Here is a 451,358-nt window from a genome sequence, read left to right as displayed (position 1 = left end):
ACACTTCGAGATTGGCCGAAACGGCGATCAACACGAAAGGCAGCGCAAGGATGGTGTGGGCCAGAACGAAGCCGAGCAGCGTGCCGACAAGCCGCGTGTCGAGATAGACGGCGTAGATGCCGATGGCCAGGACCACGCCCGGCACCACCATCGGCGTCAGCATCAGCATGCGCAGGAGATTTGCCGGCCGCGCCTGCATGCGGTCGAGGCCGAAGGCGGCAAGGGTGCCGAGCACGGTTGCCAGAACCGCAACGATCGATGCGACCTTCAGCGAATTGAGGAAGCTGGTCGACCAATCCGGATTGGTGACGAAATTTTCGTACCATTGCCAGGAGAAGCCCTGGGGTGGAAATGCCAGCGATTTATTCTCGTTGAATGACATCGGCACCACGACGAGCGTCGGTGCCACCAGCCATATGGCTACCAGCAGGCAGACAAGACCCAGCATGACGCGGGTAAGCGGCTTCATCTCCATCAGGGCCGCCCCGCTTGCCGATGGCTGGACCGCATCACGGGCGCGGCAAGCGCCAGCAGCACGAAGGTCGTGACGAGCAGCACCACGCCCATGGCCCCGCCCCTGCCCCATTGCAGGAGGCTGAGCACCTGTGTCTGCACCAGCGTCGACAGCATCGTCGAGCGCGGTCCGCCGAGCAGGGCCGGCGTGATGTAGAAGCCGAGCGCCAGGATGAAGACGATGATCGCACCGGCATAGACGCCAGGCAGCGACAGCGGCAGATACACCGTGAGGAACGCGCGCGAGGGTCTCGCCCCGAGGCTCCGCGCGGCTTGCATCAGCCTGAGATCGATGCCTTTCATGACCGAATAGAGCGGCAGGATCATGAAAGGCAAAAGCACCTGCGCCATGCCGATGACCACGCCCGTCTGGGTGCGGATCAGCCTGATGCCGCCGAACCCGAGCGCCCGCAGGATCGAGTTGATGACCCCCGAATCCTGCAGCAGTATCACCCAGGACAAAGTGCGTACCACGCCGCTCACCCAAAACGGGATCAGCACACATAGCAGCAGCACCAAGCGCACGCGTGGTCGGACCGCGGTCATCAGATAGGCATAGGGATAGGCGCAAACCACGCAGACCAGCGTGACCCATGCTGAAATGAGGAAGGTCCGCCGGAGCACGGCTAGGTTGATGGGCGCGCCGAAGAACCAGATATAGTTCTGTAGGCCCCACTGCGGCTCCGACAGGCTGCGCACGACGATGGTGAGCAGCGGATAGCCAATCACCGCGAAGAGCAGGACCAGCGCCGGCAGCGCGAGCGCGAACGGCCGCCATGCCCGGCGCCTTTCGGCGGCCGGAATGGTTGGCTGGGACGCGCTCACGGCTTTTGGTCTCCCTCAGCCGGTCAGTTGCCGGACATCAGCGCGGACCACTTCTCCTGCGCCACCGCGAAGTTCGGGACCCAGAACTTGAAGTTCTGCTTGTAGCCCTGCTTCTGGCGTTCGGGCGTGTTGGTCAGGAAAGCGGAGACGGAAGCGTCGACCTTGGGCTGCGCTTCACTGTTGATCGGCGTGTAAGACGTTTGCTCCGTCAACACCTCCTGCGCGTGCTTGCCAAGATAGGCGTTGAGCAGCGCGTAGGATGCCTCCGTGTCCTTGGCGCCGACGGGGATCGTCATCTGATCCATCACCACCAGCCAGTCCTGCCAGGCCGGTGCGTATTTGGCGCCGTTCTTGACCGCGGTCATGGCGCGGCCTGTCCACATCATCAGCATGTCGGCCTCGCCGGATTCGGCGAGTTGCTGCGATTCTGCACCCGTCTTCCAGAAGATGGTATCGGGGCCGAGCTTGCGAACCACATCGATGGCCTTGTCGATATCGGCCACCGTCATCGCCTTGGGGTCCCCGCCGGCAACCTTGAACGCCTGTTCCAGCAAGCCACCGGTCGGGCTGCCGGAGCCGTCGATTCCGCGCACGCCGGGGAATTTCTGCGTGTCGAAGAAGTCGGCCCAGCTCTTGGGCGGATTGTCCTTGTACTTTTCGGTGTTGTACATCAGCACGACGCCGTAGTTCATCGCCGGCACCGAGCACTCGCCGACCTGGCCCTCGGGAATTTTCGAGACGTCGAGTTTGGTGAAGTCCAGCTTCTGGAACAGTTTGCCGCAATAGACATAAGGCGGCAGATCGTCGGTATCGACAACGTCCCATGTCACATTGCCGGACTCGACCTGCGCCTGCAGCTTGGCGATCTCGGTCGGGCCGTCATTGAGCAGCTTGACGCCCGACTTGTCCACGAACTCCTTGAGCGCTGCCGCCTGGCCGTCCTGGTAGATGCCGCCATAGGAAACGAAAGTCAGGGTCTTGCCCTTCAGCGAGCCTTCGGCCACCTCTCCGGCAACCGGCTTCGATTGCGCGAGCGCGGCCGTCGCCGCCAGAAGCACGCCCAGGCACGCCGCATGTGCAAATTTCACTCTCATGTTCAACTCTCCCATTCCAGAGCTCGCATTTGTTCTCATTCACCCGGATGCGAGCGGTTTCCGGTCCTGTACTGATCGAGTTCCAGCGCGCCGGCGGTCGGCGGCGCGATGATCCAGAGCACCTCCGCCGGTGTGTCGCCGACATTGACCGTGCGGTGCGGCACCGAGGTCGCGTATTCGACGCTGTCGCCTTCGCGCATCAGATGGCGCTCGTCGGCAAGCGTCAGTTCGACGGTTCCCTTGAGCACCATGAACATCTCATGCTCGCCGCCATGCACATAGGCGTCGTCGCCGGTCGAGCCGCCGACCTCGAAATGCCCCGCATAAACCTCGAACTGATGGATCGGCCGCCGCGACAAAAGCATCTTGCGGCCTCCCACGCCGACGGGAACGACAGGCCGTTCCTCGCGCCTCAGCACCTTGTGCAACGGACGGCTGCTGCCCTCGAACAGGTCGTTGATGCCGAGATCGAGAGCGGCGGCGATCCTGAGCAGCGTGCCTGTGTTGGCGCCGCACAGATTGCGCTCGAGCTGGCTGATGAAGCTCGCCGTCGTGCCGGTCATGTCGGCCAACCGGCGCAGCGAGACGCGCCTTGCCATGCGCAGCGCCTTGATGCGGGGACCGACGCCGCCGGCCTCAGGGGTGGCCGCGACCGTACCATTCACCTCTTTCGCCGTGGAGTCCGATATGCGTGGCATTGCCGCTCCCGTTTCACTTAACACCTTATTAAGTGGTGATGGCGTTGGCAAGCGCGGACGGCATGCCAAGATTTCGGCGCCCATCGATCCTGCCGGTCGCACCGGATCGGGCTGAAAACCGTCCATACGGCGGGAAATCCGCATTAGCGGCGACCCAGGCATGAAAAAACCGACGTCAGCTTGCTTCTGACGTCGGTCATTTAGGTTTTGGGATCGTCGCACCCGGTCTTTCCGAGGAAAAACCGAGGTTGGTTCGATCCGACGCAGACCCGTGGGCGGGGGGCTTGGGGTTTACGAGCCGGTGCCGGACCGAACCGTCTCAGGCAACGCCGGTAAATTCGTCGGACATTGGGGCATGAGCGCGGATAAAAAATGGCGAGAATGTGGCGAAGCATCACCAATTCCAACATGTCGTTTGCAAACGTGACTGGACGCGACGGAAATGGCGCGGGTCCGCACCGCTTCGCCGGCACTTGCAATTCGATGGCGAAAGCGCCAACTTTGGTTGGCAAAGATTCATTTTTGAAGGATCGAGGCATGACCGATCACGGCGGCGGGACGGAGGATGGCGACGCATCCGCGATACTGATCCCGCTCCACGAGGCACGCCGTGCGCGCCTCGACCAGCCGGTGCGCTTCGAGCGGCGCGAACTGGACCAGATCCTGAAACTCTACGGGCGCATGGTTGCCGCCAATGAATGGCGCGACTACGCTATCGATCATCTCACCGACAGGGCCGTGTTTTCAGTGTTCCGCCGGGCCAGCGAGGTGCCGCTGTTCCAGATCGTCAAGGACCCGAAACTGGCACGCAAACAAGGCGCCTTCGCCGTCATCGCCGCGGGCGGCCGTATCCTCAAGCGCGGGCAGGAGCTTGGCCGTGTGCTCGGCGTCTTCGACAACAAGCTGAAGCTGGTCGAGGCCTGAACCGCGGCGCAATTGCTCGGTTGACCTCAGTCTTGGCGCTCATCTAAGCCCTTATTTTTCTTGACGGAATTTCCGTTCCGGCAATGATTCCGGATCCGGCGGAGCCGAGGCCCCGCCGTTCAGCGCCAGTTGCATGAACACGGTGTCCAGCCAGCGTCCGTGCTTGTAGCCGGAGCCTTCAAGGCGGCCGGAATGACGAAAGCCGAGCTTTTCGTGCAGCTTGACGGAAGCGCTGTCGGGATGGCCATCGCCGATCACAGCGACGATCTGGCGAAAGCCCGCCGCCTCGGCGGCCGCGATCAGGCTTTGCATCAGTTTGAGGCCGACACCCTGGCCCTTGGCATCAGGCGCGACATAGACGGAGTCCTCGACGACAAAGCGATAGGCCGGGCGCGGCCGGAAGGGACCGGCATAGGCATAGCCGAGCACGGCGCCATCCTTTTCCGCCACAAGGTAGGGGAAGCCGCCGGCCTGGAGCGTGTCGAATCGCATGCCCATTTCGGCGCGCCCCGGCGGCTCCAGCTCGTAGCTCGCCGTGCCGCGGGTCACAGCGTCGGCATAGATTTGCGTAATGGTGTCGAGGTCGGCCGCGCGCGCGGCCCGTATAACGATAGTGCTCATTCTTTATGCAGGCCTCTTTGTCTGCCTGCAATAACAGCAAAGGTCGGCGCAAAAGAAAAGGGCGGCCGTTGGGCCGCCCCTCCAAACCCGATGGTCCAGTCAGACCATGACGCGGACCAGCCCTTAGCGGCGGTCGCCCATGAACTGGAGCAGGAACATGAACAGGTTGATGAAGTCGAGATAGAGCGTCAGCGCTCCCATGATGGCCTTGCGGCCGGCAACGTCGGAAGCGTCGCCCTCGAAATACATCTCCTTGATCTTCTGCGTGTCGTAGGCGGTGAGGCCGGCGAAGACCAGCACGCCGATCGCCGAGACGGCGAAGGACAGCGCCGACGACTGCAGGAAGATGTTGATCACCATCGCGATGATGATGCCGAACACGCCCATGATCAGGAACGAGCCCATCGCCGTCAGGTCGCGCTTGGTCGTGTAGCCGAACAGCGACAGCGCGCCGAAGGCCGCGGCGGTGGCGAAGAAGGTCTGCGAGATGCTGGCGGTGGTGTAGACCAGGAAGATCGACGACAGCGACAGGCCGACTAGGCCCGCATAGACCCAGAACGTCGTCTGCGCCGCCGACACGCTCATCGACTGGACGCGGAACGACAGGAACAGAACGGCGGCCAGCGGGGCCAGCATCACCAGCCAGCGCAGCGGCGAGCCGAAGATCGCGTAGCCGAACGAGGTCAGCATCTCGCCGCTCGGCAGCGTCGCGACAGCCGAGGCCGGATCGGTGGTTGTGGCCAGCATGATCGTGCCGACGGCGGCAAGACCAGTGATGAGGAGACCAAGCCCCATCAAATTGTAGACCTTGATCATATAGGCGCGCAGGCCCTGATCGATGTCGACGGCGGCGCCGGGCACGGCGCGCGTCTGATAGTTGCGAATGGGTTCAGCCATTGTGGTCCTCTATTGCTTCTGCCCCGTCCGGTGTCGGGTCCACCCGGACCCAGGCGCCGCTGGCGGGACTCCAGCATGCCTGCGGCGAAATATGATGGTTATTCGCGTCAAGAACAAGACCGTAACCGGGTGTAATGCTTCGTGAGGCACGCATGGCGCGGTTTTCCAGCCCTTTGGCCGCGAAACATTACGTCGATTTAACCAAATGCCGGCCGTCGGCGGGGTGGAACCGATGCGGACTCAGAGGTTTCGCAGCACGGGCGCTGCCTTGTGGCCGAGCACCCGCCAGGTGCCGGCGAGACCGATGCCGACGGTGATGACCAGCGCAAAGAGAATGGTCGCCACCGCCACTTCCGGCATGAAATGCGACGGCAATGTCATGATGCGGGCGACGACGAACCATGCGGCGGCACTGCCGGCGGCGAGCGCGAAGACCGCCGTGGCGAGGCCGATCAGCATGTATTCGAGCGAGAAGGCCGATATCAGCGTCAGCCGCGTCGCACCGAGCGTCTTCAGCACCACCGCGTCATGGATGCGCGCCCGGTTGCCGGCGGCGAGCGCGCCGGCCAGCACCAGCACCGACGCGATCAGTGCCACGCCGGCCGCCGCCCTGATCGCCGCGCCGAGCTGTCCGACCAGACGGTTGACGATGTCGAGCGCGTCCTTGACGCGGACCGTAGTGACTGCCGGGAAGGCGCGGGTGACGGCATTGAGGATGCGGGCGTCATCAGCCGCGGTGGCGCTCTTTTCGGTCAGCGTCGCCACCCAGCCATGCGGCGCGCCGGCAAATGTGTTGGGCGAGAACACCATGACGAAGTTGATGCCCATCGTCTCCCATTCGACCTGGCGGAAATTGGCGATCCTGGCCGTGACATTGCGGCCGAGCACGTTGACGGTGACGGTATCGCCGAGCTTCAGCCCGATTTCCTTGCCTTCCTTGTCGGAAAACGAGACGAGCGGCTCGCCGGTATAATCGGCCGGCCACCAGCTGCCCTCGGTCAGCGTCGCGTTGTCCGGCTGCTTGGCCTCATAGGTCAGGCCGCGATCGCCGCGCAGCACCCAAGCGCCCTCCGCCGGTACCTTGACCTTGTCGACGGCAACGCCGTTCAGCGCCATCACCCGGCCGCGCAGCATTGGCACCTTGGCAAGCGTCCCCTGCGGGGCCTCCTTGCTGATCAGACTGGAGAAGCCGTCGACATCGCTGCTCTGGATATCGACGAAGAAGAAGTTCGGCGCCCGCTCCGGCAGGCTGCCGGAGATCTGCCGCCGCAGATTGCCGTCGATCAGCGCCAGCGTCACCAGCAGCGTCAGCCCAAGCCCCAGCGACAGCACCACCGACGGCGTCAGCGCGCCCGGCCGATGGATGTTGCCGACGGCGAGCCTGAGCGCCACGAAGCGCACGCGCGGGCACTTCCTTGCCGCCCATTGCACAAGCGCGCCGACCAGGCGCAGCACCAGGAAGGCGAAGAGGGTGGCTCCGACGAAAATCGAAGCGATGCGCTGGTCGCCCGAAAACAGGATGGCGAGCGCTGCAAGAAGCACTGCGATGCCGAGCGCCGAAACGACATAGACAGGGCGTGGAAAACCGCGGCCTTCCAGTCCCATCTCGCGGAACAGCGCGGTCGCCGGCACATCGCGGGCGCGACCGAGCGGCAGCAGCGCGAAGGCCAGCGTCACCAGCAGTCCGAACAGCGCTGCCATGCCGAGAGCGCCGGGATAAAAGCCGCCTCGCGCCGGCACCGGAACGACCGACTGAAGTGCGGCGCTCGCGGCAAAGGGCATCAGTGCGCCGAGCACCAGACCTGCGGCGACGCCGAGGGCCGCGATCATCAGGATCTGCACGAGGTAAACGGCAAAGACGAAGCCGCCCGATGCGCCCAGGCTCTTGAAGGTGGCGATGACGCCGCGCTTGCCGTCGAGATAGGCGCGCACCGCGTTGGCGACGCCGACGCCGCCGACCACCAGCGCCGTCAGCCCGACCAGGGTCAGGAATTGCGAAAAGCGTTCGATGTTGGAAGAGAGCGCCGGGGCCGCATTGCTGCGCGTGCGGATCGACCAGCCGGACTCCGGGAAATCCTTGGCAGCCTTGTCCTGGATGGCCTTGAGCCGCGCCTCGTCGGCGTCGGCGGCCAGCCGGATCTTGTAGGAATTCTCGACGAGGCTGCCCGGCTGAACCAGCCCTGTCGCGACCAGGCCCTCGGTCGAGATCATCAGGCGCGGCGCGAAACCGAAACCTTCGGACACGGCATCGGGCTCGGTGACCAGCCTGGCGCGCAGTTCGAAGGTGGCGGTTCCGAGCTTCAGCCGATCGCCGAGCTTCACATGCAGCCGCTCGAACAGCAGGTCGGGCGCGGCCGCGCCGAAAACACCGAACTGTTCGCCAAACAGTTCCTGCTTCGTCAGCGCCGGCTCGGTTTCCAGCGCACCGTAAAGCGGATAGGCCTCGTCGACGGCCTTGGCCTCGACCAGCGCCTGATCGGAGCCGTCGGCAAGCCGCGCCATCGAACGCATGCTGGCGGTTCTCGACACCGTGCCCAGCCCATCGAGGAAGCCGCGTTCGGCTTCGCTTGCGTCGCGCTGGTTAAGCTGGAAGCGCAGATCGCCGCCAAGCAGCGTCTGGCCCTGGTTGGCGACGCCGCCACTGATCGAGCGGGCCACGGAATTCACGCCGCCGATCGCTGCGACGCCGAGCGCGATGCAGGCAAGGAAGATCAGGAAACCGGACAGGCCGCCGCGCATCTCGCGCAAGGAGAAGCGGACGGCGAGCTTCAACGTCCGCGCCGGTGACATCAGGCGATGGCCTTGGTCGGCGCCGGTGCCTCGATCCTGCCGGAGCGCATGGAGACCTGGCGCGAACAGCGCGCCGCGAGCGCCTGGTCATGCGTGACCAGCACCAGAGTCATGCCGCGCTCGGCCGCCTTGGCGAACAAAAGGTCGGCGACCTGCTTGCCGGTTGCCTGGTCGAGATTGCCGGTCGGCTCGTCGGCGATGAGGATGCGCGGCGATGGCGCAAGCGCCCGGGCGATCGCGACGCGCTGCTGCTCGCCGCCCGAAAGTTCGCCGGGATAGTGCGTCACGCGGTCGCTCAGACCGACGGCCGCCAGCTCGCGTTCCGCCACCGAGAACGGATCGGCACGACCGGCCAGCTCCAGCGGCACGGCGACATTTTCGAGCGCCGTCATATTGGGGATGAGATGGAAGGACTGGAACACGATGCCGATGTTTCGCCCCCGAAACGATGCGATCTGATCCTCGCTCTTGCCGTTGAGCAGCTCGCCGGCGATTCGTACCGTGCCCGAATCGACCCTTTCCAGACCTGCGAGAACCATGAGCAGCGTCGACTTGCCCGACCCCGACGGTCCAACGATGCCGGTCGCCTCGCCGCGCGCCACATCGAGGCTGACGCCCTTCAGCACATGGACGGACGAGGCGCCTTCGCCCAATGTCAGCGATACGTCTTTCAGCTCGATGACGGCTTCTGTCAAAATGAAAGCGTCCTATATGGAGATGAGGGCTCCGCCTGCGGGCCGTCGCCGGAAGAATTCTCTGTCATATGGGACCTGCCGCATGTCTTTCCAACGCAGAATTGCCGCAGGCCTGATCGTTTTCCTCGCCATTTGCGGCGCCATCTCGTCGGCACGCGCCGAGCCTTTCGAGATCGTCGGTTTCGGTGACAGCCTGATGGCCGGCTACGGCCTCGGACCCGACGAGGGTTTTACCGACAGGCTGCAGGCGGCGCTGCGCGCCAGGGGCAGGGATGTAACCGTCGCCAATGCCGGCGTTTCCGGCGACACCTCCAGCGGCGGGCTGGCGCGGCTCGACTGGTCGGTGCCGGACGGCACGCAGCTTGTCATCCTCGAACTCGGCGCCAACGACATGCTGCGCGGCGTTTCGCCCGACATCACCCGCAAGAACCTGGATACGATGCTGGCCAAGTTGAAAGAGCGCAAGATCGCCGTTCTGCTGGCCGGCATGCGCGCAGCGCCCAATCTCGGCGCCGACTATCAGAACGCCTTCGACGCCATCTTCCCGGAACTGGCTGCAAAATACGGCGTTACCTTGTACCCGTTCTTTCTCGACGGCGTAGCCGGCCAGTCCGCCCTGCAGCTTGAGGATGGCTTGCATCCGAACGCCAAGGGGGTCGCCCAGATGGTCGAGCGCATCCTGCCTGCGGTCGAGAAGGCCATCGCGGCGGCGCCGGGAGGATCGTAAGACGGGATAGGCCCTTTCCGTTGGGGAAATCTTTTTGACGAGACCTGTGACCAACAAACCTCTTGCCCCGCTTGATTATCGATGATTCGCTGGGGGCACAGTTCGATTCGAGGAAGGGAGGCTCTTCATGCCGCGTCTTTTCACCGCCCTCGAAATTCCGCGTGACGCCGCCCTTTCGCTGTCCCTGCTCAGGGGCGGCCTGCCCGGGGCCCGCTGGATCGACGTCGAGAACTATCATCTGACGCTGCGCTTCATCGGCGATGTCGAAGGCCATGTCGCCGACGAGATCGCCAACGCGCTCGACCGCGTCCACCGCCCCTCCTTCCCGCTGACGCTGTCGGGCGTCGGCGCTTTCGGCCAGAAGAAACCGCATGCCGTATGGGCCGGGGTCTCTGCCTCGCCGGATCTCTCGGCGCTTCAGGCTGAAATCGAGCGCATCTGCCAGCGGCTCGGCATTCCGGCCGATCCGCGCAAGTTCATGCCGCATGTCACACTGGCCCGCCTGCGCAATTCGAGCCCGCTGGACGTCGCCCAATATCTTTCGGCGCGCGGCAATTTTTCGACCTTGCCGTTCCGCATCAGCCGGTTCGTCTTGATGTCGTCGCGCGATTCGGTCGGCGGCGGCCCCTACATCGTCGAGGAAGCCTGGCCGTTGTCGGGCGCCGATACGCGCGCGGCAAGCCGCGTCGCCAGCGCCTCCGACGCTTCGCGGATCATGCGGTAGACCTCGGCGAAGGCTTCCTCGCCGTCGTGATAGGGATCCGGCACGTCTCGCGCCTTTCCCTGCGCAAATTCCAGGAACAGGTGGATGCGGTCGCGCACGCCGGCGGGCGCCAGCGTCTTCAGGTCGGCGACGTTCGACCTGTCCATGCCGAAGATCAGGTCGAAACGCGAGAAATCCTCGGGCGCGATCTTGCGTGCCCGCAGTTCCGATATGTCGATGCCGTGGCGCGACGCGATGGCGATCGAACGCCGATCGGGGGCGGAGCCCGCCTCCCAGTCGCTGGTTGCGGCTGAATCGAGCACTATGTCCCGGCCCAGTCCACGTTCCGTCAGCACGGAACGAAGCACGCCTTCCGCCAGCGGCGAACGGCAGATGTTGCCCAGGCAGACGAACAGAATGGATTTTATGGGCTTCGTGCTCATCGATCCGGCGCTATGGTGAAAGTCATCTTCGAAATAGCACAGGAACCGGACATGACGAGAGAGAAACTTGGCAAGGAAGCCATCATCGCGGCGCTGACAGACCTCGAAGGCTGGTCGCTGGCTGCGGATGGCGCTTCCATCAAACGGACGTTCACCTTCAGGAATTTCTCCGAAGCCTTCGCCTTCATGACCCGTGTCGCGCTTGCGGCCGAGAAGATGGACCATCATCCCGACTGGTCGAATGTCTACAAAACCGTCGACGTGACGCTGAACACGCACGATGCCGGCGGCGTCACGACGCTTGACATCGAGTTGGCGAAGAAAATGGACCGCTTTGTTGGCTAGGGTAATTCATAGGTGCGGCAACCCCGGCTTCGTCAGCCACGGGCGAAGCGGACGCGCAGACCCGAGGATCCATGCCGCGACGTTGACCAAGGGGTGCAGTCGAGCAGAATTCAGCACCGCTGCGTCGCTCTTGAGTCGCGGCATGGATTCTAGGGTCTGCGCCGCGTCGCTTCGCTCCTTGCTTCGCCCTAGAATGACGACGGGAGGTGCGTTTGCCGCCGAACTCCAAGGGAGGACGACTGCCAGCGGAGTGTCCGCCAGGCCGGCATCACCTGATCCGCAGGACAGCACGCTAAAGACTGATTCCGATTTTCAGGCCAGCGATCTCCCAAGCTCTTGCAGCAAGCGTCGGGTTTCACCACATTTTGCCCCGCGGCCATGCGCAGGCAGGCGCATGAGCCCGCAAGGAGAAATTGATGGCGCAAAAATCCGGTTTTGATTTCTTCGGCTTTGGCGACAGGCTGGGCGGTGAGAGCGAGGTGCGCGAGAAATTCTGGCGCACGGCCAAGAAGGCCGCGCGGCAGATCCCGTTCATGGAAGATGTCGTCGCGGCCTATTACTGCGCCATGGACAAGAACACGCCGCTGCGCGCAAAAGGCATCCTGGTGGCGGCACTCGGTTATTTCGTCCTGCCGGTGGATATGGTCCCCGACTTCATCCTCGGCCTCGGCTTCACCGACGATATCGCCGTGCTCACCGCCGCGATCACCGCCGTCAGCGCCCATATCACGCCGGCGCACCGGCAGGCCGCCAAGGACGCCATATCGGACAAGGGCTGAGCCCTGGAACCGGCCTTCGCGCGCGCTGGACACCAGCGTTCAGAGGGCTTGTGGAAAAGTCAAACTCTTGCCGCTTTCATGCCCTCCAAGTCGCCGAAGGGACATCGCGCCAGCCGCTTGAAAGGCGGCGGCGCGAAGACGGCGGCGGTTTCCTGGGGTGAGCGTCCTTTTCTCAGAGGTAATTCACCGTTTGGTAACCCAGATTAAATCAAAATGAAGCGACGGCAGGACGCCACGCGGCCCGCCTCCGCACCATTTGGAATACGGGAAAAACGATGCGCGGATTGATTGCTACAGTTTCGAGCCTGGTCCTGGTGGCCTTCGCAGCGCCGGCGATGGCGCAGCAGGCGACCAAGATCGGCCAGCACAATGCCTGGGGCACCTACAGCTACCAGGCATCGGGCGGCAAGGTCTGCTATGTCCTCACCGTGCCGACCGACAAGCAGCCGCCGACGCTCGACCATGGCGACATGTTCTTCTTCGTCAGCCAGCGGCCCGGCCAGCAGGTATCCTACGAGCCGCAATTCATCGCCGGCTACACTTTCCAGGAAAACTCCAAGGCCACCGTCACAATCGACAAGAAGACGTTTTCGATGTTCACGCGCGGCAAGTCGGCCTGGGTCGAGAACGCCGCCGAGGAGCCGGTGCTGATCGCCGCCATGAAATCCGGCACCGACATGAAGGTGCAGGCCAAGTCCGGCCGCGGCAACACCACCTCCTACGTCTTCTCGCTGAAAGGCATCTCGGCGGCGCTGTCGTCGATCGCCAACTGCAAATAGTCGAAATTTCGCTTTGAACAGAGAGGCCGGACCGCTGGGTCCGGCCTTTGTTTTTCACGCCGGACCTGGTTCCGGCGCCGCCTCCGCCCTGCGCCGGCGGATCGCTTCCGCGATGAAGACGCGCGACAGCGCATGATAGAGCGGCTCGCGCGAGATCATGCGCGCCGTGCCGTAGCCCAGCATCGAGGCCAGCATCAGCGCGATGACATTGTCGTGATTGCCGGTCATCTCCAGGATGATGACGAAGGCCGTCATCGGCGCCTGCACGACGCCGGCGAAATAACCGGCCATGCCGAGCAACGCGGCCGCACCCGTGCTGGCGCCGAAGACGAGGCCGAGCGAGCTGCCGATGCCGGCGCCGACCGAAAGCGAAGGCGCAAAGATGCCGCCCGGAATGCCCGAGACCATCGACAGCAGCCCGGCAAGGAACTTCTCGGCGAAGAAGAACCAGGGCAGCGGCGTGCCTTCAACGGCGCCGCGCGCCTGCGCGTAGCCGGTGCCGAAGGTCAGGCCGCCCGAGGCGATGCCGATCGCCGCGACGCCGAGCCCACAGATGGCGGCGACCAGCAGGACGCGCCGCAAGGGCTGCCCCGTGTTCCAGCGCCGGATCCGGCGCGTCGCCTTCAGCGCCAGGAGCGAGAACAGCGCGCCGAGGCCGCCGCCGATGACGCCGCAGGCAATCACAAGCGGCCACTCGGCGGCAAACGAGATCGTCTCCTTCGAGACACCGAAATAGGTGTAGTTGCCAAGCAGGCCGAGCGAGGCGATGCCGGCCAGGATCACCGCCGTCAGCACCAGCCCGTTGGTCCGCGCTTCGTAGGTGCGGCCCATTTCCTCGATGGCGAAGACGATGCCGGCCAGCGGCGTGTTGAAGGCGGCCGCGATGCCGGCGGCCGAGCCGGCCAGGATCAGGCCGCGCGCCTGCGCCATGCCGCCCCAGCGTGCCGCCTGCAGCATCAACGACGCGCCGACCTGCACGGTCGGTCCCTCACGGCCGATCGAAGCGCCGCAGAACAGGCCGACCAGGGTGAGCGCGATCTTGCCCGCGACCAGCTTCAGCGACAGGATGTGGCCACGGTCGTCGTCGTCGCGCAGATGCCGCGCCGCGATCGCCTGCGGAATGCCGCTGCCTTGCGAGCCCGGGAAGAAGGCTTGCGCCAGCCAGGCACACAGCACGAAGCCGAGCGGCGTGATCGCCAGCGGCAGATAGAAACGCCAGCCGCCGTCATCGCCGGTCATGGCATGGAACAGCGCCTGCGCCTTGTCGGCGAGCACCGCGAACAGCACGCTGATCACGCCGATGCAGATCGCGCCGGCCCAGAACACCAGCCGCGGCTGCCACACCCGGCGAGAGCCCCACATCGCGCGCGAACGCCGCAGCAAGGGGTATTTTCGCACTGTACCGTTCATGTGTGTCCTCTCGACGGAGCCCCAGCCCTAACACAGGCATGGCCTCGATCAAGCGTTCGCATCAAACGTGAAATGGAAGACGGACGTGGAGCAAAAGTCCATGGCTGCGGTTTGGCACCATGAACAAGGAACCATGAGTTATGCCGGTTCGGCGCAATGATCGTCGTCTCCGCATTGATCATGAGACACCCTCAACACCGACAGGTGATATCTCGACCTGCGTGTGCTGAGTGGTCTGCGGGAACAAGGCTCGGATGGGCTCCCGCCGACCTTCGAGCCGGCGGGAATATCGATCGACGGCAGGCCTCACATGGCCATTTTTTCGCATTCCGCCTGAGCCTTCTTGGTCGACGTGTCGATCATGAAGGCTTTGCCCTTGGCGTCGGTCATCATCATCATGCAGTGCTTGATCGGCTTTGCCATCTTCATCATCTCGGCACTCATTTTCGCGTCCGGCGTTATGGTGCCCATATGCCCGTCCGGCATGATTGCCGTGACTTGCCCTGCCTTCATCATGGTCATTGTGCCCATCGCGTCTTCGGCAAATGCCTGCGAGGCTGAAAGGCCGACGAAGCCGGCAATGACGGCGAGCTTGATAGAGTTCATCGTGCGTACTCCCATTTGTCAGGGCATGGTTGCCCCATTCAGGGTTCGAACACGCGGTGAGAACCGTTACTTCAACACGATCAAGTGATCCGTTTTCGGGCGAAAAGCACGGACCGCAGGTCTGACCGGCCGGCGCATCTGTCAATCGGTCGGCACACGGATCGCCTCGCCATCGCATGACTCCGCCGCCAAGCTGTGCTATGGGCCGCGCTTCATATCCGGCCGATGGATGAAATCGGCAGCAAACCGCTTATATCAGTGCAACCATGACCCTTTCATTCGACCTCACCGCCGAAGGCGCCCGCGACGCGTTGCGCGCCCGCGCGATACAGCCGGAAAAGCCGTCGCTGATCGGCCTGACGCGCGCCGAACTGGGCGAGGCGCTCGTCGCGTCCGGCATCGTGCCGGAGCGCCAGGCAAAAATGCGTGCACAGCAGCTCTGGCACTGGATGTATGTGCGCGGCGTCTCCGATTTCGCCGGCATGTTCAACATCTCCAAGGATCTTCGCGCCGAACTCGACAAGCATTTCACCGTGGCGCGGCCCGAGATCGTCGAGGAGCAGGTCTCCGCCGACGGCACGCGCAAATGGCTGTTCCGCTTCCCGCCGCGCGGCGCCGGCCGCCCGGTCGAGATCGAGACCGTCTACATCCCCGAGGAAGGCCGCGGCACGCTCTGCATCTCCTCGCAGGTCGGCTGCACGCTGACCTGCTCCTTCTGCCACACCGGCACGCAGAAGCTGGTGCGCAACCTGACGGCCGAGGAAATCCTCGCCCAGTTGCTCACCGCGCGCGACCGGCTCGGCGATTTCCCCGACCGCGACACGCCCGACGGCGCCATCGTGCCGGCCGAGGGCCGCAAAGTGTCCAACATCGTCATGATGGGTATGGGCGAGCCGCTCTACAATTTCGAGGCGGTCAAGAAAGCGCTGCTGATCGCTTCCGACGGCGACGGTCTTTCGCTCTCCAAGCGCCGCATTACCCTGTCGACCTCCGGCGTGGTGCCGGAGATTTTCCGCACCGGCGAGGAGATCGGGGTCATGCTCGCCATCTCGCTGCACGCCACCAATGACGATCTGCGCGACCTTCTGGTGCCGATCAACAAGAAATATCCGCTCAAGGAGCTGATCGCCGCCTGCCGCGCCTATCCCGGCCTGTCGAACGCCAGGCGCATCACCTTCGAATATGTGATGCTGAAGGACGTCAACGATTCCCTCGACGATGCCAAGGCGCTGGTCAAGCTGCTCAGGGGCATTCCGGCCAAGATCAACCTGATCCCGTTCAACCCCTGGCCCGGCACCAACTACCAGTGCTCGGACTGGGAGACGATCGAGAAATTCGCCGACTACATAAATAACGCCGGCTATGCGTCGCCAATCCGCACGCCGCGCGGCCGCGACATCCTCGCCGCCTGCGGCCAGCTCAAGTCGGAATCGGAGCGCATGCGCAAGGTCGACCGGCTGGCGCTGGAAGCCATGATGATCGCGGGGCACGGCGAGGCGTGAGGCGTCTCGTCGCCGGGCTCAAGCGCTTCGTCATCATAGCAGTCGGCTATATCGCCGCCGTGCTGACCTCGATCCTGGTGCCTGTGCTGCTGATCGCTCTTCTGGAAGGGCTCGAATATGGCACCTGGTCCATCGTTTTCGCGTTCGACTGGCTGGTTTCCTTCCCGCTCGCGGTAGTGACAGTGGCGGTCTGCGCGTTGTTGATCGTCGGCCCCGCGATCTTCATGGCCGAACGCTTGTCGCTTCGGGGGTGGTTCTACTTCGCGGCCACGGGCGCGATCACGTCCATCGCATTCGGGGTTCTTGTCCCGGGCTCGGCCGGAGGGTTTGTTTTCAACCCGGGCTTTCTCGGCTTCCTGGCCACCGCCGGCATTGCCGCCGGTTCGGTCTACTGGTTTCTGGCCGGGCGCAAGTCCGGCCATCCCATGCGCCGGGATCCGCAATGACCCGCCTCGTCGCCTATATCGTGCGCCTTGCCGTCATCCTGTTCGGCTATGCCGTCGCCGCGCTGGCGGCGAGCGCGTTCCTTAATGTCCTGTTCCTGGCCTCGCTCGGCTACACGCTGGCGCATGCGGAGCCGGCGGCGACCGCCTCGCTCTATTTCTCGATCCCCTTCGTCGCGCTGTTTGCCGCCTATTTCGCCTTCATGCCGGCGGCCCTCGCGATTCTGATCGCCGAGATCCTCGGCCGGCGCGATTGGCTGTTCTATGCGCTGGCCGGTGCGATCGTCGCCGCCGTCTTCCTCGGCTTCGCCGACCAGATGGGCGACACGCCATTCGCCGTCACCGAGCCGCGCGCCATGGCCGCCGTCATCGGCGGCGGCATGGTCGGGGGCATCTTCTATTGGCTCAGCGCCGGGCGCTGGGCCGGAACCTGGTGGAAAGCCGAACCCTGACCTCGAACCGAGCGCCCACGTAAGCAGGGAGCTTTGCTGACCTCCGGTTCGGAAGAGATCAGCAGCGAACAGCAAAATCCTACTTCGCCTGGGCAGTCAGGATTTTGAGCGCGAACGCGGAAAACACGCCGGCGAAGAGATAGTCGACCACCCGCGTCACGCGCGGGCTGGCCTTCATCGCCGCCGAGAATTTCTCCGCCGCCAGCACCATCGGGGTCGTCACCGGGGTCGAGAGCACGACGAACATGGCGCCGAGGAAGAACAGCTTTCCCGGCGCGTGCGGATCATGCGCGGAGACGAATTGCGGCAGGAAGGTCATGAAGAACAGGATGATCTTCGGGTTGAGCAGGTTGACGCCCAGCCCCACCATCCAGCTCCGGAACAGCGAGATTTGCGGGCCCGTCTTCTTCTCCGGCGAGAAGGCCGAACCCTTGGTGATCGCCTGCCAAGCCAGGAAGACGAGATAGCCGGCGCCGAAGATCTTCAGCACGAAGAAGGCCATCGGTGAGGCGACGATCAGCGCCGAGACACCGACCACCACCAAGGTGGTGTGGATCAGCGTGCCGCACAGCGCCCCCGCCATCGAGGCGAAGCCGGCGGCGCGGCCCTGGCTCAGCGTGCGCGAGACGAACAGCGTCATGTCCGGTCCGGGCGTGATCGCCAGGATGAACGTGGAGATGGCGAACTGGATCAGCGTTGCGGTGTCGGGAATGAAGGACATGGGCGGTCCGTTGGCTCTAAAGACGCTGCTATAACGAATGGCTACTGCCGTTGCCAGCGGCTGTGCGACGGAAAGAATGATCCAGCTGTCCCGGATGCCTGTTTCTCCGCGCCTTGCCCCGTTCATCCCTTGCAGTGACCGGAAACGGCGTGATACCTCGCCGGCCGAGAACTCTTGTCGCGGAAACAGCAAATGTCGAAAACAAAAGACGTCAAGAAGGTCGTGCTCGCCTATTCCGGCGGCCTCGACACATCCATCATCCTGAAATGGCTGCAGACCGAGCTCGGCGCCGAGGTCGTCACCTTCACCGCCGACCTCGGCCAGGGCGGCGAATTGGAGCCGGCGCGCCGCAAGGCCGAGTTGATGGGCATCAAGGACATTCGCGTCGTCGACGTGCGCGAGGAATTCGTTGCCGATTTCGTCTTCCCGATGTTCCGAGCCAACGCCGTCTATGAAGGGACCTATCTGCTCGGCACCTCGATCGCCCGGCCGCTGATCTCGAAACACCTCGTCGAGATCGCAAAGGAGACCGGCGCCGACGCGATCGCCCACGGCGCCACCGGCAAGGGCAATGACCAGGTGCGCTTCGAGCTTTCGGCCTATGCGCTCAACCCCGACATCAAGGTCATCGCGCCCTGGCGCGACTGGTCGTTCAAGTCGCGCACCGACCTCATCAACTTCGCCGAGCAGCACCAGATTCCGGTGCCGAAGGACAAGAAGGGTGACGCGCCGTTCTCGGTCGACGCCAATCTCCTGCATTCCTCTTCCGAGGGCAAGGTGCTTGAGGACCCGTGGAGCGAGCCGCCGGAATTCGTCCATCAGCGCACCGTCTCGCCCATGGACGCGCCGGACAAGGTCACCGAGATCGAGATCGAGTTCCTGAAGGGCGATCCGGTCGCGCTCGACGGCAAGAAGCTGTCGCCGGCAACAATGCTCGCCGCCCTCAACGATCTCGGCCGCGACAACGGCATCGGCCGGCTCGACCTCGTCGAGAACCGCTTCGTCGGCATGAAGTCGCGCGGCGTCTACGAAACCCCCGGCGGCACCATCCTGATCGCTGCCCACCGCGCCATCGAATCGATCACGCTCGACAGGGGAGCTGCCCACCTCAAGGACGAGTTCATGCCGCGCTACGCCGAACTCATCTACAACGGCTTTTGGTTCGCGCCCGAGCGGCTGATGCTGCAGGCGATGATCGACAAGAGCCAGGAGGATGTCGAAGGCACGGTGCGTCTGAAGCTCTACAAGGGCAATGTCATCGTTACCGGCCGCAAGTCGAAGAAGACGCTCTATTCCGACGCGCTGGTGACCTTCGAGGACGACCGCGGCGCCTACGACCAGAAGGACGCCGCAGGCTTCATCCGCCTCAATGCGCTGAGGCTGCGCACCTTAGCGGCGCGCAATCGCGGAAGTTGATGTCAGTATGTTTCGCCTCAAGACAAAACCCGGCGTCTCTATTGGAGCCGATTGTCGATGCCGGCGCCGCCCCTCATCGGCCTGCTGGCACCTTCTCCCCGTATAGTGACGGGAAGAAAGGGACTGGCCGCAGCCCGAGCGCCTTTCTTGCAACGATTGCAATTGGCAACGACTGTAATTGGCGAAACCGTCGATGACAGCGCCCTCTCCCCGTCGCTATACGGGGAGAGGATGCCGGCAGGCAGGTGAGGGGCGGCGCTAACATCCGGTAAGAGTGCCCGCCATCGCGGCCGGGCTTTCTGCTGAACAGCGATTTCTAACGATCACTCGCCATCGATTGCGGTGGCGATACGGGCGATGGCCTGTTGATAGACACTCGCCGAGTTCCAGCCGGCAATTGCACCCATATTCGCCTGAGCGCTCGCGCCGGCCTGCCAACCATGCGCCTTGAGGAAGTTGGCCGTGGAAGCCAGCGCGGTGCTCTTGTCGCGCAGGTTTCCGCTGCCCACCCCATATTTCAGGACATTTCCGGGCAGGAATTGCGTGTGGCCGATCTCGCCATGCATGGCCCCGACCGACGAGGCGGTCAACGTTCCGCGATCGACCAGCTTCAGCGCGGCAATGGCATGCGGCTGAAAGTAGTCCGGACGGCGGCAGTCATAGGCAAGCGTCAAAATGGCGGACACCGTGTTCTGGTTGCCCATGGAGGCGCCGAAGCCCGTCTCCATGCCCCAGATGGCAAGCAGCACGCCCGGCGAGACGCCGTAGGTCCTTTCGATCTTGTCGAACAGCGCCGCATTCGATTTCTTCAGCGCCCGGCCCCTGGAAATGATCGCCGCCCCGCCGCGGCGCTTCATGAAGGCTTCCACCGAGCCGCTGAAAGCCTTGTGGATGGCGCGGTCCGCGGAAATGGTCCTGGTCGCGTAGGTCGCGCCGGCCAGGGCCGCCAGTCCTCTCGAACCCACGCCCTCGGCCCTGGCCTCCGCTGCGAAGTCCTGCTTCCAGGCATCGAAGCCGGCTCCGGTCTTGCCACAGCTGGCCGCCGCCTGTGCGCCCGTCGCCAGCGCAAGCATCGCCACCACAGTGGCCGCTGCAAACATCTTACCTTTGGCAAGAAATGCCATGTTGTTCTCTCCTGGTTGCCTGAATCACGTCCCGGCCGGAATTTGCCAGTGAAACGCGCACTTGTCACTGTCGCGCGCGCAAGCTGGCCAATGGAAGGGAATTTGCCTACGATCAAGCAAATATTGTGGCAAGAACCACCCATGGCCTGACGATCCTTGCGCCATGTTGCTCAATGACGTCACAGTCGGGAACGACGTCTGTCGGCCGGCGTTTTGCACGACGCGCCTTCCCCTGTTCCCTGGTCCGAGACCGAGATGAAACTCTTCGACTGTCCTCATTGCGGCCATCGTCTCTATTTCGAGAACGCCCGGTGCCTGAACTGCTCCAGTGCCGTGCTCTATGATCCGCAGCGCGCCTGCTTTGCCCTGTCCGGTGCCGACGGCGGCTCCCCATGCGCCAACGCCGACGAATGCGCCTGCAACTGGATGGCCGAGCCGGGACAGCCCTTCTGCCGCGCCTGCGCCCTCAACCAGCTGATCCCGGACCTCTCCGTCGACGGCAACCGCCGCCGCTGGATACGGGTCGAGGCCGCGAAGAAGCGCGCGGTCTATTCGCTGCTGGCTTTCGGACTGCCGGTGACGCCCAAGCAGAACCCCGCCGACGAGGCCGGCCTTGCCTTCGACTTCCTTGCCGATCCGATCGGCGGCGGCCCGGGCGGCGAGCGCATCCTGACCGGCCACGACAATGGCCTGATCACCCTCAACGTCGCCGAAGCCGACTCCGCCGAGCGCGAAAGGCGGCGCGTTGAGATGGGCGAGAACTATCGCACCTTGCTCGGCCATTTCCGCCACGAGCTCGGCCACTACTACTGGGACCGGCTGATCCGCGACAATCCGCAAAGGCTTGACGCCTTCCGCGCGCTGTTCGGCGACGAGCGCACCGGCTACGAGCAGGCATTGAAGAACCACTATGCCAATGGTGCCCCACCCGACTGGCAGCAACGCCACATCTCGTCCTACGCCACCTCCCATCCCTGGGAGGACTGGGCCGAAAGCTGGGCCCACCACCTGCACATCACCGACACGCTGGAAATGGTCCATGCGCTGAACTTCCCGCTCGGCCGGCTGGAGACGGTGGAAGCCAACGAATTGCCCCAAGGCGATACCGGGGGCATGCTACAACCAGCGCCGTCCGAACCGACACCCGCTCCCGAACCGTTCGAAAAGATCCTGTCGCGCTGGCTGGTGCTGTCGGAAGCCTCCAATTCCATCAATCGCTGCATGGGTCTGCCCGACCTCTACCCCTTCGTCATCTCGGATGTCGCGGCGCGCAAACTGGCCTTCGTTCACGACCTTCTGACCGGCCTGCCGCAAGAAACGGGAACAAATCGTGAGTTGGCTTCAACATTTTAGCTGGAACGCATGCGCCGCTCTCCCGTTTTCGCTGCCGAGGGACCATGAAACGGAGAGAAACCATGAAATCCGTATTGTTTCCCGCGGTCGCCGGAATGCTCGCGCTCTTCTCGGGCGCCGCCATGGCCGACACCCCCGTCTCCGCGATCACCGATCTCAACGTCCGCGCTGGCCCAGGCCCGCAATATCCTGTCATCGGCGTGCTCGCCGCCGGCCAGTCGGCGACGCTCAATGGCTGTATCGAAAACAGCAAATGGTGCACCATCGCCGAAGCCGGTGGCCAGGGCTGGGTCTATTCGGACTATGTGACGGCTGATTTCGGCGGCAACCGGGTCGTGTTGACGCGACGTCCGCTCGGCTCCAGCGTCGCCGTCGTGTCGCCGCCCGAGGGCTATTCCACCGACTACACCGGCTCGATCATCGCCGGCGAGCCGGTCGAGGACGCCATCCCGCAGCCTCCCGCCGAAGTCAGGACCTATGTCGACACGCATCGCGTCGACCCTGTCTATCTTGAGGGCGAGGTGGTCACTGGGGCCGTTTTGCCCGAGAGTGTCGAACTGCGCGAGATCCCCGATTACGATTACCGCTACGTCTATGTGAACGGCCAGCCGGCGCTGATCGACCCGCAGACGCGGCGCATCGTGTATGTGGTGCGTTGAGGCGGATAGGACACGGGGTTAATCATCGGAGCATGCCTTTCGCCTGCCGGCAGGCAGGCGAGGGCGGCGCGAATGCGCCGAAGGCTGGCGGGGCGTATCGAATAGGAATGATTGCGCAGAACCGCCCGATCCCATAGATCATGCGACGCGAAGCACCAGCTTGCGAGAGAGCGTGATATCGGACCCTGCCGCCTTCGAGCACTATCGAAACACAGCCAACGAAAAGACGACCCTGCCGCGCCTGCTTCTCGGGACCGGGATCGTCGTCCTGTTCTGGGCCGCGTCGACGGGGGTCGTGCTGCTGGGCGGCACCTATGCCTTTTTCGCCTGGCGGACAGCGCAAGGCGCGGCTGCGCCCGCCGGCGGCATGCAGGGTTTCCTTGCGTCGCCAATCGGCATTCTCACCGCGCTCGCGTCTTTCGCCGGCATCTGGATCGGCTTGTGGATCGCCATGCGCTGGGTGCATGGCGAGAAGCTGTCGGCGCTCCTCGGCAACAGCCGTCGCATTTCGCGCTCGGGTTTCATCAAGGGACTGGTCGCGGTGTTGGTCACGTCGCTCGTGTCCGAGGTCCTGCTCTACCTGATGCAGCCCGAGATCGCGCGCGGCTCGATCGCCCTGTCGTCCTGGCTGCTGTTCCTGATCCCGATCCTGGCGCTCACTTTTCTGCAGACGTCATCGGAAGAGGTGCTGTTCCGAGGTTACCTGCTGCGCGGTCTTGCCTACCGGTTCAGGAGCCCGTTCGTCTGGGCGCTGCTGCCGGGCCTGCTGTTCACCTCGCTGCACTGGAGCGCGAACGCCTCGGCCGCCATCAACGCCTGCGTGCTGGTCTCGATCGCCGCTTTTGCACTGCTTCTGACGCTCGTCGTCTATGCCACCGGCAATCTCGGCGCGGCCCTCGGCGCCCATCTCGGCAACAATCTGACCGGCTTCCTGCTGATCTCGCATCAGGAGAGCTACAATTCCTTCGCCTTGTTTACCGCCAGACCACTCGAAGGGCCGGGCTGGGCGACGTCGGACGCGGTCCTCATCGCCATGATTGGCATCGCCTGCAGCCTGCTGACGGCCCTGCTGCTTTTGCATCCGCGCTCGCCGCTGAGCGTCTCGGCCGAACCTGCAGACGGAACGAAGGCGACCTGATTGCTGCGCGGGGAGACCGGCGGAACGGTCCTTGTCTTGACTCCGCGGCCGTTTTCCTGTCTACAGCCCCGAATTCCGCGACGAGTATCCCTCCGAGCAAGCCGACCAGGACGCCGAAGCCTCTTTGAGGCCAAGTGCTGTAAACAGATCCTGGAGGCCAACACCCGGCAGCGCTGTGCGCCCCCGGGTGCTTTTTGGTTTTGGCTTTTGCTTGCCACGAGACTTGGACACCTGGCGCGAACGCATTACCTCTCGGGCACCATCCGGTTGCCAGGGAAAAGGAAACAGAATGTTTGAATCACTTCAGGAGCGCCTTGGCTCCATCCTGAACGGCCTGACCGGCCGCGGCGCGCTGTCGGAGGCGGATGTCTCGGCGGCGCTCCGCGAGGTGCGCCGTGCGCTGCTCGAGGCCGACGTGGCGCTGGAAGTGGTGCGCTCCTTCACCGATAAGGTGCGCGAGAAGGCGGTCGGCGCGGCGGTGCTGAAGTCGATCAAGCCCGGCCAGATGGTCGTCAAGATCGTGCATGACGAGCTGGTCGACATGCTCGGCGCCGAAGGCGTCGCCGTCGACCTCAACGCACCGGCGCCTGTCGTCGTCATGATGGTCGGCCTGCAGGGTTCCGGCAAGACGACGACCTCGGCCAAGATCGCCAAGCGGCTCACCGAGCGTCAGAACAAGAAGGTCCTGATGGCCTCGCTCGACACGCGGCGCCCCGCCGCGCAGGAGCAGTTGCGCCAGCTCGGCGAGCAGGTCAAGGTGGCGACGCTGCCTGTCGTCGCCGGCCAGAACCCGGTCGATATCGCCAAGCGCGCCGTGCAGGCGGCCAGGCTCGGCGGTCACGATGTGGTCATCCTCGACACTGCCGGCCGCACCCATATCGACGAGCCGCTGATGGTCGAGATGGCCGACATCAAGAAGGTGTCGGGCCCGCACGAGATCCTGCTGGTCGCCGACTCCTTGACCGGCCAGGACGCCGTCAACCTTGCCAAGAGCTTCGACGAGCGCGTCGGCATCACCGGACTGGTGCTGACCCGCATGGACGGCGACGGCCGTGGCGGCGCCGCGCTCTCGATGCGCGCCGTCACCGGCAAGCCGATCAAGCTGATCGGCACCGGCGAGAAGATGGACGGGCTGGAGGAATTTCACCCCAAGCGTATCGCCGACCGCATTCTCGGCATGGGCGACATCGTTTCGCTTGTCGAAAAAGCCGCCGAGAACATCGACGCCGAGCAGGCGGCGGCGATGGCCAAAAAGATGCAGTCGGGCAAGTTCGACCTGAACGATCTCGCCCAGCAGCTTCAGCAGATGTCGAAAATGGGCGGCATGGGCGGCATCATGGGCATGATGCCCGGCATGGGCAAGATGAAGGACCAGATGGCCGCCGCCGGTCTCGACGACAAGATGTTCGGCCGCCAACTCGCCATCATCTCCTCGATGACCAAGGCCGAGCGCGCCAACCCCGACATTCTCAAGCACTCCCGCAAGAAGCGCATCGCCGCCGGCTCCGGCACCGACGCGGCCGAGATCAACAAGCTCTTGAAGATGCATCGCGGCATGGCCGACATGATGAAGGCGATGGGCGGCAAGGGCAAAGGCGGCGGCCTGATGCGCGGCATGATGGGCGGGCTCGCCTCCAAGATGGGCCTCGGCGGCATGATGCCCGCTGGCATGGGCGGCATGCCGGACCTCTCCAAGATGGATCCCAAGCAGCTCGAAGCCTTGCAGAAGCAGGCGCAGGCCGCCGGCATGAAGGGCCTGCCCAGCGGCCTTCCCGGCGGCGGTGGCCTGCCCGGCTTGCCCGGCGGCATGAAGCTTCCCGGGCTTCCCGGTCTCGGCGGCGGTGGCCTGCCTGGCCTCGGCAAGAAGAAGTGAGGACGCGATGAACGAGGAAAAGGACATGGCGGACGCCCGCACCATCCTGGCCGGCTACCGTGCTTCGATCGACAACATCGATGCCGCCCTCATCCACATGCTGGCCGAGCGCTTTCGCTGCACCAAGGCGGTCGGCCTGCTCAAGGCCGAGCATGGCTTGCCGCCGGCCGATCCGGCGCGCGAACAGCAGCAGATCGCCCGTCTTCGCCAGCTGGCGGACGATGCGCATCTCGACCCGGATTTCGCGGAGAAATTCCTCAACTTCGTCGTCCGCGAAGTGATCCGCCACCACGAACAGATCGCCGCTGCCAACGGCGTGACGAAAACCGGCTGAAGACAAAGATTTAGCCGCAACCCTACCAACGAAATCAGAGCTTTTAGGAGATAAGAAATGGCACTGAAGATCAGACTGGCCCGCGCTGGCTCGAAGAAGCGTCCCTACTACCACGTCGTCGTCGCCGACGCGCGCTCGCCGCGCGACGGCCGTTTCATCGAGTCGCTCGGCTCGTGGAACCCGCTGCTGCCGAAGGACGGCGAGCGCGTCAAGGTTGACGCCGAGCGCGTCAAGCACTGGCTGTCGCACGGCGCCCAGCCGACCGACCGCGTGCTGCGCTTCCTCGATGAGGCCGGCCTCGCCAAGCGCGACGCCCGCTCCAATCCGAAAAAGGCCGAGCCCGGCAAGAAGGCACAGGAGCGCGCCGCGCTTCTGAAGAAGGCGCAGGACGACGCCGCTGCCGCCGTCGCGGCGGCTGCGGCCGCGCCGGCCGAGGCGGAGCCTGCCACGGCCGAGTAATCGATCACCGATCGTCTTTTTCGAAACGGCGGGCCCTTACTTAGCCCGCCGTTTTCTATTTCGAATTCATTGTGCGGATGCTGCCGCTCAATAGCCGCTCGGGCAACGATCGACATAGACATGGCCGCGGCTGTCGCGATAACGGCAGCGGCCCGGTTCGCTGGCCCGCCCGATCAGCGCGCCGGCCACGGCACCGACCGCGCCGCCGACCACGGCGCCCTGGACGGGATCGCCCGCCACCGCCGCGCCGACCGCTGCTCCGCCCAGGCCGCCGACGGCCGCGCCTTTTTCCGTCTGCGAACAGGCGCCAAGCGCTGCCGTCAGCACCAGAATGGTCATGATTTTCTTCATTGTCGTTCCTCTCTCACGGGGATCGCCGTCCTCGCCGCCATGTTCCTAACTCCCAGGCGGCCGATTTGATCCCTAGACATTGAAGGCCGGCGCTTCGCCGCGCCTGCCAAGGCCATGCCGATCTCCGGCAAGCATATGAAATCGTTGATGCTCTCACGCCGCAGCGCAGTTCTCTCGCCGGGTTGTCCGTGCAGCGCGCCGGCGTGGCTATCGGCCCGCTTCGGTCGCGTATATGAAAAGCTGGCGGGCGTGGCCCGTCAGACAAGAGCAGGCGAGATGGCCGGAGAGACAGATCTGAAGACATTGCTGGCGTCGATGATGCCGCAATTGATTGCCGGCATCCATGTCTTCGCCACGCTGCCGGCGGGTGTATCGGTTCCGGAAGGACTCGAAGCGGTCATGCTGTTTCGCGAATGCGAAGGCACGACATTGATCCTGCCCGAAGACGAGGCGCAGGCAGCCGGGCTGGAAGCCGTTTTCCGCTGCCGCATGATAACGCTGAACATCCATTCGTCGCTGGAAGCCGTCGGCTTCCTCGCCGCCATCACCGCACGCCTCGCCGCCGCCGGCATGGGCGTCAATCCCGTCTCCGCCTTCTATCATGACCATCTGTTCGTGCCGGTCGACCGGGCCGAGGAAGCGATGAGGTTGCTGCGGGAACTGGCGGCGGAAAATCGGACATAGGCCGGCGCCCCCCCTCATCCGCCTGCCGGCACCTTCTCCCCATATAAGGACGGGGGGAAGGTGAGCTAACGGCCGAAGGCCGAGCCCGCGACTGCGGGCCGCCGGTCGTCCGGCGCCCTCGCGGAGGGCCAGCCGCGGCAGCGGCGGTGCGGCCCGCGAGCGAAAGCCAAACAGCCGTCAGGCTGCCTTCTTCTTCGGCTGGATCAGGCCGCGCTCGACCAGCAGTTCGGCGATCTGCACCGCGTTGAGGGCGGCGCCCTTGCGCAGATTGTCGGAAACGATCCACATCGACAGGCCGTTGTCGATGGTCGAATCCTCGCGGATGCGCGAGATGAAGGTGGCGTCCTCGCCGGCCGATTCCAGCGGCGTGATGTAGCCGCCGTCCTCGCGCTTGTCCAAGACCTGGCAGCCCGGCGCCTCGCGCAGGATGTCGCGCGCCTCGTCGGCGGTGATCGGGTTCTCGAACTCGATGTTGACCGCTTCCGAATGGCCGATGAACACCGGCACGCGCACGCAGGTCGCCGTCAGCTTGATCTTGGGATCGAGCATCTTCTTGGTCTCGGCGACCATCTTCCACTCTTCCTTGGTGAAGCCGTCATCGAGGAAAACGTCGATATGGGGGATCACGTTGAAGGCGATGCGCTTGGTGAACTTCTTGACGTCGACCTGGTCGGCGACGAACACGGCGCGGGTCTGCGTGAACAGCTCGTCCATGCCTTCCTTGCCGGCGCCCGACACCGACTGGTAGGTGGCCACGACGATGCGCTTGATGGTGGCCGCGTCATGCAGCGGCTTCAGCGCCACGACGAGCTGCGCCGTCGAGCAGTTCGGGTTGGCGATGATGTTCTTGCGGGTGAACAGCGAGATCGCATCCGGGTTCACTTCCGGGACGATCAGCGGCACGTCGGCGTCGTAGCGGAAGGCCGAGGAATTGTCGATGACGACGCAGCCCTGCTTGCCGATCTTGGGTGACCATTCCTTCGAGACATTGCCGCCGGCCGACATGATGCAGATGTCGGTGTCGGAAAAGTCGTAGGTGTCGAGTGCGCGGACCTTCAGCGTGCGGTCGCCGAACGACACTTCCGTGCCCTGGCTGCGGCGCGAGGCAAGCGCCACCACTTCGCTGACCGGAAAACCGCGCTCTTCCAGTATGTTGAGCATTTCGCGGCCCACATTGCCCGTGGCGCCAACTACTGCAACCTTGAAACTCATAAAGATCTCCTATCCCTCTCCGCTTGGTTGTTGGAGAAAACCCGCCGGCCAGGTGCGGGTTCCGTCCCCCGGGCCGAACCCGGGAGAGGGTGGTCAGGCCAAGGGAATCACACCGTTTTGGTGGTGGTTTTGGCCGTTACTTTGCTGGAACGGGGGGACGCGCCGAAACGCCCGGCGCAATGATGCTCATTGCGGCTGGGGGCATCGAATGCAAGAAGAGCCATCAAAAGGCCGCGCATCGAAAAACGATCCCGTTCGAAGCGGGCTTTTACGCGGTTTGCGGCAGGAGTCAATCAGTGGTGTTTCTTCCTTCCCTCCTTGCGGGAGAAGGGAAGGCGGTGCCGCCTGCCCTGTACAAGAGCGGCGCCAGCAAGTACGAACGGGCGAGATCGTCTGGCTGGCGCTGCGCCAGCCCTGTATGTGCTCCATGATGAGCGCAAGCCCTGAATTCCGAAAGAGCGAGATGTCCAACTTCGAAGCACTTGTTCCTGCGCTGGCAAAGGCGCTGGAAAAACGCGGCTATGCCGAACTGACGCCGGTGCAGAAGGCGGTCCTGGAACTTGGCCAGGCCGACGCGCTGGTGTCGGCGCAGACCGGTTCCGGCAAGACGGTGGCCTTCGGTCTTGCCATGGCGCCGACGCTCCTCGGCGGCGCCGACCGCTTTGCCCATGCCGCAGCCCCGCTGGCGCTGGCGGTGGCGCCGACGCGCGAGCTGGCGCTGCAGGTGACGCGCGAACTGGAATGGCTCTACGAGCTGACCGGCGCCACGGTCGCCTCCTGCGTCGGCGGCATGGACATGCGTACCGAACGGCGCGCGCTGGAACGCGGCGCCCATATCGTCGTCGGCACCCCCGGTCGGCTGCGCGACCACATCACGCGAAACTCGCTCGACATGTCGGCGCTGAAGGCGGTGGTGCTGGACGAAGCCGACGAGATGCTCGATCTCGGTTTTCGCGAGGACCTGGAATTCATCCTCGACGCCGCCCCCGCCGAGCGCCGCACGCTGATGTTTTCGGCCACCGTGCCGCGCTCCATCGCAACCCTCGCCCAGGGCTATCAACGTGACGCCGTGCGCATCTCGGCCGCCGGCGAGGAGAAGCAGCATCTCGACATCGAATACCGGGCGCTCAGCGTCGCCCAGGCCGATCGCGAGAACGCCATCATCAATGTGCTGCGTTTCTACGAGGCGAAAAACGCGCTGGTGTTCTGCAACACCCGTGCCGCCGTCAACCATCTCACCGCACGCTTCAACAACCGCAATTTTTCCGTCGTCGCGCTCTCGGGCGAGCTCAGCCAGAACGAACGCAGCCACGCGCTGCAGGCGATGCGCGATGGCCGCGCCAAGGTCTGCATCGCCACCGACGTCGCGGCGCGCGGCATCGACCTGCCCAATCTGGAGCTGGTCATCCACGCCGACCTGCCGACCAACCCGGAAACGCTGCTGCACCGAAGCGGCCGCACCGGACGCGCGGGTCGCAAGGGCGTCAGCGCGCTGATCGTGCCCAACAGCGCCCGCAGGCGCACTGAACGCCTGCTGGCGAGCGCAAAGCTGACCGCGACATGGGCAAGTCCGCCATCCGCCGACGACGTGATCCGCCGCGACGACGAGCGCATCCTTGCCGATCCCGCCTTCGACGAACCGGTGAAGGACGACGAACGCGGCTTCATCGACGCGCTTCTCGCCAAGCACGGCGCCGAGCAGGTGACGGCCGCCTTCGTGCGGCTGTGCCGCTCGAGCCGCTCGGCGCCAGAGGATCTGATGGACGTCGCGCCGTTCACGCCGTCGCGTGAAAGACCGGCGGGCGAAAACTTCGCGCGCCGCGACGAGGCGCCCAGCCGCCGCGACGATTTCGGCGCCAGCGTCTGGTTTTCGCTGTCGGTCGGGCGCCGGCAGAATGCCGAGCCGCGCTGGCTGATTCCGATGCTGTGCCGCACCGGCAGCATCACCAAGCGCGAGATCGGCGCCATCAAGATGCAGCCGGAAGAGACCTTCGTGCAGATCGCCGCCGACTGGGCCGACCGTTTCCTCGCCGCCGTTGGTCCCGACCGCAAATTGCAGGGTAACATCGTGGTGAAACGGCTGGACGGCATGCCGGACCTGTCGCGCGCCGGCTACCAGCCGCCAGGTCCGGACAAGAAACCGCATCGCGGCAAGGCGCCGTTCGACCCGAACGCGCCGAAGCGCAAATTCGAGAAGCGCGCGCCGGCTGGCGACCAGCGCCCCGCCGCATCGGACGCGAAGCCCTGGGCGAAAAAGCCGGGCAAGCCGAAATTCGACAACGCCGGACCGCCGAAACCCAAGAAGGCGAAGAAGCGGCCGAGCTGAGATCTCCCGGCCATGTCGTCACGATGGCTGCCGCGCCAGCCGTCGCATTTTCATGCTGCCCCTTGCGATCCGCCGGAACTTTGAACAGTCTGGTCGGGCGTTCGGGGGATCGGGGCATGCGCGGCGAAGTTCTTCACTATGACGAGACCCAGGGCTTCGGCTTCATCACCGGGGCGGATGGTGAGCGCTATACTTTCGCGCGTGAGGATCTGCGCCGCGAAATCGCAATTGCCCGAGGCACGGCCGTTGAATTCCAGCCCGGCGGCGGCCAGGCGCGCGACATCTTCCCGGCCGGCGCCCAATCCGCGCCTCCAACCGGCGTGGCCGCCGCCGCCCATGCGCGAACCGGTGCGTCCGTCTCTTCCGCTGCTCAAATCGCACAGCCGCGGCATTTTGGCCGCGCCGCCAGCACCGGGCCGGCCGAGCCCGGCCTGTGGGGTTATTTCTGGCGCGGCATCACCGAGAATTATTTCAACTTCACCGGCCGCGCCCGCCGCAAGGAATACTGGGCCTATTGCCTGTTCTGGTTCGTCGCGCTGCTGGCAGTGACCGGCATCGGCATTTTCGCCGATGCCGCGATGGGCAATCTCGACGACGCTGAAATGCCGGCGGTGACGATTGGCCTGTTCGGCCTTTTCCTACTTGCGACCTTTCTGCCTGGCCTCGGCATGACCGTGCGTCGTCTGCACGATATCGGCCTGACCGGCTGGCTTTTCCTGGTGATCCTGATCCCCACCATCGGCAGCCTGATCATCCTGGTCTTCGCGCTCATCCCGACCCAGGCCCGGGAGAACCAGTGGGGACCGGTGCCGGCGGGCGCCAGAACGTAGCCCTGCGTGCGTATTGCAATTACGTGCAACTTTAAGTAGCGTCTCGCGACGCAATGTGAAATGGGGCAGAGCATGCGCGGGACGGTGTTCCACTATGACGAAGGCCAGGACTACGGTTACATCAACGGAACCGACGGCAAACGCTACATCTTTTCCCGTATCGATTTCAGCCTGGAACTGCCCCTCGGCAAGGGTACCCTTGTCGAGTTCCAGCCGGGCGACGGCACGGCGCACAACATTGTCGCCACGGCCTCGGCCGCATCGTCGTCAACCACCAGTCAGCCACGGCAGACCAGCCGTTCTGCCCGAAGCCGTCCCGCCTACTCCACAGGGCTGTGGGCTTATTTCTGGCGCGCGGTGATCGCGGATTATGGTAATTTCACCGGACGCTCCCGCCGCAAGGAATTCTGGGCCTTCTGGCTATTCTACACCCTCGGGGTGCTCGCGCTTTTCGGCTTCGGGATACTTGTTGAACTGGCGATCAACGGCTTCGAAACCAACGCGGACAGGACGCCGATGGGGTTCATAGGGTTCATACCCCTACTGGTTTTCTTTTCGGGATTGATCCTGCCTTGCATTGCGCTCCTCGTACGGCGTGCGCATGACGCCGGCCTGAGCGGCTGGTTTGCCCTGCTTTGCTTCGTCCCGCTCATTGGCGGCATCGCCGTGCTAGTCTTCGGGCTTATGCCGCCTCAGCTGGGCGAAAATCCTTGGGGACCGGTGCCGGCGGGCGTCAGGGTCTGACCGCCCCCAGCGCCTCGCCCGAAAGCCTGAGAAAGATCTTCTGGCCGTGGCGTTCGGCGCCAAGCCGGTCGTAGAAGCGCAGCGCGCCTTCGTTCCAGTCCTCGGTGGTCAGGTCGATGCGGCCGATGCCGTGGCGCCGGCAATGGTCGGCGAGAAAGCCGACCAGCGCCCGGCCGACGCCGGCGTTGCGAGCCTTGTCGCGCACGAACAGATCCTTGAGGAACAGCAGCCGCTCGAGGTCGATGCCGGGATGCGCGATCGCCACAGATGCCAGGCCGCTGATCTCGGCCCCGACGAAAGCCAGCGCGAAATGCGGATAGGCCGGGCTTTCCTCGCCCAGCCATTTGCGTGCCGCCGACAAGGCGCGCTCGTGGTCGAGCGGCGGCTGCCGGTAATGCACCGCCATGTCGCACAGCATCGTGGCGAGCGCCGTCGCGTCGCCGGTCGTCGCCCAGCGGACGTCGACCGTCATGGGGGTCAGCCCAGGAACTTGGCGATGATCGCGTCGCCCATCTCGACGGTGCCGACCTCGGTCATGCCAGCCGAGAGGATGTCTTTGGTGCGCAGCCCGTCGTCGAGCACGGCGGCGATTGCCGCTTCGAGCTTGTCGGCTTCATCGACCATGGCGAAGGAATAGCGCAGGCACATGGCGAAGGAAGCGATCATGGCGATCGGGTTGGCGATGCCCTTGCCGGCGATATCGGGCGCCGAACCGTGCACCGGCTCGTAAAGCGCCTTGCGCTTCTTGGTCTTGGCATCAGGCGCGCCGAGCGAGGCGGAAGGCAGCATGCCGATCGAGCCGGTTAGCATGGCGGCGATATCTGACAGCATGTCGCCGAACAGGTTATCGGTGACGATGACGTCGAACTGCTTGGGCCAGCGCACCAGTTGCATGCCGCCGGCATCGGCCAGCATGTGGTCGAGCTTGACGTCGGAATATCGGGCCTTGTGGGTCTGGGTGACGACCTCGTTCCACAACACGCCGGACTTCATGACGTTGCGCTTTTCCATCGAGGTGACATGGTTCTTGCGCGTGCGCGCCAATTCGAAGGCGACGCCCGAAATGCGCTCGATCTCGAACGTGTCGTAGACCTGGGTGTCGATGCCGCGCTTCTGGCCGTTGCCGAGATCGATGATCTGCTTGGGCTCGCCGAAATAGACGCCGCCGGTCAGTTCGCGCACGATCAATATGTCGAGGCCTTCGACCACCTCTTGCTTCAGCGAGGAGGACGCCGCCAGCGCCGGATAGCAGATCGCGGGCCTGAGATTGGCAAACAGCTCCATGTCCTTGCGCAGGCGCAGCAGGCCGGCCTCGGGGCGAACCTCGTAAGGCACGGCATCCCATTTCGGACCGCCGACGGCGCCGAACAGCACGGCGTCGGCGGCAACAGCCTTTTCCATGTCGGCATCGGAAATCGCGGCACCATGTGCATCGTAGGCGCAGCCGCCGACCAGCCCCTCGTCGGTGGCGAAGCCGCTGCCGAGCTTCTCGTTCATGGCCGCTATCAGCTTCTTGACCTCGGCCATGGCCTCGGGGCCGATGCCGTCGCCGGGAAGCAGGAAGAGATGTTTCGAAGCCATGGAGAGCCGTCCCAGAAAGAATGCGTTTCGATTTTGCACAGCATCCTTCGCGCGCCAATGAGGCGCGCGGCGCTGTGCGACCGCGGCCTTGCTAACCGCCAAGTGGTTGCGACGCAAGGAGGAACAATTGGCGAAGGCGGCTAAGTGCGTAATCTCCCCCTTGAGGGCCCTTGTGGGGGAGTGGCCGGCAGGCCAGAGGGGGGCGCTGTCCCGCCAACACTTCCAGGCCTGCAGTCGCCTTGGCGCTTTGCAGATGTTTCACCGATGCGAGAGAATGTTGACCAGCCGGTTGAAAGGGTCGCGCACATAGAAGCGCCGCACGCCCCAGGGCTCGTCGGCCGGCCCGTATTCGATGGCGAAGCCGGCTGCCTTCATGGCGTCGAGTGCGGCATCAACGTCGTCGACCTCGATCGACAGGTCCGGCACCGGCGTGCCCGACCCGCCTTGCGCCATGAAGCTGACCTGTACCTGCATCCTTTCCTCGGACCCGTAGGTGACGATCCAGCCTTGATCCATGAGCATATCGAGGCCGAGCACGTCATGGTAGAAGCGCCTCGCCGATGCCGCGTCCTTTGTTTCGATATTGGCTACGATACGCCGCACTGCCATGGCATTGGCCTCCTCAGTCTGTGCGCCGAAGCGCCGTCACCTCGATTTCGATCTTCATCTCCGGTCTGTTGAGCTGGCACACGATCATCGTTGCCGCCGGCCTGATCTCGCCGAACGCTTCGCCGAGAATGGGGAACACCACGTCGACGAAGGCCTGGTCGGTGATATAGTAATGCGCGCGCACCACATCTTCCATGTCGAAGCCGCCGTCCCGCAAGGCACTGGCGATGGTTGCCAGGCAATTGCGCGTCTGCGCCTCGACCGTTTCCGGCATCGTCATCGAGGCATAGTCATAGCCGGTCGTTCCGGACACGAAACACCAGTCGCCCTGCACCACGGCGCGCGAATAGCCGGCGGTCTTCTCGAAGGGCGAACCGGTGGAGATCAGCTTTCGCATGGCATCCTCGCAAGGGGTGTTCGCAACCACTTTGCGGGCAAAGGCCTCGCACGGCCATAGGCCAGACGGAGCTGGCCGTTGTCCCGAGGGCCTTGGCCGTCCGCTGGGGCGCGTCAGCTCGCCAGCCGGCTGACCATCTCGTGCTGGGCGTAGGCCCGGCCGAAGCGGTTGGCGAGGAAGGCGTCGAGCGCGATGTCCTCCTGCTTGACGAAGCCAGTCGCCGGCAAGGTGCCGTCGGCCAGCATGTCGAGCACGGCGCAGATTCCCGATGCCGTGGTGATCTGGATGGCGCTGCGCACCGTCTGGCCGACCCGCTTCGAATAGATCTTGTTGGCGTAGGTCTCCTGCAGCAGGCGGCCGTTCTTGCGCCCCGAGACGGTGACGAAGACGATGACCACGTCCTGCAGCGTCGCTGGCAGCGCGCTTTCGAAAATGTCCTTCAGCACCTCGCGGCGGTGGCGCAGGCCGAGGTCGTTGAGCAGCGCCTTCATGATGGCGGCGTGGCCGGGATAGCGGATGGTGCGATAGTTGAGCGTGCGCACCTTGCCCTTCAGCGTCTCGGCCAGCGTGCCGAGCCCGCCGGAGGTGTTGAAGGCCTCGTAGGTCACCCCGTCGAGCGAGAATTCCTCACGCTCCTCCAGCGGCGGCACCTCGACCAGCTCGCCCTCGACGATCGCCTCGCAGGGCTCGCAATATTCGTTGATGACGCCGTCGGTGCTCCAGGTCAGATTGTAGTTCAGCGCGTTCGAAGGATATTGCGGCAGCGCGCCGACCCGCATGCGCACGCTCTCCAGCGTATCGAAACGGCTGGCGAGGTCGTTGGCGACGATCGAGATGAAGCCCGGCGCCAGCCCGCATTGCGGGATGAAGGCGTTGTTGGCCGAACGCGCCAGTTCCTTCACGCGCCGGGTCGAGACGACGTCCTCGGTGAGGTCGAGATAATGCACGTCGGCGCTTGCGGCGGCTTCGGCGATGCGCGTGGTCAGATGGAAGGGAGCGGCGCTGAGCACCGCGAATTTTCCGGCGAGCGCAGCTTCCAGCGTGCCCGCGGCCGCGATGTCGAGTTCCAGCGTCTCGACCCCGTCAGGCAGTTCGGCCGCGGCAAGCTGCGCGGCCGAGCGGTCAACGAGAGTGACGTGATAGTCCCCGGTTGAAAACAGCATCTCGGCAATGGTCGAGCCGATCTTGCCGGCGCCAACGACAACAATTTTCTTCATGACCCGGTTCCCTCGCCCGACAGTTGATTTGTCCCGCTACAATCGCGGCTTGCCGGACGAAAGGAAGCGTGGAATTGTACGAAATGAAGTACCCTTTTTGTCGATATGCCGACCAGGTTCGTTGAAATGCTCAGTGATGCCGACCAGGCCCTGCTTGCCCTGTTGCGCGAGAACGCCCGCGCCTCGACCGCCGCTCTGGCGCGCCGGCTCGGCGTGTCGCGCACCACGGTGCAGAGCCGCATCGAACGGCTGGAGCAGCGCGGCATCATCGCCGGCTACGGCGTCAAGCTTGCGCCCGATTATGAACAGGGACTGGTGCGGGCGCATGTGCTGCTCACCGTGACGCCCAAGCTCGCCGACAAGGTGGTGCGCAGCCTGCGCGCCCTGGCGCCGGTCAGGACGCTGCATTCGGTGAGCGGCAATTTCGACATGATCGTCATCGCCGACGCGCCGTCGATCAAGGACCTGGACACGTTGCTCGACCAGATCGGCGCCCTCGAAGGGGTCGAACGGACGTCGTCGTCGATCATCCTGTCGACGCGGATCGATCGCTAGAGCACTTGGCCCACAGACGATCTGGATGAAGGCGCCCGCCTCAGCCTCCCAGCGGGTAGGGCATGTAGCCGACGAAGCCCGCGATCTTCCAGCTGCCGCCGACCTTCCTGCAGAAATACAGCGTCTGCCATTTCAGCCGATCGACATCGCCATCCGCCTTGGCGACGGTGCCGTCGAATTTCTTGTGCAGCACGGCGCGGTCGCCGTCGACATCGATGTCGCGCAGGTTGGTGACGCGGAACAGCGCCTCGCGCAGCGGCTCCGCGAATTTGGTCGCCGCCGTTTCCTTGGCCTGGCGCAGCCACTCGTCGCGATAGATCTCCAGCCGCGGGAACTGCAGCCGCCAGGCGTCGGCGTTGGCAAGAAAATGCGCGTGCATGCCGAAGAAGCTTTCGGCGACAAAATCGTCCTCGACCATGGACCAGTCCTGACCGATGAAGGCATCGATGTCGCGCCGCACCAGCATCTCCCAGAGGGCGTGGCGGTCGGCATCCCCTGATGGAAACGGGTTTTTGTCGAAGGTCATTCTCGGTTCTCCGCTCTGGAAATGCGCCCGTCCGTTTCAAGCCCGGCCGGCGAGCGCGCACGATGCAAGCGCTTCTGTAATAAAGCAACATGGATTTCCAGGAATGTTGCTTTCCAACAAGACCTCTATCGGGATCGCCTCGATCGGGGTAAATCTCGGCCGAAGCGGGCGCTCCCATCGTGTCCCGTCATAGCATCAGAGGAGGTCCGCTCTTGCCCAAGCAATGTTTTGGAACGTCGCATGTCCCGCTGTCACCCGCGGTGCGGGCCGGCGACTTCGTCTATATCTCGGGCCAGGTGCCGGTCGGCGGCGACGGCATCGTGGTCAGGGGCGGCATATCCGAACAGACGGAGCAGGTGCTTTCCAACGTCAAGGCGGCGCTGGCGCTGGCCGGCTGCACCATGGACGATGTGGTCAAGACCACCGTCTGGCTGGAGGACGCGCGCGACTTCGGCGCCTTCAACGCCGTCTATGCGAGGCATTTCCCGAAGAACCCGCCGGCCCGCACCACGGTCGAATCGCGGCTGATGATCGACATCAAGATCGAAGTGGAAGCCGTCGCTTACCGGCCGCTCTGACGGCCGTCGGCGGGGATGGAACGAAGCGGAGGCGCGCCCGATGCAATTTGATCTTCTGTTCAAGGGCGGGCGGCTGATCGATCCGGCGGCCGGGCTCGACGCGCCGCGCGATCTTGCCATCGCCAATGGCCGCGTCGCCGCCATCGACGCCGACATTCCCGCCGACCGCGCGGCCAGCGTCATTGATGCCAAGGGCTGCATCGTGGCGCCCGGCCTCGTCGACCTGCACAGCCACGTCTATTGGGGCGGCACCTCGCTCGGCGTCGATGCCGACCGGCTGGCGGCCAAGAGCGGCACCACCACCTTCATTGATGCCGGCAGTGCCGGCGCCGGCAATTTCCTCGGCTTCCGCCGCCATGTCATGGAGCGCTCGAAGGTGCGCATCCTGGCTTATGTCAACATCTCCTTCGCCGGCATTTTCGGCTTCTCGCAGACCGTCTCGGTCGGCGAGTGCAGCGATCTCAGGCTCTGCGAACCGCGCGAAGTGGTGGCGGCGGTGCGCGAGCACGCGGACGTCGTCGTCGGCGTCAAGGTCCGCTCCGGCAAGCATGCCGGCGGCACCAGCGGCATCGCGCCGGTCGATCTGGCGCTGGAGGCGGCCGACAAATCCGCTCTGCCGCTGATGGCGCACATAGACGAACCGCCGCCCGGGCGCTCGGAAGTGCTGCCGCGCCTGCGCAGGGGCGACATTCTCACCCACTGCTTCCGACCGTTTCCGAACGCGCCGGTCTTCGCCTCCGGCGCCGTGCGGCCCGACATGCGGCTGGCGCGCGAGCGTGGCGTCATCTTCGATCTCGGCCACGGCATGGGCTCGTTCGACTTCGAGGTCGCTCGCGCCATGCTGGCCGAAGGGCTGGCGCCCGACGTCATCTCGAGCGACGTGCATCTCTACTGCGTCGACGGTCCGGCCTTCGACATACTGGTGTGCATGTCGAAGCTGCTGGCGCTCGGCATGCCGCTGGTCGAGGTGTTGCGCGCCGCCACCCAAGCGCCGGCGCAGGCGATCGCGCGGCCTGATCTGGGCACGCTCAAGGTCGGAACCGCCGGCGACGTCGCGCTGCTGCGGCAGCATTCCGGCCGCTTCACCTTCATCGACGCGGTCGGCGCCTCGCTGGTCGCCGACCAGCGGCTGGTCTGCGAAGGCATCGCCATCGGCGGCGCCTGGTGGCCGAACGAGACGATGAACGATGTCGGCGACACCGAGCGTTTCGAGGCGCATGTGGGGCATACGCATGTCGAGGTCGCGGCCAGGCATTTTGGGCACCGGCATGATTGATTGATCTCGGTAGCACTGCGCCGCCTGTCTTGCCGCGGCTGCGAGTTTGGCTAATGGCTTCCCCCACTCCGTCGCTGCTCCGCAGCGCCACCTCTCCCCCCTCCGGAGGGAGAGGAAGGGAGCCTCCCGGCATAAGCTCGCGACCTTCCTCTCCCCCGTCGATCGGGGGAGAGGTGTCGAGCGAAGCTCGACGGAGTGGGGGTCGACCTTCCCTCGAAGCAACGCTTCCGCTTCACCGTCGCGCGTTGCTGACCGCCCCGTAAACCGGCGTCGCAATCCCCTCCATCCGCGCCTTGATCTGCAGCGCCACATATTTCGAATAGAAGCGCGAGAGCGCCAGATTGCCGCCGTGGAACCACAGCCCTTCCTGCGCCGTCGGTTTCCACATGTTGCGCAATTCGCCCTGCCATGGCCCGGGATCGCCCTTGACGCCGGAACCGAGACCCCAGCACGGGCCGACCCTGTCGGCGACCTCGCGCGAGACGATTTGCGCCACGGTTTCATTCATCGACTGATAGCCGGTGCAGGCGATGATGGCGTCGGCTTCAAGTTCGCTGCCGTCCTCGAAGAGAATGCCTTTCGCCGTCAGCGACTTGATCGCCACGCCGCTGCGGATGCCGATCTTGCCGTCGATGATCAGGTCCGAAGCGCCGACATCGATGTAGTAGCCGGAGCCGGTGCGGTAGGCCTTCATCAGCAGGCCGGTCTCGTCGTCACCGAAGTCGAGGGCGAAGCCGGCGGCGGCGAGGCGTTCGTAAAATGCCGCGTCGCGCGTGCGGATGACGTCATAGAGCGCCCGCTGCCCCTTGGGCACCAGCGCGAAGGGCGTCGAGGCGACGATCATGTCGGCCTCTTCGGTGGTGATGCCGCGCGCCAGCGCGTTCTCCGAAAAGATCTCGAAACCGACTTCCATCAGCGTGTCCGACTTGACCACGGTCGTCGGCGAACGCTGGATCATGGTGACCTCGGCGCCGCTTTCCCAGAGATCGACGCAGACGTCATGCCCGGAGCTCGCCGCACCGATGACGGCGACCTTTTTGCCGCGGAACTTCTCGCCGCTGGAATACTGGCTGGAATGCAGGATCTCGCCCTTGAACCGGTCGGCGCCCGGCAGGTCGATCGGCCGCGCCGGACCGTAGGCGCCGGTGGCGAAGACGATGTGCTTGGGCTTCAGCGTGATGTGCTGGCCGACGCGGTCCACGACCACGGTCCAGACCTTCTCGGCCTCGTCATAGCTGGCGCTGACGCATCTGGTGGCGACCCAATAGTTGAGCTCCATGACGCGCGTGTACATTTCCAGCCAGTCGCCCATCTTGTCCTTGGGCGTGAAGACCGGCCAATTGTCGGGAAACGGAATGTAAGGCAGATGGTCGTACCAGACCGGATCGTGCAGCACGAGGGTGCGGTAGCGCTTGCGCCAGGAATCGCCCGGCCGGGCATTCTTCTCGATGACGATCGAGGGCACGCCGAGCTGCCTGAGCCGCGCGCCCAGCATGATGCCGCCCTGGCCGCCGCCGATGACCAGGCAATAGGGCTGCTCCGAAGCGCCAAGCTCGCGGGTCTCGCGCGCCCGCGCCTCCGACCAGGTCTCGCGCTCCGGGTCGGCCTTGTGGCGCACGCCCAGCGGCCGCGTCGCGCCCTTGCGCTCCTCGAATCCTTTCAGGTCGGTCATTGCCGTGAACAATGTCCGGCAGCGGCCGTCGCGCAGGCGCATGATGCCCTGGCCCGAGGCCACGGCGGTCTCGAAGGTGAACCAGGCCTCGATTATCCCCTCGTCCGAGGTGGCTTCGCCGGTGAGCTGCCATCTTGCCGGCCGCGTCGCTGCCAGCGTCGCCTTCAGCATGTCGGCGATCGCCTCGCGCCCTTCCATCGTGGTGACGTTCCAGGTGAAGGTCAGGAGGTCACGCCAGTAGCAATCGTCGACGAACAGGTTGGCCGCGGCCGTTATGTCACCGGCTTCGAGCGCCTTGTCGAAAGCGCCGAGCCATGCGGCTGCCTGTTGCGATGGTGCTATTTCGAGCATTTGTTTCCCTCTTTTTCGCGTTGGCGCTGTCCGGTGTTCCCTTCTCCCCTTGTGGGAGAAGGTGGCCTCGCGGAGCGAGGTCGGATGAGGGGTGCTCCAGCTCGGCACGGACGGCACTACGTCACCCACCCCTCAACCGTCTCGGCGCTGCGCGCCGATCCACCTTCTCCCACAAGGGGAGAAGGGAAAAGCCTCCTAATCCCCGAGCGGCTCCATCTCCTTGCCGGTGCGGTGGATCTGGGCATTGTATTTGATACGGCGGACCGTCTCGCGGGCCGAGCCATCAAGCTTGTAGGCGGCAGCCACCGCCATCAGGTCGATCATGGCCAGGAAGGCGAAGCGCGATGCCGTCGGCTTCAGCGTATCGGGATATTCCGGCACCGCCACGGTCAGCCTGACGTCGCCGACGCGCGCGAGCTCGGTGTCGGGCGCAGTCACGCAGATGGCATTGGCGCGGTAGTGCTTGGCGAGTTCGACCGCCTCGATCACCTCGCGCGTGCGCCCCGTCGCCGAAATGGCGATCACCAGGTCGCCGGGCTTCAAGGTCGAGGCGGTCATGCGCATGAGATAAGGGTCGCATTGCGCGCTGATCGATATGCCGTAGCGAAACAGCCGGTATTGCGTTTCCTGCGCCAGCGCCGAGGAACTGCCGCCCAGTCCGAACACCGTAACCTGGCGCGCCTTGGCGATCAGCTCGGCGGCCTTCTGCAGCTGGACCGGATCGAGCTGCCGCTCGGCCTCCTGCAGCGCCCGCCGCGCTTCGCCGAACACCGCGTTCCAGAACGGCATGCCGGTGTCGTTCTCCCTGGCTGGCGAAGTGTCCAGATAGAGCGCGCCGACGACGAGGCTCTGCGCCAGCTTCAGCTTGAAATCACGCACGCCCTCGCAGCCGATGGCGCGGCAGAAGCGGGTCACCGTCGGTTCGCTGACGCCGGCACGCTGGGCAAGGGCGGCGTTGGAGGCATCGACCGCGTATTTGACGTCGTCGAGCACGACATCGGCGACGCGGCGCTCGGCCGGACGCAGCTCGGCATAGGTATCCTTGACCAGCGAGATGATGTCGGGAATGCGCCGCACAGGCTCGCGCCCGTCCGCCTCGCCATCCGTCATCAGGTTTTCCCGGCTGTCAGCTTCGGTCATGAAGTGGCCTTCCCTGGTCCCTTGTCGACCTCTTACCATGCTTGCACGCTGTCGTTCCATGTGCACGGCCCCGCTGCAACTGCTGCGTGCCGTTGCGGCGTGCCACCCGGCTTTGCCCATCTGCAACGCCGCCTTGTTGTGCCACTTTTCCCGAGTATGTAGGAAAGCAACACGCATTTCAAGATAAAGAAAAGACAATGAAAGCAGGTATATAGAGGAATAGGCGGCTCTCAACGGCGGAACGACCGCGCTCTTCGCTTGACACCAAAGTAGGATAGTTACAGACTGATTTTTGGCAGTCGATTGGACGCACTCTCCGAGGGGCGGATGAACGCGGGCGAAACAACAGCGCCGAAGCTTGGTGTGCAGGCAGCGACCAAGATCTATCACACCGCATCCGGCGACCTCCTGGCGCTGGACCGCTGCAGCCTCGACGTCCACGCCAATGAAATCGTTTCGATCGTCGGCCCGTCCGGCTGCGGTAAGACCACGCTTTTGTGGTCGATGTCGGGCTTGCACAGCCTGACCGGCGGCGAGATCCGGCTCGACGGCGTCAAGATCACCGGCCCGCATCCCGACATCGGCATCGTGTTCCAGGAAGCGAACCTGCTGCCTTGGCGCAATCTCGATGCCAACATCCGCTTTCCCTTCGAGATCAAGGGCGAGAAACCAGACCGCGCATGGATCGCGCATCTGCTCCACCGCGTCGGGCTCGACGGTTTCGGCGGCAAGTTCCCGCGCGAGCTTTCGGGCGGCATGCAGCAGCGCGCCGCGATGGTGCGGGCGCTGGCGCCAAAACCCTCCGTGCTTTTGATGGACGAGCCGTTCGGCGCGCTCGACAGTTTTACCCGCGAGGAGATGAACCGTCTCGTCGAGGAGATCTGGCTCGACACCAAGACCACCATCGTCTTCATCACCCACAGCATTGAGGAAGCAATCTTCCTCTCCGACCGCGTGGTGGTGCTGAGCGCGCGCCCCGGCCGCGTCGCCAGGGAATACCGCGTGCCGTTCGCGCGGCCGCGCTCGCTGGAGATCATGGCGACGAAAGAGGTTTTCGACCTCACCAACCGTATCAAGATGGACATCGTCGGCGAGCGCGTCAGGCCCAAGGCACCGGAGCAGGAACGCGTCGGCGCCGAGATCGTGAGGATCAGGCCGTGAGCGACGCCATCCCGGAATTCTCCAAATCCAAATCGGGTGCCAAGCCCGGCGATGGGCAGGACGTCAGCCTGACCAATCTCTCGGCCTTCGCCAGCGGCCCCGGCATCAAGTCGGGCAAGGAGGTGGCGGCGATCATCGCTGTCGCCGTGATCATCATCGGCGGCATCGAACTGGCGCTGCGCCTGTTCCATGTACCGCTCTACATCATGCCGCCGCCAAGCTCGATCGCCTACGCGCTGTTCGACGAGTTCCCGCTGATTGCGCCGCATCTCGGCTACACGCTGGTCGAGCTGGTTTCCGGCTTCGCCATCGGCGCCGTCGTCGGCCTGGTGCTGGCCGCCGTCATCACCCAGTTCCCCTTCGCCGAAAAGATCGTCGCGCCCTACATCCTGCTTCTCGTCACCACGCCGATGCTGGCGCTGGTGCCGCTTTTGATCCTTCGCTTCGGTTTCGGCTACACGCCGCGCATCATCGCGGTGGCGCTCGCCGCCGGGCCGATGGTGATGATAAACGCGGCCACCGGCTTTCGCCGCGTCGACAGCGCCAAGATCGCGCTGGCGCGCTCCTATGGCGCCAGCACCTTGCAGATATTCTGGAAGATCCGCGCGCCGATGGCGCTGCCGATGATCCTGGTCGGACTGATGATCGGCGCCATCTTCGGCCTGCTGACCGCAGTCGGCGCGGAGATGGTCGGCGGCGGCTTCGGCCTCGGCAACCGGCTCACCACCTATTCGTCGATGATCCAGATGCCGCAATTCTTCGCCGTGGTGCTGATCCTGTCGACGCTCGGCATCCTGATCTACGTGCTGTTCTTCCTGATCGGCAAGAAATGGGCGAGCTGGGAGGCTTGAGCACGAGATCATGAACGCCCCGGAGCGGGCGAAAGGCCATCGATCAACAAGAAGGTCAATCAACAAAAGGGGAATGCCATGACCGACCAGAACTCATTCCAGACGGCGACAAGAACGGGTATCAGCCGCCGCACCTTCCTGCAGGTGACGGCAGCCGGCGTCGTGACCGCCACCGCGCTCGGTGCATCGGGCTTGAAGGCCAGGGCGGCGGCCTATGAAAAATTCACCTGGATCTCGCCGCGCGGCACGCTCGAAGTGCTCGACGACTATCCTTATTGGGCAGCCAAGAAGGCAGGCTATTTCGACGGGCTCAGCACCGACATGCAGCCGGGCCCGTCGGACGGCACGGCGACGGTGAAGTTCGTCGATGTCGGCCAGGCCGATATGGGCTTTCCCTCGCCCGGCGTGTTCTCCTTCGCCATCCAGAACGGCATGAAGCTGAAGTCGGTGTTCCACATGGGCGCGCGCGACACGTTCTCCATCGCCTTCCGCAAGGGCGAGGGTACGAACGACTTGAAGAAGCTGGAAGGCAAGACCATCCTGCTCGGCTCCGCCGCCTGGCAGTCGATCACCGATCCGCTGCTCGCCGCGCAAGGCGTCGACATCAAGAAGGTCAAGTATGTCGAGGCCGGCTGGCCGACCTGGGGCACCGCGCTCGCCGGCGGCCAGGGCGACGCTGCCTTGTCGTGGGAGGGGCTGCGCGCCGAATGGATCGCCAAGGGCCTCGACTTCGAATACTGGCTCGGCGTGAAGAATTCCAAGCTGCCGGCCAACACCTTCGTCGTGCGCGCCGCCGATCTCGAAGATCCCGACAAGAAGGCGTTCCTGGAAAAATATCTGCGCGGCTGGGCGATGGGGCTGGAGTTCGGCTACCAGAACCCACGCGCGGCGGTCGAAGCGGTGTTCGAGCAGTTCCCGACATTGGCCAAGAACCTCGGCCCCGAGCTCGGCACCACCTCGATCCTGCAGCAGATCAACGTCTTCCGCGGCGACATGGACAAGCGCGGCGGCTGGGGCTCGCACGACATGGCGAGCTGGCAAGGCTTCTTCGACGAGATCCACAAGATCGGCCAGATCACCAATCCGGTGAAGGCCGAGGATGTCTGCACCAACGAGCTGATTCCGGCCGCCAACGACTTCGACAAGGCCAAGGTCAAGGCCGATGCCGACAGCGTCAAGCTGACGGAGGGCTTTGCCGCGCTCGATGTCGAGAAGATCAAGGCGCATCTGTTCGATTCGGCGGTGAAGTAAGAGCTGCAAAAAGAGGTCGTTCATTGCCCTGTCTTGGCTCCTTTCCTCTCCCTCCGGACAGGGGAGAGGAAAGGGCAGGCGGATGAGGGGCGGCGCCAACCTGAAGTGATTGTTCTGGATGCCCAGGCGCGGCAGCAGCTCGCCAGGTCCTATCAAAAATTGGGAGGCTGAATTGGCCGACAAAATAAAAGTGCTGGTTGTGGGTCTCGGCAATATGGGCGCCTCGCATGCCAGCGCCTATCACCGCTCGGACGGCTTCGAGATCGTCGGCATCATGAGCCGCTCGATCAAGAGCAACAAGAAAATCCCCGCCGAACTTGCCGGCTATCCGCTCTACGAGGATTTCGACCGGGCGCTTGCGGAGACCAGGCCGGACGCCGTGTCGATCAACAGCTGGCCCAACACCCATGCCGAATACGCGCTGAAGGCGATAGCGGCCAACTGCCACGTGTTCATGGAAAAGCCGCTCGCCACCAACATCGAGGATGCCGAAAAGGTCGTCGCGGCAGCGCGGGCGAAGAACCGCAAGCTGGTGCTTGGCTACATCCTGCGCGTCCACCCGTCCTGGATAAAATTCATCGAGGTCGGCAAGACGCTGGGCAAGCCGCTGGTGATGCGCCTCAACCTCAACCAGCAGAGCAGCGGCAGCGCCTGGCACTGGCACAAGAACCTGATCGATTCGCTGATCCCGATCGTTGATTGCGGCGTGCACTATGTCGACGTCATGTGCCAGCTCACGGGCGCCAGGCCGGTGCGCGTGCACGGCATCGGCGCGAAGCTCTGGGCGGAAGCCGACAAGCAGAATTACGGCCATCTCCACGTCACCTTCGATGACGGTTCGGTCGGCTGGTACGAGGCAGGCTGGGGGCCGATGATGAGCGAGACGGCCTATTTCGTGAAGGACGTGGTGGGGCCGAAGGGCGCGGTGTCGATCGTCGCCGGCCAGCAGACGAGCAGCGCAGCGGAAGCGGCGGAGGTGTCGAACTCGGCCGACATCGACCGCCACACCAAGACCGACGCGCTGAAGATCCATTATGCGGCGGTCGACGCCGACAAGAACTTTGCGAAACCCGACGAGATCGTCAGCATGGAAGACGAGCCCGGCCACCAGGAGCTCTGCGACCGCGAGCAGGCCTTCTTCCTGCGCGCCATCCGCGAGGATCTCGATTTGACCGAGCAGATGGACGCCGCCGTCAACAGCCTGCGCATCGTGCTGGCCGCCGAACAGAGCATCGAATTGGGGCGCACCGTCGAACTGGCGTGAGAGCGCGCTGCCGGGGGCAACAGCTTCAGATCGGCGCCGCCCCTCACGCAGCGCCCCCGAGAAGATCCTCCCGTCACTCACGGGGAGAAGGTGCCGGCAGGCGGATGAGAGGCGGCGCCAACGTCGGCCCGAAGCGATAGCTCGGGCGCGGCGCGAGGCAAAGACTGGGAGGAGAGATATGGTCACCGACAGCCTGCTGAAAACCTATGCGAGCTCCGATGCGCTGGATCTTGCTGACTTGGTGCATCGGGGCGAGATTTCACCTGCGGAAATGGTCGAGGCGGCGATCACGCTGGTCGAGCAGCTCAACCCGGCGCTGAACGCGGTCATCCATCGCCTCTACGACATGGCGCGTGCCCAGGGGCAGACGGTCGACAGATCAGCACCTTTCGCCGGCGTGCCATTCCTGCTCAAGGAACTGGCCTCGTCCTGGACCGGCGCGCCGAACACCAACTCTTGCCTCTACCTGAAAGATGTCGTCGCCGATTTCGACACCGAAGTCGTGCGCCGCATGAAGGCGGCCGGGCTGGTGCTAGTCGGCAAGTCGAACGCGCCCGAAAACGGCTGGTCGATCACGACGGAACCGAAGCTCTACGGCACGACGAAGAACCCGTGGAAGGAAGGCATCACGCCAGGTGGCTCGAGCGGCGGCGCGGCGGCGGCCGTCGCTTCGCGCATGGTGCCGATCGCCGAGGCCAGCGACGGCGCCGGCTCGATCCGCATTCCGGCCTCCTGCTGCGGCATCGTCGGGCTGAAGCCGTCGCGCGGCCGCGTCAGCCTGGCACCGTTCGGCGACTATTGGTATGGCGGCGCCTACTTCCTGTGCTGCTCGCGCACCGTGCGCGACACGGCGGCCTATCTCGACGCGGTGGCCGGCGCCTTGCCGGGCGACCCCTATACGCCGCCGATCCCCGACGCCTCCTGGCTCAGCCTGTCGTCACTGGCGCCGAAGAAGCTGCGCATCGGCTTCACCGTCACCCCGCCCAACGGCACGGCCATCGATGCGGACGTGAAGGCGGCCGTGCTGGCCACCGTGGCGGCGCTGGAGCGGCTGGGACATGACGTCGAGGAACACGACATGCCGCTCGATGCCGATGCCATGTGGGCCACCTATACCAACATGACCTGCGTACAGACGGCGGCGACCTTCGACTATCATGAAACGGTGATCGGCCGGCCGGTGACGCCTGATGATGTCGAACCGGTGACCTGGGCGATCATCGAACGCGGCCGTGCGACCAGCGGCACCAGGCACATTTCCGATGTCGAGCAGCTCAGGCAGGTCGGCCGCGACATCGTCGGCGACCTTTCGCCCTACGATCTCTTCATCACCCCGACGCTGACGCAACTGCCGCGTCCGTTCGGCTATTACGATATGTCGGAGACCGACATCGACCGCTACAACGCCAAATGGACGGATGCGGCGTTCGCCTTCCCCTTCAACATCTCAGGCCAGCCGGCCATCTCGCTGCCGCTCGGCTGGTCGAAAGACGGCGTACCGATCGGGGTGCAGCTTGTCGGCCGCTACGGCGACGAGGCGACGGTGCTGGCCGCGTCGGCGCAGCTCGAGCGGGAAATGCCGTGGAGGGACAGGCGGCCGCCGGTGAGCGGTTAATCGCTCGCGGCAGGGCACCCATCGCCGAGTTCTGTGGCGCCCCCCTCTGTCCTGCCGGACATCTCCCCCTCAAGGGGGGAGATTGGAAGTTTCGGCGCCGGCTCATCTTGTTCTTGCAACGTTGAAAATTGGCGAAAGCGGGAGCGATAATCGATCTCCCCCCTTGAGGGGGAGATGCCCGGCAGGGCAGAGGGGGGCGCCGTAGGGCGCTGACAGTGACACCGTCACGATCCCGCCCTCGCTATCCTATCCTCTCCAACCGCCTCGGCAGCCGGTTCATGGCGACGGGCCCGTCCGGCGTGATCAGGAACTGGTCCTCCAGGTTGAAGCTGGCGAGGCCGTCGATGTAGAGCGGGATCTCGAAGGCCAGCACCATGCCGGCTTCGACCACGACATCGCTCTCGGCCGCAATGAACGGCCATTGCTCCGAGAACACAGACTGCCCGACACCGTGGCCGAAATGCCCACGGCGGTAGGAGCGCAGGCCTTGCCGCGTCAGGCTGTCGGTGGCGGCGCGGTGCACATGGCCGAGCGAATTTCCCGGCACGAGTGCCGCCAGCCCGTCCTCGAAAGCGCGCTCGGCGATCGCGTGCAGTTCGACCTGGTCGGCGGAAGCGGGACCGAAAGTGAAGTTGCGCGACATGTCGGACGCATACCCGCCGACCGTGCAGACCATGTCGCATTTCAGCGGATCGCCGGGCATTGCCTTGGCATCGGCACCCTTGGCCTGGGCGCCGAGCGTCACATATTCCGCCGTCGCGACCGGATGGGAGAGGCCCACCGCCGCCGCGGCCACGCCTTGCCGGTAAAGCGCGATGAGATCGGCCTGGCGCATGCCGGCCATCGCATCGACCTGCAGCCGCTCCAGCCCTGCTTCAGACAGGATAATGCCTTGCCGCAGGAGCTCGATCTCGCGTTGCGACTTGATCGCCCGCAGCCGATCCAGCACCGGCGAGCCGTCGATCATCCGGCACTGCGGCAGCAGCGCCTGCATGGCGGAAAAATCGGCGGCTGGAACAAAGCCGAGATCGATGCCCAGCGTTGCGCGCTCCAGTCCGAATTCCGCAAGCAAGGCTTGCAGCTGGCGCACCGAGCCGGCGAGATCGAAGGTGGCGGGGCGCGCGAAATCCGGCGCGCGGCCAAGCGAGACAAGGCCAGCCTCGATACGCTCCGCCAACGGGCCGCGGGTTCCCGTCTCGACCGGCGCGAATTCGATCCAGATCGGGTGCGAACGCACAACTGCTTCGGGCGCGGCGATCCGCAACTGTCCCGCACTGAAATCCGCGACGACGACGCCGATCGGCAGGTCCTGCCGGGCCGGGATGACAACGAAGCCGGCGCCGGCACGCCGGAACAGCCCCGCCGGTCCGATCGACACACCGGTCGCATAGTGGAAGGCCTCGGGCGCTGAGAGCACCAGCGCCTGCAGGCCGGCGCGTTGCATCAGTTGCATCGCGCGCTGGCGGTCGACAAAGCCGGTCATGGTTCTCTCCGGATGGCTGAAGCGACATCGGAGCATTGCGGAAGCGGACAATCAAGCGGCACGATGCCGGTAGTCTCCGCCACAAGATGGAACCTGTCGTGGCCTGGAGCATTGCCCGGCGACGGCGGCGGGGAAGCGCGCCGAGCCCGCTACTTGATCGATTCCAGCTTGGCGAGGGCGGCGGTGAAGCCCGCCAGCGAGACCGGGATGGTGACCGGCTTGCGGGTCACCGATTCCATGCCGATGTTGAGATTGGTTCCCGATTTCATCGCCTTGATCAGCTCCGGCGGCAGCGGCGTGGCGGCATAGGCGCCGTTCTGGTCGCTGGTCTGGATGGCGATCGTCGTCTTCTGGCCCTGATCGATCTGGTAGCTGGCGCCGGAGGGCAGGAACAGCCCGTGCGGCAGGGCAAGCAGCATGGCGAGAGAGCCGTTGCCATTGTCGCGGCGCACGGTCACAGTCAGCACGCGCTGCCCGGTCTTGGCTTCGGTCAGGTTCTGCGACACCTGGCATTGAAGCTCGCTGTTGGCCGCGCCGCTTGAACAGTTCACCGCCCATGGATTGGCGTCGGCCGGCTTGGATTGAGCGGCCGGGGGCTGCGCCGGCTTGGCGTCCTCGGCAAGCGCCGGCCCGGTGACCGATGCGATCAGCCCCAGGGCGCCCAGTGCTGCGGCCAGATTTAACAGATTAGCACGCGCTAAAATGGCTGCCATGTTCTTCATGCCCCGCATTTTTCTCGAAACGGCAGGTATTTTCCCACCGGCGGGCTTGATACAATACTCCTGACTGTTCCGGAAGCCGCGCACAGGCGAGGAGAGCTGGCAAAATTACTGTTGCGGTATTGCAACAAGTCAGAACTTTACGGCGCAACAACAGCAGTCGCGACGTTGGGGACTCGCTATACAATGGAATTCGCGCAAGGATTGGTGCGGGGGCGAGCAGTCCCCAAAGGGCGGCCAGGGATGGGAACTACCGAGACGTCTCGGCAGGTTGGGGAGATGGCGGCGCGCGGGGAGGATTTCCGCGTGCGCGTGGCCTATGGTCGCTCGCGTTTTGCAAGGCATCTCTGGAAGACGACGGCGCTTTCGACGCTGGCGCTGGCGCTGTCAGGCGTGGCCGCCTATGGCGACGACGCCCTCTGGCAGCCGCAGATACGCGCCATCATCGGCGCCGACAACAATGGCGGCAACGCCGCGCTCGAAGGCTTCATCCCGATCAAGCAGACGGCCGAATCGGTGCTGTTCCTGGATGTCAGGGCCAAGCACGATTTCAAGGACGCGTTCGGCCAGGATGTCGGTCTGGGCATTCGCCGCATCGTCAATCCGGACCTGATGCTCGGCGGCTACGCCTATCTCAACGTCGAGAACTACAACTCCAACCAGTTCACGTCAGCCACGCTGGGCGCCGAGGCCATCACCCCGCATTTCGACGCGCATGTGAACGTGTTCGTGCCGATCAAGGGTGACACGACGGACCATTCGGTCTCCTCGACCCTGTCGATGGTCTCGAATCAGTTGATCGAGCAGATCTCGGTGCTCGACCATCGCGACTACGCGGCCTGGGGCATCGAGGGCGAGGTCGGCGCGCGGGTGCCGCTCAACCTTCCCGACAAGCATTCGCTGCGGCTCGACATAGGCGGTTACCATTTCGAGGATCCGCATGGCGACGACAGCGGCGTCACCGGGGTCAAGGCCGGCATCGAATATGAGATCGGCGATGTCTTCGGCACCGGAACGGCGCTGACCTTCACCGGCGAGGTGCGCAACGACAATCGCGACGACACCCAGTTCGCCGGCAGCGTGCGGCTGAGCATCCCGTTCAATCCCGGCCAAGGCGGCGCGGACAGCGGGCCGGAGCCGGTCTATCCGGTCAGCGAAGGCCTGCGCAAGCGCGTCAACGAGCGGGTGCGCGGCGACATCGGCGTCAGGATCCAGAGCCAGGAGCTGCCCGGCGGCTCGACGACGCGCGTCGCCATCAACGCCGCCACCAATGCCGCCTTCGGCAAGTTCTACTACGCCGATGGCGGCCTGGCCGGCGCCGGCACGCTGGCCGATCCGACGACGCTGGACGACGCAGTGACCAAGGCCGGCACCGGCGGTTTCGTAGTGGCGCTGGGCGGCAACGGCAACATCACCACCACCGGCACGACGCTCGGAGACGGCCAGACCGTCATCGGCGGCGGCCAAAGCGTCACCGCGAAGCTGTTCGGCGGCGGCACCGGCACCTTCAATCTAGGCGGCAGCGACGGCACCATCCAGGGCACCAGCGTGGCCAACAACGTGATCACGCTCGGCAACGGCGACACGCTGAACGGCATCACCATCACCGGCGGCGCCGACGGCATCTTCGCCAACAACATCACCGGCGCCACGCTGACCAATGTCACGGTGACAGGCGCCGGCGGCAACGGCGCCGCCTTCACCGGTAGCTCAACCGGCATCACCGGTTCCAATTTCACCGCAACCGGCAACGGCCTTGACGGCCTGCACATCGAAGGCGACGGCACCTACAATTTCGCCGGCACGACGCTGCTCCAGGGCAATGGCGACGACGGGCTGGATGCCACCGGCCATGGCACCTATACATTCGCGACGCTTAGCGCGAAGGACAATGCCGACCGCGGCATAACCATTCAGGGCACCTCGACATCAGGCAGCTTCGCCACCACCGGCGGCACCGTGTCGGGCAATGGCGGCGTCGGCGTCTTCATCGATCCGATCACGGCGCATGTGGTGCTGGATTCGATCGACCAGACCGGCGGTCCGTCGGGCGTCGTGCTCGATCACGTGGCGGGCAGTTTCGCCGTCACCGGCGCCACGACCATTTCGGACACCACCGGACCGGCGATCGCCATTTCCAACTCACCGGCGGCGATCCGCTTCGGCGATATCGACATCAGCGCTCCCGCCGGCGACGGCATCTCGTTTACCGGCGTCAACGCGGCGGTGGTGGCAGGCGACATCGTCATCTCGGGCCTCGGCGTCGGCACTGGCCTCGACTTCTCCGGCAGCCATACGAACTTCACCGCACAGGCGCTCAACATCGCCGGCACCAGTGCGGCCGGCTCGATCGGCATCGACCTCGCCTCGCCAACCTCGGGCGGGGCATCGATCGTCATCACCGATGGCGGTGCGATAGCAGGCGTCGGCACCGGCGTGCGCTTCGGCATTTCCGGCTCGCTTCTGAACTCGGCCAATGCCGAATTCTCCTTCGGCGGCGGTTCCATCGCCGGCAGCACCGCCTCGCTCGACGTGCGCCGCCTCAACCAGACGCTCGGCCACTACGCCTTCGGTTCGACGACCTTCAGCGGCCCGCAATTGTTCGACCAGCAGAACGTCATCTTCGTCGGCGCGGCCGCAACCGGCTCGGGCACCGGCTCCTCGCTGCTCGACCTTGCCTCGATTGCCACCGCCGATGCCGACACCGACGGCACCGCGATCTTCGTGCTGGTCAACCGCGGCACCATCGACGACACCGACGGGTTCTCGCTGAGCGCCGGACAGACGCTGGCTTCCTTCGGCAACGGCCGCACATTCTCGCTCGGCGGCATCCCGGTTAACGTAACGGGCGACAACATCACGCACGCCAGCGCCATCTCGGACGGCGCGGGCGCGGCGACGCTCACCAGTTCGGCCGGCGCGGACACCGTCACGCTGGCCAACAACAGCGCGCTGCTCGACTTCAACGTCTCGAACGCCAATCCGGGCGGCGGCAACGGCATCCACGGCAACAACGTCACCGGCGTGACGATAAGCGGCGTCAATGTCAGCGGAGCCGGCCTGGACGGGCTGCTGTTCGAAGGCGCCATGAACGTCGCGGCCAACAATGTGACCTCGACGAGCAACGCCAGCGAGGGCCTGCATATCGACGGCGACGGCAGTTATGTCTTCGCCGGCACGACGACACTGTCGAACAATGCCGGCAATGGCCTGTTCGTCGGCGGCGACGGAACATATGCATTCCAGACGCTGAACGCCTCCGACAATTCCGGCTTCGGCGTCAACGTCCTCTCCACCACCGGCACGTTCAGCACCACCGACGGCACGATCTCCGGCAATGGCGCGGCCGGCGTCGCCTTGCTCGGCGCCAATCTCGACGTCACGCTGGCCAGCCTGACGCAGGACGGTGGCCTGTTCGGCGCGACGTTCGCAGGCGTGTCGGGACATTTCACCGTTTCCGGCGCAACGACGATCAGCAACACCGTCGTCGGCGGCCTCGGTATCTTCGACAGCACCGCCGATTTCACGTTCGGAGCCGTCGATATTTCGGACATCACCGCCCCCGGCGGCATCGGCATCGACGTCCAGAATTCCGGCGGCGCGGTCACCTTCGACGGGCCGGTCACGCTGACCCATATCGGCAGCGAGGGCATCCTCGCCACCGACAACACCGGCACGCTCACCTTCAGTGGCCCGGTGAGCATGACCGGCCCCGGCGACGGCGTCTGGCTGGAAAACAACACCGGCGCCGTTTCGTTCGGCGGCGCCGTCACCATCGACCAGCCGCTCGGAAGCGGCATCGACGTCGTCGGCAGCAACGGCGTCATCAGCTTCGACGACGTCGACATCACCGGCCTGTGCAATTGCTCCACCGCGCTCGACCTCTCGGGCAGCACGTCGACCTTCACCGCCGCCACGCTCGACATCAGCGGCAGTTCCGGCGGCTCCTCGATCGGCGTCGACCTGTCCGGCACCAATGGCGGCTCGGTGACCATCGGCAGCGGCGTCATCACCGGTGTCGACACCGGCGTCCAGATGGGCACCAACGGCCTGGCCGGAACCACCGCCAGCACGGCGTTCTCGTTCGGTGCGGCCGGCGGCGCATCGATCACCGGCGTCATCGCCTCGCTCGACATGCGCGGCCTGCTGCCCGGCAGCGGCACCTATGCCTTCAACGGCACGCATCTGGTTGGACCGCAGCTGTTCGATGCAGCCAACGTCGTCTTCGTCGGTTCGAGCAGCACCGGAACGGGCGACGGCTCAAGCGTCGCCAACCTGATCGATGCCGCCGCGGCCGACGATCTGACCACCAATGCCAACACGACCTTCGTGCTGGTCAAGACCGCGGCCGTGCAGACCACCGACACCGATGCCAACGGCTTCACGCTGGCCAGCGGCCAGTCGCTGGTCTCCTTCGCCAACGGCGCCACCATCAGCCTGGGCGGTCCGCCGGCCAATGTCACCGGCACGGCGGTCGTCACCGGCGCGACGCAGGCCGATCCGTTCGGCTTCGGCGGCGCGACGCTGAACAACGGCGGCGGCACCACCATCGACCTCGCCAGCGGCAACACCGTCTCCAACCTCAGCGTCAACAGCTCGTTCCTGGGGATCGACGGCACGGCGTCGATCAACGGCCTCACCAGCACCGGCGTGACGATCCTGGGCGGGACGATCGGGCTTTACCTCGGCAGCGCGTCAGGCGCGATCACTGTCAACGATCTGACCATCCAGGGGTCGGTGCCGACCGGCGTCGTGCTGGCCAACACATCCGCGACGGTCGACTTCACCGGCACCACGACGATCACCGGCGGCAGCAATATCGCGCTGCTGGTCAATAATTTCGGCGGCACCGCCAATTTCGCCGATCTCGACATATCAGGCGGCAGCGGCCTCGGCATCGTGATCCTCAACGGCTCGAGCGGAAGCCTAACCTTCGGGGCGGCCAGCTCCATCGCCAATACCGGCGCCAGCGCGATCGTTATCGGCAGTTCGTCGGCCGACGTCACCTATGACGGCACGATTAGCCAGAGCAGCGCGGCAAAAGCCGTCAGGATCGACGGCACCACCGGCGGCCTGATCACATTCGGCGGCGCTATCACTTCGACCGGCACCGGCGGCCTCTTCGATATCGGGGAGATAACCGCTCCCACCGACACCGCGATCCGCTTCACGGGTCCGCTCACGGCGACCGGCGGCGGCGGCGCGTCGATCACCAGCCTTGGCGCCGACTCGACATTCGAGGTCAGCGGCACGCTGTCGATCACCGGCACGACCGGCGCCGCGCTGTCCATCTCGAATGCGGCCGGCAGCGCCACCTTCGGCACGACCAATGTCACGCTGGGCGCGACCAGCACTACCGGCATCGATTTCTCCGGCACCAACAACGACGTCAGCTTCGGCACGACCACCGTCAGCGGCCTCGGCGCGGGCGCCAGCCAGACCGCCATCGACTTCTCCGGCTCGGCCACGACCGCCGATTTCGGGCTGACGACGATCACCGGAAACGACGCCGCGAGCTCGCGCGGCATCGACCTGACCTCGACCACGGGCAACCGCACCATCACCTTCCTGACCGGATCGTCGATCTCAGGCGCCGGCATCGGCGTCGATCTGTCGTCCGGCCAGACGGCGGCGACCAGCGCCAACGCCAGCTTCACCTTCGGCGACGGCGAATTCGCCGACGCCAACGGCCGCAATTCGACGATCACCGCGGCGGCGGGCAATTTCACCGTCAACACCGTCGGTCTCGCCGCGCTCGGCAATTATGATTTCGATGACGTGCTCTTCACCGGCAGCGCGAATCTGGCCAGCGCCGTCGGCGGGGTGTTCATGGTGTCGCAAAATGGCGGCGTCATCGCCGCCGGCTCATTTGGGCTCAGTACGTCAGTCAATACCATCTCGGTTGCCGATGCCGATCTGAAGACCGGCACCCAGACCTTCGCCTTCGTCGGCACGGTCGACCTCAGCGGCACGCCGTTCACGCTCGATTCCGGCCAATCGATCACCGGCTTCGGCAACGGCAACGCCATCACCACGACCGGCACCATCCAGCCGGTGAACGTGCAGGGCAATCTCGGCGCCACCGGCGGCGACGTCACCGGCGACGAGGGCGTGGTCAAGAGCACGGGCAGCGATACCCTGCATCTGCTCGGCAGCAACCAAGTGCGCAACACCGCCTTCGACTTCACCGGCGGCAGCGGCTCGGTCTTCACCATCGACCAGAGCGCGGGCAGCTTCAACAATGCCGGCGGCATCGTCATCGAAGGCGTCACGGTCGGCAATGTCGGCGCCGGCCAGACGGCGTTCAAGGTCGCCGGCCTCGACAGCAATTTGTCGATCACCAACAACAACGTCAACGTCGCCGGCACGCTGCTCGACGTCGACGGCGGCGCCGGCAACATCACCGTGACGCGCGGCATCTTGCCCAACAGCGGGCCGGCCGGCACGCTGACCGGCGGCGGCATCTCGATCGCCAATCACGGCGGCGGTCTGATCAATTTCACCGACAAGGTGACTGTTGGCGGCAACGGCGTCTCGCTCACCAACAACGCCGGCACCGTCAACTTCACGGATGTGGACATTTCCACGAACGGCGCGACGGCGTTCAGCGCCAGCGGCGTCGGCACGGTCAATGTCCTGACGGGTACGGTCAATGCCACCAACGCGCAGGCGGTGGCCCTCGACGGCATCGCCGGCAATATCGATTTCGCCTCGACCAGCGCGTCGTTCGGTTCCGGCAGCGGCATCGACCTGCAGAACCTCAGCGGCACGTTCAATTTCGGCACCGGCACGCTGACCAACACCGGTTTGGGCACGGCCTTCAATGTCGGCTCGGGCACCAATGCGAGCGGCGGCAACGCGAACATATCCTACGCGGGCGCCATCGTCAGCAACGGCACCGGCGCGGCGGTCTCGATCCAGGAACTGACCGGCGGTTCTGTGACGCTGTCGGGCAACCTGACCGATGGCCTTGCGGGCGCCGGCGGCAATATCGTCGTTGCCGGCATCGACAACGGCACGGCGGCGACCGTGACCTTCTCGGGCGCGACCAAGCAGATCAGCTCGGGCGCGACGGACGGCGTCAGCCTGATCGGCAACCCGAACGCCACGATCGGCTTCGGCAATGGCGGCCTTGACATAACGACGACGGCAGGAGCGGGTTTTGGCGCGGGCTCCGGCGGCACGATCAGCATCTCCGGCACCGGCAACACCATCACGACAACGACTGGAACCGCGCTCGATCTCGACGGCGCAACGGTCGGCGCGGGCGGCGTTATTTTCGATTCCGTTTCGGTCAATGGCGCGGCGACCGGCGTTTCGCTCAACAATATAGTCGGCGGCGCCATCGATCTCGGCGCGGTCGACCTGCAGAACATCACCTCGCGCGGTGTCGACATATCCGGCACGCTCGGCTCGACCTTGGGCTTCGACAGCCTGAACATCGGGCTCAATGCAGCCAATGCGGTCGGCTTCGACCTCAACGGCGCTGCGCTCGGCACGAGCAACATCAAGGCCGGCGATTTCGACGTCGACGGCGGCAGCTTCGCCGGCACTATCGGCATCGACATGGCCGGCACGACCGGCACCGGCACGATCCAGCTCGGCGACACTGCCAACAACAATCCGGCGGGCCAGACCTCGAAAATCGAAAATGTCGGCTATGGCGTCCAGTTCTCCAGCGCCACCAACGCCAGGCTGGTGTTCGGCGACGGCGCTGGCCTGGCCGAATCGACGATCGCGACCACCGGCGGCCAGGCCATCCATGCCATCGACACCCTGCCGACCAATGGCGACTACGATTTCAACGACGTCACCTTCACCGGCGACACGTCGAATCTGTCCGCTTACAAGGTCTACTACGTCACCACCGACGCCACCGGCGGCGGCGACGGCAGCTTCGTCAATCCAGGCACCTATGCCAACGCCCAGGCGTCCACGGCCAATGTCATCGTGCTGATCGACAAGAACGGCACCGGTAGCCAGGAAACGATCGACCTGAGCGGCACGTCGTTCCAGCTCGATGACGGGCAGGTGTTGCTCGCCTTCGGGCAAAACGATACGGCCATCGATGTCTCGCAGCTCGGTGTCGACACCAGCAGCGGCGCGTCGGCGGCATTCCACTTCACCACGGTGCAGAATTCGCCGATCATCGCCGCACCGGCCGGCATCGACACGCTGCGGCCGATCCTGCAGAGCAACACTGCCGGGTCGGTGATCACCCTGGCGACCAGTGGTACCAGCCCGATCACCGGCGGCATCGAGAATCTCATCATCCGCAACACCGGCACCGGCACCGGCGCCGGTGTTGCCGTCGATGCGTCGGCCGCGTCGAGTTTCTTCCTCCGCAACAATGACATATCAGCCGGCGGCAGGGCGCTCGACTTCTCCACGACCGGTGCGGCGGCCAACACGCTGCTGCTTTCGATCGACGGCAATACGCTGCGATCGACGGGATCTGCGCTGGCCGCGTCCTTCGCCGGCCAGAACATCAGCGCGACGGACAATTCGATCGCCATCCGCTCCTTCGCCGGCAACACGGTGCTCGGCGGCACCGGCGGCGGCATTGCCTTCGACAATGTCACGTTCGACTCCACTGGCGCCGGCGGCACGGTCAGCGCCGGCACGCTCGACGTCGGCACATCAGGCGCGCGCGTCCAGGGCAACGGCCTTGCCTTCACCAGCACCAGCGGCACGCTCGATCTTGGCACGTTCACCACGTTCAATGATGGCGGCACTGGCGTCCTCGTCGACACCAAGGGCCCCCCGGCCACAACCTTTGCGCTGAACAGCAGCGGCGGCACCGTCGACACCATCAACGGCGTGGCGTTCAATCTCGATCCGCTGACCGTCAGCATGATCGTAAACAGCGTCAACGCCAGCGGCGGCGCCAGCGGCATCATCTTCGACGGCGTCGCCGGCACGTTCACGGTCACGGGCGCGACCACCGTCACCGGCACGACGGGCTTCGGCATCAATGCCACCAGCACCAATACAGGCACCTTCAGTTTCAACGCGGTGACGGTGAACAACACCGCCTCGACGGGCGGCGGCATCGGCTGGGAGAGCGGCACGCTCAACGTCGGCGGGCTCGCCGACATCGATACGACCAGCGGGGCTGGCCTGTTCCAGGGCGGCGGCACCACCAGCTTCAATGGCGGGCTGACAATCGACACCACCACCGGCGCCGGCATTACCGGCCCCGGCGGGACGATCAACATCATCGCCACCGCCGGCAGCGAAACGGTGAATTCCACCAGCTACAAGGCGATCGATCTCACCAATGCCGCCCTCGACGTCGCGCTCGACTCGACGTCGTCCGGCGGCGGCGGTGTCGTCCTGACCAATGTCACCGGCACCGCCGGCCTCGGCACCGGCACGCTGAGCGGCGGCGGTGGCACGGCATTCAGCGTCGGCGGCGGCACCGTAAGCACCACCTATGGCGGCAACATCACCCAGGCGGGCAACGCCGCCCTGGTGTCGGTTTCAGCAGGCCATACGGGCACGCTGACCTTCTCGGGCACGCTGTCGGCGAACAACGGCACCGGCCTGCAGTTCGACAATGCCGACGGCACCTACAATTTCAACGGCACGACGACGTTGAATGGCGGCGACGCCGGCATCGATATCGCCAACAATTCGGGCGGCACGTTCAACTTCGGCGCCGGCACCTCGATCACCAACCCGAACAGCACGGCCTTCAACGTCGACGCAAGCGCGGCGAACATCACCTATAGCGGCAACATCACCCAGGCCGGCAATGCCGCGCTGGTCGCCATCGCCGGCCACACCGCGGGAACGATCACCTTCCAGACGGGCACGCTGTCGGCAACCGACGGCCCCGGCCTGCAGTTCGACAATGCCGACGGCATCTACAATTTCAACGGCACCACGACGCTCAATGGCGGCAATGCCAGCGTCGACATCCTCAACGATTCCGACGGCACGTTCGGCTTCGGCGTCGGCACCTCGATCACCAGCCCGAACGGAACCGCGTTCAGCGTCGATGGCGGTAACGCGACCGTTACCTATGCCGGCACGATCACACAAGGTACCGGCGGCCAGCGCCTGATCGTCGTCGCCGACACCACCGGCGGCGCGGTGAACTTCACCACCGCCCTGGCGAATGGGCTCAACGACACCAGCGGCACCGGCATCGTGGTCGACGGTGTCGCCGGCAACGTCACCGTGAACAACGCCAGCCTGACCGGGACGACCGGCATCACCATCCTTGGCGATGTGGCGAACAACGCGACCGGTACCTATACGTTCAACAACGTCGCTATCGACACGGTTGCCGGCGCGCTGACGAACCATGCGTTCGCCGTCGACGGCGACCAGGGCACGTTTACCAACGACGACGTGAGCGCCACGATCAATCTCAACAATGTCGACATCACCAACCCTGGCGGCAACGTCGCCAACATTCGCGGCATGGCTGGTGGCTCGGTCAATTTCGACAACGCCAGTTCCATCACCCGAAACGATGGCGGACTGGGCATCGTCGCGCTCAGCAATTCCGGCGGCACGATCAATTTCGGCGGCGCGTCGAAAACGCTCTCGACCGGCGCCAACGCCGCGATGTTACTGACCAGCAACCCCGGTGCGACCATCAACTTCACCAATGGTGGCCTGGCGATCACCACGACGAGCGGCATCGGCTTCGGCGCCACGGGCGGTGGCACGGTGAGCATCACCGGCTCCGGCAACACGATTTCGACCGGCAGCGGCGCGGCGGTCGACATGGACGCCGTCGCTATCGGCGCCGGCGGCATGACCTTCGCTTCCACGAACACGAGCGCCGGCGGCGGCAGCGCCGTGATCCTCGACGCTGTTACCGGCGGACCGGTCAACCTCGGCGGTGGCGCGCTGGTCGGCGGCGGCAGTGCCACAATCCGCATCGGCGACGGTGCCGGCAGCGCCAACACCGGCGGCACGGCGGCTTTCACCTATGCCGGCACCATCACCAGCGGAACCGGCCAGGCGGTCAATATCCAGGATCGCGGCGCCGGCGCCGGCAACATCACGCTGTCGGGCAACATCAGCCACAATGTGGCCGGCCAGACCGGCGTCCTCCTCGACGACAACGCCGCCGGTACCATCACTTTCTCCGGTGCCTCCAAGTCGATCACGTCGGGCAGTTCGGCCGGTGTCAACCTGACCGACAACACCGGCGCGACGATCAACTTCACCAATGGCGGGCTGGTCATCAACACCACCAGCGGCACCGGCTTCGGCGCCACGGGCGGCGGCACGGTGACGGTGACAACCGGCGCCAATCCGAACACGATCACATCCGGTACCGGCACCGCGCTCAACGTCGCCAACACGACGATCGGCGCGAGCGGTCTCACATTCCGGAGCATTTCGGCTAACGGCGCCGCCAACGGCATCGTGCTCAACAACACCGGTGCCAGCGGCGGGTTGACGGTGACGGGCGACGGCGGCGGTGCGAACAATGGCTCGGGTGGAACAATCCAGAGCTCGACAGGAACCGGTATCAGGTTGATATCGACGGCCAACGTAAGCCTTGGCTACATGAATGTCCAAAACAGCGGCGACGACGGGCTATATCTGACCAATGTCACGAACTTCGCGCTCAATCGGGCCAATGTCACCAACAATGGCAACAGCACGACCGACGAAGGCATCCAGGTGGGCGAGAAAGTGGGCGCGCCGGGTCCGTCGGACGATCTTGCAGGCATTTTCGGCACCAACAGCATCACCAACAGCGTGGTCACCGGCAATGCCCACAGCAACGTCTACGTCTATCAGTCGTCGGGTACGCTGAATTCGCTGACGGTGACGGGAAGCACATTCAGCAATCTCACCGGCGCAAACGCCGCGAACTCCTTCGAATTCGAACTGGCGGGCTCAGCCGTGGTCAGTTCGGTCAACATCAGCGGGTCGACTTTCGCCAACAATAGGGATAGCCCCACCTCCGGTTATCGGGCACTGGACGTGAACGCCAACGACAGTTCTGGCATTTCGAGCTTCGTCGTTTCGGGAAATACGTTCGCCAACAATGGTATCCAGACCTCGTTTGCCGTCGGCAGCAGCGCCAGTGCGACGTTCAAGATACTCAACAACAATATGACCGGCAGCCAGCTTCAGGCGATCAATGTGTTCTCGTCGGCGATATCGACTGGCGGCTCGATTGTCGGAACGATCCAAGGTAACACTATCGGCAACGCCGCTTCCGCGGGGTCTGGTTCGACGCAAGGCCCGGGCATCAGCGTCCTTATCCAGGGCCAGACCGACTCGACCCTGCTCGTCAACAACAACACGATCCGCCAAGTCGGCCAGACCAGTGGTTCAGCAGGTATTTCCCTGGACTATCGAGGCGCCACAACCACCGGGCTTGGCCTCACGTCGCTCAACGATGTGACGGTCACGAACAACATCGTGCAGACTGATGCTCCAGCCTCAACGTTCCCCCTGGCAGCCATCTTCATCCGCGCGGACGATCAGGGCAGCCCGGCTCGAGTGCGCGCGGACGTCCGGAGCAATACTGTTCCTGCGACAGGATCCTATGACTATCCGACGTTCGACGGAAATGGAGCTCAGCTTGTCTTTGTGAACGTCGGAACTGCTTCAGTAGCTCAGTTGGTGGACAACTCGCCGGGTAGTGTCGACGCAACGGCCGAATTGCAGAGTCACAATACCGGTCTCATGTATGCAGATCCGACGGTGAACCTAATTATCGGTCCGATCAACACGCCGCCGTAACGGATTGTGGCAGCGCTAAACTTTATCTCATGCCGGTATTCTGCTTGATGTTTTTCGAATGTGAAGTATTGTTGAAGTAAGCGTCGGGCAAAGGCGTGATGTGCATCGAGGATACCGCAATGAAGATAAGGCCAGGCGTGATTATTCTGCGGTAAGTGCAGCGCAATCAGCTTTGCCGGATATCCGCACGACGCGTCGTGTTGCGATACTCTCTGAAAATCAGGCAAGCGGGAAGAAGCATGGCGGAACCATTTCTTTCGGAAATCAGGCTGTTCTCGTTCGATTTCGCGCCGAAGGGCTGGGCGTCATGCAGCGGTCAGCTTCTGCCGATCAACCAAAACCAAGCACTTTTCTCTCTGCTGGGAACGACGTTTGGCGGTGACGGCAGAGTAAATTTTGCGCTGCCTGATTATCGCGGACGTATTCCGATCCATGTCGGAGCCGGTCACGTTCTAGGCGAACGAGGCGGTGAACAGAACCATATATTGAGCATTCAGGAACTACCCGAGCACACACATGTCGCAAGCGGCTCTGCAGTCGATGGCACGCAGCCGATTCCGTCTGGCTCGTACCTCGGCAAGGCAGCACCCGCCAACCCTTATGCTGCACCGACGAATCTCGCGGCAATGGGCCTGGGGACCGTAGGCAATATTGGCGGAAGCCAGGCGCATACCAACATGCAGCCCTACCTTGCGTTGAATTTCTGTATCGCCCTGCAAGGCATTTTCCCGTCGCAGAACTGAGGACAAGCAATCATGGCACAACCTTATGTTGGTGAAGTCAGGATGTTTGCCGGCAATTTCCAGCCGGCTGGCTGGATGTTCTGCCAGGGTCAGCTGCTGCCGATCTCCGAGAACGAAACTCTGTTCCAGCTAATCGGCACCACCTATGGCGGTGACGGCCAATCGACCTTTGCACTGCCAGATCTACGCGGTCGCCTGCCGCTCAATCAAGGCAACGGTTTTTTTCTTGCCGGCAACGGGGGCATCGAAGAGGTAGCATTGTCGATCCAGCAGATCCCCGCGCATTCGCATCCGATGCTCGCGTCAAATACGCTCGGCAACGATCCTAATCCGGGCGGTCACCTAGCTGCGGAATCTTCGGCAATCAGTCTCTATTCGAATGCCGCTCCTTCCGTCGCGATGGGGGCTTCGTCGACTAGCCTCATCGGCCTGGCCCAGCCGCACTCAAATTACCAGCCTTATCTCTGCGTCAATTTCATCATCTCGCTGTTCGGCATATTTCCGTCGCCAACTTGAAGAGAGACTGTCATGGCCGATCCTTTCGTCGCCGAAATCCGCATCTTTCCGTTCAATTTCGCACCCAAGGGTTGGGCGTGGTGTGACGGGCAGTTGCTGCCGCTGTCGCAGAACACAGCGCTGTTCTCGCTACTCGGCACCACCTATGGCGGCAACGGCCAGTCCAACTTTGCCTTGCCGGATTTACAAGGTGGAGCGCCGATGCATCCCGGCCAAGGCCCGGGTCTTTCGTTGCACTATCTCGGCGAGACTGGCGGCTCGGAGACCGTGCAACTGCTAGAGACAGAGATGCCGGCCCACAATCACCCTCTTGTCGCGCAAGGCGCGGTTGCGAATAGAACGAACCCGGTCGGCAACTACTTTGCGCGTGCATCCGCCGGCACTCCATATGTTCCGGGCACGCCAATACCTGCGCTAACAGGCCTTGCGGATCAGGCACTCGCCCCCGCCGGCGGTGACCAGCCGCACAACAATTTGATGCCTTATCTCACCTGCTACTTCTGCATCGCGCTGCAAGGCGTCTTCCCGCCGAGAGGCTAAATTCCCCGCCAACAGGGCAGGACCAATATCATGGCCAAGACAGCAGAACCAAAATCGAAGGCCCCCACGGCCAAGACGCCGGCAGCAGTGCCAAGGACCGCCTCCAAGGCCCGCGAGAGCGCTCGCTCGCGGCGACCCGGTACTGCGCCGGCCTACCAGCACATGCCCGCCGGCGCGACGTTTTTCGAATTGTCGCGGCTGATGGTCGTCGGCATCGATTCGGCCAAGGGACAATTGATCCAGAAGGCACAGACATCGCCGAACGGACCATGGCCGTCGGCCTGGTCTGTCATCGCGCCCGGCGCCTGGGTGATCATGACCGCGGGTCTCACCAAGGATGGTCGCGTCGCCGTGGTCGCGCAGCCTTCGGGCACCACCAGCCTGTCCTTCATCACCGAGGACGCCAACCAGATCGGCCCGATCGACAAGTGGACCGCGCCGGTCGGCATCGGCGCGCCGCCCGGCGCCTTCAGCTACCAGAAGCTTTCCATGGCGCGCGATGCCGATGGCCGCATCGAGATCTTCCTCACCGACAATCTGGGCCGCGTCTGGTGGATCTACCAGAACCCGGATGTGATCGTGCAGGTGCAGAAGACCATCACGCCGCCCGGCACGACGACACCGATCGTCGTCACCGTCGACGAGCTCAGGCCGCCTGCCCAGCCGTGGAGCGCCTGGATTCAGCTCACAGGCCAGCTTGTGGCGATCACCGCATTGCGCCAGGCTGACGGCCGCATCACCCTGTTCGGCATCAATTCCGGGCTCAACCTCTACCGTTGCCAGCAGGCCAAGGCCCAGGCGCTGACGGTCGCCGACTGGACGCCATGGGTGCAGATCGACGCCGGCTACCCCTTCACGGAAATGGCGCCTATCATCGGTCCGCTGGGCGGCACCAATCTGTTTGCCATGACGCAGCAGGGCCAGGTCCTGCACACCAAGCAATTGCCGGCAGGCTCCGACACCTGGACGGCCTGGGCGACGCCCGGCTACAGCAGGGTTCCCAAATATACGCTCTGCGCCGGCATCCAGGGCGACGGCGACATCATGCTGGTCGCCTCCGACCAGCAGCATGTTCACTCCTTCAACGCCCAATACGACGCCGCCACCCAGAACTGGTCGGGATGGCGCGATTTCAACGCCTCCGGCGCCAACACCCGCCTGTCGCTCGACTACAATGCCGATGGCCGTCTTGCCTTGTTCTCGATGATGATCCAGAACGACGGCACGAATGGTCTGTGGACCATCAATCAGATGGCCATGGACAGTTCGGAATGGGAGTGGACCTGGACGGCGCTGGCCACCAGCAACCTCAAGCAGATTACCGTGGTGCGCGACCTGACGCCGCCGGTGTGACGTCAGGCAGCGTGACAGAAGCGAAACAGGCGCAGCGGCTCCCGGCCTGGCCGCGGTCGCGGCAGGCCGGCCTCGCTTTCCGCCCCGCCGCGGAGGCCGACATGCCGTTCCTGGCGCGGCTCTACGCCTCGACGCGCATGGAAGAGCTCGCCGTGACGGACTGGAACGAGGCGCAGAAAGCCGCCTTCCTCGACATGCAATTCCAGGCGCAGCACGCGCATTACCGCAAGCATTATCCCGAGGCCGACTGGCTGGTGGTGGAGCGGGCCGGACAGCCCATGGGCCGCCTCTACATCGAGCGCTGGCCGAGTCAGCACCGCATCATCGACATCGCCTTGCTGCCGGCCCATCGCCGCAAGGGCCACGGCGCCGCACTGCTGCGCGACCTCATCGACGAGGCATGGTCATCGGGCAAATCGGCATCGATCCATGTCGAGAAGAACAATCCGGCCAGGCGGCTCTATCTCGAGCTCGGCTTCGCGGTGATCGAGGACAAGGGCGTCTATGATCTGATGGCGTGCGCGCCACCGCGGGGTGGCGCAGACAGTGGGTGAACGGGGACGCCATCCGCTTCGTCATTCCCGGGCCGAGAATCCTGTTCCGGTCGTCGCACAATTCGGCGGTGCTTGTTCGGTATCGATCCTTCGCGCCAGCGTCTCACAAATCGCACCGCTGCTGCGCTCACGCCTGCTTCCAAACTCTAATTGAACACCGCCTCATACAGCCGCCCCGTAGCGTCGGCGGCCACGGGCACGATGAAGATATCGTGGGTCGCGCCACTGCCGGCGAAGCGGTAAGTCGCCTGCGGCAGCGCGGTTTCGCGCGGACCCTTGAACAGCAGCGAGAAACCGCCGCCCGGGCGCGGGCTGGAGGCGATGCGGTTGACCGCGCTCAATTCGAGCGCGATCTGCCTGCCGCCGGCCTCGACGGTGAATGCCTGTCCGACCGCCTGTTCGAAATCCGATGCCGACGCCATGCCACCCCGCCTCAAAGCGCTTGCTGAGCGGGCGGCCAAGGGCAGACCCGCTCCGGTTCCTCATATCCTCGCAATTTCCGGACGCAAGACCGCTACGGCTCCCGGATTTTGCCATGCGAGGCCACTGTCGCCGCTTCGCGGCAAGCTGTCCATAGAGCCATTCCAGGAAAAGTGTGTACGGTCTTCCCGGGAAAAGCGCGCAGCGCTTTCCCTGGGGAATTGCGCAAAAACAAAGAGATAGCGCGGCTCGCCGTTTCCGCGAAACGGTGAACCGCTCCAGGGCCGGCATGGTTGCGGGGCGTCCCGCAAGGCGATTAGGGCGCAAACGCCGAAATACAGCAGCGCGTGTCCTTTTATGCGCGCCGGCGACGCTGTAGTACTTTGTCCCTGCGCAGGATTGCTTCGAAGCAAGGCCGGCGCGACAAGAACAGACCCCGCTTTGGGAATTCAATGCTGGACGGGCCGGCCTGGTTGGCCGGCGCGAGGAGGAAAACGGACACATGGCTGACACCGGTGCGAAGACGGAAACGGCGGGCGAGGCCTTGCCGCTGTTCTATTCCAGGCCCGAGGCGCTCAATCCGGCGCGGCACGGTTCACTCGGCCTGACGGCGCGCAGCGATTTCTCCTTCGCCCGCTCGGCGCATGCTATCCCGGTGGTGGCCTCGGAAATGCCGGCGGCGATGCGCTCCTACCCGATCGTTTTCATCGGCACCGCCAAGGCGCCCGTCATCATCACCGGCCTGCGCCAGGACGAGAACCTGTTCGTCGACGCCGACGGCAACTGGGCCGGGCCGCACTACATCCCCGCCCATGTCCGCCGCTATCCCTTCATTCTCGCCGACGATCCCAAGCAGCCCGGCCGGCTGACGCTGTGCGTCGACCGGGCGAGCGAGCGCGTCATCGACCAGCTGCTGGCGCCGTTCCGCGACGACAAGGTGCTGCCGTTCTTCAGCGGCAACGAGGCGACCGAGGCGACGAAGCAGGCGCTCGCCTTCTGCAACCAGTTCCAGATCGACTTCAGGGCGACCCGCGAGATGGTCGACAAGATCGACGCGCATGCCCTGTTCGCGCCGCGCCAGAGCAAGGTGACGCTGGAAGGAGGCGAGGTGCTGAACCTCACCGATTTCCAGGTGGTAGACGAGGCCGCCTTCAACAGATTGAGCGACGAGGCCTTCCTCGACCTGAGAAAGTCAGGCGCGCTCAGCCTGCTCTACTGCCACCTTGCCTCGACCAACAGCTGGACGTCGCTGGTGCATCAGGCGTCGCTGCGCAAGGCGGAGGGGGCGAAGAGCGCCTGAACAACCCATGCCGAGATCCTTCGCGGCGCGGCTGGTGAACAAGGTTCGGCGCTAAGCCGCGGCCCGCCTGTCGTGCCGCCCTTCCCTGATCTCTTCCGTGAGCTTGTCGCAGAAGGCGTCGAGATCGCCGGGATTGCGACTGGTGACCAGCCCCTGGTCGGTGACGACCTCGCTGTCTTGCCACAGGCCGCCGGCATTGATCACGTCGGTCTTGATCGACTTGTAGGATGTGACGCGGCGGGCTTTGATGATCCCGGTCTCGACCAGAAGCCAGGGCGCATGGCAGATCGCGCCGACGACCTTGTTGGCCGACCAGAACGAACTGATGAAATCCAGCGCCTTGCGCTCGACCCGCAAGAGGTCGGGATTGATGACGCCGCCGGGCAGAACGATCGCATCGTAGGCATCGGCACGGGCCTCGTCCAAGGTCTTGTGGACCGGAACTTCGCGGCCCCAATCCCTGTGGTCCCAGCCCTTGATCTTGCCGCTTTCGAGCGACACGATTTCGACCTCGGCGCCGGCCTGGCGCAGCTTGTTCAGCGGCACCTCAAGCTCGGACTGTTCAAAACCATTCGTCGCAAGGATGGCGACGCGCTTGCCGGAAATATCCTGCATCGTTTTTCTCCATGATTGGATTGGATGCAGGGCTAACGAGCCTGAACCGGTACCGTTCCTCGCTGTAACCTTATGTGACCGGAGGGATCTGTGGTGCGCTGTACTGCACCACGGGTCTCCTTTCCTCATCAGCTCTCCTTAGTGAAGGACTGTTACCCTTTTCGTGTCTCAGACTCGGGGTGCACTACGAAATTCTGCTCGCGGATCGCAGCCGCGCAGCAAACGTACAGGCCGCCCGCCGCATCCGGTTTTCTTCCTAGAAGCGGGGCAGGCAGGGCGGCCCTTCATACCAGCGGCTTACTCGATGACGCGGGCTTCACCGACATCTGCGGCTGACGGATCCAGCCCGTAAGCCTTGAGCGCTTCGGCGATAGCGCCGTTCTTGCGGTAGACATCGAGCGAAGCGTCAACCGCCTTAACGAAGCCCTCATTGCTCTTGTCCAGCAGGAAGGCGGTCTGCGACGGGTTCATGGTCGCATCGATGCGCGGATCCGGCTTCAGGACATGCACCTTGTAGTTCTGCCCTTCGTTCTGAATGACAGCGGAGCCGAAGCCGTCGAGCGCCGCCTCAATACGACCGGCATGAAGGTCCTGAGCGAGGTTCAGCGACGACGGATAGGTCTTGGAGCCTTCGTAGAGCTTCTCCATGTCCTGGACCCAAAGATATCCTTCCACGGTGCCGACCTTCTTGCCCAGCAGACCGTCGACGGTATCAATGCCGTTGGTCGAGGTGACGGACAGTTGGTCGAGATAGACCGGCGTGGACAGAGCGACGACCTTCGCGCGGGCGGCGGTACGATAGAAGCCGCCAATCGCGATGTCCGCGCGCCGCGACTGAACTGCGGAAACCGCGCCTGGATATGTGAAGATCTCATACGTGATCTCGAGGCAATTCTCCTTGGCAAAACGCTTCACGAGATCGCCGTCGATACCCGCGATGCCGCCGTCTTTTTCGAGCGAATACGGAGCGGTGTTGGTGAGCGCGACGGTGAGTTTGCCCGCCGACACGGTTTCGAAAGCATGCGGCGGCTTGCAATCCTGTGCGGACGCGACGCTGGCACCCATGGCCGTGGCAATGGCTGCGGCCGAGATGATCTTACTCCAATTTTTCACTTTGCTCTCCTCTGACATTGATGGTTTTTGATTGCAGGTCAGCCGAGATGGCTGCCCAGCCTACGTTCGGTGTACGAGACCAGCCACCCGAACGGGACGGTGATGGCGAGATAGAACAGGCCCGCCAGGATCAGGACATCGAGGTAGAGGTAGGTGGCCGCACCCACGCGATAGGCGCGCGCCAGAAGTTCGGGGATGGCGATCGTGTATGTAAGGGCCGTCGCCTGGAAGATGAGAATGGCAAAGCCCATCAGCGCGGGTATTGCGAACAGGATTCCCTGGGGGATCACCACGAAGCGCAGGATGTCCCGGCGGGTCATGCCGAGCGCCAGGCCCGCCTCGATCTCACAATGCGGAACCGCGTTCAGACCGGCCCGAAGGATCTCGCTGGTGTAGGCGCCCGTCGTTAGCGCCAACGCAATCACGCCAGAGGTGAAGGCACTTACGGTCATCCCCGAAGCAGGCAATCCATAGTAGACCATCTGCAGGACGACGAGTGCGGGCGCGCCGCGCCCGATCTCGACAAGTACCACCGCGAAATAGCGGACGAGCCTGTTTCCAGAGGAGGAGGCAAGCGCAAGAACGAGACCGATAGGCAATCCGAACAGCAGCGCCAGGCCCGCCAACTGGAGACTGACAAGAACTCCTTGGAAAAGCTGGGGGGACCAGTCCAGCCAGTTGGCCAGCATCTCGCTCATTTCGCTTGCCCTCTTGAGCGCAGCCGCTCGTCCACGGCGCGTGCCAACACGACAACGGGTATCGACAGCGCGATGTAGAGAAGCGCAGCGAAAATGAACGGCATGAAGCTGCCGCCTCCGCCTTGGGCCTGCTGCGATGCGTACATCATCACGTCGCGGACACCGATCGTGGAGGCCACGGTCGTGTCTTTGAGCAGGCTGACAAGAAAGGTCGCCATGGGCGGAACCGAGACGCGCAGGACCTGCGGCGCCAGGATGTAGCGCAGCGTATCCAGGCGCGTCATACCGAGCGCCGTGGACGCCTCCCGCTGGCCCTTCGAGAGGGCCAGGAAGCCACCCCTGTAGATTTCAGCGAGATAGGCCGTTGATACCAGCCCCATACCCAGGATGGCAGCCTGATAGGAACTGAGAACGATCACTCCGCTGCCCAATCCGAAGAAGATAATGAACAGCCAGACGATCGGCGGGATTCCCCGGACAACGTCGATGTATATGCGCGCCGGCATGCTTAGAAGGAGCCACCGGGAACGTCGCATCAGCACCAGCGGCACGGCTGCGATGGCCCCGACTGCGAAAGCGCCGAAGGTCACCAGCAGCGTGGCCGGAACGCCTCTGAGCAGTGAAACCAGCAGGTCGATCATCTGCGATCGACCACGGCACGGAAGAACTGCCGCGTGCGCGGCGACGACGGGTTGCGGATCACGGCATCAGGCGGACCCTGCTCGATGATCTCTCCATTGGCCATGACGATCACGCGGTCGGCGACGTCTGCGGCAAAGGCGATCTCGTGCGTGACGATGATCATTGTCATGCCTTCCTGGGCGAGCTCGCGCATCACGGCCAACACCTCAAGCCCGAGTTCGGGATCCAGGGCGCTCGTGGGTTCGTCGAAGAGCATCACCTTGGGGTCAAGAGCCAGGGCGCGTGCGATCGCGATACGCTGCTGCTGGCCACCCGACAGGCGCGCCGGGTAGGAGTGCGCCTTGTCCGTAAGGTGTACGCGTTCGAGCAATTGGGCGGTGCGCGCGTCCGCCTGCTCCCTGGTGCGCCCCAGAACCCGCATCTGCGGCAGCGAAATGTTGCGCTGCACGGTCATGTGCGGAAACAGGTTGAAGGACTGGAAAACCATCCCGGTGGAGCGTCGGAGCCTCAACAGCTCTCCGGCGGACAGATTGCGGTCGACCGAAAACCGGATGGCGCCCACTTCGAGGGTACCGGATGACGGCTGTTCGAGCATGTTGATCGCACGCAGCAGCGTGCTCTTCCCCGCGCCGCTGGGTCCGACGATCGCCACGACCTCGCCGCGCGTAATGTCGAGCGAGACGTTTTTCACGGCGTGATGGCCGCCATAGATCACGTTGATGTTCTTGATGCGGACGATGTTTTCTGCCTCGGGCATGGCTTCTTTGTCCTTGCGCTAACGCCGGTGTCCTACTGGTCAAGCCGCCGCAGTATGTACGGCGGGGACGTTTCTTTCCGGAGTTGGAGCGAGACTCTCGGTGCCTGGGATCGATGCGGGAGAGCCCTTGAGCACCCAGTCCGCGACGATCAGGCCTATCACCGGCGCGAGCTGTATCCCGTAGCCGCCCGCACCGGCCGCAGTGATCAGACCGGGCTCGGACTGATCGACTGGTCCGACATAGGGACGGTGGTCGGCGGTGACAGGGTAGAGGCCTGCCCAGCCCCGGCCGAGCCGGGCGCCCGGCAGATCAGGCACGCGCTCGATCAGCATCTCGGCCAGCATGACCTTGGACCCTTCCTCGCACTGCTCGTTGTAATTGTCCGGATCCTCGGGCGAGGGCGAGCTTACCTTGTGTATCTCGGCGATGAGCTCGCTCGCTTTCTCGTGCCGAAAGTTGAGTCCGGTGCCCTGCCCGTTCACCAGATCCATGACCATCGGCATTGTGTAGGGAAGCGGCGCGTCCAGGTGGATTGTCAGCGCCTCGTGGCGCTCGGGGCGGATGTGAAGCGTCTGTCCAAGCATCTCGGCAACGCGTGGCGCCCAGGCGCCTGCCGCATTCACGACGAAGTCGCAGCCGATCGGACCCTTGCTGGTGTCCAACCGATAGCCACCGGATGTCCGCGCGACACCAAGCAGCTTGCGGAACTGGAAAACCTCGGAGCCGAGCTTCTTCACCTCTTGCGCCAGCAACGTGCACATTTCGTGGGGATCGAGGAAGCCGTCGTCCGGCCCGAAGATGCCACCTTCGAGCCCATCTGAACTCAAGTGCGGCACGAGCTGCTGGAGCTCGTTCGCCTGGTAGACCCTGGATCTGAAGCCGGCATCGAGCTGGATGTCCACCGAGCGGGCGAACAGTTCCATCTGCTCGGAGGTGCGCGCCAGACGCAGATAGCCGATAGGGCTGAAGCCGAGACCGTGGCGCTCCTGCCACCGGCGGATGCGCTGCACGGATTGCATGCGCAGCTGGATCTCGAACGGATCCGTCAGCTGTGTACCAACGACCCCGACCGAGCGGCCGCTGGATCCTGACGCAATGGATTGTGCGTCGATGACGGTGACGCGAGCGCCCTGTTCCGCGAGCGCGTGCGCAGAGCACATGCCGAGGGTGCCCGCACCGATGACGACGACGTGAGGAGAAGCTGTCATGTGACTTCCATCTGTTGCTGCGTCGTCCCGTGCCGGATGGATCCGGCGCCGGACGCGCTACGTCATTGCTTTGCGATTGCTGCGAGGGCGCCGTCGATTGCGGAAAGGATCTCGCGTGCGTCTTTCTCGGTCATGGAGGTGGAAAGCGCGAAGAGTCCGTAACTCGCCGAAAGCACGCCGCGGTCGAGCAGACCCTTGTGGAACAGGTCGAGCTTCGTGCGTTCGGACGCACCCGGATAGACCGACCGATAGTCCGTGATCGGCAACGCCGTGAAATGGACTTTGAAGAGCGAGCCGAGACCGACGCACTGCCCGTTGAGGCCGTGGCGAGCAAGCGAGGCCGTGATGCCGTCGCGAAGCAGGCTGCCGATAGCGTCCAGATGCGCGAAGCTGGCCGGGGTCAACGCGCGCATCGCCGCCAGACCGGCTCGCATCGTCACCGGGTTCGCGGTGAAGGTGCCGCCATGCGGCAATGCAGGCTTGCCTCGCGTTGGATCGAACACCGCCATCACGTCGGCGCGGCCGCCGACGGCGCCGACCGGGAACCCTCCGCCGATGATCTTGCCGAGAGCCGTCAGATCGGGCGTGATGCTCCACAGGCCCTGCGCCCCCGAATAGCCAAGGCGGAGCGAGATCACCTCGTCGAAGATCACCAGCGAGCCGGCGGCATGAGCGATCTCGACCATCGCGTCGAGATAATCCTTCCGCGCGGGAATAAGTCCGGCGCGGTTCGGCATCGGGTCGATCAGAACACCCGCTATCGAGTCTCCATGCGCGTCGAAGACGGCACGCAGCGCCTCCGTATCGTTGAACGGCACCGCGATGACGTCGTCGAGAACTCCCTTCGGCGTGCCTTTCGCGTATGCCGTCGAGGCAGGCATGTCGCCCCAGTTGGCGGGCGAGCTGTCCAGGCTGACTTCCGCGAAGTCGTAGGAGCCATGGTAGGCACCTTCGATCTTGACGATCTTCGGCCGCTCGGTGAACGCCCGAGCCGCCTTGATCGCCATCATGACGCCTTCCGTGCCGGAGTTGGCGAAGCGAACCTGCTCGACCGACGGGAGGCGCTCCACCAGCAGTTCAGCAAGATCAAGTTCGCTCTCGGTGGGCGCTCCGAAAGCCGATCCCCGGGGCATCTGGTCCACCACCGCCGCCGTGACGGCGGGATGGCCGTAGCCATGGATCATGGCCGTGAAATTGTTGATGCAGTCGTAGTAGACGTTTCCATCGACGTCCCAGACGCGGCAGCCCTCGCCGCGCTGGGCATAGATCGGAAACGGGTCGATGAAGACCGTTGTCCGGGTGTTCCCTCCCGGCATGACCTTGCGGGCCCGTTCGAACATCTCGCGGGATTTCGGCATTGAATCTGGATAGTGGCGCATAATCTTGTAAACCGATGAAGGAGACAGCCTTGGATGGCCGCGGCGAAGGGCGCGACCTCTTTCGATCACCTGGTCATGATCGTGTGGCTCTGCTCGCGCAGGTACTGTGGCAGGAACCACGAGCCGAGACCGCCCTTGCCGCTGACCCCGGTGCCCTTCCAGCCGCAGAATGGCTGCGCGCCTGGCCATGCACCCGTCGTCGCGCCGCTCGCACGGTTGGCGTAGAGAACCCCTGCTTCGGCGGTGTCGAGGAAGTGACGCAACTCTTCCTGGTCGTTGGTAAAGATGCCGGCGGATAGTCCGTAGGCGATGTCGTTGCCCTCTTCGATCGCGGCATCGAGACTATCGAAACCGCGGACGACCACGAAAGGCATGAAGAGTTCGTCGCGGGTCAGCCGGCCCGGACCATCAAGTTCGACGACCGTCGGCAGGACGTAGTTGTCCGCAAAGCCCTGGCCCAGGGCGGCGCCCCCAAAATGCACCTTGCCTTTGCCCTCGACTTCCGACAGTGCGGCCTGGAAAAGGGCGACTGTGGCGTCGCCATAGACAGGGCCCATAAAGGTCTCGGCCTTGCGAGGATCTCCGACCACCAGCTTTGCGGCGAATGCTACCAGCTTCTCGATGAATTCCGCCTTGACCTTCTCGTCGACATACACGACCGAGCATGCGGAGCACTTCTGGCCTTGCAGGCCAAAAGCGGAGCGCGCCACTCCCTGCGCCGCACGGTCGAGATCGGCCTTGCTGGTCACGTAGGCAGGGTTCTTGCCACCCATTTCGGCGATGACGGGCTTCATGTGGGGCAGCGTTGCCATATGACGGAAGATGCTCATGCCGGTCTTATGGGAGCCCGTGAATGCAACGCCGTCGATGCCGTTGTCGGTGGCAAGAAGGCGCCCCACCTCTCCATCGCCAAGCACGATGTTGAAAACACCTTCGGGCAATCCCGCCTTGCGAAGCGTTTCGGCAATCAGCAATCCGGTCAGCGCGCAACCCGGCGACGGCTTGTAGACCACCGCATTGCCTGTCAACAGCGCACCCGAGACCATGCCGATCGACAAGGCGAGCGGAAAGTTGAAAGGAGCGATGACCGCGAAGACGCCATAGGGCTTCATGACGCTGGTAGCGGTCTCGTTTTCGACCAACATGTTCATCGGCCGGACGAACCCGTTGTTCGCCTTCATCTCCGATGCGTAGTACTCGACCATGTCGAGGCATTCCTCGGCTTCGCCGACTGCCTCGAGGCGGGACTTTCCGATCTCGTACAGCGCCGCCAAACCAAGGTCATACTTCCGCTCCGCCAGCGCCTCTCGCCAGCGGGCGCCGAATGCAAGGCGATCGTCCAGCGTCGAACGGTTCCAGGCCTTCGCGCCGGCTCGGGCAGCCTGGATCGCCGACTTGACGTCTGACGGGGTTGAAGCCGGGAACTTGCCGAGAGAGATCTTCTTGTCGATCGGGCTCAGGATCTCTTTCCGAGCGCCAGTCGCAAACGGCGTCGACCACTCGCGACCCAGTGTGTTCTTCTCGAAATCCGGGATCATTGCGTCGAGGTGAGCGTGAACCGGGGAAAAATCCACTCCGATGTTCGAGTAGGTCACACGCGGGAGTTCAGCCATTTCAAGTTCCTCCGAAAATCGGTATTTAGTCCGATAATCAGGATTTGGCTTGCGAGTCAATCGAGGGGACCATAAAATGGGGATAATACCGAATTTCGGAATTTGCGAGGACATTTCCGGATTCGGGTTACTAACGGAGCCCGACCGATCGAGGGCGTGCGGCCGTTCGGCTATTCTACGGAGCCCCGGGCTCAAGGCGCGGCGGAATAACAAGGGACTGACCTTGCCCCTCATGTCTGTTTTGAACGATAACCTTCTTGCAGTTGCAATTGTCAGATCGGCGTAGGTGCCCTTGAATACGAAGTCGAAGAAGCCGAGCGCCAAGGACAGCCCCCTCGAGCGCTACATCTCGATCATGGAGACGGTCGCGCCGTTCGAGCATGGCCTGACGGCGATCGAACTCGAAACGACGCTTGGATTGCCCAAAACCACGATCAACAGGCTGCTGCATGCCTTGATCGAAAGCGGGATGATCACCGCCGAGAGCGTTCGCAATCGGACATACCGTCTCGGCGATCGCCTGCTGCAGCTGCTACAGATGTCTCCGGATAGCGGCTGGCTGACGACGCTCGCGCAGCGACCGCTTCAGGATTTGGCCGACCGCACCGGCCAGTCGGCGTTCCTGTCGAAGTTCGACGGTACCGAAGTGCGCTCGGTCACCTGCGTCGCGCCCGACACTCCGGTCCGGACCTATGTCATGCCGGGCATGGCCATGCCTGTAAATGCGACCGCTTCGGCCAAGGCGATCCTTGCGTTTCATCCGCAGGAGACCGTGAAGAGGATCCTGGCGACGGAGCTGCGCAGCTATACCGATCGGACGAAAACGAAGATCGCAGAGTTGACCAGGGAATTGGCCGAGGTTCGGGAGCAGGGTTACGCCATGGACCTGGCCGAGCATGTTCCGGGCCTGGGCTCGATCGCATTTCCGATAAGGCCGACGAGCGGTGAGGTTATATACGCGGTGGGACTTACGGGACCCTACGGTCAGATCATAGAGCAAAACTTCAAACAGCATTGCGCGGCGCTCGCAGAGGCCGCCCGGCGCATGGCGAAGCTGGCGCAGATGCAGGCCTACAACGGATCGGCTATGGCCGCGAAAAATGCCGCAGCGGATCAGCGACAGGGCGGTGCGTGAGAGGCCAGTCACTTGCGCGAAGAAACGTCGCGCTTTGAACCGAGAATGTAGTTTCGCGATCTCCGTCTCGACGGCCGCGAATGTCCGGCTCCACCCTCCGAAAACCACTCGATGGAAATCCTCGGGGTTGAAGGCCTCGCCCATTGCGTTCAGGGTTTGCTGCCCGGGTCGAATATCGCCTCACGCCCAAGGCTGCAGGCGCTGGAGACCGCCTTCTCGCGGATGTTCCGGACGAGGATGTGTTCGGCGTGATCCGCCACCTCGATCTTCCATGAGCTCGCCCGCCGCGGCTACGATGAAGCGGGCGTCGACAAAATCATGGGTGGAACATGCTCTCCTACTTCGAGCGACTTGGACGCTAATTCCCTCCATGGCAGCGCCCTAACGCAGCACTGCCCGCAGCTCAGCTTGAAGTGCACACAACGGCTCCAGGTAGAGCGCAACGAGATTGCTGACACCCACATGTGTCGCCGCAACGCCGACGTTCACGGCTGCGATCACCGTCCCGCGCACGGTCATCAACGGCACGGCGATCGAGCGCAATCCGAGCTCGACTTCCTGATCGATCAACGCGAACCCTTGCGTCCGCACCCGCCCTAACTCCGCAAGGATGGTGTCGGGGTCGGTCAAGGTATGAGCAGTCCGCGCCGGCAGGGCATGGGAAGATAGAAGATGTGCAGCGCGTTCCGGAGGCATGGCTGCCAGGAGCACGCGCCCCATGGAAGTGCAGTATGCCGGAAGCCGCGAGCCGGGCATCAGCGCGATCGACATCACCTTTCGCTGCGCCGCGCGCGCGACGTAAACGACGTCGGTGCCGTCCAGAATCGAGACGGACGAGCTTTCGCCGAGCCGCTCCGAAAGGTCATCCAGCAAAGGCTGCACCAGATGCGGCAGCGGCATGGTTGCCAGACAGGCTGTCCCGAGCCTCAACACGCGCGGAGTGAGCGTGAAGAACTTTCCGTCGTAGTCGGCGTAGCCGAGATGGGAAAGCGTAAGGAGACAGCGTCTGGCTGTCGCCCTGTCGAGACCGGACGCATTCGCGACGTCCGTGATCGACTGCCGTGGCCGTTCCACCGTGAACGTCTCTATGACGGACAACCCCTTGGCCAAGCCACCCATCGTGTCTCGTTCGGAAATGGGCATCCATTCACCTTGTGCGATATGTCAACAAACGAATGATATCGCACAAGCCAGCTTGCCGAAAGATCTCGTCTGCCGATACGTGTGGCGGCGAAATCGATCTTGGAGCCGGGAAAGGCTGGTTACGTGGACAAGACAATCGCGAGCCTCGCGGAAGCGGTGGCAGTCGTCGAAGACGGCATGACCGTCATGATCGGCGGCTTCGGCGGCGCAGGTGCTCCGATAGAGCTGATCCACGCCCTGATTGACCATTTTCGCGCTACCGGCGCCCCGAAAAACCTTACGATCGTCAACAACAATGCAGGGAACGGACGGATCGGCATCGCCGCCATGATCGACAATGGCATGGTCGCCAAGATGATCTGCTCGTTCCCGCGCTCGTCCGATCCGCGGGCATTCACCGAGCGGTATCTCGCCGGGAAAATCGCGCTCGAACTGGTTCCACAGGGGACCCTGGCCGAACGAATCCGCGCCGGTGGCGCGGGTATCCCGGCTTTCTACACGCCGACGAGCTACGGGACCGATCTCGCGGCCGGCAAGCCTGTGGCCGAGTTCGAGGGGCGCCACTATGTGCAGGAACGTTGGCTGAAGGCGGATGTGGCCCTCATCAAGGCGGAACTTGCCGACCCTCATGGTAACCTCACCTACAGGAAGGCGGCACGCAACTTCTCGCCGCTGATGGCGATGGCCGCACGCACGACCGTCGTTCAGGCGCGCCGGATCGTCCAGCCGGGTGCGATTGATCCCGAGCTGGTCGTGACGCCCGGGATCTTCGTGGACCAGGTGATCGAGGTCTCGAACCCGATGCAGGAAGAGGCGCTTATCCGCCAAGGGGTCGCATACGCATGACAGTCAAGCTGACCAACGCGCAGATTGCATGGCGCGCCGCGCAGGACATTGAGGACGGCGCTTATGTGAACCTCGGCATAGGCTTTCCCGAGATGGTGGCGAGCTTTCAGCCGCCTGGGCGTCGGGCGATCTTCCACACCGAAAACGGCATCCTCAATTTTGGCGAAGCCCCGGCGGCAGGCGACGAGGACTGGGATCTGATCAATGCGGGGAAGAAGGCGGTCACGCTCAATCCGGGCGCTTCGTTCTTCCACCATGCCGACAGCTTCGCGATGGTGCGCGGCGAACACCTCGACGTTGCCATTCTCGGCGCCTACGAGGTGGCCGAGACCGGTGACCTTGCGAACTGGAGCACAGGACCCAAGGGCATACCAGCGGTCGGTGGTGCCATGGATCTGGTGCACGGAGCAAAACGCGTGGCCGTCATCACCGATCACGTCACCAAGGACGGTCGTCCGAAACTGGTGAAAGCCTGCAGCCTTCCCCTGACCGGCGTGCGCTGCGTGACGAGGGTCTACACGAGCCTTGCGGTCATAGACATCATCGATTGTCGTTTCGTGCTGCGCGAGAAGCTGCTTGCGATGAGCTTCGATGAATTGAAGGCGCTGACCGGCGCAGAGCTTAAGGTCGATGGCGAAATCAAATCCTTGACGGCACCGGAGCTCTGAATGACCGAGGCCTTCATCTGCGACTACATCCGCACCCCGATCGGCAGGGTTGGCGGTTCGCTGTCCTCGGTCCGGACCGACGATCTCGGCGCAGTGCCGCTGCGAGCGCTGCGGCACCGCAATCCAGGCCTGGACTGGTTCGCAGTGGATGAGGTCATCTTTGGCTGCGCCAACCAGGCAGGCGAGGACAACCGCAATGTCGCGCGCATGTCATCGCTGTTGGCGGGACTGCCGATCGAAGTCCCCGGCAGCACGGTCAACCGCCTGTGCGGTTCTGGAATGGACGCCGTGGGCATCGCTGCACGGGCCATCAAGGCCGGCGAAGCCGACCTGATCATCGCCGGTGGCGTCGAATCCATGAGCCGCGCGCCGTTCGTGCTTCCGAAGGCGGGCGAAGCGTTTTCGCGCAATGCCGAGATTTACGACACCACGATCGGTTGGCGCTTCGTCAATCCATTGATGAAGAAGCAGTATGGCGTCGATTCGATGCCGGAGACGGGCGAAAACATTGCGGAAGCCTTCAAGGTCAGCCGCGCCGATCAGGATAGCTTCGCCGCACGCAGCCAGGCCAGGACCGCCGCCGCTCAGGAAAATGGCCGGCTGGCGCTGGAGATCACTCCGGTGACCGTACCCCAGCGCAAAGGCGATGCTATCGTGGTCGATCGCGACGAACATCCACGCACCGGAACGACAACCGAGTCGCTCGCCAAGCTTCCAGCGCCGTTCAAAAAGGAAGGCGGCACCGTCACAGCGGGCAACGCTTCTGGCGTGAACGACGGAGCGGCAGCGCTGATCATCGCGTCCGAAGCCTCCGTCAAGGCATTCGGGCTCACACCGATCGCCCGGATTCTGGGCGTCGCGACGGCCGGGGTTGCCCCACGGATCATGGGGATCGGCCCGGCTCCGGCGACACGCAAGCTTTGCGCGCGCCTCGGCATCGCGCCTTCGGACTTCGATATCATCGAGCTGAATGAAGCATTTGCCTCCCAAAGCATCGCCGTGCTCCGCGAACTCGGGATCCCCGAGGACGCGGAGCATGTGAACCCGAACGGCGGAGCGATCGCGCTCGGGCACCCGCTTGGGATGTCGGGCATTCGCATCACCGGCACTGCCGCGCTCGAGTTGCGGTCCCGAAAAGCACGACTGGCCCTGGCCACGATGTGCATCGGTGTCGGACAGGGTATCGCGATCGCTCTGGGCAGTGCGTAGCGGAGATGGTGCGACAGTCCGAGTCAGGCGGATTGCATCGATCCGCAGCAAAGCAGCCACGGGTATGGATCGGTTGACGTTTGTCAGCTTGTCGATTCGCTAACAGACCAGAGCTATGGCGAGCCGACAAAGATCGTGCCCTGGCTCGCCAAGTCATGGGAGATATCAATGACCTACGCGCAAAAAAGAAGCGCCGCACTAGGCGGCGCTTTCTTTTAATTGCTTAATTCCCCAAGAGGAAACTGGAGCGGGTGAAGCGATTCGAACGCTCGACCCCAACCTTGGCAAGGTTGTGCTCTACCCCTGAGCTACACCCGCTCGCGCGGCTTTGGGCCGCAAGCCGGGCCTATATGGCTGAAGAGCGCGGCGATTGCAACAGGGAAATCGCAGGCTTTTTTCAATGCGCCGGACGAGGCCGGCGGGCCGCCGGCGGGAGACGGAAGGATTCGGCGCCGCGTCGCGCGGCGGTCTTGTCTCGACCATGTCATTGGCCGTAAACGGCATGGCTGGAAACCAGCCGAAGACGAGAACCCCATGCCCAGGACCGAAGCCGAGCTCTTTGCCTTTCTTGCCGAACTCGGCATCGCCGTTTCGACGAAACGCCATCCGCCGCTCTATACGGTCGCCGATTCGCAGGCGCTGCGCGGCGAAATCGCCGGCGGCCACACCAAGAACCTGTTCCTGAAGGACAAGAAGGACGCCTTCTTCCTGGTCACGGTCGGCGAGGATGCTGTCGTCGACCTGAAGCAGATCCATCATGTGATCGGCGCCGCCGGCCGCGTTTCCTTCGGCAAGCCGGAGATGCTGATGGAGCTTCTGGGCGTCGCCCCGGGCGCAGTCACGGTGTTTGGCCTGATCAACGACACGCAGCACAGGGTCAGGGTCGTGCTCGACGAGGCGCTGATGCGGCATGCGGTGATCAACGCGCATCCGCTGACCAATGAGGCGACGACGTCGATCGCATCGGGCGACCTCGTCAGATTCGTCGAGGCAACCGGGCACGATGCTGCTATCTTGAAAGTCTCGGCATGATCGCCACATGGATGGCGAAACCGGTTTCCAACCAAGGACAGTGCGCCGATCCGCTGGCGCCACCGAAAGGGCGACGACATGAGTGACAACAATCCGTTTGGCGGCTCCTTTGGCAACAGCGGCGGCCAGTATGCCACGACGGTGCAGTATGGCGGCGGCGCGGAACCGCAGAAACCTGCGGCCGGCGCCGCCCCCGCCGGCGACGTCATCAAGGATACGACCACCGCGGCCTTTGCCGCCGATGTCATCCAGGAATCGCGCCGCCAGCCGGTGCTGGTGGATTTCTGGGCGCCGTGGTGCGGGCCGTGCAAGCAGCTGACGCCGCAACTGGAAAAGGCGGTCCGCGCCGCCGGCGGCAAGGTCAAGCTGGTCAAGATGAACATCGACGACCATCCCTCGATCGCCGGCCAGCTCGGCATCCAGTCCATTCCCGCGGTCATCGCCTTCAAGGACGGCCAGCCGGTCGATGGCTTCATGGGCGCCATCCCCGAGAGCCAGATCACCCAGTTCATCGACAAGGTCGGCGGCAAGGGCAATGGTGCGGCTGATGTAACCGAGGCGCTGGCGGCGGCGGCCGAGGCGCGCGCTGCCGGCGACGTGCAGACGGCGGCCGACATCTATGACGCCGTGCTCGAGCAGGCGCCGGAGACGATCGAGGCGATAGCGGGGCTAGGCGAATTGCTGTTCGAGGCCGGTGATACCGAAGGCGCCGAGGCGATGCTGGCGCGGGCGCCGCAGGCCAAGGCCGATGCGCCGCCGCTGGCCGCGCTGCGCGCCAGGATGACCTTGGCCGCGCAAGCGTCCGAACTCGGCAACCCGGCGGAGTTCGAGCGCCGGCTGGCTGAGAATCCCGGCGACCATCAGGCCCGCTTCGATCTGGCCATGGTCCAGAACGCCAGGGGCGAGCGCGATGCGGCCGCCGACAATCTCCTGGCCATCATCAAGGCTGACCGCGGCTGGAACGAGGACGGCGCCAAGGCGCAATTGCTGCGCTTCTTCGAGGCCTGGGGCATGACCGACGAGGCGACGCTTGCCGCGCGGCGCAAATTGTCGTCGCTGCTGTTTTCCTGAGCCGGCGCGGCCGAATGGTCGCGCGGGGCTTGCACCCGGCGCCGGCCGCGCCAGATAGGACGAATCCGGCCCGCCTTTCCCTCGGGAAGCCAACAACCCCGGGCAGCGACAGGCGGATCGCGGCATGGAGGCGCTTCCCAGGCGAAGCGATCGGAGGAACGAGGTGCAAGCGGGAAACGCTCACTACCGGCTCGCCAGGGATCTGCCGTCGACCATCCCGGTCTTTCCGCTCGAGGGCGCGCTTCTGCTGCCGGGCGGCCGCATGCCGCTCAACATCTTCGAGCCGCGCTACCTGCAGATGGTCGACGAGGCGATCGCCGGCTCACGGCTGATCGGCGTCATCCAGCCCAGCCTCGACGGCGCCTTGCGCGACGATGGCGAGCCGGAACTCTGCAATGTCGGCTGCGCCGGCCGCATCATAGCGCTTTCCGAGACCGGCGACGGCCGCTACCTGATTTCGCTGCAGGGTGTGTGCCGGTTCCGTGTCACCCATGAGCTGACGGTCAAGACGCCGTTCCGCCAAGGCAAGATCGCCCCCTTTCTCGCCGATCTCGACGACGACCAGGCGGCCGCCGAGGTCGACCGGCCGGCGCTGCTGCGGGCGTTCCGCTCCTATCTGCAGGCCAACGACCTGGAGGCCGACTGGGAAAGCGTCAGCCGGGCCGAAAACGCCATGCTGGTCAACGCGCTGTCGATGATGGCGCCCTATGGACCGGCCGAGAAGCAGGCGCTGCTCGAAGCGGCCGATCTCAAGACCCGCGCCGAAACGCTGATCGCCATCACCGAAATGGCGCTGGCGCGCGAGAACGAGGATTTTGGCTCGAGCCTGCAGTAGGATGTTGAGAGAGGACACGATGGCGGCGGATGGGCGTGACGGAAAGAGAGCGAATGTCGACCCCAGGATGCTGGAGCTGCTGGCTTGCCCGCTGACCAAGGGCCCGCTGGCCTGGGATCCCGAGCGCGGCGAACTGATCTCGCGGGTCGCCAAGCTCGCCTATCCCGTGCGCGACGGCATCCCGATCATGCTGCCTTCGGAGGCACGGAGCATCTCGGCGGAAGACGTGCTGCCGCCACGGCTGGGCGGGCCGGCCGGCTCGACGTGAAAATTATCAAGGTCGGCATTCTACGGCGCCCCCCTACTGAAAATTGCGCCCCCTGGGCATGACCTTTTCCGCCTTGTCCGACAGCCTTGCGATGTCCTGCCCGGCCGGCACGGCTGGCGCTGCCTCTTCCAGCAGCACCGTCAGCCAGGGCGTCAGATCCTCGATCTTCTCGGCGACGATGTGGACGACATCCGATTCCGACTGCAATTTGCCGGTGACCTTGACGAAGCGCGCGCCCATGACGATGGGCCGGAAGCGGTCGAAGGTCCGCTGCCAGAAGATGACGTTGGCAACGGCCTCGTCATCCTCCAGCGTCAGGAAGACCGCATTGCCCTTGCCGGGGCGCTGCCGCACCAGAACGAGCCCGGCGACCGAGACGCGCCGTCCGTCCCGCACCGAGCACAGCCTGGCATTGGGCGTCACGCCGGCCCGGTCGAGCCGTTCGCGCAGGAAGGCGACCGGGTGCGCCTTCAAGGACAGGCCAAGCGAGCGGTAATCGTGGATGACATGCTCGCCGAGCGGCATTTTCGGCAGCTTCGTCTCCGGCTCCAGCTCGCGTAGCCGCAGCGCCGGCCGGTCGAAAAGCGGCAGCTTTTCGGCGGCACTCTTGCCGTCGAGGGCGCGCACCGCCCAAAGCGCGGCGCGGCGGTCGAGGCCGAGCGAGCGGAAGGCATCGGCCTGCGCCAGTCTTTCGATCTCGGCGACATCGAGGCCGGAGCGCAGCCAGACATCCCGCACGGATGCGTAGCCTGAACCGCGCCGCTCGACGAAGGCGTCCATGCGCTCCTTGGAAAATCCCTTGATCTGCCGGAAACCGAGCCGCAGCGCATGGCTGGTCGCGATGACACCGCGCATGTCGGCATGGCGCGGCAGGATGCGGGCCGGGTCGAAAGTCGCCTTTTCCAAGGTGCAGTCCCAGACGGAGAAATTGACGTCGACCTCGCGGATGTCGACGCCATGGTCGCGCGCATCACGAACAAGCTGGGCCGGCTGGTAAAACCCCATGGGCTGTGAATTCAGGATCGCGGCGCAGAACACGTCGGGATAGAAGGTCTTGAACCAGCAGGAGGCATAGACCAGCAGCGCGAAGGAGGCGGCATGGCTTTCGGGAAAGCCGTATTCGCCAAAACCCTCGATCTGCTTGAAACAGCGTTCGGCGAAATCCCGGGTGTAGCCCTTGCCGACCATGCCGTCGATCATGCGCCGGCGGTAATTGCCGATCGTGCCGGTGCGCTTGAAGGTGGCCATGGCGCGGCGCAACTCGTCGGCCTCGCCCGGCTTGAAGCCGCCGGCCACGATGGCGATGTTCATCGCCTGTTCCTGGAACAGAGGAACGCCCAGCGTCTTGCGGAGGATCGCCTCCAGCTCCGGTTTCTGATACTCGGGCTGCTCCTTGCCTTGCCGGCGGCGCAGATAGGGGTGGACCATGTCGCCCTGGATCGGGCCGGGCCGCACGATCGCCACCTCGATGACAAGGTCATAGAATTCTTTTGGCTTGAGACGCGGCAGCATCGACATCTGCGCGCGCGATTCGATCTGGAAGACGCCGATCGTGTCGGCGCGACCGATCATCTTATAGACCGGCTTCGCCTCTTCCGGCAGGGTGGCAAGGACATAGGGCTGCCCGTAAGGGTCTCGCGCCTGCGGATAATGGTCCGTCAGCAGAGTGAAGGCGCGTTTGAGACAAGTCAGCATGCCGAGCGCCAGCACGTCGACCTTGAGGATCTTGACCGCGTCGAGATCGTCCTTGTCCCATTCGACCATCTTGCGTTCCTCCATCGCCGTCTTGACGATGGGCACGATCTCGTCGAGCCGGTCCCTGGTGATGACGAAGCCGCCGACATGCTGGGAGAGGTGACGGGGAAAGCCCATGATCTCGTTGGCACGCTCCATCACGTGCCGCGATATGGGGTCGGCGCGATCGAGGCCGCCGGCCCGGGCTTCCTTCTCGCCGAGCTCCGAGGTCGACCAGCCCCAGATCGAGCCGGAGAGCGATGCCCTGACATCCTCGGACAGGCCCATCGCCTTCGACACTTCGCGCAGCGCCGAGCGGCCGCGATAGCTGATGACGGCGGCGGCCAGCGCGGTGCGCTTGGAACTGTATTTCTCGTAGATATATTGGATGACCGTCTCGCGCTTCTCATGCTCGAAATCGACGTCGATGTCGGGCGGTTCGTTCCTCTCCTCGGAAATGAAGCGTTCGAACAGCGTGTCGATTCGCTCCGGCCCGACCTCGGTGATGCCGAGGCAGAAGCAGACGACCGAATTGGCGGCCGAACCGCGCCCCTGGCAGAGAATATCCTGGCTGCGGGCGAATTTGACGATGTCGTGGACGGTCAGGAAATAACGGGCATAGTTCAGGCGCTCAATAAGGGCGAGCTCTTCCTCGATGCGCCTCGTCACCGATTGCGGCACGCCCGAGGGATAGCGCCTGGCCGCCCCCTCCCGCGCCAACCTTTCCAGCTCCGCCTGCGGGCCGAGCCCTGATTGCGTCGGCTCGTCGGGGTAATTGTACTGAAGGTCGCTGAGCGAGAAGGTCAGCTCCTGCGCGAAGCGCAGCGTTTCGGCCAGTGCCTCCGGGTGCCTGCGGAACAGGCGCGCCATCTCCAGCGGCGGTTTCAGATGGCGCTCGGCATTCGCCGTGAGTTCCAGCCCGACCTCCGAAACGGGAATGTTGAGACGGATCGCGGTCAGCACGTCCTGCAGCGGGCGGCGTTCGGCCGTGTGGTAGAGGACGTCGTTGGTCGCCATCAAGGGCAGGCCGGCCAGCTCCGCCATCGCCGCCGCCTGCTCGATCCTGAAGCGGTCGTTTCCCGCATAATCGGGCGAAACGCCAAGCCGCAGGTTTTTACCGAAACGGTCCTTGAGCTCGCCAAGCAGGGCTAGTGTGCCCTCGGCCTCCGCCGCCAGGTCGGGCAGGACCGACAGCGACATCAGATCCCCCCATTCGAGAAGGTCGTCGCGCCGCAGAAGGGTCGCGCCCTTTTCGTTCTCCTCGCGCAGATTGGCTTGCGTGAGCATGCGGCACAGATGTCCCCAGCCCTTGCGGTTCCGCGGATAGGCGAGAATATCAGGCGTGCCGTCGCAAAAAACCAGCCGGCTGCCGGGGTGGTAGGCAAGCGTCTCGACCTTGGCCTGCTGCCAGGCGCGCACCACGCCCGCCACCGTGTTGCGGTCGGCGAGCCCGATCGCGGAGAACCCCATGAGCTTGGCCGCGACCACCAGCTCCTCCGGCTTGGAGGCGCCGCGCAGGAACGAGAAATTCGACTGGATGCCGAATTCCGCATAGGGAATGGCGGTCAGCGCGTTCATGCGAAGACCCCGTGCAGGAACCAGCGCGGCGGGATTTCAGAGCCGCCATAGAGACCTTGCCGGTAGAGCCAGTAGCGGCGGCCGTCGGCATCCTCGATGCGGAAATAGTCGCGTGTCGACGCCGCTTCGTCGCTCGAAAATTCACGCCACCATTCCGGCGCGATGCGTTCAGGGCCTTCGGCGCGGGCGACCCTGTAGAGCGCACGCCGCCAGCGGAAATTCAGCGGCGGTCCCTCGGGCATTTCGGTGGCCGGCACCTCAATCGGCTCGGGCGAGCGGAAAAGCCGGATCGGCCGCTCCGGCGGGAAGATGGTCATCGGCGCCTGCATCCTGTCCGGTTTCTTCGGCGGCGTGATGCGGCGCGGGGTTTCCGTGAAGGGGATGGTGGCGACGGCACGCTCGGGCAGATGGCTTTCCACGACGACCGGCTTGAGAACCGCGCCCTCGCCGAGCCGGGCGCGGATGCGGTCGGCGAACAGCGCGATATCGGCGCCGTCGTCGGTCGTTTTGCCTGTCAGGTCGGCCTGCGGCATGTCGAAGGCCGCCGCCGCCAGCACCGAAAGCCGCACCAGGTCGAAGCCATAGCCGGCATCGATATGCTGCTCGAGGGCGGCCAGCCGCTCATGGAACAATTTCTGGATCAGCCGGGGTTCGCGCATCGGTCGCGACGTGCCGAGCGCGATGCGGCTGACGGCGCCGTCGACGCGGAACAAGAGCAGCGCCAGGCTTCTCGCGCCTTCGCCGCGCCGCTCGAGGTCGATCTTCAGGGTCGTCGCCAGCATGCCCACCAGCCGTTCTATGTCCTCTGTCAGCGTGACGGGCTCGGCCAAATGGCGTTCGACCGAAAGCGGCGCGACGGGCAGGCGCGGCGACACCGCCTCGTCGAGACGGCCGAGCGCCTGGTCGAGGCGCAAGAGCAGGGAGGCACCGAAGCGGCGGGCGAGCGGCGCGCGCGGCGCGGCCATCACCGCGCCCGCCGTGCGCAGGCCAACACTTTCCAGGCTGGCGCGGGTTTCCGGCGCGATGCGTAGCGCCGCCAGCGGCAAGGGCGCCAGGAGCGCTTCCTCCTCGCCGCCGGCAACGATGCGGTCGCCGCAGAACCGCGCCGCCGCCCAGGCGGCGCCGGGTGTCGCGGCAAGGCCGGCACGGACGTCGAAGCCCTGATGGAAGAAGCGCGACAGGATCTCGTCCAGCATGGCGCGTTCGCCGCCGAAAAGATGGGTGCAGCCGGTGACGTCGAGGAACAGGCCGTCGGTCCCGTCGAGCGCCACCAGCGGGGTATAGCGGTCGCACCAGTCCGCAAGGCCTTCGAGCAGGCGCCGGTCGGCTTCGGCATCGGCCTCCATTATGTCGATCGACGGATGCATGGCGCGCGCATCGGCGATGCCCATGCCGGGCTTCAGATGCAGCGCCTCAGCCCGCTCGTCGAGGGCTAAGATGCGCTGCGCGTTGCTGTCGCGATGGCTGATCACCAGCGGCCGGTGATCCGATGGCCGGGAACGCCAGGACCGCCCCAGGCGCTGCCGCAGGATCCGTTCGGCCGCGAGATAGGGAAACCACAGGGACAGGATTCTTTGCTCGTTCTTCCCCAATCCGTCTTTCATCGAATATGCGTTCATCGGGGTTCCACTCCAATATGAATTGTCCTGGCAGGGCCGTGCGGCTCTTGCCGATGCTGATGGTGAAGGCGGGGCGGCCGATCGAGCCGGCAAGCGGCCCGGCGACCGTGTCGCGCGGCCCTGCCGGCGCCGGCGAGACGATGAGGCGGACGGGCGCCGCCGTCGGTTCGGGTTCGGCCGCCTGCCGCAGCAGGAAGACCGGCCGGCCGGCGCTCTGCGCGCGGGCGTGCAGCCGGCGCGTCGCGGTCAGGTCCAGCCGCTGCGGATTGCCGCGGACTTCAAGGATGACGGCGGCGAGCGCCGTCATGCGGGCCGCCTCCTCGGCGACCCACAGCGCATCGGCGAGCCTTGGCGCCTCGGAAAACAGCAATTGCTCCGGCTCGATGCCGAAGGCGGCGTGAAGGCCCCGGGCATAGGGAAAGCCCGCCTCGCGAAAAACCTCCTGGGTGCCGATCCACAGCACCGGCAATCGCGGCCCTTGCTTGAGGATCAGGCTGGGCTTGAGGATCAGGCTGGCGAGCGACAGGGCGAAGCCGGCGACCGCTCCGGCATCGCGGGTCTCGACGCCATGGATTTCGCTCAAGGCCGCTTTCGGCAGGCCGCCGCCCAAATCGCCGCCCCAATCGCCACCGAGGGCGGCATCGAGCCGGCCGATGCCGGTGCGCAGGAAAGCATCCGGCCTGGCCACGGCGATGCCGCGCCGGACCACGGTGCGGTCCGCGGCGGCCATGCCGGCGTCGGAAACCGCGCCGGCCGGCGCCTGCAGGCGCTCGGGCAGCGTTCCTTCGATCTTCGCGATCTGGCGGCGCAGGGCAAAAACAGTCTCCCGCGCCACGGCGCTCATCGCCATGACGGTCAGTGTCCACTCACAATTGTTCCTGTTATGTTCTTATAGATTCCAGAGGCGACCCAAAGAGTCAAGCAGACTCATGGGGAATTTATTCCTCTCCGATAAGAGGGCCAACATTGGTCGGACAGCCGGCCGCGCCTCAAGCCATGCGAAACGGCTCCCGGTGCCGTAAGCAATCCTGGGGTTGGCCGCCGCGTCATTTGCCGATTGTGGCCCAAAAGCCTATATGCCGGGATCAAAGGACAAAGCATGGCCCGCATCTACAAGACCCGCATTTGGCACGACCAGCTTTCGCCGTCGATGGACGAGATCGAGTTCCTGGCGCTGGAGGCCTACGCCCATCTGCCCGAGGATTTTCGCAAGCTGACCGGCGAGATCGTCATCCAGATCGCCGAGTTCCCGACCGACGAGATCATGGACGACCTGTCGCTGGAAACGCCCTTCGACCTGCTCGGCCTATTCGAGGGACGCGGCATTGCCGAGCGCTGGAACCCGCAGACCGGCGAAGGCCCGAACCGCATCACGCTCTATCGCCGCGCCATCCTCGACTACTGGGCCGAGAACGAGGAGACTTTGGGCGACATCGTCACCCATGTGCTGATCCACGAGATCGGCCACCATTTCGGCCTGTCGGACGACGATATGGAGAAGATCGAAGAGGCAGCCGAGTGACCGGTTCTACGTCAGGCCGTCATTTCACAATGAGTGTGATGAAATGTTTTAATACGTTCTGCACAGTCTGCTCCCCGGTATGTCCTGCCACTGCCCATTGCGCAAAATGTCCATCAATGTACATGCGTGCGAGCCCGTAGACGAGCGCCCTCGCGGCTATCTGGGTCTCTGCCATGTCGTCCGACCGGAGCATGTTTCGCCGCTGTGCTTCTGCCATTGACGCTTCCATCAGCGAACGCACCGCTTCATTATCGTGACGCAGCGACTCCGAAGCATCCCAATCAATAAGATTGCGTGTCGAGATGATCTGGAAGTGGGTGGGGTTTCGAATTGCCCAGCGCAAATAGGCGATTCCAACAGCGGCAAAGCGTTCGATCGGATCGTCCGTCGCAACCTTCTCGACCGCATTCGTGATCTCCGAGCGGAATCGGCTCATTGCCTGCTCCGCGACAGCCGTCATCAACGCGGTCTTGTTGCTGAAGTGACGGAATGGCGCGCCGGGGGAAACCCCGGCACGTTTTGCGGCTTCGCGCACGCTCACATTGTCGGGGCCGCCTTCCTCGACCAGTTGAACCGCGGCATCGATCAGGACCTCCCGCAAATTGCCATGGTGGTAACCAGTGCGATGAGGCGCCTTGGCTTTTGCCATCTCTTTCCCTTCGTTCCGTGGAGCAGCTTCCCGCCTCTGTAGCATGATTCCGCGATTTATGTAATCGCCGTTTACAATCCCGGCCAGAGGATGTAAGCAGTGATTACTGATGGGATCGGAACAGGCCTACGGTCTTCGCGGCTCCCGAACTCCCAGCTGAGGAGACGAACATGCTCGCCAGAACAGCCCCACCCCGCCCGCAATCGGTCATTTCGCATCAGAGTCCAGCCGAAGAACTTCAGCAGGAGAATTTCGCGATTGTTCAGTCGAGCGCGACTGTGCCCAGCCTCACGCTTTATCGGCTTGCCGCCGTCGCCGGGATGGGAAGCGCGCTTATTCTTCTGGTCAACGCGGCTAAACGCAGCTCGCTCATCGCGACCACCGATCTGACGCAACTTCTCGCACCAGTCGCCGAGATATTGGCACTTGGCCTCGTCGTAGGCCTGTTTCTTGCGTTTGGCCGGCGCGCGGGGCTGTTCGGCACTATCGCGTTTGTCATCAACTTCGTTGCGTTGGCAAGTTTGGTAGGCGTGGAAGCAGTGATCAATCTGGTATTTTCGAAGCTTCCGCTCACAACCATCGTCGAGCTGCGAGCCGGACCGCTCGGTCTGGCTCTGGTCGCCAGTTCGGTTCTTTTTCTGGTTGGAACGCTCGCGTTTGTAATCTCTCTCGCCGTTGCAAGAGGCGTGCCGCGCATTCCTCTCGCTCTTTATCTCATTGGCGCGGTGCCGATCGCGCTTCGTGCGTTCGTTCCGGAGCTGGCTCTTGACCTGGGCTTGGCGATGCTTGCGGCATCGATCGCCTGGCTGGCGGCGTGGCTGTGGATGCGAGGGGCTACCAGTCGCTGAGCTTGGTGTCCGGCCCGTATTCCTGGCCCTCGACATCCTTCACCACGGCCTGGCCGCAGCGCATGGTCTTGGTCTTCTTGTCGTAGGCGTAGGTGGGGGAGCCGAACAGGTGCCAGCCCTTGTTCAGCGCCGCCGTCACCTTGTGACAGAAGCTGGCGTCGTCCGGAGCGGTGAGAAAGCGGTAGAGTTTCATCATTCAATTCCTGTCGTCAGTCCATCGCCCGCGATCGGCAATCCAACACGGCACATCATGCGCCGACGGCCGCCGCCTTCGCCAGCAGTTTTTCGGCCTGCGCAAGGTGCAGCCGTTCGACCATCCTTCCCTCCAGCGCAATCACGTTCTTGCCGGCATTTTCCGGAAGCGCAAAGGCCTCCTTCACCGCGCGGGCCTTGGCCACCGCCTCCGCCGATGGCGCAAAGGCACGGTTCGCCGCCTCGATCTGGGCGGGATGGATGAGCGTCTTACCGTCGAAGCCCATGGCGGCCGCTTCCGTGCATTCGCGGCTGAAAGCATCGAGCGCGCGAAAATCGTTGAAGACGCCGTCGACGATATCGAGATCGCCGGCACGCGCCGCCAGCACCATCTGCATCAGCCACGGCAGGAGATAACGCCGGTCCGACGTCGCCATAATGCCGGTGTCCTTGGTCAGGTCATTCGTTCCGGCAACGAAACAATCAAGCCGCGAGGCAGGATCGCGGCCAAGTTCGGCGATGGCGCCGACATTGAGCACGGCCTTCGGCGTCTCGATCATCGCCCATAGTTTCACGCTGTCGGGGGCGGAATTGTCGTCGAGCACGTCACCCGCCTCGAGCACGTCGCGGGGCGTGTCGACCTTGGCCAGCAGGATGCCGTCCGGCTCCGCCTTGGCCGCCGCCAGCAGGTCGGCGCCGCCCCATTCGCTCGAGAGCGCATTGATGCGCACCACCATCTCGCAGCGCCGGCCACTATGGTTGGTATCAGGACGATTGCTGAAGATGCCGGCCAGTTTTTCGCGCGCCGCGACCTTCTCGGCCGGGGCGACGGCATCCTCCAGGTCGATGATGACGGTATCGCAGGCAAGCTGCGCCATCTTGGCCAGCGCCTTGTCGTTCGAGGCCGGGACATAGAGCACCGAGCGGCGCGGGCGGTAGGGATCGGTCGTCATGCCAAATCTATGCCGCCTGCCGCGGGTTGAGGCAAGGGAGCAGGCGGCCTCGCGCGGTGCTCTACCGGGGGCACCGGCATGGGGCTCGGCATCGTGCTGGCCCTCCTGAAAGCGCAGGATGGCACGATCAGGCTGGTTGACTCCGAGCGCGGCACGCGCTTCGAGATTGTTTTGCCGGTCGCGTAAGGACGCCGGCAGCGATCGGAGAAAAAAGTGCGCTACGACATCATCATCATCGGCGGAGCCATCGTCGGCTCCTCGATCGCCTATTATCTGCGCGAGGAGGGCTTTTCCGGCTCGATCGCGCTGGTCGAGCGCGACCCGCAATTTTCCCACGCGGCGACGACGCTATCCATGGCCTCGATCCGCCAGCAATTCTCCATTCCGGAAAATATCCGCCTGTCGCAATTCACGCTGAAACTGTTCCGGCGGCTGAAGGAAGAATTCGGCGCAGACGCCGACATCGGTTTTCGCGAGGGCGGCTATCTCATTCTCGCCGGCGAGGCCGGGCTGCCGATCCTCAGGGCCAACCACGAGGCACAGCTTGCCGAAGGCGCCGACATTTTGCTGGAGGACGCCGAACAACTCGTGCGCCGTTTCCCTTGGCTGTCGGCCGAGGGCATCACCGCCGGCGCCTATGGCCGCAGCGGCGAGGGCTGGTTCGACGCGCATGCCATGCTGATGCTGTTCCGCAAGGCGTTGCGCGAGAAGAAGATCGACTTCATCAATGCTTCGGTCACCGGCATCGAGCGGCAGGGTGACCGCGTTACCGGCGTCAGCCTCGACAATGGCGAACGGCTCGAGGCCGGCATCCTTGTCAATGCCGCAGGGCCGAATGCGGGCAAGGTCGCCGCACTCGCCGGGCTGGCGCTGCCGGTCGAGCCGCGCAAGCGCAACGTCTTCGTCTTCGAGGCGCGCGAGAAATATGCCGACATGCCGCTGCTGGTCGACCCGTCCGGCATCTATGTCAGGCCGGAAGGCTCGGTCTATCTCACCGGCGGCGCCGAGCCGGAGGAGGGCGACGGCCCGGCCGATCCCGCCGATTTCGACGTCGACTGGCCGCTGTTCGAAGAGGTGATCTGGCCGGTGCTGGCGACCCGCATCCCGGCCTTCGAGGCGATCAAGCCGACGCGCGCCTGGGCCGGTCATTACGACTACAACACGCTCGACCAGAACGCGGTGATCGGCCCGCATCCCGAAGTCGGCAATTTCCTCTTCGCCAACGGCTTTTCCGGCCACGGCCTGCAGCAGGCGCCCGCCGTGGGCAAGGCGCTGGCCGAGCTGATCGTCCATGGTGGCTACCGCACGATCGATTGCTCCCCCTTTGGCTACGAACGCGTTGCCGAAGGGCGGGCGTTCCGCGAGTTGAATGTGATTTGAGCCGAGTCAAGGTCCCTCTTTGACGCTGACATCAAAAGGGTCTGCACCGCCACCAGTCGGCTAAGCCGCCACTCGGCTTCCCGCACCCAAATACGCCTGTAGCCAGCCCAGCACGCGTCCCCAGCCCTCGGCATGTTCGGCCGCCGCTTCGGCCAGCCCGGCGAAGCCGCCATGGCAGATGGTGAGGCGCGTGCCCGCGGCGGTTGGTTCCAGCAGCCAGGCGACCGTCGTTTGCCGGCGGCCAAGCGTCGGATGGTCCCAGGCATAGGCCCTTGTCTGCACGATCCGGCGCGGCACCTCGATATCGAGGAATTCCCCGTTGGCCGGCAGCTCGCTGCCGTCGGCTCCACGGACCGTGACGGCCCATCGGCCGCCGGCGCGAGGGTCTGCCGACCATTTCACCATCCGGTAGGTGTCGGCGGACCCCCACCATTGTTCGACCTCGTCGGAGATCAGCGCGCGGAAGACGCGCTCGGCCGGCGCGCCGATCTCGGCCTGGGCCATAACGGTCTCGCCATTGGTCATGCTCTGCACGGCTGAAGTTGGCACTGGAACATGCATCATGGATGCCTCCGAATGATTGTTTCGGCTCGGAACCGATGATTTTCAGCCTTTCGACGCCGGCCGAGACAGGCCCTGCCCGGTTTCGAGCAGGCTTTTCAGGCTCGACAGGACGAGCGGCCAGCCCTTGCCGACATGCTCCAGCAGCTTGTGCGGGCCGTCGGCCGCATGGGTGACGGCAAGCTTCATCATGTCGCCCTCCTGCTCGATGACGAAGGTGCAGGTGGTGTAGCCATCGGCCTTCACGTCCGGCATGAACTCATTGCGCCATTTGATCACCAGGCGCCTTGGCGGATCGATCTCGAGGATCTCGCCGCTGTCGGTCACCCGGCCGTCGGCATAGACCATCTTCCACGCGGAGCCCTTTCTCCAGTCGCTCTGCATGCGGGCGCCGAGAAAATATTGCTCGTGGAATTCCGGTTCGGTCAGCGCCTGCCAAAGCTTGTCGGGCGTGGTGCGGATGTAGGTCACATAAACGAAGGCGTTGCTCATCAGTCTTCCTTTTCGAGGCGTCTCTTCAGATCGCCGAGGGCGGAGAGCCGCCCCCGCTCGAATTTGCCGATCCAGCGCTCGGCGATCTCGTTGATCGGAACCGGGTTGAGGTAGTGCTCCTTCTCGCGCCCCTTGCGGATTGTGGTGACAAGGTTCGCCTCCTCGAGGATCGCCAGGTGCTTGGTCACCGCCTGGCGGGTCATATCCATCTCAGCGCACAGCCCGTTCAGCGTCTGCCCGTTCCTGTCATGAAGGCTGTCCAGCAATTGCCGGCGGGTCGGGTCGGCCAAAGCGCGAAAGACGGCGTCCATGCTCATGGCCCTAATATGCAACCATTTGGTTGCATGTCAAGGCGACATGTCATGCCAACGGCTGCTGGATCCGGCCACAGGAGAAAAATGTCAGCGCGTGCGGGAGAACCAGAAGGCGTCGGCCATGCGCATCATGCCGATGCGTTCGTAGAAGCCGGCGGCGTCGGGCACGGAAACCAGGCTGATGGCGACGGACGGGCCGAGCTGCCGCCGCGCCTCGTCCATCAGTCCCTTGCCGATGCCGAGCCCCTGCGCCGATCCGGAAACGGCGAGATCGGAGATGTAGCAGACCCAGGAGAAGTCCGTCACGGCCCTGATGACGCCGACCAGCGGCTTGCCTTCGGTATCCAGCCGCGCGGTCAGCACCAGATTGGCGCCCGACAGCATCGCCCGCAGCCTGTCGGCATCATCGACGGGACGGATCTCGCCAAGGCCGGAGTCCACCAGCACGCGGCGGAATTCGGCGACATTGAGCGCGGGTTCGCGGGCATAGAGGATTTTTTCAGCCATCACATCCAGACTGCACCATCGGGCCGCGAATTCGAAGCCGTTTGTGCGGCACCCGTGCCGACGCGCGCGAACACCTGCCTTTTATTTGTCGCCGGCTTTGTGTAAACCGGGCGCCAGCAATCCCCCGCAATGCCAGGAAGACGGGCAAGACCATGGAAAAATTCACCAAGCTCACCGGCGTCGCCGCGCCCATGCCGATCGTCAATGTCGACACCGACATGATCATCCCCAAGGATTATCTCAAGACGATCAAGCGCACCGGGCTCGGCAGCGGCCTGTTCGCCGAGATGCGCTACAAGGACGACGGTTCGGAGAATCCGGATTTCGTGCTCAACAAGCCGGCCTACCGCAAGGCGCAGATCCTTGTCGCCGGCGACAATTTCGGCTGCGGCTCCTCGCGCGAGCACGCGCCGTGGGCGCTGCTCGATTTCGGCATACGCTGCGTCATCTCGACCTCCTTCGCCGACATCTTCTACAACAACTGCTTCAAGAACGGCGTGCTGCCCATCACTGTCAGCCCCGAGGATCTCGACAAGCTGATGGACGACGCGTCGCGCGGCTCCAACGCCACCTTGTCGATCGACCTCGAGGCCAAGGAGATCCGCGGGCCCGATGGCGGCGTGGTCAAGTTCGATCTCGACGACTTCAAGCGTCATTGCCTGCTGAACGGCCTCGACGATATCGGCCTGACGATGGAGAAGGCCGGCGCCATCGCTTCGTTCGAGAAGAAGAACGCCGAGCTGCGCCCCTGGGCCTGAACGGCGCGGCTGACGACATCGGCCCGGCCGTCGCTGGCCGGGCTTGCGGCGGCTGAAGGAGGAACAGTCATGACACGCCCGCTTCTTGCCAGCGCCTGCGCCCTGGCCATGACCGTGGCGACGATGGCCGGCGCGCATGCGCAGGCCGAGACGCCAGAGGCGCAGCCACCGGCGGCAAGCGAGACGCCGGCTACGGATGAGGGAGCCGCCGACGTTTCCGACGACGACAAACAGGCGCCGGTCCCGTTCGAGGGCGGCCAGTTCACCATCACCCAGCAGGAACAGTATGGCGAGAAGGTGCTTGCCTATGACGGCAAGCAGCTGGCCGGCAATTACGACGTCTTCTTCGACAAGATCGTCGAGGTCGGCGGCGTCAAGGTGGCGCTGTTCGACGTCGGCGACGGCGGCAACCAGTGCGGGCCGGCGACGGTGATCGTCTGGAAACCGGAAGGCGCGGAGATCCAGAGCACCACCGTCGAGCAGGACGAGTGCGGCGCGCCGCCCACGGCCGTCTCCGACAGCGCCATCTATTTCGTGCCTTATCTCCTTCCCGGCGATTCGAAGCCGGCATTGCAGTGGTCGCCGACATCGGGTCTGACGATCTCCGGCAATCTGACCTACATGCCCGAACCCGGCACCGACTGGAAGGACATCGATCCGTCGAAATATGACAACATCATCGACGCCTTCCACAATGAGGCCGTCTATAAGGCGGCCGAGGCGCTGCTCGGCAAGGACATGCCCGACATGGCGACCAGCCTGCTGGTCGGCGGCGGCACCGAGAAGACCGCGTCCGGCGCCTTCTACGCCAGCGGCTGCGTGCCGCATGATTGCGGCGGCAATGACGGCTTCATGGCGGTCGACCCGGGCCAGCACAAGCTCTATTTCGCCCGCCGCGGCGAGAACGGCCAGCCGGACGCCAAGCCCCCGGTGAAGACCTGGCCGGCGGACGTGAAGGCAGCGCTCGACAAGGCGATGAGCGCGGCGAATTAGAGCAATTCCGGGAAACGGTTTTCAGTCCGGAATTGCGCACCGGTGGCGGGCTAGCACCCCCCTCTGTCCTGCCGGACATCTCCCCCTCAAGGGGGGAGATTGACAGTTTCGGCGCCCCGCTCACTTGGCTACGTTGGGAAATTGGCGAAGGCAGAGGTGACGGCCGATCTCCCCCCTTGAGGGGGAGATGCCCGGTAGGGCAGAGGGGGGCAGTGCCCCGCCAACATCACCAGTTTTTGCTGTCGCGCTCTAAATATGCAGCGCGTGTCCCAGCGCCTTCAGGGCCGCTTCCTGGAAGCCTTCGCCCTGTGTCGGATGGGCATGGATGGTGCCGGCGATGTCCTCCAGCCGCGCGCCCATTTCGAGCGCCAGGCCGAAGGCCGTCGACAGTTCCGACACGCTTTGCCCGACCGCCTGGATGCCCAGCACAAGATGATTGTCCGCGCGGGCGACGACGCGGACAAAGCCATCCTCGCCAAGCCTGGTCATCGCGCGGCCATTGGCGGCGAAGGGAAACATCCCGATCTTGATTTCGCCGCCGAGCGCCTTGGCCTCTTCGGGCGACAGGCCGACGGTGACCAGCTCCGGATCGGTGAAGCAGACGGCCGGGATAGCCCGCTTGTCCCAGCTGCGCTTATGGCCGGCGACGATTTCGGCGACCATCTCGCCTTGCGCCATCGCCCGGTGCGCCAGCATCGGCTCGCCGGTGACGTCGCCAATGGCGAAGATGCCGCGCATGGAGGTGCGGCACTGCTCGTCGATGCGGATGAATCGCCCCGCCATGTCGAGGTCGATCTGGTCGAGCCCCCACCCTTCCGTCACCGGCTTGCGGCCGACCGTGACCAGGATCTTGTCGGCGGCGATCCTGGCATCCTTGCCGTCCGGGGTCTCGACCAGCAGCGCATCGCCTTTCGTCGACAGGCCCTTGGCCTTGGCGCCTGGCATCATTTCGATGCCGAGCGCCGCCAGCCGCTTGACCACCGGCCGCGTCAGTTCGGCGTCATACTGCGCCAGCACGCGCGGCAAGGCCTCGACCACGGTCACCGCCGCGCCCATCTTGGCGAAGACAGTGCCGAGCTCCAGGCCGATATAGCCGCCGCCGACCACCGCCAGCCGCTGCGGCACCTCCTTCAGCGCCAGCGCTTCCGTCGACGAGATCACCGGCCCGCCGAACGGCAGGAACGGCAATTCGACCGGCGCCGAGCCGGTGGCGATCACCACCGCTTCGGCGCGGATCACCTGGCTTCCCGTCTCGGTCTCGACCGCGACGGTCTTGCCGTCTCGAAACGTCGCCCAGCCCTGCACGGTCTTCACCCCGGCCTTCTTGAGCAGGCCGGCGACACCGCTGTTAAGCCGACTAACGATGCCGTCCTTCCAGGCGACCGTCTTGCCCAGATCCAGCGCCGGCGCGGCCACCGAAATGCCGAGCGGGCTGTTGCCGCCCGCCATCTGCGCGACCTTCTCGAACTCCTCCGCTGCATGGATCAGTGCCTTGGAAGGAATGCAGCCAACATTGAGACAGGTGCCGCCCGGCTTGCCGGCCTCGACGATGACGGTATCGACGCCGAGCTGCCCGGCACGAATAGCGCAGACATAGCCGCCCGGCCCCGCGCCGATGACCAGCAGCTTGCAGGAGATTTCTTTCATGACGTGACCCTTCGATCCGAGGAAACGCTCCGTCGAGATTCTTCGCGCCCCCCTCTGTCCTGCCGGACATCTCCCCCACAAGGGGGGAGATTGGAGGCTTCGGCGCCTCGCTCAATCCCGCAGCGCTGGTGATTGGCGAAAGCCGGCGTGACATCTGATCTCCCCCCTTGTGGGGGAGATGCCTGGCAAGGCAGAGGGGGGCGCTCTCCCGCCATCATCTCGAATGATCCACCGTCAATCCACGAAAATCAGCGCCGGCGTTTCCAGGAGCGTCTTGATGCGCTGGATGAACACCGCCGCGTCCCAGCCGTCGATGACGCGATGGTCGAAGCTCGACGACAGGTTCATCATCTTGCGCGGGATGAACTGGGTGCCGTCCCATACCGGCCGCACCATCATCTTGTTAACGCCGAGGATCGCGACTTCCGGGTGGTTGATGACCGGAGTCGTCGCCACGCCGCCCATGGCACCGAGCGAGGTGATGGTTATGGTCGAACCGGAGAGCTCGTCGCGCGTCGCGGTTCCCGACTTGGCCGCCTCGGCCAGCCTGGCGACCTCCGCGCCGCATTCCCAGATGTCCAGCGCCTCGGCGTGCTTGACGACGGGCACGACCAGTCCCGACGGCGTCTGCGCGGCGATGCCGATATGAATGCCGCCATGCTGGTGGATGATGCCGGCCTCGTCGTCGAACAGCGCATTGAGGTTGGGCTGGTCCGCGATCGCCCTGACCATCGCGCGCATCAGGAACGGCAGCAGCGTCAGCTTTGGCCTTTCTACCCCCTTGGCCGCCCGCTTCTCCTTGTTGAGCGCGGCGCGCAGATCCTCGAGCGCGGTAACGTCGACCTCCTCGACATAGGTGATGTGCGGGATGCGCGACGCCGCCAGCGTCATCTTCTCGGCGATCTTGCGCCGCAGGCCCACCACCTTGATGTCCTCGACGGCATCGTTGCGGGCGAGGCCGGATGCCTTGGCCATGTGCGGCCCGCGCGCCAGGAACGCCTCGATGTCCTCATGGCCGATGCGACCGGCCGGGCCGCTTCCCTGGACCTGCCTGAGGTCGATGCCCGCTTCCTTCGCACGCAGCCGCACGGCCGGCGAGGCCAGCGGCCTTTCACCTTGCGCACGCGGCGCGCTGTTGACCTTGGACCTGGCGCCGTCATCCTCGGGCTTGTCCCGAGGATCTACCGACCTTCCGGAACTGGTCGCGTCATATCCCTGTGGGACGGCGGATCCTCGGGACAAGCCCGAGGATGACGGCGACAGATTGGGCGATGACGGCTCCAGGTCCGAGACCGGGCGAGCCCCCGTATCATCGGAGATACTTTCAGCCGTCACTTCCGCCGGCATCGCACCGCCAACGACATTGCCCTCGCCGGCCACCTTCAGCCGCACGATGGGCGAGCCGATCGCCACCGTGTCGCCGATATCGGCGCCCAGCCACAGGATCTCGCCGTCGACGGGGGAAGGGATCTCGACCGTGGCCTTGTCGGTCATCACGGCGGCAAGCATCATGTCCTCGCGCACGATGTCGCCGACCTTGACATGCCATTCGACGAGTTCCGCCTCGGCGACGCCCTCGCCGACATCGGGCAGCTTGATGATGTGTTCGCCCATGTCGGGCCTCCCCGTTCTAGGCTTCCAATGTTTCCGTAAGCGCCCGGCCGACGCGGGCCGGACCGGGGAAATAGTCCCATTCCTGCGCATGCGGATAGGGCGTGTCCCAGCCGGCGACGCGGGCCACCGGTGCCTCCAGATGGTAGAAGCAGTTTTCCTGCACAAGCGCGACCAGCTCCGCTCCGAAGCCGGAGGTCAGCGTCGCCTCGTGCACCACGACGCAGCGTCCGGTCTTCTTCACCGACGCCACGATGGTGTCGAGGTCGAGCGGCAACAGCGTCCTGAGATCGACGATCTCGGCATCGATGCCGGTCTCCTCGGCCGCCGCCTGCGCGACATAGACCATTGTGCCGTACGCCAACACCGTGACGGCGGAGCCGGCCCGGCGGATCGCGGCCTTGCCGAGCGGCACGGTGTAGTGGCCGTCGGCGACCTCGCCCAGCTCGTGCTTCGACCACGGCGTCACCGGCCGGTCGTGATGGCCGTCGAAGGGGCCGTTGTAGAGCCGCTTCGGCTCGAGGAAGATGACCGGGTCGGGATCCTCGATCGCCGCGATCAGCAACCCCTTGGCGTCATGCGGGTTCGAGGGCACGACGGTCTTCAGCCCCGACACATGGGTGAACAACGCTTCCGGGCTTTGGCTGTGCGTCTGGCCGCCGAATATGCCGCCGCCCGTCGGCATGCGCACCACGATCGGGCAGGTGAAGTCGCCGTTCGAGCGGTAGCGCAGCCTCGCGGCTTCCTGGGTCAGCTGGTCGTAGGCCGGGTACATGTAGTCGGCAAACTGGATCTCCACGCACGGCTTCAGACCATAGGCGGCCATGCCGATGGCCGAGCCGACAATGCCGGATTCATTGATCGGTGCGTCGAAGCAGCGGCTCTTGCCGTATTTCGCCTGCAGGCCTTGCGTGCAGCGGAACACGCCGCCGAAAAAGCCGACATCCTCGCCGAACACCACCACTTTCTCGTCGCGCCCCATCGACACGTCCATCGCGTCGCGAATGGCCTCGATCATGGTCCGCCTCGGCATGGCTCAGACCCCCGCCTGCTGGCGCTGGCGCCGCAGATGCGGCGGCATCTCGGCATAGAGGCCCTCGAACATGTCGCGCGTCGACGGCTTGCCGCCGGCGTGCAGCGTGCCGTGGCTTTCGGCTTCCTTCTGCGCCGCGATCACCGTGTCGAGGATTTCCGCTTCGGCCTGCTTGTGCCGCTCCTCCGACCAGACGCCGAGCCGGATGAGATGGTTCTTCAGCCGAACCACCGGGTCGCCGAGCGGCCAGGCATCGGATTCGGTCTTCGGCCGGTAGGCCGAGGGATCGTCCGAGCTCGAATGCGCGCCGGCGCGGTAGGTGACATATTCGACCAGCGTCGGCCCCAGGTTGCTGCGCGCGCGCTCGGCCGCCCATTTCGCCACGGCGTGGACGGCGAGATAGTCGTTGCCGTCGACGCGCAGCGCCGGGATGCCGAAACCCAGCCCGCGCGCGGCGAAAGTGCCCGCGCCGCCGCGCGCTATGCCTTGAAACGTCGAGATTGCCCACTGGTTGTTGACGACATTGAGCACCACGGGCGCCTTGTAGGTCGAGGCGAACACCAGCGCCGAATGGAAGTCGGATTCCGCCGTCGAGCCGTCGCCGATCCAGGCCGCGGCGATCCTTGAGTCGTTCGAGATCGCCGAGGCCATCGCCCAGCCGACCGCCTGGATATACTGCGTCGCCAGATTGCCCGAGATCGAGAAGAAGCCGTGCTCCTTGGACGAATACATGATGGGCAATTGCCGGCCCTTCAGCGGGTCGGCCTCGTTGGAATAGATCTGGTTCATCATCGTGACCATCGGGTAGCCGTCGGCGATGAGCAGCCCGGCCTGCCGATAGGTCGGGAAATTCATGTCGCCGGGGGCGAGCGCCTTGCGGAAGGCGCAGCTCACCGCCTCTTCGCCCAGATGCTGCATGTAGAAGGAGGTCTTGCCCTGCCGCTGCGCCATCTGCATGCGCGCATCGAAGGTCCTCAGCGTCATCATGTGGCGCAGGCCTTCGAGCAGTTCCTCGTCGGAGAGCAGCCCCGCCCACGGCCCCACCGCCTCGCCGGCGCGGTTCAGCACCCGGATGATCGAGAAGGCCATGTCGCGGATGGCGCGTGGATCGACGTCGATTTCGGGGCGCGGCACCGAGCCGGCGGCGGCGATGGTCACGTTGGAGAAATCAGGCGTGCCGCCCGGCCGCACCTCGGGCTCCGGAACATGGAAGCGCAACATCCCAGCATCGGCCATGACCTTCGTCCTCCATGTCGCCCGGCACCGATATTTGCATATCCGCGCCGCCAGTGCGAATTCACCGGGCAAGCCTCCGGGCATCGGGCCGGCCAAGCCGGCCGATACAGCCTGCCGCGCACCAAGATGAAGATATGTCGGCGAAATTTCTTGTCGATGTTGGGCGGCGCCGCGCAATTAGGCGCAAGGTCGCGTGAGATTTGTCGCCAGATAAGGTGATTGTTTGGCAAGTTTGGCTGCCGCGCCCACTTCACGCCTGCGGAAGGAGAGGAGAATCGCGGGTCCGCCAAACGTGGCGCCCTTCCTCTCCCCCGTCGATCGGGGGAGAGGTGTCGAGCGCAGCTCGACGGAGTGGGGGTCGATCTTCCCTCGAAGCAGTCCTTCGGAGTTGAACTGGAAGACGTTCACTCCGCCCCAACATCATGCTAACCACCCTCGATGGCACAGAAGAAAGCATACGAAGTGGATTCCTGGCTCGCGAAGCCGGACCCGCGCATGGCGATCGTCCTGCTTTATGGCCCCGATCGCGGCCTTGTCTCGGAGCGCGCCAAGGCTTTTGCCGCCGCGACCGGCCTGCCGCTCGACGACCCCTTCTCGGTGGTCAGGCTCGACGGCTCCGAAGTCGAGCGCGACGAGGGCCGGCTGCTCGACGAGGCGCGCACCGTGCCGATGTTTTCCGACCGCCGCCTGCTGTGGGTGCGCAATGCCGGCGGCCAGAAGGCGCTGGCCGACGACGTCAAGGCGCTGACGGCGGAGCCCGTGCGGGACGCGATCATCCTCATCGAGGCCGGCGATCTCAAGAAGGGCGTCGGGCTGCGCGCCGTCGTCGAGGCGGCCGACAACGCCATGGCGCTGCCCTGCTATGCCGACGAGGCCAGGGACATCGATGCCGTGATCGACGACGAGCTGCGCAAGACCGGCGCGACGATGACGCTTGAGGCAAGACAGGCGCTGCGCCGCAATCTCGGCGGCGACCGGCTGGCCTCGCGCGGCGAGATCGACAAGCTGCTGCTTTATGTCCATGGCCAGAAGGAAATCGGCCTCGACGACGTCAGGGCGATGTCCGGCGACGTTTCCGGCGCGTCCTTCGACGATGCCGTCGACGCGCTTCTCGAAGGCAAGGTCGGCGAGTTCGACACCGCCTTCACCCGCCATTGCCAGGCAGGCGGCCAACCCTTCCTGGTGCTGTCCTCGGCGATGCGGCAGTTTCAGGCGATGCAGTCCATGCGCGGCCAGATGGAGGCCGGCGGCCGCAATGCCGCGTCGGTGGTGGCGGCGGCGCGCCCGCCGGTTTTCTTCTCGCGCCGCAAGCTGGTGGAGAAGGCGCTGGAACGCTGGAGCGTCGAGGCGCTCGGCCGCGCGCTGACCCGGCTGCAGACCGCCGTGCTGCAGACGCGGCGAAGGCCGGACCTGTCGGTGGCGCTGGCAAGGCAGGCGCTGCTCGGCATCGCGGTGGAAAGCGCGAGGCTGGCACAGCGTTAGGCCCTTTCGGCACCGGGCGCCTGCCTCCGTTGGTCAATTCCCTCCGTTGGTCAATTCATTGTCATGGCGCCTACCGGCTCAAAGGTCGGCAGCGCCTGTGGAAAGACCAGCACCGCCGCGCCATAGAGCAGCAGAGCGATCCCCGACAGCTTCGCGATCCCATTTCCAGACGGCAGGGTCTTTTCCGCGAATATCAGCAAGGTGACCACGGCCATTGCGGCAACGTTCATGATCCCGAGAGGAAAGAGGGCGAGAAACAGAAGCCAGCAGCAGCCCAGGCAGAAAAGTCCATGCTCAAGGCCCATGCGAACCGCGCCCCAGTAACCATCGCGCCATGAGGTCAGGATGAAGCCGATCGGCGTGCGGCATTTGGCCAGACACAGATCCTTCAGTGGGGAAAGTTGATAGGCGCCCCCAAGCATCAGCAGCGCGCCGCCGAAACGCGCGGCCGTCGCCGTGGACAATCCCACATGCCCGGCGAGCATCTCCGCACCCGCCGCGCCGGCAAAGGCGATAACGCCCATCACGCCCCAGACCAGCATGTACCCGGCCACGAACACCCAGCTCGAGACAAAGGTCTCGCCCCGGCCCCGTTTGCCCGCCTGGACCCGGTGAAATGTCAGGATCATGGGTGCGGCCGTCGGAAACATCATGGCAATCATCATGATCATCCAGACGGCAAGAAACAGCGGCGCCTTCATGCCCATGGTGAGCGAGTACATTTCCATGCGCATGTCCGCGCCCATGCCCGCCTGCTGCCGGATGAGCAAGGTCCATGCCGCCGCCGCGATAGCGATCAGCAGCGCGAGAATGATGTATCGCTGCAACGTCTGCACCATGGACGAAGTACGTCCCGTACCATGCGGCCAACGGCTACTGCTGGCCAGACCAGTTGATCGGGGCGTAGTGTCCGTTTCGGCGGGAATTGTCCCAGCTCATGCCATGGTCGCTGAATGTACTGCCTTCCGCCCCCATGGCCAAGGCGAGCCAGTCGGGATTGACGGGATGGCCGGTGGCCGCCCACATCTGCCCGTCCTCGCGCATCGTCGGCAGCGGCTCGACCGCCATCCGCATGACGCCGGCAATCTCCGCCGACCGCTTCTTGCCGTCTATCCGGTAGCTTATTGGTACCTTCTTGGCGCCGAGATTCGTGCCGATCAAGGGTGCCAGCACCGCCATCGGGCCGCCCGCGACGCCAGTGAAGATGGCGCCTAGCGCCTCTGTCTGCCTGTCATCGGCCCGTTCGTCGATATAGGCGGCGGCCGTCCAATTGCCGTCTGCCATCGGACCCGGCGTGTGGGCAACCATGGCGACGCTGAGCCCATCCAAACGGACGTCGCCGTAACTGCCCGTATCGATATGAAAGACCAGGCCGACGTCGCAAACGCCGTTCGTCGGCCTTGATGTCAGCTGCGCGTTGGTGGACAGCAGGCAAGGACACACGACATCGCAGCTACAGTTTTCGAAGTAACTTCCGGACAATTGCCAACGGACTGCCATTTGCACCTCCCATTTGCGTCAGGCGCGCGTCGGCATATTGCTTTGGCGAGGCGGTGCCATTTCACGCCTGTTGCAGGAATGGCAGATAGCCCTCGCCGCGACTGACCGGCACGCTAGGGCAATTAATTTAAGCCTTGTCTAATAGAGGTTACGCCGTTGCCGGGCACTGTCAAGCCGCGAGCGCGGCTGGCGACGGATGCCGATGGCGCTGCTTTTTCGCCAATCGCCAGCGCTTCAAACGAAAGGGCTGGCGGACAGCCAGCCCTCGTTTTCCCTGCGTTGTAGCTTCCGCTTTGTTGAAGTTCGCCGGCTAACTACCGCTCTTGTTTCAATCTCCGACACAGCTCGTCAAGCTGCTCCAGCGTCCGGTACGCCACGCGAATCTCGCCGCCTTTGTTCGTGTGGTCGATGGTCACGATCATGCCGAGCGTGCCGGTCATCAGCTTTTCCAGCGCCAGCGTGTCGGCGTCTTTTTCCGGCGCGCTTTTCGCCTGCTTCGGCTTCGCCGGGGTCGGACCGGCCGGCATCTGCGCCAGCGCTTCGGCCTGGCGCACCGAGAGCCCTTCCTCGACGATGCGCTTGGCAAGCCCTGCCGGGTCCTCCGCCGTCACCAGCGTGCGGGCATGGCCCGCCGACAAGGCCCCGTCGACCAGCATGTCGCGGATCACGTCGGGCAGCTTCAGCAGCCGCAGCGTGTTGGCGACATGGCTGCGGCTTTTGCCGATGACCTGGCCGAGATCGGCCTGGGTGTAGCCGTGATCGTCGATGAGCTGCTGATAGCCGAGCGCTTCCTCGACCGGGTTGAGGTCGGCGCGCTGGACGTTCTCGATGATTGCCAGTTCCAGCGCCGTGCGGTCGTTGACCTCGCGCACGATGACCGGGATCTCGGTCAATCCGGCGCGTTGCGCGGCACGCCAGCGCCGCTCGCCGGCGATGATCTCGTAGCGCCCGGCCTGCGACGGCGAAGGCCGCGCCACCACCGGCTGCACCACCCCATGCTCGCGGATCGATTGCGCCAGGTCGGTCAACTCGGCGTCGCCGAAATGCCGGCGCGGGTTTTTCGGATTGGGCGTCAGGAACTCGATCGGTACCTTGCCGTCGGCACTCATCCCGGGCTTCTCCGGCGCGCTCGGACGGTCGATCTCGCCGATCAGCGCCGCCAGCCCGCGGCCCAGTCTCTTTCTCGAAAGGTCTTCGCTCATTTCGGTTCCAGATTGTTTCGGTATCGAATCGGCTTTTGCTCCATGCGCGGCCGCTTGTTAAGCGGCGCGCAATTTACGCTCGCGGCGGATCACTTCCGACGCAAGCTGCAGATAAGCCTGGCTGCCGGAGCATTTGAGGTCGTAGAGGATCGCCGGTTTGCCGTAGGACGGCGCTTCAGACACCCGCACATTGCGCGGAATGATGGTCTCGTAGACCTTGTCACCCATATGCTCGCGCACGTCCTGCACCACTTGGTTGGCGAGGTTGTTGCGGCCGTCATACATGGTCAGCACGATGCCCTGGATGGTGAGATCCGGGTTGATCGAGCGGCGCACCTGCTCGACGGTTTCGAGCAGCTGGCTGAGACCTTCCAGCGCGAAGAACTCGCATTGCAGCGGCACCAGAACGGAATCGGCCGCCGCCATTGAATTCAAGGTCAAGAGATTGAGCGACGGCGGACAGTCGATCAGCACATAGCCAAACCCGGCCGAACGCGCCGATGCGGCGCGCAGGGCGTTGCGCAGCCGCAGCACCCGGTCCGGCGCCGAGGCGATCTCCATCTCGATGCCGAGCAAATCGAGGGTCGACGGCACGATCGACAGGCCGGGCACCGCCGTCGGGATCGCCGCCTCCTCAAGCTCCAGCTCGCCGGTCAGCACGTCATAGGACGACACCGTGCGGTCCTTGCGGTCGATGCCGAGGCCGGTGCTGGCATTGCCTTGCGGATCGAGGTCGACGATCAGCACCTTCTCGCCGATCGCCGCCAGCGCGGTGGCCAGGTTGATGGCGGTGGTGGTCTTGCCGACACCGCCCTTCTGGTTGGCTACGGTGATGATTCGAGGGCCGTTCTTCATCATGGGTCTATGCCAGGAATTCATTTTGGGTCGCCAACACGGATTCGGACAGGTCTTTGTTCAGACAGGTCGCACATTGGACAGTTCAAGGATGACGCCGCCAGGGTCGGTCATGCTTGGATGTTCTACCAGATCGAAGCTCCAGCGGTTAACGCTTTCTTGCACTTCGGCACGGTAATCCCGGCCTTTGTGGAACAGCCCGCGCGCGCCTGATGTCAGCCACGGCCCCGCCAGCTCAAGCAAGGTCGAAAGCGGCGCCAGCGCCCGCGCCGTGACGATTTCCGGTGCCGAAACAAGCGCATGGCTGTCATCGATGCGGCGCGCGACGACACGCGCCGGCAGACCGAACTGGCCGACGACGGCTTGCAGGAATCCCGCTTTCTTGCGATTGCTTTCGACCAGGTCGATGCTGGCGCCGTCACGCTCGGCAAGCAGGAACGCCAGCACCAGTCCCGGAAATCCGCCGCCCGAGCCGATATCGACCCATCGCCGCGCTTTGTCCTCGATTCGCCAGAGCTGCGCGCTGTCCAGTATGTGGCGTTGCCAGACATCGCCTGCTGTCGACTGCGCGACAAGATTGATGCTGCGATTCCATTTCTGGAACATCTCTTCGAACGCCACCAGGCGATCGAATGTTTCACGTGAAACCGGACCGGCGGCGTTGCGCAGGCTCTCCCAGGAGGCAGCGCTCACGCGACGTCCCTTTGCGCGCTCTCGGAATGCCTGACATGAGCGACGATGATGGCCAGCGCCGCTGGCGTCATCCCTTCCATGCGCTGCGCGTCGGCAACCGAACGCGGTCGCCGCGCATGCATCTTCTGCTTCAGCTCGTTCGATAGTCCCGGCACCTCGGCGAAGTCGAGCGACTCGGGGATGAGCCGGCTTTCCTCGTGCCGGATCTGGGCGACGTCGCTCTTCTGGCGATCGAGATAAACCGAATATTTCGCTTCCGTTTCGAGGCGCTCCGCCGTCCTGGCGTCGATCGTCCCGAAATTCCCATCGATTCGGGCCAGCCAAGCCACGTCGACGCCGGGATAGGCGAGCAGCTCATAGGCGGATCTGCGCACGCCGTCGCGATTGACCTCCAGCCCGTGGCGCGCCGCCTCGTTGGGTGTCAGCTTTACGCCGAGCGCCAGCCGGCGCGCTTCCGCGAGGCGCTGCTCCACCTCGCCGAACCGCTGCATCCGCCGGGCTGACGCTATACCCAGCCTTGCAGCCAGCGGCGTTAGCCGCTCGTCGGCATTGTCGGCGCGCAGCGAAAGCCGGAATTCGGCGCGCGAGGTGAACATGCGGTAAGGCTCACTGATGCCGCGGCTGGTCAGATCGTCGACCATGACGCCGATATAGGCTTCGGTGCGGCTGAGCACGACTTGCTCGCTGCCCGACGCCCGCCTTGCGGCATTGAGGCCCGCCAGCAGACCTTGCGCGGCGGCCTCCTCATAGCCGGTCGTGCCGTTGATCTGCCCGGCTAGAAACAGGCCCCCGACGCGCTTCGTCTCCAAGGTCGGATGAAGCTCGCGCGGGTCGACATGGTCGTATTCGATGGCATAACCGGGCTGCAGCATCACCGCTCGGTCCAGCCCCGGGATGGTCTTCAAGATTTCGAGCTGAACCTCCTCCGGCAGCGAGGTCGAGATGCCGTTGGGATAGACCGTGTCGTCGTCCAGGCCTTCCGGCTCGAGAAAAATCTGGTGGCCTTCGCGGTCGCCGAACTTGACGATCTTGTCTTCGATCGACGGACAGTAGCGCGGCCCGACGCCTTCGATCGAACCCGAATACATGGCCGAGCGCCCGAGATTGGCGCGGATCAGTTCATGCGTGGCCGCGGTCGTGCGCGTGATGCCGCATTCGATCTGCGGCGTCTCGATGCGGTCGGTCAGCAGCGAGAACGGCACCGGTTCGTCATCCGCCGCCTGGCTTTCCAGCGACGCCCAGTCGATGGTGCGCCCGTCGAGGCGCGGCGGCGTGCCGGTCTTCAGCCGGCCGAGCTTGAAGCCTGCGCGGCTCATCGTCGCCGACAGCCCTAGGCTCGCTTGTTCATTCATGCGGCCGGCGACAATCTTCTTCTCGCCGATATGGATCAGCCCGCGTAGGAAGGTTCCGGTGGTCAGGACCACCGCGCCGCTGGCAAGGCGCCGGCCATCGGCCAGGAGAACGGCGCGCAGGCATCCCGAATCGTCGATGTCGAAGTCGAGCACCTCGCCCTCGATCACATCGAGACCGTTCTGCTGCCGGATCGCTTCCTGCATGGCGAGCCGGTAAAGTTTCCGGTCGGCCTGGGTGCGCGGGCCGCGCACGGCCGGCCCCTTGCGCCGGTTGAGCAGGCGAAACTGGATGCCGGCGGCATCCGCCACCCGGCCCATCAGCCCGTCCATGGCGTCGATCTCGCGCACCAGATGGCCCTTGCCGAGCCCGCCAATGGCCGGATTGCAGGACATCACGCCGATCGTGTCGAAACGCAGCGTCACCAGCGCTGTCCTGGCGCCCGCACGCGCAGCCGCGCTGGCCGCCTCGCTGCCCGCATGGCCGCCACCCACCACAACCACATCATAGTGATCGGTCATTTCAAAACGCCCTGGATTCGAAGTTTGGTGGAGAGATGTCCCCGCAGCGGGACGGTGTCAAGAAACTTCGCGGGAGTTTCACGTGAAACAGGACGGCGAGCCTCATTGTAGTGTTTCACGTGAGTCACGTGTATCGACCGCCGGCGCCGCCCCCCGGCGCCGTGTCGGCACTTCTCCCTGGCACAGGGAGACAGCGCTGACCGCAAAGCCGGCACCTTCATTTACAAGGCTGATAATTGCCGAAACTGGAAATAACAGCGCGCCCTCTCCCCGTCCTTATAAGAGAATGCCGGATAAGAGAATGCCGGCAGGCAAGTGCGGGGTAGCGCCGACGTTGGCGATTGACCCCGGCGCAGCCGTTTCACGTGAAACAACGTCGGTCGGAGAGCCCTTCTGTTTCACGTGAGTTATCGGCCGGGCCCGTCGTGATAGAAGCCGAGGTCAGCGCTGCCCCTCATCCGCCTGCCGGCACCGTGACGGGGAGAAGGGAGGCTTGACGGCGTCCGCGCCCCGACAATGTTCCACGTGAATCATTTCCCGATGCAGAACTGCGAGAAAATCACATCCAGCATGTCCTCGACATCGACAGCGCCGACGATCCGGCCGAGCCGGTCGGCGGCCAGCCGCAGATCCTCGGCGCGCAGTTCCTGCCCGGCGTCCGGGCTCTCGGCCGCGCGCAGCAGGAAGCGGTTGGCTTCGCCTAGCAATTCAACGTGGCGAAGCCGTGAGGGCAGGATGTCGCCCGCTTCGCCGACCTGCGCGGCCGCGAGCCTGGCGATCTCGGTCAACAGCTCCGCCACGCCGGTCCCGTCCTTCGTCGAGATGGCGCGATCATAGCCCCCGGCAGCGGCTTGCCCGTGCACCAGATCGAGCTTGGTGCCCACGCGCAGGGTCGCGATCCCCTCGCGTTGAAGAGCAACGGGATGCGGGTCGGCCATATCCTCGAGGATGAGCAAGAGGTCGGCGCCATGCGCCTTGGCTCGCGCCTTCTCGATGCCGATCGCTTCCACCTTGCCGGCCGCATCGCGCAGGCCTGCGGTGTCGGTCAGCCTGACCCGCAGGCCTTCGAGGTCAAGTACGATCTCGAGCAGGTCCCGCGTCGTGCCTGGCTCATCCGTTACAATAGCTGCATCGCGCCGCGCCAAAGCGTTGAACAGGCTCGACTTGCCGGCGTTTGGGGCGCCGAGGATAACGACCTCGAACCCGTCGCGGAGGATTTCGCCGGCACGAAACCCGGCAATGTGGCGGTCGATCTCCCCAATCATCGCCGAGACGTCAGACCAGACCGTGTCCGAAACGGACCCGGGAATATCGTCCTCGTCGGCAAAGTCGATCTCGGCCTCGATCATGGCGCGAGCATGGATCAGCCGCCGCCGCCAGCTCAGATAAAGCTCGGCTTGCGCGCCCTCGGCATTCTGCACCGCGAAGCGCCGCTGCGCCTCGGTCTCGGCGTTGACCAGATCGGCCAGCGCTTCCGTCCTCACCAGATCGACCTTGCCATTGAGGAAGGCCCGGCGCGTGAACTCGCCCGCTTCGGCGTGCCTGACGCCTTCGAAACCGGCGATCGTCTCCAACAGCCTCGCCACCACGGCGCGGCCGCCATGCACCTGGAATTCCGCCACGTCCTCGCCGGTGAAGCTGCCGGGGCCGGGGAAAAAGATCACCAGGCCACTGTCGAGCACGCCGCCATCGGGCGCCCGCAGCTTGCGCAGGCTGGCCACGCGGCCCTTAACCATACCGCCGGCGATCGTTTCGACAACGAATCGAGTCTTTGGCCCCGAAATGCGGATGACGGCGACGCCGGCGGGCAGGCGGCCGCTGGAAAGCGCGACGATGGTGTCGGCCGAAATCATTTGCCCGCCTTGTTGGACCGCCCTAGCTTCACTATCCAACCCCTGTTTCGCCGGACCGCTCATCGTGACACTGCCTGCGCAAAATCTGCTTGCCGACGAAGCCAGCCCCTATTTGCAGCAGCACAGCGGCAATCCGGTGCATTGGCGGGCCTGGTCGCCGGCGTCGCTTGACGAGGCGAGGGCGCTGGATCGGCCGATCCTGCTGTCGATCGGCTATGCCGCCTGCCACTGGTGCCACGTCATGGCCCATGAAAGCTTCGAGAATGACGACGTCGCCGCCGTCATGAACCGTCTGTTCGTCAATATCAAGGTCGACCGCGAGGAGCGTCCCGACATCGACCAGATCTACATGGCGGCGCTGTCCTCGATGGGCGAGCAGGGCGGCTGGCCGCTGACCATGTTCCTGACCCCGGACGGCAAGCCTTTCTGGGGCGGCACCTATTTCCCGCGCGAGCCGCGCTATGGCCGCCCGGGCTTCATCCAGGTCATGGAGGCGATCGACAAGGCCTGGCGCGAGAAAAGAGGCAGCCTGAACCAGAGCGCCGACGGGCTGACTTCGCATGTCGAAACCCGGCTCGCCGGCGCGCATGCCCGCACCGCGCTCGACCGCGACACGCTTGCCGCGCTCGCCAGAGGCATAGACGGCATGATCGACAAGGATCTCGGCGGCTTGCGCGGCGCGCCGAAATTCCCCAATGCGCCATTCATGCAGACACTGTGGCTGTCGTGGCTGCGCGACGGCAATGCCGGTCACCGCGACGATGTCCTCCTGAGCCTCGAACGGATGCTGGCCGGCGGCATCTACGATCACGTCGGCGGCGGTCTCAGCCGCTATTCCACGGACGCGCAATGGCTGGTGCCGCATTTCGAAAAGATGCTCTACGACAACGCGCAACTCATCCGTTTTTGCAACTGGGCCCATGCCGCGGGCGGAAAGGATTTGTTCCGGGTCCGAATCGAGGAGACCGTCGACTGGCTGCTGCGTGAGATGCGCGTCGATGGCGGCGCCTTCGCCGCCAGTCTGGATGCCGACAGCGAGGGCGAGGAGGGCCTTTTCTACACCTGGAGCCGGGAAGAGATCGAGGCCGCGCTCGGCGACGATTCTCCGTTGTTTTTCAACCGCTTCATGCTCTCCAGCCCACCCGGTTGGGAAGGCAAGCCTGTCATCCACCGGACGCTGGCCCAGCAGGGGCAAGGCATTGCCGAGCAACCGCTTCTGACCGCTCTCAAGGCAAGGCTGCTGGCGGTCCGTGAACGGCGCGTCAGGCCCGGCCGCGACGGCAAGGTCCTCGCCGACTGGAACGGCCAGATGATCGCAGCACTCGCCGAGGCCGGCCGCTCGCTGGCGCGGCAAGACTGGATCGACGCGGCCATGGCCGCATTCGACCATATCGCCTCCTCCGACGAGGGCGGACGGCTGCCGCATTCCATGCTCGGCGCCAAGAAACTGTTCCCGGCGCTGTCGAGCGACTATGCGTCGATGACCAATGCGGCGATCGCCCTGTTCGAAGCCACCAGCGACTGGAGCTACGCCGATCGGGCCCGGCAATTGGTCGAGCAGCTCGACCGCTGGCACGCCGATGCCGACGGCACCGGCTATTATCTCACGGCATCCGATAGCACCGACGTGCCGATCCGCATCAGGGGCGATGTCGACGAGGCTATTGCCTCGGCCACCGGCCAGGTCATCGAGGCGCTGGTCCGGCTCGCCGCGCTGACCGGCGATCTCGACCTGCAGAAGAAAGCGACGAAAGTCGCCGAACATGCCGCCGGCCGCGCGGCGCACCAGGCCTATGGACAGGCCGGCATCGTCAACGCCTCGGCGCTCGCCATAGAGCCGCTAAAGCTGGTGCTTGTGGACGATCTGGCGAATCCGACGCTCGTTCCAGTAGCGAATCGCAATCCCGATCCGCGTCGGGTGGATATTGTGGTGGCGATCGGTACACAGGCGAATCGAACGCTGTTGCCGGGCGGGATCCTGCCTCCCGCCGACAGGCCGGGCGCGTGGCTGTGCACGGGGCAGGTGTGTTTGCCGGCGGTGAGCGATCCGGATGAATTGGAAGGGCTATTGCGACGAAGACCACAGAGTTCGTCATCCTAGGGCGAAGCTCCGTCGCGGAGACCCTAGGATCCATGCCGTGACTTTCGAGCGCTGCAACAGGTGGAAGATCCAGTCCGCCGCGCTCTTTGGCCGAGGCCATGGCATGGATCCTCGGGTCAAGCCCGAGGATCACGAAGAAGTGGAGTTCGCTCTGCGAACTACGTATTCATCGAATCGAAGAAGTCCGCGTTGGTCTTGGTCTGCTTCAGCTTGTCGATGAGGAACTCGATCGCGTCGGTTGTTCCCATCGGCGCCAGGATGCGGCGCAGCACGAAGATCTTCTGCAGGTCAGCGCGCGGCACCAGCAGGTCTTCCTTGCGGGTACCCGACTTCAGAATGTCCATGGCCGGGTAGATGCGCTTGTCGGCCACTTTGCGGTCGAGCTGGATTTCGCAGTTGCCGGTGCCCTTGAACTCTTCGAAGATAACTTCGTCCATGCGGCTGCCGGTATCGATCAGCGCGGTGGCGATGATGGTCAGCGAACCGCCTTCCTCGATGTTGCGGGCGGCACCGAAGAAGCGCTTCGGCCTTTGCAGGGCATTGGCGTCGACGCCGCCGGTCAGCACCTTGCCGGAGGACGGCACCACGGTGTTGTAGGCGCGGCCGAGGCGGGTGATCGAATCGAGCAGGATGACGACGTCGCGGCCATGCTCGACCAGCCGCTTGGCCTTCTCGATGACCATTTCGGCGACCTGCACGTGGCGCACCGCCGGCTCGTCGAAGGTCGAGGAGATCACCTCGCCCTTCACCGAGCGCTGCATGTCTGTCACTTCCTCCGGCCGCTCGTCGATCAGAAGCACGATCAGGTAGCATTCCGGATGGTTGGCGGTGATCGAATGGGCGATGTTCTGCATGAGAACCGTCTTGCCGGTACGCGGCTGCGCGTTGATCAACGCGCGTTGGCCCTTGCCGATCGGCGCCACCAGATCGATCACGCGCGGCGAGATATCCTTGGAGGTCGGGTTGTCGATCTCCATCTTCAGCCGCTTGGTCGGATAAAGCGGCGTCAGATTGTCGAAGTGGATCTTGTGGCGGATCTTTTCGGGATCGTCGAAATTGATCGTGTTGACCTTGAGCAGCGCGAAATAGCGCTCGCCCTCTTTCGGGCTGCGGATCGGCCCTTCGACCGTATCGCCGGTCTTGAGCGAAAAGCGCCGGATCTGCGAGGGCGAAATATAGATGTCGTCGGGACCCGGCAGATAATTGGCGTTGGCCGAGCGCAGAAAACCGAAACCGTCCTGCAAGACTTCGACCACGCCGTCGCCGATGATCTCGATGTCCTGGGCGGCCAGCTTCTTGAGGATTGCGAACATCAGCTCCTGCTTGCGCATGACGCTGGCGTTCTCCACCTCGAGCGATTCGGCATAGGCGATCAGCTCTGGCGGTTTCTTGTTCTTGAACTCGGTGAGTTTCATTTCTTGCATTAGGATAGACTCTGGGTAGGCTTTTGGGAGGAAATCGGCGGGATGCGATAAATGCCGGGCGCGGCCAAAAGCAATGAAGGGCGGCGCATGACGGGAAGGAAGACCCGTCTTTTATCGTCGGCCGGCTGAAAGAGCAAGCCGCCTTTTAACAGGTCGTGAGAGAGGTCTGAAGGTTCAGAACGGCTTGACGACGACCAGGATCACGATAGCGATCATCAGCAATGTGGGGATCTCATTGACGATCCGCCAGTGCCTCGCGGGTTTTTCGTTACGATCCTCAGCGAATTTTCGCACCGCGCCGGCCAGATAGCCGTGGATGCCCGACAGAACCAGCACCAGCGCGATCTTGCCGTGCAGCCAGCCGCCCTGGAAACCGAAACCTTTCCAGGCCAGCCATAGGCCGAATACCCAGGTGACGATCATCGCCGGGTTGATGATGCCGCGCAGCAGCCGGCGCTCCATCACCTTGAAAGTCTCCGACTGCACCGAACCCTTCTCGGCATCAGCGTGATAGACCAGCAGCCGCGGCAGATAGAGCATGCCCGCCATCCACGAGATGACGGCAAGAACGTGGATCGCCTTGGCCCAGAGATAGAAGCCGTCTGGGGCCGCCAGAAACAGCAGCGCGGTGAGCACGACCAGGGCCACGATGCCGATCACCATGCGCATCATCGCCTGGCCCGTGCTGTTGGTGTTGCTCATCCCGGCCATCAGCGTGTCGCGCTCCTCACCAGTTTCACCATCGCCTCGACATGCGCAATCGGCGTTTCCGGGGTAATGCCGTGGCCAAGATTGAAGATCAACGGTCCGCTTCCCAGGCTCTCCAGGATCGCGCTGACGCCGTCGGCCAGCACCTTGCCGCCGGCGACCAGCCGCAGCGGATCGAGATTGCCCTGGACGGCCCCTTCCCGCTGCAACGCCTTCGCTGTCTCCAGCGGCACCGTCCAGTCGATCCCCAGCCCCGTGACGCCGGTCTTCTCGCGATAGCTCCGGTAGCGCGCGCCGGCGCCCTTGGGAAAACCGATGATCGGCACATCGGGATGGACCGCTCGAACCTGCCTGACGATCTCGGCCACCGGCTCGACGCAGAACAGCTCGAAACAAGCATCGTCGAGCACGCCGGACCAGGAATCGAATATCTGTACCATATCGGCGCCGGCCTCGATCTGCCTGATGAGATAGGCGGCCGAATGATCGGCCAGCACCTTGAGCAGCCGACGAAACGCCGCCGGCTCGCGATAGGCGAACAGCCGCGCCGGCGCCTGGTCCGGCGTGCCGTGCCCGGCGATCATGTAGGTCGCCACCGTCCATGGCGCGCCGCAGAAGCCGATCAGCGTGATTTCATCGGGCAGTTTCGTCCGCAACCGGCGAACCGTCTCGTAGACCGGTTCGAGATTCACGTGAAACACCGTGCTGTCCAGGGCCGCGATTTCAGCCGCCGTGATCGGCGTCAGCAGCGGCCCTCGCCCCTCTTCGAAGCGCACGTCGCGGCCAAGCGCATGCGGAACGACAAGGATGTCGGAGAACAGGATCGAAGCGTCGAAGCCGAAGCGCTCGATCGGCTGCATGGTCACCTCGAAGGCAAGGTCGGGATCATAGCAGAGGTCGAGGAATGAACCTGCGCGTCGGCGCGTCTCGCGGTATTCCGGTAGATAGCGCCCGGCCTGGCGCATCATCCAGAGCGGCGGCGGAAACACCGTCTCACCCTTCAGCACGTCCAGCATGATCCGTTTTGCAGGCATAGAGCGCTCGCCTCTCCCGGCTTCCCTTTAATCAAATATCTTATTTTAAAGAATCTTCTGATTCTAAGAGTCTGTTGGTTGTGGTGGTTGTCACCTGTCCCGCTTTGGCCGTCAAAACACCAGCAAGCATATTGTCGCGCATTTCCAATCGCCCCTTGCATGGTTCTGGGGACGAGCCGGAATCTTCCATTGGACTCAACGCGCTAGAGCAGCGATCCTGCAGGTACGTCCTGTGGACAGACAAAAGGCAGAAATCTTCGTCCACGGACTTGTCCCCAGCCGCCCGACGAAGCCTACAGCGCATCGAATTGTGGACAAACCGGCATCTGATACAGTCGCTCCGGCCGGCGGGTTTTCCGAACCCTGCTTTATCCACATCCGCCCACAGCCCTAGGTAAAACCCTGTGAACAAACCCCAGAGCTTCTTCCACCTGCACCTGATCTCCGACGCCACCGGCGAAACGCTGCTCGCGGCCGGCCGTGCGGCTTCGGCGCAATACAAGGATGCGCGCGCCATCGAGCACATCTACCCGCTCATCCGAACCGAAAAACAGGTGGCCAAGGTGTTCGAGGACATCGAGGAGGAGCCAGGCATCATTCTCTACACCGTCGTCGACCAGAAGCTGGCGCGCGGCATCGACGAGCGCTGCGCCGCCATGGGCCTGCCCTGCGTCTCCGTGCTGGAGCCGGTGCTCACCGTCTTCCAGTCCTATCTGGGCACGCCCGCCGGCCGCCGCGTCGGCGCCCAGCACGTCCTCGATGCCGAATATTTCCGCCGCATCGACGCACTCAACTTCACCATGGAACATGATGACGGCCAGTTGCCGGCCAATATGGACGATGCCGACATCGTGCTGGTCGGCATTTCGCGCACGTCCAAGACGCCGACCAGCATCTATCTCGCCAACAGGGGCATCAAGACCGCCAACATTCCGATCGTGCTCGGCGTGCCGGTGCCCGAAAGCCTGGTCAACGCCAGGACGCCGCTGATCGTCGGCCTTGTCGCCACCGCTGAACGCATCTCGCATGTCCGCCAGAACCGCATCCTCGGCAACAGCAGCGCCTATGTGCCAGGCGACTATGTCGACCGCGCCGCCATCAACGAGGAGCTCGCCTATGCCCGCCAGATCTGTACCCGCCATGGCTGGCCGATGATCGACGTCAGCCGCCGCTCGATCGAGGAAACGGCGGCGGCAATCGTTGCCCTGCGGGGGAAGACGCGGTAGGTGCAGGTGAGATAAGTGAGGGGTGCGCGACGGAACGCCAATCCTGGGTGAACCAGCATGACCGAAAAAATCATCCTCGCCTCCGGCAGTCCGTTCCGCAAGGCGATGCTCCTCGGTGCCGGCATCGACGTCGAGGCGGTTGCGCCTGATGTCGACGAGCGCGCGCTCGAGGCGCCCCTGCAAGGCAGCGGCGCCTCGCCCGAGGATGTCGCGCTGGTGCTGGCCGAAGCCAAGGCCACCGAAGTGAGCGGGCGCAGGCCCGGCGCGCTGGTGCTCGGCTGCGACCAGACGCTGTCGCTCGGCGACGAGGTGTTCCACAAGCCGGCCGACATGGAAGGGGCGCGCCGCCATCTGCTGGCGCTGTCGGGAAGGACCCATCAGCTCAACAGCGCCGCGGTCCTGGTCCGCGACGGCCAGGTGCTGTGGCGCCATGTCGGCATCGCCAGCCTCACCATGCGCAAGCTTGACCCGGCCTTCATCGGCCGCCATCTGGCGCGCGTCGGCTCAAGGGCGCTGTCGAGCGTCGGCGCCTACCAGGTCGAAGGCGAAGGCATCCAGCTCTTCGAGAAGATCGAGGGCGACCACTTTACCATTGTCGGCCTGCCGCTGCTGCCGCTGCTGGCCGAACTGCGCACGCTGGGAGCGATCGATGGCTGAGGCGACCAAAAAGGCCTTCGTCACCGGTCACCCGATCAAGCATTCGCGCTCGCCGAAGATCCACGGCCACTGGCTGGCCAGATACGGCATCGACGGCAGCTACCAGGCGATCGATGTCGCGCCGCAGGATTTCGCCGAATTCCTGAGCACATTGCAAGCGAGCGGTTATCTCGGCGGCAACGTCACCATCCCGCACAAGGAGGCCGTCTTCGCCCTGGTCGAGCACCGCGATGAGGCAGCCCAGCAGATCGGTGCCGTCAACACGCTTTGGCTGGAGGACGGTCACCTGTGGGGCGGCAACACCGACAGCCATGGCTTCGCCGCCAATCTCGACGATCATGCGCCGGGTTGGGCGTCCATTGGCCCGGCGGTGGTGCTCGGCGCCGGCGGCGCCTCGCGCGCCGTCATCCACGCGCTGAAGCAGCGCGGCATCCGCGATATCCGCATCGTCAACCGCACGCTTGCCCGGGCGGTGGAATTGCGCGACCGGTTCGGCGCCGGTGTCTCGGCGCATGGCATGGCGGCGACCGGTGAACTGCTTGCCGATGCCGGCCTGCTCATCAACACCACGGCGCTCGGCATGCAAGGCAATGAGGGTCTGGCCGCCGACCCGGCCCTTTTGCCGGACCACGCGATCGTCACCGATATCGTCTATGTGCCGCTCGAGACGCCGCTGCTTGCGGCGGCAAGCGCGCGCAAGCTGAAGACGGTGGACGGCCTCGGCATGCTGCTCAACCAGGCGGTGCCGGGTTTCGAGCGCTGGTTCGGCGTGCGGCCCCAGGTCACACCCGAATTGCGCGCGCTCGTCGAAGCCGATCTGGCGCCAAAACCATGATCGTTCTCGGCCTCACCGGTTCGATCGGCATGGGCAAGTCGACCACCGCGAAAATGTTTGCCGAGGCCGGCGTCCCGGTCCACGATTCCGACGAGACGGTGCATCGCCTCTATGCCGGCAAGGCAGCCCCCCTGGTCGAGGCCGCGTTTCCAGGAACCACCGGCGCCGGAGGCGTCGACCGGGCAAAGCTCGGCGCTCGGGTGCTTGGCGATGCGGCCGCGCTGAAAAGGCTGGAAGCGATCATCCATCCGCTGGTGCGCGCCGACGCCGACGCGTTCCTGGCGCGCAACCGCGTCGCCGGCGCGCCGCTTGCCGTCCTCGACATTCCGCTCCTGTTCGAAACCGGCGGCCGCGACCGCGTCGACAAGGTCGTCGTCGTCACCGCGCCGGCCGAAGTCCAGCGCCAGCGCGTGCTGGCGCGGCCCGGCATGAGCGAAGAGAAACTCGCCTCCATCCTGGCCAGCCAGGTGCCGGATGCGCAAAAGCGCCGCCAGGCCGACTTCGTCATCGATACCAGCCAGGGCCTGGATGCCGCGCGGGCTGAGGTCAAAGCTATCATCGCGGATTTGAGAGGTTAGATCGGCGCCTCTTTTCCTTCTCCCACAGGGGAGAAGGAAAAAAGTCATTGCCCATTGCCATTTTGTTCCGCTCTCACGATTCTGCTTGCCAGGAGCGACTGATTCGATGCGTGAGATCATTTTCGATACGGAAACCACCGGCCTCGACATGCGCGACGACCGCATCATCGAGCTTGGCGGCGTCGAGCTGGTCAACCGCTTTCCAACCGGCAAGACCTTCCACCACTACATCAACCCGCAGGGCCGCTCGATCCACGCCGAGGCGCAGGCCGTGCACGGCATCAGCATGGCGGACCTGCAAGGCAAGCCGTCCTTCGCCGAGATCGTCGAGGAGTGGATCGCCTTCACCGACGGCGCCAAGCTGGTCGCACACAATGCCACCTTCGACATCGGCTTCCTCAATGTCGAGTTCGGCCGGCTCGGCCATCCGGCCGTCGATATCGGGCGCGTCGTCGACACGCTGGCGCTGGCGCGGCGCAGGCATCCGATGGGTCCCAATTCGCTCGATGCGCTCTGCCGGCGCTATGGCATCGACAATGCGCGGCGCACCAAGCACGGCGCCTTGCTGGATTCGGAGCTGCTGGCCGAAGTCTATATCGAGCTGATCGGCGGCAAACAGACGGCTCTGATCCTGGACACCGTTTCAGTGCAGATGAACGGCGCGGGCGAAGTGGCAGACATCGACATCTCGGTCGGTGCGCGGCCGATCGCCCTCCCCCCGCGCCTGAGCGAAGCCGAGCGCGCGGCGCATGCCGGCATGGTCGCCACGCTGGGTGAGAAGGCGCTGTGGCTGAAGGTGATGGGCGCCTAAGCGCGCCGTTCTCCTCGAAGTCGGGGGGCTTCGCGGCCAAACCGGCCTCGAAAACGAAAAACCCGGCGCGAGGCCGGGTCTTTCTGCAATATCCGTACGAGCCGGAATCAGCTCACCTGGACCTTCGACGCCGCCTGGTCCTCGGCCAGCTTCTGCTGGAACATCTGCGCGAAATCGATCGGGTCGAGCATCAGCGGCGGGAAGCCGCCATTGCGCGTTGCCTCGGCGATGATCTGCCGGGCGAACGGGAACAGCAGCCGCGGGCATTCGATGAACAGGATCGGCAACATGTGTTCCTGCGGGAAGCCACTGATGGCGAAAACGCCGCCATAGACCAGTTCGACATTGAACAGCACTTCCTGGTCGAAGGACGCCTTGGCGTTCAGCGTCAGGTTGACGTCGAACTGCTTGTCGGAGAGCGGATTGGCGTTGACGTTGACGTTGATGGCGATGCCGGGCGCCTTATCGCGGCCGCGCAGCGAGTTCGGCGCGCCGGGGCTCTCGAAGGAAAGGTCCTTCACATACTGGGCAAGGACGTTGAGCGAGGGCTGCGCCGTGTTGCCGTTTCCGTTGGCGCCGACCGGCGCGTCATCTTTGCTGGCCATGAGCCTTGTGTCCTTTTGCCTGGGCAGCATTGCTGACCGAATTGAAATCGGGCGTTCGCTACCATGGCCGGCATGACAAGACAAGGTTTGCCGCCTTGCGACCGGAGGGGATCCAGACTGCGTCGAGATTCAGGTCAGGCCGGCATCACCTGAACATCAATATAGCCTCAGTCGTCCTTCAGGCGGCGCCATGGCGAATTGTGGTCCGGCCCGCGCTTGAAATCGTCTTCGCGCGAATAATCGCCGTCGTCGAGGTCGATGACCCTGTCGCGCGGCCGGCCGCGGAAGCCGCCGGCCGAGAAATTCGTCGCCACCACGATGCGGCCCTTGAGCCTGCGCCAGGCAAGATCGCGCACCGGCGGCAGGAACAGGAGAATGCCGAAAATGTCCGATATGAAGCCCGGGATGATCAGCAGGATCGCGGCGAGCACGATCATGGCGCCGTGCGCGAGCTGGCGGCTCGGATCGCGGCCGGCGCCCATCTCGGTGCTGATGCGGCTCATGACGCCAAAACCCTGATGCCTGAGCAGCAGCGCCCCGGCGATGCTCGAGGCGAGCACCAGGCCGACCGTCGCCAGCGCGCCGATCTGGCGCCCGACTATGACGAAGCCGGCGATCTCCAGCAGCGGAAGCGCCAGAAGAAAAACGGGAAATAACGAAATGCGCAAGTCTTGCCGATCCTTCCGATCGTTCTGGCGTTGGTCTGCTTTGCCTGCCAGCGGCCGCCGGCCGCTGGCGCCGAGGCTGTTAGATAGGTATGGCTGCCTTTGATTTGAATGATTGCGCCTTGCGTTCTATATGGTTTGCATGTTGAACGCTATGCGACCGCTGCCCTGTTGGCCGGGCGGTCCGGCCGAGGGCAGGATTGATTGGCGGAAGATATGGGTTTCTTCGACTTCGGCACGATTTTCTTTCTGATTGCGGCAGTTGTGATCTTTTTCCAGCTGCGCAATGTGCTGGGCCGTCGTACCGGCAGCGAACGGCCGCCTTTCGACCCCTATACCGCCGCCCGCACCGGCGACAAGGATGCGCAGAAGTCCGAGAATGTCGTGTCGCTGCCGCGCAAGCGCCAGCCCGGCGAGCCGGCCGGCGAGGTCTATGCGGCCATTGACGCCTTTGCCAAGCCCGGCACCGACCTCAACAAGGGCCTGCGCACGATCAAGGACAACGATCCGTCCTTCGACCCGAAGGGTTTCGTCGACGGCGCCAAGATGGCTTACGAGATGATCGTCATGGCCTATGCCGACGGCGATCGCAAAACGCTGAAGAACCTTCTGTCGCGCGATGTCTATGACGGTTTCGTCGCCGCGATCGGCGAGCGCGAGGCGCGGTCGGAAAAGATCCAGTCTTCCTTCGTCGGCATTGACAAGGCCGACATCGTCTCGGCCGAGATGAAGGGCGGCGAGGCGCATGTCACGCTGCGCATCATCAGCGAGCTGATTTCGGCGACGCGCGACAAGGCCGGTGCGGTCATCGACGGCGACCCCGAAACCGTCGCCGAGGTCAAGGACGTCTGGACCTTCGCCCGCGACACGCGCTCGCGCGATCCGAACTGGAAGCTCGTCGCCACCGAAGAAGAAGATTGAATCCCTGACCGCGGCGGGCCTGTCGTGTCCTTCCATCAGGCATTCAGCGAAAGATCCTTCGGCGATCTGCCCGGCTGGGATGACGACGACCATCTGGCGGCCTTCGAGGCCTTTCGCCGCTCTGCCTTCCATGTGCTGGCCAAGCCCTATCGCAGCGGCGCGCTCGGGGTGGACTTTGACGCCTTTGCCGGCGCCTATGTCGAGGCGCGCGCGGCCCCTCCTGCCAGCCGGTCGGAAGCCCGCGCCTTCTTCGAGCGTCATTTCGTCCCCATGCTGGTGCGTCCAGAGACCGGCGCCGGCCTCGTCACCGGCTTCTACGAACCGGAGGTCGAGGCCTCGCCGGTGCGCACGGAGCGTTTTGCCGTGCCGCTGCTGTCGCGTCCCGCCGATCTCGTCGACATCGACGACGCCAACCGGCCCGATGGAATGGACCCCTATCTCGCTTTCGCGCGCCGGACGCCGGACGGGCCGGCCGAATATTTCGACCGTGGCGCGATCGAGCGCGGCGCGCTCGCCGGCAAGGGACTGGAGATCGCCTGGCTGGCCGACAGGGTCGATGCATTCTTCATCCATGTGCAGGGCGCGGCGCGGCTTCTCATGACCGACGGCAGGCTGTGCCGCGTCACCTATGCGGCCAAGTCCGGCCAGCGCTTCACCGGACCCGGCAAGGTGTTGAGCGAGCTCGGCGAGATCCCGCTGGAAAAGGTGACGATGCAGTCGATCCGCGCCTGGTTCAGGGCGCATCCGGGCCGCGTCGACGAGATCCTGTGGCAGAACCGTTCCTATATCTTCTTCCGCGAGGCCGCGGTCGAGGACGCAACGCTCGGGCCGATCGCCGCCGCCAAGGTGCCGTTGACGCCGGGCCGCTCGATCGCCGTCGACCGGCTGCTGCACACATTCGGCACGCCCTTCTACATCGACGCGCCATCGCTGACGGCTTTCGAGGCAAAACCGTTCCGGTGCCTGATGATCGCGCAAGACACGGGCTCCGCCATCACCGGGCCGGCGCGTGGAGATCTCTTCGCCGGCTCGGGCGACGCCGCCGGCGAGATCGCCGGCGTGGTGCGCAATCCGGCCGATTTCTACGCGCTGGTGCCGCGCCCGCTCGTCTCGGGTTCGAAGCCATGACCCGCCGCAGCGACAGGTTGAGCGAGGACGACCGGGTGCTGTGGAACTTGGTGGCGCGCACGGCCAAGCCGCTGAAGGGCAAGGCCGCCGTGCCTGTCCCGGATTTCGGCATCGAGGCGAAGCCGGCGCCGACGCAACAAGCCCGGCCCGTTGCCGGTCCGGCCGGCGCGCCTAAGCCGAAGGCCCAGCATGTCTCCCATGCACTCGACGAGCCGACGCTGGACAAATTGTCGAAAGGCCGGCTGCCCATCGAAGGCCGGGTCGACCTGCACGGCATGACGCAGGACGAAGCCTATTCGCTGCTGTTCTCCTTCCTGCGCCGCGCGCATGCCGGCGGCATCCGCTATGTCCTGGTCATCACCGGCAAGGGCTCTTCGTCGGGCGGCGACGGCGTGCTGCGCCGCGCGGTGCCGGCCTGGCTGTCGACGCCGGCGTTCCGGCCGCTGGTCTCCAGTCACGACCACGCCGCGCGCAACCATGGCGGCTCGGGCGCGCTCTATGTCAGGCTGCGGCGGGTCCGGTCGTGAGGATGGGGTCGTGACCCCGTTCGGCGAGAGGCTGCGGGCGCTGAGGGCCGAGCGCGGCGTCACCCAGAAGGACATGGCCGCCGCCATCGGCGTCAGCGCCGCCTATCTGTCGGCGCTCGAGCATGGAAGGCGCGGCGCGCCGACCTGGACGCTTATCCAGAAGATCATCGGCTATTTCAACATCATCTGGGACGACGCCGAGGAACTGGCGCGACTGGCCGAAGGCTCGCATCCGCGCGTCAGGCTCGACACGTCGGGCCTGAGCCCGGCCGCGACCGAGCTTGCCAACCTCCTGGCTGAGAACATCGAAAAGCTCGACGAGGAGGAACTGCGCCGCATAACCGCCTCTATCCGCGCGGCGCTGGGGCGGCGGCGGTAGGCCGGGTTTGCCCGGCTCTCGCGGCGGCTGAGCTCCCGATCGCGAAACGGCGGCCCGCCAGCAGCAGCCGGCGGGCCGCCGTGATGAGATCAGTTCTTGCCGGCCGTGCTGCCGCCATTGCCACCGCGGCCGTGATCACCATGGCCACGGCCACCATTGCCGCCGCCAAGGCAGTCCGATGCGCCGGCGGCGCCGCAACAGCGGCCGCTCCACAGGTCGTTGAGATTGGTGTTGGCGCAGCTTGGAATGGTCTGATCGGCCAGAGCGGATCCGGCCATGCCCGACACCGCGACGGCGGCGAGAAGGGTGTTACGCAGGAAAGCAGTCATTTGAAGTCTCCATGGTTGGTTCGGTTCACGGCTGTGTGTCGCCGGCCGGGCCGAAATGGTTCATGGAGGTGGGAATTTTTTTGGGGAGTGCGCGAGGCGCGTGACTGCAACGTCGGCGCCGCCCCTCATCCGCCTGCCGGCACCTTCTCCCCGTATAGGACGGGGAGAAGGGAGACAGCCGCGCCCTTGGCGTATTTCTTGCGACGTCGGCAATTGGGGAAATCGTCGATGACAGCGTCTTTCTCCCCGTCACTATACGGGGAGAAATGCCCGGCAGGGCAATGAGGGGCGGGGCCGACATCCGGCGGTTGGGCGCGCCGCCCGCCGCAGTCCCTACTCCACGGACCCGACCAGCACCTGCTGGCCGCCACGGATCGAGACCCAGCGGCCGGTGTTGTCGATCGCCTGGCGCTTGAGGAAATGGTAGCCGGTGTCGTCCCAGGCCTTGACCTTGTCGGTCAGATTGTCGAGCACATAGTCGCCCCTGTCGGTGCGCACCGTCAGCACCGAGTGCCCTTCGCCGTCGGGTTTGCGCACCACGGTGATGAGAAGATCGGCAAGCGATATGCCCATCCGGGACAGCAGGCGCCGCTTTTCCAGCACATAGTCCTCGCAGTCGCCGACGCCCTTGGCGGGATAGGCCCAGACCTCGTCCTTGCCATAGATGTCCATGTCGCTCATCGGCCTGACGGCGGCATTCACCCTGGCGGTGACCTTGGCCAGCTTGCGCCACAATCTGTCCGTCATCGCGGCCGGCGCAAGATTGCCGGGACGGATCGCGCATTCGCGGGCATTGAGCCTGCAGAAATCATAATGGCCGATCGGTTGCGACGCGACGCCGCCGGTCGTCATCGCTCCAGCCGCCAGGGCCGGTGCCACCCAGCCTCCCATCATTGTCGCCAGTCCGGCTACTGCGCACGCACGAAGCGCTCGCGCCATTGGTGAGGAATTCATTGTCCCCGCTCGCCCTTGTTATTAATGAAAGGTTAAGGGCGATCTACAGTCCGTGTCAATTACCACGATTGGGTGATTTGCGACATGGTTACCCGCGAGACGCATGGCAGCGGCACCCGTGCGACAGGCCTGTCCGGCGCTATCGGGCCGGCAATGCAGGCTGCCTATCTTTTGGCGGTGCGGACCAGCTTCGGTTTCACGGCGACCCGGTTCTGGCGGCCATAGCTGGTGATGAAGTCGACGATGCGCGGCACGATCTCGGCGCGGAAGCGCGAACCGTTGAAGACGCCGTAGTGCCCGACCGCGGGCTGCATGTAATGCGCCTTCCTGTCGGCGGGAATGTTGACGCACAGATCATGCGCCGCCCGCGTCTGGCCAAGGCCCGAAATGTCGTCGTTCTCGCCCTCCACCGTGAACAGCGCGACATTGCGGATGGCCGAGGGATCGATCGGCGTGCCGCGATGCGTCATCTCGCCCTTGGGCAAGGCGTGCCGGACAAACACCGTGTCGACCGTCTGCAGGTAGAACTCCGCCGTCAGGTCCATCACCGCCAGATACTCGTCGTAGAAGTCGCGGTGCTTCTCGGCGCTGTCGCCGTCATGCTTCACAAGGTGCATGAAGAAGTCCTTGTGGGCGATGATGTGGCGGTCGAGGTTCATGCTCATGAAGCCCGAGAGCTGCAGGAAGCCTGGATAGACCTCGCGGCCGAAGCCCGGCACCGGCCAGGGCGCGCGCATCACGACATTGTCGCGGAACCAGTCTATGCCCTTCTCCTCGGCCAGAAGGTTGACCGCGGTCGGGTTGCGGCGCGTGTCGATCGGCCCGCCCATCAGGGTCATCGTCGCAGGAACGAAGGGGTCGCCGCGCGTTTCCATCAGCGCCACGGCCGCCAGCACCGGCACGGAAGGCTGGCAAACAGCCATCACATGCGTGTCGGGGCCCAGCACATGCAGCATGTCGACAACATAGTCGATATAGTCGTCGAGATCGAATTGGCCGTCGGCCGTCGGCACCATGCGGGCGTCGATCCAGTCGGTGATGTGCACGTCGGCATGGGGCAGCATGGCTTCGACCGTGCCGCGCAGCAGCGTCGCATAGTGGCCCGACATCGGCGCCACGATCAGAAGCTTCGGATCGCGCCGCCGCCCGGCGGGCACGGCGCGCTCGAAATGCACCAGGTTGCAGAACGGTCGTGACCAGACGATCTTCTCGGTCACTGCCACGCTCTTCCAGTCGACCACCGTCTTGTCGAGGCCGAATTGCGGCTTGCCGTAGCGGCGCGTGGTGCGCTCGAACAACTCGGCGCCCGCCGCGATCGAGCGGCCCCAGGACGTGTGCGAGAACGGATTGAGCGGGTTGGAATAGAACAGCCGCACCGCATCGGCATAGAGACGGGCCGGCTGCAGGGCGGCGTGGTTCATTTCATAGAGCTGGTAGAACATCCGTTTACCCCGCTGCGGCCTGCGACCGAAGGGGCGGCGAGCAGTGCCTGGCCCTAACTGTCTCGCGGGGAAGTTAACAACTAATTGCTGCGATGCAATACGTCACGTGGCGTGATCTATACGCATTCTTGGTCCAAAGCGTTGGAAATCAGCCTTGGACGGTACAAGCCGGCTCATTGTGCAGGTGCGAAGGCCAGGCGGCCCGGCCCTCGGGCCGGGCAGTGGTGGTCAGACGCGCGCCATGCAGACCGCGGTGTGGCCCGAACCGATGAAGCCGAGCTGGCCGGCGGCACCCTTCGACAGGTCGAGCACGCGTCCCCTGATGAACGGTCCGCGATCGTTGATGCGCACCACGACGCTGCGGCCATTGTTCTGGTTGGTGACCCGCAGCTTGGTGCCGAAAGGCAGCGTGCGGTGTGCGGCGGTCAAGGCCGAAGGGTTCATCCGTTCGCCCGACGCGGTCCTGGAGTGCAGGGCGTACCAGGAAGCGCGACCGCATTGACCGGCGGCGGAGGCGGCTGGAGTGGCGGAGGCGCCGACCATCAGGCCAGCAGCGATCGTCACCGCGGCAAGCGCGGTCCGGTTGTTGTTATTCATATTTGGGGGAAGGCTCCGTTTTTGACAGGCCCCAGCCGTTACGGAGACAATAAGGCACGAAATGCGGCGATCATCTGGCGGTTCCATGGCGCCGGCACACGTTTGGAGTCGCCCGGTAACAGTCTGTCAGTGATTTCCCGGCGGTCAGCGATCAACTCACGATGATGTTCCAGCGGATATCCATGTCTTGTTTGACAAGATCGAGCGGCAACATCCAAGTAGAAGATGCTGCTGCCGAACCGATTCCTTTGCCTCTTTCATCGCGACGGCGAAGACGCGACCGATCAACTTCGGAAGGGAGAATCCGGCAATGAGACTGATCAAAAATCTGCTGGCGTTGATTGTGCTGGCCGTCGGCGCGCTGTGGTCGCTGCAAGGCATCGGCGCGATCGGCGGCAGCTTCATGACCGGCCAGTCGCAATGGCTCACCATCGGCATCATCGTCATGCTGGTCGGTCTCGCCGGGCTCGTGTGGGCGAACCGTTCGCGCGGTTGAGCCGCTCTCACTGCGACCAGTACTGCCAGGCCCAGTAGAAGCTTTCGTCTCGCGGCGGCAGGCGGTCACGCCCGGCCGGGAGTCGGACGGGCGCCGGCGAGCGCGGACCGTCCTCCCTTGTCGCCTTGTCCTCCTCTATCGCCTTGCCATCGGATGTCAGGCCCAGCAGCCAGGTGCCGAAATGGGCGAACAGCATGGCGGTGGAATGGGTCATCGTCATCTCCGTTTCCCGATCATTCGCGTCCCGCCCACGGCACGAGCGCGCGCTCGATCCTGCGGATGGCGAATTCGAGCACGAAGGCGATGGCCGCGATCACCAAAATGCCCATGACCACCACGTCGGTGACCAGGAACTGCGCCGCCGACTGGATCATGAAGCCAAGCCCGCGCGTCGCCGCCACCAGTTCGGCGGCGACCAGCGTGGACCACCCGGCGCCGAGCGCGATGCGCAGTCCGGTCAGGATCGACGGCAGCGCGCTGGGCAGGATCACGTGGCGGACCACCTGGCGCCTCGTCGCGCCAAGCGAACGCGCGGCGTTGATGCGCTCCTGCGAGACGCCGCGGACGCCGGACGCGGTCGACAAGGCCACCGGCGCCAGCATGGCGATGGCTATCACCAGGACCTTGGACGGCTCGCCGATGCCGAACCAGATGATGACCAGCGGCAGATAGGCGAGCGGCGGGATCGGCCGCAGGAATTCCAGCAGCGGATCGAAAATGCCGCGGCCGACGGTGCTGATGCCGATGGCGAGGCCAACCGGCACGCCGACGAGGAGCGCCGCGATGAGCGCGGCGAACACCCGCCCCAGGCTGGCGGCGATATGCTGGACGAGCGTTGCGTCGACAAAGCCGTCGCGGGCGACGATGATGAATTTGTTCCACACCGCGACAGGCGAGGGCAGGAATACCGGCGACACCAGTTGCAGGCGGGCCGACAGCGTCCACAGCGCCAGCACCAGAAGAATGGTGGCCGCGCTGACCATGCGCGCCGAAACGCCCTTGCGCTTCGGGACCGGGCGCGACCATGGCACCGACAGGCCGTCGGCCTCTTCGGTCCTGGGGCCGGAGCGTTCGGTGTAGGAGGAAATGGTCATGCCGCCTCTCCCTCGAAGATCGCGTCGGTCAGTTCGCCGCGCGCCGCGGCGAAGCCAGGATCGGCCTTGATGGCGCGGATGGCCTCGCCCGCTGCGTAGCGCCTGGAGAAGCCCGGCTCCAAGGTCCGCACCACCCGGCCCGGCCCGGGCGCCAGCACCACGATGCGGGTGGCGAGCACCAGCGCCTCGTCGATGCCGTGCGTGACCATAAGCACGCCGACCTTGCTTGCCGTCCACAGGTCGAGCAGCGTCGTCTGCATGCGCTCGCGCGTCAGCGCATCGAGCGCGCCGAGCGGCTCGTCGAGCAGCAGGAATTGCGGCTCGGCAGCCAGCGCCCGGGCAAGGCCGACGCGCTGGCGCATGCCGCCGGACAGCTCCCAGATGCGCTTGTCGCCGGCATCGGTGAGCTTGACCAGGCCGAGCAATTCGTCGGCGCGGCGCGCCCGCTCGGATGGCCCGACACCGCGCAGCCTGAGCGCGAAGGCGACGTTCTCGCGCGCCGTCAGCCAAGGAAACAGCGCGTCGTTCTGGAACACCACCGCACGGTCCGAACCGGGTGCTGCGATCGGCCGGCCGTCGATCGCGGCCGTGCCGCGTGCCGGCGCGACAAAGCCGGCGGCTACATTGAGCAGCGAGGTCTTGCCGCAGCCGGAACGGCCGACAAGGACGACGAAGTCATCGCTGGCGACGTCGATCGATACCCGCTCGACGGCGGGTGCGGGCTGGCCGTCATAGTGGATCGAGATTCTGTCGAGCACGAGATGCGACATGAGCCCTCGCAGGAGTTCGTTGAAGTCCGCCTGCCCGAAGCCGCGCCTCGTCAGCGGCTCCGGGACAGACGACACGCGGCGTCAGGAAAGCCGCGCGCGTCTCATCGGGGCGCCACCTGCCCGTCGTGGCATGGGGCGCTCCAACGCTCGGGTCAGTTCGAGGCCAGCGCCTCGGTGACGTATTTCGATGTCACATATTTCGAATAGTCCGGCAGCACGGCGTCTACCTTGCCCTGCTCCTTGAGGAAGGCGGACGCGGCCGCGATCGCCTTGACCGTGCCGCCGCCGAGGAACTTGTCGGAGGCCTGTTCTTCGAGTGTCGGGAAGACGTAGCCCTTGAGCAGTTCAGGCACTTCCTCGACCTTGGCGCCGGTCAGCTTGGCGATCTCGGCCGCTTGCGGCGACGCTGCCGACCAGGCGTCGGGCTTAGCCAGGTACTCGGCATAGGCCGCACCCGTCACCTTGACGAAGTCGCGCACCGCTTCCGGGTTCTTTTCGGCAAAGTCGGTGCGCACGATCCAGGCGTCGAAGGTCGGCGCGCCCCAGGCGGCGACCTGGGAGGAATCCAGCACCACCTTGCCTGATGTCTTGACCTGGCCGAGCGCCGGATCCCAGACATAGGCCGCATCGATATCGCCGCGCGAAAAGGCGGCGGCGATTTCCGGCGGCCTGAGATTGAGGATCTCGACCGATTTCGGGTCGACATTCTCATGTTTCAGCGCGGCAAGCAGGCTGTAATGCGTCGTCGAGACGAAGGGCACGGCCACCTTCTTGCCGGCGAGGTCGGCGACCTTCTCTATGCCGGCGCCGTTGCGTGCGACCAAGGCCTCGGATGGCCCGATCAGGCCGACGACGAAGATGGTCTGGACCGGCAATTCGCGGCTCGCCGCCGCCGCCAGCGGGCTCGAACCGACATAGCCGATGTCTACCGAGCCGGATGCGACCGCGGCGATGACATCGGCGCCGGAATCGAATTTGCGCCAGTCGATGGCGGCGTTGGTAGCCTTTTCATAGGCACCATCGGCCTGCGGCACCTTGGAGGGTTCGACCACCGTCTGGTAGCCGATGGTGATCTTGAGGTCGTCGGCAAAAGCCGGGCCGAGGAAGGCGGCGCCGGCAAGTGCGGCCGTAGACAGGAGAAGGATGCGTCGCGAAATGGTGGTGGACATCAAGGGCTCCATGAAACAGGGGAAAACCGGATTGCTTCATGATAGTCCGCTAATTCTATGGTTCTTGTAGAGTTAAATTCTTCTAGCGGGGCTGGATTTGTTGGAAAAAGCTGCCGGTGCCGAGGTCCCCAGGCGGATTTGGCGGCTATGGCGCTTCAAGAGTGGCGAGATCATCACGTTCGGGAAGCTCCAGCCACCGCTACGGCCTCCGATCGCGAACGAGAATTCACGTTGCAGCCGCTTGAAAGGCAAATCCATGCTTCAGATGGATTGGAATTTAAAAACGTGTTCCGCCTGTTCGCGTTTAAGTATAGTAAACTTATGGATGCTTGAGCGCGGCGGGAGGCACGCCAGGCGTTTCGCAACGGATGGCCTCGAGCCATCGCATGACAGAGAAACGTTCGGATCATGCTCACCAAGAAAGGCAAGTACGGCCTCAAGGCGCTCGTCCATCTGGCGCGGATGCCGGCCGGGCAGCTTGCCTTCGTCAACGACATCGCGACCGGCAACAACATCCCGAAGAAGTTTCTCGACGCCATCCTGGGCGAACTGCGCAATGCCGGTTTCGTGCAGAGCCGCAAAGGCAAGGATGGCGGCTATCGCCTGGCGCGGCCACCGGAGGAAATCAGGGTCGGCCATGTCGTGCGTGTGCTCGACGGCCCGCTGGCGCCGATCCCTTGCGCCAGCCGTACCCAATACCAGCGCTGCGAAGACTGTAACGAGGCGACATGCCAGGTTCGACATCTGATGCTGGAAGTCCGGCAAGCGATCGCCGAGGTGCTCGACCAGCGCAGCCTCGCCGAGATGCGCGACATCGGCCTCGACGACCTTGGGGTCGCAAGGGGCCTCGACGACCTCTCGGTCGCGAGCGACGATCTGCCGGTTGCGGTGAAGGCCTGACGCCGGCGCGTCGCACGGGGCTGGCATGAGCGGCCGCGGCAACTCGATCATCATCGTCGGGGGCGGCGCCAGCGGGGTCGTGCTCGCCGCGCATCTGCTGAGACAGCCCAATCCCGACCTTCGCGTCACGCTGGTCGAGAAGCGCCCGCATTTCGGCCAGGGCATCGCCTATTCCACATTGCTCTCCGCGCATGTGCTGAACGTCAGCGCCGCCGGTATGAGCGCCTATGCCGACGATCCCGGCAATTTCTGGCGCTGGCTGCTGGAACGCGACCTGGCAACGCCCGAGCAGGCGCCGGTCTACGCGCCGCGCAGCATCTATGCCCGCTATCTCGGCGAATTGCTGGACGATCTCGAGGCGCGCGAGAGGGAGACCGGACGCCTCCGGCTGATCCATGAGGAAAGCCTGTCGATCTCGCCCACGGCCTCGGGGGTGGAAGTGGCGCTCGCCAACGGCACCAGCGTCGTCGCCCATCTGGCGGTGCTCGCCACCGGCCATGACGAGGTGCCGGCCATGGGGCAAGGCCATGCGGTTCGGATGGGGTCTGAGGCCGACACCGCGCTCGATCCCGACCGGAGCGTCATGGTGCTGGGAACGGGCCTCAGCATGGTCGACGCGTTCCTCGCCCTCGAACAGCGCGGCCACCGCGCCGAGATCGTCGCGGTGTCGCGGCGCGGCCTGCTGCCCTCGCCGCACCGCAAGGGCAATCCGATCAAGCTCGACGTCGCCGATATCCCGCTCGGCACCCAGCTTTCCTATTTCGTCGGCTGGTTCCGCGATTTGATCCGGGAAAACCAGAAGGCCGGCATCGACTGGCGCGACGTCGTCGACGGCCTTCGCCCGTTCAACCAGAAGATCTGGCAGAACTGGCCGGCCTCCGCCAAGCGTCGTTTCGTCGAGCACACCAAGGCGTGGTGGGACATCCACCGCCACCGCATGGCGCCCGAGGTCCATGCCCGCGTCACGCAAGCCGTGCAGTCCGGCCGCATCCGCCTCGTCGCCGGCCGTGTCGTCGACATCGCGGCGGGCGGCGAGTTCACGGTCCAGGTCCAGTCGCGCCACACCAAGCGGCTGGAGAGGTTCGAGGTCGCCCGCATCTATGATTGCTCCGGTATCGTCAGGGACATCTCGGCCTCGTCGAACAGCGTGGTGCGCTCGCTGGTCGACCGCGGGCTGGCGCGGCCGGATCCGCTGCGCATCGGCCTCGACGTGACGGCCAATTGCGAGATCATCGCCGGCGACGGCACGGTGTCCAGGAAAATCCTCGCCGTCGGCCCGCTGACCAGAGGCACCTTCTTCGAGATCGACGCCATTCCGGATATTCGCGTCCAGTGTGCGAGGCTGAGCAAGCAGCTGCTGGGGTAAAGTGTTGACGTCGGCGCTCTACGGCAGGCCAGAGGGGGGACGTGCCGCACAGTCCTGCAGCCGTTGCGCGTCGCAACCCGGAATTTCATTCTCCATCTAGCCGGTCGATTGGCACGATCTATCTTCTTTCCCACTGCAAAGGGCTGGAAAAGAGGATACGCTGCCGCCCTGCACGAGGCGGCCGCTTGATCATGGAGCATCGATATGAGCAGGCACAAGATTGCGCCCTCGGATAGCGCCCCTTTGGAAAGCGCCGCTTCGGAAAACGCAACGTCGCGCCTGCGGCCGCCTTACGGGTCGGTGCTCGACCTGATCGGCCAGACCCCCGTGGTCGAGCTGACCCAATTCGACACCGGCAAGTGCCGGCTGTTCATCAAGCTCGAAAGCCAGAATCCCGGCGGCTCGATCAAGGACCGTATCGCGCTGTCGATGATCGCGGCGGCCGAGAAGGAGGGCAGGCTGAAGCCAGGCGGCACGATTGTCGAGGCGACGGCCGGCAATACGGGCCTGGGGCTGGCCCAGGTCGGCATCCCCAAGGGCTACCGCATCATCCTGGTCGTGCCCGACAAGATGTCGCGCGAGAAGATCCAGCACCTGCGCGCACTGGGCGCGGAAGTGCGCATGACGCGCTCCGATGTCGGCAAGGGCCACCCCGAATATTATCAGGACATGGCCGAAAAAATCGCGGCCGAGCTGCCCGGCGCCTTCTACGCCAACCAGTTCGCCAATCCGGCCAACCCTGAGGCGCACGAAACCACCACCGGTCCGGAAATCTTTTCGCAGCTCGACGGCGATGTCGACGCGGTGGTGGTCGGCGTCGGCTCCGGCGGCACGCTGACCGGCCTTGGCCGGTTCTTCGCCAAGGCATCGCCGAAGACGGAAATGGTGCTGGCCGATCCGGTCGGCTCGGTGCTGGCGCCGCTGATCAAGACCGGCAAGATGGTGGAGGCCGGCAGCTGGACTGTGGAAGGCATCGGCGAGGACTTCGTGCCGCCCAATGCCGAGCTGTCGCTGGTCAAGAAGGCCTATTCCATATCGGACAAGCAGAGCATGCTGGCGGTGCGCGATCTCCTGTCCCGGGAAGGCATCCTGGCCGGCTCGTCTTCGGGCACGCTGCTGTCGGCCGCCTTGCGCTATTGCCGCGAGCAGACGTCGCCCAAGCGCGTCGTCACCTTCGTCTGCGACAGCGGCAACAAATATCTGTCGAAAGTCTTCGACGATTTCTGGCTGGCCGAGCAGGGGCTGGCCGAGCACGAGCAGCATGGCGACCTGCGCGACCTGGTGATGCGCACGCACCGCACCGGCGACACCGTCTATGTCGGTCCGGACGAGAGCCTGCTCAACGCCTATGGCCGCATGCGCCGCTCCGATGTCTCGCAGCTGCCGGTGCTCGACGACGGCAAGCTGGTCGGCATCGTCGACGAAAGCGACATTCTGGCCAAGGTCGACGGCCCCTATGAGGGCCGCTGGGAGCGCTTCAACGCGCCGGTACGCACGGCGATGACCTCCAATCTGCATACTTTGCAGGCCAGCCAGACGCTGGACGCGCTGCTGCCGGTATTCGACCGCAACGAGGTCGCCATCATCTTCGACGGCGACGAGTTCGTCGGCCTGATAACCCGCATCGACCTGATCAACCATTTGAGGCGCCGTGCACGATGACCGCATCCGGAAAGAACCGCCTGGCCTTCTCCACCCGCACCATCCATGGCGGCCAGAGCCACGATCCCCTGACCGGAGCGGTGATGGTGCCGATTTACGCCACCTCGACCTATGGCCAGCAGTCGCCCGGCGTGCACAAGGGCTTTGAATATGCCCGGAGCCAGAATCCGACGCGCTTTGCCTTCGAGCGCGCGGTGGCCGATCTCGAAAGCGGCTCGGCTGCCTTCGCCTTCGCCTCCGGGCTGGCGGCGATCGCCACCGTGCTGGAACTGCTCGATTCCGGCGCCCACATCGTCGCCACCGACGACATCTATGGCGGCTCCTTCCGCCTGATGGAGCGTGTGCGCAAGCGCTCCGCCGATCTCAAGGTGAGCTTCGTCGACTGCACCGACCTTGCGGTTATAGAGGCGGCAATCCGCCCGGAGACGAAAATGCTCTGGGTCGAGACGCCGACCAACCCGCTGCTGCGCATCATCGATCTCGAAGGCGTCGCAGCCCTTGCAAGGCGCAAGGGCATCCTCTCGGTCGCCGACAACACATTCTGCAGCCCCTATTTGCAGCGGCCGCTGGAGCTCGGCATCGACGTCGTGGTGCATTCGACGACGAAGTACCTCAACGGCCATTCCGACATGGTCGGCGGCGTGGCTGTTGTCGGCGACAACAAGGATCTGGCCGATCGCCTGAAATTCCTGCAGAACGCCATCGGCGCCATTTCGGGCCCGTTCGACAGTTTTCTCGCCCTGCGCGGCCTCAAGACATTGGCGCTGAGGATGGAGCGGCACTCGTCGAACGGCCTCAAGATCGCGCAGTGGCTGGAAGCCCGCAAGGATGTGCGCCGGGTCATCTATCCCGGCCTCGCCAGCCATCCGCAGCATGCCGTTGCCGTCCAGCAGATGCATGCGTTCGGCGGCATGATATCAGCCGTGCTCGACCGCGACCTCGCCGGCACGAAACGCTTCCTCGAACGCACGCAATTGTTCACGCTGGCCGAAAGCCTCGGTGGCGTGGAGAGCCTGATCGAGCATCCGGCGCTGATGACGCATGGATCGATCCCGGCGGAGAAGCGCGAAGAGATCGGCATATCGGATTCGCTGGTGCGGCTGTCGGCGGGCATCGAGGATGGCGACGATCTGATCGCGGACCTGGAGCAGGCGCTGGGGGGCTGAGCGGCGGCGCTCCCGCTGAGACGAGCCAGTCTCCAAGCCAGCGCTGCCCCTTACCTGCCTGCCGGCATCCTCCCGTATAGTGACGGGGAGAGGGGCGCTGTGTCTCGATTTGCGCCAATTATCAACGGCGGCAAGAGGGAGCCGGGGTTGCGGTATCTCCCTTCTCCCCGTCACTATACGGAGAGAAGGTGCCGGCAGGCGGATGAGGGGCAGCGCCAACTTCGCAGAAAGCCAGCCACAACCCCGTTGACCCCAAATCCCATCTGCCCGAGATGTAGAGCCTATGGCCACGCGCGACACATCTCCAGACGCTCCCCTCACTTTCGCGGTGCTGGTCTTCCCCGGCTTTCCGATGATGGCGTTCAGCTCGGTCATCGAGCCGCTGCGCGCGACCAATGTGCTGGCGAAGCGGGAATGCTATCGCTGGATCATCGTCGGCGCTACCCAGGGCGCGGTCGAGGCCTCGAACGGCGTCGTCATCCAGCCGCGCTTCTATGCCGGGGATGCGCCGAAGGTCGACCGCATCGTCGTCTGCTCAGGCGGCGATGCCGATCATCTCGTTGCCGAGGATGCGGCAAGCTGGATCCGCCGCAGCTTGCGCAGTGGCGCCCATATCGGCGCGGTGGCGGACGCCGCCTTCTTCCTCGCCCGCGCCGGCCTGCTCGACGGCCATGCCTGCACCTTGCACTGGACCAGCCAGGCGGCCTTCACCGAGGCCTTTCCCAATGTCGAGCTGAGGCGCGACCTCTATGTCATCGACCGCAAGCGTTTCACCTCGGCCGGCGGCGTCGGCAGCCTCGACATGATGCTGGAGATCATTACCCGCGACTACGGCGCCGAGCTTGCGGCCGGCGTCGCCGAATGGTTCGTGCACAGCCAGCTGCGCTCCAGCGTCGACCGCAAGCTGATGCCGCTGCGCCTGCGTACCGGCGTCCGGAACGAGCTGGTGCTGTCGGCCATCGCCATCATGGAGGACGCGGTCGAGGAGCGGCTCGGCATGGCGGAGCTCACTGCGCGGCTCGGCGTGTCGTCCGACAAGCTCGAACGCTCCTTCCGCTCCGAACTCGCCATCTCGCCCAATGGCTACTATCGGCGGCTCAGGCTGAAACGCGCCGCCGATCTCCTGGCGCACTCGACGCTCGCCGTGCGCGACGTGGCGCTCGCCTGCGGCTTTGCCTCGATGTCGAGCTTCGCGCGCGCCTTTCGCGAGGAGCACGGCCATCCTCCGAAGCTGGCGCGACGGCATTAGAGGTCTTGCTGGCGCTGAGAGACGTCGCCCCCCTCTGTCCTGCCGGCCATCTCCCATACGAGGGTCCCTCAAGGGGGGAGATTGAACGTCACAACAGCTTTCGCCAATTTTCACGGAAGAAGCGACGAGGTCAAAGCTGCCAATCTCCCCACTTGAGGGGGAGATGCCCGGCAGGGCAGAAGGGGGGCGCTTGGCACCTGCATCTCTTATTACCAGCGGCATCTCGCACAACAAGCGCGGTTTTCCGCACAATCCCTCGTTATCTCCTGCGCCATGGTCTGATCTTGCAAACCACCCAAGGTCAGCCCCCATGAGCATCGTCGTATTCGACCCCGACAGCACTGAAGACGTCGACTTCAAGGACCGCATGCGCCACCCCGCGGCGGCCGATTCGGCGGGCGGCATGTGGCTGTCCGACACCGAGCCGTCCTTCATCGATGCCGACGCCCTTCGAAAAGGCCGGCTGGCCAAGCTGCGCGGCTGGATGCGCGAGGCCGGCTATGGCGGCGCTGTGCTGTTCGACCCGTACAACCAGCGCTACGCCACCGGCTCGCGCAACATGTTCGGCTATTTTCTGCGCAACTCGACCCGTTATTTCTTCATTCCGACCGAAGGGCCGATCGTGCTGTTCGAATATCCGCAGAGCTACCATGTCTCGATGGTGCTCGACACGATCGACGAGGCGCGTCCTTCCAAGCTCGTCTGGTCGTCGGTATCGGGCCGCGACGACGAGACCGCCGGTCCCTTCGCCGACGAGATCGCCGAACTCCTGAAGCAGCATGGCGGCGGCTCGATGAAACTCGGGCTCGACCGTTGCAGCCATCTGCAGGCGCTGGCGCTGGAAAAGCGCGGTTGCGAGGTCCGGGATTGCCAGGGCGAGATCCTGGCGGTGCGCGCGGTCAAGACGCCGGAGGAAGTGAAATGCCTGCAGGTGTCGATGGCCGGCGCGGAAGCCGCCGTCTATGCCGTGCGCGAGGCGATCAAGCCCGGCGTTTCCGAGAACGAGCTGTTCGCCATCATGTATGGCGAGGTCATCCGCCAGGGCGGCGAGTTCATCGAGACGCGGCTGTTGACGTCCGGCCAGCGCACCAATCCCTGGTTCAACGAGGCCAGCGGGCGAAAAATCCGGCCAGGCGAGTTGCTGGCGCTCGATACCGACACGATCGGCTGCTATGGCTATTATTCGGATTTCTCGCGCACCTTCCGCTGCGGGCCCGGCAAGCCGACCCCCTATCAGAAATCGCTCTACCGCATGGCGCACGACCAGGTTCAGCACAATATCTCGATCGTGAAGCCGGGCATGGCTTTCCGCGAGATCGCCGAAAAGGCGTGGAAGATCCCCGACCGCTTCGTCGACCAGCGCTACACCTCGGTCATGCACGGCGTCGGCATGCATGGCGAGACGCCCTTCATCGCGCACGCCATGGACTACGAGACCTATGGCCGCGACGGCCATATCGTGCCAGGCATGGTGGTGAGCGTGGAAAGCTATATTGGCGAGAAGGGCGGCCGCGAGGGCGTCAAGCTGGAGGATGAAATCCTGATCACCGAGACCGGCACCGAGCTCCTGTCGCGCTTCCCCTATGAGGATGAGTTTCTGGAGAAGCAGGTTTGACATCCACTGCCCGCCTCGGCGACGCATCGCAGCTGAAGAACGAGCGCCTCATTCCTTGGCGCCCCCCTCTGTCCCTCCAGCGTTTGGAAGTATCTTGGGGGCCAGGCGCATCCGCATGAAAAGCCCTATCTCCGTCAAGCGCGGCACCGTGGCCGCTGTCTTCATCGACCTGCAGGAAGAGCACCGGCAGGACCCGCGCTACCTGGTCGAGGGTTTTGACAAGATTCTCGCCAACGTCCAGCGGCTGCAGGCGGCGGCGCGGCAGAACAATGTGCCGCTCTATCACTGGGCCTACATTGTCGATCTCGACAAGCAGGAGCGGCCCTTTCACCCTGTTGGAACCGACGGCAAGTCGGCCTTCTCCGACAAGAGCGATCCGCTGACCGAGATCTGCCGTGAGGTGGCGCCTGCTGATGGCGAGGCGCTGCTGATCAAGGCCGAGGCCAGCGCCTTCCGCGCGGGACCGGCCGCCGATCGGCTCAAGGCTTCCGGCGTCGAATGGCTGGTCATATCTGGCGTGTGGACCGAGGCCTGCATCGATGCCACCGTGAAGGACGCCGTGGCGCGCGGCTTTCGCGTGCTGCTGGTCAAGGACGCCTGCGGCAGCGGCAGTGCCGCCATGCACCAGACCGCAATCCTCAACCTCGCCAACCGGCTCTATGGCGGCGCCGTCACCGACACCGACGGCGCCTGCCTGCTGCTGGCTGGCGAGAGCGTCGCCGTCTGGCAGGTCGAGGGCTCGGTGCCGCTGCGTTTCAGCTTTGAAAACGCGGCCAGGCTTTACAGCGAGCTTTGAGGCAATGCCTTCCGAAACCGTGGGCAGCACTGAAATGACCGGTCGCAGCAAATACGCGACGCGGCTCGACCCTGCGCTGTGGGCCTATATAGACGGCATCAACGCCTGGTATCCGCCCGAGACGATCGACCTGCCGATCGCCAAGCAGCGTGCGATCTATGACAGGATGTGCCGGGCGCTTCGCCAGCCCTATCCGCCGGGGGTGACGGCGAGCGACGACCTCATCGCCGCCCCCGGCCGGAACATCGCGGTGCGGCACTACGGGATGGCAGGCACGGCCGCGCGGGCCACGGTGCTTTATTACCATGGCGGCGGCTTCATCCTGGGCGGGCTCGACAGCCATGACGACATCTGCGCCGAGATCTGCGCCGGCACCGGCTTTGCCGTGCTCTCGGTCGACTATCGGCTGGCGCCCGAACATCTCCACCCCGCCGCCTTCGACGACGCTCTGGCCGCCTTCGAATGGGCGGCGGCTAGAGCGAACGGGCCACTGCTGCTGTCCGGCGAGAGCGCCGGCGGCAATCTGGCGGCGGCGGTCAGTCACGCGACGCGCGCTCGCGCGAAGAGGCCGACCGGCCAGGTGCTGATCTATCCCGGCCTCGGCGGCGACGAGACTGCCCGCTCCTACATCGAGCATGCCGAGGCGCCGCTTCTGTCGACCGGCGACGTCGCTTTCTACCGCCACGTCCGCTCGGCCAAGAGACAGGCGCCGGACGATCCGACCTTCTCGCCGCTGCGCGCCGCCGACTTCTCCGGCCTGCCGCCCACCATTGTCGTTACCGCCGAATGCGACCCGCTGTCGTCGGACGGCGAGGCCTATCGCGACCGCATCCTGGCCGCCGGCGGCAAAGCGAGCTGGCACGAGGAGAAGCGCCTCGTGCACAGTTTCCTGCGCGCCCGCACCACCGTGCCGGCTGCCGCCGAGGCGTTCCGGCGCATAATCGCGGCGATCGCGGCACTTGGCGCGGGCGAATGGCCCGTCGAACACTGAACCCGAGCGACGCAGCCCTCAATTGCGCCCGTAAAACGCGTTCGGGACATGCACCGGCCAGCGCCATGGCAGCACGGCGATCATGTCGAACCGCATCGACAGCCTGCCGTAATCCGGCTGGCGCGACAGCCAGATGTCGGCGGCGCCTTCGATGCGGCGCTCCGATTCATGGGCGATCGCCTCCATCGCTTCCATCAGCGTGCGGCGCGCCTTGACCTCGACGAACAGCACCAGGTCGCCGCGCCGCGCGATCAGGTCGATCTCGCCGAAACGGGTGCGATGGCGGCGCGCCAGGATCCGGTAGCCTTTCAGCACCAGCGCCGCCGCCGCCAGCCATTCGCCGCGATGGCCGCGCCGGTAGGCCTTTTGACGGCTGACGCTCGGGAGCCTAGCCACGGTCCTCTCCAGAGGCATCCCTGAGTTCCAGCAGCCGCCGGTAAAGCGCCTGCTTCTGGCCGCCGGTCATCTTCGCCGCTTCCGCCGCCGCCTTCGAAGCCGGCATTTCGGCGGCGAGCGACAACAGCATCCGGTCGATATCGGCCGGCTCGTCCGCCCTGGCCTCGGCCGGACCGACGCACACCACGATCTCGCCCTTCGGCGTATCGGCCGCCGCATAGTGGTCGGCCAGCGCCCGCAGCGTGCCGGTGCGCATCTCCTCGAAGGTCTTGGTCAATTCCCTGCCGATCGCTGCCTTGCGCTCGCCGCCAAGCGCTTCGGCCATCGCGCCGAGAGACTCGGCCAGCCGGCGCGGCGATTCGAAGAAGATCAGCGTCGCCGGCACCGCTTTAAGCGCGTCCAGCCGCGCCAGCCGCTGCCCCGCCTTGACCGGCAGGAAGCCGGAGAACAGGAAGGCATCCGAAGGCAAGCCGGATGCGGTGAGCGCGGCAAGCGGCGCGGACGGACCGGGGATGGGCACGACGCGAATGCCCTGGTCGAGCGCCTCGCCGACCAGCCGGTAGCCGGGATCGGAAACCAGCGGCGTGCCGGCATCCGAGATCAGCGCCACGCTCTGCCCCGACTGGAGCGCCGCTATCAATTTTGGCCCGGCCTCGCCGGCATTGTGCTCGTGATAGGCCGTGGTGCGGCGGCGGATGCCGTAGCGGTCGAGCAGCACGCGCGACACGCGCGTGTCCTCGCAGGCGACCATGTCGGCGGCGGCCAGCGTCTCAAGCGCGCGCAGCGTGATGTCGGCGAGATTGCCGATCGGCGTCGCCACCAGATAGAGTGCCGGTTCGAGCGGCCGGGCCGCGATCTCGGTCTGCCCGATCACATAGCTGCGCTTTCCCGTCTCGCCAGTCACCGGTGCCTTCTCCGTCAGCGGCGCGCCCGCGTCCAGATGGAGCCGCGAAGGACGTTCCGAAATCATCCGCCCTGTTTGGCACGGCCCGCGCCGGGTTGCAAAAGCCGCTGTAATGCAAGGCGAGCGCCATTCCTTCGCCACAGTAGGGAACGAAACCGTCTTTCGCAGATTTAGCCCCTGATTCCCCCGGGAGGACAGGATGGACAGACTGACCATACAGGACGCTTTCGAGCCCTACTATGCAGGCCGCAAGCGCTTTGCCGCGCAAGGAGACGGGAAGCCGCCCGCCACCACGGACGGCAAGCAGGGGCCCGCGCGCCGCCCGCCACCAGAGATCAAGCTACCCGACAACGAACCCGACAGCACGACGGAGCACTGACCGGACGATGCCCAATCGCTTCGATATTTTCATCACCCGTCTCGAAACCAAGAACGCCCGCCACGGCGCAGCACTACCCTCGATAAGCGACCAGCACCGCGCCCGCCGCGATAAGGGCGACGCCAAGCCAGTTCGCACCGGTGAGCCGCTCGCCGAGAAAGACCGCGCCAAACACCGCCACAAGCACGACGCTTAGCTTGTCGATGGGCGCCACCTGCGCCGCATTGCCGATTTTCAGCGCGCGGAAATAGCAGAGCCACGAGGCTCCGGTCGCCAGTCCCGACAGGCTAAGGAAAAGCCAGGTCTTCCCGGAGATCGAGGCCCACGATTGGAATTGGCCGCTGGCGGCGAGGATCGCCGCAAGCACGACCAGGATGATGGCTGTCCGGATGAGGGTGGCGAAATCGGAATTGATGGTCTCGATGCCGACCTTGGCGAAGATCGCCGTCAGCGCCGCGAAAGTCGCCGACAACAGCGCCCAGAATTGCCAGGAGAGCGGCAGGTTCATTCGGATAGCCTCACCGGTCGGGTCTCAACTCAGATACCGCGAAACAGCCGCCTCCAGAAGCGTAATCTTGGCTTCGAGATTGGGAGCAGCATCCCAGCCTACCGTGCCAGATCGGCCACCACGGCGTCGAGCACGATCATGCCGGCGGGCGTGGCGCGCAGGCGGGCGTTGCCGATCGGCGCCACCAGCCCTTCGCCTTGCAGCACCGACAGCCGTGCGCTCGACAGGCCGCGCCCGGAAAACGCTTCGTAGCGCGACAGGTCGATGCCTTCCGCCAGCCTCAGTCCCATCAGCAGGAACTCGTCAGCCTCTTCGGAGCGCGTCAGGGTCTCGCCGCCGGTGACGCCATGGCCCTTGGCCTCGACCAGATTGGCCCAGGTTTCCGGCATCCTCTCCGCGATGGTCACGACGCGGTGGCCGTTCTCGACGAAGCGGCCATGCGCGCCAGGGCCGACGCCGACATATTCGCCATAGCGCCAGTAGGTCAGATTGTGCCGGCTTTCGGCACCCGGCCGGGCGTGGTTTGAGATCTCATATGCCGGCAAACCATGGGCTGATGTCACCTCTTGCGTCAGCGCATAAAGGTCGGCGGCGTGGTCGTTGTCGGGGATGATGAATTTCTTCGCCGCGTGCAGCGCGTGGAACGGCGTGCCTTCCTCGATGGTCAGCTGATAGAGCGACAGATGGTCGGCGGCGTGGCCGATCGCCTGTTCGAGCTCCGATGCCCAGGCCTCCGGCGTCTGGCCTGGCCGTGCGTAGATCAGGTCGAAGGAGAGCCTTGGGAATATCTCCCGCGCGAGCCCGATCGCGTGCAGCGCCTCGTCCACATTGTGCAGCCGGCCAAGGAAGCGCAAATCCTTGTCGTTCAGCGCCTGCACGCCGAGCGAGACCCGGTTGACGCCCGCAGCGCGATAGCCGCGAAAGCGTTCGGCTTCGACCGAGGAGGGATTGGCCTCCAGCGTCACCTCGATGCCGTCGGGCACCGTCCAGTTCTTCGCCACGGCGTCCAGGACCCTGGCCACCGTTTCCGGCTTCATCAACGACGGCGTGCCGCCGCCGAGAAAGATGCTGGTCACCTCGCGTGGGCCGGTGCGCTGGCGCATCGTCGCCAGTTCCGCCTCGAAGGCGGCGGCAAAGCGCTCCTGGTCGACCGGCTGGTGGCGGACATGGCTGTTGAAGTCGCAATAGGGGCATTTGGCCGCGCAGAACGGCCAATGCACATAGACGCCGAAACCGGGGCTGCGGTCGAGCGGCATGGTGGCGCCGGGCCTGATCATGCCGAGCCTAACCGGGCCAGACCCAATCGGGCTTGGGCGAATTTCTGGAAGGCGCGGGCGCGGTGCGACAGCGCCGTAGCCTGGCCGGGTTTCCAGCCGTGTTTTTCCTCGGCACTCATCTCGCCGAAGGTCTTTTCGAAGCCGTCGGGCAGGAACACCGGGTCGTAGCCGAATCCGAGCTCGCCGCGCGGCGGCCAGACCAGCGTGCCTTCGGCCTCGCCGCGGTAATATTCGGCCTCGCCATCGGGAAAGGCGAGGCAGATGACGGCGACGAAGCGTCCCGTGCGCTGCGCGGGCGTGGCGGCGCCGACTTCCTGCAGCGCCACTTCGGTGCGCTGCATGGCGATGCCGAAATCCCTGCTGCCATCAGGCGTTTCGGCCCAGTTGGCGGTGTAGACGCCGGGCGCGCCGTCGAGCGCGTCAACGCACAGGCCCGAATCGTCCGACAGCGCCGGCAGGCCCGTCGCCTTGGCCGCGGCGAAGGCCTTGATATAGGCGTTCTCCTCGAAGGTTGTGCCGGTCTCCTCGGGTTCGGGCAAGCCATAGTCCTTCGCCGATTTCGCCTCGAATCCGAATGGCGCCATCAGATCGGCGAATTCGCGCAGCTTGCCTTCATTGTGGCTGGCGACGACGATCTTTTTTCCGTCGAGAAAATGCATCAAAGTCCCCAGATTCTCGGCTCGGCGAATTCGATCGAATTGCCGGAGGGATCGCGGATATAAAGCGAGCGGCCGCCTTGCGGCCATTCGAATTCGCTTTCGACAGCGATGTTCTTCGCCTTCAGATGGGATTTCCAGCGGCTGATTTCATCGGCGGTCGCCGCAAAGCAGAGATGGCCTTCGCCCGATGTGCCGTGTGGCGGCACTTTCAGCCTCGCGTCGGGCGCGGGCGGGACCTTGGTCGCCTCGGCGTTGAAGATCAGCAGCACGCCGGCTCCGCAACGGAAGAAGAGATGGCGGCCCTCGACCTTGCCGAGAGGAGTGAGGCCGAGGATGTCGGTGTAGAAGGCTTCGGCAGCGGCGAGGTCGGTGACGTAAAGAGCGGATTCAAGAATTGCAGAGGGGATCACGAGGCACCCCCCTCTGGCCTGCCGGCCATCTCCCCCGCAAGGGGGGAGATTGGCGGCGTTGCCGAAAGCGCTCGTCCTGCAATGCCGGAGATTGGCGAAGGCAGAGGTGACAACCGATCTCCCCCCTTGCGGGGGAGATGGCCGGCAGGCCAGAGGGGGGCGCCTGGGCTCGACATTGAAAGCCTAAACCACCGCCATCTGCTGCAAACTCACCAGCCTCTGGATGCCTTTCTTGGCCAGGCCCATCAGCTCGGCGAACTGCCCTTCCGAAAAGGGCTCGCCCTCGGCCGTGCCTTGGATCTCGACGATGCCGCCCTTGCCGGTCATGACGAAATTGGCGTCGGTGCCGGCCGAGGAATCCTCGATATAGTCGAGGTCGATGACCGGCTGGCCGTCATGGATGCCGCAGGAAATCGCCGCGACATGGTCTTTCAGCACCTTGGCGACGCTCACCATCTGCCGGGCCTCCATCCAGCGCAAGCAATCGTAGAGCGCCACCCAGCCGCCCGTGATGGAGGCGGTGCGGGTGCCGCCATCGGCCTGGATGACGTCGCAGTCGACGGTGATCTGCTGCTCGCCCAGCGCCTGCAGGTCGACCACCGCGCGCAGCGAGCGGCCGATCAGCCGCTGGATCTCCAGCGTGCGCCCGCCCTGCTTGCCGGCGGAGGCCTCGCGGCGCATGCGCTCGCCTGTCGAGCGCGGCAGCATGCCATATTCGGCCGTCACCCAGCCTTTCCCGGAATTGCGCATCCAGCCCGGCACCTTTTCTTCCAGGCTTGCCGTGCACAAGACATGCGTGTCGCCGAACTTCACCAGGCACGAGCCTTCGGCATGTTTGGAGATGCCGCGCTCGAAGGAGATGGCGCGCATTTCGTCGAACTGGCGTTTGGAGGGGCGCATTCGGCCTGCTTTCTTGTCAGCTTTTTTGAATCTTGGCCGGCTTTTAGACGCATGCGGGGCACGGCGTAAAGGAAAATGGACCGGCGGCCGCAAACGCGGCGACACCGGGGTGATCGCGCAACACGACACCGGGTTGCGCGCAGCGCCGCGAAGTCTATATCCTTGAACCGGAGGTTATGGCCGCAATGACCAAGGCAGTCGATCCCGCTTCGCAGTCGCTCGCTCTTCACACGCCGGCACTTCAGGCGCCCGCACTTCAGGCGCTCGACATGCGTTCGCGCGACATCTTCCGGCGCATCGTCGATTCCTATCTGAGGGACGGCGAGCCCGTGGGATCGCGCAGCCTGTCGCGCATCCTGCCGTCCTCGCTGTCGCCCGCCACCATCCGCAACGTGATGAGCGACCTCGAACATCTCGGCCTGATCTACGCGCCGCACATCTCGGCCGGCCGTCTGCCGACGCAGGCCGGCCTGCGCTTCTTCGTCGACGCCTTTATGGAACTGGGCGACCTCTCCGACGAGGAGCGGCGCAGCATCGAGGCGCAGGTGCGAGCCTCCGGCTCGGGCGCTACCCTGGAACACATGCTGACCGAGGCCAGCCAGATGCTGTCGGGCATGTCGCGCGGCGCCGGCCTGGTGCTGGCCGCCAAGAACGAGGTGGCCCTTAAGCACATCGAGTTCATCCAGCTCGAACCGACCAAGGCGCTGACCGTGATGGTGTCGCAGAACGGCGACGTCGAGAACCGGGTCATCGATCTGCCGGCCGGCATCACCGTCTCGCAATTGCACGAGGCCTCGAATTTCCTCAACGCCCATATTCGCGGCCGTACGCTGGCCGAGGCGCGGGCGGAGGTCGAGCGTATCAAGGAAGAGACAAGGGCAGCGCTCGACACGCTGTCGCAGGACCTGGTGGAGAAAGGGCTGGCGGTGTGGGCCGGCGCGGAAAGCGGCCTGCCGGCGCGCCTGATCGTGCGCGGCCGCGCCAATCTGCTCGAAAACGTCACCGCCCAGGCCGACATCGAACTCCTGCGCCACCTGTTCGAGGACATGGAGACGCAGGACGGGCTGATCCAGCTGCTCGACCTCGCCGAGGCGGGACCGGGCGTGCGCATCTTCATCGGCTCGGAAAACAAGCTTTTCTCGCTCTCCGGCTCGTCGCTGGTCGTGGCGCCTTACCGCGACAAGGACGCCCGCGTCGTCGGCGCGCTCGGAGTCATCGGCCCGACCCGGCTCAACTATGCCCGCATTGTCCCGATGGTCGACTATACGGCGCAGCTGATATCGCGCATGCTGCGCTGAGAGCTGGGATCGATCCAGCCGGCCGAGGAGAGAAAAGATGGCGCTGGAATCGTTCAAGGCCCAGATCAGCCTGCTGCTGGAGGAGATGGTCAACCAGCCTGAGGATGTGCGCGAAGTGCAGGAGCAATTGCGCGAGAAGCTGCGCGAAATCCGCGCCATGGGCATGCCGCTGCCGGCCGACCTCGTCGAACTGGAAAAGAACCTCGACGCCGATCTCGACGCGGATACCTGACCCGAATTCCTTCAACTCCCCGTTTCGTCCGGAACGACTGCCGAGCCCGCCCGTTCCCTTGGTGCATGTGACCTCGGTCTTGGGACAACGACATGCATGAAGAAGCGAGAAGCTGGAGACTGGGATGATCCGACTTGCCGGCGCGGTGGCGCTCCCTGCTGCCTTGCTCTTCGCCGCGACGGCATTGGCCCAGCAGGCAGAGCCGGTGCTGAAGGGCGCGGCCGCATTCGGTGACTGGCGTGCCGACGAGCCGGGCGTGCGCCGGCTGATCAGGCCGCAAGACCAGCCCCGGCCCTATGTCACCAGATCCGCTTCGAACAGCGCCGGTCCGGTGCAAAGGCCTCGAGGCGCCGAGCCGCGGCTGCCGGCGGGTTTTTCGGCGGAACTGATCGCGTCGGGCATCGATAATCCGCGCGTCGTGCGTGTCGCGCCCAATGGCGACCTGTTCGTCGCCGACAGCGAGGCCAACCAGATCCGCGTCTACCGTCTCGGCGAGGGCAGCGCGAAACCTGTCAGGGACGGCATCTTCGCCCGCAATCTCAACCGGCCCTACGGCATCGCCTTCTATCCGCCAGGGGACAGCCCGCAGTGGATCTATGTCGCCAACAGCGACAGCATCGTGCGCTTTCCCTACCGCGATGGCGACCTGAAGGCCTCCGGCGAGCCGGAAACCGTCGTCCGCGATATTCCGGCCACTCATCACTGGACCCGCGACGTCGCGTTCTCGCCGGACGGCAAGACGCTGTATCTCTCGGTCGGCTCCGGTTCGAACGCCGCCCAGGACATGGCAAAAAAACCGCGGGGCGGGCTCGACGCCTGGGCCAGGTCGAAGCCGCTCGGCGCCACCTGGGGCGCGGAGGAAGGCCGCGCCGACGTCAGGGCTTTCGACCCGGACGGTAGGAATGGCCGCATCGTTGCCACCGGCTTGCGCAATTGTTCGGGCATGGCCATGCAGCCGGCGGCGGGCGCGCTGTGGTGCGTGGTCAACGAGCGCGACGCGCTCGGCGACAACGTGCCGTTCGAATATGCGACCGAAGTGAAGGAAGGCGCCTTCTACGGCTGGCCCTGGTACTATATCGGCGACAATGAGGATCCGCGCCACAAGGGCGCGCGTCCCGACCTTGCCGGCAAGGTCACCGTCCCCGACATTCTGATGCAGGCGCATTCGGCGCCGCTCAACATCGCCTTCTACGACGGCAGGAATGTCCGCGCGGGATCCGGTTTTCCGGCCGAATACAGGGGCGACGCCTTCGTCGCCCTGCACGGTTCGTGGAATCGCGGCAACAGGACCGGCTACAAGGTGGTGCGGCTCAAGTTCAAGGACGGCAAGCCGACCGGCGAATATGAGGATTTCATGACCGGCTTCGTCACCTCCGGCGGCGAGGTCTGGGGCCGGCCGGTCGGCGTGGCGGTGGCGAGCGACGGCGCGCTGATCGTCACCGAGGACGGCAACGGCACCATCTGGCGCGTGACCTACGGCGACGGCCGGTCCTGATCCGCTGGGAGGCCTCGAGCACGGGGCATGCCTGGTGCAACCAAATCCGGCTCCAGGCAATTCCCGCCCGCGAAACTCTGTGCGACAAGGCGCCGTCCCAGCAGTTTCGCGGACGCAAGGCTCGATCCATGACCCTCACCGGCTTCCTCGCCTACAGCGCCGCCCGCGGCTTGGCCGCGGCCATTCCCGGCCCCGGCGTCACCGCGCTTGTGGCGCGCGCGCTCGGTTCCGGCTTCCGCTCGTCGCTGGCCATGTCCTTCGGCCTGATGCTCGGCGACCTCCTTTATCTCACCGCCGTGGTGCTTGGGCTTGCCTTTGTCGCGCAGACCTTCGGCTTGGTGTTCCTCGCCGTCAAATGGGCCGGCGTCGCCTATCTCGCCTTCCTCGGCTGGCGCTTCTGGACCGCCGGCATCACGCCCGAGACGGTCGAGGCCAGGAAAGGCAAGGGCGGGCTGGCGTCGAGCTTCCTCGCCGGCCTGACGGTGACGCTCGGCAATCCGAAGACGATGATCTTCTATCTCGCCATCACGCCGACCATCGTCGACCTCAAGACCATCACGCTGGCCGACTACGGCATCCTCGCCGCACTCACCGTCCTCGTCCTGTTCGTGGTGCTGGTGCCTTATCTGGCGCTGGCGGCCAAGGCGCGCTGGTTCCTGCGCTCGCCGCGCGCCCTGAAGGCGCTGAACCGCACCGCGGCCGGTTTCATGGTCGGCGCGGCGGCGGCGATCGCCGCCCGCCAATAGGGCCATTTTTGCCAAGGCATTCCGCCGGACTGGCTTTTGCGGGAACGCTTTTCCGAGGCCGAGGCGTTTTAGACACGGGCCCCACTCGGATATTTTCGGGCGACGGTCTATCTTGCGTCCGTGGAAGGCCTATCTTGGCGGCCATCCGTCTGAGATCAGTTCCATCCGCCTGACATTCTGGGAGCCAAACCAATGAACAAGTTCGCCGCCTCCGCTCGTGTTCCCGGCCGTGGCCGCATCTACAATTCCATCACCGATACGATCGGCGACACGCCACTGGTGCGGCTCGACAAATTCGCCAAGGAGAAGGGCATCGTTGCCCATCTCCTTGCCAAGCTCGAATTCTTCAACCCGATCGCCTCGGTCAAGGACCGTATCGGCGTGGCGATGATCGAGGCGCTCGAGGCATCGGGCAAGATCGCTCCCGGCAAGACGACGCTGATCGAGCCGACTTCGGGCAATACCGGCATAGCGCTTGCCTTCGCCGCCGCCGCCAAGGGCTACAAGCTGATCCTCACCATGCCCGAGACCATGTCGGTCGAGCGCCGCAAGATGCTGGCGCTGCTCGGCGCCGAACTGGTGCTGACCGAAGGGCCGAAAGGCATGAAGGGCGCCATCGCCAAGGCCGACGAACTGGCGGCCACCATCCCCAACGCCATCATCCCGCAGCAGTTCGAGAACCCGGCCAATCCCGAGATCCATCGCACGACGACTGCCGAGGAGATCTGGAACGACACCCATGGCGAGGTCGACATCATCGTCTCCGGCATCGGCACCGGCGGCACCATCACCGGCGTCGGCCAGGTGCTGAAGAAGCGCAAGCCTTCGCTGCATGTCGTCGCGGTCGAACCGGAAACCTCGCCGGTGCTGTCGGGCGGCCAGCCTGGCCCGCACAAGATCCAGGGCATCGGCGCCGGCTTCGCGCCAAAAATCCTCGACACCACCATCTATGACGAAATCGTCACGGTCTCGAACGAGGATTCGGTCGCCAATGCCCGCCTCGTCGCCCGGCTGGAAGGCGTGCCGGTCGGCATCTCCTCGGGCGCCGCTTTGCAGGCGGCGATCGTCGTCGGCTCGCGGCCGGAGAACAAGGGCAAGAACCTGGTGGTGATCATCCCGTCCTTCGCCGAGCGCTATTTGTCGACGATCCTGTTCGAAGGGCTGGGCGCTTAGGGTCTTCGTTGGGCGAAGCGATACGACGCGTCGCCTGTCAAGTTTCGACACGCCCCCTGCCGAGCGCCTAACACAAAGGTGCTTAGCCTGGCCCGCTGAAAAAACCCGCCGTGGCGGATGCCACGGGCTTGAGCAGCGCCCTGCTTCCGGTTCATATCGCCCCCGGCCCCCGCAGGGCCGGCGGAGGACCTCATGTACAAGCTCTACACCCGTCCCGGCAGCGGCGGCTTCGTTGTCGAGGCGGCCCTGGCGCTGGCCAAGGCGCCGTTCGAGCAGATCGACGTACCGAAATCCGATCGGCCCGATCCCGCTTTCCTCCACATCAGCCCGCTGAACCAGGTGCCGGTGCTGACCTTGCCGGACGGCCGCTCGCTGACCGAATCGGCGGCCATCTGCATCCTGCTCGCCGAACGCCATCCGCGGGCCGGGCTGGCGCCGGCGGCCGATGAACCGGCCCGCGCCGACTTCCTGCGCTGGATGGCGTTCATGTCGTCCGCCCTCTATCCGGCGGTGCTGCGTTTCTACTACGCGCCGCGCTACACGGCCGACGCCGACGGCGCCAAGGCCGTCAAGCAGGCGGCCGTGGCCGAGATGGACCGCGGCTTTGCCGTCGTCGATGCCGCCTTGCGCGGCCGCGACTGGCTGGCAGGCGAGGCGATGTCGGTGGCCGATATCTATTTGGCCATGCTGGTGGCCTGGCATCCCGACAGCGGCAAGGCACGCACTGCCTGGCCCGACATCGAACGCCTGTGGGCCAGGCTTCGCGAGCACCCGCTGATGAAGACGCTCAACGCATCGCACGAAATGTGGCCGGGCTGAACAATTCATCGGCAAAGCACCGCGCTCAGGCATTTCAATGCCTGAGCGTCGCGCGTTTTCCCTGCAGGAAGCGGCGTACCGCCGGATCGCTTTCGAGGCCGATCGCACGGTCATAGGCTTCGACCGCCTGCGGCACCTGGCCGAGCCTGGCCAGAAGGCCGGCGCGCGCTGCCCAATAGGGCTGGTAATCATTGAGCCGCTTGTCGTCGCCAAGCACGTACAGCGCCGCCAGCCCCGCCACGGCGCCCTCGGCTTCGGCGATCGCCACCGCGCGGTTGATCGCCACCACGGGCGATCGTGCGATCGAAAGCAACGCGTCGTAGAATTCGCGGATCGCCACCCAGTCGGTCTCGCCGCTCAGCCGCCGCGCCGCGTGAACGGACTGCACGGCCGCCTCGAGCTGGTAGCGGCCGATCACGCCCATGGAGGCGGCGCGGCCGAGCAGGGTTTCCGCCTCGTCGATCAAGGCATGATCCCAAAGCGCATGATCCTGCTCGGCGAGCGGCACATAATCTCCGGACCCATCGCGGCGCGCGGTACGGCGCGCCTCGGCGAACAGCATCAGCGCAAGCAGGCCCAGCGCCTCCGGTTCTTCCGGCAGCAGCGAGGCCACCAGCCTGCCGAGCCAGATCCCTTCGGTGGCCAGGTTCCGGCGCCGCGTCTCTGTGCCCGCCGGGTCGGACCAGCCCTCGGCGAAGGTCGCGTATATGGCCTCCAGCACGGTATCCAGGCGCTCGCCGAGTTCGGCCCGCTCCGGTACGCGGAACGGAATGCCGGCTTCACGGATGCGGGCCTTGGCCCGCACCAGGCGCTGGCCCATTGTCGCCGGCGGAACCAGGAAGGCGGAGGCGATCGTCGCGGCGTCGAAACCAAGCACGGCCTGCAGGATCAGCGGCGCGCGCACGCCAGGTTCGATCGCCGGATGCGCGCAGGCGAACATCAGCCGCAGCCGTTCGTCGGGCAGGTCCTGGTCGGTCATGCACGCCTCCGCCTCCTCGGCAATCAGCTTGAGATGGTCGCGGCCGGTTTCGCTGGTGAGCCGCCGCCGCACCGCGTCGACACGCCGCCGCCTTGCCACGGCAAGCAGCCAGGCCTCCGGCTTTTCGGGCACGCCGGTTCGCGGCCAGCGTTCGAGCGCCGCGGCAAAGGCGTCGGCCAGCGCGTCCTCGGCGGCGGCCACATCGCGCGTGCGCGCCGCGAGCCAGGCGACCAGCTTGCCGTAGCTTTGCCGGGCGGCGGCCTCGGCGGCTGCCCGGGCAATCTGCGCGCTGCTGTCCATCACATCGTCATTTCTTGGGCATGTATTCGGCCATTTCCCAAATCGGCCGCAACTCGACCGTGCCTGTGCTGGCCGCCGGGCAGCGCGCGGCCCATTCGATGGCGGTATCGATGTCGGCCGCTTCGATCATGTAGAAGCCGGCAAGCTGCTCCTTGGTGTCCGCATAGGGGCCGTCGATCACGTTGGTCTTGCCGTCGGTGATCCGCACCGAGGTGGTTGCCTGAGTCGGGCGCAGCCTTTCTCCGGCCAGCCACGCGCCGGATTTCTTCAACGCTTCGGTATAGGCGCCATAGGCCGCGCTCATCTGTTGAGCCTTCTCGATCGGCGTGTTCGCCAGTGCGGCTTCGTCGTTGTTGATCAAAAGCATGTATCGCATGGGTCTTCTCCCGTGGTTTCGTAGGCCGCGTCCTTGCGAGCCGGACATATGTCGCGCGGCAAGGGCCGATTTCGACAGGTGCCGGAAAAAATCTTTCGGCCACGGTCGCGTCCCGCGCAAGCCGGGAGCTGTTTCCGCATCCATTCAACCGTTCGTCTAATGAATGCAATTGCGGGTTGGCATTTGCGGCCCGCCGTCTAAACTTGGCCGGTTCGCATCGAGGAGGTGGTGCGGCAGCCAATATTTCAGGGAGGAAACCGGATGTTCCATTTCAGAACGAAGTTCGTTGCGGCCGGCGCAATGGCGCTATCGCTTGGGCTCGGCATTGCCTCGGCCAGGGCACAGGAATTCATCAACGTGCTGACCGGCGGCACGTCGGGCGTCTACTACCCGCTCGGCGTGGCGCTGTCGGAAATCTACAGCAAGGGCATCGCAGGCGCCCGCACCCAGGTGCAGGCCACCAAGGCTTCGGTCGAGAACCTCAACCTGCTGCAGCAGGGCAAGGGCGAGATCGCCTTCGCGCTCGGCGATTCCGTCAAGATGGCCGCCGAAGGCAATGCCGAGGCCGGCTTCCCCGGCAAGCTCGACAAATTGCGCGGCATCGCCGCCATCTACCCCAACTATATCCAGATCGTCGCCAGCCAGGAATCCGGCATCAAGACGCTGGCCGACCTCAAGGGCAAGAGCCTGTCGGTCGGCGCGCCGGCCTCCGGCACCGAGCTCAACGCGCGTGCCATCTTTGCCGCCGCCGGCCTGAAATACGAGGATCTCGGCCGGGTCGAATACCTGCCCTTCGCCGAATCGGTCGAGCTGATCAAGAACCGCCAGCTCGATGCCACGCTGCAGTCGGCCGGCCTCGGGGTCGCCTCGATCCGCGATCTCGCCACCTCGGTGCCGATCAACGTCGTCGCGGTGCCGGCCGAGGATGTCGCCAAGATCGGCGCCCCCTATCTGTCGGTGGTTATCCCCAAGGGCACCTATGAGGGCCAGGCCGAGGACGTCGCGACCGCGGCCGTCGGCAATTTCCTCGTCACCCGCGCCGATGTTTCCGACGAGACGGCCTATCAGATGACCAAGCTGATGTTCGAGCATCTCGACCAACTAGCCGCCGCCCACGCCGCCGCCAAGGCGATCGACCCTGCCAAGGCGCTCGACGGCATGCCGGTGCCGCTGCATCCGGGCGCGGAACGCTATTACAAGGAGAAGGGGCTGCTGAAGTAGGCGAGGACCATCTGAGATGTCTTCGCACTGTCATTCGCTCATTTTGGAGTGCATCGGATGAGCGAAACAACGCATGGAACGACAGCCGACGGCAAATCCTCCACCTTCCATCTCCCCGTCGCCGAAGAGCAGGTCGAAGGCTTGCCGCCGGGCTTTGGCGAGGGCATCGCCGGCAAGGCTGCCTTCCTCATCGCCGTCGCCTTTTCCGTGTTCCAGATCTACGTCGCCGCCTATGGCAGCATCCCGAGCCAGGTGGTGCGGGCCATGCATGTCGGTTTCCTGCTGCTGCTCGGCTTTGGCCTGATCGCCAACCTGCGCGCCCGAAGCCTGCCGGCCAAGGCCGTGTTCTGGGCGTTCGGCGTGCTCGGCTTCGGCACCGGCCTCTACAATTGGGTGTTCTACACCGACCTCATCCGCCGCTCCGGTTTCCTCACCACGCCGGATCTTGTCGTCGGCGCGGTGCTGGTGGTGCTGGTCTTCGAGGCGGCCCGGCGGCTGATGGGACTGCCGCTGGCGATCATCGCTTTCATCTTTCTCGCCTATTGTTTCGTCGGCAACCATCTGCCGCCGCCCTTCATCCATCGCGGCTACGATTTCGCCCAGCTCGTCGACACTTTCGCCTACGGCACCGAAGGCATATACGGCACGCCGGTCTATGTCTCGGCCGCCTATATCTTCATCTTCGTCGTCTTCGCCGCCTTCCTCGAACGCGCCGGCATGATCGCGCTGTTCAACGATTTCGCGCTCGGCCTGGTCGGCTCGTGGCGCGGCGGCCCGGCGCAGGTCTGCGTTTTGTCCTCGGCGCTGATGGGCACCATCTCCGGCTCCGGCGTTGCCAATGTCGTGGCCAGCGGCCAGTTCACCATCCCGCTGATGAAGCGCTTCGGCTTCCGCTCGGCCTTCGCCGGCGCCGTCGAGGCGACCTCCTCGATGGGCGGCCAGATCATGCCGCCGGTGATGGGCGCGGTCGCCTTCATCATGGCCGAGACGCTGAACATCCCCTATGCCGAAGTGGTCAAGGCGGCGATCATCCCGGCGCTGCTCTATTTCGGCGCCTGTTTCTGGCAGGTGCATCTGGAAGCCGGCAAGGCCGGCCTGCACGGCATGGCCAAGGCCGAACTGCCCAATCCCTGGGATGCCGTGCGCCAGCACTGGCCGCTGGTGCTGCCGCTGGCGGCCCTCATCTATCTCCTGTTTGCCGGCTACACACCGATCTTCGCCGGCACGATGGGGCTGGCGCTGACCATCGTGCTCATCCTCGGCACCCCACTGGCGGCCCTGATCGGACCGCTCGCCTTCCGCGTCGTCTTCTGGCTGGCGCTCGGGCTTGCCGCCGCCTCGTTCATGCGCTTCGGCGTCAACATACTCGGCCTCGTCATCGCCGCTCTCGTCGTCGCCTGCTTCGCCTTCAAGGGCGGGCGCGAAACGCTGCGGATCTGCGTGGATTCACTTGCCGAAGGGGCTAAGAACGCGCTGCCGGTCGGCATCGCCTGCGCCATCGTCGGCATCGTCATCGGCACGCTGACGCTCACCGGCATCGCCTCCACTTTCATCGGCTGGATCATCTCCATCGGCCAGGACAATCTGTTCCTGTCCCTGGTGCTGACCATGCTCACCTGCCTGGTGCTTGGCATGGGCATCCCGACCATTCCCAACTACATCATCACCTCCTCGCTGGCCGGCCCGGCGCTGCTGTCGCTCGGCGTGCCGCTGGTGGTCAGCCACATGTTCGTCTTCTACTTCGGCATCATGGCCGATCTCACGCCGCCGGTGGCGCTGGCCGCCTTCGCGGCCGCCCCGATGGCCAGGGAAAGCGGCCTCAAGATCGGCATCCAGGCGACCAAGCTTGCCATTGCCGGCTTCGTCGTGCCGTTCATGGCGGTCTACACGCCGGCGCTCATGCTGCAGGATCCAGGCCCGATCGCCGCCCAGTTCGGCTACCCCGTCGAGGTCGCCTACATCGTCGTCAAGGCGTGCATGGGCATCGTGCTGTGGGGCGCCGCCGCCGTCGGCTTCCTTGCCAGGCGCATGGCGTGGTGGGAACGGCTCATCGCCTTCTGTGCCGGCGTGCTGCTGGTCGCGGCGATCCCGCTCACCGACGAGACAGGCTGGGCATTGTCGTTTGCCTGGATCGGCTGGCATTTCTGGCGTGCGCGGCGGGCGACGGCCCAAGCATGAGCCTGTGTATCCTTGCCGCCGGCAAGACGGTGACGCTGGCGGCCGCCGCCTTCACCCTCTCCTGGACGCACTCGGTGGAGCGCACGCGCTGGGAGGAACACTGGAAGGTGATGCCTTCCGGCCTGCAAGTCACCGAGGCGCGCATAAAGGGCTCGGGCGCCGGCATGGAACCACCGGAGGGCGCGGTGCTGCGAGACGGCTGGTGGGTCTATGCTCCGAAGGTCGGGCCGCAGCGAAGCCTTATGCTCGCCGCCTCCGGCGCGACCGGTGATGGTTGGACACTGTGCGCAGATCAGGGTTGCCGAGAACTCGGCAAGGTGGCCGGCGGCACGATCGTGCTGGAGCCGTGTGCTCCGGACGGCACGAGCCTGCCGCGGTAGCGCACTATCATCCCGGCTGGAGCCAGCGCCGTCGAAGACGGTCAGCGGATGGCTTGCATCGAAGGGTATTCAGAAGGACGGCTTGGACTGGGCCCGACTGGACTGGGGCCGACTGGGCTGGAGAAGGTCGCTCACGCGGGCCTCGGCGGCTCGTGTCCTGAGACATTAAGCCGGCGAAGGCGGTCTCAAAGCCGCGGCGATGTCGCACGCCGCCGATCGGCGAAGGCCGGGCGCTCGGCGCGATAGGTGGTGGCGCGCGACTCGGCGTCAGGCCTGCAGATGCGGCTGTTGTGTCGGCTCTCGAAAGTCATGGTCAGTGCGCGCCCAGCGAGGTGCCGCGACGAGCGCAGGCCGGGCCCGGCCCGCGCATGTAGTAGCGCTCGGGCCGATAGGTCGGCGCGACGAATTCGCGGATGGCTGCGGCATAGCCGATGAGGTGCGTGAGGAAGTTCATTTTACCTGTCCCTGTCCCGACTTTCGGGTGTCCCTTCCGAATTGCGGAAATCATAGCGTCGAGGCGTGAATAGTCGGTGAACGCGATGTTAATTTCTGGTCGAAAACCCGTCGGTTCATGGCCGGAATGCGGCTGATTCGGGGTCTTTCCACGCCTTTTGTCGCCATTTCGGCGTGTGTGACTTTTGCATCACATATGTTTCGTTTGAATGTCGCCTGGGTGCGGTTGCGTTTCAGCTTTCGCCCTGGCGGGAGAATTTTCCTTGCTCGCCGCCGCAAGTCCGGAACCCGGCTTGGGACGAGACGTTGATTCTTCGAGCCGGCATGGCCGGCCCATGGGGCCGCCGACCTGCGGCCCCACGCTAACCCGCAACCGCAAGAGCAAAGGAAGGGCCGCAATCATGGGCTTCTTTTCGAAGGACATCAAAACCCTGGACGACCTCTTCGTGCACACGCTGCGCGACATCTATTATGCCGAAAAGCAGATCGAGAAGGCATTGCCGAAGATGATCGACAAGGCGACGGATCCGCAGCTGAAGGCCGGCTTCGAGAAACATCTCGAGCAGACCAGGGGCCATGTCGAGCGCGTCGAGCAGGTGTTCGAACTGCACGGCGTCAAGGCCAAGGAGGTCAACTGCCCGGCCATAGACGGCATCCTCGAGGAAGCCGACGACGTCAGCGGCGACGTCGACGACAAGGAGGTGCTGGATGCGGCGCTGATCGCCTCGGCGCAAGCGGTCGAGCACTATGAGATGACCCGCTATGGCACCTTGATCGCCTGGGCCAAGCAGCTTGGCCGCAGCGACTGCGCCAACGTGCTGGCCAAGAACCTCAAGGAAGAGCAGGCGACGGATCGCAAGCTGACCGAAATAGCGGAAAGCAAGATCAACCTGCAGGCCGCCGAATAGGGGCTGAAAGAGTTGGGGCCGGTGGCAATCGCGCCGGCCTTGGCTCGACCGGATTGGAACCGTTGGGGTCGTCGTCCGTTCCAGCCAGGTCCTTCTCTACAGGAAATCATCATGGCGCCGCGTCCCGCCTGGAGAGGCTATCTGAAGCTTTCGCTGGTCACCTGCGCCATCGAACTGACCAATGTCGTCACCCATGCCGAGAAGGTCTCTTTTCGCATCCTCAACCGCGAGACCGGCAACACGGTGAAGCGGATCTATGTCGACGCCGAAACCGGCAAGCCGCTTGAGGATGGCGACGAGATAAAGGGCTACGAGGACGACGATGGCAAGTTCATCCACATCGAAGAGGACGAGATCGAGGCCATCCAGATCGAGTCCTCGCACACGATGAGCCTCGACGGCTTTGTCGACAAATCCTCCATCGAGCAGATCTATCTCGATACGCCCTATTACGTCGCGCCGGCCGACAAGGTCTCGCAGGACGCTTTCGCCGTCATCCGCGACGCGATGGCCGGCAAGAAGATGGCGGGTCTGGCGCGCATCGTGCTCTATCGGCGCGAACGTCCCGTGGTCATCGAACCGCTCGGCAAGGGCATGGTGCTGACGACGTTGCGATACGACAACACGGTGCGCCAGCCGGACACCGTCTTCGGCGACATCGAATCGGTAAAGACGGATCAGGAGATGACCGATCTGGCCGAGCTCATCATCGACAAGAAGAAGGCGAAGTTCGATCCCTCGAAATTCGAGGACAAGTATGAGGATGCGCTGCTCGAACTGATCCGCGCCAAGAAGGCGGGCCGCAAGGCGCCGAAGGCCAAAGCGGCGCCCAAGCCGTCCAACGTCGTCAATCTTTTCGACGCTCTGAAGAAGAGCCTTTCGTCGGACGGCGGATCGGGCGAACGCCGCGGCAAGGCCTCCGCGAAAGCCAAACCGGCGGTCAAACGCGGCAAGCCGAAAGAAGCCGCGCCCAAGCGCAAATCGGCGTGAGGACATCAAGGGATGGCTAGCCTCGAACAATATCACGCCAAGCGCGATTTCAGGAAAACCGCCGAACCCCCCGGCAAGGTCGCCCGCGGCAAGAAGAGCGAGGCAGGCGGCATCTTCGTCATCCACAAGCACGCCGCGACCAGGCTGCATTACGACCTGCGCCTCGAACATGCCGGTGTGCTGTGGAGCTGGGCGGTGACGCGCGGGCCCAGCCTCGATCCGCACGAGAAACGGCTCGCCGTGCATGTCGAGGACCATCCGATCGACTATGCGCCGTTCGAGGGCACCATTCCCAAGGGCGAATATGGCGCCGGCTCGGTCATCGTCTGGGACGAGGGCACATGGGTGCCCGAGGGCGATCCGGCCAAGGCGATGAAGAAGGGCCATATCAACTTCGAGCTCAACGGCCACAAGCTGCACGGCCGCTGGCACCTGGTGCGGCTGAGACCGCGCCCCGGAGAGAAGCGTGACAACTGGCTGCTGATCAAGTCCGACGATGGCGCGGCCCGGCCAGGCGAGGATATTCTGGAGGAAGCGCCGAAATCGGTGAAGTCGGGCCTGACGATCGAGGAGGTCGGGGCGGGCAAGGCCGCGAAAGGGGAGAAGGCGAAGGTCTGGCACTCCAACAAACCGGCCGCCGCCCAAGCCAAGGCCGGACACGCAAAGCGCCTCGACTTCATCGAGCCGCAACTGGCCACGCTCGAGCGGGAAGCGCCGCCGGGCGAGGACTGGCTGCATGAGGTGAAGTTCGACGGCTATCGCATGCAGACGCAGATCGCCGGCACGGACGTGCGGCTGCTCACCCGCACCGGCCTCGACTGGACGAAGAAATTCGGCGACGCGATCGTCGCCGAGCTCGCCGGATTGAAATGCAGCGACGCCATCATCGACGGCGAGATCGTGGTGCTGGCCGACAGCGGCGTCTCTTCCTTCGCGCTTTTGCAGGCCGACCTGTCGGCGAAGCGCACGGATCGCTTCATCTACTACGTCTTCGACCTGATGCGGCTGAATGGGCGGGACCTGCGCCGCGAGCCGCTGGTCGAGCGCAAGCAGGCCTTGCAGGAATTGCTGGCCAGCCAGCCGGAGGATTCGGCGGTCCGCTTCAGCGACCATTTCGCCGAGCCCGGCAAGGTGATGCTTGAGCATGCCTGCCGCATGGGACTGGAAGGCGTCGTCTCCAAGCGCGCCGACGCGGTCTACCGCAGCGGGCGCGGGCCGTCCTGGGTGAAGTCGAAATGCACGCTGCGACAGGAGTTCGTCATCGCCGGCTACCTGCCGTCCGACAAGACCGGGCGCGGGCTGCGTTCGCTGCTGCTTGGCTATTTCGAGGCCGGCAAGCTGCACTATGCCGGCCGCGTCGGCACCGGCTTCTCGACCGGCGGCGCCAATGCCCTGAAGAAGAAGCTCGATGCGCTGCAAACGAAGTCGTCGCCCTTCGACAAGGCCGTGCCGAGGGGCAAGGGCCTGGTCTGGGTGAAGCCGGAGCTTGTCGGCGAAGTGGAGTTCCGCAGTTGGACCTCCGACCGTATAGTACGCCACGCCTCGTTCCAGGGGCTGCGCGAAGACAAGCCGGCGGAGGAAGTCGTGCAGGAAAAGCCGAAGGCACCGACAGGCAAAAGCACGGCCCGGGCCAAGCCGGCGTCAAGCGGCGCAACGCCGGCAAGGGCGGCAACCACCACGGTGAAGCTGTCCCACCCAGAAAAGCTGCTGTGGCCCGACGAAAAAATATCCAAGCAGGGGCTGCTCGATCATTACGCGCTGGTGTGGCCGCGCATGAAACAATTCGTGGTCAACCGCCCGCTCAGCCTGGTCAGGGCCCCTGATGGTGTCGGCGGCCAGCGCTTCTTCCAGAAGCATGCCTCGCCCGGCATGCATGACAAGATCGAGAAGACGAGGGATCCCACGGATGGCGAGGAAATCCTGTTCATCCGTGACTTCGACGGCATCGCGGCACTTGTCCAGCTCGGCGTGGTCGAGATCCACATCTGGGGTTGCACCATCGACGAGCTCGAACGTCCCGACCAGATCGTCTTCGATCTCGACCCCGATGAAGGCGTCGACGTGAAGGCGGTGCGGGCGGCGGCACTCGACATAAGAGGCAAGCTTGACGAGCTGTCGCTGCCCAATTTCGTCAAGACGTCGGGTGGCAAGGGCTTTCATATCGTCGTGCCGCTGAAGCCGTCGGCCAACTGGGAGGAGGTGAAAGGCTTCGCCCATGATTTCGCGCGCGCGCTGGAACAGGGCGCGCCCGACCGCTACACCGCGACGCTGTCCAAGAAGGCGCGCACCGGCAAGATATTCGTCGACTATCTGCGCAATGGCAGCGGCGCGACCACGGTGGCGCCCTACTCGTCGCGGGCCAAGAAGGGTGCCACGGTGTCGATGCCGGTGACCTGGGCCGAGATCGAAGCCGGCCTGCCGCCGAACGCATTCCCCATCGGCGACAAGACGACGCTGAAGCAACTCGCGGAAGCCGATCCGTGGAAGGATTTCTTCAAGAAGGGGAAGGTGTTGAAGCGGGGGTAATCCTGCCCGCATTTGCAGCGCGGCGATCCTTCGCGCCTGTCCCGCCGGCGAATCGATGCTGGCAACAGCGCCGATAGCTCAAGCCAAAAACACCTTCTCGAACGCCTGTTTGCCGGGCGGCGAAAAAATCACGGCGCGGCTGTCCTTCTCCCGGCGCGCCCATTTCTCGGTGAGGATCTTGTCGAGGATGGCGGCGCCCAGCGTGCCGGCGAGATGCGAGCGCCGTACGCTCCAGTCGAGGCAGGCGCGGCACACCGGCCGCCGGGCCTTTGCCTCCACATCGATGCCCATCGCCGCGAAATGCGAGGCGGCCGAAGGCGCCAAGCGGATTTCGCCGCGGTCTCGCAGCAGCAGCCTCCGGTCGATGAGGCGGTCGAGCATCGCCACCGCCTGCTCGCCGGCAAGATGATCGTAGCAGACGCGCGCCACGCGCATCGCCCCGTCGCGAGGGCCCGGCCGCACGCGCCTGGGGCCGATGGTTTCGGCGACGCCGGCGATGGCTTCGATCATTTCAGCCACCTGCGGCCCGGCGAGCCCGTAATAGCGATGCCGGCCCTGGCTTGCCACGGTCAGCAGCCCGCCTTCCATCAGTTTCGACAGATGCGAGGAGGCGGTCGGCATCGATACGCCGGCCTCGAGCGCCAGTTCGCTTGCCGTCAGCGCCGTGCCGCCCATCAATGCGTTGAGCATGTTGGCGCGGGCCGGGTCGCCGATCAGGCTGGCGATGCGGGCAATGTCGGGTCCTTCGCGCATAGTTTCATCCCTATCGAAGCATTCTCGCCAGATAATCACTATCCTTCGCTGAGCTCAAGGAGCGCTGACGATGCTCCTGACAGGAAACTGCTTAGCACACCGGCGTAGGCGACGTTTCGACAGAGATCGAATTATCTGTGCGTCAACTCAGGGAGACCGGAATGACCATCACCTGCTTCATCCGCTACGAGATCGATCCGTTCGGCAAGGCCGCGTTCGAGGAATATGCCCGCAACTGGGGCCAGGCCATTCCGCGCTGCGGCGCCGACCTGATCGGCTACTACGCGCCGCATGAAGGCTCGGCCACGACCGCCTATGCGGCCTACAACATAGAAAGCCTGGCCGCCTATGAAGCCTATAGGGCCCGGCTTGCCGCCGACCCGGCCGGCAAGGCAAACTACGAATTCGCCCGCCGTGAAAAATTCATCCTCAAGGAGGACCGCATGTTCCTGAAACTGGCGTCCGGCCCGCACGCGAAGCTGGTGCTGCCGTGATCGCCGTCATCTTCGAGGTCGAGCCGGCCGCGGGCAGGCGCGACGCCTATCTGGGCATCGCCGCCCAGTTGCGGCCGCTGCTTGAAGGCATCGATGGCTTCATCTCGGTCGAGCGCTTCCAGAGCCTCGCCAATCCGGACCGCATCCTGTCACTATCGTTCTGGCGCGACGAGGATGCGGTGAAGGCCTGGCGCAACACGCAAGAACACCGGCAGGCGCAGCAGGCCGGGCGCGGCGGCATCTTTGCCGACTACCGCCTGCGCATCGCGCACGTCGTGCGCGATTATGGCTTGAGTGAAAGGCAACAGGCGCCGGTGGATAGCCGGGCCGTGAACGGCTAATCGGCAGGTTCATCCTTCTCCACAAGGGGAGAAGGATGAACCCTATGCGTTCCCGATCAGCACGCCCGCCGCGAACACCAGCGCGCCGCCGAGCACCACCTGGAAGGCGGCGCGCAGGAAGGGTGTCTGCATGTAGCGGTTCTGGACGAAGGCGATGGCCCAGAGTTCGAAGAACACCACCACGGCGGCAACCGCTGTCGCCGTCCAGAAATGCGGGATCAGGTAGGGCAGCGCATGGCCGAGGCCGCCGAGCGTCGTCATGATGCCCACGGTCAGGCCGCGCTTGACCGGCGAACCCCGACCCGACAGCTTGCCGTCGTCGGAGGCGACCTCGGTGAAGCCCATCGAGATGCCGGCGCCGATCGAGGCGGCGAGGCCGACGAGAAGCGTCTGCCACGTGTCATGCGTGGCAAAGGCGGCGGCGAAGATCGGCGCCAGCGTCGATACCGAGCCGTCCATCAGTCCGGCCAGTCCCGGCTGCACATAGGTGAGGATGAACTGGCGCTGCTCGGCCGTCGCCTCCTCGACCTTCACGGTGCCCGGCACGTGCTGCTGCTCCAGCCGCTGCGCCATGCTCTCATGGCTCTGTTCCGCCGCCGCCAGTTCGTCGAGCAGCTTTCTGGTCGAGGCATCGGTGGTGCGCCTGGCCGCCTCGACATAGAACAGATAGGCCTGCCGCTCCATCGCCTCGGCCTGGCGGCGTACCTGCTCGATGCCGAGCGGCTTGACCAGCCAGTCGGGCTTGCGCTCGTAATAGCCCTTCACATGCTCGCGCCGGATCAGCGGAATGCGCTCCCCGAAACGCCTGCGGAAAAGCTCGATCAGCGCGTCGCGATGACCGTCCTCCTCCTCGGCCATGTCCTCGAACATCTTGGCCGATTGCGGAAAATCCTCCGCCAGCCCATCCGCATAGGCGCGATAGATGCGCCCGTCGTCTTCTTCCGACGAGATGGCAAGCGCCAGGATCTCCTGTTCGGAGAGCGAATCGAAGGAGCGGCGGCCGAAGCCGAAAACACGGGAAAGCATGAGGAAATCACCCTAGTTTAGAATTGTTCTAAACTAAAGTTTGCTGCCGCATCGGTCAATCGTGCGCCTGGGCAGTGGTCAAGATTTGTTGAAGCCGCCATTCGGCGCCGCCTCTTCATTATCGGCAAATGTTCACTTATATGACCAAACTCAAGCCAACAACCGAGGAAGCCGCCGATGACTGCAAAGCCGGACGCCCATCACTTCGACCCGAAACCCGTCCTCGACCTCATAGCCAGCATCGAGGCCGATCTGCAGCGCCTGAAAGGTCTGGTCGAGCAGCAGATCGAGAAGTTCGATCCCGCCAACCCGCACAACAAGACCCTCGACGGCAAGCTGACCGAGGAAGGCGTCGAGTGCTGCTACCGCATGTTCGACGAAGGCAAGTCGCGCTATTCGGTCTCCCAGCAGATGAAGATTTCCTTTGCCGCCGCCACCCATCGCTTCAACGCCTGGCGCAAGGCCGGCGGCAACAAGCGGCAGCGGACGTTGTTGGGGTGAGGGTTGAACTGGACGGACCGGCAGGCAGGTGACTGCCAGCACTGCCGGCCGTCGTGATCTCAAACCTTGTGAGGGTTACATTTTTTTGTTGGCCTCGCGCGGCCCTTTGCGTGCACCATGGCCGGACCACATCTTACAGGACCCGCCATGACCACGCCTCCCGGCATCGCCGATATCCACGCCGCCGCCGCCCGGCTCTCCGGCCTTATCGTCGAGACGCCGCTGATCGAATCGCCCGAGCTCAACAGCCGCTTCGGCGGCCGCATCCTGTTCAAGCCGGAAACGCTGCAGCGTACCGGCTCGTTCAAGTTCCGCGGCGCCTACAACAAGCTGTCCTCGCTATCGGCCGAGGAGCGTGGCCGCGGCGTGGTCGCCTTTTCCTCGGGCAATCATGCGCAAGGCGTTGCCGCTTCCGCCGCCATGTTCGGCGTCAGGGCGGTCATCGCCATGCCGTCGGACGCACCGGCCATGAAGATCGGCAATGTCCGCAAGATGGGCGCCGAAGTGGTCGCCTTCGATCGCGTCCGCGAAGACCGCGTGGCCGTGGTGCGGCCTTACGTGGAGAAGGGCATGGTCCTGGTGCCGCCCTATGACGATCCCGCCATCATCGCCGGCCAGGGCACGATCGGCCTCGAACTGCTGCGTCAGGCCAAGGCGCTTGGCGTGAGCCTCGACGCCGTCATCGTTCCCTGTGGCGGCGGCGGGCTGAGCAGCGGGATTTCGATCGCGGTCAAGGACGGTTCGCCCGCCACCGCCGTCTGGGCGGCAGAGCCGGAATTTTTCGACGACACCAGCCGGTCGCTGGCCAAGGGCACCAGGGTAGCGAATGAGCCCGGCCACACCTCGATCTGCGATTCACTTCTCGTCGCCGAGCCGGGCGCGCTCACTTTCGAGATCAATCGCAGGACGCTGGCCGGCGGGATTGCCGTCTCGGAGGAGGCGACGAAGCAGGCCATGCGCGACGCCATGGCCCATCTCAAGCTCGTCGTGGAGCCCGGCGGCTGCGTCGGGCTCGCCGCGCTCTCGTCGGGCAGGATCGACTTGGCCGGCAAATGCGTGGCCGTGGTGCTGTCTGGCGGCAATGTCGATTTCGACGCCTATGCCAAGATCATGGCTGCTGCCGCTTGACGCCCGCCCTGCATGGCAGGGCGGGCAGCCTTGTTGTTTCGCAATTCCGGATGGAAACCGCTGCGCACTTTTCCTGGAATTGCCCAGTGCCCGTCAGCTGATGACGGTGCCGTCAGTCGATGACTTTCACGATGCGACGGGTTCCGGGATCGACGAGGACGGTCTGACCGTTGACGACGACATAGCGGTACTGCACATCAGGAACATCGATCGCATGCAGCTCAACAGTGTCCGGCAAGGTCGAGCCGATGGCCAGCTGGACGCCCAGCAGGTCGACCGAGGCGATCGGCTTCTTGTGCACATATTCGCGGATAACGGTCTCCTGCTGCGGCTCGATGATCACGTCCTGAGCAGCGGCGGCACCGATGCCGGCGGCTAGCAGAAGCCCGGCCGCGGTGGCGGAAAGATACAGTCTCATCATTGCCTCCATTGCTGGTCGATAGAGCGCAATACACTTGCAAGTCTGCGCTCTATCCCGTTGTTTTGATGGCATTCCGCATCCCGCCAGATGATCCGGCCGGACTCGAGATGCCAAGGGCTTCGCTTGCACTGAGGGGGCCGTCTTGGCCCGCAAGTGGCAGCGGCGAGGCTGATCGACAACGCCGGGGCAGAAGCATGGTTCCAACGGGAGGGTCCAGGGCTCGATGGAACCCTGGACCGCCCCAGCGGCTGTTTTCAGTCCAGCGTGCGGCGGAAGCGGACCAGGGCGACGCCGGCAAACAGCGCCACGAACACCACCAGCCAGCCGATCTCCACGGCCACCGCCGGCAGCTGCGCGCCCTTCAGCATGACGGCACGGGTAATGCGCAGGAAATGCGTCAGGGGAAAGATCTCGCCAAAGATCTGCGCCCAGCCCGGCATGCCGCGATAGGGAAACATGAAACCCGAAAGCATGATCGACGGCAGGAAGAAGAAGAAGGTGAGCTGCAAGGCCTGCATCTGCGTCCGCGCAACGGTCGAGATCGTGTAGCCGAGCAGCACCAGGGACAGCACGAACACCAGCACCGCCGACAAGAGCAGCGTCATCGACCCCGTAAAGGGGATGGCGAACAGAAGCTTCGACGCCGCCAGCACCACCACGACCTGAACCGCGCCGACCGCCAGATAGGGCAGCACCTTGCCCAGCATGATCTCGAGCGGGCTGGACGGCATGGCGAGCAGGTTCTCCATCGTGCCGCGCTCTGTCTCGCGCGTCAGCGCGATCGAGGTCATCATCACCATCGTCATCTGCAGGATGACGCCGAGCAGGCCGGGGACGATGTTGTATTGCGAGATGCCCTCCGGATTGTAGCGCCGGTGCACGACCACATCGAGCTGGCCCCGGGCTGCCTCGGCGGCGGCCTCCTGCATGCCTTGCGCTCGAAGCAGCGCCTGGCCGGCGACGGTGCTGAGCGTCGAGATGGCGCCGCTGGCAACCGCCGGGTCGGTGGCGTCGGCCTCGATCAGGATCTGCGGATTGTCGCCGCGCTCCACCCGCCGCGCGAAATCGGCCGGAATGGTGACGACGAAGGCGACGTCACCGCGCGCCATCAGGAATTCGGCCTCCTCGGCACTTTGCGCCACATGGTCGAAACGGTAGTAGCCGGTGGTCTGCAGTGCCGAGATCATGGCGCGCGTATAGGGATCGCTGCTCGTCGCCACGAGTGCCGCCGGCAGGCTCTTCGGGTCGTTGTTGATGGCGTAGCCGAACAGCACCAGCTGTATCAGCGGCACGCCCAGCATCATGGCGAAGGTGATGCGGTCGCGGCGCATCTGGATGAACTCCTTGATCAGCAGCGCGCCGAGCCGGGCGAAGGAGAAGACCGCGTTCATGCCATGTTGTCCTTCGAGCCGGACATGAACTGGATGAAGACGTCCTCGAGGCTGGTTTCGCCCGGCGCCACCGTCACGCCCTTGTGCTCCTTCTCGACATCGGCCAGCGCCGTCTCCAGCTTCTTCCTGTCGGCTCCCACGACATGCAGCGTCGCGCCGAACGGCGCCACCTGGTCGACGCCCGGCCGGCCTTCGAGCGCTTGCGCCACCTGGTCGAGGCGCGGGCCCTGCAGGACGAAAGTGGTCAGGCCGGCATTCCTGACCACCTCGGCGACGGTGCCCGTCGCCAGCATCTTGCCGTAGGAGATATAGCTGATGCGGTGGCAACGCTCGGCCTCGTCCATGTAGTGGGTGGAGACCAGCACGGTCAGCCCGCCGCTCGCCAGCCGGTGGATCTCGTCCCAGAACTCGCGCCGCGCCTTGGGGTCGACGCCGGCCGTCGGCTCGTCGAGCAGAAGCAGCTTGGGCTTGTGCATGATGCAAGCGGCCAGCGCCAGCCGCTGCTTCCAGCCGCCCGACAGCGTCCCGGCGAGCTGGTTGCGGCGTGTCGTCAGGCCGAGGTCCTCCAGGGTCCTGGCGACATGCTCCTCGACCGGCTTCAGCCGGTAGAGCCGCGCCACGAATTCCAGGTTCTCGCCGATCGTCAGATCCTCGTAGAACGAGAATTTCTGCGTCATGTAGCCGACCTCGCGCTTGATGCGCAGGCTGTCGGTGAGGATGTCGAAACCCAGCACTGTGCCTTCGCCCTCGTCCGGGGTCAGCAGCCCGCACATGATGCGGATGGTGGTGGTCTTGCCCGAGCCGTTGGGGCCGAGGAAGCCGACGATCTCGCCTTCCGCCACCGTCATCGTGACATGGTCGACGACGGTTTTGTCGCCGAAGCGCTTGACCAGGCCGTGCACGTCGATGACGTTCATTTTCCTGAAACCGCCAGCTCGACGTCGACGATCTGGCCCGGCTGCAAGGCGCCGGCGCCGCCCTCCGGCCGCGCCTCGACGAGGTAGACCAGCTTCTGCCGGTTCTCCAGCGAATAGATCACCGGCGGAGTGAATTCCGGATCGGGCGAGACATAGCTGACGCGCGCCTTCACATCCGGGCCGCAACCGTCGCAATGGACGCGGAGCAAAGTGCCGACCTTGACCGAGGAGAAGGCGGCTTCGGGTATATAGACGCTGAGCTTCACCGCGCCGTCGGGCAGCACGGAGATGACGGGCGCGGTCGGCCCTGCCGTGTCGCCCGGATTGCGAATGACGTCGCTGACGCGGCCCGGAGAAGGGGCCGCCAGGGTGCGCTTGGATAGCCGCCACGCCGCTTGGTCGAGCGCGGCCTGTGCCTGCTTGACCTGACTTTCGGCGGCCTTGATCGTCTCGGGACGCGCCGGCAGGCCGCCGGCGGCGAGATTGGCCTGCGCCTGTCCGACCTGCGCGTTGGCCGTCTCCAGCGTGGCCGAGGCGGTGTCGTAGTCGGCCTGCGTGCCGGTGCCGCGCTTGAAGAGGTCGGCAGCGCGGTCGTATTTGCGTCTGGCATCGTCAGCCTGCGCCTTGGCCATGTCGACCTGGGCCTTGAGGGCGGCGATTTCTTCCGGCCGCTTGCCCACCTGCAGATCGGCAAGCTGCGCCCGCGCCTGGGCGAGACTTGCCGTGGCCTGTGCGACCGCGATTTTCGCGTCGGCGTTTTCCAGCGTCACGATCGTGGTGCCCGATGTGACGCGATCGCCGCGCTTGACCGCGACGGTCTCGACCTGCGCCACCTCGATCGGCGCCAGCAGCACATAGTCGCCTTCGACATAGCCGACGGCCAGCGGAGAAGCCGGTGCGCAGGCGCCGAAGAGTTGAGCGGCAAGCGGCAGCGAACAAAGAAAGCTCATCGTCTCGATCCCTTCCGGGCGGCCAGTATGGCGCTGAGGTTGTCCGATGTGACGGCCGCCACCTTGGCGGCCTCGGCGGCGCCGATCTCGCGCCAGCCCATGCGGCGCATGACCGCCTCGCGGCCGATGCGGAAATAGATGACCTGTCCGATCAGCGTGAACACGGTGAGCCGGGTCGCCTCGCTCTCGGCCGCCTCGCCGGTCGCCTGTTCCCAGAGCAGGCACAGGCGCCGATGCGTCGGCTCGAACACGCCGTCATAGATGCGGTCGAGCGCCGCGGTCGGATGCGAGAGCTCGCGCAGCACGAACTGCACGATCTCACCGGCTTGCGGCTGGGCCACGACGAATGCCACCATCCGCTCCAGCGCCGCGAACAGCTGTGCCCGCGCCGTCTCGGGGTTCGCGATTGCCGGCGCCCGCGTCTCGCCGAGTGCCTGGCCGGCGACCGATTGTATGGTGTCCACGATATGGTCGGCGGCGGCGAGGCGCAGCCCCTCCTTGCTGCCGAAGTGATAGGCGATGGAACCGATATTGGCCTTGGCTTCCGCCGCGATCTCGCGCGTGGAGGTGCCGTCGAAGCCTTGTCGTCCGAACAGCTTGAGCGCCGCGCGGACCAGGGCTTCACGTGTCATCTCCGCGGCGGGCGGCTCGCGGCGAGGAGTTCGGGCTTCGGGCGGCTTGATCATGCGGCACACTTTAATCAATCGATTGATTAAAGTCAAATCCGATCCCGGACATGGCTTGCCATGCCGGCCCGCGCGGGCTTTAGTGCGCGGCCATGGGCAAGGAAGTCGAGCGCAAGTTCCTGGTCTCCGGCACGGCATGGCGGGATCTGGTCGAGGCGGACATCCGCATTCTCCAGTTCTATCTCGCCGCTGCGCCGGGACGCACGGTGCGCGTGCGCATCAGTGACGGCGCCTCGGCCAGGCTGACGCTCAAATTCGGCAGCAAGGCGCGCGAGCGCGACGAATTCGAATATCCCATTCCGCTGGCCGACGCCGTGGAGATGCTCGGCTTCGCCATCGGGCGTGTCATCGAGAAGACACGTCATCATGTTAGGCATGGCGGCTATCTCTACGAAGTCGATGTCTTCGGCGGCGCGCTGGCGGGGCTTGTGATGGCCGAACTCGAGACGCCGGACGATGTTCCGGATGAACTGCTGCCAGACTGGCTCGGCCGCGAAGTGACTGGCGAACAGAAGTTCTACAACGCGTCGCTCGCCCTCGGGGGGATTCCGGAGATCGCCGCATGAGCTTTCGCATTGATCCGCGCCTGCCGCTGACCGGCGAGGTCAGGCGTATCCTGGCCGAGGAAATCGGCAAGGCGCTTGCTCATCTCGACACGGCGCGTCACAAGCCGGAGCAGGGACTGCACAAATCCCGCAAACGACTGAAGAGCGTGCGCGCCTTGTTACAGCTCGTTCGTTCCGGTGACGAAACATTCTGCCGTACGGAGAACGAGTGCTACAAGCAGGTCTCGGCACTGCTCGCCGGACCGCGCGAGGCGACCGCCTTGATCGAGACGATCGACCGCCTGGCCGACGCCTTTCCGGGGCAAAGCGCCGGTCACGGCCTCGGCCCCGCCCGCGATCGCCTGGTGATGCGCCAGCACGCGCTTCATGCCGGCGCCGGTCTCGATGCGGCCATAAAAGCTGCCATCGCCGCCTGCCAGGAGGGCCTCGAACGCGTCGACAGCCTGTCCTTGCCGGACCAGCCGGAGCGGGCCGCCGACATTCTGGCCGAGGGCGCCCGCGCCACATTGCGGCGCGCGCGCAAAGCACTGGACAAGGCGGCCTCGAGCGGCGGGGCCGAGGATTTCCACGACCTGCGCAAGGCGGCCAAGACCCACAGCATGCATCTGTCGCTGCTCGGCCGCCTGTGGCCGACGCCAATCAAGGCTCGTCGCAAGGCGGTCGACAAGCTCGCAGAGCAACTCGGCGAACTGCACGACGTCTTCGTCATGCGGGCGATGCTGGAGGCCGGCGGCGAGCCGCTTGGACCGCCCGGGGATACGAAACTCCTTGGCAAACTCCTGAAGCATTCCGAAAAGAGCCTGAGGAAATCCTGCCTTGCCGAGGCGGCCGAACTGTTCGGCGACAGTCCCAGGCGCTCGACGAAGAAGCTGGCCCGCAAGGCGCGCGACGATCTTGCCGGCGCTCCGCCCGCGGAGGAATTGGCGGCGAGGTGACGCGAGGGCATTAATCGCCGGTCATGCGGTCATTCGCCTTGGATGGCTCGCGGGCAGGGGCTGGCCCTCCATTCGCGCACCGGCATCCGCACCGACGGCAAGTCGATCCTCTATGCCCCCCTGATGAACGAGGGCGAAGTCGCGGCGCTGAAGCTCGATTGAGAAGCCAGATATCCCGAGCGGACTCACGAGAGTCTTTGCCACATGGGCCGGGCGGATCTAAAACCAGCCGCCATGAGGATGGTCGTCCGCCGCCCGCTCGCCCGCTCGGAACTGCCGCACGATACGGCCGCTCTCGCGCGCTATCTCATCGGCAAGATCGTGGTCCGGGAATTGCCCGAAGGCATTGCCAGCGGCCGCATCGTCGAGACCGAGGCGTATGTCGCCGGCGATGCTGCCGGGCACGGCTTCAGGGGAATGACCCCGCGCAATCGCTCGCTGTTCCTCGAGTGCGGGCATGCCTATGTCTATCTCGCCTACGGCATCTCATACATGCTGAATGTCTCGAGCGAGATGCCCGGCATCGGAACCGGCGTCCTGATCAGGGCACTCGAGCCGCTCGACGGCATTTCGATCATGCGGCTCAATCGCGGCATCGAGCGCCTGCGTGACCTGGCGCGAGGACCGGGAAGGCTCGCCATGGCGTTGCGGATCGACCGTTCGCTCGACGGGCTCGATCTTTGCCGGGAAGGCCCTCTATGGCTTGCAAGCGATGGCCGCGACCCCGGCGAAATCGGGCAGAGCGTTCGGATCGGCATTTCGAAGGATGCCGACCGCCTGCTGCGATTTTACGTCCGGGGAAGTCCGTTTGTCAGCGGTTCACGATCGCTCAATCCATGAGAGGTGCTTCCCGGCGCGTTGGAAGAAAGCAGAATGCAAGCTACTGCGCTGCCCTCTTCCCCTCCAACTGCGCCTGCGCTGCCCGGATCGAGGCGGCGTAGGTCACCAGCGGGCGCTTGAGGCCGTGGTTGATCAGCGTGCGTCTTGTCTGCGGCGAAGCGCCAGATATGACAAAGCGCACGCCGGCGCGCCTGGCCTTGTGCGCCGCACCCTCAATGACATTGGCCGCGGTCGAATCGAAGAACGGCACCGCCGAGCAGTCGAGGATGAAGTTCTTGCGCTGGTCGGCGATGCGGTCGAGCACCGCGCCGACGGTCGAAGCGGCGCCGAAGAAGAATGCGCCGGTGATGCGGTAGACGACGGTGTCGGCGTCGGTCGCGTCCCTGGAATCATAGACGCTCTCGCGGTCGGCGACGTCCTCAGGCACCAGCGTCTGGTCGGCCTCGACGGCGATGGATTTCGCCATGCGGTCGATGAACAGGATCGAGCCCAGCGCGAAGCCGACAACGATGCCTTCGGTCAAGTCGCGGAAGACCACGATCAGGAAGGTGGCCATCAGCACCAGCGCATCGCCGCGCGAGGCGCGCAGCAGCGTGGCGAAAGCCTGCTTCTCGAACATGTTCCAGCACACCACCGCCAGCACGCCGGCGAGGGCGGAGAGCGGGATGTAGCTGGCGAGCGGCGCTGCCGCCAGCATCAGGACGAGCAGGATCATGGAGTGGATCATGCCCGAAACCGGCCCGTGCGCGCCGGCCCGCACATTGGTGGCGGTACGGGCAATGGTGCCGGTGGTGCAGATGCCGCCGAACAGGGCCGAGGCGATGTTGGCGAAGCCTTGCGCCACCAGTTCGCAGTTGGAACGGTGCCGGCGGCCGGTCATGCCGTCGGCGACGACGGCCGACAGCAAGGATTCGATGGCGCCTAGCAACGCGAAGGCGATGGCGTCCGGCAGCACGTCGATCATCCTGTCGAGGCTGACGGGGGGAAGCGCCGGCCATTGCAGGCTGCGCGGGATCCCGCCAAAGCGCGTGCCGATCGTCTCGGCCGGCAGCGCAAACAGCGCCACCGCGAGCGACGCCAGACCGATGGCGATCAACATCGCCGGCCATTTCGGCCGCCAGCGCTTCAGGAAAGCGATGGTTGCGATTGTCAGCACCGCCACGAAGGTCGCCGCGAGATTGATCGTGCCGGCCGCCTCGCCGATCGCCGTCAGCTTCGGCACCAGCGGGCCTGGCTCCTTGCCGGCGAGCTTCAGCCCGAACAGTTCGACGATCTGGCCCGAGAAGATGATGACGGCGATACCGGCGGTAAAGCCGACCGTCACCGGATAGGGAATGAACTTTATGTAGGTGCCGAGCCGCAGATAGCCGATGGCGATGAGGAAGATGCCGGCCATCATCGTCGCCAGCAACAGCCCGTCCACGCCGACCCGCGCGACCGTCGCCGCCACCAGCACGATGAAGGCGCCCGCGGGGCCGCCGATCTGGAAACGGCTGCCGCCGAACGCCGAGATGATGAAGCCGCCGATGATCGATGTGTAGAGCCCGCGCTCCGGCGTCACCCCTGATGCGATGGCGATTGCCATCGACAGCGGCAAGGCGACGATGGCGACGGTCAGCCCGGCAATGGCATCGGCCCTGAGATGTTCGAGCCTGTAGCCTTCGCGCCAGACCGTCACCAGTTTCGGTGTGAACAGTTCGGAAAAAGTCGGCTTTGCCGGCCCATGGGTCGGTTTGCGCGCGGTTTCGTTGAGTGTCTGCCCGATCTCGTCCATGGACTGCTTCCGCACCTGAAAGGCGGCGGGATCGTCGGCAGGACTGTCGGCGGTCGCCGTCGCGACTTATGCCGGCTCAGCTTTCGGATTGGGCGGCACAGCAGGCTTGAGGCGCACGCCCCGGCCGCCGCGCTCACTGGGTTGATTCTCGCCGATCAGCTCCACCCCGGCCTCGTCGAGGGCCTGGATGACCTTCATCAGCGTATCGACCACACCCCTGACCACGCCGTCGCTCGCTTCCATGCGCTGGATGGTGGGAAGCGAAACGCCGGCGCGCTCGGCGAGCGTCTTCTGATCGATGCCGGCCAGCGCCCTCGCGGCGCGCATCTGCGCGGCAGTGATCATCGGCCGGGATCCCCGTCTGAGTCTGCGGATATGATGTATAATACGATCATTATGATGTTTCAAGCATCAGGATGCACGCTTGAGCCTTGATCATCATCGCTATCGAGCATTTTTCGGATACTTCCCGAGCATTGAGAGCTATGGTGTTCCATCTGGGGCAGGGGATAACGTGGTTGACCATTTTCAAGACATTGACGACATCGGCATGCCTGGTATCGGTGGTCCTTCTGCTAACGGGCTGCGGACACTTGATCAACCGGCTGATCTGACCGCTTCCCGGTCGAGCGTCGTCAGACGTCGTCACGCACCACCCTGCGCCGTTGCAGGACCCTTGCCGCCAACCAGCACAGCATGGCCCAGGCAAAGCCCGCGCACCAGCCGGCCAGCACGTCCGACGGCCAGTGGACGCCGAGATAGATGCGGCTGATGCCGACCAGCACCGTCGTCAGCACGGCGAGCGCCAGAACATAGATCTTCGTCGTCCGGCCCTGCAGGAAGCGCGCCGCAAGCGAGCCCAATGTGAGATAGGTCACCGCCGAAAGCATCGCGTGGCCGCTCGGGAAGGAAAGCGAGGTCTCGTTGACCAGATGCGAGACGAGCTCGGGCCGCGGCCGGTCGACGCCGAGCTTCAGCAGGCTCGACAGCATCTGGCCGCCCGCCACGGCGACGAAGATGAGAAGCGCGGTCCCGGGCCTGCGGATCAACAGCAGATAGATGATCGTCGCCGCCGTGATCAGCACCAGCACGCTGGTGCTGCCGAGGCTGGTGATGTCGCGCATCGCCCCTTCCATCCATGGCGGGCCGATCGGGATACCGGGTTGGCCGGCCTGGCGGAAGGCAAGCATGATTTCAGCGTCGAAGGCGTGCGGCGTGGTGGCCCGTGCCACCTCCATCAACTCCACGAAGCCCCACAGGCCGGCGGCGACGACAAGGCCGGCCAGCAGCACCGGGAATTCGACCCGGCTCAGCAGAGCCTTTGCCGCAGTCTTCATCGAACCTCGTTTCGCAACCATGGTTTGCCGGTCATCGCCCTTGCACATAGGGCCCGAGCGTGATCAGCGCCACGGCGGCAATCGCCAGCACGATGCCGGCCGCCTGGAGCGTATTGATGCGCTCGCCGAAGAATATCAGCGCCACCAGATTGACCGATACCAGCTGGATGACGGCCGACAGGCTGAACGACACCGACATGCCGAACTCGCGAATCAGCCGCAGCATGATCAGGTTGCCCAGCGAATAGAGCGCAAGCGTCAGCACGATCTTGCCCAGGCTGGGCGCCATCCCCCATTGCTTGGCGGCCGCCGCCGCCAGCAGAAAGATCACGGTCGAAAGACCGAGCTGAAGTAACCCCGAAAAACTCACCCTGCCCCTCGATATTGATGCCGGTCGTCCGTGCGTTGTTTCGCAAGCGCGTCGGGACGTCAAGCAGCTGCCGTGGGACCAGGCTCTTGTGTCGGCAGGACCGAAGCGCCAAAGTCGCGGCCACTACCCTGCCCCTGCGGGTGGGGGCGAGGAGCGTGGCGTGCGATTTCTCGAAACCTTGTCGCGGCGCTGGAACGGGCTTACGCTGGCGCTGCAGTTCATCATTGCCGGCGGCTTCGGGCTGCTTGCGGTGATGCTGGTGGTCGGCTTCTGGGTCACCGCGCAAATCCGCGAAAGCGTGCTCCACAATTCGGCGGCCACGACTGCCCTTTATGTCGACAGCGTGATCGCTCCGCTGCTCCCCGATCTGCGCACGAACCATCAGCTCGATGACGCCGTCAAACGGGCACTTGACGAGACCCTCGGCCAAGGCGCGCTCGGCAAACGGCTGTTTTCCTTCAAGTTGTGGCGTCGGGACGGCACGGTGCTGTATTCGAAGGACACGGCCTTGATCGGCCGGCAGTTCGGCCCGAGCGCCAACCTGCGTGCCGCCTTCGCCGGTAATGTCGTCGCCGAGTTCAACGAGCTAGGCGACGAGGACGACAAGGAGGAGAGGGCCGCGGGCGTGCCGCTGCTGGAAATCTACAATCCAGTCCGCGAACCCTGGTCGGGCGAGGTGGTCGCCGTCACCGAATTCTACGAGATCGCCGACGATTTCCAGGCGGCTCTGGCTTCCGCCTTGCTGTCGAGCTGGCTGATCGTGGCCGGCGCCACGCTGACGGCGCTGCTGCTGTTGTCGGGGATCGTCATACGTGGCAGCCGCACCATCGACAAGCAGCGCGGCGTTCTGCAGGGCCAGGTCTCCGAGCTGCAGGCGCTGGTCTCGCAAAACCGGGCGCTGCGCCTGCGCGTCCAGCAGGCGTCGCGCCGTGCCACGGCGCTCAATGAACGATACCTGCGTCGCATCGGTGCCGACCTTCATGACGGGCCGGCTCAGCTCGTCGCGCTGGCGGCGCTGCGTGTGGACAGCCCCGCCATTTCCGGTGAGGGTGCCTCCAGCGACAGCCGCAACGCCGAGATCGCCATGATCCGCATGGCGCTGGACGACGCGATGCGTGAAATCCGCGGCATCTGCAACGGCCTCGTCCTGCCGCAGATAGAAACGGCCGCGACCGGCGACATTCTGCGTCTTGCCGTCGACGAGCATCAACGCAGGACCCGCAGTTCCGTGGCGCTGACCCTATCCAGGCAGTTGCCCGAACTGGGCGCTTCGGAGAAGATCAGCATCTATCGCTTCGTCCAGGAGGGGCTGAACAACGCTTATCGTCATGGGCAGGGCAAGGATCAGGAGGTGAAGGCCGGGATGACAGGCGGCAAGTTCTTCGTTGAAGTGTCGGATGGCGGGCCCGGATTCGACCCGAGGCGAGCCGAGGGCCTGGGGCTCGCCGGCATCAGGGAACGTATCGAAAGCATTGGTGGCCAGTTCGAGACCACGACCGGGCCACAGGGAACACGATTGATGATTACGCTAGCCGTCGAGGATCAACCATGATCGGTACCATCCGTGTCGCCATTGTCGACGACCACCCGCTGTTTCGCGAAGGCGTTACCCGCAGCCTGTCGGAGATCGGCGGCTTCGAAATGGTGGCCCAGGGCGCCACTGCGCAGGATGCCGAACGCATCGCCTCGACTTTGCAGCCCGACATACTGCTGCTCGACATCAGCATGCCGGGTGACGGCCTTGCGTCGGTGGCCGGCATACTGGGTGCCAATCCCGGACAGAAGATCGTCATGCTGACGGTCTCGGAGGCCAATGCCGACGTGGCGCGGGCGCTGAACGCCGGTGTGCGCGGCTATGTGCTGAAGGGGGTCGGCTCGCGCATGCTGGCCGAAATCCTGAATGGTGTAGCGGCCGGCGAGACCTATGTGTCGCCGACCCTGTCGGCCCGCCTGCTTTCGGACCTGCAATCGCTGCAGCCGGCCAACGGCAGGACGGATCGCCTGCGGCAGCTCACCGGACGCGAGGCCGAGATCCTGCAGCTGGTGGCGGAAGGGCTGAGCAACAAGGAAGTGGCGCTGCGGCTGGCACTGCAGGAAAAAACGGTCAAGCATCACATGACCGGTGTGCTGTCCAAGCTCAACGTCCGCAATCGCACCGAGGCGGCGCTGCTGATGCGCGAAGCGCGGGATCGGGCCGGCAGCTAATCCTGGTCGGCCGCAAGGGATCCCCGGTTTGGGATAACGACACGCATAAATGAAAACCTGAAGCGCGGTGCAGCAGCGGAACGCTCCAGGGCAAAAAAGACGGCCCCTATACGGGGCCGGAGCGACAAGGTCACCTCCGCCGGGGGGCGGCGGAGGTGACACGTAAAGCGGGCGATGCCTATTGCCCGCTCTACAACCCCTTGAGGCGGCTTATATCCGCCGCCGTCGCAGGGCGCTCGACGATCGTGCGGCCCAGAGCGTCGGTCATTTTGAAGCGACCCTTCTCGATCTCTTCCCCGAAGCCGTTAGGGTGCTGCACCACGATCTTGTTGTCGTCTATTTCGACACGATCGCCGGTTGTTGCGTTCACATGCTTGCCGGAGCTGTTGGCACCCTTCCCCTTGCCGTTGTTGCCGGCGCCATTGTTCCCGTTGCCGCCAGCGTTGCCATTGTTGCCTCCGGCGTTGCCATTGTTGCCGCCGCCGTTATTTCCATTGCCGCCATTGCCGCCATTGCCGTTACCGCCACCACCGCCATTGCCGCTGTTCCCGCCAGGCTTGGCTTGGGCGCTGGACGCGACAATGCCTGCGGCGGAACCGTGAAAATCGAGGTGATAGGGGGCTATGGTCAGCGCCAGTGCCGGCACTGCTCTCAGGGCCAGCCAGCAACAATGTGCCATGATCGAGCTGCGCATCAGTCCCTCACTTGATCGGACCGGCAAAATTCAGAGGCCATCTCGTGCAGGTACGCGACCATCGGCGACATGGCGTGTTCGTGTAAGTGGCCCACGACCGATGCCGCGGCAATCCGGACCTTCGCCCCGATCGGTTTAGGACCTTGGTCCGAGTTTCAAACCGGATGTGGCGCGAGGTTCGCGGTCAAGCTGGCGGGTGCACGAATGTCACGAAAGTGTGACCGATCGTCTATAAGGGGTCGAAACGCGTGACACGCTCCAGCCATCCAGCCAGAGGCAGACCATGACCGACCATCGCTCGCCCGACGCCCGATTCCGCACCAGCCTGCTTGAGGAAAACGACGGTCCGGCGACCAACCCCACCGAAAACCGCACCATGGGCGAAATCATTGCCGAGCGGTTCTCCCGCCGCGCCTTCCTCAAGGGCTCGCTGGCCGTCTCGGCCATCGCCGCCACCGTCAGCCCGCTGGCGCTCGTGGCCGCCGACGATGCGCGTGCCGCCGAGGGCTCCGCCTTCTCGTTCGAGGAACTCGAAGCCGGTATCGACGACAAGCACCATGTCGCGCCGGGCTACGATGCCGACGTGCTGTTGCGCTGGGGCGATCCGCTGTTTGCCGATTCGCCGGAGTTCGACCCGGCCAGGCAGTCGGCTGAGGCCCAGGCAAGACAATTCGGCTACAACAATGACTATGTCGGCTATATCGGGATCGGTGGCTCCGCCGAGCACGGCCTGCTGGTCGTCAACCACGAATACACCAATCCGCATCTGATGTTCCCGGGCATCGTCAGGATCGTCGAGAAGGACGGCAAGAAGGCGGCCGAACTCGCGCCGCTCTCGAAGGAGCAGGTCGATGTCGAGATGGCGGCACATGGCGGCACCATCGTCGAGATCCGCAAGGAAGGCGGCAAGTGGCAGGTGGTGCGCGACGGCAAGTTGAACCGCCGCATCACCTCCAACACCGAAATGGCGCTGTCGGGCCCGGTCGCCGGCCATGACCGCGTCAAGACCAATGCCGACCCATCCGGCACCAAGGTCATCGGCACATTCAACAACTGCGCCGGCGGCGTCACGCCTTGGGGCACCTATGTCATGGCCGAGGAGAACATCCACGGCTATTTCTCCGGTGAACTGCCGGAAGGCCATAAGGAAGCCGCCAATTACAAGCGCCTCGGCATTCCGGAAGGCGCCTATGAATGGGGCGCGCATTACGATCGTTTCGACCTCGCCAAGGAGCCGAACGAGCCCAACCGTTTCGGCTGGATCGTCGAGGTCGACGTCAACGATCCGACATCCACGCCGAGGAAGCGCACCGCAATGGGCCGCTTCAAGCATGAAGGCGCCGAATCGATCGTCGCCAAGGATGGCCGCGTCGTCTTCTATCTCGGCGACGACGAGCGCTTCGAGTACGTCTACAAATTCGTCACCGCGGGCCGTTTCGATCCGGACGACCGCGCCGCCAACATGAACCTGCTCGACGACGGCACGCTGCATGTCGCCAAATTCGCTGCGGACGGTACGGTGGAATGGCTGCCGATCGTCTTCGGCCAGGGCCCGCTGACGGCCGAGAACGGCTTTGCCGGCCAGGCCGACGTGTTGATCGAGACGCGGCGTGCCGCCGACCTGCTCGGCGCCACCAAGATGGACCGTCCCGAGGACATCCAGCCCAATCGTGTCAACGGCAAGGTCTATGTCATGCTGACCAACAATTCCAAGCGCAAAGCCGACCAGGTCGACGCCGCCAACCCGCGCGCCGACAACGCTTTCGGCCACATCATCGAGATATCGGAAGATGGCGGCGATTTCGCCGGCACCAGGGGCAAATGGGAAGTGCTCCTGAAATGCGGCGATCCGGCGGTTGCCGATGTCGGCGCCACCTTCTCCACCGCCACCACGGCCAATGGCTGGTTCGGCATGCCCGACAATTGCGCGGTCGATTCAGCCGGGCGCCTGTGGGTCGCCACCGACGGCCAGGGCCCGAAGGCCACCGGCCGCACCGACGGCCTGTGGGCGGTCGACACCGAAGGGCCGGCGCGCGCGACGTCAAAACTGTTTTTCCGCGTGCCGATCGGCGCTGAAATGTGCGGGCCGCTGTTTGCGCCCGACGATCAGACCGCCTTCGTCGCCGTCCAGCATCCAGGCGACGGCGGCGAGGATTGGGAGGCGTTCGGCCGCCCGTCCTATTATGAGGATCCGTCGACGCGCTGGCCCGATTTCAAGCCGGACATGCCGGTGCGGCCGGCGGTCGTCGCCATTACCAGGCAAGGCGGCGGCAAGATCGCGATTTAGAGGGCAATTCCAGGAAAGTGGGGTTCCGTCCGACGCGTAAAACGAACCTCCAGCCCGGTTCAGCGGCCCGAATTGGCGATCCGCCGGGCAATCCGCTCGGCGATCGCCTTGGCCTGGATGGCGGCATTGGCGAAGCAGCCGCGGATGCTCGGCCGCATGCCGGTGAACCAGAGGCCAGGCAGTTTCGGATCCGCATCGCCGCCGTTGAAGACCGGAACGCCCTTGCCGTCGAGCACGCCGAGATTGCCGACCATCTGCTCAAGCCCGGTGCGGTAGCCCGTCGCGGCAATGACGATGTCGGGATCGATCAGGCTGCCATTGGCCAGGATGACGCCGTCGCGGGTGAATTCTCGCACCCCCGGCACGACGGTGATCCTGCCCGCGCGGATGGCGTCGATCGCGCCCTCGTCGGCGGCGATCGCTGTGTAGTCGGTGGTCAGGCGGCTGGCGCCGCCCACCGGTGCCGGCGGCACGCCGAATTTCGTCAGGTCGCCGAAAACCAGGCGCTGCGTCAAGGCGATCACCGCATCGGCGACCCGCAAAGGCAACCGCGCCATCAGCGGCGACAGCCGGTGCACGGCAATCTTGCCGATGCGCTTGGGCAGGACCGACGGACCGTTGCGGGCCGACAGCCACAGCGAGGCGGTGCTTGCCTGCGCCAGGTGGTTGAGCGCGTCTATACCCGAGTTGCCGGCGCCGACGACCAGCACCTTCTTGCCGGCATAGTCCTTCGCGTCGCCGAAATCCGCCGAATGGATGATGCGGCCGGCGAAATCCCGCATTCCTTTCCAGTCGGGGATGAACGGCTGTCTGTCGCGGCCGGTGGCGATCACGACGTGGCGCGCCAGGCGCATCCCGGCGCTGGTCTCTATCGCCCAGTGGTCGCCCCTGAACAGGACCGCCTCGACGGCGACGCCGAGCTCCACCGGCAGCCGGTTCGCCTCGCTGAAATCGTTCAGATAGCGGATGACGGCGGTTCTGTGGGGGAAGGCGAGCGTGCCCTTCGGATAGGCAAGGCCGGGAAGTGCCGAAAGGTCGCGGTGAGTATTGAGGCGCAGCTGCTGGTGACGCCGATGCCATGGCTCGGCCAACCGGCTCTCCTTTTCCAGGATCGCCGTCGCCACGCCGGCCTTGACCAGCGCCTGCGCTGCCGCGAGACCGGCGGCGCCGGCGCCGATGACGATCGCCGGTTCGATAGTTACCGTCTGGTGCGCTGCCGGTCTGATTGTCGTATCTGCCATTCGCTCACGAACCCCATTCCACCCTTGTGGCGCTTCCGCCGACACCGGCAGAACGCCCTCCCGCGCATGATCCATACAGCAGATCGGCCCCGGATTTCGAGGCCATGCGCCGCACCGCGGTTGCGTCCTATATGGCATATACGCGAGATCGGCGATAATCAGGTCGCGGCAATGTGATTGATTCGAGATCCGGGGGCTGGCGGATCTCTGTTACCGGTACAGGAATCCGAAGTCCTCGAAACGCTTTTTTCGGCTTCCTGTGCAAAATCAAGGCGCCACGGCGTATAGCGTACCCGGGTGCGCGCCGCAGATGCACGCGGAATCTCGACCCATGCCCTCCTTGCGGATCTATCTCGACAAAATCCTCGAGCGTGCCTCGCCAAAGGTCGAGCGCCAGGCGTTCACCCATGCCGAACGGCTGGCGCTGGTGCGCCGCCACGGCGACTTCTCACTCGCCTACTCCTCCGCCGTGCAAGGCAGGCTCTCCTATTTCGGCGACGCCGACGGTTACATCGCCTTCGGCACCAAGATGAAGCATCATTTCGCGCTCGGCGACCCGGTCGCCGATCCGGCCCATCGGGCCGACTATATCAGGCGCTTCGTCGAGACCGCCGGCAGCCCCTGGTTCGTGCAGATCGGCGAACAGTCGGCGCGGGTGCTGGCCGGGCTCGGCTACAAGGTCAACCGGCTGGGCATCGACACCCGTCTGCCGCTGCCCGCACACGATTTTTCCGGCAAGCGCAACGAAACCGTGCGCTACTCCGAGCGCTGGCTGTTGAAGAAGGGCTTTTCGTTCGCCGAGGACAAGCGGACCATCTTTCTCGACGAGATCTCCCGGCTTTCGGCGAACTGGCGCGGCGACCGCATCGTCAAGCGCTGGGAAATGGGCTTCCTCAACCGGCACTTCGCCGATCATGTGGGCGTCGACATGCGCCGCTTCGTGCTGCACGGCCCTGATGGCGAACTGGTCGCCCTGCTCGACTTCGATCCGCTGTTTCGCGGCGGCAAGGTCATCGGCTACACCACCGCCTTCAAGCGCAAGCACATCGACGCCTCGCCGCATGCCGAGGTCGGCCTGACCAAATTCGCCGTCGACCGCTTTCGCGAGGAAGGCATTTCGGTCGTCACGCTCGGGCTGTCGCCGCTGGTCGACGTCGGCCCCAGCGGATTCGCCGAAAGCGATTTCTGGCGCAACGCCTTCCAGCGCGCCTATGATTCGCCTTGGGTCAACCGCCGCCGCTTCAACCTGCAGGGGCAGGCGGCGTTCAAGCGTCGTTTCCACGGCATCGAGGAGCCGGTCTACGTCGCCTTCCGTAAGGGAACCTATGTCGAGATGCTGGGCCTGCTGCGGCTGGTGAAGGCGATCTAGCTCTGACCGCGGCTCAGCGTGGCTTCGCCCCTCAATTCCTCAGCCGGTAGCCGGTCCTGAATATCCAGGCGACGGTCGCCACGCAGATCAGCAGAAAAACCACGGTCATGCCGAGGCTGATGCCGACCGAAACGTCCGATTTTCCGAAAAAGCTCCAGCGGAAGCCGCTGATCAGATAGACGACCGGATTGAACAGCGTCACCGTGCGCCAGGCGCCCGGCAGCATGTTGATGGAATAGAAGCTGCCACCCAGGAAGGTCAGCGGCGTGATGATCAGCAGCGGCACCAGTTGCAACTGCTCGAAGCTCCTGGCCCAGATTCCGATGATGAAGCCGAACAGGCTGAAGGTCACCGCCGTCAGCACCAGGAAGGCCAGCATCCAGAACGGATGCTGGATGGAGAGCGGCACGAACAGCGAGGCCGTCGCCAGAATGATCAGGCCGAGGATGATCGACTTTGTGGCGGCGCCCCCGACATAGGCGAGGACGATCTCGAGATAGGAGACCGGAGCCGACAACAGCTCGTAGATTGAGCCGACGAATTTCGGGAAGTAGATGGCGAAGGAGGCGTTGGAGATCGACTGCGTCAAAAGCGACAGCATGATCAGCCCGGGCACGATGAAGGCGCCGTAGCTGATGCCGTCGATCTCGGTGATGCGCGAACCGATGGCCGAGCCGAAGACGACGAAATACAGCGACGTCGACAGCACGGGTGAGACGATGCTCTGCAAAACGGTGCGCAGCGCGCGCGCCATCTCCACCCGGTAGATCGCCCATACCGCGCGCAGGTTCATGGCTCTTGCCTCAGAAGATTGACGAAGATCTCCTCCAGCGAACTGTTCTGCGTGTCCAGGTCGCGGAACTGGATGCCGGCGGCCTCGAGATCGCGGATTAGCGACGCCACGCCCGGCCGGGCGCTCTGGTTGTCATAGGTGTAGGTGATCTGCCCGCCATCCGGCGACAATTCCAGGGCGTAGTGCGAGAAGGCGTCCGGAATGGCGCCGAGCGGGCTGCGCAGTTCCATCACCAGGCGCTTGCGGCCGAGCTTGCGCATCAGTTCGGCCTTGCCCTCGACCAGGATGATCTCGCCTCGGTTGATGACGCCGACGCGGTCGGCCATCGCCTCGGCCTCCTCGATATAGTGGGTGGTGAGGATGATGGTGACCCCGTCCTCGCGCAGCCGCCGCACCATCGCCCACATGTCCTGGCGCAGTTCGACGTCGACGCCGGCCGTCGGCTCGTCGAGGAACAGCACGCGCGGTTCGTGCGACAGCGCCTTGGCGATCATCAGCCGCCGCTTCATGCCGCCCGAAAGCGTGATCGCCTTGGCGTCCTTCTTGTCCCACAGCGACAGGTCGCGCAGCACCTTCTCGACAAAGGCATGGTTTGCCGGCTTGCCGAACAGGCCGCGGCTGTAGTTGACCGTCGCCCAGACGCTCTCGAAGGCGTCGATGGTCAGCTCCTGCGGCACCAGCCCGATCAGGCCGCGCGCGGCGCGATAGTCTCTGGTGATGTCGTGGCCATCCACCGTGACGCTGCCAGACGAACGGTTGACGATGCCGCAGACGATGGAGATCAGCGTCGTCTTGCCGGCGCCGTTGGGGCCAAGCAGCGCGAAAATCTCGCCGCGCTCGATGTCGAGATTGATTTCCTTCAGCGCCTTGAAGCCGGTGGCGTAGGTCTTGGTGACCCCGGAAATGGAGATGACAGGCTGCATGGCTGAAAACGGCTGCTTGAAAGAGGACCCCAGATATAGGACGAATGTCGCCGCATGCAACCGCAAGTCAATGCCGTTGCTGACAGTTCTCGACATTGCCGCCGCATGGCGCTGCGGCGTTCCGCCTCGCGGCGGGACGCCGCTTTGACCGGCCGGCCCTACAAGCCTATTCTCCGCTTATTAGAAGCAGCCGGAGCCCGCCATGGACCCGCTCATCCTTTCGCGCATTCAGTTCGGTGCGAATATTTCGTTTCATATTCTGTTTCCAGCCATCACCATCGCACTCGGCTGGGTGCTGCTTTTCTTCAAGCTCCGCTACAACGCGACCAATGATTCGGCCTGGATGCGCGCCTATTTCACCTGGGTGAAGGTGTTCGCATTGTCTTTCGCCATGGGCGTGGTTTCCGGCGTCACCATGAGCTTTCAGTTCGGCACCAACTGGCCGGGCTACATGGAAACGGTCGGCAACATCGCCGGGCCGCTGCTGGCCTACGAAATCCTCACCGCCTTTTTCCTCGAGGCAGCCTTCCTCGGCATCATGCTGTTCGGCTTCCGCCGCGTTTCCAACCGCATCCACACGCTGGCGACCGTGCTGGTGGCCGGCGGCACCACCGTGTCGGCCTTCTGGATCATCGCGCTGAACTCGTGGATGCAGACGCCGGTCGGCTTCGAGATGCGCGACGGCGTCGCCCACGCCGTCGACTGGTGGGCGATCCTCTTCAATCCCTCCATGCCCTACCGTCTCGTCCATATGCTGCTCGCCTCCGGGCTTACGGTATCGTTTCTCATCGCCGGCCTGTCGGCGCTGCGCTACCTCAAGGGCGACCGCTCGGAATCGATGTGGAAGGCGCTGCGCACCGGCGTCTTCACCGCCGCCATCCTCATTCCCATCCAGATCCTTGCCGGCGACCAGCACGGCCTGAACACGCTCGAGCACCAGCCGCAGAAAATCGCCGCCATGGAGGCCAACTGGAACACCGGCCCCAACGTGCCGCTGGTGCTGTTTGCCATTCCGGATGAAGCGGCCAGGGAAAACAGGTTCGAGGTGACCATTCCCAACGGGGCGAGCTGGATCCTGCGGCACAGTGCCAGGGGCGTGGTACCGGGACTCAACGACTATCCCGGCAACCATCCGCCCGTCTTCCCGGTGTTCTGGGGTTTTCGCGTCATGGTCGGCACCGGCCTGTTGATGCTCGCCGTCTCCTGGTCGGCCGCCTTCTTCCTCAAGCGCCGTCATAGCCTGCCGAGGCCGCTGGCGTTGCTCATGGTGCCGATGACCATCTCCGGTTGGGTGGCGACGCTCGCCGGCTGGTATACGACGGAGATCGGCCGCCAGCCCTGGCTGGTGACGGGCGTGCTGAGGACCGCCGACGCCGTCGGCCCGGTGGCCGGCGGCCATGTGGCGCTGACGCTGGCCGTCTATCTCGCTCTCTACGTGCTGTTGCTGATCGCCTATCTCGGCGTTCTGGTGCACCTGGCGCTGAAGGCGGCCAAGGACGGCGACACCTCGCCGCTGCCGGGCGTGCTCAACAAGCCGATGTCGCAGCCCGCGGCTGGCGAGTAGGAGACAGAGAAATGACCTATGACTGGCCGACCCTGCTCCCCCTCATCTTCGCCGGCCTGATGGGCCTCGCCATCCTGATCTATGTCATTCTCGACGGCTTCGATCTCGGCATCGGCATCCTGTTCGCGGCGGCCGAGGACGCCGAGCAGGACACCATGATCGCCGCCATCGGCCCGTTCTGGGATGCCAACGAGACCTGGCTGGTGCTGGCCGTCGGCCTTCTGCTGGTCGCCTTCCCGATGGCGCATGGTGTCATCCTCAGCGCGCTCTATATCCCGGTGTTCGTGCTTCTGGTCGGCCTCATCCTGCGCGGTGTCGCCTTCGACTTCCGCGCCAAGGTGGCGACGGAGCGCAAGCATCGCTGGAACCGCATCTTCTTCCTCGGCTCGCTCATCGCCTCGCTGGCGCAAGGCTATATGCTGGGCGTCTATGTGCTTGGCCTCGACTTCGGCCTGGGCGGCATGGCGTTCGGCGTGCTGGTGGCGTTCTGCCTGGCGGCGGCCTACGCCGCGATGGGGGCGGCCTGGGTCATCTACAAGGCCGAAGGCGACTTGCAGAAAAAGGCGGTGCGCTGGCTGCGCACCACATTGGTGCTGACCGCGCTCGGCATGGCTGCCGTGTCGCTGGCCACGCCCTTCGCCAGCCCGCGCATCTTCGCCAAATGGTTCGTCCTGCCCGAAATGCTCTATCTGTCGCCGCTGCCGATCCTGTCGGCGCTGCTGTTCCTGTGGCTGTGGCGGCAGACCTCTCATCTGCCCAGGCCCGACGACCGCCATTCGCTGACGCCGTTCCTGACGCTGGCCGCCATCTTCGCGCTGGGCTTTGCCGGGCTCGCCTGGTCGTTCTATCCGTTCGTGGTGCCCGACAGGCTGACCATCTGGCAGGCGGCTTCCGCACCCGAAAGCCTGGCCATCATCCTGGCCGGCACCGTGGTCGTGCTGCCGATCATCATCTTCTATTCCTTCTATGCCTACCGCGTGTTCGGCGGCAAGGCGAGGGACCTGACCTACGATTGAAGGGCCAGGCGACGGCGCGAAATCATCGCCTCCGCCTGCCGCCTGTCGCCTGCCGGAAAGACAATATTCATCTTCACGCGGAATAACCTTCCGCGACATGCTGCGGCCTGATGGCAGCGGTCCGAGAAGAAGGGCAATGCAATGCGCGGTGTCCCGGTTGCCTCGATAGAACACGATCCGCAGGCGCGGCAGCGCTACGCAGTTTTCCTGGGAAAATCGCTACGCCGCTTTCCTGGAATTGCTCTGGTCCTGATCCGCCTGGTCACGCTGATCGCCGCGCTTGCGCTGGCCGGCCTGCTGCCTGTCATTCAGCCCGCTCATGCCCAGCAGACGGCCAACTGGGCCGGTGTCTGGGACACCAAATGGCGCGGCGGCGGCGCCCAGATCACCTTCGAGCAGGACGGCGCCGAGGTGAAGGGCGTCTATCCCCTGTATGGCGGCCGCATCGAAGCCAAGGCCGAAGGCGAAAAGCTGTTCGGCCGCTGGTTCGAGGGCAGTCGCCAGGGCGAGTTCAGCTTCGTCATGGCGCCGGACAGCGCCAGCTTCATGGGCCGTTTCGAATCCGCCACCGCCGAATGGTGGACGGGCGTGCGCGTCGACGCCGCCGAGACCCTCAAGGTCGACCAGACCAGCCCGATGACGACGATGCGCTCATTCCTGCAGACCATGAACGAGAGCGGCGCCGACAATGTGCCGCGCGCCACCGGCGGCGGCATGGGCCTTGCCGCGCTGGCGGCCGGCCTCGTCGACGTCACGGAGGCCGATCGCGGCGGCCTCAACATGCCCGATTACACCAAGCTCCTGTTTTCGGTGATCGACAACGCCACCTTGCGCCTGTGGAACCTGCCGCATGATGCGATCCCCGGCGACGAGGTGACAGCCAGGCTGCAGCAATATGGCAGCAAGGTTTTCTTCGACGTCACCTTCCGCCGCAGGGCCGGCGAATGGTTCATCGTCGGGCCGCAGCTCGCCGTGCTGCAGGCCAAGCTCGCCGAGTTCCAGGCGGCGCGTGGCGAAGCCCCCGACATGGTCGACGATCCGGCCAAGCTCGCCTCGCCGCGCGACACGTTCAAGATGCTGCTCGGCGGCATCGCCGACCAGAATGGCGGTTCGACGCAAACGGCGCTCGACATGCGCGGTTACAATCCGGCGGTGCGGTCCGACGAGGCGGTTCTGCTCGAGAGCTATCTCAAGAAAGTCATCGACCGCATCGGCTACGTCTACTGGCAGGAAATTCCCGACGATCCCCAAAGCAACACGCCCTATGTGTATTTCGAGCACCCGGCCGGCAACATCGTCGTCGCTCCGGTGGGGACGGAGAAAGGCGGCAAGCTGTGGAAATTCACGCCGGAAACGCTGGCCAACATCCGCACGCTCTATGCCGATATCGAGGACGCGCCGGTGGCGCCGGAATTCACCGCCTTCGCCAGCAACGATCCGTTCTTCGCCACGAGGGGCCTTGCCCGCGAGATCAGCCCTGCCCTTTTGACCCGCGCCGGGCCGATCGAACGCTGGCAATGGCTGGGGCTCGGCATTGCCGTGCTTGCCGGCATCGCCTTCGGCTTCCTTGCCAACGCCGTCATCGTGTTCTTCGCCCGCCGCGGCAGGAGTTCCGGGCGGGCCGGCTTCTTCCGCGTCGTCGAATGGGCGGTGCGCTCGATCTTCCTCGGCCTGTTCCTGCTGTTTGCGCTGCGGCCGCTCGGCTTGCCGCAGGTGATCGCGGCATCCGCCAAGGCGGCGGCCTGGAGCCTGATCCTGATCGGCGCGGTTCCCGTCGTCTGGCACCTGATCGGCAAGATCGCCGAGCGCTACCGCGCCACCTTCAACGTGCCCGGCTACCACGAGACGCTGATCTCGCTGCTGACCGGCGTGGCGCGCATCGCCGCCCTGGTGGTCGCCTTCCTGCTCCTGGCTGAGGTGCTGGCGATCCCCTATCAGGGCGTGCTGGCCGGCCTCGGCATTGGCGGCCTGGCGGTGGCGCTGGCGGCGCAGCCAACGCTGCAGAATTTTCTTTCCGGCCTGACGCTCTATGCCGACCGGCCGGTCAGCGTCGGTGACTTCTGCAAGTTCGGCAACCAGTCCGGCACCATCGAGCATATCGGCATGCGCTCGACCCGCATCCGCTCGGTCGACCGCACGGTGATCTCGGTGCCCAATTCCGACTTCGCCGGCATGCAGATCGAGAACTACGCCCATCGCGACCGCACCCGCTTCGCCACCACGCTGCAATTGCGCTACGAGACGACGCCCGACCAGCTGCGCTACACGCTGGCGGCGCTGCGCAAGCTCCTGATCGCTCATCCGCGCGTCATCGACGACCCGTGCCGCGTGCGCTTCGTCGGCTTCGGCCCCTATTCACTCGACATCGAGGTCTTCACCTACATCACGACCGCGGATGGCTCGGAGTTTCTCGCCATCCGCGAGGACATATTGCTGTCGATGATCGCGGTGATGGACGAGGCCGGCGCCCAGTTCGCCTTCCCGGCGCAGTTGGAATACAGCGCCGCCGACCTGCCGCTCGACCAGGAAAAGCGCATCGCCGCGGAAAAGCGGGTCAGCGCCTGGCGCGAGGAGGAAAAACTGCCTTTCCCCGATTTCAGCCAGCTCGACAGGCTGGAGCTCAACGACAGCCTGCCCTATCCGCCGCGGGGCTCGGTGCAATACCGAGAAGCCCAGTCCGCCCCGGCCACGGTCGAAACCAAGGCCTCGCTGGAGAAAGCGCGCTGGAGCCTGCCGTGGCGGAAGAGGGTGTAGCCTTCTTCGCAGGAGAGGCCGCGATCCCTCGCGCCCCCCTCTGGCCTGCCGGCCATCTCCCCCACGAGGGGGGAGATTGGATGTCGCGACGGCTTTCGCCAATTTCTAACGTTGACAGCGGGGCGGGACGGCGAGGCCGCCGATCTCCCCCCTCGTGGGGGAGATGCCCGGCAGGGCAGAGGGGGGCGCCGTCCCGCCGACCTGTCGTTCTTCTCACCCTGCGAAGACTCAATTGCTGGCCGACAGCACCAGCACCGGCTTGTCGCTGTAAAGCTTCGGGAACAGCGTCTTCAAATTCGCCACCTTTGGCAGGTCGTTGTAGACGATGTAGGGATAGGTCGGGTTGAGCGTCAGGAAATCCTGGTGGTACTCCTCGGCCGGGTAGAAGGTCTTGCCAGTTTCGATCGTGGTGACGATGGGCTTGGAAAACAGCTTGGCCTTGTCGAGCTGGGCGATGTAGCTCTGCGCGATCTTCTTCTGCGTGTCGTTTTCGGCAAAAATCGTCGAGCGATACTGCGTGCCGGAGTCGGGCCCCTGATAGTTGAGCTGGGTCGGATTGTGGGCGACCGAGAAATACACCTGCAGCAGCTGGCCATAGGTGACTTTGGAGGGGTCGTAGGTGATCTCGACGGATTCGGCATGGCCGGTGCGGCCGGTGCCGACCGTCTCGTAGACGGCGTCGTCCTTGGCGCCGCCGGTATAGCCCGAGACCGCCTTGGTGACGCCCTTGACGTGCTGGAACACGCCCTGCACGCCCCAGAAGCAGCCGCCGGCGAACACTGCCGTCTCGCTGCCGCCCGCGGCCTTTTCATCCAGCGCCGGTGGCGGGATCACCACGGCATCCTCCGCCGAAACCGCTGGGGTGAGCCAGAAGGCGGCGCCCGCGACGGCGAGCGCGAAAGCTGCGAGCGCGCCGCGGACGAGGCCGCTCGAACGGTTCTTGATGTCGGTCATGGTTGCACTCCTCATGGCTTGCATAGGGTCCAGTCTATTGAATTAGCGGAGCCGGTGCGATGCGCGAGTTGCGGCGGAGGCTCACATTCTCGTGCGGCCCCAGCGGGTGCGTAACTCTCCGCCGCGGCTTGACCTAGTTGGCAGGCTTCATCGCATCCGTCGCCGGCTTCATCGCGTCAGCCGCCGGCTTCATGGCGTCCGCCGGTTTCATCGCATCGGCGGCGGGCTTCATGGCATTGGTGGCCATCGGGTCGGCCGGCTTCATTGCATCGGTTGCCGGTTTCATCGCGTCGGCGGCGGGTTTCATGGCGTTGGTGGCCTCGTCGGCCCGGGCGATGCCGCCGGCCAGCAATGCCGTCGAGCACAAAGCGAGCGCAAGCGCCGGCAGCGTCAGGCGGGAAAGAACGGTCATGATGGTCTCCTTGGTTGGGTGGCGCGCCCTCGCGGCGGCCGGCTGTTGCGGCGCCGCAGGCGCGGCGTTGCGCAATTTCTGATCGGGCATGGTCTCTCCCCGCAACCGGGAAGTTCCCGGAGGCAAGCTAATCGGCGGCGGCGGCCAGAATCGGCCCGCCGCCGGGCGACTGCACCAGCACGGCGGTGCTGAGGCCATGGGCGGCGGCCGGCACGTCGAGCGTCGTGGCCTCTCCGGTCCAGCTGCCGAGCTTTTTCAGCGCATGCACGACATTGCCGTGCGGCAAGGTGCGGCCGGTGTTCTCGCCGCGCGCCACGGGCACCTCGACGACGCCCCTGGCATAGCGCACCAGCCAGATGTCGGCTTTGCCGCCCGGCACGCTCCCCGCGCCGATGCTGGCCTTGCCGCCATCGAGCGACAGCGACGGCCCCTTGATGCGGCCGCTCGCCGCAATCAGCCGTTCGATCTCGCCGGGCGCGGCGCCGACAGTGTCGGCATGGCCGTTGACCACCACCTGCGGCGTGAACGGCCCGTCACGGCCGAGCGGCGGCTCGTAGCTCACCTGGCGCTGCGTGAACTCCTGCCGGCCGAAAATGTCCTTCCAGCCGAGATAGTCCCAGTAGGTGACATTGAAGGACAGCGCCAGCACGCCAGGCTGGTCCTTGACCTTGATCAGATTGGCATTGGCCGGCGGGCAGGACGAGCAGCCCTGGCTGGTGAACAGCTCGACAACGGTAAGCGGCTGCGCCGCGGCCGCGCCGAGCGACGCCGCGAGCGCAAGCGCGCCCAGGCTGGACACTGCGAGGAACCTGCTGCGTTTGGCTTGCGACATGGGATTGCTCCGTGGCGACGGCGCCGCGATGCGCCGCTCATGTCCCCACTTCGTTGCCAATTATCGCTTCGTTACAACGCTCACCGGTTTGTGATGAAGGTTGGTCGGGCTCCAAGAGGCCGGAGATTGGCAAAGGCCGTCGCGACAGCCGATCTCCCCCCTCGTGGGGGAGATGTCCGGCAGGACAGAGGGGGGCGTCGTAGAGCACCTACCTGGACGCGGTTCGACAGCCGTTGTCGCGACGGCAGAGAGTAGGCGGCAGATCGGGAAAGTGGAGGACTAGTTCCGTGGACCTTGGCAAGGCCGGCGGGGCAGCGCCCCCCTCTGGCCTGCCGGCCATCTCCCCCACGAGGGGGGGAGATCGCAGCTTCGCCGCTACTGCGTCAGCACCGTTTGCGAGGGGCGCTGGTTGAAGTCGCATTTGCCCATCACAGTGTAGAAGAAGTCGGCGTTGACGACAGGCGCCGGCACGGCCGAGCCGCCGTCTTCCCAGGCTTGGTAGCCTGTCTGGCCGCACGGCACGGCGGTGAAGATATCGACGGTCTGGCCCGTGGCGATTTCGGGCATGTCGGTCGGGCTGGTGCCGATATAGAGCCGGTTCGAGGTGTTCGGATCGTTCGACCTCAGCGTGGTCGGCTGGGCCGGTTTGGCCGTCGCGGCGGAAGGCACGTTCATCTCCAGATAGAGCTGGTCCATCTGGCTGACGTCGATGACCGCGCCGGTGCTGTTGGCCGGCGTGGTGGTGCAGACGGTCTGCCGCATGACGCCGTTGCCGTCGGTGCTGGTGATGGCGCCAGAGGGCGTGTTGTCGAAATTGGCGACCGTCGTGGTGTTGCACACCTGCTGCTGCACCTGGGTAAGCGTGGTGCCGCTCACGGTGGAGACGGTGGTGGTGCCATAGCCCTTGGGGTCGCCGCCCTTGTTGTAGACATAGCTGATCTGCATCAGCTTCTGCTTCGTGGTCGAGCCGAATCGCGTGCCGTAGAGATACATCGTCTTGTCCCACCAGCCCGACGCCTTCTCGATCTTGAAGGTGGTCTGCACCAGGGCAGGCGCCTTGTTGACCGCCGAGGTGACGCCGACCGGCACGGTGTCGATCCTGGCGATCTGCATGAAGTCGGTCGGCATGGCGAAGCTCGCCGAGGCCTGCGCCGTGGCGGTGCCGTTGGCCGCGATGGTGAAGCTCACCAGCGTGGCGGTGCCTTGCCCGCCATTGGCCGCGAAGATGTCCCGGAGCATCTGCTGGCGGGCCGCCAGCGCCGTCGTCTTCGGCAGCGTGGTTATGGCCAGCGTCGCCGCGTCGAGCGCCTGCTGCATGTTGGAGCGGGTCTGGACCGCCGACGTATAATCGACCGAGAGGCCGACCACGGTGACCAGCGGCACCAGGCTGATGAAGAACAGCGGCATCATCGAGCCGCCGCGAGAGCGGGCGAACTTTCCTGCAAGCCCCGGCATTTCCTTACCCCAAAAACGGTTTACCTGCGGGGGAACTAACATGCGCCGGCAAACCCGGGTCTAAGAGGATCGTTCAAAGTTTAAGCATCCGGCCGCACCCGCCCGCTGTTTCGGGCTTTTCCGCGCGGCTCACCGCTTTGTGATGGCCAGGGCCCCCCTTGCGCCGCAAGCCTTGCCGCAGCAAGCCGCCCCTGCTAAAGCGCGCGGCATGAGCACGCCCCTTGACCACATCAGGAATTTCTCCATCGTCGCCCATATCGACCATGGCAAATCCACCCTTGCCGACCGCCTGATCCAACTCACCGGCGGGCTGGAGCTGCGCGACATGAAGGAGCAGGTGCTGGACTCGATGGACATCGAGCGCGAGCGCGGCATCACCATCAAGGCGCAGACGGTGCGGCTGAAATACCGCGCCAACAATGGCGAGGACTATATCCTCAACCTCATCGACACGCCCGGCCATGTCGACTTCGCCTATGAAGTGTCGCGCTCGCTGGCCGCCTGCGAAGGCTCGCTGCTGGTGGTCGACGCCTCTCAGGGCGTCGAGGCGCAGACGCTCGCCAATGTCTACCAGGCCATCGACAACAACCACGAGATCGTCGTGGTGCTGAACAAGGTCGACCTGCCGGCCGCCGAGCCCGAGCGCATCCGCGAGCAGGTCGAGGAGGTGATCGGCATCGACGCTTCCAACGCCGTGCTGATCTCGGCCAAGACCGGCCTTGGCATTCCCGATGTGCTGGAGGCCATCGTCCACCAATTGCCGCCGCCGCGCGAGGGCGACGCGACCGCTCCCTTGAAGGCGATGCTGGTCGACAGCTGGTACGACGCCTATCTCGGCGTCATCGTTTTGGTGCGCGTCATCGACGGCGTGTTGAAGAAGGGCCAGACCATCCGCATGATGGGCACCGGCGCCAAATATCTGGTCGAGCGCACCGGCGTGTTCACGCCCGCCCGCATCAATGTCGAGGAACTCGGCCCCGGCGAGTTCGGTTTCTTCACCGGCTCGATCAAGGAAGTGGCCGACACCCGCGTCGGCGACACCATCACCGAGGACAAGCGCCAGACCGCGCATGCTTTGCCCGGCTTCAAGCCGGCGCAGCCTGTGGTGTTCTGCGGCCTGTTCCCGGTCGACGCCGCGGATTTCGAGGATCTGCGCGCCGCCGTCGGCAAATTGCGCCTCAACGACGCCTCCTTCTCCTATGAAATGGAAACCAGTGCCGCGCTCGGCTTCGGCTATCGCTGCGGCTTCCTCGGCCTTTTGCATCTCGAAATCATCCAGGAGCGGCTGGAGCGCGAGTTCAACCTCGATCTGATCGCCACCGCACCGAGCGTCGTCTACCGGCTGCTGCTCAATGACGGCTCGGTGAAGGAATTGCACAACCCGGCCGACATGCCCGACGTGGTGAAGATCTCGGCCATCGAGGAGCCGTGGATCCGCGCCACCATCCTGACCCCCGACGACTATCTCGGCGGCATATTGAAACTCTGCCAGGATAGGCGCGGCATCCAGGCCGACCTCTCCTATGTCGGCAAGCGCGCCATGCTGACCTACGACCTGCCGCTCAACGAAGTGGTCTTCGACTTCTACGACCGGCTGAAGTCGATCTCCAAGGGCTACGCCTCGTTCGACTATCACCTCACCGACTACCGCGAGGGCGATCTGGTGAAGATGTCGATCCTGGTCAACGAGGAGCCGGTCGACGCGCTCTCCATGCTGGTCCACCGCACGGCGGCGGAAAAGCGCGGCCGCCAGATGTGCGAGAAGCTCAAGGAGCTGATCCCGCACCATCTGTTCAAGATCCCGATCCAGGCCGCGATAGGCGGCAAGGTCATCGCCCGCGAAACCATCTCCGCCCTGCGCAAGGACGTCACCGCGAAGTGCTACGGCGGCGACGTGAGCCGCAAGCGCAAGCTGCTCGACAAGCAGAAAGAGGGCAAGAAGCGGATGCGCCAGTTTGGGAAGGTGGATATCCCGCAGGAGGCGTTTATCCAGGCCTTGAAGATGGGGGATTGAGCGGGCGGTTGGCGCGCAGAGCGCGCCAAGCCATCGATCCGGTGGATCGATGGCAGGCTTCGAAAGCGGGGGAGCCCCAGCGCAGCGGGGGGAACTGAGCGGTGGAGATTGATCACAACGCCTAGTGATGGCGACGGTGCTGTATCTTGCCGGAACCCACGGGCGGTGTTGTGAGCAGTTGGCGCTGGCATGCTGGCAAGCGGCATGCCCCCGGTTCGACAAAATAGATATCCAAATGACGGGTTTATTCAGCGTTGACGTTGGGGATTGAGAAGAGTCTACGTAACATGCATAGTCGTTCCCTCAAAGATGCGAAAATTCAATCCGCTCTCCACTGGTAAAGATAGACAACCAAGAAGACAGTCGCATTCAAACTGGAGTAATCGATGAGCGATGACAAAGATGGTCTGGCTGCACTCATCGAGGGCTTATCATCGTCCTTTCCTCTTCTGTTTGTTGGCTCGGGATTTTCGGCAAATGCGTTGGACAAAAACGGCGACCGGCTGCCAACTGGACGAGCTCTGATACGGCTGCTTCACGAACAGCTAAATATCCCTATAAAATATGAGCTCGATACGATATCGCGAGAGTACATACACAAGTTGGGCGAGCATACGCTATTCGAGCTGTTAAAGGCCAAATTACTACCCCAAGACATACCGCAATACATCGGAGATGTGGCAGCATTCTCTTGGAAAAGGATATACACTACAAACTATGACAGTGTGATCGAAATTTCGCGGTCAAGGCGGAGCGTAGCTTCGAACCCCATAGACTGCACGGCATCTCAAAGCGTGCCGGAAAAGCCTGGCAATACGTCAGTGGTTCATATCAACGGGATCTTGGATGGGGTCGACTTCCCCGACTTCGCATCTCGCATAAAGTTAACTAAAGCTAGCTATTTAACGAATACATTCGTTGAATCGCCGTGGTACTGGAGATTTAAAACGGATTTGTCAATCGCGGGCTGCGCGGTAATAATAGGCTACAGCGTTTATGATATTGACATTGCCAGAATATTATATTCGGACCCCGTGTTGAAATCGCGGTTATTCTTCATCGAAGTCGATGACATCGATCCTGTTTTAAGGAGAGAGCTGGAGCAATACGGAACGGTGTTAAACATCGGTGTTGAACAATTCGCCGAAATTGTCCTGCAAGTGAAACGTGCTGAGCGGACAGCTCAGGAGTTAATTTCATTCGAGCTGGAATCTTTACCAACTGACTCTCGCCGACCTACCAGTGACGACGTTCTGAAATTACTGTTGTATGGTGGTACAGATTACCCAGCTCTATTAGGCCAAGGGATTCACGGTACTCCCTACGTAGTTCGTCGAGAGGTCGAGTCCGCCATACTGGATCGACTTTCGAACGGTCCCTCACGCATTTTGATTCACTCAGATCTGGGTAACGGCAAGTCCGTGCTGTCAGAATCGGTCAAAATGCGCCTTCTCCAAACGGGTCGAACGGTTCTTCATGTTAACGCCTCGGATGAGACGCTTGGCCAAGACCTAGCAATTGTATCGTCCCGCTTTGTCGATCCGATATTCTTCGTTGACGATGTTTTCCGTTTCTCCGAAACTGTCAAAATCATTCTATCCGAGATTCCAGGCGCGTCAGTTGTCGCCATGACACGCTCATCGATATATGAGTTAAGGTCGTACAGAGTAACTGAGATCTTAGGCGATAATTATACAGAGTATGATGTAAACAAGCTTAGTAGCAATGACGTGCAGTCTTTCGTTAAAGTTATCGACGACAATGGACTGTGGGCAGACTTTTCGAATAGAAGCCAGAAGGACAAGGAGTACTACGTTCACAGTGAGTGTAAGGCTGAAATCAGGAATTTACTTGTTTCTCTTTTCAAATCTCCATCTATTCGAGAGAAGATTATCAAGGCTTTTAATGAACAGCCGAGCAGTGAAGCGCTCCGCATAATTTGTATAACGCTGTTTTTGGATATTGCTGGGTTCCACCCTGATATAATGCTCGTCGGCCAACTATCTGGCATCGATGTTTTTACGAAAAGAGAGCTTATAAATAATCAATTCTCGATGGAAATAATAGAAAGGCGACACGGCAATATTCAGTTGAAGTCGGCTGTATTCGGCGAGTATGTATTGCAACATGTAGTCGATGTTGACTATGTGGTCGACCTTATAGTGGACGTTGTAAAGAGATGTGAGCGGGTTGGTCAGAATAAGTTGTTTTTTGAGCTCCAGAAGGAGCTAATCCGATTTAGCTTTATAGATAGAATATTTGCTCGTCGGAAGATGGGTGACAAATATAAAGTAATATACGATCGTCTGAAAGAGTTGCCGTCCATGGCGAGGAACCCACTGTTCTGGCTGCAGTTTGCGATATCTAGGCTGGAAGATGGCAATTACCCGGCATGTGAAATTCATTTCAGAACAGCATACAGCCACGCAAATAGGAAGGCAAACTTCGATACCTTTCAGATCGATAATCATTATGCCCGTTTTCTGCTCGAAAGTAGAACGAAGGATGTTTCTTATCGGGATGATTTCAAAGTTTTCTTGGACGCGCACTCATTGTTAGTCAAGCAGGCGGTCAAAGAGGAAGACGCCTACTACCCATTTAGAGTTGCGTCCGGATACTTAGCATTCTACATCGCTCGCGGCATGAACTATGACGCCAACCAGAAAAATGTCATAAGGAAGAGCGCTGAAGAAGTTATATCTCGGGCTAGGTTGATACCAAGAAACACCAAAAAGCATCATCACGTGGAGCAGTGCCTTGCTAACCTTGGTGAGCTGCTGAAGGCCTTGGGGTAATGAGCTAGGCAGCGTGCCTGATAACTTTAGCTGTTTCGGGCTGATTAGCCACGCGGAAATATCACAGGCGTTCCATCTTTGGACATTTGCGAATGTGCGCTTCAATTTCAGGCGTTGGCGCCGCCCCTCATCTGGCCATCTTCTCCCCGTAAACGGGGCGAAGGACGCTGTTGTCGCTGCTTTCGGCAATCGCTAGCGTTGCAGAAAAGCGCCGGCGTTGCGGCGGCTTGCCTTCTCCCCTTGTGGGCCTGTTGCGCAGTTTGTGAGTGGGAATTGGCGGCGATTGACGTCTCGCGACCTTCCGCCGGTTTCTCGGGATTTGGCGGCTGGTTCAGGGTTGAAGGCGGCGGTTCGGCTGGTGAGGCCGGATTGCGGGCGCACCTATCCCGTGATGGCCGCCCATCGGCGCATGTTGAAGGCGATCGCCGCCATCGTCACCTGGGCGGTCGCCTTGGCCAGTCCGACATAACGGATCCTGGTCAGCTTCATGCGGTTCTTGAGCGTGGCAAAAGTGGTCTCGACCGCCGCTCGGCGTCTTGCGATCAGGCGATTGTAATGGTTGAGCCGCGGCGGCAACTGCGGATGATGCTTGTTGGGGCGCCGTGCAATGCGAGCCTTCTTGCCCTCGGCCTTGAGGCGGGCGCGGCGGGCATGAGTGTCATAGGCGGCATCCGCCCACACCGTCGTCTCGTCGCCGCAGATCAAATCATCGGCCACCACCGTGTCGTTGACGTTGGCCGGTGTGGTGATCACCGTGCGGATCAGGCCAGAGCCCTCATCCACCCCGACATGAGCCTTGTAGCCAAAAGTGAAGCCGCCCTTGCCCTGCCGTGCGGTGATGCGGGCGTCCGCATCCTTCGACGGCCGCTCGGACTTCGGCGGCGCCGAGACCGCATTGATCAGCGTGGCATCCAACATCGTGCCACGTTTCAGGATAACGCCAGCCTTCTCCAGCTGCCGGTCCAGTTCGCTAAACAACTTGTCGAGCAGCCCTTCGCCGACAAGCAGATTGCGAAAGCGCGAAAGCACCGTGTGATCGGGAATGCTCTCCTCCAGCCCGAGCCCGATAAAGCGCCGGAACGACAGCCGGTCGCCAAGCGCCTCTTCCAACTCACGGTCCGAAAGCCCATAGAGCGATTGCAGCAAAAGCGCCTTGAACAACACCAGCGGCGGCCAGGCCGCCCGTCCCGGTCCGCCATCGCGCAGGGGATTGAGTAGCTTCTCGAAGCGATACCACTTCACAAGACCCGACAAACGATCAAGCGGCGAAGAACCACCCGCAAGCTTGGTGCCCAGAAAAGCCTCCGCCAAGCTCAGCTGACCAGTCTGCTTCACTGCCATCGCGATTCCCTCAGAGCCTCCGTCTCAGAGAATCACAATCAGCGAATTACGCAACAGGTCCCTTGTGGGAGAAGGTGGATCGGCGCGCAGCGCCGAGACAGTTGAGGGGTGTTCCAGCGGAGTGAGGCGTTGGGGTTTTCTGGTTTGGTTCGCTGTTGACGGAGCGCCAAGCTGGAGCACCCCTCATCCGGCCTCGCTGCGCGAGGCCACCGCCCTGGGGCGAGCCACGGGTCTCGCCCGTCCTTCGGACCCCCACTTTCGTGGGGGCGAGGAGATCAGGTCGGCGCTCGCCTCACCCCTCCAGCCAAACCTTCTCGAAGTGCTGCTCCAGCGCCTGGTGCTGCTCGCAGCCTTCGATGCCCTTGCGATAGGTCCGGTAGACCGAGCGCCAGTAGGGTTGGATGATGATGCCTGAATCGCGCAAATTCTTTTCGATGCCGGCCATGATCTCCTTGCGCTGGGCGGCGTCGGGGGTGGCGAGCGCCTTGTCGAGCAGTTCGTCGAACTCCTTCGAGGCATAGGCGCTTTCGTTCCAGGCGGCGCCGGATTTGTAGGCCAGCGCCAGCACCTGGACGCCGAGCGGGCGGCCGAGCCACTCGGTGCAGGAGAAGGGATATTTGCTCCAGTCGTTCCAGAAGGTGGCGGCGGGCAGCACGGTGCGCTTGATCTTGAGGCCGGCCTCGCGCATCTGCGCCGCTATGGCGTCGCCGGTGCTTTTTTGCCATTCGACGTCGACCGAGATGAGGTCGAATTCATGGTCCGCCTTGCCGGACTCGGCCAGCAGCTTCTTGGCCGCCTCGACGTCGCGCTTGGCCGGGCCGATATCGGCATATTCGGGATGCATGGGGCCGACATGGTGGTTGTCGGCGGGCTTGCCGCGGCCGCCAAGGCCGAGCGCCAGCACGGCCGAATTGTCGACGGCGAGCTGGGCGGCGCGGCGCACCTTGACGTCGTCATAGGGCGCGTTGGCGACGTTGAAGCGGGCGACGATGGTGGAGCCGGTGGCGATCTCGGAATTCTTCAGGCCCATCTGCTCGGTCTGCGAGACGGCATCGGAGGCGGTCTCGTGGTCGGTGTCGATCTCGCCGGATTCGAACGCCGACAGCATGGCGTTGGGGTCGGAGCCGTAATCGATCCACTGAATCCCATCCAGGTGGAATTCGCCCTTCCACCACGGCTTGTCCTTGCGCTTCACCTCGGCTCCCGTCTCGGCATCCCACTTCACCAGCTCGCAAGGGCCGGTGGTGATCGAAAGTGCCTTCAGCGGATCGCCGTCGCCATCATAGGAGCGGTGCATGATCAAAGCGGGATAGTCGGCCATGCCGGCGATCAGCGAAATGTCGGGCTTGGGCAGGTTGAGCTTGATGGTGTGGTCGTCGACCTTCTCGATGCCGCCATCGACCACCTTCTTGGTGTCGGCATTGACCAGCGCGCCCATGCGCGCGGCGACCGAATTGCCGGCAACACCGGCTTCGCACCAGCGGGTGAGGTTGTGGACGACATCCTCGGCGTTGAAGGCGTCGCCGTTCGACCAGGTGATGCCCTTGCGCACATGCAAGGTGAGCGTCTTGGCGTCGTCGCTCATCTCCCATTTTTCGAGCAGCCAGGGCTCGAACGAGAAATCGGTGTTCCAGCGCACGAGATATTCGTTGCAGTGGCGCGCGACGTTGGACATTTCGACGCCGTCGAAGGTGCGCGGGTCCTTGAAACCCTTGACGTTCATGGCGACGCGCAGCACGCCGCCCTTCTTGGGCTCCGCCGCGCGGGCGGGCGTGGGCGCCAGCCCGCCCAGGGCAAAAGCGCCGGCGGCGCTGACGCCGAGCCCGGCCATGAGCGCCAGATATTCGCGCCGGTTGATGGCGCCGCTCCTGAAATCCTCGGCGACGGGTTTGGCCCGCGGGTGCAGTTTCCTGTCGGTCAGCATGAATTTCATCGTCGTTCCCTCTCATTGGGCGCCCGGCCGACCGCGTGCGCGGGGGCGAATGCGGCTCGCCGGACGCCATTGCCTGAGGGATGATAGGGCGAGCTTACGCAGCGGAGTGTTCTGGAATCCGCAGGACTTGTGCGCTGCTCCGCAGGAGGTTCGCATGACGGGGGCGCGCGAAGGCCTTCACCTTCGTCATCCACGGGTCTGCGCGGCGTCGCTGCGCTCCTTGCTTCGCCCGTGGATGACGAGGTCACCCCCAGATCATCAGCGCGGCGAGCCCGACGATGCCGACCACCAGCCGCCACCAGCCGAACAGCGCATAGCCCTTGCGCGAGACGTAATCGAGCAGCAGGCGCACCACCAGCAGCGCGGTGACGAAGGCGGCGACGAAGCCGACGGCGATGATCGGCAGGTCGGCCGACGTCAGCACGTTGCGGTTCTTGAACAGGTCGAAGGCGAAGGCGCCGACCATGGTGGGGATGGCGAGGAAGAAGGAAAATTCCGCCGCCGCCCGCTTGTCGACGCCAAGCAGCAGCGCGCCGACGATGGTCGATCCCGAGCGCGAGGTGCCGGGGATCAGCGACAGGCACTGGAACAGCCCGATCTGCAAATAGAGCCGCGTCGGGAAGCGTTCGACGTCGCGGTACATCGGCTTGAGCTTCATGCGGTCGACGGCGAGCAGCACCACGCCGCCGATGATCAGCATGATGCAGATCAGCCGCGGCGATTCGAACAGGATGGTCTTGATGAAATCATGCGCCAGCGCGCCGATGATGGCCGCCGGCAGGAAGGCGATGAGGATGCCGATGACGAAATGCCGCGTCAGCCGGTCATGCGGCAGGTCGAGCAGCATCTGCCACAACCGCCGGAAATAGACGCTCAGAATGGCCAGGATGGCGCCGAGCTGGATCAGGATCTCGAAGGCCTTGCCGGTCGAGTGGAAGCCGAGGAAATGGCCGGCGAGCAGGATATGCCCGGTCGAGGACACCGGAATGAACTCGGTCAATCCCTCCAGCAGACCGAGCAGCAGGGCTTCGACGATTGTCTGGCTTTCCATGGGCTACCTCGGCATTCGCGGGATGGGCTGACAGGGCTTGCTTGTCATGGCGCCGAACTCCCCCTATAGGTCGCAACACCCTGACGGCCCGCTTATCGGGCGGCCAAGACTTACCGGTGCGCCGGGCGATTCGCCAGTGTGGCAATCCGGAATTCGCCACCCCCGGGAGGAGCGCGATGCGCGAATTCCGGATTCTGAGCCACACTGCCAACTTCAAGTTCTGGTGTGGTTTGGATTTGAAGTTCCTGAACGCGGATGCCGTTGAGGGGACAGGAACTTCAAATCCAAACCACCAGTGCGCTTTATCATCGCGGAACCATGCTGACGCTTTTCCATCATCCCATGTTCGCCTCCTGCCGGTTCGTGCGCCTCGCTTTCGGCGAGTATGGCGAGGAGCTGGCGCTGATCGAGGAGAAGCCGTGGACGCGGCGCAAGGAGTTCTTGGCGCTGAACCCGGCCGGCACGCTGCCGATCCTTTTGGCCGAGGGCGACGTGCCGATCGTCGGCGCCACGGTCATCTCGGAATATCTCGACGAGACGCGCGGCGTCCTGAAGCGCGACAAGCGCCTGTTCGCCGAGGACCCGATGCAGCGCGCCGAGATCCGCCGGCTCACCGACTGGTATCTTCACAAGGCCGAGAGCGAGATCACCCGGCATCTGGTGCGCGAGCGCGTGCTGAAGCCGGTCATGCCGGAAACCGCCGGCGGCGGCTCGCCCGATTCGGCCGCCATCCGCGCGGCGCGGGCCAACATCCGCCAGCACATGAAATACACCAACTGGCTCGCCGGCACCCGCCACTGGCTGGCCGGCTCGAGGGTCACCTATGCCGACCTCGCCGCCGCCGCCACCCTTTCGGTGCTCGACTATCTCGGCGAGATCGACTGGCGCGAGCACACTGCCGCGCGCGAATGGTACACGCGGGTCAAGTCGCGGCCTTCGTTCCGGCCGCTGTTGACCGACCGGGTGCGCGGCCTGTCGCCGGTGTCGCATTATGCGGACCTCGACTTCTGACGCCGCAAAACTGCGCGCGCTGATCGACGCGCAGGCGCGGCGCGCCGGTTTCGAGGCGGTCGCCGTCACCACCCCCGATGCGATCCCGCTGGCGCCGGCCCGGCTCGCCGCCTTTGTCGAAGACGGGTTCCACGGCTCCATGGGCTGGATCGCCGAGACGCTGCAACGCCGCAGCGAGCCGTCAAGCCTGTGGCCGCAGGTGCGTTCGATCGTCGTGCTGGCGATGAATTACGGGCCGGACCACGATCCGCGTGACCTGTTGGCCAGGCGCGACCGGGGCGCGATCTCGGTCTATGCGCAAAACCGCGACTATCACGAGGTGATGAAGGGCCGGCTGAAGGAGATCGCCGGCAAGATCGTGGCGCGGGCGGGAGGCGACGTCAAAGTCTTCGTCGATACCGCACCCGTCATGGAAAAGCCGCTGGCCGAGGCCGCCGGGCTCGGCTGGCAAGGCAAGCACACCAATCTGGTCAGCCGGCAGCACGGTTCCTGGCTGTTCCTCGGCACCATTTTCACGACGGCCGAACTGGTCCCCGACATGCCGGAGGAGGACCATTGCGGCTCCTGCCGCGCCTGCCTCGACGCCTGTCCGACCGATGCCTTTCCGGCGCCTTACCGGCTCGATGCGCGGCGCTGCATCTCCTATCTCACCATCGAGAACAAGGAGCCGATCCCCCATGAATTGCGCGAGGCGATCGGCAACCGCATCTATGGCTGCGACGACTGCCTCGCCGCCTGCCCGTGGAACAAGTTCGCCAAGGTGGCCTCCGAGGCCAAGCTCGCCGCGCGTGACGATCTACGCGAGCCGGCGCTAGCCGATCTCCTGCGGCTGGACGACACGGCGTTTCGCGCCTTCTTTTCCGGCTCGCCGGTCAAGCGCATCGGCCGCAACCGCTTTGTCCGCAACGTGCTGATCGCCGCCGGCAATTCCGGCGATGCAGCGCTTGCCGGCGCGGTGCGCGCCTTGCTCGCCGACGCCTCGCCGCTGGTGCGGGGCGCGGCAATATGGGCGCTGGCGCGGCTGGTGCCCGAGGCCGAATATGCCGAACGCGCCGCAGCCGGCCTGAAAACCGAGAGCGACGCGGCCGTGCGCGAGGAATGGGCGCGGCCGGTTCCAGCCAGGGCGCCTGCATGAGCGAAAAGCGGATATTCATCTTCGGCGCCGGCTATTCGGGCAAGGCTTTTGCGCGCGCCAACCGCGATGCCGCCACGGCGGTCCGCGGCACGACGCGCTCCGCGGAGAAATTCGAGGCGCTCCGCCAGGCCGGCATCGCGCCGCTGCTGTTCGATGGCGCGCTGACCGGCGAAATCAGCGATGCGCTGGCGACAACAACCCATCTGGTGATCTCGATCGCGCCCGAGGAGGCCGGCGATCCCGTGCTGAATGCCGCCCGCGAGGCGATCGTGCGGATGCCTGCGCTCGAATGGATCGGCTATCTCTCCACCGTCGGCGTGTATGGCGACCATGGCGGCGCCTGGGTCGACGAGACGGCGCAATGCCGGCCGGTGTCGAAACGCTCGGCGATGCGCGTGGCGGCCGAGCAGGATTGGCTGCGGCTTGGCCGCGAGATCGGCCGGCCGGTGGCGGTGTTGCGGCTCTCCGGCATCTACGGCCCCGGCCGTAACGCCTTGGTCAATCTGGAAAACGGCACCGCGCGGCGGCTGGTCAAGCCCGGCCAGGTGTTCAACCGCATCCATTGCGACGATATAGCCGGCGCGCTGTGGCATCTCATCGGGGATGATACGGGCGGCATCTTCAACGTCACCGACGATGAGCCGGCGCCGCCGCAGGACGTGGTGGCCTATGCCGCCGCGCTGATGGGCATCACACCGCCGCCTGAAATTCCCTTCGAGGCCGCCCAACTTTCGCCCATGGCGCGGTCCTTCTATGGCGAGAACAAGCGCGTCGCCAACGCGGCGCTCAAGGCGACGGGCTACCGGTTCCGCTTCCCGGATTACCGCGCCGCCTTCGACCATATGTGGGCAAGCGGCGACTGGCGCGACGGCGCGCCGCGCAGCCCGATGAAACGCTGACGCATTCCGTGACACGGTTTCGGGCCGGAATGCGTCGGAAAAGAAAACAGGGCGGTTGACCGGTTTGTGAGAAACGGAACCGCTCCGGCGATCGAAGCAACGTCCATTGCGTGCTATGATTCGGGCTTGGGTTTGCGGCGGGGGTTCATGGAGACAGCGATGCGGCTCGGCAAGCGTTCACAGCTGGCGGCTTTTGGCCTGCTCGCCCTCACAAGTCTCGCCGCGCCGCCGGCAATGGCCGAGGAACGCGCCAAGGACCTCTTCGGCGCCGAGAAACTGCCGGCGGCGACCGCCCCGCAATCCTTCGGCTTCTACTCCAAGGGCTGCTTTGCCGGCGGCGTCGCCATCCCCATGGACGGCCCGACCTGGCAGGTGATGCGGCCGTCGCGCAATCGCCGCTGGGGCCATCCGGCGATGATCGCGCTGGTCGAGAAACTGTCGCGCGATGCCGTCGCCGACGGCTGGCCGGGCCTTTTGATCGGCGACATCGCGCAGCCGCGCGGCGGCCCGATGCTGACCGGCCATGCCTCGCACCAGATCGGGCTCGATGCCGACATCTGGCTGACGCCGATGCCCAGCCGGCCGTTGTCGATGGCGCGGCGCGAGACGATGAGCGCGACCTTGATGGTCGACGAAAAGACGCATCTGGTGAAGGACGCGCTGTGGACGTCGGCGCATACGCGGCTTTTGAAGCGCGCGGCGAGCTATCCCGAGGTCGAGCGCATCCTGGTCAATCCCGGCATCAAGAAGAAGCTCTGCGACACCGTCAGGGGCGACCGCTCCTGGCTGCGCAAGATCAGGCCGTTCTGGGGCCACGACTATCATTTCCACATGCGCATCGGCTGCCAGCCGGGCTCGCCCAACTGCAAGGCGCAGGAAGCGACCCCGGCCGACGACGGCTGCGGCAAGCCGCTGGCCTGGTGGTTCACGCAGGAACCGTGGCGGCCCAACAAGAACCCGGATGCGCCCAAGGCGCGCGACCTGATGACCATGGCGAACCTGCCGAGAGAATGCCGCGCCGTGCTCGACGCGCCCGGGCCGGCTTCGGTCGAGGCCGCCACCTATCACGGCGGCGCCGTACCGGTCGCGGTCGCCGCGCCCGAACCCGAGGCGCCGTCGCTGCCCGCCACCGCGGCCAGCGGCACGGCCGGCCTGCCGGGCATGGTGAACGCCTTCACCGCGACGCCCGAGATCGGCGTACCGGTGCCGCGGCCACGGCCGGGAAACTGACCGCGTCAGTTGACGCCCCGGCGCTTCGCCGCCGTTCATTCGTCACCCCGCGAGCAGGAGGGCCGGCATTGCAAACGCAGGATATAGGCCTTCGCCGCGTCGTCCGGTGGGTGGCCCTTCTGAACCTGGGCTACTTCATCGTCGAGTTCGCCGTGGCATCTGCGATCGGCTCCGTGTCGCTGTTCGCGGACAGCGTCGATTTCCTGGAAGATGCCTCGCTCAATTTACTTATTCTCGTTGCCCTTGGCTGGGGCGCACGCAGCCGCGCAAGGGTCGGCATGGCTCTGGCGGCGATTCTTCTGGTGCCTGCCTTGGCAACGCTCTGGACGGCTTGGGTCAAGTTCAACCTGCCGGTCGCGCCGTCGCCGCTGCCGCTGTCGCTTGCGGGCGCCGGGGCTTTGGCCGTGAACCTGTCTTGCGCGTTCATGCTGGCGCGCTTCCGCCATCACGGCGGCAGCCTGACAAAGGCCGCGTTCCTCTCCGCGCGGAACGACGCCTTTGCCAACGTCGCCATAATCGCCGCGGGCCTTCTCACCGCGGTGATCTGGCATTCTGCGTGGCCCGACCTGATTGTCGGCCTGGGAATTGCCGCCATGAACGCCGATGCGGCCCGCGAAGTCTGGTCCGCTGCCCGCGAGGAGCACAAGGCGGCAGCCTAGTCGCGGCCGTTCGGCTTCATAAATCGGTCGTGCGCACCATCGGTTTCGAAAACCGTTTCCCTTTTCAAACTCATGCGCTAGTCAACGGGAGAACGGCAATGGGCCGTCGGGCGCCGGGGACGGACGACAAAGCATGCCAAACACAGGCGACGACGACACGGCGCTGCGGTTCCCGATCCTGATCGGCGACATCGGCGGCACCAATGCGCGCTTCTCGGTCGTGCTCGACGCCAATTCGGAAGCCGGCGAGCCGGCGATCGTCCAGACCGCCAGCTACAACACAATCGACGAGGCGATCCAGGCGGCGGTGCTCGACCGCTCCTCGGTCCGCCCCAATTCGGCGGTGCTGGCGGTGGCCGGCCCGGTCGATGGCGACGAGATCGAGCTCACCAATTGCCCGTGGATCGTCAAGCCCCGGCAGATGTTCGCCAGCCTCGGCCTCAGCGACATCGTCGTGCTCAACGATTTCGAGGCGCAGGCGCTGGCCGTCGTGGCGCTCGGCGAAGAGCACATGGAAAAGATCGGCGGCGGCGCGCCGGAGCCCAATGCAGGCCGCGTGGTGCTCGGTCCCGGAACCGGGCTCGGCGTCGCCGGGCTGGTGCACGCGCTGCGCCACTGGATCCCGGTGCCCGGCGAGGGCGGCCACATGGACATCGGCCCGCGTTCTAGCAGGGATTTCGAGGTCTTCCCGCATATCGAGAAGATCGAGGGCCGCATTTCGGGCGAGCAGATCCTGTGCGGACGCGGCCTGGTCAACGTCTACCGGGCGGTGGCCAAGGCGGACGGCAAACCGTCGCCCTTCACCACGCCGGCCGAAATAACCGCAGCGGCACTTGCCAGGACCGATCCGGTTGCGCAGGAAGCGCTGGAGATATTCGTCACCTGCCTTGGGCGCACCGCCGGCGATCTCGCCTTGGTGTTCATGAGCCGCGGCGGTGTGTTTCTCACCGGCGGCATCGCGCAGAAGATCGTGCCGGCGCTGAAACAGGGCAATTTCCGCGCCGCCTTCGAGGACAAGGCGCCGCACAGCGAATTGATGCGCACCATGCCCGTCTATGTCATCACCCATCCGCTGGCGGCCCTTCTGGGTCTCGCCGCCTACGCCAGGAACCCTTCGCTGTTCGGCGTGCAGACCGCGGGCCGCCGCTGGCAGGCCTAGGCTGGGTCGCATGACGGACCAGGCGTCCGTCCGGTCCCCGCGACGAAGTTAATCAGCCGCAGGCATAGGCAAGCCGGCCGCTTGGCGCTAAGAGGGGCGCCAGAAGGGATGCCGTGTGCAGCCCGTCCCACCAAGCGGAAACCACGAAGCGCTCCCGATTTGACACTCCAAGCTCCACATAAGCAGAAAGCCACCCCTGGCGAGGTCTGGGCGGTGCTGCGCCGTATCATCGCCGAGAACGGCCGCGACTATTTGTGGTCCTACATCTTTGCCGGGGCCTGCCTGCTGGCGGTGTCCGCCACGACCGCTTTCACCGCCTGGATCATGAGCCCGGTCGTCAACCAGATCTTCTATGAGCGGCGCGGCGATCTGATCGTGTGGATTTGCGCCGGCGTCATGGGCGCCTTTCTCGTGCGCGGTTTCGCCGGCTACGGCCAGGCGGTGACGCTGGCGACCGTCGGCAACAATCTGGTTGCGCGCTACCAGCGCCGCATCTTCGATCACCTGATGAAGCTCGGCGTCGGTTTCTTCAACGACACGAGATCGGGCCGGCTGGCGGCGCAGGTCAACGAGAACGTCAACGGCATTCGCGACCTGCTGTCGATGACGCTGACGTCGATCGCGCGCGACGGGGTGACGCTGTTCGGGCTGCTCGGCGTCATGATCTACCAGGATCCGGTCCTGTCGCTCAGCTCGCTGGTGATCGGGCCGCCGCTCATCTACACCGTTGTCTACCTGATGCGCCGGGTGCGCCGCATCACCCGCGAATCGGTGCAGATCAACTCCCGGCTGATCGGCGCCATGCAGGAAGCCACGCAAGGCATCGCCATCGTCAAGGCCTTCACCATGGAGGACGAGCTATCGCGACGCATCAGCCAGCTCGCCAACAGCGCCGAGCACCGCGGCAACAAGATCGCCCGGGTTTCGGAACGGCTGTCGCCGATTTCCGACATGCTGGCCGGTCTCGCCGTCACCGGCGTCATCGCCTATTCCGGCTATCGTGCGCTCGTCCTCGGGCAGCCGCCGGGCGCCGTCTTCTCCTTCATCACCGCGCTGATGCTGGCCTACGACCCGGCAAGGCGGCTGGCGCGCATGCAGGTCGGCATGGAGCGCGCTTTGGTCAATGCGCGCATGATCTACGAAATCCTCGATCTCGAGCCGCAGCAGGGCGATGCGCCGGGAGCCGCCGAGGCCAATTTCACCACGGGCGAAGTGCGGTTCAACAATGTGAGCTTCCGCTATGTCGAGGAGGCACCGGTCCTGCAGGACCTCAGTTTCGTCGCCGCCGCCGGCAAGATGACGGCCATCGTCGGCGCCTCCGGCGCCGGCAAGACGACGCTGGTGGCGCTGCTGCAGCGTTTCTACGACGTCGAGTCGGGCACGATCGAGATCGACGGCCAGGACATTTCCAAGATCACCAAGCAATCGCTGCGCAGCTCCATCGCCTATGTTTCGCAGCAGCCCTATCTGTTCGAAGGCACCATCCGCGACAACATCCGCTATGGCCGGCTCTCCGCCACAGATGCCGAGATCGAGCAGGCCGCGCGACTGGCCCAGGCCGACGGCTTCATCCGCCAGCAGCCGCTGGGCTACGACACGCCCGTCGGCGAAAACGGCGCGTCGCTGTCGGGTGGCCAGCGCCAGCGTGTGTCGATCGCCCGCGCCATCGTCCGCCAGGCGCCGATCCTGCTGCTCGACGAGGCGACCTCGGCGCTCGACAATGAGGCGGAAGCCAAGGTCCAGGAAGCGCTGACCCACGTCATGGAGGGGCGCACCACCATCGTGATCGCCCACCGGCTGTCGACGGTGGTCAATGCCGACCACATCATCGTGCTGGAACAGGGTCATCTGGTCGAACAGGGCACCCATGCCTCGCTGATGGCCGACCCGCACAGCGTCTATTCCCGCTTCCACCGGGTGCAGGGCAGGAAGGGCCTGGGGCTTGTCGATGACGGCGCGCCGATCCAAACTCCGGCGCCAGGGCCGACGCAACCTATCGAGACGCAGGGCATCGCCGGGAGCGCGAGATGAGTGAAACGCCGACAGCCGACAGACCCGCGGGCGATATGGGCCTGGTGGTGGTGGGCGCCGCCGGCCGCATGGGCCAGACGCTGATCCGCGCCATCCACACAATGCCGGGCGCACGCGTCGCCGGCGCGATCGAGCGGCAGGGATCGCCCTATCTCGGCAAGGATGCGGGCGAGCTTGCCGGCATCGGCATCATCAATGTGCCGATATCGGACGATCCGCTGCCGGCCTTCGCAGGGGCGGACGGCGTGCTCGATTTCACCGCCCCGGCTGCGACCGTCGAATTCGCCGGCTATGCGGCGCAGGCGCGCATCGTCCATGTCATCGGCACGACCGGCTGCTCGGCCGACGACAATGCCAGGATCGCCGCTGCGGCGCGCCATGCGACGATCGTCAAGTCGGGCAATATGAGCCTCGGCGTCAATCTCCTGGCGGTGCTGGTCGAACAGGCCGCGCGCGCACTCGACGCCGGGGATTTCGACATCGAGATCCTCGAAATGCATCACAGGCACAAGGTCGACGCGCCGTCCGGCACCGCTCTGCTGCTGGGCGAAGCCGCCGCCGCGGGGCGTGGCGTGCCGCTTGCCGGCAACGATGTGCGCGTCCGCGACGGCCACACCGGCGTGCGCAAGCCGGGCTCGATCGGCTTCGCAACGCTGCGCGGCGGCTCGGTGGTCGGCGACCACAGCGTCATCCTGGCCGGCACCGGCGAACGCATCACGCTGGCCCACCATGCCGAGGACCGCACCATCTTCGCCCGCGGCGCCGTCAAGGCAGCCCTGTGGGCGCATGGCAGGAAGCCCGGCCTTTACTCGATGCGGGACGTGCTCGGGCTTGCCTGAAACGACCCCGGACCATCTTCATCCCCATGCAATTCCAGACAGAAAACCGCTTCCCACTTCTGCTGGAATTGCTCAGATCCCAGAGGAGCAAAAATGTCGAGAACCCTCGTGCTCGTGCGCCATGGCCAGAGCGAATGGAATTTGAAGAATCTCTTCACCGGCTGGCGTGACGTCGACCTGACCGAACAGGGCCACGCCGAGGCCAAGGCAGCCGGGCAGAAGCTCAAGGCACGCGGCCTGAAGTTCGACATCGCCTTCACCTCGGCGCTGGTCCGGGCGCAAAAAACCTGCCAGCACATTCTTGACGCCGTCGGCCAGAGCGACCTGAAAACCGTCCGCGACCAGGCGCTGAACGAGCGCGACTATGGCGACCTCTCCGGCCTCAACAAGGACGACGCGCGCAAGAAATGGGGCGAGGAGCAGGTGCATGTCTGGCGCCGCTCCTACGACGTGCCGCCCCCCGGTGGCGAAAGCCTGAAGGACACCGGCGCCCGCGTCTGGCCTTATTACCTGCACGACCTCCAGCCGCATGTGTTGCGCGGCGGCACGGTCCTGGTCGCCGCCCACGGAAATTCGCTGCGTGCGCTGATCATGGCGCTGGACGGCAAGTCGGGCGAGGAGATCGTCAAGCTGGAGCTCGGCACCGGCGTGCCGGTCATCTACACGCTCAACGCCGATTCCACCGTGGCGTCGAAGGAAGTGTTGGAGGGCTGACCGCTCCGGAGCCGGCAGTCGGAGGCTGCGGCTCTTGCCGGGCATGGCCTTTTGCGAAAGCCGGTTCCACCTTTCGGGATCATGGTCCAAAAACCGCGTTGACACGCACCGCTTGCCCGCTTATTGAGCCCGCACCAGCCCAGATGGCGGAATTGGTAGACGCGCACGGTTCAGGTCCGTGTTCCGCAAGGAGTGGAGGTTCGAGTCCTCTTCTGGGCACCAAATTCCCGTCTCTGAATCGTTCGACGGTTCAGAGACTCGCAGAAAAAGCCCGGCTCGTCCGGGCTTTTTTGTTGCCTGTGCGACCGATCGCATCGTCATTCCCGCCAACAGAAAGCCGCAGGGATTTGCCCGACATCATGCGCACGCCTGCCGGGAAACGTGCGCTGTCGATGACCGAGCCCTTATCGCACGGAGCCTGTCACCGTCCGGTCGACGGCGGGAACGGATTTGCGGTCGTTGCCGGCAAGTGCGGCGATGATCAGCAGGCTGGCGACGACCGGGACGAACAGGACCGCCACGCGGGCTTGCACGTAAAGAATGGCGCGCCATTCATTGCGCTTGTCAGGGCTGTCGCTCATCATACACTCTCTGTCATGCCCCTCCCGGGCGCTGACATAGCGACGAACGGTTAAACAACCCCTTCCGAAATCGTTAATCGGCGGGAATTGCGCGGGTTCAGTTCAATCCGATCCGCTTTGCGCCTTGCCGGAACAATGCCTCCGCGTCCGCCTCGAAACGGAACGTGCCGATGAAATCGTCGGCGCGGTAGTCCGGCAGCGCCTTGCGGAGGGCGGCGGCGAAATTGCGTGCCTCGTCGAGCCGCCCGGCCAGCGCCAGGCAGTGTGCTGCTATCGCCAGGATGATGGCGTGGGCATTGGGCCGCGCCGCCGCCTTCAGCGCCCATTCCGCGGCTTCCTCGAACTGGCCGAGCCGCACATGCGACATGGCGCGCGCGCCCAGCATGCCGAACAGCAGCGGGTCGAAAGGGCTGAGATGGCGCGAATGGTCGGACGAGCCGATCGCCGCCTGCGGATCGCCCGACTGCGAGTGGACGAAGGACAGCGCATAGTGGCCGAGCGCGAAATTGGGGCTGAGCTCCACTGCCCGTTCCAATTCGAAGAGCGATCCGTCCTGTTCGCCGCGCAGCCACAGCGCCCGGCCCATCGCCCAGTGCGCGGCAGGGTTCTGTTCGTCGACCAGGAGACTGTGCCCCGCTGTCTCGTAGGCTAGCGCGCTTTCGTGGTCGCGGTCGCCCCAGCGCTGGAAAGCGCTTTGCCAATGGGTGAAGGACAGGCCGGCATGGGCGCGGGCGAAGGTCGGGTCGAGCGCCGTCGCCACGCCGAAGAAATGCTGCGCCAACTCGTTTTCCGGCTGGGTGAAGCGGTACATATGCCAGAGGCCGCGGTGATAGGCTTCCCAGGCGTTGAGCGAGTTGGGCGCCTTCAGCATCGCGCGGTTGCGTTCGACCGTCTCGATCTCGGCCGAGATAGACGAGACGATCGCGTTGCCGATATCGTCGAGCACGCCGAAGAGGTCGTCGGCCCGGCGCTCGAAGCTCTCGGCCCAGACGATCCTGGCCGTGCGAACCTCGATGAGCTCGACGGCGATGATGACGCGGCCGGCCACGGTGCCCACCGTGCCGGTGGCGACATAGTCCACATTCAGCTGCCGCCCCGCTTCCTGCGGCGCGATGTTTTTCTCGGCGAGCGCGAAGACCGAGCCGCGCGCGATGACGAAGAAATCCCTGAGCTTGGCCAGACGCGTGATGATGTCATGGGTCAGGCCGTCGGCGATCCCGCCGCGCGTGCCGCAAGGGCCGGCAGTCTCGACGAACGGCATCACCGCCAGCGAGGCGTGGCTGGGCTCCACGCCCGCCGGAGCGGGCGACGGCGGCGATGCCGCGATGCCGGCGGGCTGCGCCGAAGGCCGATCTACAGCCGGCCGATCTATCGCCGGCCGATCTTCCGCTGGCCGATCTTTCGCTGGCTTGTCGCGCAGCGCCTGCCAGGCCGCGCGCACCGGTCCGAAGTCCAACCCTTCCGATTGGAACAATTGCGCCGTCGCCGTCAGGTGCTGCTCGGCCGCGCCGATGGCGCCGCGCCCGGCCAGATGCGTGAGCAGCGCCAGATGCGCGCGGCCGTCGAACGGCGCCAGCTCCACCCACCGGTCAAGACCGGCTGCTGCCGCCTCCGAACCGGGCGGAACCGCCGCGACCAGGTGCTCCAGCACGGCGGCGTGAGACGACTGGAAGCGGCGGCGCTGCGCGATCAGCCAACTCTCGAAAAACGGACTGCGGTCGAGCTCCAGACCGTCGAGAAAGTCGCCGGCGAACAGCTCCGACAGCGATCGCAGGCGCTCGGCGTCGAGCGAGGCGATCCCTTGCGCGGCGGCGGCGCTAACCTCCAGCGCGTCGACGAAACAGCCGTCGAGGCGCAATGCGACCGTGTCGTCCTGTGTCTCGACCCGACGGTGCCCCGGCTCGTCGAGGACGGCGCGAAGCTTGCTGAGGCACCAACGCAACTCGCCCCTGGGGTCGTTCGGAACATCCCACAAGAGCTCGCACAGCCGAGCGCGTCCCACCGGATGCGGCGCCAGCGCCAGATAGGCAAGCAGCGCGCGCAGCTTGCGCGATGCCGGCAATTCGGCCCGCACGCCATCGCGCACGACCGCGAACGGCCCGAGCAGGCGCACGGCAAGAGCGGGCTTGCCGCGATCCAGGCTCGGTCGAGCGGATTCCACGTGCATTTCCACGCTTGCTCCCACGCTTCCTCCCACGTTGGCCGGTCGGCCCTCGTTTATCACCGAACACGGCATGAACGCACCCGGTTGCGAGTTGCGCGCCGGGATGCGGGCAGCCGCATTGCCGGCACGTCGAGCGACCCTAGCGCGGCAAGGTCTCGAAACCTCGCCGCCCAAGCCGCCGGTTTGTAACCGGCCCGTGACCGCAAGGTACCAACACAGACGAGGAGACAGATATGTTGCAGCAAGCAAGAATCAGAACCACGGCCGGCCGCGGCCGCCTGTTCGACAGCATTTTGGACACGGTCGGCGACACGCCGGTCATCCGCATCAACAATCTCGGCCCGGCCCACGCGACGATCTACGTCAAGGCCGAGTTCTTCAACCCGGCTGCCTCGGTGAAGGACCGGCTGGCGCTCAACATCATCGAGGAGGGCGAGCGCAGCGGCGCGTTGAAGCCGGGCCAGACCATCGTCGAGGCGACCAGCGGCAACACCGGCATCGGGCTCGCCATGTTCTGCGCGCAGAAAGCCTATCCGCTGGTCGTCACCATGGCCGATAGTTTTTCCGTCGAGCGCCGCAAGCTGATGCGCATGCTGGGTGCCAAGGTGGTGCTGACGCCGCGCGCCGAAAAGGGGTTCGGCATGTACAAGAAGGCCGTGGAGCTGGCCGAGGCCAATGGCTGGTTCCTGGCGCGACAGTTCGAAACCAGCGCCAACGCCGCCATCCACGAGGCGACGACGGCGCGCGAGATCATCAATGATTTCGCCGGCTCGCGGCTCGATTGCTTCGTCACCGGCTACGGCACTGGCGGCACCGTGGTCGGCGTGGCGCGCGTGCTGCGCCGTGAGCGGCCGGATGTCCGCATCATCCTGTCCGAGCCGGCCAACGCCCAGCTCATCGGCAGCGGCAAGGCGCAGCAGCGCGGTGTCGACGGGGCGCCCGCCGCCAGCCACCCGGCCTTCGAGCCGCATCCGATCCAGGGCTGGACGCCTGATTTCATCCCCAACGTGCTGCAGGAAGCGGTCGATGCCGGCCTCTATGACGAGGTGATGCCGATCGCCGGGCCCGAGGGCATCAAATGGGCCAAGGCGCTGGCGCAGAAGGAAGGCATCTTCACCGGCATTTCCGGCGGCGCCACCTTCGCCGTGGCGCGGCAGGTCGCCGAGGAGGCGCCGGCCGGATCGGTGATCCTGTGCATGCTGCCCGACACCGGCGAACGCTACATGACGACGCCGCTGTTCGACGGCATCGATGCCGAGATGGATGCCGACGAGACGGCGCTGTCGCGCTCGACGCCCGGCTGCCAGTTCCCGGCGGCTTGACGGGCGGCTGTCATGGACGTCGCGCAGGAAACCCTTGGCGCTGTAGCCGAGGAGACGCTTGACCCCCTGGACTGGGCCGATGTGCAGGCCCTGTCGCACCGGGTCATCGACGATGCCGTCGACTATCTGCGCGACGTGCGCGACCGTCCGGTCTGGCGGGAGGTGCCGGCTGACGTGAGGGAGGTCTTCGCCGCGCCCCTGCCGCGAACGCCGGCGCGGCTGGCCGCCGTCTATGGCGAGGTCTCCCGCACCGTGATGTCATACCCGATGGGCAACATCCATCCTCGCTTCTGGGCCTGGTACATGGGCTCGAGCAACTTCACCGGCGCGCTCGGCGATTTCCTGGCGGCGATCCAGGGTTCCAACCTCGGCGGCGGCAACCATGCCGCCGGGCTGATGGACTGCCAGGTCGTCAACTGGTGCAAGCAAATGCTGGGGTTTCCAGTCTCGGCCAGCGGCACGCTGGTCAGCGGCGGTTCGATGGCAAACATGATCGGGCTGACGGTGGCGCGCAACGTCAAGGCCGGCATCGACGTGCGCGAGCACGGCGTTGCCGCCATCGAGAAGCCCCTGCGCTATTATGGCTCGGACCAGCTCCATTCCTGTCACCGCAAGGCCATGGAGGCGCTCGGCCTCGGCAACCGGGCCTTGCGGCGAATACCGACCGATGCCGGGCTGCGCATCGACATCGCCGCCTTGCGGGCGGCAATTGCCGAGGACCGCCAGGCGGGCTTCAAACCGGCCTGCGTCATCGGCAATGCGGGCACCGTCAACACCGGAGCGATCGACGACTTGCGGGCGCTTGCCAAGCTGGCGCATGAGGAAGACCTCTGGTTCCATGTCGATGGCTGCATCGGCGCCCTGGTCGCCATCGCTCCGCAGAACGCCCATCGCGTCGCCGGCATCGAATGGGCCGATTCGATCGCGCTCGATCCGCACAAATGGCTGCACGCGCCGTTCGAGGCCGGCTGCGCCCTGGTCAGGGACGCCCTCGCGCATCGCCGTACCTTCGCCGTGACGCCCGAATATCTGGAATCGACGCCGCGTGGTCTCGCCTCCGGCGAATGGCTGCACGACTATGGTTTGCAGACGTCGCGAGGCTTTCGCGCGCTCAAAGTATGGATGGCGCTGAAGGAGCATGGCGTCGACAAATTCGGCCGCCTGATCGACCAGAACATCGCGCAAGCGGCCTATCTCGCCGGACTGATCGAGGCCGAGCCGTCGCTGGTGCTGATGGCGCCGACCACGATCAACATCGTCTGCTTCCGGCATCGGCTTGCCGGGGCGTCCGGCGAGGAGCTTAAGCGGTTCAACACGGAGATCATGCTGCGTTTGCAGGAACAAGGCATTGCGGCACTGTCGGACACGACGGTGCAAGGCCAGCATTGCCTGCGCGTGGCGATCACCAACCACCGGACCCGGCGCGACGATCTTCACCTGCTGGTGCGGGAAACGCTGCGGCTGGGACGCCAGATCGCGGCGGAGGCGGCTTCCTAGTTCGCGGCGGCCATGCGAGTCTGCCGGCATGATTCGAAAGGTCCAATCGTGACGCTCTTTCGCGCGGCCACACTCGCGGCATTGGTTTTCACCACCTCGGCCGGGGCTGCCGACATGGCTTTCTTCGTCAAGAACCAGCGCGGGCAGGCCGTTGCGGTCGAACTGTTCAGCCGCGACCGCGAAACGGTCTGGCCGGGCGACGACAAGGTGTTCCTGATCGATCCCGGCTCACGCAAATCGGTGCCGATTTCGTGCAATGAGGGCGAACGCATCTGCTACGGCGCGTGGGTCAACGGCAATGACGCCATCTCGGCCGGCGTCGGCCCGGACAACGACCGGCCCTGCGACGATTGCTGTTTCATCTGCGTGCACCATTCGACCGAGACCGTCGACCTGGTGGAGTAGCGCCAATCTCCCCAAAATTAGTCCGGGATTGTCGCGGTCGCCCCCTTTAGCGATCGCTCGCCCCGTGCAATGCCCGCAAGGCGGCCGGGTGGGCCGTTTATTTTTGGGGGATATCATGTTCTACGCCTATGCGCGCCGCTCGCTGGCCGCGCTGTCTCTTGCCATGCTGCTGGTGCCGTCGGCCCATGCCGGCGACGTCACCTTCGCCATCAAGAACAGCCATCCCAATGCCATGCGCCTCGAGCTCTACAGCCGGGACCGCGACTATGTGTGGCCGGGCAACGGCAAGGATTTCTACCTCGATGACGGCGAGACCAGGCAATTGCCGGTCTCCTGCGACGAGGGCGAATCGATCTGCTACGGCGCCTGGGTCGACGGCGACGAAGGCACCTATTGGGGCGTCGGCCCCGGCGACAAGGAAAAATGCGACGATTGCTGCTATACCTGCAGCGGCGGCGAGACCGAGGAGATCGAACTGGTTCCCTGACCGGCTTGCCAGCTTGACGCTTTTCCTGCCTGGGGCATAGCCTGCAAGAACAGCACCCAAAGCACGCCGCATCCAGGCGGCGTGCGTCAGGCAACAGGAGCAAGGCGATGGCAGGTCCGGTCGAGGGCGAGAAGATAGACGTCGGCTTTGCCGGCCGGCGCTGCATCCATTCGCGCAATTGCGTGCTGGGCGATCCGCATGTCTTCGTGCCGAACGCGCCGGGAGAGTGGATCCATCCCGACGCGGCCAGCGTCGAGAAGATCGTCGCCATTGCCGAAAGCTGCCCGTCAGGCGCCATTACCTATGTCAGGAAGGATGGCGGGCCGCAGGAAAGGCCGCCGGTGGTCAACACCGTGCGCATCAGGGAAAACGGCCCGCTGGCCGTCCACGCCGAGATTATGCTCGACGGCGAGACGTTACACCGCGCCACGCTCTGCCGCTGCGGCGCGTCGCAGAACAAGCCGTTCTGCGACGGCAGCCACAACAAATTAGGTTTTGCCGCCACCGGCGAGCCGGCGCTGAAGGACACGCCGGCGCTGGACGCGCGCGACGGTCCACTCAAGGTTACGCCGACGAAAGACGGGCCGCTCAAGCTCGAAGGCAATGTCGAAATCGTCACCGGCACCGGCCACACGGTCGACCGCACGCAACGCGCCTTCCTGTGCCGCTGCGGCCATTCGGCGAACAAGCCGTATTGCGATGGGTCGCATAAAAAGGTTGGGTTCGCGGGGTAGGTTGACCCTGCCATTGAAGCTGCCAATCTCCCCCCTCGTGGGGGAGATCGAACTCCTCCCGTGGCCCAGCGCTCTCAGCTTTATCGTCCGGCCGCTATAGGTTAAGGGCGAGAAGCATTTTCCTATCTGCTCGGGCCATCATCAGACATGACCAAGACCAAGCCAAAACCTCTTTTCCTCGGCATCGACACCGGCGGCACCTACACCGATGCCGTGCTGTGGTCCGAAACCGAAGGCCCGCAGAGCGGGCCGAACAAGGGAAAGGTGCTGGCCAAGGCCAAGGCTCTGACCACCAGGCACGATCTCGCCGTTGGCATTTCCGGCGCCGTCGACGCGGTTCTGGAAAAAGCGGTCACCGATCCGGCCGCCATCAAGCTTGTCTCCATGTCGACGACGCTTGCCACCAACGCGCTGGTCGAGGGCCAGGGTGGCCGCGTCGCGCTGGTGATGATCGGCTTTTCCGAGGCGGACCTTGCCCGCGATGGGCTGAAGGCGGCATTGGGCACCGATCCGGTCGTGTTCTGCCCCGGCGGCCACGATGTGCACGGCAATACCGCCAAGCTCGATCTGTCCGGCCTCGAGGCGGCGCTGCCCGGACTCGGCGGCTCGGTCTCGGGCTTTGCCGTCTGCGCCTATTTCGCCACCCGCAACCCGGCGCACGAGATCGCCGCCCGCGAGCTGATCCGGGAGAAAACCGGCCTGCCGGTCACCGCGAGCCATGAATTGTCGGCCAAGCTAGGCGGTCCGCGCCGGGCGCTGACGACGCTGCTCAACGCCCGGCTGATCTCGATGATCGACCGGCTGGTGGCGGCGACCGAGGGCTTTCTCGAGGCGCGCGGCATCGCGGCGCCCCTGATGGTGGTGCGCGGCGACGGTGCGCTGGTGTCGGCGGCGTTCGCCCGCCAGCGGCCGATCGAGACCATTCTGTCCGGCCCGGCCGCCAGCCTGGTCGGGGCGCACCACATGACCGGATTGGAAAACGCGGTGGTTTCCGACATCGGCGGCACCACCACCGACGTTGCCGTGCTCGACAAGGGCCGGCCGCGGCTCGATCCGGAAGGCGCCACCGTCGGCGGCTTTCGCACCATGGTCGAAGCGGTCGCCATGCGCACCTTCGGCCTCGGCGGCGATTCCGAAGTGGCATTGGAAGACGGCGCTCTCAACCCCAGGCTCCTGCTTGGACCGCGCCGGCTGGTGCCGCTGGCGCTGGCCGGCATGGTGCATCGCGAGGCCGTTCTGGCGGAACTCGAGCGCCAGCTGCGCGCGCCAAACACTGGCCGCATGGACGGCCGTTTCGCGGTGCGCACCGGCGTGCCCGACCGTCTTGCCGCCGGGCTGACTGCTCCGGAAGCAAGGCTCTATGAAGCGATCGGCGCAATGCCCTTGCCCCTCGACAGGCTTTTGACCTCGAATGCCCAGAACGCTACCCTGAACCGCCTGGTGTCGCGCGGGCTGGTGCACATTTCAGGTTTCACGCCGTCGGATGCGGCGCATGTGCTTGGCAAGCAGGCGAACTGGGATGCCGCGGCCGCCCGCCTCGGCGCAGAGCTGTTTGCCCGCAAGCGCGACGGCCGCGGCCAGGCGATCGCGGCCTCCCCCAAGGCGATTTCGGAGCGCGTGCTGGCCGCGCTGACGCGCTGGTCGGCCGAATATATCCTTCAAACCGCCTTCGCCGAGGACGGGCTCGACGGTGCGTCCACCGTGGCGCATGCGCTGGTGCAGCGCGCCGTCGACGCGCATCCCGGCATTGCGCGCCTGAGCGTCGCGCTCGACCGGCCGGTGATCGGCCTCGGTGCCTCCGCGCCGCTGCACTATGCCGGACTCCCGCCATTGGTCGGCAATGACTGCGTGGTGCCTGATGACACCGACGTCGCCAACGCGCTCGGCGCCGTTGTCGGCCAGGTCCGGGTATCGGCGGAGGCGCGCGTCAGCCAGCCCAAGGAAGGTCTGTTCCGTCTTGCCTCGGGCGAAACCGTGCGCGATTTCCTCGACGAGGCGGCGGCGATCGCGGCCGCCGAGGCCGATGTGCGCAGCATCGCTGCGCAGCGCGCCAGGGATGCCGGCACTGACAGCGCCGAGATCGATGTCGCGACCGAATTCCGCGTCTCCACCGTCGAAGCCCAGCGTATGTTCATCGAGGCGCATGTGGTGGCGGTGGCTTCGGGCAGGCCACGGATCGCGGTGTGATGGAGGGTGTAATCTCCCCTCTTGTGGGGGAGATCGCCGGCAGGCCAGGGGGGGCGCTGTCCCGCCAGCGTCTCGGAGCAGCGCCCGCTCATACTCGACGTCGACCGACTGCACGAAATACCGAAACTTGCCGAGGTCGGCATTCCTTCGCGCCCCCCTCTGCCCTGCCGGGCATCTCCCCCACTTGGGGGGAGATTGGCAGCGTCGCCGCCGGCACCAAGCCTAAAAACCGCGCCTACCTGCCTTGCCTTCACCCTAAGCTGAATTGACCCTGCACTCCCAACATGCCAAAGGCCCGCGAAAGCCTTTCATCTGGAGCAGCCTGATGACCGATCGCGTCGAAATCGCCGGATTGCGGATCGCCCGCGAACTTCATGACTTCGTTGTCAACGAGGCCGCTCCGGGCACCGGCATCGATTCGGATAAATTCTGGAACGGCTTTTCGGCCATCGTCCACGACCTCGCTCCGAAGAACCGGGCACTGCTGGCGAAGCGCGACGCTATCCAGGAAAAGCTCGATGACTGGTATCGCGCCAATGGCGCGCCGGTCGACATGGAAGCCTACAAAACCTTCCTGAAGGAGATCGGCTATCTCGTCCCCGAAGGCCCGGTCTTCTCGGTGACGACCGAAAAGGTTGATCCCGAGATCGCCGTCGTCGCCGGGCCGCAGCTTGTGGTGCCGGTGATGAATGCGCGCTATGCGCTCAACGCCGCCAATGCGCGCTGGGGCTCGCTCTATGATGCGCTTTACGGCACCGATGCGATTCCCGAGACAGACGGCGCCGGGAAGGGCAACGGCTTCAACCCCGCGCGCGGTGCGAAAGTCGTCGCCTGGGCCAAGGACTTTCTCGACCAGTCGGTGCCGCTCACATCGGGCAAATGGGCCGGCGTCAACGGCCTTTCGCTGGCCAATGGCGCGCTGCGGCTCAGCGCCGGCGCCGGCTCGACCACGCTTGCCGACGTCAGGCAGTTCGTCGCCTATCGCGGCGATGCCGCCAACCCGCAAGCCGTGCTGCTGGTCAGCAACGGCCTGCATATCGAGATCCTGATCAACCGCGACAACCAGATCGGCCGCACCGATCCGGCCGGCATCGCCGACATCATCCTGGAATCGGCGCTGACCACCATCCAGGACTGCGAGGATTCGGTCGCGGCGGTGGATGCGCAGGACAAGGTCGTCGTGTACCGCAACTGGCTCGGCCTGATGAAGGGCGACCTGGCCGAAGAGATCACCAAGGGCGGCCGGACCTTTGTCCGCAAGCTCAACCCCGATCGGTCCTATACCTCGCCCAATGGCGGTACTGTGACGCTGCCCGGCCGCTCGCTGATGCTGGTCAGGAATGTCGGCCACCTCATGACCAATCCGGCGATAACGGACCGCGACGGCAACGAGGTGCCGGAAGGCATCATGGACACGGCGATGACCGCGCTGATCGCGCTGCACGATATCGGGCCGAACGGCCGCCGCGCCAATTCCCGCGCCGGCTCGATGTATGTCGTGAAACCCAAGATGCATGGGCCCGAGGAAGTCGCCTTCGCCGTCGAGATTTTCGATCGCGTCGAGGCCGTGCTCGGTATGGACCAGAATACCATCAAGATGGGCATCATGGACGAGGAGCGGCGCACCACCGTCAACCTCAAGGAGGCGATCCGCGCCGCCAGGGAGCGCGTCGTGTTCATCAACACCGGCTTCCTCGACCGCACCGGCGACGAGATCCACACCTCGATGGAAGCCGGCCCGATGATCCGCAAGGGCGACATGAAGCAGGCCGCCTGGATTTCCGCCTACGAGGCCTGGAATGTCGACACCGGGCTGGAATGCGGGCTTGCCGGCCATGCCCAGATCGGCAAGGGCATGTGGGCGATGCCCGATTTGATGGCGGCGATGCTCACCGAGAAGATCGCCCATCCCAAGGCCGGCGCCAACACCGCTTGGGTGCCCTCGCCGACCGCGGCGACGCTGCACGCCACCCATTATCACAAGGTCGATGTCCACGCCGTCCAGGCGGCGCTGAAGAGCCGGCCGAGGGCCAAGCTCGACGACATCCTGTCGGTGCCGGTCGCGGTGCGGCCCAACTGGTCTCCGGCCGACATCCAGGCGGAACTCGACAACAACGCGCAAGGCATTCTGGGCTATGTCGTGCGCTGGATCGACCAGGGCGTCGGCTGCTCGAAAGTGCCCGATATCAACGATGTCGGCCTGATGGAGGACCGCGCCACGCTGCGCATCTCCTCGCAGCACATCGCCAACTGGCTGCACCATGGCGTCTGCACGGCCGACCAGGTGATGGAAACGATGAGGCGCATGGCTGATATCGTCGACCAGCAGAACCAAGGCGACCCGCTCTACCGGCCGATGGCCGCCGATTTCAACGGCTCCGTCGCCTTCCAGGCCGCCTGCGACCTCGTCTTCAAAGGCCGCATCCAGCCCAACGGCTACACCGAACCGGTGCTGCACGCGCGGAGGCTGGAACTGAAGGCGAAGGGAGAAATAGCCCGTGGATACCGAGGGTCCGTACGACTATAAGTCATGCAAACCCGCACAACTGTTCTGTCGTATGAAAGTGAGGTAAGTCCTCACCGGGGAGGACGATTCTATGGCTGCTGCGACAACCAACATTGTAAATTTGGATGCACTCATCCGTCGGGAGGATTTAGCTGCTCCCGGTGAGGTAGGCGAAGACATAAGTTCTTTGTCTATCGCGGGGCTAGAGCCAAAAGGCTTTCTATATCCCGCACTGCGGAAGCCCGATTTTCAAAGAGAAACTGCGAATTGGAGTCCAGAACAGGTCGCTGATCTCATTGGCACGTTTGCTCGCAAGGATTTGATCCCTGCAGTTATCCTGTGGCGAGCAGGGCAGAATGTCTTTGTCATAGATGGAGCGCATCGCCTTAGCGCCCTTGTTGCATGGGTTCACAACGACTACGGCGACGGAGAGGTTTCCAGGCATTTCTTTCAGAATGCAATTCCGGATGATCAGCAGATAGCAGCGAGAAGAACGAGAGACTTGGTGGCGCTATCAATTGGCTCATATGCCGATCACAAAATGGCTATCGAATATCCGCAAAATTCCCGCCCAGATATTGCTGAGAGAGCAGCCAGAATTGGATGGCAAGAGATTCCAGCCCAATGGATCAGAAACGCCGACCATGACAAGGCGGAGAAAGCCTTCTTCCGGATCAATCAAGGGGGCACGAAGATAGATGCGACAGAGCGCCGTATCCTAGCCGCCAGACGTTCCTCAACGGCCTTGGCAGCTCGAGCGATCTTGAGGGCTGGCACCGGCCACAATTATTGGAAGAAATTCGCTGAAGAGTCCCAACGGGAAATCGAAGACCTTGGCCGTGAAATATCAGCTTTGCTATTCGAGCCCACGATATCTCTACCAATCAAAACACTTGATTTGCCGCCCGCCGGACAGGGCTACGGACCGCAAGCGCTACCGTTAGTTTTCGATCTGGTGAATTTGGCCAATCGAGTTCAAGTCAGGGACTCAAGCTACAAGGGAGCAACCAAGGAAGAACCGCTAGACGTTGATCAAGATGGAGCCAGGACCGTTGATTATCTTGTAAAGGTGAGAGCGACAATCTGGCGTTTGTGCTCGACCCACGCCTCATCTCTTGGCTTGCATCCCGCGTTATATTTTTACAGTCGAAATGGGACCTTTTCAGCATCTTCACTTCTGACGTTCCTCTCGCTATTCCGTGACTGGGGAACGGATGACTTCGTTACATTCACGAAGATCAGAGCGAAGTTTGAAGAATTTCTGATGGCGAACCGTGGCATGAGCGAAGCGGTCAGGAAATTGGGAAGCGGCGTGCGCAGCAGACCTCGTGCTGTTGCCTTCTACAAGGCAATAGTAGAGCACTTGACTAAGGGATTCTCTGCGTCAGACGTCGCAAAAATACTCAGGGAAATGCCGGAATTCGAATTTCTAATTACCAGTTCCGGCGAACTCGACCTTGAGGGCGGATCGTTCTCGCGCGACGTAAAAGGCGCAGCATTCATTCGAGATGCATTGCCCACTGCGCCGAAATGTCCAACTTGTGGAGGTCTCATGCATAGAAATGGCATGCAGGTTGGTCACAAGCGCCCGAAACGGGATGGCGGATCGGGTAATCTTTCAAACGCTATGATGCAGCATCCATTCTGTAATAGTACCGTGGATAACTAGGATTTCCATCGGCAAACTATTCCCTTGGACATAGGCCGATTACGCGAGGTCTCTACGCCGCCTGCGCCACCCGCTCCGAACTCATCCGGTAGGAGATCGCTTCGGCGAGATGAATGCGGCCGACGGTTTCGCTGGCGTCGAGATCGGCCAGTGTTCTCGCGACCTTCAGCACGCGGTGATAGGCCCGCGCCGAAAAGGCAAGCTTTTCGCTGGCGTCCTTGAGCAGCGACAGGCCCGATGCGTCAGGCATAGCGATCTCCTCGATGACCGCCGGCGCGCAATGCGCGTTTGTGGTGGCGCTGGTGACGCCGAGCCGTTCGAAGCGCTCGCGCTGGAGGGTGCGGGCACGCGCCACGCGCAGCGCCACGTCGGCGCTCTTCTCCGCCCGGTCGGGCCGGATCAGGTCGCTGGCCGAGACCGCCGGCACCTCGATCCTGAGATCGATGCGGTCGAGCAGCGGGCCCGAGATGCGCGCCTGGTAGTCGGTGCGGCAGCGATCGCCGCGCAGGCAGCGATAGCCGGGCTCGCCGGCCATGCCGCAGCGGCACGGGTTCATCGCCGCCACAAGCTGGATACGCGCCGGATAGGTGACGCGATGGTTGGCCCGCGCGATCATGCAGTCGCCGGTCTCCAATGGCTGGCGCAACGCGTCGAGCGTCTGCGGCGTGAATTCGGGAAATTCGTCGAGGAACAGCACGCCGTGATGGGCAAGCGACACTTCGCCCGGCCGCGCCCGGATGCCGCCGCCGACCATCGCCGCCATCGAGGCCGAATGGTGCGGCGCGCGGAACGGCCGCCGGTCGGTCAGCTTGCCCTCGCCGAGCTCGCCGGCGACGGAGGCGATCATCGATACTTCGAGCAATTCCTTCGGCGCCAGCGGCGGCAGGATCGACGGCAGCCGCTGCGCCAGCATCGATTTTCCCGATCCCGGCGGGCCGACCATCAGCAGGTTGTGCCCGCCGGCCGCCGCCACCTCCAGTGCCCGCTTGGCGGTTTCCTGGCCCTTGATGTCGGCAAGATCGGGCAGGTCGCGCGCCGCGGCATGGATGCCGGCTTCGGGGCGCGACAGCACCTGCGTGCCGCGAAAATGATTGGCGATGGCGATCAGGCTGCGCGGCGCGAGTATGTCGAAGTCCTTGCCGGCCCAGGCGGCTTCGGGGCCGCAGGCGAAGGGGCAGATCAGGCCCTTGCCTTCGGAATTCGCGCCGATCGCGGCCGGCAAGGCGCCGGCGACGGCGGCAATGGTGCCGTCGAGCGACAATTCGCCAAGCACGACATAACCGGCCAGCATGTCGCCCGGAATGGCGCCAAGCGCCGCCATCAGGCCGAGCGCGATCGGCAAATCGTAATGGCTGCCCTCCTTGGGCAGGTCGGCGGGCGCCAGATTGACAGTGACTTTCTTGGACGGCATCGACAGGCCGGAAGCATGGAGTGCCGCCTGCACCCGTTCGCGGCTTTCGGCCACTGCCTTATCGGCCAGACCGACGATGTGCATGTTGACCTTGCCGGGCGCGATCATCACCTGCACGTCGACCGGCACGGCCTCGATGCCCTGGAAAGCAACCGTGCGAACCCGCGCCACCATGTCTTGTCCCCGGATCTGGGCTTGCCCCAAGCCTTCTACAATCAGGCCGCGAAGGGCCTGGGCCGGACACAATCACAATTCCTCGGTTAAATCAAGAACATTACAGGAACACGCAACCGCTTAAGTTGCGGCGCGGTTGTCTCCGGTTGCAAAAACGGAACATGGTTAATACGAAATGAAAACGGCTACTTCCGCTTGGCCTCCACCGCGTCCCAGAACAGGCTGGCGATGTCGGCGCCGCCGAAGCGTTTGACTTCGCGTACGCCGGTCGGCGAGGTCACGTTGATTTCGGTCATGTAGTCGCCGATCACGTCGATGCCGACGAGGATGAAGCCGCGTTCCCTCAGTGCCGGCCCGATGCGGGCGCAGATCTCGCGCTCGCGCTCGGTCAGCTCGGTCTTCTCGGCGCGGCCGCCGACATGCATATTGGAGCGGGAATCGTGCTCGGCCGGCACCCGGTTGATGGCCCCGACCGGCTCGCCGTCGATCAGGATGATGCGCTTGTCACCCTTGCGCACGTCCTTCAGGTAACGCTGCACGATGTAGGGCTCACGGAACAACTGGCCGAACATTTCGAGCAGCGAGGCGAGGTTGCGGTCGGCCTCCAGCAGGTGGAAGATGCCCGCGCCGCCATTGCCGTAGAGCGGCTTGACGATGATGTCGCCGAATTCCTTGCGGAAGGCGGCGACCTCCTGGGGATCCTTGGTGATCAGCGTTTCCGGCATCAGGTCGGAAAACTCGGTGACGAAGATCTTTTCCGGGCTGTTGCGCACCCAGGCGGGGTCGTTGACCACCAGCGTCCTGGGGTGGATGCGCTCCAGTATGTGCGTGGTGGTGATGTAGTTCATATCGAAGGGCGGATCCTGTCTCAGCAGGATCACGTCCATCTCCGACAGGTCGGTGCGCACCTTCTCCCCCAGCGAATAGTGGCTGCCCTTCTCGTCGCGTACCTGCATCTCCTCGATGCGGGCGAACACCTTGCCGTCGCGCAGCGACAGCCGGTCGGGCGTGTAGTGGTAGAGCTGATGGCCGCGCCGCTGCGCCTCCAGCGACAGCGCGAAAGAAGTGTCTCCGGCGATCGACACGGTGGAGACGTGGTCCATCTGGACGGCGATTTTCAGCTTCATGGCAGGTCCCCAGCACGGTCGATGAGAGAGCGATATAAGGGTCCCGGCGCCTTCTGCCAATCGGGCCACGCCGCTAGCGGTCGAAGACCAGCCTGGAATAGCCGAGGAAGGACAGCGCCATGGCGGCCAGCGAAGCGAAAGCAAGGGCGGCCAATGGTGGGGTTGTCGGCAGGACGACAAGGATGGCGCAGTAGACCAGATAGTTGGCGATGCTGGTGGCGATGCCGACGCTGCCATAGCGGGCGCCTTCCCGCACCAAGCCGCGGCTCGACGGCGAGAAGGTCAGATGCCGGTTTATCTGCCAGGTGACGCAGAGCGCAAAGCCGATGGACAGCACGCGGGCGCTGAAAGGGCCGAGCGGCGTGACGGCAAGCAGCAGCCAGAGGGCGGCCGCGTCGGCGACGAAGCCGATGCCGCCGGCAAAGAGGAAGCGGATAAGACGGCTCACCGCTTCATGCGGCGCGAGGCGTCTTGCCTGGGCCGGCCTTCGCGGCAGTCGGCTCGCTGGCGCGCTCGCGCCGCTCTATGCGGCCCGAAGGCATCGACAGGTAGAAGATGCGCTTCTGTTCGGCGCGGCCGCGCGACACCGAATCGAGGATCACCCCGGTCACACCAGCCAGCATCGAGAGCAAGAGCAGGCCGACCGACAGCACCCATGTCGGCATGCGCGGCACCAGCCCGGTCTCGGCGAATTCGACCAGCACCGGCGCCATCAGGAACAGGCTCGACGCCAGGAAGACCAGGGCGAAGGCGCCGAAGAAACGCAGCGGTTGCGTTTCCTTCATCAGCATGGCGAACATCCAAAGGATCCTGGCGCCGTCGCGAAACGTCGAAAGCTTCGACGACGAGCCGTCCGGCCGCTTGCCGTAATCGAGCGCGATCTCGCTGACGGGCAATTTGAGCTGCGAGGCATGCACCGACATTTCGGTCTCGATCTCGAAGCCGCCGGAGACGGCCGGGAAGCTCTTGACGAAGCGCCGGGTGAAGACGCGGTAGCCCGAGAAGATGTCGGTGAAATCGCTGCCGAACAGCCCTTTATAGAGGCTGTTGAAGACGCGGTTGCCGAAGGCATGGCCGGTCCTGCCGGCATCGTCGGTGACGCCGCGCCGGGTGCCCACCGCCATGTCGGAGCGCTCGGTCAGAAGCGTGTTGATCAATTGCGGCGCGTCTTCCGGCGCATAGGTGCCGTCGCCGTCGGCCATCAGGTAAATGTCGGCGTCGATGTCGGCGAACATGCGCCGCACCACATTGCCCTTGCCCTGGTGCGGTTCGCGCACCACGATGGCGCCGGCGGCGCGGGCCCTGAGCGCGGTCAGGTCGCGCGAATTGTTGTCGTAGACATAGACCGTCGCCAAAGGCAGCGTCTCGCGGAAGCGCCGCACCACCTCGGCGATCGTCAATTCCTCGTTGTAGCAAGGCAGCAGCACGGCGATGGCGGGTTCGTAGCGAAGCTCTTGCGGCATTTTCCTCTCCGGGTGCCTCGCCGCCACGCGCGGTTCGCGCCGAAAGTCAGGCGCGTTCAGGCGGTTTTACTATTTATTGAAGCCGTTAAGGCTAGGTTTAAGGCCGACTTTACGAGTGTCGATTGGCCGAAAAAGCCCGGCATTCCTGCCAGGGGCGATGGGATGAGCACAGCCAGCAACGGCGCTTCCACCTGGAAGTCCGACATAGCGTTTGCGTTGCTTGCCGCCTTGCTGCTGCTGGCGCTCGATCTCTATGCCGGATTCCCGCAACTGGCCAACCCGGCCGGCGACAATGACAGCCTGCTGCAACTGGTGGAGGTTCGCGACCTCCTGGCCGGCCAGGGCTGGTTCGACCTGCACCAGTACAGGATGGGGCTGGAGGGTGGCTTCGTCATGCACTGGTCGCGGCTGCTCGACGCCCCGCTGGCGCTCGGCATGCTTGCCCTGTCGGCCCTGACGGGCAGTGCCGCTTTGGGCGAGCAGGTCGTGCAGGTGCTTTGGCCTCTCCTGCAATTCTGGCTCGCGCTGTTCTCCATCATGCGCGCCGCGCGCGCTTTCGCCGGCGAGCACGCGGTCCTGCCCGCCGCGGTGGTCGGCGGAGCGGCCTTGTATTATCTCGGAATCTTCTCGCCCGGCGCGCTCGATCACCACAATGTCCAGCTGATGCTGACCTTGGCCGGCTTGGCTTTGCTGCTTGAAGCACCTCGCCACCGGACAGCCGCCCTGTTTGCCGGCGCGTGCGCCACGCTGGCATTGGCGATCGGCATGGAAAGCGCCCCCTATGCTGGAACCCTGGGCGCCATCGTCGCCCTGCTGTTCCTCGTCAGCGGTGGCGGCGAAAGGCTGATCGCCAGGGATTTTGGCTTGGGCGTCACCGCCGTCTCGGCCCTTGTTTTCATCACCACCATACCGGCGTCGGCATGGGGGCAGACCCAGTGCGACACCTTCTCGACCGTGCAGTTCGTGGTTGCCGCGCTTGCCGGCGCCGGCCTTGCGGTCATCGCCTCATGGGGCGCCGTCAATGCGACGTACGGCCGTCGCCTGGCCTCGCTCGGCCTGCTGGCGTTCGTGCTTGTCCTTGTCGTGATGTTTCTGTTCCCGCAATGCCTGGCTGCCCCCTATGCCGGCCTCGACCCGCGCCTCCAGCAGATGTGGCTCGGTCATATCGACGAAGCGCAGTCGATATTCCAGCTCGTCGCGGCCGATCCGGCCAGAGCGGTGGCGCGCTTCGCGACGCCGCTGGTGGCGATCGTCCTGATGGCGCTGCGCCTCGGCAAGGGCGGCTGGCGGCGGCAAGACAGTCTCGTCGGCGCGCTGCTGGTGATGGCTTTCCTGGTCAGTGCCTGGGAGGTCCGCGGCTCGACCTTCTCCATCGCCTTCGCGGTGATCCCGCTTTGCGCCTGGATCGCCGAATGGCGGCAGCGCGCCGAAAACAGCCCGTCCGGCGGCTCCGTGCTCCGTATGGCCGCGGCCTGGCTGATCTCGGTCAATGCGGTTTGGTCCAGCGCTGCCGAGGCGGCATCGAGCGCCTTCCAGACCGGTGCGGCCGTCACCAATGCCGGCATCGATGCACCTTGCAACAGCAAGGCCTCGTTCGCCGCGCTCGCCCGCATGCCTGACACCACGGTGCTGGCCATCTCCAATCTCGGCTCGCCGATCCTGGCCTTTACCGGTCATCGCGCGCTCGCTGGGCCCTACCACCGCAACGTCGCCGGAAACCTGCTCGTATTCGATGCCTTGCTGGGCTCGGCCACTGACGCGAAAGCCGTCGTGGCAAACCATCGCGTCGGGATTGTCGCGCTCTGCCGCGGCAATCCCGAAACCAGGCTTCTCGCAACCAAGGCGCCTGACGGCTTTCTGGCCGGGCTGATGCATGGCAGCGTGCCGGATTGGCTGGAACCGGTGGCGGAGACCCAGGGCGCGCCGCTGGAGCTCTATCGCGTTCGCACCGCCGGTTGAGAATCCGCCTGAGCGACGGCGCCCTTGAGCCCGGGCGGCTTTGCGGAGGGCAACGCGCTCTAGCGGCGAAAAATCGATTTTCCCGATACGTTTCCTAAAGGGTTTGCTGCCAGTCTCGGAAATAAATTCCGACTTCGAGAAACAGGGACACCGATGCAAACTTCGTTTGGCACCGGTCAGGCAAACAGGGAGAGCACGGATCTGGCATTCACCGATCCGTTGACCGGGCTTGGCAACCATCGCCGCTTCTTCGACAAGGTCGATCGCCTGATCAGCGACCGTGCCGACGATCCCGCGCCCTTCACCGTCGGCATTCTCGACCTTGATGGATTCAAGCCGATCAACGATCTGTTCGGCCACAAGGCCGGCGACGACATCCTGATCCAGGTGGCGATGCGCCTGCGCGCCTCGATGGACGGCCATTCCACCGTCTGCCGCATCGGCGCCGACGAATTCGCCTTCCTCTATCCGCTGGTGTTCAGCGAGGAGGCGGCCGCCGAAAAGTCGCGCATGCTGATCGAAATCCTGTCGGCCCCGTATGATGTCGGCGAACGCACGGCGAGGCTGTCGGCCTCCGTCGGCTGTTCGCTGTTCTATTCCGGCGACGAGACCACCGAGATCCTCATCAACAAGGCCGAAACGGCGCTTTACCATGCCAAGCGATCCGGCCGCGGCCGGGTCGTCGTCTATACCCGCGAAATGGAAGAGGCGGCCAAGCGCGTCACCCGCATCGAGCAGGCGCTGCGCCGCGCCGTCTCGGCCGGCGAGGTGGAGCCGCATTTCCAGCCGATCGTCGACCTCACCACGCGCCGCACCATCGGCTTCGAGACGCTGGCGCGCTGGACCGACCGCGATCTCGGCTCGGTGCCGCCGACCGTCTTCATTCCGATCGCCGAGGAGCGCGGCATCATCGGCCCGCTGTCGCAGCTAGTGCTGCGCAAGGCGACCGAGGCGGCGAGGAGTTGGCCGAAGGACCTGTTCCTGTCCTTCAACCTGTCGCCCTCGCAACTCGTCGACCAGAACACCGGCCTGCACATATTGGCGATCCTCGACCGTACGGGCTTCGATCCGCGCCGGCTGGAGATCGAGATTACCGAGACCGGCCTGATGAACGATCCGGCCTCGGCCGCGCAGATCGTCGAGGACCTGCGCCGCGTCGGCATCCGCGTCTCGCTCGACGATTTCGGCACCGGCCAGTCCTCGCTCGGGCGGCTGCGCGAATTCCATTTCGACAAGTTGAAGATCGACCGCGCCTTCGTCTCCTCCATTCTCGATGACCGCCCGTCGGAGCACATCATCCGCGCCATTCTCGCAATGTGCGAAGGGCTCGGCATGGATGTCGTCGCCGAAGGCATCGAGGAAGAGGCGCAGGCCGACCGCCTCGTCCAGTTCGGCTGCGCCGGTGGGCAGGGCTATCTGTTCGGCAAGCCGGCCGATGCCGACGCCACGCTCGGCTATCTCCGCGATTCCTTCCGCGGCGCCTTGCGCGCCAAGGCAATCTGACCGGGCGATTGACCGGTCCTCGATCGAGGACCGGCCGTGCCTGTGCGTGGTCTCCAGGCTTTTTGACAGACATAAGCCTCAAAATCCGTCTTTTCGCCCTTGCCCGCCGGATCGGTCTGGCTAGGATGCGCGCCGGTCAACCCGGGAGACGAAAACCATGATGCCATCGGCACGTTTTGCCGACCTCGAAGGCGCTTCGGTGCTGATCACCGGCGGCGGCTCCGGCATTGGCGCGGCATTGACCGAGGGTTTCATGCGCCAGGGCGCCAAGGTCGCCTTCATCGACATCGCCGACAAGCCCAGCACCGCGCTTGCCGACCGCATCGAGAAAGAGCTCGGCCGCCGGCCGCTCTACCTCAAGTCCGATCTGCGCGACATCGAAGCGCTCCGGGCGTCTGCCGCGAAGGCGGCCGAAGCGCATGGCGACGTCACCGTGCTGGTCAACAATGCCGCCTGGGACGAACGCCACGCCGTCGAAGACGTGACGGTGGAGTTTTGGGACAACAACCAGGCGATCAACCTCAGACCGCATTTCTTCACCGCGCAGGCGGTGGCGCCGGGCATGAAGCGGGCCGGCGGCGGCTCGATCATCAATTTCACCTCGACCTCCTACCTGATCAACCACCCCGACATGCCGGCCTACACCGCCGCCAAGGCGGGCATACTCGGCCTCACCAAGGGTTTGGCCGGCAAGCTCGGGCCCGACCGTATCCGCGTCAACGCCGTCGCGCCCGGCTGGGTCATCACGGAACGGCAGCAGGAACGCTGGGTGACGGAGCAGGCGCTTGCCTCTCATGTCGCCAAGCAGTGCATCAAGGACGTCATGCGGCCGGACGATTTGGTCGGCACCGTGCTGTTCCTGGCCTCGGACGCCTCGCGCATGCTGACCGCGCAAATGCTGATCGTCGACGGAGGTTTCCTGTGAGCCCCGGGTTTGCCGGCCCCCGATTTGTCGGCAATGTGCCGGCGGTCGCGGCGCTCGATTGGGGCACGACCCGGCTTCGTGCCTGGCTGATCGACGGCGGCGGCAAGGTGCTTGCCGAGCGTCGCGGCGACGACGGACTGATCACCGCGCGCGAGAAGGGCTTTTCCCGGGTTCTCGAGGGTCATCTCGCCGCCATGGGCGCGCCGGAAACGCTGCCCGTCATCATCTGCGGCATGGCAGGCTCGCGCCAGGGCTGGCTCGAAGCGCCCTATGTCACCGTGCCGGCGCCGATCGGCGCCATCCTGGCCGGCGCGGCCCGCATCCCGGGGGAGAGCCGCGACATTCGTATCGTGCCCGGCCTTGCCCAACGCCTGGCCGATGCGCCAGACGTCATGCGCGGCGAGGAGACACAGCTTGCCGGCGCCGGTTTGCCGGCAAAGGGGCGTGAAATCGTCTGCATGCCGGGCACCCATTCGAAATGGGTTCTGGTCGAGGACGGCGCCGTTGCCGGCTTCGGCACATGGCCGACCGGCGAGCTGTTCTCGGTGCTGGCCGCGCATTCGATCCTGCGCCATTCGCTCGGCGAGCATCCCAAGCCGGTCGACCCGCAGAACCCTTTCTTCCGCCGCTGGTGTGGTGCGGCGTTGACCGAAGGTGGCGACGTCACCGCAAAACTGTTCTCGATCCGCGCCGCCGGTCTGCTCCAGGACATGAAGGCCGACGATGCCGCGGCCTGCCTGTCGGGCCTGCTGATCGGCGGCGAGATCGCCTCGGCGAGGCGCCGCCAGGCTGCGGGCGCCACATCGGTGGTGCTGATTGCCTCCGGCGCGCTTGCGGCGCTTTATCGGCAGGCGCTCGGCCTTGCCGGGCTTGGCGTGCGGACCGTCGACGCGGATGAGGCGGTGCGCGCCGGCCTGGTCGAGGCGGCGCGCGAAAACGGCATGATCGCCAGAACCGGAGTTGCCTGATGAACCAGACCGCTGCGTTCCCGAAGCTCAAGCGCGGGCTGGTCGCCATCCTGCGCGGCCTCAAGCCTGCCGAGGCGGTGGCGATCGGCCAGGCGGTCTTCGATGCCGGCATCGAGGCGATCGAGGTGCCGCTCAATTCACCCGATCCGTTCGCGTCCATCGCCGCCATCCTCAAGGCGCTGCCGCCGGCCGCGCTGGTCGGTGCCGGCACGGTGCTGACGCCAGCCGATGTCGATGGCCTGCACGAAGCCGGCGGCCGGCTGCTGGTCAGTCCCAATATCGATGCCGAGGTGATGGAACGCGCCATGCAATACGGCATGGTCACCATGCCCGGCGTGTTCACGCCCACGGAGGCCTTCCTGGCGATCCGGCTCGGCGCCTCGGCGCTGAAATTCTTCCCGGCCAGCGTGCTCGGCGCGTCGGGCATTTCCGCCATCCGCGCGGTGCTGCCGGCTTCGACATTGGTCGGCGCGGTCGGCGGCGTCTCGGAGAAGGACTTTGCCGGCTACAAGGCCGCCGGCGTCACGGTTTTCGGGCTTGGTTCCAGCCTGTTCAAGCCGGGCATGAGCGTCGACGACGTGGCCGCGCGGGCCCAGGCGGCGGTGACGGCCTGGGACGCGGTGTTCGGCGGAGACGCAGGATGAGCGAAGCGATCGTTTCGGTTTTTTCCGACCATGTCTGCCAGCTCGGCGAGGGGCCGAGCTACGACCCCGCCACAGACACGCTCTACTGGTTCGACATCGTCAAGGGCCATCTCCTGGAAATGCGCCTGTCCGGCGGCGCGGCCCAGGTGCACGAGCTTGGCCGGATGGCCAGCGCTATCGCCATCATCGACGACAAGCGCCAGCTGATCGCCACCGAAACCGGGCTTTTTGTCCGCGACGTCGCCACCGGCAGGATGACGCTGCACACGCCTGTCGAGGCCGACAATCCGGTCACCCGTTCCAACGATTCGCGCGTCCATCCCTGCGGCGCTTTGTGGACCGGCACGATGGGCAAGGGCGAGGAGAAGCGCGCCGGCGCGATCTACTGGTTCTTCAAGGGCGAATTGCGCAAGCTGTTCTCCGACATCACCGTGTCGAACTCGATCTGTTTTTCCGCGGACGGCGCGCTCGCTTATTACACCGACACCTCGACCGGCCTGTTGATGCGTGTTGCCTGCGATCCGGCGACCGGCCTGCCGGAGGGCGAGCCGAAAGTGTTCGTTGATCACCGGTCGGCCAAGGGCTTCGTCGACGGCTCCGTGCTCGACCGCGACGGCATCCTGTGGAATGCCGTCTGGGGCGGCAAGGTGGTCAAGGGCTATGCGCCCGACGGCAAGCTGGTGCGCACGATCGCCATGCCGGTGACGCAGCCTTCCTGCCCGGCCTTTGTCGGCAAGAACGCCAGCCGGCTGGCGGTCACCTCGGCCTGGCACGGCAAGGACGAGAAGCAGCGTCAGCTTGACCCGCAGGCAGGCATGACCTTCCTCCTCGACATCGAGGTCAATGGCCGGTTCGAGCCGCGCGTGCTGATCGCCTAGGGCATCTCTATATTCAGGTGACGCCGGCCTTTTCGGCTCGGCCCGACTTGAGTCTCGGTACCCGATGCACCGCGTCTGACGGGATCATTCGGCCGGCTGTCACGCAGGCGTCCGGCCCGCGTCGGTTTCGCGAAAGCCTGGCGTCTTCGCCATGCGATGGTGTGGAATTGCACCATTGGGAATCATGTCATGTCCAGCCTAAGGCTGATCCTCGTCCACGAGCCGGAAAAGGCCTGCCTCGAGCGGCTCCTCGCCGATGGCCACCCGCCGGAGCGTGCCGCCGAAATCGCTTCTTACCTGGCGCAATCGACCGATCTCGCGCATGAGTTCGACGCCCTCGCTTCTGCCTTCAAACGACGCGATCTCGGCTTCGCGGCGGTGGAGCTGGACGATGCCGCCGATATGCTCGCCAAGGCCGACCCGGCGGCCACGCTGGTCTGGACGCTGACCGACGGCATCGCCTATTTCCGGGGCGGCGCGGCGCCTGCGCTTGCCAGGCTGAACGGCCTGAAGGCGATCGGCGCCGAGGATTCGCTGTTCGCGCTCTGCCAGGACAAGTTTCGCTCCGGCGCCGTGCTCGGCGCGCTCGGCCTGCCTGTGCCGCGGGCCGGCCTGGCGCGCAACGGACAATGGCTGGTCGAGCCGCCGGTTTCCGCCGCCGGCTGGTTCGTCAAGCCGAACCGGCTCGGCGCCAAGATCGGCATCTGGCCGGAGTCGCGCTGCGGCGATCTCGGCCACGCGCTGGAGCTTAGCCGGCGTGTTTTCGCCGCCTATCGCGACGACGTCGTCGTCCAGCCCTATGTCGCCGGCCGCAACGCGCGCGCCAGTTTCCTGGGTCTGACGCCGGACACCGGCGTCGAAGCGCTCGGCGTCGCCTTCGTCGAGTCCGGCGGCGATTTCCAGACCATGGAGGACAGCCTGGCGCTTTACGGCGAGACCGGCGAGGCGGCGAGGACAGCAGGGAAATACGCTGAGCCGCTGCTGCTTGCGGTCGCCGAAAGCCAGCCGGTCGCCGATGCAAAAGTCCGCGCGATCGCCGAACGGCTGATGAGCGGGCTCGGCCTGCGCGACGTGTTCTCCATCGATCTCCGCATCGAGCCCGACGACACCGTTCACCTCATAGAATTCGAAGTCTGCCCCGGCCTGCCCTGCTTCGATTTCCGCGCCTATTGCCGGTCGCAATGGAACCTGGAGCTCGCCGACGCCATGGCCGAAACCGCCGCCAGCCGGCTAATCGGGCCGAATCGTCGCGCCTAGAGCAATCCAACAAAAGTGTGTGCGGTTTTCCCCGCAAAAGCGCGTAGCGCTTTCCCTTGGGAATTGCGCAAAAACAAAGAGATAGAGCGGCTCGCCGCTTCCCGTGAAACGGTGAACTGCTCTAAGCGGCGCGACGGCAAATCCAAGCTTACTCGGCGAAAATGGACGTCCGGCGGAATTATCCCTGCGGCATTCGCTCGAAGGTCTGCAACGATGGGTCGATCATGTCCCAGGCATGGCCGCGGATGGCATATGTGACCACCTGCGGATTGAACTGGCCGGGATCATCAAGGCTGGTCGCGTGGACCGCTATCAGGTCCGGCATCGCGACTTGCGTCAGGTAGACCGGCGTTCCACAGGTCGGGCAGAAGGCGTGGATCTTTTCGTTGCCGCTGTCGCCAGCCACCCGCCAGGTGTTCGCTTCGCCCGTTATCGTCACATCGGCTCGCCGGGGGAAGGTCAGATAGGAGCTGTGGCCCGTGCCGCTTCGCTTCTGGCACTCGTGGCATTGGCAGTGGTTTTGAAAGATGGGTTCGCTGCTCGTTTCATAGCGGATCGCACCGCATGCGCATCCGCCGGTGTAGCGTTTGGTCATTGTCGTTTTCCTGCAGTCGGATTTGCTGGTCAGGCCGATTTCGGCTTGGCGAAAATATCGATGCCGCTGCCGGTCTCCAGGAAGGATTTCATGCTGGACAGCACCGCCGGCCATCCCTGGCTGACGCCCTTCGCCATGCCGCTGCCGGCTTCGAGTTCGTCATGGCTGACGGTCAGCCGCACCATCGTGTCGTATTCCTCGATGGCGAACGTCACCCGGCTGTGTTTCGACGGATCGTCGGCCTGCGAAGCGTTTGCCCAGGTCATCACGAGACGGGTCGGCGGCGAGATCTCGACGACCTTGCCGACCAGTTCGACGGTGCGCTCGTCATTGGCGCGGATATGTTCCCATTTCGATCCCGCCTTCCAGTCCGAGACGTTCTCATGGCCCCAGTAACGCCGTGCGATGTCGGGCCTGGTTATGGCCTCGAACACTTTTTGCGGCGTCGAGCGGATGTAGGTCACGTAGACAAAGCTGGTCGTCTCTGCGGTCATTTGTCTTCTCCTTCGAGTTCCTGTTTCAGGTCATGCAGCAGGCTGAGCCGCTGGCGTTCGAATTTGCGCACCCAGCGCTCGTAGACCTCGTGCAGCGGCACGGGATTGATGAAATGCAGCTTCTCGCGGCCGCGTTTGACCGTGCTCACCAGATTGGCCGCCTCCAGCAGGTCGATGTGTTGGGTGGCGGATTGCCTGGCCATATCGAGATGTTCGCAAAGCTGGCCCAGCGTCTGCCCGTTCTTCTCGCACAGAAGATCAAGCAGCCTTCTGCGTGTCGGGTCGCCCAGTGCCTTGAAAACCTTGTCCGCGTCCATCGGGTTCACTCTGATGTGAAGCCATAATATGCAGGTAAATACCTGCATGTCAACCCGCGATCGGCCGGCATCAAAATTACCCCCGTGTAAGGGCTGTTCGGACGCGATTGCTAAAGGGATTATGCGTCAGCCATGTCGTGGCCGTTGTCGAACGACTGTGCCGGTTGTCGCTCAAAGACAACCGGGCGGGGCGCCGCCTGCTGGGCCAGGCTGCGGGATGTGAACCTCAGGACTCGTGCAAAGGCCGCGGCCGGCACTGATGCCGGCCGGGATAGCCTCAGACGCCCTCGACCAGCACGATCTCGCCGTCGGCGACCTTCTGGCGAATGGCGGCGGCGCGCTGGTATTCAGGTGAATGGTAGCAGTCATGCGCGGCGGCAAGCGTCTCGAACTCGATGACGACGTTGCGCGCGCGGCCGGCCCCTTCTGCCTTCTCATGCTCGCCGCCGCGCGCCAGGAATTTCGCGCCGAAGCGCTCGAAGGCCGGCTTGGCGGCGGCGACATAATCCTTGTAGCCTTCCGCGTCGCGCACATCGACGCGGGCGATCCAGTATCCCTTGGGCATCCTTCTTCTCCGAAGCCGTTCGTTGGAAATTATGCCGAGCGCATTTCGTCGAGGATGGCTTCAGCCGCCGCGCGTCTGTCCGCCGCGGCGACGATCGGGCGCCCGACGACCAGATGGCTGGAGCCGCTGCGGATGGCATCCGCCGGCGTCATCACGCGCTTCTGGTCGCCATGGTCGCTGCCGGCGGGGCGTATGCCTGGCGTTACCACCGCCATGTCGGGCCCGACGATGCGGCGCACCGCCTCTGTTTCCGCGGCCGAGCAGACGATGCCGCCCATGCCGGCATGCAGCGCCTGTTCCGCGCGCCGCAGCACCAGCGTGTGCGGGTCGTATTCGTAGCCCGCGTCGATCACGTCCTGTTCGTCCATCGAGGTCAGCACGGTGACGGCAAGCAGGCAAAGCTCGCTGCCTCTCGCCGCCTCGACCGCCGCCCGCATGGTCTTCGGGTAGGCATGCAGCGTCAGCATGGTCATGCCCATCTTGACGATGTTCTCGACCCCCTTGGCCACCGTGTTGTCGATGTCGAGCAGCTTCATGTCGAGGAAGATCTTCTTGCCCCCGCTGGCGAGCTCCCTGGCGAAATCGAGACCGCCGGCGAAGGCGAGCTGGTAGCCGATCTTGTAGAAGGAGACGACGCCATCGAGTTCGCGTACCGCCTTCTCGGCCTCTTTCAAGCTCGGCACGTCGAGGCCGACGATCAGCCTTTCGCGCATTGTGTCGGTCTGCATGGCGTTGGCGATCACGGCTCGACCCGGGTCGACAGCATGCGCGAGGTTTCGATCAGCGTGCGGCATAGGTGCTCCATGGTTCGGTGCAGTCGTTCGTCCTTGAAACGCCCGTCCTCGTCGAAGGCGTTGCCGCCTTCCGGCACCGAGCATTCCGGCGTCACCACCTCCATCTGGCAACGCACCAGCACGGCGCGCAGATGGTTGATGCAGCGTATCCCGGCGAAGTGTCCGCTGGAAGACGAACTGAGGCCGGCGACCTTGCCGGCAAACGGCCTCACCGCACGGCCGCCATCCTTGCGCACCCGGCTCACCCAGTCGATCGTGTTCTTGAGCAGCGGCGGAATGGAGCCGTTATATTCGGGCGTGGCGATCAGCAGCCCGTCATGGGCAATGATCATCCGGGCAAGTTTCAGGGCGTTTTCGGGGACGCCTTTTTCCTTCTCCAGATCCTCATCCATGATCGGCAAGGGGTAGTCGCCGAGCGAGATGCGAGTGACCTCGGCGCCTTGTACCGCAAGTTCCTTCTGCGCCACGTCGGCGGTCCTGCCACTGAAGGCCCCGGCCCGGACCGAGCCGGCAAAGACGAGGATTTTTGGGATCACTGCCATTGGCCAACCTTGTTCCCGGACAGGTACAGCCAGAGCCCGCTCAAATCAATGCAGATCAGGCAAAGCGTCATCCCCGGGCTTGCCCCGAGGATCTGCCAACGCATCCAAGTCAGACATTTTCGTCCCAATGCCCACCGCATCTGATACCGCTATGCGGCAGATCCTCGGGACAAGCCGCAGGATGACGACTTTCGAAGACATTCGCGGTCGGCTTCGCAATCCTTAATGCGCCTCGCGCCGGTAGATCCACAGCTGCGTCGGCGGGATGTTGCGGATGATGAAGTCGAAATGCTTGACCGTATAGTCGCCGCGGCCGGGCGGGATCGGCGACATCGGGCCGTAGGTCAGCTGCACGATCGGCCGGCCGGCCGGAATGCGGTCAAGCAGGCTTTCGATATAGGCGATGCGCTGGGCGACCGGGAAGTTGAGCAGCGGCACGCCCGAGACCACCGAATCGAACATCATCCCGCTCTTGGCGCCAAGCGTGGCGTTGAGATTGAAGGCGTCGCCCTCGATGACGTTGACGCCGGGGTAGAGCCGGCGCAGATGGCGCACGAAGTCGGTGGAATATTCGACCGCGTAGAGGTTTTCAGGCCTCACGCCCTGGGCCAGGATGGCGCGGGTGATGACGCCGGTGCCGGGCCCGACCTCGAGCACCGGCAGACCGGACTTCGGGTCGACGATCGAAGCCATCTTGCGGGCGGTGATGGAGCTGGTCGGCACGATCGAGCCGACCGTCTTCGGCTTGTCGATCCAGCCCTTGAAGAACTTCAGCTCGTCATCGAACTTTTCGGCAAGCGCCTTCCGCAGTCCCGGACCACGTGTCATGCAAGCTCTCCTCAGCGCTCCCCTGAGAGCTACTTAACACCTAAGCCGCCCAAGGCAAGGCAGGGTTATGCCAATGTCGTGGATAAGATAGTTTTCGTCGCGTCTAAAAATGCGCGCCTACTGCGGTTTTCACGGCGCGTGTTGGCCGCCCGGCAGGTGAGGGGCAGCGCCGACATCGGCAAGGCAAGCCATATGCGCACAGGCCGTCGATCAACGCTCGCCGAACGACTCGAAAAAGTCCTTCATGCGGGCGAAAAAGCCGCTCGATTGGGGGGAATTGTCCTGTGAGGAGAGCTGTTCGAACTCCTCCAGCAACTCGCGTTGGCGGCGCGACAGGTTCTGCGGCGTCTCGACCGCCGTCTGGATGTAGAGGTCGCCGACATTGGGCTGGCGCAGCACCGGCATGCCCTTGCCCTTGAGGCGGAACTGGCGGCCGTTCTGGGTGCCCTCCGGCACCTTCACCTTGGTCTGCGTTCCGTCCAGCGTCGTCACCTCGAACGAGCCGCCAAGGGCGGCCGTCGTCATCGAGATCGGCACCTTGCAGTAGAGGTCGGCGCCGTCGCGCTGGAAGAATTCGTGCGGCTTGACCGCCAGGAAAATGTAGAGGTCGCCCGACGGTCCGCCGCGCAAGCCGGCTTCGCCCTCATTGGCAAGCCGGATGCGGGTGCCGTCCTCGATGCCGGCTGGGATGTTGACCGACAGCGACCGCTCCTCGGTGACGCGGCCCTGGCCGGCGCATTTCGGGCACGGATCCTTGATCGTCTGGCCGCGGCCCTGGCATTGCGGGCAGGTGCGCTCGATGGAGAAGAAGCCTTGCGTGGCGCGCACCTTGCCGTGGCCGTTGCACATCGAGCACGTGACCGGCTGGGTTCCGGGCTTGGCGCCGGTTCCCGAGCATTCCGAACAGGAGATCGAGGCCGGCACGCGGATCTGCGCGGTCTTGCCGGCAAAGGCCTCTTCCAGTGAGATTTCCATGTTGTAGCGCAGGTCGGCGCCGCGCTCGCGGCCGCCGGAAGAGCGGCGCTGGCGGCCACCCATCATGTCGCCGAAAATGTCCTCGAAAATGTCGGCGAAGCCGCCGGCGCCGAAGCCGTGTGCGCCGCCGTTCATGCCGCCCTGCTCGAAGGCCGCGTGACCGAAACGGTCATAGGCCGCGCGCTTCTGCGGATCCTTCAGCGTCTCGTAGGCTTCGTTGATTTCCTTGAACTTGTGCTCGCAGGCATGGTCGCCCGGATTGCGGTCGGGGTGGAACTGCATGGCGAGCTTGCGGAAAGCGCTCTTCAGTTCCTTGTCGTCGGCACCCTTGTGCACGCCCAGCGTCTCGTAGAAATCAGCTTTCATTTTTTCCCGCTGTCCGGATGCTCAACGTCTTCATGCAGTGTTGCGTCGTTTGCCGGCACGTTGCCACGATTTAGGATCGGCGCAGCCCGGATGCTAGGGCCGGTGCGGAGCTGTTCGTGCTTTTCGACGATTTTTTCCGCACTTTTTCTGCCAGGGTTGCAAAAAAGCCCGGCTTTGCGCCGGGCTTTCCGCTTTATCTTGCCGTCAGCCGGTTCAGGCCGACTTCTTCTTGTCGTCGTCCTCGTCGATTTCCTCGAAATCGGCATCGACCACATCCGAGTCCTTGGCGGCGTCCGCCTTGGCATCGGCTTCCGCCGCTTCCTTCTGCGAGGCCTCGTACATGGCCTGGCCGAGCTTCATCGAAGCCTCCGCGAGCGCTTGGCTCTTGGCTTCGATTTCCGCTGCGTCGTCACCCTCGGTAGCGGTCTTCAGCGCCGCGATCGCGTCCGATATCGCCGTGCGGTCGGCTTCCGAGACCTTGTCGCCATATTCCTTCAGCGACTTCTCCGAGGAATGCACCAGCGCCTCGGCCTGGTTGCGGGCCTCGACCAGCGCGCGCCGCTTCTTGTCGGCGTCGGCATTGGCTTCGGCATCCTTCACCATCTTCTCGATGTCGGCGTCCGAAAGGCCACCCGAGGCCTGGATGCGGATTTGGTGCTCCTTGCCGGTGCCCTTGTCCTTGGCCGAAACGTTGACGATGCCGTTGGCGTCGATGTCGAAGGTGACCTCGATCTGCGGCACGCCGCGCGGGGCCGGCGGAATGCCGACCAGGTCGAACTGGCCGAGCGCCTTGTTGTCGGCGGCCATTTCGCGCTCGCCCTGGAAGACCCGGATGGTCACGGCCGACTGCGAATCCTCAGCCGTCGAGAACACCTGGCTCTTCTTCGTCGGGATCGTCGTGTTGCGCTCGATAAGCCGGGTGAACACGCCGCCCAGGGTCTCGATGCCGAGCGACAGCGGGGTCACGTCGAGCAGCAGCACGTCCTTGACATCGCCCTGCAGCACGCCGGCCTGAATGGCGGCGCCGAGTGCGACGACCTCATCGGGGTTGACGCCCTTGTGCGGCTCCTTGCCGAAGAACTGCTTCACGATTTCCTGGATCTTGGGCATGCGGGTCATGCCGCCGACCAGCACCACTTCGTCGATCTCGCCCGCCTTCAGGCCGGCATCCTTGAGCGCCGCCTTGCACGGATCGATGGTGCGCTGGACGAGGTCTTCGACCAGGCTTTCGAACTTGGCGCGCGTCAGCTTCAGCGTCAGGTGCTTGGGCCCGGTGGCGTCGGCGGTGATGAACGGCAGGTTGATCTCGGTCTGCGTCGTCGACGACAGCTCGATCTTGGCCTTCTCGGCAGCCTCCTTGAGGCGCTGCAAGGCAAGCTTGTCGTTCTTCAGGTCGATGCCCTGTTCCTTCTTGAACTCGGCCGCCAGATACTCGACGAGGCGCATGTCGAAATCCTCGCCGCCGAGGAAGGTGTCGCCATTGGTCGACTTCACCTCGAACACGCCGTCACCGATCTCGAGCACCGAAATGTCGAACGTGCCGCCGCCAAGGTCATAGACGGCGATGGTCTTGCCGTCCTTCTTGTCGAGGCCGTAGGCGAGGGCAGCCGCGGTCGGCTCGTTGATGATGCGCAGCACTTCGAGGCCGGCGATCTTGCCGGCGTCCTTGGTCGCCTGGCGCTGGGCGTCATTGAAATAGGCGGGAACGGTGATGACCGCCTTCTCGACCTTCTCGCCGAGATAGGCTTCCGCCGTTTCCTTCATCTTCTGCAGGATCATGGCCGAGATCTGGCTGGGCGACTGCTTCTTGCCGCCGGCCTCGACCCAGGCATCGCCATTGTCGCCCTTGACGATCTTGTAGGGGACAAGCTTCTTGTCCTTTTCCGTCACCGGATCGTCATAGCGGCGGCCGATCAGGCGCTTGACCGCGAAGATGGTGTTTTCAGGATTGGTGACCGCCTGGCGCTTGGCCGGCTGGCCGACGAGACGTTCGCCGTCGCCCGAGATGGCGACGATGGAAGGCGTCGTGCGCGCGCCTTCCGCATTCTCGATCACCTTCGGCTCCTTGCCGTCCATGATGGCGATGCAGGAGTTGGTGGTGCCGAGATCGATACCGATTACTTTTGCCATTTTTCTAGTCTCTCCGCTAAGCAGGCTCTCAGGACCCGTAAGGCGTTCCGACGAAAGCCCCTGTTCACAAGAAATCCCGTTCGGCAACCGCTGTTGCGGCGCTGGACGGCTTGGCGCGTATATAAGAACAGGCGGCATCGGGCGCAAGCATTCTGCGCAAGGCTTCCACCATCCTCGACAGCGGATGGCGAAACGGCCCGATTACGCCTGCGCCCGAGGCATCGCGTCCGCCCGCTTCGCGGCGTCTGAAAGAATAGCCGGGCCCCACAGTGAACCTTTCCGCCTCCGCGTGCGACTGACGCTCAGGCGCCGCATGATGCGGCCACGGGAAAGGGAGCCACCATGACCAGCACCCCAGGGACGCCATGGCCTCCCCGACCAACAGGAGCTCGGCGCGACCATCGTCTTCGCGACAGGGTCGATGCGCTTGGCTTTCCGCTGGTTCCGTTGACCCTGCACAGGAGCAGGCGTATCGTAATTATGAGGAAAGCAGACAATTCGATCGGGGACGAACGTGCTGGAACGCCGCGCCTTGCGCTGGTTTGCGCGGCAGGATCGGTTGGTTCTCCGTTAGACTTCGGGGGGAGTTCCATGTCTCGCGATCACCGCCGGTTCGCGCCCTCTCGTGCCGGCCGTTTGGGCGGCGTGGCGAAGGCCGCCAGCGCCTTTCTTGTCCTGGCGCTGACCGCCGGCCTATGGCTTGGCGGCCCCGCGCGGGCGCAGGAAACCCGGATCATCTATCCCGGCTCGATGGCGGTCACCGGATTTTCCGGCACCGTCATTCCCGATTTCGACTCTTCAGATTCCGAAAAGGGGGGCCTGCCGCCCGGCGTCGATCCGATTGACGAGACCTTCATCGACACGGCGCGCGCCACCTTGCGCGTTTTCGACGTTTCAAGCCTGGGCGGGCCGGCCTCCGGCCAACTCGTCTACACGCCGCCGCCTTTCGAGGTGACATCAGGCCAGATCGGCCAGGTGTTCGGCCTCACTTATGATGACGGCATGCGCGATGGCGCCCCGTCAGGCGTTCCCAATCTCTATGCCGGCGCCACCTCGCTGCACGGCATCCGCATCGTCACGCCTGACGCCGACGATGACGGCCGTCCGGAGCGGCAGCACCGCGGCATGGCAGGCGCTGCCTTCATGGAGGGCCAGTTCGGCACCGAGAACGGCGGCGGGCCGGGCACCATCTGGAAGGTCGACGGCATCACCGGCCAGGTCGCCAAATTCGCCGACATCGACACCAACAGCGGGCCCGGCATCGGAAATCTCACCTTCGACCCCATCCACCACCAGGTCTTCGCCTCCGACCTCGATACCGGTCTGATCCATCGCATCGACCCCAATGGCGCGCTGGTCGACACGTTCGACCATGGCGTCGCCGGGCGCCCGGCGCATGGCCTGGCTCCGGTCACCGACGATGGCGCCGTCATGGACATACAGGGCGCGGCCTTCGACACGGAAGACCCCGAGACCTGGGGCTACACCCAGGACGAGCGCCGTGTCTGGGCCGTCGCCTATCATGGCGGCCGGCTCTATTATTCCGTCGGCGAGAAGGCCGAGATCTGGTCGGTGGGCATTGCCCGCGACGGCCGCTTCGCCGGCGATCCCCGTTGGGAGCTGACGGTCAAGGCCGACAAGGACTACGCCGTCACCGACATCGCCTTCGACGATAGCGGCTTCATGTACCTGGCCCAGCGCGGCCCGGTCGAGAACCGCTACGACTACAGCCAGCTCGCCGATTCCGGCAAGGGCGAGGTCATCCGCTACTTCAGCGAAAACCCGGACGATCCGGCAACGGAATCGGTCTGGGTGGAAGCGCCGCAGGAATATGCCGTCGGCTTCCCGCAAGGTTTCAGGCAGTCGGCCGGCGGGCTGGACCTGCAATATGGCTACGACGCCGAGGGCGATCTCGACACGTCGGCCTGCACCCGGACGCTGGTCAACACCGGCGATAAATTGCGCGACAATCCGGCTCTTGCCGAGCGGCTCGCCGCTGGCGGGCCGCTCGCCGTGCATGGCGTGCAGATCACGCCCAGGGAGCTGGTCAAGCCGGCCAATGTGCCGCCTTTCGGCTCCCGGTTCGTCGACTTCGACGGCTATTTCGAGGACCCGGAAGTGGAAGGCCATGTCGGCGACGTCGCCGTCTGGCACCCCTGCGAGGGCCGCGCCGGCTATTATGAGGAAATCCCGGGCGGCTATCTGCCACCGTTCTATCCGCCGGACTTCCAACCGCCCGGCAACCTGCCCCCTTGTCTCGATGTCGACGATGTCAGGTATTTCTGCACACCGCGCGGGCTCGAGGCGGACCTTTATCTCCATGACCATGCCGGCCTCGGGGGCGATTCGATCAAAGCCCAATCCAGGACGCCAGGCGTCGGGGTGACCTCGCCCATGTCGCATGTGCCTGGCAAGCCATACACGATCGGCATCACCGGCCACGATCCGGGCGACACGGTCGATGTCGGACTCTGCTTCTACAGGAAGTCCGACAAGGACAAGGGCGGCTACTACCCTTGCTGCAAGATGACCTTGCCGCTCAGAACGCCAGCCGTCAGCTGCGACCGTTGAGGAGGGGACGATGAACAATCTCGCACTCTCCCCGCTGGGCGTCGCCGACAAATCAACCGTCATGAACACGAGGCGCCTGTCATATGCCAGGCGCGGCGCGCGCTGGCTGGTGGCCGCCGGTATCGCGGTCGCCATGCTGCCTGCGCTGCCGGCACTTGCCGAAGACACGGCTCCGGCCAGGACCGTCCAGGCCGCCAGCCCGAATATGGAATTCAAGCTGGACAATCCGCACATCATCAATCCGGAGCCCGGACGGGCCGTGCCGTTCTTCACCAAGACCGGCGGCCAGCGAAGCTGCGACTATGTCTTCTACACGTTGAGCTTCGGCCTGCGCGGCGCCCCGCAAGACTTCTCCAGTCCGGGGCTGTCGGCTTCGCTGCAGAGGGCCCGGCTCGACTTCAAGGACCAGCTCCCGCATGGCTTGCAAATCGTCGACATGCAGGTCTCCGGTGACGGCACCGATGCGCTGGGCGGACCTCTGCCTGCCGCCGTCATCAGCAATTCGGCCGGCCCCAACGACACGGCAACGGTTTCGGATTTCCGGATTTCCGCTTCCGATCTCGACGGCTCGGGCGCACCGGGCGAACGCGTCATCACTTTCCGTATCACCGCCAGGATCGACCACGCGGCGTTCCCCGCGCCGGCGACGGTCGACAATCAGGGCCTGGTCAAAGTCACCGTCGGCACCGGCACGGGAACCATCATTCCCTCACAGGATCCGGGCAAGCCGGACGACGGCAATTTTCTCACCGGCGAAAAGACCTCGATCCGGATCGACCTGACCAAGTGCAATCCGCCGCCACCGCCGCCTCCGGGCAAGGAATGCTTCAAGGTGGAGCGCGGCACGGTCGACTGCGTGCCCGGCGGCGGCGCGTTCATCTACCATATGCCTGTCGGTCCCGAGATGGGCGGCAAGTGGGTGCAGCTTTCGACGGCCACGCCAGGCATCACGATCGTCCCCGACACACAGAAGGTGCCGGCCGGCGGCGGTGTGCTGAACTGGAAGATCGTCGGCGCCTCGCCCGGCGACGTCATCCACCTCGTCGTCACCGGCATCGAGACCTATGCCGGGCCGAAAGAGGGTTGGGGGCTCTGCTGCACGCAGACCATCGACATCGTCATCCCGCGCGACCAGAGATGTCCGCCCAAGGACAGGGAACCGGACCTGAAGGTCGAGAAACGCGCCGATGTCACGCGCTGCACCATGGGCGGCGGCTGCGACTTCAGCATCCGGGTCACCAATGTCGGCGACGCGCCCTACAACGGCAAGATCGTGCTCGACGAGGTGACGCTGCCGGCGGGCTCGACGCTCGATTCGGGACCCAATCCGCCCTGGACCTGTGTGCCCGGCGCCACCCCGATGATGTGCACCCATCCGGTGACCACGCTCAATCCGGGGGCTTTCATCGACCTGGAGTTCGGCTTCAAGCCGGCTGGCGGCTGGCAAGGCAGCAGCTTGCGCAACTGTGCCACCTATAACTATGCCGCCAGCGGCAAGCCGCTGTTCGGCAGCCAGGCCAACGACCGTGGCTGCGCCTCGATCCCGATCTGCCGGCGTGGCGATCGCGATCGCGACTGCCGGCCGCCGGTCGAGAAGAAGGCCGACCTGATCCTGAAAAAGCGTGCCCGCGCGGAAGCCTGCACCGCCGATGGCGTGTGCAGCTTCGTCATCGACATCATCAACAACGGCACCTCGACCTATAACGGGCCGCTGACCGTGGTCGACACCTATCCCGGGGGCGCGCCGGCCTCCTCGACCTTTGGCCCGAGCCCACCCTGGACATGCGGTCCGAACGGCCCCGGCCAGTTCCGTTGCGACAATGCCGGCATCTCGCTGCCGCCGGGCGCTTTGACGGCGATCGTCGTCAAGGCGGTGGTGCCGGCCGGCTACCGGTCGGACACGGTCGAGAATTGCGCCGAGGTGAAACCGATCCCCGGCGAAACCGACCTCACCAACAACCGGGCCTGCGCCAAGCAACGCATCCCTCGTCCCAATGGCGGCCAGCCTGTCCTGCGTATCACCAAGACATGCGGCAGTTCGTTGGCGGGTGCCGCTTTCGTCTCCTGCCGCATCACCGTCAGCAATGCCGGCACGGCTGCCCCCACCGGTCCGGTGCGGGTCAACGATGCCGCCACTTTGGTGGCGGGCGGCGCGCCCGTCCAGATCCAGACCGTCACATCAAACGGCGCGGAATGGGCATGCGGGCCGGTTCCGGCCGACACGCTGGCGTGCCAGATTCCAGGCGCCGTCATGACACCCGGAACCAGCAGGCACTTCGACGTGACGGTTTCGGCCAACGGCGAGTTCGAGAATTGCGCGCGGGGCTCCTACGGCCCGGCGCAGGGCGAGGACGTCGTCCATCCGGTCGGCCGGGCCTGCGCCAAGGGCGGCGGGGTCTCGTCCATCCGCGTCGAGAAGACCGGCGACCGCGAGTGCCGGCCCGGAGAACCCTGCTCGTTCGAGATCACCATCACCAACGACGGCCCGGCGGAATTTTCCGGCCCTGTCCGCATCGGCGATGCGATCGGCGTCGAAGGCCTCGGCCGGCTGGAAGGCGTCGCGATCACCTCGATCGAGCCGGCCTTCGGCTGCTCGCCGGAACCGGCGGCCTTGCCTGCGTCCTGCATCGCAGACCTGACACTTGGCGCCGGCGAAAGCCGCGTCCACCACGTCACCTTGGTCATCCCCGACGACGGCCGCCTGGCCAATCTGCAAGGCAGCGTCAACGGCCAGAACTGCGTCGGCGTGCTTTCTCCCGATACGCGGGTGCAGGGCGGCGGCGATGTGCTTTCCCGCGACCAGGCCAACACCCAAGCCGATCGCGGCAAGGCCTATGCCTGCCATCCCTTCACCATCAGGCATGAGACGAAGAAGGAATGCTCGGCAGACTTCGTCATGAACGACGCCGGCCGGTGCGTCTGCCCGCAGGGCACCACCTATCGCAACGGCCAGTGCTCGTCCGGCGGCGTCATCATCCCGCCGAAGGAGCCAAAGCGTTGCGTGCTGCTCGAGGGCCAGGTCCGCACAGAGGATGGACGCTGCGTCTGTCCGCGCGGGACCGAGCTGGAGAATGGCGCCTGCGTCAAGACATCCAGGCCGGGCTGCGCGATACCGGGATCGGTGCCGACATCGGACGGCGATGGCTGCACCTGCCCCAAGGGCACGCATCTCGACCGGGATGCCAACGCCTGCGTGCGCGACAGGCCGAAGCCCGAGCAATGCACCATCCGTGGCCAGGTCCACGGCGCGGAAGGCGAATGCGTCTGCCCACGAGGGACCGAACTGCGCAAGGGAGCCTGCCGGGCTCTCCAGCCGGAGCCTGAGCAATGCACCATCCGCGGCCAGGTCCACGACGCCAATGGCGACTGCGTCTGCCCGAGGGGGACCGAGCTGCGCAATGGAGTGTGCCGGCGCAAGCAGCCCGATGTGGAGCAGTGCGACATTCGCGGCCAGATCCACAACAAGCGCGGCGAGTGTGTCTGTCCGCGTGGAACCCGGGTGATCGACGGCGCATGCCGCCGGTCCAGGCAAGAGAGCGAATGCGCGCCGGGCTCGCAAATGGTCAACGGCCAGTGCCAGCCGATCTTCAGGCGGCGTTGCCCGGAAGGCATGATCGGCCGTTATCCAAACTGCAGGCCGGTGCGCGGGCAGCCCTCGCTGGAACTCAACCCGGGCATGCTGCTGCAGCAGGTTCTGCCACGGCGCAGGCCGCAGTCCGAACAGCAGCAGGATACGGCTCCAAACAGAATCCTGAATCTCCAGCAGCAGTAACCATCGCCTGAAGGCACATCGGAAACCCGGCCGGAGGAATCCCGGCGGGGTTCTTCGTGGCCGGGCAGGCTGAAGCTGCAACACGAAGAGGACGCCGCACTACCCCAGCTGTGGAACCGCCAAGCTCGCACCCTCGACAAGTCAGCGGCTGCGCTTTAGGCAGTGATCAGATGAAAAAGGCGCTCGGAAAGGCCCCGTCATCATGACGAAAAAAACCTTGATCGCACCTTCGGTGCTGGCTTCGGACTTTTCGAAGCTGGGCGACGAGGTCGAGGCCGTCGCGGCAGCCGGCGCCGACTGGATCCATCTCGATGTGATGGACGGCCATTTCGTCCCCAACATCACCTTCGGTCCGCCGGTGATCAAGGCGATCCGCAATCGCACCAAGGCTTTCTTCGACTGCCATTTGATGATTGCGCCGGCCGATCCCTATCTGGCAGCCTTCGCCGAGGCCGGGTGCGACGGCATGACCGTGCATGCCGAGGCCGGGCCGCATCTCGACCGCTCGCTGCAGACGATCAGGAATCTCGGCAAGAAGGCCGGCGTTTCGCTCAATCCGGCAACGCCGGAAAGTGCGATCGAATACGTGCTCGACAGGCTCGACCTGATCCTGATCATGACCGTCAACCCGGGTTTCGGGGGCCAGGCCTTCATTCCGGCAATCGTCGACAAGGTGAGGCGGGTCAAGGCGCTGATCGGCGGCCGGCCGATCCGCATCGAGATCGACGGCGGCGTGTCGCCCGAAACCGCGCCGCTGGTGACCGCCGCCGGCGCCGATGTGCTGGTGGCCGGCGCCGCCATCTTCAAGGGCGGCAGCGTGGAAGCGTACCGGGCAAATATAGAGGCGATCAGGACGGCGGCCGACAAGGCAGCCGGCTAAAAGCACCGCACAAGAACCGATGGAGGCCAGGATCTCCCCACGTGGTCAACCCCGGGGGCCTGCACTGCGCGCTTCGCTGCGGCTGGCCCCGCGACAAAAGCCATGGGCAGGATAAAAGGCCTGATTCGGTCCCACTGTTCGGTGTCTTTTGCGCGCGACGGAAAAGAGGTTCGCGCGGAGGCACGGAAGAACAGGTGATCCTGCATATAAACACGTTAAATTTCCGCCGGTTGTAGCCGAACACGATTTCGTTCGACCAGATATAGGATCGTGCATATTTCTTTGTTCTAAAGTACAATGACGCGATCTCCCGCTTGAGCGCGTCGAGGCGCGCGCGGTAGGGTACGTGTACGGAAAGGGAACTGTTTCTCGGACTCGAATTGCCCAAGACCAGATTTGGGGACAAGGAGCCGATTTTGACATACGCAGCTGCCAATCTGAATGACGACGGCACAGGCTCGAAGAGTACGCTCGCCAGCACTGTCTATCATCAACTCCGTGCCGATCTTCTGCGGGGCGCCTTTGAAACCGAGAGCAAGCTGCGGGTTGAGTGGGTTGTTTCCAAATATGGCGCCGGCGCTTCCCCGGTTCGTGAGGCTCTCAATCGCTTGGCTTCGGAAGGGCTTCTCGGTCGGCATGACCAGCGAGGCTTCTTCATCATGCCGGTCAGCGCGGCAGAGCTCGAGGAATTGACACGTACCCGTTGCTGGCTCGAGGAACGGGCGCTTCGCGAATCCATCGCCCACCGCACCGCCGAATGGGAAGAACAGCTGGTTCTGGCGTTGCATCGGTTGGGGCGCACCTCACGTCTCATGCCAACGGATCTGTCGTCGCTCAATCCGGACTGGGAGAGACTGCACCGCACTTTCCACCGTGCGCTGATCTCGGCCTGCCGGTCGCGATGGCTGGTGGGGTTTTGCGACCAGCTTTCCGATCACGCCTACCGCTACCGCCGAATGGCCAGTAACGGCGAAGGCGTCCAGCGCGACGATTTTGCGGAGCACCGCCTGATCGCGGAAAATGCGCTGGACGGTAATGCCGACGCCGCGGTCGAAGCCCTGCTCAATCACTATCGCCTGACGGCAGCCATGTGCATGGAGCGCTTCAAGCAGGTCGAAGCATCAGAGCCGGCCAGCGCCAGGGCCGAGCGCACCCCACGGTAGCGCCGCATCGCGCCCCAAGCCTTTGCCCCCCACCGCCGAGGCCTTCCGCTTTTCGCCGGCGACATGATCATGGCGGCCGCGTGGAGCCGCCCTTGCGGGCTTGACGGGTCGGCAAGAACCACCAACAGTCTGGCGCCGTGCAAGCGGCCGAACCGGAAGACAGGCCCGGCTCCGTCGGATGCATGCCTTTGGCCGCCAGACGCAGGAAGACCTCATGAGCAATCATCTGTTCGACATTTTCCGGTCCCGGATGCCGAAGCCCGGACGCCTGTTGATGCGGACGGATGACGGCCGCGTGCTGACTTATGGCGACATGCTGGCGCGCTCGGCGCAACTGGCGCACGCGCTTTCGCAACTTAGCGTCGAGCCCGGCGACCGGGTCGCGGTGCAGGTCGAGAAGAGCCCGGAAGCTATGCTGCTGTACCTCGCCTGCCTGCGTGCCGGCGCCGTCTTCCTGCCGCTCAACACCGCCTATACGCTGGCCGAACTCGCCTATTTCTTCGGCGACGCCGAGCCCCGGCTGGTCGTCTGCGATCCGGCACGGGCAGCCGACATCGAAGCCCTGGCGCAAAAATGCGGAGCCCTTGCCGTCACCCTCGACGGCAAGGGGCAAGGATCGCTGGCGGACCAGGCGTCGCGGCAATCGCCCGACTTCCACGACGTCGCGCGCGGTCCCGACGATCTTGCGGCGATCCTCTACACGTCGGGAACGACCGGCCGCTCGAAAGGGGCCATGCTCAGCCACGAGAACCTCGCCTCGAATGCGCGCGTGCTGGTCGACTATTGGCGCTTCACATCGGACGATGTGCTGATCCACGCACTGCCCATCTTCCACACCCATGGGCTGTTCGTCGCCACCAACGTCATCCTGATGGCCGGCGCCTCGATGCTGTTCGAGCAGAAATTCGACGCAGGGCGCATCGTCTCGCTCTTGCCGGACGCCACGGCGCTGATGGGCGTGCCGACCTTCTATGTCCGGCTCTTGCAGCAGGACGGGTTGACCCGCGAGGCGGCAAGAAACATCCGCCTGTTCGTTTCCGGCTCCGCGCCGCTGCTGGCCGAGACGCACAGGGCCTGGCGCGAGCGCACAGGCCACGCCATTCTCGAGCGCTACGGCATGACCGAGACCAACATGAACACCTCGAACCCCTATGATGGCGAGCGCCGCGCCGGCACCGTCGGCTTTCCCTTGCCTGGCGTGTCGTTGCGCATCGCCGACCCCGACACTGGCAGGCCGCTTGCCCAGGGTGAGGTCGGCATGATCGAGGTCAAGGGCCCGAACGTCTTCTCCGGCTACTGGCGCATGCCGGAAAAGACCAAAGCGGAATTCCGCGCCGACGGCTTCTTCATCACGGGCGATCTCGGCATGATCGACCCCGACGGTTATGTCCACATCGTCGGCCGCGGCAAGGACCTGATCATCTCGGGCGGCTACAACATCTATCCCAAGGAGCTCGAGAGCGAGATCGACGCGCTTGACGGCGTCCTGGAAAGTGCCGTCATCGGCGTTGCCCATCCCGATTTCGGCGAAGGCGTAACGGCCGTCGTGGTTCGCTCGCCGGCTTCGACCGTCACCGCTGCCGAGATACTCAATGCCATTGCCGCGCGCGTGGCGAAATACAAGCATCCCAAGCGCGTGGTCTTCGTCGACGAATTGCCGCGCAACACCATGGGCAAGGTGCAGAAGAATCTGCTGCGCGATACCTACAAGGACCTTTTTTCCATAAGCAGTCCCGCCAGCTAAGTCGATCCAGGCAAGGATACCTCATCCCGCTTGTTTGGACGGGAGGCATCGCGACAGTTTCGTGCGGTCGCCTGGGCACTATCGGGGGAACAAGAGACCGACGACATGCTCGGCCAGCGCCAGGCTTGCCGTCAGGCCCGGGCTCTCTATGCCGAACAGGTTGACGATCCGGCCCGCGCGGTGGTCGGCCGGCCCCTGCACCATGAAGTCGGCCGCCGGCTGGTTCGGGCCCGACAGTTTCGGCCTGATCCCGGCATAGGCCGGCAGCAGGGCGCCGTCCCTCAGATCCGGCCAATAGCGCCGGATCTCGTCATAGAAGACCGTGCTGCGGCCGGGATCCACCGTATAGTCCGCCTGGCCGATCCATTCGACGTCGGGGCCGAAGCGCGCGCTGCCGCCGAGGTCGAGGGTCAGGTGCACGCCCAGGCCGCCATTGACCGGCACTGGATAGATCAGCCGCGAGAATGGCGAGCGGTCCGAAAGCGAAAAGTAGTTGCCGCGCGCCAGCCAGAGCGGCGGCACGAGCTCTGGCGGGAACCCTTCGATGCTACCGGCCAGCGCCTGCGCGTCGAGCCCTGCGGCGTTGACGAAAGCGCCGGCTTTCAACGCGAACGTCTCGCCGTCGCCATCGCGCGTGGTGATACGAATCCCGTCGGCCTCGACCGTCGCCGCTGCGACGGCGGTCAGGAAGGCGAACGACGCACCGGCCGCCTCCGCGTCGCCGCGCAGCGACAGCATCAGCCCCTGGCTGTCGACGATGCCCGTCGACGGCGACAGCAGCGCCCCGGCGCAGCTCAGCGCCGGTTCGAGGCTTTCTGCTTGCGCGGCGGTCAGCAAATCGAGGTCGTCGACGCCGCATTGTTCCGCATTGGCCCGGATTGCATTGAGCCGAGGCAGCTGGCCCGGTCCGACGGCGACGATCAGCTTGCCGGTGCGTCGATGGCCGATGCCACGCTCGCGGCAATAGGCATAGAGCCGTTCGCGTCCTTCGACGCAGAAACGCGTCTTCAGGCTTCCGGGCGCGTAATAGAGCCCGGCATGAACGACTTCCGAATTGCGCGAGCTGGTGACGGTGCCGATCGAGGCGGCCTTTTCGATAACCAGCACTTCGCGGCCCGACAAGGCGAGCGCCCTGGCAATGGCGAGCCCGACGACGCCGGCTCCGGCGACGACGCAATCGACGTCAGCCATGGCCGGCTTTCACCGTTGCCCGCCGGCGCTGGTCGAAAAAACACTGTCGCCGCCGATCCAGACCCTTTTGATGTCGAGATCGTCCGAAAGCGCAACGATGTCGGCGGCGGTGCCCTTGGCGAAGCGGCCGAGCCGGTGCGACTGGCCGATCGCCTGCGCCGGATAGAGAGACGCCATGCGCAAGGCCTCGGAAAGCTCCACGCCCACGCTGCGATGGGTGAAACGCACAGCCGAGATCATGTCGAGATCCGCGCCGGCCAGCGTTCCATCGGCAAGCCGCAGGCTGCCGTCCTTGCGGTAGATGGTGCGGCCGTTGAGCGTGAAGGAGGTCATGTCGGTGCCGATCGTCGCCATGGCGTCGGTGACCAGCACGATCCTGCCCGGCCCCTCTTTGGCCCGCAGCGCTATTGCGATGGTGGCGGGATCGACATGGATGCCGTCGGCGATCAGTCCCGCGGACAGGCCGCCGATGTCGATGGCGGCGCCGGCCAGTCCCGGCTCCCGGTTGCCGATCTGGCTCATGGCGTTGAACAGATGCGTGACCACGCTGGCGCCGGCCTCGCTGAATGCTTTGGCCGTGGCGTAGCCGCTGTCGGAATGGCCGAGGCTGACGATGATGCCGGCCTTGGCCAGCGCCGTCACGCGGGTCGCCTCGACGGATTCGGGTGCGATCGTGGTGAGCAGCACCGGGAGCTTGGCTCTTGCCGCGATCAGCATCGCCTCGTCCTTGTCCGTCATCGGCCGGATCAGCGCCGGGTCATGCGCGCCCTTGCGGGCGATCGACAGATGTGGACCTTCCAGATGCAGCCCGAGAAACCCCGGCACTTTCCGCAGTGCCGACGCCTCGCCGGCGGCAATCGCCGCGGCGGTGATATCAGCCGTATCGGTGATCAGCGTCGGCAGCAGCGCCGTGGTGCCGAACGGCGCATGCGCCCGGCAGATGGTCTCGATCGAGGCGACATCGGGGTGATCGTTGAGCATGACGCCGCCGCCGCCATTGACCTGGATGTCGACGAAGCCCGGCGTCAGCATGCCGCCGCCGGTGTCGACGCGGCGCATATCCGCGGCAAGCGCGCCGGTGGGCAGGATGGCCTCGACCAGGCTGTCGCGCACGACGAGGGCATGACCGTCATGCCAGTCGTCGCCGTCGAAGATACGGGCGCCAGTCAGGGCGAAACGGTCGCTCATACGGTCTCCGTCACCTTGCGAAGGTTGCGCGGCGTATCCGGGTCGAGGCCGCGGTGGCGCGCAAGGGCCTCGACGAACACGTAGAAGGACACGATCAGCGTCAGCGGATCGGTCAGTGGATGGCCGGTGGCGACATGCGGCAGGCGTGTGGCCTTGTTCGCCAGCATCGAGGTGACGAAGACCGGCGCCCCCTTGGCCGCCAGGCTGTCGGCGGCTTCGGCCACGGACGGTTCGGATGCGTCGCGCGCGGCCAGGGCCAGCACCGGAAAATCGGGGCCGATCAGCGCCAGCGGGCCATGCATGACTTCGGCAGCACTGTAGGCCTCGGCATGCATGCCGCAGGTTTCCTTGAATTTCAGCGCCGCTTCGTTAGCCATCGCCGCGGATGGGCCGCGGCCGAGGATGAACAGCGACTTCTGCTTTTCGATCGTTTCGACGAGCACGCTCATCCAGTCGCAAGCGATCGCCTTGCCGAAATGCTCGGGCAAGCGGGCAAGCGCCTTGAGAAGCGCTTCGTCGCCGGTGGAATGCGCCATCAGAGCAAGGCCGGCGACGGCGGAATTGACGAAGGTCTTGGTCGCCGCGACGCTGCGCTCGGGCCCGGCCAGGATGTCGATCGCATGGTCCGAGGCGCGCGCCAGCGGTGAATCGGCGGTGTTGGTGACGGCGATGGTCAGCGCGCCACCTGCCCGTGCGGTTTCGGCCATGGCGACGATGTCGGGGCTCTTGCCCGACTGCGAGATGGCCAGGCACGCGGAGCCGCCGAGCCTGAGCTTGCGGCCATAGATCGAAGCGATGGAAGGGCCGACCGAAGCCACCGCAAGACCGGCGGTGAGTTCGACCGCGTATTTCATGAAAGTAGCGGCATGGTCGGACGAGCCGCGCGCCACAGTGACGACGAAATGCGGGTCGCGCTCGCGAATGCCGCGGCCGGCTTCGGAAAGTACGGCACCGGAACCGTCGAGCAGGCGGGCGACGGCTTGCGGGATCTCCTCGATCTCGCGCCGCATATGGGTCGGCTCCGTCGATTTGTTAGGCTCGGTCGTCATGGTCGGCCCTCTTCGCTCGGCCCTGTCAGCCGCAGTTCGGCGACGAAATCATAAGCGTCGCCCCTGTAGATGGAGCGGGTGAACTCGATCACCTTGCCGCTCGCCAGATAGGAAATACGCTCGATGTGCAGGCCGGCAATGCCCGGCGGCACTTCGAGCAGGCGCGCGTCGCCGTCGCCGAGATTGGCGGCCGAGATGCGCTGCACCGCGCGCACCGGCCTGTTGCCGGTCAATTCCAGGGCTGCGTAGAGCGAGGAGCCAATTCCAGCGGGGTCCGGCAGCACGCTGGCCGACAGCGAGGCGCGCTCGATCGCCAGCGGCGTGTCGTTGGCGATGCGCAGGCGCGCCACGCGCGCCACCAATTCGTTCGACGACAGGCCAAGCACCATCATCTCGTCGGGCGAGGGCGCGTAAAGGCCGCGGTCGAGCCAGGCCGAGCGCACAACCATGCCGCGCCGCGCCATGTCCTCGGTGAAGGAGGTCAGCCGCGACAGCGACTGCTCGACCCGCTCCATGCGCGGCGCCACGAAGGTGCCGGAGCCGTGGCGCTGGACCAGGATGCCGCCCTTGACGAGGTCCTGCACCGCCTTACGCACGGTGACACGCGAAATATCGGCCTTGATGGCGATGTCGCGCTCGGAAGGCAGCGCGTCGCCGGGCCCGATCAGACCGCGATTGACGGCATCCTCAATGCTTTTGCGCAGTTGCAGGTAGAGCGGCGCACCGCTTTGCGAGGACTGTTTCAGCGCGGCGAAGATCTGGTCGGCGGCGTCGCTCATCGAGCCGCTCCCCTCGGCGCGAACAGGCGGACCGCCATCTGCACGGCGCCGCCGAGCGCATCGTCGAGCGGCTCCCGAAGCAGCGCCCGATAGCGTGCAGACAAGCGCGGCGCGTAGAGCGGCGCCAGCCCGCCGAGCAGGCAGAGCGGCGCGTCTGCCGCCAACTCCAGCGCGCCAAGCGAGGCCTCGACATCGGCGACCGCCTTGTCGAGGATCCAGTTGGCGACCGCGTCGCCTTTTTCGGCATGTTCGAACACTTTGGGGGCGAAGCCGCCGAAATCGCCGGGCTTGGCATTGGTGGTGAACTCGACCACATCCTCCGGATTGTCGCGGAACACGGCCATCATGCTATCGGTCAGCGGCGTGCGCGCTCGCACGCCATCATGGGCAAGCAGGGTCTGTTCGAGCAGGTCGCGGCCGATGCGGGCGCCGCTGCCCTGGTCGCCGACCTGGAAGCCCCAGCCGCCGATGGCACGCGACTTGCCGTTCTTGCGCGCCATGTAGGCGGTGCCGGTGCCGAGGATCGCCATGGCGCCGTCGCCGGAACCGACTGCGCCTTCCAGCGCGATTTCGGCATCGGTTTCGACGCGGCTGGTGCTGAACGGCAGGATCGCCTCGAGCTGCTGCCGGTAGGTGCCGACATTGGCGCCGGCGAGGCCGAGAATGGCCGGTGTTTGCGGGATCAGGTCCGGATCCTGGCCAGCCGCGACAAAGGCTTGCCGCGCCGCCTCGACGATGTTCGACCGGGCGCCGGTCAGGTCGGTGCGGATGTTGGCGGCGCCGCTTTTGGCGCGGCCGAGCACCGTGCCGTCCGCCATTGCCAAGGCCGCCCTGCAGCTGGTGCCGCCGCCATCGATGCCAAGCACGAATTTCACGTGATTTCTCCTCCAGGCCGATAATACCAATAAAATACCAATAGCCAAGGGTTAATTTCCGCTGCAAAAAGATTAGAGCGTATTTCACTGAAAAACTTGGCCATTTACCTGCGCCAGCGATTTCGGTGCGGCGAATTCGTTAATGCGTGTGGACAAGTGGTATTTTTTTGGTATTGTTTTCCGAATTGGAGGAATTGGGATGGCCGAAACGCGCACCGAAGCGCTGCACAGGAATGCTGAGGGGCTGGATATCCAGGCTCCCGAAGCGATCCTTGCTTCGCTGGCCGATGCGCAGGTCGAGGCGGCGAAGATTGTGCGCAACGCCATTCCCTCCATCGCCGAAGCGGCCGAGATCATCACCGGTAGCCTGAAGGGCGGCGGCAAGCTCGCCTATGCCGCGGCCGGCAGCTCCGGCCTGATGGCGCTTGCCGATGCGCTGGAACTGCCTGGCACCTTCGGCATCCGTCGCGACCGCATCGCCATCCTGATCGCCGGCGGCGATGAGGCCTTCAGAACGCTGGCCGGCGGCCCCGAAGACGATAAAGAGGAGGCCGCGACAGCGGTCGCCAACGCCGGCATTGGCAAGGGCGACTGCCTGATCGCAATCTCGGCCAGTGGTACGACGCCCTATGCACTGCGGGCGATCGAGGAAGCCGCCCGTCGCGGTGCGGCCACCATCGGCATCGCCAACAACCGGGACTCGGCTCTGCTGCGTCTGTCTGGAATCGCCATCCTGCTCGAAACGCCGCCGGAAGTGATCGCCGGCTCGACGCGCATGGGCGCCGGCACGGCCCAGAAGATCGCCCTCAATATGCTGTCGACGCTCGCCGCCATCCATCTCGGCCATGTCCATGACGGCTACATGGTCAATCTCATGGCCGACAACAGCAAGCTGCGCGACCGCGCGGCGCGGATCGTCGCGGCCATCAGCGGCGGCAGCCGCGACGACGCGGCCCGCCTGCTCGAAAAGAGCGGCGGTGCGGTCAAGACCGCCATTCTGCTTGCCGCCGGCGCCGACAGCGCCGACACGGCGCAGAAGATACTGGAAGAGGCCGGCCAGAAGCTGCGGCCGGCCCTTTCCGCGCTGGGGCATGATCCCGAAAAGTGGAGACCGCTTTTCGGAAAAGATCATGCTCGAACAAAGAAATAGAGCCTGTTTCATCCCGGTGTCCATCGGGGTGAAACAGGCTTGCGAGGGGAGCAAGGGGCGCAACGCCTCTGTTCTCATCAAAACCGAACCTGAAAAAGGTCAACAGGGAGACTGAGCATGACAACGAAACTACTGACGGCACTGCTTCTGGGCACCAGCATTCTCGGCTCCGCCGGGGTGGCTTACGCCGAGGACGTAACGCTCAACATCGAAAGCTGGCGCGGCGACGACCTTGCCATCTGGAAGGACAAGCTGATCCCGGCTTTCGAAGCCAAGAACCCCGGCATCAAGGTGGTGTTCGCGCCCTCGGCGCCGACCGAATATGACGCGGCTCTCGGCGCCAAGCTCGCCGCCGGTTCGGCGGGCGACCTGATCACCTGCCGCCCGTTCGACAAGTCGCTCGAGCTGTTCAAGAAGGGCAATCTCGCGGACCTCTCCTCGCTGCCGGGCATGGACAACTTCTCGCCGGTGGCCAAGTCCGCCTGGCAGACCGACGACGGCAAGGCGACCTTCTGCGTGCCGATGGCGTCGGTCATCCATGGCTTCATCTACAACAAGGACGCCTTCGACAAGCTCGGCATCAAGGTGCCGGAGACCCGTGACGAGTTCTTCGCCGCGCTCGACAAGATCAAGGCCGACGGCACTTACATCCCGATGGCGATGGGCACCAAGGATCTCTGGGAAGCCGCGACCATGGGCTACCAGAACATCGGCCCCAACTACTGGAAGGGCGAGGAAGGCCGCGCGGCCCTCATCAAGGGCGAGCAGAAGCTGACCGACAAGGACTGGGTCGCGCCCTATGAGGAACTGGCCAAGTGGAAGCCCTATCTCGGCGACGGCTTCGAGGCGCAGACCTATCCGGACAGCCAGAACCTGTTCACGCTCGGCCGCGCCGCCATTTACCCGGCCGGCTCGTGGGAAATCGGCCTGTTCAACACTCAGGCCCAGTTCAAGATGGGTGCCTTCCCGCCGCCGGTCGAGAAGGCCGGCGATACCTGCTACATCTCCGACCATACCGATATCGGCATGGGCCTGAATGCGGGCTCCAAGCATGCGGATGCGGCCAAGACCTTCTTGTCCTGGGTGGCCTCGCCGGATTTCGCCACCATCTACGCCAACGCGCTGCCGGGCTTCTTCAGCCTGAACTCCTCGCCGGTGAAGATGGAAGACCCGCTGGCGCAGGAATTCGTCTCCTGGCGCGGCAAGTGCAAGTCGACGATCCGCTCGACCTACCAGATCCTGTCGCGCGGCACGCCGAACCTCGAGAACGAGACCTGGGTCGAATCGGCCAATGTCATCAACGGCACCGATACGCCGGAAGCCGCTGCCAAGAAGCTGCAGGACGGCCTCGACAGTTGGTACAAGCCCGCCAAGTAAGGCTCGGGCAATGAGCTGGGCCGTTCCAAGTGGACGGCCCAGCGTTTTTCGATAGCATCGACTGCGAAGGACGGCGCCGCCCCTTATCCGCCTGCCGGCACCTTCTCCCCGTACAGTGACGGTGAGAAAGGGAGTTGCCGCAACGCTGGCGACCTCCTCTCCGTTCTTCACCGGGAGAGGGTAAGGATGAGGGGCACCGCTGTTGTCGAAAGCATTTTCCCAGACCTGATCGGTGGGGACCGAACTCATGGCCGCACAAGCACGACCGAAAAGACCGATCCGCTGGCATATCGCCGTCTTCCTGGCGCCGGCGGTGCTCGTCTATACGGCGATCATGATCCTGCCGCTCGCCGGCACTTTGCAGCTGTCGCTGTTCCGCAACATCGAGCAATCCCAGGTCTTCGTCGGGCTGGCAAACTTCCGCACCCTGTTCGGCGATCCAAACTGGTCGGTGAATTTCTGGAACGCGCTGCGCAACAATGTCTGGTTCTTCATCATCCACATGCTGGTGCAGAACCCGATCGGCGTACTGCTGGCCGCACTTCTGTCCAGCCCCAGGCTGCGCTTTTCGGCCTTCTACCGCACGGCGATCTTCGTGCCGACCATCCTGTCCTTCGTCATCGTCGGCTTCGCCTGGAAGCTCATCCTGTCGCCGCTATGGGGCGTGGCACCGCACATGATGGACCTGGTCGGCCTTAAAAGCCTGTTCACGCCATGGCTCGGCAAGGAGCAGTATGCGCTGACCGCGCTTAGCCTGGTCTCGGTGTGGCAGTTCGTCGGCATCCCCATGATGCTGATCTACGCCGCGCTGCTGTCGATCCCCAATGAGGTCATAGAGGCGGCGGAATGCGATGGCATCACCGGCCTGTCGCAGTTCTGGAAGATCAAGCTGCCGCTGATCCTGCCCTCGATCGGCATCATCTCGATCCTGACCTTCGTCGGCAATTTCAACGCCTTCGACCTGATCTACACCGCGCAGGGCGCGCTCGCCGGGCCGAATTATTCGACCGACATTCTCGGCACCTTCCTCTACCGCGCATTCTTCGGCTTCCAGCTGCAGGTCGGCGACCCCAACATGGGCGCGACCATCGCCACGATCATGTTCCTGATCATCCTCGGCGGTGTCTGCGTCTACCTCTTCCTCATCCAGACGCGCCTGCGTCGATATCAGTTTTAGGGGGCGATATGTCGAGCTCGAGCACCCCCCTCTGTCCTGCCGGACATCTCCCCCGCAAGGGGGGAGATCAGCTGTTGTCACGGCCTTCGCCAGCCACCAGCGATGCAGGAGATGTGTCGGCGCCAAAGCTGCCAATCTCCCCCCTTGCGGGGGAGATGGCCGGCAGGCCAGAGGGGGGTGGCTGGGTGCTGTTCCTCGGCAAAGTAGCTCCTCAGGAGACCATCCAATGAGCACCGCCACCCGTTCGCTGCCCCGCACGATCGGCGCTCATGCGATCCTGCTGACCTACACGGCGATCGCGCTGTTCCCGGTGATCCTGGTCATCATGAATTCGTTCAAATCCCGCGCCGGCATATTCGGCGCGCCGCTGACACCGCCGACGCCAAAGACCTTCGACCTGATCGGCTATACCACGGTGATCGGCCAGGGCGATTTCATCCACTATTTCCAGAACAGCCTCGTCGTCACCGTCGCCTCGCTGTTCTTCGTGCTGCTGTTCGGCGCCATGGCGGCATTCGCCCTGTCGGAATACCGTTTTCGCGGCAATACGCTGATGGGCCTCTATCTGGCGCTGGGCATCATGATCCCGATCCGGCTGGCCACCGTCGCCATCCTGCAATTGATGGTGGCGAGCGGGCTGGTCAACACGCTGACGGCGCTGATCCTGGTCTACACCGCGCAAGGCCTGCCGCTGGCCGTCTTCATTCTGTCGGAATTCATGAGGCAGGTGTCGGACGATCTGAAGAACGCCGGCCGCATCGACGGCCTGTCGGAATACACCATCTTCTTCCGGCTGGTGCTGCCGCTGGTGCGGCCATCGATGGCGACAGTCGCCGTCTTCACCATGATCCCGATCTGGAACGATCTGTGGTTCCCGCTGATCCTGGCGCCGTCGGAAGAGACCAAGACGGTGACGCTCGGCGCGCAGCTCTTTCTCGGCCAGTTCGTCACCAACTGGAACGCCATCCTGGCCGCGCTCTCGCTGGCGATCATGCCGGTGCTGATCCTCTACGTCATCTTCTCGCGGCAGCTGATCCGCGGCATCACGTCAGGAGCCGTCAAGTGAGCGGACAAATCTCTGTTGGAGCCTTCACCCCACCCGGCGCTTCGCGCCGACCTCCCCATGATGGGGAGGTCGAAGGTCACGGCTTCATTCACGACGGCCAAGGGACACGTTTCGGAGAAGCCTCTTTGAGCGTGGCGGGGGTCACGCCGACGTCCTACCTCCCCTCGATGGGGAGGTCGGCGCGTAGCGCCGGGTGGGGTGACACCCTCTCAAGAGAAATCAGGATATCTGGAGCAGCTCGGTGAACTCTGAAACGCCCCTTCGCGTCGTCGTCGCCGGCCTCGGCAATATGGGCCGCAGCCATGCGCTCGCCTATCACACCAATCCGGGCTTCGAGATCGCCGCGTTGATCAACCGCTCCGACGTGCCGCTGCCGAATGGGCTGTCGGGCTACGGCATCAGGCGCTCCTTCGACGATGCGCTGCGCGACGAAAAGCCCGATGTCGCCTGCATAGCCACTTATTCCGACAGCCACGCCGACTATGCGGTGAGGGCGTTCGAGGCCGGCTGCCATGTCTTCGTCGAAAAGCCCCTGGCGACGACGGTGGCCGACGCCAGGCGCGTCGTCGCGGCCGCCAAGGCCAATGGCAGGAAACTGGTGATCGGCTACATACTGCGCCACCACCCGTCCTGGATCAGGCTGATCGCCGAGGCGCGCAAGCTCGGCGGCCCTTATGTCTTCCGCATGAACCTCAACCAGCAGTCCTCTGGCCATACCTGGGAGACGCACAAGCAATTGATGCGCACGACCTCGCCGATCGTCGACTGCGGCGTGCATTATCTCGACGTCATGCTGCAGATCACCGACGCCAGGCCGGTCGAGGTGCGCGGCATGGGCGTGCGGCTGACCGAGGAGGTGGCGCCCACGATGTACAATTACGGCCACCTCCAGGTGCTGTTCGATGACGGCTCGGTCGGCTGGTACGAGGCCGGCTGGGGACCGATGATTTCGGAGACCGCGTTCTTTGTCAAAGATGTCATCTCGCCGACGGGCTGCGTGTCGATCGTCATGAAGGAAGGCGTTAAGTCCGACGACATCGACACTCACACCAAGACGTCGACCATCCGCCTGCACAGTGCGAAAACCGGCGCGGACGGCAAGTTCGCCAAGCCAGACGAGATGCTGTCGATGGAGGGCGAACCCGGCCACCAGGATCTCTGCGATCTCGAACAGGCTTTTGTCCTCAAGGCGATCCGCGAGGATATCGATCTCACCCGCCATATGGACGACGCCGTGAAATCGCTCGCCGTCTGCCTTGCCGCCGACGAGAGCGTGCGCAGCGGGAAGGCGGTGCGATTGTGAAAAGGGAGCTAGCGGCAGGGGTTGCGGTCTACGGCGCCCCCCTCTGGCCTGCCGGCCATCTCCCCCTCAAGGAGGGAGATCAGCTGTCGGCATGGCCTTCGCCGATCACAAACGTCAAAAAGAGTGTTTCAGCGTCAAAGCTGCCAATCTCCCCAGTTGAGGGGGAGATGTCCGGCAGGACAGAGGGAGGCGCCCTGGCGCCCACTCATCAATTTGGAGGACTGCCGTGGGCTCGCTGAAGATCGAGAATGTGAAGAAGGCCTTCGGCCCGGTCGAGGTGCTGAAGGGCATCGACCTCGAGGTGACGGATGGCGAATTCGTCGTCTTCGTCGGCCCCTCGGGCTGCGGCAAGTCGACTTTGCTGAGGGTGATCGCCGGGCTGGAGGATTCGACCTCGGGCCGGGTGGTCATCGATGGCGCGGATGTCTCGGCCACGCCGCCGGCCAAGCGCGGCATCGCCATGGTGTTCCAGACCTATGCGCTCTATCCGCACCTGACGGTGAAGAACAATATGGGCCTTGGCCTCAAGCAGGCCGGCACGCCGGCGCCCGAGATCGAGCGCCGCATCGGCATCGCCTCGTCCATGCTGTCGCTTGAGCCCTATCTGGAAAGGCGTCCCGCGGAACTCTCCGGCGGCCAGCGCCAGCGCGTCGCCATCGGCCGCGCCGTGGTGCGCGAGCCAAAGCTGTTCCTGTTCGACGAGCCTTTGTCCAATCTCGACGCGGCACTGCGCGTCAACACGCGGTTGGAAATCGCGCAGCTGCATCGCCGCCTCAAGGCGACGATGATCTACGTCACCCACGACCAGGTCGAGGCGATGACGCTGGCAGACAAGATCGTGGTGCTCAATGCCGGGAAAATCGAGCAGATCGGCGGACCGATGGAACTCTACAATTCGCCGGCGAACGAATTTGTCGCGGGCTTCATCGGCTCGCCGAAGATGAACTTCATCGACGGCGCCAGGCTTGGGGAAACCGCCAAGAGCATCGGCGTGCGGCCGGAGCATCTGACTGTCGACCCGAAATCCGGCGCCTGGAAAGGCACGGTCGTGCATGCCGAGCACCTCGGCGCCGACACCAATCTCTATCTCGACTGCGAGAAGGCCGGGCTGATCACCGTGCGCATTTTCGGTGTTTATGACGCCGAGCCGGGGGCGACACTTTATGCAACGCCGGATCCGGCGAAGACCTATCGGTTTGGCGCGGATGGGAAGGTGCTGAAGTAGTATCGCAACATAGTTGGCGCTGCCCCTCATTCGCCTGCCGGCACCTTCTCCCCGTATAGTGACGGGGAGAAGGAAGATAGCTCCAGCGCCGGCGATTGGCGAAAGCAGCAACGACAGCGTCCTTCTCCCCGTTTTACGGGGAGAAGATGGCGGCAGCCAGATGAGGGGCGGCGCGACTTGTGAAAGTTATGCGTCAGCCCTGAACGTCTGCTTCTGCTGGCCCAACCCTTCGATGCCCAGCTCCACCACGTCGCCGGCCTTCAAGAACACCGGCGGCTTCATGCCCAATCCAACGCCGGGCGGCGTGCCTGTCGAAATGATGTCGCCGGGATGCAGCGACATGAACTGGCTGAGATAGGACACAAGATAGGCGACGCCGTAGACCATGGTCTTCGTCGAGCCGTTCTGCATGGTCTTGCCGTTGACGGTCAGCCACATCTTCAGGTTCTGCGGATCCGAGACCTCGTCCTTGGTCACCAGCCATGGGCCGGTCGGGCCGAACGTGTCGCAGCTCTTGCCCTTGGTCCATTGGCCCTGGCGCTCGGCCTGGAAGGCGCGCTCGGAGACATCGTGCGCGACGCAGTAGCCGGCGACATAATCGAGCGCATCGGCCTGGCTGACATATTTTGCCGTTTTGCCGATGACCACGCCGAGCTCGACCTCCCAGTCGGTCTTTTCCGAGCCGCGCGGGATCAGCACGTCATCGTCCGGTCCGACGATGGCCGAGCTGGCCTTCATGAAGATGATCGGCTCCGGCGGCACGGTGGCGCCGGTCTCGGCGGCGTGGTCGGAATAGTTGAGGCCGATGCAGATGAACTTGCCGGTGCCGGCAACGCAGGCACCGAGCCGCGGCTTGCCGGAAACCGCCGGCAGCGACTTTGCGTCGAGCTTGGACAGCATCTCCAGCGAGGCCGGGTGAAGCGTGGTGCCGGCAATGTCGGCGACATGGGCGGAGAGGTCGCGGATCGTCCCATCCGCATCGAGCAGGCCGGGGCGTTCGCTCCCCACCTCGCCATAGCGCAGCAGTTTCATTTAGACCCTTCTCCTGGTTGCGGCCTCGCGGCCTTTTGCAAACTCTTCACCGAAACGAATGGCTCCCGTTGGGGCAAGCCGGCGGACCGTACCACCGGCCTGATCCAGGGCAAGCGCGGACACCATATAGTGATCGCCGGTGAGCGGGATTTTCAGACTCCTCGATCCGGTCAGATCGACCAGCCACCATCGATATTGTAGGCCTGCCCGGATGTGTAGGTGGCGCCGGCCAGATAGACGGCCAGATCGGCGATTTCCTCCGGCGTGCCGAGCCGGCCCATCGGCTGGCGCGCGATGAAGGCGGCGCGCGCGGCTTCATAATCGCCCTGCGCGTGCATGCGATCCTGCAGCGACGGGCTCTCGACCGTACCGGGGCAGATGGCGTTGCAGCGTATGCCCTTGCCGACATAGTCGGCCGCGACTGCCTTGGTCAGGCCGATCACCGCAGCCTTGGTGACGCCATAGGCGAAACGGTTCGGCACGCCCTTCTGCGAACTCGCCAGCGAGGCCATGTTGATGATCGACCCGTCTGCGCGCTCCAGCATGCCGGGCAGCACGGCGCGGATGGTGCGGATCATGGCGCGAACGTTGAGGTTGAGAGCGAAATCGAGATCGCTGTCCTTCATCTCCAGGATTGAGCCGGAGTGGACGAAACCGGCGCAGTTGAACAGCACGTCGACGCGGCCGATCCCGGCGAAGGCGGTGTTGACCGCCTCGTCATTGAGCACGTCGACCTTGCGTGTCTTGATCCCGGCAGTCTTGGCGAGTTCCGCCAGCAGCGTTTCGTTGATGTCGGTGGCATGGACGGTAGCTCCTGCCTTGGCGAAGGCGAGCGCGCTTGCCTTGCCGATGCCTTGCGCCGCTGCCGTGATGACGACGACCTTGCCTGCCAGATCCGCCATGCTGTTCTCCTCCTGGGTTAACTGCCTTTATCGGCGGCCTGCGAAGGCGTCATGTGCCAGTCACAGGCCATGATGTGGCCTGCTCTGTCAGTTCACAGATAAAGATGTTTTTTCTCGTTAAAGAACATAAGCCCGAGCGTCAAGCCCGAACCCGATCTCCATTGTGACAGCATGGAACGTCAGTCGCCGTAGGGCACCCAGACGTTCTTCACCTCGACGGCGCGGCGCAGCAAAGCATCGCCAGCGGCTTCTTCCGAGGCCCAGTCGAGGCTACGGCCATTGCCGCTCCAGATACGTTTGAGGTTGCCGACGGACTCGACCTCCGCCTTGGCGCAGGTGTCGGCATCGGCGAACAGCCAGAGCCCATCGACATCGTCATGCTTGGCCAGCACGCCGGCAAGTTCGGCCGTGCGGCCGGTGACGATGTTGATGGCGCCGGCAGGCACGTCGGAATATTCGATGACCTGATACAAGTCGGTGGCGAGCAGCGGATGGCGCTCCGAAGGCACCGCGACCACCGTGTTGCCCATTGCCAGCGCCGGCGCGACCAGCGAGATGAACCCGAGCAGCGGCTGACTGTCGGGCGCGACGATGCCGACGACGCCAACCGGCTCATGCAATGCCAGCGTCACCGCCCGTGCCGGCGGCTGGTGCACGCGCCCCTCGAACTTGTCGGCAAGTCCGGCATAGAGAAACAACCGCTCGATCGACTGGTCGACCTCCTCGCGTGCCGCCTTGGCGGTCGCGCCCGTGAGCTGGACGAGGCGTGAAGCGAATTCCTCCGCCCGGCCGGAGAGGTTTTCCGCCAGATAGTAGAGCACCTGTGAGCGGTTGTAGGCGGTCGCCTCCGGCCAGCTCTTGCAGGCCCGCGCCGCGGAGACGGCATCGCGTATATCCTTGCGGTTGCCCAAGCCGACTTCGCCGGCAAGCTTGCCCTTGGCGGTGACAACCGCCAGCGAGTAGTTGCCGTCCGGCCGGACCTGTTTGCCGCCGATGAACAGCTTTGCCGTCCGGTCGATTGCTGTGCCATCGGCCTGCTCGACCGGTTGTGTCGAGGCTGCCGCCGGCTTGATGACCGGGCCAAGCGGCAGCTTTGCCGTGAGATATTCGAACATGCCTTCGCGCCCGCCCTCGCGGCCGAAACCGCTCTCGCGGTAGCCGCCAAAGCCGCAGGCGGCGTCGAACATATTGGTGCCGTTGACCCAGACGACACCCGCTTTCAATTGCGGCGCGACGTGCAAGGCAAGATTGACGTTTTCGCTCCACACCGAAGCGGCAAGGCCATAGCGGGTGTTGTTGGCGAGCTCGATCGCTTCCTCGGTGTTGCGGAACGTCATGGTCGCCAGAACGGGGCCGAATACTTCTTCCTGGGCGAGAATATTAGCCGGCGAAACGCCGGTAGCGAGGGTCGGCAGATGGTAATAGCCGGATGAGGGCAGCGCCGCATCCGGCTGCCAGCAGACCGCCCCCTGTTTTGCGCCCTCGGCGACCAGGCCCTTGACGCGATCGAGCTGCGTCAGATCGACCAGCGGGCCGATATCGGTGTTCTTGTCCAGTGGGCTGCCGACGCGCAGCCGGCTCATCCTGACCTTGACCTTGGCGATGAAGGCGTCGGCGATGCCCTCCTGCACCAGCAGCCGCGAACCGGCGCAGCAGACCTGTCCCTGGTTGAACCAGATGCCGTCGACCAGACCTTCGACGGCGCTGTCGAGATCGGCATCCTCGAACACGATGAAGGCCGACTTGCCGCCAAGCTCCAGCGACAGCTTCTTGCCCGAGCCGGCGGTAGCCTTGCGTATGATCTTGCCGACTTCCGAAGACCCGGTGAAGGCGATCTTCTGGATGCCGGGGTGGTTGACGATGGCCGCACCCGCTTCCGGGCCGCCCTGCACGATGTTGACGACGCCTTTCGGCACGCCGGCGCGTTCGCAGATTTCGGTGAACAGGATGGCTGTCAGCGGCGTGAACTCGGCCGGCTTCAGCACCACCGTGCAGCCGGCGGCCAGCGCCGGCGCGATCTTCCAGGCCAGCATCAGCAGCGGAAAGTTCCAAGGGATGATCTGGCCGACGACGCCGACGCCCTTGTGGCCGGGGAAATCCTTGTCCAGCGCCTGCGCCCAGCCGGCGTGATGGATGAAGTGGCGGATCGCCAATGGCACATCGATGTCGCGGCTCTCACGGATCGGTTTGCCATTGTCGATTGTCTCAAGCACCGCGAACAGGCGCTGGTGGCGCTGCATGGCGCGGCCGATGGCATAGAGCACTTTTGCCCTGGTATAGCCCGAGGAGGCCGACCATTTCGGCAGCGCCTTGGTGGCCGCCGCGACCGCGGCGTCGATGTCGGCGGCTCCGGCATCCGAGACCTTGGCCAGCAGCTTGCCGGAAGAAGGCTCGCTGGTCTCGAAGGTCTTGCCGCCGCCAGCCGCCTTCCAGGTGCCGTCGATGAACAATGCCTTGGAAAAATCGCGCGCGGCAAGCCAGGCGTCGGCCTCGTTGCGGGCTTCCGGCGCCGGACCGTATTCCATGGCGTGATAGCGTTCGAGAATGTTCATGGGGCCCTCCAGATAATTGCCTCGGCAAGCGCTCTGTCGCGCCCCCCTCTGTCCTGCCGGACATCTCCCCCACAAGGGGGGAGATTGGCAGTTTCAGCGTGTCGCTGCCCTTGCGACGTTGAAAATGGACGAAAACAAGGAAGCGCGTGATCTCCCCCCGTGTGGGGGAGATGTCCGGTAGGACAGAGGGGGGCGCCGTAGGGCTCCACGTTCGAGCCCTGACTCAAGCCATCGCGTGGCGGTGATTGGCCGAATAGTGCCCGGTCAGGTGATGTTCGAGTTGCCGCTCGATGTCTGTCAGCAGGCTCGAGGCGCCGAAGCGGAACAGATCCGGTTCCAGCCACGGCCGGCCGAGTTCTTCCTTCATCAGCACCAGCCAGTCGAGCGACACCTTGGCGGTAGAAATGCCGCCGGCCGGCTTGAAGCCGATGAGATAGCCGGTTTCCTCGAAATAGGCCCTGATGGCGCGCACCATGGCAAGGCCGACGGGCAGCGTGGCGTTGACGCTTTCCTTGCCGGTCGAGGTCTTGATGAAATCGGCGCCCGCCATCATTGCCACCATAGAGGCCAGCATCACATTCCGCAGCGTGGCGAGGTCGCCGGTGCCGAGAATGACCTTCAGATGCGCATCGCCGCAGGCAGCGCGCATCGAGACGATCTCGTTGTAGAACTCGCGCCATTTGGCCCCGAACACCAGGCCGCGCGGGATGACGACGTCGATCTCGTCGGCGCCGTCGCGCACCGAGGCCTCGATCTCCTGGAGGCGGGTCGACAGTGGCGCAAGACCATGCGGGAAGGCGGTGGAGACGGCGGCGACATGGATGCCGGTGCCGCGCACGGCGTCGACCGCGGTGGCGACGAACGGATGATACACGCAGACGGCGGCCGGGCGGATGGGTTCGCCCGCAATGCCCAGGCCCTCGGCGATGTCGCGGCGCAGCGGATTGATCGCTTTGGCGCAAAGCCGGCGCACGCGCTCTTCCGTGTCGTTCGAGTTGAGCGTCGTCAGGTCCATGCAGGCTATCGCCCGCAGCAGCCAGGCCGCCTGGTCGTCGGCCTTGATCGAGCGCCGCTTGGTCAGGCTGGCGACGCGCCGTTCCAGCGCCGAGCGGTTGACGCTGCGCACCGACTCCAGAAAGCCGAGGTCGAGCTTCATGCCGGGATTGCGCGCGATGCGATGATCCAGCGGGAGGGCGGTGTTGGCGGCGGCGCGCGCCGGCAGCGGCATCACCTTGGCCTCGGCCTCGCGGATTGTGCTGCTCATCTCCTGCCCTTTCACTCAGCGACTGCGCCTATGTCTTGGTGTGTATCGTCTTCCCAAACCGCTCGGCACTTTTGGGCGACACGCACGAAGATAGCCCGCGAAGCCGCGCTTCACGAGTCCTCAAGCGAGGGATAGCTGAAAAAGGCCGCGAAAGCAGCTAATTTTTGACCAGAAGGTCAAAAGGTCGATCGCCGGGAAGAGCAGGCCTCAGCCGACGAAGGCGCGCTCGACGACAAAAGTCGAGGGATGGCTGAGCGAGCCTTCCTGGAAACCGAGGCTCTCGGCCATTTCCTTGACGTCCTTTAGCATATGCATCGAGCCGCAGATCATGATGCGGTCGGTCTCGGGATTGAGCTTCTCGATGCCGAGGTCGGCGTAGAACTTGCCGGAGCCGATGAGCGCGGTGATACGGCCCATGCGCGCCGACTCCTCGCGGGTCGTGGAGTTGTAGAGCGTGACACGGCCGCCGGTCAGTTCGCCGATCAGCGGGTCGCTTTCGAGCGTCGCCACCAGTTCCTGGCCATAGGTCAGCTCGGCATTGTCACGGCAGGTGTGGGTCAGGATCAGCTGCTCGAATTTTTCATAAGTGTCAGGGTCACGCAGCAGGCTGGCGAAGGGCGCGATGCCGGTGCCGGTGGAGATCATGAACAGCCGCTTGGCCGGCGTCAGCGCGTCGACCACCAGCGTGCCGGTCGACTTCTGGCGCATGATGACGGTGTCGCCGACCTGGATCTTCTGCAACTCCGAGGTCAGGGGGCCGTCCGGTACCTTGATGGAAAAGAATTCCAGCTCTTCGTCCCAGGCCGGGCTGGCCACCGAATAGGCGCGGAACACCGGCTTCTCGGCATTGGGCAGGCCGATCATGACGAATTCGCCGGAACGGAAGCGCAGCGACTGCGGACGGGTGATGCGGAACGAGAACAGCCGGTCGGTGTAGTGCTTCACCGAGACCACGGTTTCGGCATAGACATTGGATGGAATCGGAAATTGCAGCGGGCGGGCGCCGGCGGTGTTGAACGCGGATGTGGTGTTCATCAAATCCAACCTTCTGGCCCAACTCACGAACGCGGGCGCCAAACCTTATTCCTGCGCGCCCGGACCGTTCAGGTTCCGGCGTGCTGCTCGCACACTCCAAAGCGGTAAGCTCTTGTGTCCGGAATTTATTAGTATACAAACGATATTTGCGTCAAGATGCCGCCGTAAAACACCTTTCCAAACTGTGACATATCCGTAGTCCCAGCATTTCGGGTTTCGACAATGAAAGAGAATTTTTCGGTGCAGCCGCCGGATTCCCTGGGCAGTGTCGTCGCCGGCATCGACGTCGGCGGAACCTTCACCGATCTGCTTCTGATTGATGGCAAGGATGGCGGGCGGGTACATATCGCCAAGACGCCCACGACCGTCGACAACCAGGCCTTCGGCGTCGTTTCGGCACTCGATACCACCGGCTTTCCGATCGACGGCATCGATCTTATCGTGCATGGCACGACGACAACCACCAACGCGGTGCTCGAACGCCGGCTGGCGAAGACCGGCATGATCACCACGCGCGGCTTTCGCGACGTGATCGAGCTCGGCCGGCGCACGCGGCCGCAGCCCTATGGCATGACCGGCACCTTTGTTCCGGTCATCCCGCGCAACCTGCGGCTCGAAGTGTCCGAGCGCGTCGAGGCGTCGGGAGCGGTACGCATGCCACTCGACGAAGCCGAAATGCGCGAGGCGGTGAAGGCGCTGATCGATGCCGGCTGCGAATCCCTGGTCATCCACTTCCTGCATTCCTACGCTAACCCTTCGCACGAGCGGCGCGCCGCCGAGATCGCCGCCGAACTCTGGCCGAACGACTACATCACCGCGGGTCATGCGCTGCTGTCGGAAGCGCGCGAATTCGAGCGCGGCGTCACCGCCTCGGTCAACGCTTCGGTGCAGCCGATCCTCGAGCGCTATGTCGAGCGGCTGCGCAAGGAACTCGCCGACAAAGGCTACGCCCGCGACTTCCTGATCATGAACGGCAATGGCGGTATGATCTCGGCCCGCTTCGTCACACGTGAATCGGCCAAGACCGTGATGTCCGGCCCGGCCTCGGGCGTCATCGCCGCCGCCTACACGGGCAAGCGCGCCGGCTTCGAAAATCTCGTCACCTACGACATGGGCGGCACCTCGACCGACGTGGCGCTGATCCGCAACGCCGAACCGGCGGTTTCGAACGAGATCGAGATCGAATACGCCATGCCCATCCATGTGCCGATGGTGGCGGTGCACACGGTCGGCGCCGGCGGCGGCTCGATCGCGCGCGTCGACGCGGCAGGCCTGATCCAGATCGGCCCGGAAAGTGCCGGCGCCAATCCAGGCCCGATCTGCTACGGCCGCGGCGGCCTGCAGCCGACCATCACCGACGCCAATCTGGTGCTCGGCCGGCTGGCGTCGAAGAAGCTGCTTGCCGTCGACAATCCGGTCACATCAGAGCGTGTCACCGGCATTTTCGCCGACAGGATCGGCAAGGCGACGGGCTTGTCCGGCGTCGAAGCAGCCGGCGCGGTGCTCAGGCTCGGCAACATGAAGATGGCCGGCGCCATCCGCATGGTGTCGGTGTCGCGCGGCCACGATCCGCGCGATTTCGCGCTGTTCGCCTTCGGCGGCGCCGGCCCGCTGCACGCCACCGCTCTGGCGCGCGAACTTGGACTGCCCCGGGTGCTGGTGCCGGCACGGCCCGGCATCACCAATGCGCTCGGCTGCGTCGTCGCCGATCTGCGCCATGATTTCGTCAACACCATCAACCGGCCGGTAGGCGTTCTTGATGAAAGCCAGCTCCATCGGGTTTTGGAACGGCATCGAAACGAAGGCGAGGAGCTGATCGCCAAGGAGGCGGTGAAACCGCAGACCATCCGCGTCACCCATTCCGCCGACATGCAGTTCGTCGGCCAGACCCACATCATCAACGTGCCGCTGCCGTCCTCGTCGGTGACCCGGCAGGAGCTGCAGGCGCTGTTCGAAAAGGCCTATTTCGCGCGCTTCAAGGTCGAGCTGCCGGAAATCCGCGCCAATCTGGTCAACTTGAACACCTCGGTGACGGGTGTCAGGCCGGCGATCGATCTGTCGCGGCTGATCGACCCCGCCGGGCGGGCAAAGACGCTCGACGAGGCCCGGCGCGAGATCCGGCCGGTCTGGTACAGCGGGCGCTGGCATGACACGCCCGTATACGCACGCGAAGAACTGCCGCTCGATGTGATCATCGAAGGGCCCGCGATCCTCGAACAGATGGACGCTACCACGGTGCTCGAACCCGGCGACCGTGCCCGCTCGGACGCCGACGGCAACATCATCATCGACATTGGCGAGGCCTGAGATGCAAAAGCTCGACGCCATCACGCTCTCGGTTCTCCAGGCAGCCCTGCAGCAGGTCTGCGATGAGATGGACCTGACCTTTTCCCGCGCCGCCTTCTCACCTGTCATCGCCGAGGCCAATGACCGCTCCGACGGCATCTATTCGGCCGTCGACGGCTCGCTGATCGCGCAAGGCAGCCAGGGCCTGCCGGTATTCGTCGGCGTCATGCAATATTCGACCAGGACGGTGATCGAGATGATCGCCGACGGCCGCTGCCTGGCCCCGGAGCCGGGCGATATCTACATCGTCAACGACCCGTATCTCGGCGGCACGCATCTGATGGACGTGCGCTTCGTCATGCCGGTCTACCGGGACGGCAAGATTTTCTGTTGGCTGTCCAACACCGGTCATTGGCCCGACATTGGCGGTTCGGTGCCCGGCGGCTTCTCGGCTTCGGCGACGGCGGTCGAGCAGGAAGGCTTGCGGCTGCCGCCGGTCAAACTGTTCAAGAAAGGCGTACTCGACCCGGAGATCTACGCCATCATCTGTTCGAACATCCGCGTCGCCGACCAGCGCATCGGCGACATCAGGGCGCAGGCTGCCGCACTGCTGATCGGCCAGGATCGGCTCAATGGAATTCTGGATCGTTACGGAGACGAAACCGTTGTCGAGGCGATCGCAGAACTGCGCCGCCGCGCTGCCGAGCAGATGCGCGCCAACATAGCGGCCATTCCCGACGGGACGTACCGCTCGAAGGCCTTCGTCGATTCCGACGGCGTGGTCAACGAGCCGCTGACCATCGCGCTCACCGTCGAGAAGAAGGACGACACCCTGACTTTCGATTTCGCCGGCTCGTCAAAGCCCTGCGCGGGGCCGATGAACAGCGTGCTGGCGACCACCTTGTCCTCGGTTTATCTCGCCATGCGCCATATCTTCCCCGATGTGCCGATCAGCGCCGGCGCCTTCGAGCCGCTCGAGGTCAAGCGGCCGGAGGGTACCTTCCTGGATGCCAGATATCCCCGCCCGGTCTCGGGCTGCGCCGCGGAAGTGTCGCAGCGCATCGCCGAGGCGGTGTTTGCGGCCATGGTGCAGGCGCTGCCCGACAAGGTAACGGCGGCGCCCGCCGGCTCCAGCGGCAATTTCGCGCTCGGCGGCAACGATCCGGCGCGCGGCCGCGACTATGTCATGTACCAGATCTCTGGTGGCGGCTATGGCGGCAATGCCGGCCATGACGGGCTGACCAATGGCTGCTCGACCATCGGCATCTCCAAGTCGCCGCCGGTCGAGATCATGGAGCAGGCCTTTCCGGTGCTTTACCGTCACTATGCGTTGCGCGAGGGCTCGGGCGGCGCCGGCAAACATCGCGGCGGCTTTGGCCTTGCCTACGAGGTCGAGATCCTGCGTGGAGAAGCCCGCGCCTCCTTTGTCATGGACCATGGCCGCTTCGGCCCGCAAGGCGCGCTCGGCGGCCGGGATGGCGAGCCCAACACGGTGGCCGTCATCCGCGACGGGAAGGAACATGTGCCGCCGCACCTCTCCAAGGAGCAGGACATCGCGCTCAAGGCCGGTGACCGCGTCCGCGTCGGTACGCCGGGTGGTGGCGGCTACGGCGATCCGCGTGAGCGCGATCCGGAACTGGTGGCTCAGGACGTCAGGCTTGGTTATTATACGGCTGAACAGGCCAGGGATTTGTTCGGCGCCGCATGAACTCGCTGGCGCCTTGTTCGACCCGGAGGAGTAAGGCCGCGGCCTGGTCCGGCTTGCTCGGAAATCGTTTTGGCCTCTCCTGCGGGTCCATGATATGATTTGCGAATGAAGTATCTTAATTCAAGAACCGGCCGCTCAGCCAAGACGGGTCATTTCGTGCTGACGAGAGCGCATGGCGAGAAAATCAGCGCTGTCGAAGGTATGAAGTTGTCGTCCCGCATGGCGAAAATACTCAACCATAGTGTGCGGCAAGGGTTGTCCGGTGACGAGCGGCGCTCGCTGATCAAAGAAGAAATCCGCAAAAAGAAATAGGCCGTTGGTCTACGCTGCCGAGTTCGATCCACTCTGCTACCCCGGCACGACCGTGCTTATGAATCTGCTTGATATCCGCGAGCAGGCAGAGCTCGATGAGGTCGAGCTCGCCTTGTTCCTGACTCGCGCGGACGAGCCCCTTCCGGCAGGCGAACTCGACTACCGTCACTATCTCCACCTGCATCGGCACCTGTTCCAAGACGTGTATGCTTGGGCCGGTCAGCCGCGCACCATCCGGATCGGCAAGGGTGGCAGCTGGTTTTGCTATCCCGAGCACATCGCCAGCGAGATGGTTCGGGTGTTCCGTGAACTTGGCGACCCCGACTCCTTGGCAGACCTAGACAGCCTCGGTTTTGCGAGGCACGTGGCCCACGTCGTTGCGGAGATCAATGCCGTTCATCCCTTTCGCGAAGGCAACGGCCGTACCCAACTCACCTTCCTTGCGATGCTTGCTGAACATGCGGGCTTCACATTCAACGCCGATATCCTGGAGCGAGATCGCGTTATTCAGGCGATGATTGACAGCTTCGGTGGTTCCGAGGCGCCGCTTCAAACGCTTATCGAAGACATCATCGCGTAGCTCAGCCGCTCACCCCCTCCGGTCCAGCTTCGCCGCCAGCCGGTCGCCCACCCACTGGATGCCGCAGACCAGGATGATCAGCACGATCACCACGGCGATCATCACCGAAGTCTCGAACCGCTGGTAGCCGTAACGGATGGCGAGGTCTCCGAGGCCGCCGGCGCCGATCGCGCCGGCCATGGCTGAGGCGCCGACCAGCGTCACCAGCGTCACGGTGAAGCCCGCGACGATGCCTGGCAGCGCTTCCGGCACCAGCACCTCGCGGATGATCGTCCAGCGATTGCCGCCCATGGCGCGAGCCGCCTCGATCAGCCCATGATCGACCTCGCGCAATGACACTTCGGCGATGCGCGCGTAGTAGGGCGTGGCGGCGATCGACAGCGGCACGATCGCGGCCCAGGTGCCAATCGAGGTGCCGACGATCAGCCGCGTCACCGGGATCAGCGCCACCAACAGGATGATGAACGGCACCGAGCGGAAGCCGTTGATGACCGCCCCCAGCACGCGATTGACCCAAGGACTTTCGGCGATGCCGCCGCGTTCGGTGGCGATCAAGGCGAGACCAAGCGGCAGGCCGAAAACCAGCGAGATGAGGCCGGAAGCGGCCGTCATCAGCACCGTCTCCCAGATCGACCGCAGCAGAAGCTCAAACAGGATCGGCGACATGGCCAAGCACCTCCACCCGCGCCTGGCGGGACTTCAGGAATGCGATCACTCGCGCGAGATGGCTTGCATCCTTGCCGGGAACAGACAGGAACAATGTGCCGACCGGCTGCTGCTGGACATGGTCGATGCCACCATGGATAAGGCGGAACGGGCCAGGCACCGTCGCCGCGAGATCGGACAAGAGCGGGCTTTGCGCGGCCTCCCCGGCCACATCCACGCGCAGGATCGTCTCCGCGCCGGTCGCGGGCAGCAGCCGGGCCAAGAGCTCGGCCGGCAGTTGCGGCCGGATGGCGCCAAGCAGGCTTTTCGTGATCGGCGACCGCGGCTCGGCAAACACCGACCAGACCGGGCCTTGCTCGACGAAGCGCCCGGCGTCGATCACCGCCACGCGGTCGGCGATCGAGCGGATCACCTCCATCTCATGGGTGATCAAAAGGATGGTCAGGCCAAGCTGCCGGTTGATGTCCCTCAGCAAGGCGAGGATGGACCGCGTCGTCTCCGGGTCAAGCGCGGAGGTGGCTTCATCCGACAACAGCAGCGCCGGCCGCGCGGCCAGTGCCCTGGCGATGCCGACGCGCTGCTTCTGTCCGCCCGACAGCGATGCCGGATACGCCTTTGCCTTCTCCGACAGGCCGACCAGTTCAAGCAGTTCGGCGGCGCGGCGCAGCCGCTCCGCCTTCGGGCGGCCCTCGATCTTGAGCGGCAGCGCCACATTGTCCTCGACGGTCTTGGCCGACAAAAGGTTGAAATGCTGGAAGATCATGCCGATGCGCCGCCGCAGCGGCTGCAGGTCGCGCTCGCCGAGCCGGCTGATCTCGCGGCCTTCGATGAAAACCTCGCCGGAATCCGGCCGCTCCAGTCCGTTCAGGCAGCGGATCAGCGTCGATTTGCCGGCGCCGCTGCGTCCGATGATGCCGAGGATCTCCCCCTTGCGCGCCGTCAGCGAAATGCCGTCGAGTGCCGCCGTCGCGCCGAAGCGGCGCTTCAGGTCGACGAGCCGCACCACGTCTTGCGGCGGTGGGCCTGTGCCCTCCATGGCTTCTGCGGTTGCTGAGAAATGCTGGTTCATGCGCGGATCCCGAATACGATCGCGGCCCGCGCACCGCGCGGACCGCCTTTTCATATCAAATGCACTAACAGCCTCAATAGGCGCTGAGGCCGGTGCCCTTGTAGACCTTGTCGAACTCGGCTTTCACCGCCTCGTTCTGGTAGGAGGCGACCAGCGTCTTCACCCAGGGCTCGTTCTCATTGCCAACCTTGACCGCGATGAAGTTGCGGTAGGGGTTGTCGGCGATAGGCTCCTGCGCGATACGGTTTTCCGGTGTCAGGCCGCTCTTCAGCGCCCAGTCGGTGTTGACCACGGCGGCATCGAGATCCTCGACGGAGCGGCCGACAATGCCGGCGTCAAGCTCCTTGATCTCGACCTTCTTCGGGTTTTCCGCGATGTCGGCGGTGGTGGCGAGAATGCCGGTGCCGTCCTTCAGTTTAATCACGCCCTCGTTCTGCAGCACGCGCAGCGCCCGGCCTTCATTGGAGGGATCGTTCGGCACGCCGATCACCGCGCCCTCGGGCAGGTCGGCGATCTTCGTATATTTCTTGGAGTAGAGGCCGATCGGCCAGACGCCGGTATAGCCGACGCGCACGATGTGGTAGCCCTGTGTCTTGATCTGGTTGTCGAGATAGGGCTGGTGCTGGAAGGCATTGGCGTCGATCTCGCCGCGTTCCAGCGCCTCATTGGGCTGGGTGTAATCGTTGAAGACCACGGTTTCGATGCTGAGGCCCTTTTGCGCCGCCTGGGCGACGACGACGCGCCAGACATCCTCGTCCTCGCCGCTGATGATGCCGACCTTGATCGCCTTCTTGTCCTCGGCGAACGAAGCGCTGGGCGCAATCAGCCCGGCGACCGCGACCGCCGAAGCGAAAAGCAAGCCAAGACCCGCGCGGCGGTTGAAATATGACGAGAGGGAAGACGACAAGGTGTTCCTGAAATCGGACATGATGGATCTCTGCGGTTGCGAAGTCACAAGCCGGGCGGAACGCCAAGCCTTGTCCAGATCATCAGAAACTCTAGGGATATTATCAAAGAACCGCGTTCCCGGTTCGCCCGGAAGCCCGGAATATTCTCTCAAAATTTTCTGAACGGCGAGCACGGCAGCCTAGCCGCCGCGCCAAACGGGCCGCAGCGCCGCGGTTGAACTAACGCTTGCACTTTCCCGCTTGACTGCGTGGTGGCACGGAATAGTTTAGGCTGAAAATACCGGCCCTGATCGCCGGGCGGCAAGAATGCCTCGTATGCCTCGCCCTCCGGCGGTGGCTGCGGGGCATTGTTATTTTGGGGATCTGTTTGAAACGGCGTATCGAGATCGGCATCCTCTATTCCCGCTCGGGAAGCTACCAGCTCGTCTCCGATGCGTGCCGGATGGGCGCCATGCGCGCCATCGCCGACATCAATGCCGACCGCGCCTCGGGTATCGAACTGGTGCCCGTCGAGCGTGACCCACAGAGCAATGCCGATCGCTACGCGACGCTGTGCGAGGACATCTTCAGGACCAGCAGCGCCCGCCACGTGGTCGGCTGCGTCACCTCCTGGAGCCGCAAGGAGACCATTCCCGTGCTGGAGAAAGCCGGCGGCATGCTCTGGTACGCCTGCCCCTATGAAGGCTTCGAGGCCAACGAGCACGTCGTCTACATGCACGCTTGTCCAAACCAGCATCTGGTGCCGCTGATGGCCCATGTCGTGCCCCGCTTCGGCGCCAACGGCTTCCTGCTCGGCTCGAACTACATCTGGGGCTGGGAGATGAACCGCGTTGCGCGCGACCTGATCGCGGATGCCGGCGGCAAGGTCTTGGGCGAGCGCTATCTTCGTATCGGCGAGACCGACGTGTCACGGCTGATCGCCGAGATCAGGGCGACGCGGCCGAATTTCGTCCTGAATAATCTTATCGGCACCTCCTCCTACGCCTTCCTGGCGGCTTACCGCGACCTGGGCGCCGAGGAGCCGGCCTTCAGCCCGCAAAACTGCCCGGTCATCTCCTGCAACCTCACCGAGGGCGAACTGCCGGCGATCGGCGAAACCGGCAAGGGGCATTTGTCGGTCGGGCCGTATTTCGCGCCTCGGCCGGCGGCCTTCGCCTCCTCCTTCGAGGCCTCCGCCTATGCCTCCGTGCAAGTGATGGCCGACGTCCTGTCCCGGGATCCCGACGCCGGTCCGGCGGAATTTTCCAAGGCTTTCGCCGAACGGCGCTTCTCCACCCGGCTCGGCCCGATCGCCATCGACGCCCATTCCCAGCACGCGACGCTGCCCGTGATCATTGGCCGGATCGCCGACGGGTTCTTCGAGGTCGTCAGCCGGCAGCACGAGGTCGCGCCGGACCCGTATCTGTCGCGCTATGACCCGGCCAAAACATTCGGCCGGCCGCGCCTGAGGGTGGTGTCGTGACCAGGCCATCGCGCATCCCGAATCTCGGCGGCGCCAGGGCATTCATCCTGCATCGCCCGCACCCGACCGTGCAGGCCATCACCAGGCAATTGTCGGCCATCGGCCTGGTCACTGTGGACTGCTGGCCCGAACTGCCGCCCGAAGCGCTGGCCGCTGATTTCGTGTTTTTCGACGCCGATCTCGGCTTCGACGAGCAATTCCCGTGGAAGGCCGGCGAGGCGCCGATGCCGCTGGTGGCGCTGATCGGTTCGGAGGCGCCCGGCCGCATCGAATGGGCGCTGTCGCACAAGGCCGACGCGCAGCTCCTGAAGCCGGTCGGCACTGCCGGCGTCTATAGCGCGCTGCTGATCGCAAGGCAGAGCTTCGAGGCGCGAAAACATTTAGCCGGCGAGATCGCCACGCTGCGCCAGCGCGTCGCCGAGCGCCAGACCATCGTGCGCGCGGTCGCGGCACTGTCGAAAGGCGCCGACGACGATCGCGCCTATGCGCAGCTGCGCTCGCTGGCGATGAGCTGGCAGATCAGCGTCGAGAATGCGGCGCGCCGCATCGTGGCGATGACGAGTGACGAAATAACGGGTGAGGAAGGCGGCGATGACCAGTCCTATCGCGCCTGACCTCCCGGCGGCCGCACGCATGCCGGTCAAGCCGCGCGCCGGCGTCTGGCGCCGGCTGGTCAAACGCCGCCTGGCGCTGCTCGGCCTGTTCATCGTCGCCATCGTCCTTGCCGGCGCGATCCTCGCGCCATGGCTGACCGGCTATAACCCGAATGAGCAGATGTTCGACGGGCTGACGCTGGAAGGCTCGCCCTTGCCGCCCGACGCAAAATTCTGGCTGGGCACCGACCTGCTCGGTCGTGACCTGTTGACCCGCATCCTCTACGGCGCCCGCACCTCGCTGATCATCGGCATCGCCGCCAACGGCGTGGCGCTGTTGATCGGCACGCTGGTCGGCGTCACGGCGGGTTATTTCCGCGGCTGGATCGGCAGTGCTCTCATGCGCTTCACCGATCTGATGATGGCGTTTCCGGCATTGCTGCTCGCCATTTGTCTCGCGGCCGTGTTCGAGCCAAGTCTTTGGATCGTCGCTCTCGTCATCGCGCTGGTCAACTGGGTGCAGACCGCGCGCGTCATCTACACCGAAACCTCTTCGCTCGCCGAACGCGAGTTCATCGACGCCGAACGCACCATCGGGGCGAGCGCGCCGCGCATCCTGTTTCGCCACATCCTGCCGCATCTCCTGCCCACCATCATCGTCTGGGGCACGCTCGGCATCTCGACCACGGTGCTGCTGGAAGCGACGCTTTCCTTCCTGGGCATCGGCGTGCAGCCGCCGACGGCGTCCTGGGGCAACATCATTTTCGAGAACCAGACCTACTTCCAGGCGGCACCCTGGCTGGTGTTCTTCCCGGGTGCGGCGATCCTGGCGCTGGCGCTGGCCTTCAACCTCATCGGCGACGCGCTGCGCGACATCCTCGATCCGACGCAAAGGGGCCGGGCATGATCGCCTATCTCGGCCGCCGCCTGATCCAGTCGCTGCTCATCCTGCTCGGCGTCTCGCTGATCACCTTCGCGCTGCTTTATTTGCTGCCTGCCGACCCGGTGCGCCAGATCGCCGGCCGCAGCGCCACGCCGCAGACGGTCGAGAACATCCGCCAGCAGCTCGGCCTCGACCAGCCCTTCGTGGTCCAGTACTGGCACTATCTCACGAAGCTCGCCAGCGGCGATCTCGGCCGCTCCTACATCCAACGCTCCGAGGTCACCGAACTGATCGTCTCGCGGCTGCCGGCGAGCCTGCTTCTGATGGTCGGCGCCATCCTGTGCGAATTGCTGATCGGGCTCTCGATGGGCCTGACCGCCGCCGTCAAGCGCGGCACCGTCACCGACCAGACGCTGATGGTCGCCTCCTTCGTCGGCGTCTCGGCGCCGCAATTCGTCGTCGGCCTGCTTTTGCTCTACGTGTTCGCCGTGCGGCTCGGCTGGTTCCCGATCGGCGGCTACGGCACCTGGCGCCATCTGGTACTACCGTCGTTAACCATGGGCATTCTCGGCGCGGGCTGGTACGCGCGCATGATGCGCTCCTCGATGATCGACGTGCTCCGCCAGGATTATGTGCGCACCGCGCGCGCCAAGGGCCTTGCGCGCCGCGCCATCCTGTTCCGCCATGCGCTCCCCAATGCCATCCTGCCGGTCATCGCCATGATCGGCATCGACATCGGCATCTTCATGGGCGGCATCGTGGTGGTCGAAAGCGTGTTCGGCTGGCCAGGCATCGGCCAGCTCGCCTGGCAGGCGATCCAGCGCGTCGACATTCCGATCATCATGGGCGTCACGCTGGTGTCGGCCTTCGCCATCGTGCTCGGCAATCTCTTGGCCGACATCATCGCCCCGTTCATCGATCCCCGCATCAAGCTCAGATGAAACCAGAAAACCAACAGAGAAAGGGAACATAACAATGAAAAAGCTTCTCGCATCAACCGTGGCCGCATCGGCGCTGGCGCTGATGCTCGGCATGACGAGCGTCCGCGCCGAGGACACTATCGATCCCAACGCCAAGCAGGGCGGCGCCATCACCATCACCTACAAGGACGATGTCGCGACCCTCGACCCGGCGATCGGCTATGACTGGCAGAACTGGTCGATGATCAAGAGCCTGTTCGACGGGCTGATGGACTACGAGCCGGGTACCACGAACCTCAAGCCCGATCTCGCCGAAAGCTACGAGATCTCGCCCGACGGCAAGACCTTCACCTTCAAGCTGCGCCATGGTGTGAAATTCCACAATGGCCGCGAAATGACCGCCGAGGACGTGAAATACTCGCTCGACCGCGTCACCAACCCGAAGACGCAGAGCCCCGGCGCCGGCTTCTTCGGCTCGATCAAGGGCTATGACGATGTCGCCGCCGGCAAGGCGGAGACACTATCGGGTGTCACCGTGGTCGACCCCTATACCGTCAAGTTCGAGCTGACCCGGCCCGACGCCACCTTCCTGCATGTCATGGCCATCAACTTCTCGCATGTCGTGCCGAAGGAAGAGGTCGAGAAATACGGCGCCGATTTCGGCAAGCATCCGGTCGGCACCGGCGCCTTCAAGCTCGCGGAGTGGACGCTCGGCCAGCGCATCGTCTTCGAGCGCAACGCGGACTACTGGCATAAGGGACTGCCGCATCTGGACAAGATCACCTTCGAAATCGGCCAGGAGCCGATCGTGGCGCTGCTGCGCCTTCAGAAGGGCGAGATCGACGTGCCCGGCGACGGCATTCCGCCGGCCAAGTTCCAGGAGGTGATGGCCGATCCCGAGCAGAAGGCGCGCGTCGTGGAGGGCGGGCAACTGCACACCGGCTACGTCACCATGAACACCACCATGGCGCCGTTCGACAATGTGAAGGTGCGCCAGGCGGTCAACATGGCGATCAACAAGGCGCGCGTCGTGCAGATCATCAACAACCGCGCCGTGCCGGCCAACCAGCCGCTGCCGCCGTCGATGCCGGGCTACGACAAGGCGTACAAGGGCTATCCCTATGACGTCGCCAAGGCCAAGGCGCTGCTGGCCGAAGCCGGCCATCCCGACGGCTTCGAGACGCAGCTTTTCGCCATGAACACCGATCCCAATCCGCGCATCGCGCAGGCGATCCAGCAGGATTTGGCGGCGATCGGCATCAAGGCCAGCATCCAGTCGCTTGCCCAGGCAAACGTCATCGCCGCCGGCGGCGACAAGGCCGGCGCGCCGATGATCTGGTCGGGCGGCATGGCCTGGATCGCCGACTTCCCGGACCCATCGAACTTCTACGGTCCGATCCTCGGCTGCGCCGGCGCGGTGCCTGGCGGCTGGAACTGGTCGTGGTATTGCAACAAGGACCTCGACGCCAAGGCGGCCGAGGCCGACTCGGTGGTCGACCCAGCCAAATCAGGCGAGCGCGACAAGATGTGGAGCGCCATCTACGACAAGGTGATGGAGGACGCGCCCTGGGCGCCGGTCTTCAACGAGCAGCGCTTCACCATGAAGTCCGCGCGCATGGGCGGCGCCGACAACCTCTATGTCGACCCGGTCCATATCCCGATCAACTACGACAATGTGTACGTAAAAGATGTGCAATAACTGCGACTACACCATCCACGGACGCCATCACCATTTCGGCTGGGACAATTCCTTTGCCCCGGCGCAGCGCGTGGCGCCCGGCTCGACCATCGAGTTTCAGTGCCTCGATTCCTCCGGTGGCCAGCTCAAGCCCGACAGCACCGTCGCCGACATCGCCAAGCTCGACTTCGCCGGGATCAACCCTGTCACCGGGCCGATTTTCGTCGAGGGCGCCGAGCCGGGCGACGCGCTGAAGGTGACGATCGAGATGTTCAAACCGTCCGGCTTCGGCTGGACGGCGAACATTCCAGGTTTCGGCCTGCTCGCCGACGACTTCAAGCAGCCGGCGCTCAACATCTGGAAATACGATGCCGCCTCGCTGGAGCCGGCCTTGTTCGGCAAGAACGGCCGCGTGCCGCTGAAACCCTTCGCCGGCACCATCGGCAACGCGCCGGGCGAGATGGGCCATCACTCGGTGGTGCCGCCCCGCCGCGTCGGCGGCAATCTGGACATTCGCGACCTCGCCGCCGGCACAACGCTCTATCTGCCGGTGGAGGTGGCCGGCGCGCTGTTTTCGGTCGGCGACACGCATGCCGCGCAGGGCGATGGCGAGGTCTGCGGCACGGCGATCGAAAGCCCGATGGACGTCGTGCTCAAGCTCGACCTTGTCAAGGACGCCAGGCTGAAGATGCCGCGCTTCACCACGCCCGGCCCGGTGACGCGCCACCTCGACACCAAGGGTTACGAGGTGACCACGGGCATCGGCCCGGACCTGATGACCGGCGCGAAAGAGGCGGTCGCCCAGATGATCGACCTGCTCGCCGGCCGTTACCAGATCGATCCGGTCGAGGCCTATATGCTGGCCTCGGTCTGTGGCGATCTCAGGATCAGCGAGATCGTCGACATGCCGAACTGGGTGGTGTCGTTCTACTTCCCGCGCTGCGTGTTCGAATGATGTTCGGTCGGCGCTGCACCCCCACCCCGCTGCTTCGCAGCGACCCTCGCCACAAGGGGGAGAGTAAAAAACTGGCGCCCTACCTCCCCCTTGTGGGGAGGTCGGACCGAAGGTCCGGGTGGGGGGCGCCACAGAATAAATCCCTTGCAGGTTTGCGTCTGCAATGACATCAGCCACCGAAACCATTCTCGACATCGCCAATCTCTCCGTCTCCGTGCGTGGCGAGGACGGCGAGCGCGACGTCGTCTCCAACCTCTCTCTGACGCTTTCACGCGGCGAGACGCTCTGCATCGCCGGCGAATCCGGCTCCGGCAAATCGATGACCGCGCTGGCGATCATGCAACTACTGCCGCGGCCCGCCGCGCGCATATCTTCGGGCACGATCCGCCTTCTTGGCGGGGATGCGGGCGACACCGATCTCACAGCGCTCGACGAGCGCCGGATGCGCCGCATCCGCGGCGACCGCATCGCCATGATCTTCCAGGAGCCGATGACCTCGCTGAACCCGGTGCTGTCGATCGGCCGCCAGCTCACCGAATCCATCGAGGCGCATACCAGCCTCTCGCCCGCCGAGGCCCGAAGCCGCGCCAGCGAGGCGTTGAAGGCAGTGCGCATTTCGGAAGCCGAAAGCCGGCTGAAACAGTTTCCGCATGAGCTGTCCGGCGGTATGCGCCAGCGGGTGATGATCGCCATGGCGCTGGCGCTGGAACCCGACGTGCTGATCGCCGACGAGCCGACGACTGCGCTCGACGTCACCGTGCAGGGCGAGGTTCTGGAACTGCTGCGCGACCTGCAGCGCCAGCACGGCACCAGCGTCATCCTCATCACCCACGACATGGGCGTGGTCGCCGAAATGGCCGACCGCGTCATCATCATGCGGCATGGCCGCATGGTCGAGGAAGGCAAGACATCGGACATTTTCGCCAGGCCGCAAGCCGAGTACACACGCGAGCTGCTCGCCGCCGTGCCGCGCATCGGCACTGGCGCCGGCCGCCAGAAATCGAAAGAGATTGCCGAGCCGGTTGCGCCGGCGAACGTCGCCGATGTCACCGATCTGCATGTCCGGTTCGACCTGCGTGGCGGCTTCTTCGGCCGGGTCAACCGGCGCGTCCATGCCGTCGAAGGCGTCAGCTTTTCGATCGCGCCCAACGAAACGCTGGCGCTGGTGGGCGAATCCGGCTGCGGCAAGTCGACCACCGCCAAGGCGCTGGCCGGACTGGTGCCTTATACCGGCGACATCGTCATCGGCGGACGCAACCTGTCGGGCCTCGGCCGCGACGAGCGCAAGGCGGTGCGCCGCGACGTGCAGATGATCTTCCAGGACCCCTACGCTTCGCTCGACCCGCGCATGCGCGTCGGCGATCTCGTCGCCGAGCCGCTGGTCATCCATGGCGTCGCTTCGAAGGAAGAGCGCAGGGAGCGGGTGGCGGCATTATTCGAGCGTGTCGGCCTGTCGGCCGGCCAGATGGAGCTCTATCCCCACGAATTCTCCGGCGGCCAGCGCCAGCGCGTCTGCATCGCCCGTGCCCTGGCGCTCAGGCCGAAGCTGATCATCGCCGACGAAAGCGTTTCGGCCCTCGACGTTTCCGTGCAGGCGCGCGTGCTCGACCTGTTGAAGGAATTGCAGCGCGAATTCGGCGTCGCCTACCTCTTCATCTCCCATGATATGGCCGTAGTCGAAAACATCTCCGACCGCGTCGCCGTCATGTATCTCGGCCAGATCGTCGAAATGGGCACGCGCGACCAGGTTTTCTCCAACCCGCGCCACCCTTACACCAGGCGGCTGATCGAAGCTGTGCCGGTGCCCGATCCGGCGAAGCGCAGGAGCCGGTTCGCAAGGCTGGACCAGGAGATACCGAGTGCGACGCGGAGGCTGGGCGAGAGCCCGCAGAGGCTGGCGCTGAGCGATGTCGGAGGCGGTCACCTGGTGGCGGGGTGAGGGTATGCTGCTCATGTGGGGCGGCGCCGACGCTTGCTGCGGCAACTGCAGCCAAATCCGGGCCGCGACGGCTGTCCCGATCCCATCAATACCCAAGCGCCATTCCGTCCTTGCGTGGATCCGACGCCCCGGTCAGCGTTCCCTTTTCCCAGTCGATCAACACCGCCTGGCCGCCGCCGAGCGGATGGTGCGGCTGGGTGATGGCATGGCCGCGGCGGCGCAGGCCTTCGATCGCATCAGCGGGAACACCGCGCTCGGCCTCCACCATGCCGTCATTGTAGAACACTCGCGGCGCATCGAGCGCCTGCTGCGGATCCATGCCGAAGTCGAGCATGTTGGTCAAAAGATGGACGTGACCGAACGGCTGGTAGCCGCCGCCCATGACGCCGAACGGCATCACCACGCGGCCGTTTCGCGTCGCCATGCCGGGCATGATCGTGTGCATCGGCCGCTTGCCGGGCGCGATGGCGTTCGGATGCGCCGGGTCGAGGCGGAAGCTCGAGCCGCGGTTCTGCAGCACCACGCCGGTCTTCGGGCCGACGACGCCGCTGCCGAAGGAATAATAGGTCGAGTTGATGAAGGAGACCGCGTTGCGGTCGCGGTCGACGATGGAGATGTAGACCGTGTCGCTGCCGGGCAGCTGCACATCCGGCAGGTGCGTCATGGCACGCTGGCGGTCGATCTCGGCGCGCAGCCGCTCGGCATAGGCGGCCGACAGAAGCTCTTTTACCGGCACCGGCACATGGTCCTGGTCGCCGAGGAAACGGTCGCGGTCGCGGTAGGCCAACCGCCCCGCTTCGATCTCCAAGTGCAGGCGCTCGGCGCCGCCGGGGTCGAGCTCGCCGAGCCTGAGCCCCGACAGCACATTCAGCATCACGAGCGCCGTCAGCCCCTGATTGTTCGGCGGCATCTGGTGGATCTCGTGGCCGCCATAGGAGACGCTGACCGGCGCTACATAATCGCCCTTGGTCGAAGCGAAATCCTCAAGCGAATGCAGTCCGCCCAACGCCCTGAGCCGGCTCACAATGTCGTCGGCCACGGTGCCTTCATAGAACCCGGCGCGGCCATGCCTGGCAATGATGCGTAAGGTGGCGGCAAGCTCCGGCTGCCGGTGCACGTCGCCGGCCCTGGGCGCCTCGCCGCCCGGCAGGAAAATGCGCGCGGCGTGCTCGTCGACCGACAGGTCGGTCTCCGGTTCGGCCCAGTCGAAGGCGACGCGGTCATGCACGACATAGCCGTTCTCGGCATAGTTGATCGCTGGCGCCAACACCTCTGCAAGGTCCTTGCTGCCATGGTCTTCCAGCAGCCTGCACCAGGCGTCGATCGCGCCGGGCACGGTCACGGCATGCGGTCCCTGTTTGGGAAGTTCGCTGAAGCCTTTGTCGCGATACCAGTCCACGGTCGCCTTGGCGGGCGCCCGGCCGGAGCCATTGAAAGCCAGCACGTGTCCCTGCCCCGCGGGGCAATAGAGGACAAAGCAGTCGCCGCCTATGCCGGTCGATTGCGGCTCGACCACGCCCTGCACGGCGGCGGCGCAGACAGCGGCGTCCATGGCATTGCCGCCGGCGCGCAGCATGTCAATGGCTGCAAGCGTCGAAAGCGGATGCGAGGTCGCGGCGATCGCTTCGGTGGCACGGACCGGCGAGCGGCCGGGAAACTGGAAATCACGCATTCTGTCCGAATATCTCCTGGTCACTTGAAGCCAATTGGTCCGGTGAAATCAATGCCGTCTGCCGAAGATCTGCGCCACCGACAAGAGCACGACCGACAGCACGATCAGGCAGGTCGAGATGGCAGCGATCGTCGGGTCTATCTGGTCGCGCAGGGCGTTGAACATGCGGCGCGTCAAGCTCGTCGTCTCGCCGCCCGAGATGAACAGCGAAACCACCACTTCGTCGAAGGAGGTGATGAAGGCAAACAGCGCGCCCGAGACGATCGAGAAGCGGATCTGCGGCATGGTAACTTGCCAGAAGGCGGCTACGCGTCCGGCGCCCAGGCTGCGCGCCACGCGCTCCTGGTTCATGTCGTAGGAGCGCAGGCCCGAAAGCACCGTCAGCACCACCAGCGGCAGCGCCTGCACCGTATGCGCGATGACCAGGCCGGTCAGCGTGTTGTTCAGCCCGATGCGCGCGTAGAGGAAGAAAGTGCCGATGCCGATCAGGATCACAGGTACGATCAGCGATGCCGTCATCAGTGCGTTGATGCTGCCGTTGAAGCGCAGCGTGCCGCGATTGATGGCGTAGGCGGCGGCCGTGCCGAGCGGCGTCGCCACCAGCGCTGTCATAACGGCCACCTTGACCGAGACGACCGTCGCGTCGCGCCACTCCGGCGACTGGAAGTAGGTCTGGTACCAGCGCAGCGACCATTGCTGGGGCGGAAACTGCAGCAGCGTCGAATCCGAAAACGACATGATGACGATGATGACCGACGGCGCGATCAGGAACAGCAGCACGAGGCCGCCCAGCGCATAGAGCCACAGACGTTGCCGGTGCGAGATCGGCAGGCCGACATCTCCACTCATCGCGAACTCCACACACCTGTGGCGCGCGCGCCGAGCAGCCACTGGAACAGGCCGAGCAGCGCCAGCGTGACCGCGAGCAGCACGACGCCGAGCGCCGCGCCGGCGCCCCAGTTGGAATAGAGACTGGTGGTCTGTTCCATGCGCATCGCCCACATGACAACCTTGCCGCCGCCCATCAGCGCCGGCGTGACGAAAAAACCGAGGCACAGCACGAAGACGATGACCACGCCCGAGGCGAGGCCGGGCAGCGACAGCGGAAAGAAGATCTGCCGGAAGGTGGCGACGGGGCCGGCGCCCAGGTTCATCCCGGCGCGCAGGCAGTCGGTGTCGATGGTCTTCATCGAGGCGTAGAGCGGCAGCACCAGGAACGGCAGCAATATATGCGTCATGCCGATGACGACGCCGGAAAAATTGTTGGCCAGCGGCAGCGGCTGGCTGATGACTCCGAGGTCGATCAGCCAGCTGTTGATCAGCCCCTTGCGCTGCAGGATCACCAGCCAGGCATAGGTGCGCACCAGCACCGATGTCCAGAACGGCAGGATGACGAAGATCAGGCAGATCGACGCCGCCCGGCGCGGCAATTGCGACAGCATATAAGCCAAGGGATAGCCCAGCAGCACGCAAGCGGCGGTGACGATGAAGGCGACCTTGAAGGTGGTGAGGAAGGTCTTGATGTAGGAGGTCTGCTCGAAAAAGCGCGCATAGTTGGCCGCGCTCAAGACGCCGGCCTCGTCGAACAGCGACAGCCAGAACAGCCAGCCGATCGGCACGATGATGATGGCAAAGACGAGGAACAGGCTTGGCGACAGCAGCGCCAACAGCCGAAACTGCTCGCGCCGCGCATCGGCGCGCAACGCATGCGCGTTCAGGTCCTGGGTCATGGCGCCAATTGCCTCGTCCATCGTGGCGGTTTGCACGCTCATCAGTCCGCCGCCACCAGGATCGTATCCTGCGCATCGAGGCCAAGCGCGATCGGCTGCCCGGAGGCCGGCAACCTGGCCAGCACGTCGCTGCGGCAATAGTCGCGCAATGTCAGCTGCCTGCCGTCGCGCAGCACGGCGTAGCAGACGAAGCTGTCGCCCTGATAAATCACGTCACTGAGCGTCGCGCTGAGCACGTTGACGCCCTTGGCCGGCTCTGCATTTGACAGCAGCCGCAGCTTTTCCGGCCGCACCACCATCAGCTGCTGGCCCGATGCCGGCGCCGGCGCCGCGGTGTGGATTTGCCTGTCCTCGTACCAGACCGAACCGCTGCGGCATTCGACGGGAATGAAATTCGATTCCCCGATGAAGCCGGCGACGAACCGGGTGCGCGGCGCGGCGTAGAGAATTTCGGGCTTGTCGAGCTGCTCGATGCGCCCGGCATTCATGACGGCGATACGATCCGACATGGTGATCGCCTCGCGCTGGTCGTGCGTGACATAGACAGTCGTCATGCCAAGCCGCCGATGCAGGGCGCGCAGTTCGATCTGCATGTGCTCGCGCAAGCCCTTGTCCAACGCCGACAGCGGCTCGTCCATCAGCACGATGCGCGGCTCGAACACGATGGCGCGCGCCAGCGCCACGCGCTGGCGCTGGCCACCGGAGAGCTGGTCGACGCGCCGTTCGCCGAGGCCCTGCAACTTCACCAACTCCAGCGCTTTCTCGACGCGTTCCACCGTCTCGGCGGCCGGAACGCGGCGCTGCTTCAGCGGAAAGGCGATGTTGTGGAAGACGTTCATATGCGGGAACAGGGCATAGTTCTGGAACACCATGCCGATATTGCGCCTGTGCGGCGGCGTGGTGATGATCTCCTCGTCGCCGACCTTGATTGAGCCGGCATTGGCCCTGACGAATCCCGCCAGGATCATCAGCAGCGTCGTCTTTCCGGAGCCGGAAGGGCCGAGCAACGTCAGGAATTCGCCGGCCGCGACGTCGAGATTGAGGTCGCGCAGCACCGATACGGAGCCAAAACGTTTCTCTATCGCGCGCATGCCGATCGGCAGCGCGGATGGCGCAATGGACAAGATTGTTTTCTCCTGGGCAGGACTCCAAGAAGCAGGGCCAGGCGGCCCCGCAATGTCAGGGTTTCCGGTCTATTGCTGGATCAGATTGTTGAACTTCTCCGTCGCCTCGACGAGGTTGTCGCGCCAGAACTCGGCGTCCTGCAGCACCTGCTTCTTGACGTTCTCAGGCGACGAGTTGATGTCCTTGATCCGCTCCGGCGGGATCTTCCCGGTCTCGAACGCCTTCTCGTTGACCGGTCCGTTGTCGACATAAAGCGGCAGATTGGCCTGTAATTGCGGACTGACGAACATCGCCAGCGCCTTCATCGCGACCTCCTTGTTCTTGGCGCCCTTGGGAATGACCATGCAGTCGGCGGTGAGTACGCCCTGGTCGAAGGAGAAGCTGACCGGCGCGCCTTCCTTCTTCAAGGTGCCGGCGCGGCCGTTCCAGATGCTTGCCATGTCGACCTCGCCGTCCTTCACCAGTTGCATGGCCTGCGCGCCGGAAGTCCACCAGGCATCGACATGGCCACGGATCTTGTCGACCGATTTCAGCGCGCCGTCGATGTCGACAGGATAGACCTTGTCGATCGGAATGCCTTCGGCGAGGGCTGCAACGCTAAGCGTCTCCGTCGCCTGGCTGCTGCTCAGTGCGCGCCGTCCGGGAAACTTCTCCACATTCCAGAAGTCGGCCCAGGTCTTGGGGCCTTTGTCACCGAATACGTCGGTCCGGTAGACGAGTACCACGGAGGTGTAGGAGATGCCGACCCAGTCGTCATGCACGAGCTTGGGATTGATGCCGCTCTTGTCGATGAGGTTGTAGTCGAGCTTTTCGAAAAGCCCTTCCTTCGAGCCGCGCGCGCATTCGTCGGCGCCGAGCTCGGTGATGTCCCACTTCACCGCGTTGCCTGTCACCTGCAGGCGCACGTCATCGAGACCGTTGGTGGTGTCTTCCTTGATGGTGATGCCGAGCGCATCGGCGGTCGGCTTGAAGAAGGCTTTGGCCTGCGCCTCCTGATAGGTGCCGCCCCATGAGGCGACGGTAATGGTGTCGCCTGCCGCGGCGGGCGCCGTGACCGTTGCCATGAGGCCCGCTATGGCAACGACGCTAATGCCTTTGGTGCTGTTCATTTCGGTTCTCCAACCGGCGTTCCCATTGTTTTTGATTTCGCATGCGATTTTGTATACAATTCTGAGTGTAGCTCGGGGATCAGCGAAGTCAACACCGCTCGGCGGGGCCTTGGGGCCACCGACCCGGGGCCGGGGAATGGCAAAACGCGCCGATTTTGAATACAGCTACGCGCGAAACACATCGATTTCCGGCACGGACCGGAGACTGGATACGGAACTTGGCCAAGGAAACAAAAAACACGCTGCGCGACTCGGTCTATTCCGCGCTCAAGGCAATGATCGTGACCGGCCAGATCCCGCCGGGCGCGCGCGTCACCGAGAGCGACATTGCGGCAAAGCTGAATGTCAGCCGCACGCCCGTGCGCGAGGCCTTCAACCGCCTCGAGCGCGACGGGTTGGTCACCGGCCGGCCGCGGCAGGGCTACGCCGTCACCGAGTTCGACATAAACATGTTCCGCGAGGCCTTCGACATCCGCGAACTGCTCGACGGCCACGCCACCGAACTGGCGGCGGCTGCGGCCACCGAGAAAGACAAGGCGCGGCTGCGCGTCATGCTGGCCGAATGCGAGAGGCTGGCCGCCATTGCGGATCGAACCACAAGGGAAAAATTCCAGGAGCTTGAAGTCGGCATCGACCTGCACCGCGTCATCGCCGAAATCAGCGGCAATGCCATGCTGCACGGCATGCTGTGCGGCATCCTCGACAAGTGCCAGCACTATGTCTGGACGGAACTGCTGTGGCTCGACGAATGGAAGATCGCCCGCGACGAGCATGCCGAGATTGTCGAGGCGATCTGCGCCGGCGACGCCAAGCGCGCCGGCGCCCTGGCGCGCGCCCATGTGCGCGGCTCGCGCGAGAACGTGCTGCGCCTGCTGCAGGCCAAATCGGATTACCAGAGCTTTCTGGCCAAGGCGTCGTGAGCGGAGTTGGACTTGGCGCGAAGCAACGCGTTAGCGATCTCAACTGGGCAGCCATGGATATTGCGGGTGGCGATGCTACCATAGGCCGGACGAACCTCGACAAGGACACTCCAGGTGCTTCCCTCGACAGGGCTTGAGCGATTGAGCGCATTTTCGGATGGCGTGTTCGCCGTCCTTATCACCGTGCTCGTGCTTGACCTGCGCCCACCGGAGGTGCCGACCTTCACTGCGTTGCTGGCCTTGTGGCCGACATGGCTGAGCTACGGCGTGAGCTATCTCTTCATCGCCATCGTCTGGGCGAACCACCATCATCTCCTGCGCCATGCCACGGCGGCGACGACCAGCCTGATGTGGTACAATTTCGCGCACCTGTTCTCGGTGTCGCTGCTGCCGCTGGCAACCGCGTGGATGGCGGTCAGCGAGCTGGCCCCGCAGCCGGTGGCGTTCTACGCGGTCGTCTTCTTCCTGGTGAACCTGACCTACATTCTCCTGATCCGGGAACTCATCGGCCCGATGCCGGCCGACACCGTTCCGCTCAAGGTGCGCAAGGTCATGCGCATCCGCTCGATCGTGACGCTGTGCCTTTTCGGCTTGGCGGCGGTCGTCGCCCTGAAATACCCGATCGCCGGACTGGCGATCTGTTGCTGCTGCCTGACGGTCTATCTCCGGCCGGAAGCGCCGGGATCGCGCGCCGGCTGAGCGCAATGTCAGGTCATACCGCCCGCGTCGGCTTTCGGCCTCGATCCGCCAGGCCGCACTGAATTTGCCCTGGGCAGTTCTCCACATGCTCTCCGCATTGCTACTTCGCGCTGCTCGAACGGAGAAGTCGTCACGGCCGAAAACGGTCAGTCGGCGGAGCGCTTCTCGAATACGGAGCGTGCGACCGGGGCTGCCGAGAAAGCGTTTGGCCATCCCGCGTAATAGGCGAGATGACTGATCACCTCCGAGGCCTCGGCGCGCGTCAGTCCATTATCCATGGCCCTGTTGAGATGATAGGGAATCTGCTCCACCTGACCGGCGGCGACCAGTGCGCTGACCGTCACCAGGCTGCGGTCGCGCGGCGCGAGGTTGGGACGCAGCCACAAGTCGCGAAACAGCACTTCCGTCGTGTCGCGCACCAGGCCCGGCGACGCCGGTCCCGTGCCTTGCTCGACCCGTGCGGCACGATCGGCCTCCGCCTTTTCGTCGAGCGGCAGCAAATCGACGACAGCCTTGGGGAGCTGGTCCGGCCCGATGCCGCGTGCCTCGAACACCGCTTTGGCGATGGCCGTGGCTGCCATCGCGTTGCCCCACCCGGCATAGAAGGCAAGATGCGTGATCATCTCCGAGATCTCGGCCGGCTTCACGCCACTGTCGAGGGCGAGGCTCAACTGCTCCGGCAGGAGTATGCCCTGGTTCCGGGTGACCACCGCCGCGATGGTGACGATGCTGCGATCGCGCCGCGACAGGCCGGGGCGCTTCCAAACGTCATTGGCAAGCTTGTCCGTCGCATAGCGCGCAAGGGCGGGCGAGACGGCCTGCAAATCCTCTGGAGGCAGGCTGTCGGTCTGCGACCCCGTCTGCGCCGCAGCGTCGGCAGCCCCCATCGACAAAGCGAGTGCGAGAATGGTTGAAGGTTTCATGATGATGCCTTTCGTTCCTGCGTACGGTCAGCGGTATTGCTCGTCGGAGACAGGCTCCAGCCAGTCGACATTCTTGCCGTCATGCATGTAGCTCAACGCGATATGGGCCATCGGGCTGGTGGCGGTTGCGCCATGCCAGTGCTTCACCCCGGCGGGAATCCAGACGACGTCGCCTGGATTGATGACGAGGGCCTCCTTGCCGTCTTCGCGAATCCAGCCTTGGCCTGATGTGACGATCAGCAATTGACCGGCAGGATGGGTGTGCCAGACGGTGCGCGCTCCGGGAGCAAAGTTCACCAGCCCCGTGCTTGCGCGCGTTATCTCGGTGGCGGGAAACAGCGCAGTGATGACCGCTTGCCCGGTAAAGTTTTCTGCCGCTCCGATCATCGCCGGCGTGCTGCCGTTTGTGCGGATTTCGATGCCCTGCGCTTGCACGGGCATGCCTCCCGCTACACTCGCGGCCGCTGCTGTCAGGATTTTCTTCATTTTGGTCTCCTTAAGATTTGCTCCCCTGCATTTGTGGGCTGAACGCAGCGCGGCGCTTACAGACGAAGCAGCGTCTTGATCGCCCGCCTCTCATCCATGGCGCGATAGCCCTCGGCGACATCGGCCAGCGGCAGGGTCAGGTCGAAGACCTTGCCGGGATTGACCTTGCGCTCCAGCACCAGATCCATCAGATGCGGAAGAAAACGGCGCACGGGCGCGGGGCCGCCGAGCAGGCTCTTCTGGGCGAAGAAGAGGCCCTGGCCGTCGAGCTGGACGCCATGCGGCACGCCGACGAAGCCGATCGAGCCGCCGGGGCGGGCGCAGTTGATCGCCTGCATCATGGATTCCTGCGTGCCGACGCATTCCAGCACGGATTCCGCGCCGACGCCGCGGGTCAGATCCTTGATCCGCGCCACGCCGTCATCGCCGCGCTCCGAAATGATATCGGTGGCGCCGAATTCGAGCGCGAGATCCTGGCGCGTCTTGTGGCGGCTCATGGCGATGATGCGCTCAGCGCCCATCTGCTTGGCCGCAAGCACGCCCATCAGCCCGACCGCGCCGTCACCCACGACGACCGCGGTCGCGCCGGGCTCGACGCGCGCGGCGTCGGCGGCATACCAGCCGGTGCCAAGCACATCCGATGCCGCCAGCAGGCTCGGGATCAGATCGTCCTCGGGCATGCCGGGGGTGGCGACCAGCGTGCCGTCGGCAAGCGGCACGCGCAGCATCGGCGCCTGCGCCCGGCTCATGAACTCGCGCTGCTCGCAGGACGAGGGGAAGCCGAAGCGGCAATGCGGGCAGGTGTTGTCGGAGGTGCAGAACGAGCCGACGACGAACTGGCCGGGCTTCACCGTTCTCACCGCGCTGCCCACTTCCACCACCACGCCGCAATATTCGTGGCCCATATGCATCGGTTCGTTCAGCGGCTGGAGCCCGCGATAGGGCCACAGGTCGGAGCCGCAGATGCAGGTGGCCGAGAGCTTGAGGATGGCGTCGGTGGGATGAAGGATTTCGGGCTCCGCCACTTCCTCGCAGCGGATGTCGCCGGCACCGTAAAGAACTGTTCCGAGCATGGTTTTCTCCTTGAGCTATGTCAGGCGTTCTATGCGTATGTTGAAGCGTCCGCCGCGCAGCAGCGGCGCGATACCGCTGTCCAGCCGGCCGAGCCGGATCAGGCCGCGCGAATACCGGTAGGGGCCATAAAAGAAGATGAGATTGCCCCAGGGCGCGTAGTAGGCGATGTCGCCGATGGCCTCATTGTCGAACGGGCCGCTGCCCTCGAGCCGCAATTTGCGCGGCAGGTAGCCGATCTTCTCGACGGATGCGTAGTCTTCCAGTGTCAGATCGAGCGGTAGCATCGCGGCGAAATCCTGCGCGCTCGGATTGTCGAACAGGGATGCCGTCAGGCGCATTGCGTCCACTTCAATAGCAATCCTCATCAACGGTTTCTCCTGTCCGTCCGTTCCGCCGGCTTGGCCTGGCGCGGCGGAGGGTGCGAACGCGGCTGCCAGTGCGGCGGCAACCGCGGTGCGGCGCGTCATGTGGCTGCGTGTCATGGTGCGCCCTTGGAGTGGTCATGGGCGGCTGCCGCCGCGGCCAGCGCGGATCCCACAAGCAGCACCGCGCCAAGTGCGAAGGGGCTTCGCCAGCCGAGCGTGTCCAGCAGCAGGCCGCCGCCCGCCGCGCCGAGCGTGATGGCGAACTGGATGACGGCGACCTGCAAGCCGCCGCCGGCTTCGGCATCGTCGCGCAGCGCGCGGCTCAGCCAGGTGCCCCAGCCGACCGGCGCCGCGGTTCCGAAAAAGCCCCAGCCGACGAGCAACGCGGTGACGGCCACCGGCATCGATCCAAGCACGATCAATGCGACCGCCAACAGCGCCATGGCCAGCGGAATGATGATGACGATGCCGTAGAGCCGCGTCTTGAGCAGCCGGCCTATGGTCCAGGTGCCGGCGACGCCTGCTAGTCCCATCACGAGCAGGATCGCCGAGAGCGCCGAAACGCCGACACCGGTCACGGTTTCCAGGAAAGGCCTGAGATAGGTGAAGAGCGCGAACTGGCCCATGAAGAGCAACAGGATCGAGGTCATGCCGAGCGCGACCTGACGGCGCAGCAGCAACCGGAGGACATTGCCCGACGCCTTGCGGCCGCGTGGCGGCAGCGCAGGCAGGCTGAAGCTTTGCCAGACAAGGGCAAAGAGGGCCAGCGGCACCACGAGGAAGAACGCGCCGCGCCAGCCGACATAATCGCCGAGCAGGCTTCCGAGCGGCGCCGATATGGTTGCCGCGATGGCGTTGCCGGCGTTGATCATCGCCAGGCCCTCGGACACGGAGTCCTCCGGCACGAGGCGCATCACGATCGCGGTGGACATCGACCAGAAACCGCCGATGGCAATGCCGAGCAAGACGCGGCCGATCATCAGCACGGCATAGTTGGGCGCAAAGGTCACCACCAAGCCGGACACGGCGAGCAGCAGCGAGAACGACGTCAGCACCAGCTTGCGGTCGATATGCCGCGTCAGGCCGGCGATGAACAGGCTGGTGACGACCGCGAAGATGCCGGAGACCGAGATCGCCTGTCCCGCCCGGCCTTCGGTGATGCCGAGCCCGTCGGCGATCGGCGTCAGCAAGCTGACCGGCATGAACTCGGAAGCGATGAGGACGGCGACGCAAAGCGTCATCGAGAACACCGCACCCCATGCTGCCCGAGGCTTCACCAGCCTGTCGTCGTAAGTCGTTTCCATCAGCCGTCACCACGCACAAAAAGCCGGCCGCCGGAAAACGCATCGGCGGCCCGTTCGCGACAGGAGATAGCGCCGGACTATTGGAATGATTAGCGGCTGAAAGTCGCTTGAACTTATCGATGCAGGCCATAAATAACGTCGGGCCGTATTCAGCGGGGCAGAAGGCCATGCGCGAAAACTTCAACGATCTTCTGTGGTTCCTGATGGTGGCCGAGGAGCGCAGTTTCACCAAGGCCGCCGCCAAGATCGGTATTACTCAATCGACCCTCAGCCACACCATCAAGCGGCTCGAAACGCGCCTGGGCCTGCGGCTGCTGGCGCGAACGACGCGCAGTGTCTCGACGACCGAGGCGGGGGAGCGGTTGCGTCAATCCCTGGCACCGCGCATCGTCGATATCGAAACCGACATCGCGGCGCTGACGGCCTATCGCGACAAACCCTCGGGGACCGTGCGCATCACCGTCTCCGATCATGCGCTCGAGCAGCTGGTCTGGCCGAAACTGCGGCCTGTCCTTGCCGACTATCCCGACATCAAGCTCGAATTCAGCCGGGACAACGGATTGCGCAACATTGTCGAGGATGGTTTCGATGCTGGCGTGCGGCTTGGCGAAAGCGTGGAGAAGGACATGATCGCCGTGCGCATCGGGCCGGACTGGCGACTTGTTGCCGTAGGCTCGCCGGCCTACATCGCCGGACGTGGCGTGCCGAAGGCGCCGCAAGACCTGATCGGCCACAATTGCATCAACCTGCGCATGACCAGCGCCGGTGGCCTCTATGCCTGGGAATTCCAGAAGGCCCGCCAGGCTCTGCGTGTGCGCGTCGATGGCCAACTCGTGTTCAACTCGACCCTGCCGATGGTCGACGCCGCCATTGCCGGCTACGGGCTTGCCTATGTGCCCGAGGATCTGGTCACGGCGCATGTTGCCGCCGGCCGGCTGCAACTCGTGCTCGACGATTGGGCGCCGAAATTCGCCGGCTATTACCTATACTATCCAAGCAGTCGCCAGAACTCGCCGGCCTTCAAGGTCATTGTCGACGCGCTTCGAAAACACAGCCAATGATGGCCACCACACAGAAGCCGAGGAGGGGGCTGAGCACAACCGGGAATGGGAGCGGCGGACCTCAGATGATGCCGTGCTTCCTTAACAGCGCCTGCTCATCGCCCGCCACCCATCCGAATATCTTCGGCTCCCCGTCGAGTTTCCGGACAAGGTAGTGAACGTCGAAATCTATCCCGACGTCCGCTTGGCCCTCGCGGGCATAGGTCGCGGTCCACGCAACATGGGCAACGCAATGATGCTCGTCGATCGGCGAGATGCCGATGTCGCGTATCCGCATCTCTTTCGTTCCGATTGCCCGGTAGTGAGCATAGCCCTGAGCCATGACTTGCTTGAGTTGATCGTCGTTCTTTCCGGTCACGACGCCGGCAGGCGAGGCGGCTATGAACTCCGACGTGTAGAGCGACGCGGCCTCATCCATATCCATGCCGCCGCCAAGCGACTCCTTGAAAAACCGCTGATAGCGTTCAAAAAATCTCTTTACGCTCATCTCCATGATTTCCGCTCCGGTCGTGTCCTCGGATCAGCGCTGTTCCCGCACGCTCCGGAGGAAATGGATCATCGCGGCGTTGACCTCGTCCGGGCGTTCCTGCTGGGTCCAGTGCCCGCAGCCGGGCAGCATCAACTTGTCGCGGAGTTGCGGGACGAAATTTCCGAGATTGGCCAGCAGCTGATCCATTCCGGGGAAGGCGACAACCAGATCGCGGTCGCCCGCTATATAGAGGGCGGGAACCTTGATCCGCGCGCCCGCAAAGGGCGCCATCAGCTCCCAGTTCCGGTCGATGTTGCGGTACCAGTTGAGACCTCCCGCGAAACCGGTGCGCTGGAACTCGCCGGCGTAGAAATCGAGGTCGCCTTGGCTGAGCCAGGGCGGTAGGCCCGGCGGTGCCTCGACGGCTTGCAGGAAACCTCCATCATGTGGAACCATGCCGATTCCACCCCCGCTCGTGCCCGAGGCATCCCCCGATGCGGCGTAAAGCATGGCCCGCACCGTGGTCCGGGGGTCCCGCTCCAGCTCGGCTTCTGCAATGCCGGGTTGCTGGAAATAGAGCTGGTAGAATTGGGAGTCCGTCGTTCGCGGCATCACGCTGGTTGGGCGCACCTTGGCCCGCGGCCGGAACGGCACGCTGAGACCGATGACGGCTTGAAACCGATCCGGGCGCATCAGCGCCGCGTGCCAGGCGACGACGGCGCCCCAGTCGTGGCCGGCGATGATGGCGGTCGGCGCTTCGAGGGCGTCGAGAAGGCCCACCATGTCGCCGACCAGATGGAAGAGCGTATACTGTTCGACCGCCTCCGGCCGATCGCTCTTGCCATAGCCCCGCATGTCGGGGGCGACGGCGTGAAAGCCCGCCGCCGCGAGCGCACTCAATTGATGGCGCCAGGAATACCAGGATTCGGGAAAGCCGTGGCACAAGAGCACCAAAGGGCCATCGCCCTGCTCCGCGACGTTGAGGCGGATGCCGTTGGTCTCGACCATTCGCTGCGTCGGCTCGCTCACGGCTGCTTCTCACGCTCGTGTGTCAGTCTCTGTTTAAGTTTAACGGCTGGCGGCGGACGCCGCAACGAGTGGGTTGAGCGAACCGAATGCCTGTCCCGAAGGTCACGCATCTTTTGTCGCCAGTCTCAGGAGTGATCGCGGCAATGAATATCCGAGATTTGGTCGGCGCCCGCTTTGCGGTTCCCGAACTTCTGCCCCAGCTTCAAACGCGATGAGCGCGCTTGCCTATTGTCACCCGGCTGTCATATGTCGGCACTAGGAAGCCTTAGTTCTGGATTTATGGATACGTGGATAAAAAATCAGCTCTCCTCGCTTTGGCGGCACTCGGCCAGGATACAAGGCTCGAGGTCTTTCGCCTGCTTGTCCAGGCGGGCGCCGGGGGGACCCCCGCCGGCGAGATCGCTTCCCGCCTCGACATCGTGCAGAACACGATGTCGGCGCACCTCAAGGTTCTTGACCATGCCGGCCTCGTCCGCGCCGAGCGCGATGGTCGCACAATCCGCTATGTTGCCGACATGACGGGATTCCGCGATCTGCTCGCCTACCTCATGGAAGACTGCTGCAATGGCGCGCCAGAACTCTGTCGGCCCGTGATCCAGGCGGTCACCTGCAAGTGTTAGAAGAGGCATCCGCCATGAGCGAGCCATGCAACGTTCTTTTCCTCTGCACGGGCAATTCGGCAAGGTCGATCATCGCCGAGGCGATACTCAACCTTCCGAAAGCCGGCTGAGCAAGGAAAGTATCATGAACGATCACGCTTTGAGCGCGGGCGGCGGCATTGGTTTCGTCGAGAAATACCTGACCGTGTGGGTGGCGCTGTGCATCGTCGCCGGCATCGCTCTCGGCCATCTCATGCCAGGCGTCTTCCACGCCGTCGGCGAGGCCGAGATTGCCAAGGTCAACCTGCCGGTCGCGGCACTGATCTGGCTGATGATCGTGCCGATGCTGGTCAAGATCGACTTCGCCGCGCTCGGCCACGTGAAGGAGCATTGGCGCGGAATCGGTGTGACACTGTTCGTCAATTGGGCGGTGAAGCCGTTCTCGATGGCGGCGCTCGGCTGGCTGTTCATAGGGTATCTCTTTCGGCCTTATCTGCCGGCCGACCAGATCGACAGCTATATCGCCGGCCTTATCATCTTGGCGGCCGCGCCCTGCACGGCGATGGTCTTCGTGTGGTCGAACCTAACGAAAGGCGAACCGCATTTCACGCTGAGCCAGGTCGCGCTTAACGACACCATCATGATCTTCGCCTTCGCGCCGATCGTCGGCTTGCTGCTCGGCCTCTCGGCCATCACCGTACCCTGGAATACCCTCGTCCTCTCCGTCGCGCTCTACATCGTCGTGCCGGTCATCGGCGCCCAATTCCTGCGTCGGCGGCTGCTCGCCGCGGGCCGCGAAGCCGCCTTGAAGCGATTTCTCGAGCGGCTTCAGCCGCTCTCGCTCATAGCCCTGCTTGCCACGCTCGTGCTGCTGTTCGGATTTCAGGGCGTGCAGATCCTGGCGCAGCCGCTGATCATCGCGCTGCTGGCCGTGCCGATCCTGATCCAGGTCTATTTCAATTCAGGGCTCGCTTACCTACTCAACCGTGTCTCGGGCGAACAGCATTGCGTCGCCGGCCCCTCGGCCCTGATCGGCGCTTCGAATTTCTTCGAACTGGCGGTCGCCGCCGCCATCAGCCTGTTCGGCTTTCAGTCGGGGGCGGCGCTCGCCACCGTCGTCGGCGTGCTGATCGAAGTGCCGGTCATGCTCACCGTGGTCTGGATCGTGAACCGCTCCAAAGACTGGTACGAGGGCGGCCGGGCAGTGTCCCGTGTTGCCGAAAACATTAATGCTCGACCCTGATCGAAAAATTGCGAAATAGCCGTTGATCCTCAGCCGGCCGGGCAGCCTGCTGGTGGACTGCTTTGCAGGAAAAGCTCGGGATGGCCGCGCGACGCACTCCCGTTAATTGCGCGGGTATCCGTCCGCTTGACAGTCTGCCTACTAGAAGGTAGACAGGGTGCATGAGCAACTTTTCAACGACATCTGACGAGATTTTGGCCTCCGCACAAAAGCTGATCATCGCCGGCGGTTATAATGGATTCAGCTACGCAGACATCGCGGCCGTGGTCGGCATACGCAAGGCCAGCATCCACCACCACTTCCCCAGCAAGGTCGATCTGGTGCGTACGCTTGTGTCGCGTTACCGCGAGAACGCCGAAGCCGGCATGGCCGATCTCGAGCGCAGCGTGCCTGAACCGCTCGAACTCGTTCAGGCCTACGCGGGTTATTGGGCCAGATGCATCGAGGATGCAAGCATCCCGTTCTGCGTATGTGCGCTGCTGGCAAGCGAACTTCCAGCGCTTCCGAACGAGGTCGTCTCGGAGGTACGGGCGTATTTTCAGTTTCTCTCGGCGTGGCTGACGTCGGTCATCGAACGCGGCGAACAGCAAGGTTCCCTGAAAATCTCTGGTCCGGCGCGGGTGGAGGCAGAGGCGCTCATGGCCACCGTTCATGGCGCGATGCTATCGGCTCGGGCATACGGAAAGCCTGGCGTCTTCGCTTCAATTCTCGACCCGACCCTGCGGAGGCTGAAGCCCGAATGATATCAGTGCCGGGCGGCTAAGCGACGGGTCGCCCCGACAAGAGCATCGACAAATGCGCCGCGTAAACTACCAACTAGTAGGTAAAGGAATTCCCTATGTTTCACAAACTCCTCTCGGCTCTCTTGGTCATCGGTATCCCGGCGACCTACGCCATCACGGCGCCCGCTCAGGCTCAAAGCCGGGAGGCCGAGCAGATCCACATCAGGGGCAGCGTGGTGAGCTTCAGCGCTTCGACGCTGAGGGTCAACACGCGGGAAGGCGAGACTGTTGACGTTGTCCTGGCTGATGGCTGGAAGATCTCCGGCGTCGCTGCTGCGAAGGTGGCCGATATCAAGCCAGGCGACTTCGTCGGAATTGCCTCGCTGCCGAAGGACAAGGGCGGGGACGGCGCTCTGGAAGTCCTGATCTTCCCGCCCGCGCTGAAAGGCGCAGGTGAGGGAAGCTACGGGTGGGATCTGAAGCCTGACAGCAGCATGACCAACGCAACAGTCGCCGATGCCGTCAAGGACGTCGACGGGCGCACCGTGACTGTTTCCTACCAAGGCAAGGAAAAGAAGATCGCGATCCCGGACGGCACCCCCGTCGTGACCCTCGCTCCGGCAACCCAGGATGATCTGATCCCGGGTGCCGTCGTCTTCATAGCAGGCGAGAAGGCCGCAAGCGGAACGATCGGTCATCAGGTCGTCGTTGGCAAAGATGGCGTGGTCCCGCCCATGTGAGCCAGGTCGCCGCTCGTTCGCAGGCTGTCGACCGTCACGGCGACGCTGGCGAAAGATACGCTGAGCGGTTCGGCGCGGACGAACGCGACAGTGAAGGCCTACCGCTCGTCCGAAATGCCGGAGCATTTCCCATGCACCGGGAGCGGCGCATTCGCCGACGGCTGTGGCCTGCACCTGGCGCCGCCTCTCGGAGGAAGGCGGGCGGACAGTGAAGGCTATGAGGGTGAAACAGCCCTCTTTGACAAACGCCTCGGCCACCTGTGGTCGCCGAGGTGCATCGGACAAACATTGAACCATACCCGAAGGATATCCAATGAGACGCGATCGCGTTGAAGTTGCTTCAAATGACCAGGACAAGTGGCTCAAGCTGTATTACCTCGCCCGTGCGGCCTTTTCCGTCGTCTGGGTCGTGGCCGCTTTGACGGTCGGCCGGCAGTCGGCGTCCATCGCGGCTGTCTTGCTTGTTGCCTATCCTGCCTGGGATGCAGCCGCCAATTATGTCGATGCTTCCCGCAACGGCGGGCTTGCCGTCAATCCTACGCAAGCATTCAACGTTGCAGTCAGTTCGGTGGTCGCCCTTGCAGTCATCATGGCGCTGGCGATGAACATGAATTGGGTTCTCGGCGTTTTCGGCGCGTGGGCAATCTTCTCCGGCCTGCTGCAGCTTGGAACCGCAATCCGGCGCTGGAAAACCGCCGGAGGCCAATGGGCCATGATCTTGAGCGGAGGCCAATCGGCTGTCGCCGGCGCCTTCTTCATCGCGCAAGCGCAGATGTCCGCACCGCCCTCGATCGCCAACATCGCAGGCTATGCTGGCTTCGGCGCCTTCTATTTCCTCGTCTCAGCCCTTTGGCTGACCGTCTCGCAATCGCGGCGCCGGAGAGTGGCATCGGTTCAAGCATGATCCACATTGTCGGCCTACTGCGTATCCGATCGTGGTCCGGCGATCGACATTCATGGCGGACCATTCGAGGTCGTCGCGCGCGACGGCGAGACCATTCCCCCTTCGGCCCGCTTCCTCGCCGACACCATCAATGTCGGTCCGGGCCAGCGCTATGATGTCGTCTGGACGGCGCGGCGACCCGGCAAATGGCTCATCCACTGCCACATTCCGCACCACACGACGAACAACAATGTCGAGCAAAAGGGCGGCGGCGGGCTGATGGTCGTCATCGACGTCAGCTGACGCGGGCGCCGGAATTGGCGCTGTTGCGGCATCAGCGCCGCACTCGGCCCGGCGACGGCTGCCCAGAGGTTGGCCTCGACGCCGAGCGGCGCAGGCAGCCTCGGAACGCGTGCGGGCCCTGCACGTTGATCCCGAACCGCTCGTGGAGTGCTCCATGCCAGATTGGATCGGGACTTGGCGAAACCAATACGGCTCGACCGTCATCATCGAGGACGATGCGGAAGGCGTCATCCGCGGCACGTTCAGGACGGCGTTGGAAGACAGCAGTTTCTTTGGTCAGGAACTTCCGATCCATGGCGCTGCTTGCGGCGACGTAATCGGCTTCACGGCTGCGGGACAGGGCAAGGCCGGGCCTGCGGCCGTGAGCTACACCGGTATTCTGCGGGAAAGTAAGCTCGAGATGCTTTGGCATACCGTTGCAGGGCAGACCCTTACCGCATCGGCGGAAGGGGCGCCTGCCAGGATGGTCAGAGTTGGGGCATGGCGCGCCTTCGGGACCAGCCTGGATGTGTTCGAGCGCGTGGAATGACCCAGCCTCTCGGGCCGGCGTGGCTCCATCGGCGGCTACGGAAGGCCGCCAGGCCCGCATATGCGCGACTGAAGGCGGCCTGCCGATCCTGAGCGATTTCGGCGGCGCTGTGGTCGAGCCGACCGGAGGACGGATGGGATGGCGGAAGAAGGCAACGACGCGCGGGTAGTCCTGCAATGCATGACAACCGAGCACTTTGTGCTGCAGACCGCCCGCGCGGCCACCATTCAGGAGGCAAATCAGCGCGCCAATCTGTTCCTCACATCGGTCTCAAGCGCGGCGATCGCTCTGTCATTCGTGGCGCAGGTCACGAAAATGGGCACGCCGTTCGTGCTGTTCAGCCTGATCTTGCTGCCCTGCGTTTTCTTCATCGGCCTGGTCACCTTCGTCCGCGCCGTGCAGGTCGCCATCGAGGACATGGTGCACGCCCGTGGAATGGCGCGGATCCGGCACTACTACGTCGAAGTCGCGCCCGCCATGCAAAGCTACCTCGTTCATTCCACGCATGACGATCGCTCGGCGGTGCTCGTGGACAAGGGGCTCAGCCCATCGCCGTTGCAGTATTTCATGACCACGGCCGGAATGGTGAGCGTGATCAGCAGCGCCATCGCAGGTGTCTTTACGGGCATAGCCGCCACAGCGGCAGCCGGCGCCGGAATGGCTCTCGGTGTGGCAGCCGGGATGCTCGCCTTCGCTGCAAGCGTGTTCGTGCTGCGCAGCTACCACCTGCGGGCTTGGGCGGCGGCCGAGCAAAGACTGACGGTTCTTTTCCCAGGCACGCGCGGGGAATGAAGCTCTGCGGAGCCAGGGATCGCTTGGCCGAGGTCCCATATGCCATGCATGCCTTGTGACATCTTCTATTGCCGCGGCCCAAAGCCTCTATATGGCCGTAGCGGAACAATGGAGGTCGTTTCCTGCATGCCGCTTTTGAACAGCGGAAGGGCATTGAGCACCGAGCGAACCTCTTCCTCCGTTTCGGCCTCCATGAGAAGACAAGCACCGCCCATGTCGCCGCGGTTCCAGATTTGTCGCACGGTGCTCGCCATGAAAAGTCGGCGAACGCCTTCGGCTTCGGCTTCCAGTCTCTCGGGCGTGTAGTCCGCGTCGTTGAAGCTTTCCGTCCGCCGACGTGTCAAGACCATGAACTGCATGTTCTTTCTCCTGTTGATGAAGGTAAGGCTTTCCGGTTTGTCCCGGTGGGTGCTTGATGCCTGTCATGGTTATTTAGCGACCATCGGCTGGAACAGGGCGGAAAGGATCGGTTTTCCAGTCTCGGCCGGCAACGTCGGCGCGAGAAAGACCGATGTCTTGCAATTGCGAGTCCGTGAGTTCCATCAGCATGCGGCGGCTCCGGCGCCTTTCCATACCGGCTTCGACCCAGACCAAGATCGCCGCGACGCGCGCCATCAGAATCTGTAGAGCCTCGACTCCACGCCGCTGCGGTGCACTCCTTGTTTCGGCCCGCTCCAAGGCGGCGCCGTTGACGACTGCGTCCATCGCATTTCTCCTTTTTTCGCGACCGGTCGAACCCCGAGGCGAAGGCGGCGAATGAGCCCGCTGCTTTGGGGGTTCGGCGGCCGGAGCCGGTGTCTAACGGTTGCCGAAAAGGTCCCGGCGACGCTCGACCGCCTGATCCTGCGCGATGGCCGCATTGGAGCCCGCATTGAGCAGTTCGTAGGCTGCACTATGCGCGATCGAGGACGTGTGGGTGTTGTCGAGCTGTTCCTGGGCAATCGCATTGATGTCGGAACCGCCGACATTCGGGTTCTCGGCGAGTGCGGCGCCAGTGATGGCCAGGAACGCGGCGGTGGCAAGAGCGATCTTTTTCATGGAAATCTCCTAAGGTTGAGTTCTGGACTTGGGTTCAAGAACAGGTCCTTGCCTGTTCGCCAAGACGATGCATCTTGGGCCCACTCATGATAATCATCGAAGATTGGGAAGGATCATCCGCCAAGAGCGGATAATAGGATCATGAGCGGGCGCGCTGCCTCAGCGCTGGCCCTCCCGGATCGAGGGTTTTGCCATGTCGGTGCTGGCAATCGCTCCGGCCCTTGCCGGCATGTGGCCGACCAGAGATCAGAAGGCACATCAGCCCGCCGACTTTCCGGCGGCGGACGGTGTAACCGTCGTTCAGTACTTCAATTCCATCCACCTGCGGTGTTCGGCAAAGCGCTCGGCCAACAGATCGATGAAAGTCCTCACCTTGGCCGAGACATGGTGACGATGCGGATAGAACGCGTTGATCGCGAACTCGACTCCTGAATATTCCTCCAGCACCCGGACAAGGCGCCCGGCGCTCAGGTCGTCGGCCACGAGGAAGGGCGGCGGTATGAACAGACCGCGGCCGTCGAGAGCAAGGCGTCTGAGCGTCTCCTGGCTGTTGGTCAATAAGTTGCCATCGACGCGGACGGAAACGGGCTCGCCGTCGGGGTCCTCGAAACGCCACTCGTTACCGAAAGGATATGACGCATGGCGCATGCAATTGTGGCGTGCGAGGTCATCGGGCCGACGCGGTGTTCCATGGCGTTCGAAATAGCCGGGCGAACCGCAGACGATGTTGCGCCATGAGGTCAGCCGCCGGACGATCAGGCTTGAATCGGGAAGCGGCAGCGAACGCACGTCAAGGTCGAAGCCCTCCTCCACCATGTCGACCATTCTTTCGCCGACGGTGAGATCGACCGAAACAGCCGGATAAAGGTTGACGAATTCGGAAACGATCGGCGCCAGAAAACGGATGACGCTCATGCTGGAATGAAGGCGAAGTGTGCCTTGCGGCGTCGCCTGAAGCGCTCCCGCGACGCGGTCCGCCTCCTCCAGATCGGCGAGGATCTGCGAGGAACGCTGATAGTAAGCCTGGCCGATCTCGGTCAGGCTCACCTTGCGGGTGGTGCGATTGAGAAGCCGAACGCCGAGCCTTTCCTCCAGCGCCTGGACGTGGTTGCTGACCATCGTCGTCGACATGTTGAGGCGTCGGGCCGCCGCGGAAAAGCCTCCGCATTCCACAACGCGGCCAAACACCGTCAAGCTCGTGAGCCTGTCCATTTCGATTATCCGCTCTTAATGGATGATCCTTCCGTTCTTTCCTCGATTATCACATCAAGATTGCCGTTGCATCGTCCTTGCACCAATCGGCCACTCGGCCCGACCGTGAGAGGAGATTACGATGACCGTAAGCGTCAAACCCGCCACCTTGGAATACCCGGTTGAGGTGAAACCCGCGCCGCGGTCCCGCAAGACGATGATCAAGCGCACCGTTGTCGGGTTGGGTCTGGTGGCCAGCCTGACTTCGGCTGCGCTCTACGGCTATGACTATTGGACGGTCGGGCAGTATCTGCAATCGACCGACGATGCCTATGTCAAGGCCGACTATACGGCCGTCGCGCCGAAGATCTCGGGCCACATCGCCGAGGTGCTGGTCGAGGACAACACTCCCGTCAAGGCGGGCCAGGTTCTGGCCCGCATCGACGACCGCGACTTCAGGACCGCGCTAGACCAAGCGCAAGCCAATGTCGAAGCAGCCGAAGCGACGCTGCATAACCTCGACGCCCAGATCGGCCTGCAGCATTCGGTGGTCGAACAGCAAAAGGCCAACGTCGCCGCAACCGAGGCGAAGCTCAAATTCGCGCAGCAGGAGGGTGATCGCTATAAAACCTTGCTGAAAAGCGGCTACGGCACCAGCCAACGCGCCCAGCAGGCCGAAGCCTCCCTTGGCGAAAACGAAGCCCAACTCCAGCGGGATCGCGCCACACTGGTTGCTGCCCGCAAAGCAATCGACGTGCTCACGACTGAGCGCGGCAAGGCGGAGGCCGAGCGCGACAGCAGCCAGGCCGCCCTGCGTCAGGCGGAACTCAATCTCTCCTACACCACGATCACAGCACCCGTCGACGGCACCGTCGGGGCCCGTTCGCTTCGCGTCGGCCAGTATGTGCAGGCCGGCACGCTGCTCATGGCGGTGGTGCCGCTGAATGCGGTCTATGTCGTGGCCAATTTCAAGGAGACACAGCTTACCCATGTGCAGAGCGGACAGCCGGTCGAGATCGCGGTCGACGGCTTTCCCGGCGTGGCACTCAAGGGCCGTGTCGACAGTGTGTCGCCGGCGAGCGGTCTCGAGTTCGCGCTGCTGCCCCCGGATAACGCCACCGGCAATTTCACCAAGATCGTGCAGCGCATCCCGGTGAAGATCGCGATCAACGACGGCAGGCTCGCCGGCAAGCTGCGCGCCGGCATGTCGGCCGAACCGACGATCGACACGAAGGCAACCATCCTGGCCGAACGGGGTGAACCGGACAGCGGCCGCCGGATCATCGCCGGCTGGTAACTCGTAGCGGCTGCGCGAGGTTCTCCGAGACCTCGCATGGTGGCCGCCACGCCAGTGTCTCACGCGCGCTTCGTCAAACAAGGAATTCAGCCGTGCCCGCAACCCTCACCACCAACCCCACGCCTGCGCCGATGGCAGCCAAAGCATCGAGCCTGGCGCCGACCGATGCCTCTTCCGCCCCGCTCAAGACCTGGATCGCCGTCATTGGCTCGACGCTCGGCGCCTTCATGGCGGTCCTCAACATCCAGATCGTCAACGCATCGCTAGCCGACATTCAGGGCGCCATCGGCGCGGGCATCGATGACGGCGGCTGGATATCGACCGCCTACCTGGTGGCCGAGATCGTCGTCATTCCGCTCACCGGCTGGCTGTCGCGGGTCTTTTCCATCCGCGTCTATCTTCTGGCCAATGCAATCCTGTTTCTCGCCTTCTCGGTTGCCTGCGCCTTCGCGCAAAACCTTCAGCAGATGATTGTTCTGCGTGCTTTGCAGGGCTTTTGCGGCGGCGTGCTGATTCCGGTCGCCTTCACCATCACCATAACCCTCCTGCCGAAGGCGAAGCAGCCGATCGGATTCGCCCTGTTCGCGCTGTCGGCGACCTTCGCACCAGCCATCGGGCCGACAATCGGTGGCTATCTCACCGAGAACTGGGGTTGGCAGTTCATCTTCTATGTCAACTTGGTCCCCGGCGCGCTGATGGTGGGCATGCTGTGGATGTCGCTCGAAAGGGCGCCGATGCAGCTCTCGCTGCTGCGCCAGGGCGACTGGGCCGGGATCATCAGCATGGCGATCGGGCTCGGCGCCTTGCAGACCGTGCTCGAGGAGGGCAACAAGGACGATTGGTTCGGCTCGCCGTTCATCGTGCGGCTGTCCTTGATCGCCCTCGTCAGCCTCTCGCTTTTCCTGTGGATCGAGTTGAGAAGCGAAAGGCCCTTGCTTAACCTCAGACTGTTCGCCCGCTGGAATTTCGGTTTCTCCATCCTGGCCAGCTTCCTGCTCGGAATTGCGCTCTACGGGGCGGTGTTCATCCTGCCCGTCTATCTCGCGCGCATCCAGGGCTACAACGCCCAGCAGATCGGCATGGTGCTGGCCTGGACAGGCCTGCCGCAACTGGTGCTGATCCCGCTGGTGCCGCAGTTGATGAAGCGTTTCGACATGCGCATTATCGTCGCCTTCGGCTTTGCGCTGTTCGCGGCGAGCAATTTCATGAACATCGAAATGACGGCGACCTACGCGTCGGAGCAGTTCTTTTGGCCGAATGTCGTCCGTGCCGTCGGTCAGGCCCTGGTCATGGTACCCCTGGCTGCGGTCGCTACGGCCGGCATCGAGCAGGAGAACGCCGGCTCCGCCTCCGCACTGTTCAACATGATCCGCAATCTCGGCGGCGCCGTCGGCATCGCCATGCTGCAGACTTTTCTGACCAAGCGCGAGCAGTTCCACTCCAACGTGCTGGTGCGGTCGGTGTCGCTGTTCGAAGAGAGCACTCGCGCGCGCATCGAGCATCTGACCCGGTACTTCCTGGCGCATTGCGCCGGCGATCGCGCAGCCGCGATGCACAAGGCCGTCATCGCCATCGGACAGATGGTACGCAAGCAGGCTTTCATCATGGCTTTCAGCGACGCGTTCTATCTGCTCGGAGCAGCCCTTGTCGTCGCGTTCTTCGCCACGCTGCTGTTGCGCAACCCGGGCCATGTCGATGCAGGTGGCGCGCACTGAACCATCGGAAAGGAGAACCATAATGATTTCAAATCCCGACTACGCCTGCGCGGCCCCGGAATGTGAGTCTGTCACGGTGCACCGCCAGGAGACTCAGCAAATTTCGAATGTTTGGCAGAGACTGTGCCGTTCCAAGTAGGGCACTTTAGCCCATAGTGCGATTTTGGCACCGGCTGCCGCCGTCTTGCCAAAACCGGCTGAATTCCGAAAATCGAGCCAGTGGCGTCGCGCTGGAAACGCCTGGAAGTCTATTGATTTCAATAGGATTAAATGGCGCGCCCGAAGAGATTCGAACTCCTGACCCCCAGATTCGTAGTCTGGTGCTCTATCCAGCTGAGCTACGGGCGCGCATCAGGTCATGCTTTCCATGACCCCGCGATCCGATCCTCGAGGACCGGCCGCGAATGTGTGCAGTTCCCTAGCGACTGAATTCGCGAAAAGCAAGCCGATCCGGCAAAAGTTTTGTCGTCGATGCGTCATCCGCTGGATCCGGCCGGAAATCGGGTTGTTCGAAGCGGCATTCAGGGCGAAGGGGGCCGGACCGGTTTGCGGGCGAAACAGCGCCCAAGCCTGTCAGGCCGGGCGGCGCAGCCCGTTGCGGGCCTGGTCGAGCCGCACCGGCTGGTCGGGAATGGTGACGGCGAAGGTGGTGCGCCCGCCGATCGATTCGACCAGCTCCACCGTGCCGCCATGCGCGCGGATCAGTTCATGCGCGATCGCCAGGCCAAGCCCGGTGCCGCCGCTGCGCGCAGAGCCGCGGAACGCCGCGAACAGGTTCTCGCGCGCCTTCGGCGGCAGGCCGGGACCGGTGTCGGTCACGACGATGCGGCTGACGCTGCCCATGCGCTCGGCCGAAACCGCCAGCCGGCGCACCACGGCGCTCTCCGTGTCCGCCGCCATCGCCTGCACGGCGTTGCGGCACAGATTGGTGAGCACGCGGAACAACTGGTCGGAATCGGCGTCCACCTCGAACGCCTTTTCGACCGCGTTGATGAACTCGATGCCTTCCTCGATGTCGAGCAGGCCGTGCACGTCCTCGACCAGCTGGCGCAGCCGCACGCGCCGGCGCGAAGGCGGCGGCTCCTGCGTACGGCCGTAATGAAGCACGCCTTCCGAGTAGGAGACCGCACGGTCGAGCGCACGCAGGAGCTTCGGCGCGAAGGCCTGCACGGTCGGATCCTTGACCTGGCGCAGGCGGTCCGAAATGAGCTGCGCCGAGGCCAGGATGTTGCGCATGTCGTGGTTGATCTTCGACACGGCGAGGCCGAGGTCGGCCAGGTGCTTCTGCTCGGTCAGCATCTTCTGCAGCCGCTCCTGCATCTGCGACAGCTCGCGCTCGGCCACCCCGATCTCATCGGCGCGAGCGGCGGGATGAATGATCCGGCTGGGGTCGTCGGGGGCCTGCGAGAAGGACAGCATGGAGCGCGTCATGTTGCGGATCGGTCCGATCATGATCAGGTCGATCGCGGCATAGACCAGCATGGCCGTGAACAGCGAGATCAGCAGCGAGACGAAGGCGACGTTGCGCGAATAGATAAGCATCGCCTTGCGCAGGCTGTAGTCCGGCATGATCAGCTCGAACTCCTTGTCGCTGTCGCCGACCGGCCCGAAGACGCGCAGCATCCGGTCGCCGCCGAAAAACAGCGTGTCGAGCGCGCCGGTCATGCCCTTGACCATGCCGACGCTGGCGAGGTCGATGTGCTCGTCGACCTGCGGCGGCATATCGGCCACCACAAGCAGCCGCGACACGCCGCCGTCGCGCACCGCGATCGCCTTGGCGCCGATCGCCATAAGCACGTCGTTCTGCGCCGTGCGCGACAGCGAGGTCGGTTCGCCCTGCACCAGCACGATCGATACGGCAGCGGCGGTACTCAGCCGCTCCTTGAGCCAGGCCAGCCGGTAGCTGGCGATCCAGGGCAGGAAGATGAGCACCTCGGCCAAAAGCACGAAAACGATGGTCAACAGCAGCAGTTTTGTCGACAGGCCGCGCGACAAGGGTACGCTGCGGACGGCGGCTGGCGCTGGTCCTGTCCCTTCCTCGGCGTGCGTGGTTTCGCTCATGCGGTCCTGTCTTCACAATCGCTTGATCAGCCCAGATTAGGCGATTGCGGCTTTTTTGCCAATTTCCCCCTTGGTCGGAGAGATATAATTGCCGCCGAAAGTGCGCATCCCGGGCCCGGCGACACCGGCCCGGCACCGGCCCGGCACCGGATTGACTTCCAAAACCCTTCTTTCTATAAGCCCGCTCACGCTTGGGCCATTCGTCCCGGCGCGGTTTCGATCGCGCCAAAGCCGGCCCGGCAAAGCTCCTGTTACAGAGTGACAGAATCAAGAAGGGCCGCACCCCGCGGTATTAAAACAAATGAAGCGTACCTACCAACCGTCCAAACTCGTCCGCAAACGCCGGCACGGTTTCCGTGCCCGCATGGCCACCAAGGGTGGTCGCGGCGTCGTCGCAGCTCGCCGCAACCGCGGCCGCAAGCGGCTCAGCGCCTGAGCGAGACAAGATCGTTGCCCGCAACCGGCAAGCCAGTGGGACAAAATCCCAAGCGGCTTCTGAAACGCGCGGAATTCCTGGCCGTCCGCCGTGGTGAAAAACGTCGCGGGCGGTTTTTCCTCGTCGAGGTCCTCGACCGCGGCGACGGCGGCGCGCCGCGCGTCGGCTACACCGTCACCAAGAAGGTCGGCAACGCGGTCGTGCGCAACCGCGTCAGGCGGCGGCTGAAAGAGGCCGTGCGCACCCATGCGGCCGATGACATGATGCCCGGCAATGATTATGTCATCGTCGGGCGCGATGATGCGCTCCGCGCCCCGTTCGGCCAGTTGAAGGTCGAACTCTCCCGCCGACTTCGCGGAACACGATAGGCCAAGGGCTCTCGATGGAAAACAACCGAAACTTCTTCATCACCATCGCGCTGTCGGTGCTGATCCTGACCCTGTGGCAGGTCTTCTACATGAACCCGCGCGTCGAACAGCAGCGCGAGGCGGCGCGCGTCGAGCAGCAGCGCGTGGAAGAGCAGAAGAAGGCGGCGGAGACAGCCAATCCGGGCGCGGCAACGCCGGCACCGGCCGGCACCGCTCCCGGTGCCATCCCCAACGCGCCCGGCGGAGACACCGTTACCGCGGCCAGCCGCGACCAGGCGCTGGCGGCTTCGAAGCGCGTCAAGATCGACACGCCGAGCCTCGAAGGCTCGATCAACCTGACCGGCGCCCGTCTCGACGACCTCAAGCTCAAGCACTACACCGAAACCGTCGACAAGGATTCGCCCAAGATCGAACTGCTCAACCCTTCGGAGTTGCCCAGCGGCTACTTCGCCGAGATCGGCTTCGTCGGCAACGACAAGACGGGCACGGTACCGGGCGCGGATACGGTGTGGAACGTCGAAGGCAATCCGACGCTGACCCCGTCGACGCCGGTGACGCTGACTTACACCAGTGACAAGGGGCTGACCTTCAAGCGCACCTTCTCTGTGGACAGCGACTACATGTTCACCGTTTCCGACGAGGTGCGCAACTCGGGTTCGGCCCCGGTTACGCTATCGAATTACGGCCGCGTAACGCGCTACGACAAGCCGGCAGTCGCCAGCACCTACGTGCTGCATGAAGGCCTGATCGGCTTCACCGGTGCGGAAGGCCTGCAGGAACACAAATACGCGTCCATCGAGAAGGACAAGGAAGTCAAGCCGGGCAAGTCGACGGACGGCTGGCTTGGCATTACCGACAAATACTGGGCGGTGACGGTGGTCCCGAGCGAGAAGCAGCCGTTCCAGCCGCGCTTCGGCTATTTCGTGGACGGCCGCCACCGCTACCAGTCCGACTTCCTCACCGACCCGATCAATGTCGAGGCCGGCCAGTCGGCAACCGTCGAGACCGAGGTCTTCGCCGGCGCCAAGGAAGTCGCCAAGATCAATGCCTATGCCGAAGACCGCCACATCAAGCGGTTCGACCTGCTGATCGACTGGGGTTGGTTCCACTTCATCACCAAGCCGATGTTCTGGCTGATCGACACGCTCTACAAATTCCTCGGCAATTTCGGCCTGGCGATCCTCGCCACCACCGTCATCGTCAAGGCCATCTTCTTCCCGCTCGCCAATAAGTCCTACGCGTCGATGGCGAACATGAAGAAGGTGCAGCCCAAGATGCTCGAGATCCGCGAGAAATACGCGGACGACAAGATGAAGCAGCAGCAGGCGATGATGGAGCTGTACAAGACCGAGAAGATCAATCCGCTCGCCGGCTGCTGGCCGGTGGCATTGCAGATCCCGGTCTTCTTCTCGCTCTACAAGGTGCTCTACATCACCATCGAGATGCGCCATGCGCCGTTCTTCGGCTGGATCCAGGATCTGGCCGCGCCCGATCCGACCTCGATCTTCAACCTGTTCGGCCTTGTTCCGATCACGCTTCCGCACATGCTGATGATCGGCGTCTGGCCGCTGATCATGGGCGTCACCATGTTCCTGCAGATGCGCATGAACCCGACGCCGCCGGATCCGACGCAGGCCGCCATCTTCACCTGGATGCCCGTCATCTTCACCTTCATGATGGCTGGTTTCCCGGCAGGCCTGGTCATCTACTGGGCCTGGAACAACACGCTGTCGATCCTCCAGCAAGGCGTGATCATGAAGCGCCAGGGCGCCAAGATCGAACTGTGGGACAATCTGCTAGCGCTGTTCCGCAAGAAACCGTCGCCAGCGGAATAGAGGCGCCGGCTCACGATTTCAAAAAACCCCGGCTCGTCCGGGTTTTTTCTTGTGCGCCGGCATCGGTCCACGTCCGCCCGCGATGGGCGAAACTGCAAACGCGCGGCACCGTCCGATCCGGCAAATGCGCTTGTCCACCATCGAAGACTCGCTCCCGGGGCGATTGGTGCTATACGGCGGATTACGCTACTTTGACGAGGTGTGCGCCGACGCGGGACGCGTCCGCCAGCCAATTCCCGGACGAACCGCCATGACCGGACCCAATCCCGACATCAAGCACCCGATCCCGATGCACACGCGCGTCGGCTTCCTCAAGGCGCTGGTGAGCGCGCCCAACATCGAGATCGGCGACTTCACCTATTATGACGATCCGGAAGGGCCGGATAAATTCGCCGAGAAATGCGTGCTGCACCACTATTCCTTCATCGGCGACAGGCTGATCATCGGTAAGTTCTGCGCCATCGCCGAAGGTGCCCGCTTCATCATGAACGGCGCCAACCACGCCATGTCCGGTTTTTCAACCTATCCGTTCAACATTTTCGGCCATGGCTGGGAAAAGGGTTTCGACCCCGTCACATGGTCGAAGGAGGTGCGCGGCGACACGGTGGTCGGCAACGATGTCTGGATCGGCATGGAGGCAGTGATCCTGCCGGGGGTGCAAATCGGACATGGCGCCATCGTTGCGGCGAAGTCCGTGGTCACGCACGACGTGCGGCCCTATGCCATCGTCGCCGGCAACGCGGCCAAGGTCGTCAAGATGCGTTTCGACGACAGGACGATCCGGCGGCTGCTGGCGGTGGCTTGGTGGGATTGGCCGGTGGACAAGATCAGCCGCAACCTCGATGCCATCAGGGGCGCCGATATTTCTCTTCTGGAGACAGCAGCTTGAACGCTCAATACAGCACCACGATCGGCACGGACCTGTTTACCCGCGGGTGGATCTTCATCCGCGGTGTGCCCGCCATGAAGTTCCTGCCGCCGGAAGGGCCGCCGGAAATCGCCTTTGCCGGCCGCTCCAACGTCGGCAAGTCGTCGCTGATCAACGCTCTGGTCAACCAGAAGGGCCTGGCGCGCACCTCCAACACGCCAGGGCGCACGCAGGAACTCAATTATTTCGTGCCGGACGGATTTTCGGGGGAGGGCGCCGACCTGCCGCCAATGGCATTGGTCGACATGCCGGGCTACGGCTATGCCACCGCGCCCAAGGAAAAGGTCGACGATTGGACGAAGCTGGTCTTCGACTATCTCAAGGGCCGTGTCACGCTGAAGCGGGTTTATGTGCTGATCGACGCCCGCCACGGCATCAAGGCCAAGGACGACGAGGTGCTGTCGCTGCTCGACAAGGCGGCGGTTTCGTACCAGGTCGTGCTGACCAAGACCGACAAGATCAAGGCCGCCGGCGTGCCGCGGCTGATTGAGGAGACGCTTGCCAAGATCAAGAAGCGACCGGCGGCGTTTCCTTTCGTGCTGGCGACGTCATCGGAAAAGGCCGAGGGCCTGGAGGAGCTGCGCGCCGCGATCGTGCTCGCGGCCAATGGCGGCTAGCGGCACAAAAAGCCGGGTTAAGCCTTCGCCTCCAGGGCGATCATCTTGTGGCTTTCCTCCGCGGCAAGCATTTCGGTGCCATAGGCCTTCAGGAACATGTCGACGCCCGACCTGACGATATGGTCGATTTCGTCCTGGTTCGGAGCCTTGGCGCGATAGGCGAAGATGCACTGCCGGAAAAGACCGGCCAGGCAGAGTTCTGTGAACTGATAGGCGGCAAGGTCGACATCGTCGATCTTGAGCAGGCCACGGTCGATGGCGGCCTTGAGGAAGGTCACGACCTTGTCGTGGCCGCGTTTGGGGCCGCGTTCGTAAAACCGCGCGCCCATGTCGGGTATCCTGTCGGAGGCGCCGATCACCGTGCGCTGGGCCTGGATGACCTTGGCCGAGGTGATCTTCATGGACAGGACCTTGCCGAATTTCACCAGCGTCTCGCGCAGGTCGTCGGCACGGTCGAGCACGTCATACATGTTCTTGAAGATCGTGCCGCGCTCTTCCTCGATCAGCGCCTCGAACAGCTCTTCCTTGTTGGCGAAGTAGACATAGATGGTGCCTTTCGAAACGCCGGCTTCCCGCGTGATGTCGTTCATCGAGGCCGCCTCGAAGCCCTTGTCGATAAAGACCCGGCGGGCGCCATCGATGATCTGGCTGCGCTTGACCGGATCCTGTCCGGCTGCCGGGCGGCCGCGGCGCAAGCCGTCCAGCAGGTCGCCGCAATTGTCGTTTTCGACGTCGGGCGTTGTGTCGGCCATTAAAGTCACACCTCGAAAATAATTCGAACCAAGCGGTTCGATTGCCTCTTGATATGGTCCTCTTTAGGCGCTATGTCAACGGCCGGATCGAACCGAACGGTTCAGTATTATAACTTAGAGAGATGTCATGTCCTCGAACGCGCCGTCCACCGCCGAAGTCCGTCCTTTCCCCAACGCCAAGGTCGCCCCGGCGACGGAAGCACCGGAAGTTCCCGTCCACCCAGTCGCCGCGCCGCCTCTGGCGGAAACTCCGGCGAAGAAGAAGCGTTCCGTGCGCTCTTTCCTGCTGCCGATCATCGGCGTCGCACTGCTCGGCGCCGGCGCCTGGTACGGCTACGATTACTGGACCACCGGCCGTTTCATGATTTCGACCGACGACGCCTATGTCCAGGCCGACATGGCTTTCATTTCGCCCAAGATCTCCGGCTATGTCGATCAGGTCAAGGTCAGCGAGAACCAGCAGGTCAAGGCCGGCGATCCCCTGCTGACGGTCGATGACGGTGATTACAAAATAGCGGTCGCCCAGGCCGAGGCGCAGATCGCCACGCTGGCCAGGACGCTCGATCGCATCGATGCGCAGACCAAGGCGGCGCAGGCCTCCTTGCAGCAGGCGCAGGCCGCCAAGACCGCCGACCAGGCCGCGGCGGCCAATGCCGCGCGCGCCCAGCAGCGCGCCGCGCAACTGCTCAAGACCCATGTCGGTACGCAGGCGCAACTCGACGACGCCCAGACGGCGCTCGACCAGGCCAACGCCGCTCTCGTCGGCGCCGACGCGCAGATCGCCGCAGCACAGGCCAATATCGGCGTGCTGGAGGCGCAGCGTGCTGAATCGGCAAGCACGCTGGCATCCTTGCAGCTCAGCCGCGACAAGGCCGCGCGCGACCTGTCCTTCACTGTGCTCAAGGCGCCCTATGACGGCGTCGTCGGCAACCGTTCCGTCGAGCAGGGCGACCTCGTGAGCCCCGGCCAGAAGCTCGCCGTCATCGTTCCGATGAACAAGCTCTACATCGTCGCCAACTTCAAGGAGACCCAGCTTGCCCGGCTGGTGCCCGGCGAAAAGGTCAGGATTTCGGTCGATGCCATCGACGGCGAGCCCATCGAGGGCACTGTTTCCTCGCTGGCGCCGGCCTCGGGTGCCGTGTTCTCGCTGCTGCCGCCGGAAAATGCCACCGGCAATTTCACCAAAGTGGTGCAGCGCGTCCCGGTCCGCATCGACGTGCCGGCCGATGCGCTGAAGAGCGGCAGACTGCGCGCCGGCTTAAGCGTCGTTGTCGCCGTCGACAGCCGCACCGCGCCGGCCGCGATCAACTGAGCGCGCTCCGGGGAGCAACGCCATGGCCACCGCAACCCTGACCGCAGGAGCGCCGCCGGCGAGGCCGGCTGTGCCTGACACCATCTCGACGCGGCGCGTCATAGCCTTCCTGGCGATGGTGTTCGGCATGTTCATGGCCATCCTGGACATCCAGATCGTCTCGGCCTCGCTGGCCGAGATCCAGGCTGGCCTGAGCGCCAGTTCCGACGAGATCCCTTGGGTGCAGACGGCCTATCTGATCGCCGAGGTGGTCATGATCCCCCTGTCCGGCTTTCTCAGCCGGATGCTGTCGACGCGTGTTCTGTTCACAATTTCGGCGGCGGGTTTTACCGCTGCAAGCGCGCTCGCCGCGACCGCCACCAACATCGACCAGATGATCGTTTACCGCGCCATCCAGGGTTTTATCGGCGGCGGCATGATCCCCAGCGTCTTTGCGGCCGCCTTCACCATCTTCCCGCCGTCGCGCCGTGCCGTCGTTTCGCCGATGATCGGCCTGGTGGCCACCCTGGCGCCCACCATCGGTCCGACCGTCGGCGGCTATATCAGCCACGCAATGTCCTGGCACTGGCTGTTCCTCGTCAATGTCGTGCCCGGCATTCTGGTGACGACGGCGGCCTGGTCGCTGATCGACTTCGACAAGCCCAACCTGAAGCTGTTCTCGAAGTTCGACTGGTGGGGCCTTGCCGGCATGGCGGCGTTCCTCGGCTGCATGGAATATGTGCTCGAGGAAGGCCCGAACAATGATTGGCTGCAAGATCAGGCGGTGTTCATCTGCGCCGTCGTCATGACCTTCGGCGCGGTGCTGTTCTTCTGGCGGGTGTTCACCGCCGAGGAGCCGATCGTCGATCTCAAGGCGTTCAGCAATATCAACTTCGCCTTCGGCTCGCTGTTCTCCTTCGTCATCGGAATCGGCCTCTACGGTCTCACCTATCTCTACCCCGTGTTCCTCGGACGCATCCGCGGCTACGATTCCATGATGATCGGCGAGGCACTGTTCGTCAGCGGCCTGGCGATGTTCTTCACCGCGCCGGTCTCGGGCATCCTGTCGAACAAGATGGACCCGCGCCTGATGATGATGATCGGCTTCTTCGGCTTCGCCACCGGAACCTGGTGGATGACGCATCTGACCGCCGACTGGGATTTTTACGAGCTGCTCATCCCGCAGATCCTGCGCGGCTGTTCGATGATGCTGTGCATGGTGCCGATCAACAACATCGCGCTCGGCACGCTGCCGCCCGAGCGGCTGAAGAATGCGTCGGGCCTGTTCAACCTGACCCGCAATCTCGGCGGTGCCGTCGGCCTCGCCCTGATCAACACGGTGCTGATCGACCGCAACGCCTTCCACTATGCAAGGCTCTCCGAGCACGTACAGTGGGGAAGTGCGGCCGCGCAGCAGAAGCTGCAGAACATGACGCTCAATTTCGAGCAGACCGCCGGCCTGGACGCGGCCAGCGCGGCGATCTCGAAATTGTCGGGCATGGTCCAGCAGCAGGCGGCGCTGCTGTCCTTCATGGACGTGTTCTACATGCTGACGGTGCTGTTCGCGACGCTTGGCCTGTTCACCATGATGATCCGCAAACCGGCGGCCGCCGGCGGTGGCGGCGGCGGGCACTGACACCGGGAGAAACGGTTTGCGTTCGGTAATGCGCTGAAAGCAAGGAAACACGGGCAGCCGTTTCGGGAAGCTCCTCCAGTCCACGCCCGAAATGACTGACCGCTAAAAAACTCCGGGTCGCAAACCCGGAGTTTTTTCATATCGCGGCCGCATGGTCTCAGGCTGTGGCGGGCTTGAAGCTCAGCGCCACGCCGTTGATGCAGTGACGCAGCCCGGTCGGCGGCGGGCCGTCGTCGAAGACATGGCCCAGATGGCCGCCGCAGCGGCGGCAGTGGACTTCGGTGCGAGTCATGCCGAGCGACCGGTCCTGCGTCTTGCCGACGGCGTTGGCGATCTCCTGCCAGAAACTCGGCCAGCCGGTGCCGGAATCGAACTTCGTCTCGGAGGAGTAAACCGGCAGGTCGCAGCCGGCGCAGGCGAAGACGCCCTTGCGGTGCTCGTTGAGCAATGGGCTGGTGCCGGGATATTCGGTGCCTTCCTTGCGCAGCACGTCGAAGGCCGCGGGAGACAGGATCGCGCGCCATTCGGCATCGGTCTTGGTGACTTCGAAGGTCTCCGCCGCACGTGCATCCTGCGATCCGCCCATGCGCAGCAGAGATGCCGTGCCGGCGACCACGCCGATGGCGGCGGCGCCGCTCAAGAGAAAGTCGCGACGGTTCATGGCCAATCCTCCTGCTATCTGTTTGCCACATTCAACGCTCGGCTGAAAATCAAAAGCCGTTGAGGGCCGAACGTTACCCGCACCAGCCTCCTGGATGGAGCCACAGTGCGGAGCGGACGCCTGCCGGCGCAACGCGTGTACGAAGTCGCGCACCGGCAGGAGAGCCTTGCTGCCTGTTCGCCGGCAGCGAGCCGTATGTTACATCTTCGGCAAAAGAACCTTGTCGATGACGTGGATGACGCCATTGGACTGCCTGACGTCGGCAATCGTCACATGGGCGACATTGCCGTTCTCGTCCGTGACGGTGACCTTGCCCTTATCGGCCTTGAGCGTCAGCTCGCAGCCGCCGGCGGTCTTGACTACATGCGCGCCGCCATCGGCCTTGGCCATCTTGGCGACGTCGGCGGCCATCGCTTTCGCCGCGATCACATGGCAGGTCAGGACCTTGGTCAGCTTGTCCTTGTTCTCGGGCTTGAGCAGCGTTTCGACCGTGCCGGCCGGAAGTGCTGCAAAGGCCTCGTTGGTGGGAGCGAAGACGGTGAAGGGCCCGGCGCCCTGCAGCGTGTCGACCAGGCCCGCTGCCTTGACGGCAGCGACCAGCGTCGTGTGGTCCTTCGAATTGACGGCGTTCTCGATGATGTTCTTCTTGGCGTACATGGGTGCGCCCCCGACCATCGGATTGGCGGCATAGGCGATGGTGCCGAGCGCTGAGAGGCCGATCGTACCGGCGAGCAAAAGGGTGGCGAATTTACGCATCATGTAAGTCTCCTCGGGTTGTTTTCCCCATCATTGGGAACGCGAGGAGATACGGGCCATGAAAAACTTAGTTTCGCTTTCTATGAAAGAATTCTTTTCTTCCGAATGAGGTCCAGTGATTTCGGTGGATAGGCTGATCCAACCGCGGGAATTTGGTCCGCGGTTATCCTTGCAAAAATAGACTTCACTATTTTGTAAGGCGACGGTCCGGGCGGGGAGCCATCAGATGCCCTTCAGGTCGCCTGCCGCGACCACCGGTCCCGTCGGCTGGCCGGTCGGCGAACCGCCTGAAGGCTCGAGGCTGACCGCCAGCACGGCGCCCTGCGCAAGTTTCTGCTGCACGGCCGGCGAAACCGCCACATGCGCAGCCTTCCCGGCCGGGATGACGCCCATCGAAACCGGCGCGTTCTTGCCCACGATCACCCACAGTTCGAAGTCCTTGCCGGAGGCCCGCTCACCGGAAACGTGCGACAGGCCGACTTCATGATGCGCCGCGTCATAGACGACGAGGTATCTGACGTCGCTGCCTTCGGCGGCCAGCGAGGCGACAAGCTGTGGTTGTTGGAGCGGCGGGTTGATGAAAGGCAAGGCGATGTAGATCGCCAGCGCCGCGATGGCGGCGGCGGCAAGGCCGCGCCAGAAGGCAAGGCTCGACCATAGGCCGGCGCGAGGCTGCGAGGCGAACAGCCGGCGATCGATCGCCTCCTTGACCCTGATCGGAGGTTCTGTCCCGGGATAGGCGACGGCCAAGGGCGAAAAATGGGCCTCCCAGGCATCGACAAGCCGAGCGAATGCGGCGTCGCCATCGATGCGGCGGGACGCGATCTGGCGTTCTTCCGCTGTCAGGACGCCAAGAACATATTCGGCGGCGAACAGGTCGTCGCCTCCACGTTCCGGTCCGTCGTCGTCTACCAGCGTCATCTTTCCAGACACTCTCTGAGCTTCAGCAGGCTGCGCCGCAGCCAGGTTCGCATCGTGTTCAGCGGCACGCCATGGCGCTCCGCCAGTTCGGCATAGCTCTCGCCGTTCAGATAGGCGCCCCGGACAGCCGCTGCCCGGCCCTTCTCCAATTCCTCGAGACAATGGTAGATGCGCTCGGACTCGCCACCTGCCACGGTCATGGCCTCCGGTCCCGGCGCCGGATCGGCCACATCGAGCGCGGCATCGATATAGGCGGCAGGTTCCCGCCGCGCCCTGATACGATCGATCGCATGGTTGCGCGCGATGGCCACCAGCCAGGAAATCGGGCTTAGATCCGAGACGGCGAAACGGTCCGCCTTCGTCCATATCTTGACGAAGACCTCCTGAAGCGCCTCTTCGGCATCTCCCCGGTCCTTCAATACACGAAGGCAAACACCGAAAAGTTTCGCGCTGGTCTGCCGGTACAACAGATCGAACGAAGCCCGGTCCTTCATCGAAGTCCGGACAATCAGATTGCTGATCTCCTGTGGCGTCATGTCGGCAAATTAGGGGATTGCGATGTATTTGCAACGGCGCAAATTTCCGTACACCCAAAGCTTTCCGCACCGCGCCGCACTCGTTCCATCGCTCGATTGCCAACGGATTGGCCGCTGGTTACCTTGCCTGGATCGGGGGAGCGCGCATGTCGGTCGAACGAGTGCTGTGGGAAGAAGACGCCACCGGCCTTGCCACGTTGGTGCGCAAGGGCGAGGTTTCGCCGGTCGAACTGGTCGACGCGGCGATCGCGCGCGCCGAGGCCAGCCGGCCTGAAATCAATGCCACGGCCGAGACACTCTACGATGCGGCGCGCAGCCGGGCGAAGGGCATCGATCGTTCCCTACCGCTGGCCGGCGTGCCCTTCGCCATCAAGGATCTCGGCATCGCCATCAAGGGCGTGCCGTCGCATGGCGGCAGCCGCATCCCCGCCTGGATGCCCGAGGTCAGTTCGGTGCTGACCGAACGCTATCTCGCCGCCGGACTGACACCCATCGTCACCTCGACATCGCCCGAACACGGGCTGCGGCTGATGACCGAATCAAAAGCCTTCGGCATCACCCGCAATCCCTGGAACACCGGCCACACCAGCGGCGGCTCGTCCGGCGGCGCTGCGGCACTGGTCGCCGCCGGCGTCGTGCCGGTGGCGCATGCCTCAGATGGCGGCGGCTCGATCCGCGTGCCTTCTGCCTGCACCGGGCTGGTCGGTCTCAAGACCTCGCGCGGCCGCGTCCCGCTGTCGCCATTGGTGAGCGAAAGCTGGTACGGCATGGTGGTCGACCATGCCGTCACCCGCTCGGTGCGCGATTGCGCCCTGCTGCTTGACCTCACCCATGGCCCCGACCCGCTCGCACCCTATGTCGCGCCGCCGCCGAAGGGTGCGTTCGCCGCGGCTGCCGCCCGCGATCCCGGCAAGCTCAAGCTCGCAATGTACCGGAACTCTCCGCTTGGCCTGCCGATTTCGGCCGAGACGCTGAAAGCGCTCGATACCGCGGTGGCGCTCGCCCGCGAGGGCGGCCACAGCGTCGAGGAAATCGATTTGCCCTCCATCGGTCGCGACTTCTTCGCCGATTTCTGCAGAACGGTTGCCTCGGCTGTCGCAGGCATGTTGCGGGCCGAGGCGGTGCGCGTCGGCCGCACCGTCACCGGCGACATCGAGCGCGCGACGCGGGTGCTCGGCCGACTGGGCGAAATGGTCTCGGCCGGCGAGACCTATGCCGGCTTGCAGCGGCTGCATGCCGCCTCGCGGCAACTGATTGCGGAGACGGCGCGTTACGACGCCGTGCTGATGCCTGTTATCGCCCACCCGCCGCTCGCTTGCGGCGCGATGGACCCGAAGGGTGCCGACGAGCTCATCGAGAATATGCTCGACAAGCTTCGCCTCACGGCGCTGCTCAGGATCGAACCGCTGTTCGGCCAGTTGATGGACAAGAGCCTGTGGTTCACTCACTGGCCGGCGATCCAGAATGTCAGCGGCCAGCCTTCCATCGCGCTCCCTGTTTACGTCACCGAAGCCGGCCTGCCGCTCGGCGTCCAGGCCGCGGGCCGCCCCGGTGACGAGGAGACGCTTTTGTCCCTGGCCGCGCAGATGGAGAAGATCTCCGGTTGGCTTGGCCGCAGGGCGCCGCTTATGGTGCCTTAAGTGATGACGAGGTCGTGAGCCGCCCGAAGATGACAGCAAAGCCGTTTGCGGCCCGCGTCAATTCCCGCTAAGACGCCGCCGTCTTTACCTGATGCATGTCGCCAAAAATGCGCAGCGGTTTTGGGGCAACGACAGGCATGAAATCAAAAGCCAGGGAACCACGCCGATGACGGACATCGCCGCCACCGCCGAAATGCAGGCCGCCCTGCTGTCGCGGGCGCTGCCCTACATGCAGCGCTACGAGAACAAGACGGTGGTGGTTAAATATGGCGGCCACGCCATGGGCGACAGCGAACTCGGCAAAGCCTTCGCGCGCGACATCGCGCTGTTGAAACAGTCCGGCGTCAACCCGATCGTCGTCCATGGCGGCGGGCCGCAGATCGGCGCCATGCTCAACAAGATGGGCATTGAATCCAAATTCGAGGGCGGCCTGCGCGTCACCGACCAGAAGACGGTCGAGATCGTCGAGATGGTGCTGGCGGGCTCTATCAACAAGGAGATCGTCGCGCTCATCAACGCCGAGGGCGAATGGGCGATCGGCCTGTGCGGCAAGGACGGCAACATGGTGTTCGCCGAAAAGGCGCGCAAGACCATGATCGACCCGGACTCCAACATCGAGCGCGTGCTCGATCTCGGCTTCGTCGGCGAGCCGGTCGAGGTCGACCGCACGCTGCTCGACCTTCTGGCGCGCTCCGAGATGATCCCGGTGCTGGCACCTGTGGCGCCCGGCCGCGATGGTCACACCTACAACATCAATGCCGATACCTTCGCCGGCGCCATCGCCGGCGCCTGCAAGGCCTCGCGTCTTCTGTTCCTCACCGATGTGCCGGGCGTGCTCGACAAGGACAAGAAGCTGATCGACGAGCTGACGGTCGCCGAGGCCAAGGCGCTGATCAAGGACGGCACGGTGTCGGGCGGCATGATCCCGAAGGTCGAGACCTGCATTGAGGCGATCGAGCGCGGCGTCGAAGGCGTCGTCATCCTCAACGGCAAGACGCCGCATTCGGTGCTGCTTGAACTGTTCACCGAGCACGGCGCCGGCACGCTGATCGTGCCCTGATATTTGTGGGCTGTCGCGCCCGGCGCTAATCCGGCAGAGCGGCGACCGCCACGATCTCGATGACGAGATCGGGATGCGCAAGTGCGGCAACCCCGATTACCTCCGAGGGCGGCGGATTGTTGTAGCTGCAGTGCTTCGGGCAGTGCGCGGCGAAGAATTCGTCCATGACGTCCAGCCGGAAATTGGGGGAACTCAGAACGCCGCCGTCCGGAAATGGTCCTTTGATATATTGGGTGATCTTGACGAGATGCTCGAGCGAGCTGCCAAGCTCCTCCAGGTCCGATTTGATGGTCGTCAAAATGGAGCGCCATTGCGTCGCCGCGTCCCCGACGGCGCCACCTTTGCCCGTCGACGGGTCGTAATTTTCGGCCGTGCCCGTATTGCCGGCGAGAAAGACATAGCCCCTGGCGCCGCTGACGACGGTGCCTTTTCCCCAAGGCATCAGCCGGCCCTCTTTCGTCTTTTTATGGGTGACAAGCTGCATCTCTTCCTCCTGCCGGACACCTCTGCCCCCAGGAAGTAGCGCGCAGCCTGATAACGGCCAGCGTGAAAAAGTCAGGCGCGGTGCGAATGCATGGCCGCGAGCACGGCAGGTTTCCATGCCGTCCGTTCGAACACCATCGATTGCTCTTCCGCGTCTGTGGCGCGCTCCGGAAATCGGCCATCTTTCATCCGGCCATCGCGCGTCAGAAATCCCCAGACTCGCGGACCAGAGCCGCCGTCCATCTCCGTATACCAGCGCATGGAGAACGAGCTTCATGGCGGGACCTCTTCATGGGTGATCCGCCCATGCTGGCCGGCGCCATCACCGCCGCAGATGTCCGAGCGGCACGTGGCCGGGTCCCTTGATGTTCTGCAGCACGAGCTGCGTGTGGACGTCGCGCACACCGTCGAGCCGCATCAGCCGGTGCATGACGAAGGCGTTGAGTTCGTCGACCGACGGCACCATGACATGCAGCAGGAAGTCGTGGTCGCCGGTCATCGTCCAGCAGGATGATACCTCGTCCATGCGCTGGACCGCGGCGATGAAACTCTCGGGCGAACCGTCGCTGTGGCTGACCAGCCGCACCTGGATGAACACCTCGACCGTCAGGCCGACGGCACGGCGGCTGAGCACGGCGGCAAAGCCCTTGATGATGCCGGCCTCCTGCAGCGCCTCGAAGCGCCGCGCGCAAGGTGTCGTCGACAGGCCGATCTCCTGCGCCAGTTCGGAGACCGGCTTGCGTCCGTCGCGCTGGAGGATATCGAGCATCTTGATCTCGAAATCGTCGAATTGAGGCATTTTCACTCCGCTATGGCATATTCCGAGTGGATGTTATCCAAAAATCCTCATTCCGGCCATCACCAAAACCGATTTGCCTCCGCAAGTCCGGTTAACTTCGGGCACATCCGGAATTCAAGATTGGCGAGGAGAAAACCATGACGACAATGAGCGTTGCCGAATATGCCCGCGACTGCGCGGCTCAAGGGTTGCGCGGCGACTACTCGGTCTGCCGTGCCGATTTCACCGTGGCGCAAGGCTATGACTACAGCGCCGAGGAACAGGCGGTCTGGCGCACACTGTGCGACCGCCAGACGAAACTGACGCGCAAGCTCGCCCACCATTCCTATCTCGACGGCGTCGACAAGCTCGGCCTGCTCGACCGCATCCCGGACTTCGACGAAGTCAGTGCCAAGTTGCGTAAGCTGACTGGCTGGGAGATCGTCGCCGTGCCAGGGCTCATCCCGGCCGCGCCCTTCTTCGACCATCTCGCCAGCCGCCGTTTCCCCGTCACCAACTGGCTGCGGACGCAGCAGGAGCTCGACTACATCGTCGAACCCGACATGTTCCATGATTTCTTCGGACATGTGCCTGTGCTGTCGCAGCCGGTCTTCGCCGACTTCATGCAGATGTATGGCCAGAAGGCCGGCGACATCATCGCGCTGGGCGGCGACGAAATGATCAGCCGGCTCTACTGGTACACGGCCGAATACGGCCTCATGCAGGAGAGTGGTCAGCCGCTGAAGGCCTTCGGCGCCGGCCTGATGTCATCCTTCACGGAGTTGCAGTTCGCGGTCGAAAGCAAGGATGCGCACCATGCGCCTTTCGACCTGGAAACGGTGATGCGCACGGGCTACGAAATCGACAAGTTCCAGCGCGTCTATTTCGTGCTGCCGTCCTTCGACGCGCTGCGCGACACATTCCAGACCGCCGATTTCGCGGCGATCGTCGCTCGCCGCATGGGCGAGCCCGCACTCGACCCGGCGACTGTGTAGCCGGATTTGGATGGGCAGGGGCGAGCGAAACCTCGCCCTTCCTACAGTGCGGCATAGATGTTGCGATTGAACTTCGTCTCCATCACCACATGCGATGCGGTTTTGACGATGCCGCTGATTTCATTCAGCGCATTCACTTCCCGGTTCAGCTTCTCGAGCGTCTCGGCCGCGACATGGATGATCAGGTCCCACTCGCCGGTTATGGCATAGACCGCCTGGATCGAAGGCATCGCCTTGATCTTCCTGGAGACGTCCGGGTAGCTCTTGTTGTTCAGGGCGGCGAAGGTGAAACAGTGGACGGAATTCTGTGCCGCCTCCTTGGTCAGCCGCACCGCGTAGCCTTCGATGACCCCGCCCGCCTCGAGCTTTTGTATGCGCTCCTGCAAGGCAGTCCGGGATACGCCGAGCTGACGCGCCAGTGATGCGACCGGCTCACGCGCGTTCTTCTGCATCAGCGCGAGCAGCTGGCGATCTTTTTCGGTCAATTCCACAATCAATCCTCTCCTTCGATCCGCCCTGGAACCCGTCCAATCGCTCGGCGCGATCCTATCGGCTGAACCACCGCCGCGACAATCCTCAGGAACCGCCGGTGCAGGCTGCGCAAGGCGCAAATATCCGGCATTTTGCCGCCTCACGGCACGTAATGACTGCATGGCTGCCATTATCCGGCATTTCGCCGGGTGGAACCCTGCTTTTCGCGACCTGAGTGTCAACTGTCACAAACGCCAGTCCATGAGGGGGAACAGCTTCGGCTGCGATGGACGCAAATCGACACCGAGCCGCGTTGGACTTGCATCCGCAAGCCGAACGCCACGGTACGCCGCGGAGACGTCGCGGACGAGGCCGATCGAAACAACCACTGGTGCCCGACGCAGGTACCGTCATTTCAGCTGCATCCATAAGGGAGGATAACTTTGAAAAAACTGCTCGATTTCGCCATTCTTGCCGTCGCGACATTCGCGATCACGACGGCGGCCATGGCCGGAGAAACTTTGGATCGCGTCACGTCGAAGAAGGCGATGGTCGTCGCCACCAACGCCGCCTGGCCGCCGCAAAGCTTTCTCAATGACAGCAACGAGCTCGCCGGCTTCGACATCGATGTCTCGCGCGAGATCGGCAAACGGCTGGGGGTCGAGGTCTCGTTCGAGACGCCCGACTGGGCGACCCTGACCGGCGGCCGCTGGCAAGGGCGCTACGACCTCGGCGTCGGCTCGGTCACGCCGACCAAGGCCCGTTCCAAGGTGATCGATTTTGTCGGCATCTATTACTACAGCCCCTATGTCTACGTCGTGCACAAGGACAGCACCGCGAAGTCGGTCGCCGATCTCAACGGCAAGGTGATCGGCGTCGAGACGGCCACCACCTCGGAGGATTTCATCCGCCGCAAGCTTGAGATCGACGCGCCCGGCCTGCCTCCCGTCGAATACAAGCTGGAGCCCGGCGAGATCCGCACCTTCGCCGATTCCATGCTTCCCTTCGATGACCTGCGGCTTGGCGACGGCGTCCGCCTGAATGCCGTGATCGCGCCGGAGCAGACGGCGCAGAACGCCATCAAGAACGGCTATCCCGTGAAGATCCTCGAAGGGGAATATGCCTTCCGGGAACCGCTCGTGGTCATCGCCGAGAAGAACGATCCCGAGTGGACCGCAAAGGTTTCGGGCATCATCGCCGAGCTGAAGAAGGACGGCACGCTCGCCGCGCTGACCACGAAATGGTACGGCAAGGACTACAGCGCCAAATGACGTTGGATTGCCCGCCGGCCACCGCTCGGCGACCGGCGGGCATCACGTGTCAGATGCCGGAGCGGTGCAGCGTTTAAAACAATCGCCACCCCTCTCCAAACCTTTGTTCTTGCGCAATTCCCCAGGGAAAAGCGCTACGCGCTTTTCCTGACGAGCGGGATGCAGTTGAAAGTCGCCGATGGCCTATCCGGACACCTACTACGCCCGCACCATGATCGACCGGAAGATCAGGCCCCCGCTCCGCGGCGAGGCGCACTGTGACGTGGCCGTCGTCGGCGGAGGACTGGCCGGCCTGACCACGGCGTTGCAGCTGTCGCGTTCCGGGCTGCGCGTCGCTGTGCTGGAGGCCCAGGTCGTCGGTTTCGGCGCCTCCGGCCGCAATGGCGGCTTCGTCACGCCTGGCTTCGCCACCGGCGGCGACACCATTGCCGCACGCGTCGGCAAGGAGGCCGCGCGGCAACTGCACCGGCTGTCGATCGAGGGCGTCGAGTTCGTGCGTCATACCATCGAGGCTCTCGACATATCGGCCGCCATGCCGCGCGAGGGGCTGGTCAGCGTCCTGCGCTACGACGATGGCGACGCGCTCAAGGCCTATGCCGACCAGACGGCGCGCGACCACGGATACGAGCTTCAATATCTGCGCAGAGAAGACGTCCGTTCGGTGCTTAAATCGGCTCGCTACTATCAGGGCCTGCGCGACCCGAAAGCCTTTCACATCCATCCGCTTAATTATCTGCGTTCCGTGGCCGATGAGATCGAGCGGCTTGGCGGCAGCATCCATGAGAGCTCCGAAGTCGTGCAATGTGATCTGTCGGGGCCGCAAAAGATGCTGCGCACGCGAGAGGGCACGCTTCGGGCAACTCGCGTCGTGCTGGCTACCGGCGGCTACACCGGCCCGGTATTCACCCAGCTCCACCGCGCCTTCCTGCCCATCGCGACCTATGTGATGGTTTCCGAGCCGGCGCCGCGCCTGATCGCGCAAGCCGTTGCGACCACGGACGCGGTCGGCGACAACCGGCGGGCCGGCGACTACTATCGGCTGGTCGATGGCGGCAATCGCCTTTTGTGGGGCGGGCGCATCACCACGCGCGCCGCTTCCGCCTACGCGCTGGCGCGCGAGTTGCGCCGCGAGATGATCGGTACCTATCCGCAGCTTGCGGACCTCAAGACCGAACTGGCCTGGTCCGGATTGATGTCCTATGCCCGTCACCTGATGCCCCAGATCGGCGAATTGCAGCCGGGCGTCTGGTATTGCACGGCTTTCGGCGGCCATGGTCTCAACACCACGGCCATCGCCGGAAAAGTCGTTGCGGAAGGCATTCTGGGCGTTTCGGACCGGTACCGGCAGTTCGCGCCATTCGGATTGAGCTGGGCCGGCGGCGCCGCCGGCCTGGCGGCCGCGCAGCTCACCTACTGGAAATTGCAGGCGCAGGACTGGTGGCGAGAACGTCATGCCGCCACGAAAGACAAGGTGACGGCATGATCGGCAGGCTGATGCTCTTCTATCCGGGGATCACCCGCCGCGCAGCGGCGGCGCTCGTGCTGGCGCTGTTGGCCGCCGGCCTTTACGCGATGGGCATCAAGTCAAGCTGGATCGGCTCGGTGATTCCAGTTGCATCCGGCTGGCTGCAGGCCAACCCTGCCCTGTCGCGCGCGCTTTCCGCAGTGCTGATCGCGCTCGTTGTGCTGGTGAATTGCAAGCTGCTGCTGCTTTTGCCCCGACGGCAGCAGATCGTCGGCGTCTGGATCGAACTGTTCGTGCTCCTGATGCTGTTCTTCTATTCCTTCGACCTGTCGCTTGCCTTCATCGCCAGGAAGATCGGCTTCCTGATCACCCAGGGCGTCACCACCACGCTCTACATTTCGGCGATCTCGATCCTGATCGCGACAGCCATCGCACTTGTCGGCGCGATCGCCAAACTGACCGGAAACGGCATTGTGTACGGGCTGGCCACTTTCTACACCTCGTTGTTCCGCGGCCTTCCTTTGCTGATGCAGATCTACATCATCTATCTCGGCCTGCCGCAGGTCGGTTACGTGATCGGCGCGGTGCCGGCCGGCATTCTGGCGTTGTCGCTGTGTTATGGCGCCTACATGACCGAGATCTTCCGCGCCGGCATCGAAAGCATTCCGCGCGGACAGAGCGAAGGCGCCACCGCGCTTGGACTGAGTCCCGGCCAGACCATGGCGCTGGTCATCCTGCCGCAGGCCATGCGCGTCATCATCCCGCCGACCGGCAACCAGTTCATCGCCATGCTGAAGGACTCGTCCCTGGTGTCGGTCGTCGGCGTCTGGGAGATCATGTATCTCGCCCGCACCATGGGCCAGACGGAGTTCCGCCATATCGAGATGTTGATCACCGCCTCGATGATCTACTGGATCCTGTCGATCACGCTGGAGTTCGGCCAGGCCTATCTCGAACGGCGTTTCGGCCGGTCGGAGCGGCGGGCGTAGGAGCAATACCAGGAAAACTGCTCACGGTTTTCCGTCCAGAATAGCGTGAGGCAAAGAGCTGGGAGCTCGGCGATCCCTCAAGCGCTGAAGCGCTCGCTGGCTGCCGCCGTGGTGCTGGTGCGCATCGCCATAAACGGCTTTTAAGCCGCTCCGGCGCCATCATGTGACGCGGCCTTGCCGGGATGAGGTGATTTCGCGGGGCTGCGGAACGATCAGGCGGCGACCACCTTGCCGAGATGCTCGCCGAGCCGGCAGGCCAACGCCGTGATCGTCGTCGTCGGGTTGCATTGGCCCGAGGTGCAGAACACCGAGGAGCCGCCGACATAGAGATTGTCCATCCCGTGCACCTTGCAATTGGCATCCACGACGCTCGTGGCGACATCGGTGCCCATGCGCGTACCGCCCATGTGATGGTGACCGGCCGTCTCCTCGTCCGTCGGGTAGTCGCCGCCATTCGAAATCCAGTCGGCTATACGCACCCGGCCCAGATTCTTCTGGGCTAGCGTCGTCCCGAAAAGCCTCAGCCCTTCGAGCAGCGTGCGGCGTTCCAGGTCCGATTTCTTCCAGTGCAGCTCGATGCGCGGCACGCCGGCGTGGTCGACCACGGTCTTCGACAGCTCGACCCGATTCGAGGCCAGCGGCGCCTGCTCCCAGGCGACATAGAGCTGGGCCGCGCAGCGCAGGTTCTGGTTGAGCCTGCCCGATAGCCACTCCGCCATGTTGGGCGCCGTACAGGCGAGATCCGCGATCAGGTCCTTGACGCCGGGATAGGGCGTCTCGATCAGCCTGATGCCGAAATTCATGATCCGCAGCCGCTCCATCGCGGCCGGCATCGGCGAGAAGAAGGCCTCGTTCACCGCATCGACCTCGAATGCGCCATAGTCGGCCAGGATGGCGTTGCCGCCCTGGAAGGTCGGGTGTTCCATCCAGTAGCGGCCAAGTGCCGTCGCGTTCGGCACGACGCCGCCATTGGAGCGCTGGTTCGACCACAAAAGCAGCCGCGAATTCTCCAGCCCGCCGGTACAGACGATGAAGTAGTCGGCGCTGAAGAAGCCGGCATCCTGCCCCTGCGACCGCAGCCTGGCGCCGGTCACGCGTCTGCCGTCGCCGGCAAGCTCGGTGGCACAGGTGTTGAGCACGACAGCGATGTTCCTGCTCTTGTCGAGCTCGTCGGCGTATTTTTCAGCGAAGCGCACCGCACCGCTCTTGATCAGCTGCACCCAGCGGATGTCGTCCGAGATCGGCGCGTCCGGCCGGAAATCCGGCAGTTCCAGGATTTCGCGCACTTCGCGCAGATAGGGTTCAATGTCACTGCGCCGGATCGGCCAGCCCGTGTCCGGCACCCACGCCTTCGGCTCGAAATCCTGTTTGTCGAGCACGCGGCACCAGCCGGCCCAGTGGTTCGAGCTGCCGCCCATGAACCGCAGCCGGGTGATATCGAGATCGAAATAGAAATCGCCGACCGTGGTGCCGCGGTAGAAATCCTGCGAGGTGTCGCTGAACTCCCTGCCGCCGGCCTCCAGCACCACGACCGGTATGCCGGCGGCGCCGAGCTTTCTGGCGATCGTGGTGCCGGCCGGGCCGGAGCCGAGAACGCAGACCCTGGGCGTGAAATTCGCGGCGCGAAACGCCTCATAACTGTCGAAGATCATGCCAGGTCGCTCCGCTTCAGGATCCAGCCATTGACCTCGACGATCTCATCGGGGGCGGCTTCGGAAGAACCCGCATCGGGCAATTTGCGGAACAGCGACAGGGCAGGCACCGCGATCAGCGTCTGCATGATCATTCGGCGCGATATCTTCTTGATAAGGAAACTCATGACAGGTCTCTCGACGGGGTCTCTATCCAGGCATGTTCCCTGAACATCCAGGCATGTTCCCTGAACGGCACATGCTTCATCATCGAAGCCAGAAGCGTGCCAAAACTGGTTGCAAGCCGGAACAATGCGCAGCCGAGTGCAAACAGGGTTAGAGACTCCTTAACAAGCCGATATGCTGGATCAGCCCGTTCAGGCCGCCTCGGAGATGTCGGTGTCGAGGATCACCAGGTTGCGTCCCCGATGTTTGGCCTGGTAGAGGCGCCGGTCGGCGGCCCGCATCAGCTCCGACACGCTGGCGCTTTCGTCGCAGAGGGTTCCGCCGATGCTGACGGTCAGCGGAATGGTCCGCTCGTCCACGGGCCGGAAGCGGATCAGCTCGACCTCGCGGCGGATGTGCTCGGCAACGCGCTTGGCTTCCCGTTCCGTGGCTCCGACCAGCAATGCGCCGAACTCCTCGCCGCCGATGCGGCCGAGGACGTCGCCGTCGCGCACCCCGCGCTTGATGGCGCTGGCGATCAGGAGCAGCGCGTCGTCGCCGGTCAGATGGCCGAAACTGTCATTGATCATCTTGAAATGGTCGGCATCGATGATCAGCAAGGCGCCGCGATCGGGCTTGTGCCGGGAGCCGTTGAGCACGGCAAAGAAGCTTTCCCGGTTGAGCATGCCCGTCATGTCGTCGCGGCTGGCCTTTTCCGCCAGCCGGCGATGCGCTGCGGCAAGCTGGGCGTGCGTGCGGGCAAGGTCGCGATGCGCCGACTTCAGCCTGTCGCTGTGCCAGAACGTGCTTGCGCAGGCCGCCCATGCAAGAACCAGCGGACACAATGTCGAGGTCAGCCAGATCATGCGGTTGACCGGGAATCCCATGGCGGGGACGATGATCAGGGTCAGAAGGAGCGAAACCGCGACGGAGACGAAAGCAATGGTGGCGGACTTCAGAATTATACTGCTCATCGCTGGCTCCCACTGGACCGCCTCTGTGCCAGCAAGCCCTGAAGGCCACCTTTCCAGGATGCCTAAAATTTGAACGGTGAGACTGTTCTGCCACTTTCGGCGCGTAGAAGTTGTGGATAAAGCCCCTTCAAGATCGTCCGTTTCGTGCCATAAGGGGCGCATGGCTACACACCCCGACCCCGCTCGCTTCGCCCATGTCACCGACTGGGTGTTCGACCTGGACAACACGCTCTATCCGCATCATTCGAATCTGTTCTCGCAGATCGACGTCAAGATGACCGCCTATGTCGGGGAACTGCTGTCGCTGCCGCGCGAGGACGCGCGCAAGCTGCAAAAGGAACTTTATCGGGAATATGGCACGACACTGAACGGGCTGATGACGCGCCATGGCATAGACCCCGACGATTTCCTCGAGAAGGTCCACGACATCGACTATTCCTGGCTGGTGCCGGATCCCGTCCTCGGCACCGCCATTCGCCAGCTTCCCGGCCGCAAGTTCATCTTCACCAACGGCGACCGCAGGCATGCCGAGCGCACTGCGCGCCAGCTTGGCATCCTTGATCATTTCGACGACATCTTCGATATCGTCGCCGCCGGGCTCAACCCCAAGCCGGCGCGCCAGACCTACGAGAAATTCGCCGAACTTCACGCCGTCACCGGCCACAATGCGGTGATGTTCGAGGATCTCGCGCGCAACCTGTCCGTGCCGAAGTCACTGGGCATGACGACGGTCCTGGTGGTGCCGCGCAATTTCGAGCCGACATTCTCCGAAATCTGGGAGCGCGATCCGGCGCAGGAAGATGATGTCGACTTCGTCACCGACGATTTGGCCGGGTTTCTGACGGAGATAGTCGTGGGGATAAGGCAGTAGGGCAGTAGGGCAGTAGGGCAGTAGGGCAGTAGGGCAGTAGGGCAGTAGGAAGATGAGGGGCGCTCTCAGCCCTTGATTCTAGATATACTGCCTTACTGCCCTACTCCCTTACTCCCCTAACTTATAGAACCGGCTGACGATGCCCCAGGCCTCGTCGGCGGTGTCGACGAAATCGATGATGTCCTGGTCGCCGGGACTGATCGTGCCTTGCTCGGCGAGGAAGTCGAGATCGATCGCCCGTTTCCAGAAGGATTTGCCGAACAGGATCACCGGTACGCGCTCCATGCGCCCGGTCTGGATCAGCGTCAGCGTCTCGAAGAATTCGTCCATCGTGCCGAAGCCGCCGGGAAACACCGCGACGGCCTTCGCGCGCATGACGAAATGCATCTTGCGGATGGCGAAATAGTGGAAGTTGAAACAGAGTTCCGGCGTCACATAGGCATTGGGCGCCTGCTCGTGCGGCAGAACGATGTTAAGGCCGATAGAGGGCGCGCCGACATCGTCGGCGCCGCGATTGCCCGCTTCCATCACGCCGGGCCCGCCGCCGGTCACCACGACATATTCGCGGTAGTATGAACTGGCCGATTGCTGCGAGCACAGGCGGGCGAATTTGCGCGCTTCCTCGTAATATTTGCTGTTTTCCTCGAGGTTTTTCTTCTGCGTCTCGTTTTTGGCCGCCCAGGCCTCGCCGCCGGGTTCAGGCAGCCGCGCGCCCCCGAACAGGACCACGGTCGAGCGGATACCGCGCTCGGCCAGGATCATCTCCGGCTTCAGGAGTTCGAGCTGCAGCCTGACCGCGCGCAGTTCGCGCCGCGTCATGAAGTCGGGATCGTTCCACGCCAGGCGGTAGGTCTCGGCGCGCGTCTGCGGCGTGTCCGGCACGCTCCTGGCCCGCTCCAGATCCTCGTCCGAATGCGGCAGCGGCGTCCAGCCCGCCTTTTCCATGGGTGTCATGATGTCAGGTCCGTCCATTTCATTCACTTGCGCCGTCCCATGGCGCAGTCGCGATTGACCCCTACTCTGCCTTCACATAGGGTCCGCGCGATTTTCAAAACAGGTTAAGGCTCAGCCCCTTAACAGCCTGGTAATGGAGCGAATTCATGTCGAAGCCGGATCTGGCGAGCCTCGAAAAGACCATCGACAAGGCCTTCGAGGAACGTGACGCGATTTCGACGGCGACCAGAGGCGAGACACGCGACGCCATCCAGTCGGCGCTCGATCTGCTCGACCGCGGCACCGCCCGCGTTGCCGAGCGCCAGGCCGATGGCCAGTGGCATGTCAACCAATGGCTGAAGAAAGCCGTCCTTTTGTCCTTCCGGCTGAACCCGATGGAGATCATCAAGGGCGGTCCCGGCCAGGCCGTGTGGTGGGACAAGGTGCCGTCGAAGTTCGACGGCTGGAGCGCCGTCGATTTCGAGAAGGCCGGTTTCCGCGCCGTGCCGTCGTCGATCGTGCGCCGCTCGGCCTATGTCGCGCCGGGCGCCGTGCTGATGCCGTCCTTCGTCAATGTCGGCGCCTATGTCGATTCGGGCACCATGGTCGATACCTGGGCTTCGGTGGGCTCCTGCGCCCAGATCGGCAAGAATGTGCACCTGTCGGGCGGCGTCGGCATCGGCGGCGTGCTGGAGCCGATGCAGGCCGGTCCCACCATCATCGAGGACAATTGCTTCATCGGCGCGCGCTCGGAAGTGGTCGAAGGCTGCATCGTGCGCGAGGGCTCTGTGCTCGGCATGGGCGTCTTCATTGGCCAATCGACCAAGATCGTCGACCGCGCCACCGGCGAGATTTTCTACGGCGAAGTGCCGCCGAATTCCGTCGTCGTAGCCGGTTCACTGCCTGGCAAGCCGTTTCCGAACAATGAGCCGGGTCCAAGTCTCTATTGCGCGGTCATCGTCAAGCGGGTCGATGCCAGGACCCGGTCCAAGACCTCGATCAACGAATTGCTGCGCGATTGATCTTTTTGGAAAGCGGGCGCACCTTCCGCCGGCGCGACGATCGGTCGCGCCGGTTCAACATGGAGGGGTGACATGGACTGGAAGTATCTGCTGACGAGCTTCGACAGCCGCATCGATCGCGCCAAGTTCTGGGCCGGCATCGGTATATTCATCGTCATCGGTATTGTTGTCTTCATTCTCGATGCGATTCTCGGCACGCGCTTCACGACCGCAGGCGGCGGCAGGATCGGCATGCTCGTCGCGCTGGCGTCGATCTATTTCGCGATTGCTCTCTATGCAAAACGCTGGCACGACCGCGACAAGTCGGGCTGGTGGACGCTGATCGGTCTCGGCGTTCTCGAAGGCGCCCAGGGTGTCAATCAATATGGACGGGACCCGCTTGCCTGACAGATCCAACCTTACTTGGCTTTTCTTCAAGACATCGGGCCGCGTCAGCCGCGCGGCCTATTTTCTTGGTGGGCTGCTCGTGGCCATCATCCAGGCCTTCCCGCTCTATCGTTTCACGCTGGTGCCGGAAGGCTCGCCCGAGAGCAACATGTGGTCGTTCGTCTTCTTCATCGCCTTCATCGCCTCGCTGTGGTCGAACATCGCACTGGCGGTGAAGCGGCTGCACGACCTCGACAAGCCCGGCATCGCGGCGTTGATCCTGTTCGTGCCGGTCGTCTCGATCGTCGCCTTCGTCGTGCTTTGCCTGTTTCCGGGCAAGCCCGGACCCAACCGCTATGGCAAGCGCACCAATGCACCGGCCGAACCCTGAGCGCCCATCATCGCGATACGCTACTGACGGTATGCATGAAAATGAAGGCCTGATCCGCGTCGCCTGAATTCATTCAGACGCGACGCGCTTCAGGCGCGGCGACCTGATCCGCGCCGAAACCGGGCGATCCGCGGCCGGCCGCTTCCGCTTCACGCACCAGGGCGATGATCCGCCGGACCGTCGGCGCCGGCGTGCCCGCTTCTTGCGCCAGGCGAAGAACGGCGCCTTGCAAATCGCCGATCTCCGTCGGCCGGCCGCGCTGCAGATCGTCCCACATGGAGGAACGCGCCTCCGGGTCGATGGCCAGCATCCGCCGCGCCAGCAGCCTGAATAGCCAATCGGGGAGGCGGAGCACTATCGGCAACAGCGCCGGCCGCAAGCCGGCGATCCGCGCCGGCTCGATGCCCGACGCCTTCATGGCCTGGAGCGCCTCGTCGATCTGTCTTGCCAGGATCAGCCGCCAGCGCCGGTCGGCAAGCTCGCTCGCCAGCGGCAGGCCCGAAAGCGCCACCAGCGCATTGTTCAAATTCATCAAAAGCTTGCCCCACAGCACGGCTTTCATGTCGGCATGGACTTCAACCCGGAACCCTTCGACGCCGAGAAGGCTGATCAGACCGGCATCGCTGTCCTCGATCATGACCTTGCCGTCGCTGGCGCGGTGGACACGCAGCGGCAATTCGCCGTCGGCCGATTGCACGACATTGAACGGCACCATGCCCGCCAGCACTGTTCGCCCGTCGACACCGGCGCGCAGCCTGTCGGCATTGTCGATGCCGTTCTGCAGGCTCACCACCACGGCGTCCGGCGGGGCATGTGCGGCGATGAGCGCAGCCATTTCCCGCGTCGCGCCGCTCTTGACGGTGACCAGGATCACGTCCGCCTGCGGCAAGGCGGCGGCTGGATCTGTGGTGACGGCAAGCGCTTGCCGCTCGAGGCCCCGGTCGCGGCCCTCAAGGTCGCTGACCCGCAATCCGCCTTGCCGCAGAGCCGCCTCGATGCGCGGCCGGGCCAGCAGGATGACCTTGCGCCCGGCGAGCGCCAGGCAGCCGCCGGCATAGCAGCCGATGCTGCCGGCGCCGGCAATGACGATTCTCTTGTCCCCGTTTGCCATCCAGTCGCTCCGCACCGGGCCCACGACTATACGACATGAAAACCATAATGTCGGCGGTATCGCCGGTCATAGGACTGGCCCCTACGTCTGGCCGTGACAGGCCTTCAGCTTTCGACTATCGCTTTTGCCATGACGCTGCCGACCGATCCCGCCGCAAACCTCGCCGCCCTCATCCGTTGCGCCTCCGTGACGCCGGCCGAAGGCGGTGCGCTGACCGCGTTGCAGACGATGCTGGAACCGCTCGGCTTCCTCGTCGATCGCCCGGTGTTTTCGGAAGACGGCACGCCCGACATCGAGAACCTTTATGCCAGGCGCTCCGGCAATGGCCCTCATCTGATGTTCGCCGGACACACCGACGTGGTGCCGGTCGGCGACGAAGCCGCCTGGACGCATCCGCCCTTCGGCGCCGAGATCGCCAATGGCGAGATGTATGGCCGGGGTGCGGTCGACATGAAGGGCGGCATCGCCTGTTTCATCGCCGCGGTAGCGCGCCATGTCGAGGCGAATGGCGGCCCGAAGGGCTCGGTCTCGCTGCTGATCACCGGCGACGAGGAAGGCCCGGCCATCAACGGTACCACGAAGCTGCTCGAATGGGCGGCTTCCAGGGGCGAGAAATGGGATGCATCGATCGTCGGCGAGCCGACCAACCCGGCTGCGCTCGGCGACATGATAAAAATCGGCCGGCGCGGCTCGCTGTCGGGCGACGTCATCGTCAATGGCCGCCAGGGCCATGTCGCTTACCCCTTGCTTGCCGACAATCCGGTACGCGGGCTGATGAGCCTGATCGATGCTTTGCTGCATCCCGTCTTCGATGAGGGCACGAAGGATTTCCAGCCGACCAATCTGGAGGTGACATCCATCGACGTAGGCAACCCGGCCACCAACGTCATTCCAGCAAAGGCAACCGCCACCTTCAACATCCGCTTCAATGACAGCTGGACCGCCGAGACCATACAGGCCGAAATCCACAACCGTCTCGACCAGGCGGCGGGCCGCAAGAAATACCGGCCCGGCAAGGAGATGCCGGTCGACTACGAACTCGTCTGGCGCGACCGGCCGAGCCATGTCTTCCTGACCCGCGACGACAGGCTGATCGAGACGTTGAGCGGCTCGGTCAAGGCGGTGGTAGGCAGAGAACCGGCGCTATCCACCTCAGGCGGCACCTCGGATGCGCGCTTCATCAAGGACTATTGCCCGGTTGTCGAATTCGGCCTGGTCGGCAAGACCATGCACATGGTCGACGAGCGCGTCGCCCTTGCCGATCTCGAGACGCTGACGCAAATCTATCAGCGCTTCATCGAAGACTGGTTCGGACAGGACTGAGCAGCATGCTTTCGGCGGACGAGACCCAAGTTTCGCTGACCGGCGCCTGGCGACTGATGCTCGGCAGGGCCGATGGCCTGCGTCTGCTCGACCTGTCTGCCGATGGTTTCTGGAATTCCTTTTTCGCCATCGTCGTCGCGGCGCCGGCATTGATCGTCGGCTGGGTCGGCATCGCCAACGAGATCGGCGATCCCGATGCCTTCGCGGGCCGCTTCAGCATGCTGTTGCGGCTGGCGACAGTCGATATCGGTTCCTGGGTGCTGCCTCTGGTCGCACTCGCTCTGGTCGCGCCGCGCGCCGGCATCGGCGGCCGCTTCGTGCACTATGTCGTGGCCTCGAACTGGGCTTCTGCCATCACCGCCTGGCTGATGCTGCCGTCCGCGCTGATCAGGCTTTTCCTGACCTCGGCGAGCCAGATCTCCAGCCTTGTGTCGCTGCTGTTGTTCGCGCTGTCGATGGTGCTGACCTGGCGCATGACCAACGCGACCATCGGCAGGGGGGCCGCAATCGGGACCGCTGTCTTCGTTGGCATGTTCATCGCTTCGCTGATCGTGCTGTTCGGGCTGCAGGCGCTGCTTGGCATCACGGTTCCGGACACCGGAGCTCAGAGCCTTTCGGGACTCTATCCGGGATAATCGACGCCGATCAGAAAAAGCCCGTCGGGCGGCGCCACCTGGCCGCAGGCGGCGCGGTCGTGCGCCTCGAGCGCCGCCTTGAGATCGCCGGCCGTCCATGCGCCTTCGCCGACGCGCTTGAGCGAGCCGACCATCGAGCGCACCTGGTTGTGCAGGAAGGAACGCGCCGAGGCTCTGACTTCGATCATGTCGCCCGAACGGCTGACGTCAAGACGGTCGAGCGTGCGCACCGGGCTCTCGGCCTGGCATTGCGTGGAACGGAAGGTGGTGAAATCATGCCGCCCGAGCAGCACTTTGGCTGCTTCGTGCATGGCAGCGGCGTCAAGCTGCTTCGGCACCCACCATACCTTGCCCTTTTCCAGCGCCGAGGGCGCGCGCCGGTTGAGGATGCGGTAGAGATAGTGACGGCCGATAGCCGAGAAGCGGGCATCGAAGCCGTCGACGACGGTCGTTGCTTTCAAGATCGCGATGCGGTTGCCGGCGGCCTGCAGATGCGCGTTGACGGCGTCGCGCACCTTGTCGTCCGGCCAGGCCTTGGCCAGGTCGACATGCGCCACCTGGGCCGTCGCATGCACGCCCGCATCGGTACGGCCGGCAGCGCGCAAGCGGACCTGCTGGCCGCAGAATTTTTCGATCGCCTGCTCGATCGCCTGCTGCACCGAAGGCTGGTCCGCCTGGTGCTGCCAGCCGGCAAACAGGCTGCCGTCATATTCGATGTCGAGGCGAAAACGCGGCATGTCGGGCGGCTATACGCACTCGCCTAGGCGGCGAGTGCGGTGAAGGCCGAGGCGTAGACCAGCCGGCCGGTTTCGGGAGCGTCGCCCCAGGCCAGCGCCTGCAGCGCCTCGCCCTGGTACTCGCTCTCGAATCCTTCGGCGCGCGCGTGGCTGTAGCCGAAACGGCCGTAGTAGGTGGGGTCGCCCAGCACCACGGCCAGCATCTCGCCGGCGTCGCGCAGGCGGATGTGAGCCTCGCGGATCAGCGCGCCGCCAATGCCGGTGCCGTGAAAGGAGGGCTCCACCGCCAGCGGCGCCAGTGCCACCGCCGGGAAATCCTTGCCGCCGGTGCGGACGAAAAGACGCGAAAACAGGATGTGGCCAACCACTTGCCCGTCTTCTTCCGCCACCAGTTCGACAACGGCGTCGCCGCCGGAAACCAGCGCGTCAACCAGCCCGGCCTCCGCCTGCTGGCCGAAAGCGTGCTCCTCGACGAGACGGATGGCCTCGCGATCCCGCGGCGTCGCCGCGCGTATCGACATCATGCTCATGACAGTTTCATTCCTTTTTCGATCTTGGTCCCGCGCAGGAATTCTTGCGCGGCGGCGGGCCTTCCGCCAGCCCGTTGAACTTCGACCAGCCGGATCGCGCCCGCTCCGCAGGCGACCGTCAGGCGGTCGTCGAGAATTCCTCCCGGCTCGCCCACACCTTGCGCAAGCGTCGAGCGAAGCAGTTTCAGCCGTTCCACCCGGCCACCAATTTCAACCTCGCACCAGGCGCCGGGGAACGGCGACAGGCCGCGAATGTTATTGTGAACTTCGGCCGCGGGTCGCGTCCAATCCACGTGCGTATCGGATTTATCGATCTTTTTGGCATAGGTCACCCCCTCAACCGCTTGGGCGGTGAACGCCAGGCTATTCCTTTCCAGCCGCGCCAGCGCTTCCACGATCAGTGCGGCGCTGACGCTCATCAATCGATCATGCAGATCGCCGGCGGTCATATCGGGTTCGATGACGCATTTTTCAACCAGCCCCACCGGGCCGGTGTCGAGGCCTTCTTCCATGCGCATGACCATCATGCCGGTTTCGCTGTCGCCCGCCATGATCGCCCGTTGGATGGGCGCCGCACCGCGCCACCGCGGCAACAGCGAGGCATGGCCGTTGATGCAGCCCAGTCGCGGCGCCTCAAGAACCGCCCTGGGCAGCAGCAGGCCATAAGCCACGATCACGCCGATATCGGCTTGCAGCGCGCGAAAAGCTGCCTGTTCGGCCTCGCCCTTGAGCGACGTCGGCGTGCGCGTCTCGATGCCCAGCCGTTCCGCCTCGCGCTGTACCGGCGACGGCGTCAGCTCAAGGCCGCGCCGGCCGGCGGCTCGCGGCGGCTGCGTGTAGACGGCCGCGACCTCATGTCCGGCATCGGCAATCGCGCGCAATGTCGGCACCGAAAACTCCGGCGTCCCCATGAAAATGACGCGAAGGGGCATTGTCCCCTATCCCACCAGCTTGCCCGGAGCCTTGTCCTTGGCCAGCTTCTTGAACTTCTTCACCACCATGTCGCGCTTCAGCTTCGAAATGTGGTCGATGAACAGCACGCCGTTGAGATGGTCGATCTCATGCTGCAGGCAGGTTGCCATCAGCCCCTCGGCCTCCATTTCCTGCAGCTTGCTATCGCGGTCGAGATACTTGACCCGCACGGAAGCCGGGCGTTCGACCTCGGCATAATAGTCGGGAATCGACAGGCAACCTTCCTCGTAGACGGAGCGCTGGTCGGCGCTTTCCAGGATTTCGGGATTGATGAAGACATGCGGCGCCGGCGTCTCGTCCTCCTTGGCGAGGTCGATCACCAGCATGCGCAGCGGCTCGCCGATCTGGATCGCGGCCAGCCCGATGCCGGGCGCGTCATACATGGTCGCCAGCATGTCGTCGGCCAGTTTGCGCAAGGGCGCGTCGACGCGCTCCACCGGCTTGGAAACCTGGCGCAGGATGGGGTCGGGAAGAATGATGAGCGGCTTGATCGGCATGGCGTCTCACCTAAGACCTTGAATAAAGGGCGTCAACCGGTACGCCGGGGGATCGTTCACGTTTTGATCTGTGCTGGCCGGCCGAATCGTCTATGCTGTGTGCATGAACGACCTGACATCCATCCTTTCGGAACCTGTCGCCCGGCTTGGCGCGATCACGATCACGCTCGGCCATGCGCTGGCGTTCGGGGCCTTTGTGTTTCTTGGCCTGTTCGTGGCGCTTGTCGTCGCGCTGTGGCGCTCGGCCAAGGCGCGCGCCGTGGCCGCTGCCGAAGCCGCCGACCATGCCCGCGACGCCGAGGCGCGGATGGCCGGCATATTGCAAAGCCAAGCCGAGATGCAGGGCCGCATGGGCGCCATCGCGGAAGTCTTCGGCGCGCGGCAGGCGGAACTGACGCAATCGATCGGCCAGCGCCTCGATGCCATGACCGGCCGCCTCGGCCAGACCATGACCGAACAGACCAAATCCACTCATGAGAGCCTGGCCAAATTGCAGGAGCGGCTGGCCGTCATCGACACCGCGCAAGGCAACATCCAGTCGCTCGCCGGCCAGGTCGTGCAATTGCAGGCGATCCTCTCCAACAAGCAGACGCGCGGCGCCTTCGGCCAGTCGCGCATGGAAGCGATCGTCGCCGACGGTCTGCCGCACGGCGCCTACGAGTTCCAGGCGACCTTGTCCAACGGCAGCCGTCCCGATTGCCTGGTGAAGATGCCCAACGGCGCGCCGGCGCTTGCCGTCGACGCCAAGTTTCCGCTGGAAGCCTGGAACGCCATCCGCGCCGCCGAAGGCGCCGAACAGCAGAAGGTCGCGTCGCAGGCCTTCCGCCGCGACATCGAGGTGCATGTCCGCGATATCGCGGATAAATATCTGATCCAGGGCGAGACGCAGGATACCGCCTTCATGTTCGTGCCGTCGGAATCGGTGTTTGCCGAGATCCACGAAAATTTCGAGGCGGTGGTGCAGAAGGCGCACCGCGCCCGCGTCGTCATCGTCTCGCCGTCGCTCCTGATGCTGTCGATCCAGGTCATCCAGGCGATCCTGAAGGATGCCCGTATGCGCGAGCAGGCACACCTGATCCAGGGCGAGGTGATCCGGCTGATGGAGGATGTTTCGCGCGTCGACGAGCGGGTGCGCAAATTGCAGGGCCATTTTGCCCAGTCGGCCAAGGATATAGACGACATCCTCGTCTCGACGTCGAAGGTGACCAAACGCGGCCAGAAGATCGAAGCTCTGGACTTTGGGGCGCAGCCCGGAGGCGATGCCGACCCTGACATGGCGTCACCAGCCCCTGCGAAGCCGGAACCCGGCCCGCGCGTTGTCGATTCCCCACGCGTTGCCGATTCAAAGACCGGCCAGCTCAGGCTGAGGGTCGTCGAAGGCGACGAATGAGGCGCCGCACCGGACGGCGCTACTGCTCCTCCACTGTGGTCATGCCGTGAAATTCAGGTAGCCAGTGAAGCGCCGAGCGGTGCCATTTTTGCAGTGTCGGAATCAAATCCTGGCGTTGCCGCGCGGTTCCCACTCGAATGCCGTAGACCTTTGGGCCATCTCCGACCGACGTGGCGTAAAGGTGCGAACCGCAGTCGGCGCAAAAGGCCTGGACGCGCTTGGCGCCGCTTGCCACGGTCTTGATGTAGACCTTCGGTGTACCCTTTGTGATCCGGTAGTGATCTTCAGGCGCCGGAACGGTGACGCGAAAGGCCGTACCGGTCAACTGTTGGCAATCGGTACAATGGCAGATCGAGGTCTTTTCCGGTTCGACCTCCGCCTCATAGGTGATGGCACCACAATGACAGCCGCCGTCGATCTTCATAATCAGTCCTCCAAAACTCGATCGGCTGATTTTAGCGGCGCAGCGTCGCAAGGCAACGACGCGACGCTGGTCCAAGACATAATCCCGAGGAGTGGAATGTGGTTTCGAGACCTGCTCAAAACTCTACTCGGATGCCGATTCGATCAGCTTGCGCCGCTGTTCCCAGGTGCCTGTCGTCTGCGGCTTGACGAACAGCCGGGTGATCTCGGGCATTTCCTTCCTTAGCCGCGCTTCGAGGCGCTCGACGCAGGCTTCGATTTCCGGCGCGGACAGATGGTCCTCGAATTCGATGCTCAGGCCGGCAACGATTTCTTCCGGCCCCAGGTGGACGGTCAGGACGCCGTTCGCCCGCTGCACCGCCGGATCCTGCTGCGCGATCGCCAGCACTTCTTTCTGCACCGCGGGCGAAGCAGGCTCGCCGATGAGCAGCCCCTTGCTCTCGCGCGCCAGGAAGGCCGCGGTCGCACCCAGGATCAGCGCAATGCCGATCGAGGCGGCGCCGTCCAGTTCCGGCATCTCGAAAATCTCCGCCGCCAATATGCCGGCAAAGGCGACGATCAGGCCGAGAAGCGCGGCACTGTCCTCGAACAGCACTGTGTAGACGCTTGGATCCTTGCTCGATTGCACGGCCTGCAGCCAGCCCTGCTGGCCCTTCTGCCGGCGGAATTCCCTCAGCGCCACCAGCCATGAGCTGCCCTCGAACAGAAACGACAGGCCGAGCACGATGTAATTGACCCTGACATTGGCGGCCGGTTCGGGCGCAATGATGTGCGTCACGCCTTCGTAGAACGATACGCCGGCGCCGAGCGCGAAGACGAGAAGCGCCACGATGAAGCTCCAGAAGTAGAGCTCGCGGCCATGGCCGAGCGGATGCGCGCGGGTGGCCGGGCGTGCGGCGCGATGCATGCCATAAAGCAGCAGGCTGCCATTGCCGGTATCGACCAGCGAATGCACGCCTTCCGAAAACATCGCCGAACTGCCGGTGAAGAAGGCTGCGACGAATTTGGTCAGCGCGATCGCGAGATTGCCGGCGAGCGCCGCGTAGATGACCGTTCGAGAGCCGCCATGCCCCGCCATTGCTTCCCTGTCGTCCTGTCCGACACGCGAAGTCTAGAGCAATTGCAGGAAAAGTGGGAGCCGATTTCCTTGAGATCATGCTGCGGGCCCGCCGAAATTCCGCGGCCATCGCGACGCACCAACACCCCGTCCGTTCAAGTCGCTGCGCGCCGGTTCGGATTCATAAGGCCGCCGAAACAGGTTGCCGGTTTTCGCGGCCGTGACCGCGAACGGCCCTTGCCTAGAGGCATTTCTCTTGTTTCACTTCACTTCCCGCAACTGGAGGAACGAATCATGGCAAAAGGTGCGATGAAGGCAGGCAAGGAGGCCCGCAAGCCAAAGAAGGACGCCAAGAAGCCGGCCGCTGCTCCCACGCTCAAGGCGCCGCCGGTCAAGGCAACGAGGCTCAAGGAAAAATAGTCGCGTGCCTCGGATGGAGTTCGCCGGCGGCGTTCGGAACACCGCCGGCAGTTTGTTGATCGGGCGTTAAGACACCCTATATCTGGTGCGGGGACGACCCCACATCTCCTGAAATCCGGTCGGGACGACCCGCCCACTGTCTGATAGGGCATCGGCTGCCGCGGTGCTCGGTCGATCGCGCATTGCATCGTCTTGAAACGGACATTGGTGCGATGCTTGGATGGAGCGTTCCCCATGTCATGGATTTTTCTGTTTTTCGCCGGCCTGTTCGAGATCGGCTGGGCAATCGGCCTCAAATACACCGACGGATTCACCCGGCTCGTCCCGACCGTGCTCACGGTCGCCTCGATGATCGTCAGTCTCTCGCTGCTTGGACTGGCGCTGAAAGCGCTGCCCGTCGGCACCGCCTATGCGGTGTGGACCGGCATCGGCACGGTCGGCACGGCGCTGCTCGGTATCTGGCTGCTCGGCGAGCCGGCGACCGTCATCAGGCTCGCCTGCATCGCGCTCATCGTCTGCGGCATTATGGGGCTGAAATTCGCGGCGTAAAGCAATCCAGGAAGCGAAGCGGTTTTCCATCCGGAATTGCGTCGAAGCAAACAGAGCAATTTTGCGAAAGTCGCATCACGAACGGCGTCGGCAATCGCATGAATTGGCGCGCGGACAAACGCATGCAGGGCCGCTTCGCAGCGACCCTGATCCTCGAAGCAGCTTGCTCCGGCGGTCTGAGGCTAGCGGCCGGTAAAGCCTGGCGGTGTCCTGCCGGTGCGCGCCTTGCGCGCCGCATAGCGCGCGTCGCGCTTCGCCTTGCGCTCGGCCTCGTCGGCCAGCAGACGCGCGATGCGCTCGGCCTCTTCGGCTTCCCGAATCCTGGCTTCCGCCTGCGCCGCCTCTTCGGCCGCGACCCGTGCGGCTTCGGCTGCGGCCTCGCGCTCGGCCTTCTCGATTGCCTCGCGTGCCAGCCTTTCCTGCTTCAGCCTCGCCTTCTCGGCCTCGCGTATCTCACGCGCCGCAAGGATAGCCTTGCGTTCGGCCTGTCGCGCCAGCACCGCGGGATCGTCCGCCGCCGGCTTCGACTTGAAGCGCTCCAGAAGCGCCTTCTTTGCCTCGTTCGCGGCGTTGCGCCGCTCGAAAATGTCTTTTTCCCTGTAGATAGCCAAGTCCACTTCCCTGAAGTCAATTCGCGACGCTTACATACGCGCGAAAACCGGGAGTTCAAGCGCCAAAACGGTATGCCAGCCATGAAATTCCGTGCTGTTGCAGCCGGGAGACGCCTTCGCGGCCGAAACGGACACGCACTGTTCGCAGTCAGACCCTCTGGTGGTGATACGGGCTGATCGCTACCTCTAGCGCGAAAATCAAACGCCAGGATGACACCAGATGGAACTCGGTCTCTACACTTTCGCCGACGTCAGCCCGCAGCCGGGCCCCGGCGCAATCGGCCCGCACGAGCGGCTGCGCAACCTGATCGAGGAGATCGAACTGGCCGATCAGGTCGGCCTTGACGTTTTCGGCCTTGGCGAGCATCACCGGCCGGACTATGCCGCGTCCGCGCCTGTCGTGGCTCTGGCCGCGGCGGCCGAGCAAACCAAACGCATAAAACTGACCAGCGCCGTCACTGTCCTGTCTTCGGACGATCCGGTCCGCGTCTTCCAGCAATTCGCCACGCTCGACCTTCTTTCCGGCGGCCGGGCCGAGATCATGGCCGGGCGCGGCTCGTTCATCGAATCCTTTCCGCTGTTCGGCTACAATCTTGAGGATTATGACGAGCTGTTCGCCGAAAAGCTCGACCTGCTGCTCGCCATCCGCGATCAGGTGAAGATCACCTGGTCCGGCAATCTGCGCGCGCCGATCAACGATCGCGGCGTCTACCCACGCCCCTTGCAGGAAAAACTGCCGATCTGGATCGCCATCGGCGGCACGCCGCAGTCCGCCGCCCGCGCGGGCGCGCTCGGCCTGCCGCTGGCGCTCGCCATCATCGGCGGCGAGCCGGCGCGGTTCGCGCCGCTGTTTGACCTCTATCGCGAGGCCGCCAGGCGCGCGGGCGCCGATCCGAAGGGTCTTGCCACCAGCATCAACGTCCACGGCTTCATCGCCGACACGACCGAGAAGGCGGCCGACGATTTCTATGGCCCACAGGCCGAGGTGATGAACCGCATCGGCCGCGAGCGCGGCTGGGGTCCGACCTCGCGGGCGCATTTCGACCAGTCACGCGGCCCGGGCGGCGCCTTGTTCGTCGGCAATCCCGAGCAGGTGGCCGAGAAGATCGTCGCCCAGCACAAGATCTTCGGCAATGACCGCTTTTTGCTGCAGATGGCGATCGGCATCATGCCGCATGCCAAGGTCATGAAGGCGATTGAACTCTACGGCACCAGGGTGGCGCCGATCGTGCGCAAGGAAACGGCTGACGCCGTCCCGGCCCCGGCGCCTGCCGCGTAGTGTTGCACTTCCGCGAAAAATTGCGCGGGAACAATAACCGCGACGGCGGGCCTCGTGGGCTCGCCGTCAACGCCGGCTCACGGAACCTTGGACCGGCAGGGGCGTTTTCTCAGCGGTTGCGCCAATTGCGGTGCGCCGCCGAGGGACCGTGATGAAAGCTGACCCCACCGCTTCGGTCGCGGGCGTTTCCGAAGCAGAAGAGGCGCGCATCGCCGCCCGCGCCGACACGCATCTGATACGCTCGCTGCTCGTCGGCATCTTCATCTTCATGGCCATCTACGCGCTCTATTTCGCCCGTGCCTTCTTCATGCCGGTCATACTGGCCTTTCTGCTGGCATTGACGCTGACGCCGATCGTCAGGCTTCTGCGCAAGCGCGGCATACCCGAGGTGATTTCGGCGACGCTTCTGGTGCTTCTGTCTCTCTGCCTCTTCGCCAGCGCCGGCTACCTGCTGAGCGGCCCGGTGATCGATCTCATCAACAACACTTCGTCGATCGGCCAGCGGCTGACCGAGCGGCTGGCGCATTTGCGACCTCCGCTCGAGAGGATGATGGAGGTTACACATCAGATCGAAGGCCTCACCGAGACGTCGCAGGAGCCGGGCATACAGAAAGTCGCGGTAGCCCAGTCTGGCTTCCTGTCGTCGGCGGCCTCGAACATTCTTTCGGCGGGAACAAGCCTGACCATCATCTTCGTGCTGTCGCTGTTCCTGCTTGCTTCAGGCACGATGTTCTATGAAAAGATCATCCAGTCCTTCGCCAGCCTCACCGAGAAGAAGCGGGCGCTGCGGGTCGTTTACGACGTGGAACGGGAAATCTCGCACTATCTGCTCACCGTCACCATCATCAATATCGGCCTCGGCACGATCATTGGCCTTGGTCTGTGGGCACTCGGTATGCCCAACCCGCTCGTCTGGGGCGCCACGGCCGCTCTGCTTAATTTCCTGCCCTATGTCGGCGCCATGATCACGCTCATCGTGGTCACGATCATCGCGCTGATCAGCTTCGACACGATCTCCTATGCGTTGTTGGCGCCTGCCTTCCTGCTTTTGTGCGACATCGTCGAAGGCCAATTCGTAACGCCGATGGTTGTCGGCCGGCGGCTCGAGATCAACGCCGTGGCGATCTTCATCGCCATTGCCTTCTGGTCATGGCTATGGGGCTTTGTCGGCGCGCTGATGGCGGTGCCGCTGCTGGTCCTCATCAAGGTGTTCTGCGATCACTTCGATGGTCTGAGCCATGTCGGCAACTTCCTGGCGGCACAACATCTCTCGGCGGTGGAAGATGAGGCCACCGAGGAAGGTAAGGCTCCGGCATAAAGCCGCGCGTCTGGTTTGCGGCGCCTGGCTCGAATGCCTATATCCGGCCGGTCCAATGGCCGGTGCCCTTCCCATGAGCGATGCTTCCTTCGACCTCGACGACTGTTTCGCTCGCATCGGCCATGCCGGCTTGCGCGATGCGCGGCTGGGCGCGTCGCCAACATTTGGCGTCGACAGATCCGGGCTTGCATTTCCTGTCCATCATCGCGGCAGCCCCGCCGAGCAGAAACGCATGGCCGCGGCCAGCGGATTTGCCGATGCGCTCGGGGGCGGCTTGGCATCCTCATTCCCGACCGCACGGCCTTCGAGGCAGGGTGCTTGAGATAAACCTCGTGGAGACCTGACATGGCAGCCCTTTCCGTCCTCGACCTGTCGCCGATCGTCGAAGGCAGCGATGCCTCGCAGTCGCTGGCCAATTCGCTCGATCTTGCCCGCCATGCCGAGCGGCTGGGCTACAAGCGCTATTGGCTGGCCGAGCATCATAACATGCCGGGCATCGCAAGTGCCGCCACCTCGGTCGTCATTGCCCATGTCGCGGGCGGCACCAAGACCATTCGCGTCGGCGCCGGCGGCATCATGTTGCCCAATCACTCGCCGCTGGTCATCGCCGAGCAGTTCGGCACGCTGGCCGCCTTGTTCCCCGGCCGCATCGATCTCGGCCTCGGCAGGGCGCCCGGCACGGACATGAACACGGCGCGCGCCTTGCGCCGCAATCTCGAGGCCGGTGCCGACAATTTTCCGCAGGACGTCGTCGAGCTGATGGGCTATTTCCTGCCGGCGGAAGAGGGCCAGCGGCTGCGCGCCGTGCCGGGTGAAGGCCAGACCGTGCCGGTCTGGATCCTCGGCTCCAGCCTGTATGGCGCCCAGCTTGCCGCCATGCTCGGCCTGCCCTACGCCTTCGCTTCGCATTTCGCGCCGGCCGAGCTAGACCATGCGCTGGACATCTACCGCTCCCGCTTCCAGCCGTCGGAACAGCTCGACAAGCCCTATGTCATGCTCGGCCTCAACGTCTTTGCGGCGCCCACCGACACTGAGGCACGACTGCTGTTCACCTCGCTGCAGCAGGCTTTCGTCAATCTGCGCACCGGCCGCCCCGGAAAATTGCCGCCACCGGTCGAGAACTATGACCGCGATCTCGATCCGATGGCCAAGTCCATGCTCGGCCAGGCGCTGTCCTGCGCCGTCGTCGGCTCGCCGGAAACGGTGCGGCAAGGCATCGACGCCTTCGTTCGCCGCACCGGCGCCGACGAATTGATGGTCACCGCGCAGATATTCGATCATGCGGCTCGGGTGAGGTCCTTCGAAATCCTGGCCGACGCCCACAAATCGCTGTCGCAAGCGGCGTGAGATTTCCAGCTCGGCGCTTGCCGATAGCGATTCAACCACTGAACCGCTCTACGCACTCACGCTCTGCGCCACCGCTCCCAGCGGTCGGCATGAATTGCGGATCATCAACCGGCCCTTGAGCACCAGCTTGCGCGGCGGCGCGTCGCGATTTCCGGCAAGGCGGTCGAGCAGCAAATTGGCCGCCTGTTCGCCGATCGCCTGCACCGGCTGTGCCACCGTGGTCAGTTGCGGGACAAACACGTCCGACCACGGAAAATCGTCGAAACAGGCGATCGAAACATCTTCCGGGCAGGACAGGCCGATATCGCGGATCGCCTTCATGGTGCCGATCACCATCGGATTGTTGGCGGAGAAGATCGCGCTCGGCCTGTCGTGCAGCGACAACAGCTGCATGGCCGCGTTATAGCCGTCGATCTCGTGAAAATTGCCGGAACGTACCAGCTCCTCGGCGACCGGCAGGCCGGCTGCCTGAAGCGCTTCGCGATATCCGGCCATGCGATCATGCATCGGTGAGATATCCGACGTTCCGGTGATGTAGCCGATGCGCCGGTGCCCGAGATGTATCAGGTAGGTGATGGCGTCGAACACGGCGCGCTGGTTGTCGAGCACCACGGCATCCGTGTCGACACCGTCGCAGATGCGGTCAAGCAGGACGACCGGCACGTTGGCGTCGTCGACGATGCGCTTGAGGATCGTCCCATCGCCGACGCGCGCCACGATCAGCCCGTCGACCATACGGTCGAGCAGCAGCCTGATCTGGTCGTCCTGGGTGTTGAGGTCCTCGTCCGTGCAGCACAGCATGACCGCATAGCCGGCGCGGTCGAAGGCCTGCTGGATGACTGACACGACATCGGTGAAGAACGGATTGGTGATGTGCGGGACAGTCAATCCGATGGTGCGCGTGGTGCCCATTTTCAGGCTGCGGGCGATCGCATTGCGCTTGTAGCCGATATCGCGGATCGCCTGCTCGATGCGCTGGCTGAGCTCCGGGCTGACGGTCGCCGTGCCGTTGATCAGCGCCGAAACCGTGGCGACCGACACGCGCGCCGCTTCGGCCACGTGAAGCATGGTCGGCGCCGTCGATTTTCGCTGCCTTGTCTGCCTTGACCTTGCCATTTTCGAAACGTTTCGCCGCCTCTCTAGCATCATACCTACGGAATATCGCGGTTTTTCGCAAGAATTGAAATGAGCCAATCTCACGTGACCAGATAGAAGCTTGACAGGATCGAAACGTTTAGAATAGCGTTCATGAGGTCAGACGACGACGGAAGGGAGGCCGCCTTTGTCATGGAGCACGGAAATTCCATCGCGCGTCGGGATGTTGCGGCGGATCGTTCGGAGGTCGTCCTAAGCGCTGAGCACGTATCCAAGAGCTTCGGCGGCATTGCCGCCTTGGTCGACGTCGGTTTCGAGCTGCGGCGCGGCGAAGTCCATGCCTTGATGGGTGAGAACGGCGCCGGCAAGTCGACGCTGATGAAGATCCTTTCCGGTGTCTACACGGGTTATGAAGGCACGGTTCGCGTCGACGGCGTAGCCGCGAGTTTCGCCGGCGTGCGCGACGCCGAGGCCGCCGGCATTGCCATCATCCACCAGGAGCTCAACCTGGTTCCCGAACTCAGCGTCGCCGACAACATCTTTCTCGGGCGCGAGAAGCTGATCGCCGGGCTGATCGTCGATCGCAAGGCGAGCAGCCGCGCCGCCAGCGCCCTTCTGCAGCGGCTGGGCATCGAGCTCGACCCGGAAGCCCGTGTCGGCACCTTGCGCGTCGGCGAACAGCAACTGGTCGAGATCGCCAAGGCGCTGTCGATGTCGGCGCGCATCCTGATCATGGACGAGCCGACTTCGGCGCTCTCTCCAGCCGAATGCCAGAGGCTGTTCCGCATCATCCGCCAGCTTGCCGACAGCGGCGTCGCCATCGTCTACATCTCGCACCGCATCGACGAGGTCATGCACCTGGCGGGCAGGGTCACGGTGTTTCGCGACGGACGCCACGTGCTGACGCGGCCGATGGGCGAGCTCGACGAGAACGCCATCATTTCGGCAATGGTCGGGCGAGACCTGCTGGCCTCCTCGGAAGAGGAGCGCCGTTCCGGCGGCGAAATCGTGCTTTCCGTCGAGAACCTGTCGCTGACGAAACCCGACGCCCATGGCTGGCGCACCGTGATCGACGGAGTCAGCTTCGAACTCGCCGAAGGCGAGATCCTTGGCATTGGCGGGCTGCTGGGTTCAGGGCGCACCGAAATCCTGGAGGCGATCTTCGGCTCGAGCGATGGCCGCACCGGCGGCGAGATCCGGCTCGACGGCGCGCCGGTCGAGATCCGCTCGCCGCGCGATGCCAGGCGCCTCGGCATTGCGCTGGTGACCGAGGACCGCAAGACCCAAGGCCTGCATCTCCAGGCTTCCATTACAGACAACGTCGCATTGCCGCTGGTCGGATCGCTGGCGCGCTTCGGCATCCGTTCGCTGGCCGGCGAACAGGAGCTGGCGCGCCACGCGGTCCGGGCGCTCGGCATACGCTGCGAGGACATCGACCAGCCAGCCGGCACATTGTCGGGCGGCAACCAGCAGAAGGTCGTCATCGGCAAATGGCTGGCGACACGGCCGCGCGTGCTTCTTCTCGACGAGCCGACGCGCGGCATCGACGTCGGCGCCAAGCGCGAGATCTACGATCTCATCTTCAAGCTTGCGCGCGACGGGCTGGCTATTGCCGTCATCAGCTCCGAATTGCCGGAACTGCTGTACCTCTCCGACCGCATTCTGGTGATGGCCGATGGCCGCCAGACCGGCATCCTTTCCCGCGATGCGGCGAGCGAGGAGGCCATCATGCGTCTCGCCGCGCCGCGCCGCACGATTTCGAGACCTGCCGCATGACCGCCTTGAAACTCCTGTCCCGCACCAAGCTCTATTGGGGCCTCATCGCCATCTTCCTGATCGGCGTGCTGGGCTCGCCGGTCAGCTCCAAGGGCAACAACATCTTCCTGTCCTACGGCAATCTGCTCGACGTGCTGCGCCAGGTGTCGACCACCGGCCTGATCGCCACCGGCATGACGGCGGTGATCATCACCGGCGGCATCGATCTTTCGGTCGGCTCGCTGATGGCAATCTGTTCGGTGGTCTGCGCCATGCTGCTGACGGTTCCGGGCGTGACGCCGGGAGTGGTGCTTGGCGTGCCCACCGTCGCCGTGGTGGCGCTCTGTCTCGGCTTCATCGTCACCCGCTTCATTTTCCTCAATCTTGAAAAGTCGCGCGCCGGCGCCGATGCCTCGCGCGACGCAAGGCTGGACCGCGCCCGCGGCCTGGTCACGCCGGCAATCGTCGGCGTGGTCCTGTGCTGTCTTTCCCTGTGGTACCTGCTGCCGCAGGTCGAGCCCAAATTCGGCGTCCTCGGCGTGCTGCTGGTCGCGCCATGCGTGGGCCTGCTGTTCGGTGCGCTCAACGGCTTCATCATCGTTGCCGGGCGGCTGCAGCCCTTCATCGTCACCCTGGCGATGATGGTGACGGCGTTGGGCATCGCCCGGCTGACCGCCGGCCAGAACAATGCTGTGCTGCCGGTCTATACCGGCTCGAACGCCACCGAGGATTTCGAGCTGCTGCGCTCGATGGTGTTCGGCGTCATTCCGATGCCAGGCCTGTTCTTCCTCGGCGCCATCCTGATCTATGGCGCGGTGCTGCGCTTCACGCCGTTCGGCCGCTATGTCTACGCCATCGGCGGCAATGAGGAGGCGGCCAGGCTTTCCGGCATCGCCGCCGGCCGGGTCAAGATCGTCACCTACGCCGTTTCGGGCCTGCTCGCCGGCATTGCCGCGGTGCTCTATGTCGCGCAGTACCGGCAAGGCAAGCCCGATGCCGGCGCCGGCCTGGAGCTCGACGCCATCGCCGCCGTGGTCATCGGCGGCACCAGCCTGATGGGTGGGCGCGGCAGCCTCACGGGGACATTCTGCGGCGTGCTGATCTTCGGGCTGCTGTCCAACATATTGCAGCTCCACAACATCAATTCGAACCTTCAGCTGGTGCTGAAGGGGATGATCATCATCGGCACAGTGCTCGTGCAGGAGCGCAATGCCGGTGATCTCCTAGCCTATCTGCGCCTGCCCGGAGCGGCGCACAAGGAAACGGCCGCGGCAAAACGGCCGTCGCAAGAGACCCGGTCTCTCAATCTCGGAGGAAACAAGAAATGAAACGACGTGACACGCTGAAGCTTGCCGCCCTTGGCGCGGCATTGCTGACCACCACCGCGCTGCTCTCCACCGGCCACGCCATGGCCCAGGACAAGAAGTGGAAGATCGGCTTCTCGCAGGTGACGACCATCGAGCCTTGGCGCGCGCAGTTCAACAAGGACATACTGGCCGAGGCCGCCAAGCACCCCGAGGTCGAGCTGATCATCACCGACGGCGAGGACAAGACCGAGAAGCAGGTTGCCGATGTCGAGAACCTGATCCGCCAGGAGGTCGATGCGCTCTTGGTGTCGCCGAAGGAATCGGCCGGCCTGACCGGGGTCGTGCAGCAGGCGATCGACGCCAAGATCCCGGTCTTCGTGCTCGACCGGAATGTCGACACCAAGGACTACACCCAGTTCGTCGGCGGCGACAACAAGCTGATCGGCCGCGCGGCCGGCGAATATGCCGTCGAGCTGCTCGGCGGCAAGGGCAAGGCATCGGGCAATGTCGTCGAGATCTGGGGCGGCATGGGCACCCAGCCGGCGCATGACCGCCATGACGGCTTCCATGAGTTCACCGACAAGGAGCCGGGCATCAAGTACCTGCTCGACCAGCAGTCGGGCGACTGGAAGCAGGACCAGGCCTATAATCTGATGGCCAACGCGCTGAAGAGCAACGAGAAGATCGATCTCGTCTACGGCCACAACGACCCGATGGCCTATGGCGCCTATCTTGCCGCCAAGGATGTCGGCCGCGAGAAGGACATCAAGTTCATCGGCATCGACGGCCTGCCCAACGAAGGCGTGCAGATGGTGAACAAGGGCGAGCTGACGGCGACCTTCACCTATGTCACCCCGGGCGCCGAGGGCCTTCGGCAGGCGATCAAGTTCCTCAACGGCGAGAAGGTCGAAAAGACCATCACCTTGCCGACGCAGAAGATCACCAAGGAAAACGCCGCCCAGGTGCTGAAGGACAACGGCCTCTGAGATTTCGCCGGAGATAAGCGGCGCCCTTCCTCTCCCCCGTCGATCGGGGGAGAGGTGTCGAGCGAAGCTCGACGGAGTGGGAGTCGACCCTTGGCGCGGTGCAGGAAGATTCTTGCGCCCTGGTCCCTTTTCAATGTCCGTCGGCGGCGGTGGCCAGGTGGTTCCCCCACTCCGTTGCCGCTTCGCAGCGTCGCCTATTCCCGTCCGGAGGGAGAGGAAAGGACCTCGTCGCCGGCCTACGCCAATTTCGCCAGCAGCTTCATGAAGGTGGCGATCTCCCTGGCCGTGAGCGGTGCCAAGGTTTCCTCGGTAATCTCGCGCGCCAGCGGGATCAGGCGTTCGATCGCCTCGCGCCCTTCGGCGGTCAAATTGACCAGCAGCCGGCGCTTGTCGCCCTCGTGCTTGGAGAGTTCGACAAGGCCGCGCGCCTTCAGCCGGTCGATGACGCCCTTGACCGTCGCCGCATCCATGGCGATCAGCGTGCCGAGCTGGTTCTGCGAAGTCTCCCCGACATCGCGCAGCTTGGCCAATGCCGCGAATTGCGGTGGCGTCAGGTCGCCGATATGGGCAGCGAAGATCGAGACGTGGCGCTGATGCGCCTTGCGCAGGATGAAGCCGACCTGCTCCTGCAGGTGGTAGTCCTGATCGTCCGCCTCCTCGACCTCGACCAGCTTCAGCAGATTGTCCTCGCCGCTCACCGCAGCCCGTCCCATGCCTTGATGTCGTCGGCGGCCAGGCCGCCCATGCGATTGTGCACGCGCGGACCGCAGGTCATGGCGAGGCAGAACAGGATCTCGTCGGGACGCGGTCCGTCGCTGACGCCGACTTCCATCGCATCGAAATGGCTGCGCACATAGGCGGCGTTGATGTGGCCGAGAGGCACATCCAGCCGCGAGCCGAAGGCGCCGACCTTCTTGGCCGACGGCACGATCGCCTTGGCGTCGCCGAGCCGCTCGCGCATGGCGTAGCCGCCCGGCACATGCCAAAGCGCGCCATGCTCGAGTTCGCCCGATGTGCCGACGATGGCGCCTTTGCCATAGCCGTCGATCTGCTTCACGTCGCCACCCAATGCCGCGATCAGCCGGTCGGCGAGCAGCAGGCCAAGCGGCTTCAGATCGTCCATGGCGCTCTGCAACTCCTTGGCATAGCGCCCGGCGAACGGGTTCTTTACCAGCGCCATGGCGGCGGCACGGCGGCGCGGCACCTTGGGCGCCGGCCCGCCCTCATGAAAGATCTCTTCGGTCAGCACCACGATCTTGCGGAGCGGAAACTCAGGCATGGGCAACTTCCTTCCCTGGACTTTTGTCGGGCGCGGCAAGCGCCATTGAGCCCTCGATGCGGGTCTGGCCGGCGAGGAACAGCGCCGATGCGGCGACCAGTCCCCTGCGGCGGAAATCTTCGGCGACGGCAAGTCCCCTGTCCAGCGCCGTGGCAATCTCTTTGGCAGAAAGCGGACCGACCTCCTGCGTCACCAGCCTGTCGCCAAGGTCGTTGTCCGGCGCCAGATCATGCGCGGGCACACGCCGAATAGCGGGATGGTTGGCCAAGTCGACGGCATTGGCGATCAGCGTCGCCGCGGCATCGGCCTCTGCGCCGGTCCTCGCCAGCACGGTGACGGCGTCGACGATGCCCAAGGAAAACGAGCGCCCGCGCCAGCCGCTGGTGGCAACGCCTTGCACGCCGTCCTCGGCGCGGATGACGATGCGGTCGGCAAGGCCATGGCCGGTGCCGGCAATGGCAAGGGTGATCGACTGGCCGGTACCGAGATGAAGCGCGCTGTCGCCGCCATTGTTGACATAGGCGCGATCGAGTTTTCGCCCGGTAATCAGTGCGGCAAGTATTTCGTCGGCTACCGAACCGGCGACGGCTGCCATCGGCGTGATGAAGTCGTCCGCCAATGGGGTAACTGCCGCTTCCATGCGCCGCGCCGTCGAGCCGGCGAAGGCGCGCGGGCGCAACGTGGCCGGCCGGCGCAACTCGGGCAATTCCTCCACCAGTTCCGGCAGGATGGTCTGGAATCGCGCCACGGCCTGCTCATAAGCTCGCCGGCATTCGCCTGGCGTCCCAAAGGCCTCGACGATCAGGTCGATCGGCCCGTGATTGAGGTGCAGCCGCTTGCCATCCCCGAGCCAATGCGCTTGCGGGCCGTTCATCGTCACGCGGCCCCGTTCGCGGGCGTGCGCCGCAATTGCGCCAGCGGCGGCCATGGGTTGCCGGCCGGCGCACCGTCGCCCCGACGCGCGTTCAGGTACTCGCCACCCTTGGCAACGACATCCTCGACGCTGCGGATCTCGGCGTCGTAGCCGCCGAGCCTGATATAGTCGTCGCGGCGCAGCGTGAATTCGATGGGCGCCACCAGCGCCGGCGTAGGCACATAGCCGAAGGCGCCTTCCGGCACGCGCGTCACATCCACCATCAGCGTGATGCCGCCGCCCGGCCAGACATAGACCGGCGCGCCGCCGACCGTCACATAAGTGGTCAGGCCCTGCACGGAACGCGTCAGGTTGACGGGGTTTTCGGTGACGCCGGCGCGCAGCGAACCGCCGGCGCCGCCGATGAACAGCACGGTGCACAGCGCCGGTTCGCAATTGTCCTCGATCAGCCCCACGGATTTCTGCAATCGTTCGGGGAATGGCTTTTCGACTGGCTTCAACTGGTCGTCGAGTTCGTAATAGGCGAACTGCTCGCCGGTGGTCGAAACCATCAGCAGCGACAGGCCGGGCCGCGCGCCCTTCTTGGCGTTCCATTCGCCCAGGATCGACAGCGGGTCGGATATGCTGGTGCCGCCCCAGCCGAGGCCGGGCTCGGAGACCTTGAAATAGCGCCCAGGCGTCGAGCGGCGGCCGATGATCTTTATCCCCGTGTCCTGCCAGCCCAGCACCTTGCCGGCCTGATGCTCCGAGACGACGCCGGTTATGTGGTCGTCGACCACCACCACCTCGTCGACCAGCCCGCGCCATTGGGTGGCGAACATGCCGATGGTCGCCGACCCGCAGCCGACCCGCATGCGGTGCTCCTGCTTGCCGTCGATGACAGGCGGTTTGCCGGCTTCGACTGTTACGGTGGCGCCGCCGTCGATGGTCAGTTCTACTGGCTTGCGGTTGCACAGATCGAGCAGCGCATCGCAGGTGGCGCGGCCTTCGGCCTTGGAGCCGCCGGTCAGATGATGCACGCCGCCCAGCGACAGCATCTGCGAGCCATATTCGCCTGTCGTGACATGACCGATCGCCTCGCCTTGCGACCGCACGACAGCCGTTTCGGGTCCGATATGACGGTCGGTGTCGATCTTCACCTTGACGCCGCAATAGGAGAAGATGCCCTCCGTGACGACGGTGACGAGATCGACGCCCTCGACCTGCTGGCTGACGATGAAGGGCGCCGGCTTGTAGTCGGGATAGGTGGTTCCTGCCCCGATCGCCGTGACGAAGCGGCGGCCGGTGTTGACCAGTTCGCCGTCCCAGGCCTCGCCCTCGGCGACGAAGGGCACGACAGCGCCGCCGATCTCGGCGGTATGATCGAGAATGGTCAGCGGGTCCATGCGCACGATCCGGCCGCCGGCATTGCCGTAGCGGTCGCAAGCGCCAGTGCGGCCATCTGATATGTAGCACATCACAGGGCAGGCATCGCAGCGGATCTTCTCCGCCACCAGCTTCTCGCCGGGATCATGGGTTTCGAAGCGTTCGGCAAGCTCGCTCATCGGCATGCCTCCTTCTCGCGGATGGCGGCGCGGATCCGGGCCGGCGTCGCCGGAACTCTGGTGACCAGCACACCAGTGGCATGGCGGATGGCGTTGAGGATCGCCGGCGCCGTCGGGATCAGCACATGTTCGCCCAGGCCCTTGGCGCCGAATGGCCCTTCCGGGTCTGGCACCTCGATCAATATCGTCTCGATCGGCGGCACGTCGCCGATGGTCGGAATGAGATAATCGTGCAAATTCTCGGTGCGGCCGGGAATATACTCTTCCATCAGCGCCATGCCGATGCCTTGCGCGATGCCGCCCTCGATCTGACCCTCGACCAGCAGCGGGTTGATCGCCTTGCCGACATCGTGCGCGGCTGTGATCTTGACCAGCTTGACCGTGCCGAGCTTGAGGTCGACCTCGAGCTCGGCGATCTGCGCGCCGTAACCATAGACCGCATAGGGCTTGCCCTGGCCCTTGGCGTCGAGCGGCAGCGTCGGCGGGTCGTAAGTCTCCTCGGCGCGGAAGACGAAGCCGTAGATATCCGCTTCGAGTGTGCCAAGATCGACACGGCGGACCGCCTCGCCCTCACGGATGACGATCGCCGGACCTTCGAGCTGAAGCGACGCTTTTTCCGAGACATTGGCAAAGCGCAGGATTTTTTCGCGCAAGGCGCGGCCGGCCTTCTCGGCCGCCTTGCCGGTGACGAAGGTCTGGCGCGAGGCCGAGGTCTTGCCGGCATCGGGAGTGATCGCGGTGTCGGCGTTTTTCAGCCGGAACCTTTCCAGGGGCAGGCCGAGCGCGTCGGCGCAGATTTGCGTGATGACGGTGTTGGAGCCCTGGCCGATGTCGACCGCGCCCTGGTGCAGGATGATCTCGCCTGAAGCCGCGATGCCGACCCGGATGGTCGATGGATTGGGCAGCGAGGTGTTGCCGCAGCCATACCAGCAGGAGGCGATGCCGACACCGCGCTTTTTATCCACGTTGGCACTGTTGAAGGCATCCGCGTCAGCCACTGCACGCGCCCAATGCGGCCGCAGGGCATCGAGGCATTCGGCAATGCCGACGCCCGATTCCAGTCTCTGTCCGGTGACTGTTTCGGATCCGTTACGAAGGCAGTTTCTCAAGCGGAAGTCGAGCCGGTCGATGCCGAGCTTGCCGGCCAGCTCGTCGTACAAGGTCTCCTGCATGATCGTCGCCTGCGGCACGCCGAAGCCCCGGAAAGCGCCGGAAATCGGCCCATGCGTATGCACGGCGCGGCCTTCCGCGCGGTAGTTCGGGGTGGCATAGGGACCCGAGGCATGCACCGGCACGCGGTTGGCGACGGTCGGTCCCCAGCTCGCGTACGCCCCGGTGTTGAAATCGCCTGAGAAAATCATGCCCGTGACATGGCCCTCGGCGTCGGCGCCAATGGTCGCTTGCATCTGCGCCGGGTGGCGCTTGGTGGTCGACATCATCGATTCATTGCGCGTGTAGGCAAGCGCCGCCGGCCGCCCGGTCCTCATCGCCACCAGGCCGATCAGCGGTTGCAGGGACACGTCGAGTTTGGAACCAAAACCGCCGCCCGTCGCGGTCGGCACGATGCGCACCTTGTCGACGGGCAGGCCCAGCACCTTCGCCGTGTCGTCGCGGTCCATATAGGGCGCCTGCGTGCAGGCGACGACGACCAGCATGTCGCCATCCATATAGGCATGGCCGGCTTCCGGCTCGATATAGGCATGCTCGACATAGGCCGTCTCGATCGCACCGGTCACGGTGACAGCGGCATCGGCAAGCGCCGTCTCGGGATCGCCGCGTTCGACGAAGCCCTTGGTCAGAAGGTTGGCCGGGCGGTTCGCATGGATCAGCGCCGCTCCTTCGGCCTGTGCCTCGCAAGGCTGCAACAGATGTGGCAATTCGGTCCAGCGGATCGGGAAATCCGACAGGTCGAGATCGAGCATCGCCTCGCGCTCGCCGGCAACAAGCGCCACCGCCTCGCCGCGAAACCGCGCCAAGCCTTCGGCGAGAGCCGGCTGGTCGGCGAACGGACCGATGACGCCGAAACAGTTCTTTCCCGGGATATCGGCCGCCGTGAAGATACCGGCGATGCCGGGACGAGCTTTTGCCCAGCCGTCGAGGTCGCCGAAGGCGAAGCTGGCATGGTAGTGCGGCGAGCGGATTACCAGCACCGCCAGCGCATCGGCCGGGAACGAATCGCCGCCGAATTTCTCACCGCCGGTCACCTTCGGCACGCCATCGAGCCGGATCGGGGAGGAGCCAATGGCGTGACCGGACCGAGGCAGACGGAAATCCAGGCTTGCAGCCTGGGCGGAGGCATCCATCACAGCAGCGACGATCTTCCGGTACCCGGTGCAACGGCAGAGGACACCACCAAGCGCGTCCTGCACTTCGATCTCGCTCGGCTTGGCTTTCTTGTCCAGCAGGGCCGTCGCCGCCACCAGCAGGCCCGGCGTGCAAATGCCGCACTGCGCCGCACCATGCGCCAGGAAGGAGGCCTGTAGTGCCGACAGCCGGCCATTGGCGAGCCCTTCGACCGTCGTTACCGACGCTCCGGCGGCCGACGCCGCCGGCATCAGGCAGGCGCAGACCGGATCGCCATCGACCAGCACCGTGCAGGCGCCGCAGTCGCCGGCGTCGCAGCCGACCTTGGTCCCGGTCAGCAGCAATTCGTCGCGCAGCACCGAGGACAGCCGGCGCAGCGGCGGCACGTTGACCGAGACGGCGGCGCCATTGACCGCGAAGGTAATCTCGGCGCGTGCGAGGCCGGGCTGACCTGCGTCACTGTCGGAAAGGGCTCCGCCGGGTCGACCTTGGCTGATGTCAGGCTGTGCTTTGTTCATGCCGCCGCCGTCCTGTCACCATTCACCGGCCCCGCCGCCGCCAGCACGGCGCGGACAACGATTTCGCGCGCCGCGTCCTGCCGGTATTCGGCGCTGCCGCGCACGTCGCCGATCGGCGACAGCTCTTCCATCGGCGCGGCGAGGACCGCTGTGGCCAGCCCATGATCCGCCGCCAGTCCGCGCAGGGCCGCCTCGACCCCGCCGAGCCGCTTTGCAACAGCCGAGCAGGAACCGACGGCGACCGCCGCTTGCTCGACGATGCCGTCCTGCACGACCAGGCGTGCCCCCACCATGGCGATCGAGATGATGAGATAGCGCCGCGCGCCGAGCTTGACGAAAGCCGACATACCCGCGCCGGCCGCTTTCGGCACGCGGATGGCGGTTACCATCTCGCCGGGCCGCAGGTCCGTGCGGCGATTGCCGAGGATGAATTCCCGGAGCGGCAGGTGGCGCACCGCTTGCGCCGAGCGCAGTTCTATCTCGGCGTCGAGCACCAGCAGCGCCGGCACGCCATCCGCGGCCGGCGAAGCGTTGCAGAGATTGCCGGCGATCGAGGCGACATTCTGGATCTGAACGGACCCGACCTCCCGCGCGGCCGCTTTCAGCGCATCGAAGGCCGGCGGCAAGGGATGGCGAACGATATCGGTCCAGCTGGTGCGCGCCCCGATCTGCCAGTGCGTTTCCGTTTCCGCAATGCCGCGCAGCGCGGCCAGCCCGTTGATGTCGAGCACATTGTCGCGGAAAGGCCTGTTGCCTTGCGCCGGGTAGAAGTCGGTGCCGCCGGCAAGGATGCGCCACGAAGCTTCGCCAAGCAGGGCGAGCGCCTCGTCGACCGTGGTGGGTTTCGCGTAACGGATCACGCTTTGCCTTCCCAGAAAAAGGGCCTTTCCGAGGGAACTTGCCGGCGTCCGGGCCCGGCTTAAATTCATTCGTATGCAAATGATATCAAGTCGGCGGAAATTGTCAAAGCCGGAGTTTGCGCAGCACCCGCACGACTGCCGCCGCCACGCATTTGTTCTCCGCAAAATCTAGGTGCTGGGGCGCCCTTTGCGCGTTCGGGGTTGCGCCCGGCGCTCTAATGGTTGACGCGGCCCGCCATCTGGTCAAGTTTCTCCCTCCGGTCGCGCCAGCGGCTTTCTTTCGCCGGGATCCCCTTGGGAGCCCGCGCCCGATACCGACAGGAAGGAACCCCATGGCCGAAGAAGCGCTTGTCGTCATCGACCTGCAGAACGACTTTTGCCCTGGCGGCGCGTTGGCTGTGACCGGCGGCGACGAGATCGTGCCGCTGGTCAACGACCTGATCCGGCGAACCGATCATGTCGTGCTGACGCAGGACTGGCATCCAGCCGGCCATTCGAGCTTTGCCTCAAGCCATCCAGGCGCCCAGCCTTTTGAAACCATCGAGATGCCCTACGGCCAGCAGACATTGTGGCCTGACCATTGTATCCAGGGCAGCCTCGGCTCGGATTTTCACTCGGGTCTTGCCTGGACCAAGGCCGAGCTCGTCATCCGCAAGGGATTTCGGCCTGATATCGACAGCTATTCGGCCTTCTTCGAGAACGACCACACGACGCCGACCGGCCTTGCCGGCTATCTCAGGGAGCGCGGCATCGACAGTCTGACCCTGGTCGGCCTAGCGACCGATTTCTGCGTCGCCTTCTCGGCGCTCGACGCGGTCAAGCAGGGGTTCAGGACCACTGTCAGGCTCGATGCCTGCCGCGGGATCGACCTCAACGGTTCGGTCGAGACGATGTTGGCAAGGATGCGCCAAGCAGGCGTGACGCTCGAAGACCACGCGGCGGACTGACCTCATCGTGGGAGAAGAGAAGGGGTCGATAGGGGCGACGGCTTTGACGGCAAGTGCCGTGGTGGCTGTCGCGATGCTGTTACCGGGAACGGCCTTCGCCGCGGAAGAGCACGGCCTGCCAGGCCGGACGATGTCGCTGTGGTGGGCGCTGCCCTTTGCCGGGCTGTTGCTTTCGATCGCCACGGGACCGCTGCTTTTCAACCATGTCTGGGAGCATCATTACGGCAAGATTGCTGCATTTTGGGCGGCTCTCGTGGTGGTGCCGCTCGCATCGGCCTTCGGCACGACGGTGGCAACGGAAGCGGTGCTGCATGCGCTGCTCACCGAATACATGTCGTTCATCATTCTCCTGTTCGCGCTGTTCACCATTTCGGGCGGCATTCTCGTGGCCGGCAACATCCACGGCACGCCATTGGTCAATGCCGGGCTGCTGCTCATCGGCGCCCTGCTCGCTTCCGTCATCGGCACTACCGGCGCCTCGATGATCCTTATCCGGCCGCTCATCCGCGCCAATGACAACCGGCCGTTCAACGCCCATGTCATCATCTTCTTCATCTTCCTGGTGTCCAACATCGGCGGTTCGCTGACGCCGCTCGGCGACCCGCCGCTGTTCGTCGGCTTCCTGCGCGGCGTCGATTTCTTCTGGACCACCGCCAACCTCTGGCGCGAGACCCTGTTCGTCAGCGTCGTCGTGCTCGCCGTCTTCCTGGCGATCGACACCACGCTGCATCGCCGCGAAATGGGCGCGCCAAAGATCAAGGACCCGACGCCGGACACGAAAGTGCGCATCCGCGGCCTGCCCAACCTGCCGCTGCTGGCCGGCGTGATCGGTGCGATCCTGCTTTCGGCCACATGGAAGCCCGGCATCAGTCTTTCCATTCAGGGGGTGGACCTCGAGTTGCAGAACCTTGTGCGCGATGTCGTCATCCTGGCGCTTGCCTTCGTTTCGCTGGCCGTCTCGCGCAAGGAGTATCGGCAGGCGAACGGTTTCAACTGGGGGCCGATCGCGGAAGTGGCGAAACTGTTCGCCGGCATCTTCGTCTGCATCGTGCCCGTCGTCGCCATCCTGAGGGCCGGCCACGAAGGCGCGCTGGCGCCGCTGGTCGCGCTCGTCACGTCAGCGCAGGGCATGCCCAACGATCTCGCCTATTTCTGGCTGACCGGAGCGCTGTCGTCCTTCCTGGATAACGCTCCGACCTACCTGGTGTTCTTCGAGCTGGCCGGCGGCGCTCCCCGGCATCTGATGACGGAGCTCGCTTCGACCTTGGCGGCGATCTCGGCGGGTGCGGTGTTCATGGGCGCCAACACCTATATCGGCAACGCGCCGAACTTCATGGTCTACGCCATTGCCCGGCACCGCGGCGTGAACATGCCGGGTTTTTTCGGCTACATGGCGTGGTCGGGCGCGGTGCTGATCCCCACGTTCTTGATGGCGGGCTTCCTGTTCTTCGGGTGAGCCGGCGAGGACGCCAGGCCCTTACCTTCCACAGGGGAGGGCAAATCCTCAGCCTACGCCGACATAGCGCCTGACCGCCGACGGGTCGGCGCGCAACGCCTCTACGTCGACCGTCTCGCGGTTGCGGCCATTCTCGATGAAGGCGACGCGGTCGGCGACCGACAGCACGGCATCGACCCGCTGCTCCACCAGGATGGTGGAAACGCCCCGTTCGCGCAGCTTGGCCACCGTCTCGCGGATTTTTGCGATCATCGACGGCATCAGCCCTTCGGTCGGCTCGTCGAGCAGTAGCACCTGCGGTTCCAGGCAGAGCGCGCGTGCCATGGCCAGCATCTGCTGCTCGCCGCCCGACAAGGTGCCCGAGCGCTGCCTGAGCCGCTGGCGCAGCAGCGGGAACAGGTTGAGCACGTTTTCGCGCACGGCCTTCCCCTTGCCGCGCGCCATCAGCCCGATCTCGATGTTCTCCGCCACCGTCATTTCGGCGAACAGCCGCCTGCCTTGCGGCACATAGGCAATGCCGGCTTTAGGCACCTCGTGGGCGGCCAGACCGGTCAATTCCTGGCCTGCGAGGCTGATCGAACCGGCACTCGCCCGGACCAGCCCCATGATGGCTTTCAGCGTCGTCGTCTTGCCGGCGCCGTTGCGGCCGAACAGGCACAGCACCTCGCCCTTGTTCAGCGCCAGGTCGAGCCCATAGAGCACCTGAACCTCGCCGTAGAAGCAGTCCAGTCCCGCGATTCGCAACGCTTGCGTCTTGCTCGTCTCGGTCATAGGGCGGTCCCCAGATAGGCTTCCTGCACCGCCGCATCTTCGCGGATCGCCTCCGGCGTGCCCTCTGCCAGGATCTTGCCGGCGTTGAAAACGGTGATGCGGTCGGCAAGCTGCATGACGACAGGCATGTTGTGCTCGATGAGGAGCACGGTGGCGTTCCTGGCGATCTCGCGCACCAGGCCGATGAAATTGTCGATCTCGCTGTCGGCGAGCCCCTGCGTCGGCTCGTCGAGGATCAGCAGGCGCGGCTTCAGCGCCAGGCCCATCGCCACCTCCAGCAGGCGCTGGTGGCCATAGGACAATTGACCGGCCGGCATATGGGCGCGGTCGGCCAGCCCGGTGCGTGCGAGCGCCGACATGACAGCGGCCTGTATCGCGCTCTTGGAATGGCCATGCCGTAGCGTCAGTTGCACGGGCAGCGCGACGTTGGCGTAAACGGACAGGTTGGCATAGATGCTGGTGATCTGGAACGTGTAGGCAATGCCTTGGCGGACCCTGACATAGGCCGGCAGGCCGGTGATGTCGGAGCCGTCGAAAACGATCGATCCGGACGAGGGCGGGATTCGGCCGCTGATCAGGCTGACGAAAGTGGTCTTCCCGGCACCGTTGGGGCCGATGACGGCGCGGATTTCGCCCGGCACCAAGGTGAAATCGACGCTGTCGACGGCGCGCAGGCCGCCGAAATTGCGCGACAGGCCTTTGGTGGTCAGAAGCGGCGTCATGGCAGCCATCCGAGCCAGCGCTGCCGGATGCTGCCCAGAATGCCTTTCGGGAAGAACAGCACCAGCAGGATCAACGCGACGCCGACGATCAACAGGTAGGCGGAGGTGAAGCCGCTGGTGACGTCGATGACATAGTACATGAACAGCGTGCCGATCAGCGGTCCGAGCGTGGTGGCGGCGCCGCCGAGCAGCACCCACAGCAGCGGCAGGATCGAGTACTGTACCGAGGCGAAGCTCGAGCCGACATAGCCGAACAGCAGCGCATAGGCAGCGCCCGACGCCGCGCAGATGGCGCCGGAGACGACCACGGCGGCGAGCTTGTTGGAGAAGGTGTCGTACCCCAGCATTTTGGTCCGTTCCTCGTTCTCGCGGATGGCAACCAGCACGCGGCCGTATCGGGAGCGGACGACGGCCAGTGTGACCAGAAGCACGAGCGAGAACAGCGCCAGCGCGCTCATGTAGCGCACCGTCGGATTGGTGAGATCGAGCGACGTCGCGCCGAAACTCAGGACGCGTGCCGGCTGCGGCACCACCATGCCCTGGTCGCCGCCGGTCCACGCGGCAAAATAGAGGATGAGGAGGTAAAAGACCTGCGCGAACATCATGGTGACGATCATGAAGGCGACGCCCGTGGTACGCAGCGCCAGCAGCCCGATCACCAGTGCCAGCACCGCGCCGCAGGCGATGCCGCTCAACAAAGCCGCCGGCACGCTCCAGCCAAGCTGGATGACGGCAAGGCCGGCGCCGTAGAGGCCGGCGGCAAAGAACATGGCATGACCGAGACTGAGCAGGCCGACATAGCCGAACAGCATGTTGTAGCCCATGGCGAAGACCGCCAGCACCATGATGCGGGCGACGAGGCCGTGATGATAGTCCGGCAGCACGAAGCTCAGGACAAAAAGCAGCGCGATGACGCCGAGATGCAAGCCGTAGGCTTTTGCCGGCGAGGTCTCGCTCATCGCGTCGCCGTCCCGAACAGGCCCTGCGGCCGGAACACCAGCACCATGGCGACCAGCAGCGTGGCGATGATCTTGGCCAGCGTCGGCGAGAAGAACACCGAAATGATGCCGTCCGACAGCCCGATCAGCACGGCGGCGATGACGGTTCCGCGCAACGAGCCGAGGCCGCCGATGATGACGACGATGAAGGACAGCAGCAGCGGATCCTGCCCCATCAGGTAATGCGCCTGGCTGATCGGCACGATCAGCACCGCGGCGATGGCCGCGAGCATGGCGCCGAGCGCGAAGACGCCGCCATAGACTCGATCGACAGGGATGCCGAAGGCCTGTGCCGTCTCGCTGTCATACTGCGTGGCACGCATGACGAGGCCGACCCTGGTGCGCGTCAGCACCAGCCATGTCACCACGAGCAGAAGGGCGGACGCCGCAATGATAGACAGCTTGTAGCCCGAATAGCCGAACCACGGCAGAAGGAGGCGGTAGCTGAAGGGCGGCTCTACCGGGCGAGCTTCCGGACCATAGAAGGTCAGCGCCAGCTGCTGGATGATGTAGAGCATGCCGATGGTAGCGACGATGGTGGCTTCCGGATTGTAGTTCAGCCGGCGCAGCACCAGCCGCTCGGCCACCAGTGCAAGGGCGCCGACGACCAGCGGTGCGATGATAAGTGCCGCCAGGAACCCGAGCGCCGGATGGCCTCCGATCGCAGTCGTGATCGCCCAGGCGAGCACGGCTCCCAGCATGAAGAACTCGCCATGCGCGACGTTGACCACGCGCATCACGCCGAACACCAGCGACAGGCCGAGCGCGGTCAGCGCCAGCACGGCGGATGTGACGAGCCCTTCGAGGGCGGCAAGGAGGAGGTGGGGACCGAAATGCATGGGTTAGGCACTCACCGATAGCGCAATCGCGCCCCTTGAGGGGGGTGAGAAGCGGTCCGCGCAGCGGACGGAAAGCCAATTGCTTGGCTTTCCGAACGACGAACGCCCGGAGCGACAGCGAAGGGTCGGGTCCGGTAGGACAGAGGGGGGTGGCTTGGCGCTCACGCTTGCTGTTGAGCCGGCCTACAACGCCTGCGTCGTATAATCCCCCTCGGCCTCGTAAAGCCCGTCCTCGATCTTGGTCTTGTGCACCACCTTGAGCTTGCCGCCTTCGACCTTGGAGATGTTCTGGATGCCGAAGCACTGGTGGATCTTGCCGTTGAAGGTCTTTGGCCCTTGCGGATGCTCCGGGCCTTCGGCGAATTCGGTCAGCGCCTCGGTCGCCTCGACCAGCTTGGCGCGGTCTTCCGGGCCCTTGTAGCCGGCGTCTTCCATCGCCTTCTTGACGACGTAGAGCGTCTCCCAGCAGCCGAACATATGCGCGGCGGTGGAGACATCCTTGGGGTCGCCGACGGCCGCGCCATTGTCATCGATGCCGACGGCGGCGCGATAGGCCTTCTGCGCCTCGGAATCGTCCGTCTGGGCATAACGTGGCGAGCCTTCCCAGAAATGGCTGCCGTCCAGGAATTCGAGCCCGGGGCTGTTGATGTCGACGGCTTCGAGCGAATCGATGAAGCCGAACAGCTGCGGCCGGTTGGAGCCGTAGAACTCGCCAAGCTCCTTGACGAAGGTGAGCACCGCCGGGCCGACCATGACGTGGTAGATCACCTCGGTCTCGGCCGGAATCTGCGGGAAGTATTTGGTGAAGGAGCTCTCCGTCGGCGGAATGGCGATTTGCGCGATGACCTCTGCGCCCTGCGCCTTCAGCGCCGGCGGGAGGTAGTCGCGGTGGTCGTAGCCGAAAGCAAAATCGGGGAAGATCTGTGTCACCTTCTTGCCGGCATTGGCCGCGATCCACGGCGCCATCGACTGGATCTGGCTCTTCACGTCGGTGATGCCGGGCTGGAAGACATAGCGGTTGAGCTTGGTCGAGGCGACATGGTGGCCTTCGCTGACGACGAAATAGGGCATCTTGGCTTCGCCGGCGGCGGGTGCCGAGCCGATGACGACATGCGAGAACAAGGTGCCGAAGACGATGTCGGTCTTGTGCTGGGTGGCGAACTTGCCGACCACCTCGGCACCCCGGCCGGGATCGGTGCCGTCGTCCTCGATGATGACCTCGACCGGCCGGCCATTGATGCCGCCGGCCGCGTTGATCGCCTTGACCGCCGCGGCCGTGGTCTTCTCGTACCAGCGGCCATAGGCGGCGCCGATGCCGGTTCGGTGCGACTGGAAGCCAATCTTGATCGGGGCGGAGCTTTGCGCCTGGGAGTAGCGGACGAAACCGGGCGCGACCGCCAGGCCGGCGCCGGCGGCCAGACCCTTCAGCGCGGTGCGGCGGGTGAGACCGGCCTTGGAGAGATCGAAAAACCCATTCTTGTCAGTCACGGCAGTTCCCCTGTTTTTGAGTTTTGACCAATGGCTGGAACGTAGCAGACCGCGTCCTGCGGACGGCCGAAATTGCATGTGTACAAACTAAATCACCAAAGTCCGGACACGGCAATGCCGTTTCCCCAGGGGGATCCCGGTTTATTTCCACCGCGTCTAGCCAACGGTCGGCGTGGCGAGCAGCCAGAGGCCGAAGACGGTGTAGGCGATCATCAGCAAGGTGAGCGGAAACTGGCTGAGCGCGGCGCGGGCGGGAACCGGATGCAGGCGTGCGGCGAAGCCGTGGGCGACGAGCACGGCAAGCAGATGACCGAGAATGATGGCACCGGCCTGGATGTTCCACAGCCACCATGCCGAGCCCGCGCCGGCGACGATGCCGGCTTCGATCTGCATGTCGGCGGTGCCTAAAAGGTTCCAGCCGAGCGCAAACGGATCGGACAGTGCCGCAAGCGCATACTGGCCGTCGACCAGCAGCGCCGTCAGGTAATGCGCGATGTGGTAGGCGAGCGCGATCGGCACGATCGACCAGACCAGCAGCCCCGTCGCCTCGCCAAGCCTGTGGCCGTCGCCGGCGAGCTTCTGGCCGACGACCACGGCAAGCAGGAAGACCGCCGCAAGCAGCATGAATGTCAGGACGAGGCCAAAACTGCCGCTGCCGATCACCGCCGTGCGGCCGGGGAATTCAAGCGGATTGATGCCGAACAGGCCCAGCCAGAAGAAGGTCTTCGACAGGCCGTCATAGGAAACCGAGGACAGGGCGAGCAGCAGGAAGGCCACGCCGCTTGCCGGCAAAGGCGCGGCGGTCAGCAGCTTGGCGCCCGGCCAGCATAGCGCAAGCCGGCCGCGCTCGTCGCGCACGAGCGGCGCGAAGCGTGCCACCATCGAGAAGAAGACGGTAAGGAATTCGCCGCTACGGGCCCACGCCCCATAACCGAACGACAGCATCGCCAGCAAGGTGAACAACCAGTAGAGGCCGGCGGCCCGGGCCAGCCGTGTCGGATCGTCGGGCGCCGGATCGATGAGCTCGAACCAGGCAAAAGCGAAGAACAGGAGGACAGCCGGCCAGTATCCGAGCCATGATGGAAGGCGCCTGGCCGCTTCACCGCCCCTGCCGGCCAGGCGCGACAGGAGACGCACCGGCCCGTACCAGGGATTGAGCCAGGACCAGAGGTCGCCGAGGAAACCTTGCAGGAGCGTGAAGCCGGCCCACAGCAGTGTCCAGATCACCAGAGGCAGCGGGTTGGAGAGCGGATCGCGGCTGCCGAGAAAACCCGCGGCGATGAGACATGCAAAGCCGGCAAAGGATATCAGGCTGGCAGCGGTGCGGGCATCATCACCCAGTGTGAACAGTGGCAGGCGCCGCCGCCAGAAACGATCGAGCCGATGCGCCGGCAGCAGCGCCAGCACGAGGAAGCTGGCGGCCACGGCGAAAGCGCCGCCGACAAGGTAATAGCCGGTCGGGAGAAGCAGGACGTGGCCGCGGTCCGAGGCGTGGGCGAAGGCTGGGGTGGGTGAGAGGAGCAATAGAGCGATAGGCAAAGATGCTAATGACCGACGACGGCACTCTACGGCGCCCCCCTCTGTCCTGCCGGACATCTCCCCCTCAAGGGGGGAGATTGGCGGTTTCTCTGTCGGCGCTTCCCTTGCAACGCCGGAGGTTCGCGAAGACGAAGATGACAGCATGATCTCCCCCCTTGAGGGGGAGATGTCCGGCAGGACAGAGGAGGGCGCCAAGGAACTCAGCCTATCCGACTTTGCCGTCTCGTATGGCGATGCCGGAAGCACCGGTGGTGCCCTCACACCTTGATCAACTGCTCCACCCGGTCCTTTTCACCGAAGATGCGCAGATACCGCTCGATCTCCTTGAGGTCGCCCGTCGCCTTGGCCGGATTGTCGGAGAGCTTGACCGCTGGCCGGCCGTTGGCCTCGGTCACCTTGCAGACCAGCGATATGGCGTCGAGGCTGTCGGTTGCCGTAGGCGCGCAGCCCTCGAAATCATTGGTCAGGTTCGTGCCCCAGCCGAAGGACATGCGCACCTTGCCCTTGAAGTGGCGGTAGGTCTCCTCGATGGTCTCGACCTCGAGCCCGTCGGAGAAGATCAGCAGCTTCTGCCTGGGGTCCTTGCCCTTCTCGCGCCACCAGGACAGGATCTTCTCGCCGCCCTCGATCGGCGGCGCGCTGTCGGGGCGAAAGCCCGTCCAGTCGGCCACCCAGTCCGGCGCGTCGCGCAGGAAGGAAGCCGTACCGAAGGCGTCGGGCAGCACGATCAGCAAATTGCCGCCATAGTAGCGCTGCCAATCCTGCAGCACCTTGTAGGGCGCCTGTTTCAATTCCTTTTCCGAATTGGCCAGCGCCCCAAGCACCATCGGCAGTTCATGCGCGTTGGTGCCCAGCGCCTCGAGGTCGTTGTCCATGGCCAGAAGCACGTTGGAGGTGCCGGTGAAAGCCTCGCCGATGCCTTCCTTCAGCGCTTCCACGCACCAGCGCTGCCACAGGAAGGAATGGCGCCGGCGCGTGCCGAAGTCGGAAATACGGATGCCGGGCAGCGCCTTCAGCCGTTCGGTCTTGGCCCACATCTTGGCCTTGGCGCGGGCGTAGAGCACGTCGAGCGTGAAAGGCCCGAACGACCGCAAGGCGGCGCGCGAGCGCAATTCGTTGATGATGGCGAGTGCGGGAATCTCCCACAGCGTGGTGTACATCCACGGGCCGCTGAAGGAGAGTTCATACTGCCCGCCGCGCCTGGAAAGCTCGTACTCGGGCAACCGGAAATTCTCCAGCCAGGCCAGGAATTCCGGCTCGAATATCTGCTTGCGGCCATAGAAATTGTTGCCCCCCAGCCAGATCATCTCCTTCTTGGAGAAGCGCAAGGTGCGGGCGTGGTCAAGCTGTTCGCGCAACTCGCCCTCGTCGATCTCCTCGGCCAGCCGCACCGAAGTGGTGCGGTTGATCAGCGAAAAGGTGGCGTCGACCTTGGGGTACATGCCCCAGATCATCTGCAGCATCAGAAGCTTGTAGAAATCCGTGTCCAGCAGGCTGCGCACGATCGGGTCGAGCTTCCAGGTATGGTTGTAGACGCGCCGCGCAATATCGGTCCTGGCCATGTCTCGTTACCGCCTTCGCTGCCTGCCGCCCATGATCGCGACAGGCCTCATAGCATCGAATTGGCAAAAGCGCTGCCCGGTTTCAGGCTGGCCCGACAAAAAGAAAGACCTGCGGCAGCCAACCCGTCCGAACGCAATTGATTTTTCCAAAGCGCTACCGGACACTCCGGAGAGACAGACAGGAGAAAACCGACATGGGTTATGACAGCGGCAAGCTCGACGCGTTGCGCCGCAAATATGGCGAGAGCCATGGCGGCGAGATGTTCGACCCGAAGTTCCGCAAGGTCGCCGACAAGATATTTTCCAAGTCGGGCACGCGGCTGGCGCCCTATTCCGGTATCCCCACCTTCCTCGCCGCGCCCTATCGCGAAATATCGGCCGACAACCCGGATTTCGGCGATTTGCAGGTAGCGATAACAGGCGTGCCGATGGATCTCGGCGTCACCAACCGGCCGGGCTCCCGCTTCGGGCCGCGGGCGCTGCGCGCCATCGAGCGCATCGGCCCCTACAATCACGTGCTGGAATGCGCACCGACGCATGAGCTCAGGGTCGCCGACATCGGCGACGTGCCGTTCCAGAGTCGCTACCGGCTCGAGACCTGCCATGAGGACATCGAGCGCCGCACCAACCAGATCGTCGATGCCGGCGTCATTCCATTGTCGGTCGGCGGCGACCATTCGATCAGCCATCCGATCCTGAAGGCCGTCGGCAAGAAGGCCCCGGTCGGCCTCATCCACATCGACGCCCATTGCGATACAAGCGGCTTGTTCGACATGACCAAGTTTCACCATGGCGGCCCGTTCCGCAACGCGGTGCTCGATGGCGTGCTCGACCCGACGCGCACCATCCAGATCGGCATCCGTGGCTCGGCCGAATATCTGTGGGAGTTCACCTACGAATCCGGCATGACCGTGATCCATGCCGAGGAGGTGACCGGCCTCGGTATCCCCGCCATTATCGGGAAGGCGCGCAGAATAGTCGGCGACGGACCGACCTATGTCTCCTTCGACATCGACAGCGTCGATCCGGCCTTCGCGCCGGGCACCGGCACGCCGGAAGTCGGCGGCCTGACGACTCGGGAAGTGCTCGAACTGCTGCGCGGCCTCAAAGGCCTCAACATCGTCGGCGGCGACGTGGTCGAGGTGGCGCCGCAATATGATGCGACCACCAACACCGCGCATGCCGGCGCCCAGGTGCTGTTCGAAATACTGAGCCTGATGGTGTTCAGCCCGGCGCTCAAAAACAGCTGACGCCGACAATGACGGAAAGGCCACCGGACAACCCGGCGGCCCTCTGCATCAGTGTTCGAACACCAGCGGCGGCGCGAGGCGATCCCGCCGTAGCCAGCGCGCCAGAAGCAACGCCGCCACCACCGCCAGTCCGCTGGACAGCCCGATCCAGATGCCGACGCCATGGAAGCCGAAAGGGAAGGCGAGCAGCACGCCCAGCGGCAGGCCGACGCCCCAATAGCCGATCGCGGCATAGATCATCGGCACCTTGGTGTCGTGCAGGCCGCGCAGCATGCCGGCGGCAACCGCTTGCGCGCCATCGAAGACCTGGAACAGGGCCGCGAAGACCAGGAACGATACGGCAAGCGTGATCACCCTGGCATTGGCCGGATTGGCCAGGTCGATGAAGGCGCTGATCAGGAGATGCGGCCACAGGATCATTATCAGACCCATCAGGGCCATGAACGAGACGCCGATGACGAAGGCGGTCCAGCCGGCGCGCGAGACGCCTTCCGGATTGCCGGCGCCATGCGCAAGCCCGACGCGCACCGTCACCGCTTGGTTGAGGCCGAGCGGCACCATGAAGGAGATCGACGCGATCTGGATGGCGATGGCGTGCGCGGCAAGCGAATCCGCGTCGATAAGGCCCATCAGCAGCGCCGCGGCATTGAAGATCGTCACCTCGAAAGCAAGGATGCCGGCGATCGGCAGGCCAAGCCGTAGCAGGCCCTTGAAGCGCGGCCAGTCGGACCGCCAGAAGCGGCCGAACAGATGATAGCGCCTGAATTTCTTCTCCCACATCACCACGGCGGCCATGCCGACGAACATCAGCGTTGAGGACAGCGAGGTGGCAAGGCCCGAGCCTGATATGCCCATGGCCGGGACGCCGAGATTGCCGAACATGAACACCCAGTTGAAGAGCGCGTTGCAGGCGACGGCGACGAAGACGATGATCAGCGCCCAGCCCGGCCGCTCCAGCGCCGAGATGAAGGAACGCAGCACGATATAGCCGTAGAAGGGCAGCACCGCCCATTCCAGCCAGCGCAGATAGATGCCGGCGCTGTGCGCCAGAGCCGGTTCCTGGCCCATGGCGAGCAGCACGTTCTCGCCGTGCCAGAGGAAGATCCAGATCGGGATGCAGATGAGGATCGCCAGCCACAGGCCCTGGCGCACGGTGCGGCGCAGGTCGCGCACCGAATGACGGCGGCGGCCGAGCTCGGTCGCCATCATCGGCGAGGTCGCCAGCATCAGGCCGAGGCCGAAGATCAGCGGCATGAAATAGAGATTGGCGCCAAGCGCGCCGCTGGCCAGCGTGTCCGCCCCCAGCCTGCCCATCATCATGACGTCGGTGGCCGTCATGGCGGTCTGGCCGAGATTGGTCAGCACCATCGGCCAGGCGAGCGCCAAAGTCGCCCTGATTTCCTGACGCCAAAGATTTTCCGGCGCGCGAGCGCCGGCTTCGATCGCAGACATTATTCCGCTCTTTCAAGGTTGCGGCGCATCGGCAAAAAAGCCGGAAGCCGCATTGCAAACGGCGAGACCCTCGGTTTCGCGGCGTTTACGTCAGCTTTTGTACGAAACGCGACATGAAGGCAAGGGAGGAGGGGCGGGAACAGATTGATCCAGTCGGATCGCCGACGACGCTGAAGGCGACCGACGCTCTCCGACGGCCCATTTCACACATGCTCCCAAGGCTGCTACGCATTGCAAGGACGAGCGAGGTGCCACGGAACCCAAATTTGCAGGAGGCAGGATGCAGTTCAGGCGCAGAAGGAATCCGGTTGCGACGCTTCGCACGGCGCCGGCCTTCGAACATATCGTCACCGAGGCGAGCGACAGTTTCCTGTGGCGGCTGGACGACTATCCCTGGGAGCGCAATGTCTGGAATTTCCATCCGGAGTACGAAATCCACCTCTTGCGAAAATCTTCCGGCGTCGTGCTGGTCGGCGACCACATCGGCGAGTTCGGGCCGGGTTACCTGACCATTGTCGGCGGCGGGCTGCCGCATGATTGGGTGACGGCGGTGCAGCCGGGCGAGCTGATCGAAGGCCGCGACATCGTCCTCCAGTTCGATGCCGAGAGGCTGCGCGGGTCGGCTGGCCTGTTGCCCGAACTACGCGAACTGGAGCCGTTCCTGGAGCGGTCGCTGCGCGGCATGGTTTTTCATGGCCGCACGGCACTGGAAGGCGCCGAGTTGATGGAACGGATGGGGGACGTCAGCGGGCTAACCAGGTTCTGCCTGTTCCTGAATCTCGTCGATCTCCTCGCCAGGACCGACGAATACGAGCTGTTGTCTTCGCCGGATTTCTCCCCTGTTCTGGATGCCGCCTCGCTCGACATCATCCAGCGCACGCTGACCTATCTGTTTCAGCATTTCGCCGAAGATCTGAAGCTGCCTGATGTGGCGGCGCTCGCGGGAATGACCGAGAGCACATTCTCGCGCTTCTTCCAGAAGAACACCGGCAATTCCTTCAGTGACCACCTTGCCAAGCTGAGGCTGTGGCAGGCCTGCAAGCTGCTGGCCGATACCGATATTCCGATCACCGACATCTGTTTCCAGGTCGGCTATATGAACATCTCCAATTTCAACCGCGCCTTCATGCGCAAGCACAAGATGACGCCGTCATCCTATCGCAAGCTGTCGCGGCAGCGGCTGGCGATGCGCGCGTAAGCACGCCCTAAAAACCACCGCCTCCGAGTCCGATCGATACTCATGTGAGATTGGCCGCAACCGGATGCCGGTTTTTGCGCCGCACAATGCATAAAAGTACAGGTCTTCTGCAACGGGGCTTCTAGCGCGAGCCGCTGCAACTCCGCATTTTGGCGATGGGTGGCAAGTCGCTCGGGCGATGGTGAGGATCGCGCAACCCGAGGACGTCCGCTTCCTGCGACGTGTTCCTGGAGGAGAAAATAATGAAACCAATTCGGCTCGCTGCCAGCCTTGGTGCAGCTTTCATGCTTTCCGCTACCGTTTCAACCATCGCTTTAGCGCAGGCGCCGGTCTGCTCGGCGCCGGTCAAGGTGCTGGCGCAACCACGTGACGGCCTGACGCTTCTGGAGGACTCCAAGGCCGAGTTCGAGAAGCTTGCCGGCGCCGGCTTCCAGATCGATTACCTCAACGAGAACGACCGCCGCGCAAAATCGCGCGCCGATGCGTCCACGGTCGGCAACTACAACGTCTACTATGTCGACGAAGCCAATGTCGCGCTGTTCGCGTCCTCGAAATGGATCGTGCCGCTGAGCGATTATTATCCGGCCGACTACGACTATGCCGATTTCGATCCGGGCCGCCAGAAGGTCGCCACCTATGATGGCAAGGTCTGGTTCGCGCCGCTGACCGGCGGCGGCGACCTGATGGTCTATCGCAAGGACGTGCTGGAGGCAGCCGGCATCCAGCCGCCGAAGACGCTCGACGAGCTGATCGCCGACGTGCCGAAGCTGACCAATCCGGACAAGGGCATGTATGGCATCGCGCTGCGCGGCGCGCGCGGTTCGGGCGCCAATGTCTGGCGCTGGATGCCGTTCTTCAAGGCCTATGGCGGCCAGTGGTTCGACGGCGACAAGCCGGTCTTCAATTCCGACGCCGCGGTCAAGGCGACCGAGACCTACCTGAAACTGTTCAAGGATTCGGCGCCCGGCACGCAGACCGGCAGCTGGGATGAATCGACCGGCGCCTTCCTGTCGGGCCAGGTCGCGATCCTGGTCGAATCGACGCCGCTGTCGGGCATGGCGGTCGACCCGAAGACCTCGCAGGTCGTCGGCAACATAGGTTTCCTGCCGCCCCCGTCGCCACTGCCCGGCGGCGGTTACGGCCATGGCCTCGCCATCGCAGCGAAGGCCAATGCCGACGACGCCTCGAAGAAATGCGCCGGCCTGTTCATCGCCTGGGCAACATCGAAGGAAAACGAGAAGCGCCGGCTCGACGCCCACCAGTTCGGCGAGCTGAACCGCACCAGCATTCTGGCCAGCAAGGAATTCGCCGATATTTACGGCGCCGATCTCGGCCAGGCACTGGCCGAAACCGGCAAGGTCACGGCGGTCAATTTCTGGCAGGACCCGCGTTGGCCCGATCTCGGCGACCGCTGGGGTATCATCCTCGAGGAATTGGTCACCGGTACCCGCACCGACATCAAGGGCGGCCTCAACGAACTCGAGGCCTATGCCAACGAGCTGGTGAAGAAATAAGCCATCCTCCCCCTGCGGCGCGCGGTCCACGGCATTCGGTGGAGCGCCGGAACCTGTGCGCCGCAGGTCCTGGTTTCATCATTGCGGTTTGAGCCAGCCTTCGCGCGAAAGGTCAGTCATGCTCAATCATTCGAGACGCAGCAGAGGTTAGACAGATGCCGCGACGCTCATCCCTGCCGGTCACCTTCGTCGTGCCGACACTCGCCATCCTTCTGGTGCTGTCGATGGTGCCGACGCTCTACGCGGTCGTCATCGCCCTGCAGAACCGTGAACTCAGCTCGACAGCCTATTCCTATGTCTGGTTCTCGAACTTCGCCGACCTGTTCGCCGACCGCCGCTTTCTCAACGCCGTCTGGGTGTCGGTGAAATGGGAATTCGTCACGGTTATCGCGACGATGACGGTCGCCATCGGACTGGGCGTCCTGATGTTCGAGGTCGCCTCGCCGCGCCTTCGCAACGTCTATTGCCTGCTGTTCATCATCCCGGTCCTGCTGCCGCGCGTCTCGGCGGCCTTCGTCTGGAAGTTCGCCTACCATCCGCTCTACGGCATCGCCACTTACCCCTACCGGCTGCTGACCGGTGGGCTGATCTTCGATCCGCTGTCCAAGCCGTCGACGGCGTTGTTCGCGGTCGCATCGGTCGATGTCTGGCAATGGGGCCTGTTCTTCGCCGTCATCGTGCTGAAGCTCCTGGAAACGCTGCCGCCGCAGCCGATCGAGGCGGCCCGGCTCGACCATGCCAAACGCTGGCAGATCCACGCCTATGTGACCTTGCCGATGCTGAAGGCGCCGCTGGTCAGCCTGATGTTCGTCAAGATGATCGAATCGCTGCGCTCCTTCGATCTGATCTATGTGATGACCCGCGGCGGTCCGGGCGTGGCAACCGAGACGCTCGACATGTACGCCTTCTCGCAAGGCTTCATCGAGTCCGGCAAGGTCTCCTACGCCTCGGCGATGGCGGTGCTGATGATGATCGCCACGGTCATCACCTTCACCATGCTGTGGAGGCGGGTGCAGGCATGAGGTCATATCGCATGAGACCTGGCCGCCTGATCGGCAAGACCGTGCTGGCGTTTGCCGGTTTCATGGCCGTGTTTCCGTTGCTCTGGACGGCGCTCAATTCGCTGAAGAACAATGTCGACATCATCACCCGCGTCCCGCGCCTGGTGTTCACGCCGACGCTGGCCAACATCAGCTATATCGTCGGCCGCGACAGCGTCATGACCGGCCTCTACAATTCGGTCGTCGCCTGCGGTTGCGCGGTGCTGATCGGCGTGGTGCTCGGCCTGCCGGCGGCCTACGCGGTAGCGCGCTACCCGAACCGCTGGGCCGGCGACATCCAGTTCTTCGTTTTGTCGCTTCGCTTCCTGCCGCCGGTGGCGGTCGCCATTCCGCTGATGGTGATCTGGCTGCAGCTCGGGCTTTACGACACGCTCGCCGCGCTGATCGTCACCTATTGCCTGCTCACCATCTCGGTGATCATGTGGCTCGCCATTCCCGCCTTCCAGGCCGTGCCGAAGGAGGTCGAGGAAGCGGCCTTCGTCGATGGCTACGGCGCCTATTCGGTGTTCTGGAGGATTGCGCTGCCGGTCGCGGCGCGTTCGCTGATCGGTGCGGTGGCTTTCAGTTTCGTGCTGGTCTGGAACGAGTTCCTGATCGCGCTGATGCTGTCGAGCTCCAACGCCAAGACCTTGCCGATCGTCGCCTCGGAACTCTCCCAACAAGGCATGAACGTGCCGTGGGGAATCCTGAACGCCTCGGTCGTGCTTCTGTCGCTGCCGCCGCTGTTGTTTCTCGGCGTGCTCAGCGGCTTCCTGAATTCCGTTTTCCGGCAAAAAAAGACTTGAAGCGAGGACGACACGATGCGGGCACTGGTGCTTGAGAAAAAGGGCGAGCTGGCCCTGCGCGAGATCGCGTTGCCGCTCGACGTCGGCCCGGACGACGTCAGGATCGCCATCCACACGGTCGGCGTCTGCGGCAGCGACGTGCACTACTACACCCATGGCGCCATCGGCAGCTATGTCGTGCGCGCGCCGATGGTGCTCGGCCACGAGGCGTCCGGAACGATCGTCGAGATCGGCGCCAATGTCAGGACGCTGAAAGTCGGCGATCGCGTCTGCATGGAACCGGGCGTGCCGAACCTGTCGTCGCGGGCCACAAAACTCGGCATCTACAATGTCGACCCGGACGTCACCTTCTGGGCGACGCCGCCGGTGCACGGCATTCTGGCGCCGCAAGCCGTGCATCCGGCGGCGTTCACCTACAGGCTGCCCGACAACGTCTCCTTCGCCGAAGGCGCGATGGTCGAACCTTTCGCCATCGGCATGCAAGCGGCGGCGCGCGCGCGCATCGTTCCGGGTGACGTGGCGGCTGTCGTCGGCTGTGGCCCGATCGGCATCATGATAGCGCTGGCCGCCCTGGCCGGTGGTTGCTCGAAAGTGCTGATTTCCGACTTCTCCGCGCCCAAGCTCGAAATTGCCGGGCGCTATCCCGGCGTCGTTCCGGTCAACATCGGCGAGCAGTCATTGGCCGAGGCGGTGGCGGAGGCGACCGACAATTGGGGCGCGGACATCGTCTTCGAGGCCAGCGGCAGCCCCAAGGCGTTCGCCAATCTGTTCGATGTCGTGCGCCCTGGCGGCGCGGTGGTGCTCGTCGGGCTGCCGGTGGAGCCGGTGTCGCTCAACGTGCCGGCGGCCATATCGAAGGAAGTGCGCATCGAAACCGTGTTCCGCTATGCCAACATTTTCGACCGCGCTTTGCAGCTCATCGCTTCCGGCAAGGTCGATCTCAAGCCGCTGATCACCGGCACCTATCCCTTCTCCGACAGCATCGAGGCTTTCGAGCGGGCGGCGGCAGCGCACCCGCAGGACGTCAAGCTGCAGATCCTGCTCAGCGGCAAAAAGGGCTGACCATGTCCGCGATCACCTGTTCCCATGTCGACAAGGCCTATGGCACCACGACGGTCATCCGCGACCTCAATCTCTCGATCGAGGAGCACGAGTTCGTCGTGTTCCTCGGCCCGTCCGGCTGTGGCAAGTCGACCTTGCTGCGCATGTTGGCGGGGCTGGAGGACATCAGCGGCGGCGAGGTCTCGATCGGCGGCAAGGTGGTTAACGATCTCGATCCGGGCGACCGCGGCATCGCCATGGTGTTCCAGAACTATGCCCTTTACCCGCACATGACGATCTTCGACAACATCGCCTTCGGGCTGCGGCGCCAGAAAGTGCCGGCGGCCGAGATCCAGAAGCGGGTCGAAGCGGTGTCGAGGACGCTCGGGCTGGAACCCTATCTCGGCCGCAAGCCGGCCGAGCTTTCCGGCGGCCAGCAGCAGCGCGTGGCGATCGCGCGCGCCATGATCAAGACGCCGAAAGTCTTCCTGTTCGACGAGCCGCTGTCCAATCTCGACGCCAAGCTGCGCAACCACATGCGCGTCGAGATCGCGCGGCTGCACCAGTCGCTGAAGACCACCACCGTCTATGTCACCCATGACCAGCTCGAAGCGATGACGCTCGCCGACCGCATCGTGCTGCTCAAGGACGGCGTCATCGAGCAGGTCGGCTCGCCGGCGGAAATCTACGAGCGGCCGGGCAATCTGTTCGTTGCCGGCTTCATCGGCACGCCGAACATGAATTTCATCGATTTGACGGTGGCCCGGAAAGAAAATGGCTGGATGCTGACCAATGGCGGAACTGTCTTCACCGTCAACGGCTCGCGCTTCAAGCTCCAACATGGCGAGCAGGCGGTGCTTGGCATCAGGCCCCCGGATCTCAAGCCCGCGACCCCCGGCAGCGCCGGAAATTTCCTGGCGGGAACGGCCGATCTCATCGAGTTTCATGGCAACGATGCACTGGTGACATTCGCTCTTGGTGGCAAGGAGATCAGCGCACTCGTTCCCAGCCGCGTCTGCCCAACTATCCGCAGCGATGTCCGCTATACGTTTGACGAATCGGATATGCATCTGTTCGATGCCAAGTCCGGCCTATCCTTGTTGACACGGTAAGGCGCGTTCTACTGGATCGCGTCGAGCGCCTGGCGTTGCCGGTGCATCTCCAGGAAAATCCGGTAGTCGCGATCGAAGCGGGCGCCGGCGGCCGGGTTGGCGGCGCGCGTCCTGCCGCCCTGCTGCATGGCAAGACAGGCCGCGTTGAGGTCGGGGAAAAGCCCGGCGGCGGTCGCCGCCACCATGCCTGTGCCGAGCAGCACCGCCTCGTCGGCCAGCGGCTCGACCACCGTGCAGCCGGTGGCGTCGGCATAGAGTTCCATCAAGAGCGGATTTTTGGTGTGGCCGCCGGTGACATGCAGCGTGTCGATGAGATAGCCGTTCTCGTTCAGCGCTTCCAGCACATGGCGCACGCCGAGCGCGATGCCCACGGCGGTGCGCCAGTAAAGTCGGCACAGGCTGTCGAAGGAGGAATCCAGCGTAAGGCCGCTGACCACGCCGACCGCATGCGGGTCGGCGAGCGGCGAGCGGTTGCCGTGAAAGTCGGGCAGCACATGCAGCCGGCCGGCAAGGGCATCGCCCTCCGCCGCGCGCAGCTCGGCGACGCGGCTTGCAATCGTGGCATGCATGGCTGCGTTCGGCTCGCCGCCGGCGCCGTGCCAGCGGATGATGTGGTCGAGCAGGGCGCCGGTGGCCGACTGGCCGCCCTCCGACAGCCACAGCTTCGGCAGCGCGGCGCCGTAGTATGGCCCCCAGACCCCGGCGAAGGGCTGCGGATCGGGTGACATCGCCATGACGCAGGAGGATGTGCCGGCGATCAGCGCCAAATGACGGCCGATATTCCGCTCGTCGCCGGCAAACCCGCCGAGCACGCCAAGCGCACCGGCATAGGCATCGATCACCCCGGCGCCGACCCGGCATGTCTCCGTCAGGCCGAGCTCCGCCGCTGCTTGCGCGCTCAAAGAGCCGATGTAAGCGCCGACCGGACTGGCTCTTTCGGGCAGATTGCCGTGCTCGAAGAGGTCGCCGAGGCCGACGAGTTCGAAGAAATCGCGCTGCCATGCGGGTTCCCGGTGCGCCAGATAGGTCCATTTGGCGGTCAGCGTGCACTGCGAGCGGGCCAGCGACCCCGTCGCCTGCCAGGTCAGGAAGTCGGTAAGGTCGAATAGATAGCCGGCTTCATTCCAGGTCTTCGGCAGGTTTCGCTTCAGCCACATCAGCTTCGGCGTCGCCATTTCCGGCGACATGACGCCGCCGATATAGTTGAGCACCTCATGGCCGCTCGCCGTGCATTCGTCGGCCTCGGCGATGGCGCGGTGATCGAGCCAGACGATGGTGTCCCAGCGCTCCTCTCCGGTCACCGAAACGCTGAGCTGGCCGCCTTGCCTGTCGCGCACGACCAGCGAGCAGGTGGCATCGAAGGAAATGCCGGCAATGTCCTCGGCGGCAACACCGGATTTTTCGCGGGCCGCACGCACCGCGGCGCACACGGCTGACCAGATATCGCGCGAATCATGCTCGGCGTGATCGGCTTTCGGCTGGTGCATGGCGATCGGGTGCTCGGCGCGGCCGAGCAAGGTGCCACTGGTGTCGAGAATGCCCGCGCGGGCGCTCCCGGTGCCGACATCGACCGCGCAAACGAACTGTTTCGTCAAGATGCTCTGTCTCTCGCTCCCAGGCCTGCAATCAGATCTGGCAATTGCAGCATGTCAGCGAATATAAAGTCCGGCTCACTCGACGCAAGCCGCGCTTTCAGGGCAGGGTTGCCGGCATGCGCGCCGCCGGTGAAGGCGAACACGCGCATATCAGCCGCCCGCGCCGCCGCGACCCCGGCGGGGCTGTCCTCGATCACAAGGCATTTGCGCGGATGCGCCCGCATCGAGGCGGCGGCATGAAGGAACAGGTCGGGCGCCGGCTTGCCCCTGGCCACCATGCCGGCACTGAACAGATGCGGCTCCATCAATCCGAGCAATCCGGTGACGTCGAGCGCGTAGCGGATGCGGTCGAGCGTGCCCGAGGAGGCGACGCAGAACGGCAAGCCAAGCCTCGGCAGCACTTCCTTGACGCCGGCGATCGGCTTCAGCTCCTCGCGGAATTTGCGCATCAATTCGACACGCATCGTGGTCAGGTGCTGATCGGTGATGGGCAGGCCGAAGTCGCGGGCGAGGATCTCGCGCACGCTTTTCATGCTCTTACCGAGGAAATGCTCGTAGGCCGTATCCTCGCCGATACTGCCGCCGGCAAGCGCGATCATGCCGAGCAGTGCCGAGACCGACAGCGCCTCGCTGTCCACCAGCACGCCGTCGCAGTCGAAAATGACCAGTTCCGGCGCCATGGTCCCGTTTCAGAGCTTGCCGGCGAGGTAGCGCGTCAGCGTGGCGCGCGTGCCATCCGTCCACAGCAGGTTCAATGCATGCGCGAAAGCCTCGACGAACGCGGTGGCGCGCCCGACATCGCCATAGATGTCTTCCATCGCAAGCCAGGCGGCGGGCGCGTCCTTTGCCGCCTTTGCCGTCGCCTGCACGCGGTCCCAGTTCGGATCGTTGGGCTCGATGACCGCGCCGCTGTCCGTCGTGCCGAAGCAGTAGCGGCACCACAGCGCCGATTCAAGTGCCAGGCCGGCGACGCTCTTTCCCGCCTTCAAGCGGTCGGCGATGGTCGGGATGATGAATTTCGGCTGGCGATTGGAACCGTCGAGACAGAGCCGGCGCACCGTGTCGCCGATCTTGGGGTTGGAAAAGCGCTTTTCGATGAGCTGGTAATAATCCTCCAGGACCGTGTCTGGCACCGGCGGTACGGTCGGAATGATTTCGTCATGCTCGAGCTTGTCGAGAAAGCCGCGCACCAGCGGCTCCTGCATCGCCTCATGCACGAAATGGATGTCCATCAGCCCGGCCGGATAGGCGATGGTGGCATGGCCGCCATTGAGGATGCGGATCTTCATCAGCTCGTAGGGCGCGACGTCTTTGACGAACTGCACGCCGACCTTTTCAAGCGGCGGCCGGCCGTCGGTGAAATGGTCTTCCAGCACCCATTGCCGGAAGGGTTCGCAAAAGACAGGCCAATTGTCCTCGACGCCGAAATCCTTGGCCAGGATCGCGCGTTCGCGGTCCGACGTGGCCGGCGTGATGCGGTCGACCATCGCGTTCGGGAAAGCGACATTGCCGCCGACCCAGGCCGCCAGATCCTCGTCGATCAGGCGGGCCAACCCGATGACGCCATCCGACGTGACATGGCCGTTGTGGGGAATGTTGTCGCAGGACATCACCGTGAACGGTGCGATGCCATCGCCGCGCCGCCGCACCAGGCCGGCGAGGATGATGCCGAACACGGTCTTCGGCGTCGCGCCCGGCTGCGCATCGGCGACGATATCGGGATGCGTCGGGTTGAACACGCCGGAGGCAGGATCGATGAAATAGCCGCCTTCGGTGATGGTCAGCGACACGATCTTGATCGCCGGATCGGCCAGCCGTTCGATGATGGCGGCGGCATCGCCCGGCGTCAGGAAGTCGATCATGGCGCCGGTGACGCGGGCGCTCATATGACCCTCGTCCTGCTCGACCACCGTCGTCAGCCAGTCCTGCTCTTCCAGTTTGCCGCGGCCGATCTTCTCGCCCTCGAACACGCCGGCGCCGACCAGCGCCCAGTCGTGGCCGACGCCCGAATTGAACAGCTCGTCGAGATAGACGGCCTGGTGCGAGCGATGGAAGTTGCCGACGCCGAAATGCACGATGCCGGCCTTCAGCGCTGCGCGGTCGTATTTCGGACCTGCGACCCTGGCGGGCAGGTTGGCGAGATTGGCGGAAGAGAGTTTCACGGTCATCTGTTTACCCTTTGGCCGGGTTGCGGCCTTCGTTACCCTTCTCTCCCCTTCACCGGGAGAGGGTAGGAAGCGGCACATGCCTTCCGAGGCGATGCGGCCGCCACCTTGATGTTGGCCTCTTCTCCCCGCGGAGGCACGGGGAGAAGAGGCCGCCCCCGCCTCAACTCATCCACTGGCCGCCATCGACATTGTAGGTCTGGGCGACGATATATTCGGCTTCGTCGCTGGCCAGGAACACGGCCATGCCGGCGAGGTCCTCCGGTCTGCCCATGCGGCCGTAAGGCACGCCTTCACCGACCAGTCTTTTCTTCTCGCCTTTCGGCCGGTTCTCATATTTGGCGAACAGCGCGTCGACCTGGTCCCACATGTCGCTGTCGACGACGCCAGGCGCGATGCCGTTGACGTTGATGCCGTGCTTGATCAGGTCGAGCCCGGCCGACTGGGTCAGCGAAATGACCGCCGCCTTGCTGGCGCAGTAGACCGCGACCAGCGCTTCGCCGCGCCGTCCGGCCTGGCTCGCCATGTTGATGATCCTGCCGCCCTTTCCCTGCGCGATCATCGAGCGCGCGGCCGCCTGCAGCATGAACAGCGTGCCGGCGACATTGACGGAAAACAGTTTGTCGTAGCTCGCTTTGGTGATGTCGACGATCGGAGCCAGGTCGAACAAAGCGGCGTTGTTGATCAGTATGTCCGGGCCGCCGGTCCTGGTTTCCACCGCCTGCACCGCGGCATCGATGGAGGCCTGGTCCGTGACGTCGAGCTTCACCGCATAGGCCTTGCCGCCGATCTCGGCGGCCGTCTTTTGCGCCGCCTCGAGATCGATGTCGGCAATCGCCACGATGGCGCCCTCACGGGCATAGGCTTCGGCGAAGGCCTTGCCGATGCCGCGCGCCGACCCGGTGATCAGCGCCGATTTGCCTTTCAGCCTCATGCCGCCAACGCCTTGCCGTCGGGGCCGAAGCGATGCAGCTTGGCCTTGTCGGGCGTGAGATAAATGCTGTCGCCATGGTGGACGCTGAGTTCGCCGTCGGCGCGCACCGTCAGCGGGCCGACACCGTCGGCCTGGACATGCAGGAAGGTGTCGGATCCCAGGTGTTCGGCGACGCCGACTGTTGCCTTCCAATCGCCCGCCGTGGTCGAGATCGCCATGTGCTCGGGCCGGATGCCGATGGTCTTGGAGCCGTACTTCGCCGCTGGGGCGCCTTCGATCAGATTCATTTTCGGCGAGCCGATGAAGCCGGCGACGAACAGGTTTTTCGGCGTCTTGTAGAGCTCCATCGGCGAGCCGACCTGCTCGACATTTCCGGCATTCAGCACGACGATCTTGTCGGCCATGGTCATCGCCTCGACTTGGTCGTGGGTGACGTAGATCATCGTCGTCTTGAGCTGGTGGTGCAGTTCGCTGATCTCCAGCCGCATCGTGCCGCGCAGTGCCGCGTCGAGGTTGGACAAGGGTTCATCGAACAGGAAGGCCGAAGGCTGGCGCACGATGGCGCGGCCGATGGCGACGCGCTGGCGCTGGCCGCCGGAAAGCTGGCCGGGGCGGCGCTCCAGATAGTTGGTGAGGTTGAGTACGCGCGCGGCGTCCTTCACCTTCCTGTCAATGGTCGCCTGGTTCTCGCCCGCCATCTTCAGTGGGAAGGCGATGTTCTTGGCCACCGTCATGTGCGGGTAAAGCGCATAGGACTGGAACACCATGGCAAGCTTGCGCTTGGCCGGCGCCTCGCCGGTGACGTCGCGGCCGTCAATGTTGATGGTGCCGCCGCTGGTGTCCTCCAGGCCGGCGATCAGGCGCAGCAGCGTGGACTTGCCGCAGCCCGACGGGCCGACGAAGACGACGAACTCGCCGTCCTCGATGACGAGATCGATGTTAGGAATGATCGAAGTCGAGCCGAAGGATTTCGAGACGTTCTTGAGCGTGATATTTCCCATGCTTTCCTCCCGGTGGATTTCCGTCCGCCGCCTGGCGCACGCTGCTACTTCACGGCGCCCCTACTTCACCGCACCGAAGGTCAGGCCGCGCACCAGTTGCTTCTGGCTGAACCAGCCCATGATCAGGATTGGCGCGATCGCCAGCGTCGAGGCGGCCGAGAGCTTCGCCCAGAACAGGCCTTGCGGGCTGGAGAAGGAGCTGATGAAGGCGGTCAAGGGTGCTGCTTCCGTCGTGGTCAGCCGGATCGTCCAGAACGCTTCGTTCCAGGCCAGGATGATGTTGAGCAGCATGGTCGAGGCGATGCCCGGCACCGCCATGGGTGTTAGCACATAGATGATCTCGTTCCACAGCGAGGCGCCGTCCATGCGCGCCGCTTCCAGGATCTCGCCGGGGATTTCGCGGAAATAGGTGTAGAGCATCCACACCACGATCGGCAGGTTGATCAGCATCAGCATCACCATCAGGCCGATGCGGCTGTCGAGCAGGCCGGTGTCGCGGAAGATCAGGTAGATCGGAAACAGCACGGCCACCGCCGGCATCATCTTGGTGGACAGCATCCACATCAAAATGTCCTTGGTCCGCTTGGTCGGCGAGAACGCCATCGACCAGGCCGCCGGAATGGCGACCAGCAGGGCCAGGATGGTCGAGCCGACCGAGAGCAGCACCGAGTTCAGGAAGAACTTGAAATAGCCGTTCTGCGCCTGGACCTCGGAATAGCTCTCGAAGGTCCCGGACGGGATCAGGTTGAAGCCTTGGATCGCCTCCTGTTCCGACTTGAACGAGGTGATGATGGTGTAGAGGATCGGGAAGAAGATCAGCAGGGCGACGATCCAGGCGGCAGCCGTCGCGATCGTCTTGTGCCGGGTTGTGACTGCGCGTGCCATCTTTTCCTCCCTTATCTGTCCAGGTTCTTGCCGACGGCGCGCATGGCGAAGAAGGCGACGATGTTGGCGAGAATGACCGCGATGATGCCGCCGGCGGAGGCCTGGCCGATTTTGAATTCGAGCAGTGCCTTCTGGTAGACCAGGAAGGGCAGGTTGGTGGAGGCGTATCCCGGACCGCCATTGGTGGTGACGAGGATCTCGGCATAGACCGAAAGCAGGAAGATCGTCTGGATCAGGATGACGACGGTGATCGCCCGCGACATGTGCGGCAGCGTCAGGTAGATGAAGCGGCTGATGAAGCCGGCGCCGTCCATCTCGGCGGCCTCCTTCTGCTCGCCGTCCAGCGACTGAAGCGAAGTCAAAAGAATGAGCGTCGCGAAAGGCAGCCACTGCCAGGCGACGATGATGATGATGGCGGTCAGCGGATATTGTCCGAACCAGTCTATGGGCTGGAGGCCGAAGAACCGCGCTATGTCGGCGAAGACGCCGTATTGCGGATGCATGATCATGTTCTTCCAGACCAGGGCCGCCACCGGCGGCATGACGAAGAACGGCGAGATGACGAGGATGCGCACGATACCCTGGCCCCACATCGGCTGGTCGATCAAAAGCGCCAGCAGGATGCCGCCGACCACGGTGATCACAAGCACGCTGACGACGATCAGCAGCGTGTTCAGGATCGATTGCAGGAAGGCCGGGTTGGAATAGAACAGCGCGTAATTGGAGAAGCCGACGAAGCCGTCGCGGATCGGATTGAGCGGATTGTACTGCTGGAAGGAGAACCAGAGCGTGAGCGCCAGCGGAACGACCATCCAGACGAGCAGCAGGACGACGGATGGCGCCATCATGAAACGGGCAAGCGAACGGGTCTGCTGAGTAGCCATGACGGTCACCCTTCAAGGATCGGACGGAATTTTCTCGAGCTGTCGGGAAGTGGCCGCCCGAACTGGGTTTCGGGCGGCCGTTGCCGGCCATGGTCGGCGACCGGCCTTAGGCACCGGGAGGAGCCTTACTGGATGTAGCCGCCCTCGGTCATCGCCGCGGTTGCGGCGTCCTGGGCCTGCTTCAGCGCGTCGTCGACGCTCGACTGGCCGGCAAGGGCTGCCGAGAACAGCTGGCCGACGGTCGTGCCGAGGCCCTGGAATTCGGGGATGGCGACGAACTGCACGCCGACATAGGGCACCGGCTTGACGGTCGGATGCGTCGGGTCGGCGGCATTGATGGAGTCCAGCGTCATCTTGGCGAACGGAGCCGCCTTCTGGTACTCTGGATTGGCATAGAGCGAGGAGCGCGTTCCCGGCGGAACGTTGGCCCAGCCTTCCTTCGAGGCGACCAGTTCTGCATAGTGCTTGCTGGTTGCCCATGACACGAACTTCTCGGCGGCATCGGCCTTCTGCGTGCCGGCGGGAATGGCCAGCGACCACGCCCACAGCCAGTTGCCGCGCTTGCCGAGCCCATTGTCAGGCGCCAATGCGTAACCGACCTTGTCGGCGACCTGCGAGGCCTTGGGATCGGAGACGAAGGAGGCGGCGACGGTGGCGTCGATCCACATGCCGCACTTGCCCTGCTGGAACAGCGCCAAATTCTCGTTGAAGCCGTTGGAGGACGCTCCCTCGGGGCCGTCGGCCTTCATCAGGTCGACATAGAACTGCAAGGTGTTCTTCCATTCGGGCTGGTCGAACTGCGGCTTCCAGTTCTCGTCGAACCAGCGCGCGCCGAAGGAGTTCGACATGGCGGTCAGGAAGGCCATGTTCTCGCCCCAGCCGGCCTTGCCGCGCAGGCAAACGCCGTTCACGCCATTGGCGCGGTCGGTCATCTTGTCGGCGGCCTGCTTGATGAAGTCCCAGGTCGGCGCGTCGGGCATCTTCAGCCCTGCCTTCTCCATCAGGTCCTTGCGGTACATGACGAAGGAGCTTTCGCCGTAGAAGGGCGCGGCATAGAGCTTGCCGTCGACCGAGAGGCCGCCGGCGATCGCCGGGATGATGTCCTTGGCGTCGTAGTCGTCGCCGAGCTTGTCGAGCGGCAACAGCCAGCTCTGCTTGGCCCAGATCGGGACCTCGTAGGTGCCGATGGTCATCACGTCATACTGGCCGCCCTTGGTGGCGATGTCGGTGGTCACGCGCTCGCGCAGCACGTTCTCTTCCAGCGTCACCCAGTTGAGCTGGATGTCGGGGTTCGCCTTGGTGAAGTCGTCGGTCAGCTTCTGCATGCGGACCATATCGCCATTGTTGACGGTGGCGATGGTGATGGATTCGGCATGTGCCGCGAACGCGAGCGCGCTGGCCGAGCACAAGCCCAGGATGAGCGTACGAAGTTTCATCAAATTCCTCCCATGGACCAAGATGAGCATTTGCCTTGGCTGTGAGCAATTACTCACTAAGAATGAATTATGTCAAGCCAGATTCGATGGTGCAGCGCACACTCGATGGAGGAGCGCCGACCTGGCGCGTTGCAAATGGCCGTCCCGCAGGTGCGGAGCGGGCGACAACGGTGATCTGGATGGAGCGCGGTTTTGATCCTGGAGTTAGCCGGTCAGCAGGCGATCTCGGCCAGGATCCAGTCGCGGAAAGCGCGGATCTTCGGCACGTTGCGGCGCGCCTCCGGATAGACCAGCCAGTAGGCGTGGCCGTCGTCGCCGACCAGGTCGAAGGGCTGGATCAGGCGGCCGTCGGCGAGTTCCGCCTTGAACAGCGCCCTGGTCAGGACCGCCACGCCATGGCCTGCGATGGCCGCATTGGCCTCATAGGCCTGCGCGCCCATGCTGCTGCCGGGGCGCTTGGCAAGGTCATGGCTTTGCACGCCCGCGGCCTCGAACCATTGCGTCCACCAGATGTCGCCGGGATCGAGGATAGGCAGCTTGAGCAGATCGGCCGGTTCCTTGACGCCGCCGATGCTCGCGGCGAGCTTGGGGCTCAGCATCGGCGTGAAATCGGCGTCGAGCAGCTTGTAGGCCTCCAGTCCCGGCCATTTGCCGCCGCCCGAGCGGATGGCAAGGTCGACATCCTCGCGGGCGAAATCGGTCAGGCGGCTGGATGTGTCGAGCCGCACGGCAAGGGCGGGATGCGCGATCTGGAACGAACCCAGATGATGCGCCAGCCAGTTGGAGGCAAAGGTCAGCACCGTGGTGACGCACAGCAGACCGTCCGCCCCGCCGCGCGCCGCCGCATAGGCCTGGCCGAGTATGGCGAAGGCCTCGCTGACCGCCGGCGCCAGGCGCTGTCCGGCTTCGGTGAGCTCGATCTGTCGCGGCCGGCGCAGGAAAAGCGGCGCGCCGACCCGCTCCTCCAGCACCTTGATCTGATAGCTGACCGCTGCCTGCGTCATCGCCAGTTCCTCGGCCGCTTTGGTGAAGGACAGATGCCGCGCCACCGCTTCGAACACCCGGATCGCCTGCAGCGGCGGAAGCTGCGCAACCTGTCGCGAGCTGAGATCCGGCATAAAGCCTCCTTATGGGTCCTTATCGACGTTCGATTGGCAAAGGCGGCCGGCAAGACCGACATTCATCCTCAGCCCGTCACTCGGGTTGAAGATAGCGAAGGTTGACGATCATGACCATGGCGCAGCAAAAATGCACTCCCGCTCCGGATCATCGCTGGATTTCATGGCTTGCGGACGGATTCGGCTGGTTCGCGACCAGGAAAAAGGCGCATCTCGACATCAGGGACCTGTCACCGCACTTGCGGCGGGACCTTGGCTTCCTCGACGGCAACGACCCCTTCGGACGGCATGGATAGCCCGCCCGGATTTTATCGCAAATCGATGTTGCCTCGAGGCTTTTGGCTCATCCGCTCGCCAGCAGGGCGGCGGCGGTTCGTTCGTCGGTGATAAGGCCGTTGACCAGCCGGCGGTTCACGGCCGCCAGGATGCCCGGCAGCTTGCGTTCACCCATGGCGAGCGCGATGACCAGCGACTTCTCGCGTGACGGCAGGGCCGCCGACGACACCCGGTCGTTGGTGATGCCCTCGATCATGCGGCCGTCGCGATCGAACACCCAGCCGACAATTTCGGCGACGCCGCCGGCCTTCTGTAGCGCCTTCAGCTCGGCGTCGGAAATGAAGCCGTCCTCATAGAGCGGCGCCTTCGGGCCGAGGTCGCCGATGCCGACGAAGGTGACGTCGGCCTCCGCGGCCAGCGCCAGCGTCGGCTGGATCATCGGCTGGCTGAGCAGCATCTCGCGCTCCTGCGGCGAGGAGGCGATGACCGGCAACGGCATCGGGAACGACCGCGCCTTGACCCTGTCGGCCATGGTGAAGATGACGTTGTAGAAAGCGGCCGAACCGTCCGGCGAGATATTGCCGGTCAGGGACACCACCTTGTGCTGCGGGCACTCCATCGGCGGCAGTTGCTCGATCGCCGCCTTCAGCGTACGGCCGGTGCCGATCGCCAGCACGATCGGGGCCGGCGATCTCAGTCGCCTCTCAATTTCCGCTGCCGCCGCCTCGGCGATGCCGATCGTCGTCGATGATGAGGTCGGGTCGCTCGGCACCACCTCCACCAGGTCGAGCGCGAAGCGCGATTTCAGGCGGGCGGCGAGGTCGAGGCAGTTGGCGATCGGATGGTCGACGCGCACCTTGATCAGGCCTTCCGACACTGCCAGCGACACCAGCCGCTGCGCCGTCTGTCTGGAGATGCCGAGCGTGGCGGCGATCTGGTCCTGCGTGTTGCCGGCAACGTAATAGAGCCAGCCCGCGCGCGCGGCATCGTCCAACCTGTTGCTGCCGCCCTCCTGCCGGTTGTTCACGTCCTGCCTCCCGAAACCGCCGGTCATGGAAGCGGTCGCGCCTACTTTCGCAGGGAACAGCGCGCTGCGCAATTGTCAATCGCCAGGGCAATTGCTTGCTTCTGCGGGCGAGGGATCGGCCGGATCATCGTCGGCCTGGGGATTCCACGGCAGGCAAAAGGGGGATTTCCGTTCCGACAGGTGGCACGTTCTGCCGTCCGGATGGTTTATCTCGCGGGGTAAACCCTTTAAGGGAACGCCAAAAGGAGCGTTGCATGACACCGAAAGCGGTTTTTTGGGACATGGACGGCACGCTGGTCGACAGCGAACCGCTGCACGAAGCAGCCCTGGTGGCGGCGATGCGCAATGTCGGCCTTCAGCCTCCGCCCGACCTGCATGAGCGCGTTCTCGGGGTCGCTGCCTGGCCGGTCTACCTGATGATGCGCGACGAGTTCGGCCTGGATCTGCCCTTCGACGAGTGGATCGTCCATAAATACGAGCATTATCTGCCGCTTGTCGCGACATTGAAGCCGCGCCCCGGTGCGATCGAGATATTCAACGAATTGCGCGCGCTTGGCGTGCAGCAAGCCGTGGTCTCGAATTCCGACCGCATGATCGTCGACGCCAATCTGCACATGGTCGGCCTGATCTATCCAGGCATGAAGACCATCAGCCGCAACGACGTGCGCGAAGGCAAGCCGCAAGCCGAGCCGTTCCTGCGCGCCGCCTATCTGGCCGATGTCGATCCCGCGCACGCGGTGGCGGTCGACGACAGCTGGCCGGGCGCCATGGCGGGGCTGGCGGCAGGCATGAAGACGATCTTCTGGCCGGAAAAACCGATGGACGGCCCGCCCGGTGCGGTGGTCATCAACAGCGCCGAGGAATTGCGGGCTGAACTGGGGCTTTAAACCTCAGTTCCGGTAGACCGGCTCCTGCTCGTCGAGGATCGCCTTCAGCTCGCTGAGATGCCGCTCGGCCTGGCCGGGATAGTCGTCCATTTCGCTTGCCGCCTTCTCGGCGATGGCGTCGGAAAGCGTGCGTAGCGGCCGCCCTGTCCACAGCGCCTTGATGTAGGTCTCGGCGGCGCGTTCGAAATAGAACATGCGATTGAAGGCGTCGGCCACCGTGTCGCCGATGACCAGCACGCCGTGATTGCCCATCACCATTACCTTGACCTTGGGGTCGGTCAGGAGCTGCGAGCAGCGCTCGCCCTCTTCCTCGAAGGCCAGACCGCCATAATGGGCGTCGACGACGTGGCGGTTGAAGAACATCGCCGAATTCTGGTCGATCGGCGGCAGCCTAGAATCGGCGAGCGAGGCCAGCACGGTGGCGTGGATGGAATGCACATGCATGACGCAGCGCGCATGGCGGACGTTGCGGTGGATGGCGCCGTGCAGGCCCCACGCCGTCGGGTCGGGCGCATTCGGGCCGGACAGCGTCTCGGGATCGTTGGCGTCGATCATCAAAAGGTCGCTCGCCTTGATGCGCGAGAAGTGCACCTGATTGGGGTTCATCAGGAATTTTGTGCCGTCCTCGTTGACCGCCAGCGAGAAATGGTTGGCCACCGCCTCGTGCATGTTGAGCCGCGCCGTCCAGCGGAAGGCGCAGGCAAGATCGACGCGCTCCTCGTAGAAGGGCAGGTTGGTCAGCGGTTCCTTTTGCAGGCGGGCGATGCTCATCGAAAAATCCTCCGGGTTTTAGGAACAATGCCGTGCCCTGCTTGTGCCCGCAACCGGTTTCGGTTGGTGCAGCCGGCTCACGCCGCCGTGCTTGCGGCGGTCCCGAGCCTCAAGCCGCCATGCTCGACGATGAAATCGATCACCTCCCGCAACCCCTTGCCGCGCGACAGGTCGGTGAAGCCGAACGGCCGCTTGCCGCGCATGCGGGTGGCGTCGCTCTCCATCACGTCGAGATTGACGTTCACATAGGGCGCCAGGTCGCTCTTGTTGATGATCAGGAAATCGGAACGGGTGATCGCCGGGCCGCCTTTCCGCGGGATCTCCTCGCCCTGGCAGACGGAGATGACATAGAGCGTGAGATCGGCGAGATCCGGCGAGAAGGTGGCGGCAAGGTTGTCGCCGCCGGATTCGATGAAGATGATGTCGAGATCGGGGAATTTGCGGTTGAGCTCCGCGATCGCCTGCAGATTGATCGAGGCGTCCTCGCGGATGGCGGTGTGCGGGCAGCCGCCGGTCTCGACGCCGACGATGCGCTCTTCCGGCAGCGCCTGCAGCCGCGCCAGCATCATGGCGTCTTCCCTTGTGTAGATGTCGTTGGTGACGACGGCGATGGAGAATTCCTCACGCAGCGCCTTGCACAGTTTCTCGGTGAGCGTCGTCTTGCCCGAACCGACGGGGCCGCCAATGCCGATGCGAAGGGGACCGTTGGGCTGCGTCATGTCGGGAACTCCGTGATGGCGAGAACTGCGAAGCCGAGCCCGATCAGCAGGCACAGCGGCGAATAAAGGCTCCTATCGAGCCGCGCGAAAGGCTGTTCCGGTGCCAGCCGGCGCCACCGGGGCGTGAAGCCGGCAATGCCGCGTCCGAGAAACACCAGCCCGATCAGCAGCGCGGTGGCGGCGAGGCCTTCCCTGGGAAAGGGCGAGGCAAACACACCCTCCAGAGCCATCGGCCAGAGCGTTGCCAGCGCCAGGCAGGCGGCGACGGCAAAGCAGGCGAACGGCGCCGGCATCTCGTCGACGCCGCGAAAGCCGACGACCGCATGCGCGCAGGACGCCGCATCCTTGCCCGGCCATATCCCGCCAATGCCCCAATAAACGTGCAACGCGGTGATCACCAGCAGGACGAATGAGAGGATGAAGGCAAGGACGATCATGAGCGGAACAATCGCGAATACTGGGTTTCGTGCTGCATCGCCACGATATCAGAGACAAAGGCGCAACCGCCGAGATCGTCCATTGTCGAGCGGGATGCGCGGGCGGCCGTCGCAAGGGCCAGTACTTCGAAGCTGGCGAGCAGCATCACGGCGTCGCTCTGGCCGATGACACCCAGCCGGATTGCAGCCTGGACGAGATTGGAGAAGAAGGCCTGCAGGAAGGCGGACAGGGCGTCCGGCAAGGCGATGCCGTTTCCGCCGGCGACCGCGCCTACGGCGACGCAATAGGCACACTCCGCCGGCAGGCGCGCCCGCACCGGGTTGGGCCACGCCGCCGCGGCCTTCAGGAAAGCAGCACCTTGCAGCATCGTCTCGGCATGGCGCTCGCGTGACCCGGCCAACGCCTCGGCCAGTGCGGCGACTTCGGCCAGATCGCCGCCGTCGCGGGCGTTGCGCCAGCTCTCCGCGAACAGCACGGCATCGTTCCAGGCGGAGCCCATCTCGACCAGCGTTTCAAGCCAAGCGGCGAGGCCCGCCGCATCGGTCACCAGCCCATCATGCACGGCGCGTTCGAGGCCATGGCTGTAGGAAAAGCCGCCGACCGGAAAGACCGGCGACAGCCATGCCATCAATCGCAGCAGGGCGATGCCGGATGGCTGATCAGTCGTGGTGATCATGGTGGTCGTGCGAATGGTTGTGCGAATGCGACCCGCCGTGGCTGTGCGCTTCGGCGTGGCTGTGGGCGTGCGCATGGCCGTGGTCATGGCCGCCGGAATACGCGCCCCGCACCGGCTTGAACGGTTCGGAAACCTCGCTCACCGTGGCCCCGAGCCCCTCCAGCATCGCCTTGATGACATGATCGCGCAGGATGAGGATGCGCTCCGCCTCTATCGCCGCCGCGAGATGGCGGTTGCCGATATGCCAGGCAAGCTCGGCCAGATGCACGGCGTCGCGGGCGCGGATATCATAGACCTCCTCCGGCGCCGCGATGATCTCGACGTGGCGGCCGTCTTCCAGCACCAGCCTGTCGCCGTCGTTGAGGGTGACGGGCTCCGGCAGGTCGACCAGTACCTTGCTGCCATCGGACAATTCGATCGCCCGGCGGCGCAGATGCCGCTCGTCATGGGCAAGAACCGCGCGGCCGGATGGCGCCGTGGTGCCGGCATTGCCGGAGGTCAGCACCGAGATGGCGCGCGGGAACTTCGTGAAGTCGGTGTTGAGGTTGAGCTTCATTTCATGGCTCCGCCATTGGCTTGCGCCCGGGCACGGGCAGGGCGTGAAAGCACGCGGTCGAAATAGGCGTTGACGCGGTCGGATTCTATTGGAAAGCGGCCGGCTCGGGCCCAGCCGCCCATGTCGCCGAGCAGCACGTCGACAGCCGAGAACCGGTCGCCGAGCGCGAAAGGCTTGTCGCCAAGCCGGCGGTCCAGCGCCTTGACCTCCGAGGCGAAATCGTAGGCGGCCGCGGGGCCGACATCGACCCGGACTTCCCTGGGCAGCAGGAAACGGTGGCGCAATTTGTTCCACAACGGCGCTTCCAGCTCGGACTGGGCGAAATGCATCCAGGAATCCATTTCGGCGCGGCCTGCGAGGCCGGGACTGGCGCCCATGCCCTTATCCGCGTGCTTATCGGCGAGATAGACGCAGATCGCCGCCGAATCCGTCAGCGTCAGCTCGCCGTCGATCAAGATCGGCACCTTGCCCGAGGGATTGAGCGCATAGGCTTCGGGCGAGCGCAGGGGAATTTCGACGAATTCATAGGCCTGCCCGAGTTCTTCGAGCATCCACAGAACACGGCTAACCCGGGATCCACGCGATCCGACGGCCTTGTACATGATTGAACCCTGCCTTTCCCGGTCAGCCTAGAGCATCCGCGGCCGTCATACGATCGTGTCGAACAGCCGCAGGATGAACGATACCTGGTAAATCAGCGCCGCCGCGACGAAGGCGATGTGAAACCGGCGGTCGCGCACCAGGATCGCGGCGATGCACAGCGCGACGAAGACCGGCGTGCGAAACAGATATTCGTTGCCGAAGCGGGCGAAATGCTCCGGCCCCTTTAGCAGCGTGTCGATCACGTCGAGCACGTAGGTCGCGGCCAGCAGGCCGAAGAACCAGGCGCGGCGCGAATAGAAGAAATCCTCATAGCTGGTGTAGTCGAGCATCGAATCCGGAAACAGCAGCGCGCAGAGCAGGAACAGGGTGATGGCGTAGAAGATGATGAACAGGTACTTGCCGAAGGTCCATGTTTCGATGGCGTAGAGGCCGAACTCCCACCACCAGAAATGCACCAGCATCAACAGCACCGAAGCGACCCAGGCCAGATGCACCGTATAGAGCCGGTACTGGCCGGGATGCTGGACGATGCGCGCCACCCCCCGACAACAGGCGCGCGACGCCGAGCCCGATCACCATGCCCAGGACGATGCGGATATGCGGGAAGATGTCGTGGGGCGAAGCTATTTCGGTGGCCATGCCGAATGCTCGCCAGGTGATGGAACGTCCGTCAACACACCACTATCAGTCTATTCGCGCATAAGGTTGTCTGAAGACCACGGTGATCCTGGGAAATAATCATCGTCCAAGATTTCCTTGATCCCATAGGGGCAATGGACAGGGAAATCCCGATCTCTCAGGCCTGTTTCGTCCAAGGCCTTTAATCTTGCTATCTTGAACTCTCGATCGAGCACCTGCGCAGGATATTTTTTGAGGCTCGGACTTTCATCAAGCAGGCCCTCAATCCGAAGCCGTTGCTCCCGAATTGTCAGCAACCAGCCCGTTTTGCGCTGCTCAGACTGAAACTCCCATTTTAGCAAATGAAGGACCAAAGTGCCAAGCCTGCTCGCAATTTCCCTTTTGTCGCTCCGCCCCAAGCTCTCGATCTCCTCGGCAACATTCTCACGATCGAGGTCGGAAAGACGACCTTCGCGCAGCAACGCGCCCTGCTCGGCGCACCACTGAGCATAGTCGGCCTCGTAGGGCGTCAATTGCTGTTTGCGAAATATCTTGTTCATTGAGGAGATATTGCTCCCAAAGTGCACAATTTCCAAGCCCGCGGAGAACGAGTGGGCCCATTCGGGCAGTCGGCACAACCCACTCACCGCCGCATTTAACGAGGGCAATGGCTCGCGGCGATCTTATCAAAACAGAAAATATCGCTGCGCCATCGGCAGCACCGTCGCTGGTTCGCAGGTCAAGAGTTCGCCGTCGGCACGAACCTCGTAAGTCTCGGGATCGACTTCGATATGCGGCGTGGCGTCGTTGAGCACCATGGAGTGCTTGCCGATGCCGCCACGCGTGTTTTCGACCGCGGCGAACTGCTTGTCGACGCCGAGCCGGCCGTGCAGACCGGACTCCAGTGCCGCCTTCGAGACGAAGGTTACCGACGAGTTGGTGCGCGCCTTGCCATAGGCGCCGAACATCGGCCGATAGTGCATCGGCTGCGGCGTCGGGATCGAGGCGTTGGGGTCGCCCATCGGCGCCGCCGCGATCATGCCGCCGATCAGCACCATATCAGGCTTGACGCCGAAGAAGGCCGGGTTCCACAGCACCAGGTCGGCGCGCTTGCCGACAGCGACCGAGCCGATGTCCCTGGACAATCCATGCGCGATGGCAGGGTTGATCGTGTATTTCGCGATATAGCGGCGGACGCGGAAATTGTCGTTGTTGCCGGTCTCCTGCGGCAGCGAACCGCGCTGGCGCTTCATCTTGTCGGCGGTCTGCCAGGTCCGGATCGCCACTTCGCCGACGCGGCCCATCGCTTGTGAATCCGAGGAGATGATCGAGAAGGCACCGATGTCGTGTAAAATGTCCTCCGCCGCGATGGTCTCCTTGCGGATGCGGCTTTCGGCGAAGGCAATGTCTTCCGGAATCGACGGCGACAGATGGTGGCAGACCATCAGCATGTCGAGATGCTCGGCCAGCGTGTTGACCGTGTAGGGCCGCGTCGGGTTGGTCGAGGACGGGATGACGTTGGGCAGGCCGCAGACCTTGATGATATCGGGCGCATGCCCGCCGCCCGCCCCTTCGGTGTGGAATGCGTGGATGGTGCGGCCCTTGATCGCCGCCACCGTGTTCTCGACGAAGCCGCTCTCGTTGAGCGTGTCGGTGTGGATCATCACCTGCACGTCATGGTCGTCGGCCACCGACAGGCAGCAGTCGATCGCGGCCGGCGTCGTGCCCCAGTCCTCGTGCAGCTTCAGCGAGCAGGCGCCGCCCAGCACCATCTCCTCGAGCGCCGCGGGCAGGGAAGCGTTGCCCTTGCCCGACAGGCCGATATTCATCGGGAAGGCGTCGAAGGACTGGATCATGCGCGCCATGTGCCATGGCCCGGGCGTGCAGGTGGTGGCGAGCGTGCCGTGCGCCGGGCCGGTGCCGCCGCCCAGCATCGTGGTGATGCCCGACATCAGCGCTTCCTCGATCTGCTGCGGGCAGATGAAATGGATATGCGCGTCGAAGCCGCCCGCGGTAAGGATCTTGCCTTCGCCGGCGATGATCTCGGTGCCGGGGCCGATGATGATGGTGACGCCATCCTGCGTGTCCGGGTTGCCGGCCTTACCGATTGCCGCGATGCGGCCGTCCCTGAGGCCGATATCGGCCTTGAAGATGCCGGCGCTGGCGTCGATCACCAGCGCATTGGTAATGACGGTGTCGACCGCTCCTTCAGCGCGGGAAACCTGGCTCTGGCCCATGCCGTCGCGGATGACCTTGCCGCCGCCGAATTTCACCTCCTCGCCATGAATGGTGAAATCCCTCTCGACCTCGACGAAGAGTTCGGTATCGGCAAGCCGCACCCTGTCGCCGACCGTCGGGCCGTACATCTGCGCATAGGCGGCGCGGGTTATTCTGGCCATCAGTGATTGCTCCCGAATTGCGGTGCTGGTGAAACCGGGCTGCACATTGCTGCCATCCAATGGTCACGCAATGACCCGCTGGTCGACACCTTCTGATCCCATTTGGCGGTTGAGGTTGGAGGGTCACCCCAAAACGACCGTTTGCCAAATCGATGGAAGGAAAATCCATGCGCAAAACGATAGTTCTCGCCGCTGCCGCCACCCTGATGCTGGCGGGTGCCGCCATTGCCCAGCAGCAGCCCGCGCAGCAGCCCGCTCCGGCAGCGCCGGCCGCGCCCGCCCCCGGCGGGCAGCAGGCCGCGCCGACGATCCAGAGCGTCAACATCGTCGACATCACCGAACTGCCGAAGGACACCCAGACGCAGGTCAACCAGGTGATCGCCCAGCGCGGCGATGCCGGCCTGCAGAAGCTGCGCAGCTCGATCGATGCCACGCCTAAGGTCAAATCCGCCCTCGAGGCCAAGGGAATGACCTCGGCGCAGGTGGTCGCGGCCAGCATGGAGCCCAACGGCGCCCTGACCCTGATCACCAAGAAGGCGAGCTGACGGCGCGCCTGCGCGGCGGGCCGTCGTCCGGTCCGCCCGCGCTATCTGGAAGGGAACCTTGGCCGGGCAGGAGCCGTTTCGTTTCATCGGCGCTGAACGGCGCCGCGAAATGAACCCGTCCAGGAGCGAGCGATGGCGATCAATCCCGGCAAGAGACGGCTCTATGCCTTCGCCTCCATGGCATTCCTGGCGGTGGGCAGCCCCGGAGCCTCCCTTCACGCACAAGGGCTCGAAAGCCCTGAGACCGTCAACCGGATCATCGGCTCGGACGTCAAGCAGGAAGAAACCAGGAGCGATGCCGAAGCCGGCAAAGTTGCCAGGGCGATTGATCGGACGCGTGAAAACATCGGCACGGTGCGCAAGACATCCAAGCTCGACAAGGTCGATATCGTGTTCCTGACCGATGCCGCGCGCACCGAAGGCGGTCCGCCGCCGGCGATCGAAACCAAGGTCAAGCAGCATCAGGACGACATTGCGGAGCTGCGCAAGGAGATCGAGGCCAACGCGCTGCTGTTCAATGCCATCGACTCGCGACGCGTGCTTGCGCAGGACGTTCTCGCTGTGGAATTCGACGACCCCGGAAAAATCGTCATCTATGCGGCGGCCAAGCCGTCCGATTGAGCCGAGGGCACAACTCGCTTTCGTGCTCGCCCGAAAGCCCTTTGCCCTCTTTGCACGCCGCGCATGAGACGCCCTCGGCCTCACAGCCTGCCCATCACCTTCTGCTGAAAGCCATAGACCTCGCGCTTGCCGCCCAGCGGCACCAGCGTAACGTCGCGCTCCTGTCCGGGCTCGAAGCGCATGGCGGTGCCGGCGGCGATGTCGAGGCGCATGCCGCGCGCCTGTTCGCGGTCGAATTTCAAGCCCTCATTGGTCTCGAAGAAATGATAGTGGCTGCCGACCTGGATCGGCCGGTCGCCGCTGTTGGCCACTTTGAGCGTAACCGTCGGCAGGCCTTTGTTCAGGTCGATGTCGCCGTCGGCGGGAATGATTTCACCCGGGATCATCGTTCGTCACACGGCGCCGAAGACGAGGCCGAGCCCTATCGCCGTGCAGGCGGCACCCGCGGCCCGCACGAGCACGCGAAATCGCCTGCCGAGGCCAAGCCCGGCGGCGATGCCGACGGCGTGCAGCAGCGTCGTGGCGACGGCAAAGCCGGCCATATATTCAAGCCCTGCGGCATTTTCCGGCACTTCAGTGCCATGGGCGTGGCCATGAAACAGCGCGAACGCGCCGATGATGGCGACGCCGGCCGTGACAGGAAGATCGACGGCCAGCGCCACGAACAATCCGAGCGCCACCACCGACGCCAATATGCCCGGCTCGACGAAGGGCAGCGGCACATGCAGCATGCCGAGCGCGCCACCGGCCAGCATGACGCCCACAAAGGCCGCCGGCCATGCCCACATGGCCTTGCCGCCTTTCTGTGCCGCCCACAGGCCGACCGCGACCATCACCGTCATGTGGTCGAGGCCGGAGAGCGGATGCATGAAGCCGGCCGCGAAGGAGGAGGTCGTGCCGGCCCCGACATGGGCGTAGGCGGGCATTGCGGCTGCCATGAGCAGAATCGCAGAGAGGCACAGGCGTTTGGCGGGGATCATTCTACTTGCCTTTCGTTGGTGAGCGCAGAGGTCACGCGGCCTCGCGCGGACCGCAGCTCTCGGCTTTGAGGACGCGCTTGGTCGAAGCGGGATACTTCTTCAGCATTGCCGGCGGACGGATCGGCCGTGCCGAAAAATTGCCGCCGCAATTGGGGCAGACGCCGCCGAGCACGTCTTCCACGCAATCGGCGCAGAAGGTGCATTCGAAGGTGCAGATCAGCGCATCCGTCGCTTCCGGCGGCAGGTCCTTGTCGCAGCATTCGCAGTTCGGGCGCAGCTCAAGCATATCTGTCTCCTCACCGTATCGGCTCATGCACGGTCACCAGCTTGGTGCCGTCGGGGAATGTCGCCTCCACCTGCACGTCATGGATCATCTCGGCGATGCCTTCCATCACCTGCGCGCGGCTGACGACGTGGGCGCCGGCTTCCATCAGCTCGGCGACGGGACGGCCGTCGCGGGCGCCTTCGACGACGAAGTCGGTGATGAGCGCGATCGCCTCCGGATGATTGAGCCTGACCCCGCGCTCCAGACGCTTGCGCGCCACGACCGCCGCCATGGCTATCAGCAGCTTGTCCTTTTCCCTCGGCGTCAGGTTCATGCGTTTCCCTGAAATGATGCGGACACGATCACAGTGACCATATTTTGGGCAGTCCCGCCTTTCCGTTGAGCAAGCCGACGAGCGGAACCAGATGCTGGCGCAGCCGGTAGCCGTCGCCGGCATACAGCCTCGCAAGAAGCTTGCCAGATTCCTGCACGCTCCAGGTGCTGGCGCCGCCCTGGCCGCCGATGATCTCCCGAACCGGATCGAGAAGCGCTTCCGCCCGCGGCGAGATCAATAGCACCGTCGCCATGGCGACGGCGCCGCCGGCAATCGACGGACGCGTCAGGGCCGCGGCGATGGCGGGCCCGATGCGGAAATCCTCGGCATGGATGAGAGTCCCGCCCCGGCGAATGCGCCAGCGGTCGTGAAAGCCGCCCTGGACCGCGCGTTCGCCCATCGCCGTCCGGCCGAAGACGGTGGCTTCCAGCACCAGCGCCTCGGCGCCGGCGGCAAGATCAAGGTCGAGCGTGCGGGCAAAGGCCGATCGGTCGAAAACGATGGTCTCCTGCGGCAGCCAGGCGACGCGGCCGTTTTCGCCGACCGTTAGCCGGACGCTGACTTCGGCCCGCTCGGAAGCGGCGCGATAGATTTTCTCGCAGGCCTGCGTCGTTATCGTGGCGCTGGCATGCGCGCCGACGTCGATCTCCCAGCCGAGGCGGTCGCCTCCGGTCAGCCCGCCCGCGGTGTTGATCAGCACGGCTTCCAGCGGGCCGCCGGAAACGGCCGGCATCCTTATCTTGGCGGAACCGTCCTGATAGAGGCGGCGCAGCCGTGTGCGGCCGTCTTGACTGGCGCAGGCGAGCTGCGCCAGTCCGGCCGCCCGCTGCGCCGGCGGGGCCGAAAATCCGGTATGTTCGATCGTATCCACGCCGTCAGGTTAAGCACCGCGGCGGTTTTGTCGATATATAGCTTGTTGCTTGATGGCGTTTCCGTTTCTATAGAGGGAGCCACCTTGGTACGCTCATGCGACGCCTGGCGGGGGTCCAAGGCGACGGTCGCGGCCTGATATCGAGGACAAAAAGGCGCTGTTCAGTTGGCGTCGGGAAACGACAAAGTGGGGAAGAAACCGAATGGCTGACCAACTGGCGACCGAAATCATCGAAAAGATCAAGGCTCATGCCGAGCCGGGCGGCGAGGAGATCACCACCAGCACCGAATTGACGGCGCTCGGCATCCATTCGTTGGAACTGACCGAGATCATCTTCGATCTCGAGGAGCAGTATGGCATCGAGATCGAGATGAACACGGTCGATGCCTGGAGCAACCTGAAGAATGTTGGCGACATGGTCGAGGCCGTTCGCGCGCTGATCGCGAAAAAAGCCTGACCGGATGCACAAGCGCGTCGTCATTACCGGCATCGGCGGTTTGTGCGGGCTTGGCACCGACGTGCCGGCGATCTGGACCGAGATGCGCGCCGGCCGCTCGGCGATCGGCCCCATCGATAACCCGTTCCTGCACGATTTGAAGGTCAAGATCGGCTGCGAGATCAAGGCGCTGCCCGACCATGGCATAGAGCGCAAGCAGCTGGTGTCGATGGACCGTTTCAGCCTGTTGGCGGTGATTGCCGCCCGCGAAGCCTTACAGCAGTCCGGTTTGGCCGCCCATGCGGACAATACCTACCGCATGGGTGCCGTTATCGGCATCGGCGTCTGCGGCTTCGAGACGGTCGAGGAGAACTATCGCGCCATCCTGATCGAGGGCAAGAATCGCGCCGGCATCTTCACGGTGCCGAAGGTCATGCCGGGCGCCGCCGCCGGCCAGGTCAGCATGCATCTCGGCCTGCGCGGACCGGTGTTCGGCGTCACTTCGGCCTGCTCGTCGGCCAACCACGCCATCGCATCGGCGGTCGACCAGATCAGGCTCGGCCGCGCCGACGTCATGGTCGCCGGCGGCACCGAGGCGCCGCTGGTCTGGGGCGTGCTGAAGGGGTGGGAGGCTCTGCGCGTGCTGTCGCCCGATACCTGCCGGCCGTTTTCGGCCGATCGTCAGGGCCTGGTGTTGGGCGAAGGCGCCGGCATGGCGGTTCTGGAAAGCTACGATCATGCGGTGGCGCGCGGCGCAAACATCCTCGCCGAAATCGTCGGCGCCGGCCTCTCGGCCGATGCCTCCGACATCGTTGCGCCGACCATAGAAGGGCCGGAAGCGGCGATGCGTTTCTGCCTGGCGGACGCCGGGTTGAATCCCGAGGACATCGACTACCTCAATGCGCACGGCACCGGCACCAAGGCCAATGACCAGATCGAGACCGCCGCGATCAAGCGCGTCTTCGGCGAGCACGCGCGCTCGCTTTCCGTCTCCTCGACCAAGTCGATGCATGCCCATTGCCTTGGCGCCTCGGGCGGGCTGGAGATGATCGCCTGCGTGATGGCGATCCGAGAGGGCGTGGTGCCGCCCACGGCGAATTTCCGCGAGGCCGACCCCGATTGCGATCTCGACGTGACGCCGAACGTCGCGCGCGAGCGCAAGGTGCGCGCCGCCATCAGCAACGGCTTCGCCTTTGGCGGCACCAATGCGGTGCTGGCCTTCAAGGCGATCTGATCCCGGCGATCGTGTTCTGCCCGGCAGGTCAATCTGCCGGCTCCCGATGCCGGCATCATTCGATTTGTTGACTGTGCGTGCACGGCCAAACGCCTGACGCCGCATTGATCGTGCCGGGGCGTACGCCTAATTCTTTGCCGACCCCACCCAGACCGCGCCGCTCGGTGCGAAATCCCGCCCAGGAGTTCTCGATGGCCGACCTGTCCGCCTTTCCAATCACCGCCCGCTGGCCGGCCAGGCATCCGGACCGGATCCAGCTCTATTCGGCGACGACCCCGAACGGGGTGAAGATATCGATCGCCCTGGAAGAGATCGGCCTGGCCTACGAGCCGCATTATGTGGACATCGGCAAAAACGAAAGCTGGACGCCGGAATTCCTGTCGCTCAATCCCAACGGCAAGATACCGGCGATCATCGATCCGAACGGTCCCGACGGCAAGCCGATCGGCCTGTTCGAGTCCGGCGCCATCCTGCTCTACCTCGCCGACAAGACCGGCCTGCTCGTCCCGGCGGACGCGGCGCGGCGCTACGAGACGATCCAGTGGGTGTTCTTCCAGATGGCGGCCGTCGGCCCGATCTTCGGCCAGGTCGGCTTTTTCCACAAATTCGCCGGCCGTGAGATTGCCGACAAGCGGCCGCTGGAGCGCTACCGCGATGAATCGCGCCGCCTGCTCGGCGTTCTCGACGGCAGGCTGAAGGGCCGCAGATGGATCATGGACAATGACTACACCATCGCCGACATCTCGCTCATCGGCTGGGTGCGCAATCTGATCGGCTTTTATGAAGCGCGCGACCTCGTCGGCTTCGATGATTTCGCGCATGTGGCGGCATGGCTGGAGCGCGGCCTGGCTCGGCCGGCGGTGCAGAAGGGCCTGACAATCCCGGCAAAGGGCTGAAGCGGCCCGGCCGCCCTGGGGCGCGGGATATCGTAGCCTTGGCCGGCCCGGCTGGGCTATTTCGCCTTGGCTTTCGGGCCGCCCTTGCCCATCACGGAAGCCGCCAGCGAAGCGGCGCCGCGTGCCGTCGCCACCACCGCGCCGGCCGCGACGCTTGCCACGGTGCGGACGGCGCCGGATTTCTCTGGCGCCGGCTTGCGCGCGCTGGCCGGCTTTGCGGCCGCGGCCGCGACCTTCCGAGGCGCGGCCTTGCCGAAGCTGGGTTTGGCGTCCTTCGAACGTTCGGCGATCGCCGGACCAGCGCCGGCTTTCGCCTGCGTCGTTTTCGTCGCCCTGGTCTTGGCGGTCGCGGGTTTTCTTGCCTTGGTTGCCATTGCAAAATCCCCTTACGCAGGACAATCGGATCCCATAACGGTGCGAAACCCCTTAAGGTTCCCGTCGAAAAATACCGACAATTTAGCAGGTTAACCAATCACCAGGTCGGCCGCCCGGCGCCGCGCCAGCACGCGTTCGATGTTGGGCATGTCGTTGGAGGCGATCCAGGCGCGCGCATCCTCCTCAGAGCGGCCATGTTCGTGCCAGCGCTCCATCAGCCGGCGCTCGAGCTCGTTGCGCGGCACCTCGACGAAGATCGAGAAATCGAACAGCGGCGCCAGCCGCGACCACGGCTCCTCGTCGAGCAGCAGGTAATTGCCCTCGACCAGGATGAATTTGGTCTCTGCGCCGATGATCGCCGCCGCGGCGCGCGACAGTTCCATGCCGCGGTCGAACACCGGGATGGCGATGTCGGGCTCGCCCGCCCGGATGCGCTTCAGAAGCGTCTCGAAGCCGCCGAAGTCGAACGTATCCGGCGCGCCCTTTCGCGCGCGCAGCCCGCGCTGGTTGAGAACGACGTCGTCATAGTGGAAGCCGTCCATCGGCACGACCTCCACGGCGCCTTCCGGCAGCAGATCGTGCAGGCTCGCCGACAATGTCGACTTGCCGGCCCCCGGCGGTCCGGCAATGGCGACGATGAAGCGCTTTGCCTTGCCGGCGCGCTTGAAGATGGTGGCGGCGAGATGGGCGATTTCGGACATGGCGGCCTCGCTTGCCCCTGATGGTTGGCGCGACCGTTATTCTGTCGGCACTCGGCGGAAATTTCAAACCGGCATTTTGGGTAAGGTGCGGTGGTCAAGTGTCGAAACGCCGACGTTCGAAGCCAATCCGCTCAACCAGCCGCGGCCTGCCCGATGCGCAGGAAATCGCTGTCGAACGGCACCTCCCGCGCCGAGCCTCGGCCCAAGAGCCGCATGCGGCCCTCCGCCGTGGTGACCTCTTGCGGCGGCTCGCCGCCCGCCAGCGGCAGTGCGCCGATGACATGGCGGAAGGAGACGCTGGCGCCTTCGCCGAGCGCGAACGCCGTCGCCACGCCTTCGCGCGTCAGCCAGTTGTCGCCGATCGAGGCGGCATGGCCTATCGCCGTGCGCCCGTCCTCGATGCCGAGCACGCCCAGATGCCGGCCGCTCCACGGCGCGTAGTCGCGGCCGCCATTGCTGAACCACAGCATGGTGACCGGCAGCTCCGCCGGGTTCTTCAGCACCAGAACCAGATCGTCCTCGGCCCGGCGCGCCAGGGCCGTCCAGCCCGGCCCGCCATGATCGGCCTCGACCAGCGTGACGAAATCCTCGCGCCGGTCGTCCATGCGGTAATCCGTCAGGTCGAGCGTGCCGCCGCCGGCGGCGGGAAAATGGCCGAGATCGCTGCTGCGCCCGGGATAGGCGAGCAGGAAGCGGCCGCGCGCGGGATCGGGCTCCAGCGGATCGGCGGGCGAGGCCGCGAAGCGTTTTGGCGAAAAGGCCAGCCGGCCGCCATCCGTCATCGCCGTCATCGGATGATGGGCGACGGAGATCGCGCCGCGGCCGCCGGAAAACACATGTTCCTGATAGAGGAAGGCATGGCCGTCGCGCAGCGTCAGGATCTTGTCGACGGTCGCGCCCATGACCTTGCGGCGCAGCCGGAAAACGGCTCGCCAGCCGCCGTCCAGGGCGCTGCTTTCGGTGACGTCCCAGGCGCTGTTGGCCGGCCAGCCATGCAGCGGTGCTTCCTCGACGTCGCTGCGCGAAAACGGCGCGCACAGGAAATCGCCGGACAGCCGCACCGTGCCCTCGGGCAAGTCGGCCGGCAGCGTGTCGCGTGGCGCGCCGACCCAGGGTGCGCGGTGCAGCGGCCGTAATTGGCGCCCGCCGTCCTCGACCACCCCGCCATTCTCGATCACCATGTCGGCGATATGGCCGACCGTGGTGTCCAGCGAAACCGAAATGCCGCGTGCCTTGAGGGTGACCGTGTCCATAGCGCTCTCATCGAATCCGAAGGCGCAACAAGAACCGTTCGCCACCGGATGCGCAAGCGCCGCGACCGGCATTTTGCATCATCCTTGGAACACAAGCTTGCGAAAGCAGACAAAGCTGGGGCTACCGCCATTAACCAAATGGACGCGGCTGGCGGGTTACGTTAGCTTCGCCGCATCTCAGCAACAGCCCAGCCAGAACAGACCTGTCCTTGTCCCCCTTGCGTCGCCTTCCGCTCGTCCAGAGACTTCTCGTCGCCCTTGGCCTGTTGCTGATGGCTGCGGGCTGCTCGACCACGACACCGCCGGACTCTGTGCTCGCCGTGCCGGCGCCGCCGCAGAAATACGCGGCCATCGTCGTCGATATCAGAAGCGGCAAGCAGCTGTTCGAGGTCAATTCGAGGGCGCAGCGCTATCCGGCCTCGCTGACCAAGATGATGACGCTTTACCTCCTGTTCGAGGCGATGGAGAGCGGCCGCGTCTCCAAGGAAACGCAGATCCCGGTCTCCGACCACGCGGCCTCGCAGCCGCCGACCAAGATGCGCTTCCGGCGCGGGGAAACGATCGACGTGGATTCCGCCATCCGCGCCATCGTCGTCAAGTCGGCCAATGACGTGGCGGTGGCGGTGGGCGAATATCTCGGCGGCTCGGAGGACGAGTTCGCCGCCATGATGACGTCGAAGGCGCGCCAGCTTGGCATGACCAGCACCATTTTCCGCAACGCCTCGGGCCTGCCCGACGACGGCCAGGTCACCAGCGCGCGCGACATGGCGGTGCTCGGCATGGCGCTGCACCAGCGCTTCCCCCAGCATTTCCACTATTTTTCCGAAAGCGACTTCATGTTCCGCGGCCGGCTGGTGCGCGGCCATAACGACATGCTCGGCCGCGTGCGCGGCGTGAACGGCATCAAGACCGGCTATATCAGGGCTTCCGGCTTCAACATCGTCACCTCCTACGAAGCCGATGGCCGCCAGCTGATCGTGGTGGTGATGGGCGCCGACAGCGCCCGCCAGCGCAACGACCATGTCGAGGCGCTGATCCAGCGCAATTTGTCGCCGGCCGACGCCCCGACCAGGGTGATGTACGCCGAACAGCAGTGAGCGGGGCGAGCTTCGGGGCTGCCTCGCTTCGGACCAGCTTGCTCAACTATCGAAGTCGGTGCCGCCCCTCATCGCCCTGCCGGGCACTTCTCCCCGTATAGTGACGGGGAGAAGGGGCTGGCCGCAACCTCGGCACCCTTTTGCAGCGTTGGTGATGGGCGAAACCGGCGATAACAGCCCCTCTCTCCCCGTTCCACGGGGAGAGATGTCCGGCAGGACAGTGAGGGGCGGCGCAGTCGCTCGAAAGCGGGCGATGGCGTCGACTGACCCGATAGGAATTTTTTCTTGACAGGGTGAAGGCAACTATGCTACTATTTTCGCTATGGTGCTGATTTGCGCCAGCCACCCGCCGCAAGGCGGGTTTTTTATTGCCGTCGCCCAGGCGCCGGCCAATCACTTCGTCGGAGCAAGGAGCGTAGCGACGTCGCGCAGACCCGAGGATCCATGCCGCGACTCGCAGGCGCCGCAACGGTTCGCAATTCTGCTCCACCGCCGCCAATGTCACGGAATGGATCCAGGCTCCGCAACGGAGCTTCGCCCCGTTATGGTTCCTCAGCGGTTGATGACGATTTCACAGAGCCGCCGCCAACCTCGAATGTCTACCAGGCGAGCCCCGAAAGGCGGCCCGCTGCCCCTTCCTGTCACGCAATCGTCCGCAAGGCGTGGCATAGGCATGCCAAATCGCCGCGATGCTGGCTAAGCATCGCCGCATCGGTCTATCGTCTTCCACCACAGCAGGAGCCCGCATCATGAGCACCCTCCCCAAGGCGTCCGAGCAGCAGGCGGACAATGACAGCGGCGGCGAATATTTCGAGGCGCCGACCACCGGGGAGGACCTGCACGGGGTTTCGGACGAGCATTTCGACACGCCGGAAGTGCCGGACTCAGAGCCGGCCTTGCCCGGAGCCTCGCGGGCCAAGCCCAAGAAAAGGCCGTCGGCGATCTCGGGCCGCAAATTCCGCAAGCGCGACCTGGTGCGCATCGACGACCTGCGCCCGAGCCTGGCCGACCGCATCCGCTCCGACCATCCCGACCTGCCGCATGGCGCCCGCATCAGCCGCGAGGAGCTCGGCCGCTACCGCATGCGCTACATGGAGGAGCTGCTCCAGCAGGAGCACGGCGAATTTTCCGAGCTCGACCGCCAGGTGGTGGAATCGATCGCCCGGCAGGACACGATTTCGGAAAACTCGGAAGAGGAGTTCGAGGAGCACCGCTCCTTTGCCGACCGCGTCTCCGACAACATGGCGGCCTTCGGCGGCAGCTGGTGGTTCCTGATCTCGTTCGCCGGCGTGCTCCTGGTGTGGATCGCCATCAACCTGTTCGAGGGCTTGAACCGCGCCTTCGATCCCTACCCCTTCATCCTGCTCAACCTGCTGCTCTCCTGCATCGCCGCCATCCAGGCGCCCATCATCATGATGAGCCAGAAGCGCCAGGAGGTGAAAGACCGCCTGCGCTCCTTCAACGACTACCGCGTCAACCTCAAGGCCGAGCTCGAAGTGCGCCATTTGCACGAAAAACTGGACTACCTCATCTCGCGCCAATGGACGCGCCTGGCCGAGATGCAGCAGATGCAGCTCGACGCCATGCATGAGCTGACCGGAGCGAAGAAGGCGAAGAGGGCGGCACGGGGAGTGAGGAGGCGGGCGGTGCGAGGTGAGGCGGGCGGGTGAGGGAGGTTCCTCGCCCCACAAACTGGGGGCTCGAAGGACGGGCGAGACCCTGGGCTCGCCCCGGCAAGGTGGCTCGGCGAAGCCGAGACGGAGAGGGGGAGCGCCACATCCAACAGGCCCGCACCCGTGAAAGGACCAATCCACCCCACCAGGCGACGCCGCGCCAATCTCCAATTGCCCGTTGAAGCCCGCGCCCGCTTCCGCTAAGAAGCCGTGACTTGCCGGTTCACCCGGTTCGTTTTCCGGCCCGCCGGGAAGCACCCGTAGCTCAGCTGGATAGAGCGCTGCCCTCCGAAGGCAGAGGTCACAGGTTCGAATCCTGTCGGGTGCGCCAAGGAAATCGGGTGTACGGCCCGGACACATAGGTTACGGTTTATACCGGAGACATGGGTGACACTTTTGGCCCGAAGGGCTTTGGAGTGGTTCAACCCTACGCGCCCAACCCTCCGATATCCTAAATCCACCCAGCCGCCCCAAAAAACCCCGGCACATCATCCAGCCCATGCGCCACCGCGTCCGGCTCATAATCCGCCGGCGGGCGTCGTCCCGTCCCGCGATCGACCCAGACCGCGCGGAAGTGGAGGTCGCGTGCGGCGGTCAGGTCGAGATGCGGGCTGGCGCAGATGTGGACCAGCTCGTTCCTGGTCACGCCAAGGGTGCGCCAGGCGTGTTCGAAGATTTGCCGCGACGGCTTGTAGGCCTGCGCCTGTTGCGCCGTGATGACCCGGTCGATGGCGCCGCCCAGCTGCGCGACATTGCCGGCGATGATGGCGTCGCCGGTGTTGGAGATGATCGCCAGCCTGAAGCCGGCTTGCTTCAGCCTTTGCAGCGTCGCGACGACCTCCGGGAAGGGCGGCATGCGGCCGATCGAGGATGTCAGCAGTTCGGCGTCTCCGGCTTCCGCTTCCAGCGAAAAGTCCTGCATCGCCAGATGCAGCGCTTTGGCGGTCACCTCGGCGAAGGAGAGGTGCGGCTTGGTATGCTCGAGCTGGTGTTCGTGCCGGTCGTAGACCGGGATGAATTTCTGCGCCTCGATCCTGCGGCCCTTGCGCGACAGGATCGTCTCCATCGCGGTCATCAGCCCTTCATCCCACTGGATCAGCGTGCCGTAGCAGTCGAAAGTAAGCCAGGTCGGGCGCGGTCCGCCAAGTGTCATTCGGGAACCTTTTGCGAAAAGACGTCGGGAGCCTCCGGGCACAACTTAGACCATTGGGCGCTTTTATCCAGGTGCAGGATTCTCCGCGTCGGACGGCCGGCTCTCGGCCGCAGCGATGATCTTTGCTGTGTCCAGGCATCCGAGGCACCGAAGGCCGCCGTTACGCCGGAAGCATGCCGATCACGCCTATGTACCAACTGCGCCTAGGCACTCGCCGTCAACGTGGAGAGCTGGTCGGTGTCGTAGCGGTTCCGCAGCTCGGCAAGCGCCTTCGGGTCCGGGGAGCTCTTTGCGGCCAGCCTGGCAAGTTCCTCGAAATAATGCTCATGCCCGGGCGGCGAGACGGTCATCAGCACGCGGGCCGGTTTCTCGCCGACATTGGTGATGTTGTGCTGCACGCCGGGCGGAATGAACAGGAAGGTGCCGGGGGTCGCCCGGATTACCTGCGCGCCGACGTGCCAGACACATTCGCCGTCAAGCACATAGAAGGTCTCTTCCTGCACGCGATGGATATGCAGGCCGGTGGCGAAGCCGGCCGGTATGGTGCAGTCGAACATGCTCGTGTGTCTGGTATCCTCGCCGGTGACGAGAAACACCATCGGCTGGCCACGCAGCATGACCCCCTTGTTCTCGTCGGGCATCCGGATGACAGGGGCGGCGCTCATTTGATCCTCCATCGGTTCGCTGCTTTTTCCCGCAGCCACCGGCACAGGATGCCTCTACCCGGCCGGCCAGTCGTGAAGCCGTTGCGAAATCATTGCGAAAAGATTGCAAACGGTATCTCCTTCGGGAATGGCAACGAGCCTCGCCTTTGGCCCCTTTCGCATCGACGGCGAAGCCGGGATCCTGTTCCACGGTGACCAGCCGACGCCGCTCGGCCAACGGGCCGTCGCGCTGCTGGCGCTGCTTGTCGAACGCACGGGCAAGCCGGTTCCCAAGCAGGCGCTGATCGACGCCGCATGGCCGGGCCAAGCGATCGAGGACAGCAATCTGACGGTGCAGATCGCGGCGGCCAGGCGCATGCTGGAGAGCGCGGCCGGCGGCGGAAGCTGGATCGAGACGCTGCCGCGGCACGGCTATCGCTATGTCGGGCCCGAGGTCGCGATCGGTGGTCTCGGCCCCGAGGCGGCAACGCTGACATGGCCCGGCAAGCCTTCGATCGCGGTTCTGCCGTTCTCGAACCTGAGCGGTGATCCGGAGCAGGACTATTTCGCCGACGGCATCGTCGACGACATCACCACCGGCCTGGCGCGCATCAACTGGCTGTTCGTCATCGCGCGCAACTCCTCCTTCACCTATAAGGGGCGCGCGGTGGCCGTGAAGCAGGTCGGCCGCGAGCTCGGCGTCCACTATGTGCTCGAAGGCAGCGTGCGCAGGGCCGGCGGCAGCGTGCGCGTCACCGGCCAGATGATCGACACCTCGACCGGCGCCCACATATGGGCCGAGCGCTTCGACCGCGCCTCCGCCGATATTTTCGCGCTCCAGGATGAGATCGCGCTGGCGGCCGTCGGCGCGATCGCGCCCAGCCTGCGGCGCGTCGAAATCGAGAGGGTGAGGCGCAAGCGCCCCGACAGTCTCGATGCCTACGACCTCGTGCTGCGCGCCCAGCCGGACGTGGGTTCCGGCATGCCCGAACGGGTGGCGCAGGCGCTCGTGCTGCTCGAACGCGCCATCGAACTCGAGCCGACCTATGCGCTTGCCCACGGCAATGCCGCCATGTGCCATCATTGCCTGTTCCTTCGCGCCGGCTTGCAGGAAGCCGATCGCGAGGCTTCGGTACGCCATGCCCGGCTGGCCATCCTGCACGGACAGGACGACGCGGCCGCGCTTACCCTTGCGGGGTTTTCGATCGGCATGGATGGACATGACCGCAAGGCCGCCTTCACCGCCCTGGAAGCCGCGCTTGCCGTCAGCCCGTCATCCGCCCTGACCTACATTCTGGGCAGCGTCATCCTCGGCTGGAGCGGCGAAGCGGAGCAGGCCATCGCGTGGAGCGAGCGCGGGATGCGGCTCAGCCCCTTCGACCCCTGGGCCTTCGCCGCCTTCGACGCGCAGGCGATGAGCCATCTGCTGCGCGGCCGCTATGACGAGGCCTGCCGTGCCGCATACAGGTCGGTGCAGGCCAATCCCGCCCACAGCATCACCTATGTGCAACTGGCCGCCGCCTTGGCCAAGCTCGGCCGGCTGGACGAGGCGATGGCGGCAGCGGCGCGGGTGCGTGAGCTGCATCCGACGTTTCGCTACGGTCGGCAGTTCGCCGCCGTACATTGCGCCCCGGCGGTCGCGCAATGCCTCGGCGAGGCGCTGCAGGCCGCCGGTCTGCCGCAATAGCGCCGGTGCGTCTTCATGGAGACCGGCCTGGGCGGCAGATGGCGGATGGGCGGTTCTTCGGCGCCCTTACCGCACCACGCCCCTGCAAGCCCAGGCAACGTTCGCAAACGACCGCGCGCCATCCGGCCGGCCGGCCTCATAGGCATCGCGGACGGCGGCCTCGCTGCGCGTCCGCTCGGCTGGATCGAGCGTCATCATGTATTTGCCGAGCGGGCCTTCGCCGGCCGCTATCGGCGCCCAATAGTCGTCGAAGTCCCGGTAGTCCATGCGGATCATCAGCTCGGTTTCGGTCACGTCGGCCAGGTCCTGCTCGACAAAAGTCCGCTTCATTTCGCCCGGCTGCATCATCGGCTGGAAGCAATAGCGGCTGCGCATCTGGCGTCCGCCTTCGCTGAGCGCGGCCACCGTGTCGATCATCATGCGCATGCCGGGCATGCCACCGAGATGATCCCACACGACGGCCGCCACCACGCCGCCCGGCCGCACCACGCGGCGCATCTCGCCCACCGCCTTGCCGGCCTCCGGCACGAAGTGGAGCACGAGCAGCGCCAGCGCGCGGTCGAAACCATCGTCGGCGAACGGCAAGGCGGTGGCGTCGGCTTGCTGGATCTCGATGCGCGGGTCGGTGTTGCGCCGCTTCGCCGCCTCGACGAAGACGGGCGAAAAGTCGATTGCCGCGATCGCCGCGAGGTCGGCGGATTTGGCCAGCTCGAATGTCAGGCTGCCGGTGCCGCAGCCGACGTCGAGGATCTTTTCGCCGCGGGCAAGCCCGGCGAAGTCGATGAATTTGGGCGCGAGCTTGCGGCTCCAGCGGCCCATGAGCTGCTCATATCCGCTGGCGTCATGAACGGTGAAACTTGAGGTCATCTCGCTCTCCCTGCGCTGAAGAGGCGAGGCTAGGGCAATTCCGGGAAAAGCGTGAGGCGGTTTTCCGTCCGCGATCCCGCAACCTGCCTTCGACGAATGGCTAGTGCATGGGCGTGGGCTCCGCGCGGTTTAGCCCTCACTGGCGGGTCAACATCGCCCGGCTCCGCCTTTCGGTGGGTGCCTGGGCGAGCGAGGCCGCTTCAGCCGCCCCGGTTCGCGGCCCGCCAGATCCGCGCCTCGCCAGCCCGTTCGGCATCCTGGCTCGACGGGCTGGCCGAACGCCCCGGCTTCAGGGCCGCACGGCGGTCACTTCGATTTCGACCAGGAAGCCGGGGCCGGCAAGGCCCGCGACCTGCACCACCGAACGCGTCGGCAGGTTCGGCTGGTCCTTGGTCCCGAAAAACTTCGTGTAGCCTTTCATGAAACCGGCGAAATCCATCTTGCCGCCCTTGGCGGGATCGCCGACCAGGAAGACCTGCATCTTGACGACGTCGCCCATCTTCAGGCCGAGATCGGCCAGCGTCTTGTCGATCGACTTCAGCACCGAGCCGGTCTGGGCCTCGGTGTCGCCATAGGCGGCGACCGTCGCCTTGTCCGCCTTCTCGTCGATGACCGACGGCACGGCGCCGCTGAGATAGACCGTGGTCTTGCCGGCCGGCACCTCGACGGCGCGCAGGATCGGAAAATCCGAATTCGGAATCTTGTGGCGAACGACGTCGTCGGCCAAGGCCGCGCCGGCGGCCAGCATTCCCGCCGCCAGCACGGCGGCCCCGATCCATGATTTCCCGATCGATGATTTCATGACCCGTTTCCTTCCATTCGAGAGGGCGGCGAGCGCCGGAATGCCCGCCGCGCGGTTTGCGTTGCCGCATGTGCGGGCGACATCCGCCACTCAGCGGACATCCTTCACGTCCTGCGCCGTCACGGCATCCTTGTAGTCGTTGCCGAAATGCGTCCTGACATAGTTGACCACGGCCGCGACCTGGTCGTCGCTCATCATCTGCCCCACCGGCGGCATGCCGTTTTGCCCGTGCAGGACGAGGCTTACGGGATAGCCGCCGGTCTCCAGGTTCTTGTTCTTGGCCAGCGCCGGATAGTGGCCGGCGCCGACCGCGCCTTGCCCCTTGTCCAGGTGGCAGGCGGCGCAGACATTGGCATAGAGCGCCGCGCCGTCCTTTTCGGTGAAAGTATCGCCCTGGCTGAACGTGACGCCGGCCGAATCGGCGAACGCGCCGGGAGCCGTGAACGCCATGGCGGCAGCCATGGCGGCGATGAGACCGCAGGGTCTTTTGAAGGAGCTGCTCATGATGGGATGCCTCGCGGGATACGGGGTGAACGAAGGAATCGGCATGGCCTCATCCCTGCATGACGCGCTGGTGCAGGCGGGTGATGGCGTTGAGCGAGGACAGGATCGCGCCCTCCTGCCAGGCGGGAATGTAGGAGGCATGCTCGCCGGCCAGCACGATGCGGCCGTCGATCTGGCACAGATTGTCGTAATGCTCCTTGCGCGCCTCTTCGGTCCAGTCGCCCGCGCAGCCAAGGGTGAAGGGCGAGCGGTGCCATGCCCAGGAAACGCCGGTCTCGAACTCCTGCTTGTATTGCGGGTGGAGCTGCGCGCCGTATTCCACCGCCTTCTGCACGCGCTCCTGCGGGGTCATGGCGGTGAATTCGTAGGAGTTCGGTCCGTTCCATGTGTAGCAGCCGAGCAGCACGCCCTTGCCGCCGGCGTTGAAGCCGGTGCTGGGGTAGGAGATCTGCGAGATCGGCAGGTTGGTGTAGCTGACGCCGCCGAAGATCGATTCGTCCTCCTCCCAGAAACGGCGCTTCATCTGCAGGCCGACCTTGACCGAGGACGCATAGGGCACCGCCCCGATCGCCGCCTGCATGGCGCCGCCCACCTGGATTTCGATCTGGCTGAGGATGGTGAGCGGAATGGTGCACACACACCAGTCGGCGCTGGCCTCCTGGGCGGTTCCGGGGTTTTTCGCGTCCTCATAGGTCACCGTCACGCCCTTGTCGTTCTGGGCGATCTTGGTGACCTTGGCATTGTAGGTGATGAGGCCGCCGACCTGCTTGGCGAAGGCTTCGCCGATCCTGCCCATGCCGCCGACCGGCTGGAACATGGTGGTCTGGAATTCGTAGAGCGAGAAGTTGGCGAGGCTGCCCCACAGGCGCGAATTCAGCACGTCGGACGCGCCGATGATCTGACCCGCCACCGGCTCGGCGCCGATGCCGCCGCCCGGCTCCTTCTCGTAGCCGCGGAATTCGGCGGTCGCGAGGCTGGATTTGTAGCTGTAGTCCTTGTCCAGCGCGCCCCAGGACTGCAGCGCCTCGAGCAGCACCTCCTGGTCCTCCTTGGAGACGAGCCCTTCCAACTGGCCCTTCTTGGCCACCTTGGCCAGCAACTCCGACGTGTGGCCCTTGAAGTCGGTCTCGATCTCGCGCACGCGCTTGGGCTTGCCGCCGAAGGCCTCGGTCGAGTGCAGCAGGGCGTTGTGATTGGTCTGCTGGAACGGCTCCAGCGTCACCCCGAGCCTCCGGCAGTAGGCCAACAGCCCGTTGTGATGGTAAGGGATGCGCCAGGGGCCGGGATTGAGGTAGAGCCCCTCGTCGAACTCGCATTTCTGCGTGTAGCCGCCGAGTTCGGTAACGGTGTCGCCGCCGCGTATCGTCCAGTTGCGGCCGCCGGCGCGGGCATTGTATTCGAGGATCTTCACCTTGTAGCCGGCCTGGCGCAGTTCCAAGGCCGCCAGCATGCCGGCCAGGCCGGCGCCCAGGACGAGCACCGAAGCGCCCTTCGGGTCGCCTTCGAGCTTGATCGGTCCCTTGTAATCGGACTCTGCCGCCAGCCCCATGCTGGTCATGGCCTGGTACATTGCGGCGCTGCCCGCCGTAATGCCGATCATTTTGAGAAGGTCGCGCCGGCGCATGCCGGCAAGGGATTGTTCGAGCTGCATGTTCGTCTCCTCGATCAGCGGCACGCCGCGATCCGCCGCCTGTTGCCCCCGCAAGCTCGAGGCGAGCCCCGGTGGACGACGCAAGGCTATGCCTGCAACCCAATCTGTTCAACCAACACGCCGCGCTTGGAACAAATGTCCTCGAATCTTGGCGCAATCGGGCTCTCGCGGCGTCGCTGGCCGGCATTTTTCACGCCTTCGCGGCCTCGGGGCCGGCGCCCGACCGCTTGCTGTGCCAATTGAAAGGGCATGCCTGGCTGGCCCCGGCAGCGGGAAAGTCCGACGGGAAAGTCCGTGGCCTGCCGGCGCTCGCGGCGCCGGTTTTCATCGCCCAAATGCTTGCCTTGTCGGCCGGGTCGGTCAGCCTGCCACGGCCCGCACGCTCTCCCTCTCCACCAGCGGACATTCCAGCTTGGTGATGGGATAGCGCCCCCGTCCCACCGTCGCTGGCGCTTCGAGCTGTTCGATCGCCCATTGGCCCATCGCCATATGCGGCAGGATCGAGGTGGTCAGCGGCGGGAACAGATGCCTGGCGATTTCCTCGTCGTCGTAGCCGACCACGGAGATGTCCTGCGGGATGTGCAGGCCGGCTTCCTTCAGCGCTTCGTAGCAGCCGATCGCGGTGCGGTCGTTCTGGCAGAAGATGGCGGTCGGGCGGTCCTTCAGCGCCAGGAGCTTGACGGTCGCGGCATAGCCGGCACTTGCCGACCAGTCGCCCTCGACCACCAGTTCGGGATCGAAAGGGATGTCGGCAGTGGCAAGAGCGCGGCGGTAGCCTTTCAGGCGGTCCTGCGCCGCCTGCATCCAGGGCTCGCCGGTGATGGTGGCGATGCGGCGGTGGCCGTGGCTGATCAAGTGCCGGGTGGAGCTCTGGCCGCCGGCGATCTCGGAGGGCACCACGGCGGGGAAGGCGTAATCCGACGTGTAGCAGTTGAGCAGGATCACCGGGATGTCGAGGCTGTAGAGGAAGTCGGGCGCCGTGATCTCGCGGGTGAAGATGGTCATGTAGATCAGCGCCGAAATGCCCCGCCTGGTCAGCGCCTCTATGGCGCGCGGCTCCATCACGGCGTCGCCCATGGTCTGCGCCACCAGAAGCACGTTGCCGGCGTTCCACGAGGCCTGGCGCGCGCCCTCGATGGCGACGACGGCTTCCGGGCTGGTGGCGAGCTGGTCGACAGCGAAGCCGATCACCCCGTCCAGCCCGTCGAAGGCGCTGGCCGGCGCCTTCAGTGCCGAAAAGGCCGGCGCACTATAGCCCAGCGCGCGCGCCGCCTCGATCACCCGCTCGCGCGTCTGCCGCGACAGTTTTATGCCAGGCGAATTGTTGAGCACGAAGGAAACAGTCGCCTGCGAGCAGCCGGCGGCGCGCGCAATGTCGGTCATGGTGACCCGGCCCTTGGGCTTCACCGGCGCCTTGCGGCGCCTTGCCGTCGCGATATCGGTGGTCTCACTCATGCTGTTCGTGTTCCCCGGCCTGTCCGGCCTGCCCGGCGACCATCAAGGCCGCGCCGGTTTATAGAAATATCGGCTGACTTATATCTATTAGCAGGCGACCGGTCTACTGGCTAAGGGGCTCGGGCAGCTTAAAATCACAGCATATGAGCCGATTATCCCTTTTGCGCCAAACCCTTGCGTTCTCGGCAAAGCCAACGGCGTCACCGCCGGCGCGGTCGCCATCGAACGCAACTAATACCGTTTACTAATACGAAAATGCGCTGTAACGTCTGTCCGTCGCGTCCGTTTTCCCTGGGGCGCGGTGCATGCGAATGGCCCGATGGCAAGCGGATAGTGCCCCGCGAAGCCTTGTCGCGGACATGTGATATGTCAGACAAATCGGACTATTTACGAACGGGGGATGAGTCTCTAAAGTCCGTCGCCGTGGCTGGAACGACGCCATCTTCAGTGCCGGGAACCCTTGAGGAGGAGGGCGTCCAAGCCGCGAACGGCAAATCAGACAAGTGCAGGATCGGCCGGTCCGACGACCGGCCAAAACGGGAGGTTGAACATGAAATCCTTGATACGCAATGCATCCGTGGCCACCGCGGCGCTGCTGCTTGGCCTGACGGCGAGCACGATCGCGCGCGCCGACGACAAGCCGACGCTGGCCTTCGTCGTCAACGGCGCTTCCGACTTCTGGAAGGCGGCCGAAGCCGGCGTCAAGAAGGCGCAGGGCGAACTGCCCGACTACAATCTCGAGCTGAAATATCCCGAGCAGTCCTCGGTCGCCATCCAGCAGCGGCTGATGGACGATCTGGTCACCGCCGGCGTCAAGGGCATCATGGTTTCGGCCGTCGATCCCAAGACCTCGACCGACGGGCTGAACAAGATCGCCTCGGAAACGGCGCTGTTCACCACCGACAGCGACGCTCCGCAGACCAAGCGCGTCGCCTATATCGGTTCGTCCAATGTCGATGCCGGCAAGCAGGCGGCCGAAATCGCCAAGAAGGCGATGCCAGACGGCGGCAAGTGCCTCGGCTTCGTCGGCCTGCTCGGCGCCGACAATGCCAAGGAGCGCATCCAGGGCATGAAGGATGGCCTGGCCGGCACCAAGATCGAGCTCGTCGACGTGCGCGGCGACGACATCGACCAGGCCCGCGCCAAGAAGAATGTCGAGGACGCGCTGGTCGCCAGCCCCGACGTCACCTGCATGGTCGGCTTCTACTCCTACAACACGCCGCGCATCTATGAAGCGCTGCGCGATGCCGGCAAGCTCGGCTCGATCACCGTCGTCGGCTTCGATGACGATCCGATCACCCTGGGCGGCGTCAAGGAAGGCACCATTGCCGCCACCGTCGTGCAGCAGCCCTTCGAGTGGGCCTATCAGGGCATGAAGCTGATGGCATCCTATCTCAAGGGCGACAAGTCGGGCATCCCGGCCGACGGCCTCATCATCATCCCGACCAAGATCATCGGCAAGGATGACGTCGACGCCTACGCCGCCAATCTGAAGGCGATGGCTGGAAACTAAGACCGAAGGCAGTTCAGCCGGCTCAACGTCGCTTGGGCCGGCTGCTCTCGCATTGACGAAGCCTTCGAGGCCAGTCAGTCTGCCAAGAGGTCGGCCCGCCAACGCTGTCAGGCATGATGAATTATACCGACACATCCATCACCGCGACCACCCCGTTCCTCAGCCTCGAGAACGTGCGCAAGACCTATCCGGGCGTCGTCGCGCTCGATGGCTTCTCGATGGAGGTCAGGCCGGGCGAGGTCATCGGCCTCGTCGGCGAGAACGGCGCCGGCAAATCCACCTTGATGAAGATCCTCGGCGGGGTGACGCGGCCCGACAGCGGCACCGTCACCGTCGACGGCACCGCCCATGACGGCCTGAGCGTCGAGGGCAGCCTGGGCTCCGGCATCGCCTTCGTCCATCAGGAACTCAACCTGTTCGAGAACCTCGATGTCGCTGCCAACATCTTCTTCGGCCGCGAACCGCTGCGCGCCGGGCCGCTCAGGCTCGTCGATCGCGCCAGGCTGCGCGCCATGGTGGCGCCGCTCCTGAAGCGCGTCGGCGCCAATTTCTCCGCCGACACGCCCGTCGCCGAACTGTCGCTCGCGCAGCAGCAGATGGTCGAGATCGCCAAGGCGCTGTCGATCAAGGCAAGGCTGGTCATCCTCGACGAACCGACGTCGAGCCTGCCGATCGCCGAGACCGACAAATTGCTCGACGTCATCAGGGCGCTGAAGGCGGACGGCATCAGCGTCATCTTCATTTCGCATCGCCTGCACGAGGTCGAGCGCGTCGCCGACCGCGTCATCGTGCTGCGCGACGGCATGCTGGCCGGCACCTTGCCCAAGCGCGACATCAACCACGACCAGATGGTCAAGCTGATGATCGGCCGCATGCTGAAGGAGCGCGAGAAGGCTTCCGAGGCGGCCCGCGCCCCCGGCGCCGTCGCCCTGTCGGCCAAGGCCATCCGCACCCCGACCTATCCCGGCCGCCCGGTAGATCTCGACGTCAGGCGCGGTGAAATCCTCGGCCTTGCCGGCCTTGTCGGTTCCGGCCGCACCGAGCTGGCGCGGGTGTTCTTCGGCATCGAAAGCAGCCTTGGCGGCACGCTCGAGCTCGCCGGCAAGCCGCTCGCCCTGGGCTCGGCGGCCGATGCCGTCGCGCACGGCATCTTCCTGGTGCCGGAGGACCGCAAGCTGACCGGCATCCTGCTCGACCTTTCGATCGCCCAGAACATTTCGCTGCCCAACCTGCCGGCGCATGCCAAGCGCTCCTTGGTGTCGACCAGCGCCGAAACGGCAACCGCCGAGAAGCAGAAAAAAGATCTCGGCATCAAGGCGCCCTCGGTGCAGACGCGCACCGGCACGCTGTCGGGCGGCAACCAGCAGAAGGTCGTGCTGGCCAAATGGCTGGCGATGAACCCCAAGGTGATGATCCTCGATGAGCCGACGCGCGGCATCGACATCGGCGCCAAGGCGGAGATCTACGGGCTGATGCGTGCGCTGGCCGACGCCGGCGTCGCCGTGCTGATGATCTCCAGCGACATGGAGGAGGTGATCGGCGTGTCCGACCGCATCGCCGTCATGCATGAGGGCCAGATCTCGGGCATTCTGGACAAGGACCAGTTCAGCCAGGAAAACGTGCTGCTGCTGGCGGTAGGCAAGCAGCCGAAATAATTCTGCCGCCGCGCCGCGGAAGCGCTCGGGCCGGCATTGGGGAGAAGATGATGAGCAAGAAAGATCTCGGCCTGCTGATCCTGATCCTGGTGGTCGGCGCCATCGTCGCCATCATCAATCCGCGCTTCCTGCTGCCTATCAATCTCGCCAACACCTCGAACCTGATCGGACTGTTCGGCATCCTGTCGATCGGCCAGGCCTTCGTCATCATCACCGGCGGCATCGAATTGTCGGTCGGCTCGCTGGTGGCGCTGCTGGGAACGCTTTTCATCGACTTCATCGCCGTGCGCGGTATGGAATGGCCGCTGGCCTTCGTGCTCATCCTGGTGCTCGGTGCCATCATCGGCCTGGCGCATGGCTGGCTGATCACGCGGCTCAAATTGCAGCCCTTCGTGGTGACCTTGTGCGGCCTTTTGATCTATCGCGGCGTCGCCCGCTTCTACACCGCCGACGGCACCGCCGGCTTCGCCTTCGGCCAGAATTTCCCGGAGCTCGAATTCTTGACCGCCGGCCGCTCCTGGGGCGTGCCGAACTCCTTCTTCGCCCTGATCGTCATCGCCATCGTCATGTGGGTGGTGCTGCACCGCTCGGTGTTCGGCCGCTATCTCTACGCCATCGGCAAGAACGAGGAGGCGGCGAAATATTCCGGCATCCGCACCGGGCGTGTCGTCATGGCCGCCTACGTCATCTGCGGGGTACTGACGGCGCTGTCGGCGATCTATTTCGCCATGTACACGCGATCCATCTCGCCGGCCAGCCACGGCCAGTTCTACGAGCTTTACGCCATTGCCGCGGCCGTGCTCGGCGGCTTCTCGCTGCGCGGCGGCGAGGGCTCGCTGATCGGCGTCATCCTCGGCACCGTGCTGCTGCAGGAGCTGCAGAACCTCGTCAATCTGCTCGGCATCCCGTCCTCGCTCAACTTCGCGGTGATGGGCGGCGTCATCCTCATCGGCGTGCTGATCGACCAGCAGTGGGGCGTGTTCCGCGCGCGGCGGCGCATGGTCGACGCCAGCCGCAAGAGCATCGCCGGGGCAGCGGCGGAATAGTCAGGGGCAAAAAGCCGCCGTCCGCCGTGGCCGTCGAAAGATAACGCCGCTCTATCTCGCCCGCCCCGCAATTCCGCTCGATCTGTTGTCGGCCGTATCTGTGCGGCCCCAAGTGACTTGAGTGCAAAAGGGGGGCGGCATCGCGAAAACGGTCTTGCGAGCTTCCATCCGGATTGGAACGAAACCCTTATCTGGGCGTTGTTCAAAGCTTTTCTATTCGGAGGCATTGTCATGGCCGCGAATCCGCTAAGCACCGCCAAGGTGGGAGGTCATCCCATCCATCCGATGCTCATTCCCTTTCCTGTCGCGTTCCTTGTCGGCGCGTTTCTCACCGATTTGATGTTCTGGGGGACTGCCGACGCCTTTTGGGCACGCGCGTCGATGTGGCTGATTGGAGCAGCCATCGTCATGGCTCTCCTGGCGGCGATTGCCGGCTTTATCGATTTCCTGAGCGAGCCGCGCATCCGCGCCCTGACGGACGCCTGGTACCACATGGTCGGCAATTTGACCGCCGTCGTTCTGGCGCTGATCAATTTCTATCTTCGCTACAGCCAAGGCGCCGAAGCGGCAGTTCGCCCATGGGGAGTGCTGCTTTCATTGATCGTTGTCTGCATCCTGCTGTTTACCGGCTGGAAAGGCTGAGAAATGGTGTACCGCCATCACGTCGCGGTTCTGGACGCGCCGACACAACCTTCGGCAACGCCGTCGGCCAGCACGCGTCGTGCCGATCACGACCGGCACGCGGCATAAAAGGAAGGTGTTTCGATGTTCAGGTCAGGCGAGCGCCACCTGACCATCAACACCTTTAGTCGATCAGCCCCGACATGTCGGAGAACGCCATCGCCTTGCGCAGCACCTCGGCAAAGCGCTCGCCTGCCGCTTCGCGCGAACCGCTATTGTCGATCGAGGTGACGCCGGGTCCGGAGAGCGTCACAGGGGCGCTGCGCGCCAGGCGTGCCAGAACCTCCCCGCGCGACTCGCGGCCACGCATCGCCAGCCGCCCGGCCAGCACATCGGGCGAAGCGGTGATCTCGACGATGACCAGATTGGCATAGCGCTTTCGCAAGGCAGGGATGATCGCGCGCGATACGTTGGCGACAGCGACATGGCCGTTGGCCACTGCCCAATCGACCTCGGCCGGCAGGCCGTAGCGCAGGCCGTGCGCCTCCCAGGAGACGGCGAAGGCGCCGTCGGCTTCGGCTTCGATGAAGGCGGCATCCGCCAGCGTGTCGTGATCCTCGCTTGCCGTGTCGCTCGGTCTGGTGATGACGCGGCGCACGAACTCCAGCCGCGGCTCGTCGGCGAAAAGCGCCTTGGCATGGCCGATGATCGTATCCTTGCCGGCGCCGCTCGGGCCCACCACGGCAACGAAGACGCCGTCGCGTATCGGAAACGCCTCGGCCGACAGTTCACGCTCGATCAATGCCGAAGCCATCACGCGACCCGCCGCCCCTGCCGCCAGACCGTGCGCACCACCGGAACGTGGTCGTCGAGGCGCACGCGCACCAGGTCGGCCCGGCGGCCCTCTTCGATGACGCCGCGATCGGAAAGACCGACGGCCTCGGCCGGGTTCTTGGACACCATTGCCACCGCCTGCGGCAGGGAAATGCTATCGACGACGTCGCCGAGAAAGAAGGCGGACTGGATCAGGCTGAAGGGGATGTAGTCGGACGACAATATGTCGAGCAGGCCGTCGCTGGCCAGCGTGCGCGCCGAGACGTTGCCCGAATGCGAGGCGCCCCGCATGACATTGGGCGCGCCCATCAGCACGCCGAGCCCTGCATCCTTCGAAGCCCTGGCGGCTTCCTCGGTGGTTGGGAATTCGGCAACGCGCACGCCTTGCTCGATGGCTTCGTCGACATGGCCCGTCGTCGCATCGTCATGGCTCGCAAGCACGATGCCGCGCTCGTGGCAGGCGGCGGCGATGAAGACGCGGTTCGGGGCCGAATTCCGTGCCGATTCGCCCATCCGCTTCTCGCAGAATTTCTGGAAATCGCGATCGGTCAGCTTCAGCTTGCGTTGATAGTAGTAGGCATAGGTTTCGAGGTTGACGAACTGGCGCTGGCCCGGCGCATGGTCCATCAGCGAGGCGAGCTTCACCCGTTCGTCGGTCTCGAAATTGGCGAAGGCCCTGAGGCAATCCGGCGCCGAGACCTCGCAGCGCAGATGGATGAAATGGTCGGCCCGCAATCGATCCATCCGCACGCTGTCCTCGATCGCGTCGGCGAGCTTGCGGATATCGGTGGCGTTGAGATCGGCATCCTCGTCCATGCCGACACGCAAGGCGTCGAGCACGGTGGTAATGCCGGCGGTCGCCACTTGCGCGTCATGGGCGAGCACGGCGGCGATCGGGTTCCACCGCACCTTCGGCCGCGGCGCATAATGGCCTTCGAGATGATCGGTGTGAAGCTCGACCAGCCCCGGAATGATGAAGTCGCCAGCCATGTCCTCGCCGGCTCGCACGGCGCCGGAGGATATGTCGGCGATCAGACCGTCACGCATCACGAGCGAGCCCTCGATGATCTCGTCGGCAAGAACGATGCGGGCGTTGCTCAGAATGGTCTCGGCGGTCATTTCAGGCAGTCCTTGGTTTTTTCTCGCCTTTACGGCTTGTTGCTTCAGGCGGTTTTTCTGGCCGGACGGCGCCCGAGCGCGTGCTGGGAAAGCACCATGAACGGGGCGCCGGGTTCGGGCTCGATGAACAACGTCAGCGCGTCCACCGGAACCGGCTGGCGCAGCACCTCGGCGAACAGGCCCTCGATTGCCAGGCGAAGACGAAGGCTTTCCTGTGGCCCGGCCCTGCCGGACAGCGTCATGTGAAAGCGGAAGCTCTCGAAGACGTAAGGATAGCCCCATTGGCAGAGATTGCGGAATTCGCCCGGCTTCAGCGAGTCCGGGCTGCGCCGCTCGATCTCGGCCTCCGTCAACGGCGCGCGAAAGCGGTCGAAATCGCGCACCACGTCATCGGCGAAGCGATTGAGCGGAGGCAATGGCGCCTCCGGCACCAGTGCGAAGAAACCGTCGATCTGGCTGACGACGAGACGCGGGATCATCACAACGGGCGTCGCCTCGGCAAAGGCGTCGAGCGCTGCGCGCAACGAGGCTTCGGTTTCGTTGGCCGCTAACCGGAAAGGGGCTTTCAGCGTTGCGTGAAAACCATAGCGCCGTGCCGATGCGGTGTGGAAGGCGACTTCCGCCGCCGACAAATCGCCCACCGCCTCCACCGGTCGCGTCGCGGCGCCGAACGGGTCACGGCCCAGCCAGTTGGCGGCGATCCGCGCCAATTTTTCGTCCTGTTGGGGGGTGAAGTAGATGGCGTAGCGCATCGAAAATCCTCGTCAGCCCGTTGCCATAGGTGATTTCCATGACGGATTGACGAAGCTTTGAAGGGTTTTCGAAGGCAAATCGACCCCGCCGGTCCTTAGCCGACGATTTTTCTGATCTGGACCAACAGGTTCAGCCGTGAACGCGCAACGGTCAGGCCTTCATCAGCCATTCGTGCTCGGGCGCATTGTGGAATTTCCACGTCCGCTTCGGGCCGGCCATGACGTTGAGATAGTAGAGGTCGTAGCCATGGCAAGCCGCGCAGGGGTGATAGCCCTTGGGCACCAGCACGACGTCGCCGTCCTCGATCGCCATCGCCTCGTCCAGCGCGCGGGAGCCGTCCTTGTCGGCGTCGGTATAGACCCGCTGGAAAGCAAAGCCCTGCGGCGGGTTGAGGCGGTGATAATAGGTTTCCTCGAGATAGGATTCGTTAGGCAGATTGTCCTGGTCGTGCTTGTGCGGCGGATAGCTCGACGTATGGCCGCCGGGCGTGATGACCTCGACCACCAGCAGCGAATCGGCCGGCTTGCCCTCGGGCAGGATGTTGGTGACGTAGCGCGTATTGGTGCCCTTGCCGCGCACCTCCTGGCCGAGGTCGTCAGGCCCGATGACGCGAACCGGCAGGCCGCCGCTCAATCCCGGCGCCGAGCAGACCGCCAGTTCCAGTCCGCTATCAGCCGTCACCGACCAGTCCGATCCCTGCGGCACATAGACCGACCATGGTTTGCCTTCGAAGGGCGACATGCGCTGGCCAAGCAGGCCGAGATCCTTGCCGCCGGCCGTGACCGTGCCCTTGCCGGTGACGAACACCAGGCAGACTTCGCGATCGTCCGTTGTTCCCGAAGCCGTTTCGCCCGGTTCCAGCCGGTGCAGGTCGAACCCGACATAGGTCCATCCGGCGCTTTGCGGCGTGACATGCGCGACACGGCCATGGCCCTTGTCGGCTTTGACCAGCAGCTTCGACATCCGGTTACTCCTTCGGTTCGACTTCGGCGGGCGCCTTGTTCTCGTCGGCCGGCTTGTAGAGATAAAAAAACTGCCAGACGCCATAGCCGGCGAAGCCCAGCGCGATCACGCCCCAGAACGGCGTGCCGCTCGCGAATTCGATGATCGACCAGATGACGCAGACCGCGACGACGGCGACACGCCGCCATAGGGGCCGGAAGAAGGGGTGCTCGGAATCTTTCATCGCGGCAACCTACAGCAAGCCCGGCCTGGCGAGAACCCGATCAGACATCGGGGAAGCCCTGGGTCTCGACCGTGTAGCCGGCCGCCGTCATCACCCGCATCAACTCCTTGTGGCCCACCTGCGCCATCTTGAGCGGCGGGTTCTTCTTCGGGTCCTGTTCGGCCTCGACCACGAACCAGCCTTCATAGCCGTGGTCGGCGAAACGCTGCACGATGGCGCCGAAATCCAGCGAGCCGTCGCCCGGCACGGTGAAGGCGCCGAGAGCCACCGCATCGAGGAAGGACTGCCTCGTGCGGTCGAGCTTCTCGATCACGCCCATGCGTACATCCTTCACATGCACATGGCTGATGCGCTTGTGGTGATTGTCGATGGCGCGCAGCACATCGCCGCCGGCAAAGGCCAGATGTCCAGCGTCAAGCAGCAGCGGAATGCCCGCTCCGGAATGGCGCATGAAGGCGTCGAGCTCCGCCTCGGTCTCGACCACCGCCGCCATATGGTGATGATAGGAAAGCGGCATGCCTTGCTCGGCGCACCATTCGCCGAATTCGGTCAGGCGCCTGGCATAGGCCTTCATCTCGTCGCTCGAGAGTTTCGGCTTGGTGGCGAGCGGCTTCGAGCGGTCGCCCTGGATCGAACGGCCAACCTCGCCATAGACGATGCAAGGCGCGTTGACCGCCTTGAACAGGTCGATCATCGGCTGGATGCGATCCTTGTTCTTGCTCATCTCCTCGTCGACCAGCGTGCCCGAGAACCAGCCGCCGCACAGTGTGACGTCAGCCGCCTTCAGGATCGGCAGCATCACCTTGGGGTCCTTGGGAAAGCGCCGTCCCATCTCCATGCCGGTGAAGCCGGCCGAACGCGACTGGCGTAGGCACTCCTCCAACGACACGTCGTCGCTGAGTTCCGCAAGATCGTCGTTCCACCACGCGATGGGGGACATGCCCAGTTTGGCTTTCAAGTCGTCACTCCGGTTCTTGTTCACCCTCCCCCTTGTGGGGAGGGTCGCTGCGAAGCAGCGGGGTGGGGGTGCGGCGCCAGACCCCACCCGGACCTTCGGTCCGACCTCCCCACAAGGAGAGGTAGGGGGTGGGCAGCGCCGAGATCAATCGCCGACGCTCTGCATCCGCCGCTTCTCGTCATAGACCTTGCGCGCCGCGTTCACTTGGCTGCGCTCGGAGACTTCCGGCACCGCCACGTCCCACCAGTGGCCGCCGGCATCGGTGGAGACCAGCGGATCGGTGTCGATGACCAGCACCGTGGTGCGGTCGTTGCCTTTCGCCTGAGCCAGCGCCGTCTCCAGCCCTGCGATCGACGAGACCTTCTCGGCGATCGCCCCCATGCTCGCGGCGTGCGCGGCAAAGTCGACGTCGGGCAGCACCTCGTGGCGCGCGTCCTTCAGGAGATTGTTGAAGTTGGCGCCGCCGGTCGCCATCTGCAGCCGGTTGATGCAGCCAAAACCCCTGTTGTCGAGCAGCACGATGGTCAGCTTCAGGCCGAGCATCACCGAGGTGGCGATCTCGGAATTGAGCATCAGATAAGAGCCGTCGCCGATCATGACGACGACCTCTTCGTCAGGCTTGGCCATCTTGGTGCCGAGCCCGCCCGCAATCTCATAGCCCATGGTCGAGAAGCCGTATTCTGCGTGGTAGGAGCCGGGCGCGCCGGCCTGCCAAAGCTTGTGCAATTCGCCCGGCAGCCCGCCGGCGGCGTTGAGCAGCGTCACGCCGGAGCCCATGGCGCGTTGCACGGCGCCGATCACCTGCGCGTCGGAAGGGTAGGCGGCATTGGTCGACGCCGTCACCTTGGCGGCTTCGGCCTGCCATTCCTTCTTGCCGGCTGCCGCATTGTCGGTCCAGGCGGATGGCGCCTTCCAACCCTTCAGCGCGGCACCGAGTTCGGCCAAGCCTTCGGCCGCGTCGGCGACCAGCGGCGATGCCCGATGCTTGCCGGCATCGAAAGGCTGCACATTCAAGCCGATGATGGTCTTGCCCGAATTCTTGAACAGCGCCCAGGAGCCGGTGGTGAAATCCTGCAGGCGCGTGCCGATGGCGAGCACGACATCGGCCTCTTCCGCCAGCCGGTTGGCGGCCGACGTGCCGGTGACGCCGATCGCCGCCATGTTGAGCGGATGATCGTCCGGCAGCGAGGATTTGCCGCCCTGCGTTTCGCAGACCGGAATGCCGGCGCCTTCAACGAATTTCGCCAGTTCGTCCGAGGCCCGAGAATAGAGCACGCCGCCGCCGGCGATCACCAGCGGCTTGCTTGCGCTCTTCAGCGCTGCAACCGCAGCCGCCAATTCAGCCCGGTCCGGGCGCGGCCGGCGCTGGCGCCAGACCCGTTCGGCAAAGAAGCTCTCGGGATAGTCATAGGCCTCGGCCTGCACGTCCTGGCAGAGCGACAAGGTCACCGGCCCGCATTCGGCCGGGTCGGTCAGCACGGCCATGGCGCGGTTGAGCGCCGGGATGATCTGCTCCGGCCGCGTGATGCGGTCGAAATAGCGCGACACCGGACGAAAACAGTCATTGACCGTCGCCGTGCCGTCCGAAAAATCCTCGGCCTGCTGAAGCACCGGATCGGGAACGCGGTTGGCGAAGACGTCACCCGGCAGAAACAGGACAGGCAACCTGTTTACATGCGCAAGTGCCGCCGCCGTCACCATGTTGAGCGCGCCGGGCCCGATCGATGAGGTGGCGGCCATGAAGCGGCGGCGGAAATTGGCCTTGCCATAGGCGATCGCCGCATGCGCCATCGCCTGTTCATTGTGGGCGCGGAAGGTCGGCAGTTTGTCGCGCACCTGGTAGAGCGCCTCGCCGATGCCGGCAACATTGCCGTGGCCGAAGATGGCCCAGACGCCGCCGAAGATCGGTACCTTTGCGCCGTCGATCTCGGTCATCTGTTTGCTCAGGAAACGGGTCAGCGCCTGCGCCATCGTCAGGCGGATTGTCTTGCTCATTGGTTTCCTCCGCAGTCCCTGTGCCCGTGCCTTCTTATGCTGCTTTACGGCCGCGCGCGGCAAGCCATGCCTCGGTCAGTTGCTCGAAGCGCGATGCCATATCGGCAATCGCTTCGTCGTCCGACATCTTCCCGGAAAGCCATTGTTCGGCGGCATTGATGAAGATGGTGCGGCCGACCGCGAAACCCTTGACGATAGGCGCCTTGGCCGTCGCTGCGAAGGCGGCCTCCAACTCGTCCTGCGGGGCTTCCAGGCCGAGCAGCACGACGCCGCGGCACCAGGGATCGTTTTTCAGGATCACGGCCTCGATCTTCGTCCACGCGCCGCTAGACGCCTGCGGTTCGAGCTTCCACCAATCCGGCTTGATGCCGAGCGCATAGAGTTCCTCAAGCGCACGCGGGATGGTCGTGTCGTCGAGCTTGCCGTGCTTGCCGGCGATGATCTCGATGAGAAGCTCCCTGCCCACTTTCCGCGCGGCCTCGAACAGTGCGCGCAATTTCTGCTGCTGTTCCTCCTTCAAGCCCGGCGGATCGTCGGGATGATAGAAGCAAAGGCATTTGATGCAGTGGTCGACCGGCCATTCGGTGAGCTGCGAACCGATGTCCTGCGAGAATTCGAAGCGCAGCGGCCGCGAGCCCGGCAGCTCCACCGGCCGCCCGAGCCAGGCAAAGGAATGCCTGGCGAATTCGAACATCGCCTCGCGGCCATGCCTCTCGTCGAGCAACATGCCGTATCCGTCGCGCCCGGCGGCGACCTTGGCCGCCGCTTTCACCGTCAGCACCTTGAAATCCTCGATGCGCGACGCGTCAGCGCCAGTCTTGGCCGCCATGTCCTCGAGCTGCACCCGGTGGTCGCAGGCGAATGCCATCAGCGAGGGAATGTCGTGCCGGCGCGTCGTTGCCCAATGGATGTGGTTGATCGCCTCGTCCTTGCGCAAGGCCAGATGCCTGCTGCCGTGCTCGAGGAAGAACTGCAATTCCTCGAAGGTCGGATATTCCGGCGCGCACAACAGCCGCGACACGGCGAAGGCGCCGCAGGCATTGGCCCAGGTCGCCGCCGTGGCAAGGCTTTCGCCGCCCAGCCAGCCGCGCAGGAAGCCCGACATGAAGGCATCGCCGGCGCCAAGCACGTTGTAGATCTCGATCGGAAAACCCTTGCCGACCACGCCGTCCTCGAGATCGTCGCTGATAGGCCCGTCATAGACGATGCAACCCATGGCGCCGCGCTTCAAGACGATGGTGGCCGGGGACAGCGAACGGATCGTCTTCAGGGCGCTCAGGCAGTCGTCGGCGCCCGAGGCGATCATGATCTCTTCCTCGGTGCCCACGACGAGGTCGCAATCGGGCAGCACCGTCTTCAACTGCGCCGAGACGCGGTCGGACTTGACGTAGCGCTCAAAACCCTCGGCGTGGCCGGCCAGGCCCCAGAGGTTCGGCCGGTAGTCTATGTCGAACACGACCTTGCCGCCCTTGGCCTTCATGATGCGGATCGCCTTGCGCTGGGCGGCATCGCTGTTGGGCCGGGAAAAATGCGTGCCGGTGACGACGACCGCGCGAGCCGAGGAAATAAACGTCTCGTCGATGTCCTCCTCGGCCAGCGCCATGTCGGCGCAGTCGGAGCGGTAGAAGATCATCGGCGAAACGCCTTCGCTCTCGACCGAAAGCAGCACCAGCGCGGTCAATCGCTCCTTGTCGGTCTTCAGCCCGTCGGTGTTGACGCCTTCGCGCTTCAATTGTTCACGGATGAAGCGGCCCATCTGCTCGTCGCCGACCCGCGTCAGCAGCGCCGAACGCAGGCCGAGCCGCGCCGTGCCGACCGAGATGTTGGCCGGGCAGCCGCCCACCGACTTGGCGAAGGAGGTGATGTCCTCCAGCCGCGAGCCGATCTGCTGGCCATAGAGGTCGACGGAAGCCCGGCCGATGGTGATGACGTCGAGCGCAGCGTATTTCGCGTCCACGGCTTCGCTCATTGGAACCTCCCGTCGGGCCTGTTATGTTGGGGTACACGCGCGAGCGGCAGCGTGGCGCCGAAAAATATGAAATAATAATTCCAATCCATAGTCAATATGGAATGAGCATTCCCCGATCTAAAATCGCCTTTTGCCTTCCACTCAGGCCTTGCGCCCCTTGCCGGGGTTGCGCCGCTTCTCGCCGACGCCAACGGTCAGCGCCATGGCCAGCGCCATCGTCGCCGATAGCGAGCGGAAGCCGGCAAAATCCGCCTCGGCAACCTCGAACCAGACGCTGGCGAACTGAGCAAGCGGTGAAAACGAGCTGTCGGTGATGGCAATGATCGGCACGCCCTGTTCGGAAATCGTGCGCGCCTCCTCGATCGTGGCCGGCGCATAGGGCGAGAAGGAAATGGCGACGACGGCATCCGCGGGCGTCGCAAAGCTGACCATCTCGGCGTTGAGGCCGGCGGCTGATTCGATCAGCTGGCTGCGGATCTTCAGCTTGCCAAGCGCATAGGCGATGTAGGACGCCACCGGATAGGAGCGCCGCTTGGCCAGCACATAGATGGTCTGTGCCTTGGCCAGCAGGGAAATCGCTTCTTCCAGATGCGCGTCGTCCAGCGTGCGCGAAATGTCGTTGAGCGAGGTGCTGGCGGCGGCGACGAAGCCGTCGAAGATCGCCCGGTGGCCGGCGCCGCCCTCGGCCTTGGCGCGCAGCGCCTGCAGCCGTTCGTCATAGGAGGAGTTGCGCTCGCGCAGCCGTTCGCGAAACACCTGCTGCAGGCTGGTGAAGCCGTCAAAGCCGAGCTGCTGGGCAAAGCGGATCAGCGTCGAGGGCTGCACGCCGGCCGAGGCGGCGATGCTGGCGGCGGTGCCGAAGGCGATATCGTCGGGATTGTCGAGCGCATAAGCGGCGATCTGGGCGATGCGCTTGGGCAGGCTTTCGCGCCGATCGAGGATCGTGGCGCGCAGCGTCTCGAAGTCGCGAGGTACCCGTTCGTCCATCGTCGGCCCGTCCAAGCTCATCGGTGAAGCGTCCTCTCTGCCCCATCATAGCGAGGCTGCGCAAGAACACCATAAAAAATGAGGCAGACATTCCATTCCGAACAAAAATGGACTAATTCATCCACGTAGCATCTATGACGGTGGAGGAACGGAAAATGGTCGGCGTCGGTCTTATCGGCACGGGATTTATGGGCAAGTGCCACGCCATCGCGTGGAGTGCCGTCGGCGCCGTCTTTCCAGACATGACCAAACCGCGGCTTGTCCATCTCGGCGAGGTCAATGAGGATCTCGCCAGGCGCAAGGCCGGCGAGTTCGGTTTCGCCAGGGCGTCCGGTGACTGGCGCGCCGTCGTCAACGATCCCGAAGTGGACGTCGTCTCGCTCACCACGCCCAACCAGTTCCATCCGGAAATGGCCATCGCAGTTCTCGAGGCCGGCAAGCATTTGTGGTGCGAAAAGCCGATGGCGCCGAGCTTCGCCGAAGCCGAGGCGATGGCGGCCGCGGCGAAGAAATCCGGCAAGGTCGCGGCGCTCGGTTACAATTACATCCAGAGCCCGGCCATCCGCCACATCGGCGCGCTGCTCGACGAAAACATCATCGGCGAGGTCAACCATCTGCGCATCGAGATGGACGAGGATTTCATGGCCGATCCCGAGGCGCTGTTCTTCTGGAAGCACGAGGCATCTTCCGGCTATGGCGCGCTTGATGATTTCGCCGTGCATCCGCTGTCGCTGGTGTCGACCCTGTTCGGCCGCGTCGCCAGCGTCATCTGCGACATGGCCAAGCCCTATGCCGACCGCAAGCTGGCCGCCGGCGGCCGCCGCGCGGTCGAGACCTACGACATTGCCTCCGTGCTGATGCATCTGGAGAACGGCATCGCCGGCACGCTTCTGGTCAACCGTTCGGCCTGGGGCCGCAAGGGCCGCATCGCCGTCCAGATCTTCGGCTCCAAGGGCTCGATCCTGTTCGACCAGGAGCGGATGAATGAGTTCCAGCTCTACCTCACATCGGATCGCCCGACCGAACAGGGCTATCGCACCATCCTCGTGTCGCCACAGCACAAGCCCTACGACCTGTTCGTCCCCGCGCCCGGGCACAGTCTTGGCTTCAATGATCTCAAGATCATCGAATGCCATGAACTGCTGACCCGGCTCGCCGGCAGACCGGCGCGGCTCATCGAATTCGACGAAGGTCTGGAGATCGAGCGCACCGTGCATGCGATGGCGCGATCGTTCGAGGAGAAGCGCTGGGTGGATGTAAGGTAAGGTTCGCTCCGCTGGTCGGTTTAGCCGGCGGCCGCTGCGTTGACTTCCCACCCATTGACCCAGATCTGCCGCAACCGATCGCCTTCGCCCTTGAAGCGCAGTCCCGTCGGCTGGCAATCCTCGATGCGGTCGCTGCGGAAATTGCGGATCGCCTGGCGCAGCTCGCACCAGGCGACGATGTTGGCGGTCTCGGCGTAATAGATCAGCGCGATCGGGCGGATGAGGCGCTCGGAAGCGCGGCCAAGCTCGTCGCGATAGGAGAGGTCGAGCTTCTCCTCGTCGCGTATGGCGCGGCGCACCA

The 451,358-nt window shown here is 64.5% G+C and carries 431 protein-coding genes, 4 tRNA genes and 5 pseudogenes (2 of these 440 running past the window's edge); 213 read left to right on the top strand and 227 right to left on the bottom strand.

Annotated features, from left to right (window positions below):
* The 4 genes in view from FJ972_RS04315 to FJ972_RS04300 are tightly spaced (at most 35 nt apart) and all read right to left on the bottom strand, a layout consistent with a single transcriptional unit that may run on beyond the window.
* Positions 1–475: the 5' portion of an ABC transporter permease gene (locus FJ972_RS04315; RefSeq protein WP_140492241.1), read on the bottom strand. Its footprint begins 323 nt before the window's first position; 475 of the gene's 798 nt are visible here — the first part of the coding sequence; its start codon is at positions 473–475; its stop codon lies off the left edge, out of view.
* On the bottom strand, positions 475–1,338 hold the full coding sequence (locus FJ972_RS04310) for an ABC transporter permease (protein ID WP_140514018.1): 864 nt from the start codon (positions 1,336–1,338) through the stop codon (positions 475–477). The genes FJ972_RS04315 and FJ972_RS04310 overlap by 1 nt, the downstream gene beginning before the upstream one ends.
* Before the next feature lie 23 nt (positions 1,339–1,361).
* A complete protein-coding gene (locus FJ972_RS04305; protein WP_181165196.1) occupies positions 1,362–2,432 on the bottom strand; it encodes an extracellular solute-binding protein in 1,071 nt (356 codons plus the stop codon).
* Between the two features lie 35 nt (positions 2,433–2,467).
* Positions 2,468–3,130: a helix-turn-helix domain-containing protein gene (locus FJ972_RS04300; protein ID WP_140524598.1), complete on the bottom strand. Its 663-nt coding sequence runs from the start codon at positions 3,128–3,130 to the stop codon at positions 2,468–2,470.
* 537 nt (positions 3,131–3,667) lie between these two features.
* Between FJ972_RS04300 and FJ972_RS04295 the strand changes: the two genes are divergently transcribed.
* Positions 3,668–4,054 carry a DUF2794 domain-containing protein gene (locus FJ972_RS04295; protein ID WP_140524596.1) on the top strand — a complete coding sequence of 129 codons (387 nt, stop codon included), beginning with the start codon at positions 3,668–3,670 and terminating at the stop codon, positions 4,052–4,054.
* Between the two features lie 51 nt (positions 4,055–4,105).
* On the opposite strand, the gene FJ972_RS04290 is transcribed toward FJ972_RS04295, so the two are convergent.
* The 4 genes from FJ972_RS04290 to FJ972_RS04275 form a co-directional block, all read right to left on the bottom strand.
* Positions 4,106–4,675 carry a GNAT family N-acetyltransferase gene (locus FJ972_RS04290; RefSeq protein ID WP_140524595.1) on the bottom strand — a complete coding sequence of 190 codons (570 nt, stop codon included), beginning with the start codon at positions 4,673–4,675 and terminating at the stop codon, positions 4,106–4,108.
* A 123-nt stretch (positions 4,676–4,798) separates the two neighbouring features.
* On the bottom strand, positions 4,799–5,572 hold the full coding sequence (locus tag FJ972_RS04285; protein ID WP_140492223.1) for a Bax inhibitor-1/YccA family protein: 774 nt from the start codon (positions 5,570–5,572) through the stop codon (positions 4,799–4,801).
* A 240-nt stretch (positions 5,573–5,812) separates the two neighbouring features.
* Positions 5,813–8,362 (bottom strand): ABC transporter permease, encoded by a 2,550-nt coding sequence (locus FJ972_RS04280; protein WP_140524593.1) that lies wholly within the window; start codon positions 8,360–8,362, stop codon positions 5,813–5,815.
* Positions 8,362–9,057 (bottom strand): ABC transporter ATP-binding protein, encoded by a 696-nt coding sequence (locus tag FJ972_RS04275; RefSeq protein ID WP_140524591.1) that lies wholly within the window; start codon positions 9,055–9,057, stop codon positions 8,362–8,364. Before FJ972_RS04275 ends, FJ972_RS04280 begins: the two co-directional genes overlap by 1 nt.
* An 82-nt stretch (positions 9,058–9,139) precedes the next feature.
* Here FJ972_RS04275 and FJ972_RS04270 point away from each other — a divergent pair, with 82 nt between their 5' ends.
* On the top strand, positions 9,140–9,784 hold the full coding sequence (locus FJ972_RS04270) for an arylesterase (RefSeq protein WP_140524590.1): 645 nt from the start codon (positions 9,140–9,142) through the stop codon (positions 9,782–9,784).
* A 127-nt stretch (positions 9,785–9,911) separates the two neighbouring features.
* Complete coding sequence (gene thpR / locus FJ972_RS04265) at positions 9,912–10,508, top strand: RNA 2',3'-cyclic phosphodiesterase (protein ID WP_140524588.1); 597 nt, start codon at positions 9,912–9,914, stop codon at positions 10,506–10,508.
* On the opposite strand, the gene FJ972_RS04260 is transcribed toward thpR, so the two are convergent.
* The gene (locus tag FJ972_RS04260; RefSeq protein WP_140524586.1) at positions 10,412–10,930 is read right to left on the bottom strand and encodes a low molecular weight protein-tyrosine-phosphatase; all 519 of its coding nucleotides are present in this window, start codon (positions 10,928–10,930) and stop codon (positions 10,412–10,414) included. The genes thpR and FJ972_RS04260 overlap by 97 nt on opposite strands.
* A 51-nt stretch (positions 10,931–10,981) precedes the next feature.
* On the opposite strand from FJ972_RS04260, the gene FJ972_RS04255 reads away from it, so the two are divergent.
* The 3 genes from FJ972_RS04255 to FJ972_RS04245 all read left to right on the top strand — a co-directional run bounded on the left by FJ972_RS04255 (position 10,982) and on the right by FJ972_RS04245 (position 12,833).
* Positions 10,982–11,275 (top strand): 4a-hydroxytetrahydrobiopterin dehydratase, encoded by a 294-nt coding sequence (locus tag FJ972_RS04255; protein ID WP_140524585.1) that lies wholly within the window; start codon positions 10,982–10,984, stop codon positions 11,273–11,275.
* A 416-nt stretch (positions 11,276–11,691) separates the two neighbouring features.
* The gene (locus tag FJ972_RS04250; RefSeq protein WP_140524583.1) at positions 11,692–12,054 is read left to right on the top strand and encodes a YkvA family protein; all 363 of its coding nucleotides are present in this window, start codon (positions 11,692–11,694) and stop codon (positions 12,052–12,054) included.
* Positions 12,055–12,329: 275 nt separating this feature from the next.
* Positions 12,330–12,833, top strand: a complete 504-nt coding sequence (locus FJ972_RS04245) for an invasion associated locus B family protein (protein WP_140492199.1) — start codon at positions 12,330–12,332, stop codon at positions 12,831–12,833.
* A 54-nt stretch (positions 12,834–12,887) separates the two neighbouring features.
* On the opposite strand, the gene FJ972_RS04240 is transcribed toward FJ972_RS04245, so the two are convergent.
* Positions 12,888–14,243: a chloride channel protein gene (locus tag FJ972_RS04240; protein ID WP_140492196.1), complete on the bottom strand. Its 1,356-nt coding sequence runs from the start codon at positions 14,241–14,243 to the stop codon at positions 12,888–12,890.
* A gap of 306 nt (positions 14,244–14,549) precedes the next feature.
* On the bottom strand, positions 14,550–14,849 hold the full coding sequence (locus tag FJ972_RS04235) for a hypothetical protein (RefSeq protein ID WP_140524581.1): 300 nt from the start codon (positions 14,847–14,849) through the stop codon (positions 14,550–14,552).
* A gap of 266 nt (positions 14,850–15,115) precedes the next feature.
* Between FJ972_RS04235 and rlmN the strand changes: the two genes are divergently transcribed.
* Genes rlmN through FJ972_RS04220 form a run of 3 tightly spaced genes read left to right on the top strand, consistent with a single transcriptional unit; the run spans position 15,116 to position 17,246 of the window.
* The gene (gene rlmN / locus FJ972_RS04230) at positions 15,116–16,351 is read left to right on the top strand and encodes a 23S rRNA (adenine(2503)-C(2))-methyltransferase RlmN (protein ID WP_140492190.1); all 1,236 of its coding nucleotides are present in this window, start codon (positions 15,116–15,118) and stop codon (positions 16,349–16,351) included.
* On the top strand, positions 16,348–16,797 hold the full coding sequence (locus tag FJ972_RS04225; protein ID WP_140524580.1) for a hypothetical protein: 450 nt from the start codon (positions 16,348–16,350) through the stop codon (positions 16,795–16,797). Before rlmN ends, FJ972_RS04225 begins: the two co-directional genes overlap by 4 nt.
* On the top strand, positions 16,794–17,246 hold the full coding sequence (locus FJ972_RS04220) for a hypothetical protein (protein WP_140524578.1): 453 nt from the start codon (positions 16,794–16,796) through the stop codon (positions 17,244–17,246). The genes FJ972_RS04225 and FJ972_RS04220 overlap by 4 nt, the downstream gene beginning before the upstream one ends.
* Before the next feature lie 79 nt (positions 17,247–17,325).
* On the opposite strand, the gene FJ972_RS04215 is transcribed toward FJ972_RS04220, so the two are convergent.
* Positions 17,326–17,967, bottom strand: a complete 642-nt coding sequence (locus FJ972_RS04215; RefSeq protein ID WP_140524577.1) for a LysE family translocator — start codon at positions 17,965–17,967, stop codon at positions 17,326–17,328.
* A 192-nt stretch (positions 17,968–18,159) separates the two neighbouring features.
* On the opposite strand from FJ972_RS04215, the gene FJ972_RS04210 reads away from it, so the two are divergent.
* The gene (locus tag FJ972_RS04210) at positions 18,160–19,383 is read left to right on the top strand and encodes an argininosuccinate synthase (protein ID WP_140524575.1); all 1,224 of its coding nucleotides are present in this window, start codon (positions 18,160–18,162) and stop codon (positions 19,381–19,383) included.
* Positions 19,384–19,706: 323 nt separating this feature from the next.
* On the opposite strand, the gene FJ972_RS04205 is transcribed toward FJ972_RS04210, so the two are convergent.
* The gene (locus tag FJ972_RS04205) at positions 19,707–20,507 is read right to left on the bottom strand and encodes a lytic transglycosylase domain-containing protein (protein ID WP_140492175.1); all 801 of its coding nucleotides are present in this window, start codon (positions 20,505–20,507) and stop codon (positions 19,707–19,709) included.
* 255 nt (positions 20,508–20,762) lie between these two features.
* Between FJ972_RS04205 and FJ972_RS04200 the strand changes: the two genes are divergently transcribed.
* The 6 genes from FJ972_RS04200 to rpsP all read left to right on the top strand — a co-directional run bounded on the left by FJ972_RS04200 (position 20,763) and on the right by rpsP (position 26,323).
* Positions 20,763–21,860, top strand: coding sequence for a putative zinc-binding metallopeptidase (locus FJ972_RS04200; RefSeq protein ID WP_140524572.1), 1,098 nt, complete (start codon positions 20,763–20,765; stop codon positions 21,858–21,860).
* Positions 21,861–21,922: 62 nt separating this feature from the next.
* Positions 21,923–22,519: a DUF1236 domain-containing protein gene (locus FJ972_RS04195; RefSeq protein WP_140492169.1), complete on the top strand. Its 597-nt coding sequence runs from the start codon at positions 21,923–21,925 to the stop codon at positions 22,517–22,519.
* Between the two features lie 172 nt (positions 22,520–22,691).
* Positions 22,692–23,657, top strand: coding sequence for a CPBP family intramembrane glutamic endopeptidase (locus tag FJ972_RS04190; RefSeq protein ID WP_140524570.1), 966 nt, complete (start codon positions 22,692–22,694; stop codon positions 23,655–23,657).
* A 289-nt stretch (positions 23,658–23,946) separates the two neighbouring features.
* Positions 23,947–25,530 (top strand): signal recognition particle protein, encoded by a 1,584-nt coding sequence (ffh, locus tag FJ972_RS04185; RefSeq protein ID WP_140524568.1) that lies wholly within the window; start codon positions 23,947–23,949, stop codon positions 25,528–25,530.
* Between the two features lie 7 nt (positions 25,531–25,537).
* Entirely contained in the window at positions 25,538–25,864 is a 327-nt protein-coding gene (locus tag FJ972_RS04180) for a chorismate mutase (protein WP_140492160.1), read from the top strand.
* Between the two features lie 57 nt (positions 25,865–25,921).
* Positions 25,922–26,323: a 30S ribosomal protein S16 gene (gene rpsP / locus FJ972_RS04175; RefSeq protein ID WP_140492156.1), complete on the top strand. Its 402-nt coding sequence runs from the start codon at positions 25,922–25,924 to the stop codon at positions 26,321–26,323.
* 87 nt (positions 26,324–26,410) lie between these two features.
* On the opposite strand, the gene FJ972_RS04170 is transcribed toward rpsP, so the two are convergent.
* A complete protein-coding gene (locus tag FJ972_RS04170; RefSeq protein WP_140492153.1) occupies positions 26,411–26,674 on the bottom strand; it encodes a YMGG-like glycine zipper-containing protein in 264 nt (87 codons plus the stop codon).
* 276 nt (positions 26,675–26,950) lie between these two features.
* Between FJ972_RS04170 and FJ972_RS04165 the strand changes: the two genes are divergently transcribed.
* Complete coding sequence (locus tag FJ972_RS04165; RefSeq protein ID WP_140524566.1) at positions 26,951–27,358, top strand: ACT domain-containing protein; 408 nt, start codon at positions 26,951–26,953, stop codon at positions 27,356–27,358.
* A gap of 177 nt (positions 27,359–27,535) precedes the next feature.
* On the opposite strand, the gene FJ972_RS04160 is transcribed toward FJ972_RS04165, so the two are convergent.
* Entirely contained in the window at positions 27,536–28,570 is a 1,035-nt protein-coding gene (locus FJ972_RS04160; protein WP_140492147.1) for an aspartate-semialdehyde dehydrogenase, read from the bottom strand.
* Positions 28,571–29,033: 463 nt separating this feature from the next.
* On the opposite strand from FJ972_RS04160, the gene FJ972_RS04155 reads away from it, so the two are divergent.
* The 3 genes from FJ972_RS04155 to FJ972_RS04145 all read left to right on the top strand — a co-directional run bounded on the left by FJ972_RS04155 (position 29,034) and on the right by FJ972_RS04145 (position 32,470).
* On the top strand, positions 29,034–30,896 hold the full coding sequence (locus tag FJ972_RS04155) for a DEAD/DEAH box helicase (protein ID WP_140524564.1): 1,863 nt from the start codon (positions 29,034–29,036) through the stop codon (positions 30,894–30,896).
* 116 nt (positions 30,897–31,012) lie between these two features.
* Positions 31,013–31,726 (top strand): DUF805 domain-containing protein, encoded by a 714-nt coding sequence (locus FJ972_RS04150; protein ID WP_140524562.1) that lies wholly within the window; start codon positions 31,013–31,015, stop codon positions 31,724–31,726.
* A 72-nt stretch (positions 31,727–31,798) separates the two neighbouring features.
* On the top strand, positions 31,799–32,470 hold the full coding sequence (locus FJ972_RS04145) for a DUF805 domain-containing protein (RefSeq protein ID WP_140514041.1): 672 nt from the start codon (positions 31,799–31,801) through the stop codon (positions 32,468–32,470).
* Here FJ972_RS04145 and FJ972_RS04140 read toward each other — a convergent pair.
* From FJ972_RS04140 to FJ972_RS04120, 5 genes are all read right to left on the bottom strand, one after another.
* Positions 32,460–32,942, bottom strand: a complete 483-nt coding sequence (locus FJ972_RS04140) for a GNAT family N-acetyltransferase (protein WP_140524560.1) — start codon at positions 32,940–32,942, stop codon at positions 32,460–32,462. The two genes, FJ972_RS04145 and FJ972_RS04140, sit on opposite strands and share 11 nt — an antisense overlap.
* A gap of 5 nt (positions 32,943–32,947) precedes the next feature.
* Positions 32,948–34,051 (bottom strand): 3-isopropylmalate dehydrogenase, encoded by a 1,104-nt coding sequence (gene leuB, locus FJ972_RS04135; protein ID WP_140492129.1) that lies wholly within the window; start codon positions 34,049–34,051, stop codon positions 32,948–32,950.
* Between the two features lie 258 nt (positions 34,052–34,309).
* On the bottom strand, positions 34,310–34,660 hold the full coding sequence (locus FJ972_RS04130; RefSeq protein ID WP_140524558.1) for a VOC family protein: 351 nt from the start codon (positions 34,658–34,660) through the stop codon (positions 34,310–34,312).
* 13 nt (positions 34,661–34,673) lie between these two features.
* Entirely contained in the window at positions 34,674–35,057 is a 384-nt protein-coding gene (locus FJ972_RS04125; protein WP_140524557.1) for a RidA family protein, read from the bottom strand.
* 113 nt (positions 35,058–35,170) lie between these two features.
* Positions 35,171–36,274 carry a saccharopine dehydrogenase family protein gene (locus FJ972_RS04120; protein WP_140524555.1) on the bottom strand — a complete coding sequence of 368 codons (1,104 nt, stop codon included), beginning with the start codon at positions 36,272–36,274 and terminating at the stop codon, positions 35,171–35,173.
* A gap of 126 nt (positions 36,275–36,400) precedes the next feature.
* On the opposite strand from FJ972_RS04120, the gene FJ972_RS04115 reads away from it, so the two are divergent.
* A complete protein-coding gene (locus FJ972_RS04115; RefSeq protein ID WP_140492118.1) occupies positions 36,401–36,829 on the top strand; it encodes an Lrp/AsnC family transcriptional regulator in 429 nt (142 codons plus the stop codon).
* A gap of 40 nt (positions 36,830–36,869) precedes the next feature.
* Here the strand turns inward: FJ972_RS04115 and FJ972_RS04110 are convergent, their stop codons facing one another.
* Positions 36,870–37,355, bottom strand: a complete 486-nt coding sequence (locus tag FJ972_RS04110; protein ID WP_140524553.1) for a hypothetical protein — start codon at positions 37,353–37,355, stop codon at positions 36,870–36,872.
* Between the two features lie 212 nt (positions 37,356–37,567).
* Here FJ972_RS04110 and FJ972_RS04105 point away from each other — a divergent pair, with 212 nt between their 5' ends.
* Positions 37,568–37,933: a RidA family protein gene (locus FJ972_RS04105; RefSeq protein WP_140524551.1), complete on the top strand. Its 366-nt coding sequence runs from the start codon at positions 37,568–37,570 to the stop codon at positions 37,931–37,933.
* Positions 37,934–37,973: 40 nt separating this feature from the next.
* Positions 37,974–39,209, top strand: coding sequence for an amidohydrolase/deacetylase family metallohydrolase (locus FJ972_RS04100; protein ID WP_140524549.1), 1,236 nt, complete (start codon positions 37,974–37,976; stop codon positions 39,207–39,209).
* 232 nt (positions 39,210–39,441) lie between these two features.
* Here FJ972_RS04100 and FJ972_RS04095 read toward each other — a convergent pair whose 3' ends face one another.
* Together FJ972_RS04095 and FJ972_RS04090 are read right to left on the bottom strand one after the other, a co-directional pair.
* Positions 39,442–41,232 carry an NAD(P)/FAD-dependent oxidoreductase gene (locus FJ972_RS04095; RefSeq protein WP_140524547.1) on the bottom strand — a complete coding sequence of 597 codons (1,791 nt, stop codon included), beginning with the start codon at positions 41,230–41,232 and terminating at the stop codon, positions 39,442–39,444.
* A gap of 195 nt (positions 41,233–41,427) precedes the next feature.
* The gene (locus FJ972_RS04090; RefSeq protein ID WP_140524545.1) at positions 41,428–42,372 is read right to left on the bottom strand and encodes a MurR/RpiR family transcriptional regulator; all 945 of its coding nucleotides are present in this window, start codon (positions 42,370–42,372) and stop codon (positions 41,428–41,430) included.
* 327 nt (positions 42,373–42,699) lie between these two features.
* Between FJ972_RS04090 and FJ972_RS04085 the strand changes: the two genes are divergently transcribed.
* The 5 genes from FJ972_RS04085 (at position 42,700) to FJ972_RS04065 (ending at position 48,514) form a co-directional block, all read left to right on the top strand.
* A complete protein-coding gene (locus tag FJ972_RS04085) occupies positions 42,700–43,533 on the top strand; it encodes an ABC transporter ATP-binding protein (protein ID WP_140524544.1) in 834 nt (277 codons plus the stop codon).
* Positions 43,530–44,384, top strand: a complete 855-nt coding sequence (locus FJ972_RS04080; protein ID WP_140524542.1) for an ABC transporter permease — start codon at positions 43,530–43,532, stop codon at positions 44,382–44,384. The genes FJ972_RS04085 and FJ972_RS04080 overlap by 4 nt, the downstream gene beginning before the upstream one ends.
* 78 nt (positions 44,385–44,462) lie before the next feature.
* Positions 44,463–45,635, top strand: coding sequence for an ABC transporter substrate-binding protein (locus FJ972_RS04075; protein ID WP_140514055.1), 1,173 nt, complete (start codon positions 44,463–44,465; stop codon positions 45,633–45,635).
* Positions 45,636–45,807: 172 nt separating this feature from the next.
* Positions 45,808–46,899, top strand: a complete 1,092-nt coding sequence (locus FJ972_RS04070; protein WP_140524540.1) for a Gfo/Idh/MocA family protein — start codon at positions 45,808–45,810, stop codon at positions 46,897–46,899.
* A 178-nt stretch (positions 46,900–47,077) separates the two neighbouring features.
* A complete protein-coding gene (locus FJ972_RS04065; RefSeq protein ID WP_140524538.1) occupies positions 47,078–48,514 on the top strand; it encodes an amidase in 1,437 nt (478 codons plus the stop codon).
* A 241-nt stretch (positions 48,515–48,755) separates the two neighbouring features.
* On the opposite strand, the gene FJ972_RS04060 is transcribed toward FJ972_RS04065, so the two are convergent.
* Together FJ972_RS04060 and FJ972_RS04055 are read right to left on the bottom strand one after the other, a co-directional pair.
* Positions 48,756–49,997 (bottom strand): M24 family metallopeptidase, encoded by a 1,242-nt coding sequence (locus tag FJ972_RS04060; protein WP_140524536.1) that lies wholly within the window; start codon positions 49,995–49,997, stop codon positions 48,756–48,758.
* 149 nt (positions 49,998–50,146) lie between these two features.
* Positions 50,147–50,719 carry an invasion associated locus B family protein gene (locus FJ972_RS04055; RefSeq protein ID WP_224646169.1) on the bottom strand — a complete coding sequence of 191 codons (573 nt, stop codon included), beginning with the start codon at positions 50,717–50,719 and terminating at the stop codon, positions 50,147–50,149.
* A gap of 276 nt (positions 50,720–50,995) precedes the next feature.
* Here FJ972_RS04055 and FJ972_RS04050 point away from each other — a divergent pair, with 276 nt between their 5' ends.
* The 6 genes from FJ972_RS04050 (at position 50,996) to FJ972_RS04025 (ending at position 67,148) form a co-directional block, all read left to right on the top strand.
* Positions 50,996–63,442 (top strand): S-layer family protein, encoded by a 12,447-nt coding sequence (locus FJ972_RS04050; protein WP_140524535.1) that lies wholly within the window; start codon positions 50,996–50,998, stop codon positions 63,440–63,442.
* A gap of 239 nt (positions 63,443–63,681) precedes the next feature.
* On the top strand, positions 63,682–64,185 hold the full coding sequence (locus FJ972_RS04045) for a phage tail protein (RefSeq protein ID WP_140514061.1): 504 nt from the start codon (positions 63,682–63,684) through the stop codon (positions 64,183–64,185).
* Positions 64,186–64,197: 12 nt separating this feature from the next.
* Positions 64,198–64,701 (top strand): phage tail protein, encoded by a 504-nt coding sequence (locus FJ972_RS04040; RefSeq protein ID WP_140514062.1) that lies wholly within the window; start codon positions 64,198–64,200, stop codon positions 64,699–64,701.
* 12 nt (positions 64,702–64,713) lie between these two features.
* Entirely contained in the window at positions 64,714–65,241 is a 528-nt protein-coding gene (locus FJ972_RS04035) for a phage tail protein (RefSeq protein ID WP_140524533.1), read from the top strand.
* Between the two features lie 30 nt (positions 65,242–65,271).
* Positions 65,272–66,594, top strand: coding sequence for a hypothetical protein (locus tag FJ972_RS04030; protein ID WP_140524531.1), 1,323 nt, complete (start codon positions 65,272–65,274; stop codon positions 66,592–66,594).
* A gap of 11 nt (positions 66,595–66,605) precedes the next feature.
* Positions 66,606–67,148 (top strand): GNAT family N-acetyltransferase, encoded by a 543-nt coding sequence (locus FJ972_RS04025; RefSeq protein WP_224646171.1) that lies wholly within the window; start codon positions 66,606–66,608, stop codon positions 67,146–67,148.
* A gap of 146 nt (positions 67,149–67,294) precedes the next feature.
* On the opposite strand, the gene FJ972_RS04020 is transcribed toward FJ972_RS04025, so the two are convergent.
* Positions 67,295–67,570: a DUF6916 family protein gene (locus tag FJ972_RS04020; protein ID WP_140492044.1), complete on the bottom strand. Its 276-nt coding sequence runs from the start codon at positions 67,568–67,570 to the stop codon at positions 67,295–67,297.
* 500 nt (positions 67,571–68,070) lie between these two features.
* Here FJ972_RS04020 and FJ972_RS04015 point away from each other — a divergent pair, with 500 nt between their 5' ends.
* Positions 68,071–68,868, top strand: coding sequence for a SapC family protein (locus FJ972_RS04015; RefSeq protein ID WP_140524528.1), 798 nt, complete (start codon positions 68,071–68,073; stop codon positions 68,866–68,868).
* A gap of 51 nt (positions 68,869–68,919) precedes the next feature.
* Here the strand turns inward: FJ972_RS04015 and FJ972_RS04010 are convergent, their stop codons facing one another.
* From FJ972_RS04010 to FJ972_RS03975, 8 genes are all read right to left on the bottom strand, one after another.
* Entirely contained in the window at positions 68,920–69,483 is a 564-nt protein-coding gene (locus FJ972_RS04010; RefSeq protein ID WP_140524526.1) for a type 1 glutamine amidotransferase domain-containing protein, read from the bottom strand.
* Between the two features lie 297 nt (positions 69,484–69,780).
* Positions 69,781–70,596, bottom strand: coding sequence for a substrate-binding periplasmic protein (locus FJ972_RS04005; protein WP_181173425.1), 816 nt, complete (start codon positions 70,594–70,596; stop codon positions 69,781–69,783).
* A 38-nt stretch (positions 70,597–70,634) separates the two neighbouring features.
* Complete coding sequence (locus tag FJ972_RS04000) at positions 70,635–71,294, bottom strand: amino acid ABC transporter permease (protein ID WP_140524523.1); 660 nt, start codon at positions 71,292–71,294, stop codon at positions 70,635–70,637.
* Positions 71,291–71,935 carry an amino acid ABC transporter permease gene (locus tag FJ972_RS03995; protein WP_140492029.1) on the bottom strand — a complete coding sequence of 215 codons (645 nt, stop codon included), beginning with the start codon at positions 71,933–71,935 and terminating at the stop codon, positions 71,291–71,293. The genes FJ972_RS04000 and FJ972_RS03995 overlap by 4 nt, the downstream gene beginning before the upstream one ends.
* Positions 71,932–72,693: an amino acid ABC transporter ATP-binding protein gene (locus FJ972_RS03990; protein WP_263483292.1), complete on the bottom strand. Its 762-nt coding sequence runs from the start codon at positions 72,691–72,693 to the stop codon at positions 71,932–71,934. The genes FJ972_RS03995 and FJ972_RS03990 overlap by 4 nt, the downstream gene beginning before the upstream one ends.
* 39 nt (positions 72,694–72,732) lie before the next feature.
* Complete coding sequence (locus tag FJ972_RS03985; RefSeq protein WP_140524521.1) at positions 72,733–73,902, bottom strand: NAD(P)/FAD-dependent oxidoreductase; 1,170 nt, start codon at positions 73,900–73,902, stop codon at positions 72,733–72,735.
* A 62-nt stretch (positions 73,903–73,964) separates the two neighbouring features.
* Positions 73,965–75,242 carry an aspartate aminotransferase family protein gene (locus FJ972_RS03980; protein WP_226880495.1) on the bottom strand — a complete coding sequence of 426 codons (1,278 nt, stop codon included), beginning with the start codon at positions 75,240–75,242 and terminating at the stop codon, positions 73,965–73,967.
* 104 nt (positions 75,243–75,346) lie between these two features.
* On the bottom strand, positions 75,347–77,218 hold the full coding sequence (locus FJ972_RS03975; protein ID WP_210239495.1) for an aldehyde dehydrogenase family protein: 1,872 nt from the start codon (positions 77,216–77,218) through the stop codon (positions 75,347–75,349).
* On the opposite strand from FJ972_RS03975, the gene FJ972_RS03970 reads away from it, so the two are divergent.
* Positions 77,187–78,029, top strand: coding sequence for an IclR family transcriptional regulator (locus FJ972_RS03970; RefSeq protein ID WP_140514071.1), 843 nt, complete (start codon positions 77,187–77,189; stop codon positions 78,027–78,029). The two genes, FJ972_RS03975 and FJ972_RS03970, sit on opposite strands and share 32 nt — an antisense overlap.
* A gap of 381 nt (positions 78,030–78,410) precedes the next feature.
* Here the strand turns inward: FJ972_RS03970 and FJ972_RS03965 are convergent, their stop codons facing one another.
* Positions 78,411–79,172: an IclR family transcriptional regulator C-terminal domain-containing protein gene (locus tag FJ972_RS03965; RefSeq protein ID WP_140524518.1), complete on the bottom strand. Its 762-nt coding sequence runs from the start codon at positions 79,170–79,172 to the stop codon at positions 78,411–78,413.
* 123 nt (positions 79,173–79,295) lie between these two features.
* Between FJ972_RS03965 and FJ972_RS03960 the strand changes: the two genes are divergently transcribed.
* Genes FJ972_RS03960 through pcaF form a run of 3 tightly spaced genes read left to right on the top strand, consistent with a single transcriptional unit; the run spans position 79,296 to position 81,895 of the window.
* Positions 79,296–80,018, top strand: coding sequence for a 3-oxoacid CoA-transferase subunit A (locus FJ972_RS03960; protein ID WP_140524516.1), 723 nt, complete (start codon positions 79,296–79,298; stop codon positions 80,016–80,018).
* Positions 80,015–80,686, top strand: a complete 672-nt coding sequence (locus tag FJ972_RS03955; protein WP_140524514.1) for a 3-oxoacid CoA-transferase subunit B — start codon at positions 80,015–80,017, stop codon at positions 80,684–80,686. Before FJ972_RS03960 ends, FJ972_RS03955 begins: the two co-directional genes overlap by 4 nt.
* Entirely contained in the window at positions 80,687–81,895 is a 1,209-nt protein-coding gene (pcaF, locus tag FJ972_RS03950; RefSeq protein WP_140524513.1) for a 3-oxoadipyl-CoA thiolase, read from the top strand. It begins immediately after the preceding gene.
* A 243-nt stretch (positions 81,896–82,138) separates the two neighbouring features.
* On the opposite strand, the gene FJ972_RS03945 is transcribed toward pcaF, so the two are convergent.
* Positions 82,139–82,213 (bottom strand) — tRNA-Gly (locus FJ972_RS03945).
* Between the two features lie 216 nt (positions 82,214–82,429).
* Here FJ972_RS03945 and FJ972_RS03940 point away from each other — a divergent pair.
* The 4 genes from FJ972_RS03940 (at position 82,430) to FJ972_RS03925 (ending at position 85,101) form a co-directional block, all read left to right on the top strand.
* On the top strand, positions 82,430–82,927 hold the full coding sequence (locus tag FJ972_RS03940; RefSeq protein WP_140524511.1) for a prolyl-tRNA synthetase associated domain-containing protein: 498 nt from the start codon (positions 82,430–82,432) through the stop codon (positions 82,925–82,927).
* Between the two features lie 78 nt (positions 82,928–83,005).
* Positions 83,006–83,998 (top strand): thioredoxin, encoded by a 993-nt coding sequence (trxA, locus tag FJ972_RS03935; RefSeq protein ID WP_140514077.1) that lies wholly within the window; start codon positions 83,006–83,008, stop codon positions 83,996–83,998.
* Between the two features lie 163 nt (positions 83,999–84,161).
* The gene (locus FJ972_RS03930) at positions 84,162–84,833 is read left to right on the top strand and encodes an LON peptidase substrate-binding domain-containing protein (protein ID WP_140514078.1); all 672 of its coding nucleotides are present in this window, start codon (positions 84,162–84,164) and stop codon (positions 84,831–84,833) included.
* Positions 84,834–84,852: 19 nt separating this feature from the next.
* Complete coding sequence (locus FJ972_RS03925) at positions 84,853–85,101, top strand: Trm112 family protein (protein WP_140514079.1); 249 nt, start codon at positions 84,853–84,855, stop codon at positions 85,099–85,101.
* Between the two features lie 33 nt (positions 85,102–85,134).
* Here FJ972_RS03925 and FJ972_RS03920 read toward each other — a convergent pair whose 3' ends face one another.
* Genes FJ972_RS03920 through FJ972_RS03910 form a run of 3 tightly spaced genes read right to left on the bottom strand, consistent with a single transcriptional unit; the run spans position 85,135 to position 90,882 of the window.
* A complete protein-coding gene (locus FJ972_RS03920; protein ID WP_140524509.1) occupies positions 85,135–88,413 on the bottom strand; it encodes an error-prone DNA polymerase in 3,279 nt (1,092 codons plus the stop codon).
* The gene (locus FJ972_RS03915) at positions 88,410–89,885 is read right to left on the bottom strand and encodes a DUF6504 family protein (RefSeq protein WP_140491985.1); all 1,476 of its coding nucleotides are present in this window, start codon (positions 89,883–89,885) and stop codon (positions 88,410–88,412) included. The genes FJ972_RS03920 and FJ972_RS03915 overlap by 4 nt, the downstream gene beginning before the upstream one ends.
* Positions 89,827–90,882, bottom strand: coding sequence for an ImuA family protein (locus FJ972_RS03910; protein WP_140514081.1), 1,056 nt, complete (start codon positions 90,880–90,882; stop codon positions 89,827–89,829). The genes FJ972_RS03915 and FJ972_RS03910 overlap by 59 nt, the downstream gene beginning before the upstream one ends.
* A gap of 249 nt (positions 90,883–91,131) precedes the next feature.
* On the opposite strand from FJ972_RS03910, the gene FJ972_RS03905 reads away from it, so the two are divergent.
* Positions 91,132–91,554 carry a metallopeptidase family protein gene (locus FJ972_RS03905; protein ID WP_140491980.1) on the top strand — a complete coding sequence of 141 codons (423 nt, stop codon included), beginning with the start codon at positions 91,132–91,134 and terminating at the stop codon, positions 91,552–91,554.
* Between the two features lie 19 nt (positions 91,555–91,573).
* On the opposite strand, the gene FJ972_RS03900 is transcribed toward FJ972_RS03905, so the two are convergent.
* Positions 91,574–92,203 carry a TetR/AcrR family transcriptional regulator gene (locus tag FJ972_RS03900; protein ID WP_140524507.1) on the bottom strand — a complete coding sequence of 210 codons (630 nt, stop codon included), beginning with the start codon at positions 92,201–92,203 and terminating at the stop codon, positions 91,574–91,576.
* A 170-nt stretch (positions 92,204–92,373) separates the two neighbouring features.
* Between FJ972_RS03900 and FJ972_RS03895 the strand changes: the two genes are divergently transcribed.
* The gene (locus FJ972_RS03895) at positions 92,374–93,051 is read left to right on the top strand and encodes a hypothetical protein (RefSeq protein WP_210239597.1); all 678 of its coding nucleotides are present in this window, start codon (positions 92,374–92,376) and stop codon (positions 93,049–93,051) included.
* Here FJ972_RS03895 and FJ972_RS03890 read toward each other — a convergent pair.
* On the bottom strand, positions 93,038–93,244 hold the full coding sequence (locus FJ972_RS03890; protein ID WP_140493464.1) for a DUF1737 domain-containing protein: 207 nt from the start codon (positions 93,242–93,244) through the stop codon (positions 93,038–93,040). The two genes, FJ972_RS03895 and FJ972_RS03890, sit on opposite strands and share 14 nt — an antisense overlap.
* Before the next feature lie 55 nt (positions 93,245–93,299).
* Positions 93,300–94,196, bottom strand: a complete 897-nt coding sequence (locus tag FJ972_RS03885; RefSeq protein WP_140524505.1) for an HpcH/HpaI aldolase/citrate lyase family protein — start codon at positions 94,194–94,196, stop codon at positions 93,300–93,302.
* Between the two features lie 54 nt (positions 94,197–94,250).
* On the opposite strand from FJ972_RS03885, the pseudogene FJ972_RS03880 reads away from it, so the two are divergent.
* Positions 94,251–94,382, top strand: a pseudogene (locus tag FJ972_RS03880) (two-component sensor histidine kinase); the annotation flags it as partial.
* Between the two features lie 27 nt (positions 94,383–94,409).
* Positions 94,410–95,576 carry an NAD(P)/FAD-dependent oxidoreductase gene (locus FJ972_RS03875; protein WP_140524503.1) on the top strand — a complete coding sequence of 389 codons (1,167 nt, stop codon included), beginning with the start codon at positions 94,410–94,412 and terminating at the stop codon, positions 95,574–95,576.
* A gap of 60 nt (positions 95,577–95,636) precedes the next feature.
* Here the strand turns inward: FJ972_RS03875 and FJ972_RS03870 are convergent, their stop codons facing one another.
* From FJ972_RS03870 to FJ972_RS03855, 4 genes are all read right to left on the bottom strand, one after another.
* The gene (locus FJ972_RS03870) at positions 95,637–96,140 is read right to left on the bottom strand and encodes an SRPBCC family protein (RefSeq protein WP_140524501.1); all 504 of its coding nucleotides are present in this window, start codon (positions 96,138–96,140) and stop codon (positions 95,637–95,639) included.
* Between the two features lie 42 nt (positions 96,141–96,182).
* Entirely contained in the window at positions 96,183–96,629 is a 447-nt protein-coding gene (locus tag FJ972_RS03865) for an SRPBCC family protein (RefSeq protein WP_140524500.1), read from the bottom strand.
* Positions 96,629–96,940: an ArsR/SmtB family transcription factor gene (locus tag FJ972_RS03860; RefSeq protein ID WP_140524680.1), complete on the bottom strand. Its 312-nt coding sequence runs from the start codon at positions 96,938–96,940 to the stop codon at positions 96,629–96,631. Before FJ972_RS03860 ends, FJ972_RS03865 begins: the two co-directional genes overlap by 1 nt.
* Positions 96,941–97,030: 90 nt before the next feature.
* Positions 97,031–97,450 (bottom strand): GNAT family N-acetyltransferase, encoded by a 420-nt coding sequence (locus FJ972_RS03855; protein WP_140524498.1) that lies wholly within the window; start codon positions 97,448–97,450, stop codon positions 97,031–97,033.
* 152 nt (positions 97,451–97,602) lie between these two features.
* Between FJ972_RS03855 and leuD the strand changes: the two genes are divergently transcribed.
* The gene (gene leuD / locus FJ972_RS03850) at positions 97,603–98,208 is read left to right on the top strand and encodes a 3-isopropylmalate dehydratase small subunit (RefSeq protein ID WP_140491959.1); all 606 of its coding nucleotides are present in this window, start codon (positions 97,603–97,605) and stop codon (positions 98,206–98,208) included.
* 69 nt (positions 98,209–98,277) lie between these two features.
* Positions 98,278–99,201, top strand: coding sequence for a hypothetical protein (locus FJ972_RS03845; RefSeq protein WP_140524496.1), 924 nt, complete (start codon positions 98,278–98,280; stop codon positions 99,199–99,201).
* Positions 99,202–99,450: 249 nt separating this feature from the next.
* Here the strand turns inward: FJ972_RS03845 and lpdA are convergent, their stop codons facing one another.
* The 4 genes from lpdA to FJ972_RS03825 form a co-directional block, all read right to left on the bottom strand.
* On the bottom strand, positions 99,451–100,848 hold the full coding sequence (gene lpdA / locus FJ972_RS03840) for a dihydrolipoyl dehydrogenase (protein ID WP_140524495.1): 1,398 nt from the start codon (positions 100,846–100,848) through the stop codon (positions 99,451–99,453).
* Between the two features lie 234 nt (positions 100,849–101,082).
* Positions 101,083–102,462, bottom strand: coding sequence for a dihydrolipoamide acetyltransferase family protein (locus tag FJ972_RS03835; protein WP_140491951.1), 1,380 nt, complete (start codon positions 102,460–102,462; stop codon positions 101,083–101,085).
* 16 nt (positions 102,463–102,478) lie between these two features.
* Positions 102,479–103,492: an alpha-ketoacid dehydrogenase subunit beta gene (locus FJ972_RS03830; RefSeq protein WP_140524493.1), complete on the bottom strand. Its 1,014-nt coding sequence runs from the start codon at positions 103,490–103,492 to the stop codon at positions 102,479–102,481.
* A gap of 3 nt (positions 103,493–103,495) precedes the next feature.
* Complete coding sequence (locus tag FJ972_RS03825) at positions 103,496–104,728, bottom strand: 3-methyl-2-oxobutanoate dehydrogenase (2-methylpropanoyl-transferring) subunit alpha (protein ID WP_140514092.1); 1,233 nt, start codon at positions 104,726–104,728, stop codon at positions 103,496–103,498.
* A 438-nt stretch (positions 104,729–105,166) separates the two neighbouring features.
* Between FJ972_RS03825 and holA the strand changes: the two genes are divergently transcribed.
* Entirely contained in the window at positions 105,167–106,210 is a 1,044-nt protein-coding gene (gene holA / locus FJ972_RS03820) for a DNA polymerase III subunit delta (protein ID WP_140524492.1), read from the top strand.
* Between the two features lie 50 nt (positions 106,211–106,260).
* Here holA and FJ972_RS03815 read toward each other — a convergent pair whose 3' ends face one another.
* From FJ972_RS03815 to mnmE, 7 genes are all read right to left on the bottom strand, one after another.
* On the bottom strand, positions 106,261–107,049 hold the full coding sequence (locus FJ972_RS03815) for a DUF2182 domain-containing protein (protein WP_140524490.1): 789 nt from the start codon (positions 107,047–107,049) through the stop codon (positions 106,261–106,263).
* A gap of 34 nt (positions 107,050–107,083) precedes the next feature.
* Entirely contained in the window at positions 107,084–107,710 is a 627-nt protein-coding gene (locus FJ972_RS03810; protein ID WP_140524488.1) for a DUF1326 domain-containing protein, read from the bottom strand.
* A 314-nt stretch (positions 107,711–108,024) separates the two neighbouring features.
* Positions 108,025–108,912, bottom strand: coding sequence for a ParB/RepB/Spo0J family partition protein (locus tag FJ972_RS03805; protein ID WP_140491933.1), 888 nt, complete (start codon positions 108,910–108,912; stop codon positions 108,025–108,027).
* Positions 108,913–108,969: 57 nt separating this feature from the next.
* On the bottom strand, positions 108,970–109,770 hold the full coding sequence (locus FJ972_RS03800; RefSeq protein ID WP_140491929.1) for a ParA family protein: 801 nt from the start codon (positions 109,768–109,770) through the stop codon (positions 108,970–108,972).
* A 57-nt stretch (positions 109,771–109,827) separates the two neighbouring features.
* The gene (gene rsmG, locus FJ972_RS03795) at positions 109,828–110,460 is read right to left on the bottom strand and encodes a 16S rRNA (guanine(527)-N(7))-methyltransferase RsmG (protein ID WP_140524487.1); all 633 of its coding nucleotides are present in this window, start codon (positions 110,458–110,460) and stop codon (positions 109,828–109,830) included.
* On the bottom strand, positions 110,457–112,331 hold the full coding sequence (gene mnmG / locus FJ972_RS03790; RefSeq protein ID WP_140524485.1) for a tRNA uridine-5-carboxymethylaminomethyl(34) synthesis enzyme MnmG: 1,875 nt from the start codon (positions 112,329–112,331) through the stop codon (positions 110,457–110,459). The genes rsmG and mnmG overlap by 4 nt, the downstream gene beginning before the upstream one ends.
* A gap of 530 nt (positions 112,332–112,861) precedes the next feature.
* Positions 112,862–114,184 (bottom strand): tRNA uridine-5-carboxymethylaminomethyl(34) synthesis GTPase MnmE, encoded by a 1,323-nt coding sequence (mnmE, locus tag FJ972_RS03785; RefSeq protein ID WP_140524484.1) that lies wholly within the window; start codon positions 114,182–114,184, stop codon positions 112,862–112,864.
* Between the two features lie 64 nt (positions 114,185–114,248).
* Between mnmE and FJ972_RS03780 the strand changes: the two genes are divergently transcribed.
* A complete protein-coding gene (locus FJ972_RS03780) occupies positions 114,249–116,285 on the top strand; it encodes a thioredoxin domain-containing protein (protein WP_140524483.1) in 2,037 nt (678 codons plus the stop codon).
* Positions 116,286–116,443: 158 nt separating this feature from the next.
* Here FJ972_RS03780 and rho read toward each other — a convergent pair whose 3' ends face one another.
* The 3 genes from rho to hemE form a co-directional block, all read right to left on the bottom strand.
* Complete coding sequence (gene rho / locus FJ972_RS03775; RefSeq protein WP_140491913.1) at positions 116,444–117,709, bottom strand: transcription termination factor Rho; 1,266 nt, start codon at positions 117,707–117,709, stop codon at positions 116,444–116,446.
* A 174-nt stretch (positions 117,710–117,883) separates the two neighbouring features.
* Positions 117,884–118,420 carry a protoporphyrinogen oxidase HemJ gene (hemJ, locus tag FJ972_RS03770; protein ID WP_140524481.1) on the bottom strand — a complete coding sequence of 179 codons (537 nt, stop codon included), beginning with the start codon at positions 118,418–118,420 and terminating at the stop codon, positions 117,884–117,886.
* Positions 118,420–119,451 carry a uroporphyrinogen decarboxylase gene (hemE, locus tag FJ972_RS03765; RefSeq protein WP_140524480.1) on the bottom strand — a complete coding sequence of 344 codons (1,032 nt, stop codon included), beginning with the start codon at positions 119,449–119,451 and terminating at the stop codon, positions 118,420–118,422. The genes hemJ and hemE overlap by 1 nt, the downstream gene beginning before the upstream one ends.
* A gap of 404 nt (positions 119,452–119,855) precedes the next feature.
* Here hemE and FJ972_RS03760 point away from each other — a divergent pair, with 404 nt between their 5' ends.
* From FJ972_RS03760 to dnaQ, 5 genes are all read left to right on the top strand, one after another.
* On the top strand, positions 119,856–120,677 hold the full coding sequence (locus tag FJ972_RS03760; RefSeq protein ID WP_140491905.1) for a pyruvate, water dikinase regulatory protein: 822 nt from the start codon (positions 119,856–119,858) through the stop codon (positions 120,675–120,677).
* A 57-nt stretch (positions 120,678–120,734) separates the two neighbouring features.
* Positions 120,735–121,334, top strand: coding sequence for a Maf-like protein (locus FJ972_RS03755; protein ID WP_140524478.1), 600 nt, complete (start codon positions 120,735–120,737; stop codon positions 121,332–121,334).
* Entirely contained in the window at positions 121,327–122,169 is an 843-nt protein-coding gene (locus FJ972_RS03750) for a shikimate dehydrogenase (RefSeq protein ID WP_140524477.1), read from the top strand. Before FJ972_RS03755 ends, FJ972_RS03750 begins: the two co-directional genes overlap by 8 nt.
* On the top strand, positions 122,166–122,747 hold the full coding sequence (gene coaE / locus FJ972_RS03745; protein ID WP_140524475.1) for a dephospho-CoA kinase: 582 nt from the start codon (positions 122,166–122,168) through the stop codon (positions 122,745–122,747). The genes FJ972_RS03750 and coaE overlap by 4 nt, the downstream gene beginning before the upstream one ends.
* Positions 122,748–122,853: 106 nt before the next feature.
* Positions 122,854–123,558 (top strand): DNA polymerase III subunit epsilon, encoded by a 705-nt coding sequence (gene dnaQ / locus FJ972_RS03740; RefSeq protein WP_140514104.1) that lies wholly within the window; start codon positions 122,854–122,856, stop codon positions 123,556–123,558.
* A 107-nt stretch (positions 123,559–123,665) separates the two neighbouring features.
* Here the strand turns inward: dnaQ and secB are convergent, their stop codons facing one another.
* The gene (gene secB, locus FJ972_RS03735) at positions 123,666–124,163 is read right to left on the bottom strand and encodes a protein-export chaperone SecB (protein ID WP_140491875.1); all 498 of its coding nucleotides are present in this window, start codon (positions 124,161–124,163) and stop codon (positions 123,666–123,668) included.
* 167 nt (positions 124,164–124,330) lie between these two features.
* A complete protein-coding gene (locus FJ972_RS03730; protein ID WP_140491873.1) occupies positions 124,331–124,831 on the bottom strand; it encodes an FxsA family protein in 501 nt (166 codons plus the stop codon).
* A gap of 213 nt (positions 124,832–125,044) precedes the next feature.
* On the opposite strand from FJ972_RS03730, the gene FJ972_RS03725 reads away from it, so the two are divergent.
* From FJ972_RS03725 to FJ972_RS03710, 4 genes are read left to right on the top strand one after another with little or no spacing between them, the layout of a single operon-like run.
* The gene (locus FJ972_RS03725; RefSeq protein WP_140514105.1) at positions 125,045–125,749 is read left to right on the top strand and encodes a Tim44/TimA family putative adaptor protein; all 705 of its coding nucleotides are present in this window, start codon (positions 125,045–125,047) and stop codon (positions 125,747–125,749) included.
* A gap of 24 nt (positions 125,750–125,773) precedes the next feature.
* On the top strand, positions 125,774–126,877 hold the full coding sequence (locus FJ972_RS03720; protein WP_140524473.1) for a murein transglycosylase A: 1,104 nt from the start codon (positions 125,774–125,776) through the stop codon (positions 126,875–126,877).
* Positions 126,874–127,404, top strand: coding sequence for a Smr/MutS family protein (locus tag FJ972_RS03715; protein ID WP_140524472.1), 531 nt, complete (start codon positions 126,874–126,876; stop codon positions 127,402–127,404). Before FJ972_RS03720 ends, FJ972_RS03715 begins: the two co-directional genes overlap by 4 nt.
* A 10-nt stretch (positions 127,405–127,414) precedes the next feature.
* The gene (locus tag FJ972_RS03710) at positions 127,415–127,783 is read left to right on the top strand and encodes a helix-turn-helix domain-containing protein (RefSeq protein ID WP_140514107.1); all 369 of its coding nucleotides are present in this window, start codon (positions 127,415–127,417) and stop codon (positions 127,781–127,783) included.
* An 89-nt stretch (positions 127,784–127,872) separates the two neighbouring features.
* Here the strand turns inward: FJ972_RS03710 and FJ972_RS03705 are convergent, their stop codons facing one another.
* The 4 genes from FJ972_RS03705 to FJ972_RS03690 form a co-directional block, all read right to left on the bottom strand.
* A complete protein-coding gene (locus tag FJ972_RS03705; RefSeq protein ID WP_140524470.1) occupies positions 127,873–128,112 on the bottom strand; it encodes a hypothetical protein in 240 nt (79 codons plus the stop codon).
* A 333-nt stretch (positions 128,113–128,445) separates the two neighbouring features.
* A complete protein-coding gene (locus FJ972_RS03700) occupies positions 128,446–129,066 on the bottom strand; it encodes a transglutaminase-like cysteine peptidase (RefSeq protein ID WP_140524469.1) in 621 nt (206 codons plus the stop codon).
* Positions 129,067–129,230: 164 nt separating this feature from the next.
* Complete coding sequence (locus FJ972_RS03695; protein WP_140524467.1) at positions 129,231–130,508, bottom strand: polyhydroxyalkanoate depolymerase; 1,278 nt, start codon at positions 130,506–130,508, stop codon at positions 129,231–129,233.
* Positions 130,509–130,736: 228 nt separating this feature from the next.
* Entirely contained in the window at positions 130,737–131,105 is a 369-nt protein-coding gene (locus FJ972_RS03690) for a septal ring lytic transglycosylase RlpA family protein (protein WP_140491856.1), read from the bottom strand.
* A gap of 310 nt (positions 131,106–131,415) precedes the next feature.
* Here FJ972_RS03690 and FJ972_RS03685 point away from each other — a divergent pair, with 310 nt between their 5' ends.
* The gene (locus tag FJ972_RS03685) at positions 131,416–131,601 is read left to right on the top strand and encodes a hypothetical protein (RefSeq protein ID WP_181165190.1); all 186 of its coding nucleotides are present in this window, start codon (positions 131,416–131,418) and stop codon (positions 131,599–131,601) included.
* Between the two features lie 7 nt (positions 131,602–131,608).
* Here FJ972_RS03685 and FJ972_RS03680 read toward each other — a convergent pair whose 3' ends face one another.
* From FJ972_RS03680 to tauA, 4 genes are all read right to left on the bottom strand, one after another.
* On the bottom strand, positions 131,609–131,815 hold the full coding sequence (locus tag FJ972_RS03680) for a hypothetical protein (RefSeq protein ID WP_140491853.1): 207 nt from the start codon (positions 131,813–131,815) through the stop codon (positions 131,609–131,611).
* A 19-nt stretch (positions 131,816–131,834) separates the two neighbouring features.
* Positions 131,835–132,695: an ABC transporter permease subunit gene (locus FJ972_RS03675; RefSeq protein WP_140524466.1), complete on the bottom strand. Its 861-nt coding sequence runs from the start codon at positions 132,693–132,695 to the stop codon at positions 131,835–131,837.
* Entirely contained in the window at positions 132,692–133,465 is a 774-nt protein-coding gene (locus FJ972_RS03670; RefSeq protein ID WP_140524464.1) for a taurine ABC transporter ATP-binding protein, read from the bottom strand. The genes FJ972_RS03675 and FJ972_RS03670 overlap by 4 nt, the downstream gene beginning before the upstream one ends.
* A gap of 152 nt (positions 133,466–133,617) precedes the next feature.
* Entirely contained in the window at positions 133,618–134,634 is a 1,017-nt protein-coding gene (tauA, locus tag FJ972_RS03665) for a taurine ABC transporter substrate-binding protein (RefSeq protein WP_140524462.1), read from the bottom strand.
* 408 nt (positions 134,635–135,042) lie between these two features.
* On the opposite strand from tauA, the gene FJ972_RS03660 reads away from it, so the two are divergent.
* From FJ972_RS03660 to FJ972_RS03625, 8 genes are all read left to right on the top strand, one after another.
* A complete protein-coding gene (locus FJ972_RS03660) occupies positions 135,043–135,534 on the top strand; it encodes an RrF2 family transcriptional regulator (protein ID WP_140491847.1) in 492 nt (163 codons plus the stop codon).
* A gap of 25 nt (positions 135,535–135,559) precedes the next feature.
* Positions 135,560–136,900, top strand: coding sequence for an FAD/NAD(P)-binding protein (locus FJ972_RS03655; protein ID WP_140491845.1), 1,341 nt, complete (start codon positions 135,560–135,562; stop codon positions 136,898–136,900).
* 204 nt (positions 136,901–137,104) lie between these two features.
* The gene (locus FJ972_RS03650) at positions 137,105–138,562 is read left to right on the top strand and encodes a pyridoxal-phosphate dependent enzyme (RefSeq protein ID WP_140524460.1); all 1,458 of its coding nucleotides are present in this window, start codon (positions 137,105–137,107) and stop codon (positions 138,560–138,562) included.
* Positions 138,559–139,728, top strand: coding sequence for a trans-sulfuration enzyme family protein (locus FJ972_RS03645; protein ID WP_140524459.1), 1,170 nt, complete (start codon positions 138,559–138,561; stop codon positions 139,726–139,728). Before FJ972_RS03650 ends, FJ972_RS03645 begins: the two co-directional genes overlap by 4 nt.
* Before the next feature lie 283 nt (positions 139,729–140,011).
* Positions 140,012–140,977 carry a GlxA family transcriptional regulator gene (locus FJ972_RS03640; protein WP_140524457.1) on the top strand — a complete coding sequence of 322 codons (966 nt, stop codon included), beginning with the start codon at positions 140,012–140,014 and terminating at the stop codon, positions 140,975–140,977.
* Positions 140,978–141,287: 310 nt separating this feature from the next.
* Positions 141,288–142,592 (top strand): M24 family metallopeptidase, encoded by a 1,305-nt coding sequence (locus tag FJ972_RS03635; protein WP_140524455.1) that lies wholly within the window; start codon positions 141,288–141,290, stop codon positions 142,590–142,592.
* A 115-nt stretch (positions 142,593–142,707) separates the two neighbouring features.
* A complete protein-coding gene (locus tag FJ972_RS03630) occupies positions 142,708–143,388 on the top strand; it encodes an isochorismatase family protein (RefSeq protein ID WP_140491835.1) in 681 nt (226 codons plus the stop codon).
* 34 nt (positions 143,389–143,422) lie between these two features.
* The gene (locus FJ972_RS03625; RefSeq protein ID WP_140491833.1) at positions 143,423–144,379 is read left to right on the top strand and encodes an alpha/beta hydrolase; all 957 of its coding nucleotides are present in this window, start codon (positions 143,423–143,425) and stop codon (positions 144,377–144,379) included.
* 18 nt (positions 144,380–144,397) lie between these two features.
* Here the strand turns inward: FJ972_RS03625 and FJ972_RS03620 are convergent, their stop codons facing one another.
* Together FJ972_RS03620 and rsmI are read right to left on the bottom strand one after the other, a co-directional pair.
* Complete coding sequence (locus tag FJ972_RS03620) at positions 144,398–144,775, bottom strand: YraN family protein (RefSeq protein ID WP_181165189.1); 378 nt, start codon at positions 144,773–144,775, stop codon at positions 144,398–144,400.
* Positions 144,768–145,679 carry a 16S rRNA (cytidine(1402)-2'-O)-methyltransferase gene (gene rsmI, locus FJ972_RS03615; RefSeq protein WP_140563839.1) on the bottom strand — a complete coding sequence of 304 codons (912 nt, stop codon included), beginning with the start codon at positions 145,677–145,679 and terminating at the stop codon, positions 144,768–144,770. Before rsmI ends, FJ972_RS03620 begins: the two co-directional genes overlap by 8 nt.
* Before the next feature lie 199 nt (positions 145,680–145,878).
* Here rsmI and FJ972_RS03610 point away from each other — a divergent pair, with 199 nt between their 5' ends.
* Positions 145,879–146,058 (top strand): hypothetical protein, encoded by a 180-nt coding sequence (locus FJ972_RS03610; RefSeq protein WP_140491829.1) that lies wholly within the window; start codon positions 145,879–145,881, stop codon positions 146,056–146,058.
* 73 nt (positions 146,059–146,131) lie between these two features.
* On the opposite strand, the gene FJ972_RS03605 is transcribed toward FJ972_RS03610, so the two are convergent.
* The 5 genes from FJ972_RS03605 to rph form a co-directional block, all read right to left on the bottom strand.
* Positions 146,132–146,566: an EamA family transporter gene (locus FJ972_RS03605; protein ID WP_140491827.1), complete on the bottom strand. Its 435-nt coding sequence runs from the start codon at positions 146,564–146,566 to the stop codon at positions 146,132–146,134.
* A gap of 98 nt (positions 146,567–146,664) precedes the next feature.
* On the bottom strand, positions 146,665–147,843 hold the full coding sequence (gene hemW / locus FJ972_RS03600) for a radical SAM family heme chaperone HemW (protein ID WP_140491825.1): 1,179 nt from the start codon (positions 147,841–147,843) through the stop codon (positions 146,665–146,667).
* Positions 147,840–148,502 (bottom strand): RdgB/HAM1 family non-canonical purine NTP pyrophosphatase, encoded by a 663-nt coding sequence (gene rdgB / locus FJ972_RS03595; protein ID WP_140524450.1) that lies wholly within the window; start codon positions 148,500–148,502, stop codon positions 147,840–147,842. Before rdgB ends, hemW begins: the two co-directional genes overlap by 4 nt.
* The gene (locus FJ972_RS03590) at positions 148,502–148,912 is read right to left on the bottom strand and encodes a VOC family protein (protein WP_140491818.1); all 411 of its coding nucleotides are present in this window, start codon (positions 148,910–148,912) and stop codon (positions 148,502–148,504) included. Before FJ972_RS03590 ends, rdgB begins: the two co-directional genes overlap by 1 nt.
* Before the next feature lie 183 nt (positions 148,913–149,095).
* Positions 149,096–149,812, bottom strand: a complete 717-nt coding sequence (gene rph / locus FJ972_RS03585) for a ribonuclease PH (protein WP_140524423.1) — start codon at positions 149,810–149,812, stop codon at positions 149,096–149,098.
* 185 nt (positions 149,813–149,997) lie between these two features.
* Here rph and hrcA point away from each other — a divergent pair, with 185 nt between their 5' ends.
* From hrcA to FJ972_RS03555, 6 genes are all read left to right on the top strand, one after another.
* Entirely contained in the window at positions 149,998–151,110 is a 1,113-nt protein-coding gene (hrcA, locus tag FJ972_RS03580) for a heat-inducible transcriptional repressor HrcA (protein WP_140524421.1), read from the top strand.
* Between the two features lie 37 nt (positions 151,111–151,147).
* A complete protein-coding gene (locus FJ972_RS03575; protein ID WP_140524420.1) occupies positions 151,148–151,342 on the top strand; it encodes a hypothetical protein in 195 nt (64 codons plus the stop codon).
* A 124-nt stretch (positions 151,343–151,466) separates the two neighbouring features.
* Positions 151,467–152,837, top strand: a complete 1,371-nt coding sequence (locus FJ972_RS03570) for a PQQ-dependent sugar dehydrogenase (protein WP_140524418.1) — start codon at positions 151,467–151,469, stop codon at positions 152,835–152,837.
* 128 nt (positions 152,838–152,965) lie between these two features.
* Positions 152,966–153,583, top strand: coding sequence for a LysE family translocator (locus FJ972_RS03565; protein ID WP_140524417.1), 618 nt, complete (start codon positions 152,966–152,968; stop codon positions 153,581–153,583).
* Positions 153,584–153,775: 192 nt separating this feature from the next.
* On the top strand, positions 153,776–154,756 hold the full coding sequence (cysK, locus tag FJ972_RS03560) for a cysteine synthase A (protein ID WP_140514132.1): 981 nt from the start codon (positions 153,776–153,778) through the stop codon (positions 154,754–154,756).
* Between the two features lie 192 nt (positions 154,757–154,948).
* A complete protein-coding gene (locus FJ972_RS03555; protein WP_140514133.1) occupies positions 154,949–155,575 on the top strand; it encodes a glutathione S-transferase family protein in 627 nt (208 codons plus the stop codon).
* 34 nt (positions 155,576–155,609) lie between these two features.
* Here the strand turns inward: FJ972_RS03555 and FJ972_RS03550 are convergent, their stop codons facing one another.
* Positions 155,610–156,854, bottom strand: coding sequence for an RNA polymerase sigma factor (locus FJ972_RS03550; protein WP_140524446.1), 1,245 nt, complete (start codon positions 156,852–156,854; stop codon positions 155,610–155,612).
* 7 nt (positions 156,855–156,861) lie between these two features.
* On the bottom strand, positions 156,862–157,230 hold the full coding sequence (locus FJ972_RS03545) for a YciI family protein (protein WP_140491798.1): 369 nt from the start codon (positions 157,228–157,230) through the stop codon (positions 156,862–156,864).
* Positions 157,231–157,491: 261 nt separating this feature from the next.
* On the opposite strand from FJ972_RS03545, the gene FJ972_RS03540 reads away from it, so the two are divergent.
* From FJ972_RS03540 to FJ972_RS03530, 3 genes are read left to right on the top strand one after another with little or no spacing between them, the layout of a single operon-like run.
* Positions 157,492–158,451, top strand: a complete 960-nt coding sequence (locus tag FJ972_RS03540) for a TAXI family TRAP transporter solute-binding subunit (RefSeq protein ID WP_140514134.1) — start codon at positions 157,492–157,494, stop codon at positions 158,449–158,451.
* A gap of 57 nt (positions 158,452–158,508) precedes the next feature.
* A complete protein-coding gene (locus FJ972_RS03535; RefSeq protein ID WP_140524415.1) occupies positions 158,509–160,629 on the top strand; it encodes a TRAP transporter permease in 2,121 nt (706 codons plus the stop codon).
* The gene (locus FJ972_RS03530) at positions 160,626–161,009 is read left to right on the top strand and encodes a DUF1850 domain-containing protein (protein ID WP_140524413.1); all 384 of its coding nucleotides are present in this window, start codon (positions 160,626–160,628) and stop codon (positions 161,007–161,009) included. Before FJ972_RS03535 ends, FJ972_RS03530 begins: the two co-directional genes overlap by 4 nt.
* A gap of 313 nt (positions 161,010–161,322) precedes the next feature.
* On the opposite strand, the gene FJ972_RS03525 is transcribed toward FJ972_RS03530, so the two are convergent.
* Entirely contained in the window at positions 161,323–161,463 is a 141-nt protein-coding gene (locus tag FJ972_RS03525; protein ID WP_013892047.1) for a hypothetical protein, read from the bottom strand.
* Between the two features lie 400 nt (positions 161,464–161,863).
* Between FJ972_RS03525 and FJ972_RS03520 the strand changes: the two genes are divergently transcribed.
* The 3 genes from FJ972_RS03520 to ligD all read left to right on the top strand — a co-directional run bounded on the left by FJ972_RS03520 (position 161,864) and on the right by ligD (position 165,886).
* Positions 161,864–162,370, top strand: coding sequence for a ferritin-like domain-containing protein (locus FJ972_RS03520; RefSeq protein ID WP_140491790.1), 507 nt, complete (start codon positions 161,864–161,866; stop codon positions 162,368–162,370).
* A gap of 111 nt (positions 162,371–162,481) precedes the next feature.
* Positions 162,482–163,360: a Ku protein gene (locus FJ972_RS03515; protein WP_140514137.1), complete on the top strand. Its 879-nt coding sequence runs from the start codon at positions 162,482–162,484 to the stop codon at positions 163,358–163,360.
* 12 nt (positions 163,361–163,372) lie between these two features.
* A complete protein-coding gene (gene ligD, locus FJ972_RS03510; protein WP_140524411.1) occupies positions 163,373–165,886 on the top strand; it encodes a DNA ligase D in 2,514 nt (837 codons plus the stop codon).
* 78 nt (positions 165,887–165,964) lie between these two features.
* Here ligD and FJ972_RS03505 read toward each other — a convergent pair whose 3' ends face one another.
* Positions 165,965–166,639 carry an ArsR/SmtB family transcription factor gene (locus tag FJ972_RS03505; protein ID WP_140514139.1) on the bottom strand — a complete coding sequence of 225 codons (675 nt, stop codon included), beginning with the start codon at positions 166,637–166,639 and terminating at the stop codon, positions 165,965–165,967.
* A 161-nt stretch (positions 166,640–166,800) separates the two neighbouring features.
* Here FJ972_RS03505 and FJ972_RS03500 point away from each other — a divergent pair, with 161 nt between their 5' ends.
* Both FJ972_RS03500 and FJ972_RS03495 read left to right on the top strand, forming a co-directional pair.
* The gene (locus FJ972_RS03500) at positions 166,801–167,133 is read left to right on the top strand and encodes an NIPSNAP family protein (RefSeq protein WP_140491782.1); all 333 of its coding nucleotides are present in this window, start codon (positions 166,801–166,803) and stop codon (positions 167,131–167,133) included.
* Positions 167,130–167,474, top strand: coding sequence for an antibiotic biosynthesis monooxygenase family protein (locus tag FJ972_RS03495; protein ID WP_140524410.1), 345 nt, complete (start codon positions 167,130–167,132; stop codon positions 167,472–167,474). The genes FJ972_RS03500 and FJ972_RS03495 overlap by 4 nt, the downstream gene beginning before the upstream one ends.
* 42 nt (positions 167,475–167,516) lie before the next feature.
* Here the strand turns inward: FJ972_RS03495 and mbfA are convergent, their stop codons facing one another.
* Positions 167,517–168,500 carry an iron exporter MbfA gene (mbfA, locus tag FJ972_RS03490; RefSeq protein WP_140491779.1) on the bottom strand — a complete coding sequence of 328 codons (984 nt, stop codon included), beginning with the start codon at positions 168,498–168,500 and terminating at the stop codon, positions 167,517–167,519.
* Positions 168,501–168,677: 177 nt separating this feature from the next.
* Between mbfA and FJ972_RS03485 the strand changes: the two genes are divergently transcribed.
* Both FJ972_RS03485 and FJ972_RS03480 read left to right on the top strand, forming a co-directional pair.
* On the top strand, positions 168,678–169,001 hold the full coding sequence (locus FJ972_RS03485; protein WP_140514141.1) for a hypothetical protein: 324 nt from the start codon (positions 168,678–168,680) through the stop codon (positions 168,999–169,001).
* Positions 169,002–169,148: 147 nt separating this feature from the next.
* Positions 169,149–170,129, top strand: a complete 981-nt coding sequence (locus tag FJ972_RS03480; RefSeq protein WP_140491775.1) for a threonine/serine dehydratase — start codon at positions 169,149–169,151, stop codon at positions 170,127–170,129.
* Positions 170,130–170,241: 112 nt separating this feature from the next.
* Here FJ972_RS03480 and FJ972_RS03475 read toward each other — a convergent pair whose 3' ends face one another.
* The 5 genes from FJ972_RS03475 to FJ972_RS03455 all read right to left on the bottom strand — a co-directional run bounded on the left by FJ972_RS03475 (position 170,242) and on the right by FJ972_RS03455 (position 174,494).
* On the bottom strand, positions 170,242–170,547 hold the full coding sequence (locus FJ972_RS03475; protein ID WP_140491773.1) for a DUF1236 domain-containing protein: 306 nt from the start codon (positions 170,545–170,547) through the stop codon (positions 170,242–170,244).
* 257 nt (positions 170,548–170,804) lie between these two features.
* Positions 170,805–171,941: an ABC transporter permease gene (locus FJ972_RS03470; protein WP_140524408.1), complete on the bottom strand. Its 1,137-nt coding sequence runs from the start codon at positions 171,939–171,941 to the stop codon at positions 170,805–170,807.
* Entirely contained in the window at positions 171,938–172,858 is a 921-nt protein-coding gene (locus FJ972_RS03465) for an ABC transporter ATP-binding protein (RefSeq protein WP_140524406.1), read from the bottom strand. Before FJ972_RS03465 ends, FJ972_RS03470 begins: the two co-directional genes overlap by 4 nt.
* Complete coding sequence (locus tag FJ972_RS03460; RefSeq protein ID WP_140524405.1) at positions 172,855–173,808, bottom strand: HlyD family secretion protein; 954 nt, start codon at positions 173,806–173,808, stop codon at positions 172,855–172,857. The genes FJ972_RS03465 and FJ972_RS03460 overlap by 4 nt, the downstream gene beginning before the upstream one ends.
* Positions 173,805–174,494, bottom strand: a complete 690-nt coding sequence (locus FJ972_RS03455; protein ID WP_140491765.1) for a CerR family C-terminal domain-containing protein — start codon at positions 174,492–174,494, stop codon at positions 173,805–173,807. The genes FJ972_RS03460 and FJ972_RS03455 overlap by 4 nt, the downstream gene beginning before the upstream one ends.
* 92 nt (positions 174,495–174,586) lie before the next feature.
* Between FJ972_RS03455 and FJ972_RS03450 the strand changes: the two genes are divergently transcribed.
* From FJ972_RS03450 to FJ972_RS03440, 3 genes are all read left to right on the top strand, one after another.
* Positions 174,587–175,060 (top strand): CYTH domain-containing protein, encoded by a 474-nt coding sequence (locus FJ972_RS03450; protein WP_140524403.1) that lies wholly within the window; start codon positions 174,587–174,589, stop codon positions 175,058–175,060.
* Positions 175,057–175,995: a CHAD domain-containing protein gene (locus FJ972_RS03445; protein WP_140524401.1), complete on the top strand. Its 939-nt coding sequence runs from the start codon at positions 175,057–175,059 to the stop codon at positions 175,993–175,995. Before FJ972_RS03450 ends, FJ972_RS03445 begins: the two co-directional genes overlap by 4 nt.
* Positions 175,996–176,229: 234 nt before the next feature.
* Positions 176,230–176,835, top strand: a complete 606-nt coding sequence (locus FJ972_RS03440) for a DNA-3-methyladenine glycosylase (RefSeq protein WP_411961458.1) — start codon at positions 176,230–176,232, stop codon at positions 176,833–176,835.
* Between the two features lie 40 nt (positions 176,836–176,875).
* On the opposite strand, the gene FJ972_RS03435 is transcribed toward FJ972_RS03440, so the two are convergent.
* The 4 genes from FJ972_RS03435 to FJ972_RS03420 all read right to left on the bottom strand — a co-directional run bounded on the left by FJ972_RS03435 (position 176,876) and on the right by FJ972_RS03420 (position 180,316).
* Positions 176,876–178,609, bottom strand: coding sequence for a SulP family inorganic anion transporter (locus FJ972_RS03435; RefSeq protein ID WP_140524399.1), 1,734 nt, complete (start codon positions 178,607–178,609; stop codon positions 176,876–176,878).
* A 66-nt stretch (positions 178,610–178,675) separates the two neighbouring features.
* A complete protein-coding gene (locus FJ972_RS03430; RefSeq protein ID WP_140491757.1) occupies positions 178,676–178,954 on the bottom strand; it encodes a helix-turn-helix domain-containing protein in 279 nt (92 codons plus the stop codon).
* 290 nt (positions 178,955–179,244) lie between these two features.
* Positions 179,245–179,946 (bottom strand): phosphatase PAP2 family protein, encoded by a 702-nt coding sequence (locus FJ972_RS03425; RefSeq protein ID WP_140514147.1) that lies wholly within the window; start codon positions 179,944–179,946, stop codon positions 179,245–179,247.
* Between the two features lie 31 nt (positions 179,947–179,977).
* Positions 179,978–180,316: a hypothetical protein gene (locus FJ972_RS03420; protein ID WP_140493450.1), complete on the bottom strand. Its 339-nt coding sequence runs from the start codon at positions 180,314–180,316 to the stop codon at positions 179,978–179,980.
* 160 nt (positions 180,317–180,476) lie between these two features.
* Between FJ972_RS03420 and FJ972_RS03415 the strand changes: the two genes are divergently transcribed.
* Together FJ972_RS03415 and FJ972_RS03410 are read left to right on the top strand one after the other, a co-directional pair.
* Positions 180,477–181,868, top strand: coding sequence for a sensor histidine kinase (locus FJ972_RS03415; protein WP_140491753.1), 1,392 nt, complete (start codon positions 180,477–180,479; stop codon positions 181,866–181,868).
* Complete coding sequence (locus tag FJ972_RS03410; RefSeq protein WP_140524397.1) at positions 181,865–182,521, top strand: response regulator; 657 nt, start codon at positions 181,865–181,867, stop codon at positions 182,519–182,521. The genes FJ972_RS03415 and FJ972_RS03410 overlap by 4 nt, the downstream gene beginning before the upstream one ends.
* A gap of 190 nt (positions 182,522–182,711) precedes the next feature.
* Here the strand turns inward: FJ972_RS03410 and FJ972_RS03405 are convergent, their stop codons facing one another.
* Positions 182,712–183,167, bottom strand: a complete 456-nt coding sequence (locus tag FJ972_RS03405) for a hypothetical protein (RefSeq protein WP_318013613.1) — start codon at positions 183,165–183,167, stop codon at positions 182,712–182,714.
* A gap of 331 nt (positions 183,168–183,498) precedes the next feature.
* On the opposite strand from FJ972_RS03405, the gene FJ972_RS03400 reads away from it, so the two are divergent.
* Positions 183,499–185,502 carry a PhoX family protein gene (locus tag FJ972_RS03400; RefSeq protein WP_140524393.1) on the top strand — a complete coding sequence of 668 codons (2,004 nt, stop codon included), beginning with the start codon at positions 183,499–183,501 and terminating at the stop codon, positions 185,500–185,502.
* 59 nt (positions 185,503–185,561) lie between these two features.
* On the opposite strand, the gene FJ972_RS03395 is transcribed toward FJ972_RS03400, so the two are convergent.
* The gene (locus FJ972_RS03395; protein ID WP_140524391.1) at positions 185,562–186,743 is read right to left on the bottom strand and encodes a flavin-containing monooxygenase; all 1,182 of its coding nucleotides are present in this window, start codon (positions 186,741–186,743) and stop codon (positions 185,562–185,564) included.
* A 331-nt stretch (positions 186,744–187,074) separates the two neighbouring features.
* Here FJ972_RS03395 and FJ972_RS03390 point away from each other — a divergent pair, with 331 nt between their 5' ends.
* Positions 187,075–188,112 carry a phosphatidylglycerol lysyltransferase domain-containing protein gene (locus tag FJ972_RS03390; RefSeq protein WP_140524389.1) on the top strand — a complete coding sequence of 346 codons (1,038 nt, stop codon included), beginning with the start codon at positions 187,075–187,077 and terminating at the stop codon, positions 188,110–188,112.
* A gap of 31 nt (positions 188,113–188,143) precedes the next feature.
* Here the strand turns inward: FJ972_RS03390 and FJ972_RS03385 are convergent, their stop codons facing one another.
* Both FJ972_RS03385 and FJ972_RS03380 read right to left on the bottom strand, forming a co-directional pair.
* Positions 188,144–188,905 (bottom strand): ABC transporter permease, encoded by a 762-nt coding sequence (locus FJ972_RS03385; RefSeq protein ID WP_140491741.1) that lies wholly within the window; start codon positions 188,903–188,905, stop codon positions 188,144–188,146.
* Positions 188,902–189,828: an ABC transporter ATP-binding protein gene (locus tag FJ972_RS03380; RefSeq protein WP_140491739.1), complete on the bottom strand. Its 927-nt coding sequence runs from the start codon at positions 189,826–189,828 to the stop codon at positions 188,902–188,904. The genes FJ972_RS03385 and FJ972_RS03380 overlap by 4 nt, the downstream gene beginning before the upstream one ends.
* 202 nt (positions 189,829–190,030) lie before the next feature.
* Between FJ972_RS03380 and FJ972_RS03375 the strand changes: the two genes are divergently transcribed.
* The 3 genes from FJ972_RS03375 (at position 190,031) to FJ972_RS03365 (ending at position 195,162) form a co-directional block, all read left to right on the top strand.
* Positions 190,031–191,392 carry a cytochrome ubiquinol oxidase subunit I gene (locus FJ972_RS03375; protein WP_140524387.1) on the top strand — a complete coding sequence of 454 codons (1,362 nt, stop codon included), beginning with the start codon at positions 190,031–190,033 and terminating at the stop codon, positions 191,390–191,392.
* Positions 191,393–191,403: 11 nt separating this feature from the next.
* Complete coding sequence (locus tag FJ972_RS03370; RefSeq protein ID WP_140524385.1) at positions 191,404–192,408, top strand: cytochrome d ubiquinol oxidase subunit II; 1,005 nt, start codon at positions 191,404–191,406, stop codon at positions 192,406–192,408.
* Between the two features lie 141 nt (positions 192,409–192,549).
* The gene (locus FJ972_RS03365; protein WP_140524383.1) at positions 192,550–195,162 is read left to right on the top strand and encodes a mechanosensitive ion channel family protein; all 2,613 of its coding nucleotides are present in this window, start codon (positions 192,550–192,552) and stop codon (positions 195,160–195,162) included.
* Between the two features lie 228 nt (positions 195,163–195,390).
* Here the strand turns inward: FJ972_RS03365 and msrA are convergent, their stop codons facing one another.
* From msrA to FJ972_RS03345, 4 genes are all read right to left on the bottom strand, one after another.
* Positions 195,391–196,116 carry a peptide-methionine (S)-S-oxide reductase MsrA gene (gene msrA / locus FJ972_RS03360; protein ID WP_140524381.1) on the bottom strand — a complete coding sequence of 242 codons (726 nt, stop codon included), beginning with the start codon at positions 196,114–196,116 and terminating at the stop codon, positions 195,391–195,393.
* Between the two features lie 133 nt (positions 196,117–196,249).
* The gene (locus tag FJ972_RS03355) at positions 196,250–196,528 is read right to left on the bottom strand and encodes a hypothetical protein (RefSeq protein WP_140524380.1); all 279 of its coding nucleotides are present in this window, start codon (positions 196,526–196,528) and stop codon (positions 196,250–196,252) included.
* A gap of 127 nt (positions 196,529–196,655) precedes the next feature.
* Positions 196,656–197,360, bottom strand: a complete 705-nt coding sequence (locus FJ972_RS03350; protein WP_140524378.1) for a DUF1223 domain-containing protein — start codon at positions 197,358–197,360, stop codon at positions 196,656–196,658.
* Positions 197,361–197,735: 375 nt separating this feature from the next.
* Positions 197,736–198,815 carry a TadE/TadG family type IV pilus assembly protein gene (locus FJ972_RS03345; RefSeq protein WP_140524375.1) on the bottom strand — a complete coding sequence of 360 codons (1,080 nt, stop codon included), beginning with the start codon at positions 198,813–198,815 and terminating at the stop codon, positions 197,736–197,738.
* A gap of 208 nt (positions 198,816–199,023) precedes the next feature.
* Between FJ972_RS03345 and lepA the strand changes: the two genes are divergently transcribed.
* Positions 199,024–200,829 carry a translation elongation factor 4 gene (lepA, locus tag FJ972_RS03340; RefSeq protein ID WP_140514160.1) on the top strand — a complete coding sequence of 602 codons (1,806 nt, stop codon included), beginning with the start codon at positions 199,024–199,026 and terminating at the stop codon, positions 200,827–200,829.
* A gap of 386 nt (positions 200,830–201,215) precedes the next feature.
* Entirely contained in the window at positions 201,216–203,624 is a 2,409-nt protein-coding gene (locus tag FJ972_RS03335; RefSeq protein WP_140524373.1) for an SIR2 family protein, read from the top strand.
* Between the two features lie 381 nt (positions 203,625–204,005).
* On the opposite strand, the gene FJ972_RS03330 is transcribed toward FJ972_RS03335, so the two are convergent.
* From FJ972_RS03330 to FJ972_RS03320, 3 genes are all read right to left on the bottom strand, one after another.
* Positions 204,006–204,965, bottom strand: coding sequence for an IS5 family transposase (locus FJ972_RS03330; protein ID WP_140524371.1), 960 nt, complete (start codon positions 204,963–204,965; stop codon positions 204,006–204,008).
* Between the two features lie 292 nt (positions 204,966–205,257).
* The gene (locus tag FJ972_RS03325) at positions 205,258–206,898 is read right to left on the bottom strand and encodes an ABC transporter substrate-binding protein (RefSeq protein ID WP_140524370.1); all 1,641 of its coding nucleotides are present in this window, start codon (positions 206,896–206,898) and stop codon (positions 205,258–205,260) included.
* A 244-nt stretch (positions 206,899–207,142) separates the two neighbouring features.
* Positions 207,143–207,949: an undecaprenyl-diphosphate phosphatase gene (locus FJ972_RS03320; RefSeq protein ID WP_140524368.1), complete on the bottom strand. Its 807-nt coding sequence runs from the start codon at positions 207,947–207,949 to the stop codon at positions 207,143–207,145.
* Positions 207,950–208,267: 318 nt separating this feature from the next.
* On the opposite strand from FJ972_RS03320, the gene FJ972_RS03315 reads away from it, so the two are divergent.
* From FJ972_RS03315 to FJ972_RS03270, 10 genes are all read left to right on the top strand, one after another.
* Positions 208,268–208,960 carry a glutathione S-transferase family protein gene (locus FJ972_RS03315; RefSeq protein WP_140524367.1) on the top strand — a complete coding sequence of 231 codons (693 nt, stop codon included), beginning with the start codon at positions 208,268–208,270 and terminating at the stop codon, positions 208,958–208,960.
* Positions 208,941–210,095, top strand: a complete 1,155-nt coding sequence (gene queG, locus FJ972_RS03310) for a tRNA epoxyqueuosine(34) reductase QueG (protein WP_140524365.1) — start codon at positions 208,941–208,943, stop codon at positions 210,093–210,095. Before FJ972_RS03315 ends, queG begins: the two co-directional genes overlap by 20 nt.
* Entirely contained in the window at positions 210,092–210,994 is a 903-nt protein-coding gene (locus FJ972_RS03305; RefSeq protein ID WP_140524363.1) for an SDR family oxidoreductase, read from the top strand. The genes queG and FJ972_RS03305 overlap by 4 nt, the downstream gene beginning before the upstream one ends.
* A 147-nt stretch (positions 210,995–211,141) precedes the next feature.
* Entirely contained in the window at positions 211,142–212,224 is a 1,083-nt protein-coding gene (gene mepA, locus FJ972_RS03300) for a penicillin-insensitive murein endopeptidase (RefSeq protein WP_140524361.1), read from the top strand.
* A gap of 68 nt (positions 212,225–212,292) precedes the next feature.
* On the top strand, positions 212,293–212,883 hold the full coding sequence (locus FJ972_RS03295; RefSeq protein ID WP_140524360.1) for a cation transporter: 591 nt from the start codon (positions 212,293–212,295) through the stop codon (positions 212,881–212,883).
* A gap of 133 nt (positions 212,884–213,016) precedes the next feature.
* The gene (locus tag FJ972_RS03290) at positions 213,017–214,042 is read left to right on the top strand and encodes a glucokinase (RefSeq protein WP_140524358.1); all 1,026 of its coding nucleotides are present in this window, start codon (positions 213,017–213,019) and stop codon (positions 214,040–214,042) included.
* A 108-nt stretch (positions 214,043–214,150) separates the two neighbouring features.
* Positions 214,151–216,073: an ABC transporter ATP-binding protein gene (locus FJ972_RS03285; protein WP_140524356.1), complete on the top strand. Its 1,923-nt coding sequence runs from the start codon at positions 214,151–214,153 to the stop codon at positions 216,071–216,073.
* Entirely contained in the window at positions 216,070–216,912 is an 843-nt protein-coding gene (gene dapB / locus FJ972_RS03280; protein WP_140524355.1) for a 4-hydroxy-tetrahydrodipicolinate reductase, read from the top strand. Before FJ972_RS03285 ends, dapB begins: the two co-directional genes overlap by 4 nt.
* A 93-nt stretch (positions 216,913–217,005) precedes the next feature.
* The gene (locus FJ972_RS03275) at positions 217,006–217,626 is read left to right on the top strand and encodes a 2,3-bisphosphoglycerate-dependent phosphoglycerate mutase (RefSeq protein WP_140514169.1); all 621 of its coding nucleotides are present in this window, start codon (positions 217,006–217,008) and stop codon (positions 217,624–217,626) included.
* 137 nt (positions 217,627–217,763) lie between these two features.
* A tRNA-Leu gene (locus FJ972_RS03270) sits at positions 217,764–217,848 on the top strand.
* 182 nt (positions 217,849–218,030) lie between these two features.
* Here FJ972_RS03270 and FJ972_RS03265 read toward each other — a convergent pair.
* Together FJ972_RS03265 and FJ972_RS03260 are read right to left on the bottom strand one after the other, a co-directional pair.
* Positions 218,031–218,210 carry a hypothetical protein gene (locus tag FJ972_RS03265; protein WP_140524353.1) on the bottom strand — a complete coding sequence of 60 codons (180 nt, stop codon included), beginning with the start codon at positions 218,208–218,210 and terminating at the stop codon, positions 218,031–218,033.
* Between the two features lie 94 nt (positions 218,211–218,304).
* Positions 218,305–220,374, bottom strand: coding sequence for a transcriptional regulator (locus FJ972_RS03260; RefSeq protein ID WP_140524443.1), 2,070 nt, complete (start codon positions 220,372–220,374; stop codon positions 218,305–218,307).
* 230 nt (positions 220,375–220,604) lie between these two features.
* Between FJ972_RS03260 and FJ972_RS03255 the strand changes: the two genes are divergently transcribed.
* The 8 genes from FJ972_RS03255 to FJ972_RS03220 all read left to right on the top strand — a co-directional run bounded on the left by FJ972_RS03255 (position 220,605) and on the right by FJ972_RS03220 (position 231,178).
* Positions 220,605–221,693 (top strand): PLP-dependent cysteine synthase family protein, encoded by a 1,089-nt coding sequence (locus tag FJ972_RS03255; RefSeq protein ID WP_140524351.1) that lies wholly within the window; start codon positions 220,605–220,607, stop codon positions 221,691–221,693.
* A gap of 12 nt (positions 221,694–221,705) precedes the next feature.
* Positions 221,706–223,190, top strand: coding sequence for a pyridoxal phosphate-dependent decarboxylase family protein (locus FJ972_RS03250; RefSeq protein WP_140524349.1), 1,485 nt, complete (start codon positions 221,706–221,708; stop codon positions 223,188–223,190).
* Between the two features lie 48 nt (positions 223,191–223,238).
* Positions 223,239–223,595 (top strand): hypothetical protein, encoded by a 357-nt coding sequence (locus FJ972_RS03245; RefSeq protein WP_140524348.1) that lies wholly within the window; start codon positions 223,239–223,241, stop codon positions 223,593–223,595.
* Positions 223,596–223,710: 115 nt separating this feature from the next.
* Positions 223,711–224,082 (top strand): hypothetical protein, encoded by a 372-nt coding sequence (locus FJ972_RS03240; RefSeq protein ID WP_140524346.1) that lies wholly within the window; start codon positions 223,711–223,713, stop codon positions 224,080–224,082.
* Positions 224,083–224,189: 107 nt separating this feature from the next.
* Complete coding sequence (locus FJ972_RS03235; RefSeq protein WP_140524345.1) at positions 224,190–224,816, top strand: CDGSH iron-sulfur domain-containing protein; 627 nt, start codon at positions 224,190–224,192, stop codon at positions 224,814–224,816.
* 147 nt (positions 224,817–224,963) lie between these two features.
* Positions 224,964–227,003, top strand: a complete 2,040-nt coding sequence (locus tag FJ972_RS03230; protein ID WP_140524343.1) for a hydantoinase/oxoprolinase family protein — start codon at positions 224,964–224,966, stop codon at positions 227,001–227,003.
* Positions 227,004–227,328: 325 nt separating this feature from the next.
* Positions 227,329–229,530, top strand: a complete 2,202-nt coding sequence (locus tag FJ972_RS03225) for a malate synthase G (RefSeq protein ID WP_140524340.1) — start codon at positions 227,329–227,331, stop codon at positions 229,528–229,530.
* A gap of 70 nt (positions 229,531–229,600) precedes the next feature.
* On the top strand, positions 229,601–231,178 hold the full coding sequence (locus FJ972_RS03220) for a DUF262 domain-containing protein (protein ID WP_140524338.1): 1,578 nt from the start codon (positions 229,601–229,603) through the stop codon (positions 231,176–231,178).
* 52 nt (positions 231,179–231,230) lie between these two features.
* Here the strand turns inward: FJ972_RS03220 and FJ972_RS03215 are convergent, their stop codons facing one another.
* From FJ972_RS03215 to FJ972_RS03200, 4 genes are all read right to left on the bottom strand, one after another.
* Entirely contained in the window at positions 231,231–232,763 is a 1,533-nt protein-coding gene (locus tag FJ972_RS03215; RefSeq protein ID WP_140524336.1) for a YifB family Mg chelatase-like AAA ATPase, read from the bottom strand.
* A 185-nt stretch (positions 232,764–232,948) separates the two neighbouring features.
* Positions 232,949–233,890: a glutathione synthase gene (gene gshB, locus FJ972_RS03210; RefSeq protein WP_140524334.1), complete on the bottom strand. Its 942-nt coding sequence runs from the start codon at positions 233,888–233,890 to the stop codon at positions 232,949–232,951.
* Positions 233,891–233,963: 73 nt separating this feature from the next.
* Positions 233,964–234,338, bottom strand: a complete 375-nt coding sequence (locus tag FJ972_RS03205; RefSeq protein WP_140524333.1) for a GtrA family protein — start codon at positions 234,336–234,338, stop codon at positions 233,964–233,966.
* A gap of 4 nt (positions 234,339–234,342) precedes the next feature.
* Positions 234,343–235,353: a glycosyltransferase gene (locus FJ972_RS03200; protein ID WP_140524331.1), complete on the bottom strand. Its 1,011-nt coding sequence runs from the start codon at positions 235,351–235,353 to the stop codon at positions 234,343–234,345.
* A 162-nt stretch (positions 235,354–235,515) separates the two neighbouring features.
* Between FJ972_RS03200 and FJ972_RS03195 the strand changes: the two genes are divergently transcribed.
* From FJ972_RS03195 to FJ972_RS03165, 7 genes are all read left to right on the top strand, one after another.
* A complete protein-coding gene (locus tag FJ972_RS03195) occupies positions 235,516–237,312 on the top strand; it encodes a GtrA family protein (protein WP_140524329.1) in 1,797 nt (598 codons plus the stop codon).
* Positions 237,313–237,465: 153 nt separating this feature from the next.
* Positions 237,466–238,815, top strand: coding sequence for a putative bifunctional diguanylate cyclase/phosphodiesterase (locus FJ972_RS03190; protein ID WP_140491655.1), 1,350 nt, complete (start codon positions 237,466–237,468; stop codon positions 238,813–238,815).
* 157 nt (positions 238,816–238,972) lie between these two features.
* The gene (locus FJ972_RS03185; protein ID WP_140491653.1) at positions 238,973–239,740 is read left to right on the top strand and encodes an SDR family NAD(P)-dependent oxidoreductase; all 768 of its coding nucleotides are present in this window, start codon (positions 238,973–238,975) and stop codon (positions 239,738–239,740) included.
* Positions 239,737–240,708: a 2-dehydro-3-deoxygalactonokinase gene (locus FJ972_RS03180; protein ID WP_140491651.1), complete on the top strand. Its 972-nt coding sequence runs from the start codon at positions 239,737–239,739 to the stop codon at positions 240,706–240,708. The genes FJ972_RS03185 and FJ972_RS03180 overlap by 4 nt, the downstream gene beginning before the upstream one ends.
* Complete coding sequence (locus FJ972_RS03175; RefSeq protein ID WP_140524327.1) at positions 240,708–241,352, top strand: 2-dehydro-3-deoxy-6-phosphogalactonate aldolase; 645 nt, start codon at positions 240,708–240,710, stop codon at positions 241,350–241,352. Before FJ972_RS03180 ends, FJ972_RS03175 begins: the two co-directional genes overlap by 1 nt.
* Positions 241,349–242,230: an SMP-30/gluconolactonase/LRE family protein gene (locus FJ972_RS03170; protein WP_140524325.1), complete on the top strand. Its 882-nt coding sequence runs from the start codon at positions 241,349–241,351 to the stop codon at positions 242,228–242,230. The genes FJ972_RS03175 and FJ972_RS03170 overlap by 4 nt, the downstream gene beginning before the upstream one ends.
* Positions 242,231–242,419: 189 nt before the next feature.
* Positions 242,420–243,487: a D-alanine:D-lactate ligase-like protein gene (locus FJ972_RS03165; protein ID WP_140524323.1), complete on the top strand. Its 1,068-nt coding sequence runs from the start codon at positions 242,420–242,422 to the stop codon at positions 243,485–243,487.
* 178 nt (positions 243,488–243,665) lie between these two features.
* Here the strand turns inward: FJ972_RS03165 and FJ972_RS03160 are convergent, their stop codons facing one another.
* From FJ972_RS03160 to dnaK, 9 genes are all read right to left on the bottom strand, one after another.
* Positions 243,666–244,082: a GFA family protein gene (locus tag FJ972_RS03160; RefSeq protein WP_140524321.1), complete on the bottom strand. Its 417-nt coding sequence runs from the start codon at positions 244,080–244,082 to the stop codon at positions 243,666–243,668.
* Positions 244,083–244,111: 29 nt separating this feature from the next.
* Positions 244,112–244,576 carry an SRPBCC family protein gene (locus tag FJ972_RS03155; RefSeq protein ID WP_140491642.1) on the bottom strand — a complete coding sequence of 155 codons (465 nt, stop codon included), beginning with the start codon at positions 244,574–244,576 and terminating at the stop codon, positions 244,112–244,114.
* Positions 244,573–244,893: an ArsR/SmtB family transcription factor gene (locus FJ972_RS03150; RefSeq protein ID WP_140491640.1), complete on the bottom strand. Its 321-nt coding sequence runs from the start codon at positions 244,891–244,893 to the stop codon at positions 244,573–244,575. The genes FJ972_RS03155 and FJ972_RS03150 overlap by 4 nt, the downstream gene beginning before the upstream one ends.
* A 277-nt stretch (positions 244,894–245,170) precedes the next feature.
* The gene (locus FJ972_RS03145) at positions 245,171–245,458 is read right to left on the bottom strand and encodes a DUF1330 domain-containing protein (RefSeq protein WP_140491638.1); all 288 of its coding nucleotides are present in this window, start codon (positions 245,456–245,458) and stop codon (positions 245,171–245,173) included.
* A 29-nt stretch (positions 245,459–245,487) separates the two neighbouring features.
* Entirely contained in the window at positions 245,488–246,186 is a 699-nt protein-coding gene (gene pyrF / locus FJ972_RS03140) for an orotidine-5'-phosphate decarboxylase (RefSeq protein WP_140524442.1), read from the bottom strand.
* 11 nt (positions 246,187–246,197) lie between these two features.
* Positions 246,198–246,794, bottom strand: coding sequence for an NADPH-dependent FMN reductase (locus FJ972_RS03135; protein WP_140491631.1), 597 nt, complete (start codon positions 246,792–246,794; stop codon positions 246,198–246,200).
* Between the two features lie 222 nt (positions 246,795–247,016).
* On the bottom strand, positions 247,017–247,622 hold the full coding sequence (pmtA, locus tag FJ972_RS03130; protein ID WP_140514197.1) for a phospholipid N-methyltransferase PmtA: 606 nt from the start codon (positions 247,620–247,622) through the stop codon (positions 247,017–247,019).
* Between the two features lie 210 nt (positions 247,623–247,832).
* Positions 247,833–248,963, bottom strand: a complete 1,131-nt coding sequence (dnaJ, locus tag FJ972_RS03125) for a molecular chaperone DnaJ (protein ID WP_140491627.1) — start codon at positions 248,961–248,963, stop codon at positions 247,833–247,835.
* A gap of 213 nt (positions 248,964–249,176) precedes the next feature.
* Positions 249,177–251,093, bottom strand: coding sequence for a molecular chaperone DnaK (dnaK, locus tag FJ972_RS03120; protein WP_140514198.1), 1,917 nt, complete (start codon positions 251,091–251,093; stop codon positions 249,177–249,179).
* 591 nt (positions 251,094–251,684) lie between these two features.
* Between dnaK and FJ972_RS03115 the strand changes: the two genes are divergently transcribed.
* From FJ972_RS03115 to FJ972_RS03095, 5 genes are all read left to right on the top strand, one after another.
* Complete coding sequence (locus tag FJ972_RS03115; RefSeq protein WP_413466321.1) at positions 251,685–253,664, top strand: hypothetical protein; 1,980 nt, start codon at positions 251,685–251,687, stop codon at positions 253,662–253,664.
* A gap of 10 nt (positions 253,665–253,674) precedes the next feature.
* The gene (locus FJ972_RS03110; protein WP_140524317.1) at positions 253,675–257,436 is read left to right on the top strand and encodes a hypothetical protein; all 3,762 of its coding nucleotides are present in this window, start codon (positions 253,675–253,677) and stop codon (positions 257,434–257,436) included.
* A gap of 202 nt (positions 257,437–257,638) precedes the next feature.
* Positions 257,639–258,316 (top strand): ribulose-phosphate 3-epimerase, encoded by a 678-nt coding sequence (gene rpe / locus FJ972_RS03105; RefSeq protein WP_140524315.1) that lies wholly within the window; start codon positions 257,639–257,641, stop codon positions 258,314–258,316.
* 416 nt (positions 258,317–258,732) lie between these two features.
* Entirely contained in the window at positions 258,733–259,479 is a 747-nt protein-coding gene (locus tag FJ972_RS03100; RefSeq protein ID WP_140493447.1) for a GntR family transcriptional regulator, read from the top strand.
* 214 nt (positions 259,480–259,693) lie between these two features.
* Complete coding sequence (locus FJ972_RS03095) at positions 259,694–261,223, top strand: malonate--CoA ligase (protein WP_140524313.1); 1,530 nt, start codon at positions 259,694–259,696, stop codon at positions 261,221–261,223.
* A 78-nt stretch (positions 261,224–261,301) separates the two neighbouring features.
* Here the strand turns inward: FJ972_RS03095 and FJ972_RS03090 are convergent, their stop codons facing one another.
* From FJ972_RS03090 to FJ972_RS03070, 5 genes are read right to left on the bottom strand one after another with little or no spacing between them, the layout of a single operon-like run.
* Positions 261,302–262,414, bottom strand: a complete 1,113-nt coding sequence (locus FJ972_RS03090) for an NAD(P)/FAD-dependent oxidoreductase (RefSeq protein ID WP_140524312.1) — start codon at positions 262,412–262,414, stop codon at positions 261,302–261,304.
* A gap of 9 nt (positions 262,415–262,423) precedes the next feature.
* Positions 262,424–263,602, bottom strand: coding sequence for an N-acetylglucosamine-6-phosphate deacetylase (gene nagA, locus FJ972_RS03085; protein WP_140524310.1), 1,179 nt, complete (start codon positions 263,600–263,602; stop codon positions 262,424–262,426).
* The gene (locus FJ972_RS03080) at positions 263,599–264,651 is read right to left on the bottom strand and encodes an SIS domain-containing protein (RefSeq protein ID WP_140491611.1); all 1,053 of its coding nucleotides are present in this window, start codon (positions 264,649–264,651) and stop codon (positions 263,599–263,601) included. Before FJ972_RS03080 ends, nagA begins: the two co-directional genes overlap by 4 nt.
* On the bottom strand, positions 264,648–265,430 hold the full coding sequence (locus FJ972_RS03075) for a GntR family transcriptional regulator (protein WP_140491609.1): 783 nt from the start codon (positions 265,428–265,430) through the stop codon (positions 264,648–264,650). Before FJ972_RS03075 ends, FJ972_RS03080 begins: the two co-directional genes overlap by 4 nt.
* Positions 265,427–266,305: an N-acetylglucosamine kinase gene (locus FJ972_RS03070; RefSeq protein WP_140491607.1), complete on the bottom strand. Its 879-nt coding sequence runs from the start codon at positions 266,303–266,305 to the stop codon at positions 265,427–265,429. Before FJ972_RS03070 ends, FJ972_RS03075 begins: the two co-directional genes overlap by 4 nt.
* 199 nt (positions 266,306–266,504) lie before the next feature.
* Between FJ972_RS03070 and FJ972_RS03065 the strand changes: the two genes are divergently transcribed.
* The 6 genes from FJ972_RS03065 (at position 266,505) to FJ972_RS03040 (ending at position 273,603) form a co-directional block, all read left to right on the top strand.
* The gene (locus FJ972_RS03065; RefSeq protein WP_140524308.1) at positions 266,505–267,455 is read left to right on the top strand and encodes an N-acetylmuramic acid 6-phosphate etherase; all 951 of its coding nucleotides are present in this window, start codon (positions 266,505–266,507) and stop codon (positions 267,453–267,455) included.
* Between the two features lie 117 nt (positions 267,456–267,572).
* Positions 267,573–268,832, top strand: a complete 1,260-nt coding sequence (locus FJ972_RS03060; protein ID WP_140491603.1) for an ABC transporter substrate-binding protein — start codon at positions 267,573–267,575, stop codon at positions 268,830–268,832.
* A gap of 247 nt (positions 268,833–269,079) precedes the next feature.
* Positions 269,080–270,009, top strand: a complete 930-nt coding sequence (locus tag FJ972_RS03055) for a carbohydrate ABC transporter permease (protein ID WP_140524307.1) — start codon at positions 269,080–269,082, stop codon at positions 270,007–270,009.
* A 226-nt stretch (positions 270,010–270,235) separates the two neighbouring features.
* Positions 270,236–271,075, top strand: coding sequence for a carbohydrate ABC transporter permease (locus FJ972_RS03050; RefSeq protein WP_140524303.1), 840 nt, complete (start codon positions 270,236–270,238; stop codon positions 271,073–271,075).
* 241 nt (positions 271,076–271,316) lie between these two features.
* Complete coding sequence (locus tag FJ972_RS03045) at positions 271,317–272,378, top strand: Gfo/Idh/MocA family protein (protein ID WP_140524301.1); 1,062 nt, start codon at positions 271,317–271,319, stop codon at positions 272,376–272,378.
* A 226-nt stretch (positions 272,379–272,604) separates the two neighbouring features.
* Positions 272,605–273,603: an ABC transporter ATP-binding protein gene (locus tag FJ972_RS03040; RefSeq protein WP_140514224.1), complete on the top strand. Its 999-nt coding sequence runs from the start codon at positions 272,605–272,607 to the stop codon at positions 273,601–273,603.
* Between the two features lie 186 nt (positions 273,604–273,789).
* Here the strand turns inward: FJ972_RS03040 and FJ972_RS03035 are convergent, their stop codons facing one another.
* The 5 genes from FJ972_RS03035 to FJ972_RS03015 all read right to left on the bottom strand — a co-directional run bounded on the left by FJ972_RS03035 (position 273,790) and on the right by FJ972_RS03015 (position 280,388).
* The gene (locus FJ972_RS03035) at positions 273,790–274,635 is read right to left on the bottom strand and encodes a fumarylacetoacetate hydrolase family protein (RefSeq protein ID WP_140514225.1); all 846 of its coding nucleotides are present in this window, start codon (positions 274,633–274,635) and stop codon (positions 273,790–273,792) included.
* 170 nt (positions 274,636–274,805) lie between these two features.
* A complete protein-coding gene (locus FJ972_RS03030) occupies positions 274,806–275,537 on the bottom strand; it encodes an SDR family oxidoreductase (RefSeq protein ID WP_140514227.1) in 732 nt (243 codons plus the stop codon).
* 179 nt (positions 275,538–275,716) lie between these two features.
* On the bottom strand, positions 275,717–278,089 hold the full coding sequence (locus tag FJ972_RS03025; RefSeq protein ID WP_140524297.1) for an aldehyde dehydrogenase family protein: 2,373 nt from the start codon (positions 278,087–278,089) through the stop codon (positions 275,717–275,719).
* 223 nt (positions 278,090–278,312) lie between these two features.
* Positions 278,313–279,353, bottom strand: a complete 1,041-nt coding sequence (gene deoC / locus FJ972_RS03020; RefSeq protein ID WP_140524296.1) for a deoxyribose-phosphate aldolase — start codon at positions 279,351–279,353, stop codon at positions 278,313–278,315.
* A 207-nt stretch (positions 279,354–279,560) separates the two neighbouring features.
* Positions 279,561–280,388, bottom strand: a complete 828-nt coding sequence (locus FJ972_RS03015) for a ferredoxin--NADP reductase (protein WP_140524294.1) — start codon at positions 280,386–280,388, stop codon at positions 279,561–279,563.
* Positions 280,389–280,610: 222 nt separating this feature from the next.
* Between FJ972_RS03015 and FJ972_RS03010 the strand changes: the two genes are divergently transcribed.
* The 4 genes from FJ972_RS03010 (at position 280,611) to FJ972_RS02995 (ending at position 285,274) form a co-directional block, all read left to right on the top strand.
* Positions 280,611–282,695, top strand: a complete 2,085-nt coding sequence (locus FJ972_RS03010) for a hydantoinase/oxoprolinase family protein (protein WP_140524293.1) — start codon at positions 280,611–280,613, stop codon at positions 282,693–282,695.
* Between the two features lies 1 nt (position 282,696).
* Positions 282,697–284,382, top strand: a complete 1,686-nt coding sequence (locus FJ972_RS03005) for a hydantoinase B/oxoprolinase family protein (protein ID WP_140491573.1) — start codon at positions 282,697–282,699, stop codon at positions 284,380–284,382.
* 105 nt (positions 284,383–284,487) lie between these two features.
* A complete protein-coding gene (locus FJ972_RS03000) occupies positions 284,488–284,694 on the top strand; it encodes a hypothetical protein (protein WP_140491571.1) in 207 nt (68 codons plus the stop codon).
* 4 nt (positions 284,695–284,698) lie between these two features.
* On the top strand, positions 284,699–285,274 hold the full coding sequence (locus tag FJ972_RS02995; protein ID WP_226880492.1) for a Fic/DOC family protein: 576 nt from the start codon (positions 284,699–284,701) through the stop codon (positions 285,272–285,274).
* A 9-nt stretch (positions 285,275–285,283) separates the two neighbouring features.
* Here FJ972_RS02995 and FJ972_RS02990 read toward each other — a convergent pair whose 3' ends face one another.
* The 3 genes from FJ972_RS02990 to FJ972_RS02980 form a co-directional block, all read right to left on the bottom strand.
* Complete coding sequence (locus FJ972_RS02990; RefSeq protein WP_140524291.1) at positions 285,284–285,940, bottom strand: methionine ABC transporter permease; 657 nt, start codon at positions 285,938–285,940, stop codon at positions 285,284–285,286.
* Positions 285,921–287,009 (bottom strand): methionine ABC transporter ATP-binding protein, encoded by a 1,089-nt coding sequence (locus FJ972_RS02985; RefSeq protein WP_140524289.1) that lies wholly within the window; start codon positions 287,007–287,009, stop codon positions 285,921–285,923. The genes FJ972_RS02990 and FJ972_RS02985 overlap by 20 nt, the downstream gene beginning before the upstream one ends.
* A gap of 73 nt (positions 287,010–287,082) precedes the next feature.
* The gene (locus FJ972_RS02980) at positions 287,083–287,937 is read right to left on the bottom strand and encodes a MetQ/NlpA family lipoprotein (protein ID WP_140491565.1); all 855 of its coding nucleotides are present in this window, start codon (positions 287,935–287,937) and stop codon (positions 287,083–287,085) included.
* A 347-nt stretch (positions 287,938–288,284) separates the two neighbouring features.
* Here FJ972_RS02980 and FJ972_RS02975 point away from each other — a divergent pair, with 347 nt between their 5' ends.
* From FJ972_RS02975 to FJ972_RS02945, 7 genes are all read left to right on the top strand, one after another.
* On the top strand, positions 288,285–289,379 hold the full coding sequence (locus FJ972_RS02975) for a transporter substrate-binding protein (protein WP_140524287.1): 1,095 nt from the start codon (positions 288,285–288,287) through the stop codon (positions 289,377–289,379).
* Entirely contained in the window at positions 289,376–289,993 is a 618-nt protein-coding gene (locus FJ972_RS02970) for an ANTAR domain-containing response regulator (RefSeq protein WP_140524285.1), read from the top strand. The genes FJ972_RS02975 and FJ972_RS02970 overlap by 4 nt, the downstream gene beginning before the upstream one ends.
* Positions 289,971–290,879, top strand: coding sequence for an ABC transporter permease (locus FJ972_RS02965; protein WP_140524283.1), 909 nt, complete (start codon positions 289,971–289,973; stop codon positions 290,877–290,879). Before FJ972_RS02970 ends, FJ972_RS02965 begins: the two co-directional genes overlap by 23 nt.
* Complete coding sequence (locus tag FJ972_RS02960; protein ID WP_140524281.1) at positions 290,876–291,796, top strand: ABC transporter permease; 921 nt, start codon at positions 290,876–290,878, stop codon at positions 291,794–291,796. Before FJ972_RS02965 ends, FJ972_RS02960 begins: the two co-directional genes overlap by 4 nt.
* 34 nt (positions 291,797–291,830) lie before the next feature.
* Positions 291,831–293,474 carry an ABC transporter substrate-binding protein gene (locus FJ972_RS02955; protein WP_140524279.1) on the top strand — a complete coding sequence of 548 codons (1,644 nt, stop codon included), beginning with the start codon at positions 291,831–291,833 and terminating at the stop codon, positions 293,472–293,474.
* Complete coding sequence (locus FJ972_RS02950) at positions 293,464–294,408, top strand: acetamidase/formamidase family protein (RefSeq protein ID WP_140491553.1); 945 nt, start codon at positions 293,464–293,466, stop codon at positions 294,406–294,408. The genes FJ972_RS02955 and FJ972_RS02950 overlap by 11 nt, the downstream gene beginning before the upstream one ends.
* 163 nt (positions 294,409–294,571) lie before the next feature.
* Positions 294,572–296,347 (top strand): ABC transporter ATP-binding protein, encoded by a 1,776-nt coding sequence (locus FJ972_RS02945; RefSeq protein WP_140491551.1) that lies wholly within the window; start codon positions 294,572–294,574, stop codon positions 296,345–296,347.
* Positions 296,348–296,432: 85 nt separating this feature from the next.
* Here FJ972_RS02945 and ggt read toward each other — a convergent pair whose 3' ends face one another.
* From ggt to FJ972_RS02920, 5 genes are all read right to left on the bottom strand, one after another.
* Positions 296,433–298,019, bottom strand: a complete 1,587-nt coding sequence (gene ggt / locus FJ972_RS02940) for a gamma-glutamyltransferase (protein WP_140524277.1) — start codon at positions 298,017–298,019, stop codon at positions 296,433–296,435.
* 48 nt (positions 298,020–298,067) lie between these two features.
* Entirely contained in the window at positions 298,068–298,868 is an 801-nt protein-coding gene (locus tag FJ972_RS02935) for an ABC transporter permease (RefSeq protein ID WP_140524275.1), read from the bottom strand.
* Complete coding sequence (locus FJ972_RS02930; protein ID WP_140524273.1) at positions 298,865–299,791, bottom strand: ABC transporter permease; 927 nt, start codon at positions 299,789–299,791, stop codon at positions 298,865–298,867. The genes FJ972_RS02935 and FJ972_RS02930 overlap by 4 nt, the downstream gene beginning before the upstream one ends.
* On the bottom strand, positions 299,791–300,873 hold the full coding sequence (locus FJ972_RS02925) for an ABC transporter ATP-binding protein (protein ID WP_140524271.1): 1,083 nt from the start codon (positions 300,871–300,873) through the stop codon (positions 299,791–299,793). The genes FJ972_RS02930 and FJ972_RS02925 overlap by 1 nt, the downstream gene beginning before the upstream one ends.
* 69 nt (positions 300,874–300,942) lie before the next feature.
* A complete protein-coding gene (locus FJ972_RS02920; protein ID WP_140514265.1) occupies positions 300,943–301,983 on the bottom strand; it encodes an ABC transporter substrate-binding protein in 1,041 nt (346 codons plus the stop codon).
* Between the two features lie 218 nt (positions 301,984–302,201).
* Between FJ972_RS02920 and FJ972_RS02915 the strand changes: the two genes are divergently transcribed.
* The gene (locus tag FJ972_RS02915; RefSeq protein ID WP_181168535.1) at positions 302,202–302,903 is read left to right on the top strand and encodes a GntR family transcriptional regulator; all 702 of its coding nucleotides are present in this window, start codon (positions 302,202–302,204) and stop codon (positions 302,901–302,903) included.
* A gap of 141 nt (positions 302,904–303,044) precedes the next feature.
* Entirely contained in the window at positions 303,045–303,602 is a 558-nt protein-coding gene (locus tag FJ972_RS02910) for a TMEM175 family protein (protein WP_246674104.1), read from the top strand.
* Between the two features lie 146 nt (positions 303,603–303,748).
* Here the strand turns inward: FJ972_RS02910 and FJ972_RS02905 are convergent, their stop codons facing one another.
* The 5 genes from FJ972_RS02905 to FJ972_RS02885 form a co-directional block, all read right to left on the bottom strand.
* Positions 303,749–304,525: a carboxymuconolactone decarboxylase family protein gene (locus tag FJ972_RS02905; protein WP_140524268.1), complete on the bottom strand. Its 777-nt coding sequence runs from the start codon at positions 304,523–304,525 to the stop codon at positions 303,749–303,751.
* Positions 304,526–304,552: 27 nt separating this feature from the next.
* Positions 304,553–305,011 (bottom strand): cupin domain-containing protein, encoded by a 459-nt coding sequence (locus tag FJ972_RS02900; protein ID WP_140524266.1) that lies wholly within the window; start codon positions 305,009–305,011, stop codon positions 304,553–304,555.
* 56 nt (positions 305,012–305,067) lie between these two features.
* Positions 305,068–306,084 (bottom strand): zinc-dependent alcohol dehydrogenase family protein, encoded by a 1,017-nt coding sequence (locus FJ972_RS02895; RefSeq protein WP_140524264.1) that lies wholly within the window; start codon positions 306,082–306,084, stop codon positions 305,068–305,070.
* A gap of 15 nt (positions 306,085–306,099) precedes the next feature.
* Positions 306,100–306,450 carry a cyclophilin-like fold protein gene (locus tag FJ972_RS02890; protein ID WP_319023022.1) on the bottom strand — a complete coding sequence of 117 codons (351 nt, stop codon included), beginning with the start codon at positions 306,448–306,450 and terminating at the stop codon, positions 306,100–306,102.
* Between the two features lie 113 nt (positions 306,451–306,563).
* A complete protein-coding gene (locus tag FJ972_RS02885) occupies positions 306,564–307,754 on the bottom strand; it encodes an MFS transporter (protein ID WP_140524260.1) in 1,191 nt (396 codons plus the stop codon).
* A gap of 167 nt (positions 307,755–307,921) precedes the next feature.
* Between FJ972_RS02885 and FJ972_RS02880 the strand changes: the two genes are divergently transcribed.
* Positions 307,922–308,815 carry a LysR family transcriptional regulator gene (locus FJ972_RS02880; protein ID WP_140524258.1) on the top strand — a complete coding sequence of 298 codons (894 nt, stop codon included), beginning with the start codon at positions 307,922–307,924 and terminating at the stop codon, positions 308,813–308,815.
* A 61-nt stretch (positions 308,816–308,876) separates the two neighbouring features.
* Here the strand turns inward: FJ972_RS02880 and FJ972_RS02875 are convergent, their stop codons facing one another.
* Positions 308,877–309,308: a nuclear transport factor 2 family protein gene (locus tag FJ972_RS02875; RefSeq protein WP_140514275.1), complete on the bottom strand. Its 432-nt coding sequence runs from the start codon at positions 309,306–309,308 to the stop codon at positions 308,877–308,879.
* 27 nt (positions 309,309–309,335) lie between these two features.
* Positions 309,336–310,313: an alpha/beta fold hydrolase gene (locus FJ972_RS02870; protein WP_140524256.1), complete on the bottom strand. Its 978-nt coding sequence runs from the start codon at positions 310,311–310,313 to the stop codon at positions 309,336–309,338.
* Between the two features lie 287 nt (positions 310,314–310,600).
* Here FJ972_RS02870 and FJ972_RS02865 point away from each other — a divergent pair, with 287 nt between their 5' ends.
* The 9 genes and pseudogenes from FJ972_RS02865 to FJ972_RS02825 all read left to right on the top strand — a co-directional run bounded on the left by FJ972_RS02865 (position 310,601) and on the right by FJ972_RS02825 (position 316,124).
* Positions 310,601–310,933, top strand: coding sequence for an ArsR/SmtB family transcription factor (locus FJ972_RS02865; RefSeq protein ID WP_140524254.1), 333 nt, complete (start codon positions 310,601–310,603; stop codon positions 310,931–310,933).
* Between the two features lie 14 nt (positions 310,934–310,947).
* A pseudogene (locus tag FJ972_RS02860) lies at positions 310,948–311,040 on the top strand (arsenate reductase ArsC); the annotation flags it as partial.
* 17 nt (positions 311,041–311,057) lie between these two features.
* Complete coding sequence (gene arsB, locus FJ972_RS02855; RefSeq protein ID WP_140524252.1) at positions 311,058–312,155, top strand: ACR3 family arsenite efflux transporter; 1,098 nt, start codon at positions 311,058–311,060, stop codon at positions 312,153–312,155.
* 161 nt (positions 312,156–312,316) lie between these two features.
* Positions 312,317–312,898, top strand: a complete 582-nt coding sequence (locus FJ972_RS02850; protein ID WP_140524250.1) for a TetR/AcrR family transcriptional regulator — start codon at positions 312,317–312,319, stop codon at positions 312,896–312,898.
* A 95-nt stretch (positions 312,899–312,993) separates the two neighbouring features.
* Entirely contained in the window at positions 312,994–313,617 is a 624-nt protein-coding gene (locus tag FJ972_RS02845) for a hypothetical protein (protein WP_140524248.1), read from the top strand.
* Positions 313,618–313,930: 313 nt separating this feature from the next.
* Positions 313,931–314,521 (top strand): DUF308 domain-containing protein, encoded by a 591-nt coding sequence (locus FJ972_RS02840; protein ID WP_140524247.1) that lies wholly within the window; start codon positions 313,931–313,933, stop codon positions 314,519–314,521.
* 48 nt (positions 314,522–314,569) lie between these two features.
* Positions 314,570–314,803 (top strand): annotated as a pseudogene (locus FJ972_RS02835) (multicopper oxidase domain-containing protein); the annotation flags it as partial.
* Between the two features lie 154 nt (positions 314,804–314,957).
* On the top strand, positions 314,958–315,332 hold the full coding sequence (locus FJ972_RS02830) for an avidin/streptavidin family protein (protein ID WP_140514279.1): 375 nt from the start codon (positions 314,958–314,960) through the stop codon (positions 315,330–315,332).
* Positions 315,333–315,470: 138 nt separating this feature from the next.
* A complete protein-coding gene (locus FJ972_RS02825; protein ID WP_140524245.1) occupies positions 315,471–316,124 on the top strand; it encodes a hypothetical protein in 654 nt (217 codons plus the stop codon).
* Between the two features lie 65 nt (positions 316,125–316,189).
* Here the strand turns inward: FJ972_RS02825 and FJ972_RS02820 are convergent, their stop codons facing one another.
* The 4 genes from FJ972_RS02820 to FJ972_RS02805 all read right to left on the bottom strand — a co-directional run bounded on the left by FJ972_RS02820 (position 316,190) and on the right by FJ972_RS02805 (position 318,374).
* Positions 316,190–316,483 carry a muconolactone Delta-isomerase family protein gene (locus tag FJ972_RS02820; RefSeq protein ID WP_140514283.1) on the bottom strand — a complete coding sequence of 98 codons (294 nt, stop codon included), beginning with the start codon at positions 316,481–316,483 and terminating at the stop codon, positions 316,190–316,192.
* A 73-nt stretch (positions 316,484–316,556) separates the two neighbouring features.
* Entirely contained in the window at positions 316,557–316,829 is a 273-nt protein-coding gene (locus FJ972_RS02815; RefSeq protein WP_226880488.1) for a DUF1127 domain-containing protein, read from the bottom strand.
* 93 nt (positions 316,830–316,922) lie between these two features.
* A complete protein-coding gene (locus FJ972_RS02810; protein ID WP_140524243.1) occupies positions 316,923–317,162 on the bottom strand; it encodes a DUF680 domain-containing protein in 240 nt (79 codons plus the stop codon).
* A gap of 300 nt (positions 317,163–317,462) precedes the next feature.
* Entirely contained in the window at positions 317,463–318,374 is a 912-nt protein-coding gene (locus tag FJ972_RS02805; protein ID WP_140524242.1) for a LysR family transcriptional regulator, read from the bottom strand.
* A 121-nt stretch (positions 318,375–318,495) separates the two neighbouring features.
* Between FJ972_RS02805 and FJ972_RS02800 the strand changes: the two genes are divergently transcribed.
* On the top strand, positions 318,496–319,650 hold the full coding sequence (locus FJ972_RS02800) for an HlyD family secretion protein (RefSeq protein ID WP_140524240.1): 1,155 nt from the start codon (positions 318,496–318,498) through the stop codon (positions 319,648–319,650).
* Positions 319,651–319,781: 131 nt separating this feature from the next.
* Positions 319,782–321,365, top strand: a complete 1,584-nt coding sequence (locus FJ972_RS02795; RefSeq protein ID WP_140524439.1) for an MDR family MFS transporter — start codon at positions 319,782–319,784, stop codon at positions 321,363–321,365.
* Positions 321,366–321,636: 271 nt separating this feature from the next.
* Here the strand turns inward: FJ972_RS02795 and FJ972_RS02790 are convergent.
* Positions 321,637–321,713, bottom strand: a tRNA-Arg gene (locus FJ972_RS02790).
* A gap of 225 nt (positions 321,714–321,938) precedes the next feature.
* On the bottom strand, positions 321,939–323,426 hold the full coding sequence (locus FJ972_RS02785; protein ID WP_140491502.1) for an ATP-binding protein: 1,488 nt from the start codon (positions 323,424–323,426) through the stop codon (positions 321,939–321,941).
* Between the two features lie 301 nt (positions 323,427–323,727).
* Between FJ972_RS02785 and rpmH the strand changes: the two genes are divergently transcribed.
* From rpmH to yihA, 5 genes are all read left to right on the top strand, one after another.
* The gene (rpmH, locus tag FJ972_RS02780; protein WP_008833937.1) at positions 323,728–323,862 is read left to right on the top strand and encodes a 50S ribosomal protein L34; all 135 of its coding nucleotides are present in this window, start codon (positions 323,728–323,730) and stop codon (positions 323,860–323,862) included.
* A gap of 14 nt (positions 323,863–323,876) precedes the next feature.
* Complete coding sequence (rnpA, locus tag FJ972_RS02775) at positions 323,877–324,230, top strand: ribonuclease P protein component (protein ID WP_140491500.1); 354 nt, start codon at positions 323,877–323,879, stop codon at positions 324,228–324,230.
* Between the two features lie 14 nt (positions 324,231–324,244).
* The gene (gene yidC, locus FJ972_RS02770) at positions 324,245–326,065 is read left to right on the top strand and encodes a membrane protein insertase YidC (protein ID WP_140491498.1); all 1,821 of its coding nucleotides are present in this window, start codon (positions 324,245–324,247) and stop codon (positions 326,063–326,065) included.
* 250 nt (positions 326,066–326,315) lie between these two features.
* A complete protein-coding gene (locus tag FJ972_RS02765) occupies positions 326,316–326,954 on the top strand; it encodes a CatB-related O-acetyltransferase (RefSeq protein ID WP_140524238.1) in 639 nt (212 codons plus the stop codon).
* 74 nt (positions 326,955–327,028) lie between these two features.
* Positions 327,029–327,610: a ribosome biogenesis GTP-binding protein YihA/YsxC gene (yihA, locus tag FJ972_RS02760; RefSeq protein ID WP_246670972.1), complete on the top strand. Its 582-nt coding sequence runs from the start codon at positions 327,029–327,031 to the stop codon at positions 327,608–327,610.
* A 17-nt stretch (positions 327,611–327,627) separates the two neighbouring features.
* Here the strand turns inward: yihA and FJ972_RS02755 are convergent, their stop codons facing one another.
* Positions 327,628–328,362: a TetR/AcrR family transcriptional regulator gene (locus FJ972_RS02755; protein ID WP_140491491.1), complete on the bottom strand. Its 735-nt coding sequence runs from the start codon at positions 328,360–328,362 to the stop codon at positions 327,628–327,630.
* Between the two features lie 127 nt (positions 328,363–328,489).
* Between FJ972_RS02755 and FJ972_RS02750 the strand changes: the two genes are divergently transcribed.
* On the top strand, positions 328,490–329,674 hold the full coding sequence (locus FJ972_RS02750; protein ID WP_140491489.1) for an HlyD family secretion protein: 1,185 nt from the start codon (positions 328,490–328,492) through the stop codon (positions 329,672–329,674).
* Positions 329,675–329,696: 22 nt separating this feature from the next.
* On the top strand, positions 329,697–331,289 hold the full coding sequence (locus FJ972_RS02745; RefSeq protein WP_140491487.1) for a DHA2 family efflux MFS transporter permease subunit: 1,593 nt from the start codon (positions 329,697–329,699) through the stop codon (positions 331,287–331,289).
* Between the two features lie 157 nt (positions 331,290–331,446).
* Here FJ972_RS02745 and msrB read toward each other — a convergent pair whose 3' ends face one another.
* The 4 genes from msrB to FJ972_RS02725 form a co-directional block, all read right to left on the bottom strand.
* Positions 331,447–331,950 (bottom strand): peptide-methionine (R)-S-oxide reductase MsrB, encoded by a 504-nt coding sequence (gene msrB / locus FJ972_RS02740; protein ID WP_140491485.1) that lies wholly within the window; start codon positions 331,948–331,950, stop codon positions 331,447–331,449.
* A gap of 198 nt (positions 331,951–332,148) precedes the next feature.
* Positions 332,149–332,706 carry a fasciclin domain-containing protein gene (locus tag FJ972_RS02735; RefSeq protein WP_140491483.1) on the bottom strand — a complete coding sequence of 186 codons (558 nt, stop codon included), beginning with the start codon at positions 332,704–332,706 and terminating at the stop codon, positions 332,149–332,151.
* Between the two features lie 222 nt (positions 332,707–332,928).
* Positions 332,929–333,627, bottom strand: a complete 699-nt coding sequence (locus tag FJ972_RS02730) for an anti-sigma factor domain-containing protein (protein WP_140524237.1) — start codon at positions 333,625–333,627, stop codon at positions 332,929–332,931.
* Positions 333,624–334,163 (bottom strand): sigma-70 family RNA polymerase sigma factor, encoded by a 540-nt coding sequence (locus tag FJ972_RS02725; RefSeq protein WP_140491478.1) that lies wholly within the window; start codon positions 334,161–334,163, stop codon positions 333,624–333,626. Before FJ972_RS02725 ends, FJ972_RS02730 begins: the two co-directional genes overlap by 4 nt.
* A 146-nt stretch (positions 334,164–334,309) precedes the next feature.
* Between FJ972_RS02725 and FJ972_RS02720 the strand changes: the two genes are divergently transcribed.
* Together FJ972_RS02720 and argB are read left to right on the top strand one after the other, a co-directional pair.
* Positions 334,310–335,803, top strand: a complete 1,494-nt coding sequence (locus FJ972_RS02720; RefSeq protein WP_140524235.1) for an amidase — start codon at positions 334,310–334,312, stop codon at positions 335,801–335,803.
* A 166-nt stretch (positions 335,804–335,969) separates the two neighbouring features.
* The gene (gene argB / locus FJ972_RS02715; protein ID WP_140491474.1) at positions 335,970–336,863 is read left to right on the top strand and encodes an acetylglutamate kinase; all 894 of its coding nucleotides are present in this window, start codon (positions 335,970–335,972) and stop codon (positions 336,861–336,863) included.
* Positions 336,864–336,888: 25 nt separating this feature from the next.
* Here argB and FJ972_RS02710 read toward each other — a convergent pair whose 3' ends face one another.
* Together FJ972_RS02710 and FJ972_RS02705 are read right to left on the bottom strand one after the other, a co-directional pair.
* Positions 336,889–337,347: a RidA family protein gene (locus FJ972_RS02710; RefSeq protein WP_140524234.1), complete on the bottom strand. Its 459-nt coding sequence runs from the start codon at positions 337,345–337,347 to the stop codon at positions 336,889–336,891.
* A 321-nt stretch (positions 337,348–337,668) separates the two neighbouring features.
* On the bottom strand, positions 337,669–338,145 hold the full coding sequence (locus FJ972_RS02705; RefSeq protein WP_140491470.1) for an Lrp/AsnC family transcriptional regulator: 477 nt from the start codon (positions 338,143–338,145) through the stop codon (positions 337,669–337,671).
* A gap of 137 nt (positions 338,146–338,282) precedes the next feature.
* Between FJ972_RS02705 and phhA the strand changes: the two genes are divergently transcribed.
* Positions 338,283–339,119: a phenylalanine 4-monooxygenase gene (phhA, locus tag FJ972_RS02700; RefSeq protein WP_140514307.1), complete on the top strand. Its 837-nt coding sequence runs from the start codon at positions 338,283–338,285 to the stop codon at positions 339,117–339,119.
* A 41-nt stretch (positions 339,120–339,160) separates the two neighbouring features.
* Here the strand turns inward: phhA and FJ972_RS02695 are convergent, their stop codons facing one another.
* Positions 339,161–339,781, bottom strand: a complete 621-nt coding sequence (locus FJ972_RS02695; protein WP_224519054.1) for an Lrp/AsnC family transcriptional regulator — start codon at positions 339,779–339,781, stop codon at positions 339,161–339,163.
* A 315-nt stretch (positions 339,782–340,096) separates the two neighbouring features.
* Here FJ972_RS02695 and FJ972_RS02690 point away from each other — a divergent pair, with 315 nt between their 5' ends.
* The 3 genes from FJ972_RS02690 to FJ972_RS02680 all read left to right on the top strand — a co-directional run bounded on the left by FJ972_RS02690 (position 340,097) and on the right by FJ972_RS02680 (position 343,315).
* Positions 340,097–340,861 carry a transporter substrate-binding domain-containing protein gene (locus FJ972_RS02690; protein WP_224519058.1) on the top strand — a complete coding sequence of 255 codons (765 nt, stop codon included), beginning with the start codon at positions 340,097–340,099 and terminating at the stop codon, positions 340,859–340,861.
* A gap of 178 nt (positions 340,862–341,039) precedes the next feature.
* Complete coding sequence (locus tag FJ972_RS02685; protein ID WP_140514308.1) at positions 341,040–342,344, top strand: NAD(P)/FAD-dependent oxidoreductase; 1,305 nt, start codon at positions 341,040–341,042, stop codon at positions 342,342–342,344.
* Entirely contained in the window at positions 342,341–343,315 is a 975-nt protein-coding gene (locus FJ972_RS02680; protein WP_140514310.1) for an amino acid ABC transporter permease, read from the top strand. The genes FJ972_RS02685 and FJ972_RS02680 overlap by 4 nt, the downstream gene beginning before the upstream one ends.
* Positions 343,316–343,527: 212 nt before the next feature.
* Here the strand turns inward: FJ972_RS02680 and FJ972_RS02675 are convergent, their stop codons facing one another.
* The 3 genes from FJ972_RS02675 to FJ972_RS02665 form a co-directional block, all read right to left on the bottom strand.
* Positions 343,528–344,967 carry a GMC oxidoreductase gene (locus tag FJ972_RS02675; protein WP_140491459.1) on the bottom strand — a complete coding sequence of 480 codons (1,440 nt, stop codon included), beginning with the start codon at positions 344,965–344,967 and terminating at the stop codon, positions 343,528–343,530.
* On the bottom strand, positions 344,964–345,134 hold the full coding sequence (locus tag FJ972_RS02670) for a hypothetical protein (protein ID WP_181165184.1): 171 nt from the start codon (positions 345,132–345,134) through the stop codon (positions 344,964–344,966). Before FJ972_RS02670 ends, FJ972_RS02675 begins: the two co-directional genes overlap by 4 nt.
* A 189-nt stretch (positions 345,135–345,323) precedes the next feature.
* Positions 345,324–346,085, bottom strand: a complete 762-nt coding sequence (locus FJ972_RS02665; protein WP_140491457.1) for a GGDEF domain-containing protein — start codon at positions 346,083–346,085, stop codon at positions 345,324–345,326.
* A 160-nt stretch (positions 346,086–346,245) separates the two neighbouring features.
* On the opposite strand from FJ972_RS02665, the gene FJ972_RS02660 reads away from it, so the two are divergent.
* Positions 346,246–346,956 carry a pyrimidine 5'-nucleotidase gene (locus FJ972_RS02660; RefSeq protein ID WP_140491455.1) on the top strand — a complete coding sequence of 237 codons (711 nt, stop codon included), beginning with the start codon at positions 346,246–346,248 and terminating at the stop codon, positions 346,954–346,956.
* 108 nt (positions 346,957–347,064) lie between these two features.
* On the opposite strand, the gene FJ972_RS02655 is transcribed toward FJ972_RS02660, so the two are convergent.
* Positions 347,065–347,910 (bottom strand): LOG family protein, encoded by an 846-nt coding sequence (locus FJ972_RS02655; RefSeq protein WP_140491453.1) that lies wholly within the window; start codon positions 347,908–347,910, stop codon positions 347,065–347,067.
* A 146-nt stretch (positions 347,911–348,056) separates the two neighbouring features.
* Here FJ972_RS02655 and dapD point away from each other — a divergent pair, with 146 nt between their 5' ends.
* The 3 genes from dapD to FJ972_RS02640 all read left to right on the top strand — a co-directional run bounded on the left by dapD (position 348,057) and on the right by FJ972_RS02640 (position 349,668).
* A complete protein-coding gene (dapD, locus tag FJ972_RS02650) occupies positions 348,057–348,911 on the top strand; it encodes a 2,3,4,5-tetrahydropyridine-2,6-dicarboxylate N-succinyltransferase (RefSeq protein ID WP_140491451.1) in 855 nt (284 codons plus the stop codon).
* A gap of 72 nt (positions 348,912–348,983) precedes the next feature.
* Positions 348,984–349,298 carry a DUF805 domain-containing protein gene (locus FJ972_RS02645; protein ID WP_140524233.1) on the top strand — a complete coding sequence of 105 codons (315 nt, stop codon included), beginning with the start codon at positions 348,984–348,986 and terminating at the stop codon, positions 349,296–349,298.
* Positions 349,291–349,668, top strand: coding sequence for a DUF805 domain-containing protein (locus FJ972_RS02640; protein ID WP_224646216.1), 378 nt, complete (start codon positions 349,291–349,293; stop codon positions 349,666–349,668). The genes FJ972_RS02645 and FJ972_RS02640 overlap by 8 nt, the downstream gene beginning before the upstream one ends.
* A gap of 73 nt (positions 349,669–349,741) precedes the next feature.
* Here FJ972_RS02640 and FJ972_RS02635 read toward each other — a convergent pair whose 3' ends face one another.
* The gene (locus FJ972_RS02635; RefSeq protein ID WP_140524231.1) at positions 349,742–350,779 is read right to left on the bottom strand and encodes a 2-dehydropantoate 2-reductase; all 1,038 of its coding nucleotides are present in this window, start codon (positions 350,777–350,779) and stop codon (positions 349,742–349,744) included.
* Between the two features lie 129 nt (positions 350,780–350,908).
* Between FJ972_RS02635 and dapE the strand changes: the two genes are divergently transcribed.
* Entirely contained in the window at positions 350,909–352,102 is a 1,194-nt protein-coding gene (dapE, locus tag FJ972_RS02630; protein ID WP_140524229.1) for a succinyl-diaminopimelate desuccinylase, read from the top strand.
* A gap of 5 nt (positions 352,103–352,107) precedes the next feature.
* Positions 352,108–352,737, top strand: coding sequence for a transporter (locus FJ972_RS02625; RefSeq protein ID WP_140514320.1), 630 nt, complete (start codon positions 352,108–352,110; stop codon positions 352,735–352,737).
* Here the strand turns inward: FJ972_RS02625 and truA are convergent.
* Genes truA through def form a run of 4 tightly spaced genes read right to left on the bottom strand, consistent with a single transcriptional unit; the run spans position 352,725 to position 355,473 of the window.
* Positions 352,725–353,474, bottom strand: coding sequence for a tRNA pseudouridine(38-40) synthase TruA (truA, locus tag FJ972_RS02620; protein WP_140524228.1), 750 nt, complete (start codon positions 353,472–353,474; stop codon positions 352,725–352,727). The genes FJ972_RS02625 and truA overlap by 13 nt on opposite strands.
* A gap of 23 nt (positions 353,475–353,497) precedes the next feature.
* Positions 353,498–354,004: a GNAT family N-acetyltransferase gene (locus FJ972_RS02615; protein ID WP_140524226.1), complete on the bottom strand. Its 507-nt coding sequence runs from the start codon at positions 354,002–354,004 to the stop codon at positions 353,498–353,500.
* The gene (fmt, locus tag FJ972_RS02610; RefSeq protein ID WP_140524224.1) at positions 354,001–354,936 is read right to left on the bottom strand and encodes a methionyl-tRNA formyltransferase; all 936 of its coding nucleotides are present in this window, start codon (positions 354,934–354,936) and stop codon (positions 354,001–354,003) included. Before fmt ends, FJ972_RS02615 begins: the two co-directional genes overlap by 4 nt.
* 6 nt (positions 354,937–354,942) lie before the next feature.
* Complete coding sequence (gene def, locus FJ972_RS02605) at positions 354,943–355,473, bottom strand: peptide deformylase (protein ID WP_140524223.1); 531 nt, start codon at positions 355,471–355,473, stop codon at positions 354,943–354,945.
* Between the two features lie 103 nt (positions 355,474–355,576).
* Here def and FJ972_RS02600 point away from each other — a divergent pair, with 103 nt between their 5' ends.
* Positions 355,577–356,863 (top strand): DNA recombination protein RmuC, encoded by a 1,287-nt coding sequence (locus tag FJ972_RS02600; protein WP_140524221.1) that lies wholly within the window; start codon positions 355,577–355,579, stop codon positions 356,861–356,863.
* Between the two features lie 19 nt (positions 356,864–356,882).
* Here the strand turns inward: FJ972_RS02600 and FJ972_RS02595 are convergent, their stop codons facing one another.
* Positions 356,883–357,287 carry a GFA family protein gene (locus FJ972_RS02595; protein WP_140491431.1) on the bottom strand — a complete coding sequence of 135 codons (405 nt, stop codon included), beginning with the start codon at positions 357,285–357,287 and terminating at the stop codon, positions 356,883–356,885.
* Positions 357,288–357,410: 123 nt separating this feature from the next.
* Positions 357,411–358,364: a cation diffusion facilitator family transporter gene (locus tag FJ972_RS02590; RefSeq protein WP_140524219.1), complete on the bottom strand. Its 954-nt coding sequence runs from the start codon at positions 358,362–358,364 to the stop codon at positions 357,411–357,413.
* 273 nt (positions 358,365–358,637) lie between these two features.
* Between FJ972_RS02590 and FJ972_RS30095 the strand changes: the two genes are divergently transcribed.
* Entirely contained in the window at positions 358,638–358,763 is a 126-nt protein-coding gene (locus FJ972_RS30095; RefSeq protein ID WP_140491427.1) for a hypothetical protein, read from the top strand.
* A 234-nt stretch (positions 358,764–358,997) separates the two neighbouring features.
* Positions 358,998–359,312 (top strand): quaternary ammonium compound efflux SMR transporter SugE, encoded by a 315-nt coding sequence (gene sugE / locus FJ972_RS02585; RefSeq protein ID WP_140524218.1) that lies wholly within the window; start codon positions 358,998–359,000, stop codon positions 359,310–359,312.
* 182 nt (positions 359,313–359,494) lie between these two features.
* On the opposite strand, the gene FJ972_RS02580 is transcribed toward sugE, so the two are convergent.
* Positions 359,495–359,923 (bottom strand): DUF6481 family protein, encoded by a 429-nt coding sequence (locus tag FJ972_RS02580; RefSeq protein ID WP_140491421.1) that lies wholly within the window; start codon positions 359,921–359,923, stop codon positions 359,495–359,497.
* 220 nt (positions 359,924–360,143) lie between these two features.
* Here FJ972_RS02580 and FJ972_RS02575 point away from each other — a divergent pair, with 220 nt between their 5' ends.
* The 4 genes from FJ972_RS02575 to FJ972_RS02560 all read left to right on the top strand — a co-directional run bounded on the left by FJ972_RS02575 (position 360,144) and on the right by FJ972_RS02560 (position 363,867).
* Complete coding sequence (locus FJ972_RS02575; RefSeq protein ID WP_140491419.1) at positions 360,144–361,202, top strand: LLM class flavin-dependent oxidoreductase; 1,059 nt, start codon at positions 360,144–360,146, stop codon at positions 361,200–361,202.
* A gap of 151 nt (positions 361,203–361,353) precedes the next feature.
* Positions 361,354–362,520, top strand: coding sequence for an AI-2E family transporter (locus FJ972_RS02570; RefSeq protein ID WP_140491417.1), 1,167 nt, complete (start codon positions 361,354–361,356; stop codon positions 362,518–362,520).
* Between the two features lie 73 nt (positions 362,521–362,593).
* Complete coding sequence (locus FJ972_RS02565; protein ID WP_140524216.1) at positions 362,594–362,842, top strand: hypothetical protein; 249 nt, start codon at positions 362,594–362,596, stop codon at positions 362,840–362,842.
* Positions 362,843–362,865: 23 nt separating this feature from the next.
* Complete coding sequence (locus FJ972_RS02560; RefSeq protein WP_140524214.1) at positions 362,866–363,867, top strand: LLM class flavin-dependent oxidoreductase; 1,002 nt, start codon at positions 362,866–362,868, stop codon at positions 363,865–363,867.
* Between the two features lie 48 nt (positions 363,868–363,915).
* Here FJ972_RS02560 and FJ972_RS02555 read toward each other — a convergent pair whose 3' ends face one another.
* Positions 363,916–364,935 (bottom strand): LacI family DNA-binding transcriptional regulator, encoded by a 1,020-nt coding sequence (locus FJ972_RS02555; protein WP_140491411.1) that lies wholly within the window; start codon positions 364,933–364,935, stop codon positions 363,916–363,918.
* Between the two features lie 219 nt (positions 364,936–365,154).
* Here FJ972_RS02555 and FJ972_RS02550 point away from each other — a divergent pair, with 219 nt between their 5' ends.
* From FJ972_RS02550 to FJ972_RS02540, 3 genes are read left to right on the top strand one after another with little or no spacing between them, the layout of a single operon-like run.
* Positions 365,155–366,738, top strand: a complete 1,584-nt coding sequence (locus FJ972_RS02550; RefSeq protein WP_140524437.1) for a sugar ABC transporter ATP-binding protein — start codon at positions 365,155–365,157, stop codon at positions 366,736–366,738.
* A complete protein-coding gene (locus FJ972_RS02545; protein WP_140491407.1) occupies positions 366,735–368,045 on the top strand; it encodes an ABC transporter permease in 1,311 nt (436 codons plus the stop codon). Before FJ972_RS02550 ends, FJ972_RS02545 begins: the two co-directional genes overlap by 4 nt.
* A complete protein-coding gene (locus FJ972_RS02540; RefSeq protein WP_140491405.1) occupies positions 368,042–369,010 on the top strand; it encodes a substrate-binding domain-containing protein in 969 nt (322 codons plus the stop codon). Before FJ972_RS02545 ends, FJ972_RS02540 begins: the two co-directional genes overlap by 4 nt.
* 236 nt (positions 369,011–369,246) lie before the next feature.
* On the opposite strand, the gene FJ972_RS02535 is transcribed toward FJ972_RS02540, so the two are convergent.
* The 6 genes from FJ972_RS02535 to FJ972_RS02510 are packed head-to-tail and all read right to left on the bottom strand — an operon-like array spanning position 369,247 to position 376,389.
* Positions 369,247–369,708 (bottom strand): MarR family winged helix-turn-helix transcriptional regulator, encoded by a 462-nt coding sequence (locus FJ972_RS02535; RefSeq protein WP_140493433.1) that lies wholly within the window; start codon positions 369,706–369,708, stop codon positions 369,247–369,249.
* Entirely contained in the window at positions 369,705–370,289 is a 585-nt protein-coding gene (locus FJ972_RS02530) for an amino acid synthesis family protein (RefSeq protein WP_140524212.1), read from the bottom strand. The genes FJ972_RS02535 and FJ972_RS02530 overlap by 4 nt, the downstream gene beginning before the upstream one ends.
* Positions 370,282–371,163, bottom strand: coding sequence for a UPF0280 family protein (locus FJ972_RS02525; RefSeq protein ID WP_140524210.1), 882 nt, complete (start codon positions 371,161–371,163; stop codon positions 370,282–370,284). The genes FJ972_RS02530 and FJ972_RS02525 overlap by 8 nt, the downstream gene beginning before the upstream one ends.
* Positions 371,164–371,165: 2 nt before the next feature.
* A complete protein-coding gene (locus tag FJ972_RS02520) occupies positions 371,166–372,707 on the bottom strand; it encodes a 6-hydroxynicotinate reductase (protein WP_140524209.1) in 1,542 nt (513 codons plus the stop codon).
* The gene (locus tag FJ972_RS02515; RefSeq protein WP_140524207.1) at positions 372,704–375,529 is read right to left on the bottom strand and encodes a molybdopterin-dependent oxidoreductase; all 2,826 of its coding nucleotides are present in this window, start codon (positions 375,527–375,529) and stop codon (positions 372,704–372,706) included. The genes FJ972_RS02520 and FJ972_RS02515 overlap by 4 nt, the downstream gene beginning before the upstream one ends.
* The gene (locus FJ972_RS02510; RefSeq protein ID WP_140524205.1) at positions 375,526–376,389 is read right to left on the bottom strand and encodes an FAD binding domain-containing protein; all 864 of its coding nucleotides are present in this window, start codon (positions 376,387–376,389) and stop codon (positions 375,526–375,528) included. The genes FJ972_RS02515 and FJ972_RS02510 overlap by 4 nt, the downstream gene beginning before the upstream one ends.
* 332 nt (positions 376,390–376,721) lie before the next feature.
* Here FJ972_RS02510 and pncA point away from each other — a divergent pair, with 332 nt between their 5' ends.
* Positions 376,722–377,336, top strand: coding sequence for a bifunctional nicotinamidase/pyrazinamidase (pncA, locus tag FJ972_RS02505; RefSeq protein ID WP_140491392.1), 615 nt, complete (start codon positions 376,722–376,724; stop codon positions 377,334–377,336).
* A 73-nt stretch (positions 377,337–377,409) separates the two neighbouring features.
* Positions 377,410–378,792: a sodium:proton antiporter gene (locus FJ972_RS02500; RefSeq protein ID WP_140493430.1), complete on the top strand. Its 1,383-nt coding sequence runs from the start codon at positions 377,410–377,412 to the stop codon at positions 378,790–378,792.
* Between the two features lie 48 nt (positions 378,793–378,840).
* On the opposite strand, the gene FJ972_RS02495 is transcribed toward FJ972_RS02500, so the two are convergent.
* From FJ972_RS02495 to pncB, 7 genes are all read right to left on the bottom strand, one after another.
* Positions 378,841–379,563: an ABC transporter ATP-binding protein gene (locus FJ972_RS02495; RefSeq protein ID WP_140491390.1), complete on the bottom strand. Its 723-nt coding sequence runs from the start codon at positions 379,561–379,563 to the stop codon at positions 378,841–378,843.
* Positions 379,560–380,285: an ABC transporter ATP-binding protein gene (locus tag FJ972_RS02490; RefSeq protein ID WP_140524204.1), complete on the bottom strand. Its 726-nt coding sequence runs from the start codon at positions 380,283–380,285 to the stop codon at positions 379,560–379,562. The genes FJ972_RS02495 and FJ972_RS02490 overlap by 4 nt, the downstream gene beginning before the upstream one ends.
* Positions 380,282–381,244 (bottom strand): branched-chain amino acid ABC transporter permease, encoded by a 963-nt coding sequence (locus FJ972_RS02485; RefSeq protein WP_140524202.1) that lies wholly within the window; start codon positions 381,242–381,244, stop codon positions 380,282–380,284. The genes FJ972_RS02490 and FJ972_RS02485 overlap by 4 nt, the downstream gene beginning before the upstream one ends.
* Positions 381,241–382,122: a branched-chain amino acid ABC transporter permease gene (locus FJ972_RS02480; protein WP_140524201.1), complete on the bottom strand. Its 882-nt coding sequence runs from the start codon at positions 382,120–382,122 to the stop codon at positions 381,241–381,243. The genes FJ972_RS02485 and FJ972_RS02480 overlap by 4 nt, the downstream gene beginning before the upstream one ends.
* Positions 382,123–382,305: 183 nt before the next feature.
* On the bottom strand, positions 382,306–383,610 hold the full coding sequence (locus tag FJ972_RS02475; RefSeq protein WP_140491382.1) for an ABC transporter substrate-binding protein: 1,305 nt from the start codon (positions 383,608–383,610) through the stop codon (positions 382,306–382,308).
* 156 nt (positions 383,611–383,766) lie between these two features.
* A complete protein-coding gene (locus FJ972_RS02470; RefSeq protein ID WP_140491380.1) occupies positions 383,767–385,206 on the bottom strand; it encodes a hypothetical protein in 1,440 nt (479 codons plus the stop codon).
* A 200-nt stretch (positions 385,207–385,406) separates the two neighbouring features.
* Positions 385,407–386,711 (bottom strand): nicotinate phosphoribosyltransferase, encoded by a 1,305-nt coding sequence (gene pncB / locus FJ972_RS02465; RefSeq protein ID WP_140514349.1) that lies wholly within the window; start codon positions 386,709–386,711, stop codon positions 385,407–385,409.
* Between the two features lie 194 nt (positions 386,712–386,905).
* Here pncB and speB point away from each other — a divergent pair, with 194 nt between their 5' ends.
* On the top strand, positions 386,906–387,961 hold the full coding sequence (gene speB / locus FJ972_RS02460) for an agmatinase (RefSeq protein ID WP_140524199.1): 1,056 nt from the start codon (positions 386,906–386,908) through the stop codon (positions 387,959–387,961).
* Between the two features lie 48 nt (positions 387,962–388,009).
* Here the strand turns inward: speB and FJ972_RS02455 are convergent, their stop codons facing one another.
* Positions 388,010–389,413, bottom strand: coding sequence for an MATE family efflux transporter (locus tag FJ972_RS02455; protein WP_140524197.1), 1,404 nt, complete (start codon positions 389,411–389,413; stop codon positions 388,010–388,012).
* 280 nt (positions 389,414–389,693) lie between these two features.
* Here FJ972_RS02455 and FJ972_RS02450 point away from each other — a divergent pair, with 280 nt between their 5' ends.
* The 6 genes from FJ972_RS02450 (at position 389,694) to FJ972_RS02425 (ending at position 396,124) form a co-directional block, all read left to right on the top strand.
* On the top strand, positions 389,694–390,611 hold the full coding sequence (locus FJ972_RS02450) for an AraC family transcriptional regulator (RefSeq protein WP_140524196.1): 918 nt from the start codon (positions 389,694–389,696) through the stop codon (positions 390,609–390,611).
* A 242-nt stretch (positions 390,612–390,853) separates the two neighbouring features.
* A complete protein-coding gene (locus tag FJ972_RS02445; RefSeq protein WP_140524194.1) occupies positions 390,854–392,125 on the top strand; it encodes an ABC transporter substrate-binding protein in 1,272 nt (423 codons plus the stop codon).
* 155 nt (positions 392,126–392,280) lie between these two features.
* Positions 392,281–393,147: a carbohydrate ABC transporter permease gene (locus FJ972_RS02440; protein ID WP_140524193.1), complete on the top strand. Its 867-nt coding sequence runs from the start codon at positions 392,281–392,283 to the stop codon at positions 393,145–393,147.
* An 11-nt stretch (positions 393,148–393,158) separates the two neighbouring features.
* Complete coding sequence (locus FJ972_RS02435) at positions 393,159–393,971, top strand: carbohydrate ABC transporter permease (RefSeq protein WP_140491365.1); 813 nt, start codon at positions 393,159–393,161, stop codon at positions 393,969–393,971.
* 15 nt (positions 393,972–393,986) lie between these two features.
* A complete protein-coding gene (locus FJ972_RS02430; protein WP_140524191.1) occupies positions 393,987–395,033 on the top strand; it encodes an NAD(P)-dependent alcohol dehydrogenase in 1,047 nt (348 codons plus the stop codon).
* 2 nt (positions 395,034–395,035) lie between these two features.
* Positions 395,036–396,124 carry an ABC transporter ATP-binding protein gene (locus tag FJ972_RS02425; protein ID WP_140524189.1) on the top strand — a complete coding sequence of 363 codons (1,089 nt, stop codon included), beginning with the start codon at positions 395,036–395,038 and terminating at the stop codon, positions 396,122–396,124.
* A gap of 8 nt (positions 396,125–396,132) precedes the next feature.
* On the opposite strand, the gene FJ972_RS02420 is transcribed toward FJ972_RS02425, so the two are convergent.
* The 9 genes from FJ972_RS02420 to gcvA form a co-directional block, all read right to left on the bottom strand.
* On the bottom strand, positions 396,133–397,719 hold the full coding sequence (locus FJ972_RS02420) for an FGGY-family carbohydrate kinase (RefSeq protein WP_140524187.1): 1,587 nt from the start codon (positions 397,717–397,719) through the stop codon (positions 396,133–396,135).
* On the bottom strand, positions 397,716–398,399 hold the full coding sequence (locus tag FJ972_RS02415) for an HAD family hydrolase (RefSeq protein ID WP_140491356.1): 684 nt from the start codon (positions 398,397–398,399) through the stop codon (positions 397,716–397,718). The genes FJ972_RS02420 and FJ972_RS02415 overlap by 4 nt, the downstream gene beginning before the upstream one ends.
* Before the next feature lie 9 nt (positions 398,400–398,408).
* On the bottom strand, positions 398,409–399,887 hold the full coding sequence (locus tag FJ972_RS02410) for a mannitol dehydrogenase family protein (protein WP_140514366.1): 1,479 nt from the start codon (positions 399,885–399,887) through the stop codon (positions 398,409–398,411).
* Positions 399,888–400,047: 160 nt separating this feature from the next.
* Positions 400,048–400,818: an L-iditol 2-dehydrogenase gene (locus FJ972_RS02405; protein ID WP_140524185.1), complete on the bottom strand. Its 771-nt coding sequence runs from the start codon at positions 400,816–400,818 to the stop codon at positions 400,048–400,050.
* A complete protein-coding gene (locus tag FJ972_RS02400; RefSeq protein WP_140491350.1) occupies positions 400,815–401,819 on the bottom strand; it encodes an ABC transporter ATP-binding protein in 1,005 nt (334 codons plus the stop codon). The genes FJ972_RS02405 and FJ972_RS02400 overlap by 4 nt, the downstream gene beginning before the upstream one ends.
* Before the next feature lie 60 nt (positions 401,820–401,879).
* Positions 401,880–402,704 (bottom strand): carbohydrate ABC transporter permease, encoded by an 825-nt coding sequence (locus FJ972_RS02395; protein WP_140491348.1) that lies wholly within the window; start codon positions 402,702–402,704, stop codon positions 401,880–401,882.
* Positions 402,705–402,715: 11 nt separating this feature from the next.
* Positions 402,716–403,588: a carbohydrate ABC transporter permease gene (locus tag FJ972_RS02390; protein ID WP_140491346.1), complete on the bottom strand. Its 873-nt coding sequence runs from the start codon at positions 403,586–403,588 to the stop codon at positions 402,716–402,718.
* A 125-nt stretch (positions 403,589–403,713) separates the two neighbouring features.
* Positions 403,714–405,024 carry an ABC transporter substrate-binding protein gene (locus FJ972_RS02385; RefSeq protein WP_140491344.1) on the bottom strand — a complete coding sequence of 437 codons (1,311 nt, stop codon included), beginning with the start codon at positions 405,022–405,024 and terminating at the stop codon, positions 403,714–403,716.
* Between the two features lie 212 nt (positions 405,025–405,236).
* Entirely contained in the window at positions 405,237–406,142 is a 906-nt protein-coding gene (gcvA, locus tag FJ972_RS02380; RefSeq protein ID WP_140524183.1) for a transcriptional regulator GcvA, read from the bottom strand.
* A gap of 110 nt (positions 406,143–406,252) precedes the next feature.
* On the opposite strand from gcvA, the gene FJ972_RS02375 reads away from it, so the two are divergent.
* Positions 406,253–406,438 carry a hypothetical protein gene (locus tag FJ972_RS02375; RefSeq protein ID WP_140514372.1) on the top strand — a complete coding sequence of 62 codons (186 nt, stop codon included), beginning with the start codon at positions 406,253–406,255 and terminating at the stop codon, positions 406,436–406,438.
* 47 nt (positions 406,439–406,485) lie between these two features.
* On the opposite strand, the gene FJ972_RS02370 is transcribed toward FJ972_RS02375, so the two are convergent.
* Positions 406,486–407,445, bottom strand: a complete 960-nt coding sequence (locus FJ972_RS02370) for a sugar-binding transcriptional regulator (RefSeq protein WP_140491340.1) — start codon at positions 407,443–407,445, stop codon at positions 406,486–406,488.
* 254 nt (positions 407,446–407,699) lie between these two features.
* Between FJ972_RS02370 and FJ972_RS02365 the strand changes: the two genes are divergently transcribed.
* The gene (locus tag FJ972_RS02365) at positions 407,700–408,332 is read left to right on the top strand and encodes an HAD family hydrolase (RefSeq protein ID WP_140524182.1); all 633 of its coding nucleotides are present in this window, start codon (positions 407,700–407,702) and stop codon (positions 408,330–408,332) included.
* 3 nt (positions 408,333–408,335) lie between these two features.
* Here the strand turns inward: FJ972_RS02365 and FJ972_RS02360 are convergent, their stop codons facing one another.
* From FJ972_RS02360 to ureC, 9 genes and pseudogenes are all read right to left on the bottom strand, one after another.
* Positions 408,336–409,103, bottom strand: coding sequence for a class II aldolase and adducin N-terminal domain-containing protein (locus FJ972_RS02360; protein WP_140524180.1), 768 nt, complete (start codon positions 409,101–409,103; stop codon positions 408,336–408,338).
* Positions 409,104–409,180: 77 nt separating this feature from the next.
* Positions 409,181–409,822, bottom strand: a complete 642-nt coding sequence (ureG, locus tag FJ972_RS02355; protein WP_140491334.1) for an urease accessory protein UreG — start codon at positions 409,820–409,822, stop codon at positions 409,181–409,183.
* Positions 409,819–410,259, bottom strand: coding sequence for a DUF3995 domain-containing protein (locus FJ972_RS02350; protein WP_140514380.1), 441 nt, complete (start codon positions 410,257–410,259; stop codon positions 409,819–409,821). Before FJ972_RS02350 ends, ureG begins: the two co-directional genes overlap by 4 nt.
* Positions 410,256–410,936: an urease accessory protein UreF gene (locus tag FJ972_RS02345; protein WP_140524179.1), complete on the bottom strand. Its 681-nt coding sequence runs from the start codon at positions 410,934–410,936 to the stop codon at positions 410,256–410,258. Before FJ972_RS02345 ends, FJ972_RS02350 begins: the two co-directional genes overlap by 4 nt.
* Entirely contained in the window at positions 410,920–411,492 is a 573-nt protein-coding gene (ureE, locus tag FJ972_RS02340) for an urease accessory protein UreE (RefSeq protein WP_140524177.1), read from the bottom strand. Before ureE ends, FJ972_RS02345 begins: the two co-directional genes overlap by 17 nt.
* Positions 411,489–412,094 (bottom strand): glutathione S-transferase family protein, encoded by a 606-nt coding sequence (locus FJ972_RS02335; protein WP_140514385.1) that lies wholly within the window; start codon positions 412,092–412,094, stop codon positions 411,489–411,491. The genes ureE and FJ972_RS02335 overlap by 4 nt, the downstream gene beginning before the upstream one ends.
* 45 nt (positions 412,095–412,139) lie before the next feature.
* Positions 412,140–412,734, bottom strand: a pseudogene (locus tag FJ972_RS02330) (hypothetical protein).
* Between the two features lie 50 nt (positions 412,735–412,784).
* Positions 412,785–413,273 carry a DUF29 domain-containing protein gene (locus FJ972_RS02325; RefSeq protein WP_140491324.1) on the bottom strand — a complete coding sequence of 163 codons (489 nt, stop codon included), beginning with the start codon at positions 413,271–413,273 and terminating at the stop codon, positions 412,785–412,787.
* Between the two features lie 126 nt (positions 413,274–413,399).
* Positions 413,400–415,112 carry an urease subunit alpha gene (ureC, locus tag FJ972_RS02320; protein WP_411909474.1) on the bottom strand — a complete coding sequence of 571 codons (1,713 nt, stop codon included), beginning with the start codon at positions 415,110–415,112 and terminating at the stop codon, positions 413,400–413,402.
* Positions 415,113–415,279: 167 nt separating this feature from the next.
* Between ureC and FJ972_RS02315 the strand changes: the two genes are divergently transcribed.
* Both FJ972_RS02315 and FJ972_RS02310 read left to right on the top strand, forming a co-directional pair.
* Entirely contained in the window at positions 415,280–415,657 is a 378-nt protein-coding gene (locus tag FJ972_RS02315; RefSeq protein ID WP_140524175.1) for a hypothetical protein, read from the top strand.
* Positions 415,658–415,789: 132 nt separating this feature from the next.
* Positions 415,790–416,278, top strand: coding sequence for a hypothetical protein (locus FJ972_RS02310; RefSeq protein ID WP_140491319.1), 489 nt, complete (start codon positions 415,790–415,792; stop codon positions 416,276–416,278).
* An 80-nt stretch (positions 416,279–416,358) separates the two neighbouring features.
* Here the strand turns inward: FJ972_RS02310 and FJ972_RS02305 are convergent, their stop codons facing one another.
* The 5 genes from FJ972_RS02305 to FJ972_RS02285 are packed head-to-tail and all read right to left on the bottom strand — an operon-like array spanning position 416,359 to position 418,728.
* Positions 416,359–416,664, bottom strand: coding sequence for an urease subunit beta (locus tag FJ972_RS02305; RefSeq protein WP_140491317.1), 306 nt, complete (start codon positions 416,662–416,664; stop codon positions 416,359–416,361).
* Positions 416,665–416,670: 6 nt separating this feature from the next.
* Positions 416,671–417,258, bottom strand: a complete 588-nt coding sequence (locus FJ972_RS02300; protein WP_140524173.1) for a HupE/UreJ family protein — start codon at positions 417,256–417,258, stop codon at positions 416,671–416,673.
* A gap of 31 nt (positions 417,259–417,289) precedes the next feature.
* Positions 417,290–417,544 (bottom strand): DUF1272 domain-containing protein, encoded by a 255-nt coding sequence (locus FJ972_RS02295; RefSeq protein ID WP_140524172.1) that lies wholly within the window; start codon positions 417,542–417,544, stop codon positions 417,290–417,292.
* A 10-nt stretch (positions 417,545–417,554) separates the two neighbouring features.
* Entirely contained in the window at positions 417,555–417,857 is a 303-nt protein-coding gene (locus FJ972_RS02290) for an urease subunit gamma (RefSeq protein WP_140491311.1), read from the bottom strand.
* Positions 417,858–417,885: 28 nt separating this feature from the next.
* Entirely contained in the window at positions 417,886–418,728 is an 843-nt protein-coding gene (locus FJ972_RS02285) for an urease accessory protein UreD (RefSeq protein WP_140524170.1), read from the bottom strand.
* Between the two features lie 202 nt (positions 418,729–418,930).
* On the opposite strand from FJ972_RS02285, the gene FJ972_RS02280 reads away from it, so the two are divergent.
* The 3 genes from FJ972_RS02280 (at position 418,931) to FJ972_RS02270 (ending at position 421,294) form a co-directional block, all read left to right on the top strand.
* Positions 418,931–419,185 (top strand): acyl carrier protein, encoded by a 255-nt coding sequence (locus tag FJ972_RS02280; RefSeq protein WP_140491308.1) that lies wholly within the window; start codon positions 418,931–418,933, stop codon positions 419,183–419,185.
* A 4-nt stretch (positions 419,186–419,189) separates the two neighbouring features.
* Positions 419,190–420,398: a beta-ketoacyl-[acyl-carrier-protein] synthase family protein gene (locus tag FJ972_RS02275; protein WP_140491304.1), complete on the top strand. Its 1,209-nt coding sequence runs from the start codon at positions 419,190–419,192 to the stop codon at positions 420,396–420,398.
* A 191-nt stretch (positions 420,399–420,589) separates the two neighbouring features.
* The gene (locus FJ972_RS02270; protein ID WP_140491302.1) at positions 420,590–421,294 is read left to right on the top strand and encodes a glutathione S-transferase family protein; all 705 of its coding nucleotides are present in this window, start codon (positions 420,590–420,592) and stop codon (positions 421,292–421,294) included.
* Between the two features lie 56 nt (positions 421,295–421,350).
* On the opposite strand, the gene FJ972_RS02265 is transcribed toward FJ972_RS02270, so the two are convergent.
* From FJ972_RS02265 to FJ972_RS02255, 3 genes are all read right to left on the bottom strand, one after another.
* A complete protein-coding gene (locus FJ972_RS02265; protein WP_140524169.1) occupies positions 421,351–421,668 on the bottom strand; it encodes a hypothetical protein in 318 nt (105 codons plus the stop codon).
* A gap of 90 nt (positions 421,669–421,758) precedes the next feature.
* Positions 421,759–422,370 (bottom strand): nucleoside triphosphate hydrolase, encoded by a 612-nt coding sequence (locus FJ972_RS02260; RefSeq protein ID WP_140491298.1) that lies wholly within the window; start codon positions 422,368–422,370, stop codon positions 421,759–421,761.
* 131 nt (positions 422,371–422,501) lie between these two features.
* Entirely contained in the window at positions 422,502–423,623 is a 1,122-nt protein-coding gene (locus FJ972_RS02255) for a hypothetical protein (RefSeq protein ID WP_140524167.1), read from the bottom strand.
* A 272-nt stretch (positions 423,624–423,895) separates the two neighbouring features.
* Here FJ972_RS02255 and FJ972_RS02250 point away from each other — a divergent pair, with 272 nt between their 5' ends.
* From FJ972_RS02250 to FJ972_RS02240, 3 genes are all read left to right on the top strand, one after another.
* A complete protein-coding gene (locus tag FJ972_RS02250) occupies positions 423,896–424,720 on the top strand; it encodes a D-alanyl-D-alanine carboxypeptidase family protein (RefSeq protein ID WP_226880486.1) in 825 nt (274 codons plus the stop codon).
* 749 nt (positions 424,721–425,469) lie between these two features.
* Positions 425,470–426,390, top strand: a complete 921-nt coding sequence (locus FJ972_RS02245) for a DUF1003 domain-containing protein (protein WP_140524164.1) — start codon at positions 425,470–425,472, stop codon at positions 426,388–426,390.
* Between the two features lie 257 nt (positions 426,391–426,647).
* A tRNA-Arg gene (locus FJ972_RS02240) sits at positions 426,648–426,724 on the top strand.
* A 120-nt stretch (positions 426,725–426,844) separates the two neighbouring features.
* Here FJ972_RS02240 and FJ972_RS02235 read toward each other — a convergent pair.
* Together FJ972_RS02235 and FJ972_RS02230 are read right to left on the bottom strand one after the other, a co-directional pair.
* Positions 426,845–427,546 carry a haloacid dehalogenase type II gene (locus FJ972_RS02235; RefSeq protein ID WP_140524162.1) on the bottom strand — a complete coding sequence of 234 codons (702 nt, stop codon included), beginning with the start codon at positions 427,544–427,546 and terminating at the stop codon, positions 426,845–426,847.
* A 203-nt stretch (positions 427,547–427,749) separates the two neighbouring features.
* A complete protein-coding gene (locus FJ972_RS02230; RefSeq protein ID WP_140524160.1) occupies positions 427,750–428,211 on the bottom strand; it encodes a cupin domain-containing protein in 462 nt (153 codons plus the stop codon).
* 127 nt (positions 428,212–428,338) lie between these two features.
* Here FJ972_RS02230 and FJ972_RS02225 point away from each other — a divergent pair, with 127 nt between their 5' ends.
* On the top strand, positions 428,339–429,877 hold the full coding sequence (locus tag FJ972_RS02225) for a winged helix-turn-helix domain-containing protein (RefSeq protein ID WP_140524158.1): 1,539 nt from the start codon (positions 428,339–428,341) through the stop codon (positions 429,875–429,877).
* 66 nt (positions 429,878–429,943) lie between these two features.
* Here FJ972_RS02225 and FJ972_RS02220 read toward each other — a convergent pair whose 3' ends face one another.
* From FJ972_RS02220 to FJ972_RS02200, 5 genes are all read right to left on the bottom strand, one after another.
* Positions 429,944–430,744, bottom strand: a complete 801-nt coding sequence (locus tag FJ972_RS02220; RefSeq protein ID WP_140524156.1) for a class I SAM-dependent methyltransferase — start codon at positions 430,742–430,744, stop codon at positions 429,944–429,946.
* A 289-nt stretch (positions 430,745–431,033) separates the two neighbouring features.
* Complete coding sequence (locus FJ972_RS02215; RefSeq protein WP_140524154.1) at positions 431,034–431,546, bottom strand: RidA family protein; 513 nt, start codon at positions 431,544–431,546, stop codon at positions 431,034–431,036.
* A 90-nt stretch (positions 431,547–431,636) separates the two neighbouring features.
* Complete coding sequence (locus tag FJ972_RS02210; RefSeq protein ID WP_140517716.1) at positions 431,637–432,050, bottom strand: c-type cytochrome; 414 nt, start codon at positions 432,048–432,050, stop codon at positions 431,637–431,639.
* Between the two features lie 49 nt (positions 432,051–432,099).
* Positions 432,100–433,701, bottom strand: a complete 1,602-nt coding sequence (locus FJ972_RS02205) for a flavin monoamine oxidase family protein (protein WP_224618489.1) — start codon at positions 433,699–433,701, stop codon at positions 432,100–432,102.
* A 360-nt stretch (positions 433,702–434,061) separates the two neighbouring features.
* Positions 434,062–435,156: a LacI family DNA-binding transcriptional regulator gene (locus FJ972_RS02200; protein WP_181167260.1), complete on the bottom strand. Its 1,095-nt coding sequence runs from the start codon at positions 435,154–435,156 to the stop codon at positions 434,062–434,064.
* A 550-nt stretch (positions 435,157–435,706) separates the two neighbouring features.
* On the opposite strand from FJ972_RS02200, the gene FJ972_RS02195 reads away from it, so the two are divergent.
* From FJ972_RS02195 to FJ972_RS02180, 4 genes and pseudogenes are all read left to right on the top strand, one after another.
* Positions 435,707–436,669 (top strand): sugar-binding protein, encoded by a 963-nt coding sequence (locus FJ972_RS02195; protein WP_140491278.1) that lies wholly within the window; start codon positions 435,707–435,709, stop codon positions 436,667–436,669.
* Positions 436,670–436,785: 116 nt separating this feature from the next.
* Entirely contained in the window at positions 436,786–438,324 is a 1,539-nt protein-coding gene (locus tag FJ972_RS02190) for a sugar ABC transporter ATP-binding protein (RefSeq protein ID WP_140524430.1), read from the top strand.
* 50 nt (positions 438,325–438,374) lie between these two features.
* Positions 438,375–439,370, top strand: coding sequence for an ABC transporter permease (locus FJ972_RS02185; protein ID WP_140517717.1), 996 nt, complete (start codon positions 438,375–438,377; stop codon positions 439,368–439,370).
* A 231-nt stretch (positions 439,371–439,601) separates the two neighbouring features.
* Positions 439,602–440,120: pseudogene (locus FJ972_RS02180) on the top strand (DUF2231 domain-containing protein).
* A gap of 55 nt (positions 440,121–440,175) precedes the next feature.
* Here the strand turns inward: FJ972_RS02180 and phnN are convergent.
* The 9 genes from phnN to FJ972_RS02135 all read right to left on the bottom strand — a co-directional run bounded on the left by phnN (position 440,176) and on the right by FJ972_RS02135 (position 449,792).
* A complete protein-coding gene (phnN, locus tag FJ972_RS02175) occupies positions 440,176–440,808 on the bottom strand; it encodes a phosphonate metabolism protein/1,5-bisphosphokinase (PRPP-forming) PhnN (protein ID WP_181167259.1) in 633 nt (210 codons plus the stop codon).
* A complete protein-coding gene (locus FJ972_RS02170; protein WP_140524149.1) occupies positions 440,805–441,944 on the bottom strand; it encodes an alpha-D-ribose 1-methylphosphonate 5-triphosphate diphosphatase in 1,140 nt (379 codons plus the stop codon). The genes phnN and FJ972_RS02170 overlap by 4 nt, the downstream gene beginning before the upstream one ends.
* 44 nt (positions 441,945–441,988) lie before the next feature.
* The gene (locus FJ972_RS02165; protein ID WP_140524148.1) at positions 441,989–442,696 is read right to left on the bottom strand and encodes a DUF1045 domain-containing protein; all 708 of its coding nucleotides are present in this window, start codon (positions 442,694–442,696) and stop codon (positions 441,989–441,991) included.
* Between the two features lie 151 nt (positions 442,697–442,847).
* A complete protein-coding gene (gene iolB, locus FJ972_RS02160; protein ID WP_140524146.1) occupies positions 442,848–443,660 on the bottom strand; it encodes a 5-deoxy-glucuronate isomerase in 813 nt (270 codons plus the stop codon).
* Between the two features lie 4 nt (positions 443,661–443,664).
* On the bottom strand, positions 443,665–443,883 hold the full coding sequence (locus FJ972_RS02155) for a DUF3329 domain-containing protein (protein WP_140491266.1): 219 nt from the start codon (positions 443,881–443,883) through the stop codon (positions 443,665–443,667).
* A gap of 40 nt (positions 443,884–443,923) precedes the next feature.
* Positions 443,924–444,841 (bottom strand): myo-inosose-2 dehydratase, encoded by a 918-nt coding sequence (iolE, locus tag FJ972_RS02150; RefSeq protein WP_140524144.1) that lies wholly within the window; start codon positions 444,839–444,841, stop codon positions 443,924–443,926.
* A gap of 144 nt (positions 444,842–444,985) precedes the next feature.
* Complete coding sequence (gene iolD / locus FJ972_RS02145; protein WP_140524142.1) at positions 444,986–446,836, bottom strand: 3D-(3,5/4)-trihydroxycyclohexane-1,2-dione acylhydrolase (decyclizing); 1,851 nt, start codon at positions 446,834–446,836, stop codon at positions 444,986–444,988.
* Between the two features lie 34 nt (positions 446,837–446,870).
* Complete coding sequence (locus tag FJ972_RS02140; protein ID WP_140524141.1) at positions 446,871–448,805, bottom strand: bifunctional 5-dehydro-2-deoxygluconokinase/5-dehydro-2-deoxyphosphogluconate aldolase; 1,935 nt, start codon at positions 448,803–448,805, stop codon at positions 446,871–446,873.
* Positions 448,806–448,946: 141 nt separating this feature from the next.
* Positions 448,947–449,792 carry a MurR/RpiR family transcriptional regulator gene (locus tag FJ972_RS02135; RefSeq protein WP_181173427.1) on the bottom strand — a complete coding sequence of 282 codons (846 nt, stop codon included), beginning with the start codon at positions 449,790–449,792 and terminating at the stop codon, positions 448,947–448,949.
* A gap of 155 nt (positions 449,793–449,947) precedes the next feature.
* Between FJ972_RS02135 and FJ972_RS02130 the strand changes: the two genes are divergently transcribed.
* Positions 449,948–451,057, top strand: coding sequence for a Gfo/Idh/MocA family protein (locus FJ972_RS02130; protein ID WP_140491256.1), 1,110 nt, complete (start codon positions 449,948–449,950; stop codon positions 451,055–451,057).
* Positions 451,058–451,077: 20 nt separating this feature from the next.
* On the opposite strand, the gene FJ972_RS02125 is transcribed toward FJ972_RS02130, so the two are convergent.
* On the bottom strand, positions 451,078–451,358 hold the 3' end of the coding sequence (locus tag FJ972_RS02125; RefSeq protein ID WP_140491254.1) for a helix-turn-helix transcriptional regulator. Its footprint extends 418 nt past the window's final position; only the last 281 of its 699 coding nucleotides appear in the window; its start codon lies off the right edge, out of view — the gene reads right to left on this strand; its stop codon occupies positions 451,078–451,080.

It is taken from the genome of Mesorhizobium sp. B2-1-1, assembly GCF_006442975.2.
In the GTDB taxonomy this organism is placed as follows: Bacteria; Pseudomonadota; Alphaproteobacteria; order Rhizobiales; family Rhizobiaceae; genus Mesorhizobium.
This window is presented reverse-complemented; position numbering and strand designations above follow the sequence as displayed.

Excerpts from the sequence above, each read along its gene's own strand:
- FJ972_RS04305 (WP_181165196.1), bottom strand. The coding sequence starts at position 2,432 with ATGAGAGTGAAATTTGCACATGCGGCGTGCCTGGGCGTGCTTCTGGCG.
- FJ972_RS04300 (WP_140524598.1), bottom strand. The coding sequence starts at position 3,130 with ATGCCACGCATATCGGACTCCACGGCGAAAGAGGTGAATGGTACGGTC.
- FJ972_RS04295 (WP_140524596.1), top strand. The coding sequence starts at position 3,668 with ATGACCGATCACGGCGGCGGGACGGAGGATGGCGACGCATCCGCGATA.
- FJ972_RS04290 (WP_140524595.1), bottom strand. The coding sequence starts at position 4,675 with ATGAGCACTATCGTTATACGGGCCGCGCGCGCGGCCGACCTCGACACC.
- FJ972_RS04285 (WP_140492223.1), bottom strand. The coding sequence starts at position 5,572 with ATGGCTGAACCCATTCGCAACTATCAGACGCGCGCCGTGCCCGGCGCC.
- FJ972_RS04280 (WP_140524593.1), bottom strand. The coding sequence starts at position 8,362 with ATGTCACCGGCGCGGACGTTGAAGCTCGCCGTCCGCTTCTCCTTGCGC.
- FJ972_RS04270 (WP_140524590.1), top strand. The coding sequence starts at position 9,140 with ATGTCTTTCCAACGCAGAATTGCCGCAGGCCTGATCGTTTTCCTCGCC.
- thpR (WP_140524588.1), top strand. The coding sequence starts at position 9,912 with ATGCCGCGTCTTTTCACCGCCCTCGAAATTCCGCGTGACGCCGCCCTT.
- FJ972_RS04260 (WP_140524586.1), bottom strand. The coding sequence starts at position 10,930 with ATGAGCACGAAGCCCATAAAATCCATTCTGTTCGTCTGCCTGGGCAAC.
- FJ972_RS04255 (WP_140524585.1), top strand. The coding sequence starts at position 10,982 with ATGACGAGAGAGAAACTTGGCAAGGAAGCCATCATCGCGGCGCTGACA.
- FJ972_RS04250 (WP_140524583.1), top strand. The coding sequence starts at position 11,692 with ATGGCGCAAAAATCCGGTTTTGATTTCTTCGGCTTTGGCGACAGGCTG.
- FJ972_RS04245 (WP_140492199.1), top strand. The coding sequence starts at position 12,330 with ATGCGCGGATTGATTGCTACAGTTTCGAGCCTGGTCCTGGTGGCCTTC.
- FJ972_RS04240 (WP_140492196.1), bottom strand. The coding sequence starts at position 14,243 with ATGAACGGTACAGTGCGAAAATACCCCTTGCTGCGGCGTTCGCGCGCG.
- FJ972_RS04235 (WP_140524581.1), bottom strand. The coding sequence starts at position 14,849 with ATGAACTCTATCAAGCTCGCCGTCATTGCCGGCTTCGTCGGCCTTTCA.
- rlmN (WP_140492190.1), top strand. The coding sequence starts at position 15,116 with ATGACCCTTTCATTCGACCTCACCGCCGAAGGCGCCCGCGACGCGTTG.
- FJ972_RS04220 (WP_140524578.1), top strand. The coding sequence starts at position 16,794 with ATGACCCGCCTCGTCGCCTATATCGTGCGCCTTGCCGTCATCCTGTTC.
- FJ972_RS04215 (WP_140524577.1), bottom strand. The coding sequence starts at position 17,967 with ATGTCCTTCATTCCCGACACCGCAACGCTGATCCAGTTCGCCATCTCC.
- FJ972_RS04210 (WP_140524575.1), top strand. The coding sequence starts at position 18,160 with ATGTCGAAAACAAAAGACGTCAAGAAGGTCGTGCTCGCCTATTCCGGC.
- FJ972_RS04205 (WP_140492175.1), bottom strand. The coding sequence starts at position 20,507 with ATGGCATTTCTTGCCAAAGGTAAGATGTTTGCAGCGGCCACTGTGGTG.
- FJ972_RS04200 (WP_140524572.1), top strand. The coding sequence starts at position 20,763 with ATGAAACTCTTCGACTGTCCTCATTGCGGCCATCGTCTCTATTTCGAG.
- FJ972_RS04195 (WP_140492169.1), top strand. The coding sequence starts at position 21,923 with ATGAAATCCGTATTGTTTCCCGCGGTCGCCGGAATGCTCGCGCTCTTC.
- ffh (WP_140524568.1), top strand. The coding sequence starts at position 23,947 with ATGTTTGAATCACTTCAGGAGCGCCTTGGCTCCATCCTGAACGGCCTG.
- FJ972_RS04180 (WP_140492160.1), top strand. The coding sequence starts at position 25,538 with ATGAACGAGGAAAAGGACATGGCGGACGCCCGCACCATCCTGGCCGGC.
- rpsP (WP_140492156.1), top strand. The coding sequence starts at position 25,922 with ATGGCACTGAAGATCAGACTGGCCCGCGCTGGCTCGAAGAAGCGTCCC.
- FJ972_RS04170 (WP_140492153.1), bottom strand. The coding sequence starts at position 26,674 with ATGAAGAAAATCATGACCATTCTGGTGCTGACGGCAGCGCTTGGCGCC.
- FJ972_RS04165 (WP_140524566.1), top strand. The coding sequence starts at position 26,951 with ATGGCCGGAGAGACAGATCTGAAGACATTGCTGGCGTCGATGATGCCG.
- FJ972_RS04160 (WP_140492147.1), bottom strand. The coding sequence starts at position 28,570 with ATGAGTTTCAAGGTTGCAGTAGTTGGCGCCACGGGCAATGTGGGCCGC.
- FJ972_RS04155 (WP_140524564.1), top strand. The coding sequence starts at position 29,034 with ATGTCCAACTTCGAAGCACTTGTTCCTGCGCTGGCAAAGGCGCTGGAA.
- FJ972_RS04150 (WP_140524562.1), top strand. The coding sequence starts at position 31,013 with ATGCGCGGCGAAGTTCTTCACTATGACGAGACCCAGGGCTTCGGCTTC.
- FJ972_RS04145 (WP_140514041.1), top strand. The coding sequence starts at position 31,799 with ATGCGCGGGACGGTGTTCCACTATGACGAAGGCCAGGACTACGGTTAC.
- FJ972_RS04140 (WP_140524560.1), bottom strand. The coding sequence starts at position 32,942 with ATGACGGTCGACGTCCGCTGGGCGACGACCGGCGACGCGACGGCGCTC.
- leuB (WP_140492129.1), bottom strand. The coding sequence starts at position 34,051 with ATGGCTTCGAAACATCTCTTCCTGCTTCCCGGCGACGGCATCGGCCCC.
- FJ972_RS04130 (WP_140524558.1), bottom strand. The coding sequence starts at position 34,660 with ATGGCAGTGCGGCGTATCGTAGCCAATATCGAAACAAAGGACGCGGCA.
- FJ972_RS04125 (WP_140524557.1), bottom strand. The coding sequence starts at position 35,057 with ATGCGAAAGCTGATCTCCACCGGTTCGCCCTTCGAGAAGACCGCCGGC.
- FJ972_RS04120 (WP_140524555.1), bottom strand. The coding sequence starts at position 36,274 with ATGAAGAAAATTGTTGTCGTTGGCGCCGGCAAGATCGGCTCGACCATT.
- FJ972_RS04115 (WP_140492118.1), top strand. The coding sequence starts at position 36,401 with ATGCTCAGTGATGCCGACCAGGCCCTGCTTGCCCTGTTGCGCGAGAAC.
- FJ972_RS04110 (WP_140524553.1), bottom strand. The coding sequence starts at position 37,355 with ATGACCTTCGACAAAAACCCGTTTCCATCAGGGGATGCCGACCGCCAC.
- FJ972_RS04100 (WP_140524549.1), top strand. The coding sequence starts at position 37,974 with ATGCAATTTGATCTTCTGTTCAAGGGCGGGCGGCTGATCGATCCGGCG.
- FJ972_RS04095 (WP_140524547.1), bottom strand. The coding sequence starts at position 41,232 with ATGCTCGAAATAGCACCATCGCAACAGGCAGCCGCATGGCTCGGCGCT.
- FJ972_RS04090 (WP_140524545.1), bottom strand. The coding sequence starts at position 42,372 with ATGACCGAAGCTGACAGCCGGGAAAACCTGATGACGGATGGCGAGGCG.
- FJ972_RS04085 (WP_140524544.1), top strand. The coding sequence starts at position 42,700 with ATGAACGCGGGCGAAACAACAGCGCCGAAGCTTGGTGTGCAGGCAGCG.
- FJ972_RS04075 (WP_140514055.1), top strand. The coding sequence starts at position 44,463 with ATGACCGACCAGAACTCATTCCAGACGGCGACAAGAACGGGTATCAGC.
- FJ972_RS04065 (WP_140524538.1), top strand. The coding sequence starts at position 47,078 with ATGGTCACCGACAGCCTGCTGAAAACCTATGCGAGCTCCGATGCGCTG.
- FJ972_RS04060 (WP_140524536.1), bottom strand. The coding sequence starts at position 49,997 with ATGACCGGCTTTGTCGACCGCCAGCGCGCGATGCAACTGATGCAACGC.
- FJ972_RS04055 (WP_224646169.1), bottom strand. The coding sequence starts at position 50,719 with ATGAAGAACATGGCAGCCATTTTAGCGCGTGCTAATCTGTTAAATCTG.
- FJ972_RS04050 (WP_140524535.1), top strand. The coding sequence starts at position 50,996 with ATGGCGGCGCGCGGGGAGGATTTCCGCGTGCGCGTGGCCTATGGTCGC.
- FJ972_RS04045 (WP_140514061.1), top strand. The coding sequence starts at position 63,682 with ATGGCGGAACCATTTCTTTCGGAAATCAGGCTGTTCTCGTTCGATTTC.
- FJ972_RS04040 (WP_140514062.1), top strand. The coding sequence starts at position 64,198 with ATGGCACAACCTTATGTTGGTGAAGTCAGGATGTTTGCCGGCAATTTC.
- FJ972_RS04035 (WP_140524533.1), top strand. The coding sequence starts at position 64,714 with ATGGCCGATCCTTTCGTCGCCGAAATCCGCATCTTTCCGTTCAATTTC.
- FJ972_RS04030 (WP_140524531.1), top strand. The coding sequence starts at position 65,272 with ATGGCCAAGACAGCAGAACCAAAATCGAAGGCCCCCACGGCCAAGACG.
- FJ972_RS04020 (WP_140492044.1), bottom strand. The coding sequence starts at position 67,570 with ATGGCGTCGGCATCGGATTTCGAACAGGCGGTCGGACAGGCATTCACC.
- FJ972_RS04015 (WP_140524528.1), top strand. The coding sequence starts at position 68,071 with ATGGCTGACACCGGTGCGAAGACGGAAACGGCGGGCGAGGCCTTGCCG.
- FJ972_RS04010 (WP_140524526.1), bottom strand. The coding sequence starts at position 69,483 with ATGCAGGATATTTCCGGCAAGCGCGTCGCCATCCTTGCGACGAATGGT.
- FJ972_RS04000 (WP_140524523.1), bottom strand. The coding sequence starts at position 71,294 with ATGAGCGAGATGCTGGCCAACTGGCTGGACTGGTCCCCCCAGCTTTTC.
- FJ972_RS03995 (WP_140492029.1), bottom strand. The coding sequence starts at position 71,935 with ATGATCGACCTGCTGGTTTCACTGCTCAGAGGCGTTCCGGCCACGCTG.
- FJ972_RS03990 (WP_263483292.1), bottom strand. The coding sequence starts at position 72,693 with ATGCCCGAGGCAGAAAACATCGTCCGCATCAAGAACATCAACGTGATC.
- FJ972_RS03985 (WP_140524521.1), bottom strand. The coding sequence starts at position 73,902 with ATGACAGCTTCTCCTCACGTCGTCGTCATCGGTGCGGGCACCCTCGGC.
- FJ972_RS03980 (WP_226880495.1), bottom strand. The coding sequence starts at position 75,242 with ATGTTCGAACGGGCCCGCAAGGTCATGCCGGGAGGGAACACCCGGACA.
- FJ972_RS03965 (WP_140524518.1), bottom strand. The coding sequence starts at position 79,172 with ATGCCCATTTCCGAACGAGACACGATGGGTGGCTTGGCCAAGGGGTTG.
- FJ972_RS03955 (WP_140524514.1), top strand. The coding sequence starts at position 80,015 with ATGACAGTCAAGCTGACCAACGCGCAGATTGCATGGCGCGCCGCGCAG.
- pcaF (WP_140524513.1), top strand. The coding sequence starts at position 80,687 with ATGACCGAGGCCTTCATCTGCGACTACATCCGCACCCCGATCGGCAGG.
- FJ972_RS03940 (WP_140524511.1), top strand. The coding sequence starts at position 82,430 with ATGCCCAGGACCGAAGCCGAGCTCTTTGCCTTTCTTGCCGAACTCGGC.
- trxA (WP_140514077.1), top strand. The coding sequence starts at position 83,006 with ATGAGTGACAACAATCCGTTTGGCGGCTCCTTTGGCAACAGCGGCGGC.
- FJ972_RS03925 (WP_140514079.1), top strand. The coding sequence starts at position 84,853 with ATGGCGGCGGATGGGCGTGACGGAAAGAGAGCGAATGTCGACCCCAGG.
- FJ972_RS03920 (WP_140524509.1), bottom strand. The coding sequence starts at position 88,413 with ATGAACGCGCTGACCGCCATTCCCTATGCGGAATTCGGCATCCAGTCG.
- FJ972_RS03910 (WP_140514081.1), bottom strand. The coding sequence starts at position 90,882 with ATGGCGATGAGCGCCGTGGCGCGGGAGACTGTTTTTGCCCTGCGCCGC.
- FJ972_RS03905 (WP_140491980.1), top strand. The coding sequence starts at position 91,132 with ATGGCCCGCATCTACAAGACCCGCATTTGGCACGACCAGCTTTCGCCG.
- FJ972_RS03900 (WP_140524507.1), bottom strand. The coding sequence starts at position 92,203 with ATGGCAAAAGCCAAGGCGCCTCATCGCACTGGTTACCACCATGGCAAT.
- FJ972_RS03895 (WP_210239597.1), top strand. The coding sequence starts at position 92,374 with ATGCTCGCCAGAACAGCCCCACCCCGCCCGCAATCGGTCATTTCGCAT.
- FJ972_RS03890 (WP_140493464.1), bottom strand. The coding sequence starts at position 93,244 with ATGAAACTCTACCGCTTTCTCACCGCTCCGGACGACGCCAGCTTCTGT.
- FJ972_RS03885 (WP_140524505.1), bottom strand. The coding sequence starts at position 94,196 with ATGACGACCGATCCCTACCGCCCGCGCCGCTCGGTGCTCTATGTCCCG.
- FJ972_RS03870 (WP_140524501.1), bottom strand. The coding sequence starts at position 96,140 with ATGATGCATGTTCCAGTGCCAACTTCAGCCGTGCAGAGCATGACCAAT.
- FJ972_RS03865 (WP_140524500.1), bottom strand. The coding sequence starts at position 96,629 with ATGAGCAACGCCTTCGTTTATGTGACCTACATCCGCACCACGCCCGAC.
- FJ972_RS03860 (WP_140524680.1), bottom strand. The coding sequence starts at position 96,940 with ATGGACGCCGTCTTTCGCGCTTTGGCCGACCCGACCCGCCGGCAATTG.
- FJ972_RS03855 (WP_140524498.1), bottom strand. The coding sequence starts at position 97,450 with ATGGCTGAAAAAATCCTCTATGCCCGCGAACCCGCGCTCAATGTCGCC.
- leuD (WP_140491959.1), top strand. The coding sequence starts at position 97,603 with ATGGAAAAATTCACCAAGCTCACCGGCGTCGCCGCGCCCATGCCGATC.
- FJ972_RS03845 (WP_140524496.1), top strand. The coding sequence starts at position 98,278 with ATGACACGCCCGCTTCTTGCCAGCGCCTGCGCCCTGGCCATGACCGTG.
- lpdA (WP_140524495.1), bottom strand. The coding sequence starts at position 100,848 with ATGAAAGAAATCTCCTGCAAGCTGCTGGTCATCGGCGCGGGGCCGGGC.
- FJ972_RS03835 (WP_140491951.1), bottom strand. The coding sequence starts at position 102,462 with ATGGGCGAACACATCATCAAGCTGCCCGATGTCGGCGAGGGCGTCGCC.
- FJ972_RS03830 (WP_140524493.1), bottom strand. The coding sequence starts at position 103,492 with ATGCCGAGGCGGACCATGATCGAGGCCATTCGCGACGCGATGGACGTG.
- FJ972_RS03825 (WP_140514092.1), bottom strand. The coding sequence starts at position 104,728 with ATGGCCGATGCTGGGATGTTGCGCTTCCATGTTCCGGAGCCCGAGGTG.
- holA (WP_140524492.1), top strand. The coding sequence starts at position 105,167 with ATGGCACAGAAGAAAGCATACGAAGTGGATTCCTGGCTCGCGAAGCCG.
- FJ972_RS03815 (WP_140524490.1), bottom strand. The coding sequence starts at position 107,049 with ATGGTGCAGACGTTGCAGCGATACATCATTCTCGCGCTGCTGATCGCT.
- FJ972_RS03810 (WP_140524488.1), bottom strand. The coding sequence starts at position 107,710 with ATGGCAGTCCGTTGGCAATTGTCCGGAAGTTACTTCGAAAACTGTAGC.
- FJ972_RS03805 (WP_140491933.1), bottom strand. The coding sequence starts at position 108,912 with ATGAGCGAAGACCTTTCGAGAAAGAGACTGGGCCGCGGGCTGGCGGCG.
- FJ972_RS03800 (WP_140491929.1), bottom strand. The coding sequence starts at position 109,770 with ATGATGAAGAACGGCCCTCGAATCATCACCGTAGCCAACCAGAAGGGC.
- mnmG (WP_140524485.1), bottom strand. The coding sequence starts at position 112,331 with ATGACCGATCACTATGATGTGGTTGTGGTGGGTGGCGGCCATGCGGGC.
- mnmE (WP_140524484.1), bottom strand. The coding sequence starts at position 114,184 with ATGATTTCGGCCGACACCATCGTCGCGCTTTCCAGCGGCCGCCTGCCC.
- rho (WP_140491913.1), bottom strand. The coding sequence starts at position 117,709 with ATGCAAGAAATGAAACTCACCGAGTTCAAGAACAAGAAACCGCCAGAG.
- hemJ (WP_140524481.1), bottom strand. The coding sequence starts at position 118,420 with ATGGCCGGGATGAGCAACACCAACAGCACGGGCCAGGCGATGATGCGC.
- hemE (WP_140524480.1), bottom strand. The coding sequence starts at position 119,451 with ATGCCTGCAAAACGGATCATGCTGGACGTGCTGAAGGGTGAGACGGTG.
- FJ972_RS03755 (WP_140524478.1), top strand. The coding sequence starts at position 120,735 with ATGACCGAAAAAATCATCCTCGCCTCCGGCAGTCCGTTCCGCAAGGCG.
- FJ972_RS03750 (WP_140524477.1), top strand. The coding sequence starts at position 121,327 with ATGGCTGAGGCGACCAAAAAGGCCTTCGTCACCGGTCACCCGATCAAG.
- coaE (WP_140524475.1), top strand. The coding sequence starts at position 122,166 with ATGATCGTTCTCGGCCTCACCGGTTCGATCGGCATGGGCAAGTCGACC.
- dnaQ (WP_140514104.1), top strand. The coding sequence starts at position 122,854 with ATGCGTGAGATCATTTTCGATACGGAAACCACCGGCCTCGACATGCGC.
- secB (WP_140491875.1), bottom strand. The coding sequence starts at position 124,163 with ATGGCCAGCAAAGATGACGCGCCGGTCGGCGCCAACGGAAACGGCAAC.
- FJ972_RS03725 (WP_140514105.1), top strand. The coding sequence starts at position 125,045 with ATGGGTTTCTTCGACTTCGGCACGATTTTCTTTCTGATTGCGGCAGTT.
- FJ972_RS03715 (WP_140524472.1), top strand. The coding sequence starts at position 126,874 with ATGACCCGCCGCAGCGACAGGTTGAGCGAGGACGACCGGGTGCTGTGG.
- FJ972_RS03705 (WP_140524470.1), bottom strand. The coding sequence starts at position 128,112 with ATGACTGCTTTCCTGCGTAACACCCTTCTCGCCGCCGTCGCGGTGTCG.
- FJ972_RS03700 (WP_140524469.1), bottom strand. The coding sequence starts at position 129,066 with ATGAATTCCTCACCAATGGCGCGAGCGCTTCGTGCGTGCGCAGTAGCC.
- FJ972_RS03695 (WP_140524467.1), bottom strand. The coding sequence starts at position 130,508 with ATGTTCTACCAGCTCTATGAAATGAACCACGCCGCCCTGCAGCCGGCC.
- FJ972_RS03690 (WP_140491856.1), bottom strand. The coding sequence starts at position 131,105 with ATGAATAACAACAACCGGACCGCGCTTGCCGCGGTGACGATCGCTGCT.
- FJ972_RS03685 (WP_181165190.1), top strand. The coding sequence starts at position 131,416 with ATGAGACTGATCAAAAATCTGCTGGCGTTGATTGTGCTGGCCGTCGGC.
- FJ972_RS03680 (WP_140491853.1), bottom strand. The coding sequence starts at position 131,815 with ATGACCCATTCCACCGCCATGCTGTTCGCCCATTTCGGCACCTGGCTG.
- FJ972_RS03675 (WP_140524466.1), bottom strand. The coding sequence starts at position 132,695 with ATGACCATTTCCTCCTACACCGAACGCTCCGGCCCCAGGACCGAAGAG.
- FJ972_RS03670 (WP_140524464.1), bottom strand. The coding sequence starts at position 133,465 with ATGTCGCATCTCGTGCTCGACAGAATCTCGATCCACTATGACGGCCAG.
- tauA (WP_140524462.1), bottom strand. The coding sequence starts at position 134,634 with ATGTCCACCACCATTTCGCGACGCATCCTTCTCCTGTCTACGGCCGCA.
- FJ972_RS03660 (WP_140491847.1), top strand. The coding sequence starts at position 135,043 with ATGCTCACCAAGAAAGGCAAGTACGGCCTCAAGGCGCTCGTCCATCTG.
- FJ972_RS03655 (WP_140491845.1), top strand. The coding sequence starts at position 135,560 with ATGAGCGGCCGCGGCAACTCGATCATCATCGTCGGGGGCGGCGCCAGC.
- FJ972_RS03650 (WP_140524460.1), top strand. The coding sequence starts at position 137,105 with ATGAGCAGGCACAAGATTGCGCCCTCGGATAGCGCCCCTTTGGAAAGC.
- FJ972_RS03645 (WP_140524459.1), top strand. The coding sequence starts at position 138,559 with ATGACCGCATCCGGAAAGAACCGCCTGGCCTTCTCCACCCGCACCATC.
- FJ972_RS03640 (WP_140524457.1), top strand. The coding sequence starts at position 140,012 with ATGGCCACGCGCGACACATCTCCAGACGCTCCCCTCACTTTCGCGGTG.
- FJ972_RS03635 (WP_140524455.1), top strand. The coding sequence starts at position 141,288 with ATGAGCATCGTCGTATTCGACCCCGACAGCACTGAAGACGTCGACTTC.
- FJ972_RS03630 (WP_140491835.1), top strand. The coding sequence starts at position 142,708 with ATGAAAAGCCCTATCTCCGTCAAGCGCGGCACCGTGGCCGCTGTCTTC.
- FJ972_RS03625 (WP_140491833.1), top strand. The coding sequence starts at position 143,423 with ATGACCGGTCGCAGCAAATACGCGACGCGGCTCGACCCTGCGCTGTGG.
- FJ972_RS03610 (WP_140491829.1), top strand. The coding sequence starts at position 145,879 with ATGGACAGACTGACCATACAGGACGCTTTCGAGCCCTACTATGCAGGC.
- FJ972_RS03605 (WP_140491827.1), bottom strand. The coding sequence starts at position 146,566 with ATGAACCTGCCGCTCTCCTGGCAATTCTGGGCGCTGTTGTCGGCGACT.
- hemW (WP_140491825.1), bottom strand. The coding sequence starts at position 147,843 with ATGATCAGGCCCGGCGCCACCATGCCGCTCGACCGCAGCCCCGGTTTC.
- rdgB (WP_140524450.1), bottom strand. The coding sequence starts at position 148,502 with ATGCATTTTCTCGACGGAAAAAAGATCGTCGTCGCCAGCCACAATGAA.
- rph (WP_140524423.1), bottom strand. The coding sequence starts at position 149,812 with ATGCGCCCCTCCAAACGCCAGTTCGACGAAATGCGCGCCATCTCCTTC.
- hrcA (WP_140524421.1), top strand. The coding sequence starts at position 149,998 with ATGACCAAGGCAGTCGATCCCGCTTCGCAGTCGCTCGCTCTTCACACG.
- FJ972_RS03575 (WP_140524420.1), top strand. The coding sequence starts at position 151,148 with ATGGCGCTGGAATCGTTCAAGGCCCAGATCAGCCTGCTGCTGGAGGAG.
- FJ972_RS03570 (WP_140524418.1), top strand. The coding sequence starts at position 151,467 with ATGATCCGACTTGCCGGCGCGGTGGCGCTCCCTGCTGCCTTGCTCTTC.
- FJ972_RS03565 (WP_140524417.1), top strand. The coding sequence starts at position 152,966 with ATGACCCTCACCGGCTTCCTCGCCTACAGCGCCGCCCGCGGCTTGGCC.
- cysK (WP_140514132.1), top strand. The coding sequence starts at position 153,776 with ATGAACAAGTTCGCCGCCTCCGCTCGTGTTCCCGGCCGTGGCCGCATC.
- FJ972_RS03555 (WP_140514133.1), top strand. The coding sequence starts at position 154,949 with ATGTACAAGCTCTACACCCGTCCCGGCAGCGGCGGCTTCGTTGTCGAG.
- FJ972_RS03550 (WP_140524446.1), bottom strand. The coding sequence starts at position 156,854 with ATGGACAGCAGCGCGCAGATTGCCCGGGCAGCCGCCGAGGCCGCCGCC.
- FJ972_RS03545 (WP_140491798.1), bottom strand. The coding sequence starts at position 157,230 with ATGCGATACATGCTTTTGATCAACAACGACGAAGCCGCACTGGCGAAC.
- FJ972_RS03540 (WP_140514134.1), top strand. The coding sequence starts at position 157,492 with ATGTTCCATTTCAGAACGAAGTTCGTTGCGGCCGGCGCAATGGCGCTA.
- FJ972_RS03535 (WP_140524415.1), top strand. The coding sequence starts at position 158,509 with ATGAGCGAAACAACGCATGGAACGACAGCCGACGGCAAATCCTCCACC.
- FJ972_RS03530 (WP_140524413.1), top strand. The coding sequence starts at position 160,626 with ATGAGCCTGTGTATCCTTGCCGCCGGCAAGACGGTGACGCTGGCGGCC.
- FJ972_RS03525 (WP_013892047.1), bottom strand. The coding sequence starts at position 161,463 with ATGAACTTCCTCACGCACCTCATCGGCTATGCCGCAGCCATCCGCGAA.
- FJ972_RS03520 (WP_140491790.1), top strand. The coding sequence starts at position 161,864 with ATGGGCTTCTTTTCGAAGGACATCAAAACCCTGGACGACCTCTTCGTG.
- FJ972_RS03515 (WP_140514137.1), top strand. The coding sequence starts at position 162,482 with ATGGCGCCGCGTCCCGCCTGGAGAGGCTATCTGAAGCTTTCGCTGGTC.
- ligD (WP_140524411.1), top strand. The coding sequence starts at position 163,373 with ATGGCTAGCCTCGAACAATATCACGCCAAGCGCGATTTCAGGAAAACC.
- FJ972_RS03505 (WP_140514139.1), bottom strand. The coding sequence starts at position 166,639 with ATGCGCGAAGGACCCGACATTGCCCGCATCGCCAGCCTGATCGGCGAC.
- FJ972_RS03500 (WP_140491782.1), top strand. The coding sequence starts at position 166,801 with ATGACCATCACCTGCTTCATCCGCTACGAGATCGATCCGTTCGGCAAG.
- mbfA (WP_140491779.1), bottom strand. The coding sequence starts at position 168,500 with ATGCTTTCCCGTGTTTTCGGCTTCGGCCGCCGCTCCTTCGATTCGCTC.
- FJ972_RS03485 (WP_140514141.1), top strand. The coding sequence starts at position 168,678 with ATGACTGCAAAGCCGGACGCCCATCACTTCGACCCGAAACCCGTCCTC.
- FJ972_RS03480 (WP_140491775.1), top strand. The coding sequence starts at position 169,149 with ATGACCACGCCTCCCGGCATCGCCGATATCCACGCCGCCGCCGCCCGG.
- FJ972_RS03475 (WP_140491773.1), bottom strand. The coding sequence starts at position 170,547 with ATGAGACTGTATCTTTCCGCCACCGCGGCCGGGCTTCTGCTAGCCGCC.
- FJ972_RS03470 (WP_140524408.1), bottom strand. The coding sequence starts at position 171,941 with ATGAACGCGGTCTTCTCCTTCGCCCGGCTCGGCGCGCTGCTGATCAAG.
- FJ972_RS03465 (WP_140524406.1), bottom strand. The coding sequence starts at position 172,858 with ATGAACGTCATCGACGTGCACGGCCTGGTCAAGCGCTTCGGCGACAAA.
- FJ972_RS03460 (WP_140524405.1), bottom strand. The coding sequence starts at position 173,808 with ATGAGCTTTCTTTGTTCGCTGCCGCTTGCCGCTCAACTCTTCGGCGCC.
- FJ972_RS03455 (WP_140491765.1), bottom strand. The coding sequence starts at position 174,494 with ATGATCAAGCCGCCCGAAGCCCGAACTCCTCGCCGCGAGCCGCCCGCC.
- FJ972_RS03450 (WP_140524403.1), top strand. The coding sequence starts at position 174,587 with ATGGGCAAGGAAGTCGAGCGCAAGTTCCTGGTCTCCGGCACGGCATGG.
- FJ972_RS03445 (WP_140524401.1), top strand. The coding sequence starts at position 175,057 with ATGAGCTTTCGCATTGATCCGCGCCTGCCGCTGACCGGCGAGGTCAGG.
- FJ972_RS03440 (WP_411961458.1), top strand. The coding sequence starts at position 176,230 with ATGAGGATGGTCGTCCGCCGCCCGCTCGCCCGCTCGGAACTGCCGCAC.
- FJ972_RS03435 (WP_140524399.1), bottom strand. The coding sequence starts at position 178,609 with ATGGACGAGATCGGGCAGACACTCAACGAAACCGCGCGCAAACCGACC.
- FJ972_RS03430 (WP_140491757.1), bottom strand. The coding sequence starts at position 178,954 with ATGATCACTGCCGCGCAGATGCGCGCCGCGAGGGCGCTGGCCGGCATC.
- FJ972_RS03425 (WP_140514147.1), bottom strand. The coding sequence starts at position 179,946 with ATGAAGACTGCGGCAAAGGCTCTGCTGAGCCGGGTCGAATTCCCGGTG.
- FJ972_RS03410 (WP_140524397.1), top strand. The coding sequence starts at position 181,865 with ATGATCGGTACCATCCGTGTCGCCATTGTCGACGACCACCCGCTGTTT.
- FJ972_RS03400 (WP_140524393.1), top strand. The coding sequence starts at position 183,499 with ATGACCGACCATCGCTCGCCCGACGCCCGATTCCGCACCAGCCTGCTT.
- FJ972_RS03395 (WP_140524391.1), bottom strand. The coding sequence starts at position 186,743 with ATGGCAGATACGACAATCAGACCGGCAGCGCACCAGACGGTAACTATC.
- FJ972_RS03390 (WP_140524389.1), top strand. The coding sequence starts at position 187,075 with ATGCCCTCCTTGCGGATCTATCTCGACAAAATCCTCGAGCGTGCCTCG.
- FJ972_RS03385 (WP_140491741.1), bottom strand. The coding sequence starts at position 188,905 with ATGAACCTGCGCGCGGTATGGGCGATCTACCGGGTGGAGATGGCGCGC.
- FJ972_RS03380 (WP_140491739.1), bottom strand. The coding sequence starts at position 189,828 with ATGCAGCCTGTCATCTCCATTTCCGGGGTCACCAAGACCTACGCCACC.
- FJ972_RS03375 (WP_140524387.1), top strand. The coding sequence starts at position 190,031 with ATGGACCCGCTCATCCTTTCGCGCATTCAGTTCGGTGCGAATATTTCG.
- FJ972_RS03370 (WP_140524385.1), top strand. The coding sequence starts at position 191,404 with ATGACCTATGACTGGCCGACCCTGCTCCCCCTCATCTTCGCCGGCCTG.
- FJ972_RS03365 (WP_140524383.1), top strand. The coding sequence starts at position 192,550 with ATGCGCGGTGTCCCGGTTGCCTCGATAGAACACGATCCGCAGGCGCGG.
- msrA (WP_140524381.1), bottom strand. The coding sequence starts at position 196,116 with ATGACCGACATCAAGAACCGTTCGAGCGGCCTCGTCCGCGGCGCGCTC.
- FJ972_RS03355 (WP_140524380.1), bottom strand. The coding sequence starts at position 196,528 with ATGACCGTTCTTTCCCGCCTGACGCTGCCGGCGCTTGCGCTCGCTTTG.
- FJ972_RS03350 (WP_140524378.1), bottom strand. The coding sequence starts at position 197,360 with ATGTCGCAAGCCAAACGCAGCAGGTTCCTCGCAGTGTCCAGCCTGGGC.
- FJ972_RS03345 (WP_140524375.1), bottom strand. The coding sequence starts at position 198,815 with ATGCCGGGGCTTGCAGGAAAGTTCGCCCGCTCTCGCGGCGGCTCGATG.
- lepA (WP_140514160.1), top strand. The coding sequence starts at position 199,024 with ATGAGCACGCCCCTTGACCACATCAGGAATTTCTCCATCGTCGCCCAT.
- FJ972_RS03335 (WP_140524373.1), top strand. The coding sequence starts at position 201,216 with ATGAGCGATGACAAAGATGGTCTGGCTGCACTCATCGAGGGCTTATCA.
- FJ972_RS03330 (WP_140524371.1), bottom strand. The coding sequence starts at position 204,965 with ATGGCAGTGAAGCAGACTGGTCAGCTGAGCTTGGCGGAGGCTTTTCTG.
- FJ972_RS03325 (WP_140524370.1), bottom strand. The coding sequence starts at position 206,898 with ATGAAATTCATGCTGACCGACAGGAAACTGCACCCGCGGGCCAAACCC.
- FJ972_RS03320 (WP_140524368.1), bottom strand. The coding sequence starts at position 207,949 with ATGGAAAGCCAGACAATCGTCGAAGCCCTGCTGCTCGGTCTGCTGGAG.
- FJ972_RS03315 (WP_140524367.1), top strand. The coding sequence starts at position 208,268 with ATGCTGACGCTTTTCCATCATCCCATGTTCGCCTCCTGCCGGTTCGTG.
- queG (WP_140524365.1), top strand. The coding sequence starts at position 208,941 with ATGCGGACCTCGACTTCTGACGCCGCAAAACTGCGCGCGCTGATCGAC.
- FJ972_RS03305 (WP_140524363.1), top strand. The coding sequence starts at position 210,092 with ATGAGCGAAAAGCGGATATTCATCTTCGGCGCCGGCTATTCGGGCAAG.
- mepA (WP_140524361.1), top strand. The coding sequence starts at position 211,142 with ATGGAGACAGCGATGCGGCTCGGCAAGCGTTCACAGCTGGCGGCTTTT.
- FJ972_RS03290 (WP_140524358.1), top strand. The coding sequence starts at position 213,017 with ATGCCAAACACAGGCGACGACGACACGGCGCTGCGGTTCCCGATCCTG.
- FJ972_RS03285 (WP_140524356.1), top strand. The coding sequence starts at position 214,151 with ATGCCGTGTGCAGCCCGTCCCACCAAGCGGAAACCACGAAGCGCTCCC.
- dapB (WP_140524355.1), top strand. The coding sequence starts at position 216,070 with ATGAGTGAAACGCCGACAGCCGACAGACCCGCGGGCGATATGGGCCTG.
- FJ972_RS03275 (WP_140514169.1), top strand. The coding sequence starts at position 217,006 with ATGTCGAGAACCCTCGTGCTCGTGCGCCATGGCCAGAGCGAATGGAAT.
- FJ972_RS03265 (WP_140524353.1), bottom strand. The coding sequence starts at position 218,210 with ATGATGAGCGACAGCCCTGACAAGCGCAATGAATGGCGCGCCATTCTT.
- FJ972_RS03260 (WP_140524443.1), bottom strand. The coding sequence starts at position 220,374 with ATGCACGTGGAATCCGCTCGACCGAGCCTGGATCGCGGCAAGCCCGCT.
- FJ972_RS03255 (WP_140524351.1), top strand. The coding sequence starts at position 220,605 with ATGTTGCAGCAAGCAAGAATCAGAACCACGGCCGGCCGCGGCCGCCTG.
- FJ972_RS03250 (WP_140524349.1), top strand. The coding sequence starts at position 221,706 with ATGGACGTCGCGCAGGAAACCCTTGGCGCTGTAGCCGAGGAGACGCTT.
- FJ972_RS03240 (WP_140524346.1), top strand. The coding sequence starts at position 223,711 with ATGTTCTACGCCTATGCGCGCCGCTCGCTGGCCGCGCTGTCTCTTGCC.
- FJ972_RS03235 (WP_140524345.1), top strand. The coding sequence starts at position 224,190 with ATGGCAGGTCCGGTCGAGGGCGAGAAGATAGACGTCGGCTTTGCCGGC.
- FJ972_RS03230 (WP_140524343.1), top strand. The coding sequence starts at position 224,964 with ATGACCAAGACCAAGCCAAAACCTCTTTTCCTCGGCATCGACACCGGC.
- FJ972_RS03225 (WP_140524340.1), top strand. The coding sequence starts at position 227,329 with ATGACCGATCGCGTCGAAATCGCCGGATTGCGGATCGCCCGCGAACTT.
- FJ972_RS03220 (WP_140524338.1), top strand. The coding sequence starts at position 229,601 with ATGGCTGCTGCGACAACCAACATTGTAAATTTGGATGCACTCATCCGT.
- FJ972_RS03215 (WP_140524336.1), bottom strand. The coding sequence starts at position 232,763 with ATGGTGGCGCGGGTTCGCACGGTTGCTTTCCAGGGCATCGAGGCCGTG.
- gshB (WP_140524334.1), bottom strand. The coding sequence starts at position 233,890 with ATGAAGCTGAAAATCGCCGTCCAGATGGACCACGTCTCCACCGTGTCG.
- FJ972_RS03200 (WP_140524331.1), bottom strand. The coding sequence starts at position 235,353 with ATGCCGCAAGAGCTTCGCTACGAACCCGCCATCGCCGTGCTGCTGCCT.
- FJ972_RS03195 (WP_140524329.1), top strand. The coding sequence starts at position 235,516 with ATGAGCACAGCCAGCAACGGCGCTTCCACCTGGAAGTCCGACATAGCG.
- FJ972_RS03190 (WP_140491655.1), top strand. The coding sequence starts at position 237,466 with ATGCAAACTTCGTTTGGCACCGGTCAGGCAAACAGGGAGAGCACGGAT.
- FJ972_RS03185 (WP_140491653.1), top strand. The coding sequence starts at position 238,973 with ATGATGCCATCGGCACGTTTTGCCGACCTCGAAGGCGCTTCGGTGCTG.
- FJ972_RS03175 (WP_140524327.1), top strand. The coding sequence starts at position 240,708 with ATGAACCAGACCGCTGCGTTCCCGAAGCTCAAGCGCGGGCTGGTCGCC.
- FJ972_RS03170 (WP_140524325.1), top strand. The coding sequence starts at position 241,349 with ATGAGCGAAGCGATCGTTTCGGTTTTTTCCGACCATGTCTGCCAGCTC.
- FJ972_RS03165 (WP_140524323.1), top strand. The coding sequence starts at position 242,420 with ATGTCCAGCCTAAGGCTGATCCTCGTCCACGAGCCGGAAAAGGCCTGC.
- FJ972_RS03160 (WP_140524321.1), bottom strand. The coding sequence starts at position 244,082 with ATGACCAAACGCTACACCGGCGGATGCGCATGCGGTGCGATCCGCTAT.
- FJ972_RS03155 (WP_140491642.1), bottom strand. The coding sequence starts at position 244,576 with ATGACCGCAGAGACGACCAGCTTTGTCTACGTGACCTACATCCGCTCG.
- FJ972_RS03150 (WP_140491640.1), bottom strand. The coding sequence starts at position 244,893 with ATGGACGCGGACAAGGTTTTCAAGGCACTGGGCGACCCGACACGCAGA.
- FJ972_RS03145 (WP_140491638.1), bottom strand. The coding sequence starts at position 245,458 with ATGCCCAAGGGATACTGGATCGCCCGCGTCGATGTGCGCGACGCGGAA.
- pyrF (WP_140524442.1), bottom strand. The coding sequence starts at position 246,186 with ATGCAGACCGACACAATGCGCGAAAGGCTGATCGTCGGCCTCGACGTG.
- FJ972_RS03135 (WP_140491631.1), bottom strand. The coding sequence starts at position 246,794 with ATGGCAGTGATCCCAAAAATCCTCGTCTTTGCCGGCTCGGTCCGGGCC.
- pmtA (WP_140514197.1), bottom strand. The coding sequence starts at position 247,622 with ATGACACGTGGTCCGGGACTGCGGAAGGCGCTTGCCGAAAAGTTCGAT.
- dnaJ (WP_140491627.1), bottom strand. The coding sequence starts at position 248,963 with ATGAAAGCTGATTTCTACGAGACGCTGGGCGTGCACAAGGGTGCCGAC.
- dnaK (WP_140514198.1), bottom strand. The coding sequence starts at position 251,093 with ATGGCAAAAGTAATCGGTATCGATCTCGGCACCACCAACTCCTGCATC.
- FJ972_RS03115 (WP_413466321.1), top strand. The coding sequence starts at position 251,685 with ATGTCTCGCGATCACCGCCGGTTCGCGCCCTCTCGTGCCGGCCGTTTG.
- FJ972_RS03110 (WP_140524317.1), top strand. The coding sequence starts at position 253,675 with ATGAACAATCTCGCACTCTCCCCGCTGGGCGTCGCCGACAAATCAACC.
- rpe (WP_140524315.1), top strand. The coding sequence starts at position 257,639 with ATGACGAAAAAAACCTTGATCGCACCTTCGGTGCTGGCTTCGGACTTT.
- FJ972_RS03095 (WP_140524313.1), top strand. The coding sequence starts at position 259,694 with ATGAGCAATCATCTGTTCGACATTTTCCGGTCCCGGATGCCGAAGCCC.
- FJ972_RS03090 (WP_140524312.1), bottom strand. The coding sequence starts at position 262,414 with ATGGCTGACGTCGATTGCGTCGTCGCCGGAGCCGGCGTCGTCGGGCTC.
- nagA (WP_140524310.1), bottom strand. The coding sequence starts at position 263,602 with ATGAGCGACCGTTTCGCCCTGACTGGCGCCCGTATCTTCGACGGCGAC.
- FJ972_RS03080 (WP_140491611.1), bottom strand. The coding sequence starts at position 264,651 with ATGACGACCGAGCCTAACAAATCGACGGAGCCGACCCATATGCGGCGC.
- FJ972_RS03075 (WP_140491609.1), bottom strand. The coding sequence starts at position 265,430 with ATGAGCGACGCCGCCGACCAGATCTTCGCCGCGCTGAAACAGTCCTCG.
- FJ972_RS03065 (WP_140524308.1), top strand. The coding sequence starts at position 266,505 with ATGGCCGAAACGCGCACCGAAGCGCTGCACAGGAATGCTGAGGGGCTG.
- FJ972_RS03060 (WP_140491603.1), top strand. The coding sequence starts at position 267,573 with ATGACAACGAAACTACTGACGGCACTGCTTCTGGGCACCAGCATTCTC.
- FJ972_RS03055 (WP_140524307.1), top strand. The coding sequence starts at position 269,080 with ATGGCCGCACAAGCACGACCGAAAAGACCGATCCGCTGGCATATCGCC.
- FJ972_RS03050 (WP_140524303.1), top strand. The coding sequence starts at position 270,236 with ATGAGCACCGCCACCCGTTCGCTGCCCCGCACGATCGGCGCTCATGCG.
- FJ972_RS03035 (WP_140514225.1), bottom strand. The coding sequence starts at position 274,635 with ATGAAACTGCTGCGCTATGGCGAGGTGGGGAGCGAACGCCCCGGCCTG.
- FJ972_RS03030 (WP_140514227.1), bottom strand. The coding sequence starts at position 275,537 with ATGGCGGATCTGGCAGGCAAGGTCGTCGTCATCACGGCAGCGGCGCAA.
- FJ972_RS03025 (WP_140524297.1), bottom strand. The coding sequence starts at position 278,089 with ATGAACATTCTCGAACGCTATCACGCCATGGAATACGGTCCGGCGCCG.
- deoC (WP_140524296.1), bottom strand. The coding sequence starts at position 279,353 with ATGAGCAGCACAATCCGCGAGGCCGAGGCCAAGGTGATGCCGCTGCCG.
- FJ972_RS03015 (WP_140524294.1), bottom strand. The coding sequence starts at position 280,388 with ATGAACACCACATCCGCGTTCAACACCGCCGGCGCCCGCCCGCTGCAA.
- FJ972_RS03010 (WP_140524293.1), top strand. The coding sequence starts at position 280,611 with ATGAAAGAGAATTTTTCGGTGCAGCCGCCGGATTCCCTGGGCAGTGTC.
- FJ972_RS03005 (WP_140491573.1), top strand. The coding sequence starts at position 282,697 with ATGCAAAAGCTCGACGCCATCACGCTCTCGGTTCTCCAGGCAGCCCTG.
- FJ972_RS03000 (WP_140491571.1), top strand. The coding sequence starts at position 284,488 with ATGAAGTATCTTAATTCAAGAACCGGCCGCTCAGCCAAGACGGGTCAT.
- FJ972_RS02990 (WP_140524291.1), bottom strand. The coding sequence starts at position 285,940 with ATGTCGCCGATCCTGTTTGAGCTTCTGCTGCGGTCGATCTGGGAGACG.
- FJ972_RS02985 (WP_140524289.1), bottom strand. The coding sequence starts at position 287,009 with ATGAACCAGCATTTCTCAGCAACCGCAGAAGCCATGGAGGGCACAGGC.
- FJ972_RS02980 (WP_140491565.1), bottom strand. The coding sequence starts at position 287,937 with ATGTCCGATTTCAGGAACACCTTGTCGTCTTCCCTCTCGTCATATTTC.
- FJ972_RS02965 (WP_140524283.1), top strand. The coding sequence starts at position 289,971 with ATGACCAGTCCTATCGCGCCTGACCTCCCGGCGGCCGCACGCATGCCG.
- FJ972_RS02960 (WP_140524281.1), top strand. The coding sequence starts at position 290,876 with ATGATCGCCTATCTCGGCCGCCGCCTGATCCAGTCGCTGCTCATCCTG.
- FJ972_RS02955 (WP_140524279.1), top strand. The coding sequence starts at position 291,831 with ATGAAAAAGCTTCTCGCATCAACCGTGGCCGCATCGGCGCTGGCGCTG.
- FJ972_RS02950 (WP_140491553.1), top strand. The coding sequence starts at position 293,464 with ATGTGCAATAACTGCGACTACACCATCCACGGACGCCATCACCATTTC.
- FJ972_RS02945 (WP_140491551.1), top strand. The coding sequence starts at position 294,572 with ATGACATCAGCCACCGAAACCATTCTCGACATCGCCAATCTCTCCGTC.
- ggt (WP_140524277.1), bottom strand. The coding sequence starts at position 298,019 with ATGCGTGATTTCCAGTTTCCCGGCCGCTCGCCGGTCCGTGCCACCGAA.
- FJ972_RS02935 (WP_140524275.1), bottom strand. The coding sequence starts at position 298,868 with ATGAGTGGAGATGTCGGCCTGCCGATCTCGCACCGGCAACGTCTGTGG.
- FJ972_RS02930 (WP_140524273.1), bottom strand. The coding sequence starts at position 299,791 with ATGAGCGTGCAAACCGCCACGATGGACGAGGCAATTGGCGCCATGACC.
- FJ972_RS02920 (WP_140514265.1), bottom strand. The coding sequence starts at position 301,983 with ATGAACAGCACCAAAGGCATTAGCGTCGTTGCCATAGCGGGCCTCATG.
- FJ972_RS02905 (WP_140524268.1), bottom strand. The coding sequence starts at position 304,525 with ATGAAACCTTCAACCATTCTCGCACTCGCTTTGTCGATGGGGGCTGCC.
- FJ972_RS02900 (WP_140524266.1), bottom strand. The coding sequence starts at position 305,011 with ATGAAGAAAATCCTGACAGCAGCGGCCGCGAGTGTAGCGGGAGGCATG.
- FJ972_RS02895 (WP_140524264.1), bottom strand. The coding sequence starts at position 306,084 with ATGCTCGGAACAGTTCTTTACGGTGCCGGCGACATCCGCTGCGAGGAA.
- FJ972_RS02890 (WP_319023022.1), bottom strand. The coding sequence starts at position 306,450 with ATGAGGATTGCTATTGAAGTGGACGCAATGCGCCTGACGGCATCCCTG.
- FJ972_RS02885 (WP_140524260.1), bottom strand. The coding sequence starts at position 307,754 with ATGGAAACGACTTACGACGACAGGCTGGTGAAGCCTCGGGCAGCATGG.
- FJ972_RS02880 (WP_140524258.1), top strand. The coding sequence starts at position 307,922 with ATGCGCGAAAACTTCAACGATCTTCTGTGGTTCCTGATGGTGGCCGAG.
- FJ972_RS02875 (WP_140514275.1), bottom strand. The coding sequence starts at position 309,308 with ATGGAGATGAGCGTAAAGAGATTTTTTGAACGCTATCAGCGGTTTTTC.
- arsB (WP_140524252.1), top strand. The coding sequence starts at position 311,058 with ATGAACGATCACGCTTTGAGCGCGGGCGGCGGCATTGGTTTCGTCGAG.
- FJ972_RS02850 (WP_140524250.1), top strand. The coding sequence starts at position 312,317 with ATGAGCAACTTTTCAACGACATCTGACGAGATTTTGGCCTCCGCACAA.
- FJ972_RS02845 (WP_140524248.1), top strand. The coding sequence starts at position 312,994 with ATGTTTCACAAACTCCTCTCGGCTCTCTTGGTCATCGGTATCCCGGCG.
- FJ972_RS02840 (WP_140524247.1), top strand. The coding sequence starts at position 313,931 with ATGAGACGCGATCGCGTTGAAGTTGCTTCAAATGACCAGGACAAGTGG.
- FJ972_RS02830 (WP_140514279.1), top strand. The coding sequence starts at position 314,958 with ATGCCAGATTGGATCGGGACTTGGCGAAACCAATACGGCTCGACCGTC.
- FJ972_RS02825 (WP_140524245.1), top strand. The coding sequence starts at position 315,471 with ATGGCGGAAGAAGGCAACGACGCGCGGGTAGTCCTGCAATGCATGACA.
- FJ972_RS02820 (WP_140514283.1), bottom strand. The coding sequence starts at position 316,483 with ATGCAGTTCATGGTCTTGACACGTCGGCGGACGGAAAGCTTCAACGAC.
- FJ972_RS02815 (WP_226880488.1), bottom strand. The coding sequence starts at position 316,829 with ATGGACGCAGTCGTCAACGGCGCCGCCTTGGAGCGGGCCGAAACAAGG.
- FJ972_RS02810 (WP_140524243.1), bottom strand. The coding sequence starts at position 317,162 with ATGAAAAAGATCGCTCTTGCCACCGCCGCGTTCCTGGCCATCACTGGC.
- FJ972_RS02805 (WP_140524242.1), bottom strand. The coding sequence starts at position 318,374 with ATGGACAGGCTCACGAGCTTGACGGTGTTTGGCCGCGTTGTGGAATGC.
- FJ972_RS02800 (WP_140524240.1), top strand. The coding sequence starts at position 318,496 with ATGACCGTAAGCGTCAAACCCGCCACCTTGGAATACCCGGTTGAGGTG.
- FJ972_RS02795 (WP_140524439.1), top strand. The coding sequence starts at position 319,782 with ATGGCAGCCAAAGCATCGAGCCTGGCGCCGACCGATGCCTCTTCCGCC.
- FJ972_RS02785 (WP_140491502.1), bottom strand. The coding sequence starts at position 323,426 with ATGAGCGAAACCACGCACGCCGAGGAAGGGACAGGACCAGCGCCAGCC.
- rpmH (WP_008833937.1), top strand. The coding sequence starts at position 323,728 with ATGAAGCGTACCTACCAACCGTCCAAACTCGTCCGCAAACGCCGGCAC.
- yidC (WP_140491498.1), top strand. The coding sequence starts at position 324,245 with ATGGAAAACAACCGAAACTTCTTCATCACCATCGCGCTGTCGGTGCTG.
- FJ972_RS02765 (WP_140524238.1), top strand. The coding sequence starts at position 326,316 with ATGACCGGACCCAATCCCGACATCAAGCACCCGATCCCGATGCACACG.
- yihA (WP_246670972.1), top strand. The coding sequence starts at position 327,029 with ATGAAGTTCCTGCCGCCGGAAGGGCCGCCGGAAATCGCCTTTGCCGGC.
- FJ972_RS02755 (WP_140491491.1), bottom strand. The coding sequence starts at position 328,362 with ATGGCCGACACAACGCCCGACGTCGAAAACGACAATTGCGGCGACCTG.
- FJ972_RS02750 (WP_140491489.1), top strand. The coding sequence starts at position 328,490 with ATGTCCTCGAACGCGCCGTCCACCGCCGAAGTCCGTCCTTTCCCCAAC.
- FJ972_RS02745 (WP_140491487.1), top strand. The coding sequence starts at position 329,697 with ATGGCCACCGCAACCCTGACCGCAGGAGCGCCGCCGGCGAGGCCGGCT.
- msrB (WP_140491485.1), bottom strand. The coding sequence starts at position 331,950 with ATGAACCGTCGCGACTTTCTCTTGAGCGGCGCCGCCGCCATCGGCGTG.
- FJ972_RS02735 (WP_140491483.1), bottom strand. The coding sequence starts at position 332,706 with ATGCGTAAATTCGCCACCCTTTTGCTCGCCGGTACGATCGGCCTCTCA.
- FJ972_RS02730 (WP_140524237.1), bottom strand. The coding sequence starts at position 333,627 with ATGACGCTGGTAGACGACGACGGACCGGAACGTGGAGGCGACGACCTG.
- FJ972_RS02725 (WP_140491478.1), bottom strand. The coding sequence starts at position 334,163 with ATGACGCCACAGGAGATCAGCAATCTGATTGTCCGGACTTCGATGAAG.
- FJ972_RS02720 (WP_140524235.1), top strand. The coding sequence starts at position 334,310 with ATGTCGGTCGAACGAGTGCTGTGGGAAGAAGACGCCACCGGCCTTGCC.
- argB (WP_140491474.1), top strand. The coding sequence starts at position 335,970 with ATGACGGACATCGCCGCCACCGCCGAAATGCAGGCCGCCCTGCTGTCG.
- FJ972_RS02710 (WP_140524234.1), bottom strand. The coding sequence starts at position 337,347 with ATGCAGCTTGTCACCCATAAAAAGACGAAAGAGGGCCGGCTGATGCCT.
- FJ972_RS02705 (WP_140491470.1), bottom strand. The coding sequence starts at position 338,145 with ATGCCTCAATTCGACGATTTCGAGATCAAGATGCTCGATATCCTCCAG.
- phhA (WP_140514307.1), top strand. The coding sequence starts at position 338,283 with ATGACGACAATGAGCGTTGCCGAATATGCCCGCGACTGCGCGGCTCAA.
- FJ972_RS02695 (WP_224519054.1), bottom strand. The coding sequence starts at position 339,781 with ATGGCAGCCATGCAGTCATTACGTGCCGTGAGGCGGCAAAATGCCGGA.
- FJ972_RS02690 (WP_224519058.1), top strand. The coding sequence starts at position 340,097 with ATGGCCGGAGAAACTTTGGATCGCGTCACGTCGAAGAAGGCGATGGTC.
- FJ972_RS02685 (WP_140514308.1), top strand. The coding sequence starts at position 341,040 with ATGGCCTATCCGGACACCTACTACGCCCGCACCATGATCGACCGGAAG.
- FJ972_RS02680 (WP_140514310.1), top strand. The coding sequence starts at position 342,341 with ATGATCGGCAGGCTGATGCTCTTCTATCCGGGGATCACCCGCCGCGCA.
- FJ972_RS02675 (WP_140491459.1), bottom strand. The coding sequence starts at position 344,967 with ATGATCTTCGACAGTTATGAGGCGTTTCGCGCCGCGAATTTCACGCCC.
- FJ972_RS02670 (WP_181165184.1), bottom strand. The coding sequence starts at position 345,134 with ATGAGTTTCCTTATCAAGAAGATATCGCGCCGAATGATCATGCAGACG.
- FJ972_RS02665 (WP_140491457.1), bottom strand. The coding sequence starts at position 346,085 with ATGAGCAGTATAATTCTGAAGTCCGCCACCATTGCTTTCGTCTCCGTC.
- FJ972_RS02660 (WP_140491455.1), top strand. The coding sequence starts at position 346,246 with ATGGCTACACACCCCGACCCCGCTCGCTTCGCCCATGTCACCGACTGG.
- FJ972_RS02655 (WP_140491453.1), bottom strand. The coding sequence starts at position 347,910 with ATGACACCCATGGAAAAGGCGGGCTGGACGCCGCTGCCGCATTCGGAC.
- dapD (WP_140491451.1), top strand. The coding sequence starts at position 348,057 with ATGTCGAAGCCGGATCTGGCGAGCCTCGAAAAGACCATCGACAAGGCC.
- FJ972_RS02645 (WP_140524233.1), top strand. The coding sequence starts at position 348,984 with ATGGACTGGAAGTATCTGCTGACGAGCTTCGACAGCCGCATCGATCGC.
- FJ972_RS02635 (WP_140524231.1), bottom strand. The coding sequence starts at position 350,779 with ATGGCAAACGGGGACAAGAGAATCGTCATTGCCGGCGCCGGCAGCATC.
- dapE (WP_140524229.1), top strand. The coding sequence starts at position 350,909 with ATGACGCTGCCGACCGATCCCGCCGCAAACCTCGCCGCCCTCATCCGT.
- FJ972_RS02625 (WP_140514320.1), top strand. The coding sequence starts at position 352,108 with ATGCTTTCGGCGGACGAGACCCAAGTTTCGCTGACCGGCGCCTGGCGA.
- truA (WP_140524228.1), bottom strand. The coding sequence starts at position 353,474 with ATGCCGCGTTTTCGCCTCGACATCGAATATGACGGCAGCCTGTTTGCC.
- FJ972_RS02615 (WP_140524226.1), bottom strand. The coding sequence starts at position 354,004 with ATGAGCATGATGTCGATACGCGCGGCGACGCCGCGGGATCGCGAGGCC.
- fmt (WP_140524224.1), bottom strand. The coding sequence starts at position 354,936 with ATGCCCCTTCGCGTCATTTTCATGGGGACGCCGGAGTTTTCGGTGCCG.
- def (WP_140524223.1), bottom strand. The coding sequence starts at position 355,473 with ATGCCGATCAAGCCGCTCATCATTCTTCCCGACCCCATCCTGCGCCAG.
- FJ972_RS02600 (WP_140524221.1), top strand. The coding sequence starts at position 355,577 with ATGAACGACCTGACATCCATCCTTTCGGAACCTGTCGCCCGGCTTGGC.
- FJ972_RS02595 (WP_140491431.1), bottom strand. The coding sequence starts at position 357,287 with ATGAAGATCGACGGCGGCTGTCATTGTGGTGCCATCACCTATGAGGCG.
- FJ972_RS02590 (WP_140524219.1), bottom strand. The coding sequence starts at position 358,364 with ATGGCGGGGCATGGCGGCTCTCGAACGGTCATCTACGCGGCGCTCGCC.
- FJ972_RS30095 (WP_140491427.1), top strand. The coding sequence starts at position 358,638 with ATGGCAAAAGGTGCGATGAAGGCAGGCAAGGAGGCCCGCAAGCCAAAG.
- sugE (WP_140524218.1), top strand. The coding sequence starts at position 358,998 with ATGTCATGGATTTTTCTGTTTTTCGCCGGCCTGTTCGAGATCGGCTGG.
- FJ972_RS02575 (WP_140491419.1), top strand. The coding sequence starts at position 360,144 with ATGGAACTCGGTCTCTACACTTTCGCCGACGTCAGCCCGCAGCCGGGC.
- FJ972_RS02570 (WP_140491417.1), top strand. The coding sequence starts at position 361,354 with ATGAAAGCTGACCCCACCGCTTCGGTCGCGGGCGTTTCCGAAGCAGAA.
- FJ972_RS02565 (WP_140524216.1), top strand. The coding sequence starts at position 362,594 with ATGAGCGATGCTTCCTTCGACCTCGACGACTGTTTCGCTCGCATCGGC.
- FJ972_RS02560 (WP_140524214.1), top strand. The coding sequence starts at position 362,866 with ATGGCAGCCCTTTCCGTCCTCGACCTGTCGCCGATCGTCGAAGGCAGC.
- FJ972_RS02555 (WP_140491411.1), bottom strand. The coding sequence starts at position 364,935 with ATGCTTCACGTGGCCGAAGCGGCGCGCGTGTCGGTCGCCACGGTTTCG.
- FJ972_RS02550 (WP_140524437.1), top strand. The coding sequence starts at position 365,155 with ATGGAGCACGGAAATTCCATCGCGCGTCGGGATGTTGCGGCGGATCGT.
- FJ972_RS02545 (WP_140491407.1), top strand. The coding sequence starts at position 366,735 with ATGACCGCCTTGAAACTCCTGTCCCGCACCAAGCTCTATTGGGGCCTC.
- FJ972_RS02540 (WP_140491405.1), top strand. The coding sequence starts at position 368,042 with ATGAAACGACGTGACACGCTGAAGCTTGCCGCCCTTGGCGCGGCATTG.
- FJ972_RS02530 (WP_140524212.1), bottom strand. The coding sequence starts at position 370,289 with ATGCCTGAGTTTCCGCTCCGCAAGATCGTGGTGCTGACCGAAGAGATC.
- FJ972_RS02525 (WP_140524210.1), bottom strand. The coding sequence starts at position 371,163 with ATGAACGGCCCGCAAGCGCATTGGCTCGGGGATGGCAAGCGGCTGCAC.
- FJ972_RS02520 (WP_140524209.1), bottom strand. The coding sequence starts at position 372,707 with ATGAGCGAGCTTGCCGAACGCTTCGAAACCCATGATCCCGGCGAGAAG.
- FJ972_RS02515 (WP_140524207.1), bottom strand. The coding sequence starts at position 375,529 with ATGAACAAAGCACAGCCTGACATCAGCCAAGGTCGACCCGGCGGAGCC.
- pncA (WP_140491392.1), top strand. The coding sequence starts at position 376,722 with ATGGCCGAAGAAGCGCTTGTCGTCATCGACCTGCAGAACGACTTTTGC.
- FJ972_RS02500 (WP_140493430.1), top strand. The coding sequence starts at position 377,410 with ATGCTGTTACCGGGAACGGCCTTCGCCGCGGAAGAGCACGGCCTGCCA.
- FJ972_RS02495 (WP_140491390.1), bottom strand. The coding sequence starts at position 379,563 with ATGACCGAGACGAGCAAGACGCAAGCGTTGCGAATCGCGGGACTGGAC.
- FJ972_RS02490 (WP_140524204.1), bottom strand. The coding sequence starts at position 380,285 with ATGACGCCGCTTCTGACCACCAAAGGCCTGTCGCGCAATTTCGGCGGC.
- FJ972_RS02485 (WP_140524202.1), bottom strand. The coding sequence starts at position 381,244 with ATGAGCGAGACCTCGCCGGCAAAAGCCTACGGCTTGCATCTCGGCGTC.
- FJ972_RS02480 (WP_140524201.1), bottom strand. The coding sequence starts at position 382,122 with ATGCATTTCGGTCCCCACCTCCTCCTTGCCGCCCTCGAAGGGCTCGTC.
- FJ972_RS02470 (WP_140491380.1), bottom strand. The coding sequence starts at position 385,206 with ATGTCCGGCAGGACAGAGGGGGGCGCCGTAGAGTGCCGTCGTCGGTCA.
- pncB (WP_140514349.1), bottom strand. The coding sequence starts at position 386,711 with ATGGCCAGGACCGATATTGCGCGGCGCGTCTACAACCATACCTGGAAG.
- speB (WP_140524199.1), top strand. The coding sequence starts at position 386,906 with ATGGGTTATGACAGCGGCAAGCTCGACGCGTTGCGCCGCAAATATGGC.
- FJ972_RS02455 (WP_140524197.1), bottom strand. The coding sequence starts at position 389,413 with ATGTCTGCGATCGAAGCCGGCGCTCGCGCGCCGGAAAATCTTTGGCGT.
- FJ972_RS02450 (WP_140524196.1), top strand. The coding sequence starts at position 389,694 with ATGCAGTTCAGGCGCAGAAGGAATCCGGTTGCGACGCTTCGCACGGCG.
- FJ972_RS02445 (WP_140524194.1), top strand. The coding sequence starts at position 390,854 with ATGAAACCAATTCGGCTCGCTGCCAGCCTTGGTGCAGCTTTCATGCTT.
- FJ972_RS02440 (WP_140524193.1), top strand. The coding sequence starts at position 392,281 with ATGCCGCGACGCTCATCCCTGCCGGTCACCTTCGTCGTGCCGACACTC.
- FJ972_RS02435 (WP_140491365.1), top strand. The coding sequence starts at position 393,159 with ATGAGACCTGGCCGCCTGATCGGCAAGACCGTGCTGGCGTTTGCCGGT.
- FJ972_RS02430 (WP_140524191.1), top strand. The coding sequence starts at position 393,987 with ATGCGGGCACTGGTGCTTGAGAAAAAGGGCGAGCTGGCCCTGCGCGAG.
- FJ972_RS02425 (WP_140524189.1), top strand. The coding sequence starts at position 395,036 with ATGTCCGCGATCACCTGTTCCCATGTCGACAAGGCCTATGGCACCACG.
- FJ972_RS02415 (WP_140491356.1), bottom strand. The coding sequence starts at position 398,399 with ATGGCGCCGGAACTGGTCATTTTCGACTGCGACGGCGTGCTGGTGGAC.
- FJ972_RS02410 (WP_140514366.1), bottom strand. The coding sequence starts at position 399,887 with ATGACCGTGAAACTCTCTTCCGCCAATCTCGCCAACCTGCCCGCCAGG.
- FJ972_RS02405 (WP_140524185.1), bottom strand. The coding sequence starts at position 400,818 with ATGAGGCTGAAAGGCAAATCGGCGCTGATCACCGGGTCGGCGCGCGGC.
- FJ972_RS02400 (WP_140491350.1), bottom strand. The coding sequence starts at position 401,819 with ATGGGAAATATCACGCTCAAGAACGTCTCGAAATCCTTCGGCTCGACT.
- FJ972_RS02395 (WP_140491348.1), bottom strand. The coding sequence starts at position 402,704 with ATGGCACGCGCAGTCACAACCCGGCACAAGACGATCGCGACGGCTGCC.
- FJ972_RS02390 (WP_140491346.1), bottom strand. The coding sequence starts at position 403,588 with ATGGCTACTCAGCAGACCCGTTCGCTTGCCCGTTTCATGATGGCGCCA.
- FJ972_RS02385 (WP_140491344.1), bottom strand. The coding sequence starts at position 405,024 with ATGAAACTTCGTACGCTCATCCTGGGCTTGTGCTCGGCCAGCGCGCTC.
- gcvA (WP_140524183.1), bottom strand. The coding sequence starts at position 406,142 with ATGCCGGATCTCAGCTCGCGACAGGTTGCGCAGCTTCCGCCGCTGCAG.
- FJ972_RS02375 (WP_140514372.1), top strand. The coding sequence starts at position 406,253 with ATGACCATGGCGCAGCAAAAATGCACTCCCGCTCCGGATCATCGCTGG.
- FJ972_RS02365 (WP_140524182.1), top strand. The coding sequence starts at position 407,700 with ATGACACCGAAAGCGGTTTTTTGGGACATGGACGGCACGCTGGTCGAC.
- FJ972_RS02360 (WP_140524180.1), bottom strand. The coding sequence starts at position 409,103 with ATGAGCATCGCCCGCCTGCAAAAGGAACCGCTGACCAACCTGCCCTTC.
- ureG (WP_140491334.1), bottom strand. The coding sequence starts at position 409,822 with ATGACGCAGCCCAACGGTCCCCTTCGCATCGGCATTGGCGGCCCCGTC.
- FJ972_RS02350 (WP_140514380.1), bottom strand. The coding sequence starts at position 410,259 with ATGATCGTCCTTGCCTTCATCCTCTCATTCGTCCTGCTGGTGATCACC.
- FJ972_RS02345 (WP_140524179.1), bottom strand. The coding sequence starts at position 410,936 with ATGATCACCACGACTGATCAGCCATCCGGCATCGCCCTGCTGCGATTG.
- ureE (WP_140524177.1), bottom strand. The coding sequence starts at position 411,492 with ATGAAGCTCAACCTCAACACCGACTTCACGAAGTTCCCGCGCGCCATC.
- FJ972_RS02335 (WP_140514385.1), bottom strand. The coding sequence starts at position 412,094 with ATGTACAAGGCCGTCGGATCGCGTGGATCCCGGGTTAGCCGTGTTCTG.
- FJ972_RS02325 (WP_140491324.1), bottom strand. The coding sequence starts at position 413,273 with ATGAACAAGATATTTCGCAAACAGCAATTGACGCCCTACGAGGCCGAC.
- ureC (WP_411909474.1), bottom strand. The coding sequence starts at position 415,112 with ATGGCCAGAATAACCCGCGCCGCCTATGCGCAGATGTACGGCCCGACG.
- FJ972_RS02315 (WP_140524175.1), top strand. The coding sequence starts at position 415,280 with ATGCGCAAAACGATAGTTCTCGCCGCTGCCGCCACCCTGATGCTGGCG.
- FJ972_RS02310 (WP_140491319.1), top strand. The coding sequence starts at position 415,790 with ATGGCGATCAATCCCGGCAAGAGACGGCTCTATGCCTTCGCCTCCATG.
- FJ972_RS02305 (WP_140491317.1), bottom strand. The coding sequence starts at position 416,664 with ATGATCCCGGGTGAAATCATTCCCGCCGACGGCGACATCGACCTGAAC.
- FJ972_RS02300 (WP_140524173.1), bottom strand. The coding sequence starts at position 417,258 with ATGATCCCCGCCAAACGCCTGTGCCTCTCTGCGATTCTGCTCATGGCA.
- FJ972_RS02295 (WP_140524172.1), bottom strand. The coding sequence starts at position 417,544 with ATGCTTGAGCTGCGCCCGAACTGCGAATGCTGCGACAAGGACCTGCCG.
- FJ972_RS02290 (WP_140491311.1), bottom strand. The coding sequence starts at position 417,857 with ATGAACCTGACGCCGAGGGAAAAGGACAAGCTGCTGATAGCCATGGCG.
- FJ972_RS02280 (WP_140491308.1), top strand. The coding sequence starts at position 418,931 with ATGGCTGACCAACTGGCGACCGAAATCATCGAAAAGATCAAGGCTCAT.
- FJ972_RS02275 (WP_140491304.1), top strand. The coding sequence starts at position 419,190 with ATGCACAAGCGCGTCGTCATTACCGGCATCGGCGGTTTGTGCGGGCTT.
- FJ972_RS02270 (WP_140491302.1), top strand. The coding sequence starts at position 420,590 with ATGGCCGACCTGTCCGCCTTTCCAATCACCGCCCGCTGGCCGGCCAGG.
- FJ972_RS02265 (WP_140524169.1), bottom strand. The coding sequence starts at position 421,668 with ATGGCAACCAAGGCAAGAAAACCCGCGACCGCCAAGACCAGGGCGACG.
- FJ972_RS02260 (WP_140491298.1), bottom strand. The coding sequence starts at position 422,370 with ATGTCCGAAATCGCCCATCTCGCCGCCACCATCTTCAAGCGCGCCGGC.
- FJ972_RS02255 (WP_140524167.1), bottom strand. The coding sequence starts at position 423,623 with ATGGACACGGTCACCCTCAAGGCACGCGGCATTTCGGTTTCGCTGGAC.
- FJ972_RS02250 (WP_226880486.1), top strand. The coding sequence starts at position 423,896 with ATGGCTGCGGGCTGCTCGACCACGACACCGCCGGACTCTGTGCTCGCC.
- FJ972_RS02245 (WP_140524164.1), top strand. The coding sequence starts at position 425,470 with ATGAGCACCCTCCCCAAGGCGTCCGAGCAGCAGGCGGACAATGACAGC.
- FJ972_RS02235 (WP_140524162.1), bottom strand. The coding sequence starts at position 427,546 with ATGACACTTGGCGGACCGCGCCCGACCTGGCTTACTTTCGACTGCTAC.
- FJ972_RS02230 (WP_140524160.1), bottom strand. The coding sequence starts at position 428,211 with ATGAGCGCCGCCCCTGTCATCCGGATGCCCGACGAGAACAAGGGGGTC.
- FJ972_RS02225 (WP_140524158.1), top strand. The coding sequence starts at position 428,339 with ATGGCAACGAGCCTCGCCTTTGGCCCCTTTCGCATCGACGGCGAAGCC.
- FJ972_RS02220 (WP_140524156.1), bottom strand. The coding sequence starts at position 430,744 with ATGACCTCAAGTTTCACCGTTCATGACGCCAGCGGATATGAGCAGCTC.
- FJ972_RS02215 (WP_140524154.1), bottom strand. The coding sequence starts at position 431,546 with ATGAAATCATCGATCGGGAAATCATGGATCGGGGCCGCCGTGCTGGCG.
- FJ972_RS02210 (WP_140517716.1), bottom strand. The coding sequence starts at position 432,050 with ATGAGCAGCTCCTTCAAAAGACCCTGCGGTCTCATCGCCGCCATGGCT.
- FJ972_RS02205 (WP_224618489.1), bottom strand. The coding sequence starts at position 433,701 with ATGCAGCTCGAACAATCCCTTGCCGGCATGCGCCGGCGCGACCTTCTC.
- FJ972_RS02200 (WP_181167260.1), bottom strand. The coding sequence starts at position 435,156 with ATGAGTGAGACCACCGATATCGCGACGGCAAGGCGCCGCAAGGCGCCG.
- FJ972_RS02195 (WP_140491278.1), top strand. The coding sequence starts at position 435,707 with ATGAAATCCTTGATACGCAATGCATCCGTGGCCACCGCGGCGCTGCTG.
- FJ972_RS02190 (WP_140524430.1), top strand. The coding sequence starts at position 436,786 with ATGAATTATACCGACACATCCATCACCGCGACCACCCCGTTCCTCAGC.
- FJ972_RS02185 (WP_140517717.1), top strand. The coding sequence starts at position 438,375 with ATGAGCAAGAAAGATCTCGGCCTGCTGATCCTGATCCTGGTGGTCGGC.
- FJ972_RS02170 (WP_140524149.1), bottom strand. The coding sequence starts at position 441,944 with ATGACCGCCGAGACCATTCTGAGCAACGCCCGCATCGTTCTTGCCGAC.
- FJ972_RS02165 (WP_140524148.1), bottom strand. The coding sequence starts at position 442,696 with ATGCGCTACGCCATCTACTTCACCCCCCAACAGGACGAAAAATTGGCG.
- iolB (WP_140524146.1), bottom strand. The coding sequence starts at position 443,660 with ATGTCGAAGCTGCTGGTCAAAGCCGACAAGGGCCATGGCCGTGTCGCG.
- FJ972_RS02155 (WP_140491266.1), bottom strand. The coding sequence starts at position 443,883 with ATGAAAGATTCCGAGCACCCCTTCTTCCGGCCCCTATGGCGGCGTGTC.
- iolD (WP_140524142.1), bottom strand. The coding sequence starts at position 446,836 with ATGAGCAAGACAATCCGCCTGACGATGGCGCAGGCGCTGACCCGTTTC.
- FJ972_RS02140 (WP_140524141.1), bottom strand. The coding sequence starts at position 448,805 with ATGAGCGAAGCCGTGGACGCGAAATACGCTGCGCTCGACGTCATCACC.
- FJ972_RS02135 (WP_181173427.1), bottom strand. The coding sequence starts at position 449,792 with ATGGACGAACGGGTACCTCGCGACTTCGAGACGCTGCGCGCCACGATC.
- FJ972_RS02130 (WP_140491256.1), top strand. The coding sequence starts at position 449,948 with ATGGTCGGCGTCGGTCTTATCGGCACGGGATTTATGGGCAAGTGCCAC.